The sequence below is a fragment of the Neoalteromonas arenosi genome (assembly GCF_030362855.1).
GTDB lineage: Bacteria > Pseudomonadota > Gammaproteobacteria > Enterobacterales > Alteromonadaceae > Alteromonas_E > Alteromonas_E arenosi.
Genome location: NZ_JAUCBP010000012.1, coordinates 57,672 through 390,236 on the forward strand (window position 1 = coordinate 57,672; position 332,565 = coordinate 390,236).

The window sequence follows — 332,565 nt, forward strand, 5'->3', positions numbered from 1 at the left end:
GTTGCTGTACTTGCTCACGATGGTATTGACGATCGCGATACAGCATTGACACTCCTTAAAGACTACGTAGCGCAAAACCCGAATGACTCCAGAGCGCGCATGTTGCTGGCCGAACGTAAAATTGCCGAAGACAGCTCTGCAGCGATACAAGAATATGCCAAGTTGATCGAGCAAAATGAAAATAACTTTGTCGCGTTAAACAATATTGCGTACTTGTTACTGCAAGAAGGCGATGATGAATCAGCAGAAACTTACGCACTTCGGGCCGTCGAGCTACAACCACGCAACCCTGCAGCTGCCGATACATTGGCTCAAATCTATCGCGCCCAGAACCGCTTAGATGAAGCACTTGAGTTATACGACCTGACTGTTGACGCGCAAATGCAAAATGAAGAGGTATATCTTAACTACATCGAGGTTTTACTGGAGTTAGGTAACACCACTGTCGCTGAGCGCCGTCTTAAAGACCGCACGTTTGAGCTGCCCGCGTCGCAACAACGCGTGGCAGATTTACAGGCAAAATATAATCTTAACCTTGCGCTGTAAGCGCTTGAAAAAGCACGGACGGGACCTATCTTCAGGCTACCCGTTCGTGTAATTCGGTTTTCTTATGAGTTTTTATTATCGTCTGCAAGAGAGGCTTCTTGCACTCAAGAGCAATCGCGCTTTCGAATTTTTTGTGGTTGCTGTGATCATCATTTCGGCCTTAGAAATTGGCGCAAAAACCTATGATTTGCCGGATTTCGCTTATGCGTTAACCCGTTATCTCGATGTTTTTATCACTCTATTTTTCTTATTTGAAATTACCATTCGCTTCATCGCTGAACCGAACAAAAAAGACTTTTTTAAATCGGGGTGGAATATATTTGATACGTTGGTAGTCGTTGTCAGCTTAATTCCCATTCAAGACAGTGAGATGGCTCTCTTGGCTCGCTTAGTAAGGGTATTCCGCGTGTTGCGGATGGTATCGATCATTCCCGAGCTACGCCTGTTGATCAATTCACTCATAAAGGCGTTACCGCAATTGGGTTATGTGGTGTTGCTGTTGTTTATTATCTTCTATATTTACGCAGCTATCGGCAGCTTTTTATTCAAAGACATCAACCCATTTTTATGGGGCAATATTGCCATATCGATGCTAACGCTTTTCCGCGTAATGACGTTTGAGGATTGGACCGACATCCAGTACGAGACGATGGAAGTATACCCGTTGAGCTGGATGTTCTACATGAGTTTTATATTCTTCACGGCGTTCGCATTCTTAAATATGGTCATCGGTATTGTTGTGAATGTGATGGAAGAAGAACACAGAGCAGAGGCACTCGCACATTCAAAAGAACCGACTATCGAGGACTTACAAAAAGAAATTAAAGAATTGAAACAAATGGTTAGTGAATTGGCGCGTTCTAGAGACTAGTAAATGCTGTAGTTGTGGGTATACTTCTGGGAGCTACAGGAGGAATATTCGCATGGAACAGCAAATTTCAAAGGTGCAAGTATCACGAGAATCGTTGCAACAACAGTTGAAAGAGGTAAGCGATTCGTTGCTCAATTTTTCAGTTTCCAAAAGCGAAGCAGAGCAATTAAAAATACAATTGCAATCACTGCTTTCACGCTTAAATGAAACGCGTTAGCAAATCAAATAACACGTGCAAAAAAGCCCGGTACTAGACCGGGCTTTTTTGTATTGCGATAGCGCTTATTCAGCCGCTTCGGGTGACAGAGCGCGGTTGATGCTTTCTACATCACTGCGTGTCAACGTTCCAGCTGCTTGCTTCAAGCTTACAATCGCTTGAATAAAGTCATAACGAGCACCGGCTAAATTGCGGCGCGCGTCAAACAAGTTTCGCGTGCTATTTAACACGTCGACGATTGTCCGTGTACCGACCTTGAAACCGGCTTCTGTAGCTTCTAGGGCACTTTGCGCAGATACTACAGCTTGTTCGAATGCGCGAATGGTTGAAATCGATGCGATTACGTCGTTGTATGAACTACGCACTGAGCGCACGGTTTGACGATACGTCAGTTCAAGGGTTTCTGACGCAGCAACATAACGATACCGCGCTTGGTCGGTGCGAGCACTGACTGAGCCGCCTTGATAAATCGGCACGTCGAGGCGAATCCCAATAGATTGGTTGTTCAGCGCTGGAATATCCAAATCTGAACCACCTGCACCGCCACCAACCACGGTCGTATCAGTGCGGCCATAACTACCGTTTAGCGATAGGGTTGGATAGTGGCCAGAAGTGGCAATGTCGACATCTTCCATAGCGATATCTTTAGCAAAGCGTTGGACCAATAAATCCAAGTTACTTTCTTCAGCAATTTCAAGCCATTCACGGGCTGAATCAGGAGAAGGGCGTGGTGCACTAAATTTTTCGGTATCTAATACGTACAATTTATCGTGATACTTACCGGTAATTTCACGCAGCTCTTCAAGGCGCAATTCCAATTGGTTCTCGGCGCGGATCTCTTGCGCGACCGTATTATCGAAATTGGCTTGTGCTTCATGGACGTCAGTGATTGCGGTTAAACCCACTTCAAAACGCTGTTTAGTTTGCTCTAACTGGCGCTCTATGGCGCGCTTTTCAGCGCGAACAAACTCAACATTATCCTTGGCGCGCAACACCGCAAGGTAGGCAGACACTGTTCGAGTGATCAACCGCTGTAACTCAGCTGAATAGTTGGCTTCACTCTGCTGTGCAACCAATTCAGCACGGTCTAGGCCCAACCAGTTGGCATGGTCGTACAATGACATTGACAAGTTGGCACCCATTGAGAGTGTTTCGGTTTCGTTTTCGAACACTTGAAAACCACTAAAGACTTGGACCTGATCCCCGTTTTCGTCCAATACCGGATTGCCTTGTTCGTCTACCACGTCAGTGAATTCCGGATTGGTATCGTCACGAGTTGCCATGGTATAGCCGATGTTGGCAGATAATTGTGGTAACAAGTTTGCGCGGCTAATGCTGATACCTTCGAAAGCGGCGTCACGATCAGCTTTAGCTCGATTCACCACGGGATCGTTTTCAATCGCCTGCTGGTAGACTTGTAATAAATCATCAGCCATGGCATTGGCGGAGATGCTCAGGCCAACGAGCAAAGAAAGTACAGTTTTTTTCATGTGTGCGCCTTAGTGTAAAAACGTGTTCTGGTATATGCTTACAAGTCTACGAAATTCAATGACTAATCAACATTAAATAGTCGTAACACTTTCGCTTCAAGTGTAACAGAATGTAATTAACTTGCGTGGGTGTTAAGACCAATGGACGATTTAAGAAGTTTATGCCAAAAATCCAACGTTACTCATCTGCCGATGTTCGCCAATTAACCACGCGCCCGTTATACGATGGGTATTTCAAAATGGTCCAGTATCGATTTCAACACCGTTTATTCGACGGTGGATGGAGCGGTGATGTGGTGCGCGAGATATTTGAACGCGGCCATGCTGTTGCGGTTTTACCCTATGATCCTGTCACCGATGAATTCGTACTGATTGAGCAGTTCCGCATTGGCGCGATGGAAACGTCGGACTCACCTTGGTTAATTGAAGTAATCGCCGGTATCATTGACGAGGGCGAGGAGCCGGCTGAAGTGTGTCACCGCGAAGCGATGGAAGAAGCCGGTATAACCTTAAGCAACTTAACTGAAGCGGTAAGTTATTTAGCCAGCCCGGGCGGAACAACTGAGCGATTGCAAATCTATATGGCCCAAGTCGACGCCTCAGAAGCTCATGGAGTGCATGGTCTGGATAACGAATCTGAAGATATATTGGTCCACCGCGTACCGGTTAATGAAGCTGAGGAGTGGCTCAAAAACGGCAAAATAGACAATGCAGCGGCAATAATTGCAGTACAATGGTTCTTATTAAACAAAGCCAACCTTTTGGCACAGTGGCAAGGCGATAATGCAGAATAAGCAGAAATACGTACCTCATTTACCCAGCATACTCGCGGTATGTGAGGCTAACTATATGCGTATGATGCGTTTGTTACCCGATGTTGATACGGAACATTTGGAGTATCAGTTTGCTACCGGTAAAGGGCTAAAATATCGCATTCGAATTATCGATTCAGCACGTTACACCAGTACGCTAGAGGTGAGTCAGAGTAATACGGGGGTACCACTTATTCTGCAACCTACGATGCAAGTGCGACTCTATCACGACGCCCGTGTAGCTGAGGTAATTGCTACGCAACGCGTCGGTCAGCTCAACGCCAGTTACCCGTATCCCAATGCCAAAATGCATCAAAAAAATGAAAAGCAGATGGTTAATCACTTTCTCGCTGAATGGTTGAGCTTTTGTTTGACCCAGCAGCGAGAATCCTCTGCGAGTGCCTGAATCTTTGCGTCTAATCCAGTTTTCTGACTGCCACTTATTCGCCGATGGTGACAAGACTGGCTATGCCGATATCAATCCAAGTGCCAGCCTCAGAGAGGTTGTAGCGCGAATAGCTCAAGATAGCCCAGATTTACTGTTACTGACAGGTGATATCTCTGGTGACTACAGTGTTGAAAGTTATCAGCGTTTACAGTCTATATGGCAACAATCAAAAATTGTCGCACCGTTGTTATCACTGCCTGGGAATCATGACGATATTGGCCTTTGGCAAACGGCATTTGCCGAAATGCAAACACTGAGCAGTCATATCCTCAACGAGTTTTGGGCAATACATCGCTTGCCAAGTACTTTTGACCGAGCTAACGGACGGGTATGCGAAACCGCCTTGCGCCGACTCACTGAGCACTTGTTGGTAGATCAACAAAGACAGCACATTGTTGTTTTGCATCACCCCCCGCAAGACAGTTTTGTTTGGATGGATAAACATCGGTTGTTCAACCCAGAATCATTGCATGCCATGCTCAAACGTGTGAACAATACACCGCTATTACTGCATGGGCATGTGCACACCGCTCGCACTACTAAGATTGCCAATACAACGATATTGGCCTGCCCTAGTACGTGTTGGCAATGGGGGAATACACCGGATTTCAGTGTTAGTGATACGCCGCCGGGCTATCGAATTATAGATTTACAACCACAGGGTAAATGGCACACCGATGTCGTTTATTGTTAACGTTTAAGGAGTAAAGCGGTTTTATGCACGTTGTTTATTTACATGGATTTTTAAGTTCACCCCAATCTGAGAAAGCCCAGTTAACCCAAGCCTACGTTGCTGAACATTACCCGCAAATCAGCCTAATTACCCCGCAGATCCCGAACACAATTGACGCTGTGCCAGCTGTGCTACATAAAATTATTGAACCGATTGTCGCCAGTGGTGAGCCGTTGCGGTTAATTGGTAGTTCAATGGGGGGCTTTTTGAGTAATTGGCTGATTGAACAGTTTGGTGGTCGGGCGGTTCTGATCAACCCCGCAGTTGCGCCATATAATTTGATGCAAGATTATTTGGGCAAGCACACTAACCCGTACAGCGGGGAAGAATTTTATGTGACCGCAGACCACATTGAACAACTAAGAGCAATGGAGCCTGCTGTGATAGCTGAGCCTGCAGCGTATAAAGTGTTATTGCAACAAGGCGATGAAACCCTCGACTATCGCCTAGCCGAGGCACGCTATAGTGGGGGGGATATTACTGTTGAAGCAGGTGGGGATCACAGCTTTGTTGACTTTGCTGATCACCTCGAAGACATTTTTACCTTTCTTTTCGCCACAAACCCAGTTGCACCAATTGCTCAATGAGGGGGGGCTTGGTACTATCAAGATTCAATTAGCGCCAGCCAATTTGCCCAAACCGCAAGGGTAAATGACGAAGCATATTAATAATTTCAGCGCAGAGTAAACACAGCTTATGTCGAATCAATACAACGCAGATGCCATCGAGGTCCTCAACGGTTTAGAGCCGGTCAAACGCCGCCCCGGTATGTATACCGATACCACCCGACCCAATCACTTGAGTCAGGAAGTGATCGATAACAGTGTTGATGAAGCATTAGCCGGTTTCGCGACAAGCATTAAGATTGTGTTGCATCCCGACCACTCATTGGAAGTCACCGATGACGGTCGTGGTATGCCGGTGGATATTCACCCAGAGGAAGGTATTTCTGGGGTTGAATTGATCATGACCAAGCTGCATGCCGGTGGTAAGTTTTCAAACAAAAACTATGCGTTTTCCGGTGGTTTGCACGGTGTGGGTATCTCGGTTGTTAATGCGTTATCAACCCGTGTCGAAGTTACCATTCGCCGCGATAGCAATGTTTATCAAATTGCCTTTGCCGATGGCGATAAAGTCGAAGATCTCAAAATTATCGATACCTGTGGTCGCCGCAATACAGGCACTCGGGTGCATTTTTGGCCTGACCCGCAGTACTTTGACAGTGCTAAGTTCTCGGTCACTAAACTCAAGCACGTGCTGCGCGCTAAAGCAGTGTTGTGTCCGGGTTTAAAGATTCGCTTTGACGATAAGATCAATAACGAAAGCCAAGAATGGTTTTACCAAGATGGTTTGCAAGATTATCTTACCGACTCATTAAATGATGTCATCACATTACCTGAAGAGGCACCTTTTGTTGGCACCTTTGCCGGTAACACAGAACAAGCCGATTGGGCAGTGATGTGGCTGCCAGAAGGCGGTGAAATGGTGACCGAAAGTTACGTTAACTTAATTCCTACCGCACAAGGTGGTACACACGTAAATGGGTTACGCCAGGGTTTACTTGAGTCTATGCGCGAATTTTGTGAGTTCCGTAACTTGTTGCCGCGGGGTATCAAGTTAACACCTGAGGATGTTTGGGACCGCTGTAGTTATATTCTCTCAACCAAAATGCAAGACCCACAATTTGCCGGTCAAACGAAAGAGCGTTTATCTTCACGTCAGGCGGCAGCCTTCGTTTCAGGCGTGGTTAAAGACGCCTTCAGTTTGTGGCTAAACCAGCATACGGATATTGCTGAAGCATTGGCTGAAATGTGTATTAGCAATGCCCAGCGTCGTTTGCGCCAGACCAAGAAAGTGGCGCGTAAAAAAGTGACGCAAGGGCCGGCATTACCCGGCAAGCTGACGGATTGCTCCTCCCAAGATATCACTCGATCTGAGCTGTTTTTAGTCGAGGGTGATTCAGCCGGTGGTTCAGCCAAGCAGGCGCGTGATCGCGAGTTCCAAGCTATCATGCCGCTGCGCGGTAAAATATTAAACAGCTGGGAGGTTGATTCCTCTCAGGTACTGGCGTCACAAGAAATACACGATATTTCGGTCGCCTTGGGTATTGACCCAGATAGTGAAGATTTAAGCGGTCTGCGCTATGGCAAGATTTGTATATTGGCCGATGCTGACTCCGATGGGTTGCACATCGCAACGCTGTTATGTGCGTTGTTTGTGCAGCACTTTAGAACCCTGGTTGAATGCGGTCATGTGTACGTAGCAATGCCACCTCTATTTAGAATTGATATTGGTAAAGACGTTTACTACGCCCTTGATGAGGGGGAGAAACAGGGCATTCTTGATCGCATCGAAGCCGAGAAAAAACGAGGCAAGGTCAATGTTCAGCGCTTTAAAGGCTTGGGCGAGATGAATCCCATGCAGTTGCGTGAGACGACCATGGATCCCAATACGCGCCGTTTAGTGCAATTAACTATTGATGATGCCCAAGGCATGCTCGAATTGATGGATATGTTATTGGCCAAGAAGCGCTCGCCTGACCGCCGTCAGTGGTTGGAGTCGAAGGGTAATTTGGCAGAAGTTATTTAACCGGATCCAATGAAACGACTGCTCCGCTTTTTTATTTGGATAAGTGTCATCCTATTGGTACTGGTCATCGGTGGCTGGTACCTAACTACCGACAGTGAAGCGACGGTCACTGAATCTAACTTGCAAGGCCTTAATGACGCGGAGTCGGTGAACGAGTTGCTGCAGCAGCTGCAAGCGAGTGTCGTTGACCGTCACCAACCACACACTATTAGGCTCAACCGCGTTCAGATTGACTCTTTGGTTGCTTTCATTGAACGAGCAAAACCCGCACTTAAGGGACGGGTTAAACTGTCAAAACATTTGTCTACCTTACAATTGAGCTACCGAGTACAGACAGCGTGGTCAACGCGTTATTTTAATCTATCGGTGGGGTTGCTACCCGGTGACTCGCTAACTTTGGATCGGGTGAAAGTAGGGGAAATTCATTTGCCGGGAACCTGGGTCCTGGGGATGGCCACATGGTTGGTCGATTGGTGGACCGATAGTGATATTGCAACTTACGCTACCCAGCAGGTCAATAACGTGGCCATGAGTCAAGATAATTTGGCCATCAGCTTGGAGCCGTTAGACGGTTTATTGCGAGCCTTAAATACAATTAGTAATGGTTTAAACATTGATCAAGATGAGTGGTTGAGTCAGCGCACCGCACATTACATCCGCTTTTTATATCGTTATGCGACTAACCGTCCGGATATCTACAATGACCCGCAGCCGTCTTTGGCTATCTACTTGCAAGCGGTGATGCGGGAGGCGCAGCGCGCTAGTGAACGCGGTCCGGTTGAAGAGAATGAAGCGGCACTACTAGCGTTGACCATATTTGCAGGCCACCATCGCTTCGCTAATTTGGTGGGCGATGTGCAATCTGATCCCGACAAAGCTGCAAGACCCCCCAATCCTACTGTATTGGCACAGCGCCAAGATTTGAGTTTGCATTTTATTATTTCTGCTGGGCTAAAGCTGCTGTCAGAGCAGGGCATTTCAGCCGCCATTGGTGAATTTAAGGAATTGATGGACCGTGTGCTAGGTGGTAGTGGCTACAGCTTTGTCGATCTCGCTGCCGATATGGCTGGGGTGAAGTTGGCTGTCGCGGCGATTGACCCTGATCGCGCCGCAGACATTCAGCAGCGTCTTGCCGCGGGTATAACTGAAGCTGACTTTTTCCCCAGTATTATCGGGTTACCTGAGGGGCTTGATAAGCAGAGCTTTACCGAACGATTTGGCAATGTTGATAGTGACGCCTACCAACAACAAGTAACTGAGATACAGCGACGTCTTGAGCAATTGCCATTGTATCAATAGGGCAATATAACTCCGTTGCGATCGTTCATTCGAAACGAAGTTACAGTCCAGTAACAGGGAGAATGTGAATGCAACACGATAAACGAACACCTAAACCTTTGATCATTATTTTAGCTTTGCTCCAAGGTGTTGCTTTAACCGTGCTGTATCGCAGCAATGAATATGGCTTTTGGCCTGGCACGGATCCAGTATGGCTGACGTCACTGGTGACCTTTTCAATTAGTTTTCCGCTGTTGACATTTCTTTGTGTTAGCCAAGCTAATTGGCGTAGAACACTCTTGTTTATTGTCCCGTTTTCAGCGTTACTTGCTTTATTGGGGGCTTATGTTGGACTCCAGCAAAAACCCGTAGATTTGTTCAACAACTGGCAAGTCTTGGCAACATTTATAGCAACAGGTTTGATTGCCGCGTTTAAAGCATTAATGTATTGCCAGCAGTACATCAGCCAGAACGCCATTACTTACGCGCGACTGTTTAAACTCTCGTGGCGAAACTTTTTGATATTTGGTCTGAGTTGGTTATTCACATTAATTTTCTGGGGTATTTTACATTTAGGTGCGGGACTATTTAGTGCGCTTGGCATAGAGTTTTTTTCAGACCTCCTCGAGGAGGACTGGTTTGTCATTCCTGCGCTCAACCTCGCCTTTGGCTTTGCCATTATTGTATTTCGCAATATTCAAGCGACTATTGATAACATCGCGAGTTTGCTAAAAACCACAGTCAAATTCTTACTACCTATTCTAACTCTGGTATCGTTGAGTTTCTTAGCTACACTCCTTTACACGGGGCTTCAGCCGCTGTGGGAAACTGGCTCAGGTACTCTGTTGCTAATGTGGTTGTTAGCGTTAACCTTGTTTTTTATCAATACCGTATACCAAGACGAAGCACATCAAAGGCCATACGGGATTGTCTTGCACCGCATAATCTTAATAGGCGTTGCGTGTTTGCCAATTTACAGCCTTATCGCCGCGTACGGATTATGGTTGAGGGTTGAGCAATACGGTTGGAGTGTAGACCGGTGTTGGGCTGTGCTTATTTGGGCGATTCTCAGCTGTTTTACATGGGGCTACTTATTCGGCATCGTTAAACATCGGGATAACTGGTTGGAGATGCTCAGTCGAGTTAATGTGACTATGGGGATTGTAGTCTTATTAGCCATGTTGCTGGTTAACTCACCACTGTTAAACTTCCAACACATTGCTGCACAAAGCCAACTAGCCCGCCTGCAATCGGGTGAGTTATCGTTTGACCAATTTGATTTTTATTATTTTGAACATTCACTGGGTCGACAAGGGTACTTGCGTATTCAACAGCTCAAGCAAGAGTTAGATGCCAATGAGTATGCTAAACGGCAGATATTAGAGGATCTTTACCAACCTTACACAGGCCCTGATCATGAAAATCAATCCCTTGATGATTTTCTCACCTATGTTCGCGTATGGCCGTCGGAGAGTTCGATTCCCAGCGATTTATTAAAGGCTATATATACCGAATACTCTGAGGAGCGGTGGAGAAGTTATCGGGACAGTCATTTTTATTTAGTGGAGCAAGATTTAAACAGCGATCAAGTCGCAGATTACGTACTCATTAATGAATCGTCACATCACATATCTGCAGAATTGTGGCTGCCGGGTGAAAATGGCTGGTATGCAACAAGCATGAATACCGAAAACCCAAAAGAAATTAATACCTTACTAGAAGCCTTCAGTGCTGAGGACATTTCTGTTGTTGAACCTCAATGGCAACATTTGCAAATAGGCGAAGTGCTCTTCCAAGTGCGCAGTGAATAGCGGCGCACTTCGATTCCCGAGCAAAGGGCTATGGTGCTTTAACAGTCACTTTAAATTCACCTAGCGTCTTGAACAGCAATTCGATCTTCTTCACGACCTGCGGCAGCTGCTTTTCAAGCTCTGCTTCATCTGCATTTTTTAAGCCTTCGATATCCGTCGCTAGTTCTTTCACGTAAGGCCCAAATCGGCGCGCCTCTGTTGTAAAGCCACTTTGCGCGTCAAAAATGGTTGAGAATTTGCCTTTACCCTGTTGTTGCAAGCTATCAATTGCAGCGTCTGCATCTATCGCTTTGCGATAAATGAGCTGTAAATTGTCGTGTAACTGTTGATGAAGTGCTTGCATAAAAAAAACCTAAAGTAACTGAATTGGGAGCCGATAACCAAAGAAGTGGGCAATTGTGCCTGCTTTTAACATTAGCTACAAGCAAACAGGAAATTGGTATGGATCTACAAGGTACATCTACCTCTGGAACGTCCGGTGCAGCGCTAGAACTCGCCTCGCTTAAGTTGGCCAAAAGCCAACAAGAGCAGGAAGGTCAAGCAACGCTTCAGCTGCTGGAATCAGCCGCTGACGTACCAAGAGCAGCATCTGCGAACTCTGCTATCGGTGGAAACATCGATACGTATGCGTAACGCCTGCAAAAAAGCTCGGTACGCGAGATGTTGAACAAGAAGCTGGCCGTAAGGCCAGTTTTTTTATTTAGGGCGTGTTGATCTTTACTGTACAATTTTGCAGCAGTTTGTGCTTCATTTATACAATGCAGAGTGACTGTGGTGTAGTTATTCTACATGAAGGAACGATAAAGCAGTAGAAATGAAGCACAAGCGCTGCCCTAAGGGTTCAACCATAGCCTTTCTGCTCTTTGTTGCGAACTTTTGACATAGAACCACTATGCCTGCAAGTCCGCGTCGCGATCAGAAAGGCTATGATTGAACAAAACTTGTACAGTAAAGATCAACACGCCCTAGTTAAAATGCAGGTCTATTGGACTTTTCGCTGTTTTTCCCGCTTCTTCACGGACTAGCTTGGGCACTAAAAAGCCGGGTAACTCAGTTAGCATTCCATGCATCAGCTCTCGGGCCTTTTCGTCACTTATATCAAAATGTGCGGCGCCTTGAACTTTGTCCAACAGATGTAGATAGTAGGGCATGATGCCCGCAGCAAACAGTGCCTCGCTCAGCGCTACTTGCGCTTCAACACTATCATTTACACCTTTGAGTAACACGGCTTGGTTGAGTAACATCACACCGGCACGTTGCAAGCTCGCCAAACGCTCAGCCAATTGCGGCGAAACTTCGTTGGCATGGTTGATATGCAAAACTAATACGCGTTGCAGTTTCAACTCGCTAAACCACTGTACAAACGAATCGTCGATACGCTGCGGCAAAACAACCGGTAGTCGGGTGTGAATACGCAACCGCTTAATATGAGGGATAGCACTGATGTCGCTTGCTAAACGCGCAAGATGTGAGTCTTTGGCCATCAAGGGGTCGCCACCCGACAAAATCACTTCATTGATGTTGGTATCTGCCGCTATTGCAGCAAGGTTGTTCTGCAGTTGTTGAATATTCGGCGAGTTGTCGGCATAGGGGAAATGACGTCGAAAGCAGTAACGGCAATTTACCGCACAGCCACCACGTACAATCATTAGCACGCGGGATTTATATTTATGCAGCATCCCTGGTTGTCGGGTGCTTTGCTCTTCCAATGGGTCTGTCACATAACCTGTGGGGGAGTCGAACTCTGCACGGTTAGGCATTACTTGCAATAACAAGGGATCTCGAGGGTCGCCAACGCGCATTAATTGCGCAAAATGACGCGGTACTCGCATCGGAAATAACCGCCGAGCCTGAGCATCTAAAGCATAGTCAGCGGGATTGATCTGTAAGTATTCGAGCAATTTAACCGGGTCTGTAAATGACAAAGCTAATTCTTTTTGCCAGTTAGACTCTACAGAAACAGGTTTTTTAGGTATTATCTGCGCCAAATCATTTTGCCCATTACAATACGGTTTAAGAATTATGGCGAATTTTAGCACCAACGAATTCAAAGCGGGCCTTAAAATAATGCTCGACGGCGAACCTTGCAACATTCTTGAGAACGAATATGTAAAACCCGGGAAAGGCCAAGCTTTTAACCGCGTTAAAATTCGCAAGTTAATTTCAGGTAAGGTTTTAGAAAAAACGTTTCGTTCAGGCGAGTCAGTTGAAGGCGCCGACGTATTGGATACCGAACTAGCGTATCTATATACTGACGGTGAGTTCTACCATTTCATGAACAACGAAACTTTTGAGCAAATCGCAGCAGACGAGAAAGCGGTTGGCGAAAATGTTAAGTGGTTGGTTGAGAACGATGTCTGCACTATTACGTTGTGGAACGGCACACCCATTTCGGTAACGCCACCAAACTTTGTTGAACTGGAAATCACTGAAACCGATCCAGGCCTTAAAGGCGACACAGCTGGTACTGGAGGCAAGCCTGCAACATTGAGCACCGGCGCAGTTGTACGTGTGCCTTTGTTCGTACAGACTGGTGAAGTGATTAAAGTTGATACGCGTAGCGGCGAATACGCATCGCGCGCGCAAAAATAATCAAGCCTTAGTATTGTAAAACGCCTGCGTTATGCAGGCGTTTTCGTTAGTACACGTCAATCGAGAAGCGAATCGTTATGTCTGACTCGTTACAGTGGCAACCGACTGCACCCATCGACAACTTGCGTGCACGCGCTGAGCTGTTGACGCAAGTGCGCGCATTTTTCAGTGCGCGAAACGTGCTGGAAGTTGAGACGCCGGTGTTGAGTCAACACGCTACCACTGATTGTCATATTCAGAGTATCTCTACTAGTCACGGTTTTCTGCAGACCTCGCCTGAGTTTGCCATGAAGCGTTTGTTAGCCGCTGGCTCTGGTAGTATCTTTCAAATTTGCAAAGCCTTTCGGCAAGAAGAAAGTGGTCGTTGGCACAACCCGGAATTTACCATGTTGGAATGGTATCGGGTTGGCTTTGATCACCATACCTTAATGGCAGAGGTCGATGCGTTGCTGCAAGTGGTATTAGCTTGTCAACCTTGCGAAAAAATCAGCTACCAGCAGCTTTTCATTGAGCGGGTAGATTTTGATCCGCTTGTCGCCGATAAAGCGTTTTTAAGCGATTATGTCCGTCAAAAACACCTCTTAGCAGGCGATGCCGATGATTGGTCCTTTGATGACCTGCTGCAAGTTATATTTAATCTACAAATCGAACCTCACATTGGCCAGCAAGCACCGGTGTTAGTCTATGGCTATCCCGCCAGTCAATCTGCATTAGCGCGCATTAACACTGAAGATCCGCGAGTTGCTGATCGTTTTGAGGCCTATTACAAAGGCGTTGAATTAGCTAACGGGTTTTTCGAGTTAAGCAATGCGGATGAACAGCGCCAGCGCTTCGAATCTGACAATCACTGGCGACGCACGCATGATTTAGCAGACATGCCAATGGATGTGCATCTTATTGACGCATTGGCTGCAGGTTTACCCGATTGCGCAGGTGTAGCGCTTGGCATTGATCGACTGTTAATGCTAAAACTGGGGGCAACACATATTGATCAGGTTTTAAGCTTCCCCTTTTCACGCGCTTAACACCTCAGGGAGCTCTACCATCGCTGATTTAGACCATCCAGATTGGCACACCGCCGAACACTTTATTCTCGGCTATGGTTCACTGTTAAGTGCGGCTAGTCGTGAGCTACATAGCGATAATCCACATCCGGCCCTTGCCGTTGAAGTCAGCGGCTTTGAACGGCATTGGATCACGCGTGCATTTCACGAGCAGCAAACCTATGTTGGCGCCGTTGCAGCAGATGCAGCAACGCTTAATGCGCACTGTGTGCCGATGAATTTTAATCCCAAGTTTCAACAGCGCGAGCGCGACTATCGCTTTGTGCAGGTACCATTCAATCAGATTCGTATTGTCGACACACATGATCAACAGCGGGCAGCAAAATTGGCAGGTAACCACGTTAAGCTGTGGATTTGCGAGTCCTTGGAAGTGCACCCCGCCAGCGCTGAATATCCGGTCTATCAAAGCTATATCGATACCTGCGTTGGTGGGTGTTTGAGTCATCCACAAAGTGCAACTGCGGGTATTGAGCAGGCAGAACAGTTTTTACGCACTACGTTTGGTTGGCAGTATATTGTAAATGATCGCGATAAGCCCCAATACCCGCGATTTGCGCCGTTATCGTCGCTTGGAAAGCAGACCATTGACGCTTTAATGAATCGCCATGGAATTGATGGATCGTAAAATTGAGTTTAGTCATCCGTCAAATTACTTCAGCCGATGCCGAGTTTGTTTTGGCGCTCCTCAATGATCCTGCTTGGCTGCGTTATATCGGCGATCGCAAGGTGCGTTCTATCGAAGATGCTGCGGCCTATATTGATAATGTGTTTACCAAACAATATACAGCGTCCGGATTAGGCACTTTCGTTATAGAAGAGCAGGGTACACAGACTCCCGTCGGCGTGTGTAGCTTATTGCAGCGTGAGCACTTGCCTGGGCCTGATGTCGGATTTGCACTGTTACCCAAGTTTCGAGGTAAAGGCATTATAAATCGCGCTATTTCACAAATGCTCAATAGGCCTGAGGTAAAGCAAATTTCGAACTTATACGCCCAAACGTTACCGCAGAACAGCGACTCTATTCGTTGCATAAAGCGTTTGGGCTTCGAATTTGAGCGACAACTTGAGAGCGCCGATGAAATCTTGAATTTATACCGGCTAAAAAGAGATAACTAGATCACTGTCTCTCAATAAAGGTTTTGAGTGCGTTAAGTTGAATCCCCTGAACCTGACCGACAATTGGTGCTAAAGCTTCAAAGCCATTGGCATCGATGCCGTGCACCCGATAGGTCAAGGTGACTGTGGTAATGCCATCAGCCTCAGCAAATTGCCAATCCAAAGCACCGACCATTCCCATGCCTTGCAGTGGGCCAAGGCCGCCGCTCATGCGCAGTGTCTTGTTATGCTCAACAAACACAATTCGCATATGCTCAGCACTGTTGTTTTCGTGAGTTTCACAGAAGCATCCGCCGGCGACGGGCTCTATGGAAAACTCACCGTACCACCAACTGTGATCTTTGGGCCACCATTGGTCTACATCGTTGGTCAGTGCCTGCCAGACTTGCTCTACCGGTTGTGCAGTCGTGATTTGATTTTCAACGATAAAGCCATGTTTATCGATAAATTTTACACTGTCGGAAGCTGCACTGATAAACGACCAAAAAATGGCCAGTACCGCAAACCCACATTGGATGTGAACACGCATGGGCTTACTCCTCGGGTAAGATAGTAACGCTGTTAATTAGCACAGGTTCAAGCGGTGCTTCTGGAAAGCCAGTGACTTCGTCAACGCCGGTTTCCACTTGTGAGATAGCGTCTAACACGTCGGTACCTTCAACCACATCGCCAAATACTGCATAACCCCAGCGGCGGCCTGGATTAAGGCTTGGATTGTCGGACATATTAAAGAAAAACTGCCGCATGGCACTGTGTGGATCGTTTTGACGCGCCATTGCTATTGTGTATTGGTCGTTGGTTAAACCATTGCCAGATTCATTGAAGATTGGATCAAACGCAGGCTTTTCATCGCCTTCAACCGTATAACCCCCGCCTTGGACAACAAACTCGGCAACCACACGGTGAAAGATAGTTTTATTGAACATGCCTTTATCCGCATAGCGCAAGAAGTTATTCACTGTCATTGGCGCCTTACGACGATTGAGCTCAACGACAAAATCACCCATGCTGGTGGAAAATTTTACTTTGGGATAATAATTGCGTTTCTGGATATGGGAGCCATCCTCAACACGCTTAGTTTTAGCCTGCACCGCAGTAGTGCTAAACATCATACCGAGCAGCAATATTAAGATTGAAAAGAAAGCAGTCTGTTTGTGCATGATGATCCCTTAACGACGTTTTATCGCAGATAAAATAACGAATTTACGCTCACTTGCAAGTACGCTAAACCCACCAAAACGGTGCTTGAGCGTTTGTCCATAGGGCAAGTGGCGATTGGCAACTACTCGCAGTTCACCACCGCTGCCCAAGTGCTTGTAGGCGTCTTTAAACATTTGTCTGGCAATGTGTTCGGTCAGCGTATTTTGCTGGTGGAACGGCGGGTTACACAAAACCAATTGCACCTGACCACATTCACCTTGGGTAAAAGTTTCTAAGCAATTGCTGGCGATAAACTGACAGCGTTTTAAACTGTCAGGCATATTGGCGACTACCGATGCTTGCGCCGATGCTAAGGCCATATGCGATTCGTCGACGAAACTCACTTTGATATTCGGGTAACGCGCCAACATCGCCAGTCCTAGGACGCCATTGCCGCAACCTAAATCTATTAGGTGAATATCCGAATTCGCATCGAGTTCTGGTAAGTGCTGCAACATAACCCGAGCGCCTATATCCAGGCTCTGCCGAGAAAACACGTTGGCATGATTCACTAAGGTGAGTTCAGTGCCGGTTTCGGCTGCGGTGGTAGTAAATTGGGTCGGATATTTGGTCGGAGTATCGCCTGTTTGAGTTTGCGCGAATAGCAGTCGCGATTTCTTGTGTGCCAGAGATGTTGTCACTGTACCGCAATAACGCTCGAAAAGTTTAAATACTGAAGGCGTTAGCGCAGTAACTTTGGCTCCAGCAATAATTGGCGTACCTGCTGGTAACGATTGATTTAACAGCGACAACTGCCACTCTAGCAGTGCCAGTGAGCGTGGTATTTTAAGCAATACAGCATCGCACTGTACGAGAGGGGCTAAGCTATCGATATAATCAATTTGGGTGTCTAATTGATTGCGCACTAGGTTTTCGGCGGTTGCTTTTGCACTGATCCAAGAATCACTGTGACTGTACAAGTGTGTGTTAGGTAGTGCCGCAGAAACCAGCGCGGCGAGAGCTCCAAACTCATCGTTAAGTAGTGCTATGTTAGCGGTGCTGGTAACATTGTTCGAGTCTATGACATGCGCCGTTATTAGCGTGTCAGCAGAGTCCCAAGCCTGGAGACTTTTGTGCTGATTATGCGCTGGATAGCGACGCAGCTCTAGCTCGATATCGTTCAGCACACATTGAGTCGTCAACATTAAATATAGGTCCTATGCAATCATCGTTCTTTGACCAACAGCTCGATTCTCCCAGCGTTTATCGATTACCCATGCATGACGCGGAAGTTATCTATATACCTAACTGGTTGGCTGCCGAGAAGGCGACGCAATATTACCACAAGCTGGCTGAATCGTTAGTCTGGCGTCAGGATACTATTCGCCTATATGGCAAAGAACACCTGATCCCGCGACAACAGTGTTGGTATGGTGATAGCGGCGCGGTATATCAATACTCAGGCTTAGATTTAACGCCGTTGCCGTGGACTGAAGAGCTGCAAGCGTTAAAGCAGGCGTGCGAAAGCGCCAGTGATGCGCAATTCAATTCGGTATTGGCCAATTGGTATCAACACGGTCAACACAGTATGGGCATGCACAGTGACGATGAGCCAGAGTTGGGCGCACAGCCAACTATTGCGTCGTTGAGTTTGGGCGCTGAGCGCAACTTTATTTTCAAACACAAGCGCGATAAAACCCGACATTCTGTGCTGCTTGAACACGGTAGCCTATTGATAATGGCGGGAATGACCCAAGATCATTGGCAACACGGATTGAATAAAACCGTTAAACCTATTGGCGGTCGTATTAACTTAACTTTCAGGCAAATCGTTCATGATCATTCAACAACAAATCACCGCTAAGCTCGAGGCTGAATTTTCACCGCAGTATTTGGAGGTCTTGAATGAGAGCCACAATCACAATGTACCCAGTGGCAGTGAAAGCCATTTTAAAGTAACTTTGGTTAGTGACGTATTCGCAGGCAAACGCTTGATCCAGCGACACCGAGCAGTTAATCAGATACTTGCCGATGAACTGGCGAATGATATACACGCGTTGGCGCTCCATACCTTTACAGCCGAAGAGTGGCAGACTAAGTTTGGCCAAGTGCCTGAATCACCCAAGTGTTTAGGCGGTAGTAAAAAATAATTGTAATAAATCGCTGTGAGGCGAGACTAATGAACGCAGACGTTCAACCTACAAGGAAATTACCTATCTATGCTGGAACTCCAGGGAGTGAGCAAGGCTTATGCAGGGTCGCCAGCCCTGCAAGATGTATCATTTAGCATTGAACCGGGCGAGATTGTTGCACTACTGGGCGCAAATGGCTCAGGTAAAACCACCACCGTCCAATCGATTTGCCGTCTTATAGAATGGGATAGCGGCGACATTCTGTTTAATCAAAACCCGACGCGCAGCAGCACCGATTACTTTCGTCATATTGGCGCTGTGCTGGGTGGTTGTCGCAATACTAATTGGCGATTAACGGCCAGTGCAAATGCGCGCTACTTTGCCCAAGTTCGCGGTTTTAAGGGGTCTGATGTATTGGCGAATATTACGCGTTTACAAACGCAATTAGGCCTTGACGAGCACGCGCAAAAAGAAGTGATGAAGCTCTCAACGGGTAACAAGCAAAAGGCTGCACTGCTCAGCGCATTAGGCTATAGCCCAGAATTAGTGCTGCTCGATGAGCCGACATTGGGCTTGGATTTTACGACAGTCAATGAGCTACAAACCATTATTAAAAGTCAAGCGAGCGAGCAGCACCAAAGCTTTTTGATCACCAGTCACGATTTAAGTTTTATTGAAAATATCTGTACGCGGGTACTCGTGCTCGACCATGGACGATTATTATTCGCCGGTGATATCGCTGAACTGAAGGCGCAAATGTTCAGTCATGAGCTTAAACTTGCACCGCTAACACCTGCACAAATGGAATCAATCCACAGCCTCTGGGAAGGGCGTTTTCAGATCCGCGCAGACGAGCAGTGTCTATCGATTCAATTTGATACCCCAGCGCAGTGCTTACCCACAATGACGTATTTACACGAGCAGCAAATTGCTCCGGAGCACTGCACTATCAATGCGCTGTCGGTAGAACAAGCGTATCAGCACTTGGTTGCGGAGGAGCGTGCATGAAGTTACATCTGATCACCAATGAATTGCGCTTGGCGTGGTTGGAAATGCGCCAATACTGGTTTGAAACAGTCAGTGCCATGATCTTTATCTTGGTCATGTTTATCGCCTTATTTTATGGCATCAAAGGCTTTGTGTTAGAAGACGACGGTGCACAGTCGTTAGATGGTTTGGTATTTGGCTTTTTACTCTGGACTTTTGCATCTGGTGCTTATGGCTCAATCACGAAGAGCGTTGTAGAGGATACGCAGCGCGGTTACATCGAGCATTTGTTTTTATGCCCAGAGGGGGTTGTTCGCCTGCTATTGTGCCGGGCTTTAGCTGATGTCTTATTTAGCTTGGCGATTCTAACCGTTGTGACTTACCTAGTGATGTGGCTAACCAATACCTGGCTCGGCATTAACTTGTTGCAGTTTTACGCCGTGTTATTGCTAGCGGCACCATCATTAGTGGGGTTAGGCCTGATTATTGCGGGTTTTGCGCTGGTATTTAAAAAGGTCGAAACTATCGGTGCTTTTTTAAGCATTGGATTAATGGGCTTAGTTGCACTTGATGGACTACCTCTTAACCCTTTGACCTTCTTACCCTTTGTTCCTGGCGCTTCATTGGCGCGAGATTGGGTGCTCAACGGGCAGCCTTTAGATTATCTTTCGCTATTAATCGTCGCGCTAAATTCAGCTGTTTACTTAGCTATTGGTATGAAAGTATTCGCTGTCGGCGAAAAAGCCGCCAAACAGCGCAATTTAATTGGCCAATACTAGATCGGCCAATTCTATATGGCAGAGCCGCGCGTAAAGCGGCGCATCGCTATCATCATCACTAGCAATACAATCAAACCGTGGCTGCTACCACCGCTGCTGCCATTGTCTGCAGGCGGTGGAGTAGGTGTTGGCGCAGGGGCGGGAGGCGTGTCAGCAACGGTAGGATCGGTGCCGTTGATAAACTCTTGCGCATTACTGACCCCATCGCCATCAGCATCCAACGCACCATCACTGGGATCGAGCGGGTCGAAGCCGAACTCTTCCTCAAAACTATCTGGCATGCCGTCACCATCGTCATCCTCATCAGCATTGTTGCCAATACCGTCGTTATCGGTGTCGAGGGTTTCATTGGGATCAAGCGGGAAAGCGTCATCTGGGTTTAACACGCCGTCGTTATCACTGTCATGATTGGGGTCGTAGCGAAATTCATCGGCAAAGCGACTAGCAAATACCAAACCCACAGGCTTGCTTAAGCCGCCTTCTTCGGCGTCGACCGCCGTACGTAAAAATGCGCCAGAATCGCCGTCATAAGCGAGTATGCGATCATTGTCCATACTACACACATACAAGTTACCGTCGGGGCCGAAGTCCATACAACTTGGTGTGGTTAGTCCACCGCTGCCAGCGGCAACAAATATGCCTAGGGCCACGCCATTACTATCAAAGCGGCGGATGTCGCCGTTGCCGGCATTACTGACAAAAATATCGCCTTGGGCATTAACCGCTAAATGTTCGGGCTTATTCAAGCCGCTACCAATAAGCAGTTGCTGCTGGCCATTAAATTCTTGTGGATTAAAACTAAAGACTTGGTTGGTACTGCGCGAAACGACTAGGGCTTGTGTAGTGCTCAATACTTCAATATCACGCCATACGTCTTGGCTAAAACTGCTTACCACTAAGTTGTTGCCGCCGGAGAGTAAATTAAAGCCTTCAACAAAAGAATTACCGAGGCCATTGTTAACATAGAGCCGTGACTCGTTGTTGGCCGCCAAGTGCACTGGGAAGTTGGTGCTGAGTTGAGTGCGCGAAACCGCAACTTTGCTGTTATCGCGCTGACGGTCAATTTGAATCACATCACTAAAGCCAATCACAAATAACTGATTGTTTGGCGCTTCAATCAGCTCTGAGCGGAACGAAAAGCCACCATCGTTGATAGTGTAAAGCGTCGATTCAAAATCACCGTTCTCGGCGTTGTAGCTCAAGATTTCGTTTGAGCCAGCGCTTACCACTAACAGTTGCGTTTGGGCCAAGGTCGGTGATGGATAGAAATCGGGTACACCGTCATTGTCATCATCAGGGTCAGCTATGTCACCGATGTTATCTTGGTCAGCGTCGAATTGTTCTTGGAAATCATTGTCGAGCTCATCGCGACTGACGCCAAACGTGTCGCCGTCCATATCAATGCTGTCACGAGCATCCAGCGGTAAATCATCTTGGCCATCAGATACGCCATCACCGTCATCATCAGTATCGCTGTTGTTACCAACGCCGTCGTTATCGGTATCTAATGTTTCACTGGGATCATTGGGGAATGCATCGGCATTATTGCCTACTCCATCGTTGTCATCATCGTCTGATTCATTGGCAAAAAATGGGAAATGATCGACACTGTCTGCTGCGCCATCACCATCGCTGTCAGGATCCGTAGGTGGCGGTGCCGAAATCGTACCGGGCACGACTTGCGCGCGCAGCGCCGCATTTTGCTCGGCAAAGAAATTGATGGTGCTGACGTTGTCTGCCGTCTGCGCATCACCACAGGCGTCACCACCACAGATAAAGTTAGGACTGGAGAACAACGGCAATTTATAGTTGCGGTTTTCATCGCCAGTGCCAATTGACGACATGATCGTATTGTATTGTTCAAACGCGATTAATGCCCCAGAGAAGTTCAAAGCGCCAACGCTGGAGCCACCCACCTGCTGGTGACCCGCACCAAAGTTGTGGCCGACTTCGTGAGTGAAGGTATTCACACAGTTAGAGCCACCACTGATGCCAACATTACTCACATTGATCAGTAAATCATTAGCGGTGGTTGGAAAACGTGCAACACCACACACTTCGCGCTCATTTAAATCGTGGGTCCGGATCATAGCGACCAAGTCTGCACCCACGTTATCGCGCAGCTGACGTAAATTGGCGAGTGACGCATCGGGAACTGTCGTGTTGCTATCATCTAATGCCGATGCCATTTCAGTGAGTGCAACTAAGCTCGATGGCAAAGTAAAGTCAACAAACTCGGTATCCACTAGTCGCAATAATATGTTTGCACCGCTGTTAACAAAAGTCTGATTGGCTTTAGCAATCAAGTGATTCATCAAGGTTTCAGTCATCGCACCAGGATAGGCTGCAACAATATTCGGCGTATAAATAAGAAGCGTGTCGATTATGATCGGGTTTTGCCGATTGATTGTGCGCGCACCGGCTTCTAACAAGGCGGCCGGTATATTGAACAGCTGTGCATGCGGGTTAGCAACATCGTGTTGGTAGAGTCCTGGAAGCAGTCTACTGGCAGTGATATCAACCACCCAAAGATCGCTGCCATTTAGCTCAAAATACAAATGACGCTTGTCAGTATAGACTTCACCAATGGCAGTATTTTGTCCTTGCGTGTAAAGCACGGTAAGGTTTTCATTAGCGCGGTTAAAACTGGCATTGTAAAACCGGTGAGAGGCTAATGCGTCTGGTGTGTGTGGTGTTGAAACGGCAACGGTAGTATCTAAAAACGGGAGCATCAGTTGCTGCTCGTCAATAAGCAGGGTGCCGGCGGTTAGATGGTTATGGTCTAGCGCATGGTAAGTGACTTCGGCATTGCCGTTAACGCTTAAATGTGCCGGTGGTTGTTTACCTTGTGCGGTGGCAGCAAGGGCAATTGAAATCAACAATACAAACCGCATAACTGTAGGGAAAATGCGCATCTGTTTAGCCTCCAAAACGTTTACAATCCATTGATAACCCAGCCATAACCGAGCAGTGTAATAGGTATTGATACTATAGTCGTTATAGCCACAATGTTAGCAGCCAAATCAGCATTGCCACCCATTTTCTTCACCATAATAAAGCTTACCGCAGCGGTTGGCGCTATCGACATAAATAGCATGGTCAATAGTTCTGTTTCACCTAAACCCCAGTAAACACCCGCACCAATCATGGCAAGTGGGTATAGTAGGCACTTACATACAATCGCAAATACTAAAGCGTTGAGTTGTCCGCGCATACCGCGAAAACGAATGGCAGCTCCGGTACACAGCAGGGCCAGTGGCAAGGTCAATTGCGCAAAGTACTGCGTACTGGTTTTGACTATTTGCGGCAGCTGCCAGTTGTTGTAAGTAAATGCCAACGCCGCGAGTATGGCTAGCATAATCGGGTTGGAAAGTAAGCTAATAAGCGTTTGCCATAAGTTCATGCGTTTGGGTAAGTAGAGGTTTAGTACCCATACCGATAAGACGTTGTACAGCAATACCAAGGCACCCATAAATACCGATGCTTGGGCAAAGTCATTGGGGCCAAAAGCGTTCGCCGCATAGGCCAAGCCAACTACGCCTAGATTGGCGCGAAAGCTACCTTGTACAATGACACCGCGATCCGCGCGGCAAGGAAACATCAGCTGCACGACCACTGCGCTGGCAACGAAGAACGCCAAGGTCGTGAGTAGACCTATGCTGATAAGTGATATGTTGGCCGCTTGTTCAAAATTCGCTTGGCTAATTGAAATAAACAACAACGCTGGCAAAGCAAAGTTGAATACCAAGCTCGACCCATTGGCGATAAAGTCATCAGATAATTTTCCGCGCGCATGCAGCAGTTTACCAGCGGCGAGTAAGATCACCACAGGTCCAATAACATCTACACTAAACTGCATTAAATTCATGGGCTTAGAGGCCAAGGAAAAACTGTGAGTGGGCCACTATAACGTATTTAGTGAAGAAACCCATCGGAATTAACAAACTGTTAAAAGATTTATCGCAGTATTCCTGATAGGATCGCCGGTTAATTTTTAAGCTAAAACGTTATACAGGTGTCAATCCCTATGTTTGATTTGATTACCAAACAGCAAGGCAACGTGAAAAATGATGTGCTTTCGGGCATTACTGTTGCACTCGCATTGGTTCCAGAAGCTGTAGCATTCGCCTTTGTTGCGGGTGTTGAACCCATGGTGGGTTTATATGCAGCCTTTATGATGGGACTTATTACGTCTGCTATTGGTGGACGTCCAGGTATGATTTCCGGTGCGACCGGTGCAATGGCGGTGGTAATGGTGGCACTTGTTGCACAGCATGGTATTGCCTATCTTTTCGCGGCTGTAATTTTGGCCGGGTTACTGCAGATTTCAGCCGGTATTTTCAAACTTGGTAAGTTTATCCGACTTGTGCCTTATCCGGTGATGCTGGGCTTCGTTAACGGTCTGGCAATCGTGATTTTCCTGGCGCAAATGGGACAGTTTAAGATGCTCGGGGAAGACGGTACGATGGAGTGGATGCAAGGCGAGATGATGTACATCATGCTGGGTCTCGTTGCGTTAACCATGGCGATCATATACATCTTACCTAAGCTAACCACGGCAGTGCCTGCATCGTTAGCCGCGATCATCACCGTTACCCTTTTGGTACACGGACTTGATTTAGAAGCTCGTACGGTAATTGATTTTGTGCGCGATATGTTACCAGTCGAACAGCAAGCCAGTGCCACGTTAGCGGGTGAACTACCGACCTTTGCCATCCCAATGGTGCCGTTCACTTGGGAAACCTTGATGATCATTCTACCTACCGCTGTGATTTTAGCCTTGGTAGGTCTGATTGAATCACTGCTTACTCTCACCCTTATTGATGAAATGACCGATACCCGTGGTCGTGGTAACCGCGAATGTGTGGGGCAAGGTGTTGCCAACACAGTTAATGGATTCTTCGGTGGCATGGGCGGCTGCGCCATGATTGGTCAGTCGATGATCAATATCAACTCAGGTGGTCGTGGGCGTTTATCGGGCATTACAGCGGCAATCGTACTATTAGCATTCATCCTATTCGCTGCGCCTTTGATTGAAATGATCCCGTTAGCGGCACTTGTAGGTGTTATGTTCGTGGTGGTTATCGGTACCTTTGAATGGGCATCGTTCCGCATTATTCGCGGCGTAAACAAAGAAGATGCGTTTGTCTTGTTCTTGGTGACCGCTGTTACTGTTATTGCTGATTTGGCGGTAGCGGTTGTAGTCGGTGTTATCGTTTCAGCCTTGGTATTCGCTTGGAAACATGCCACGCACATTATTGCACGTACCCATACTGATAGAGATGGCTGGAAAGTATATGAACTGGAAGGGCCCTTGTTCTTTGGTTCGGTTACGCACTTTAAAGACTTGTTCGATCCGAAAAACGATCCTGAAGACGTGGTGATTGATTTTAACGAGTCACGTATTTGGGATTCGTCGGGCATTGATGCCTTGGATGGTCTAGCTGATAAATACGAACAAAATGGCAAGAAACTGCATATTCGTCACATCAGCCCAGAGTGTCGTAGTCTATTGGTTAAGGCCAATAAATACGTGGAAATGAATGTTAACGAAGATCCGCGTTACAAAGTTGCTACGGATAAGTTAGGTTAGCGCTAGCGCAACCTTCAGAAACAAAAAACGCGCCGGTTGGCGCGTTTTTTTGTTTCGTCGATATTAGTCTTGTTGGCTTAACCAAACTATTAAATTGACCATATCATCTGGTGTCATATTGCTTGTAAATGTCGCTTGATACTTACCGTTAACGATAAAGTTAGGTACACCGTTTAAGTGTTGACGAAAATCATCGATAGTCTTGTTGTTCTTGCGCACTAGGTTGTTAACACTGAAGCTTTTTACCATCTTGTCGAAATCTTCTGCTTCAACGCCGTTGACGAGGAAAATATTACGTACATCATTCAGACCAGTGATTACGCCGCGTTGACGGTGAATATAATTAAAAATCGCACCATTTAATCGCGTTTCATCTTTAAGGGCACGGCCCACAAGCATTGCACGCGTTACGTCGTCTTGCACTTCTGGGCCGGTAAACTGCATAAAGTTAACGTGTACTTTGGTGAATTTCACATCTGCACCTAAGCGCGATTTCATATCTTGAACAATGGGTTCGAAAGCATTACAGGCTGGACACCAGAATGAGAAAAACTCAATAACTTCAGGCTTGGCTGAGGCTTGATCACTGATCACGCGATAGTGGGTTCCTTCTTCCCAGCGCATTTGACCACACGCAGAAAGAGGCATTAGAGCGGCCAACAGAAAGCCAATAAATAGTTTCTTCATAGTTGTAGAGATCCCTTATAAAAAACGCCCATAGCCTAGCACAGCAAAGCTGCTATCGACTAGTCACTACAGGCCACTTGCGCGATAGATTAAGTATATCGCGCGACTGACAGGTATTTTAGAAGCGATATTGGGTGTTTACACGCCACTGCAGGCCTTCACCAACAAAGCCAACCACGTCTTCGTATTCATGGTCAAATAGATTATGCGCACTGAACTGAACTGTGGCTGAATCGCTGAATTGATAAGTCACCGTAGCGTTTACCAACCAATAGGCCCGTAAATCAACGCGCTCTGCCGGTTGTGGAAACGGCGGAAAGAATTGGTCGATACGAGAGCCGGTATAATCCAACTGCAGATTGGCTTTTATTGGGCTGTTGCTGGGTAAATAGTTAACTCGGACAGAGCCAGTATGACGTGGACGTCTTAACTCCACTGATGCAAATTCTGTATCGCTAAGTTCAGATGCATCTACATAACTGTAATTTGCACTGACTTTGAATGCGCTTAAGGTTTGCTCAAGCATTAGCTCCAGGCCTTCGCGTTCACTCATTGCCATACGGTTAGTCGCGGTAAATAAGCCGCTTAACGGTTCAAATACAAAGCCATTGATTTCATTTTCAAGTTCGCTATCAAAGGCATTTAACTGCACCAATACCCCCGCATGCGGAATAAAACGAATACCCGTCTCGAGGGTCTTTGCGGTTTCTGGTTGGAGCTCAGCGTTGCCGATAAACGATTGTGGGAAAAAGCCAAAGCGCTCAGTAAAGGTTGGATTACGTACCGCTTCACCCTGACTAATAAACCACGACCATTGACGGCTAATTTGATAATTCAGACCCAAGCGATAACTGGTCTGGTCGTCGAAGTCGCTATTGTTGTCCAGTCGCAATGAGCCATTCACGCTCCAATCACTATTTACATTGACAACTGCATCACCAAACACGGCGAGTGTATCAACACTTTGCGTCTGATTAGGGTCGCCAAAGCCGATGGGGCCACCCTGTGCAAAATCGTCTGTGACGTGTTCAATACCCAGATTGACACTTTCTAGTAGATTAGATGCATAGCTGGCGTAATAACCCAATCGCAATTTTTGCGCATTGGTATCACCGGTCGAGACACCGGCAGCGAAGTTTTCACTGTCGTTGTCACTATATTGGGCGATCAGGTTGTGACTGAGTGAGTCAGTTTGCGCCAATTGCCAATGTATATTGGCAGACAGCTGTTTGCCTTCAGTTGTATTGTCGGCATCAACTGGCAGACCGGTCGTAAAGAAGTCCACCGCGTCGAAATCGTTCTGATAATCCACACCGCGCAAATTAATTGCTAACGATTGTTTCTCGTTGATCTGCCAATTGAGGTTGGCACTCAATGTGGTGTTCTTATAACCGTCGTCTTCATCGCCTTGACGCGCAACATTTTGGCCATCGGTGCTGATGTGTTGGGCATCGAGTAGCCAAGTGACGTCTTGTTGTTGGCCACCAAGAGTACCACCCACGCCGAACTCGCTGTTGTTGCCAACATTTATGCGTACATTGCGTTGCGCAGCGTCGCCATTGCGGGTTTTAATGCTGATGACACCCGCTACCGCGCCACTGCCCCAAAGTGCACTTTGGGGCCCCTGGAGTAACTCAACACTGACGATATTGGCAGTAGTTAAGTGCGCGAAATCAACCAATCCACCTTGGCTTTCATCGTTGACAACCACGCCGTCAATCAGCACCAGCACGTGATTGGATTCAGCGCCACGTAAGCGCAATTCAGTCAGACCACCGACGCTACCCGATTGGGCAACACTGATACCGGGCAGGCCGCGTAATAGGTCGATTAAAAACGGCTGTCCGGCATTTTGAATCGCTTGTTCATCAATGATGTAGCTCGCAGCAGCCAGTTTGTTTTGCTTAATTTCACTACGCGAACCCACGATTGAGATGCGTTCTAAGCTTGCGGTAGTGGTTGTTTGTGCCAACGAAGTCGCGGGCACGAGCGCGCTTGTAATAGCTACTGTGGTAGTAGCTAATATGTGTGTGTATTTCATTCTTGTTGTTCCTGTAACACTCCACCCGAGTGTGCAAAGGTAAAGACCAAAATCGTTGATTTTGGGGTATATTACAGGCCGGTATCCGGGCTTATAATTACGCGTAAGTCACGCGTTGAATATTCACCTTCCCATGCAGTTAATGCACAGTGGTATTGCGAATATCCACCCAATTTGTAAACAAATTAGGTTTAATCACCGTTGCGGGGGCAGCATAGGTTTTGCACCTATTTCCCGTTTAACTTTAATCAATTGATTAGAGCACCTGTAAACGCCGGTAAGTATAACTATTTATCTATGTTGTGTTTGATAGTTTTGTTATGGCTTAGAATAATTTTAACGGTGCTTCGTCTAAGGCGGCGAGCTGCTCTTTGAGACTTAAGATTTGTTGTTCCCAGTATTTGTCAGTAGCAAACCATGGGAATGCACGAGGAAACGCAGCATCGCCCCAGCGATTGGCCAGCCATGCCATATAATGCACTATTCGCATGGCGCGCAGTGGTTCAATCAGATCTAATTGCGAGCTGTCAAAACTGTGAAACTCCTCATAAGCTTCAACTAGAGTATCCAGTTGGATCATCTGTTGCTGACGGTCTCCTGACAACATCATCCACAGATCTTGAATCGCTGGACCCATACGGCAATCATCCAAATCTAAAATACTCGGACCATCTCGCCACAAAATATTACTGGGATGACAGTCACCGTGTAGGCGAATATAGGGGGTTGGGTGAAAAGCTTTGTCTGTTGCGCTGATGACGTGTTCCAGCACGGTATAAAAGGGGGTCTCTAGCGAGCTTGGTACCAGATTACTATTCTGCAGAGTTTGCAGTGGTTGATGCAAATATGCCTCGGTAGAGAACGCCGGGCGCGATTTGAAATCGGTGGCACTGCCAAGACGATGAATACGGCCTAGATAGCGGCCAACTTGTTCCAGCTGATCGAGATTATCCACTTCAAATTGGCGACCGCCAACAGACGGAAACAATGCAAATCGATAGCCGGAAAAGTGATGTTGAGTGCTTCCTGCGATACTGCTTGGCGCCACAACCGGGATCTCGCCCCCTTGTAATTCAGCAGCGAAATCGTGCTCTTCTTGGATTTGCGCATCAGTCCAGCGCTGCGGGCGGTAGAACTTAACCACCCAACGTTGCTTGTTGTCATCAATAAACTGATAGACGCGGTTTTCGTAACTGTTTAGCGCGAGTAGCCCAGATTCAGCGTATACCTCAATGCTCTCCAGAGCATTGAGGATCAAATCCGGGGTTAGGTCGGCAAACTGAAACTCACTGCTAACGGTGCTTACTAAAGTTGAAGTCTCATTCACAATTATTTGTATAAAAACCTGGTTGGCTCGTCGACTTCGATTAGGTTACCGTCTAAGTCTTGAGTTTGCACTCGGAAATAGATGTCGGTTACACGACCATCGAGATTGACAGTATCAGTGGCTACAGAAACAGGTAGACTAAATACTTCACCGCCGGCGACTTGTACTACTTGGTCACCAAAGAATTCATAACTATCCAACCCAGTTACACTAATGGTGTAAGTCCGCGCCTCTTGTGATTTATTCAGAATTTTTAGGGTATAGACGTTTTCAACTAGGCCTTGGTTAGTGACGCGATACAGTGAGTTGCGGTCGCGAATAATATCGACTTCCAGTGAAGAACGCGTCATGATTTCAAAGGCGAGCAGGGCTGTCATCACCAATAGCACTATGGCGTAACCGATCAATTTAGGCCGCACAATATCGGTTTTGCCGCCTTTAAGTTCGTGTTCTGAGGTGAAGCTTATTAAGCCTTTGGGGTAATTCATTTTTTCCATCACCCCGTTACAGGCGTCAACACAGGCACCGCAGTTGATACATTCGTATTGTAGGCCGTTGCGAATATCAATCCCGGTGGGGCAAACCTGTACGCATAAGTTACAGTCAATACAATCGCCTAAGCCTTTGTCCGCTAATTCTTCGTGAGGCACTTTGCGCGGTCTCGGACCGCGCTGTTCACCGCGATTAGGGTTGTAAGCTACGGTAAAGGTGTCTTTGTCGAACATAGCAGATTGAAAGCGCGCATAAGGGCACATGTGTGTGCACATTACTTCGCGCATCCAGCCAGCATTACCGTATGTACATACGGTAAAGAAGATGACAAAGAAACCGGCCCAAAAACTGACATTAAAGGTAAAGAAATCGATAAATAGCTGGTCGATCGGCGTGAAATAGCCGACGAAAGTGAGTGCGGTTAGTAACGCGACTACTACCCAGGATGTATGCTTTAAGGTTTTGCGCCAGAACTTATCAAAATCCATAGGCCGCTGGTCGAGCTTCATGCGCTTATTGCGCGCGCCTTCAATTTTCTCTTCAAACCAGATGTAGATAAAAGTCCATGTGGTCTGGGGACACATAAATCCACACCACACGCGACCGGCAAAGGTAGTAACAAAAAATAGTGCGTATGCTGAGACGATTAGCAACCAAGCCAGTAAGGTCAGATCTTGTGGCCACAACGTCATGCTAAAAATGGTAAAGCGTTGCTCACCGATATCGAGCAGTACAGCTTGCGCACCGTTGTATGGGATCCATGGGATAACAGCGAAAATGCCTAAGAATATCAAGCCGAAAAAGCGACGAATAGTTTCGAATGTGCCCTCGACGGCACGCACGTATATGCGGCTTCGCGGCGTATAGTTTTGGTCTTGATTACTCTTTTTCGGTTTGTGAACTTTAACCGGCGTAACGTCTTTAACCGGAATTTGATTATTCATCGTCGGCTCTTTCATAGTTTGACAGCGAGGCAGCCATGCGATTTCGTGTAAGGTACTGCCAATTATAACTAATTTGTCCTTGGCATTCTTAACTTAGATCAACTTTTTGGTTTAATTGGGGGCTCTGAGGTTTCGAAACGCCATGTGGGTCGGGGCTAGCACGTTATCAAAGCGAATACCTCAGTATGATTGTGAGTATTTTTTTTTAAGTCGTAGTCTTCTATTGTGATAAGTGTGGCTGAGTAACTTTTTTTGTGTAGGTATGTTTAGAGCTTTTGTTGTTTTTATTGAAATTGTCTTGCTGGTGGCAACCTTGCGCACTGAGTTTATGCAGTATTGGCTGAGGGATATCCAGTACACGGTATCTGAGTGGATGGTGACGATCGCGGAGATCCCAGATCAACAAGAGATCGCCAAGCTACAAGATAATATTCGACCATTTTTGGGTGGTATGAGTGAATCGCAGTTGGTTTATCTTGAAGAGATTACCGAAAGTCGCAACAGTATTCAGTTGTTTAACAAGCAGTATTGTATTGACCAAGATATGAATCCGTTTATCTACGGCACAACGTTGCGGGTAGTGTGTCGCGAAATAAATCGCTCACCATTATCGTCCAACTCGTAAAGTCACCAATCGGTCTTAGTTGATAAGCGGGTCGTCCTTCGGATGGCCCGCTTTTATTTTGATTAACAGAGAATAAAGTAAACTTTTTGTTGGCCTGTAGGTCTATCCTTTTAAGGTGATTGCGGGTTATCCCATAGGCAGTTGCAATCAACTATACTTAAATTCTCGATGCCATATTTGATGGCGTAGCTAACCAGAGGTTGTCATGAAAAAATCGCTAGCTTTAACACTATTACCCGTTGCCCTAGTCGCTTCGCCAGTTGTTTTCGCAGCGGATGAGCAACAATCAGACAAAGTAGCAGTCGTTTGGGAGTCTCCAGAGGACTATTCCGATGTACGTCCAGCGAATCAATCGCGCAAGCGCTTTTTAGAGCAAACGTTAAATCAGTTAGAGAAGCATTTTGCCAAGTTAGGTGAACGCTTGCCGGCAAACTATCAATGGAATCTTACTGTGACGAATCTAGACTTGGCCGGTGAAGTTTGGCCAAGCTCTTTCGTCGGCCTTGGGCATGGCGCAGATGATGTGCGGGTGATAAAAGATATTGATATTCCGCGTATGTCATTTAGTTATCAGTTAACTGATGCTGGCCAAGTGGTCAAGGAAGCTGATGTGGAACTAAAAGACATGGGCTTTTTACAGCGCTCCCTTCGCGGTTTTGATTCAGAGCCGTTGCGCTATGAAAAGCGTATGCTCAATGAGTGGTTTGCCGACGAATTTTCGGAGCAAATTGCTAAAAACTAACTCGCCTGTGTGTGCGCGTTGCCCTTGTTAAAGCCCTCATTAGGTAGCATTGCATTGTGGTGTGCGTTGCTACCCACACTCACCGTGCATATTACTTGGCCAGTGGCAGCTGCCACTGGCGCACTTCACTGGTGTAACCCCTATTGGTCTCACTGTCACTCTATTAGTGCTACCGGCCGAGAAGTCCCCCAGTTTTATATTTTTAAGTTGTTAATGCTACCCAGCGCAGCGCTGATGCTCGCCTATTGGACTCTAATGCGACGATGGTTAGTGAGTGAGCTGCGCCTGCCAGGACGCAAAATCTCGCTGATTTATTGGCTAGGTATCATCGCTTGTGTGAGCTTGATTATGTACACCTTGACGCTGGGGGCTGTTGGCGACCTATACGCTTTGCCTCGGCGCATGGGGGTGGTTGGTTACTTTGCCTTTACCGCGTTTGCTCATCTTTTATTGCTGAATGTGTTAGCTCCTCAATTTAACGCTGCGACTATTTATAAAGCTGGTTATCGGTTCCTATATGGCGTTTGTAGTTTATTGTTGTTGCTCGGCGTTACTAGTGCTCTTCTAGGCTTCGTCTGGCCACCTTATGACAATTGGGATAATGCCTTTGAGTGGTGGTTTGCGGTATTAATGGTTTGTCAGTTTGCAGCGGTTTCGTTGCTCTATAACAAACATCCTGTTTGACAGTAATACCCAGTTAGCGATAACCCAGTTATAAAAAAGCCGCCCACAAGGACGGCTTGGTTGATAATTGGAAATTGTGACTTAAAGGTAGTCGAACTCTCGGTCATCAACTGCAAGTAAATCATCTGCGCCATTAACGATTGCACTTTTGTGCATATCCTTGCGCGGCAACAAACGCTTAATGTAGAAGTCGCGAGTTTTAACTTTACCGGCCGCCAGCGCAGCATTGTCAGTATCTACTGCGACATCGGCCATGCTATACCACAATACGCCGAGCACCACATACGAGGTATAGAATAAGTAGTCAGTCGCTGCACCCGCTACATCTTCTGGTGAGAAGGTCATGATTTGTTCAGACAACTCTAGCCATTCAGCCAGCAAGTCTTGAGCACTGATACGTGCGCTATCGTCAGTCATTACATCAGTAAGTGCAGTCAACGCTTTATGTGTATCACGCATCATAACACCGCCGCTGCGGGTCAGTTTTCGACCTATGAGGTCACCTGCTTGAATGCCGTTGGTACCTTCATACAATTGTGCAATTTTGACATCACGCATCAATTGCTCCATACCCCATTCGCGCACATAACCGTGGCCACCGAATATTTGCACACCATTACTGGCAACTTCTAAACCCATGTCGGTCATAAAGCTTTTACATATCGGCGTGAGATACTGAAGAACATTGGCTGCGTGCTGATGCTCATCACCAGTAGCAAATTTCTCAATATCCATGTATTTGGCATATAACAGCGACATAGCGCGACAGCCTTCCGCAAAGGCTTTTTGTGTTAATAGCATACGACGCACATCGGGCTGATGAATGATGGCGTCGGCTTTGTCATCGGGCTGTTGTACACCCTGAGGTGCACGCGACTGTAGGCGCTCTCGCGCATAAATTAAAGCCCCTTGGTATGAAGCTTCCGCAACACCTAAGCCTTGCAGGCCAACCTGGAAACGCGCATCATTCATCATGGTAAACATGCACGCCAAGCCTTGATTGGGTTCACCGACCAACCAGCCTTTGGCGCCATCGTAATTCATGACGCACGTCGGGCTTGCTTTAATACCCATTTTCTTCTCAATACTGCCAACGCTTACCGCGTTAGCTTCGCCTGGTTGGCCATTTTCATCTAGTAAGAATTTCGGTACTAAGAACAAGCTGATACCTTTAACCCCTTTAGGCGCATCCGGTAAACGCGCTAACACTAGATGGATAATGTTACTACTCCAGTCTTGGTCACCGCCGGTAATGAAGATCTTATTGCCGGTAATTGAGTAACTGCCGTCTGCTTGCGGCTCAGCTTTAGTACTGAGCAATGCGAGGTCAGTACCTGCATGGGGTTCAGTGAGGTTCATGGTGCCAGTCCATTCACCCGAAATTAGCTGTGGAAGATACTGTTCTTTGAGTTCTTGCGTGGCATGTTTATTCACTGCCAGTACCGCACTTTCTGTCAGCATGGTGGTTAAACGCCAACTCAAGTTGGCCGAGTTAAGCATTTCATGTACCGGTACAGCGGCTGAGTAAGGTAGGTCTTGGCCGCCAAAATCTGGATTACCCAACATCGCATTCCAGCCATTTTCGACGTAGTCTTGATAGGCTTTGGCGAAACCTTCGGGGGTTTTTACGCTGCCGTTTTCGAGCGTACAGCCTTCTTCATCACCCTCGCGATTCAGTGGTGCAACGATATCTTCGGCGAATTTAGCGCCTTGATTTAAAATTTCGAGCACTAGCTCTGAGTCATAATCACTTGCGCCGATAGCCTGATAGTGTTCGTCGATTTTTAGCCAATCTTTAAGCAGAAACTGAAAATCGGCCATGGGTGCCTTATATGCTGGCATAGCTTACCTCACAAAATTCAAACGCTTGTTTTAATCCGGCTATTATACGATGTAACTGGTCAGATTAGTACGTCAAAATCGTCATTCAGCGTGAAAAAAACGCAGCTTAAATCGAAACAACTAGTTCGGGTCGAATCTAATCTTGAACTTTGATGGCTTCTACGTAGGCATCTTTGATTTCGACCAATTGATCCGGGTATCGCCAATCGTCGTGTGTGAGAATGTAGGGATCGACCCACTCAATATGGGTTACCTCTGTACTCGACCATCCAGGCACTGGTAGCTGCGGATATTTATCTGGGGTGAGACCGCCGGTTTGTTGGCAGGCAAATAAATACAGCCCACTTTCCGTAATGCCCAATAATGCAGTGACTTCGGTATTCAGACCGGTTTCTTCAAAGGTTTCTCGATGTGCTGTACAGGCAGCGGATTCGTGAGCCACTCCACCACCACCGGGAACATCTAGGCGCCCGGACAAGCGATGACCGATTACGAGAAGCTTATTGGCGGCGGTGATAATGCAAGCACTGGGTTGATTGTTAGGTAAAGGGGCTTCAATTTGCACACGACAATGCGGGGGTAACGGTGGGGCTTCACTACACGCGACCAACAAAAACACGCAAATAATCGCTGAATGACGCAATCTCACCGACAAAATCAAACTGAAATCTCCTGTAATAAGTACAATAGCCATCCTACTATAAATGTATAAATTTGTGTGATTGAAAGTGTGCAGAACAATAAACGTTCTTTACAGTAGCAATCATCAACTGGAAAAAATATGGCACGCAGTTTTAGTTTTTCGCCGCTTTTTGTCGGCATCCTTTTGTTGGCGGGTTTACTCGCTTACGTCAATTGGCCCGCCCCTGAAGCTGAGCAACAGCAGCGTCGTGGCGGTGCAACTCCGGTCGTGGTTGAAGAAGTTTCGATGCAGCCATTGGCGATCATTATTGAAGCTTTGGGTACGGCGCAAGCGAACGAATCGGTAGAACTGACCGCACAACAAGCTGAAATAGTCACGGCTGTTGGTTTTGATGATGGTGATTCAGTTGCGCGTGGTGATTTACTGGTTGAGTTAAACAACCGCGCCGAAAAAGCACGTGTTAGTGAGTTGGAAATCAACCTGGCTGAAGCGCGTCGCCAACTGCGCCGAATTGAGGGGCTGGCAAGAGAGAATGTCGCGTCTCAGCAATTGCTGGATGAACAGCAGGCACGCGTCGATGCATTAGTTGCGCAGTTAGATGTGGCCAACGCTGACTTAAGTGAGTTGCAGGTAATAGCACCTTTTTCAGGACAGTTGGGGATCCGGCAGGTCAGCGTCGGGTCGTTAGTTCGCCCAGGAGATGTCATTACGACGCTGGATGACATTAGCCGTATCAAAGTTGACTTCAATATATCGGAAGCACACTTGGCTTCAGTTGCCGTGGGACAGAAGGTTTATGCCACGTCTGTCGCCTACCCAGGTGAAACATTTTCCGGTGCAATTTCGAGTATTGATGCACGGCTTGATCCCGTCACACGCTCTATTCAGGTGCGAGCGATCATTGACAATCAAGCAACCAAATTGCGTCCGGGTATGCTGTTACAGATTACAGTACAGCGCCAAGTGTTAGAGACATTAGTTATTCCGGAGAAAGCGCTGATCCCGATCCAAGATAAGCAGTTCGTATTCGTAGTAGAAGATAACAAAGTAATCTCGACCGAAGTGATTGTCGGTGAGCGTCGACCCGGTGTGGCTCAAATTATATCTGGCTTGCAGCCTGGCCAAGTGATTGTGACTGAAGGCACACTGCGCTTGCGAGACGGTGCCACAGTTAATGTGTTAAACAGCGACACGCAGGGGTAGCCCATGTGGATTTCTGATACTTCGGTTAAACGGCCAGTCTTTGCATCGGTAGTCAACCTGTTACTCATTGTGTTCGGCGTTGTAGCAATCTCGTTACTGTCATTGCGCGAATACCCGGATATTGACCCGCCAATAGTGTCAATTTCAACCAACTATCCCGGCGCTTCGGCAAATATTGTCGAAACGCGTATTACGCAAATCTTAGAAGACCGCATCAGTGGTATTGAGGGGATTAAAAACATTACTTCGACCAGTCGCAATGGTCGATCAAATATCAATATTGAGTTCAAACTCAGTCGCGATATTGATGCGGCGAGTAATGACGTGCGCGAACGCGTGAGTCGAGCACTGAATAATCTACCTGACCAAGCCGATCCGCCAGAAGTATCAAAATCGAACTCTGATGAGAACGTAATTATTTGGTACAACCTGCGCAGCACCAATTTAAACACCATGGAGCTGACCGATTACGCGCGCCGTTTTGTGGTCGACAGGCTGTCGATCGCGGAAGGCGTAGCTCGAGTGCAGGTCGGTGGCGGTCGCGATTACGCAATGAAAGTGTGGCTAGACCGCAACGCTATGGCCGCTCGCGGCGTAACGGTTGCAGACGTCGAACGCATCGTGCGTTCAGAAAACGTTGAGTTACCCGCAGGGCAGGTCGAGTCAATGGATCGCGACTTAGAAGTTCGAGTTGCTAGAACATTCTTAACGCCTGAAGACTTTGCCAATTTAACCGTGGCAGTCGGTAATGATGGTTACCTAGTGCGTCTGCGTGAAGTGGCCCATGTCGAATTGACATCCGTGGATGATGAAACCGATTTCCGCGGCGACGGCGTCAATATGATTGGCTTAGGGATTGTCAAGCAGTCCAAGGCCAATACCTTAGAGGTGGCGCGTTCAGCACGTGAAGCGATAAAGCGCATCGAAGACACGTTACCGGAAAACATTTTTATTGTACCTAGCTACGACTCGTCGGTGTTTATTGAAGAGTCGATTAATGAAGTATACAACACCTTGGGTATCGCCATGTTAATGGTTATCGTGGTGATTTATATCTTCTTGGGGAATGTAAGAGCAACACTAATACCCGCAGTAACCGTGCCAGTAGCCCTGATATCGGCATTCTCAGTTATGTATGTCATGGGCTTTTCGATTAACTTGTTAACACTACTGGCACTTGTGTTAGCTATCGGCTTGGTGGTTGACGATGCCATTGTGGTGTTGGAAAACATTTATCGCCGGATTGAAATGGGTGAGCCACCCATTCTTGCCGCCTATCGCGGTGCACGCGAAGTAGGTTTTGCGGTAATTGCCACCACTTTGGTGCTTGTTAGCGTGTTTATGCCACTCGTGTTTTTAGAGGGTAATATCGGGCGCTTATTTACTGAATTTGCTATCGCTATTGCTGCCGCAGTGGTGTTCTCAAGCTTCACGGCGTTAACATTGTCACCGATGATGGCGTCAAAGTTATTAAAAAAACGCGAGCGCAGTAGTGGGTTTGGACGTTTTGTTGATAATGGGTTTAAAAAGCTTGAAGCCGGTTACTTTAATAGCTTAGCGAAAACGCTACACCAGCCAGTGTTTATGGTGGTGTTATTGGTATTTGCTGTTGTCGCGGTTGCGCAACTTTACAATCTGGTGCCGCGCGAGTTCGTTCCACGTGAAGACCGCGGTAATTTCTTTATTCTCATGCAAGCCCAAGAAGGCGCAAGTTATGAGAGCAACTCAGCCAACTTGGCCAAGATCGAAGAGATCTTATTGGAATATCGCGAATCTGGTGAAGCTAATCGGGTGTTAGTCAGAACGCCAGGCTTTGGCGGAGGTGCCGGTATTGCGATTGTCGGTGCTGCTGATTGGGACAACCGGCAACGCGATACGTTTGCATTAATGAATGAAATTAGTGGCCGTTTGAGCCAAATTCCGGATGTCCGCGCATTCGCGATTATGCGCAGTTCCATTGCCGGGCGAGGATTTGGACGTCCTGTTCAATTTGTTCTACAGGGTAATACCTATGAAGAGCTGGTGGAATGGCGCGATACAGTAATGGCCAGAGCGGCTGAAAATGAAAATTTATTGCGCCTGGACTCTGACTATAAAGAAACATCGCCGCAATTATTGGTGAATATCGACCGTGATCGCGCTGCTGACCTTGGCGTATCTATTTCTGATATTGGTCGCACATTGGAAACCATGCTAGGTCAGCGCCGTGTATCCACCTTTCTTGACCGCGGCGAAGAATATGACGTGATCCTAGAAGGGGCCGATGATGATTTTCGCAGTCCGCGCAGTATCGACAATTTATATGTACGGTCGCAGCGCACAGGTGAGCTGATCCCTATGGATAATTTGTTGAACTTCGAAGAGCGCGCCACATCTGCACAACTCAATCGCTATAATCGCATGCGTTCTATTACCATAAGCGCAAATTTAGCCGATGGTTACACAGTCGGTGAAGCATTGACTTACCTAGAAAACATCGTTGCGACTGAATTACCCGATTCGGTATCGATTGATTACAAGGGGGAGTCTCAGTTGTATCAAGAGTCCGGCAATTCTTTCTTGTTCATTTTTGCCTTAGCGTTGGCGATTACTTATTTGGTATTAGCAGCGCAATTCGAAAGCTGGGTCCACCCTTGGGTGATAATGCTAACCGTGCCGCTAGCCTTATTAGGTGCTTTCATAGGTTTGTACTTATCGGAGCTGAGTATCAACATTTACAGTCAGATTGGACTGGTTATGCTGATAGGTCTGGCGGCTAAAAATGGTATTCTCATTGTTGAGTTTGCCAATCAACTGCGCGATGCCGGTGAAGAGTTCGAAATGGCACTGCGAAAAGCAGCCAGTCTGCGTTTGCGGCCAATCGTGATGACGGGCTTTACTACGGTGTTTAGTGCCTTGCCACTGGTCTTGGCTTCAGGCCCTGGCGCGGAAAGTCGTATGGTTATCGGTATGGTAATCTTCTCTGGCGTATTAGTGGCAACGTTTATGACACTCTATGTTGTGCCGACGGCCTATGCATGGTTTGCAAGAAAAACCGGCTCACCTTTGGTAAGAGCGCAAAAAGTAGAACGGCTGCAATCCGAAATCCCCTATGAAAAAGGTCAAAGCGAACATTCCTAAGTCAGACTCAACAGCGCAATCAGTGATTGCGCTGTTTGATCTCGATTACACCTTAATTTCAGCGGATTGCACTGCCCATTGGTTGAAGTATATGTTAACCCGTTCACGGCGGCGCAAACTGTTAGTGTTTGGCTTACTGCCATTGATCAAGTTATTCAGTGTCTTAAATGTCAATCTCGCGCTGCGCAATTCAATTTACTTGTGGGCAGCGACTGTGGGCTTGTCACGTGCGGCACAATTGCGGTTGCGGCGCGAGGCGATTACGCATCTGACAATACGAAAAAAAGTGCATGCCTATCCACAAGCTGTTGAACGCCTAAATTGGCATCTGCAGCAAGGGCATAAGGTAGTAATTGTGACGGGGGCGCTGCGCTGGTTAGCACGCGATTTGTGTCGTCATTTGGCGATCGAATACCACCATTTACTTGGTTCAAGCGATCGCGCCCAGTTTGGCGGTCGCGTTAGCCAGGTGTTTTGTTATCACGACAACAAAGTAAAACTTCTCCAAGCCCATGGATTATTGGCACCTCAGCAATATCGCTACGGCTACTCCGACAGCTCTGCTGATATTCCCTTATTGGCCGAGTGTGACGAGGCATTTATCATCAACCCTAAAGCCTCATGTTTGCCGGCTTTTCAAGCCGCCTTCGGAGAGTCTGCTAGGATTTTAAATTGGCCAAAGCGCGATACCTGTAAATCGAATCACTAAGTAATACAGACACAACCCAAGAAGTTTGCTTAAATAGTAGGACTAATCGCTCGCAGTTTTGGAGTTTATCACTGCATGACAGATTCGCACTTGTTTGACAAGCTAGTCGACTGGGTCACCTTGTATCAGTTTAATTTGATTTGGTCTGGGGTATTGCTACTCGGCTATGTCATATTAACTCGCTTGGCGTTGCCCCATGTGGAGCGCAAGGTCATCCATTCAAAGCTCAAGAGTGAGGCGGCAGCCAAAGCCTCTTACATGACGCGGCTGATTATAGGCATACTTACACTCGCCACGGTTTTGATCGTTTGGGGAATAGATTTTAGCGGCCTTTTACTGATATCGACATCGCTATTAACCTTAACCGGCGTAGCATTGTTCGCGAGCTGGTCATTGTTGAGTAATGTAACCTCGTATTTTGTCTTGCTGTTTCAACCGTCATTTCGTCGCGGTAACTTTATTCGGATTATTGACGGTGACAACTATATCCAAGGCTATATTGCAGACGTTAACCTTTTCAGTGCTAAACTTATTACGGAGTCGAGAGAAGAGATTGTTTATCCCAACAATTTATTATTGACTCGTCCAACCATCGTAAACCCGCGAGATCGCGACAATTCTATTGGTAAAACGGCCAGCGCTGCGCCTGTGGCACCGGTTGCTAATAGTGTAGAGGACTCAAGACCAGCATCATGACTCTCCAGAGCTGTATCTATGGAGTAAGCATGTACAGGACGTGCACTGCAATACTGCTAACCCTATGCATTGTATTGAATTTAAGTCTAAGCGCCACTGCTGTGGCGCAATACAATGCACCAACGCCAATATTGTTAACTGATCGCGAACAGGGAGAGCAACGCACTGGGCACGCTTTTATCTGGCACGATGCTTCTGCTCAAGCTACTGCTCAACAGGCGCTTGACGCTTTTTATCAAGGGCAGTTTAGTAGTTTGCAATCCCAAGGAAGTACAGGTTTAAAGCCAGGTGCTTTCTGGACAACTTTTAGCCTGAGGAATACCACGGCTCAAGATCTTGTCTATCATCTTGAATACGTCGATCATCAGCTTATTCAACTGGATGCCTATCAAGTCACTAATGAGCGTGACTTGGTGCAGCTAGTCAGCTTATCAATGGAGCAATCATTCTCGACGAGACCTGTCGACCACCCTCGTCTGGTTGTGCCAGTGACGATTCCGTCAGGGCAGACAATGCAGTTCCTGTGGCGAATGAACTCTCACGAAGTCGGTTATGTGTTTCCAAGTTTTAGAATTTGGACCCCCGCAGCACTGGACCGCGCGATCACAGTTGAGACTGCTTTGGTTGGCTTTCTATTTGGCGGCTTCGTTTTAATGTCTTTGTTCGCTCTGGTTGCAGGTGTGGCAACTAAGAAAGGCAGCTATTACATGTACGCCATCTACGCAGTGAGTAAAATCGTAGTATGGGCGACGATACTTGGCTTTACCCATCAGTATTGGTTAATGGAGAATTTCGAGTGGCGCTACATGTCACTAAGTGGAGCGATAAGCGTGCTTTGTGGCTTCATTTTTGCGCGCATGTTCCTTCAGACCAAGGTATTCACGCCCAAGCTCGACAAAGTGTTATTACTCACTATTGCTAACGCATTGGTGTTGTTGGTCAGTGCTCTACTGCACCTCAAGCTGGTAGCTATCGTCTCAATTACCTTAGCATTGTTGTTATACCCGTTTATTACAGTAGTCAGCTGGATTCGTTGGCGACAAGGTTCTGCGGAGGCGGGGATCTTCACTCTCGCTTGGACATTACTCGTCGTTGGCTTGTTTATTCAAGCTTGTCGGGACTTAGGGTTTGTTGAGCACAATTTTGTTAACTACTATTGGCCACCTGTAGCTTCGTTTGTAGAAATGATAGCGATTATGGCCGCACTAGGTGTACAAATGGTGCGCCTACGAGACCAAAAACGCGAAGCGGAACTGGCATATAAGAATCACTTAGAACAAACGCAATTGATTCTTGAGCAAACCGTCGAAGATCGCACGCGCGAGCTGAACTTACAAAAACAAATCGCCGAGCGTGAAGCACAAACTGATCACTTAACAGGGATTGCCAATCGACGCTACTTTTTCAACCAATTAGAAGCACAATTGCAAGCCAGCCGCGAGCGTCAGTTCCCCGTAAGTTTCTTGTTGTTTGACCTCGATGATTTCAAGCAAATAAACGATCGTTATGGTCATCAAAGTGGTGATGCCGCTTTGGTGGAATTTGCACGTATAATCAAAGCGAATTTGCGTGAGTCTGATGTGTTTGGTCGAATTGGTGGGGAGGAGTTTGGTCTGATCATTAACCAACCATTAGATGAAGCCCATGAGTTGGCTAATCGGTTGCGCCAGGCGGTGAGCAAAATGATAGTCACAACGAGTAAATCGTCTTTTGCGCTAACCGTCAGTATCGGCTTGGCAGCATTTCAAAAAAATGATTCCGTTGAAGACCTGTATACGCGGGTCGACAAAGCACTCTACAAGGCCAAATCGCAAGGTCGCAATCGCGTTGAGTTAATATAAAAAAGCCCGCGGAAAGCGGGCTTTTTAGTTGTTCAAGTTAACGATTTACGTTATTCGTCTAAGAAGCTGCGAAGCTGCTCAGAGCGACTTGGGTGACGTAACTTGCGCAATGCCTTCGCTTCAATCTGACGAATACGCTCACGAGTAACGTCAAACTGCTTACCGACTTCTTCTAGTGTATGGTCAGTATTCATATCAATACCGAAGCGCATACGCAATACCTTCGCTTCACGCGCAGTAAGACCTGCCAACACTTCCTGCGTAGCGTCTTTTAAGCTACCTCCAGTGGCTGAGTCGAGTGGTTGGATAATGGTATTATCCTCAATGAAATCGCCTAAGTGTGAATCTTCATCATCACCGATAGGGGTTTCCATCGAAATTGGCTCTTTAGCAATTTTCAATACTTTGCGGATCTTATCCTCAGGCATTAACATGCGTTCTGACAATTCTTCTGGCGTTGGCTCACGCCCCATTTCTTGCAACATCTGACGTGAAATCCGATTCAACTTATTGATTGTCTCAATCATGTGGACTGGGATACGAATAGTTCGTGCCTGGTCTGCAATCGAACGGGTGATCGCCTGACGAATCCACCACGTTGCATAGGTTGAAAACTTGTAACCACGACGGTACTCGAACTTATCGACCGCCTTCATCAATCCGATATTACCTTCTTGGATAAGGTCGAGGAATTGTAAGCCACGGTTGGTGTATTTTTTCGCTATTGAAATAACCAAACGCAGGTTGGCTTCAACCATTTCCTTTTTCGCGCGGCGCGCTTTAGCTTCACCAATCGACATGCGTCGATTGATGTCTTTGATATCAGCAATGACTAGGCCGGTTTCAAGCTCAACCTGATTCATCTTGCTGACGCTACGCTCAATCTCTTCGCGTTGCTCTTGCAGTGATGCGACAAAGTCTTTGCCTGTTGCAATGGCTGTGTCTAACCAATCTGTCGTTGTCTCGTTACCCGCGAATGCCTTGATAAAGTCTTTCTTTGGCATTTTTGCGTTCACGACACAGTACTTCATGACTAAGCGCTCTTGGATCCGCACGCGGTCCATCATATCGCGCATGTTCTTAACCATGCGGTCGAACTGTTTGGGGACAAGGCGGAACTCTTTGAAAACATCGCTCAACGCATTGATTTGTTTGCGTGCATCTTTGTGAGCGCGGCCTTTTTTCTCAATCACTTCGCGCGCTTTAGTGTATTGAGCGCGAAGTTCAGCAAATTTTTCGCGAGCAACTTCAGGATCTACGCTGTTGTCATCTTCTTCATCATCTTCGTCGTCATCATCGTCGTCTTCGTCGTCGAGATCTTCTTGTGACAATTCAGAGCCTACGTGAGTCGCTGTGGGAGCGACATCTTCTTCGTTCGGGTCAACGAAACCAATAATAATATCGCTAAGACGAATCTCTTCAGCCTCGTATAAGTCCCACTGATCAAGTAAATAGGTGATGGCTTCTGGATACTCAGCAACAGAGCACTGAACTTGATTGATGCCGTCTTCGATGCGTTTGGCGATTTCGATCTCACCTTCGCGAGTTAACAACTCAACGGTACCCATCTCGCGCATGTACATGCGAACCGGGTCAGTAGTACGACCGATTTCACTCTCTACGGTAGCCAGTGCTTGAGCTGCAGCTTCTGCGACTTCTTCATCCGCAGTATTGTCTTGCATGAGTAATTCATCAGAGTCAGGTGCTGCTTCTGAAACTTGGATTCCCATGTCGTTGATCATGCGAATGATATCTTCGATCTGATCCGAATCAACGATGTCTTGGGGAAGGTGGTCATTAACCTCAGCAAAGGTTAAGTAACCCTGCTCTTTTCCTTTTGCAATCAAAAGCTTGATCTGAGACTGCTTGTTTTGCGGCATAAAATTTACACTTCTCTCGTATGAATAGCGCGATTAAATGTCAGTAAACCTGCACAATTTAAACGCTCTCTATTGTGCGGTTTTCCAGTTTGGAACAGCTTTAAATCAGCTATACAACTGGTTTCAATGTATAGCAGTATAGACTACTTCATTGAGTTTTCGGCGAATTAGCCAGTATAGCAGATTAAACTGCCATTTTACTAGAATAATGTGGTTGCAATTTAGTCAGGTTCAAGGGGCTGTTGCGGGTTTTTTAGCCTGCATCAACAAGTTTAATTCTTGTTTCTCTGCCGTTGATAATCCATGTACGCGCGATTTAGTCATTAAAATTTCCATGCGCTGTTCAAAGTGCCAATTCAACAACTTCTTAAAACTATCCTTAAACACAGACTCAGCAGCGGCGGCATCAATCAAAAATTCTTGTTGCAGGAGTTTTGATAGGTGCGTGGCCTCGGGCTTATTTCGATAGTGCTCTAACACGCTGCCAGTATGGGCATTGGGGTTTTGCAGACAGTACTGATGGATGCTTATCAGCAAACCCAACCCTGGAATCGCGCTTTCGACTAAAACACTGAAATCAATATGAGGCAAACGCGCGGCGAGACTTGGGTCGTCTAGGAGTAATCGCAACATCGTTCGCACGGGTGAAATACTCGCTTTCGGTGCGTTGTAACTGTTCGCCTGTTTCTGTGGGGCTCGTTGATTGGCGCGTTGAATGTCGCGCTCTCGCTGATAACGGTCTTGTTCGCCACAAAGGCGACTGAGTTCCGTATTTAGCATATCACGCTGGTTGTCTCCCAAGATAGAATCGATCAAAGGTTGCGCAGCGGCTTTTAACGCAGCCTTACCTTCAGTTGAGCCAACCGAGTGTTGTTGCAACAAGCGGTCGAACAAAAACTTAGACAGTGGTTGGGCTTTGTCGAGTTCTGCTTCGAATGCTGCCTTACCCACTTTTTGTACCATGGTATCGGGATCTTCACCGTCTGGCAGGAATAAGAAACGCATGGTGACACCGTCTTTCAAAAACGGTAGCGCATTTTCCATTGCTCGCCACGCAGCTTCGCGACCCGCACGGTCGCCATCGTAACAGCAAATGATGTCATTGGTAGCGCGCACTAGCATTTGAATATGCTCGGGTGTTGTGGCCGTGCCCAACGCTGCCACCGCATAATCAATACCGTGCTCAGCGAGGGCCACAACATCCATGTAACCCTCTACCACAATTACCCGTTCAAGGTGGCGATGAGCCTGTCGGGCTTGATAAAAGCCGTATAATTCACTGCCTTTATGGAATATCCGCGTCTCGGGAGAGTTGAGGTATTTGGGACCGTCTTGGGTAAATACGCGACCGCCAAAACCGACGACTCTTCCGCGTTTATCGCGAATAGGGAACATCAAGCGATCGCGAAAAAAGTCAAAACGCTTGCCGTTGTCGTTGGCGGAAATGAGTTTTAAGTCTAAGAGTTGCTGCTGACGCTGTTCTTGGCCATTGCCAAACTGGCGCAAAACACCGTCCCATTCCGGTGGGGCAAAACCGATTTCCCAGTGCTTTACGGTTGTGCCACTTAAGCCGCGTTGTTTTAAATAGTCGATGACCTTGGCTGACTGTGCGTGTTGGCGAAGCTGCGCTTGAAAAAAGCGGGTGGCTTTTTCCATCAGTGCATAATCGCTGTCGAGTTGCTCGCGGCCAACGCCGGGTTTACGGGGGTGAGAACTTTGCTCTCGCGGCACTTCGACACCGTGAAAGCGGGCTAACTCTTCAATCGCTTCAGGAAACTCCAACCGGTCATATTCCATGAGGAAGGAAACAGAGTTTCCGTGCGCTCCGCATCCAAAACAGTGGTAAAATTGCTTATCTTGACTGACCGTAAATGACGGCGATTTTTCATTGTGGAATGGGCAGCACGCTTGGTAATTTTTACCCGCTTTTTTAAGTTTAACGCGCGAATCGATAATATCGACGATGTCGGTCCGAGCGATCATATCCTCGATAAAATCTTTAGGTATCAAGCCTGCCATTACTTTTTTGAATATCCTCAGCAACAAGAGCGTCACTGTAGCAAGGGAAGATTATACTGCCAAGCGACAAACACGTGCTTGGCAGTTATTTTGTACGCTGCTTAATTAGCCTAATTTTGCTTTAATTTGGCCACTTAGTGCGCCCATGTCTGTGCGACCTTGGACTTTGGGCTTTAAGAAACCCATCACTTTACCCATGTCTTGCATAGTTGCAGCGCCGGTGGCAGCCATCGCTTCATCGATGAGCGCCGACAATTCCTCAGCCGTCAACGGCTGTGGTAAGAACGTTTCTAGAATTTCGATCTCTGCGCGCTCGTTATCGGCCAAATCGACGCGATTAGCATCGTCAAATTGCTGTGCGGCATCTTTGCGTTGTTTAACCATTTTTGTTAGCACGACTAACACCTGAGTGTCGTCTAATGTCACTCGCTCATCAATTTCACGCTGCTTTATGGCGGCAAGAGCCATACGGATAGTACCAAGACGCAATTTATCTTTTGCGCGCATCGCATCTTTTTGGGCTTCTTTTAACGTATCAGTAAGTGACATAGGCTATTCCTTTTTCTCAGTTATAGGACTTTGCTTAACAACTGGGTTTATGGCGTACAAACAAAAACGCGCCTTTACGGCGCGTTTCTATCGAAAACATTCTATCTTAGTAGAGTTTTACGCGACGCGCGTTTTCACGAGCAAGTTTTTTCATGTGACGCTTCTTAGCAGCAGCTTTCTTACGCTTGCGCTCCCAAGTTGGCTTTTCAAAAAACTCACGACGACGTACTTCTGAAAGTACACCGGCTTTTTCACAAGAACGTTTGAAACGACGAAGAGCAACGTCAAACGGCTCGTTTTCTCTTACTTTAACGATAGGCATCTAAAAATTCACCTCAAAAATTAAACGGTAAAACCGGGTATTTCACTGAGGAAAACTCTTGACCCGGGTTAAAAATGGTGCGGAATTCTAATCATATCTGGCGCAGAAGTAAAGTCGTAATTGCTAAAAACTCGCAAACCGCTAAACTACGCCGGTATTTTTCACTACAGGGTAATTGCAAACGAATATGCGGGTCTTAGGTATTGAAACCTCATGCGATGAAACGGGCATTGCAATATACGATACAGAAGCGGGTTTATTGGCCCACTGTTTGTATAGTCAGATCAAGCTTCATGCTGACTATGGCGGTGTTGTACCTGAACTCGCGTCACGCGACCACGTACGCAAGATTTTACCCTTAATTGAAGACGCTTTGCAGGCGGCCAAGCTTACCGCCAAGGATATTGACGGCATTGCCGTTACGCGCGGTCCGGGTTTGGTCGGCGCGTTATTAGTTGGCTTGTCAGTCGCTAAAAGCTTATCACTGGCGTGGAATGTGCCGATGATCGGTGTGCACCATATGGAAGGACACTTACTTGCTCCGATGTTAGAAGCGAAGCAGCCTGAGTTTCCGTTTGTCGCACTGCTGGTATCGGGAGGGCATAGCATGTTGGTGAACGTCAAGGCGATTGGCGATTACGAAGTCCTGGGCGAGTCAATCGATGACGCCGCCGGTGAAGCGTTTGATAAAACTGCCAAACTGTTGGGCTTGGACTATCCGGGCGGACCTCTTTTAGCCAAGCTAGCTGAGCAAGGGGAAGCCGGACATTATCAATTCCCGCGGCCCATGACTGACAGACCCGGCATGGACTTTAGTTTCAGCGGCCTTAAAACATTCGCCGCAAATACCATTCGCGCCGCTGACAACAGTCAACAAACACAAGCGAATATTGCCTTTGCTTTTCAGGAAGCGGTAGTCGACACCTTGATTATAAAGTGTAAACGGGCGCTTAAACACACTCAGGGAAAACGCTTGGTTATTGCTGGGGGAGTGAGTGCAAACATCTACTTGCGTGCGCAAATGAAGAGGCTCATGGCGAGTATGGGAGGCGAAGTATATTATCCTGATCTTGCGTTTTGTACTGACAACGGCGCAATGATTGCCTATGCTGGCGCGCAACGATTATTAGCAGGTGAAACAACATCGGCAGATTGTCGCGCAATGCCACGTTGGCCATTGGATACCCTTGCCGCAATCGAGCTTTAATCGTTACTCGCGCGCCTTGCCTTTTTGCCATATTTTACTTTCTTCGCGATGCCATAAGCGGACGATGTTTTCGTGATGGCGGAACACAATGAGTAAAGTGAGCATAGCCACAGGTAACGTATAGATGGGTTTTATTAGGTAGGTAAACAGCGGTGCCAAACTGACCGCTACTATCGCTCCAAGTGACGAATAGCCGCTGGCTAATACCACAACTATCCACGTAACGATTAGTAGCCCTGCCAAATCCAAACCGATAGGTAACATGGCGCCAAACGCTGTTGCGACTGCCTTACCGCCTTGAAAGCTAAAAAATAATGGGAATATATGGCCTAGGCAGGCACCAATTGCGATTACGCCGAGGTAGACAGGCTCAATGCCTAACCAGTAGGCTAAATAGGTGGGAATAGTGCCTTTAAGGATATCAATGATAAGTACCAAAACCGCGGGCATCCGACCACCAATGCGGTACACATTCGTTGCACCCGGGTTACCTGAGCCAGTGTGACGGGGGTCGGGTAACCGAAAAAGTCGACAAACTAGCACTGCACTCGATAACGAGCCGAACAAGTAAGCTGTGAAAAACATTAAAATTATTAGCGCAGCCATGTCATCATCGCGTGGTTCACGGTAAACTGTCGCCACATTAACAAGAAACACTCGAGTTTAGCAAAGGCGAACTTGCTCATTTTCACTGAGTAAGCAGTATTCGAGACTAATGTGAGCCAATGGAACAAATTATTATTCAAGGGTTGCAGTTACCTACCATTATTGGTGTGTACGACTGGGAGCGAACGCAGCCACAAACACTGATAGTTGATCTAGTCATTACCGCTGACGTCTCGGCAGCGTGTCATTCGGACGATGTAAACGATACCTTAGACTACGCGAAACTCAGTGATGAGCTGGTCGAACTAGCTAAACAGAGTCAATGTGAATTACTCGAGGCGTTTGCGAGTGCCATATGTGATACGTTAATGGCGTACAAACGCATTACTCAAGTAGACGTCACGGTTGAGAAACCCAACATATTATCCAATGCTCGACGCGTCGCCGTTCGATTAGTGCGAGTGCGGCAATGAGTCAGCAGCGACATCATATTTTAATCAGTTTAGGCTCCAATATTGAACGCGAGCTGCACACGCGTGCCGGCGTTGCGGCATTGCAGCATTATTTCTCTGACGTTGAATTATCTTCTGTGTATGAGAGTGAGGCTGTAGGTTTCACTGGAACTGCTTTTTACAATTTAGTCGCCAGTGCCCACACCGACATGTCGATAGCGCAGGTCTGTCAAACACTGAAAAGTATTGAACGCGAAAATGGACGCGTGTCAGCAGAAAAAAAATTCGCCCCGCGAACACTTGATCTAGACTTGCTCACCTATGACCAAGAAGTAACGGCCGAGCCCGTTGTGTTACCGCGCGATGAAATCACATACAATGCTTTTGTATTGCAACCCTTGGCCGAGTTGGTTCCAGACCAAGTTCATCCAACGACGAAAAAAACCTATGCCGATTTGTGGCAGTCTTACGATAAAAGCCTGCAAAACCTTTGGCCGATTAAATTTATTTGGAGTTAGATAGCTCAATGACGATTTTTGAAATCATAATTCTTGCAATTATTCAGGGGATCACTGAGTTCTTACCAATTTCCAGCTCAGCACACCTGCTCTTACCCGCAGAATTGTTGGGGTGGCGCACTCAGGGGTTAGCCTTTGATGTTGCGGTACACGTCGGCAGTTTGCTTGCGGTCTTGATCTATCTGCGCCGCGAGGTGACTGATATGACAGTTGACTTTTTCCGCCACGGGTTTACCGCACAACAAACCGATAACAGTCGATTGGCGTGGTGGGTAGTGGTGGGTACCCTACCGATTATTTTAGTCGGCTTCCTCCTCAAGGATTGGATTGAACTGAACGCGCGCACCGCGTTAGTAATGGCAATCACGACCATAAGTTTTGGTTTATTACTGTGGTACGCTGACGCAACGGCTAAACTAACAAAAAAAATGGCTCAAATGCGCGTGGGCCAGGCTGTGATCATTGGTTTAGCGCAGATATTGGCACTAATTCCAGGAACCTCACGTTCAGGCATAACGATGACAGCAAGTCTGATGTTAGGGTTTGATCGCGAAAGCGCAGCGCGCTTTTCGTTTTTATTGTCAATACCTGCCATTTTGGGGGCGGGCTTGTTATCAACCTTAGATTTGCTAAAAGCGGCAGATGCTGTGGATTGGACCGCTTTGTTTTACGGCGCAGCATTTTCTTTTGTCAGCGCTTATTTGTGTATTTATTTATTTTTGAGCTGGATCGCCCGCATCGGAATGTTGCCATTTGTGATCTATCGATTGATCCTCGGCGCCATTCTTTTGTGGTTTGTTTTTGCCTAACTAATAGGCTAACGGAGTGAACTCAATGAGCGAAACTATATTCGACAAGATTATTGATCGCAGTATTCCTGCCGACATTCTCTACGAAGACGAGCTAGCCCTTGCCTTCAGTGATATTAACCCGCAGGCACCGGTACACTTTTTAGTAATTCCAAAACGTCGTATAGCGACTGTAAATGACATTGGTATGGATGATCGAGAAGTCGTTGGCCATTTATATTGGGTAGCGGCTCATATCGCTGAGCAGAGGGGAATAGCTGACGAAGGATTTCGGACAGTTATGAATTGCAATGAATTTGGTGGACAAACGGTTTACCACATTCATTTACACGTGTTAGGTGGCAAGCCTCTCGGCTGGCCGCCTTATACTAGTGCGCCCAAAGCCTTGGAGTGATGTTGCGCTATCGATGGGCGGCGATACTGCGGTTGACACTATCCATCAACGACGCCGCATTATCTACTTGCGCGCGCAGCACAAAATATAGGGGCATTCGAAATAATTCGCTGGCAATTATACTACGGCGGTTAGTTCTTTGTGAAAATAACATCGCAACATTGTCTGGATTGAAGTAACTAATACCGTAATCAGCTTTACCTTCGCGGACATAGCGGATTAATTGCTCAAACTCAGTCTCAATCGCGACGACCTCAATGCTGTTACTCGGCGTATTGATTAAGCTGTGTAAAGGACCTTCGATTTTTTCTGGTGAGATTGGCACAACAACAGTTGCATCGGTCAGATCAGTGAATGAATTAAGCGCCGTTGTATGGTTGAGGTGGTAGGCATAAAACGTTAAGTAAAATAGCGGCTCATCGGAAAAAATATAGCCAGGAAGATCTTTGTCCAATAGCGTATTGGTGATAATTAACGCGTCTAAATCGGTATTTTCAACATAGAACTCAATATCCTCTGGCATAGTTGCGGAAAAGTCTGCGTAAATGCCAGCATCCTGTAACACGCGTTCTAGTTTGCGGCCCCAACTGCCGCGCATATCGCCACCAGCGGTTTGAAAGATACTCGGTGGTCGCTCTATAAAACCTACCGTAATGTTCTGTGCAGTGGCAGACACACCAGGTAGTGTAATAATCAGCACTAAACCGAAAATGAATTTGCCGAGCGAGGCTCTATTGACCACAACGTGTCTCCCTAAAAGCGCTAATTTTAATTGTTCAATATGTGACCTAGGCTAAAATTAGCCCACTTTATTACCAATTCCAAATGACCACTGACAACAATTTGTCTTTTGTTAGGGCATGTCTTTTATTGCATCGAGTTACCGTGTTCCGCTATTCTGCCTCATTTTACAAGGCAACAGCCGGTGAACATTGATTTAGGATTTTTCTTTGGATATACGTACGCTTCTCGGGAAAGCCGTTTACGCACTGCAACACGGTGACACTCATACCGCCTCATCACTGGCAGCTCAGGTACTCGCAAAATTACCAAACGAGCCCAATAGCTTACAAATACTGGGGAATGTTAGCGCGCAACAAGGTTTATACGCCGATGCGCTGAAGCTTTATCGCCAGGGTTTGAGTGCTAATCCGAATCATGTTCATTTATTGAATTTTGCCGGATTGGCGGCCAAGAACATGGATGACTTCGAAGCCGCACAAGAGTATTTTCAACAAGCAATAACTGTCGACCCGAACTATTATCACGCCGCATATAATCTCGCGAATTTATATAAAAGTGAGTATCACTTTGACGAGGCTGAGCGCTTATTGCGAGAGGTTATCATTGCTGCACCGCAGTTTTTGACGGCACAGACCAGTCTAGCTGATTTACTCGAACAGTCGCATCGCTTGGCCGAAGCAGAGAGTATTAGTCGGCGTGTAATAGCAACTGATAGCAATAATTTTTTGGCGCATCTGACGTTGGCTAATATAGCCGTTCGACATAAGCAGTGGGCTAAAGTGAAACACTTATTGCTGCCACTGATTGAAAGCGGTCAGTTATCGACCATTAACTTTTCAGTGGCAGTAGGTTTAGTCGCACAGGCGGACGAAAAGCAGGGGGAATTCTCAACAGCTTTTGCAAGGTTCACACAAGCTAATCAGGCCTTACAGCAAATCTATCAACATGACTATCAAGGCGCTGAAAGCATTTATGCTCCTACCCAAGTGCAGAGTATGCTGCGTTATATCGAGCACATTGAACCTCGAGAAGAAGTTTCAGGTGACGGTCAATCATCATTGCGACAGCCGGTATTTCTGGTTGGTTTCCCGCGTTCAGGTACCACGCTCCTCGACCAAGTTTTATCGTCACATTCGGATATATGTGTGTTGGAGGAAAAAGAAAATCTAGCGTTTCTCTATCAGACATACGATTGGCACAGTGACAAGCTTGATGCGCTATTTAACTTAACCGATGCACAACGCAAAGATCTACAACAACAGTATTGGCAGATTATTGATCGACAACCCGGCGTTGAGAGCGCCACCATAGTTATAGACAAGCTTCCCTTAAACTTGGTGATGTTGGCTCACATCTACTGTGTCTTCCCCCATGCAAAAGTGATTTTTGCGCTACGTGAACCCCGCGATAGCGTAATAAGCTGTTTCCAGCAGCGTTTTCAAATGAATCGCGCCATGTATGAAATGCTAACAATAGAAGGGGCCGCGCGTTATTATGATCTGGTCATGCGCTATGCTGATACAGTGCTGAGCAAGCTGCCATTGCAAGTACACAAAATTAGGTATGAAGACGTTGTTGCAGATTTAGATTCTGAGTCGAAAGCCTTAGCAAGATTTTTAGACATTGAATGGCAAGATGCCATGCTCGATTATCAAACAACTGCGCGTGGAAGGGCGATCAATACACCCAGTGCCAAACAAGTGATTCAACCGTTGTATACCAGCTCGCAAAAGAAATACCAACGCTATGCGGATGTAATTGAAAACACCAATGCATATGCTGCGCTACAACGCTGGAGTGACTATTGGGGGTACGCGCGCTGAAACAAGAAATTATTGATTGAGATCAGGAGTGTTCGCACATGCGGAATTGACTGTCAGGAGGAATCAGTTACGCTATACTCAGGATGAAATAAACTTGTATCAAAGCGTTACCATAAGGCGAAAACATGTCAACACAGAACGCACTGCTGACTATCTTAACGGAAAAGATTAATAACGATACACTCGTATTACCCACGCTACCTGCTATTGCATTGAAAGTGCGCAAGGCTGCCGACGATCCGGATATCAATCTCAATGAAATGGCTGATGTGATTGGTCAAGATCCGTCATTAAGCGCGCGGATGATAAAAATTTCCAACAGCGCTTATATGAGCCGCAGTGTCAAAGTCAGCTCGGTTAACCAAGCTGTAACCCGAATTGGTTTGAGACAGATTAAGAATATTTCAACAGCATTGGCGATGGAGCAACTGTTTGTTTCAAAAAACGCATTGGTTGCTGACTATATGAAGCGCGAATGGGAAAAGACAGTGGATGTTGTAGCTAATGCCATGGCAGTACTACAAATTTATATTAAGCGGACCAAAAAACGCGACCTGTCCCTGGATTCAATGACTTTGGCTGGTTTGGTCGCGAAAATTGGGGTTTTACCAATATTAACCGAAGCTGAGCGTCATTCGGAAGTCTTCGCTAACCCTACTTTTCTGGAGGATGCGATCGATAAGATGGCCGGTAAGGTTGGGGCTAACATCATGACTGCATGGGGGTTCTCGAAAGAGTTTACCGAAGTATCGGAGAGCTGGCGTGATTTAAGTGTACTCCCACCACAGTTGAGCTATTTAGACTTCGTCCGTGTTGGAGCCGCGGTGAGTGGCCAGATGGAGAGCCAGAAAGATGCCGTGATGAATTTGGCTATTCAGCGCGGTGCATTAACTGATATCCATGAACTGGATAGTGACGAATTCAAAGAAATGCGTGATAACGGCAAACTGATATTTGCATAATGCATAAAAAAGGCGACTAAAGTCGCCTTTTTTAGTTGTCCAACTCTACGTTAAACGCTTCTTTTAAGGCACTGATAAGCGCTATTACCTCACCTGACATTAATGCAAAGTCTGCATCCAGCTTAGCCGCAATTTCGTCTTTTGGAATATCGGCATTTTGCTCTTTAACGACATCGGTAAATTTGACCCGTTTTATCGAGCCATCTTCCTGTAATACACAATTAATACGTTCATCCCACTCAATTGCCAGTTTTTGTACTAGTTTACCCGCGTCGATATGGTGTTTGATTTCATCACTCGATAGGTCCTGGTTCTTACAGCGAATAATTGCAGCATCTTCATTGATTGACTTTAGCTCTGCTTCTTCAAGGACTTCGAAGTTTGCGGGTGGCTTGCTGCTTAACCAATGAGTCAACTCGCCTTGCAAACTGCTTCGAATTAGCGGTACTACGGGTAATGAGGAAATAGCTTTACGCACGTGAGCAAGAAAAGCTTCCGCTTGGCCGTCTGCACTGGCATTCACGATAACTAGATCGTGCTGGGTTGAGATAAACCCGTGAATATAGCTGTTTTTGGTAAATGCCTGTGGCAACAAGCGAGTTTGGATTTCCTGACGCAAATCAGTCTGAGCTTTTTTGCCAACAGGGCTTCCTGTTTGTGCTTCTATTTCTGCAACTTTTTCTGCAAGCTCAGCATTGACAACTGCGGCGGGTAATAAGCGTTCCTGCTTTTTAAGACATATCCAATAATTGCCGTTAACTGCGTGGCTTAACGCCACTGCGCCGCGCATCCCTGCACCTGCGAAAGGCGCTTCAAATCCCATCGTGGCAGTTTCCTGTGAACCGCAAGGGCGAAAGGCATATTCAGCGAGCGCCGATTCGAGCGCTTCTGGTTCGAGACTAACAGGTGAGGTTAATGCATAGACTTTAAGATTTTTAAACCACATAGAACAACAATACACAAATTTTTACGGGCGCGCAGGGTAACATGTTTGGCGCTTACGAGGGACGAAAACCGCGAAAAAATTGCTACTACAATTAGCGGCGTGGGAAGCGGATGGTATAACGCAAACCGTGACCAGGCTTAGAATCAGCATGAATCTGGCCATTCAATGTTTGAGTCACCAAATTGTAAACAATATGTGTGCCTAAACCGCTACCACCTTTGGCTCGCTTGGTCGTGAAGAAGGCGTCAAATAGGCTTTCTAGATGTTCGGGTAACAGGCCAACCCCATCGTCGGTATAGATCATCTCGATTATATCTTCGTCCGTTTTGACATCGATATTGATTTTACCATTAACCTTGTGCTCAAAGCCGTGCATCACCGAATTCATAACTAAGTTAGTGACAATTTGAGCTATTGCACCAGGTGCACACAACACCTCCAACGATGGGTCACAATTAACATTAATTTCGTGATGCGCATGTTTAAAACTGGGTTTTAGCGATTGAATTATTTCGTTTAAGTAGCGAGCGAGATTAATCATGCGCTCTGCTTCACTGGTTTGATCCACCGCTACTTGCTTAAAGCTGGCGATCAGTTCAGACGCGCGATTTAAGTTGTTCATCAGCAACTGAGAAGTCTGCGTTGCTTCATTGATAAAGTTACTCATTTGCGACTGTGTAATGGACTTATCTTCAAATGCCTCTTGCAGCGTTTTTATCCGTTCTTGTAAGAAGCTCGCAGCAGTAACGCCAACACCTAGTGGTGTGTTCACATCATGAGCAATACCGGCAACTAAACCGCCCAATGATGCCATTCGCTCAGATTCGATTAGTTGGTTTTGTGCCGCCTGAAGCGTTTCCATTGAGCTCGCTAATTCGTCATTGCGTTTACGTAACTCTTGCTCTACGAACTGACGATTATCGATTTCTTGACGCAAAGACAACTGCTTGCCGAGTAATTCATCTTTTTGCGCCTCAAGATCAAGCATAATTTGACTCATTGCAGCCGTTTTTTTCGCGACCTCTTGTTCCAGCAATAAGTTTTGGTCGTCGAGTTTGCGGTTCGCTTTGGTAAGATCGGCTTGGGCTTGACTCAATTGCTCTTGGGATGCAATCAAGTCGTCGATTACTTGGTTATAAGACAATTGCAATAGCTTCAGTTCGTTATTATCGTCTACCTGAATATCGATTTTGCTGTCATCTAGATTATTCGGATCGAAGTTCTGCATTTGCTCGGTAAGAGAGCCTAAAGGCGCCGATAGCATTTTTCGGAAGGCGGTTAAAAACAGAAAGATTAAAAATGCGGTTTTGACAAATGCATTTCCGATCAAAAAGAAAATCCCGACTTCAATACGACCAAAAATGATTTCGAAGCTCGAATACAACGTCACATCACCAACTTGCGACTGGCGACCAGAAAACTCAAATACTAATGGGAAGCTATATCCGAATAGTCCACCGGGGTGATTGCGAAAACCTTCGAGGCCGACTGCCGCAGCTACTTGTGGAGCGGTAGAACCCAAATCAACAACGTAGGTACCGGCTTCATCGCGAATTTGTACGCCTTCAACAATCGGCAACTCCATCAGTCCTTGTGCAATAGAGATGGCTTGGGGCGTATTAAGTTCCCAAATTGCGCGTGTCAGACTAATGCTAAAGGTGTTTTGTAAAGTTTGCAGCTCGCTCTCGATTTGTTGCTTGGTGCTCGCATATTCCGCAATGATCTGCGTAACCGTCACGATTAACGTCAATACGAAATAGACCGAAAAAACTCGGGTAAGTAGTTTTTTCGAAAGGCTGGGTGAGCCTAGCGCCATGTTGTCCCTTATACTCTGCAACAATCAATACGAGTACCTGAAGAATATGCACAAATGGCTAAATAAACAAGGTTTGTGAGTACGTTTGCCATATTCAATTTCGGCTTGTGCTTGACACAGTGTTTGATTCAATTTAATAAAAGTGTCACATAGCACAACAATAATAGCGGCGTTTTTATGAACAGAGCGAAGAAAATGTCACGCACAGTACTGCTAGTTGAGGATGAAGCGCCAATCAGGGAAATGTTAAAGCTAGTGTTAGAGCAAGCTGGTTTTAATATTGAGGAAGCAGAAGATTTTGATATTGCCCAAGACAAAATTAAAGAACCTTATCCGGATTTAATTTTACTCGATTGGATGCTTCCAGGTGGCAGTGGGGTGCAGCTAGCCAAAAACCTTAAGCAACACGAGTTTACTCGCGACATTCCAGTGATCATGTTAACAGCCCGAGGTGAAGAAGATGACAAGATCCGTGGACTGGATGCAGGCGCTGATGACTACATCACCAAGCCGTTCTCACCGAAGGAATTAGTCGCACGGATCAAAGCGGTAATGCGCCGCGTCACACCAACATCAAAGGAAGAGCCGATTGAGTTTAATGGGCTAGTACTAGAACCAATCTCACATCGAGTCACGGCAAATGATAGCCCGCTGGATATGGGACCTACCGAATTTAAACTGCTCCACTTCTTTATGTCACACCCGGAGCGCGTGTATAGTCGCGAACAATTGTTGGATAACGTTTGGGGCACCAATGTTTACGTTGAAGACCGTACCGTCGATGTGCATATCCGCCGTCTACGCAAAGCGATTGGCGAGTTTGGTCACGATGCGATGATCCAAACCGTGCGCGGCGCTGGTTACCGCTTTTCAGCCAAGCTATAATAGGCAAGCCGTCCATCACATTGTGAGGCCTTTGTGTACTATCCATTTTCGTGGTTAAAAAGTGTCGGGATTGTCATTTTCTATCTATTTGTATTCGCAGTCTTCGGCTGGTATCTCGATGCGCTGATTAACACCTTGGCTATTGGTGCTCTGGGGCTGTTGGGCTGGCATTACTGGCAGCTGTACAAACTGAATAAATGGTTATGGCACAGTAAAAAGATGTCGCCGCCTACTGCCATTGGCATATGGGAGCACATTTATGAAGGGATATATCATCTATCGCGCCGCAACCGCAAAAAGCGCAAAGAATTAGGCGAGCTGGTAAAACGCTTCCGCGAAGGCTCCGAAGCCCTCCCCGATGCGGCTGTAGTGGTTGATGAACAAGCCAAAATTGTTTGGTGTAACCGCTTGGCGCGCATCGATTTAGGCCTGCGCTGGCCAGATGATGCAGGTCGACGCTTAGACAACTTGATCCGCCACCCCAAATTTATCGAGTATTTCCATGCCGGTAACTATCGCTATCCCATCGAAGTACCGTCGCCGGCCAATGTACGCAAAACCTTTGAATACCGGATTATGCGCTATGGCGAAGATCATCTGCTACTGATTGCTCGCGACGTTACTCGGGTGTCGCAACTTGAAGATATGCGCAGAGATTTTGTCGCTAATGTATCCCATGAGTTGCGCACGCCGCTAACCGTTATCAACGGTTATTTAGAACTATTGCCCAACGATCCGCAAAGCGATCCGCTTACATCCAAAGCGCTCAAAGAAATGGCTTCACAAACACTGCGGATGCGCAACTTGATTGAGGACTTGCTGGTTCTGTCGCGGATTGAATCGAGTGCTGAACGGATTTACGAGAACACCGTAGATATCCCAGCAATGCTTAACACGATTAAAGTTGAGGCTGCAACGCTGAATCAAAACCATGGTCATACGATCAACTATCACATCGATACTGATATTGAGGTTTTCGGGGTTGAAACTGAGCTGCGCAGTGCATGTTCAAACTTGGTGTTTAATGCTATCAACTACACGCCTAACAACGGCACTATTGATGTGTATTGGCAGCGTCACAAAGACGGGGTGCGCTTTGCGGTGCGCGATAACGGCGATGGTATTGAGGAAAAGCATTTGAATCGACTTACTGAGCGTTTTTATCGCGTGGACAAAGCGCGTTCGCGTAAAACCGGTGGCTCAGGGTTGGGGTTATCAATAGTCAAACACGTACTCAACCACCATAACTCTAATTTAGATATCACCAGTGTGGTCGGCGAAGGCAGTGAATTTGCATTCGTACTTTCAGCCGAGCTGATAAAACAGCCGGAGGTTGTAACGGAATGATGCGATTGCTAGTTTCGGGAGTTCTTATCCTATGGGCGACGGCTGTGTTTGCTGAACCTGAGCAAGCCTTGCCAACCTATGATCGATATCCTGGCGTTGACGGCAGCATAACTTCGGTAGGGTCAGATACCCTCGCTAACCTATTAGCCTTATGGTCACAACAGTTCAAAACTTATTACCCGCATGTGAAAATTCAAATCCAAGCATCAGGATCATCTACTGCGCCTCCGGCATTAACCGAGGGTACCGCGACTATTGGGCCGATGAGCCGCGGATTGAAAAGTAGTGAAGTCGCTGCCTTTCAGCGCCGTCATGGTTACGAGCCTACAATGTTGTTGGTCGCTGTAGACGCTATTGCCATTTTTGTCGATCGCAAAAACCCAATTAATGCACTGACATTACAACAAGTCGACGCGATTTTCTCAGCGACCCAGTTTTGTGGAGCGCGTCACCCGATCGATAATTGGTCACAACTGGATGTTAATTACCTAGGCGGCGAATACGGTATTCGAATGTATGGGCGAAATTCCGTATCGGGAACTTATGGTTTGTTTAAAGAAATGGCACTGTGTGAAGGGGACTTTCGCTCCACAGTGAATGAGCAACCGGGCTCATCATCTGTGGTCATGTCCATTGCTTCAACCAATGGCGCAATAGGTTATGCAGCCTATGGCCACAAAATTGCCGGTGTTAAGGCGTTGGCTATTGGAACTACGTTAGACACTGCTGTAGCGCTAACCGGCGAAAGTGTTCGCTCCAGGCAATATCCGTTCACACGTTTTTTGTACATTATGATCAACAAAGCACCGGGTGAGTCACTACCAACTTTACAACGCGAATTCTTGCGTTTTATATTGTCAGCCGAGGGGCAACAATTAGTCAGTCGCGATGGCTATTTCCCGGTTTCAGCGGACGTGATTGAACGACAGTTGAAAGTTATCCAATAGGCGTAAAACCCTCTCTTAAATACTTGTAAGTCTCTACTTGTGCTTCACAAAACGTGACAACGAGACGCATAACGAGCGCCTTTTATTAAACTTTTGTGACAATTACGCCCTGTAACAAATGTGTCACTTAGCTCCAGTAATCTTTCGGCGTTTTTTAAAACTAAACTGATTCTCGTATTGGAGTTAAGAATGCAAGCCAAGCACTTTTTTAAAGCCTCAGCAATCGCTACGGCACTTGTTTTAGCCGGTTGTGGTGGTGATATCAACATCAGCGAAGGCGATATCGATAACAGCGTCGTAAATAATACTACTAATAACAATGCACCTGATCCTACGCCTACACCAACGCCAGATGACACTGCGCCAGGCGAAGCTAGCACATTCTTAAGCAATGAAGTTTCAGCAGCATTCGGTCGAGACGTTGCAGTACGCGTACTCACCGGTCGTTTGACCGACGCAGACGCCACAAACGGGAAAGTTACCTTAACTAACGACACGGTATGGGCGCTTGAAGGTCCTGTATTTGTGGGTGGTGACAACGAAGACAGCACAGTACTAGAAATTGAAGAGGGCACGATACTCTTTGGTCGTACGGGTAGTGATTACTTAGTGGTAAGCCGTGGCTCACAAATCGAAGCCATGGGTACCGCTAATGCTCCAGTGATTATGACGTCTTTTGCAGACGTACTTGGTGACGAAGTTGGCGCAGGTCAATGGGGCGGAATGGTTATCTTGGGTAACGCACCATCAAACAAATGTCCAGTAACCGGTGAGTGTTCACTTCAGGTTGAAGGTGTACAAGAAGGTGCGGTATTCGGTGGTACTGACGAAACTGATAACTCAGGTATTCTTAACTATTTAGTGGTTAAATATGCGGGCTTTGAAGTAGCACCAGATAATGAGCTAAATGGTATCACGTTCGGCGGTGTCGGTTCAGGTACAGAAGTTGACTACTTACAAGTCCACGCCAACGCAGATGACGGCGTAGAATTCTTCGGCGGTAACGTAAATGTTAAACACTTAGTGTTGACTGGTATCCAAGACGATAGCATCGATTGGGACAACGGTTTCCAAGGTAAGATGCAGTATGTGTATGTAGAACAAGATCGCGCTTCTGGCGACGCTAACCGCGGTATCGAAGCCGATAATGATGGTTCAGTACCTGATATCGAGCCACAGTCGAATCCAATGATTGCAAACCTTACCATTATTGGTAACAACTTCGACGGTGAAGACGATTCAGAAGGTGTTTACCTGCGCGAAGGCACGGGAGCACAAATCTACAACATGCTTGTAACTGGCCCTGATGGCATGGGTGAGTGTTTCGAAGTTGAAAATTCAACGGAATCACAAGCTAACCTTGGCGACGGCACAATTACTATCAGCAACTCAGTAATCGCTTGTGCAAATGGCGAAAACTTCAAAGCAGACACTGCTAATGGAGCAGTTGATTTAGAAGACTGGTTCTTAAACACGCAATCTAACAACTTTGTTTCAGAGTCTGTTGGCTTGAACAACGATGGTACACCCACTGCAGAAAGCCCGCTTTTAGGTGCAGGTACTGATGCATCTCAAGTTGATGGTTTCTTTGAAGCGACTGATTTCATTGGTGCATTAGACAACGGCAACGACTGGCGTCAAGGCTGGGCATTTGGTTTCGGCGGTGGCGAAGTTGGTGTCGTGGTGACTGAATCAGGTTGCCCGGCGGGTACAACGTCAATTGCCCCTGTAGATGGTTCAACGACTACTTGTCAGGTTTCTGGTCGTATCACATCTGATCTTCGTTTGACTGCGGGTAACTTATACGCACTTTCAGGTGCAGTATTCGTGGGTGGTGACAACACTGACAGCGCAACATTGACCGTTGATGCTGGCGTAACAGTATACGGCGCTTCGGGTAACGATTACTTAGTGATTAGCCGTGGTTCAGAAATCAATGCTAACGGCTCTGCAGCTGCACCCATTACCTTCACTTCACGCGATGACGTACTTGGTAATGGCGGAGAAGCGGGCCAATGGGGTGGTATGGTTATCTTGGGTAACGCACCATCAAACAAATGTCCGGCAACGGGTGACTGTTCACTACAAGTAGAAGGTGTACAGGAAGGTGCAGTATTTGGTGGTAACGCAACAGACGATAGCTCAGGTACATTGCGCTATGTACGTGTTATGCACGGTGGTTTTGAAATCGCACCGGACAACGAACTAAACGGTGTTACCTTCGGTGGTGTGGGTTCTGGTACTACCGTTGAGTATCTACAAGTTCACAAAAACGCAGATGACGGTGTTGAGTTCTTCGGCGGAAACGTTGACGTTAAATACTTAGTATTAACAGACGTTCAAGACGATAGCATCGATTGGGACAATGGTTTCCAAGGTCGCATTCAATACGTTGTAATTAAGCAAGCGACTGATGACTCTGATGCAAACCGTGCTATCGAAGCGGATAACGATGGTTCTAACCCTGCGATTGAGCCACAGTCTAACCCTTCAATTGCTAACGTCACTATTATCGGTAACAACTTTGACGGTGAAGATGATTCAGAAGGTGTTTACCTACGTGAAGGTACTGGTGCACAGCTAGCTAACTTCATCATCACTGGTCCTGCGAGCATGGGTGAGTGTTTTGAAATCGAAGGTTCTGCTGAATCACAAGCTAACCTAGGTGACGGCACAACAACCTTCACTAACTCAGTTATCGCTTGTGAAAACGGCGAAAACTTCAAGTTCGGTGACAGCGATGTTGATTTGGAAGACTGGTTCTTGAACGTTCAAGCGGGTAATTCTGTTGAAGCCAATGGAGCAGTGGTACTTGACGGTATCTTTAGCATCAGCGGTGCAACGCCAAAAGACTTCTCTGGCGATACGTTCTTCGATAACGCTGACTTTGTTGGTGGCGTTAAAGCTGACGCTAACTGGACAGCTGATTGGACTGTAGGTCTTGAGTAAGGTTTGTTATTAACAACTTTAGTGACAGTGCAGCGCATCCATTGATGCGCTGTATCTATAATAACGCTTTTATATGAGGTTAATAATGAGCAAACCAGCAGAACGTTTTCCGTTAAATCGCTTAACTCTAGCGATTGCTACGGGTCTGTTGTTGCAACCCGCCGCGTTTGTTGCCCAAGCGCAAACGGCAGCGCAAGATGAAGATCAGGTCATTGAAGAGGTTGTTTCGACCGGTACTCGTCTAAAAGGTACTGCAACAGCCGTATTGGAAGAGCGTAAGAATCAAGCGTTCGTTGCAGATATCCTTGGTGCAGAGCAAATCTCTCGTACCGGTGATGGCGATGCGGCGTCAGCGCTTCGTCGTGTAACCGGTTTGACCCTGGTTGACGGCAAGTTTATTTACGTGCGTGGTTTAGGTGAGCGTTACTCAAGCACCCAGTTAAATGGGGCTTCAGTTCCATCGCCGGATCCAACGCGTAACGTAATTCCTCTCGATTTATTCCCGTCTGATATCATTGAATCACTATCGGTACAGAAGGCTTTCTCGCCATCTATGCCGGCGTCATTCGGTGGTGGTAACGTCGATATTCGCTTAAAAACCATCCCAACTGATTTTATTTTCAATGTGGGAGGTAGTATTGGTGGTAACAGCGAGAACTTCGATGACGCCATTCAATACAGCGGTGGAAGTAATGATTGGGAAGGTCAAGACGACGGTTTCCGTGCAGCACCTGCCAGTATTGCCAATCGTTGGGAAGCACGTGACTTTTTAGATAATCTTGATCAAGCCACGGCATTGAACCTGTTTCGCGATGTACAGCGCAACTACGATCCTGTGCTAGACAGTGTTGATCCAGATGCCAGTTTTAACCTGTCACTGGGTAATAGTTTTGACTACAACGATGATCTTCGTTACGGCTTCTTGTTAACTGCGGGTTACGACAACAGTACGCAAGTATCTGAACAGTTTTTGGGCGAACAGCAGAGCCGAAACGGTGACGAGATTCGTTTTATTCGCTTCTTCGATGAAGTGCAAGCCACCGAAAAATCTGTCAAGTGGTCTAGCTTGCTGAACGTCGGTATCGACTACAAACGCAACCATCGTATTGATTACACTCTAGTTGCATTGAACGATACGCGTGATGAGATGCGTGAAAAGTTTGGTGAAACTGCCAACGTTTCTGCGGCTGAAAATCAGCGTGTACGCGACATCGAAGTGATTTACGAAGAACGTCAGTTGTATACTAATCAACTGCGCGGTGTACATACCTTCCCCGAGCTTATGTTTATGGGCTTCGATTGGAAGTACTCACTGGGTCGTTCGAATCGTGACGCACCAGGTAACTTTTCATCGCGTTTTATATTGGAAGACGCGAACGAAGACGGCATCTTTGATGTGCAAAATGAAAGTAGTTTAAGTAATGCCCCAACAGCTGCGCGCTACTCCTTCCAGGCATTGCAAGACCGCGTTGAAAACTACGGTTATAACTTCAACTTACCTGTGTATGAGGGCAAGTGGGAGATGGAGTTTAAAGCCGGTGCTGATTTTATTACCAAGTCACGTACTGCTGATAACCGCCGTTTTGACATCAATACGCGAGCATTTGCTGATTCAAGCTTACTGCAAGGCTTTCGATTCTCTGACATTGTTAGTGACGACGTCTTAGCGGTTGCCGAATTTACCAACCAGCCAATCATTCGTGATACTACAATTGCGGGTGATGATTACGTTGCCGGTCAAAAAATTGATGCATACTACTTTGAGGCCGATTTGTTTTATGACAATAAGTGGCGGATCAGTGGTGGTGTGCGCTATGAAGATTTCCGTCAGGCCGTTGTACCTTTTGATCCGCGCACTAACCAAATCGACATTATCGATGGTGCTGATCGAAGTCAGCTAGCCTTTACCGAGGATGCGTTTTATCCAGCCTTGGCATTGACCTACTTTGTTGACCAGAACATGCAAGTCCGTGCTAGCTTCAGTGAAACCGTCGTTCGCCCTGACTTGCGGGAAGTGTCACCAGCAACCTATTTGGATCCACTAACGGATAATCCAATTGCGGGTACACCGGGAGTACGCACGACGTCAGTAAAGAACTACGATATTCGTTGGGAATGGTATCGCGAAGCAGGCAACAACCTATCGGTAGGCTTGTTTTACAAAGACATGACTGACCCGATTGAGTCGGTACAATCACCTGCGCAGGATGGTCCGCCATTGATTCGTATTGCGAATGCTGAAACAGGGGAGCTATTCGGTGTTGAGGTTGAGTTCTTACAAGGCCTTGAAGTGATTGGTGATGGTATTTGGGACAATATGTTCTTAAGCGGTAACGTGACCTTAAGTGATTCTGAAATCAGCTTAGACCCAGTCGCGATTGAAGAGCAAACCGGCGTTTCTGCCGCGATCACGAATACTAAACGTCGGCTAACTGGTCACTCAGAGTATGTGGTTAACATGCAGTTGGGTTATGACTCCGATAATGGTGAGCACTCCGCGTCGTTGGTCTATAACGTGTTCGGTGAGCGCATTATTATTCCAGGTATCGATTTCTTCGATGATAACTTTGAACAGCCTTTCCATTCATTGGACATGGTTTATAAGTACTATCCAGACTTCAATACCACGGTGACATTCAAGCTACAGAACATCTTAGATGAATCGCGAGAGTTAGAATTTGAAGGTTTGACCTTCCAGTCTGAAACTAAAGGTGTCGGCTTTAGCTTGTCGTACAAGTACGAATTCTAATTAATCGAGTCCCATAAAAAAGCCGATGCCTTATGCGTCGGCTTTTTTTTTGCCTGAAATATTCATTTCATCGTGTAAAAGTAGTATCCCGATAACATCCTGCCTATACTGTTTGCTCTTATCTTTAACCCAGAGGAATGCGAATTGCCTGTTAGCACTACCGATACTCTGTACACATCGCAGGTGCGCGAGCTAATTAGCAGTTTTTATAACGAAAAAGGTGATATACCAAGTGTAGTCACAGATGCCATGGAGTTCTTTGCTCAATACCGTGAGCAACTGAGTCACAAAAAATCACTGCTTGAGGCGTTAGATTCAGCTGACACTGAGGATGAAAAAACCTTTGTCAGCCAGGCACTGCAGAACCTTGAGCGCGCTATTGAAACGGCGCGCAGCGTAAGAGTCCATCGGATCGAGCAATTTGCGTTGCAGCTGTTAGCGTTGAGCGAGGGCGATTCTGAATCAGAAACGCATACGGCAAGTGCTAAGCTTCTCGGTACTTTGCTATTGATCACAGCAGGCAATCAAGGCAAATTTGCCCGCCAACATAAAAAACTAAAACCCATCTACAAGGCCGTATTATCACTGCGTTTAGCTGACGCCCTTTTTAAAGAAGGCAACGTCAAACATAGCTATTTACAAGTTCATCAGCAGAGTTCGACGCGCTTCTCCGGCAATGCATATTGGCGCGCCAAGTGGCAGCGAGAAATTGCTATCCCGCTAATTAAAGCCGCATTGTTACAAGACATTGGTCTTTATCACCCCGACGCACAATCTGTGTTGTTGGGGCCAGAGCAAAATAAAGATGAATTTCGCTTACTTGCGGAAGACGAAAGAAAGCAATTGTTAAAACTCAATTTGCAGCACAGCTTGTTTTACGTGAAAAATGGTATTGGTTTACCAACCGACACGTCTTCTTCAGAGGATGAAAGCACCGCGCCAAGCCATGCTGAAAAGCAAGCCTTAAACTTTGCTCTCGAAGTGATTCAAGACGCGACCATCCTTAAGAATCATGTGGGAGATCTCATCAAGATCCCGCAAATATATGCGTCATTTGTGCTTTCTACAAAGTCTGATTATTCGCGTAAAGACCTGCCTAAGGCATATATGGTGATAAAATCGTTGATCGAGAAAGGACAATTAAACAAGCGCATCGCGACAAACTTCTTGCATATGGTTGGTTATTTCCCGCAGGGCTTTGGCATTACCTATATCGCTACTGACATGCAAGGCAATATTAAAGACGGTTATGAGTACGCGATTGTGAATCGCCTTTTTCCGGAAAATCCTGCTGAGCCAAGAGTGCGAACGGTATCGCGCAATCTGAATTTTATTGTCTCTGGCAAAAACACGGTTATCTCTCGCGACCACAATTTGTATTTCTTGTCGAATACTAAAAAAATACAACGCATAGACAAAGCACGCCTGCAAGAGCTGGTCAGCAGTCTCAGCAGCGACGGCGCGCAAAGCAATGTCGAGAACTTAGTGCCGCAGTATTGGGAGCCGCATGATTTTTTTGCTGACAAAAAGCATCAAAATCTCTGGACTACAAACCAGTAGTGAATTCCCTGTCTTAGAAATACAGCGACATGCTTAAGCTAACCTCAGTTGAAAACTGATTATCTATTTTTAGCCGCATGTCATAATCGCGATCACCGGTGAGTTTTGCTTCGCACATGGTTCTCAATCGCCTTTGATTAGAGCTGTCGACGGCTATTGGATAGGTGAACTCGCATACGGCTTTAAATTCGCCGTTCTCATATAGGGCAGAAACTTTTGGCGTAAGGTAGTAACGCTCGCCTGCGGCATTCGGTGTTTGTGCCCGCCCATCGACTTGCGCCAACCATACCCAGTTACCCCATTGAGCAGCCTTGCCCAAGCCAGACTCAACAAAGAATTCATTGCTAGGGACAACGCCATTCACATAGTTGCGGTCATTACCCAAGGTCAGGCGCCATGAATACCCGCGGTCACCGGGTAAACCGGTTGCTCCAAGTGTTAATGTCTCAATGTTTAACAATTCCAGCGACGACAACGCGATTTCGTCGCGTTGCAAGCGTATTTCGGTGGCCAACATAGACAGTGCTGAGTTAGGTAATATTCCGCCACCCGACGAGAGTAAATCGTAGAAAGCCGGTCTTAACATTAAGGTGGCAAATGCATCTTGTTCGTCGCTGTAACCCAAACTTGCTCTAACGGTTGTTGGATGATGGCTAGTATGCGGCAGCGATTTGTCTTCTGTGCCCCAATCTATCAAGCGGGGTGGCAGCTTGATCCGCGAACGTTGTAGCTCAGTTTTTAATCTGCTTGCGTGCACGTTTTGAGGCTCTAGTGTGATGATAAAGTTTAAATATTCCAAGCCGACATCGATGAGCCTGATTTGCTGCTCTTCACTTAGTGTCCCAAAGTCCACAGCCGTATTTTCGCCGCTCAGAATCGCCCGTAACTGTTGCTGCTCGTCGTGTGATAGTTGATTAAATTGATGTCTGAAACGCGCTTGCCGTGAGGGGGTGCGATTGATCTCAGCAATGGCTGTTTCACCTGTGCTGGTGGTGGCGTCTGCAAGTGCCGAAAATACACTGATAGGTAGAACAAAAGGATCACTGTTGGCAACTAAGCGCTCAGCGATTACAACTTCGAGTAGCTTGGCAATGTGATACGCACAATTGCGATGGGTAAAATAATAAGTGTACTCGGTAAAGAGCATTTCCCATGCGTGAGCGGCAACCAACAATGCTTCGCTGTTGCTGAGGTTGAGGCGATAGTCCCACAAGTCGCGCATCTCAACTTCAGCATAGTTCAGGTTATAGCGGTAGTAATGGTTAGAACTGTATTCTGCAACGTAACCCCCAGTTAGTCCCCGCAAAATATAGACAACCGGGTTTTCATTGTCGGGAACACGGGCGCCAAAATTGAGACTGTTTGTAAGTAGATCGCGACCTTCACCATTGTTTAGCTTGAATAGCAAATGGCCGTAGAAAGACGCAGGGTTTCCAAGGTAGCCATCGGCATAGACCACACTAATCGATAAATTTTGTGTATCACCTAGCCATTGAACCAGCGCCGGACAAGTTTGCAGAGGGTCAGGAATATCCTGATAAAGCTGACGCAAATACATGGCGCGCGCAGGATACTTACACAATAATAACTCGTTGCTGTTTGTTGTACGTTGTTGTGTGCGAAACGCTCGCAACGTTGCCGTGAGTTCTACATTAGGGTCTATCTGACCTTGCGGATCGATAAAAAACGATGGGTTTTCAATCTCACTCTTTTGTGCCTCTGGGTCAAAGTGTAACAAGCGCAACCATTGTTCGTCGGGTCCAATGGCCAATGCCGGTTGGGTTACAATGAAAATGCCAAATATCAGGGTTGTGAAAAGTTTGGCCATTGAATGTCCTACAATTCAGATAGAAAGGGCAGCGGAACTGCCCTTTATGGATATGCGCGAGGAAAAGGTAACTTAGCTAGCTGAACAATTTGCAGTTGCAGTTTCAGCGATGTTGAAAAGACGCTCGGCTTTTACAGTTGTTTGGTCAGCTGAACCTAATAGTTGGTCGGCAAACTCTGAACGGATGGTAGCAGAAGTTTCAGCATGAGATGCAGCATCGCAGCTCATAAGGTTTAGCATTGCAGTGATGTGTACGCCTTCACCTCGAACTAGCTCATCTTCCAAGTTATTATAGGTTTCATTGATGAACTGAGCTGTTTGGACACGAGTGCTGTTACAGCTGTCTTCAGAAGCAGAAGCAGATGTTACAGCGGTAGTACCTAAATCCCAGATAACATTAGAGATAGCAGCAGCTACACCGTTGTCAGGGAAAATCATTGCCCCGATACCACAGTCTTGCCAAGGGTTTACTTTTACTTCTTGCGCAGATGCAGCAAAACTAAACGTCAGTGCAACAGCGATACTTGCGATTATTTTTTTCATTTTATTTCCTCAAAATACTTTTAGTCCTCGCACTTCAAGAGTGCCACCGTCAGCATTTTAAGACAAGCATTGATTACTGGGTTTGCTGCCCTTAAATGACAAAAGTGTAATAAAACTGTCACAGTGTTTCTGCATACTGCCCGCAAATTTAAATAGTCGGATATTCCGACTTTTTGTTTATGTAGGAAATGCGCGTATGACGTTCAAACACATGCTTCCTAGCGCACTAATGGTGAGTGCTTTAACTATGCAACCATTATTCGCTCAAGAAGATCAGACATTACAACCTGTTGTCGAAGTTGCTCAAGAGACAAATGAGTCAGCGGCTGATTCACAACAGCGTATCAATCAAATTACCGATCAAATTGACGACAAACTGCAGCAGTTTAAAACGCTTAATAAAGAGATCGAAGGCTTGCAAGTATACAACACTCAATTGCAACGTCAGATTGATAGCCAAGAGCAAGAAATGGCTGACCTCAATGCCGCAATTGATGAAGTGAGTGTTATCGAGCGTCAAATTACCCCACTCATGCTACGCATGATCGAAGGTCTTGAGCAGTTTGTGGCACTCGATGTACCGTTTTTACCAGAAGAGCGCGCAAAACGTATCGCCGACTTGAAAGACATGATGGATCGCGCAGATGTTGCACCATCAGAGAAGTTTCGTCGCTTGATGGAAGCGTATGAAGTTGAGATGAACTACGGCAACGATGTTGAAGCCTACTCAGGTTTACACACTATTGATGGTCAGGAACGCGACGTTCAGTTTTTGCGGATCGGCCGTACTGTGCTGCTTTATCAATCGCGCGATGGCAGCTATCAAGGTCGCTGGAATCAACAGACTCGTCAGTGGGAAGAATTACCGTCAAGCTACAGCAGTCAAATTGCCAAAGGTTTGCGTATCGCCAAACAACAAATGGCTCCAGAAGTCATGATGTTGCCTGTAGCAATTACCGATTAAGAGTGTGAGATCCATGAAAAAGTTAGTTAAAAATATTTCTCTGGCAGTCGTTCTCTCATTCACGGCTACCGCCTCACTTGCACAAGGTGAGCGTGCCCTTGACCTCGACGCTTTACTCGAGCAGTTAGAGCAAGGTAAGTTTGCGCAGAGTCAGCAAAACGAAGCGCGTGAGCGTGATTTTATGCAGCGCCGTGCTGAGCAAGACCGCATTTTACGCGAGACAGTTGCACAACGCGATGCTGAGTTGGGTACGTCTGAACGTCTAGAAACACAATTCGAAGAAAACGAATTTAAAATTGCCGATCTACGCGGTGCATTGGACAACCGTTTAGGCTCATTGAAAGAATTATTTGGTGCGTTGCAGAACTCTGCCGGTGACACCAAAACGAAATTCAATACCTCAATTGTTTCTGCGCAAATCCCAGGTCGTGGTGAGTTCTTAGAAGAGCTAGCACAGCAAATGGGTAACAGTTCGAAACTCGCGTCAATCGAAGAGATTGAGCAGGTTTGGTACGAAATTCAACGCGAAATGACTGAAGGCGGTAAAGTCACTAAATTTAACGTCGATGTCGTTGAAGCTGACGGCACTAAAGTCAATAAAGAAGTGACTCGCGTAGGTACCTTTGCATTGGTTGCCGATGGTAAGTACCTAGACTACAACAGTACTACAGGCACAGTGTCTGAGTTGTTGCGTCAGCCTGCTGACCGTTTCTTGGCGAGTATTGTCGACTTGGAAAATTCTAACGGTGAAGCGGTAGCCTTTGGCTTAGATCCTTCGCGTGGTTCAATCCTGCGTCTATTGGTTCAAGCTCCTAACTTAGAAGAGCGTATTCACCAAGGTGAGCTGGTAGGTTACATCATTATTGCCGTCGGTATCGTTGGTATTGTAGTGGCCATCTGGCGCTTCTTCGCATTGATGATGATTAGCGCAAAAGTTAAGCGTCAGCTCAAATCTGACACATTTAGTGACAACAACCCGCTTGGCCGTGTGATGCAAGTGCGTGACAAGTACCCAAATGCTGATACTGAAGCACTTGAACTGCATCTGACCGAAGCTATTTTGGGTGAAGTACCTAAGTTAAGTCGTTTCTTAGTGTTAGTTAAAATGATTTCAGTAGTAGCGCCATTAGGCGGTCTATTGGGTACGGTAACCGGTATGATTGTGACTTTCCAGCAAATCACCTTATTCGGTGCCGGTGACCCGAAAATCATGGCGGGTGGTATTTCGTCGGCATTGATTACCACGGTATTGGGTCTGGTTGTCGCAATCCCGACGTCACTGTTATACGCCTTGCTTAACACGCAAAGCAAAAATATTGTGAGCATCCTGCAAGAACAAGCGGCTGGTGTTATTGCAGAGAGAGCTGAACGCGCCGAGCGAGCTTAATCATGATCGAGTTATTTGAAGCGTTACGCGACTTTCTCGAAACCGGTGGCTGGGTTTTAACAGCCATCGCGTGGTTAATATTTTTCATGTGGCTACTGATCCTTGAGCGGGTGTTTTATTTCTTCACCGGTCATAAAGCCTTGGTTAAGTCTTTAGTTGAAGCATGGAATGCGCGTGAAGATAAAGCTTCTTGGAATGCCGAGCAGATCCGCCAAGCGATGGTATCGCGAGCGAGTCTGCAATTAAAATTCAGCATCCCAATTATTCAGGCAATGGTAGCTTTGTGTCCGTTACTCGGATTACTAGGGACCGTTACCGGTATGATTCAAGTGTTCGACGTAATGTCTATTTCGGGCGGCGGCAACGCCCGCTCTATGGCGGCCGGTGTGTCACAAGCAACTATCCCAACTATGGCGGGCATGGTTGGCGCACTGTCAGGCGTTTTTGCTTCAACGTGGTTAACGCGTAAGGTAAAAACAGAACGAATGCATATCGAAGATATATTGGAGATGCAGCGTCCGGTGTAACGGGCTGCAAAGGGTATTACAGTTATGAAACAACACTTTCAAAATTTAGTTGAAGAAGAAGAGTCCAATATCGATATGACACCAATGTTGGACGTGGTATTTATCATGTTGATCTTCTTCATTGTGACTGCGTCTTTCGTGAAAGAGTCGGGTATCGATGTCAATCGTCCTGAAGCAAACACTGCAGTGCAAAAAGATCGCGCTAATATACTGATTGCGATAAGCGCCGAAGGTGAGATTTGGATTAACAAACGTCGCGTTGATATTCGCTCGGTGGCCGAGAATATTATTGGGTTACGCGCTGAAAATCCACAGGGAACCGTCGTTATTCAAGCTGATCAAAAAGCAACGACTGACCTTTTGATCAAAGTGATGGACGCCTCGCGTGAAGCGGGTGTTTACGATGTCTCGATAGCAACTCAAGAGCAATAATTATGGCTTTGCCTCGTTTTTTAATTGCACTAGTACTTGCGAGCTTTGTTACCTTTGGGTTGTTTACCCTTATGCAAGTACTTATTGCCAGTGGTGATATGACACTATCAGAGCCACCTGAAGGCAATGTGTTGGACTTTGTGCGTGTGAAGCAAGAGGAAGTGGTCGAGCAAAAAGACCGCAAACCGCGCAAGCCGCCCAAGCCACAGGAAGAGCCGCCACAGATGGAGCAGCCACAGATGGATAATTCATCACCGGATGGCGAAGGGAGCGGTATGGATTTCGCTGCCGACGTTGGTAATGATGTGGCCTTAGATGGCGGCCTAGCGCTTGAGTCAGGCGATGGTGAGTATTTGCCAATTGTTAAAGTGGCAGCGGTTTATCCGCGTCGTGCACTGCAGCGGGGTATTGAAGGCTTTGTAATCGTTGAGTTTACGGTTACTAAGCAAGGGTCAGTTCGCGATCCAATCGTGGTCGAAGCTAATCCACAAGGTATATTCGAGCAAGCGGCTATTGATGCAGCCTTGAAGTTTAAATACAAACCTCGTGTTGTTAACGGCGAACCGACAGAAGTAGCCGGTGTGCAAAACCGCATAACCTTTAAGATTGATGGGTAAGATGATGCGTATTAGTCAATTTATCTCTCGATTGTCAGCTGTGTGCGTTGTGCTCAGTGCCTGCACGCTGTTGCCTATGGCTCCTGTTCACGCGCAAGACGTGGCAGCCAGTGAAAAGAAAACCCGTAAGACGCCAGCGTTGCGTTCAAGAGTGTACGACCAGTTAGCGCGAGCGCAAGCCATTGCTGATGAAGGCGATAACGCCGGTGCGATAGAAGTGCTGCGCGAGGTCGAAGAAAAGTCGAGCTCGATGAATAGCTACGAGCTGGCCATGCTGTATAACTTCTTTGGCTTCATTTACTACAACGCCGAAGATTACGACAATGCCATCGCATCGTTTGAAAAAGTGGTCGAGCAACAGCCCATCCCTGAAACGTTTGAACAAACAACACTGTTCAGCTTGGCGCAGTTGCACTTAATGCGCGGTAATTACGCCAAGAGTATTGAGGCGCTGGAGCGTTGGGAAAGTCTTAATGTAGGCCCTGTGCCACCGCGTAACTTGGTGATCAAGGCGCAGGCTTACTACCAGAACAAGCAATATGCTGAAGCGGAAGAGTACATTACAGCCGCTATCGAAGGCCACGAAGCGGAGGGGATGATCCCCGATGAAGGCTGGCTTATTTTACAGCGGGCCGTGTTTTACGAGCTTAAGCAACCAGAGAAGGTCAAAGATGTATTGATCAAGATGGTTAAGCTATTTGATGAGCCAAAGTATTGGATTCAACTTGCGGGTATGTACGGTGAGTTAGAGCGCGAAGTTGAGCAGTACGCATTAATGGAAGCGGCCTATCAGCAAGGTTATGTGACCTCAGCATCGGATACCTTTAACCTTGCACAATTGTACTATTTCCACGAAGCACCGTACAAGTGTGCGCGATTGATGGAACAAGCGCTGGACTCGGGTGTGCTTGAACGCAATTTACGCAACTTGAAGTTCTTGTCTACTTGTTGGCAACAAGCGAAAGAAAACGATAAAGCAGTGCCGGTTATGCAAGCGGCGGCAGAATTGTCTGACAATGGCGATTTAGATGCCCAACTTGGTCAGATTTTCTTAAATCTTGAGCGCTGGGATGACGCCATTGCAGCAACGCAAACTGCGCTTGAGAAAGGCGAATTGTCTAATCAAGGCACAGCTCACCTGATATTGGGGATGGCATACTACAACAAGCGTCGTTATGTCGATGCGTTAAATGAGCTAGCGAAAGCCGAAGAGCACAACAACAGTCGGGCTATGGCGCAACAATGGCGTCGTTTTGTTGAAGGTGAAAAGCAAACCTATGAGCGCAATCAGGCTGAATTATCAGGTTAGTCGGTAAAATTCGACAATTGATTGAAAAAACGTCGCAATTGCGGCGTTTTTTTGTATATTAGCCCCTCTAACTACAATAAATACCTGGACGTAACCATGTTATCGCGAAAATTTTCCACGCTGTTGGCGGCAACTGCTGTTTCTACAGCATTAATTGGGTGTTCACCCGCTAACCAAACCGACACAACTGCAGGAGAGCCAGTGGCAACAGAATACACGCGCATGCAAGCGCTAACTGCACCGGCTCCAACTGTTGAAGCAAGAGAGGCATCTATTACGCATCACGGCATTACTGTCGAAGATCCGTACCAATGGTTGCGCGATAGCAGCTATCCTGATACCGATGATCCTGATGTCATTGGTTATCTCGAAGAAGAAAATGCTTACTATCAAGCATTCCTTGAACCACATAGGGGCTTGGTTGATAAGTTGTTTGAAGAATTTAAAGGTCGTGTTGATGAAAACGACACTTCAGTACCCTTTGTTCGCAATGGTTACGAATACCGCTGGGAATTTAAACCCGGCAACGATTATCGCACGCGGATTCGCAAAAACCTTGAGACGGGCGAAGAATCAGTATTTCTTGATGAGCAAGCGCTATCACAAGGGCACGACTATTTTGTTCTCGGTGGTTGGGATATATCACCTGATAACAATTTAATAGTCTATATCGTCGATACCAGTGGTGATGAGCGTTACACCGGTGTGGTTAAAGACTTAACCACAGGGGAAATTTTACCCATCGATATTCAAAATGCATCACGCGGTATTAGTTTTACCCCCGATGGTACTGGCATTATCTACTCGAAGTTAAATGATGAGCGCTGGCAAACAGAGTCCATCAACTTACGCACATTGGCACCGGCCGACGGCGAAGAAGTTGATCGCATTATTTTTGCTGAAGACGACACCCAATACTTCTTGGGCTTTGCCATCACGTCTGATAAAAAATGGTTGGTTAAATACTCTAATCGCAGCGGTAACACCGAGATTTCAGTGTTACCAAGCGATAACCTAGCGGCAGAGCCTGTGGTATTGGTGAGTAAGGCTGACAATGCAAGTGCGCGAATCGACGCTGCCAACGACGCTATCTTTATGACGATTAATGACCAACACGTTAATTCGCGGATGGTGAAGATCCCTGCTGCTGAGTTTGGCCCTCATATGGCTGATAAGTCGACGTGGCAAACCATTATTGAAGGCAGCGATGAGCAATACCTTACAGGCTTTAGGACGTTTGCTGATCACATCGCCTTGCAATCGTCGGTTAACGGTTTGGAGAAAATCCGCATTCTTGATTTTGATGCTAATGTGCTAGATGAATTGACCTTCCCTGAGTCAGTTTATCAGGCTTCGATCGGGTTTAATGCCGAGTATTCGCAAGATTACCTGCGGGTAAATTACGAGTCTATGATCACACCTGATACTGTGTTTGATTATCACCTTGCAAGCAAAGAGTTTGAAACGCGCAAAGTGCGTAAAATCCCATCTGGTTATAACTCTGACGATTACCGCACTGAACGTTTAATGGCCCCAGCACGCGATGGTGCGATGATCCCGATCTCTATTGTGTATCACAAATCTTTTGAAAAGAACGGGCAAGCCCCAATGTCTTTGTATGCATATGGCGCTTACGGTGCGGGTATGAGTCCTTCGTTCTCGTCTGAGCGCATTAGTTTGCTCGACCGCGGCTTCTCGTTTGCGATTGCTCACGTACGCGGTGGTGATGAAATGGGCTATCAGTGGTACCTCGACGGCAAGCTGAAAAAGCGTATGAATGCCTTTAACGACTTTGTCGATGTTGCTAACTATTTAATTGACGAGCAGTATGTCAGTGCTGGCAATATATCGATTTCTGGTCGTAGCGCCGGTGGCAAAATGATGGGAGCTATGACGATTCAAGCTCCTGAACTATGGCGTTCAGTTATCCTCGGCGTGCCTTTTGTTGATGTACTCAACACTATGCTTGATGCAAGCCTGCCGCTAACGCCACCTGAGTGGCAAGAGTGGGGTAACCCAATCGAAAGCAAAGAAGACTTTGAATTGCTGTTGTCTTATTCGCCCTATGACAACATAACTGCTCGCGAGTATCCGCCGATGATGGTTACGGGTGGATTAAACGATCCGCGCGTAACGTATTGGGAGCCTGCCAAGTGGACTGCGCGTATGCGTAATACTAAAACAGACAACAACCTGTTGGTTATGCGCATGAATATGGGGGCTGGCCACTTCGCAAATAGCGGTCGTTATGGTCGCTTAGCGGATCGCGCCGAAGAGTATGCATTCCAATTGTTAGCTCACGGCATCACAGAATAAGTCTGGTTGATGACTATAAAGCGCGCACTGAAAGTCAGTTTTATTGCACTGGCATTAGCATTGATTATCGGTGCGTGGTTTTATTCTTCGAACATCATAAGACTGTATACTGCGATCACTTTGTACGATGAAGACAAGATTGCTGACAACTTCATCAGTATGCCTCAAGCGTTTAACGCAACTACTTTACAGCCGAGTTCTAAGCCTTACCGTTTTCCCCAAGCCCACGCGCCATTTGACGATGAATTAGCGTTTGCGGTTGATGACAGCCAAGAAACTATCAGTACGTTTTTGCGTGCGTCGCGAACCACCAGTTTACTAGTTTTACACGACGGCAAAATCGTCTATGAGTACTACGGAGAAACCGGTGCAAAAAATCAGCCGCATATTTCGTTTTCAGTGGCTAAGTCATTTGTTTCTGCGCTTATCGGTATTGCCGTTGAACAAGGCTTGATAGCGGATTTGGAGCAGCCGATTACCGATTACGTACCAGAGCTAATCGGCACCGGCTATGATGCTGTGCCCATTAAAGATATCCTGCAGATGTCTTCAGGTGTGCATTTTAACGAAGACTATGCAGATTTTAATTCCGATATTAATCGCTTTTCGAGAGCGATAGCTTTTGGAACCTCCTTGGACGATTTTAGCGCTTCATTAAAATCGACTCGCGCGCCTGGCGAATATCATAAGTATGTCAGCATCGACACCCAAGTGTTAGGTATGTTGCTGGTTAGAGTAACAAATATGAGTTTAACTGAATATGCGCAAATCCACTTGTGGGAGCCTTTAGGCATGCAAGACACTGCCTATTGGTTGTCTGATGATCAGGGTATGGAGCTTGCGCTGGGTGGCTTAAATATCACGGCTCGCGACTATGCCAAGTTCGGTTGGATGTATGCGAATAAAGGGCGGTTCAATGGTGTGCAAATAGTTCCTGAACAATGGGTTACCGCTTCTGTAACTGCGGACGCGCCGCATTTACAACCAGGTGACAACCCGAACTCAAATTCTCGCTACGGCTACGGCTATCAGTGGTGGTTGCCCGTAGGGCGGGATGATGAGTTTATGGCCCAAGGGATTTATCATCAGTATATATACATCGACCCTGATGCCGCAGTGGTCATTGTGAAAACCTCTGCTAACCATGCATATAACGATTATCAGCAGCGCTGGGCCGCACGTCATCTGGCGATGTTCCGCGCGCTTGTCAGTCATTACTCTGATTGATTATCACCATCTGATGTAGTCATTTTGCTAGCCTTTCCCGCGATACCACACAAGGCTTTAATCCGATTGACGACTCGCGAGCGACTGTTAAATGCGGTTTGCACGTGGATCCGGTCTTCCGCAGGGAAAACGCCATTGCGCAAAAGCTGAGTGTCGTCCTCATTCAACATCGTTTCATCAAGTAGCACTGAAACAGCCATCGTGTTTGGATACAGCATGCGCTTTTCGACCTGCTTCACCATACTGATGGGTATTTTGAAAAATTCAGATTTCATCGGATCGAATATCACGTATAGATAGTCTTCATCAGTAATGATCGTTGGCCAGCCTATTCTTAGTCTGCCGCTGACAAGTAGCGACAGTATCGCCACACCAAATAGTCCCGTGACTATATATTTTACGGTATCGGATACATTGGGGTGACTTAGCACGACAAAGTAAATAACTGCTGCAAACAAACCACCGAATCCTGCAATGGCTAACTGCACTGCGCGGCCAGACGTGCCACAGATGAGCTCCATTGCGCTGATCTCGTCAGGGCTAAATGTGGAAATTGTTAAGTGTTCGGGCGTGTCAGTAGGCATTATATTTTGCATTTATCGAAGTGCTTAATTGATGCGCCGTATTCTATGCCATGCAAAGTTAACATCACAGTGCTTAGGCACTGTGATGCTTAACTTTTGCTCATAGGTGTGGGAATCGCGCTACTTTCTAAGCTCGCGGCGCAGGATTTTACCCACGGTTGATTTGGGTAATTCGTCAATAATGTGAACTTCTTTAGGGACCTTGTAGGCGGTTAGCTGCTCACGACAATGCGCAATAATGGCATCAATTTCTACCGGTTTTGCAACCGTTACATAGGCACATACGCGCTCACCGGTCTTGTCATCATTAGCACCAACGACTGCTGCCTCGACAATATCTGGATGCGCTGTAAGAACATTCTCAACTTCATTGGGATATACGTTAAAACCCGACACAATAATCATGTCTTTTAGGCGGTCGACGATCTTGATCGCACCGTCGGGCATGCGCACGCCAATATCACCGGTTTTAAAATACCCATTATCAGTCATGACTTCGGCAGTTGCATCTTCGCGCTGCCAATAGCCCAACATAACTTGCGGACCTTTGGCGGCAATCTGACCCTCTTGGCCGTCCGGAACGGGTTGATCATTACTGTCTAAAATCTGGATGTCGGTACCAACCAATGGCTTACCGATGGTGCCAATTTGCTCTTCGCCAGGTTGGTTAAATGTCAGTACTGGTGCAGTTTCCGACAGGCCGTATCCTTCGGTAATACTGCAACCTGTCGTCGCCTTCCAAATGTCGACTGCTGCAGAGGTTAATGCGGTGCCTCCTGACAAGGTTAATTTAAGTTCAGAGAAATCCAGGGCTTTAAAATCAGGGTGCTGGCCAAGGCCCACAAATAAGGTATTGATACCGCAAAAGGTCGTGAATTTATATGGCTTAATTGCACCGATAAATGCGTCCGGGTCACGCGGATTAGGGATTAAAATGGTTAAACAACCTTTGGCAAAAAACGTCATCATGCATACAGTAAATGCATAGATGTGATACAGCGGTAAAGGGCACACCACTATCTCTTTTAACTCTCTAAAACGATCGCCTAAACGATCGAGGGTTTGCACACTATTACTCAATACATTGCCGTGTGACAGCGCAGCGCCTTTCGACAGCCCCGTAGTGCCACCGGTGTATTGCAGCATGCACAATGTGTCCATGGTAACCGCTGGGCGACTAAAGTCTGGTAGATTCGCGCCTGAATTTAATGCATCAGTAAAGGCGATGTAATCACCGCTTTCAGGCGCAGTGGCGGGGTTAAGTAGTTCTGTAGCTGAAGTTACAATAACAGTTTCGATTTGCGTGTCAGCTTTGATTTTTTCTAAATTGGGTAATAAGTCAGCTAGAATAATGATGGCTTTAGCACCCGAATCGCTGAATTGATGTTGCATTTCCCGCGGTGTATACAGCGGGTTGGTATTAACGACCACGAGGCCTGCGCGAAGTGCCGCGTAAACCGCAATTGGGTTTTGCAGTAGGTTGGGTAATTGAATCGCAATGCGATCGCCAGGGGCTAACTTAGCTTCATGTTGCAAATAGCGAGCGAGTTGCGCAGAGCGCTGCTCAATGTCGCTGTACGACATGGTTTGACCTAAAGCCGTATACGCAGGAGCATCGGTGTATTGTGCAAATACGTGCTCGATGTAATCTGCCAGAGAGTTAACATTCTTAGGGAGTAAATCTTGATACATAAATTAGCGCCAATAAGTGAAAGATTTAATGATTTCAGCATATACGCAATCTGTTAACAATTCGATTACATTTATATTTATCTATTATTCTCCATGCTTGTAATCGCTTGAGATTAAATTCAGCTCTACAAGTGAAATCGGCTTCCAAGATGGGTTTATGCCTACTAGCGATAAACTCAATGGCGAAAAAAATGTCATTTGAAGGTAGTGGTATGACGAACTATTATCAAAGTGATAATAAGGGAATGTAAAAGATGTTTCGCCGGTTCTATTTTCCGTTTGTGCTATTCCACGTTGTTGCGTTTTTATTCTCGGCAACTCTTGCGGTATACACCTATTCAACCCTGAAAGGGAAAGACGCATTACAGGTCGAACGAGCGCTTGATCGGAAATTAGGTCAATTGCTAGACGAAATATCTAACGAACTGCAAAATCAGGTTGATAAATTGCGTTCCATCTCTTCATATGTAGCGTTGACTGATGAAGTTACACCAAGTGGCTTTGATGACTATGCAAAGGAGTTTTCTCAGGCCGGCGACAGTTGGTTGCTTGTAGAATGGCAACCTATCGTAAAATCAGTGAATAGAACGGAATTTGAAGAGAGCATCAGACAGCGTTACTTGCAAGATTTTAGATTGTGGGAGCCAGATAGTGATGGTAATCCGATTGCGGCTCAGCACCGTCCTGAACATGTTCCGGTACTTTTTGTTTCAACGCAGACAGACGCAAATGATACTAGAGGCTTAGACTTAGCCTGGTCTCAGGAGCGAATGAAATCAAAATACATCGCCAGAGATACGGGTAATGCACAACTCTCTGGTTTTTTTCCAATTGTTCTTGCCCCTGATACAGAAGCGCTACCCATAGGCTTTGCTATTACGTTACCCGTTTACGCAAATGGAGTCGTACCAAAAACGTTGAGTGCAAGAAACGCACAAATTAAAGGGTACATTGCAGGGGTCTTTAGTATTGAAGATACTATGCGTCGCTATTTTAATCTGCTGACGCGGCGCGGCGTTGAAATTTATCTGCAGGACACTGAGCAAAATATAATATGGGTTGATAGCCAAAGTGTCCGTCTGACTTCTTCAGATGTCCCCCGCAGTAGCACTACTGGTGCGATAAGCGCAATTGGCCAAAAATGGACTATAAGCTTGGTGCCAAGTGAAGATTACTTGACAAGAAATACGTCACTGAATCCCCTGGTGTTTGCCAGCGCTATTATTGTGATTTGGATTGTACTGGCACTTTTGGTCACTTGGATTTACAGGATTAACCGTCAGTTGTTTTACGCAAAAGATCGCTTAGAGGATGCGCTACAAAAGGTTAAGAGCTCTGAAAAACATTATGCAAGACTATCTAAACACGATTCGTTGACAGGATTATTAAATCGACGAGCGTTTTTTGACATTCTTGACAAAGAAATTGCGCGTAGCCGACGCTTTAATGACTCTTTGTGTCTCTTAGTCGCCGATTTAGATGATTTTAAAAGAATAAACGACACCTACGGCCATATTACCGGCGATCTTGTGCTGAAGCAGTTTGCAGATACGTGTGTGCACTGTTGTCGAGAACAAGATGTCATTTGCCGCTACGGTGGCGAGGAGTTTGCCGTATTAATGCTCAATACAAGCATCGAAGAAGGTGAAATGATCGCTCGTCGCTTGCTGCAGGAAGTCAACAACCTGCAGACTGAGGTCGTGGGTTCCAAGCATTTGGTCAATGTAACTTTCAGTGGTGGTTTGACTGTATTGAAGGCTGAAGATGATATGGAGTCGTTAATGGCTCGAGGTGATCATGCGCTGTACGAGTCAAAACACTTAGGCCGGAACAGGATTACTGTGGAATGAATGTAAAACGCGATTGAGGTGCACAGTACTAAGCTCTCAAGCGCGCAAATACATAACCACCGATCAGTCCAGCGCAGCACTGTGCGATAAAGCCCATGGTTGAGCGAGCACCAGCTATCAGCGTAACGTTGAGGATAGGCTGCATGGCCAGTAGCATTACTGCCATAGCTAGCGCAGCAAAAATGATGTAACTCCAAACGGGTAAATTGAAGCGCTTGTTAATTAGTGATAACACGCCGAAGCACAGCAGCATTGCAACACATATTGCACCGCCGTAGCCAACGCTTAAGCCGATAATGTCACTCAGTGTCATCGACAGCCATTCGCCTGCAGGAATAGCGATATCAATCTTAACTAATTCGAGCAGTACAAATTGGCTGTGAGCAATGCTGGCGAATACAAAAGTACAAATACTGGCGAGTAACCAAGCGAAAATCCATGACAGTGCGTTTTTCATTTTCCTAATTCGTTCTAATGCTCAATGGCTATAGCCTGCCACACTTTGCATTACAAAAGAAATCTGTTTAGATTGGGGCCAATTACATAGGTATATTGTAGGAACGTGTAGGTAATGCTGAAACGACAGTTTAGCGATAGTAAAGGGTATGCAATAGGTGCAATGCGGCGTACATTGATGTCAGCAAGCATATTACTGCTAGCGACGTTAACAACTACCTTTGGTCTTGCTGCGCAATTTCCAGCAGTAAAAATTGAGCCCGTGGTTACAGATCTAGAATCTCCTTGGGGCCTTACACAATTGCCCGATTCCAGTTGGTTGATTACTGAAAAGAACGGCAAAATCGTACATATAAACGCGCTACAAGAGCGCACAGAGCATGACAATTTACCGGCGGATATCTTCGTTCCGGGGCAGGGCGGTTTACTTGATATCGAGCTGCACCCGCAGTTCGACCGCAATCAATTCGTATACATCAGTTACGCTGCTGGCGATGTTGAAGCCAACCGCCTAACCATAGCCCGCGCTAAGTTCAGTAACAATCGCTTTGATGATTGGCAAGTCATCTTTGCAGTTTCACCAGATAAAGATACCCCTGTGCACTACGCAGGCCGACTGTTGTTTGCTCCCGATGGTGCATTGTTGATCACCAGTGGCGACGGTTTTGACTACCGCGAACATGCACAGCGCAAAGACTCTATGTTAGGTAAAGTACTACGCATTAGCGATTGGGGTGAGGCTTTGAGTGATAATCCGTTTTACACAGGTGATGGAGGCGCGCAGGATTTTATCTACACGCTAGGACACCGCAATCCGCAAGGGTTAGTTGTTGACTCTGTTAGCCAGACTATTTATCTCAACGAACATGGTCCAGCAGGTGGCGATGAAATCAATCGGCTGAGCCCTGGTACCAACTACGGGTGGCCGGTTGTCACCGACGGCAAGGATTACAGTGGTGCCAACATATCACCATTTTCTGATTACCCGAATATGACCTTGCCTTTGGTTAATTGGACACCGTCGATTGCGCCGTCATCAATGGTGTTATATCGCGGTGATTTATTCCCACAGCTAAATGGGGATTTCTTAGTCACCGCATTAAAAACCCAGCGTTTGCATTGGGTCAGAGTTGTCGGCAATGAAATATTAATCGACCATCCAGTGGTTGATTCCCTGCAAGCGCGGTTGCGCGATATTCACGTCGGCAACGACGGTGCAGTCTATATTCTAACCAATGGTGAAAATGCATCACTGCTAAAAATGACCCCACAATAAACAATCACTTAAGTGAATGGCGGCTATAATCAAACAAAACCGCTTCACGGATTTAATTTAGTCAGCCGAAGCGTTATACTTCGGCTGTTTTATTCTCCCATTTTGCATATCGAGCGCAAACCAGTATGCCCTCGATACATCAACCACGAGGAATCTAAAGTGTTAGAACAATATCGTAAGCACGTAGAAGAGCGCGCTGCCGAAGGTATCCCGCCAAAACCACTAAGCGCAGAACAGGTCGCTGAATTAGTTGAACTGATTAAAAACCCGCCTGCAGGTGAAAGTGAGTTTCTACTTGAATTGATTTCAGAGCGCGTTCCTCCTGGCGTAGATGAAGCGGCCTATGTTAAAGCTGGCTTTTTAAGTGCGATCGCAAAAGGCGAAGTGAGCTGTGATTTGATCGACAAAGATGCAGCGGTACAGCTATTAGGTAACATGCACGGTGGTTACAACATCGAAACGTTGGTTGCTTTGCTAGACGATTCCGAGCTAGCAGAGTTAGCAGCTGAAGAACTTAAGCACACCTTGCTAATGTTTGATGCATTCCACGATGTAGAAGAAAAACATCGCGCTGGCAACAAATACGCAACAGAAGTTATGAATTCTTGGGCCGAAGGTGAGTGGTTCACGTCGCGTTCTGACCTACCAGAGAAAATCACTGCCGCAGTATTTAAAGTAACGGGTGAAACTAACACTGATGACTTGTCACCAGCACCTGATGCTTGGTCTCGTCCTGACATTCCATTACACGCTCGCGCAGCATACAAAATGACTCGCGATGGCTTAACGCCAGAGAAGCACGGTGAAGTCGGTCCATTAGCGCAAATCGAAGAAATTAAAGCTAAAGGCCACAAAGTTGCCTTCGTTGGTGACGTTGTTGGTACGGGTTCTTCGCGTAAGTCAGCGACTAACAGTGTACTTTGGTTCTTCGGTGAGGACTTACCGGGTGTACCTAACAAGCGCGGCGGTGGTATTTGTATCGGTGGTAAAGTTGCGCCGATCTTCTTCAACACCATGGAAGATGCCGGTGCGTTAGTATTTGAAGCTGACGTTGAAAAAATGAACATGGGTGATGTGATTGATATCTACCCACTGGAAGGCAAAATTCTTAACGCTGAAACTGGCGAACTATTGGCTGAGTACAGCTACAAGTCAAAAGTATTGCTTGATGAAGTGCGTGCGGGTGGTCGTATTAACTTAATCATTGGCCGCGGCTTGACTGAGCGTGCGCGTGAAGCGTTGGGCCTTGGCGAAACTGACTTGTTCCGTCGTCCAGAGCAGCCACAAGATACCGGTAAAGGTTACAGCCTTGCACAGAAAATGGTGGGTAAAGCCTGTGGCGTTGAAGGTATCCGCCCTGGCACCTATTGTGAACCGAAGATGACTACAGTAGGTAGTCAGGATACTACCGGTCCAATGACCCGTGACGAGCTTAAAGATTTGGCGTGTTTGGGCTTCACTGCTGACTTAACGATGCAGTCGTTCTGTCACACAGCAGCATATCCGAAGCCAGTTGATATTGACACTCAGCACACACTTCCTGATTTCATCATGAACCGTGGCGGTGTATCGCTGCGTCCTGGTGACGGTATTATTCACTCGTGGCTAAACCGCATGTTATTGCCAGATACCGTAGGTACAGGCGGTGACTCGCATACGCGTTTCCCAATGGGTATTTCATTCCCAGCAGGTTCTGGTTTGGTTGCATTCGCAGCAGCTACAGGTGTTATGCCATTGGATATGCCAGAGTCAGTATTGGTGCGCTTCAGCGGTAAAATGCAGCCGGGTATCACGCTACGTGACTTGGTACACGCGATTCCGTTGTATGGCATCAAGCAAGGTCTATTGACGGTTGCTAAGAAAGGTAAGATCAATGCATTCTCTGGTCGTATCTTAGAAATCGAAGGTCTTGAGAACCTAACGGTTGAACAGGCGTTTGAATTATCAGATGCATCTGCTGAGCGTTCAGCTGCTGGATGTACTATCAAGCTTTCTGAAGAGTCAGTTGCTGAGTACTTGCGTTCGAACATCACCATGTTGCGTTGGATGATCAACGAAGGCTACGGCGATCCTCGTACCCTTGAGCGTCGCGCACGTAAGATGGAAGAGTGGCTAGAGAATCCATCATTGATGGAAGCTGATGCGGACGCAGAATATGCAGAAGTTATCGAAATTAACCTTGATGACATCAAAGAGCCAATCTTGTGCTGCCCGAACGATCCAGATGATGCGAAAACACTCTCTGACGTTGCAGGCGACAAAGTGGATGAAGTATTCATTGGTTCTTGTATGACCAACATTGGTCACTTCCGTGCCGCAGGTAAGTTGCTAGAGCAGTACAACGGTACTATCCCAACGCGTCTGTGGATGTCGCCACCGACGAAAATGGACAAAGCCCAGTTGATGGAAGAAGGTTACTACAACATTTATGGCCGCGCTGGCGTCCGTACAGAAATGCCTGGGTGTTCACTGTGTATGGGTAACCAGGCACGTGTACTAGCAGGCGCTACAGTGCTTTCTACCTCAACGCGTAACTTCCCGAACCGCTTAGGTGACGGCGCTAATGTATACTTGTGTTCAGCAGAGCTTGCTGCGGTTGGCTCAATTGTTGGTAAAATCCCGACAACTGAAGAATACATGGAGTATGCGGGTAAGATTGACTCAATGAGTTCAGAGATCTTTACTTACTTGAACTTTGACCGTATGGATGAGTTCAAAAAGGCAGAAGAAGCTGCTAAGGCTAACATTATTCCAACGTTGAACGTTGCCTAATTAATTAGTCATTTAACTAAAAACCGGGCATCCTAAATGTCCGGTTTTTTTTTGGAAAAAAACTATGAGTAATGACTACAAGTTATATCGCTATGGCTGGTTACTGTTACTGCTCTCGCTTAGTATGGGCCTGCTCGTCGCAAAGGCCCAAGAGCCTGTGCCCGTCGCCTTTGGCGAAGCAGAGATCAGTGTTGGTGACATACGACTAGTGGTTGAATATGCGTATAATTTTGATCAGCGCCAACGCGGTCTAATGTATCGCGAGTCGCTGTGTGAGAATTGCGGCATGTTGTTTAAATTTGATCGGCCACGGTACGCTGGTTTTTGGATGAAGAATACTCAGGTTCCGCTCGATATCGCCTATATTGATGCGTTGAATCGGATCGTGGATATCAAACCCATGTATCCATTTGAATTGGAGCCTGTGGCTTCTTCAGCACCGGTATTGTATGCACTAGAAATGAATCAAGGTTGGTTTGCCGCCAACCACATTAGCGTCGGTGATTCGATTGCGATCAAGCGCACCGAATTCGCCCAATAACACAAAGAGGTAAAAACAGTGACACAGCAGGTAAACGTTGCAAAATTCGGTGGCACCAGCGTGGCCAACTTCGCAACTATCGTAAATTGTGCGGCGGTTGTTAAACAAAATCCGGCGACTAGGGTAGTCGTTGTGAGTGCGGCGGCCGGCATTACCAACCTGTTAGTAAAACTGGCGTTTACCCCGTTATCTCAAGCCGACATTGCGGAAGTTGTAGAACAGATTAAAACCATTGAATACAACATCTTAAACCACTTGGATAATGTGCAAAGCATTGAACCTAAGCTGATTGACTTGCTCAATGAAGTGTCTGAACTTGCTTATCACGAAGAAATTTTGCACCGCCTTGACTTAAAAGATCAGCTATTGTCGATGGGTGAGCGGATGTCGTCATTACTCTGTAGCGAAGTATTCAAGCAGCAAGGCATACCGGCACTTAATTTTGACGTCCGTAAAGTGTTGATTACCGATGACACCTACGGTGAGGCCAGCCCTGAGCTAGACGAAATTAACACTAGAGCAAAAGCGATTATGGCGCCCGACTTGGCAACTTCTGTTTTGGTAACACAAGGTTTTGTTGGGGCTGATAGTAATGGTAATACTACGACCTTAGGTCGCGGTGGCTCAGACTTTACTGCGGCTTTATTAGCGGAAGCTTTAAATGCCAAGAGTTGTGAGATTTGGACCGATGTGATTGGTGTGTACACCACCGACCCGCGCATTACCCAAGCCGCACGCCCGCTTCCAGAGTTAAGCTTTGAAGAGGCCGCCGAAATGGCTACCTTTGGTGCCAAGGTACTGCATCCGGCTACCATGGAGCCGGCTCTGCGTGCGGATATCCCGGTATTTGTCGGTTCCAGCAGTGAGCCAGAGAAAGGCGGTACGTGGATAGTACGAGACTGTGAAGTTGAGCCCCCATATCGTGCGATTACGCGTCGCCGTGAGCAGGTAATGGTTACGGTAAAAACACCGAAAATGCTTTATGCTCAAGGTTATCTGGAAAAGGTGTTTGGCATTATTGCCAAGCACAAGTTATCCGTGGACCTGGTGACAACCTCGGAAATAGCGATCTCATTTACGTTGGACAATCCTCCTAATTCGGTTGCAGAACGTTTGAATAAACAGACGATTGCAGAATTGGAAACGATGAGTGAAGTCACAGTAGAAAAGGGCTTCGACTTGGTGACCGTAGTCGGGAATCACATGCAAACAACAAAAGGTGTTTCGAGTCGCATCTTTGCCGCAATTTCAGACTATAATCTACGTATGATTTGTTTTGGCGCTAACCCACATAATATGTCATTTTTGGTTAACGAAACTGACAGTGCGGAAATCGTCACTGTATTACATCAATCATTATTCGAATGAGCGCACAAACCATCAACATCTTGGCAGTAGACGATGACCTGGTCACGTTAGAGTTACTTTCTGTTGTTCTTGAGGAATACACGACGGGTCAAGTTTGGGCATTTCCTAAAAGCACTGCTGCTCTCAAAGCCCTCGAGAATCAAGGTAACTCTATCGATTTGGTTGTCAGCGACTTAATGATGCCGGAAAAAGATGGTCTCGACGTATTAGCAGCTTTTCGAGCGGTACATCCTGACGGACTATTCCTTATGTTAACCGCCAATGCAACGAGAGAGAGTGTCATCAAAGCGCGCCAAAAAGGTGCTAATGCGTTTATCGCTAAGCCATTTGTCACCGATGATCTGATTAAAAAGCTAGACGAGCTGGTCGCGTCTAGAAACTAATTCGCACAAGGAATCCCCATGAATTTTGACTTGCCAAGCCAGCGAGCCAACACAGACGCTTTTAAATGGAAAAAGTACGCGGGCAAAGATATTTTGCCAATGTGGGTAGCTGATACCGAATTCCGCTGCGCTGAGCCAATTCTTCAGGCCATCAATGGCGAAGTGAAGCAAGGCATTTTAGGGTATACCTTACCCGCCCAACACGACGGCGCCAACGAAGCTGTGGTGCGCTGGTTGCGCGATAAACACAATTGGCAAATAGAGCGCGAATGGATTGTATGGACACCTGGCGTAGTACCAGCGTTTAATGTTGCTTGCAAAGCATGGTCAAAACCGGGGGATAAGATCATTGTGCAAACCCCAAATTATCCGCCATTATTGGCAGCGCCCGCATTACATGGTGCAGAGCGGTTAGAAGTACCAACAATAGAAGTCGATGGTCGCTGGACTATCGACATGGACAAGTTGGAACAATACGCCGCAGACCCTAACTGCCACTTATTCATCATGTGTAATCCAATGAACCCAGTTGGTAGCGTACTCAGTGACACTGAACTGGAGCAAATAAAAACCATTTGCCGCAGCAATGATGTGTTGTTGTGCTCAGATGAAATTCACTGCGATTTATTATTAGAGCCGGGGGCTGCGCATATACCCGCAGGCAGTTATGCTGGCCTAGAAGAACACAGCATTACGTTAATGGCCGCTAGTAAGACCTTTAATATTGCGGGTCTCGGAGCAGCCTTTGCTATCATTCCATCCGCCCAAGTCCGTCGACGGTTCTCGCGGGCAGCCCAAGGCATGTTGCCATGGGTAAACATCCTTGGCTTAGTGGCTACAGAGGCCGCGTTTACGCAATGCGACGATTATCATAGTGAGTTACTCAACTACTTGCGCGGCAATCGCGATTATCTTGTCGAGCAAATCAACGCTATTCAGGGGTTAGAAGCATTGTCTCCTCAAGCGACTTTCTTGCTTTGGGTCAATGGTAGCGGTTTAGGGGTAGAGAGTCCTCAGCGATGGTGTGAATCCCGTGGCGTTGGGCCTTCACCGGGTGCAGATTTTGGCGCGCCCGATTTTATTCGCATCAATTATGGTTGCCCACGTGCAGACTTGACTATGGCCATCCTGCGCCTGCAAAACGGCTTGGACTAAAATACACCAAGGACTTTGCGAGCACCTAGTGCCAGAGTGAACAAGACAATAGTTAGCCCCAGCGCATTCATAAGCAGGCTGTTTTGCGCTTGCTCAACGCGTTGACGTTGATTCATAGCAACCAATAAAAAGATTGCGATAAAGGGTAACAACATACCATTGGTGGCCTGGGCAAATAACATGGCGGTAAGCGGCTTAAAGCCGACACTGGCGACAATTGCACCGGTTACGAGTACCGTTAGCCAAATACTGCGAAATAAGGTTGATTGCGGTTGCGGCTTGCGGCCAAGAGCGCCACATACTGCGTAACTAGCCGCCAGCGGTGCGGTGACAGCACTGGTTAAGCCTGCAGCGAATAGACCAATGGCAAAAACATTGGCGGCCATATCGCCAAGTAATGGGGAGAGCTGAGACGCAATATTGCTGGCATCTAAGCTTTTGTCACTACCAAAAAATGTTGCAGTAGCGGTCGTCATAATTGCTAGGGTAATCAATCCGCCAGCTAAAATAGCGATGCTATTACTGCGTCGTTGGCGCTGCATTTCTGCCTCACTATCGCCTTCATAGCGACTGACTAAACTGGCATGTAGAAACAAGTTGTAAGGCACAATTGTTGTGCCAATTAGCGCCAGTACGACAGTAAAGGTTGCACTGTCAAAACGCGGTGCGAGCGCCTGAGTAAAGAGCGCGCCAATATCCGGCTTGGCGACTATCACTGTGACAATGAATATAAGACTCATCACGCCAACTAAGCCAACCAGTACTCGCTCTATCAGACCGGATTGCCCAAACCAAAGAAGTACACCGGCAATCACCGATAGACACATAACCCATAGCGGTATAGACATGTTTGTAAGTTGACTAAGCCCAAGTGCAGCCCCGGTGATATTGCCTCCCTCATAGGCGGCATTGCCAATGCCAATGGCCGCAATGACTAAAGCCACTGCGGCAAGCCGTAAGCCGCGGTTTTGAAACGCTTGCTGAATAGCTTCTGCCAGTCCTTGCTTAGTGCTGACACCCAGGCGCACGGCCATATCTTGCAGAACCCAGGTGGCAACGATTGAAAAGCACAACGCCCAAAGCACATGGTAGCCGAACTGCGCACCGGCAATACTCGCAGTTGTAACCGTCCCCGGGCCAATAAAAGCAGCAGCGACTAGCCATGCTGCGTAGCGGTTTTCTGACTTGCTTGCCGAGGTGGATTGCGTCACGATAGGTCCTTATTGATAGTTAAATTGCTCACTTTACGGTGATTCTACCCTTGCTGTAAACCTCGCGCATTTAAGGAGTACTTGTTGTCGGCATTACATACGCTCTACACAAACCGTCATGCAGCCGCGCTGCTGAGACCTAGACCTTTTGTTGAAGGGGTAATTGGGGCTGCTGCTTGTAGTCCCGAGATCCCATTGCCGCCGCAGTGGATGCCATGGACGTTTCAACCGGAATTGGGTTTACAACAAGAGGATGCAGCAGGACAGCAATTTACATTTGATCAAATTACCGAAGCATTGATCAACGCGCTGCGAGAAACGTTGGCAAATATGCGCGAAAGTAAGGTACTCCTACCTGAAGATTACAACTTCGATTTATCCCTTGGTGCCGGCTCAAAACAAGCCCAATGGTTGACAGGCTTCTTATTTGCTCATCAGCAATTGCAGCCACTTTGGCAGCAGGCTTGGGAGTTAATGCAAAGTAGTTCGCAGCAACAAGCTGAAGAGGCTGCGCAACAGTTAAAACATTGTTTAAAAGTGTTTTCAGTACTTGCAGATCCATCTGCGATCGCCAGTGGAGATACCGCCTTGCAGCAGAGTTTGCCGGCAGTGGCAAAAACACTTCCACGTGCTTTGGGAGAGTATCAAGCGCTCGCCGACACGCTGGCTAGCTACTTACCCAATCAATTTGAATCCTTTACTAAGCGCTTAGACTGAAAGAGCGAGTGTCCACGGTTATTGTTGCATGATGGATAGTAAGTAGTCACTATCACCCGTTGCAATCGCCGAGCGAATGGCGGAGTGCACTTGTTTGGCGTAGGCTTGCTCGGCATCGCGATCGAAATACTGTCGAATGGTACGAGCATTTATGAGGTGATCAACTGCCACGTCAATTCTCTCATCTGATGCAAACGATGTATAATTTACCAAATCCACCGGCAGCCACCCGAGGTCTAACGCAAATTTGCTTGCCACATCTGGCCGCATTAGAAATTCAAAAAGTACAGCAATATTGTCAGAGTTTTCCGTACCTTTGGGAACGATAAAGACATCGAGCGGTGCTACTGTTCCGTTGTTCACACTATCGGGAAATGGAAAAAAACCAATTTTGTGAGTAATTTCTGGGCTAATGAATTTTTCGGCAAATTGTCCGGTCAAAGTCATCCCTGCCAACTCTCGACCAATGATTGGAAAAGCTTGTTGCCAACGCCATTCATTTGCCCCCGAAAAGAAGTAACCGTTATCTACCAAGAAACCAAAAGTTTGAATGACGTTATCACTCATAGTTTGACTAAGTGGTTGTCTAGATACCAGCGCTTGGCGTAATGGCGCACCCCCTATCATCATGGTGATAAAATCGAGCCAACCTTGGGTTTCCCAGCCTTCGATATTGGGTTGGACCAATGGAGCAATACCATTGCTCTTCAATGTACTGCAAATAGTGAGAAAGTCCGCCCATGTCTCTGGCGGTGTTAGTTCCAGAGCCTTGAATAGATCTTTGTTGTAATAGAAGCCCCACAAATATTGAGCAAATGGAACTGCAAACACTTTGTTATCAGTTTGAACCTGTTCGAGTATATTGGCGGGCAAATGAGTTGCCATAAAGTCAGCTTCAAGAATTTCTTCCATTGACGTTAAATATTGCTGCTCAATTAAGTCGGTAAGTCGACGTCCGGCTTGCCAATGAATTACATCGAATTGTCCGTTGTCGAGCCAGAACTTTAAGTCTCGCTTAAAGCTGGCGTCACTGTAGGCTCTTACATCGAGCACGTAACCGGGGTTGGCAATCTCAAATCGTTTTGACCAGAGGTCGAGAGCCTCTATTTGAACGGGGTCGGCAGTCAGAAAAGCAACTCTAATGACTCTATCATCGGCAAGCACGTGGGTATTTAACCCTAATGTTAGAAGCACTGTAGATGCGACTCGTTGTAACCAAACGAATGGGTAGTTTGCTAGCATTCAATCCTACGTAATTCAAAGAGTGCCCGCTTATAGCGTAGTGCAGAAATTAACTTTCAGCCAGCGCGTTAATCAAAGAGTATATCTGATGGATGATCTAGCGTTCGTCATTTTGTGTTTGAGTACTTTTCACTTGCGAACGAATGGAAACCAAATAGCGATTGAGTTCGTTTTTTGCGGCCTCGTATGCCTGATTTAGATCGGACGACTGTGGTTCACGCATTAAATCTTTGAAGGCATCGTCAGTTTTGTCAATTAGGCGCTTTAAATGTGAATTGTTGACGTCCATATCTTGTTCCAGTTTTTCCTGATGTTGGTTGTCGCCTAGGGTTTTAACACTGCCAATGCAACGATGGCTAAAATTAACAACACTGGTGCCTCGTTCAGTACTCGATAAAAAATAGGTTTTCTTGCGGGTTTACCCGATGCGAAATTCTTCAGTACCTTTAATAAATAGAAGTGATATACATAAATCGCAAGTAATAATAACAATTTAATATGAAGCCAATGTGAGGCTTTAAACCATGCCATGCCATAACTAACGATCAACGCAATTCCAAAAACGGCAGTGAGCACAGCAAAAGGTGTAACGAACCACCACAAACGACGTTCCATAACGCAAAATTGCGCTTTTATTTGGGCATTGTCAGTACTGGCGTGATAGACAAACAAACGGGGTAAATAGAATAGCCCGGCCATCCAAGCCAACATAAAGAAAATATGTAATGCTTTTAACCACAGGATTGACATTTGTTACCTCAGTATTGCTCTTTCATTAAGTAAGATTGCAGCATATTCCAGGTGATCACGCCGAGTAACTGATCATGCGTATCTTGATATATATATACGGCACCGCTTCGCGCTGACTGCAAACTTTCAAATACTTCCGACAAGGTTGCTTGATGGGATAGCCCAGCCATTGATGTATAGGTCAATGGGTTAGCGTCGTGCTCTAATGAGACATTGTACTCTACCAGCATATATTGCACATCAATTTCAAAGCTAGAACGTTGCACCACAGGGTGTGTAGGCGCTTTATCTAAGAAGGCTAAAATCGCTTTGTCTGGTGCATCGTAAAACAACTTGTACTCTTGATCCATCACAGCGAGGACACCGGTTTTTTGCAGTACCTCTCGAACCGACGAAGTGGCGTAAGGGAGCTTTTGATAATCTAATTGCTGAATGAAAATTGAACGATTTTTCAGGAACTGAGTAGAGGTAACGTAGGCCGGCACAATTACCAGCATCGCAGGAAGAATGATCTGGGGGCTGTAGGATAACTCCATTACTGCCGATAACGCTGCTAAAGGAGCGTGCAGAACTGCGGTTAACATGCCGGCAACGCCTAATAATGCAAAGCTGCTGGTAAGTCCTTCGGTGTTAGTTAGATAGCTTATAGGTATTAGTAATAGTGCACCGGCGAGCATGCCCAACACCATGACCGGCCCCATTATTCCGCCTGGAACACCTAAGCCAATTGCCGTAATGGTTAGCAAGAATTTGACGATGACGACGACGCCGAGCAATACCACGCCTGGGTCGCGCTCAAACAATTGATCAACGGTTTCAAAGCTGGCGCCCATAGCGTCAGGTACCAGTGCGCCAGCACTAGCGGTAATCACTGCGGCTAAGACTAAACGCCAATGCATTCGCACAGGTCGGAAAAAACGCATAACTAACATTAAATTGCGATTAAATAACGAGGCTAAGCAACCGAGTAAGATCCCAAGTACAACTAAGTAGGCATTGAGCCAAGGGTTGAAATCCGCAAAGGTTAAAAACGCCAGCTCATTGAATTCGCCAAACACGGCCCGGGTTAACAATGAACCACACGCAGCGGCTAACATCACCGGTACGAAAATATGAATTTTGTATTCCCGCAGAACAACTTCCATGACAAAGATGACGGCTGCAAAAGGCGTGTTAAATGATGCTGAAATACCTGCAGCAATACCACAACCCGCAAGGATTCGAATGCTGTTATAGGGCAGTTTTAGCCATTGACCGATAAAGCTGCTACCTGCTGCTCCAAGATGCACAGAAGGTCCTTCACGACCCACTGAAAAGCCGCCGGCCAGCGCGAACATGCCGCCAAGAAACTGATTAATAGTGGTGCGAAAAGGGATGTGGCCAAAGTGGTACTTAACCCGATGAATAACAAAAGGGATCCCCAAGCGATAATGGCGAAAACCGGTCAAATAGGCGACGCATAAGATTCCTACCACAGCAACCAATGGCATAACTAAACGGATCCAAGCATCAGTGCCGGAGTAATCACCATATTCACTTAGCACTTGCAATTGTAGCCATTCATAGCACAATCGGAACAAAATAATAACCGATGCTGCACTAACACCCGCCACGATACCCAATACGCACAACTGAACGCTGGTGCGAGGATGAGCAAGTTCGTGTCGCAGTGCTTGAAGAGTCATCTTGATTCTATGCCGGAGTCGAGGTGTTTAGAATACCACAAGTGCTTGTATTTAATAGTGTTCGGTATCTTTTAGAAAAAAATAAACAATGAATTTACAGCAGTTACGCACACAATTGAGTGAAACGCGATACACCTTGGTTATCGTCTTGGTTATGTTGGTGATGCTTTACATCGGTTTTCAATTGGCGCAACTCAGCTTTGATTACCTCTCTCGTCAATTGGCGATAAGCCAAAACACCGCTGCAAATTTAGCCGCAGAAAACCAGCGCTTGGTGACCACTTCTAATGAGTTAAGTGCGCAACTTGAAATTGCTAAATTGGCCAACGAAGCTTTGGATGAGAGAATTCGCGATGGTTTAGAGCGCGAGCGCGCATTGAAAGAGCAAGTCACTTTTTATCAGAATGTTGTCGCGCCGGAATTGAGTGAGCAAGGATTTAGTGCCGATGGTGTGCAAATAACAGCCGCTGCGAGCGAAGGGTACTACACTTTGTCCATGGTATTGATTCAACAAACCCGCGTAAAGGGGACGATCAATGGTCGTTTGAACTTAGTGATATCCGGCAGTCAAAATGGCCAGCCAGCAAGTATTAATCTCAATCGACAAGATGTCGGTAACGACGGTCAAATGGATTACAGCTTCAGATACTTTCAAACTATGGATATTGTGTTTACCTTACCAGCTGATTTTGTGCCCGAGCGGTTACAAATAAGCACCGATATTCGCCAGTTTCGTCGAGTACGTGGCAGTTACAGCCGCACTCTCGATATCAATATTACCGATAACGGTGAAATAGAGTTGCAATAATTTGTCATCCTGTAAGTTACATTAACATCAGATAATACAAAGAGAGAATTATGTCATTGCGTTTATTGATTGTGTTGTTGAGTATATTGGCTTTATTGGCGTGCTCTGATAGCGAAGTCGGTGATGTGTCGCTGGGTATTTTTACCACAAAAGACATTAAGATTGACGCGTTGCAAGATCCAATAGTGACTGGCGTAACCTGTCATATTTCCAGTATTGAGGCCAACCTAGACCTAGCCGATCCGTCGGATAGCTCAATTGCTTGCCGACAAACGGGACCAATCACAGCGGCTATGATCGCCGCTATTGATAAATCCGATTCGGGTGAAATTGTGTTTACTAAATCTAAAAGCGTATTTTTCAAAAACATGAAGGTGCGACGCATTTTGGATCATGAATCGCAAACGTTAATGTACGTGTCATACTCAACAAAGGAGACCTCTGGCAGCTACAAACACAGTTTATCCACGGTACCACTTTGGGAAACTGATGCATACGTAGGCGCGCCATCCATCTAATTCGGGGCCAAAGCTGCTTAAGAACAGCTTTTGTGCAGCCTGTATTGAGATCCCATTCCGGCAGCACAAGGTTATTGTGGTGAATGCGAGTTAATGTCTACCAACAGAAAGTACTGCTAGTCCTCTTATGTCAATCATTGGTTGACGCCTAATTTAGCACTAACATATACCTCACAATACTTGATAGAATTACTCAAGTATTAGATAATCATGCCTAGTTAACGATGCTGAATTATTACAGCAGTAAAGAGGTAAATCGTGTCTGTAGAAAATGCTATGCCGATTGAGTTTTCCGATGCCGCAGCGCAAAAGGTAAAAACCTTAATCGCTGAGGAAGAAAACCCCAATCTGAAATTACGCGTGTATATCACGGGCGGCGGCTGCTCGGGCTTTCAATATGGCTTCACGTTTGATGAGAAAGTAAACGACGGCGATATGACCATTGAAAAAGACGAAGTAACGCTTGTGGTCGATCCGATGAGTCTGCAATACCTTGTTGGTGGTGTTGTTGATTACACTGAAGGGCTAGAGGGCTCTCGATTTTTAGTTAATAACCCTAACGCTACAACTACCTGTGGTTGTGGTGCGAGTTTCAGTATTTAAATCACACCAATGTGGTTGCGCCCATTGTGGCGCAACTGCTACGCTTTAATCAATAACCACTGCCTGAGGTTTGTTTGTGTTAAAGCTTTACGGTTCAACAACGTCTCCTTTTGTTCGTCGCTTGCGCATTTGGTTAGCCAATACCGAGCACGAATTTATCAATTTACAGATATTTGATGGCCCCGATCGCGAGACTCTGGCGGCGCGCAATCCAGCGATGAAAATCCCCATGTTAGAAGACGGCGACGCAATCATTTTTGATTCGCGTATGATTTATCGCTATTTGACGGAAAAATTCTCGTTTCCTAAACCTAGCTGGGAACAGGAAAATCACTTAACAGTTATCGACGCTGTCAATGATTCGCTGGTACAAATCTTATTGCTGGAGCGCTCTGAAATAGACACCAATGCGGATCACATGTATTTCCGACTCCAGCGTGAGCGCGTTGATACAAGTTTGCAGTATCTCGATTCACTTGTCACAGAAGGGATATTTAATGATTGGCATTACCCGTCAATTTGCTTGTATTGTCTAATTGATTGGGTGGAGTTTCGGACCTTGCACGATTTATCCAATGTGCCGCAATTACTACAATTCCATCGTGATAACTCAGATCGAATCGAAGTAACTGCAACGGATCCGCGCAAAGACTAGCATATGGCTAGTCTTCAAACCCCCACGGTGCGGGTGGCGCCTCAATCGGGTTGGTTAGGTCGAAATCTACTCGAAATTCCCGCGCCGGGCGAATCAATCGATACGTGAAAACTTCCGGATAAAGGAATAATTGCCATGTGTTGTCTATCGATTGCGGAATTGCCTGTTCGATAAACAATTCAACAGTAAAACGGTCGGCTGGGAATGATTGTACCGTTGGCCAGCCGGCTGCGGTGACTACGCCACCGTATTGCGTGAGATCATCCTCACTGCCATCGCGGTGACGGTGGTCGTGTTTTAATGACAAACCGGTAAGGGTCTTTTCGATTACCCAAGTACGTGAGCGGTCGTCGCCAACGTGAAACGGAATCTTGATTGTCGTATCAGTACACTCGCGCACATGCATAACCAGCGCTTGATCTGCAAAAGCCCCGGTGGCGGGCGTATCAATGCTAATAGTACCGGCATATGCTTTACCACAGAGCTTTGAAAGATTGGCAAAAAATTGATCCGCAGGTGTTACATTCGCGTGGCTTTGAAAAGTGTATAAGAAGCTTAAACAAAGCCCGATACGGAGAAGTTGCTTGCGCATATTAATATCCTTGATCAAAATCGATTTCATAATTTAACGGTTGTTGTTGGTTATAGCGTAAATAATTATCTGCAAAAACCTGCGCCACTGCCTGTGGCGATGATATCGCAGCGGTGTGCTGTGTCACCCAAACTCGCGGATGGTGCCAAAAGGGGTGCTGACTTGGTAAAGGCTCTTTTTCGAACACGTCAAGGACAGCGCCTCTAAGCCAGCCTTCATCTAAGGCTTTGAGTAAATCAGCTTCAACTATTGCGTTACCTCGACCGGCATTTATCAACACGCAGTGTTTGGGTAGCAGTTTAAGAAACTCTTGATCAATAAACCCAACCGTTGCTGGGGTGTCTGGCAATATACTCACGACATAGTCTGCTTGCTTAGCGAATTGGTATTTTTCCGCGGGCTTGAACAACGCATCATAATCGGCCGAAGCCAGACCGCGTCGATTCAAGCCAATCACGCGCATATCAAAGGCTTTGGCCAAAGGAACAAGCCCTGAGGCTATGCTACCCGCGCCTAATATCCCTAATGTTCGTCCAGCGAGCGTGCCGAATTTCGGTGGATGCCATTGCATTGGACGGCTTAAATCAGGCTCGCCCTGGCGCGGATGAAAGCGGTCGATTGCACGACTGAAATACAACAGGTAAGCAAACACATATTCGCGCATAGCCACAGTGAAAATGCCTTTTACCGCCGTCAATTTATAGTCTCTTTTTGGCTTTGCAATCAATGGTTTATTTCCTGCCCAAGTGGATTGTAACCAACGCAATTGATGACAACGGGGTAAAACCTGGGCAGCCAGATCAGGTTCACTGAGCAGAATTTCTACGCGTGATGGGTCAATACTTTGCGGATCATCACTGGCTTGCAACACAGTTAATTCTGGTAGAGATATCTGTGCTAAGGCATCGCAGTACTGCTGTACATCACGACTGAGAATAGTCAAATTGGGCATTGCAATTTATTCCTGTGATCAGTGTCCTCTCACTAACAACGCTCATAGTAAAGTTATCTTGACTAAAGAATCCATAAAAATATCACAAAGCGAATATAATTCGTTTAAAAGTTTTTTGAAACGAATTATATTCAGGGGTATTCAATGGCAACCACAATAATAAACCATGTCAAACGCAACATTATCGAATGCAAAAATTCTATCGCCGAAACGCAATTCTACTCAGGCCGAGTCCATCCCCGAGTTAGTTACTGAGCAATTGGAACACTTTGGTATAAAACCTGATTCAGCCTATGGCCAAGCACTAGCAAATGCAGCCGAGCATTTGTATCAGAGTCAGGCCGACGTGATGCAGCTGTGGGATATAACCCAGCAGACACTTAATAACATTGACCAGAAAGAAAAAGTCGCTTACTTCAACGCGAAGAAATTCTTGTCTTTCCAAATCGCCAAAATTCTCGACTCATTGCAAAACCCGTTTCGAGCCACTTATCAAAGTTTGTCAGGTCAAGACACAACCGCGGGCAAATCGCACTATCCGCTATTTGATAATGTCACGGCATTGTTTTCAGCTACGCCTGTAGTAGTGCGCACAGCAACCTATATTTACGCCTGTACCGAATGGGTTGATGACGCGTTCCAAGGCAAAGAATCTACGCACCAGATTTATTCACGCTTGTTAAACCCTACCAATATTTCTTTGGCCAATGCGATTGTTGATATGGAAGCCGGCCCATTTGCAGCGGACTACCTAGCATGGAACTTTAACTCTGGCATGGCTGCGATCGATGCAATGTTGTCAAACGTTTTGACTCACGGTGATGTGCTAGTGGTGTCACGCAATGTCTACGGCGGTGTTTTCCAGCTACTACACGACTACTTTTCCCGTGCAAACCGCATGGACATTCAGTTGGTATGGTTTGATGGCTATAGCGCAGAAGAGTTTGAAGCGTGCTTTAAACAAGCGCAACAGGATCACGCAGAGCGCTTAGCCAACGGTAAGTCATTGCATGTTTACATTGAGTCGCCGTGTAATCCACATGGCTTAGTACTCGACGTACCAGGGATTGCCAAAATTGCGCATCAGCACGATGCATTGGTGATGCTCGACAGTACTTTGGCCACGCCGGTATTGGCGCAGCCCCTGCAACATCCAGACAAACAAGCCCGCCCGGACTATGTAGTTCACAGTTATACTAAAGATATTTGCGGTACTGGCGCGACAACGGCGGGAGTAGTGATCGGCGAAGCGTATCGCATGTTTCAATCAAAAGGTGATTGCGTCAATGGCTGGGACTGGTCACGTACTATGTTTTGGGATGTGTATTACATCAAAGGCGCATTCTTAGACTCAGAAAAAGCCTTTGACGTACTTACCGGCATGAAAACCTTGCCGCAGCGTATGATGAGTAAGGTCATTAATACGCTTGTTTTCACACAGTTCTTACAATCACACGAAGCGTTCAGAGTGAATTCAAGCGCTATTGCGAGTCACAAAAATGCCGCTATTTCACAAGCAACTATGCAGCATGGCTGGCCGTGCAGTTTGTTTACAGTTGATATGGAATCAGCCGGTTTAGATCGTGACACCTTCGTGCGTTTCTTTGATGCGTTAGAGCCGGCTTTTGGGCATCAAGTCAGCATCGGTCAAACCAATACCATTATTTTATGTCCAGCGCTGACGTCGCATTCGGAGCTTGATCGAGCGGAACAGGAGAAAGCGCAGATATTTATGACAACCATGCGGATCGCGATGGGCACCGATAACGTGAAAGCGTTAATAGCGCATTTTGTAAATGCAGCTCGGCTGCATATTGACCCAGTTGTTAATGGCTTTTCTGAGCAATTTATGTCGGCTGAAGAAATCGAGCGTCTCTATATGGACACTGCTATGTCAGTGAGTCAGCAATACTTTAGTGATATGCCAAGCATGCAGGAGCTACTGGGCTAAATCACTGGCGAAAATTTATAATCGGCCGATAAACTCTAAGGGAGGCGATAATAGTCTCCTTTAGGGTTGTTAACTAGGGGCCGATTATGAGTCAACTTTCACTTACCATTCACCTAAATGCTTCCACCGCCGAAGTTTTCGAAGCGTTCGCTTTACCGGAAAAACTCGTGCAATGGTTTGCACCCGGCCAATCCGTTGTCGCGCAAGTGATGTCTAGTTTTGTTGAGGGCGGCAAATATAGCCTGACCATGCAAGAGCCAAGCGGTCAGCAATTTCAGCTCATTGGTCAATACCTCAATATCAGCGAGAATGAGCACTTACGCTATTCATGGGCTTGGGCTGATACCGCCGAGGAATCCCTGATCACCGAAGTGGATGTGGTTTTTGTCGCTGTAGATGAAGAAACCACTGAGTTAACGCTAACCCACAGTGGTTTTGCCAACGAAGCCGAACGCGACCAGCATCAACACGGCTGGATAGACTGCCTAGAGAAGCTGTCGCGTTTGGTATTGACTGAGACCTACGCCTGATAAGTGGGATAGTCGGTATACCCTTTTGCGCCATCCGTATACCAATAAGTCATATCGTCAGCAGGGGCTAGAGGCCAATCGTTTGCCATGCGCTGCGGTAAGTCTGGGTTACTGATATAAGGGCGACCAAAGGCAATCAAGTCGGCTTGGCCAGATGCAAGGGCGGTTTCGGCCGTCTCCTGCGAATATCCACAGTTACCGATGATTAAGCCGTCGAATAACGGTCGGAAGTCACTTAATGTCATAGGCTCGCCGCGCTCGTGGAAGCCAAATGCCAAGCCATCCATCACGTGCAAATAACCAAGTTTATAACTGTTTAAAGTTTTCGCCACAGCCGTGAACAGCGCTTGATAATCATCACAGCCCATATCGTTAAAAACGCCGTTTGGTGAGATCCGGGCACCGACCTTGTCTGGTGACCAGACAGTCAATACAGCTTCGACAACACGCTTTAACAAGCGCATACGATTTTCAATTGAGCCGCCATACTCATCGTCACGTTGATTACTGCGACCGTCTAAAAATTGATTGATAAGATAACCGTTTGCGGCGTGTATCTCGACACCGTCGAAACCCGCTTCCATAGCGTACTGAGCTGCTCGCCGATAATCGTCAACTGTGCGGTCGATATCATCAATTGTCATTGGGCGTGGCACTTCGTAATCTTTCTTACCTTCAGGCGTGTGGATCTGGTCGCCTTCGAGTTTTACTGCAGAGGCTGACAAGGGTAATTCGCCAGCGTGGAAATCGCTATGTGAGGCACGTCCACAATGCCACATTTGGAGAATCATTTTGCTGCCCTTTGCATGTACTGCATCAGTTATAGCTCGCCAGCCGTCACGCATTTCGGTTGTATATATACCAGGTGAATTAACCCAACCATTACCTTGTGCTGACACTGTTGTTGCTTCTGTGATCAGTAATCCTGCGGTTGAGCGTTGGCTATAATATTCCGCCATAAGCGCATTGGGAACACGAGTTGGGCCAGCGCGCCCGCGAGTCAAAGGGGCAAGGACAAAACGATTCTTTAGGTTATCGCCGGCAAATGCCAAACTATCAAAAAGAGTGGTCTGTGACACAAGATTTCTCCGTTGGTCATTAAAGATTAATCACTTATATGTAGGCTATTGAGAATCGATCAACCAAGTGATTGGTTATAACATAAACCAATCACTTGGCTTGACTGCGCTGCAATCTTATTGACTAGTTTCGCTCTCTTGACGGATCAACTGATCCATGAATCGGACGCCCCAGCCAGCTTTGCCACGTGGTGTAACAGAGTTGGCTTCGGTCAAATAATCGACACCGGCAATGTCTAAATGTACCCAAGGCAAGGACTCGTCGACAAACGTTGCAACGACAGCTGCACCAATACTCGCACCAGGATTACCAGCGCCAGAATTCTTAATATCTGCCGTCTCTGATTTGATTTGTTTAAAGTGGTTAGGATGCAGTGGTAATGGCCAAACGTGCTCACCAGAAGCCTCACCAATACTCATCATTCGTTGTGCAAGCGCAAAGTCACGTGTGATCACAGCTGCATACTCATCACTAAGCGCACGCACTGCTGAGCCTGTCAGTGTCGCAATATTGACTAGCAAACGTGGCTTGTATTCTTGTTGGGCATAGTAAACGGCATCAGCTAGCAATAAGCGACCTTCGGCGTCAGTAGATATAATCTCAATGCTAGTGCCCTGCATGGTCAATAATACATCTCCTGGACGGATAGCGTCTTCAGCCGGCATATTTTCAGCCAGTGGCATCAATCCAACCACGTTGACCGGCGCCTCGCGTTTAGCAATGGCTAACATGGTACCCGCCACCGCCGCAGCGCCGGATAGATCGGATTTCATTGTCCACATATTGTTATTGGGCTTGAGACTGATACCGCCAGTGTCGAATGTCACCCCTTTACCTACCAACGCAATCGGCGCGTGACCGTCATTCACGCCGTTGTATTCAATAACCAATAAACGAGGCTCGTGAATTGAGCCGCGTCCGACACCGAGTAGGGCTCCCATATTGAGTTTGCGCATTTGACGCACGTTCAATACTTTAATATCGACGTTGTCGACGCCTTTGAACTGCGCTTTGATACGATCGACAAATTCTATCGGATACACTGCATTACCTGGTTCATTAGCCATATCCCGAGCCAGGTAAATGCCATCGGCGATATGTACAAGATCCTGATTGAAGATTTGTTGTGCCTCAGACGCAACAGAGCTTACGAGAATAAAATGTTGATCAAGAGGCTTGTCTTGTTGATAGCGACTAAAGTGATATCCGCGTAGTGTCATGCCAAGCATCGCGTTGGCTTGCTGTTCAGCGGTTATACCCGGAATATCAAACAAAACTGGGAGGGGCTTTGCAGCCTTGTCTTGGAGCCACGCTGTAATCTCGCCACCGAGATTTTGCCACGCAACGTTTTCGCGCACAGGTGTCTCGGCTAACAACTTGACGTACACCGTATTAAAATTTCCCACGCCGTGAAACGTTAGGTGCATAGCATGTTCGTCATCACTCAGGGCTGCCTTTAATTGGCGTAAAAACTCGCCATTACTAGTTTGATTGAGCTGTTGACCAAGCTCACTTAGGCTAAGTGAGTCAGACATTACGATGGCAGTCTTGCCGTCATTGATTGGCAGGCGTTCAGCTACGTTAAAATTTACCGGTGTAGCAAAAGCAGAAGTAATCACAGAAAAAAGGGCTAAAGCAGTGGTTAAAAGTTTGCGCATGCTTATCTCCATAGCACAGTTATTTGTTTTAACGTCATCCGCTTGGCTGCGCGTGAGACGTTCAGACTGGGCTCATGTTACTGATTCAAACGCACAAAAAAACCTGAATAAAGTGAAACTTTAATCAGGTTTTTATTGGTTTTGGATAGCACTTACTGGGGGGGGAACTCGGCTATCATAGCACTGACTACTCGATTAATTTTTTCTTCACGCTCTTGAGGGGATAAGCTCTTAGATAATGTGTTAGCGGCAGAGCTGCTCCACACGACAGTTTTTGCTTTAGCATCGATTATATCGACAACTAATGTCCCTACTGTGTACTCACGCACACGCGTGGTGGGCACATGTGCACGATGATAAGGCCCATACCACCAGAACGGACGAATCCCCCATGTTGTGTAGTAAGTATCCACATCGATGCGTTTTTCGTAGCTGGTGTGGAATGCGACTAAAAAGTCAGCGCCACTCTCTGCGACGAGTTGATGCCCTTGGCCTTGCAGAGCGCTAGTTATAGCATCTTTAACACGCTTGTTGAGTAAAGTGGTCACAGAGCCATCGCTACTTGCTTCAGGTGCAAATGCAAATGTCTTCAAATGGTCGAAATTGGCGCTAGTATCAAAGTCCGTGTTTACTCTCGGGGCAAGAGTGCATGCGCTGAGAATAAAGCTTAAAAAAGCGATTAACAGGATACGGCTACGCGGCATGTTGATTCCTCTGCGTTATGGTTTTTAATATAGACCGGCATGGCGCCGATCTAGTTCATCAATTTTAATAGTGTGGCAGTTTTTGACTGACCTGTACATCGTATACGAGCGCGGTTTCTACGTGGTTTACTTCTGTTCTTGCCGTGATTGCATCAAAAACAAAATCGCGTAAATGCAGTGCGTTAGGTACGCTTACATGCAACAGGAAGTCATTCTCGCCGCCAGTGTGATAGAGACTAACAACCTCATTTGTGTCGAGTAGATCGGCTTGAAAGCCGGCAATCGTATCGCGGTCGTGATTTGACAAACGCACTGCAACCATTGCCTGAATGTGACCACCTAAAGCTTCATGATCGACTTGTAGCATGCTCGAACGTATTACTTCGCTGGCATATAAGCGCTTGACGCGCTCATGACAGGATGAAGGCGCAAGACCTACGGCTTCTGCTAGCGTCTTGTTATTTAGATTTGGGTTTGCATAGAGGTGCGCTAATAATTGCACATCAGTGGGATCTAAAAGCTGTTTCCTTGCCATAAGCTTGCCTTAAATAGGTAACACTAAGCTGCCTAGTACAGCTGCTGCCCGGGCGCCGGTCACTGCTGGCATATTACCCGGTAATTTATGCCAATATTGATGTGCTAACCATGCAAAAGCAAGTGCTTCGACATGCATGGGATGAATATTTTTTGTCGCAGTGGAGGCAATCGTATAACGGGGCAGTATTTGGCTTAGCGTCTTAATTAGGTATTGATTGAACACTCCGCCACCACAGACTAACACTTTCTGAGCTGACGGAAATGATTCTATCGCCGTCGCGACTGAGCGCGCAGTGACGAGTAACAGGCTTGCCTGGATATCTGCCGGAGCATAGTTCATTAAATCGGGGACACGTGATTCAAGCCAGGTTAAATTGAAGTACTCGCGACCCGTGCTTTTAGGGAAGTGGAGACTAAAGTATGGGTCTTGCAAACAAGCCTCAATGACTTTTTGTTGCGGGCTACCGCTTACCGCCCAAGCACCACTAACATCGTAAGCACCGCCGTGAAAACGTCGATACCAGGCATCCAGTAAGGTATTGGCTGGGCCGGTATCAAAACCCACTACAGTCTCTTGTAAGTTTTTACTGTGTGTGGCGGGTAAATACGTGATGTTGGCAATACCGCCCAAATTCAGCACGATTTGAGCCTCATCAGGGCTGCTGAGCATTGCATGATGAAAGGCCGGAGCTAATGGCGCGCCTTGACCACCAAGCGCCATATCCTTGCGGCGAAAATCAGCAACCACGGGTATTTGAGTGCGAGTAGCAATAATATTCGGATCACCGACCTGTAGTGTAAATCTACTGTTGGGGTAGCCTCGGCGCTCGGTTGGGCGATGACGAATGGTTTGGCCATGGGAACCAATCGCAGTTACTTGCTCGGCGTTAACGTTCGAAGTTGCCAATAAGTGCTCAACAGCTTGACTAAAAACTTCTGCAACACCATTTTCTACTATACCAAGGGATTCTATTTCGTGATCACCTGAGGTGCACAGTGTCTGTAATTGCGCAAGTAAAGGCGCAGGATAAGGGCAGTGAGTATGGGCTATGACGTTGGCAGAGGTTGACGATATTGAGGCGAGCACGGCGTCTACACCGTCCATACTTGTGCCTGACATCAGACCGATAAAAAGTGCATCAGATGCCATCAGTGGCGCTTAGTTCATGGCTAACATTATGCGCTTGTTATTACTTAGCTGTGCTAAGCGAGTCGCGGCGATTTGTTCAAACTCTGCGCGTTGTCGCGGGTCAATCGGGTCGGCTTTGGGTAGTTCAACAGTCCGCGGGTTGCGATGCACACCGTCGACTAAAAATTCATAGTGCAAGTGAGCCCCGGTTACCATGCCCGAGCTACCCAAATAGCCAATGACTTGACCTTGCTTGACGGTTTCACCGACTTTGACAGCACGACTCTTGAAGTGCAGATATTTGGTTGTGTATTTCTCACCGTGTTGTACAAAGACATGGTGACCATTGTATTTATCGTATCCGGATTTAATCACTTTGCCGTCACCCGCTGACATTACAGGGGAGCCAATCGGTGCAACGTAATCTACACCGCGGTGTGGCTTAATTCGCTTGAGTACTGGGTGGAAACGCACAGGGTTAAAGTTAGAACTCACGCGAGTGAAATGGATTGGTGCGCGTAGAAAGCTTTTGCGCATACTGCGACCGTCTGATGTGTAATAGTTGCCATCAGTAAATTTAATCGCGTTGAATTCTTCGTTCTGGTTGACGAATTCAGCTGCGACGATGTCGCCATAACCAATAAATTCGCCAGCGATGTACTGTTCTTCAAATACGATGTTAAACGTATCACCACTGCGGATCTCGGAAGCGAAGTCAATGTCCCATCCGAAGATACCGGCGAGCTCCATTATTTGATTGTCGGTTAGACCGGCTTCAACACCGGCGTTCCAGAAACTGCTTGAGATCTCACCTTGTGCAAAACTCAGGCGAATATCGACTTCTTTTTGTTCGATATGAGAATTTATAGTGCGCGACTTAACAACGCCTGGCTCGGGGTAGGCAGCCTCTATGTACAAAGTATCTGTTGGTGAGTATTGGTACTTAAGACCGCTGAAGAGGCCCTCTTCATTGATTTTGATACTGATCTGCTCGCCAGGCATTAACGAAATCAGCATTTTCGCTAATTCGCCAGCCCGTGATACCTCATGAGTATCTCGAGGAGTCAGTCCTGCGCGCTTAAAAATACGTGCCAGAGTATCACCAGATCTGACCGTGTAATCTACCCATTGAGACTCGTTGTCAAAAACGTCAACGTGTGTAGAGTTTAGCTCGGGTAAATCGACTTGATAGCGAACGCCAGTTTCAAGTTGACTAATTTCAGCATGGCGTGATGCCACTACAGGCTCCGAAGGAAAAAACAGCACCAACGCGCACATTGCAGCTGTCGCGGAAACGGCTACTTTATGTCGCGGTGGAAGGGCGTGAAATAGGGATTTCAGCTGTTGTTTCATTTCAGTACAAATACGTTAGCTACAACTCGTAATCAGAATATAACGAATAATCTCGAAACTCCAGTCTAAAGCCCTGTTTTTAATGGTTACAAAGGTGGTTAAAAAACGACCGGTTGATATTTTTTCATACCCTAGACTTTCAATGGCGCCCCTCAAATCGTAAACTACTTGGCCTTTGTGAAGTTGGATTAATGGGTTGGATAAAGACATGGCGGATTGGCAAGCTGCGTTAGCAGAAATTAAGCGTGGCGCGGATGATATTTTGGTCGAAGCGGAGCTCGTTGAGAAGTTAAAAACGGGCAAGCCATTGCGCATTAAGGCGGGCTTTGATCCAACAGCACCAGACCTCCATCTTGGCCATACAGTGTTGATTAACAAGTTGCGTGCTTTCCAGCAATTAGGTCACGAAGTGATCTTTCTTATTGGCGATTTCACGGGTTTAATCGGCGATCCTACCGGTAAAAATGTCACGCGCAAACCGTTGTCGCGCGAGCAGGTATTGGCTAACGCCGAAACTTATAAACAGCAAGTTTTTAAAATTTTGGATCCGGAAAAAACGCAGGTGCGCTTTAACAGTGAATGGATGGATGAAATGGGCGCAGCAGGGATGATCAAACTGGCGGCTAGTCAAACGGTTGCGCGGATGCTGGAACGCGACGATTTTAAGAAACGCTATGCCAACGGCCAGCCAATTGCGATCCACGAATTTCTCTACCCACTGGTACAAGGGTGGGACTCTGTAGCCCTGCAAAGTGACGTTGAGCTTGGTGGCACAGACCAACGCTTCAACCTGTTAATGGGCCGAGAGCTACAAAAGGAGCAGGGGCAGTCACAGCAAACGGTATTAATGATGCCGTTACTCGAAGGGCTAGACGGTGTACAAAAAATGTCTAAGTCGCTGAATAACTATATTGGCATCACGGATGCCCCTAACGAAATGTTTGGTAAGGTCATGTCGATTTCTGACGATTTGATGTGGCGTTACTATGATCTACTTAGCTTTAAGCCGCTCGAGGAAGTCGCGCGGATCAAACAGACTGTTGCTGATGGCGGTAATCCGCGCGATGCGAAAATCACGTTGGCAAAAGAACTGATTGCCCGCTTTCATACTCAAGCAGATGCGGAGGCTGCTCACCAAGACTTTATTCAACGCTTTAGCAAAAACGCCATACCTGATGAAATGCTTGAACACGAACTCGTGTTACCCGCAGATGGCATGGCCATTGGCAACTTGTTGAAAGAGGCTAATTTGGTGGCCTCAACATCAGAGGCTATGCGTATGATCAAGCAGGGCGCGGTAAAAATTGATGGTGAAAAAGTCACTGATACTCGCATGGTAATAGCAGCTGCAGGCCAAGCGGTATATCAAGTGGGTAAACGAAAGTTTGCTAGGGTCACTTTGCAGTAATTTCACAATCCAGCCGCGCTACAGCGCGGCTATCTGTTTATCGACAATTTTTTCAACGAAAGCGACGGCATCGTCGCGATTATCAAATAAGCGCACATTAAGCGGTATATCAATATCGAGAATATCGCTAACGCGTTGCATTTGCGATTTAACCAAAGGTGACGACACAATCATAGCGTCAATCACACAGCCGCATTGCAGGCAGATTTGGTAGGCTTTAATAATTTCTTTTTCGGCAATTCCCGTATAGCCCTCTGACTGACTCAAGTCAGCAAAATAGCCGAAAGGTCGGCCACCATATTGAAGGGCTAGTTCGTGTATATCTTTGCGAAAGCGAGCAGTAATGTCATCGCCGATGGCACCGATAATGAGTGACTCAATAAACTTATCGTGTACGGTTAGCTGGTAACTGGCATATTTATCTTGCCACCGGCGCGAAAGAGTCATTGCTCTAGCTCATGCCCTGCATTGCGCCATCCCATGATGTCGCCTTCTAAATGACGTACGTCACTGAAGTCAGCTTCGATTAAAACATCAGCGGCCTTGCCGGCCCGATAGCCAGACCGACAGTAAACAACTACTGGTTTGTCTTTGTAAGTCTGGATTGTACTCATTTGCGCGGCCATATCAGTGTGCGGAATGTTAATCGCGCCGGGAACATGCCCTTCGGCATATTCCTCGGCACTTCGCACATCAATGATTAACCACTCAGACGTGTCAGCCTGTAACAGTTCAGCGGGTTTTATATCGACTGCTTCTTCGGCTATAACCGTTAGACTCAAAAGTGCAATGAAAAGCGCCAGAAACGATTTCACAAAAGACTCCTTAGTAGCGGTATTCATCATTTTTGAAGGGTCCTTCAACGGCCACTTGAATATAGTCGGCTTGCTGTTGAGTCAGTTGTGTGATGACACCACCAAAGCCTTCTACCATATAGCGAGCGACTTCTTCGTCTAAGTGTTTAGGCAATACTTCGACGCGTAATAGTTCAGCTTGCTGTTCACTACTAAGCGTAGCATAACTTTGTTTATACAAATGGATTTGTGCCAAGACCTGGTTGGCAAACGATCCATCCATGATGCGCGATGGGTGACCCGTAGCGTTACCGAGATTTACTAAACGCCCTTCAGATAAAAGAATTAAATGATCGGCAGCCGAATCACTGCGATAGATTTTGTGAACTTGTGGTTTGATCTCTTCCCAACGCCAATTCTCTCGCGTGTAGGCGGTATCAATTTCGTTGTCGAAGTGACCAATATTACAAACTACTGCACCGGCTTTTAAGCCACCTAACATGTATTTGTCACACACATTGACGTTACCAGTTGTAGTAACAAGTAAGTCAGTGTTACTCAGTAAATCCCTGTTGAGATTTGTACCATCGCCAGTATTTAAGCCGTCGATGTAAGGAGACACTACTTCGAATCCATCCATACACGCTTGCATCGCACAAATCGGGTCTATTTCACTTACTTTTACTATCATACCCTCTTGACGTAGCGATTGGGCTGAGCCTTTACCTACGTCACCGTAGCCAATCACTAGGGCTTTTTTACCCATCAATAAGTGGTCAGTGGCACGTTTAATTGCATCACTTAAACTGTGGCGACAACCGTATTTGTTGTCATTTTTTGATTTAGTTACCGAATCATTAACGTTGATTGCTGGAACTTTAAGTTCACCGTTTTTAAGCATGTCAAGGAGACGATGAACACCGGTGGTAGTCTCTTCAGTGATACCATGTACGTTTTCCAGTACTTCTGGATACTTATCGTGAAGCATCTGTGTTAGGTCACCACCGTCATCGAGAACCATATTGGCTTCCCATGGCTTACCATCCTTTAAGATAGTTTGCTCTAAGCACCACTCGTATTCTTCTTCGGTCTCACCTTTCCAAGCAAAAACCGGCACGCCACCGGCAACAATCGCTGCAGCTGCATGGTCCTGAGTCGAAAATATATTACAAGACGACCAACGAACATCGGCACCCAAAGCGACCAACGTTTCAATCAGGACACCGGTTTGAATGGTCATATGAATACAACCAAGAATTTTGGCACCTTTAAGGGGTTGTTCCGCTAAATACTTCTCACGAATTTTCATCAACGCCGGCATTTCACTTTCAGCGATGGTGAGTTCTTTGCGGCCCCAATCGGCCAAGGAAATGTCTGCGACTTTGTAGTCGCCAGTTGCCATTACATGGTTTTCTTGATTCATAGTCACTTTGTGCTTTTGTTGTTGAGTTAATATCTTTACGTAGTATATCGACTAAGGTTCAAAAACCCAAAGTACAACTATGAATGTGGAGTAGACGCAAGTCGGATTGTGTGGAGTTGTTCGCACAATGGTTCAATCGCATCTAATATGCGAGGCGTAAAACGGTGGATCTTATCGGCATCGACGAGCAACAAGGGAGCATGTAACACGGTGCGGTGGGGAGACCAAAAAGCACGTTGCTCGGCCAATGGTTCCGCCAGCAGTGATATCACTGCGCGTGGCTGGCGTTTTAGCACTTCTGCCATCCTGACTTCAGGATAGTCAGTAGGTGAATCGGCGAATAACGTTTCCGCACCGCACACAGCAAGGGCTTGATTACCCCAGGCATTCGCACCAATACTCATAAGTGGCTTAGTCCAGCTGTAATAGAATACCGATAAAGAGGGTTGCTTCGCATATGTTGAACGCAGTCGTGCCAGTCGCTGGTCAAATTGGTGGGCAGAATCGAGCGCTTTTTCTCTCTGCTGTAAATGCTCTCCGAGTCGCACAATCTCCTTACTAATATCGTCAAGCTGGCGTGGTAGGGAGATAAACAGTGCAATACCCATTGATTCCAGTCGACTAATATCTTGTGGCTTATTGCCACCAGACCAGACCAATACTAAATCAGGTTCAAGTGCTAATAGTTTCTTAAAATTAACGCCATTGGCGTCGGCAACGACAGGCAATGACTGAGCCGCAGCCGGGAAGTTGCTATAGGCGCTGACCGCTACTAACGAACTTTCCGCATTGAGCAAGTATACCCACTCAGTTAAATGTGGGGCGAGAGTAACTATCCGTTGTGGTGTGCTCTGTGCGATTGCGCAACTGGGTAACAGGCTGCTGATCATCAGAGCAACTGCGAATTTCAACCGAGGCATAATAAACACGCTAGATCACTCCAAAAATAATGGTTGCAATAAGCAGGTAATTGACGGCCAAAATTGCTTTGCAGCCAGTGATATATTGCTGTGTTATGGCTAAATGGCCTATTTTTGTCGGATGTTGACGATTGAATCGCGGCAGCCGTATTTTTTTGCCGGCTACCATAACTGGACCGCCGAGCTCTGCATTTATGCCTGCCGCGCTGATCGCTAAAATACGATTGCGGTTGTGGCCAACTAACTGTGTAAACCAAGTGGGAATGACCTGCACTGGGCGATAAAAAAGGCCGATAAACAAGCTGCTGATTAATACGGGCAGAGCGGCTAGCCAAGCATAAATAGAGCGCACTGGGGCACCGAAATAACGAAAGCGAGTTTCGCGAGTGGGCCAAACTTGTTGGCACTCATAAAGTAACCTAACGCCTAATGCAACGGCAGGTCCTGCGACAAAAAACCAAAATGCGGTAACAGCGACTTGATAATAAAACCGTAAAACAATACTTTCCATTGCGGCTTTGCCAGTGCCTAACGCGGAGAGTTGCTGCGTATCGCGCTGTACAAGATGCTGTAACGTTTCCTTGGTGAGGTGTTTCTGCTCTGCTTCGATGGTGCGCTTTGCCCGTTTGAAGCGCTTGAAGTCCGAGTGGAAACTCAGCGCAATCCAAAGTATTAATGCGGCAAAAAACCAGCTGTTATGTACCAGTGATAATGCGATATGTATGATGACTAGTAGCGGAGCGATAATAACCAGTGGTGCCAAACTGCCTGCAATTTTATTTTGTTGTGCGCTGCTTTTCTCTGCGCGATTTACGCGCTTGGCCATTTGCGTTGCCAAATAACGAAAAAATACAAGAGGGTGGAACTTTGGTGGCCACTCCCAAATACTGTCAATCAATAATACGGCACCGATCAACAGTGCCGATTGCAGCAGTGGGAACGACCAAACAGCTTCGAAACCCATATTAAACCGCAGTTTGCGCCATTTCTTTAACCATCCCCATTACGAGTTGTGCCGAGTGTTGGGCCGCTTTATCTAAATATGATTTAAACGAAACTGAACTGCTTTTACCAGCAATGTCAGACAGTGAGCGAATGACCAAAAACGGCGTGTCAAACATAAAGCAGGTTTGGCCAATTGCAGCACCTTCCATTTCGACAGCGCACATGTCAGGGAACAGGCCGCGTAGGCGTTCAGCTGCTTCGTCGCAACCAATGAATGAGTCACCGGTACAGATTAAGCCTCGTTTGCTGGTAATGTGAACAACGTCAGACGCCGCTTGCTCAGCCGCTTCAATCAAATGGACGTCGCAAGGGTATATATCAGGCATGCCAAACACTTGACCACGAGCGTAGCCGAAATGTGTTACATCCACATCATGGTGTTGAACGCCACTGGCGATAACGAGGTCACCGATTTCAAGAGTTGGATCAAAACCTCCTGCGGAGCCCGTATTAACAACATAGTCTGGTGCATATTGGTCGATTAATATCGTGGTCGCGACTGAAGCCGCGACTTTACCAATGCCGCATTTGGCGACGACAACATCGACGCCGTGTAGCTGACCAGAATAAAATTCCAAGTGTGCATACTCTGCCACTTGGACATTTTCAAGAGAGGATTTTAACAGTGCGACTTCCTGATCCATCGCACCTAAAATGGCAATTTTCATAATCGATTTCTAGCGAACAAATTTGCGCGCAGTTTAATCGAATTGGGGCCAAACTAACACCGCTGAATGCGATTTCTCACATTTACGCAGCGACTCGACTTGAGCGCAGTGGCCGAGTCGGGCGTTTATTGCCGTCAGGTAACCTACCGTTGCCATTAACTAAGGGCTCTTGAGCCAGCGCTTTGCGATACGGTATAAGTTTAAGCTCAATGCTCTCGCGCACTTCGGAAACTGTGTAACCCGATTTCACTTTCACACGCATGTGCGGCACTTTTGCAGCGTCCAAAGCACCATTTACAAACCAATCGCGTTGCAGTTTATAGCCGTCTTTACCTTGCTGATAAACTAGGTCTAATGCAAGTACAGGATCCATAGTGTCTTTTCGGCATAATACAAAGTCGAGCTGTTTGCCCACGGCTTTCGCTAATGCCACTTTGCCATTTTTACTCGCCGTACCGCGCTTAACGCTTATCAAGTCTGACAAGCGCACTCGACAAACAATGCGAAACTCATGTCCCACGGCTTTTTCTAAAAGTTCTAAGAAGTTGCGTTCTACTGGAGTAAAGAGTTGCTCTCGACGTCGAAACGGAAAAGACAGTTGAGTGACTGTAGATTGGGCACTTAGTTTGACAGCGCCGACACCGACAAAGACAAGCAGCATTAATAGTATAATTGCTAATTCCATGATTAACCTCAAAAAGCATAAAAACGCCCGGATAGTCAAAAGATTGACAGCCTGAGTGCGCACCTTGATTACTGAGAGAGGAGTTGCAATGCTAGTGCCACTTTTTCCAGTGACAGCGCAAAAGTGTTATAGAACGAGAATGTCGACCTGACTGCCGTTGTGATCCGGTGATATCGCTACGCGGATTCTCGTCTCTTGCATGGTTAACAAAATACGTTGATTAAAGGTCGAGTGAACGGTTAACTCTGCGTGTTTGGCTTGATAATAGGTAACTAGTTGTTCACTAGATAAGGGGACAAAGTAACTCAGTGATTGATGTTCGCTATGCTGGCTTGGGTTGAATTGTTGGCACATTTTGGCTTGCTGATGCACGCTTACCCCCGCCAAGGACGATGGACACGTGCTTGCGTGGTCATCGGCAAAAGTTGGAACCGCCAGCCAAGTTAATAATAAAGTGCCTATAGCTTTATATCGCATGTTAGTCATTCAATCTTAGAGTTTTGATAAATAAAATATAGCTCGCCAGTTGTGAACCAGCAATCGCGTATTTTATACCTGGGTATGAAGTATAAAAAAACGCGGCGTAAGCCGCGTTTTGTCATGTTCTTAACGTTACACTTTAAACTGCTGAATGGATTGCTGTAACTCTTCGGCAAGCTTGGCCACCTCGCGCGATGATTGCGACGTTTGCTGAGCTCCAATAGTGGTTTCCTCTGCAATGCCAACAATGCTTTCTAAGCGCTCGCTAATTTCTTGCGAAACAACATTTTGCTCGCGTGCCGATTGTTCGATTTGTGAGCTTACATCATGGGCACGATGAACCGCGTCAGTAATTAAATCTAACGCTTGAGTTGCTTTCTCGGTCTGTGCCACACACACGGTTGTTTGCTCTTTGCCTTGATTCATTACTGCAACGGCTTTCTCAGCCCCTGCTTGCAAGACTTCAATCATGGCATTGATTTCTTGGGTACTCTCTTGAGTTCGACTCGCCAAGGTTCTAACCTCGTCAGCAACCACTGCGAATCCACGACCTTGTTCACCGGCACGAGCCGCTTCAATCGCAGCGTTAAGTGCAAGCAGGTTCGTTTGGTCGGCAACGCCGCGAATAACGTCAAGAATACCGCCAATGCTTGCGCTGTCTTGATGCAATTTGTTAATGACTTCTGCTGCCTGCTCAACATCGGTAGCAAGGACTTCAATAGTCCCTTTATTTTCCATCGAAATAGCGCGTACCTTTTGAGCTTCGCTGTCTGCGTGCTTGATTTGCGCAAGAGTGTCTTCGGCACTTTGCGTAACCACTTGAGAAGTACTGTGCATCTCAGTAGTAGCTGTAGCGACTTGAGCAATTTGCGACTTCTGATCCTGAATTGAGTTGGTAGTTTGAGTCGTAACTGCAGAGGTTTGTTCAGAAGCAGCAGCGAGCTGTTCGGCGCGTGAGCGAATACCGGAGATCAAAGTGGTTAAGCTCTTGATCAAGTTATTACAGTTACGCGATAAGTCACCGAATTCATCTTTACTGCTTTCGTTAAGTTTATGGGTTAGATCACCTGACGCAGCAATGTTGAGTAACTCATTTACTTTCGACAGTGGCTTGATGATTGCGGTAACTGTTAAAAAGGCAATTGCTCCAGCGATAGCTAGGGAAATCAAAACGATAATTATAATGCTCGTATTTGCTGTACTGACGGAAGAGTTAACACTCTCTTCGGTCTCTTTCACTTTGTTATCAGCTAGCGCGAGTAGGCTATTGAGTTCTCCAATGGCCTGTTGAATATTGGCATCTGATGCATCCAAGGCTTCACGCGCAGCGATCGCCCGCTCTAGGCGCTCAACATGCAACGCCAATATACCGTCGTTCGCACTAATGGCTGACGTAGCAGCACTGATGAGCTCAGAGATATCTGACATAGTGCCTGAACTATCTTGGCCTGCTTCAGCTTGTTGCATTTCGGATAATTGCGAAGCGACTTGTCCTACGATCAATTCAACTTCATTACCAATGAGGTCTGCACGCTGCAATGTTTGGGTTTTTGAATATTCGATAGCGACTGTCACTAGCGACAACAAGTTGCCTTCGATATCGCTGCCGATCTCTGCTGCGCGCGATAAACCCGCATTGTCTTGCACTTCATCTAAGTCACTGAAGTCTAGGATATAAGACGAGGCGTCGTCTGCACTGTCTTCCAAATCACCGATCTTATCTTGTACCTGATTACGGCGCTCCAACTCGCGCTGGTGATTGTCGTACATCGCTGTTACATTGGCATCGTATTCGGCGAATGTTGACTTTACCGACGCTAATGCACTGCGCAACTCATCATCATTGGCGACCACCTGTTCGAGTGTCGTAAGTTCAGACGTGAAGTTATTTTTACTGTTGGTAAAACTTTGCCTTTTTTCGGCAAGCCCATCCAGAGTTGGTTCGAAGTAGGCTTCGAATGTCAGGCGGCCCATGTTGAGAAATGAAGCCTTTAGCCCATTACTGCCGGCAACTGTCGGTATCGCAACTTGATTGACGCGCTCGGTTTGGGTTTGAATATCGTTTAGATTACTAAGCGACGTAAGGCTAATGAAAAGCAGTAAGACGATTATGGTTGCAAAACCGCCATAGATCCGTCTTGCGACTGTGATTCTCATGTGAGCTCCTGAGCTTTAGTAGAGTTACAACTTGGATGTTGCACGCTTTGTTATTTTGTAACCAAGTGTGACAAAAACTCGCGATAAATACATCCCCTTGAGTTAAAAAAACAATTTCCTGGTTTAACTCGTTAGCGACCCTAGCTTCCGTGGACAGGTGTCGATGCAAAGTGCATGTTCAGTATATCGACCTAAATACTTTACACTTTAAGATTGTTTGTTATAGGCGAAAAACTTCATATCTTCCAGTCTTAACGCTGTTAAACTCCCCCCCCACACATAACCAGTATCGAGTCCGATGTTCAATGGATCATGCAGTAATCCGTTGAGTGCGGCCCAGTGACCAAAAACAATACGTTGCTTTTTCTTGCGTTCTGGGTTGGGTATTGTGAACCAAGGTGCGAAGCCTTTGGGCGCCTGAAGTGGTGACACTTTGATCGAGAGGTCGAGGTTCAAATCGGCATCTACAAAGCGCATCCGAGTCATTGCATTCACGTAAAATCGACGTTTTTCGACACCATTCGCTGCAGAATCAAGATTTTTTGGGGCATCGCCATACATGTTTTGTAAAAAGTCATGGAGCTTATCGCTGCGCAACCGTTTGGTCACAGAATCGCTGTATTTTAAACAGTCTTGGAAAGACCATTTAGGGTATAGTCCTGCGTGAACCAGCAACGTGTTTTTATCTATCATTCTTGCCAGAGGCTTTTGACGCAACCAGTCGAGTAACCGAGGGAGAGATTTTGCGCGTAACAATTTGTCGAGATTATCATTGCGTTTAGCGCCACGGATACCCTGACTAATAGCCAATAAATGCAGATCGTGATTGCCCAAAACCGTTTGGAAGCTATCGCCAAGGTCGTATAAAAAATCCAATGTAGAAAGGGAATCATCGCCGCGTGCAACCAAGTCACCGACCGCCCACAACGTATCGTGCGCGGGATTAAAATTAACTTTCTTAAGGAGCTTTTGCAAAGCCGTATAGCAACCTTGAATGTCGCCAACGATATAATTAGCCAAAATCAGTTCACAATATTTGGGACGCGTAAACTAAAGATATCGATTGCAGCCTTGACTCGTTCACCATCTGCATTTTGCAGTTCATAATAACCTTGCATGCTGCCTACTGGCGTTTCGATAACGGCGCCACTTGTGTACGTAAATGATTCGCCAGGCTGAATGGTTGGCTGTTTGCCTACCACGCCATCACCCTGTACTTCCGATGTCTTGCCGTTGCCATCTGTGATCAACCAATAGCGACTTAACAATTGTGTAGGTTGCTTGCCGTGATTGGCAATATTAACTCGATATGCAAACGCGAATTTACCTTCTTCAACGGATACATGGTCTTCTAAATACCGTGTTTGTACCTGAACTTTGATATCAGAGGAAATGATCATTTTGCTGGACTCTACGCACTCGAGTTTGATGCAACAAAATTAGCTAACTCGGCATACTGGGTCAATGAAAGATTTTCAGCGCGTAAATCAGGTGATACCGACAATGCATTCCATTGTTCGCCGCTGATTAATTCCTTCAGGCTATTGCGAATAGTTTTGCGCCGTTGGTTAAACGCCATGGCACATACCTGGTTGAGCTTTTCAACATTGATCAGTTGCACGGGGGGCTGTTCGTAAGGAATCAGTCGCACTACCGCTGAGTCTACTTTGGGTGCTGGTTTAAATGCGCTGGGGGGCACAGGCAGCACGGGCATGACTTTACAGTAATATTGCGCCATCACCGACAATCGACCGTAGTTTTTGTGATTCGGACCTGCAGCCAATCGATTAACCACTTCTTGCTGCAGCATAAAGTGCATATCTTCTATACACCCAGTAAAACTAAACAGGTGGAACATCAATGGTGTAGAAATGTTGTACGGAAGGTTACCGAACACACGAATTTTCTTTTCATTCTCGACTAAGCTTGCAAAGTCAAAGTTCAACGCGTCTTGTTCAATGATGGTTAACTTAGACTGCATAAACGGGTGATGTCTTAAGCGCTTGGCTAAATCCCGATCTAATTCAATAACGGTGAGTTGGTCGATTTGCTCACACACTGGTTCTGTTAAAGCGCCTAAGCCCGGACCAATTTCCACCATTTTCTGATCGTTACGCGGTGCTATGGCTCCGACTATCTTATCGATGATGTATTCATCGTGTAAGAAGTTCTGTCCAAAACGCTTTCTAGCCGTATGGCCTAAATGGGTCTTACTCATACTTTGCGGTTCGCTAACTCAAGGGCTTTACTCATTGCCAAGTGCATACTGCCTGCATCGATGTTACCTGTACCGGCGAGATCACAGGCGGTACCGTGATCAACTGAAGTGCGTATAAATGGCAAGCCCATGGTAATATTTACTGAAGCGCCAAAGCCCTTATATTTAAGCACAGGTAGACCTTGATCGTGATACATCGCTAATACCACATCGGCATCTTCCAAGTATTTGGGTTGGAAGATAGTGTCAGCGGGCAATGGGCCAATAATCGTTAATCCTTCGGCACGCAGCTCTTCAAGAGCGGGGCTGATCGTTGTAATTTCTTCTTTACCTAAATGTCCGTTTTCACCGGCATGTGGATTGAGACCACAAACATAAATTCTAGGGTTTTCAATCCCAAACTTAAGCCGTAGATCGGTATTGATAATATGAATGACTTTGTGCAGGCGGTCGCGGGTAATTGCTTTTGATACATATTCAAGCGGAATATGTGTAGTTGCCAGAGCCACTCGCAATCCCTCGGTAGCTAACAGCATAACGACATCGATAGTGTTTGACTGTGCGGCAAAATATTCGGTGTGGCCACTAAATGAGATGCCCGCTTGGTTTATCGTGCCTTTGTGGACGGGCCCGGTTACAACAGCATCAAACAATCCATTCATGTTGCCTTCGCAGGCAACTCGTAACGTTTCGACTACGTAATGGCCATTATCGCTATCTAACTGCCCAGTGACCACTGGCTTATCACATTGGATATGCTTGACGTATAGCTCTCCAGGCCCTTGGGTCGCTAAATGCTCAGCATCGAAAGGGATTAGCGTAAGCGGCAGGTTTAATTGTTCGGCGCGTTGCAAGAGCATTTCTTGGTCTGCACAAACAACCAGTTGTGCATCCCATTGTTGCTGAGCTACTTTGATCAACAGGTCCGGTCCTATACCAGCGGGCTCGCCCGGAGTGATAGCAATGCGAATAGTCATTTAAGCGTTTCCGTCACCAACCACCTCGATATAAGCGGCATCACGCATTTCACGCAACCAGCTATCGGTTTCTTCAGCAAACTTACGGTTGAATATTAGTTGATAAGCGCGATCTTCTTTGCGTCGCTCTGTGGCGTCGTCTATGCGCCGTTCAATCAATTGAATCAAATGCCAACCATGTACTGAACGAACCGGTTCACTGTATTCGTCTGGGCCTAAGTCCGCGAGCGCGTCGCGGAATGCAGGGACGTAGATATTGGGGTCGGCGAAGCCCAATTCACCGCCTCGCAGTGCTGAGCCGGGGTCGGCCGAGTGTTCTTTGGCCAACTCGGCGAAGTCAGCTTCACCCGCAATTAACTGCTGTTTAAATTCTTCCAGCATTTCTCTCGCGCGGTCTTCACTGAGAATGATTGATGGCTCGATGAGAATATGACGAGCATTAACTTCTTCTACTTCAACAATCTCGATTCCGCGAGTGTCGAGCACCTTAAGAATGTGAAATCCTGCGCCGCTACGGATTGGCCCAATCAACGCATCTTTACGTTTAGACTGGACAGCCTCGGCAAACAAGGTGGGCATAGAGTTGATGTTCATCCAACCCATATCACCACCTTCTAAAGCTTCAGCACCGGACGAAGAAGCGATGGCAATTTTCGCAAAATCAGAGCCAGATTCTAATAGTTCGATCACGCGTTCAGCTCGTTCTTTGGCTGCTTCAATGTCATCATCAGTCGCTTGAGGAGGAAAACCGATCAGGATATGGCCGAGCTGGTACTCCGCCTGCTCAGCACCCTGTTGATCCATCAAATCAACCAACGTTGAAATTTCTTGTGGCGTGATATAAATGCGACGACGAACATTGGCTCGAGTCACTTCACCTGTGATCAGCTCTTGGCGGATGCTTTCACGATAGTCGTCGTAAGTAAGCCCTTCTAATGCGATTTGTTTGCGCAGTTGTTCTAATGTCATACCTTCATTTTGCGCGATATTGCGTATTGTTTGATCGAGTTGTGGATCACTAATCTGAATCCCCATCCGGTCAGCCATCTGCATCTGTAGATTAGTCAGGATCAGTCGCTCAATTGCCTGAGTGCGCAACGCGCGATCGGATGGCAATGACTGATTGTTGACCACCGCGTTGCGCTTAACCGTAGTAATCAAGTCTTGGATTTCACTTTCGAGAATAACCCCTTGGTCAACAATTACGGCGACACTGTCGAGTTTGACTTCTTGTGCGGCCAGTGGACTAGTCATGATTAACAGGACTAACGATAAGAATGCAGACTTCATCATAGGAATAGCTTTTCTCTATTTAATTAATTTAAAACATAGGGTTGGCGATAGCCGAACATGCCGTCTTCTAGCATGTCTCGATTGTTTTTGGTCGAGCCAATACCCTTAAAAATAAACTGGAGGGCGATACCAGAATCAAATTCATTGATACTCTGCATACCGCCGCCGTCAATACGATTACTTAAATGACGCTGAGCGACAAATCGCACAGCCCAACAACAAGATTCATATTGTAACCCGAAGTAAGATTCTATACTTCGATTTAAGTTCAGATCGCGATAATAACGACCGACCCAATGCCACTTATCAGTAATCGGCCAACTCGCCGATAGGCCAATTTGATCAATTTGTTCACCGGATAGATTTCGGACGTAACGGTGACTTAATTGCACAAGGCTTTCTTCGTCGCGGCGGTATTCGAGTGACAAACTACTGCGGTCTACTTTATCAGAATCACTGCTGACTTGAACGTCAGTATGAACTAGCCAACGTTGATTGACTCGCCAGTCTAGTTCAGCAGCAATTGCAGAGCTGTCCTGATCTTTAGCTGCCGCAGCGACTTTATTGTCGGCAAAATAAAATATTTGACCAACACTGACGACTAACTGTTCGCGGTTGGCGCTGTTCAACACTCGACTGGTAATACCCAGGGTGAATTGATTGTTGTCACTGATCCGATCAAGGCCAGTAAATTCTTGCCCACGGAATAAACCTTCCACATCGTTTAAAAGTAGAGTTGTGTCATACAATCCGATATCTGATTGGTCTTCGAAACTGGTATATAGGTATTGGAATCGCGGTTCCAGTGTAATGGTCGATGTTTGTCCTTGCCACTGCTGCTGACGTTCAAAAATCACGTTTCCGTATAACCGTACTTGCCCTAAGGTACGTGTTACTTCTTCACTCAGTGCAGTGTTTTCAATATTTTCTTGTTTGTAATAGGTGTTCAACACACTGGCTTCAGCGAGTAACTCACCCCACTGACGTTGATAGGGAATAGACAAGGTGGGAGCCAAATGAAAGCGCAATGCTTCGGGTTGACTCTCGAGTGAGTTTTCAAAATAAGCCAACTCAGAATTCACGCGTAAGTCCATGTACTCATTCAAGCTAGACCGATACTCTAGCTTAGTTTCGGGTAACGCTCTGTAAGTGTCGGGATGGTCGCCAATCACAGCAAAATCGCGCAATTGCGCAGTAAAATCTAAATTCTGCGTGTAATAAGAAACACCCAGTGTGCGGTACAGATGGGTATCTGCGCGGTTATAAAAATCTGAGCCTAAATCGACAATATAGTTGTCATCACTCAAGCCATTAAAGTCGATATTAAGTTGCCAGTTTTCAGCAAATTGACCTTGGTGAAAAAAACGGTAGAAATAACGGTCATTGTCTTCACTGTTTATATCTCTATCGCTGGGTAAATATTCTAAGTCGATATTACCAATGGCGTTGTTCATCAGGTAGCGAAATTCTGTCTTTAACTGTAAGCCACGCTGCGTCATATAACGCGGAGAGATTGTCATGTCGTAATTCGGCGCAATATTCCAGTAAAACGGCTGCTCAATATCTACACCGGTTGCGCTCGAACTGGTTAAATTGGGAAATAATAGACCTGTTTGACGCTGGTCAGATACCGGAAAGGCAAAATAAGGCAGATAGAAAACAGGTACTCCGCCGATGTAAAAACGGGTATTTTTCGCTTCACCTAAAATTGAATCTCTTTCGATACTGATCTCACTGGCGCGAATTTGCCAATCTTCACCACCCAGCGGACAAGTGGTGAAGGTTACATCCTGCAATGACAGGCCACTATTGGCATCTACAGCGATTTGGTCTGCCGAGCCATGGCCGACGAATCCTGTCAACTGATAGCGAGTCGAGATTAGGTTGAGTTGTTGAGTCTCTGATTCGAGGTTTACCGAAGCGCTTTCAACCCGTAACTGCTCGTTTTGATATGTGACATCTCCTTCGGCAAAAACACTTTTACCATTATCTTCGATAATCGCTTTGGTCGCGGTAATAATCGCCTTATCGCTGACAATGTCGACGTTACCTTCAAATATCGCAGTCTGATTTTCAATGATTTCTGCCCGATTTGCGCGCACCACCACTTCCCCTTCAGATGACAGAGTCTGTGAATCGAAGCTGATAGGGGGCACTGCACATAGTGCCAGAGGATCTTGGGCATGTGCTAGCGCGCTTGGTAGCAGTAATATACCCAAAACAATGGTGTTACGGTTAAAAATCAATACCCGTCGCTCATGATTAGCTTTGTATTTGGCCTTCAGGCAAGTCCAAATGCAACAAAATACGTTGTTATTATGGTCGGTGATTTTATGCTTTTATCGCCGATTTACCAAGTCAAGCGAAGCAATTAGTCGCTTTTTCTGCGAATTTCTTTAGTTGTCCCAAGCAATCAGTTAGGATTTTATCTCAAATAATCACAATTTTTAAAAAAATGGCGTATTGGGGAAAAGTAATCGGATTTTGTCTGGGCTTTGCTGCCGGCAAGATACCCGGTGCTATCCTGGGCTTGATTGTGGGTCACATGTTTGACCGAGGCTACAGCCAGGATTTCAGTCAAATGGGCGGTTTTGGTCGCTTTTTTACCGACAGCGACAGCTTCAAGCAGCAAGCGATTTTCTTCCACACGCTCTTCGCGTCGCTGGGTCATTTGGCCAAAGCTGACGGAGCGGTAACGAGTGAAGAAATCCAAGTGGCCACACGGCTCATGGACGAAATGGATTTGTCCGGTGAGGACCGCACTGCCGCGCAAAACGCTTTTCGCGAAGGTAAGGCAGCTGATTACCCAATAACCGCGACGGTTAAAGAGTTTGTTGAGTCATGCCATGGCAGACGAGACATCCTGCAAATTTTTCTTGAGATCTTAATCCAAGCCAGCTTTTCTGATGGTCACTTGAGTGAGCAAGAGTACCGCGTGCTAGAAAAAGTCGCGCGCAGCATGGGATTTAAACGCCGAGAGCTGGATTACTTAGTGAGTATGTACGAAGCCGAGATCCGTTTTCGTGGCCAGTCTCATCAGCGTCAACAACAAAATAATCAGCACAGTCAGTACTCTAACCAACAACGCGAAGCCGATGCCTATCGCATATTGGGTGTAACAGCAAAGGCTAGCAATGCTGAGATTAAAAAAGCCTACCGGAAATTAATGGCACAGCATCACCCAGATAAACTAGTATCCAAAGGGCTGCCCGAGCAGGCCATGCAAATTGCCAAGCAAAAAGCACAGGACATTCAGTCAGCGTATGAATTTGTAAAGGCTCAGCGTGGCTTCTAAGCTAACCTTGTCGTCAGCAAATCAAATATTGCTCGAAGATTTTTTGCAGATGCTCTACTTAGAACAAGGGCTGAGCGATAACACTGTAGCGGCCTATCGCACCGATATTCGTAAGTTTTGTGACTACTTGCACACCCATGAGGTAGCCGACTTTTTGCTCAATGATGTTGGCGCAGAACAAATCCAGCGATATGTCCATTATCGTCACGACAATGGTTTAAGCCATCGCAGTACAAGCCGCAGTTTAAGTGCATTACGGGCGTTTTATGCGAGTCAAATAGCGAATGGGGTACGCAAAGATAATCCGTTAAGCCAAATAACTAATCCCAAATTGAGCGTCGAGTTGCCAAGTACTTTGACTGAAAGTCAAGTTGAAGCCCTTCTCGATGAGCCCAAGGTAGATGATCCTCTGGAGATGCGTGATCGCGCAATGTTGGAGACACTTTATGCGACCGGTTTACGGGTAACCGAATTGGTCAGTTTGCAGCTGTCGCAAATTAGCTTGGCACAAGGCGTCGTGCGTGTTACCGGCAAAGGTAACAAGGAACGACTCGTCCCTCTAGGTGAGGCCGCGGTTGAGCAGCTGGAGTACTATATTCGAACTGCCCGACCCATTTTGATTCAGTCTACCAGTGACATCGTGTTTCCTAGTCGACGGGGTTTACAGATGACGCGCCAAACATTTTGGCACCGAATTAAATTGTATGCGAAGCGCGCTGGAATACGCAGTAAGCTGTCGCCACACACGCTCAGGCATGCATTTGCTACTCATTTACTCAACCACGGTGCCGATTTACGCGTAGTGCAAATGTTGCTGGGGCATAGCGATTTGTCGACCACGCAAATTTATACACATGTTGCCAAGGAACGTTTGCAAGCAATCGTTGGCGCGCATCATCCGCGCGGTTAATGACCGCTTGCACATCTGGAAAAGGTATACACTGGTGTACCTGTGCATTTGTGATGGGCGTTTGTATGTTGGATAAACTTTGTTACCATCTTCGTTCGCGGCAGTGTGCAAAAGTGCACAGTAAAATTTTGAATCCAAGATTTGTAAGTTTCCACATGCGCTGCCGGTCTTATGTGGGTATAGCCAATTTATAATTGAGAGAGTGCGAGTGAAATTAAAAGTTTTTTCTGTGACGGTGTTGTTGACGGCATTATTAACCACATCAGCCTGTGCTGATGATCCTCAAGTCGATGAACAACTAGACACAGCCTCAGGCGATCAGAGTGTTGTGAAGAAAGAACCGCAGAGCACCGCATCAGAGCAGAAAACAATGCAGCAGGTCTTGAGTAAAATCCAAGGTCAACTCTCTATTCCAATTACCGCCATTGCAGAATCACCGGTAAATGGATTGTTGCAGTTAACTACCGCAAGAGGATTGTTTTACGCGAGTGAAGATGGTCAGTTCTTGTTGCGCGCCAACGTGTACAACTTAGATCAAGGCATGCGCAACGAAACCGAATTAGCTATGACGGGTTTGCGCCTTGATGGTTTGGCTGAGTTTGAAGGTCAAACAATTGATTTCAAAGCCGAAAATGAAAAGTACGTGATCAGTGTTTTCACCGATATCACCTGCGGTTATTGCCGCAAATTACATCGCGAGATCGAAGAGTTTAACGATCTGGGCATAACTGTACGTTACTTAGCGTTTCCTCGCGCCGGTTTAAATAGCCAAGGTTATGCAGATATGGTGTCTGTGTGGTGTGCTGCGAATCCGCAAAACGCAATGACAGCGGCTAAGCTCAGCGACTCAATCGATGCAGCAGAGTGTGCCAATAGCGTTGCGGACCAATATCGATTTGGCCAACAAATAGGCGTTACAGGTACACCTAATATCATTATGCCAAACGGCACTATTATTCCGGGTTATCAGCCTGCGAAAGTGCTTGAGCAAGCTATCAAAGATAATTCATAATTGCCGTTGAATTTTTTCGGCACTTGGTATCAAGTGCCTCCACTGCAACTAGACATACATGCCTGTAAACATTGTTCGCGCTGAACCATCAGTAGCTTCTGCTACTTTAGACCAACTAAAGAACAGCCATTGGCATCCGGTATTACAGCGGGTATTTGCACAGCGTGGGATCCAGTCTTTGCAAGAGTTGGATTGCAGCGTGCAGCAGTTGGCCAATTACAACCAATTACTGGGCATAGATGCAGCGGTTGTATTGCTTTGTAATGCCATAAGCGAAGATCAAAAAATTGTCATCGTGGGTGATTTTGATGCTGACGGTGCTACTAGCACCGCACTGTGCTTATTAGCCCTAACGGAAATGGGAGCCAAGCACGTTGATCATTTAGTCCCTAATCGGTTTGAGTTTGGTTATGGTTTAACGCCGCAAATTGTCGACATCGCAGCTGAGCAAGGCGCGCAATTAATCGTCACTGTCGACAACGGCATTTCTTGTCACGCGGGTGTTAGTCACGCGAAGTCTCTCGGTATTCGAGTATTAGTCACCGATCATCACTTACCAGCTGAGCAGCTGCCAGAAGCAGATGCCATCGTGAATCCTAATCAACCTGGGTGTTTGTTTCCGTCTAAATCTCTTGCTGGTGTTGGTGTAGCGTTTTATGTGTTGCTAGCACTGCGCGCTAAACTGCATGAGCTTGGCTGGTTTACACATCGCGGCCAATCAGCGCCCAACTTGGCTAACTATCTTGATCTAGTGGCTGTCGGCACGGTGGCAGATGTGGTGCCCTTGGATAGTAATAATCGCATATTAGTGCACCAAGGGATCCAGAGGATCCGCGCGGGTAAATGCAGGCCGGGTATATTAGCGCTATTAAACACTGCCAATCGCCAAAAAGAGCAGCTCACCTCTACTGATTTAGGTTTTGTTCTTGGTCCGCGCTTAAATGCCGCGGGCCGACTAGATGACATGTCGTTGGGCATTGCGTGCTTACTGACTCATGATCATCAACACGCAACCAATTTGGCCATTGAACTCGATCGACTTAATCAAGAGCGCAAGCAGATTGAACAGAGCATGCAACAAGACGCATTGGCGGCATTGGAAGGCATTAGGATTAACGACGAGCAATTACCGCATGGTCTAGTAGTCTATCAACCGACGTTTCACGCTGGTGTGGTAGGTATTGTTGCTGGTCGCTTGAAGGAAAAATTACATCGCCCAACAATCGTTTTTGCCAATGACAGCGAAACGCTGTTGAAGGGGTCTGCGCGTTCAATCAGCGGTGTGCATATTCGCGATGTATTTGAATTGGTAAATAGCCAAAATCCAGGCCTTATTATTAAATTTGGCGGTCATGCGATGGCGGCAGGGTTGAGTATTGAGAGAGACAAACTAGACCAGTTCCAACGCGCATTTGAAACCGCGCTCGAACAATGGCAAGACAGTATCTTACAGAGTCACTGCGTAGTCACTGACGGGGAGCTTGATGATGATTGCTTTAATCTAGAGTTTGCCGCAACGGTAAAACACGCGGCGCCTTGGGGGCAGGGGTTTGCTGAACCGGTCTTCGACGGGCATTTTGCACTAATTAAACAGCGAATTGTCGGTGAAAAGCACTTGAAGATGGTTGTTGCTGATGCCAATGGTGAGTTATTAGATGCGATAGCGTTTAATGTCGATACCGACAAATGGCCAAACATGGCCGCACGTTCGGCGCATTTGGCTTACAAACTCGATGTTAATGAGTTTCGCGGTAAGCGCTCCTTGCAATTATTAGTGGAAGCGATAGAGGTCTAAACATCATGGCTTTGTCCGAACACAAAGTTGTCGCACAGTTACTGGCCAATAATCCGCAGTTAGTGCACTCTACTGATCGCAAAGTGATATCTCATGTCCAGCGCGAGGAAGATGATTGGTTTGTGAATACATTAATGCTAGCGGATTGCGAGGTACCCTTCGTTTATCGACGCAAAAAACCTTATCAGTCGCTACGCGGAGCACGCATTAACGTCACCTATTACCCAGAGACTCGCTGCGTTGCCGGTATCGATTTTGAACAAATGAAAGTAGTGCGCCTCAAGCGGAGCTAGCATGAACAAACAAGTAACCGAAGGCTTTGTGTTGCATCGTATCCCTTACCGAGAATCGAGCCTTTTGGTAGATGTGTTTTGTGCTGTAAATGGCATGATACGCGGGGTTGCTAAAGGTGTACGAGGTACAAAGTCTGATCGCAAGAGCTTATTACAGCCCTTTCAGTGTCTAGAAATTACGCTCTCTGGACGCAACGAGCTGAAAAATATCGGCCGTGTCGAGTCGACCAGTGTAAGATATCAACTGGCTAATCAGCCTTTGTTTTGCGCGATGTATTTGAACGAGTTACTGTGCCGTGCGTTGCCAAATGACCTACCTTGTGAAGGGATTTATGCACTGTATCAAGAGACGTTAGAGGCTCTTGCTGAATTGCCACAAGTGCCACCACGGAGTGATATCGAAGCGCTACTGCGGAACTTTGAGTTAGAGCTGCTACTCGATTTAGGGTTTTTACCCGACTTGGCCTATTGCGCAGACAATACTACGGCGATCGGTGCAGATGGTTATTACGCACTGCAAGCTGAAGCGGGATTTACACCGTTGGATTCCAATCAACCCGATGGCTTTCACGGCAAAGATATTCTAGCTATAGCTGCAAGAGATTGGCACCAAAGCAGCTTACTAACGGCTAAGCGCTTTATGCGTACGGCATTAGTTCCATTAATTGGCACAAAGCCGCTGCGTAGTCGCGAATTGTTTGGAGGGGTAAAGTGACACACGTTGACCTCAACAGTATTGTCGTAAGTCGTGATGATCTAAGCAGCAGCGCTATTGCTGAGTTCCTTCAACAACACATCGATGATATGCGTGCGACCTCTCCTCCTGAGAGCAAGCATGCGCTTGATCTGGATGGGCTACGCGACCCAAGTATTGACTTTTTTAGTGCGGTTTATCTTGGTCAAGTCGTCGGCTGCGTTGCGCTTAAACGCTTATCAGCACAAGAGGCCGAACTAAAATCAATGCGCACCGGAAGCGCAGTACGCGGCTTGGGCGTCGGTAAATTATTACTCGATTTCATTCTCACGTATGCCAAATCGAAAGGCTTTCTTCGTGTGAGTCTAGAAACTGGGGCGATGGAATTTTTTGCGCCCGCTCGTCAACTATATCAAAGCAGAGGTTTTTCATTGTGTGGACCCTTCGCGGATTACGTTGATGACCCTAATAGCGTATTTATGACGCTCTCTCTCGAAGCCTGAAGCGCGATCGTTTCGGCCAAAATTTGCGTAAACAACACAGACTTAATCTACAGATCTTGATAGCATATAGCGCATATCGAGATGCCACACGAATTACAAATAAGGTTTGCTTGTGAACGAAATTTTTCTCGGCGTGAATATTGACCACATTGCCACATTGCGCAATGCCCGTGGAACCCAGTACCCCGATCCCGTGCATGCAGCTAACATTGCTGAATTAGCCGGTGCTGATGGCATTACAGTACATCTGCGTGAAGACCGTCGCCATATAACGGACAGAGATGTTGAAATACTCAATCAAACGGTTCAAACACGCCTGAATTTAGAAATGGCAGTGACCGACGAAATGTTGGCTATCGCAACCCGCTTGAAGCCGGTGTTTTGTTGCTTGGTACCCGAAAAACGCGAAGAGTTGACGACTGAAGGTGGGCTTGATGTTGTGGGGCAATTGGATAGTGTCAAAGCCGCGTGCAAACAATTGGCTGAGGCAGGTATTCAGGTGTCTCTCTTTATCGATGCCGACGAACAACAAATTGAAGCTGCGCATCAATGTGGCGCTCCTTTTATTGAGATCCACACGGGGCAATATGCTGATGCAACTAGCGAATCCGAGCAGTGTGCGGAGTTACAGCGTCTAATACACGGGATTGAGTACGCGGATAAGATTGGCTTGAAGGTCAATGCAGGACATGGTTTGCATTATCACAATGTCAAGCCGATAGCGGCGATTCCACAGCTAATTGAGCTTAATATAGGCCACGCTATTATTGCGCGCGCAGCGTTTGATGGCTTGGAAAAAGCGGTGCGTGACATGCGCGCGCTCATGCAAGAGGCGCGTACGCAAGCATTGTTGAGCACAAAACCATAGGACAGAATGATGATCGTAGGGTTGGGCACTGATATTGTTGAGATTGATCGGATTGAAGCGCAGTGTCAAAAGTCCACGCGTTTAGCAGAGCGCGTGCTCACCGAGCAGGAAATGTCAGTGTTTCAAAAGCACTTGCATCCAGCCCGATTTTTAGCCAAACGCTTCGCGGCCAAGGAGGCAGCGGTTAAAGCGTTAGGTACGGGTATTGGCCACGGTATTAGTTGGCAACATATTGAGATCGTCAACAACGAGCTTGGTCAGCCACAACTTTCTTTCAGTGGCGAGTTTGCTAGACAGTGCGAACAGCGCGGCGTAACTAACAGTGTTGTGTCTATCTCCGACGAGAAACACTACGCCGTAGCTAGCGTGATTTTAGAAAGCTAGTCACGCATGGCAAAAATTTTTCGGCCAGCAGCGGCAAAGCGCAATAAAAACCAACGTCAACGCGTTATCGAGGCGCGTATTGAGCATCTTGACCACCAAGGCCAAGGGGTAGTTTCCAACCATCAGCCAATCGTTTTTGCGACAGGGGGCCTGCCAGGCGAACAGTGCCAAATTGTTATCCATGAACAAAAAAAACACGTATGGCTGGGGCACGTCAAGCAGATTAGGTCATCAAGTGAGGAGCGCATCGATCCTTTTTGTCCTCATTCTGAGGTGTGCGGTGGATGTCAATTAGATTATGTCGACCCTGAAAATATGCGAGAATGGCGACGTCAGGCCATCACCCAATTACTGCGTAAAATTGCAGGCTTAGAGGTTTCAAACTGGGGGCCAGATGTGTTTACAGAGCCCAAAGGGTACCGACGTAAAACGCGGTTGGCCATAGATGCTAGGCAAGCGGACAGCATTCGCCTTGGTTATCGCCAACAGGGTAGCAATCAAGTCGTTGCAATTTCGCAATGTCAGATCCTTACTCCCAAGTTGCAAGCATTAATTGAGCCGCTGCAAAGCTGGCTTAAAACCTGTGGTCAGGCTCGGCATTTAGGCCATATTACGCTGCTAGAAGGCGCTGACGCTATATTGGTTCAGGTTAAAGCAACACGCCAGCTATCTGAAGGTGCGATGACTTCATTGCGCGAGTTTGGTCAGCAATACGATGTCGTTGTGGCACTTGAAGACAAACGGGGCGAGATTGATTATTTAGTGGGTTCTGGCGATATGCTGAATTATCAACCTACAGCTGATATCAAAATTTCTATCGGCGCCAATGATTTCGTTCAGGTTAATGACCGAGTTAATCAACAAATGGTAGCCACTGCGATAGATTGGCTTCTAGACTACAAGGCCAGCAATGTACTCGATTTGTTTTGCGGGACGGGGAATTTTAGTTTGTCTTTGGCGCAGAATGGGTTTGCTGTGACTGGCGTAGAAGGCATTGCGAGTATGGTGGAGCGCGCCCGTTCCAGTGCCGAACAACATGCACTACAACAGTGCAACTTTGCGCAAAAAGACCTGTTGAACCCAGCGATGGTGGCTGAGCTATTGCAACACGAGTACGATGCTGTAATCCTTGATCCCTCTCGCGAGGGGGCAAAAGAAGTATGTCAGCAGATGCAAGCAAAGCGTCAACCCCATATTGTGTACGTATCTTGCAACCCCGCGAGTTTTGCCCGTGATGCAAAGTTGTTATCTGAACGCGGTTATCAGCTGGAAAAATTAAGTTTAGTGGAGATGTTCGCCTACACTAAACACACGGAATTAATGGCGAGCTTTACAGCACAGAAGTAGTCAACAACCTATGGTTAGTACACGCAAAGTTCACGAACCTGAACGTCCGCCTTTTGAGCAGTGGATGCAACAACTCGCCTTGCCGAGTGAGACTCAGCAGGCGTTGCGTGAAATTGCAGAAAAGCCTGAAATCTTGCTCGTTGGCCAAGAAATGGTTGAGATCCTTGTCCAACTCAATATGGACGATGTCACACTGCAAACAGCACTGGTCTTTCCATATTGCCAACAACACGCCTTAAGCAATGATGAAGTTACCGAAAATTTTGGTGCTGAAATTGGTAGTTTGATCGCTGGTGTTCGTAAAATGGAAGCCATTAGAGCACTGCACGGAAGATCAAACCCAGACCAAGCCAACCAAGAACAACACATTGATAGTATTCGGCGTATGTTGCTGGCCATGGTCGAAGACGTGCGTGCTGTTGTGATAAAAATGGCCGAGCGCATCTGTGCACTACAAAAGGTAAAGGAAGCGGATGAAGAGACACGCGTAATGGTCGCTACTGAATGTGCATCGATTTATGCGCCGTTGGCCAATCGCTTGGGGATTGGTCAACTCAAATGGGAGCTAGAAGATCTTGCGTTTCGCTATTTGCATCCAAGTACCTATAAACAGATTGCTAAACAGTTAGATGAGAAACGAGCAGACCGGACACAATACATTGATGATATGGTCGAGCGCCTGCAGCAATTGCTCAACGAGCAAGGGATTAAGGCGACGGTGCACGGGCGGCCCAAGCATATTTATAGCATCTGGAAAAAGATGCAGAAAAAGCGTCTAACGTTTGAACAATTATTCGATATCCGTGCCATGCGGATCATCGCTGAGCGGTTGCAAGACTGCTATGCCGCATTGGGAATTGTGCATGCAAACTTTAAGCATATCCCCAATGAGTTTGACGACTACATTGCAACGCCTAAACCTAATGGTTATCAATCTATTCACACCGTAATCGTCGGACCTGAGGGCAAATCGATTGAAATCCAAGTGCGCACCCAGCAGATGCATCAAGACGCTGAGTTAGGTATTGCTGCGCATTGGAAATATAAAGAAGGCCCACAGGGCAAAGCGTCCGGACACGAGGAGCGGTTAAACTGGTTGCGCAAAATCCTGCAATGGCAAGAGGAAGTTGCTGAAACGGGCGATTTGGTAGAAGAGTTGCGCAGTCAAGTTTTCGATGATCGCGTATATGTATTTACACCGCGTGGTGATGTGCTCGATTTGCCTCTAGGCGCAACTCCACTCGATTTTGCGTACTACATACACACTAATATTGGCCATCGCTGCATTGGCGCGAAGGTAAATAAACGCATCGTGCCCTTCACTTATCAGCTTAAAAGTGGCGACCAAGTTGAGGTGTTAACCGGTAAAGAGTTAAACCCCAGTCGTGACTGGATGCATCCCGGTTTAGGTTATGTGCATTCGTCTAGGGCTAGAGCGACCATTCACAGTTACTTTAAGCGTCAGGATCGCGATAAGAACTTAGAAGCGGGTAAGGAACTGGTTGAGCGCGAACTCAATAAGGCGCATATACCACTTAAAGCGATTAATGACGCATGTGAACGATTTAATCAGTCAAATGTCGATGATTTATATACCGCCATCGGCGCGGGCGATGTACGGATCATGTCAGTCGTACGTCACCTACAGCAACAAATGGCACCCCCTGAGCCTGAAATTGTTGTTCGCAAACCGCGGCCAGCGAAGTCGAGTGATCGCAATGACACCATCGTTGTTGAAGGGGTGGGACATTTAATGAGTCACTTGGCTAATTGCTGTCAACCGGTACCAGGTGAACCCATTGTGGGTTATATCACCCAAGGCCGTGGTGTCAGTGTCCATCGCCGCGACTGTGATCAGCTAAGCCACTTGTTAAGTCAGCACCCGGAACGAGAAGTCGAGGTCAATTGGTCTGGAGACAGCAATGTTGGCTTTGAAGCGCAATTGCTGGTCATGTGTACTGACCGGACGGGAATTTTACGTGATATTACCACAGTACTTGCTAACCAGCGGGTGGCTTTGCTAGGTGTTAATAGCTTGAGTAATAAAGCAGAGCAATCGGCGGATATTGTATTGACCGTTGAAGTGCAAGATGTGAGTAAGTTGCGCAAAGTGATGGTGAGTCTAAAGCAAATTCCCGATGTGTATGATGTCGCTAGGAAAGATGCGTGAAGACAACATTACCTCATATGGAGCGCTTGCTCGAGGTAATGCAGATATTGCGTGACCCGAACAATGGGTGTCCATGGGATATCAAGCAAACCATGGACTCATTGGTCAAACACACTTTGGAAGAGGCATACGAAGTCGCAGATGCAATCCATCGTGGCGATATTACTGAGATTCGTGATGAGCTCGGCGATTTACTGTTTCAAATCGTTTTTTATGCACAAATTGCCAATGAACAAGGTACATTTGACTTCGATGAAGTTGCAAAAGCCATCAGCGCTAAATTGATTCGGCGCCATCCACATGTATTTGAGCACCCTGGTAAATCATTATCGGATGCAGAACTAGCGTTGCAGTGGCAATCGATTAAGGCCGCTGAAAAGGCTGAAGTTCAATCGCAAAAAGGTGCTATTAAGCCGTCCATTACTGACGATTTGGCTCGCGGTACCTCCGCTTTGCAGCGGGCAGAAGCACTTCAGAGAGCCTGCGCTAAGGTTGGTTTTGACTGGCCCGATGTAAAAGGTGTACTAGCCAAAGTGCGTGAAGAGGTAGACGAAGTGGCCGAAGAGCTGCATTCACACGCTATTGATCGAGAAGCGGTTGAAGAGGAAATCGGTGATCTATTGTTTGCCGTTGTTAACCTGACTCGACACTTGGATATATCACCAGAGATTGCGCTTCAAAAAGCCAACATTAAATTTGAACGGCGTTTTCGTCATGTCGAACACTGGGTTGCGGATACAAATCGCGATTGGTCGAGCTTTGATTTAGCCGAACTTGAAGCTTTTTGGCAACGCGCTAAACGCCAAAACTAATTTTACTGGCTGGGCGCTGTCACTTGGGTTAAGGGATTGTTGAGCCGATGAATAGTGCGTTCTTCTGATAACAATTTTACAGCGTCTTTATAGCCTGGGTAAGATTCGAAAAGAACTTGCAGTTCACCGCTAGCCTGTCCGCGCTGTAGTCCATGCAATATGCGCTGTTGCAATTCTGGTTTTGCAGGATTAACAAAAAAGTAGATAAACGCTGGATAATCCAGCATGTGATGGTTCTCTACTGCGAGCCCCTGGTTATAGGGTAAAGCTAATTCAGCACGCGCTTCGACAATACTGCGCGGAAAGTATTCGACGGTATCGCTGAGTAACAGCTTGGCAATACCAAATTGCCATTCGTACCACGGCACCGCCGATACGCGGAACCCGTTGGCTTGCAAAATTGTGGTGTCTGGCCAGTCGAGCCCTTGGATAGCCAAGCGCTGTTTTAATATCTCGAGCGAATCGTTTTTAAACGCATCCTGATTCTCGGCACTGACTAAGAACACTCGCTTACCCAACATACCCTGTAACAGAGCAAATTTAACCGGCAACAGCGCGGCCTCTCGTTCAGGTGTAGTCATTGTCCACATTACATCAGCATCGCCGCTCTGAAGGGTTTTAATTTGTCGTGCTTGGTCCATTGGGACGGGGTAATCGCTTAGTTCGAACCCACCAAATTCATCACGACTTTGTTCTAAGGCAAATTCTAACAAGTGAATAAAGTAGACTTGGGTTGGGGAGGTTTTCGATAATACTGTGTAATAAATGGTGCCTTGGGTGCGTTGAAATTGATAGTCAATATCCGGGTGTTGGGCACTTGCAACCGCACTCATAAACACAAAAAACAGTGCGTTTAGTGAAAAAATCTGTCGGCTTAGCAAAGTTGCCATAGTGTCTTGACTGTTATTGAGTAGATTACAGCATTACTTTTATTTTTAGGCTACTCAAGGGGCGAAAGCCAGTAAAAACTTTCTAAGTCAAAAAAGATCGCGCTAATTTATTGAATTTTCACATTTAGCCCTTCGCTTTTTGTACAAATTCTGTATAATTCGCGCCCTGCCCAGTTACGCCCACTTTGGGAAAGTGGAAGAATCAACAGGTTCGAAGGGGCCTAAGCGTTGATTTTAGGGCGTTCGCTTAGCGAACGGTAACAGTTATTTTTTCGGGTGACGAATAATGAAAACTTTTGTTGCAAAACCAGAAACAGTACAAAGAGACTGGTTCGTGGTTGATGCCACTGATAAAACACTTGGACGCTTAGCGTCTGAAATTGCACACCGTCTACGCGGTAAGCACAAGCCAGAGTACACGCCTCACGTTGACACTGGTGATTACATTGTTGTTGTTAACGCAGAGAAGATCAGCGTTACTGGTAACAAAGCTAAAGGTAAAGTCTACTACGCTCACTCTGGTTACCCAGGTGGCTTGAAAGACATCACTTTTGAAAAATTGCTTGAGAAGAAGCCTGAAATGGTGCTTGAAAAAGCAGTTAAAGGTATGTTGCCAAAAGGTCCTCTTGGCCGTGCAATGTTCCGCAAAATGAAAGTGTATGCTGGTCCAGAGCACAATCATGCGGCTCAGCAACCACAAGTTTTGGATATTTAAGGAGCGAGACACATGGCAGATACTCAATATTACGGCACTGGTCGTCGCAAAAGCTCAACTGCTCGCGTTTTCTTGCGTCCAGGTACAGGCAGCATCACTGTTAACTCTCGTCCACTAGACGAGTTCTTTGGTCGTGAAACAGCACGTATGGTTGTTCGCCAACCACTAGAGCTTGTTGAAATGACTGAGAAATTTGACCTATACATCACTGTTCGCGGTGGTGGTATCAGCGGTCAAGCAGGTGCTATCCGTCACGGTATTACTCGTGCATTGATGGAATATGATGAAGCACTACGTCCAGCACTTCGCAAGGCTGGATTCGTTACTCGTGACGCTCGTCGCGTTGAACGTAAGAAAGTTGGTCTTCACAAAGCACGTAAGAAACCACAGTTTTCAAAACGTTAAGTTTTATGTGTTATCGAAAACCCAGCTTATTGCTGGGTTTTTTTTTGCCTGCGTTTACTATTTTACGCGGATTTCATTGATAGGAATCTATGCTTTCCACACAGAAATGCGCTATGTCCTTATTGCCTTAATTCAATGAATGTTCAATATCCCAACTAAATCCTTGTTTTTTGCTCTATTTCCTTGTTTTTAAGAGGTGAATTTTTTATCATTTCCGGTTGAAAATATTGAACGTTTCGTTTTTTAACGACTCGCTTCCGGCTTCCTCAAAAGAGCGAAGTCAAACGTCCAAATCTGGAGAACCGTGGATGAGTAATGTATCTGTAGATGCCGGTGATTCTTCACCAGCACAAGGTCAACCACAAAACAATAATCGCCGACGCTTTTTGACCATCGCTACCTCAGTCGTTGGGGCTGCAGGTGCAGTGGGTGCGGCAATACCTTTTGTAGCCTCTTGGAACCCAAGTGCCAAAGCCAAAGCAGCTGGCGCTGATGTAGAAGTTGATATTTCTGGCATCGAACCTGGTCAATTAATTCGTGTTATGTGGCGTAGTAAGCCTGTGTGGATCGTGCGTCGAACCCCTGAGCTACTAGCTGCACTAGCTGCGCATGAAGACCAACTTAAGGATCCAAATTCAGAAGTTGAGCAACAACCTGCGTTTGCGCAAAACCAGTGGCGCTCAATCAAAGAGGAGTACTTGGTACTAGTCGGTATTTGTACTCACTTAGGCTGCTCACCACAGCACTTAAAAGATGGTGCGATGGAACAATATGCTGAAGGTGTGGCAGACGGTTTCTTCTGTCCGTGCCACGGTTCAAAATTTGATATGGCAGGTCGCGTGTTTAGTAATGTGCCGGCTCCATCAAACTTAGTAGTACCGCCTTATCAGTTTGTCGACGATAACACGATTATCATCGGCTCAGAAGCAGAGGTCGCATAGCATGTCAGGATTTTTAAACTGGATTGAAGAGCGCATCCCGATGATGCGAGTGGCGAATATGCACGCCATTCAGTATCCTGCGCCACGCAACATGAATTTTTGGTACGTGTTTGGTTTCCTTGCCACTATCGTGCTAGTTAATCAGATCGTTACTGGTATTTGGTTGACAATGAACTTTGAACCGAGTGCTGAGCGAGCCTTTGCTTCGGTAGAATACATCATGCGTGAAGTCGACTATGGTTGGTTGATTCGCTATATGCACTCAACGGGTGCATCGGCGTTCTTTATCGTGGTCTATATGCATATGTTCCGCGGCATGATCTACGGTTCATATCAAAAACCGCGCGAATTGCTATGGGTGTTCGGTATGTTGATTTACCTTGCACTAATGGCTGAAGCATTTATGGGCTATGTATTACCTTGGGGACAAATGTCTTACTGGGGTGCGCAAGTAATCGTGTCATTATTCGGCGCGATACCTGTTATCGGTCCTGACTTGGTAGTCTGGATCCAAGGTGACTACGTCATCTCCGGTGCTACGCTCAACCGATTCTTTGCTCTGCACGTAATCGCATTGCCATTGGTTATCGTTATTCTTGTGTTCTTGCACATTATTGCGCTACACGAAGTGGGTTCAAACAATCCTGACGGTATTCCAATCAAACACAAAAAAGGCTCGTTGTCAGAAGACGAGAAAACTAAGTACGAGATTCATGAATACTACACAGCCAAGTACGACATCGCAGATGACGTAGTACCGTTCTTCCCACACATCGTGTTGAAAGATTTAGTGGCGTTCTCAATTTTCTTATTTGGCTTCTGCTACATCATGTTCTTTGCGCCTGAGATGGGCGGTAAATTCCTAGAACATCCTAACTTTGAAATTGCTAACCCGTTGAAGACACCTGAGCATATCTTCCCGGTTTGGTACTTCACGCCGTTCTACGCGATTCTGAAAGCGGTTCCAGACAAACTATTTGGTGTAATTGCGATGTTTGCCGCGATTGCAGCACTTTTCGCACTGCCTTGGGTTGATCGTGGTCGTGTGCGTTCATGGCGTTATCGCAGTGGCTTGCACAAAGTTAACTTGCTTGTGTTCGCTGCGGTATTTGTATTCTTGGGTTACTTAGGTGGTACGCCACAAGAGAACTGGAAAATTGTGGCTTCACAAATTGCCACAATCATGTATTTCGGTTTCTTCGTCTTGCTATGGATGTACAGTAAAAACGAAACGACTAAGCCAGTTCCAACGAGGATCCCACGATGAGAAAATATCTAGTAGCAGCAATTCTAGCGTTTCCATCGTTAGTGATGGCAGCGGGCTCAAATTACCCGTTGGATAAAGCAGAGTATGACTTAACTGACAAAGCCTCGTTGCAAAACGGTGCCAAGATCTTTATGAACTACTGCTTAGGTTGCCACCAAATGCAGTACCAGCGCTATCAGCGTACCTTTAGTGATTTGGGTATTTCTGATGAATTAGGTCAAGAGTACTTGCAGTTCACTGGTGAGAAAGTGACTGACTACATCACTACGCCTATGCCGGCTGAAGGCGCTGCCACATGGTTCGGTGCTCCACCACCAGATTTGACGCTTGTGGCGCGTGTACGCGGCGCTGATTGGTTGTACACTTATTTACGTACTTTCTACGTCGATGAGGCGAAAACCTTTGGCGTAAATAACAAGGTATTTCCTGATGTAGGTATGCCACACGTGCTTGAAGAGCTTCAGGGTACACCGCGTGAAACCTACGAAGAGGTTATGGTCGACGGTGAAATGGTTGAACGTTATGTTGGTATCAAGACTGATGGCAACGGACGTTTATCGGCAGAAGAGTACGACCAAGCTATCCTTGACCTAGTAAACTTCCTCGAATACACCGGTGAGCCATCGCGTTTGCAATCAGAAGCAATTGGCCGTGGCGTCTTGGTGTTTATCGTGGTTTTCTTTGTATTTGCATTATTGCTTAAGAAAGATTACTGGCGCGACGTACACTAGCTCGTCGAGTTGAGGTATAATTAATCAATTGGGGCGGTCTCGCCCCTTTTTTGACGAATAAATTAGCGCTCTTTGGTGTTAACCAAAGCGTGCACAAACTGCGTAATGCGGAGGAACGTGAATGGCAGTTGCCACTAATAAGCGGTCAATTATGACCCTATTTTCAGATACTTTGGATATTTACAGCCACCAAGTACGTATCGTTTTGGCTGAAAAGGGTGTAGGCGTAGAAATTAGCTATACCGACCCAAACAATCTACCGGAAGATCTGATTGACCTAAATCCGTACGGCACAGTTCCTACCTTAGTTGACCGCGAGCTCGTGTTGTACAAGTCGCATATCATAATGGAATATTTGGATGAGCGTTTCCCACATCCACCATTAATGCCGGTTTACCCTGTATCACGTGGTCAAAGTCGCTTAATGATGCATCGCATCGAGCAGGACTGGTATTCACTTGCCGAGCAAATTCTTAATAACGAAGGCGATGTTGATGCGGCGCGCAATGAATTGCGTGAAGCTATTTTGTCTATCGCACCTTTATTTGCAGAAACGCCATACTTTATGTCTGAAGAATTCAGCTTGGTAGACTGTTATTTGGCTCCGCTATTATGGCGCCTACCTTCTTTGCAAATTGAACTACAAGGTTCTGGCAGCAAAGATATCCTTGCTTACATGGGGCGTATTTTCGGTCGCAGTTCATTCAAAGCTTCTTTGACTGATCAAGAACGCGAAATTCACAACCCACTTTAAGGCCGACAATGGAACAAACACCTATGACATCCAATCAACCGTATTTGCTTAAAGCATTTTTTGATTGGATTGTTGATAATGACTTAACGCCGTATATCGTAGTTAATGCCAACCACACAGGTGTTCAAGTTCCTGTTGATTACGTTAAGGACGGTCAAATTGTCCTTAACGTTTCACCCACTGCTTGTGCGCATTTCCATATGGATTATGACAGCGTCAGTTTTCAGGCTCGATTTGGTGGTCAACCCCACCGTATTTATATGCCATGTGCAGCAGTTGTTGCCATCTATGCACGTGAAAATGGAGCAGGCACTGTATTCACGCATGATATCGATGAAAATCAAGCCAATAGCGGCGTAACAGAAGCCCACCCAGAGCAAGCTAAAAAGCCTGCCAGTAAAGGTCGTCCTTCGTTAAAGGTAGTTAAGTAACCAACAAGGAAGCAACGTGGTAGCAAAAGGAAGTGCGGATTCATCCTCTGCATTGCGCAAACGCCTCGATAGTATTTTTAGTCACAGTTACACGCTAGCGGTAGCAGACCCCTTCGCTGCGATTTTAATTTTATATATATTTCGTTCGTCGCTAGATTTGATTGCCGGTGGGATATGGCTCGCATTAATAGTCGCTCTCTCGATAGCACGCGTGCGTTTATTTAAAGTCTATAAACGCGTAGCTAAACGCACATCAACTCTAATGAAGTTCCATACTTGGTTTATCGCTTTTTGTATTTTACAAGGCGCCTTGTACGGCATGGGGTGGGTTTACCTCTTACAACTTAACGACCCTATAGTCTCAGCTATTGTTGCTCTGGGTATCATAGCGATTTCCGCCTTTTGTGCGGTGGGTTACGCCGCTGATTGGCGGGCTATTATCGCTTTCGTAACCCCCGTTATTTTGCCGGGTTTAATTGGCCTGGTTTGGCTGGGTGCAAATATCAACTACGCACTGGCCCTGATGGTGCTGCTGTATAGTATTGTTATGATCAAAACTACGCGACCGGTTAATCGCAGTATCCATGAAGCCTATAATCTGAATGAGCAGTTACAGCAGCAAATAGCGATTCGTGAAGAAGCAGAAGCCAAGTTACTTGCGTTGTCACGGCAAGACGGTTTAACCCAGTTAGCCAACAGACGCTACTTCGACGAATGTTTGGACATTGAAATGCGTCGTGCAAAACGAGACGCTTCAAGTGTGAGTTTAGTTATTATCGATGTTGATTCATTTAAAACCTATAACGATCATTACGGGCATTTGCAGGGCGATGAGTGCCTAGTAAAAGTGGCACATGTACTCGCCAATCACACGCGTCGGGCAGGGGAACTTGCCGCCCGTTTTGGTGGCGAGGAGTTCGCTTTGATCCTGCCTAATATGTCGGCTGCGGAGGCGCATCGGCGGATTGAAAGCATTAATAATACCCTGCGCGAGTTAGCCATTGAACATCGAGCATCTCTGGTTGCGGATACATCAATAGTCACTATATCCAGTGGTGTAACTGATATGCTGGCGGCGGACGATTCACTGTCGTTTATCCGCCGTGCTGATAAAGCTTTATATGCGGCTAAGTCAGCGGGACGCAACCGAGCAATTCGGGTCTAAATCAAAGTAAGAACAGTGTTGCGGTGCCCAGAAAGGCAAATATACCGACTACATCGGTGATAGTGGTGAGGATGACGCTGCCAGCTAGTGCAGGGTCGATTTTAAGCTTCTTCATGATAATTGGCAGCGTAGCGCCAGAGAGAGCAGCTGCGATCATGTTCGCCATCATCGCAAAGGCAATAATGATCCCCAATTGATAATCTTGTTTCCACAGTGCAATGACTGCCGCAATCAAAACAGCCCAAATAACCCCATTCAAAAACCCAATCGCCAACTCTTTGCTGACTAAAGAACGCGAATTCCCCGGATTTACATGCCCCAACGCCATACCGCGAATTACCAGCGTCAGAGTTTGATTACCTGCAACTCCGCCCATACTTGGCACGATAGTATTTAGGATCGCCAGTACGGCTAGTTGACTCAACGTGGCTTCGAATAAATCACTGACAGCCGCTGCCATTAATGCCGTTAATAAATTAACACCGAGCCAAATAGAACGTCGTCTGGTACTTTGTAATACCGGCGCGAAGGTATCTTCTTCGTCATCGAGACCCGCCATACTCATCATTGAGTGTTCGGCATCTTCGCGAATAATATCAACGACATCGTCAATGGTAATTCGACCTACGAGGCGATGTTTATCATCAACAACAGGGGCTGACAGCCAGTTGTAGCGTTCAAATAAACTGGCAACTTCTCCATCGTGCATGTCGACCGGAATAGCCTCAGGCTCATCGTCCATGATCTCTTCCACCAAAGCCTCAGCAGGTTCTGTTAGCAACCTCGTAACCGGTACTCGACCAATCAGTGTGTCATTGCGATTGACTACATAAAAACTATCCGAATCCTCAGGTATCTTGCCTCGCAGACGCAAGTAACGAAGGACTACATCGATAGTTACATCCGAGCGCAGAGTGATGGTATCGGTATTCATAATGAAACCGGCCGTCTCTTCACCATACGACAATGCCTGTTCGGCTCGCTGACGGTCTTGCGCATCCATTGAGCGCAGCAACGAAGCCAACACTTCTTCTGGGAGTGAGCTTAGCGTTTCAGCTAAGTCATCGGTATCCATTTGACCCAAAACATCAACTGCATTGGTAGTTGTCATCTGAGTAATAATGCCGTTGCGGACGTCCTCTGACAGCTCTTCGATTACATCGGAATGGAAATCACTATCGATCAGCTCCCATAATTCATCACGCGTACGTTTCGGGCTGGATTCTAAGACTAGAGCAACGTCAGATGCCGGCAGAGTGTGTAGCGTTCGACGCACAGAAACAAAGCGACCTGCAGATAAAGACTGCATGATATCTTTCATTTGTGCACGAGTGCGATTGGATTCTAGTGCCTCTGCCATGAGAAACGCTACACGGTTGCGAATATACTCTTATAGAGTACAGCATAATAGCTTGTATTGACTATGGTTTTTCGTGGATTCGAGGTGACAATATCGATAAAGGCATTTATGTCTAAGCGCCTGTACTCTCAGTACACCCATTTGCCTGAACTGACTTCTAGCTGATTTAGATCAAAGGGTATTTATTTAAGTGTTCATAAAATAAATCAATTACCCCGAATCACTGTTTACCCTATTGCGCATTAACTAGTCGAGAGTGTATTTACGAATGACTAATACTGAACATGAAAGCACTGACGTCAACATTATCAATGATATTGTTGCGAAGACAAAAGCAGCCCAACAGCAATACGCGACGTTTAGTCAAAAGCAAGTGGATGAGATTTTCCGCAGTGCAGCCTTAGCCGCCAATAACGCCAGAATTACACTCGCTAAGTTAGCTGTAGAAGAGACGGGGATGGGCATCATTGAAGATAAAGCGATTAAAAATCAATTCGCTTCAGAGTATGTATACAACAAATACAAAGACGAAAAGACGTGTGGAGTCTTAAATGAAGATGCGGCTTTCGGTGTTACTAAAATTGCTGAGCCTATTGGTGTAATTGTCGGTATCGTGCCGACAACCAACCCCACGTCCACGGCAATTTTCAAAGCGCTTCTGGCTCTAAAAACTCGCAATGGGATAATTATTTCACCTCATCCACGGGCGCGAAGATGTACCGAAAAGGCCTGTCAAATTGTTTACGAGGCAGCGGTGGCTGCAGGAGCGCCGCCGCATATATTGACATGTATTGTGCATCCGTCGATCGAACTGAGCCAGCAAATTATCAAACATCCCGACGTTAATATGATTTTAGCTACTGGAGGACCAAGTATGGTAAAAGCCGCCTATTCTAGCGGCAAGCCTGCCATCGGCGTTGGTGCAGGGAATACCCCGGTTGTTGTTGATGAGAGTGCTCATGTCAAGCAAGCCGTAAGCTCTGTCCTTATGAGTAAAACGTTTGATAATGGTGTTATATGCGCATCAGAACAGAGTATTATCGTCGTCAAAGAGATATATGAAAAGGTCAAAAAGGAGTTTGAACTTCGCGGTGCTTACTTTTTGTCCGCAGAACAAAAGCGGTTGGTGGGTGAAAAAATATTACTCGCTGATGGGATGAATCCTGATACGGTCGGACAATCAGCTTCGACTGTAGCTCAATTAAGCGGATTTGAAGTACCCAGTGACGCCAAGGTTCTAATCGCTGAATGTAAAGCGATAGGTTTAGATGAACCCTTTGCCCATGAAAAGCTGTCGCCAACACTGGCTATGTATTGCGCTCGTGATTTTACCCAAGCTCTGGATTTCGCATCAGATTTAGTTAATTTGGGTGGGATGGGACATACCTCTGTTCTGTATACAGACCAGTGTCAAAATAAAGAACGGATTAATGCATTTGGCCGACGCTTAAAAACCGCGCGTATTCTTATAAATATGCCGGCTTCGCAAGGTGCTATCGGTGATCTTTATAATTTCAGGCTAGCGCCTTCACTAACGTTAGGTTGTGGCAGTTGGGGGGGGAACTCTGTTTCTGAAAACGTTGGCCCTAAGCACTTGATTAATATCAAAACCGTCGCAGAGCGTCGTGAAAATATGCTTTGGCATCGCATCCCTGAAAAGATTTATTTTCGGCGCGGTTCAATGGCTGTCGCATTCGAAGAATTGAAAGGTAAAAAGCGCGCCTTAATTGTTACCGATAACTATCTATTTAATCACGGGTATACGGACCGTGTCGGGGAGGTTTTACATCAATTGGGGATGGAGGTCGACGTTTTCTATGACGTACAAGCCGACCCAACGCTACCAACCGTGCTCAATGGTGTCGAAAAATGTCAGTTGTTTAAGCCCGATGTGATTATCGCTTTTGGCGGAGGCTCACCAATGGATGCCGCGAAAATTATGTGGGTCATGTACGAGCATCCGGATGTGCGTTTTGAGGATTTAGCCATGCGCTTTATGGATATCCGTAAACGGATCTACACCTTTCCGAAGCTAGGTGAAAAAGCGACGTTGGTAGCTATCCCCACAACGTCGGGGACAGGCTCGGAGGTTACACCGTTTGCTGTTGTAACCGACCACAAGACAGACATTAAGTATCCGATTGCCGATTACGAACTAACCCCCAATATGGCAATTATTGATGCAGACTTAGTTATGGATTTACCACTTAAGTTAACGGCTTATGGTGGAATAGACGCACTTGTTCATGGCTTAGAAGCTTATGTGAGTCTTTATGCAAATGAATTCACTAATGGTCATGCACTAGAAGCGATCCGCTTACTATTTAAATATTTACCAAGTGCATACAAAAATGGCGCATCAGATCCTAAGGCGCGCGAAAAAGTACATTATGCCGCGAGTATGGCAGGTATTGCCTTTGCGAATGCATTTTTAGGCGTCTGCCATAGTATGGCTCATAAATTAGGTTCAGCGTTTCACTTGGCGCATGGCTTGTCTAACGCATTGCTGATCACGCAAGTGATCCGGTATAACGCAACCGATACTCCAGCGAAGCAGGGGATTTTTCCCCAATATCAATACCCACAAGCAAAGGCCCGTTATGCAAAAATCGCAGACTATTTAGGATTGGGCGGTGAGACTGATGAGGAAAAGGTAGAGTGTTTAATCCGGGCTGTGGAGAATTTGAAGAGAGAACTAGAACTCCCGACATCGATTCAAAATGCTGGTGTAAATGAAGAGGAATTTATGAGCCGTTTGGATGAGTTGGCTGAAGAGGCTTTCGATGATCAATGCACGCCGGCTAATCCGCGATACCCATTGGTCGCCGAAATTAAACAGTTGTTTAAACACGCCTTTTATGCAGACAGCAAGGGCTAGCTAAAATGGTAAACCATTCGCAATGGGTTAATTCTTCCACACTTGGCAGTGCGAATTTAGTTGGCTGTTAGCACCTAATCTAAGACAAGTTGACAGCTCCATTTGATCTGAATCTAGTTTTGCAAAGGTTTTGCACCTCTCTTTATGACTCTCTGTTAGGCTGATGATTAGAAACTAATCGTTCGGGGGAATGATTATGTCACGTACACTTGCAATGATCTTAGCCGGGGGAGAAGGTAAACGGCTTTATCCGCTCACAAAGTCTCGGAGTAAGCCAGCTGTGCCTTTCGCTGGTAACATGCGCATTATAGATTTTGCACTGAATAACTTTGTCAATTCAGATTTTCTCAAAATTTATGTGCTAACTCAGTTCAAATCGCAATCATTAAGCATTCATTTGGGGCAGGCATGGCACTTATCTGGGGTCACAGATAACTTCATTCAAACGGTTCCCGCGCAAATGAGGATGGGCAAACATTGGTATGAGGGAACGGCTGATGCGATTTATCAAAACAGTAAGTTCATAGGTTTACATCATCCTGATCATGTCTGTGTATTTGGCGGTGACCATGTTTATAAAATGAACGTTAGAGAAATGGTTGAGTATCATGAGCGTAAACAGTCTGAGTTAACGGTGTGTGCGATTCGAATGCCATTACAACAAGCTAGTCGTTTTGGCGTTATAGAGATAGACGATGACTATCGCATGATTGGATTTGTGGAGAAACCCTCGCATCCTAAACCCCTTCCTGACGACCCGACTATGGCATTAGTGTCAATGGGTAACTATGTATTTGAAACTGAATTTCTGTATTCGGTATTAGAGGCAGATGCCAAGAATGTTAATTCTGCGCATGATTTTGGCGGCGATGTCATTCCGGCTGTGTTTCCAAAGCATCGAGTCTTCGTTTACGACTTTTCACAAAACACCATAAAAGGCGAGAAGGATTGCAGTTATTGGCGCGATGTAGGGACACTAGAAACATTTTGGCAATCGCATATGGATCTTCTGCACGACAGACCGGGGTTAAATCTGATCAATCCTAAGTGGCCGATGCGCTCATACTATCCCCCCTTACCTGCGGCAAAAGTTTTGAGTGATTCACAAGGCAATAATAGTGTTGTCGTTAATTCAATTTTAGCCTCTGGCTGTCAAGTGACTGCTGCAACCCTAGTTGACTGTGTGCTTGGTTTTGGCGTACAGGTTGGGGCACATGCAGATATTCGCGCATGCATATTTTTGGGCAAGGCTCATGTTGGGGAAAACTGTCGGCTCAATCGCGTGATTGTTGATAAAAACGTCTACATTGAAGACGGTATTGAAATCGGTTTTGACCGAGAAGCCGATCTCAAGCGAGGCTTGACAGTCAGTGAAACGGGCATCGTTGTCATTCCAAAGGGATATAAGGTTTGCTGATGGGGACGTCTATTTCTCGACTCGCCACTCTAAACTTTTTCGGCGCAAGTTCAGCCAGCGACGATTTAGATTAGAGTACAGATTCAATGGTCGAAACTGATGCCAATGAGTTACTGATCGACTAGCGGGGGCCGATTGGGTCTTCAATTGTGTGCAGTTGGCATACTGCACCTCTTTAACTATTGTTTAGACAATAAATAGTTTAAGGGGATTCACATGAATGCAGTTGAACAGCGCAAGGAGGCAACGTTTTTCTTTGCCACAGCAGTTAGCTATGCAGTACTCGTCGTAGCAGGGTTTGTATTATTTATACTGACTGGCCAATCCAGTTTCGCTGCACCGTGGTGGGTGCACCTCCACGCAATCACTTTTATGGCATGGCTAGCACTTTACTGCTGTCAAACCTATTTTATTTTTTCAGATAGACGCAGTAATCATCGAGTGTTGGGGCGAATTGGCGCTGTGCTAGCCCTCTGGTTGTTAGTCAGTGGCGCTGTGTTTTTGCCTTACAATGTAATAGTTGGGCGGACGCCACCTTTTTTTACACCGGCATTTTTCTTGGCGCTGGATTGGTTGAACCTGCTCGTCTTTGGCTTCCTTATCTGTGTCGGATTGATAATGCGCCACAAAACGGAGTGGCATCGCCGTTTAATGTTTGCCGCAACACTTTCAATAGGAACTCCTGGGATAGGGCGGATAGCACTCGTTCTAGAAATAGAGGCCGCGATAATTGTCTCTCTGGTAATGCTGCTATTCTTGGTAGGGGGGATGTTATTTGATTGGCTGAACAAAAAACGTTTTTATCCTGCATACCTTGTCGGGTTAATACCTATCATGGCGATGGGACCTTTGACAGAAGTCGTAGCGAAAACCGCTTTAATGTCAGATATAGTCGCATGGTTACAACAATACTAACCGCGTGGAATGTGATGTTCCGCGTTAACCTGGCTCGATTAACGACTAATCGAGCATATCCAAATCTTTCAGTTTTCGGGTTAACGTATTCCTCCCCCAGCCAAGGCGCTTAGCTGCCTCTTGTTTATGACCATGAGTGTGATGCAGCGCGCGTTGCAATAATGTTTTCTCAAAGACGTATAAGGCGTCATTGAGAATATTTTCGTGCCCACTCTTGAGTTGTTGGTCAGCCCACAGGCCTAACATTGTGTCCCAGGATGTATCTGATGAAGCTACCGATTGAGCGGTGTTTTCATGGATTTCTGGCGGTAAGTCATTGGGTAGAACCTCTTGCCCGGATGCCATAACCGTTAGCCAGCGACAGACATTTTCAAGTTGACGAACATTTCCCGGCCAATTCAGTTCCATCATGACTTTTTCAGTTTCTTTGCTGAGTAGCTTGGGCTCTACGTCCAGCTCTTTGGACGCTTGTGCCAAGAAATGCCGGGCTAGTAGGGGAATATCTTCACGACGTTCCTTAAGTGATGGAATGTGCACGCGTATAACATTCAAGCGATGGAACAAATCCTCGCGGAACTTGCCTTCAGCGACTCGCTTTTCAAGATTTTGATGCGTTGCAGCGATTATTCTGACATCAACGCTAATTGATTCGCGTCCACCCACTCGATAGAACTGTCCATCAGCTAATACACGTAATAATCGCGTTTGAACATCTAAGGGCATATCACCGATTTCGTCTAAAAATAACGTGCCACCATTGGCCTGTTCAAACCGTCCTTGGCGCATGTTTTGCGCGCCAGTAAAAGCGCCTTTTTCATGGCCGAACAATTCAGATTCAACCAAATCTGCAGGTATCGCTGCCATGTTTAACGCAATGAATGGATTAGCTGCGCGTGGAGAGTGCTTGTGCAATGCGTGGGCGACCAGTTCCTTACCTGTGCCCGATTGACCATTGATCAGCACGCTTATTGATGAACGTGACAAGCGTCCAATGGCTCTAAATACCTCTTGCATGGCTGGAGCTTCGCCAATGATCTCTGATGCACCGGTTTCGACTTTAACTTCATTGTCTCGGTTGTTTTCACTGGCGTGTTGTAACGCGCGGCGGACTAACGCTACTGCTTCGTCAATATCAAAGGGCTTTGGCAGGTATTCAAAGGCACCGCTTTGATAGGCATTTACAGCGCTGTCTAAGTCAGAGTGTGCAGTCATGATGATTACAGGTATCAGTGGATGCGTATCGTGTATGCGGTTGAGTAGTACCATGCCATCCATTTGCGGCATTTTTATATCCGAAATAATGACTTGCGGGGGTTGTGAAGTTTCTAGTTGTAACAGCAGATCTTCAGGGTTCGCAAACGGTACACAAGGGATTTGTGCCGCTTGTAATGCCTTTTGTAAAACCCAGCGAATCGAGCTATCGTCATCTACAATCCAAACTGGCTCGTTATTCATTTCCACTATCCTTCTGTACGCGTTTATTTTCCTGCATAGTTTGCTGTCATTCGTTCTTGTTCCGATAAGATCGGAATGTAAATTGAAAATTCTGTTTTACCTGGGCGGCTATCGAATTCGATTTTGCCGTTGTGGTGATCAATCAGGGTTTGTGAAATTGACAACCCTAAGCCGCTGCCTTCACTTTTACTGGTAACCATTGGATAGAACAGGGTGTCTCTTAGCTCTGTGGGAATACCTTTGCCGTTATCAATAATCTTGATTACAGCGCACAATGGGTAGCGATTGCCATGAATTGTCATCTTTCGTTCAATACGCGTGATCAATTCAATCGTGGGATTCTCAATATGATCTTCATATAAAGCTTGTTGTGCATTGCGTACAATATTTAATACAGCTTGCTCAATCATATCGGGATCAATTATCAAGTCGGGAATACTCGGATCGTAATCGCGCACGACATTCACATGTAACAACTCATCTGCACTCACCAATGCGCGCACTCGTTCGATACACTGATGTAAATTGCACTCCCTGAGACGTGGCAGAGTATTGGGGCCAAGCAAGCGGTCAACCAGGTTACGCAACCGGTCCGCCTGTTCAATTATCATTTCGGTAAATTCGCGATGTTCATCAGTTGCAAGCGAGCGCCCCAGCAGCTGTGCTGCACCGCGGATACCGCCCAAAGGATTTTTGATTTCGTGCGCCAAACCGCGGATCAATTCTCGAGCAGCATGTTGCTGCGCGTGTTGTAGGGTTTCTTGTGATATACGTTTTTGTTTATCGATACGACGAACTTCAAACATCAAGTGCTCAATTTCGTCTATGCTAATGCCAGTTACGGTAATATCTGCAAGTACAAATCGTTTGTCGCGAAAACACAGTTGGATTTCATTTTCGGTAAATTCTTCGCCAGTTTGTAATGCCTTGAGCAATCGCTCTTCTTGTATGCTGCGATTTAAGAAGTAATCGCGTAAATCGCTGTTGAGAATTTGGTTGAGACTGCGTTCAAATAAGCGTTGAGCAGAGAAATTGGCATAACAAATATTGAAGTCGGCATTGATGATGACGACGGCAGTATTTAAGTTGTCTAATAAATTGCTCGGTTCTAGTTTCACGGCACTCAAATTCTCTTGCACAAAAATGGTGCATTCTCAGTGTATATTGCTATGTGGCTGTGCACAACTGCACCAACTGAGTGCTGATGTGCGCTACAACCCTGACTAAGGATTGATTAATGCAGATGCCTTATGCATATAAAAGGTCTGCACAGGTGTTGATGCAAGGATCTTGCCCGTATTGTTGATGAAGTGAATTTGATAGTTATGCTCGCCGCGATCGATATCAGCAAGCTCAAAAGTGCCTGTTGTATTGCTTTCAACTGGGTTGCCATCGAGGACTAACTCAAAGCGACCTGGTATTGCCGGAGAAATCGCTGAACTGATACTTACCGTACCTAAATTATTGCGGATAGTAGCCTCTGGGCTTGGCGCTAGAATACTGATGCTTGGCTTGGGTATCTGTTCTACACGCTTTGGAGGCGGCGGTGGTGTAGGCGTTGCCAGTGGTTCGGCAATTGTGACTTTGCTCAAGCTTATTGGCTCACTGCCTGGCACCGGTGTATCAGTAAAAGTAACACTACCGTCTTTCGCCACAACTTTGTAAACAGTTTGGGCGCTTATTGACGCTGTCAGAGCAACAGCTATGGCGGTAATGATTAAACTTTTCATACGTATAGTGTAGGTTGATTTGCGCGAATAAAAAAGCCCGCTTTAGCGGGCTTCGTATATCTTTCGATAAGTATTACACGCTGTAGTACATATCAAACTCAACAGGGTGAGTTGTCATATTAAGCGTTTCAACTTCAGCAGACTTAAGTTCGATATAGGCATCGATCATGTCGTCTGTCATTACGCCACCGGCTTTCAAGAAGTCGCGATCGCTATCAAGTGCAGCTAGTGCTTGCTCTAGTGAGCTAGCAACTGTTGGGATTTCAGCCGCTTCTTCTGCAGGTAAGTCGTACAAGTCCTTATCCATAGCATCACCAGGGTGGATCTTGTTCTGGATCCCGTCAAGGCCAGCCATAAGCATTGCGGTGAACGCAAGGTATGGGTTAGCTGTTGGGTCAGGGAAACGCACTTCGATACGACGCGCTTTATCGCTAGTAACGAATGGGATACGGATTGACGCAGAACGGTTACGCGCTGAGTAAGCAAGCATAACAGGTGCTTCAAAGCCCGGAACCAAGCGCTTGTAAGAGTTAGTTGAAGCGTTAGCGAATGCGTTAATAGCACGCGCGTGCTTGATGATACCGCCGATGTAGTACAAAGCTTCATCAGAAAGACCAGCATACTTGTCACCTGCGAAGATATTTTTACCTTCTTTGCTGATTGATTGGTGACAGTGCATACCAGAGCCGTTATCACCTACAAGTGGCTTAGGCATAAATGTCGCTGATTGACCGTAGGCATTAGCGACGTTATGGATAACGTACTTGTAGATTTGGATTTCGTCAGCTTTAGTTACCAATGTGTTGAATTGGCAAGCAATTTCATTCTGGCCAGCAGTAGCAACTTCGTGGTGATGTGCTTCAACTACTAAGCCCATTTCTTCCATTACAAGACACATTGCAGTACGCGTATCGTGTGCTGAATCTACTGGAGGAACTGGGAAGTAACCGCCTTTAACGCCCGGACGGTGACCTAGGTTGCCGCCTTCGAATTCTACACCAGAATTCCATTTTGCTTCTTCAGAATCGATTTTGTACATCGAGCCTGACATGTCAGTGTGGAACTTCACGTCGTCGAACAAGAAGAATTCTGGTTCAGGACCAAAATAACACTCATCGCCGATACCTGTTGACTTCAAATACTCTTCAGCACGACGTGCAACTGAACGTGGGTCACGCTCGTAACCTTGCATCGTTGATGGCTCAAGAATGTCACAGCGCACGTTCACTTGAGCTTCTTCTGAGAATGGGTCAAGAACAACAGTTGTCGGGTCTGGCATAAGTACCATGTCTGACTCATTGATGCCTTTCCAACCAGCGATTGAAGAGCCATCGAACATCTTTCCTTCTTCAAAGAAATCTTCGTCGACTTGATGAGCAGGGATTGAAACGTGCTGCTCTTTACCTTTTGTGTCTGTGAAGCGTAAATCGACGAATTTAGCTTCGCTCTCTTTGATGAGTTCTAAGGCCTTTGCTACTGACATGGTGTCCTCCAGGTTATAGGCTTTTTAATGCTAATGTGAGATAAAACGAGTACAGGTTGTTTGCGATTATCATGCCATGAATTAACCTCGCTGTATCGCGCATTTTTACGTTTGTTCGGTTATTTTTTTACGAGCAATTGCACCACTTCGATCCATTGATGCACAAAAATAGTGCAAAGTGTATTTTTGGCTCCATTGACAGTGCCTCTGGCTGTTCCTGACCCCTGCGAAAAAGTTAGCTAAACTGATTAAATCGTCATCGCATTGTCAACGATAAGCCTGTACAATCCGCGCACTTTTATTTGGCATTCAAAATGCGTGTTTCAGAGAACGTTGAATGCTGTGGAATTTTTGCTCTGTATTTTTGGCTCGAAAGTAATGAATAAGACTGACATTAGTAAATTACGCAACATCGCGATTATCGCGCACGTTGACCACGGAAAAACAACACTGGTTGACAAACTGTTGCAGCAATCAGGCACGCTAGAAGCGCGTGGTGAAGCGCAAGAACGCGTGATGGACTCGAATGATATCGAGAAAGAACGCGGCATCACAATCTTGGCCAAAAATACCGCTATTAACTGGAACGATTACCGCATCAACATCGTTGACACTCCAGGACACGCCGACTTTGGTGGTGAAGTAGAGCGCGTAATGTCAATGGCTGACAGCGTTTTGCTACTGGTTGACGCTCAAGAAGGCCCAATGCCGCAAACGCGATTCGTAACACAAAAAGCTTTTGCACAGGGGTTGAAGCCCATCGTAGTTATCAACAAGATTGATAAGCCGGGTGCTCGACCTGATTGGGTAATGGACCAAGTATTTGACTTGTTTGACAACTTAGGTGCAACGGACGAACAGCTTGATTTCCAAGTTGTCTATGCGTCTGCATTAAACGGTTGGGCTTCACATGATTCAGATGAGCCGGGTCAAGATATGACGCCGCTATTTGAAACTATTGTTGAGAAAGTTGAAGCACCTGCAGCCGATCCAACGGGTGCATTCCAAATGCAAATCTCACAGCTAGATTACAACAGTTACGTCGGTGTAATCGGTGTTGGCCGCGTGACTCGCGGTACAGTTAAATCAAATCAGCAAGTGACTATCGTCGGTGCTGATGGCAAGAAACGCAATGGCAAAGTCGGCCAAGTACTTGGCTACTTAGGCCTTGAGCGCCATGAAGTTGAATCTGCTTCTGCAGGCGACATTATTGCCATTACCGGCTTAGGTGAATTGAAGATTTCAGACACCATCTGTGATGTCAATGAAGTTGAAGCGTTGCCGCCACTTTCGGTAGATGAGCCGACCGTAACAATGACCTTCCAAGTAAATACATCACCATTTTCGGGTAAAGAAGGTAAATACGTGACTTCGCGCAACATCCTTGAGCGCTTACAAGCAGAGTTAGTTCACAATGTTGCATTGCGCGTTGAAGAGACATCTGACCCGGATAAGTTTCGCGTTTCTGGCCGTGGTGAATTACACCTGGGTATCTTGATTGAAAACATGCGTCGCGAAGGATACGAGCTAGCGGTATCTCGCCCAGAAGTTATCTTGAAAGAAGAAAATGGCGAGTTATTGGAGCCATACGAAACCTTAACTATTGACTGTGAAGAGCAGCACCAAGGCTCGATTATGGAGCAGTTGGGGATCCGTAAGGCTGAAATGAAGGACATGTCACCTGATGGCAAAGGTCGTATTCGTTTGGACTTCGAAATTCCTTCGCGGGGTTTAATTGGTTTCCAAACGGAGTTTATGACCCTGACGTCAGGCTCTGGTTTGTTGTACCACACATTTGATCACTACGGCCCGCACAAAGGCGGTGTTATTGGTCAGCGTAAAAATGGTGTATTGATTGCGAACGCGGCAGGTAAAGCACTAACCAATGCTTTGTTTAATTTGCAAGAGCGCGGGCGATTATTTATCGGTCACGGTGTTGAAGTTTACGAAGGGATGGTTATCGGTATTCACAGCCGCGACAATGACCTTACAGTAAACGCACTGAAAGGTAAGCAGTTAACCAACGTTCGTGCTTCCGGTACTGATGAGGCGCAGACTTTGGTACCACCTGTAATCATGACGCTTGAACAAGCGCTTGAGTTTATCGATGACGACGAGTTAGTGGAAGTTACACCCCAAAGTATTCGCATCCGCAAGAAGCTGTTAACTGAATCCGATCGCAAGCGTGCTTCGCGAGCTAAAGATAAGTAATTAAGCGCAAGATAGAAGAAACCGCGCTGACACGTTCTGCGCGGTTTTTTTTTGCATTTTACACACGAAAGAGAGACAACATGGATATTCAAATCATCGGTTATATCGCGGCGTTTTGTACGAGCTTGTCATTCCTTCCACAGGCGGTAAAGGTGATTAAGACACGCAATACCGACTCACTGTCGTTGTCGATGTATTCGGTATTCTCGTTTGGTGTTTTGTTGTGGCTAATTTACGGTGCATTGTTAGGTGATATGCCGATGATCGTCGCCAACACCATCACTTTGTTGTTTGCCCTGATCATATTGGCAATGAAAGTTCATCATCGTGTGCAGAAATTGCGGTATCAACAGCAGGATTAATACCGCATACAGAGCAGAACTACAATGCCGCAGCTAGCTCCGCACCTTGTCGTATAGCACGCTTTGCATCGAGTTCGGCGGCTACATCTGCACCGCCGATAACATGCACAGTCATACCCAGATCTAACACACTTTGTTCAAGCTCACGCAATGGCTCTTGACCTGCACAAATAATGACGTTGTCGACTTCTAAAAGCTTGGGTTTATCGCCAATGGTAATGTGCAAACCCTCATCATCAATCTTGTCGTAGCTAACGTTATTGATCATCTGGACACGGTGATTGGCCAACGAAGTTCGATGGATCCATCCTGTTGTTTTACCTAGGCCCTTACCGACCTTAGTTGCTTTACGCTGGAGCAAATAGACTTGTCTCGGTGGTTCTGGGTGTTGGGGGTGTGTCAGCGCCCCCGGTGCAAGATAGTTTTTGTCGATGCCCCAATGACTCAGCCACTTATCCAAGTCGGTGGTGAGATTTTCTTGTTCGACTAAGTATTCCGATACGTCAAACCCAATACCGCCAGCACCAATCACTGCGACTTTTTGCCCGACTGGTTTGTGATCACGCAGGACATCTAAATAACTCATGACTTTACTGTGTTCTATGCCGGGGATGTTCGGCGTTCGGGGTTTGATACCGGTAGCCAAAACTACTTCATCAAACCCTTGTGCTTTGAGTAACTTCGCATCAACGCGAGTTTCGAGGTGTAAGTGCACACCAGTAACCTCAATACGGCGTTTAAAGAATCGAATGGTTTCGTAGAATTCTTCTTTTCCTGGGACTTGCTTGGCGTAGTTAAATTGGCCGCCAATTTCACCTGCTTGGTCAAATAGGTGTACTTCGTGACCACGCTCTGCTGCATAGGTTGCAAACGCGAGCCCAGCCGGTCCTGCGCCGACAACAGCCAGACGTTTGGGGGTTGCAACGGATTTAAAAATCAGCTCGGTTTCATAACAGGCTTGCGGGTTGACTAAACAACTTGCGCGCTTTTGCTCGAAAGCATGGTCAAGGCACGCTTGGTTACACGCAATACACGTGTTAATTAGGTCAGACTCATTGCGCTCTGCTTTGACCACAAAGTCAGGATCGGCAAGGAAAGGGCGCGCCATGGAGACCATATCAGCATGACCTTGCGCTAACACTGACTCTGCTACCTCGGGCATGTTGATCCGGTTTGTGGTGATCAGTGGGATATCGACCTCACCTTTCATGCGCTGAGTAATCCATGTGAATGCGGCTCTTGGCACTGAAGTTGCGATCGTTGGTACTCGTGCTTCGTGCCAACCGATACCGGTATTGATTAAGGTTGCACCAGCCTTTTCAATGGCTTTTGCGAGATAAACAACTTCTTCCCATGGTGCGCCACCTTCGACTAAATCAAGCATCGACAGGCGATAAATAATGATGAAATTTGCGCCTACCCGTTCACGGGTCTGACGTACGATCTCAACGGCCAGTCTAGCGCGATTTTCGAGACTTCCGCCCCATTCGTCATCGCGGTGATTGGTTCGCTCACAAAAGAATTGGTTAATTAAGTAACCTTCAGAGCCCATAACTTCAACACCGTCATAACCAGCCATTTGGGCTAGTGCAGCACATTCAACATAGTCTTTGATGGTGGCTTTGACTTTGCGACTGGAGAGTGCGCGGGGTTTAAACGGCGTGATAGGCGATTTTACTGCGGAGGCCGATACGGCGAGTGGATGATATCCATAGCGACCAGAATGTAAAATCTGCATGCAGATTTTACCGCCTTCAGCATGCACTGCATCAGTGATCACGCGATGCTTTTTGGCGTGGCGTTTACTACTCATTCGTCCTGCAAAGGGGGCTACCCAGCCTTCAATATTCGGTGCAATTCCGCCGGTAACAATTAATCCTACGCCACCCTTCGCCCGCGCAGCGTAGAATGCCGCTAACTTTTCAAATCCGCCTTTTTCCTCCTCCAGGCCCAAATGCATGGAGCCCATTAGCGTTCTGTTTCGCAACGTCGTAAAGCCCAAATCAAGGGGAGCTAATAAATGTGGAAAAGCTACTGGTGTTGTCATATCGTTACCTCTGGGTATTCTCTTGCAGGTTATTCACGACCAACAAAATATGCAAGGTTTGACCAGTACTTTTTGACTTATTAGGACAAACTTTGAGCGCTCAGTTACACACCAGCTTGAACGCTGGGCTACAACAATTCTTCGCAAACAAACCTTTTCAAAAAACCGCAGTGCTTCAGTCGCTATGGAGTGGCTATGGTGAAATAGCGCGTTACGGGGATGACTCTGGGCACAGTGTGATCGTTAAGTGGATAGCGCCACAGCAGGGTGATTCTCATCACCCACGCGGTTGGAATACATCTCGCTCTCATGCGCGTAAGCTGTCGTCATATCACAATGAACGTGTGTTTTATCAGTCTTACGCGAAGCACACCAATCAGGCGTGCAAAGTTCCTCAACTGTTTGCAGCAGATCAAATAGGGGATAGCAGTTGGTTGTTACTAGAAGACTTAGACGCCCTGGGATTTCGAGTGCGTATGCCAGCGATTAGTAACGCGTTAATTCGAAAGGGATTAGCTTGGTTAGCAGCGTTTCATGCCCAATTTTTACAGTGTGATTGCGCTGATTTGTGGCCTATAGGGAGTTATTGGCACTTAGATACGCGACCAGACGAATGGGAAGCAATGGCGGACTCTGAACTCAAATACCAAGCTAGAGCCATCGATAAAAAGTTACATTCGTCGGTGCACAAAACCCTGCTGCACGGCGATGCAAAAATCGCAAATTTTTGTTTCAGTGATGATTTATCCGGCCTTGCTGCGGTTGACTTTCAATACGTCGGACAGGGCAGTGGTGTGATTGATGTGATGTATTTTCTTGGCAGCTGTCTGGAGGAAGCAGAACTTGAACAGCACGCTGAAGATTTATTGGCGTACTATTTCTCAACGTTTGCAGATGCCTGTAATGGTGTTTTAAGCGCAACACAAATTCAGGCTGTAATTAACGAATGGCAAGATCTGTACTGCTTCGCCTGGGCAGACTTTGAGCGCTTTTTAAGTGGCTGGTCGCCAGGTCACTACAAACTCACAGGCTATAGTTTATCGCAGACGCAATTAGCATTGTCGCGGTTGCCATAGCATCACTCGGGCGCGCGAAGTTCACCAACCACGACTTGCATGGCAATCCGGTTGCCGTCGCGAACAACCTCTAATTGCATAATGGTACCCGGCGGTGTTTCTGCAATTCTGTCGAGTGTCTTAGTCGCCGTTTCAACTTCTATTCCATCAATCGCTACAAGGATATCGTTGACCAGCAAGCCGGCGACATCGGCAGGACTTCCCGGCTGCACAGCAGTTACTAAAATACCGGGACGATTATTAAACTCACTACCTGCAAACCCAAGTTGGCCGCGTGTGACTTTGCCGCTTGCAATGATTTCGTCCATCACCCGCTTGGCTAATTGATAGGGGACCGCAAAATTGACGCCATCGACACTGCGTACGCGACTGCGATTATCCCGGACTAAAAAACTGGCATTGGTTATCCCAACGAGTACACCATTGCTATCGACGAGTGCTCCACCTGAGTTGCCTTGATTTAACACAGCATCAGTTTGAATGTAGTCGACATAGTTTGCCAAACCATTACGACCAGTACGACTAACGATACCATGGGTAATGGTTTGACCTAAGTCAAACGGGTTGCCGATCGCCATGACCACGTCACCAACGCGGGTGGAAGATTCGGCAAGTTGGGGCATAACGTGTAAGTTGTCGGCTTTTACCTTTAACACTGCAAGGTCAGTAAACACGTCAAACCCTACCATCTCAGCTTCCAGTAAGCGACTATCTTGCAGGCTGACTGCGATGGTATCAGCGTTTTCGACGACGTGATAGCAGGTTAAGATATAACCGTTTTCTGACATTATTACGCCCGAGCCAAGACTTGTTCTCTCTCTTAAACGTTGAGAAAACGGGTTGTTTGAGACCTCAATACCGACACTGTAGATATTTACTACCGCAGGCGCTGAGACGGCCAGCGCGTCGTAATAGCTGATTTTTTCGGCGGAAGAACTATCTCGAGAGAACCACGGATCAGCAAACCCAGAGCCCATACGAAGGTCGGGAATAAATAACAGTATTAGTGCTGCAACAATGAGACCCAGAAACACTGAGCGGAATATAAATCCAAGGAAGGCGTTGAGTGATGCCATAGATCGTAGTCGGTTCTCTGTTTAATGACTTGCGCGGTCTTGTCGCCGCTCGCGAAACCGCAAGTCTATCAAGTTGTTAACGTTAATTATAGCGGCGCTTATAACGGTTAACCTGAAAAAACAAAAAAGGCAGCACAACGCTGCCTTTTAATGTAACAAACGCCGGTATTAGCGAATGACTAAATACAATGTAGAGCCACCGCGCTTTACATTCAATGCGATAACACCATTTGAATTTTCAATAACATTAGTGAATTCAATAATAGTGGTTACACGTTGGCGATTCACACCGATGATTACGTCATCTTGCTGCAAACCGATTTGCGCAGCCGGGCTGCGCGCCTCCAATTCGGCAATTTCGATGCCGCGATTACCCGCATTGTCTTGGCCGTTTGCTAAGGTCGCTCCTTCTAGCGCTGGATGTATATCACTCGCGCTAGCCACTGTACTACCCGCATCACCCAATACGACAGTCTTGGTTAGCTCTTCACCTTGGCGAATAAGCGTCAATTCAATCTCAGTACCTGCACCTAAACTTGCTACTTTGGCGCGTAGCTCTTCAAAGCTGTTAAGGGCACGGCCATTGATAGCGATGATAATATCGCCTGGCATTAGACCGGCTTTTTCTGCTGCAGAGTCCGGTGTGACTTCATTGATAAAGGCGCCTTTATTGACATTTGACTCCATAGCCTCGGCAAGGCCTGCATCAATGTTACTGCCTAAAATACCCAACAAGCCACGGCGCACTTCACCAAATTCAATGATTTGGTCAACCAGACTTTTCATCATATTTGAGGGGATAGCGAAACCGATACCTACGTTACCACCACCTGGACCGAATATAGCGGTATTGATCCCGATAAGCTCGCCTTTCAAGTTGACTAACGCGCCTCCGGAATTTCCGCGGTTAATTGCCGCATCAGTTTGGATAAAGTCCTCGTACCCACCGATATTAAGGCCCGAGCGGCCGAGTGCACTTACTATGCCTGAGGTCACTGTTTGACTTAAACCAAAGGGGTTACCAATAGCAATTGTGAAGTCACCAACACGCAGATCATCTGAATCAGCAAGTGGTAAAGCGGTAAGACCATCGCTTTCAATTTGTAACAGAGCAATATCGCTTTGTGGATCGGCACCGAGTTTCTTCGCTTCAAACTCGCGGCCGTCGGTGAGTTGTACTGTTATGTTGTCAGCGTTATCAACGACGTGATTATTGGTCACAATATAACCTTTCTCAGCATCGATGATTACACCTGAACCAAGGCCTCGAAAAGGTCGCTCTTGAACTTGCTCATCCGGTCCGCCGAAAAAGTAACGGAACATATCGGGTACTTGTTGACGCGCAGTTTGTGTGCCCTCAACAGCGATACTCACGACCGCTGGAGTCGCTTTCTCAAGCATCGGCGCTAAAGACGGAACCTCATCATCATCGCTGCTGAAAAAAGGCAATGCCGAAAGTGCTGGACTGGTGGTGAACACCGCAGCGGTAAGACTAAAAATGACCCAAAAATACCGTAATTGCTTGCTCATTAAGGTACATACTCCTGTAGTTGTTTCTAGCTACACTGACTCTACTTCAGTCAATAAGTTCAGTAGGTTAAGACTTATGATCGTTTGGCTGTTGATTATCGTCGATGAATAACCCCGAAGCGCTGTTTGCGAAGTCACGTGGTTGCTCTTCGCTGGTCGACTTCTTGGGCGTGCGCTGTTTATGCGTATTACGCAGCAATGCGGTTGCTTGTTCACCAAAGAATGTCATTTTCGGCATGGTGTCTAACTCTTCGGAGGGCTTGGTCTGAACTTCGTAATCGCTAATTTGTTCTTCGAGAACATCTATTTGATGTTTTAAACCTTGCAGTGTTTGACGCGCCTGGAACACGTGATGCTCTGCTTGTTGCGTGAGCACTGCTTTGACATTTTTTTCCGCTTCTTTGGCTGCCAAACTCTCTGTTTGCTGCGTGTAAATAAAACGCGCGACAAAAAAGCCAATAATTAAGCCAACAACAACTAGACCTACAGCTACCAATATATCCATGAAATCTCCACATGTGCAGTTGTGCACGATTCAATCGCACTATTGTTAAACTATACCAAAGCATCATCGCATTTGCGCAGATTCGTTAGTATGATTTATTCTTTGTGCCTATTTCGCTCAAATGGGGCATCTTGGTCCCGATTTCAAGAGTTTTGTAAGTTTTAAGGTAGTAATCCCAAAAATGACGCCAATCGAAAAATATCAACACGATCTAAAGCGCGAGGACTTTCACTACGATCCCGCTCAAGAAATGGCCGTCAAAGAGCTAAACCGTCTTTACGAAGAACTAACCCAACCGAAGAAGAAACTGCACTGGCGGATTAAATTGAAAAGTGCTTTTGGGCGCGGAATGACTAAGCCGAGTATTCAAGGCTTATATTTCTGGGGAGGCGTCGGGCGTGGTAAAACGTATCTCGTCGATACCTTTTACGAATGTTTGCCATTTGAACGGAAAATGCGTATCCACTTCCACCGATTTATGCATCGCGTTCATCAGGAGCTAAAGCCGCTGGCAGGGCAAAGTGATCCATTAAAGCTAATTGCTGCAAAATTAGCCGAAGAGGCGCGTGTCATTTGTTTCGACGAATTTTTTGTTTCTGACATTACTGATGCGATGATTCTGGGAACGTTATTTGAATACCTGTTTGGCCACGGCATCGTCTTGGTCGCAACGTCGAATATTATTCCTGATGAACTGTATCGGAATGGTTTGCAGCGTGCGCGATTTTTACCTGCGATTGATTTAATCAATCAAAACACGCGAGTCATCAACGTCGATAGTGGCGTTGATTATCGCTTGCGAACCCTAGAGCAAGCAGAAATCTATCACTATCCGCTGGACGTTAAAGCAAACGAGAATCTGAACCAATACTTCACTCAATTGGCTCCAGATGCTGGTCGTAAGAATTGTACAATCAGTATTGAAGGTCGTGAAATAGAAGTGCTTGGCGATGCCGATGGCGTGTTAATGGTTGAGTTTGACGCTCTGTGTGACGGTCCTCGTAGCCAAACCGATTACATCGAAATAAGTCGAATTTACCATTCAGTATTACTCGCTAACGTCACGCAAATGGGACAAGATAATGACGACATCGCACGGCGCTTTATTGCAATGGTCGATGAGTTCTATGAGCGCCATGTGAAACTGATAATCTCCGCGGCTGTACCAATGGAAGAGCTATACACTGACGGCAGGTTGAGTTTTGAATTTAAACGCTGTTTGAGCAGGCTGCAAGAAATGCAATCCCACGAATATTTAAGTCGTCAGCATTTACCTTAAAACGACTATTAACTGAGCGGCAAGTTAGGTAGAATTTGCCGCATTCAATTTCCCCTAGCAACTTAAAAGTAATAAAGAGAATCCAATGGGAAGAGCATTCGAAGTACGTAAAAACGCCATGGCGAAGACTGCTGGCGCAAAAACCAAAGTTTATTCAAAGTACGGTAAAGAGATCTATGTGTGCGCTAAAAACGGCGGAACGGATCCTGACGCCAACTTGGCATTACGTCGTTTGATGGATAAAGCGAAAAAAGACCAAGTACCTGGCCACGTTATTGAAAAAGCGATCGACAAAGCTGTTGGCGGTGCAGGCGAAGACTTCGTGCCGATGCGCTATGAAGGCTTTGGTCCAGGCAATTGCATGGTGATTGTTGATTGTTTGTCGGACAATGCTAACCGCACAATTACCGATGTGAGAAACTGCTTTACCAAGACTAAGTCAAACCTGGGTGCGCAGAACTCGGTGTCCCATATGTTTGATCATGCCGCTATTTTTCAATTCGCAGGCGATGATGAAGATGCAATCTTAGAAGTTCTAATGGAAGCTGATGTCGACGTCACTGAAGTCGAGCAAGAAGACGGTCGTATTACCGTATTTGCGCCGCATACGGAGTTTTATCAGGTAAAAACAGCGTTGACAGAAGCATTTCCAGATATGACTTTTGATACCGAAGAGATTTCATTCGTACCTCAAAACCACGTCGAGATCAGTGCTGATGATGTACCTAACTTCGAAAAGTTTATGGCGATGCTAGAAGATTGTGATGACGTGCAAGATGTCTATCACAATGCCATCTTACCTTCGGCGTAAATAAAAATGATGCAGGGTTAGAGTAAAGCGCAAAGGCTTTATTCTGACCCAATCACCTACCAATTAGTCAATTAAGTGTACGTTGTCATAACTTTTGACAATGCCCCATATAGATAGCCCAGCCCAAATCACTTCTAGACAGAAAACGGGCCAATTCTCAGTAACCCATAACTGTGGTAATAAAGCTATCGCCGCGTATGTATTGCATGCAAGGTAGAGTCGCTGCGATATTTTTTGTGCAGTGAATAACAAATAACACAGGCAAAATACAACGGTAGATGTCCAGCCTAGCGTGCTAAAGACTTTCGTGAGTGTCCCGTCCAGAAAGGCTAATGCTACCCAAGTTAAGAGCGCGAGAACTGCTAAATAAAAGCTTTTCTTGGTCATCGGAATGCGGGTTAAATTCATTCCCATCAATAGTGATGCGCTAACTATCATCCAGAAAGCGTTGATAGCTAAAGCTTGCCATGAGCTTAAGATATAGGATTGCACAACCAGCAAGGCTGCTGCGCTCAAATTGCCGCTGTAATATAGCTTTGTGCGCCAGTTTTCGACTGTGCTGATATACGCGTGGTTTGCCAAGTACAACAGCGTACCGAGCCAACCAACCAAGGAAATCATCATTGGTTATTCGGCCTGCAAATGGATGTGCATGTTTTTCACTAGCAATTCCTTACCCACGTGTGGTCCATTTAGCACAACAACTCGGCTGGTTAATAACATATTGCGGTTAATCTGCGTCGCATTATTAGGTTCGCGAATCGCCTCACTCCAGTCCAATACCGCTACGCGTGTGCCGATGGGTAAAGTATAAACGTCTTCAGAGTCAGTATCTGTGCCTGTAATGGCGGGGAAACCTTCGGCTGGAACCAATTCAGCGACATCTGTGATGGGCTGCTGATCAGCGACAAATACAATATTGGTCTCACCGTTCACCTGCTCACTGAATTTGGCGCTAATGGCTGCATCTAATTGCGCGATAACCTGCTCCCCATATGCAGATTTTGGAGCGATTACATACAGTGCTTCAATGCTGCGTATCGCATCAATTTTTTTGATTAATTCGCGTTGGGGTTTGAAGTGATTTGCGATGTTGGTATTCATCACATCATCGGCCATCGGAAGCGCATCTATTTCCTGCCGTATTAAAGCGGCAATTGCTTCTCTATCGGATGAAAATACTGATAAGCTCGAATTAACCCCTGTCTCTTTATCATCAATTTTTAGGGTTTCAATTTGCGAGTCGATCAAGGAACCATAGCTATATCCGTCGACAATTCCCACGCGCAGACCAGTTAAGTCTTTTCTTTCAGCCAAATTTTGTGATTGGCGGTTATAAAACACATGGCTAGATATTTTCGCAATTGGCTTAGAGAACAAAAATGTCTCGAGCCGTTCAGGTGTCTTGAAAAATGGATAGGAGATTGCTCGCTTATTGAGCGTTAGCAGAGCTGTAGCATCGGCGTATGGCACATACTTGAAGTTTAATTTTAGATCACTGTATTCAGCCACGGTAAGCAATAGTTTAGCAGCTTTACCAATCGGCTCGCCTTCACCGTTAATATAGGGCGTAAAGTCATCGACATAAACGGTAATGTGTTGTTCGAAATTAGCGGATTCGGTTGCTCCTTGCGCTGTTGCATATGCGTGAAGACTCAAGCTTGTGACTAACAATAGCAGACGGGTAAAACGAGCTTTCATCCCTTTGCTCTCCAGTAGAACCAAAAAATAATAGCGGCGAAAAGGACGCCAGAAAGAAACATTAAATCTGCAGGGAAGTCTGCGATTAATGTTAGAAACGAAGACGGGCCGCCATCATTGTGGTCCAATGTTGGGTTGGCCATTGCTTCGCGACTGAATTGGGTAACAAAAAAGAAAAATTCCAATACCGTAAATAGACTGATACCCATCAAAATATACTCAGTCTTGTAAGCACTGATTTTGGCTTGTCGACTGTTAGACTCTTGGATTTTGTCAGTACACAAATCAAGCATAGATTGACCGTTTTGGACTAGGCGATCATATTCCCAACAAGCAAATATATCTTGGATCAATCGACGTTTAACACGAGTTAAGTGACGCAAACTTTCGTTCACAGAAACGCCGTGTAATTTAGCCATCACACGACTTTTTTCAAGTGCGCGTTTTGCGCGCTGAACTTCGTTTTCAAGTTTGCGTTTATCACCCGAAAAAGCCCATTCAATTGCTTGCCGCAGTTCTTGGTTACACTTCTCCTGAGCAGTATAACAATATTGCGCGAGTACCATAGTTTCAATGCGATAATCTTGAGGTTGCGGTGCGATGACTACATATTTTAGCCAAGTCATCGATTCTTTTAGCAGGCCTTCATTTATTTTTTTTGCGTCTTGTGGTCGGTGCGTATCTTTGAGCCAATCCTCGATAACCTCGGCTCTCCCCGTTTCACTGAGGGCAGATTGATCAAGCATTAATGTTCTGGAAGGCCAATATATCTTTGGTTTTGAGGTGGCTGTATCAAATTGTGTAGATGCATTTCCACACAAATTTTCGGCCTTATTTAAAAACGCGATAAAAGACTCATAGGCTGTTAATAACACCGTCTCAGAATGCGTCAAAATTTGCTCATCGAGCAATGTGGCGTTCGTTGCGCTTACACCTCGCAAACGGATTTCGCCAATCGCCAAGTGCAGCGGAAAAACATGGAAGATTACAGTTGCACTGTCAAATTCTTTACGCCATGTGAATAATCTTAGCGTCGAGGCATCGTTAGTTGTATCAACGTAGTCAGAGCCGGCAAAAACATTAGTGGCTCTTGTATTACTGTTGGCTGTAATTTCAACCGCTGAGTCTACATCCGGTAGTGTTTCAATGAATGTCCTAACCAATTCTGCATCGTGTCGGAAACCGAGTTGCAATCCGAAAGGAATTTCGATTGGGCACAAAGTCGTTGTATCCCAATTCAACGTTTGTGCATCAGTATCTGCCATGAATTAACTCCATTTGTCGTAACTTAACACTATGATTGTATAGTAATTCTTGGCAGTAGAGGAAAACAAGCGATTTACTCTGCCCCCATCCTTACTCTATAATCCCGCCGAGCCAGCCAGACAATCGCTGTTTTACTTCGGTAAAAGGGAGGAAAGTCCGGGCTCCAGAGGGCAGGGTGCCAGATAACGTCTGGGCGGCGCGAGCCGACGACAAGTGCAGCAGAGAGTAGACCGCCTAAGCATAGTAATATGCCGGTAAGGCTGAAAGGGTGCGGTAAGAGCGCACCGCGCGACTGGTAACAGTTCGTGGCACGGTAAACTCCACTCGGAGCAAGACCAAATAGGATCCCTTTTTGTGGCCCGCACTGGGATCGGGTAGGTTGCTTGAGCCAATGAGTAATTATTGGCCTAGATGAATGATTGTCACGTCTATGACGAACAGAACCCGGCTTATGGCTGGCTCACATTTCTATTATTTTTTGAACTTTAACGTTCTGTAAGCCTCTACCTGTATTCGACAGGTAAGTTTTGCTGAGTTGTTAAAAAAATGTTGCTATAAACGCTGCGTTGGGTTTTTTAATTCTTGCGACAGTACTATGCTTAAATTCACAGTAATAAATGAACGACAATGTGGTTAAACCTTTGCCATCCATAATCGATATCGAAGCCAGTGGCTTCGGTGCTCACAGTTATCCTATCGAAATCGGCGTGGTGCGTGACGACGGGGCGAGATTTTGTCGTTTGATTAAACCCATTGCCGACTGGTTGCATTGGGATGAAGAGGCCGAAAAACTACACGGCATTTCGCGTCAAAAGCTCGACCAATACGGTAGCTCTGCTGTAGAAGTGTGTCTTGCCTTAAACGAGTTTGTCGGATTGAGAACACTGCACAGTGATGGTTGGGTAGTTGACTCGCCCTGGATGACTAAACTTTACGCTACAGCTGGTTGCCAAATGCAATTCCGCCTAAGTCCATTGGAATCTTTGTTGTCAGAGCAACACTTATTACGTTGGGACTCGATCAAACAAGATGTCAGTCTTGAATATGGGGGGGCACGGCATAGAGCGAGTGTTGACGCAATGATCGTGCAACAAACCTTCGCCAAAGTGAAGCACAGTGTCGCTCAGCAGCGTGTGATGCAGCCTAAACCACAACAACTAGCGAACTAAATCAGTCCCAATTCGATACTTTTTAAAACCGCTCGAGTGCGATCCCGAACCCCCAGCTTGCCGAGAATGCTCGAAACTTGATTTTTTATTGTACCTTCAGATTTAAACATCGACACCGCGATCTCTCGGTTACTACATCCAGCAGCCATTAAGCGCAAAATTTCTTGCTCTTTATTACTCAATGGCTCGATTAACGACTGTTCTTCAATATCGGCTGGTGGGTTATTCGCAATGCCGGTAAGGAGTCTTTCAGTGATTGCGGGTTGGATAAAGGTCTTGCCTGAAGCAACATCATTAACGGCGGCAACTAATGTCTCTAGCGACACATCTTTGAGAAGATAGCCTTTGGCGCCAGATTTTACTGCGTCTAACACCAGTTGATGCTCGTCAAAGGTAGTCAGCATAAGTACGGGAGGAGAAGTGTCCAATTCACGCATCGCTTGCAGAGTTTTAATGCCATCTAACACTGGCATACGGATATCCATTAACACCGCATCAACTGCATCGCTGGAGTGAGCTGCCAGCCAATCTAACGCTTGCTGGCCGTCAGCGCATTCGTGTTTTACGCATATGCTTCCCGATAACTCTAGTAAGCTGCGAATACCCGCTCTCACTAGTGCTTGATCATCAACGAGTAGCACTTGCAGTGTCATGCTGTAGTTCCAATTATTATCTGAGTATGAAAACCATGTTCATCGCGATTAAATACGACCTTGCCACCGAGAGCTTGTACGCGTTCAGTCATGCCGTTCAACCCATTGCCTAGCGTTAATGCGCTTTTTTGATTCACCCCGTTGTCACTAATTTCCAGGGTCAAATCGTCCTGCTGTTGTTCAAGTGTCACGTTAATCTGCTGTGCATCACTGTGCTTAAGTGTATTGGTGATCGATTCTTGAACACAGCGCAACAATACCTCAGCACATTGGACATTGTCGATATTGATCTCAGTGGGTATTTCGATATAGACGTTTAACTGCGGAGTGTTTTTTTGTAGGGCGGTAAACGCAGCGTGTAGATCAATGTGTGACTTCTCTCGGATCTCACTGACCGCCTCTCTGACATCGCTCAAAAGTAATTTTGCCAGGCCATAGCACTCGTCGATATGACGTTTACTCTCGCCATCGCTGATACGTGATGCCACTTGTAGTTTAATCGTCAATGCGGTGAGATGGTGACCCAGAAGGTCGTGGATATTGCGGGCAATTCGCGTTCTTTCCGACTGTTTGGTGGCTTCCGTTAACAACGACTGTGTGGCAATTAGTTCCCGATTAGCAATGCTCAACTCGGTATGCGCCTGTTTGGCTTTGATCATTGAGTTAATCATAACAAGCGCAAACAGATTAAACGTCCAAAACAATGTTGCTGTGATCAGCATGCCCTCGCGCTGCCAATAGTATTGATAGACCAACCAAAGTGGTAACGAGACCACTAAAGACAAAACAACGGCAAACTTAAATGGCATGACGTAGGGTAGAATTGAGCACATCATGACGGCTAATATTGCAGTGTAGGTATAGGGCACACTGAAATACAGTCCAATGATGATCAACCACTGCAGTGCAAAAAGTACCAATCGCGTCGTTGGTTCATGGCGGTACTCCCGCTCGCGTGTTGCCGCATGCCAGAATACCCAAAACAGCAAATACAAAGCGCCGGCTAGCAGCGTCTGGGCAGTAGAATATGAGTGGCTCTGCCACATCAAGTAAACGGCGCTAGCACTAACCAGTAGCCAAGTTACCAGAGCAGAAAGCACTTCTAATTCTATGCGTTGTAATCGTTCTAAAAACTTCATTCGGTAATTATGCCCACGCAGAAGATTATGGCCAATAGGTCAAAAGTCACTTTTTCTATCGTGACTTTTGGCACTGATAGTTGGCTATATAAGCCGCTAGAATCTGCTTCAATCATAGTGATGAGGACAGCTAGATGGCAAATTTACATTCATTCCTTTTTATTATTCACGTTGTATTTGGCGGTGCCGCCTTAGTTTTGTTTTGGATCCCCGTATTGACCAAAAAAGGCCAGTTAAATCACATTCAGTTTGGTCGCTATTACAGAACAGCGATGTACACAGTGGCTGCCAGTGGAGCGTTGATGGCCATGATGGTACTGATGTGGCCGATGACGGTAAAAGGGGATTTGTTTACCACTGCTCACGACCCTCAAATAGTAATAGAGCGAATTCGGGTATTATGGGGTTTCTTGCTCTATCTGAGTTTGTTGAGCTTTACTTCAACGCGACACGGTATGCAAACCCTCAATGCTAAAGCTGATCGTTCGATATTGCGCCGTTGGCACTTTGTGGTGCCACTGATAGTACTCTTTGTGGGGGGCGTTTTGCTTGCGGTCCTAGGCTATTTAAATAATCGTACATTACATATCGTCTTTGGTATCTTGGGCGTTGCAATCAGTGGCAGTATGCTGCGTTATTGCTTCAAAGCTACCATCAAGCCCGGTGAATGGGTGATTGAACATTTAAGCGCAATGATCGGCTCAGGTATCGGCGCATATACGGCATTTTTAGCCTTTGGTGGCCGCGTTATTTTCAGTGACTTAGGCGCTTGGCAGATGGTGTTTTGGATTGCACCAGGGGTTATTGGTGGTATCGCGGCGAGCGTAATTGCACAGAAATACGCCAAGCAAATGGGCTTGGCGAAGCGCCCTAATATTGAATAAAAGAATGAACCAAAAAAAAGGCTGAGTTTTTTACTCAGCCCTGTGCTTTTTTGATCAAACCGCTTAAGCCAACTTTTCCGCCGCGGCCCTTAGAGTTGCCGCTTTGTCGGTTTGCTCCCACGGAAACTCGTTGCGACCAAAGTGACCGTATGCAGCTGTAGGCTTATAGATAGGTCGCTCAAGGTCAAGCATCTTGATCAAGCCATAGGGGCGCAAATCGAAATATTCACGCACCAGTTGCGTAAGCGCTGAATCTGATACTACCCCGGTTCCAAATGAATCAATACTAATCGACGTGGGTTCGGCAACACCGATAGCATAAGAGACCTGGATCTCACAACGTTTAGCCAGGCCTGCAGCGACGATATTTTTCGCGACATAACGACCGGCATAAGCTGCTGAACGGTCAACTTTTGAGGGATCTTTACCTGAAAACGCACCGCCGCCGTGACGAGCCATACCACCATAAGTATCAACAATGATCTTACGGCCTGTTAATCCACAGTCGCCCATAGGACCACCGATAACAAACCGGCCTGTTGGATTGATATGGAACTGAGTTTGTTTTGAGATCCACTCTTCAGGTAATACCGGCTTGATCACTTTTTCCATCACTGCGTCACGCAAATCAGCAGTACTCACGCTGTCACAGTGTTGGGTAGACAAGACAACGGCGTCGATACCTACCGGTTGATTATTCTCATACACAAATGTGACCTGCGATTTTGCGTCAGGGCGTAACCATTCGAGTTCACCTGACTTACGCAGCTCTGCTTGGCGCTGAACTAGCCGGTGTGAATACGTGATCGGTGCAGGCATGAGTACATCGGTTTCGTCGCTTGCGTAACCAAACATTAAACCTTGATCACCGGCACCTTGGTCTTCTGGGCGGGCGCGATCAACACCTTGATTGATATCCGGTGATTGCTTGCCGATGGCGTTTAATACCGCACACGAATCAGCATCAAAGCCCATATCAGAATGAGTGTAGCCAATGCTCCTGACTGTTTCGCGCGTCAATTCTTCAATATCGACCCACGCTGAAGTAGTAACTTCACCACCGACCAGCACCATACCGGTTTTTACGAAGCTTTCACAAGCCACGCGCGCATGCGGGTCTTGCTCTAAAATCGCGTCCAGAACCGCGTCTGAGATTTGGTCGGCGATTTTATCGGGATGTCCCTCTGAAACCGATTCAGAGGTAAATAAATGTTTAGCCATTCGGGCTCCTATATAAGTGGCTGTCGTGCCATTTACATCATTATCGTCAAGTTTACTGATATATTTAAAAAAACACCAGTCTTTACTTCTAGACGTCTAAATGTCTATTTGTTAACTTAAGTTGACACTTACGTGCGATTCTCTCTCACGCTGTGATAAATCAGCATTGGATAGTAAAATTAGCTACTAAAGCCGTTGAACTCACACACTCTCTGAGTGAGAATAGCCGACCTAAATTTGTCGTATTTAAACCGCTGTGGAAACGCGTACGCGGCACAAAAAGATCAATCAGGAGAAATCATGTCAACAACTCTTTCACGTCGTGAGCTAGCCAATGCTATACGAGCGCTCAGTATGGATGCCGTCCAACAAGCAAAATCTGGACACCCGGGAGCACCAATGGGCATGGCAGATATAGCTCAAGTATTGTGGGGAGATGAATTGTCACATAACCCAGCAAACCCGGACTGGGCGAACCGCGACCGCTTTGTTTTATCTAACGGTCATGGCTCAATGTTGTTGTATTCGCTGCTGCATTTGACAGGTTATGACGTTTCGATTGACGATCTCAAACAATTTCGTCAGCTGCACTCCAAAACACCAGGCCACCCTGAGTATGGTTACGCGCCTGGCGTAGAAACAACCACCGGACCATTGGGGCAGGGGATCACCAATGCAGTCGGTTTTGCGATTGCTGAGAAATCATTGGCGGCCCAGTTTAATCAGCCTGGTTTCAATATTGTTGACCACTACACCTACGCCTTTATGGGCGATGGTTGCTTGATGGAAGGTATCTCGCACGAAGCATGTTCACTGGCGGGAACCCTTGGACTGGGTAAATTAATTGCATTTTGGGATGACAACGGCATCTCTATTGACGGCGAAGTCGAAGGCTGGTTTACCGATGATACACCCGCGCGTTTTAAATCATACGGCTGGCAGGTCATCGAAGCTGTTGACGGGCACGATCCCGAGCAAATTGCAGCGGCAATCAAAGCGGCTAAAGCCAATACCACACAACCGACACTGATTTGTTGTAAAACAGTGATTGGTTTTGGCTCGCCAAACAAGCAGGGCACGGAATCATGTCACGGCGCGCCATTAGGCGACGATGAGATTGCACTTACCCGCGAGGCCCTTGGATGGCACTACGGACCGTTTGAAGTACCTCAAGATATATACGCTGGCTGGAGTGCACTGGAGCGCGGTCAGGTTGCGGAAGCCGAGTGGAATGCGTTATTTGATGCATATGCTAAAGAGCACCCTGCATTGGCCGATGAGTTTGCCCGTCGTCAAGTAGGTCGATTGCCAGCAGATTGGCAAGAGAAGGCAACGGCTTATATCGAACAGTTACAAGCTAACCCGAGTAATGACGCTACGCGTAAATCATCACAAAATACACTAAATGCTTTTGGTCCTTTATTACCTGAACTTATGGGTGGTTCCGCTGATTTGGCCGGCTCGAATTTGACCATTTGGCAGGGGAGTCAGCCGCTAACTGCTGATGATGCCTCTGGGAATTACATCTATTACGGTGTACGTGAGTTTGCTATGTCCGCAATCATGAACGGCATTGCACTACACGGTGGCTTCAAGCCCTACGGTGCGACCTTCTTGATGTTTATGGAATATGCACGTAATGCAGTGCGCATGGCCGCGATCATGAAGCAGCCTGCAATTTTTGTGTACACCCATGATTCGATTGGGCTTGGCGAAGATGGGCCCACTCACCAGCCGGTCGAGCAATTAGTCGCCTTACGTTCTACCCCTAACTTAGACAACTGGCGCCCATGTGACCAAGTTGAATCGGCGGTTGCATGGAAAGCTGCGATTGAACGCAGTGACGGTCCAACGACCTTGATTTTCAGTCGCCAGGGCATGCCGCAACAAGATCGAACTGCCGAACAGGTAGCGAATATTGCTAAAGGCGGTTACATCCTGAAAGATACTACGGGAACGCCAGACGTAATTCTGATCGCGACTGGCTCGGAAGTACAAATTGCGGTAGCGGCCGCTGACCAGCTAACTCAAGCAGGCCAAGCTGTGCGCGTTGTTTCAATGCCGTCTACGGATGTTTTTGAGCAACAAGATCAAGCATACCGTGACGCTGTGTTGCCACCAAACGTAACTAAACGGGTCGCAGTCGAAGCGCTGAGTAAAGACAGTTGGTACAAGTACGTTGGCTTAAATGGTGCCATCGTCGGTATGGATACGTTCGGTGAATCAGCGCCTGCAGGTGATTTGTTCCAACACTTTGGGATCACTGTTGAAGCCGCTGTTACTGCGGCTAAAAGTTTGAATGGATAAACCGACGACTTTGGCACAACGACCAGTGCGCGTCGCTATTAATGGCTTTGGACGCATTGGTCGCAATGTTTTGCGCGCGTTATATGAAGCCCAGCGCGAAAAACAGATTCAAGTGGTCGCAATTAATGAGTTAGCCGACCCTGAAGGTATTGCACATCTCCTCAAATACGATACTGCGCACGGTCGCTTTGCGTTCCCTGTCAGTCGTGATAACGGCGATTTATTAGTCGCAGGCGATCGGATAGCGTTATTCCACCAGGCTGACCCGAGTCAACTGCCATGGGACAAGCTGAATATTGATATTGTCCTAGAGTGTTCCGGTGAATTTACTACGCGCGAAGAATTACAGTTACACACTCAAGCGGGCGCGCGCAAAGTACTATTGTCTCAGCCAGGTGCGCCAGATATGGATGCGACAATCATTTACGGCGTTAATCATCACGAACTTAAAGCCAATGACCAATTGGTTTCCAACGGCAGTTGTACAACCAACTGCATTGTTCCGGTCATTCGCGCGCTGGATCAAGCGTTTGAGGTACTCAGTGGAACAATCACTACGATCCACTCTTCGATGCACGACCAGCAGGTTATTGATGCTTATCATCCCGATTTGCGTCGCACCCGAGCGGCTAGTCAATCAATTATTCCGGTAGACACTCGCTTAGCAGCTGGTATCGAGCGAATTTTGCCTAAATTTGCAGGAAAGTTTGAAGCGATTGCGGTACGTGTGCCAACCATTAATGTAACGGCCATGGACCTTAGCGTAACCGTTAATACTAACGTAGATATTAAAGCGGTTAATCAAGCTGTACAAAACGCGTGTAGCGGAGCATTAGAACGAATATTGAGCTATACCGAGGAACCGCTGGTATCCTGTGATTTTAATCACGATTCACACTCGTGTATCGTCGATGGCACACAAACACGCGTGAGCCACAAACACTTAATTAAAACCTTAGTCTGGTGTGATAACGAATGGGGCTTTGCCAATCGAATGTTAGATACAGCGCTGGCGATGCACCACACCGAATATGTTCAGAATAATCAGGAGATAAGCTTGTGACAAACCTAATGCAGTCAATTAAAACCATGGATGATTTTGACTTAAGTGGAAAGCGAGTACTGATTCGTCAAGATTTAAACGTACCTGTCAAGGACGGTGTGGTCACTTCTGATGCACGAATTAAAGCCTCGCTACCGACTATTCAAAAAGCTCTAGAAGCAGGAGCGGCAGTGATCGTTATGTCGCACTTAGGACGACCAACCGAGGGTGAGCCAGCGGCAGAGTATTCATTGACCCCAGTCGTTAATTACTTGCGCGAGGCATTATCAGTGCCGGTTACTTTAGCGACAGACTATCTCGACGGCGTGGATGCCAAAGCAGGTGAACTAACGGTATTAGAAAACGTGCGTTTTAACGTTGGTGAGAAGAAAAACACCGATGATCTTGCTCAGCGCTACGCAGCATTGTGCGATATTTTTGTGATGGATGCATTCGGGACTGCCCACCGCGCGCAGGGCTCAACCCACGGTGTGGCTAAATTCGCGAAAGACGCCTGCGCCGGTCCGTTACTAGCTAATGAACTTGATGCACTAGGTAAAGCGCTTGAGAATCCTAAGCGGCCATTGGTTGCTATTGTCGGCGGGTCAAAAGTTTCGACAAAGTTGACGGTACTTGACTCATTAGCCGAAAAAGTTGACCAACTGATTGTCGGCGGTGGTATAGCCAACACCTTCATTGCTGCTCAAGGACATCAGGTAGGAAAATCATTAGTTGAAATGGATCTCGTCCCTGAAGCTCAGCGTTTAATCCAACAAGCGCAAGCCCAAGGCGGAAATATTCCGGTACCTGTTGATGTGGTGACCGGCAAGGAATTTTCAGAAACAGCTGCGGCTGAAACCAAAGATGTCAGCGCCATTGAAGCGGATGATATGGTTTTCGATATCGGTCCAGCAAGTGCGAAACAACTTGCTGATATTCTGACTAACGCAGGTACTATCGTGTGGAATGGTCCTGTGGGAGTATTTGAGTTTGACCAATTTGGCGCAGGTACAGAAGCGTTGGCTCGGGCAATTGCCGATAGTGATGCATTCTCAATTGCTGGTGGTGGTGACACGTTAGCGGCAGTCGACAAATATGGCATCGCAGACAAAGTATCTTATATTTCTACCGGTGGCGGCGCGTTTTTAGAGTTTTTGGAAGGAAAAACCTTGCCAGCAGTCGCAGTATTGGCAGAGAAATACTGATAAACTATCAATAATAATAAATACAAATATAACCTTTTTACCCTACACGCCGCTTGCGGCAAAACCGAAGGAGTTGTTTTATGGCATCTGAAGCTCAACAGGCAATGCTATCAAAAATTAAAGATCAGACAGGATTTATTGCGGCACTTGATCAAAGTGGTGGCAGTACACCTAAAGCACTGAAACTTTATGGCGTCAATGAAGACGCATACAGCAATGACGAAGAGATGTTTAGCGCTGTGCATGCCATGCGCACACGAATCATTACCAGCCCAGCTTTCAACGGATACCGCGTGTTAGGCGCGATTCTGTTTGAGAACACCTTAGATCGTGAAATCGAAGGTAAGTCGTCAGCACATTTTTTGTGGCAAGAAAAACAAGTCGTACCTTTCCTAAAAGTTGATAAAGGCTTAGCTGATGAAGAGAATGGTGCGCAAGTCATGAAGCCAATGCCAGGCCTTGACGAGCTGCTTGCCAAAGCCAATGCACAGGACGTATTCGGTACGAAAATGCGCTCAGTTATCAAAATGGCGAACTTAGATGGTATTAAAGCGGTAGTTAAGCAACAGTTTGATATTGGTAAACAAATCATTGCTGCGGGCCTAGTACCTATCATTGAGCCTGAAGTCGATATCAATAGCCCACAAAAAGCTGAAGCTGAAGCTTTATTAAAAATTGAAATTTTAGCGCAGCTTAACGCCTTATCTGCTGACCAAGTAGTCATGTTAAAACTGACATTGCCTGAAACCGCAAACTTCTACACTGAATTGGTTGAACACCCTAATGTGTTGAAAGTGGTCGCATTATCAGGTGGCTACAGTCGTGAAGAAGCCAATCAACGCCTGACAGAGAACAACGGTATGATTGCGAGTTTCTCTCGTGCGTTAACTGAAGGCGTATCGGCACAGCAATCTGATGAAGAGTTCAATGCAACGCTAGATGCCACTATAGAGAGCATTTATCAGGCGTCGCGCACTTAGTTAAAGCGCAAAAAAATAAGCCCCGCCGTCATCAGACGCGCGGGGTTTTTTAGGCGTAATGTAAATCGAAGTCGAGGGTTTTTAGGTGTTGCGTTTCTTGTTCTAAATCGGCACTAAAAATGGGTTTATCATCTAACCAATTAGGAGGGAACTGAACTGACAGTGCATCGCCCTGACAGCCAAAATCAACGTCGGGGAGAAACCCCTCTTGACGCTTAATATTTAATAGCACGGCCAGACGCATTAGCACGATCAATTGTTGAACCTGACGCGCGCTAAATAGACCGAATTCGGGAATATCATCGACGCGAATTTTTTTCCGCTGAAACCGTACGAGCGTTGCCAGCAAGAGCTGTTCTTCCTGGTTAAAGCCAGGCATATCAACATTTTGCATAATGTAGGCGCCGTGGCGTTGCACGCCTCTTGAATTGATTTGCAGTCCAACTTCGTGAATAAGGGCTGCCCATGCGAGCATACTGCGCAACGCTAAATCAGTGATCTGCCATTCTGATGCACAAGCATCAAACAATGCTAAGGCCGTAGCGTGAACCAGATTGGCTTGTTGGGTATCGACATCATAGCGCACAGCAAGACTTTGAATAGTTCGCGTTCGAATATCATTGTGCTCCAAGGATTCACTCATTTGATAAAGCACTCCTTCGCGCAATGCTGCTTGGGAGAACTCCATACTGTCAATGTGTAAGCTTTTAAAGATCGCAATTAAAATGGCCAACCCACCAGCAAAAACCGGTCGGCGATCTTCACTTAAACCTTCAAAGTTGAGTGCGTCAATTGTCTTTGCTGCTAAACAGTCTCGTCTGAGTTGCTTAAGCTGTTTAAGCGTAACCGGAGATTCTTTGTCAGGTGACTCTTGGCACAGGGCAATGATCGATTTAATTGTGCCAGAAGTACCGACGCAGGCTTGCCAGCCCAAGCTGCGATAGCGATTGTCAATCATCTCTAGAGCTTGTTGTGCAGCGGTAATCGCCTTCGAAAAGTTGTATTCGGTGAGTTCTCCGTTAGCAAAGAATCGCCTCGTGTAGCTAACGCAGCCCATTTGCAAACTACGCAATAATTTTGGCTCAAAGCCTTCGCCAATGACAAACTCGGTAGAGCCCCCGCCGATATCCACCACGAGTCGACGACCTTCTGAGTGAGAGGTGTGCGCAACACCACTGTAAATTAGACGCGCTTCTTCAGTACCGGAGATAATTTCAATGGGATAGGGAATGACCTGGCGCGCTTGGTATAAAAACACATGCGCATTGCGCGCTTTGCGCAGCGTATGCGTAGCAACAATCCGCACTGAATGCGTCTCGAAACCCTTGAGACTCTCAGCGATAACCTTCAGCGTATCAACTCCGCGTTGGATCGCCTCTGCCGTGAGTTTACCGTCTACCAATCCGTCGGCTAAACGCACTTTTTGTTTGACGCGATGTACGATTTGCACTGAGCCAGCAACGATACGCGCTACAACCAAATGAAAGCTGTTTGAGCCCAAATCTAGCGCGGCAACACGCTCAGCCTCTCGAACCTCTACCTCATCCAGTACATTCTCATCCGGCGTCATATTGGTCTTCCAATTTTTTTAAGTACTTGTAGATTTCGGTTTGCGAACGCAGTTTTTTCCGATTACCTCGACGCACGTAATTATTTTGCTGTTTAGCGTCGATTACACGCGCTTTTAACGTGTCTTTGAAATGTAACTCAAGCGTATCTTCGATGCGTTTGATCAGTACCGGATCATAGATCGGACAACCCACTTCAATTCGGTTGTCCATATTGCGAGTCATCCAATCAGCTGAAGAAATAAATACCTTTTTATCTCCGCCATTTTCGAACACCATAACCCTCGGGTGTTCGAGAAAACGGTCGACGATGCTGATGATTTCAATATTTTCGCTCAGCCCTTTTACGCCAGGGATCAGTGAACACATACCGCGAACTATTCCGCGAATTTTCACCCCTGCTTGGCTCGCTCGGTATAAATCATCGATCAGTTCTTTATCAACCAAGTTGTTGATTTTAAAAGTTATTCGACCTTTGGCTCCTTGATTAAGGTGCTGTATTTCAGAACGGATCAACGATTGGATTTTGGTCCGTGCATTCAACGGGGAAATCTGTAAATGCTGGAATTTAAAGCGGCGGTACGGATAGTTGATTAGATCAAATACGTTAACGGCTTCTTCCGCGAGCTCTTGATTTCGGGTAAACAAGCTAAAGTCGGTATAGATTTTCGCCGTTTTCTCGTTGAAGTTGCCGGTGCCAAAATGTGCATAGTGAATTAACTCACCTTTCTCTTCACGGGTTACCACACATAGCTTACTGTGAATTTTTAGCGTTGGAATACCCAGTACAACGCGTATTCCTGCGTCGGTCATGGTTTTTGACCATTCTATATTGGCTTCTTCGTCGAAGCGTGCGCGTAATTCGACCACTACGGTAACTTTTTTACCATTATCCACCGCATCGATGAGCGAGTTGATGATTCTAGAATGACGAGCGACCCGGTAAATATTGATGCGAATAGACTTAACACTTGGGTCAAACGCCGCTTGGCGCACGAACTCTGTAAAATGTAAAAAGCGATGATAAGGGTAGTAGAGTAAAATATCGCTGGCAGATATCGCGTCAAATACCGTATTGTGATTCGAAAAAGCGCCGCTGTTGATGGCGGGCATTGGCGCATTTTCTAAATATTCACGGCCTACATTAGGGAACCCGATAAAATCTTTAAAGTTGCGATAGTGACCGGCCGCGAGCACGGTGTCCAAGCGGCTAATTTTCAGGCGCTTGCGCAGGTCTTTAGCCATGTCGGCGGGCATTTCTTTGTCGTGGATAACACGCACAGGCTCGGCGATCATCCGTTGTTTCATACTCTCGGACATTTTTTCCACATAACTCTCATCAATCTCATCGTTGATTGAATACTCGGAGTCACGGGTTAGTTTAAAGGAGTACGCTTCGAGGGAATCGAACTTAACAAAGCCGCGAAATATTTCTTCGAGGCAAAGTTGAATAATGTCATCAACGAGGATGATGTACTTCTTTTTACGGCTTTTTTCCGGCGGTATAACAACAAAGCGCGACATCTCCGCTGTTGGAATTTGAATAGCGGCATACTTGGTGTTTTTGCCTTCGCGGCGTATCGCCACGTAGAGGTAAACAGAGTTACCGTTTAAACGCTCTAACAATTGCATCTTGTTATCAATCAAAATGGGGGCGATATGACGCAAAATTTTGTTTTTAAACACATCGCGTAACCATTGGCATTGATACTCATTTAATTCAGTTTTACGGACAATAAAAATGTTATAGCGCGCCAACGTGCGCTCTACATCTTTGTGAATGTCATTGAATTTGGCCGATAGCTCAACCACTTTGGCTTGTATATCTGCCATTAGCTGAGATTGTCGTTCGGCCTCTTCTTCGTTTTCCTCGTTCAATGCAATCGTAATTTGCCGCTTTACATCCGCGGCTCGAACGCGGTAAAACTCGTCTAGGTTGTTGGAGTAAATACCGAGAAAACGGATCCGCTCGACAATCGGATTGTTGGTATCAGCGGCTTCCTGTAAAACGCGTTCGTTAAATGCTAGCCAGCTCAGCTCTTTCGGATAATAGAGCTCTTCGTCAATCATGCCCTAACCTATTTTTCAAAAGTAATATCAACAACTAAGTCATTCGCAATGGTTTCCAATGCCGTCTGAATCTCCTCGGATTCGACATTGTCTGGTAATGCAACGACAAACTCTGCTTGAAACATCAAATTACCCCAATTCGGAGCACTTACACACTTCGAATTAAATTCTAAAATATTAATATTAAATTGTTGTAACACAGCGGTTATTTCACTGACGATACCTGGCTTGTCGTTACCAAGAATGTTGAAGTGGGCAATATTCAGGGTTTGAGGCGCAGGGGTTTTGACGTTGACCATTTGAATAGCCAAGTCGGGGATTGCATTAATTGATTCAACCAACGCATCGGCATTGTCCTGCGGTACAGTTACTTCTACGAAACCAGCAAATTGGCCAGCCATGTGCGCAAAGCGGCTAGCTTGCCAGTTTCCCCCATGCTGTCGTACCGCTTTTGCAAGTTTGTCGACTAGGCCAGTTTTATCGTTACCAATCAAAGTCATAACAAGAGATTTCATATAGTCTCCATGTTCAATAAATGGATCTCGCGAAGGCAAAACCTTCACCAAGCATAATTAATACTTGATATTACAATAGCACGTCTTACACTGCTGCAAGACTCTAAATGTTAACGATTTTCCGCGTCTTCCATGCAACAGCTATCGAACCATCATCATCGTAAGCGCACGAGACTGGATTACTTCGCCCAGCGGGTAGTTGTTTTCTTTGGGTGGGCGGTTTTAGCAACCCTTGGGATATTGATCTGGCACTTAGTTAGTCAATCCTTACCTATTTTAAAATCCCCAAGTATTGAGTATTTAAGTGCTACTGCCATGCCTGAAGGCGAAGACCTGCTGTATATCGGTGATATCGAACGCGGTGGTTTCGTGATCAGTCGCGCCGAAAACTGTGCATTACATCTGTATGTGTTGTCAATGAATCGCAAGTTGCAACGCACTAAGTCATTCCCCCATGCGTGTTCAACCGATATCTATGTGCAAGGACATACTGATGAAATTTTTATTGCAGAGCGATCCAATCACAATATTTTACGCATTCAAAAAGTGATCAGTGCTGGCGGTCAAGTGTCGCTGCAGCCTGTTGTTTCACAATCTCTGGCAAGCGATGAAACGCCGGTTTCGATGCGGTCAGTCAGCGTTGATAAGCAATGGGTGACAGCCCATTTTGATAACGCTGAACAGCAAAGCGTATTGTGGATTAATCGCCAAGATCCTTCTAGGGCGATACGCCAGTCATTTGCCCACGAGGAATGGGTGGTGCCAATGCCGTCTTCACTTGGCACCGTGCTGGCTACGCAAGAGCGCTTAGTGTTATGGAGTATTTTTACAGATCGCCCAAATGTCGAGGTAATGCAACAACGCGATGATAGATTTCTATCGGCAACTGAAGACCCGCGCTCGATATACTCCAGTGTCGTTGACGGACAATTAGGCAAATGGTCATTGCGCAATATTGAAGGGCAATGGCAGCTTGTACCCATGTATAATTTGGCATTAGATGCCGATGAGTCTCCCGTGAGTGTGCATATTGATGCCAGTGTAAATTTGGGCTTGATATTAACGTCAAAAGCCCGAGTTTTATTATTTAATCGAGTCACGGGGGAGCGGCTGTACCAATATGCATTGGCATCGAGCCCCCAATCAGCAAGTTGGTATGGTGATAACCTCTATATTAGCCAGAGTAGTAAAATCGACTTGTGGTATGTTGCTGATAGAGCCAGTACTACGACGCTGGCAGCATTGTTCCAACCGCAACAATATCCCGGTTATAGCGAAGCCGACTACATCTGGCAAACCACCAATGCAACAGATTATCAGTTGGCCAAGTACAGCTTGGTGCCGCTGTTTATCGGCTCTTTAAAAGCGGCCTTGCTGGCGCTGGTTGTTGCGATTCCACTGTCGATTGGCTCGGCTATCTACATTGCCTACTTTGCGCATCCCAAAGTGCGAAATAAAGTAAAACCGACGATTGAAATGCTCGAAGCCGTGCCTTCAGTTGTGATCGGATTCATTGCTGCAATATGGCTAGCACCGCTTGCGGAGCAGTTTCTCATTGCGCTAGCCATCTTTATTTTGTTTTCTCCCATCGCACTTAGCATACTTGCACTCGGTCATCATCACATCGTAAACATTTTACCAGAGCGGGGGCGTAAGCTCTGGGAGTTACCCGCAATTAGTAGTTTGATGCTACTTATTGGCATGGGGGCGATGGCTTGGGGGATTGATTCTGTTCTGACGTTTAGTTACTTATTCAATTTAGAGGTCGATCAGTGGCTCACACAAACACAACTAAGTAAAACGACATTAGTTGTCGCTCTGGCGCTTGGTGTCGCTATCTCACCGACCATTTTCTCCCTCGCCGAAGATGCTATCGAGGGTGTCCCCAACAGCTTGAAACAAGCATCTTTTGCACTCGGCGCAACACAATTGCAAACACTGCGAAATGTCGTTTTGAAGGTGGCATTACCAGGCATCATTGCAGCCTTGATGCTAGGCTTTGGTCGCGCATTCGGCGAAACGATGATCGTACTGATGGTTACCGGTAATACACCTATTGCGGACTGGGACTTGTTCGAAGGCTTGCGCGCGTTAACCGCTAATTTGGCGATCGAATTACCAGAAGTGGAAGTGGGCAGCGCTCATTACCGTGTGCTGTTTGTAACTGCTACAGGGCTTTTTGTGTTCACATTTATTATCAATACTATCGCCGAAATGCTGCGTATGCGGGCTAGACGCTTGAGTGTGATTTAATGAAAAGTGCAATTGGTAAAATCTACACTGCAGACAAGCGACAAGCGCTCGCCGTTGGACTGGCTGCGTCAATGGCCGCCGTCTTATTACTGTCGCTGATCAGTATCGTTATTTTTATTTTGATTCGCGGCAGCAGTTACTTTTGGCCCGCATCTATTAACACTATTGAGTACAGCGACTTTCATTCCGGTAAAACCGAGCAGGTGTTTGGGCAAATATTGATGAGTCGAGTGCCGGCGTCTACCTTCGCTGAAGACCGAGTCATTGAGCAAGGTTTAGAGCAGCACTGGTTAATGAGCCGGGTGGAAAACGGTGAGTTAATACAAAGCAACGAAATTATCTTACCTACGCAAATCGTATCATCGCGAAATGAACTCGACATAGCTGAGCTTAGGCTAACCGACGGCACACGAGCATTTATTGCGCCTGCAGGGATTCGCACAGAAGACCGTGAATACGTCGATTTAGTGGAATTTTCAGATGTTCACAAGAATGTCAAAATTTTGCAGCGGCAACTCAAAGTGATAAGGGACGAGCATTTAAGCCCTATTCACCGTCAGATTGCCCAGTATGATCGCGATGGGGTCGCCCTAGATGCTCCCGCGCGGGTAAAGCTACTTAATGAGTTTGAGCATTTTCAGCGAGCAATCGGCAACTTAGAGCAAGCACTTAACGGTTACCAGCTAGTGGTTCGCGATGCCATGGGAAAACAAGCATTGGTCCCTATGGGAAATATAGTTAGCGTGAATTTCCCCAACCGCCTCGGTTTTTGGGGCAAGATGGGTTTTGCGGCGCAGCGCATATGGGGGTTTTTGACCGAAGAACCCAAGCTCGCTAATACTGCCGGCGGGGTTTTCCCCGCATTATTCGGTACCGTATTGATGATTTTGCTGATGACCGTCATCGTCACACCATTTGGCGTTCTGGCCGCGATTTATTTGTCTGAATACGCCCCGAACAATAGCCTTACAGCCGCTGTCAGGATCGCTGTAAGCAACATGGCCGGGGTTCCATCCATAGTGTATGGTGTTTTTGGACTTGGATTTTTTGTGTATGGCATCGGCGGTACGATAGATAGTTTATTTTACAGTGACAGGTTGCCATCCCCTACGTTTGGAACGCCGGGTTTATTTTGGGCGTCTTTGACTATGGCGCTGTTAACACTTCCTGTGGTGATTGTCGCCACCGAGGAGGGGTTGAAACGAGTGCCGCAGGGGCTGCGCGATAGCAGCTATGCGTTAGGTGCAACCAAAATAGAAACTATTTGGTATACAGTGCTTCCGGTGGCAAGCCCAGCCATTATGACTGGGGTTATTCTGGCTTGCGCGCGAGCTGCCGGAGAAGTGGCCCCGCTGATGCTGGTAGGGGCTGTTAAGTTCGCCCCCACTTTACCGGTGGATGGTGACTTCCCATTTTTACACGTTGAGCGGCAGTTTATGCATTTAGGTGTATTCATTTATGACGGGACGTTTCACAGCCAAGTCAATTCACAGGGGTCTTCGATGATGTTTGCGGCTTGTTTGTTGTTGTTAGTCTGTGTTTTTGGTTTAAATTTTGTGGCGATAAAATTGCGTTCGCGCTTGCGTAAACGCTATGCGAGGGACTAATCAAACATGCTCAATCTATTTGAACGCGAAAAACTCGATCTGCAGAGCTTATCACCAAGCGACACGGCCATTAACGTCGAAGGGCTGAATTTGTGGTTCGGCAAAAAGCAGGTTTTAAATGATATCTCGATGAAGATCCCCAAGCACAGAATTACCGCACTCATTGGTCAAAGTGGTTGTGGAAAATCGACGTTAATCAGTAGCTTTAATCGCATGAACGACTTGGTGGATGGGTGCCGCTATCTAGGCAAAGTTGAAATTGACGGGCGAGACATCAATCACTCGCGAGAAAACGTAGCGCGTTTACGCGCCAGCGTCGGCATGGTTTTTCAACGTCCGAATCCCTTTCCCATGAGTATTTATGAAAACGTCTGTTACGGACTCAAGCTTCAAGGAATGAGTTTACGCCGCACACTGGATGACTCGGTGGAGCAGGCATTGCGCGATGCGGCATTGTGGGAAGAAGTAAAAGATCGCCTTTTTGAACCCGCCAATATCTTGTCCGGCGGACAGCAGCAACGCTTAGTGTTTGCTCGGGCCTTGGCATTACAACCTGATATATTGTTATTAGATGAACCTACCAGCGCGTTAGATCCGTTAACGACATTGTATATTGAAGAGTTGATGATCAGTCTGAAAAAACGCTGTACGGTCATCATTGTGACTCACAATATGCAACAAGCTGCTCGTGTATCCGATTACACGGCGTTTATTCATCAAGGTGAGCTCATAGAGTATGCTGATAGCGATTCATTGTTTACGATGCCAGTGAAAAAACAAACGGAAGACTATATTACCGGCCGATACGGCTAGGCTACGAGGGTGCTATGCGTCAAGTTAAGTTAAACAATCACATCTCCGGTAAATTCAATATTGAATTGGAAAACTTGCGTAATTCAGTGCTAACGATGGGCGGTGAGGTCGAGCAACAAATGGTCGACACATTGCGAGCCATAAAGGAAAACAACGCAGGCCTTGCCGAGAAAGTTGTGCTTAATGATTTGAAGATCAATGCAATGGAAGTGCAAATTGACGAAGAGTGCATGCGCATAATTGCTAAGCGACATCCAACGGCTACTGATCTGCGTTTGGTGTTAACAATTGCAAAAGCCACTACCGATATCGAGCGAATTGGTGATGAGATAGAACGGATTGCTAAATTGGTGACAAAGCATAATCTTCCTGTCTCAGAAACAATTAAAAGCAGTATGTTATCGATCGGAGAACATGTGGTGGCCATGATGCGAGGCACCTTTAATGCTTTCGCGCGACAAGATGAACAGGCCGCGCTAAACGTGTATGAGCAAGACAACAGGATTGACCGGCAATACAAGTCACTATTGTCATATACCAGTCAGGAAATGCGGCAATATCCAGAATTGATGGAAGACTGGTTAGAAATATTGTGGGCACTGCGTTCACTTGAGAGAGTAGGCGATCGCTGTAAGAATATTTGCGAGTATGTGGTTTATCTAGCCGGTGGGTCTGATGTGCGGCATGCGTCGATTGAAAGCATGCAGCAGAAGATTGACGATCTAGCGCAATAATTTTTTGTACATTTCCACTATGGGTTCTGCTGCGGTTAGGGTATTATGCGCGGCAGTTTGTAATGTGAAAGCTAGTTGGCAGCAATACTAATGGTATTTTTGAACAGTATTCGAACAACTTATCAATTGAACGCGCTTCGAAGCGTTAATAAAGGCCAGTAATCTGTGGATATTATTCAAAGCTACGGCTTAATTCTGATTATTTTGGCAGCCGTGTTCGGTTTCATCATGGCCTGGGGTATTGGTGCCAATGATGTGGCCAATGCTATGGGGACCTCGGTAGGGTCCAAAGCGTTAACCATTAAGCAAGCCATCCTTATAGCGATGGTATTTGAGTTCGCTGGCGCGTACCTAGCGGGTGGTGAAGTTACTTCTACTATACGCAAAGGTATTATTGACGCCGGGTATTTCGTCGATATTCCAGAATACCTTGTCCTTGGGATGATTTCGGCTTTGTTAGCTGCGGGCATATGGCTAGCAGTTGCATCCTTTAAAGGTTGGCCGGTTTCTACAACGCACTCGATTATTGGTGCCATTATTGGTTTTACTGCTGTCGGTGTAAGCACTGAGGCCGTCGAGTGGGGCAAAGTCGGTGGAATTGTCGGTAGTTGGGTAGTGACTCCGGCTATTTCAGGCATTATTGCCTATTTGATTTTTGTCAGTGCTGACAAACTTATTTTCCAAACCAAAACGCCTTTCCAAAACGCCCGTCGCTACGTGCCTGTATACATGGCACTAGCTGGTTTTATCATGTCATTGGTAACCATCAAGAAGGGTTTAAAACACGTAGGCTTAGGTCTTCCTGATGCTCAGGGTTATGCCTTGGCAGTCGGCATTGCAGTCGCAGTTGGATTGCTGGGTGTGTGGATGATCAATCGGGTTAAGTACGACGTGAATGATACGTTGGAGCATCAAAACGCCAACGTCGAAAAAGTGTTTGCGATTTTAATGATCGTTACTGCGTGTTGTATGGCGTTCGCGCACGGCTCCAATGATGTTGCTAACGCAATTGGACCGCTAGCTGCCGTTGTCAGCGTGGTCAGCAATGGCGGTGAAATCACTTCAAATGCTACTTTGGCTCCTTGGATCCTGCCGCTGGGCGGTATCGGTATCGTTGCTGGGTTGGCGTTATTCGGTCATCGAGTAATTCGCACTATCGGTCAGGGTATTACGCATTTAACGCCAAGCCGTGGTTTTGCTGCCGAAATGGCGGCGGCAACAACGGTTGTCATTGCCTCTGGGACAGGTTTGCCTATTTCCACCACGCAAACTCTGGTGGGAGCCGTTTTAGGTGTTGGTCTAGCGCGCGGTGTTGCTGCGCTGAACTTCGGCGTGATCAGAACTATTCTGATTTCGTGGGTAGTCACCCTACCAGCCGGTGCACTACTGGCCATCATTTTCTTCTTTATCCTAAAAGCCTCTTTCGGGGTCATTTAAGCTTAAATTAGCGGGTTATCCCGGCTTTTCTTCGTCATCCCGGCGCGGGCCGGGATTTCTAACCGCCGTATATTTCGGTATCGCAGTACATTAACGCCGGTCCAGCAAAGACCTTGTTTGGTTTCGTCATTCGCTGCTCTTTCGTCATCCCGGCGCCGGCCGGGAACTACCCACACCCAAATTGCAGTTTCACAGTGTTTTGCTAATCTATTAAAAAATAATTTTTTAATAGAAGTGATCGATTAGATGAAATGGCCAAACTTAAAGCACCTTCATTACTTGGTAGTTTTGCATCAAGAACAGCACTTTCACCGAGCGGCTGAACGCTGTCATGTTACCCAGTCTACATTGAGCTCTGCCATCCAAAACTTAGAAGAGCACTTTGGTGCGCAGCTGTTGGAGCGCGAACACAAAGCGTTTGTCTTTTCAGCCTTTGGTCTTGAAATCGTTGAGCGCAGTAAGCGGATTATTAACGAAGCTCGCGAGTTGGTTGATTTTGCCTGTAATGCTGGCGATTGGCGAAGCGGCACACTTAAACTTGGCGTCATTCCAACTATCGCGCCGTTTTTGTTTGAAGGCTTAATTAAATCGGTAAACCGTTTGTACCCTTCACTGTCTTTGCACCTTCAAGAAGACACCACAGAAAACTTGTTGGAGCAATTAAACGAAGGAGACTTAGACCTGCTGGTCTTGGCGTTGCCAATGGAAACCCCTGGATGTAAGCAATTGGTGATTGGTCACGATCCTTTTCACTTGGTTATGCATCGCAGTACTTATGAGTCAACTGAGATGCCGCTTGATGTAACGTCACTGCCGAAAAACAGTATTTTCTTACTCCAGCAAGAGCACTGTATGACTGGTCATGCCGTGAGTGCCTGTAACTTGCGATATTCAGAGCAGGTTAATAGTTTGGCTGCGAGTTCATTACATACCCTGGTGCAGTTAGCCAATGCCAAGCTCGGTTATACCTTTATTCCAGAGCTGGCGTTACAACAAGATATCTTGGAAAAATCTGACCTCATTTCATTACCAGCGGAGGACAATGCATTTCGAGAAATCGGTTTAGTGTGGCGCAACGGGACAACGCGCGTGCAACTTTTTCGTTCTCTAGCTGAATGTTTAGCGCCCCTGATGCCGGTCGATGCATTAAAACGCTAAATTTTTTTTAAAAAATTCCAAACTTTTTTCCACGTGATCGCGACTATAGAACCAACGACAAACTAAATGGAAGTATTGGGTGTTTACCACGACCGATGAACAGCTCATCAAAAAAGCATTAAAAGGCAATAAAAAAGCGTGGTTTAGTTTGATTGGCCGCTATGAGCGAGCGATTTTCAATTACGGCGTGCGAATGACGGGAAATCGAGATGATAGTCTTGATCTAATGCAAGACATCTTTGTTTCGGTATTTCGCAATCTCAGCAGCTATCAAGGTACCGGCGCGTTTAAGAGCTGGCTGTTTCGCATTGCCCATTATCGCTGCATTGAGTTTTATCGCCGCAAAAAACCGCACGTTAGTCTTGATGACACCCCGGAAATAGAATGTGCAGGAAACGCCACACCAGAGCCGCTGTTACAAGGCGCTCAACAGCAGCAGCGACTGCATATGGCGATGCAAACGCTACCGATAAATCAACGCGCGGTGGTGGAATTAAAGTTTTTTGGTCAATTTACATTTGACGAAATCGCTGAGCAATTAGGGGTTTCAGCGAATACTGTTAAATCAAGACTGTATAGCGCATTGGCCAAACTGAAAAGTCATCTGGAGGTAGAGTATGTCTGAACAACAACACGCCGAATTGTTTGCTGCGTGGCTGGAAGGACAGTTAACTGCTGAACAACAACAGCAATTTGAAGCGCTGTGCGTGACTGACGCTGCGTTCAGTGCACGCGTGCAGCAGGCCAATCAACTGCGCGTAAGTGCCGAGGAGTGGCAATCTGAACCTGTACCGAGCTGGGCAAAAGCAGCAACATTTGAACAGTCTTACAGTTTGCCTTGGTGGCAATCACCCAAGCTATCGGTACTATCTTTTGCCTGTTCAGTATGCGCAATCTTTATGGTGCTCGGTGGTTTTCAGGTATCAGTTCAAGATGGCCAATTGTCGTTGGGGTTTAAGCAGGGTTTGACGTCGACCGAGGTTGAGCTTCTGGTTCAGCAACGGATGGATAGCTATCAAGAAAATCAGCAACAATTATTCGCTCAATATGCCGATGCGCTCAATGCTCAACAGCAGCAAAACGGTGCGCAGCTGACCGAATATTTATTGTCATCCAGTCGTCAAGAGCGGCGTGAAGACTTTGCCGAGTTGATCAAGTTTATCAATGAGCAGCGCAATGAAGATCAAGTGTATTACGCCCGGCAGCTCAATGATTTACAACAAGAAATATATGCGAATAACGGGATCCGCAGCAATATACCAAGTATCAGTACTGACGCGAGTCAGTCGCCGAATGAATAACGGGGAATGAATTATGAAAGTATCAATATTAGCCGCAAGTGTATTTGCAATTACTGCTGCGATGCCAAGCTATAGCGCTGTAAACTATACAGAGTTGGGCGAGGAGCTGGAAATCATGAACAGTGTGCTTGAAACCTCATTACGACAAAGCAGTGAATCCGAAGCTATTCGCTTTCGTGGGCTCGATACTAGCTACTTAGCAGGCCAAGGTGTGGTGTTTGAAGTTGCAACGTCACGCGGAACCTGGGGACTCGATTTCGATTTACGTCAATTCATTCCCAGTGCACCCGAAGCACCCCTTCCACCAATTATCGTTGGCGACGGTGAGCACAATTTAGTATTTGAAGTCGAGCAAGAGTGGGAGCATGTTATCGAAGAAACCGTGCGCGGTTTTGAAGAAGCGTTCCGAGAAGTGCACGAACAGATGCGTGATGTTCGCGCTGACGCTCGCGAGATAAGTTGGGAAGTGCGCGAGCTGGAGCGGCGTAAACGCGACTTAAATTTTGAGGCGCGCACCGCTGATGAAGAGCGTAAGCGTGAAATCCAAGCCGACCTTGAAGAAATTGAGATCGAATTAGCTAATTTAAAACTGCGCCAGCAAGAACTGACTGAATATGCCGACACCCTTGAGGCCGAGCAAAAAGCGCAAATCGAAAAGCAGCAACAAGCCCGATTGGAAGCGGACAAAGCTTTCCTAGCAACCTTCGAAGAGCAAATTGGTGATTCGCTTTGTCGCTTTGGTGCCGGTTTACGCGCACTGCCACGCGATGAACATATCAGTTTTGTTTTGAAAAACTTTGAAGTGAACGAGAAGCGCAAACCTCAAGATCGCGTTTATGTGTTTACCCAAGCGAATATTCGCGAATGTGTACAAGAAAAAATCAGTGCCGATAAGTTACTTGAACAAGCAGTGGTTTATAGTTTCTAACCGTTTTTTCTCAACAGTTTGTGGTTTTTTTAACCACAAACTGTTGTAACTGCGGATAAAGCTGCTCAAACGCATGATGCATCTCTTTGTGACGATGGGTAATTAATGTGGCCGCGCCATCGGCAAATCGAATTTTACCTTTGAGTCTCTGCTCAATGTGTTGGTAAGCGCGAATAACGCCCTCAATTTCAGCATAATCTGTTAACCAGCGATACTCGATTAACCCCTGTTTCACACGGTCAAAGCGTGGGCCTACCGACAACTGTGTGGCTGCAAGTTCGGCATAAAAACCGTCCAATACCTCACTTTGTACATTCGTGTTATAGCAGTGCCATTGCCTGCACAATAAATGGTCAAAATAGACATCAATAATAACGCCAGCCATGCGTCGAAGTTCAGGCGGAAACAAGCGTCGCAAGTCAGCGGTAATGGGATGATTGTCGGTGTACGAATCTATTGCCCTATGCAGTTCGATGCCTTGTTGTATTGATACAGGAAACCTGGATAAGTCATAGCCTTTTACAAAATCGCCAAGAAAGTTTCCCAGCTTGCTAGTACCAGAGTGGTGGGCTAGTTGTATGTGGGCAAGATAGTTCAGGTTTGCGGTCCCCAAATCCAGTCGATGAACGTGATCATACTGATTTAAATCAAAAGAACCGATCTTTTTTAAAAAAAAGGTCGTAATTAAGAACGATTCGCATTAACATTCTCGTCAAATTTATACCTGAGATGTAAATGCGGTTGACGGCAACCGTCATTGCGTTAAGAAAATAGTTACGTTAAGGACAGAGATTTGAAATTCAAACTGACTGCGATCAGCGCTGCATTATTGCTCGCAACCCCTGTTTTAGCTGAAGTTGATGCGTCTATTGAGCGCATTAAGGTTGAAGGGCGAGTACTTTCAATTAGTGAGTCTAACTCAGTTAAATCACCGACCCCGATAATTGATGTACCGCAAAGCCTATCGATTATGACTGCGGAAGAAATTACTCAGCGCGGTATTTCAAGTATTAGCCAAATCGTTGACTACACCCCAGGTTTAAACACGTCTCAGGGGGAAGGTCACCGCGACTCAGTGGTATTCCGTGGAGTACGTTCAACTGCTGACTTTTTTATCGATGGTCATCGCGATGATGTTCAGTACTATCGTGCGTTGTACAACATTGAGCAAGTCGAAGTGTTACGCGGTCCAAACGCTTTGTTATTTGGTCGCGGCGGCACGGGGGGGGTGTTAAACCGTGTAACTAAGAAAGCACAGTTAGACCAAGATTTTAGTAATTACCAACTTGGCTTGAATACATTTGGTGGCTTCAATGGCCAAATCGATACTAATTTCGTAACGTCATCTGATTCATCGATGCGTATCAATGCCATGTATGAACAGCTAGAGAATCATCGCGATTACTACGATGGCGAACGCATTGGTTTTAATCCCACAGCACGCATCGAGCTATCCGATGACTCAACCTTAGATTTGTCATACGAGTATATTAATCACGAGCGCTTCATCGACCGCGGTATCCCAACAGGCGCTGATGGCCGTCCTGTAGAGGCGTTTGAGGATATTGTGTTTGGTGATCCGGAAAATAACTATCACACCTTGGATGCGCATGTTTTCCGAGCTGCACTAGAACACCGTTTCAGCGACCAGCTGAAAGGTAACTTTGCTGCCTACTATGGCGACTTTGATAAAGTGTACGCAAACTTTTATGCAGCTGGATTCGATCCCGTTACTAATGCAGTGACACTCGACGGTTATATCGACACCACGGTGCGCGACTCATTTAATCTGTCGGCAAACCTGATAGGTGAGTTTGAGACCAGCGGTATTGGCCATACCATTATATTTGGTGGCGAGCACATCCGCACCAATTCTGACCAAGACCGCTTCAACCCAGTATTTAGCACTAACGGCGATGATCAAGAGCGCTTTGTTACACAGCGGCCCATTGCTATCAATGGACTAGCTGGGACTAACTTTGATGGTCAATCCTTTACAGTGCCATTTAGTGATCTCAATGACGACACACGCGTCGATCTGACGGTGACATCACTTTACGTCCAAGATGAAATTGAGATTTCAGACCAGCTGGATGTGGTCATTGGTGCCCGCTTTGATAGTTTTGATATTGAAGTCTTTAATGCCGACCCCGACGTGTTGGAAACACGTTCACGCAAAGACGAGGAAGTCTCTCCGCGTGCAGGCATTATTTACAAACCACAAGAAAATATCTCATTGTATGCGAGCTACAGTGAATCATTCTTACCGCGCAGCGGTGAGCAATACACCGATATCAATGGCAACGATGACCAGCTTGACCCAAATACGTTCACCAACCGTGAAATTGGAATCAAGTGGGACTTTGCTGATGACTTGAGTTTTACTGCTGCGATTTTCGAGAACGAGCAGAGCTCACCTCAAGTGGCTGATAACAATCCTGAGACGTTGGATGTCATCGACTCTCAAATTGACGGCTTTGAGTTGCAGCTACAAGGTTATTTAACCGACGAATTGAGCATCTCTATTAACTACAGTCATTTAGACGGTGAAATTGTCGATCGTTCCGGTCCGACAGGGCGTTCACCGCGTGAATTGCCAGAGAATATGTTCTCAGTCTGGAGCACTTATCAAGTTAATGATGCATTTGGCATAGGTCTAGGGGCAACCTATCAGGACGAGAGCTTTATTAACAACTCTAACTCAGCCACACTGCCCAGTTACACCCGGGTAGATGCAGCCGCTTACTACGATATCTCGGATGATTTACGTGTGCAGTTGAACATCGAGAACTTAACTGATGAGCTTTACTTCCCGAATGCTCATTCAACACACCAAGCAACAGTTGCGCCGCCACTGAATGCTAAAGTGACTTTGGTGGGTAGTTTCTAAGCCCTGTTATACTCCTTTATAAAAGCCCAAAGTTAATCCTTTGGGCTTTTTTATGCCTGTGATTTCGCCCACAAAACTGCACCATATTCAGCGCCTTGCTGAGGCGGTTGGATGCGGGTGATTAATGACGGGTCAAGATATGAGCGATAAGATTCAGCCAGCCCCCCCGCGAGACATAAATTACCCCCACTCAGTTCAAGTGCTTGTGTGGCAATAACGGAAAGGTATTCGGCACCTTCTGAAATCAATGCCGCCGCGTTTTTTTGACTGGGGGCCAGCTCAAACAACGCGGGTGCCAGTCGGGCGAAATCGGCGGGTTGCGCATTATTAAACTGACTAACGATGTCCTCTGCCGTTTGGCAGCCGGTTACCTCTATGATTGCTTGACTAAAATCCCGCGGCACTGCACCGGGGTATTGCTCAAGGCTGAGCAATGTCACTTGCAACGCTTTTTTGCCCAGCCACGCACCACTGCCTTTGTCACCCAAAACAAAGCCATGCCCACCAATTTGAGTGATAGTCTCACCATATTTGGCCGCAGCACATGAACCAGTGCCAACGATTAATGCGCTGCCGTCATGACCATTATGCCCCCCCCAGATTGCTGCGGTTAGGTCCGTCGTTACGCTGAGTTGTTGATACGGGTGTTGCCACATTTGCAGCGCGTGCTGAGCCGCTCGGACTTTAAATCCAGCTAATCCTGCACAGACGTGAATTTTATATTGTTGGCGCTGATGGGTTGGGATCTTAGCATCTTGTAACGATGCGTGAATAACATGCGCTATTTCGTTGAGCACTGACTCGGTATTGCGAGCTATATTGGCTGCACCAGCTGTGGCGTGACCGAGTTCATTTAAGTGTTCGTCAAACACACGAGCGCGACAGGTCGTTCCACCGCCGTCAACGCCGACAAATAACGGAATTTTTTCTACCACTAATTTTGCTTTCCTTACAACTGTGTAACTTACTACTTTACATGCTACAGCATCGACACAACAAGTATATGTAAGCTAGGTATCAATTTTGTTTAATCGTGTATTTTTTCCACCCAGTTGAGGTAAAGCTAGATTTTTTGTCGCTTTGGCGTAGACTGCGTCGCGCACACCTATTTGGATATGTTGTTTAAAAGGAATATAGAATGAAAAAACACATAGGCTTTACTGCACTTGCCCTTATTTGTTCTGCTAACGCATTTGCACAGGACGAGACCCAATCTACAGATTCTGGTTACTGGTCATTTGGCGCAGCCGCTGCGATCGTTAATATCGATGAAGATACTGCGCGTCAACAGGGTATTGATGATAGTGCATACTCAATCGGATTTACCGCTGATTACTTCAAGTCTTCGTGGGTAACGACGCTGGGTCTTGATATCGTAGTGTACGATGACAACGAAGCGTTTAGCCAAGTCGTTATTGGTGATGGATTATTTAATGACGGTGATGTATCAGTTGAATCATCCGATGCAAATGGAATTTTGCTTTCTGTGGCAACCGGTTACCGCTGGGAATTTGGTGAAAAGAATGATGTTTCTGTCACCTTGCAAGGCGGTTATGGTGTGATGCTGGCATCTGAACGTACCATTGAAAATTGTTCAAACTGTTTCAGTGAGGACATCGATGTAGATGGCGGATTGTTTGCTAAGGCTAGTTTAATGAAGCGCAATGATTCATTTGATATTGGCATCTTTGCACAACAATATTTTGGTGGCGATGGCGTCGCTAATGCGTTTGGTATTGCGGTCAACTTCCCCCTCTAACAACTTTTAGAAAAAAGCCCTGCTTTCGCAGGGCTGCAACCTAAGAGACGTGTTTGCGTATACGTTTGCGCAGTTGATCTAATTCTTCCATATAATGTTCATTATCGACTATCTGTAGCGCTTCAATGATGTCTTTTGCCGCGAGAGCTTGACCATCTTTAAATAACAATTGTGCGTAACGCAGTTGCGCCCAATGGCGTTCATAGGTTGGATGCTTTGGTCCTTCTAAGAATGATTCTAATGCTGCGATCCCAATCTTGATGTTGGTTTCGCTCAGTACGCCTAATCGTCCTATTTGATATAGTATCGCCTGACGTGCATATCGGCGCTCTTGGCGCTTGAGCTGTTCCTCTGGCGATTCACCCAATGGCGTAGCGAGTGCCTTGTCAGTATGGCTTAATGATACATTGAGTGCCTGAAACGCTTCGTGGTATCTGGCTAATTGCATATAGTGCAAGGCGATCCGAAAATAATTGCCACTGAGTGATTCTGGGCTGTGCTGCTCCTCATTACTAAGGATTTTTTCGAAGCTGTCGAGCTGCGCCAGGATGAGGGTTTTGTCTTCTTCATAAAGCGCAATATTTAATTGTGCTAACGCTCCTTCAAGTGGAGCAATTTCGTTTAATATGCGCGCTGATTCACGCGCCTTATCCGTTGAGCCTCCCGCAAAAAATGGAGCGCGAATATAATATTGCACCAGTGCATGGTGACCGGGGATAAAGTCCGGGTTCAAGCTGACAGAGCGTTTAAAGCTATCTAGTGCTTTTTCAGCCAGTGAACTGGCGTTAAAAATACTCGCTTCTGATGCCAGACGCCCATAGATGCGGCCCGCCCAGTAATGCGTTTCTGGGTTGCTGGCTTGCAGCAAAAGCGGTGTAAGCCGTTTTTCAGCCTCTACAACGTTATTGTTATAAAAGGCTTGAATTGCATCAATTACGGCGAGCTGTTCTGAGTTGAATGGATTAGCTTCGAGCCATTGTTGGCGAAGCTGGGTGTGTTCTCGTGGTGCCAATCGCTCTGCGATTTCATAATAGCTAGCCGCCAGAGCCGACATTGAGGATGATGTTGCGAGTGTAACGCTCAGCAAAATGCGGCAAATAAAGAGGGGTAATTTCATCGTAGCAATCCCTTGTTTTTCAACTGTAGATAATTGCTGACGAGTTTAGTTCCCCTAACCGAGACAGACATGTGACAAAAGTCACGACGATTTAAACGATTGCACTGCCAATGGTATTTAGCGATAAACACACAACGATTGCCCACAGCGGATGCAGTTTAAATCTTAACAAACCTACGAGGGCAATGAAGACAATCACTGCATCTTGCCAAGACTTTAGGCTTGCTGCGGCGAGTGGGTCAATCAAAACGGCAGCCAGAATACCGACAACCGCAGCATTTATTCCAATTAATGCGCGCTGAATGCCATGATGATTTCGCAGTGATTGCCAGATGGGTAATAGTGCAAATAGCAATAGCATACCCGGTAAAAAAATCACAATCGTGGCTAGGATAGCGGCAACAAGAGCGTTGTTAGGCATTGCGGTTGCGCCGATATAAGTAGCGACGGTAAATAACGGCCCGGGTACTGCTTGTGCTAAGCCGTAGCCGATCAGAAATTGGTCGTTGCTGAGCATTTCTGTTTGCACGAATTCGGCGTGCAATAAAGGTAACACCACATGACCACCACCAAAAACTAAAGCACCGGCTCGATATAGGCTATCGATTAGCGCGAATAGCTGATGTTGAATTGGTATTACAATGGGTATGCACAATAACAAAGCAAAACAGCAGAGCAATATGAGCGATTGTTTCGCCAACCGAGACTGATGGGTAGGTGGGGGAGGCGGTTCTTGCTTGCACCATATCCAGCCAACGAGTCCGGCTATGCCTATGACCGTTACTTGCATGAAAGTGAGAGGAAAAAATAGGAGTAGTAAAACACTCCACAGAGCAATAAGCCGCGTTTTATTGTCACCGCATAAGCTTTTTTGCATGTTCCATACGGCCTGAGCAACGATAGCAACGGCAACCAATTTGAGGCCATCGACTATCACTACAAGCCATTGTGTCTGCCAAATTACTAACGCGGAAGCAGCCAAACCCAGTATAAGTGCTGAAGGTAGGGTAAAACCGAGCCACGCTGCCAATGCACCTGGATAACTCCGTCGTCGAAAGCCGATAGCAGCCCCGACCTGGCTACTGGCAGGGCCTGGAATGAACTGGCACAGTGCAACAAGCTCCGCATATTCGTCGGCGGTTAGCCATTGGCGACGTTTGACAAACTCATCTTGAAAATACCCCAAGTGCGCGACGGGGCCACCAAAACTGATACAGCCAAGGCGCAAAAAAACAAAAAACACATGCAGCATAATAATCTGATCAACACGCGCTAATGATTCAAGTTGAAGTTTAGTTTACACAGTATATCCCCTTTATCGCCAGCAATAACAACAAGCAGTCACCTGGGTTGCAATCAAAATAATCGCATCATTATGATTGCATCATAATGATTGCTTGTTTATAGTGGGGTAACAAACTGAATAGGAAGTGATTGACATGACAGAGCTTGAGCAAATACCTCATGCCCAGCGCGAGCGTTTGGCGTATATCGATTTTTGTTTACAATACTTTGGACATATCTCGCGCAATGATTTAATCAACCGATTCCAAACGGGATTAGCGGCGAGTACCCGTGACTTTACCCTGTACAAAGAGCTTGCACCTGACAATTTAATCTTGGTTCATCAAGACAAACAGTATCATCGTACAAGTCACTTTGTTCCTGTGTTTGAACACGATCCTGAAGCAGTATTACAGAGCCTTAGCCGCGGGTTTGGCGATGGTATTTCGGCACCCATAAGAGCATCAGCTCAATGTTTTGATGCTGTCACTTTGGTTCATCCTAATGCCAATATCATCGCGGCACTGATGCGCGCGATCCATCAAGGTCATGCAATAGATTGCGATTATGTTTCTGCGAGCTCTGGTGAATCGGCGCGAACGTTAGTACCGCACGCGCTGGTTAACAACGGACATCGCTGGCATGTAAGAGCCTATGACTTGAAGCACGAAACATTTCGCGATTACGTATGTACGCGTTTTACTCGTGTACAAAATGCATCAATGACCGTTGCCGCCCATCAGCGCGCAGGCGCTGACAGTCAATTTAATAAGCTGGTTAAATTGACATTGATACCTCACCCGAGCCTCAAACAACCCCGAGCAGTTGAATTAGATTTTGGTATGCAAGACGGATGCTATGAACTGCATGTAAAAGCCGCTTTTGCCGCTTATATATTGCGTCACTGGCAGGTCGACTGTTCAGTGGGATATCGTTTCACCGGTCAGGGTTGTCAGTTAGCGCTCGCTAACTTAGAAGTGTTGAAAATGATTGAAAATCCGACACTTGCGCCGGGTTGCCAATAAGGTGCGAAATTAATTCAAAAATCCAGTTTTCAAGCGTCGATTGGCTGGGTATAGTTAACGGCGCTTTAACGCACTAGCACGGTAGCTTGCGCAGCGCTAAATATAATAATTACAGGACAATTATGCCCGGTTTACATCGCATTATTCTTATTGATACCCACCTGCCTGGCGTGGTCGAACTCAAACTCAATGGTCACACTAATATCTGTGGTACAAACGCCTCAGGTAAAACTACGCTACAGCGTTTGATCCCCGTGTTTTACGGTGAATATCCAAGCCGTGTAGTACCCGCCACACGGGATAGCTTTGAGCGTTGGTACTTGCCGCGAGAGTCTAGTTTTATCATTTACGAATACATGCGACATGAAGATGAGTTATGCCAAGCTGTACTAACGTCAAACGGCAATGGTGTGACTTATCGGTTCATCGGTAAACCCTTCGATCTTGACGATTATGTATTTAAGAATAAAGCGGGAGACCACGTTCCGACCAGCGCGGCAGAGCTAGCTCGCAGTTTAAAGCGCAACAATGTGATGGTGACCAATCAACTCAACACCAAAGACTTCCGTGCTGTATTACAGAATGATACGAGTACTATGCAAGCCTCGAGCAATGCCCGCGAATTAATGGGCTATGCGCGTATGTTCAGCCTCAGTGATGAGCATCAACACCTGCGGCACATTGAGAAACTCGCTAAAGCGGTGCACTCAAAAGAAGGCAAGATGGAAACCATCAAAGCCATGATTGCAGCCATTCTCGAAGAAGACGGTGTGCAACCACCCAGTTCAAACTTAAGTCGCAAGCATGTAGATGACTGGCTGAAAGAGTGTCAGCTAATCCAAGAGTTTGAGGTTATTCGACCGGAGTTTAGCCGCTTGGAAACGGCCGATGTGCAATTACTTGATAGTGAAGCGAGGTTAGCTGCATTAAAGCATCACTTCTTACACGACCAGTCATTTTTAGCGGCGACCACTGCTCAGCAGCAAGGCGTAGTAGATGAAACCAGTGTGACCCTCAAGCAGCTAGAAAGTGAGTGGCAAGAGCAGCGTGAATCCTTGAATCAAACCTTGTCGGCAGCCAATGCAGACAGCGCAAAGTTCGAACAGGAACTCGACAGTGTTGAAGAGGAGTATCAGCGCTGGCAAGACCAAGATATAGATAAGTTGCAAAGTGATGTGCAGCATCTGAGCCAATGGCAAAGTGATTTAGATGCCACTCAGTCGCGCTATGCGCTGGTGACTGAAAAGCACCAAGACGTGCAAGCCAGTTTTGACAAGCGCATGGCTGACTTCAATGAAAAGCTCAATCAACAACTTGAAAAGCTCAACAGTCAACAACATGAGTTGATCGCTAAACGCGCTGACCAGCAACGCGAGGGCGATCAGCAGCAACAATCGCTCAAAGACGATTTTAACGCGCAAAAAGAACAACTTACTGAGCAACATCAGTCACATTACAGTGACTTAGTTGAACAAAAAGCAAACTTAAACGCGCGGTTACAGAATGTCGGTTTTAGTGAATTTGAGCAGAGTCAATTGGATTTGCTTGATGCGACAATTGATGAAGCCGTCGGCATTGAAGATAACGCTCGGGAACAGTTGCGTAAGGCTCAGCAGTCCGTCCAATCAGCACAGCAACTGCGTCATAAAGTCAGTGAGGCATTGCAGGAACAAAGTCGCGAAGTCATGCGACAGAAAAGCGAGCTTTCCGCAGCAGAGCGTTTGCTGCATCCAGAAGACAATACATTACTGGCATTTTTGCGCGCTAATGTGGACGGATGGGAAGCGTCAATCGGTAAATTAGTGGATCCGCAATTATTGCAGCGGACAGATTTAAAGCCCGAAGTTAGCGCTAAAAAACAACCATCGATGTTTGGTGTGTCACTTGACCTTAGCCATATCGACTTACCCGAGTTTGCCCAAGACGAGCAGGATCTTCGGACGCAGTTAGAAGCGGCTCAAACGCTTCTCGAACAGGCTACTGAGCAACAAAATAAAGTTGAACAAGAACTCACAGCAGCGACTGAGGCAGTACGTGCCGCTGAGCTGGCGGTGACCAAAGCGGAAAGTCAGGTAAAAAGCGCTGAAGCTAATCGCAAGCGCAGTCAGCAGGATCGTCAGGCCCTGCATCGTGAGTATCAAGCGGCATTGGCAGAGCGTAAACAAAATGGCAAGCAGCAACTCAAACAAGTGGAAAGTCAGTTGGCTAAGGCAACAATTAGCTACAAAGCGGCGCTGGCTGATGTCGATGAGCAACGGCGTGAAGCGCTCAATGAACTGGGATTCCATTGGCAACAAATAATAGACGATATTGTTGCTGAAGAGCAGCAGGTTAGCGCTCAGCTGGCTGAAGTTAAAGCCAATGCCAAAGCCGATCGCAAAGCGATGGAAAAATGGCTGGCCGATGAGCTCGATCAACGTGGTGTTGATATTGATGAGATTGGCGCTTTGAAGAAAAAGATCGAACAATTAAAAGCGGATATCGACTACACCGAGACACATCGCCACAAAGTTGCTGACTATCAACGCTGGTACAAAAATGTATTTAACGGTCAGAAGGTTACTTGGCAAAAGCAATTGGCCGCCGCGAAAAAAAGTGCCAGCAATGCTGAGCGTCAACTATCCGAGCGCCGCCAACAGGTCACTACACAGCGTCAACAGCTCAACGAGCAGCAAGTTAATGCTGAACAGTTATTGCGCCAAGCTCGTGAGGCAAGTAGCAGTGTTGAGCAATTACTTAAAACACTCAAACGACTAGCGCTGGCGAGTGATGGACAAACGGCAAATATTGATGGATCGGGTAATGACATAACGGGTATATCACAGCGTATTACTGAGGCGAATGACTTACTGCAAACTCGTGAGCAATTGCTCAGTGATATTCGCAGTTATGTTGAGCGCTTTGACCAGTTGATCGCTGCCCAAGCTGGTACAGGGTTGTCTGATACGTGGGAGCGTTCACGCGAAGAGTGCACATCAGTCGATCAAGACGGCGTGCGCCACATTGAACATCGCCGTCTTGTGCAACACCTGGCACGCTTGTTAAACGAAATTGTGCCGCAAAAGCTGCATGGTTTGCGCGAGCAAGGACGGATTTTTGGCGCTGATCTCACGCAGTACTACCATGTGTTAGACGATATTGATAAGCGCATAGCGACGCAAAGTCGGCGGATCAGTAAAGAAGTTGACGAAGAGCTATTCCTCGATGGCGTGTCTGATTCTGCAGTGAAAATCAGGTCAAGGATCAGTGAGCTTGAATTCTGGCCTGAGCTGGCGGCCTTTAAACAGCAATATCAACAATGGATGGATTCAGGAGCAACCGAGTTGCCCGTAGAAGAGTATGGTCTGTCAATGCGTCGGGTGCTGGACATTCTTGGCCGTGCAGCCTTATCAGGTGGGATAAGCAAGCTGTTAGATATTGAATTGCACTTGCGCGAAGGTGATTCAAATCTCGTCATTCGTACCGACCGTCAATTGAATGAAAGTTCGAGTCATGGAATGGCCTATTTAATTTTGTGTAAATTCTTATTGGCATTTACACGGTTGTTGCGTAACTCGGCGAACGTAATCATTCACTGGCCAATCGACGAATTAGGAACGTTGCATCAATCCAATGTGAAAAAGATTTTCGATGCTTGTCAGAACAATCAAATTTCAGTGGTTGGCGCGTTCCCAAACCCTGAATCTGATGTCCTTAAACTGTTTGAAAATCGTTATTTGATTGACAAAGCCACGCGCCGTCTGCAGGTGGTGCAACCTAAAGCAAGTCCATTGAGCGAGCGTTTAAAAGCGAAATTTGCTGAGGAGGCTAACGCATGATGAATCAACAAGGCCGCGTGCTGACTCAGCTATTGCAAGGGCAATTCATCTGTCAAATCAGTGATGAAGAGGCATGGCGTTATCTTAAGAACAGCGCTAATCGAGATGCGCTCGAGCCTCACCTCAACCTACTCAATAGGACACTGACTAGCACCGCTGATGGCGATGTGTTTTTTGTCGGTTATACTGCGCTTGGTGAAGATGAGCGCAAAATATTGGGGCAACAGTTTCAGGAAGTTTCATCGAGTTTACGTCCATTAGTTGATTGGTTGTTGCTTGTTCAACAGGCTCAAGGCAGCGACGTTCCGGTAACAATGGGAACACCCATTCGTTTGACGGAGCTTCAAACCATTATTGAAGATACACCGGCATTTGCTGAGCAGCTGGAAAAAATCTCTCGCTACCGCTTGTTTGGCTCCACGAGTACCCAAGTCGATGGCCAAATAAAACAGGTCTTTAAGCGCTTAACAGACCTTGGGTATTTACTTAAACCCAACCCAGAAAAACAGATTTTTATTGCCACGGGTAAGATTGATTATCTATACGAAGTATTGCGGTTTATTGATGAAACTGAGTCTTTGTCACTTGCAGAGCAAGCTCAAATGGCCAGTGAGCAAGGTAGCCTACTGTGAATCAAAATCTTTTTCAGTCAGGCGTAAAACTTCTCAATGCACTAAGTCGGCATAGTGAAGTGATAATGCGGGCTTATCTGGTGGGGAGCGTAAGTGCCAGTGACATAAGCCCCAAAGTGCTTGATCAACTGTTGCAGTTGGGCGTTTTATGGCGTCCTGAACAAGACGGTGATTATCGTTTAAAAGGCGCAGTCCGCAACCTGCTCGAAGGCAGTTTGCAAGATGAGCGCAATCGCCAGATCGACACTAATATGGCTAGCGCACTGGCTGCGATAAAGACGCTCGCACAGCATTACAAAGAAGCTCTGCATTATGGTCGGTTTGCCGAGTCGCAAGGCCACCTCAACGATTTGCGTGAGCATGTCTATGCACTTACAGAGTCTTTAGCGAATCATGTGCGGCTGTTATTCAGCCGGATCAATAACGAGTTTGGATACGTGTCGTCGGTCGACGCAAAAATTCGCGAAAATCAGCTGGCACAGTCTCAGGTTACTGACTTACTCAACCAGATAGAGCTCATTCGTTTTGACGAACTGAGTGAGTTGGCTGGCAATAATCGCGATTTGCGGCACCTACTCGTCGTGGCGTTGCAGCAAAGCTTTACGCGCGTGACTAAAGAACAATCAGCCGTACAAGCACGCTTGTTGGAATTACTCGGGCGATTTCGTGAATTTCGCGGTAAAACGCGATTGCTTAAAGGGTTTGTATTGCACAGCGACCAACACCCCGATTTCGTGCCAAAAGACTACACGCGTTTTAGTCAGATACCGATGTTGTTTAATCAAGCTGAGCCTTTGCTTAGGGCTGCTGCAGTAGACCCCAACAATGTTGAGCAAGAAGCAGAACTGCAACACTTAGTGGGGCAAATCCGAACTATCAACCGACAGCGAAAACACGAGCAGCACAGTGCTGCGAAGAGTATTAGTATCGAAGTCCTTGCTGCCGTCGAGATGGATGATTCCCGGTTGCGCGAAGCGGTTGAACAGTATTTTTGCCATGTGATTGACAGCGGCGAAAACATCACTGCCCTGCAGTATCACCAATGGCGAGCATTGGACTTTGACACAGAGGCTTGGCTGTATCAAGTGATTGGCGGCTATCAGTCACTCGATACCGAAGAGCAACGGTTTTTTGCGATTGAAGCAACGGGCGAGCCGCATCCGGTGTACTCAGGAAATTACTTGATCCACGATGTCATTTTGGGCCTGCGATAGGTCAAAAAAGTGAAAAACTATGCAACTAATCCCGAACTAAGTGGTCTAAATTTCTCTTTTGGGATATTCGCAAATCACTATTCCAGTCACCCTCGAGCCGGGTGCGATGTAAGGAGTTCCTATGCAACTGACTGAACAACAAGGCTTTAACGAAGCGCTCATCCAATTGTCAGTGTTACTCTACCAAATAGACGGTAAGGTCAGTCTCAGTGAGCAAGACTATGTTGAACAAGTCATGGAGTCGTTGGACTGGGGCAGTACTATCTGCAAAGAAGCCTTTTTAAATAACGCGATTCATCGAGCCCGCCAAGCGGTTGACAACAATGACTGTCGAGCGTTTATGCAGGAGTTAGGAGAAGATCTGAATCAAGATGCTGGTAAAGCACTTGATGTAGCCATGGAGCTAACTGCAATTGATGGGGAACGCAGTGAAGAAGAAACCGAATTACTGGCGTATCTCACTAACCGAATTTTGGCCAAATCACTGACAGCACAGGTGGTTTAGCTAACTAATTGCAACTCAGCATGTTCGCGGTACAAAGAATTACTCGTCATAAGTTCTTCGTGTGTGCCGGTAGCCGCAATTCGACCATCTTGCATGACGACAATCAGGTCGGCATTAACAACCGTGGCGAGTCGATGGGCAATGATCAGTGTTGTGCGACCGCGCATTAAGTTATCCAAGCCGAGTTTCACTGCTCTTTCACTTACCGCATCCAGTGCACTAGTAGCTTCATCGAGCAGAAGAATCGGGCGGTCGGCCAAAATTGCTCGGGCTATTGCAATCCGCTGTTTTTGCCCGCCAGATAACTTGACCCCTCGTTCACCTAAATTAGTCTTATAGCCCTCGGGTAACTGTGAGATAAACTCATGCGCTTGTGCGGTTTTGGCTGCAGCCACGACATCCGCTTGGCTAGCCTCAGGGCGACCGTAGCGAATGTTCTCAACAACATCATTAGCAAATATCACTGATTCTTGCGGCACTAACGCAAATTGTGTGCGTAGACTTTCAATAGCTAACTGACTGATATCTTGACCATGGACCCGTATAGAGCCTTGTTCCGTGGCATAAAATCGCAGTAGTAACTGAAACACTGTCGATTTACCCGCACCGCTTGGCCCCACTAAAGCAACGCGCTGGCCGGGACTAATCTGCAGAGTGATATCTTGCAATACTGCGCGCTCGGGGGCGCTGGGGTAGGCAAAACTCACGGCCGTCAGCTCGATTGCAGGCACACTCATTGGGACTTTGGCTGGTGAAAGCAGTGTAGGTGCAATAATACCTTGAATATGACTGGTTGCATTGAGCAGTTCTAACAGGCGTTCACTGGCACCGGCAGCTTTTTGTATTTCACCAATCACTTCACTTACCGTTGCAATGCTGCCGCCGGCCAACACCGCATAAAACATAAAGGCGGTTAGTTCGCCCGCAGTCATCCCACCGCTGATAACATCGGTTGCGCCAATCCAGGCGACTAACACAATAGCAATGATACTAATTGCCATGATCAGGCCAATAAGCAGCGATCGATAGTGGATACGCTGCCTTGCTGTCGCCATCACTGCGTCAATTCGCTCTGAAAATGCCTGTATGTCGACTTGCTCATGCGAATAGGCTTGCACAGTCTGAATTTCATGCAGAGTTTCATCAACGTATGCACCTATATCCGCGACTTTGTCTTGGCTAGCGCGAGAATACTTACGCACCTGCTTGCCAAGTAACTTGATCGGTAAAAGCACGAATGGCACCGCTAACATTACATACAGGGTCAGCATTGGACTACTGATCAGCATTAGAACCAAGGCGCCGATGAAGGTAACGCTTGAGCGCAGCGCCATGGAAATACTCATGCCAATGACACTTTGTAGAACCGTGGTATCGGCGGTAAAACGCGAAATAACCTCGCCCGTACGCGTTTGAGTGTAGAATTCCGGGTCAAGTGTTAAGAGGTGATTAAATACGCGCTGACGAATGTCTGCGCTTACCCGCTCACCTAGCCAAGTCATTAAGGCAAAGCGAAAATAGGTAGCAATACTCGCGGTTAATGAAATGAGTAGTACTGCAAACAGTAGTTGATTCAAGCGGTCAGCATCATCAGCAACAAAACCTTGATCCACCGCTAGACGTATTCCTTGCCCCAATACTAACCAAGCAAATGAGCCGATAAACAAGGCAAAAATAGCACCACTGACTTGATATTTATAAGGTTTAAGGAAACTCAGTAACCACTGTAAAACAGATGTAGTAGATGACACGGTACACGGATAATGATTGGTTTAGATCTAGTGTACGCGCGTCACTCGTTTTTGTATCGTTTTAAAGTGTAAAAGCCTGTGTATCAATCAGGTGATCAGTGGCGAACTAAACCCTGCCGGTTTAAGCGCCAATACGCTACAATTGACCTGATTTAATACCGATTCGGCAGTATTACCCATGAAAAAGCCTGGAATGCCGATGCGTGCCACTGTACCCATTACGAGCAAGTCACAGTCCAATTGACTGATCAACTCTGGCATATCCCGTCGAGCATTGCCACGAATAACGTGGGTTTGGATCCGTAGATTTTCGATGACGTCATCGGGATTAGCCCCTTTAATCAACTCGATAAGCTCCTGGATCGCCGCTTGGCGTTCAGCTTCGGTTTGCTCTTGATCACCGCCAAAAGCATGAGCACCCATGTCAACGATGCCGTCATACACCACCATGTCTACCTGTTCATCAATAACATGAACGATATTCAACGTCGCATTTTCTTCAACGGCTACTTGAGCGGCCTTAATAACCACCGCCTGGTTGAGTTGCTTGCGAGTAGCTACTTCATCGTCGGGGTAGTGATAGTTAACATCGACAGCCGCGACTATCTGCTGGTAGCGCTGACTATCGTTGCGATGCAACAACCACACGGGGGCCGGACATTTCCGTAACAAGCGCATATCTTCATGACCAAACAAACGGTCAATGAGGTCAGTTTTGGCTAACTTCACGACTAAATCGGCACCAATATCTTGTGTGACCTTGGCAATTTCAATGAAGCTGTGCCCATAGCGAAACACAGTATCGACGGGCATCTTTTCACGCCATTCCTGTGCCTTGCTATCCAAGCGCTGCTCGGCAGCCGCTTGGATACTCTCGTAGGTGTCGATATACGCAAAGGATTCCATCACCATGTTGGCATTGGGTGGGAGAGGTTCAAGTGCAAGCATAACCGTAAGTTTGGCGTTGTGTTGCTGACAAATGTGTATCGCGTGACCGACCACTTCATCGGGATTTTGCAGTTCAGTAAGGACGCATAAAACATGTTTAAAGCACGACATCGACTGTTCTCCAGTTATTGCATTGAATGTAGACCAAAAAGGTTGCCATCAGGATCTAAGACCATACTGCAGAATCCATAATCACCAATCGACATTTTACTGCGACTCACGGTTCCACCTGCGGCTTCAACTCGGCCTTCTTCGACAGCACAATCCTCGCAGCTGAAATATACGACGGTACTATTTCCACCTGACGGTATACTCGGCGCATGTACCAGAGCACCTGATGCTCCGGCTCCCTCATCATCACTGGGAAAAGCCAACATGGCAATACCTTCAATCGGAAGCGCAGTTAATTGTACACAGAGCACTTGCTCATAAAAGGATTTTGCCCGTTCAATATCTTGTACATAAATCTCAAACCAACCGACCGGATTATTATGCATCAATCTCTCCTTGAAAAAGCGTTAGGACCTCATTGCGTAGAGTCTAATCTAGCATATACTCGCCTCACTTCTACCTCCTCGTGAGTATAGTTGAGCTTGATTTGATTTAGCGCAATGACTTACGGCCTAGCTGCAAGTTGTGGGCTATTGGGTAGAATGGCTTGCGTTTACTTTTCTATAAACGCTTGTTCAATCACATAATGCCCCATGCTGCGAGAGTTGGCTTTACAGAATCCGCGTTTATCAAGAATAGTCATTAGATCTTGCAACATGTCGTTATTCCCGCACAGCATAAAGCGGTCGTTTTCAATATTGATATCGGGTAAGCCAAGTCGACGAGTAAGCTCACCGCTGGTTAATAGGTCCGTGATTCGACCTGTGTGCACGTGTGGTGTCGCGTTGCTATTTGGGTCAACATATTCATAGTGTTCGCGCGTTACGGTAGGGTAGTAACGCAGTTTAGCTCGCACGAGTTCACCAAAATAAGGGTTGTGGGGAAGCTGCGTTTGAACTTCATCTTGATAGGCTAGTTCAGGAACTGTGCGCGTACCGTGGACAAGAATTATCTTTTCGTAGTGCTCGTAAATATGCAGACCGCGAATAATGCTCATAAATGGCGCTAAGCCAGTACCGGTTGCCAACAAGTATAGATGCTTGCCTGGTATCAGGTAGCCAGGGACTAGAGTACCTGTAGGACGGGTAGAAACCAGAATTTGATCGCCGACGTTGATATTTTGTAGGCGCGACGTTAATGCGCCGTCAGGTACTTTAATGCTGAAAAACTCCAGTTCGTCTTCATAATTAGCGCTCGCGATACTATACGCGCGCATCAAGGGCCTGCCGTCAACCTCTAAGCCAATCATAACAAACTGGCCGCATTCAAACGTAAGCGACCGCTCGCGCGTGGTTTTAAAGCTAAAGAGGGTATCATTCCAATGATGAACGTGGGTCACTGTCGCGGGTATGGTGTTGCGCATTAAATCGGGTTTCCAAAATCAAGAGTATATAGACGCAATATTTTTCGTAACTACTTGTTGTTACGAAAAAATAGACTTTGAGTTCACATAGTAGTTGTAGATTAACTGAGCGACAAACTAGAACTTAAATGAAAAATGGTGGCCCGGCCCTGACTTGAATAAAGGTACTAAGGGGTCTTATTCAGGTGTTCGTAATCCAGTTGAAATTCAAAAACTCGATAAAGTTGTGGGCCGCATATTTTTTCCTGTTCATTGTTTCATTCAACTTCAATGGCGGCCGTTAAAGAGCAGAGTGAAATACTGTAGTTAGCCAGCTAAAAAACTCCCCCCAAAATGCCAAGGTTACTATTTATATTTTCGCCAATGAGGAGTAATTTTAACGCTTGAATCTGAGTGACGTATCGGCCACACAGTATGCAGAAACATAGCTACATCCCCTGATTAGCGGCTCAAAATCATCATCCTATTCCACTGCAGCTTTGATTAAGATGATCGAAGTGCAATGTGATTGTGGTGGTATGAGTAATAAAATGCCGGTATTAGGTTGTGTTAACTTGCTTTAATTCCCTTCGCTTGGTTCTCACAAAAGAGGATGAATTGTTCAATCGATTTAGGCTTACAATAGTAGAACCCTTGGATATCATGGCAGCCAAACTGTTTGAGCATTATGACCTGCTCACTAGTTTCAGCTCCCTCAGCAACAACTCTATAACTTAAGCGTTTAGCAAGGTCTATAGTAGACCTTACGATTGCTTCGGAAGAATCTTTTGTGAGCATCGACGTCACGAACGAACGGTCGATCTTCACTTCGTTGAAAGGGAGTTCATTCAATTCTTGGATGGTGCTAAAGCCAGTGCCAAAATCGTCTAGAGATAGTGAAAAGCCTCTGATTCTTAGTTTCGTAAGGATACTTTTCACCTCTGAATTAATTTCTAATGCAGATAGTTCTGTGATTTCTAAACAAATATTGTTCGGGGGGATGGCATATTCAATCAAACAATCTAACAACCAGACTAAAAAGCGGGTATTGATCGAAAACGCATCTAAATTAAAAGAAAACATGGTGCCTTTGGGCAAGGGAGCCGTGCAAAGTTCTTTGAGGCCAACCTGGATAATTTGCTTAGTGAAGATGTCCATCAAGCCCAATTCTTTAATTCGTTGAATGAATTCAAAAGGATTAAACAGCCCTCGCTCAGGATGGTTTAACCTTGCAAGGCATTCAACGCCGGTGATCTTTCCCGAAACTGGATCTATTTGCGGTTGGTAATGAGCAGTGAACCAGTGTCTTTCTAGAGCGTTAGTAATATCTTGATTACTTAGTGATCGCTGAGTTGTGGGGACACTTGGTTTGACATTTCTTGATTGCCCTCCTTCGATTGCGTTTATGGCTTCCAGAAACTGTTCATAGGAAAAGGGTTTTTGTAATTGCCCAAAACATGTCAAGCCGTGCTCGGTTAATAGATCTTTAGAAGCATTAATCACGTTGATGTCCATTCCGGAGCATAAAATGATCGGCGTTTTCACCTTGTTTTGGTCGAGAGCTAGAATTACGTCGATACCATCATGATGGTCTAATTGCAGGTCGAGGAAAATTAAATCTGCAGCGTGGAGGTCCTCTATGCAGATCGTATCAAGCCCCGAAAACGAGTGAAAACTAATATCTGACGCAGCGGCAAATTCGTTAAGAATACCTGTGATATTTGTATCATCCTCAACAGCAACAATACGGAACGATTTTTCTGGCATTAATTCATCGCCTTATAGTAGGACTTCGCTAAAACACAACACGGTGTTATGACTCACTTTTAAAACTCGATATGCACAATCTCTTGTCAATCCCTAAGTATAGCTTCTGGCTCATAGAAACAGTGCTCTTTCAATTGCATATTATTCATCCTCACAATAAGTATACCCCAGCTTAATTTATATGCGACTTTCAGCATCATTTAATTTGTTTCAATCTCTATACACTAGGCTTATAGGTATTTGTCGCCTTTGAATTTGCACAATATATGCGTATCCCAGCCATTGCCACTCAAAAAAGCTCTATGTCGTCATCGAAATTATCCTCGATCTGCTCCTCCTCATCGTCCACCAATTCATCACTATTGAGGCTTTCAGCCGTTTCCTCCAACAGTTCCACAACTTTACCAAAACGCTCATTTGTGTTGTCTGCAGTAAGTTGCTTTTCTATGAGATCAAGAAAAAAGCGCTCCTGGGTCTCCGTCATCTCTAGTTCATGAAAGCTTATACCTATTGTCGCAGCAATTTGCTCTAAGTTATCCTTTCGTTCGCGCTCCATAATTTCAATGGTGTGCTTGACGGTTTTAATGGTTTCATTTAACTGTTCTCTGGAAGACAACATGGTTTGAATGTTCAACAGCGCATCAAAACGGCTACCCAATGCTGGTACTAGTTTCGCGAATAAGTCAATCGCAGCGTCATAAGACATAGTACCTTCAGTTGGCATGTTTTTAACTAATAGAGAAGCATTCGATTCATTAAAAATAGTGCGTTTCCCGAAGTGGAAGATGCGTCCCTTGTCGTACAGCAGTTGGAAAATTTTCTGTTCGTTTTCGCTGCATTGTCGGGTATCCACATCAAAATTATACCTGCCTGAATCGGACCTAAACTCAACCGCGCAGTGGTAACCTTGAGCTAGCAAACCAAAAGTGATCTTTTCCATTAGGCTTTCAATGCTTTTGCACTTATTCAAGCGAGCCAGTAATTCCAATCCACTCCCATAAGCTGACGCCTGTTTCATTGCTGTGTCAGCTAAACTTCTCCTGCGATCATCATCGCTTCTCAGAGCCTTTATCTGAACTATGTCTCTGGAAATACGCATGATTCGCTCATGAAAGGCAACCACATTAAACGGCTTACCAACAAAATCAGTCGCACCTAAAGAAAAGGCCTTATGTATATTCTCGTCGGATAAGTCACCAGACAACACGATAACGCTAGGCCGCCTATCAGGTTTCAGAGTTTGTATGAACTCGCAGACTTCGAGTCCAGACTTAGTCGGCATATGGATATCGACTATAACAATATGGAAATTTTTCTTTTGGATCTCGGCGATGGCTTCTGCGCCATTGGTAGTGGTCGTTACAGCAAAATGCTCTCCTAGCATGAGTTCGAAGACGTTTATTAAGTCTTCATCGTCTTCAGCGATTAATAAACTGTATTTACTCACTCAGCCTTTCTCCAGTGTAAAAGGTTGCTAGCATTTCTTCCAAGGCTCTCAAGAAAACTCGTGTACTAACGATAGCTTATAAAATAATTAATCGACAAATTTTAATTTGAACATACAAAAAAATTTTTATTTTTTTCATGGTTTTTCACAGAAGAGTGCTATACCTAATGCAAAGTTAGTAGGAATTCGATGTTAAACCATTTGATTTAAGGGCATTGTTAGAGAATGGCGAAAATACTTACAGTTGATGATTCAGGCTCAATGCGGGCGATGGTCGCTCACACTTTATCTGAGATGGGGCATGAAGTTGAGGAAGCCGAAAATGGCCAACTGGGCCTAGACGCAGCACTTGCAACTCAGTTTGATTTAGTGATTTCGGACGTCAACATGCCGGTGATGGATGGGATCACCTTTGTTACCAACTTACGCCAACAGGCCAACTATCGCTTTACTCCAATATTGATGCTTACAACCGAATCTGGGCAGGATAAGAAAGGTGCTGGTAAGGAAGCCGGCGCAACAGGGTGGATTGTCAAACCGTTTAATCCACAAAAATTATCCGCTCTTGTTAACAAAGTACTCAAATAAAAGGCACTTACATGTCAGATCCAATGGAAAGGTTCAAACAGGTATTCTTTGACGAGAGTGCTGAGGCGTTGAGTGCAATTGAACAACATTTATTAGACATAGATCTGACTGCTATAGAGCCTGAAGTCATTAATGATATTTTTCGCTCAGCTCATTCACTTAAAGGCGGTAGCGCGACATTTGGTATGAGTCGTCTGGCTGAATTTACGCACTTTATGGAAACCCTATTAGATATGGTTCGGGATGGGCAGCGAGATTTTACTCAAGAAGTAGTTGATTGTTTATTTGAGTGTTTGGATTGTTTGCGGAATCTTGTTAATCACTACCAATTCGAAGAGCAAGTCAATGGTGAGCTCATTGCTATTGTTGAAAAGCAGCTCCAAGAGCTGATTGATGGAAAGCAAGAGGGGAAGCCTGTTGAAGGATCGGGCGACTCGAATTTAAACAATGGTCTAGTACACGGTAAACACTGGGAGATTCACTTTTCCCCTGATGAAGAGCTACTCTTATCGGGCAATGAACCTCTGCGTTACATTGAAGAGTTATTAGAACTCGGAAGTGTAAATGTTGTGTGCGACTCTTCTGATGTTCCTCCGCTTAACCAACTCAATCCGATCCATTTAAAAATGAAATGGCTAATTACTCTCGACTCGGAGGAAGCGATAAGCGAAGAGGACTTAGCAGAAGTCTTTTTATGGATTGAAGACGAGGCGACTCTTGAATATCGATGTTTGGACCAAGAGGCGCCACAATTGGTCAGCTCGGCGCTTGCAGAAACAACTAAGTCAGCTCCTGATGTCAAAGTCGACACGGTTTCCTCTGATGTTGATAATGCAGAAACTAGCAAAGCCAAGGCACCTGCAAAGAGAACAGGCCAGTCTATTCGTGTTGAATTAAGCAAAATTGATAGCTTGATTAACCTCCTGGGAGAGCTGGTAATTACTCAGTCGATGTTGAGTACATTCAACAATATGGTGCAATTCCCTGAACTGAGACGTTTGCAGGAAGGATTAGGGCAATTAGAGCGGCATACTCGCGATTTACAAGATGGGGTCATGCAGATTCGCATGTTACCGATAGACTTTTGTTTCAGTCGATTCCCCAGAATGGTGCGGGATCTTTGTAAACAGTTGGGCAAAAAAATTGATGTTGTTATCGAAGGCGAAAATACAGAGGTCGACAAAACCGTTATTGAGGAATTGACAGATCCTTTGGTGCATTTGGTCCGAAACAGTATTGACCATGGCATCGAAATGCCGGATGAACGAGAAGCTCTCGGAAAGCCCCGCGTAGGCACCTTAAAACTGGTCGCTTATCACCAAGTAGGTAACATTGTTATAGAGATCAGTGATGACGGGAAAGGCCTGGCGGTTGATAAAATCCGTGCCAAAGCGGTGGAACGAGGTCTCATTGACGCGAACGCAAAACTCGCCCCCCAGGCTTGTAAAGAACTCATTTTTGCTGCGGGCTTTTCCACAGCAGACGCCGTAACCGACTTGTCGGGACGTGGAGTAGGAATGGATGTGGTTAAACGTAATATCCAATCCTTGGGCGGCCAAATCGATTTGCACTCAGAGGAAAATGAAGGCACCACATTCAGTATAAAACTGCCACTGACACTGTCTATTTTGGATGGACAACTGATCAAGGTTATGGATGAAACCTATGTGGTACCTATGCTAGCCATCATTGAGTCGATAAAAGTTAAACGCGTCGATATCAATAAGATTGGTGAGCACGACATCTCATTTAAATGGCGATCCCAGTTTATACCCCTTTTGAACTTAGCTGAGACGTTTTCACTCCCCGAAACAAAGCCTGACTCAGAAGATTCTCTGTTGGTAGTTGTCGTAGAGCATGATAACCAACAGTTTGGTCTGGTCGTCAATGAATTAGCAAATCACCAACAGGTGGTGGTCAAGTCTTTAGAAGCAAACTACATCAAAGTCGATGAATTGTCAGGTGCGACTATTCTTGGGGACGGGTCAGTTGCGTTAATTTTAGATGTGGGGGCGCTCATGTCGCGTCTTAAGGTGCATTAGTCATGTCTGAATCGTTGGAGCTGGAAGCACAAGAGCAATCATTTTCGGAATGGTTAAGTTTTTCATTGGGTGAGAGCAGTTACGCTGTTGATATTCTCAGGGTTCGTGAAATTCGGACTTGGGAGAGAATGGCGCGGATCCCAAATTCAAAAGAGTTTTTGCTCGGCCTAATCAACTTGCGCGGTGCGATTGTACCGATTGTTGATTTAAGGAAACGGTTTGGCCTTTCGGCTAGGCCGCTAGATAAAGAAACAGTCGTGTTGATCATGACTGTTATGACCAATCAAGGAGAAAAAACCATGGGTATCATGGTTGATAAGATTTGTGATGTCGTAAACCTGACGGACGATGATATCAAGAGCGCAGATAAATTTGACCTCACGATTTCAGACCGATTTGTTCACGGTATCACAGATGTTCGCGGCGCTATGGCCGTGCTCCTAAATATTGATTCAGTACTAGATACTGTTGACTTCTAACGCGTACAGGAAAACGGGGTAAAAAAGATGAATGGCAATCAAAAGAACTTCTTTCTTATCGTCATCATACTCGCAGTTATTGGAGCTATGGTCTCGGTGTGGCAAGTCGCCATCACACCATGGGTGTTTGCCATTTTGGCCACGCAATTGCTCACCGCCTTTGTCGCCATCGGATATTTGAAAAAATCTGAGCAGGTGAACAGTGAAATTGTTGCTCAAGCCAACGAGGAGGTTGCTGACAACCAACGTCAGTCTAAAGGCTGGAATCATGCGATAAAAGGGCTTTCAACGAATATTATGATGGCGGACAAAGGGCTTAATATTACCTTTGTCAACGATACTCTGCAGGCAATGTTGTTGAAAAATGAAGCGCGTATCCGAACTGAATTACCGCAATTTAGCGCAGGTAACCTTATTGGCGTGAATATTGATACCTTCCATAAGAACCCACAACATCAACGACAAATGCTAGCTCGGTTAACATCTACTTTTGAAACGTCCATTACCGTGGGTGGATTGACTTTTGGACTGACAGTGACGCCAATTTTGGACGACGACAATATGCCATCTGCATACACAGTGGAGTGGCATGATTTGACGTTAAAACTCCAGCAAGAGCAACAACAAAAAGAAACGGCAAGGCTTCAAGTTGCATTGGACAATGTCAATACAAACGTAATGTTGGCAGATAATGAATATAACATTATTTATCTAAATAAAAGCCTGCATATGATGATGAGCACCAATTTAGAGACCTTTAAATTACTTGATAAGAACTTTGATCCTAACGCCTTGATAGGGGTCAATATTGATTCGTTCCACAAGAACCCAGCCCATCAACGCGACCTACTTGGTAAACTCACGAGCACTTATACGACCGAAATTAGCTTGGGAGAAATGTATTTTGAATTAACGGCAACTCCTGTGATTGATAGCAATGGAGAGCGACTAGGTACAGCACTGGAGTGGGCTGATATTACCGATATTAAACGCTTAGACATAATCGCAGCCGCAAACGCCCGGGTTAAATCTGCGCTGGACGGGGTGACCACAAACGTGATGGTTGCAGATGCTAATTTAGATATCGTTTATATGAATCAGTCAGTGAAACTTATGCTCGCAGAGGCTGAATCGGATTTACGCAAAGAGTTGCCACATTTTGACGCAAAGAATTTGATTGGGCAAAACATTGATCAGTTTCACAAGAACCCTCAACACCAGCGCTCTATGTTGGCGAAGCTTGAGTCGACGTATCGCACACAGATTGAAGTTGGACGGCGAATATTTAAACTCATTGCATCTCCCGTATTCACTGACAACAAAGAGAAAATTGGATTTGTTGTTGAGTGGGCTGATGTGACATTGCAAGTCGAGACCGAGAAAGAAGTTGAAAAACTCGTGACTAGCGTGGCGCAAGGTAACTTAGGTGCGCTGGTAAGTACTGACAACAAGGAAGGTTTCTTCTTGAATATTGCAAATGGTTTGAACGAGTTGTCGCAAACCGTCAATGCCTTTGTTCGGGATGTGAATACCGCGCTTCAAAAGGTCTCGGAAGGTGATATGCGCGTGCAAATCACTGATGACTATCACGGCATGTTTGGTGAGGTTAAAAATGCACTGAACGATACCACGCGAAGACTCAACAACGTCATTGGTTCAATTAAAATCAGCGCCGATTCAATTCGTTCGGCAAATCATGAGTTGTCATTGGGCAATGACCAATTGTCAGAGCGCACCGAAAAACAAGCGTCGAACTTGGAAGAAACTGCGGCAAGTTTAGAAGAGTTAACCGGTAATGTGCGGAGTACCGCCGATAATGCCTCAACAGCCAATGAAGCAGCAGAGCAAGCCAGAACAAAAGCCAGTAAGGGGGAGCATATTGTTTCCAGTGCTGTTAAATCCATGGAAGAGATCACTGAAAGTTCAAATAAAATCAGCGCCATCATCGGTGTGATTGATGAAATTGCCTTCCAGACTAATTTACTTGCATTAAACGCGTCGGTTGAAGCTGCGCGTGCCGGCGAGCACGGTAGAGGTTTCGCTGTTGTTGCCAATGAGGTGCGCAACCTAGCACAGCGATCTGCGACCTCAGCTAAGGAAATTAAAGAGCTGATTGATGACAGTTCTGCCCGTGTTAATACCGGCAGCGACCTTGTCAACCAATGCGGCGAATCTTTGAGGGAGATATTAGCCAACATTGACCAACTGTCGTCACTTATCTCGGATATGAATAATGCCACGAATGAGCAAGCTAGTGGAATTGCCCAAGTTAATCAGGCGGTAGCGGAACTCGATGACATTACTCAGCAGAACGCGGCATTGGCCGAAGAAGCGTCTTCAGCGAGTCAATCTTCGGTAGAGCAGGTAGATGAGATGGTAGAGCGCGTTTCGTTCTTCAAAGTTGACGATAATGGCGGTTCCAAAGCTGCATTACCCGCAGCGGAAAGACGGAGTAAGCCGGTCGTTAAGGCCAAGCAGGCGATGAAACCTGCGCCTGTCAAGTCTATGCCACAAACAAATGACGAAGAATGGACAGAGTTTTAACCTATGAATGACACTGCGAACAGTACGCTGGAATTACTCAATTTGGACGTAGCAGGGGAGTTTTTTGCCATCGACATCACCCAAGTTCAAGAGGTTCGGGTACTGGAAGCTGTCCGCAAGATGCCTGATTTACCGAAGGATTGGTTGGGGGTTATCGATTTTCGTCAAATCATGGTGCCAGTGCTAGATTTGCGCGCAGTTCTGGCAGGTGAACACACGGACATAACGTCTAAAACGATCGTAGTGATTATTCAAATTAAGGTTAAGGGTGACATGCGAGTCGTTGGTTTAGTCGTCGATGCTGTGTCCGAAGTTATAAGTGTACCAAAAAGTGCTTTGCGGACATCTCCTCGTGTTTCAGACGCTGACTTCAATACGGTCCAGGGCTTGTTTAGGCATGAATCCCACATAGTCGTTATTTTGGATACTGTCGCTTTGATTGAATCGGGTGATTTTGAGGGATTAAGAGAACAATTAATGGATACGAGCAATGTCGATCTATGACGAGAGTAATTAGTTGCGTCAATCAAAAAGGTGGCGTGGGTAAAACGACGTTGTGCGCTAATTTAACCGGCGTATTGGCTCATATGGGTCATAAGGTGATTGTGATTGACATCGATCCTCAGGGACATTTAAGCCAGCATTTAGGTATAAGAGCTAGTCAAAACCCGTTGGGTATTTACGATGTATTACAGGGTGACGCTTTGCTTTTAGACGTAGGGGTAGAGGTTGCTGAAAACCTTTATGTTGTTCCTCCTGGTGAGTCGCTCGTCAGGCTCGAATCGGTGCAAATGAAAGCAGGGCGAGGGTTATTATTACGCAAAGCTCTTGAGAATATTGAAACAGAAGGGGTTGATTTTGTTGTTATCGATTGTCCACCTTCAAATGGGTTTCTAGTGGTTAACGCGATTGCCGCGAGCCAGGAGCTCCTGATACCGGTTACCCCTGATTATTTGGGACTTAGCGGTATCTCTGCGATGACTAAACAGATTAAACGCTATGAAGAGGTCATGGGGCGTTTTGATAATCTCTGGATTGTTGTCAGTCGATTTCAACGTCGAGCCGTGAGTAAAGAAGCGGAAGCAAAGCTGCGGCACTATTTCGGAAGGAAAGTAGTAGCCCAAGTTATTTATGAACGAGCCGTCACTGCTGAATGTCCTGGACATGGGCAACCCGTTATTCGATATGCTCCGAGAAGTAAAAGTAGTAAGGAATTTATCGCGTTAGCGCAACATATTTTGGGAGGCGAAAGTCGTGAGTGATAAGCCTGATACCGATAGTAAATTGGGGCACGATCCACTTGACTGGTTAAAAGAAGATAACTCAGGTGCTGCATCAGATGTCTCGGATTCGAATGGAACCGACACAGTAACAACTGAAATTGAGTCCACCGAGAGTGTTGATGCTGAAACGTCAAACGAGCACGCAGACCCTGAAGCAAGTGTTGAATTAACTGAAGAGGAAGAGGCGACGCGCGAATCTTTTCTATTTGATGGTGCGTTAACGGTCGCGAAAATGGAGGAGTTAAAGCCTAAAGTAATAGACGCAATTGAAGCAATTCCCGAAGGCGGGCACTGGTCTATTGATTTTTCTAAAGTGACTCAAATTGACTCGAGTGGATATCAACTTATGATTAGCGCGCTTAATTCGAGCGACCTTAAACAGATCTCGGTAACGCTTTTAGGTTTAAATCAAGAGGTCAAGACGCAGTTAGAATTACTTGGTGATCAACGACTGCTTGATGCTGTAGATATCGACTAATGGAACGTGAGTTTGAATTCTCATTTTCTCAATTTAGTGCGTTGAGAAAATTAGCTCATGACTATTCAGGCATCCACATTACCGATGATAAATTCGAAATGTTCTACGCTCGCTTGGCCAAGAGAGTTCGACTCTTAAAGGTTGGTACTTTTGCCTCTTACATCAAAACGATTAAATCAGACAAACAAGAGTTTTCTGAATTTATTAATGCTATCACCACCAACGTAACGGCATTCGAGAGAGAACCGCATCATTTCGAATATCTCAAAGAGTGTATTCAAGATTCATCAAAATCGGCTTTCAATATTTGGTCAGCAGGCTGCAGTACAGGACAGGAGCCGTATAGTATTTTAATCAATGTTTTACCGTTGTGTCGTAAATTAGGAAAGACAGTTAATCTGTTGGCGACTGATCTTGATACTGATGTTCTCACTACGGCTCAAAAAGGCGTTTACAGCTTAGAGCAAATCAAGAGTTATCCACTCCCAATAAAAAAGCAATTTTTCCTAAAAGGCATTGGAGCACAGCAAGGAATGTGTCAAGTCAAACCGGAACTCAGGGATAGCATTGAATTCAGGCAGTTAAACCTCTTCTATCCGTGGCAAATCACAACAAAGTTTGACTTCATATTCTGTCGCAATGTGCTCATTTACTTTGAAAACGCAAAAAAGCTTGAAGTCATACAGCGGTTTTCTAGGAATTTGGCCTCTCAGGGGAGGTTGTTTTTGGGCCACTCCGAATTGATCCCAAAAAATGATGATGACTGGCAAAACATCGGAACTAATATTTATCAACTTGTCGAGACCACTGCATGACAATCAAACCCTGCGAACCGGGCTTCGAACATATTAATCGATACCTAGATGGTCAGCTGAAAGTTTGTACAGCCAAGATTTTGCCCGGGGAGTTTTATGTTACGCGCTTGCCAGAATGCATCACAACGGTTTTAGGTTCGTGTATTTCAGTGTGTGCATTTGATCTCGAACAACAAGTGGGTGGGATGAATCATTTTATGTTGCCTTTAAGTCGTTCATCTCAACTAGACTTAGGCAGTGAGGCATTTCGCTACGGCGATATTGCCATGGAACAAATGATTAATGAACTGTTGAAAATGGGCGCTGATCGCAAAAGATTGCGATTTAAGGCGTTTGGGGGGGGGCATATCATTAAGAAAATGACGGCAATAGGCGAGAGCAATATTCAGTTTTTGAAGAAGTTTATGGCTTTGGAAGGCTTTACTGTTGAAACGTCTGACTTGGGGGGGCCTTATCCTCGAAAAGTACGCTTTGAGCCCCGGAGTGGGCGCGTTTGGGTGAAACGGTTAGCGCATCTGCACAACGACACAATTAATCAGCGCGAAACCGATTACCAGAAAAATATAAACGAGCAAGAGCAATACGGTGAAATTGATTTATTTGAGTAATTGATATGCCTATACGAGTGCTAATTGTAGATGATTCAAAACTGATTCAAGCGGTTCTAACCGAGATTTTTGATGATGACGCTAGGTTTGAGGTTGTAGGTGTTGCCGAAAACCCTCATGAAGCTCGGCAATTGATCAAAGATACTGAGCCCGACGTTCTGACACTGGATGTGGAAATGCCGAAAATGAATGGCATTGCGTTTTTACGCAATCTCATGCGCTTAAGGCCTATGCCAGTGGTCATGATTTCAACCCTAACGGCTCAAGGAGCATCGGTCACTTTAGAGGCGATTGAAATTGGGGCTTTGGACTTTGTTGAAAAACCGTCTGACCTGGCCCATTCAATGGATGAGTACCGAAATGAAATCTGCGACAAAGTAGTTGCCGCTTCTCAAGTTTCTCGACTAAAGTTATTAGACATACAGCAACGCCTTAAAGATGGAGTTGCAGAAGTTGAGGGCTCCAATTATGGAGAAAAGTCTCAACGTGAGGAGGCATCCCATAGACAAATTGCGTCGCATCGTATATGCGCGATAGGCGGTTCAACGGGGGGCTTGGAAGCCCTTTCAAACTTATTGAGGGGGGTAAGTTTTAGCGGCAAGGAGAGTATCCTTGTTTGTTTGCACTTGCCTTCAGGGTTTACGACTTCGTATGCCAAACGTCTCAACGGCCTATTACCGATCACTGTTAAAGAGGCTGAACATGGTGAGAAAGTCTTGCAGGGTGTTGTTTATATTGCGCCAGGTGGCCGGCATATGGAAGTAGCCAAAAAAGGTAATGGTTTTGCAATAAGGATCAATGATAACGAACCGGTAAACAGGCATAAGCCCAGTGTGGATGTGTTGTTCGATTCTGTGGCCATGAACGTGGGAGCCAGTGCGATCGGATTTATTCTGACTGGGATGGGGCGAGATGGGGCATTAGGTCTAAAAAGGATGTTCGAAATAGGTTGCAAAACCTTTGCTCAGGATGAATCTTCGTCGGTGGTATGGGGGATGCCTGGAGCTGCAGTAGAAGAGGAAGCTGTAATGAAGCGCAATGTCTTGCCACTTGAACATTTGAGTGCACGCATTAGTGACTATTATCGGGCTAAATAATCAAGTGGTGGATGAAGTTATGAGTAACAAACTACAAAGAGTGATCTATCTCAGTGATGTCAACAGAGATGTTTTCGATTCAGATGCTTTGACCTCGATACTTAAAACGGCAAGGAAAAACAATGCGTCACAGGGAATAACTGGAATGCTGGTGTGTGATTATTATCACTTTTTGCAAGTATTGGAGGGCGACAGTGATAATGTTCACGCAATTTACAGCGCCATTACGTCGGACTCCAGACATTCTGGCTTGAAATTAATCGAAGATGTCCCGATTGAAAACCGATTGTTTGGCGAGTGGGCGATGGGCTTTTCAAATATCGTTCAATCGTCAGTTGGGTCTTTAGCTGAATTAGACGCTAACGAAGCCATCACGCTGCTGATAGCGCAGTCAAAAAAACAAGTAAGTTAGTAAACTTTTAAGCGCGCGTAAGCAGTGTTTTTTCACAATGTCAAACGGTAACCAGCTCCAGTGTCACGAGATTGAAACAGTAACTAGAACAGCCCCAAAAAGGCTTTACGTTCTTTTCGAGCCACTGACGAAATCAAAAGTGCTTGAGTTTATTACTCGTTTAGCGGAGGGCGAATATGGGCATGCAATTGTTTAGAAAACACCTACACACTCTAGCCAATCTAGCGATGCCAATAGGTGGTAAATTGACTTTGATGCGCATTGGTCGCCTCGAGCGCTCTGATAAACAGCTGGAGCAAATCGAACAAAAAGTAGAGGAACTTACCGCGGCGATTGCTAATGCGAGACAGGAGGTAATATCGATTGAGAATGATGAAAATGCATTATTTGAAATTACGTACATTAGCCGTGCTAGTGAATCGGTTATTAAAAATCCTCAATCTGCCTTAGATGGGATAAGTGAAAAAGCAATAACCTACAACCATTTAAACGGTATCGGTGGTTTTTTGGTGTATATTGATGGTCATTATTTTCAGCGAATCGAAGGGCCGAAAAACAGGATTCGACACCTCATTGCAAACATTTTACTTGACCCGAGGCATACTGAGCTAAACGTCATTTCTAGCGGCTATCTCAGTGATAAAAGCTTCAGGCGCTGGAATTCCACACTATGCCAACTTTTAACCGGTGATGAAGCAAGCGTAAAAACAGTTCGCGATTTGATAAAATTGTCGAGTAATAAAATGAACTCCGTTGAGTCTTTGGCACTATTAAATACCATCCTAGATAAATTTTGGGACGAAGCATCTGAAGGTTGAGTACTTAAGAGTTTAATTTGTATTAACGAAGACCCTTGAGCAAATGGAGTTTATATGAATGCAACTGACCCCTTCGATGGTAAAGAGATAGATAGCCTGTTTAAGACGGTTTTGGAACACAGTTTTGAAGCGATTGTTATTACAGACGCGGTTGTAAATCGCAACAATATTATTTATGCCAATGACAAATTTTGTCAAATGACAGGTTACCAACGCAACGAGTTATACGGTAAAAATCCGAGGATCCTGCAAGGCAAACGCTCTAACATCAAGGTCATAAAACGACTAAAGCAAGCAATTTCAAGCTTTACTCCTTTCGTAGGGGCCACTTTCAACTACCGAAAGGATGGTAGCGTGTATCCAGTTCAATGGAACGTTTACCCGGTATTCAATGCTCAAGGAGAGGCTCAGTATTTTGTATCTATTCAACAAGACTTAAGTGCTCTTCGGAGCAGCCTTGCGAGACTCAAATCTTCCAGCGAGCACTTCAAAAATTTCCTCAACGAATTGATAACCCAAGGAGAGGCTCTAGAAAAGCATATTGAAACGGCAAAACAGGATATCATCGAGAATTCTGAGCTGCTCTTTCAATATGTTCGCAAGCCTGATAATAAAGAAGAATCATTAATAGACGATTTCTTTGATTTCGACGATGTTGCCCAAAATAGCGCAAGCCAAAAGATAGAGCGCGAACGAATATCGGCCGCTGACTTCCGCGCATCGAGCGAGCTCGATCCCGATATCGTCAAAGATATTATCGATCTTTCCTATAACCTGACGCACATCGTCGAGATTGAATCACTTGTGGATATTAATGAAGTGCGAAGAAAGGAGTTTGTAACCGATCTACAAGAACTGGCCAACGCGATTTTTTATGTTGAAGAGTTTTTGGAAATATCTATCTCGATGAGTGAACTTGCGGTCGCTATGATGCATATTGCCGATAAGCCCTATGACATCATTGTCGCGGAGGCGATTAATGGGCTAATCGGTGACTTGGGCAATTGGGTACAACAGGTATTCATTGATTGTTCGTCGAACGACATTCATTGGTTGGATGACAGTATTATAGGCAGTTGTAGTCAACTCATGGTTTTTTGTCGAATTGATGATCACGATAATGAAGAGGATGAATTGTGGTAGACAGTGAGCTCGTGTTTGTTAATTCAGCCGGATTAAATTGCCACTTATACTTAACTGAAAGAACCCATTAGATTATTTAATTTTTATTGGATCCCCAACTATTTGATTTTCATATTGAAAATGGTGGCCCGACCCTGACTTGAACAGGGGACCTGCCGATTATGAGTCGTAATGACAGACTGTTTAAAAAACCTTAAAAATAAAATAAAAATTTCAAAATATCATATTAAACAGTTTGTTAAATGTAATTACTTGTTTCGTTGAATTTCATTGTCTACCAATTAATTTGCTTGAGTGGTACTCTTAATCCTCTTTATCGTACTCTTTTTGTCTGTTGATTACCAAACTTGAGCGAGAGTGAGGACCTGCATGAAAATTGAAAGGAGCCAACAAATAGAGTCAGCCATTAAGAAAATGAAAAGTGGCGAAGTCAAATATAAGCAGCAGGATTTTACGGTTGAATGTCATGATCTTTCTCGTGGTATGGGCTCTCTGCTTGTCCAGGTTAGCCAAACGGGTAATGCTACATTTCGATATATGCAAAAGGTCAAAGGAGTTCGAACGTACACAGTAATTGGAAAATATTCCAAAGAAGGAGAGGGAGGAATTCCTTTGGCAAAAGCCAGGGAAAAAGCGTTGAAGTATGGGAAGCTTGCTAAAAAGGGAATCAATGTAAAAGAGCATGTTGCAAAAAAGGCTCGCCGAAAGAAAGAAAAATTGAAGCGAAAGGCTATGAAGCAAGCTTCTGGAAGTTTTGGTCAATTAATCGATTTTTATGTGCAGTCAATGAAGAACGATGGTAAGAGAACATGGTCACGTGTTCTGAATGCCATTGAAAGGGATGTTTTCCCAAGTATTCCTCGAGAACAAAAAGCGTATTTGGTTACCGATGAGCAAATCATTCATGTTCTGGCTGAAATGATAAACAGAGGGGCAGATACTCAATCTAACCGAGTCAGGTCATATCTTCATGCTGCATTTAATAGAGGCTTAAAGCACGATAAGGACCCCGCTAATCAGCATTCGAAGATAGTGTTTGGACTAAAATATAATCCAGTCTCACATATACCCAAACAGATTTCTGCAGAGACAGTTGGCGAGCGGTATCTTGATAGAGATGAACTTGCCTATTTGTTGAAATTACTTTCTGTCAATTCCGGGTTTAGCCCTGTTACGGCGAACATTCTCAAGTTATGCATATTTACAGGCGGGCAGCGACCATACGAGCTATTGACTTTGAAACCCAGTAAAATTGATTTTGAAAACAATGTCATTGAAGTTCCAGAGGAATACAGTAAAAACAAGAAAAGCCACTTGATTCCTATGACCAAAACGACTCGGGAATTAGTGATGTGGTTTTATGAAAACTGTGAGGCTAAAGGAGCTGAGTTTTTGATATGCAATCGCACGAACCTGGAAGAGCATTATCGAACGGATTCTCTGAGTACTGCCATAAACCGCTTTTGTAAATCTAAAAAGTTTAGGCATTTCGTTCCCAGAGACCTTCGCCGAACATGCAAAACTCACATGGGGTCACTTAACATTTCAAAAGAATTAAGGGATAGAATTCAAAACCACGCTTTTACAGATGTTTCCAGTAAGCACTACGATAGATGGGATTATCTAACGGAAAAGAGAGTTGCGCTAGAAAAGTGGGAGAAGTGGCTACTAGGGTTATTGCAGACCTAGAGGGGGAGAGTTAAAAAAATCTAAAGGAGAATATTCAAACGATTGATTTGAAATGAAAACCTCCCTATTCTGACAGTTGAATTTTTCAAGGAAGAAAATATGAAGCGTGTTACATTTGCATTATTAGCTGTTTTGTCATTTCCATGCTCAGCAGACATTATTCGTCTCGACGTTATCGCTTCAGTCAGCGAAATAACCGAATATTTGGGCAATATTTCAACCGCCGGACGCGGTGATCACAACTTCCACAATGATACCATCGATATTGGTACGACGATGACTGCAACGTACCTATACGATACCAACACAGAGAAAGGAGTAACGCTCGCGGATGACCCAAACTCTGCTATCTACCGAGCTATAGCACAGACTCACTTTTCGGTAGGAAATTGGACATACAGCCATGAAACTGATTGGCCATATAGCTTTGCACCGCGAAGTTATTTAATTGTGCGAAATGATCGACAAGATGAATATTTCCCTGATACTTTCTATGCTAGCTCGAGCTTATTTTATTCACCAGCGTTGGATATTGGCCCTGGTGAAGAATACGCGTCTTTCACTTTTACTGCCTACTCCATAGATAATATAGGGCTTGATAGCACAGCTATCCCGACATCGTTTTCGATTGAAGATTTTGATGTGCGGCAATTAAATATGTTGCATTCTACTCGGCATGACGCTTCTGAAACTAGACGCTTTCTTTCATTAAGAGCAGATGTAATGAGTGTTCAATTCACGAACATAAGCAATATCACATCGGTTCCTGCGCCACCAGTAATCTGGCTTTTACTTTGCGCAATACCACTTTTGTTAAATCAAATGCAGACGCGCCGGAACCACACCTGAAATAGCCTAGTCTGATCTTGGTCCTGCCGGTTCGCAGCATAAGTTAACAACTCAATGAGCTCTTGTTAATGTTTGATCCTTAATGCCAGGATGACATTTAGAGGCGCGAACTTATTCAGAAAAGAATTGATAATACTTTCATACCTGCGATTAGTTGATGGCGAAAAGTGGGTCTGTATGTAGTTAATACCTCGAAAGTAAAGCCCCAGCTCCTGCACAACGGCATCATGAAAATATCCATTATTTTGATATTGAATCAGACTAGTAAGTGCAAATGTCGCAAATCTCATTGCGGCCTGTAACCTACCTTCTTCGAACAACAGGCAGGCAACGCGCATACTGCAAAATGAGCAGCCGGCCAAGGCAAAAACAAGCATTAAAAATAGTTCTCGTTGTGTTGTTGGTTCGACCACGTTTAGGTTATTAAACCGTGTTGCAGTAAACAGAAAGGGACTGTTAATGCATGCCGTTCGAGCGACCTTTACAATACGAACAGAAGGCTCATAAAGTGGGTGGTGATACAATGGAGAATCGGGGGCTAGGTCCAATTTATGTATATTCCGGCCTTTTTTAGCCCACCTAATCATAGAGACAAATGTTGAAATTTTGAGGTTCGATTCTTCTAGGTGCACGTGTTGTTCCGAAGGTAACATACAAAAAATAGCAGACCACCGCTACGCTGTTATCTAAACCGTATAGAGAGCGTTGGATGAAGACCACAGATAACTCTTATTAAGTCTGTTTCGATTCGCTCAAAAACCAAGTAAAAAACGACAAGCCGCATTCAACTATGTAAAAACTATAAATATTTTTCAGCCTCAGTTAGTAAGCAGCTTGCAACCTGTATGTATTGTCTGAACACGCAGTAGACGCCTTAATGTAATAATCTCTTACTTTATTTAGGGTCAATATCAGCGGTGATACAGTAAATAATGTCAGCGTGTCTCCAATATCTGGTTTTGCCAACGTAAAACGGCTTGGGCAAAACTCCCTTTTTGACGTGTCGCCATAGCGTAGTAGAACTGATTGATAAGAGAGACATCACGTCAGTAGCACTTAGAAGCACTGTATTCTCTGTTGTCGTACCTGTCTGATTCATCTGCATCTCCTGAACTTCGCAAATTAAATTAAACAATTTCACTACACTTATTTTAGCAGCTTAAAATTTCGAAAAACCTATTGATATCAGTTTGTTAAGTGAATTTTTTATTTCGGTTAAAAAAGTCTTAATAATAAGACTTTTTATAATTAGTAACTTTCCGATCTCCCATAAAAACTAACCAATTGAGAGTTATTGGTTTCACATGTGCAGAACAAATTAAATCATTCGACATATAAATCGACACTTATGAATTTATGCCGAGCTAGCGGATGACTTAGTCAACCATTTCATCCGATGAAAGTGGTGACAAATCTGAAGTATTTTAGTAGGTTAAGGTATCAACTTGTTCATGCTTTAAAGCATCGATGAGGACGAATGTACAGGGAATTTAAGTAAATAGTATGAATGATTTATTCAAAACTGTTGAGCGTATCATCACGCTAAATCATGCTTGGAAAGTAGCTAGAGATGAATTTGGAGCTGATCATTCGATCACAAATGCATTGAGGTTACAGAAATCTTCATGGCAGGCGACATTACTAAGATCCTTTCCTTCAGATACCTATCTTAAAAGAGATAATGAAAATATCGATGGTGAATCATTACTGAGTGTTCGCTTATCTAAACCACTAAACATCAACGGGCATGTTCGTAATGACGCAGAGCATATTCCAGAACGTATGGCCCGACATCTATTCTTTGATGATGAGCTAACTGACCTAATTCGATAGGAGTTCGACCAACATGGATTTAACAATAATATTAAACAGTACAATCCTAGGGGTTGATTCAATTACATTCTGCATCATCTCTGCGATAGTGTTGATTTTCTTTTTAGCACTTCTGGCGCAAGTAAACTCAGCTCGGGTAGAGGGAAAACGAAGAAAGACCTTTCGACTTATTGCAAAAAACCTTGAAGCCAGCGATACCATAAATGTAGCCCAACAGACAGAGCCAACAAGGTTATGGTATGCAAACTCGCTTCAGATGGACGGAGACAATGAGTTTAGTGCGACCAAGGTAGGTGGGCGTTTTTATACGATCTTACCTTTGGCGACAGTGTTATGCCCTGACCCACTCGTAAATGGAAAAGGAATACCTGCGCTGCTTACCAGTATAGGTGTTGCGGGTACGTTTTTAGGAATTACTCTGGGCTTAGCAGATTTTAATTTCGATGATGTGGGGCAAAACTCCGCATCTCTGGTGCAATCTGCCGTTATATTGCTCGATGGTATGAAGACAGCGTTTTACACTTCGCTTGCTGGCTTGGCGGCATCCGCTGTATTTATGATAGTCGTGCAAGTACATGCGAGATATCAGGTTAGCAAGACGCAATCATTAAATAATAGATTGCGGAATGTGTTGGCCGAGATATCGCCACTTATCTACTTACGCAAAATCGTTGAACAAACAGACAACAAAGGCCAGATAGAGTCTGCCAAGGCGATGACAGAGGTCGCGGGACAGTTTTCAATTCTCATCGAGAGGTTTGATAGGTTTGGCGAATCGCTCAATGGCGAGAAGATGGCTGAAACCATAGCTGAAGCCGTCGATAAAACGATGCGAGATTCTGTCACTCCTGTTTTGAGTGAATTCCGAGATGAGCTGAAGTCGGTTCGAGAATTTAAAGAAGATAATAGTCAGGCTTTGTTGAACCAACTGGTTGAAACCATCAAGCAGGAATTAATTGAGCCGGTAACCTTGGAGCTTAAGGAGACTTCTGCAGCGGTTAAAACAAGTAACGAACTTTCATCCCAATTAAATGAAAACGTCGCTGCAGTGCTTGAACAAGTCGGTCACACTGTCGAAACAATCGATAAGTTCAATTCTGAAACAATGCAGAAATTGCAAACATTTGCAGAATCTTTACGTAAGGTTTTGGAAGAGTTCAAAGAAGACACTGAAGGGACAATGTCACGTATAACTGCAGAAGTGAATGATGTTCTCGATATCAGCGTGAAAGGTATGGTTGCCCAGAGAGAAGCTTTTGATGAAAGTGCAACACGAGCAGCAGTAGCTTTTGAGGGCATGGGCGAGAAGTTAGAGTCGGCATTGGATAAAAGAGCGCAAAGCGAGAAAACGCTTTTCGTTGAGACCGAAAACAGAATTGGTCAGCTACTAGAACAAACCAGTAAAAGCTTTGCTGAACAGAACAGTGTGCTTAAGCAAACTGGCGATGAGGCGAGCCGTTTGATGGAAAGTGCACGCACCGAACTGGAACAAGGTCTAGGTGACATTGATACAAAAGTCACCGGAATGTCCCGCACAGTGCAACAGGAATTAGAAAGTTTTAGAGAGCAATACCAATCCAACCTCACGCAGTTCTTCACTCAACAGAACAACTTATTGGAGGATACACTTGGAAAACAACGTGATAATTTAGTGGAAGCTGTCGAGAAATTTAAACAGGTGTTCACTGAAGAATATCAAACTCGCCATAACCTCCTACAGGAACTGACAACGCAGTACGAGCACTTACAGAGCTCGGCAGCGACTATACAAAAGCTTGCCAAAGCCATAGGTCTGACTGAGACAGCGACAATGTCCGAACTTCAGGATATCGCAAACACTATGGGTCGCCAGGTAGGTGAATTGAAAAAAGAATACATGATGGCAGGCACTGCATTTAAAGAAATTACGGAAGGCCTTCCAAAAGCGATGGAACAGTATTTCCGTGATGCTAACCAGAGTACAGAGTTATTTTTCAAGTCGTTTGATGAAGCGGCTAGCCAGATTCATAACCGGTTAGCCCAGGCTGCAGACTTTCTGATTGACGCTCGTCTTCAAGATATGAGCTATGAAAAGCAGGAAACAGCCTAATGTTCTATCACACTGCGAATAAGACAAATGCCGAGATAGATGACAGTGGAGCATGGTTGTCTATCGGGGACTTGATGTCGGCATTGTTGATGATTTTTGCATTACTACTAATCAGTGCATTAGTCCAAATTTCTGAAGTTGCAGAACAAAGTCAGAATAATCGGATCATGATTATAAAAGGGATAAATGATGCGTTAAAAGCCGCTGACATCAGTGTCGAAGCAGACTCTGAAACTGGTGATATATCTATCTTAGACTCAGTGCTATTTGAGCAGAATGACTACTTGCTAAAAGAATCAGGTAAAGAATTTCTAGATAGGTTTATTCCAATATACAGCAGTGTGGTTTTTCAGAGTTCGGAAACCTCTCACGAAGTAGTCAGAATTGTCCTTGAGGGACACTCAAGCATAGAGGGGGCATTCGATCACAATATGAGATTAAGTGTCTTGCGAGCCAATAGCGTTTCTCAGTACGTTAATCAGATGACTTTTCCCGACAAGGAGCAATTTTTCGGCAAGCTTCTGGTGTCGGGACGTGGCTCTCTAGACGCAGATAAGTTAAGAGTTAACGAATCAGACCGAAAGGTAATGTTTCGGTTTCAGTTCCGCGGGCAGGAATTCAAAAAAATTATAGGTCAACGAGAACTGCTAAATGTCGATGAGTAGTGGAATTGCCTTTAAGCCTCCTAGAGTACCATTGGCTAGTTTAAAAGGGCTTTCAAATAGCAAACAACACCTTCAGGCTGTGCTCTCAGGGCGTCCATTACCTAAGTATCCCCCTTTACGACTAAGTCAAATTCTACAATTGATTGAGAATGGTAATGCTGAAGCTGTAACCCTTGTTGAGTGGTTAGGGTTATTTAATGATGACTTTTCTTTGCTTGATGAATCAGAGGAACAGCGGGCTTGTCTTCTTCTCTGGCAAGCGATCAGTAATCTGCCAAGAGTTGCTAGATTAGCACTATACATCGCTGCCAATTATCTTTTGGGGACACAGTCCAGATTTCCTGAAAGCCTGATATCAACCCTTGATGTTGCGAGTGAATATCTTGAAGGAATAAATCAAACACGAATTCAGTGGTTAATTGCGATTAGGGATGAGGATTTCAAAGAAGTAATTCGACTGGCTTTTTCTGAGAAAAGTACACCGCTTACTTTTAGTGAAAAAATTGGAATGCCTGATTCGTCATGTATCAGAGATGCTGTATTACATAGTCTTCCCGGTTATATTGATGTAAACCTTGACCCTAAACATGAAAAGCTTGTTGAACAATGTATCACTCAAATGACATTGGCAGAGAGAGTCAATTTTTTCGATGTCATACTGGAAAAGAAGAGCGAAACAATAGAAAAACTGCTGTCAGCACTTGAATCGAATTGTCTCCCTGACTCGCAAAATTCTGTCTGGGCGAAACTGACCCCAACTTCAAGAGATATATTGAGTAAAAAATTCCAGCTTGGGGGATATTACAACCTTAAAGGAATCATCGACTGCATTTGCTTGGCAGAGAATGCGGGGCAATTGCAACTGACAGATAGAGATATTCAACAGTTGCGAGGACGTTCAGCGTTCTGGTCCAATTACAGCGAGCATTTTAACCAGTCGCTTCTTCTGTTACCTGAATCTACAGCACACTTGTTAAATATTAAGAATGATGAGCGTGGTGGGGACGTCATCGTCATGCCTCCCAATTCTGGGAACGATGCAGAAGTTTTTATATTTGAACTCGCAGATAAAATTATTGTGGAAGTCTTACGCGGAGTTGCGAGTGAGATTAGATTTTTTGAACTCAACGAACGCAACAGGGCTCGGTTGCTCAATGATAATACACTGACGTTAAATAACATCAGAAAAATGGCATGTGATACTGTGTTTGATCATGTCGCGCTGTGGCAGTACTTTTGTGAAAAGTGTCTGCGCGAAGAGTTCAACATTCTGCCTAACAAGCATGTTCAAATATTTGCTGGATTAGGGAAAAAATTTGGCGAATATTCACGAAAGCAGGGGCTTCCATTACCAAGTGAAGAGAATATTGATTTAAGAGTGAGCCAGCTGGCGGAATGGAATAGTATTTTTTGGTCTCGAGAAGCTCGAATTAAAGGGGGGGGGAAGAGTTCAGAAACGAACAATGGCTGGAACTTCCTGCAGTTAGCAAAGATTGCAAGTGCTCGTGGGTACAAAAAGGAATACAGTGAGCTGATAAAAAGGGCTGCGGACCACGGCAATTCTGAGGCAATGTGTCTTCATGCTGAGACGGTTTTTACAGCGCCTAACAAGACATTCAATCAATGGGCTGCTGCTGAACGGATGGTATCCAATGCTCATGCTCGTGGATATGTTGGAGCTCAAAAGCTAATAGAAAAATACAAATTAAACGTAATACCAGCATCAGAATTTTCAAATAACGATTTTAGAACAGATAACGCCAATTCTGGCGCTGAGAAAAAGTTGTATTTTGAAGGGCTCAATCTTCCGCGAAGTCTGTCTGACCGTATCGAACATAAATCAGAAAGACCACTGGTAAAACTAAAGATTGATGAACTTGAAAGATTGAGTGAGTATCTCAACGACAAAACGCTTAAAAAAGTGATGATCAATGAACTCGAAAAGAGAGCAAGTAAGAGGCGTGTTCTTGATTTGCTATCTCAGCTCAAAAAGTAACTGCTCTGCCACTCCATAGTACACTCATGTAAGCTTTTTCCTTTGGGCGTTTAAGCCAGACGTTTATCTAGTTTCGAATAAGGCGTTTACCTAGAATTTTAATCTAGGAGTAACGTGGGGAGGAGGTAATCGAAGTTGAATTTATAAAAGTCGTATAAACGCATATTCATCGGCTTTTACGATGACTTAAATTCTGTTTCAGTCTGAGAACTATTAAGCAGGGAAGAAAATATGCAAACATTACTATTCTTTATTTTGATTTTTTTATGAATATAAAGCTTTCGTGAATTTTTTCATGGCGAGTGTTTTGTCGATTTTTTGTTTGATTTCATGAATTTTTAAAGGCGTATTCTATCAAAAATATGCATTTTTCAAGCGTTGGAACTGTGCGTTTAATGTTACTTTAGCTTGACCTTTTTTGCTTTTGTGAATATGCACAGTCGACCATTCTTGTTGTTCAATGCAGCCAAAACATGGCATGTTTTTGGTTGCAAAAACGAGCTATCAGATAACAGAAATTTTGTTGTGTGAGGCAAAAAGTGTGCTCCTATTGTTGGATGTTTCTATCGTCAAGATTAAATAAATTTTGGTGGAAATCTAGTCGGAGAGCACCTTGATAAAACGGTCACGGTAGGTGCTTGAGTGTTGTTTTACAGCTATATCTGAGCATAGGTTCGCACTGAATTGTGGTGCAACAGAACTAACCAATACTCAGCGCAAACTAGAGAAAAATTGGGTTCTAATTCACATTTTACTGGGGCTAAGCATTGCCAGTTTCTTAGGCATTTAATAAGACTTAAAAGGGAACTAGTGCCATGCTCCAATGAGGTTGATAATTCAGTATCAGGATACTTATTTAGACACTGGAAATTGACCTTAACTGCATTAGTTCATTTAAATGTGTTGTCTGACAGATATGCATATAAAACCGCTTCACTATTCGAGATTTTGACAACCTGTTTATCGCAACCTGCTACATCTGATAGGAAAGCTGATGATTCTGCACTGTACTAAAAAACTCTACGCTCTGTTGCCAGAGCAAGCTAAGGAGCGTGCACCTGTAGTACCCTCTATTGGCTTGCAAAGCGAGTGGAACAACTGGCATGCAAATGTGATTACCGTACAGCGAAAGCAATGTCTGATAGCCGTGCATGATGCGACACGTTTTGCCTTATTTATTCCCGGTCTACTTAAAAAAGACTGGGCAAATCTGGACTGGCATTTTGAAGATGTCCTCATCAATACATTACTCAAAAGCGATATCGCGCATGAGTTAATTGAGGTCGCTGCGGCAAACTTGAAGCCACTAGCATTCGATACTACCTATAACCGTTCAGTCCAGGGCACAATGAACCAGATTTCACAAGAGATAGACTACGACCTGTATTACAATTGGCCTTCAATCAAAGACATCAGTCCTTATCGATATAGCGCTAACCTTAGCCACCGTCCATGTAACACTAAAGATCACAAAAATTGCTTTTGGCCAGACAAAAGAATGGCCGAATTGCTAACCAAATTGGCTGGTTATGAACATCGAACAGGTGCGTATTTTCAATAAGAAAGACACGAAAGAATCGTTTAATCAATGTTAAATCGGCATAGATAAGGAAGTGAAGTAGAGGCAGCCACCTGCTGATTGCACCAGACCACGCAACGCATTACATAGAGCATTTAACCTCGTCGCAAGAACCGATAATTGTATCGTCGCGCTTTACACAACGACCGCATTGCATAGAATTTTTAAGTCAAAATGGGAATGACTGTGAGGCAATCCTGTAGCATCAGGAATTTTGAAAGTTATCTAGTGCGAGTGACACGCCATTGTAGATGGGATGGAATAAAAAAGAGAGCCAAATGAGCTAATGAAGGAGAAAGTGGTGGCCCCACCCTGACTTGAACAGGGGACCTGCCGATTCTGGTGCCCAATGCTTTCACACTGGCCTGGACTATCTCATCATCTTCGACATTATTCGTTAAGATGCCGGGCGCTAACGATGTATTACACAGCAAGATCGTGCTGAACCATCTAGTCTCTGAACCTTCTTCTCACGCTTGAGAAGCTTGGCTGCTGATTGGCATATGAGGTTATCACTTAGCTTTCCAGCAATTCACCCAGTTTTCCGATGCATATTTCTATACATGGTCACAACTTTTTATGAGTCGGATGCTCTAACCAACTGAGCTATAGGGCCACTTTCTCTGTCACTTTCTTTCGCTCTATTATGAACGTAGAAACCAACGCGCAGCATTATAGGGATAGCTGGCTGGTTTGTCATTATTAAATTATTTATCTTAATTTATATGAGTATAAAGTGAACAGTTGTATGGTTTTGTCAGCGGAAGGTACTTTAGAAAATGGTGTTATTCTTCCTCGCCAGTCTAATAAGACACGACAATTTTTAACACTTTTCGGTGCTGTTGTCTGATTAATTACTGATTCGATTATTATTCAGTACTTAGCCTTAAACCATATACACTATCAGACTATTTCTAATAGTTCGCCGGGTTGACATTCCAAGTAATTACACAGCGTTTCTAGGGTGTCGAAATCAATTCGAGTTGTCGTTTCATGATACAGCCGAGACACTGTACTTCTGTTTATATCAGTGGCTCTAACTACATCAGAGATTTTAAGTTTTTTCGCCCCCATTAGGGCGGAAAGGTTGCATTTAACCATTGTTTAGCACCAAAATGCCTCTCTAAAGATGCACAAAAGGGTTGACAAGAAACATTGTTTTTTCTTATTGTGTCTGTAGAGAGTCAAAAAAAGCTCTCCCGTTACTGATTATGTCTGAGTGATCAAATCGAGACAAGCGCTGTTGTAGTGACAGTGTTACTTAATACCTGCTACGGAAGGCGTTCTGTTTAAATTTTCGCTTTTTGTCGAGGTAATAATGACTTACCGAGCCGCAGATTCTAACCAGCCATTACTTGTTGATATAACGAAGTTTAAACGATTCTGTGGCAGGTATTACGTAACCGGTTTGTTGGCAAAGCCAGGAAAGAACGACAAGTGCTATTGGTCAATAACATTGTCCGACGCTACATGTGATTTCCGTGTTTATTGTCACTCAGCAGACATGATTAGTGTGATTGAGCGACCACACCAGCTGATCCACATCGAAGCATCACTTGACCAATATTACGGTACGGCATATTTCAAATGTAAGCAGTTAGAGCGAGCCAATAGCCACAATAATATCGTCGTTCCACTCTCCACTTTGCCAAGGTCTCTCTGTCCGAAAGTAGCAGCGTTTGATGATTTAATTATGCTAGCCAGTGAGATTCAAACTCCCTATCTCAAATCCTTTCTGGATGAAGTTTTACTTCAGTCGCAAGTGGCAATCCGATATTTGAATGCACCAGCGAGTCTCAACCACCATCACAACTATCCAGGGGGGTTAATCGAGCACTCTGTTGACACCGCTTGGAGACTAATAAACGAGCCTGAAATAAGCAAATCAGATAGAGATATCGCAATAGTAGCTGGACTGTTGCATGACATCGGGAAGACACAAACCATGACGTCCGATTTACGGCGCACTGCTACAGGAAAACTCGTTGATCATGATCAGCTGACTTTAGAAATCTGCGCTACAGCGATGAGTAAACTAGAGAAAAAAGCGTCGGTTTTTGCCAATCAGCTCCGCCACGCTTGGACGTGCTATTCACCTAATGCGCGCTTTGGATTTAAGCCGAAAACGCATATTGCCAGGCTTCTGCAAAAGAGTGACAGAGAGAGTGCGCAAGGTAAAAAAAGGTCAATACCGTTACCTAAAACAAATGATGTTTTTGTTGCAATACGTCTTTCGTAGAGTGAGTTGAACAGACTTCATGAGAGATATTTGCAATTTCGAGGCGCTAGCTGGAGAGAAGACCCTTGAAGCTCTGAAAAACGAATTTCACTATCAAATGGAGCTAACCGAAGGTAAGTATGTTTTCTGGCTGGAGAGCAAGTTTATGGAGTGTAATCTGGACCCCGCGACCAATGCTGAAAGTCAGGCAATATTGCAATTTTTTGCAAATTGCGCATGCCCATTCAGCTCACTGCGCCTGGCTCGTTCCATGTCCAAACGTAACGTAGAGCACGGGCCAATTGTTTCCGACGAAGCAGCCTTGCATTACTTACTGACCGGAATCGAGCAATTAGCAGCCGGCCTGTATGATCCTAAAATTAACAGCGGAATTCTTCTCTATTTAAGGTCCAACGAATTTTTACTTGCATGCCAGTTACTAGCGACATACCAAAATGAATTTAAAGGCGAAACTTTGTGCCCAGAAGTAAAGGTTTTAATCGCAATCTTATCATCCCATTCAAACGATATGATTCAACAATGATCAAGAATTCCATTGTATATTGAACCATATTAATTCATCGCTTTTTATTTCGTTAGGTAGCAAATATTTCAGTTAATCGTTAATTTTTATACTTTAGTAGTATAAGCTGAAATATTGGTAGGCAAAATTAGGATTTAATTATGATTCGCTGCCACCTCGCTCGTTTGATGGGTGAGAGAAAGATGAGAATTGCTGACGTTCTACGTGAAACTGGTCTAAGCAGAAACACAGTAACCCTGATGTACAGGGAAACTGCGCAGAAATTTGATGTGGATGCACTGGATAAATTATGTCGGTTATTTAATTGCAGCGTTTCTGATTTACTGGAGTTCATGGATGAAGAGGAATAATTCCCATCGATTAGTAAGCTGGATAGGTGGTAATGATCTAAAGGCTAGCTCTTCAGATAACGAGGATATGATTGAGTTTGGACCGATCGTATCCACCTTACAAAACCGAAACTTTGATCATCTCGAATTACTGTACAATTACCCATCAAAGCTCGTGGAGCCATACCTAAAATGGTTAGAAAAACACGTTAATATTCCTGTTACGGCCCACTATATTGAACTGTCTTCCCCTGTTAATTTTGGTGAGATATATGTTAGCGCTAATGAGATCCTGTCAGAGATATCTAAGCAGTGTTCTCGGTTGTCGATACTGTTAAGTCCTGGCACACCGGCAATGCAGGCGGTGTGGATTCTCTTGGGAAAGACGCGCTATAAGTGCACATTTTTACAATCATCTATCGAGCAAGGTGTTCAAGAAGTAACAATCCCTTTTGAGTTATCAGCCGAGTATGTGCCCGCAGCCAAGAGCATCGATAGCGAACAACTTAAGCAGTTATCTCAGAGCACGGCACCTGTCGATGCAGCATTCGATAATATTGTGACAAGGAGTCCCAGGATGCTGGCGTTAAAAGCGCAGGCTCAGATATTAGCTGAGCGGGAAGTGCCTGTCTTAATTACTGGCGAGACGGGAACTGGGAAAGAGCTTTTTGCCCGTGCAATACATAACGCCAGTGCCCGCAAAGAAAAGCCATTTGTGCCCGTCAATTGCGGTGCCATTCCGCATGAATTAGTAGACTCAGTGCTGTTCGGTCATAAAAAAGGCGCGTTTACCGGTGCAACGTCAGATAAGCCCGGTGTCTTTGAGCAGGCAAATGGCGGAACGCTATTCCTCGATGAGTTTGGTGAGCTCGAACCCAGCGTACAGGTTCGATTATTGCGGGTGCTTCAGGAAGGCACCTTTGTGCCAGTTGGTGGCACATCGGAGCATCGTGTTGATGTCAGGATCATTACGGCAACACATCGCAATCTGATGGAATTAGTTGCTAATGGAGGCTTCCGGGAAGATCTTTTTTATCGCATTGCAGTGGGCGTGCTGCACCTTCCTCCATTAAGGGAGCGGGAGGGAGACTTGTCGTTACTCATTGATAGTTTACTTGATGCCATGAGGAAAAATGATCCGCAGCTAGAGCATAAAAATATTTCTCCTAACGCAAAAAATCTTATGTTTCAGCACCCTTGGCGAGGCAATATCCGAGAGTTGCAGTCTACATTACTGCGGTCTGCATTGTGGTGTCAGGGTAACATTATCAACGCAGATGATATTCGTCAGTCGCTGTTTAGTGTGCCAGCTAAAAAGAATGATATTCTGAAAAAGGATGTCTCTCAAGGTATTGATATTAATGAAATAATTGGTGACTTTGTGGGCGAGTACATCTGTGAGGCGCTTGCTTTAACCGGACAAAATAAAACCCGGGCGGCGCAGCTTTTGGGTTTGAAAAATTATCAGACACTGAACAACTGGATGGAAAAATACGGTATTTCTTAAGTATTGGATAAAATTGGCACGGCCTTCGCACTAAGGTTGGTATGGAAAGAATATATTTTATGAAATCAGTGAACTTCGAATTCTTGAGACCCGAAAATGAGGTTCTCGCAAACCTTGGTGGATTAGCTGAGTCGGTATTGCATATCGATCCGGGTAGTGCACTTACTCGTCTGCGCAGCTTCGCGGAAGAGCTCACGAAGTCTGTGTATAAAGAAGAAAGACTGCCGCGCATGCCGCAATCTAGCTTCTATGAGCTGATCAAGAATCCTGTTTTTGAGGATTGTGTCAGCAAATCACTGATCCATCAGATTAACTTCATCAGGATACAGGGCAACGACACTGCTCATGGTGCGGAGGGTGATCTCCGAAATGCCCAGATGGCGCTTGGAACGGCCTATCAACTGGCCATGTACGTGGGGATTAAGTATTACGGTAAGCACAAAGAGCAGATCCCTGAATTTGAGGACATACAGGATCCCTCGTCCAAACTGAGTCAACTCAAGAAATCGGTCTCAACCTACGAAAAAGAACTACGAAAGCAGCAGGAAGAGCTCGAGCGGGTTATGGAGCAGCTTGAAAAAGAGCGAATCAAGCACGCAGACACTCATCAAACACCAGACACGCAGGAGAAGCAACAACGTCAGGAAAAAAGTCAGCAACTGGCTGATAGCCTGCAATGGAATGAGGCGAAAACGCGCCAGTTTTTGATAGACGCGATGCTGGTTCAGGCCGGTTGGGATGTAAAAAATACCGAGCAGGTCGGCAAAGAAATAGAAGTGGAGTTTCCCAATAACCCCAGTGGAAAAGGCTATGTGGACTATGTCTTGTGGGGCGACAACGGTCAGCCTCTGGCTGTAGTTGAAGCCAAAAAGTCAGGCAATACCAGCCTTCAGGCAGGCCGGGAACAAGCGCGATTGTACGCAGATGCGCTCGAAGATATGGGATATCAACGTCCTGTAATTTTTTATTCAAATGGTTATGAGACGTTTATCTGGGACGACAAACAATACAACACCTACAGACCTGTGTATGGCTTTTACAGCAAAGACAGCCTCGATTACCTGATTTATCAGCGTAGCTACCGTGAAGCAGAGCTGGAAAAATTCAATCCTGAACTTCGTATCGCGGATCGTCCTTATCAGATTGAAGCAATTAAAACGGTTGCTGCGACTTTCCAAAAACAGCGTCGTAAGGCACTGATCATACAAGCTACCGGGACGGGTAAAACACGCGTGGCTATCGCACTGGCGGAACTTTTATTGCGAACCGGTTGGGCCAAGCGCGCACTCTTTTTGTGTGACAGGAAAGAATTGCGGGTGCAGGCGGATGAGGCCTTTAAACAAAACCTTCCTTCAGAGCCGCGCTGTGTGATAGGCGAAACTAACAGAATCGATCAAAGTGCCCGCATTTATATCGCTACCTATCCTGGTATGATGAACCGCTTTGCGCAGCTGGACGTGGGCTTCTTTGACCTTATTATTGCCGATGAATCTCATCGCAGTATCTACAACAAATATCGCGATTTATTCGACTATTTCGATGCATTGCAGGTAGGACTTACCGCTACACCGGTGAAATTTATTAGCCGTAATACGTTCGACATGTTTGATTGTGAAACCACCGATCCGACTTTTGAATTCGGTCTGGACGCTGCAATCAACAATGAGCCACCTTACCTGGTGCCATTTCGGGTAAAAGACCTCACCACCGACTTCCTGCGTGATGGTATTCACTACAACGACCTCACTGATGAACAAAAGCGACAGCTCGAAGAGGATCTGGGTGAAGAGGAAGCTCGCAATACCACCATCGCAGGTAAAGATATCGGACGTAAAATCTTCAGTGAGGAGACCGACCGTATAATTCTGGAGAATTTGGTCAATAATGGACTGAAGGATGAAACCGGATCTCTGGTAGGAAAAAGTATTATCTTCGCTCAGCGCCAGGATCATGCTGAGCATCTTGAAAAACTGTTTTGTAAGCTGTACCCGCAATACGGTAGCAAGGTGTGCAAGGTCATTCACAACGCCATTCCGCATGTCGACACGCTGATCAAAGAATTTAAAAAAGCCGATAACGATTTTCGTATCGCGATATCAGTAGATATGCTGGATACCGGTATTGATGTACCTGAAGTGGTCAATCTGGTTTTCGCCAAGCCTGTTAAAAGCTGGGTGAAATTCTGGCAGATGATAGGGCGGGGAACACGTCTGCGTCCAAATCTCTTTGGGCCTGGGAAAGATAAAACTGAGTTTCTGATCTTTGATCACTACGGTAACTTCGACTTCTTCGAAGAGCGTTACCAGGAGCCCGAGGATACGGGCGGTAAGTCGCTGCTTCAGACCACATTTGAAACACGCATTGCACTGGCTCAGGCCGCGCTGAAGCACAACCACGCGGCAGGATTTGATACAGCTATCGCATTGTTGCGCGCCGATATACATGATTTGCCAGACAGTAGTATCGCGGTGAAGCGTGAACTTCGTAAAGTGCATCAGTTACAGCAAACCCAGCAGTTACAGCTATTTGATGCCAGTACACAGCATTTGCTGGTCAATACTATTGCGCCGCTGATGTCTTCGCGCGTCCTTGGCGACAAACATGCCATCCAACTGGACAAGCTTATTGCAGATATTGAACGCTGCCTGATTGAACAGGCAAGTTGCTTCGAAGATGGCCGTGACCAGTTACTGGGTGAAATTGATAAACTGGCAATAAACATTCAGGCTGTTCGCCAGAAGGATGCGGTAATTAGCGAAGTGCGCAGCGCTGATTTCTGGCAAAGTCCTACTATCGAACGACTCGAAAAGGCCAGAGTTGAACTGCGTGGTATTATGAAATACCGTCAGTCTGGAGGGGGCGGTGAGTACGCAAAACCCACGACTAAAACTGCAGATGGCGGTATAGAAGTGAGGGAGCGCGAGGTTAAAATCGCGGGCTCCAATGAGGCATTGATCTACCGTCGCAGATTAAAAGGCATACTGGATGAAATGGTGGCCGCCAATCCAGTATTACAACGGATCCGAAACGGAGAAACTATCCCAGAGAGTGAGTTGAAAACGCTCACCTCGAGCATTCTGACCAGTCACCCAGGCGTCAATCTGGATGTGCTAAACGAGTTCTATGGCCGAACGGCGGAGCAATTGCATCTGACCGTACGCGAATTGATTGGCCTTGATCCTCAGGCGATTGAAGCCCATTTTCAGGCGTTTTTACACGCCCATCCGATGCTAACCGCTAAACAGGTGCAATTTATGAATCTGCTGAAAAATTATATCGCTCAGCATGGCTCGATTGTTGTTGAAACCTTATACGACGCACCGTTTACTTCGATTTCTCATGAAGGGATCGACGGAGTGTTTGGCCAGGAAGATTTTGGCGAACTTATTACGGTTCTTAAGCCCTTCATCAAAGAAACGCCATCATCGGGCCCGCAATCAAATCACCCACAGGAGTAACTATGCAATCTTTGGAATGGACTACTGACCTTATTATGGTCACTTCTCTGGGCTGCTTCGCTTTTGCCGCATTAGGTTATCTGCTCGCAATGGTGATGCAGGGAAGAAAAAGTGTAGCGCTTGCCGGTGAACTGCAACAAGTGCAGGGCGCATTAGACATTTCCAAGGATCAGGGGATGAAGCTTGAGGAAGATAACGCCCGACTTACCAGCCAGTTACAGGAGAAAGCGCTGTCAGAAAGCCGTTTGCAAACACAGCTTGCGAGTGCCCAAACCACTGAGCAACGCCTGAATGAGGCACTGGCAGAGCGCAAGGATGAAGTGATTGCCTTGCAGAAGGCGCTCGATGAAGTACGTGAGCATCATCATCGTAGTGAAAGGCAACTGGAAACCGCACAGGCCGACAATCGCTCGCTGACCAGCCAAGTAGAAGACTTGCGCGCTCGCCTTAAAGCAGCGGAGCAAAACGTGCAACAGGAACGCTCGACAGTAGGACAGCTCAAAGACGAACTGGCGCAGGAGGGCAAAAAAGCCAAGGAGTTAGAGGCTTCGAATAATGAGGCACGTGAACAGCTAAAAGAAACCAAGCAGAGTCTGGCTGACCAGCAACAACGGTATAGTGACTTACAGGAACGTTACCAGTCTCTAAGTAATGACCACACGCAGCTCAAAACCACTCTTGAGCGCAAAGAAGAGCACTTTACAGAGCAAATGCAGCAATTAAGCGAGACCAAGCAGTCGCTGACCAAAGAGTTTGAAAACCTGGCTAACAAGATATTTGAAGAGAAAGGCAAAACCTTTAGCCAGACCAGTCAAACCAGTATCGACAGTATGCTTAAACCTTTCCGCGAGCAAATCGAAGGGTTTCAGAAGCGCATTAATGAAGTGCATGAATCGTCCGTTCGCGGCAACAGCAACCTGAATGCGGAAATTAAAAAGGTACTGGAAATTGGCATGCAGATGAGCAGCGAAGCCAATAACCTGACTTCAGCTTTAAAAGGCGACTCGCAACAGCGCGGAGCCTGGGGCGAAGCACAACTGCGTCGCACACTTGAAATGAGTGGTCTGATTGAAGACGACCATTATTCGGTACAGGATGCCTTTAAAGACGCGGAAGGCAAACAGAAGCAAACCGATTACCTGATCAAACTGCCTGATGGCAAACACATCATCATCGACAGTAAGGTAACGCTGAACGCCTACGACAGGGCAGTGAGTGCTGAGTCGCCAGAAGAATACCAAATCGCAATGTCTGAACATGTGAAGGCAGTACGTAAACACATTGACGATCTGGCGTCGAAGGATTACACCAACCTGGTAGGCATGCGCAGCCCCAACTTTGTGCTGATGTTTATGCCCATTGAGCCTGCCTACATCGAAGCGCTCAAAAACAACAAAGATCTGTTCGAGTACGGTTATAAAAAAGGCATCGTGCTGGTATCTCACACCACACTCATCCCTATTCTTCGCACCGTATCAAACCTGTGGATGATAGAGCGTAGCAACGCAGAAGCGCGTGAAATCAGTGAAAAGGCCGGAGATATCTATAACTCGGTGCGCACGGTAGCAGAACGATTACATAAGCTGGGAGGTACCCTCAACACGGCCAGCAATCATTACAATAGCACAGTGACAGCGTTGGCGGGCCAGCAGGGCTTGTATGGTAAGGTCGACCGGTTTAGTCAGCTATCGGCCAAAGTCACCAAAAGCCTTCCGCAGCTGGAGACATCACATGTGGACTTCGAGGCAGAGCGCTTAGGCCTGATTGTCGAGCCCATTCCAGATATTGAAGAGCAACCCGAAGAGAAAGACGAAGGAAATAACAAGGCTGCGTCATTGCAATCACCCAACCGTGATGAATTGAATGACGCGCAGGAAGATGATGTGCTTGCAACATCAATCGAATCAGAAACGACAGAAAGCAATTAAGAGAAGTAACGAATGCTAACAGGTAAAATACGTAACGATATCGACAAACTCTGGGAAAAGTTCTGGACCGGCGGTATCACCAACCCGCTCACCGTGATAGAGCAAATCAGCTACCTGATGTTTGCCCGCATGCTCGATATGCAGGAGGACATGGCTGAGCGTAAAGCCACGTCGCTGCAAAAGTTGGGCAAAGGCAGTGGCGACTTCGATCGCCTGTTCCCTAATACACCGGAAGGGCAACTGCTGCGCTGGAAAAACTTCAAGCAAAAAGGCGGTAAAGAGCTGCATGCCCACTTAAAAAACAATGTGTTCCCGTATTTTGCCAAGCTGGGAAAAAAGTCAGACGAACAGGATGGTCTGGGTGGTGAAGGCTCGGCCATTCAGGCCCTGGGGCATATCGGCGAATACATGCAGGATGCCGACCTGGAAATTAAAAATGAATCGGTGCTGGTTAGCGCGGTGGAAATGGTCGATGACCTGCCGCTGACCCAAAGTGATGTAAAAGGCGATATTTACGAATACCTGCTGAGCAAACTGACTACCGCAGGTATTAACGGTCAGTTCCGTACGCCGCGCCATATTATCGATGCCATGATTGAACTGACTGACCCGCAGCCAACCGAAACCGTGTGCGACCCTGCCTGCGGTACTGCAGGTTTTCTCGCCCGCACTATGGAATATTTAAACCGAGTACACTCCAGTGAAGCTGGTACCTTTGAAGATGAGGACGGTAATAAGCATTATACCGGCGACCAGCTCGAGCCTTACCGCGATCACATTAACAAGCACATGTTCTGGGGCTTCGATTTTGATACCACCATGCTACGCGTAAGTAGCATGAACATGGCGCTACATGGCGTAAACGGTGCCAATATTCTGTATCAGGACAGCCTTAGTAAGTCGATTAAAGAAAACTTCCCGCAGCAGGAAGAAGACTTTTTTGATGTGATCCTGGCCAACCCGCCGTTTAAAGGCAGCCTAGACGAGTCCAACACCAACCCCGACGTGCTGGGTATGGTGAAAACGAAAAAGACTGAGCTGTTGTTTGTTGCGCATATTTTGCGTGCACTTAAGTTGGGTGGTCGCGCCGCTGTGGTCGTGCCCGACGGCGTACTCTTTGGCTCGTCAAAAGCCCACCAGCAACTGCGCCAGGAGCTGATTGAAAACAACCAGCTGGAAGGCATCGTCAGCCTGCCTAGCGGGGTATTTAAACCCTACGCCGGAGTGAGCACGGCCATTTTGTTATTTACCAAAGGCGGTACAACCGACCGCGTGTGGTTTTATGACTTACAGGCTGATGGTTACTCGCTGGACGATAAACGCACACCACTTAAGGGCGAGGGTAGCAATGACCTGCCTGATGCATTGACCAAATGGAAGCAATATCGCCAGCTAATTGAAAGCAATGCTGACGCTGATTCATTTAATCAGGCGTTTGGCGATAAAACCCAGAAAGCCTTTGTGGTGGATGCAGGCGAGATTACGAGCAATAAATTTGATCTTTCCATTAACCGTTACAAGGAAGTGGTGTACGAAGAGGAAGAGTACGAAGACCCTAAAGTGATACTCGGAAAGCTTAAAACGCTGGAAAAAGAGATTATGGCCGATCTGGATGAGTTGGAGGGAATGCTGTGAGTTGGCCGTTAGCTCCACTGAATGAACATGTAGATATATTGTCTGGTTTTGCCTTCAAATCAGATTTATTCAATACCTCAGGTGACGGTCTGCCTTTGGTCCGAATTCGAGATGTAGTGGCAGGTGAATCTGAAACCTATTACTCAGGTGAATATTCTGAAGACTACGTGCTTGAAAATGGCGACATGCTCATAGGAATGGACGGAGACTTTAATCGTGCTCGATGGAAAGGCGGGAGAGCGCTATTGAATCAGCGAGTATGTAAAGTTACAGCTAAAGCAGATACTTTAGATCAATCCTATCTCTATCATTTTCTGCCGAAGGCATTAGCAAAAATACATGCCGAAACCCCCGCCGTTACGGTGAAACACTTGTCAGTGAAAGGGATTCGTAATATTGAAATCCCTCTCCCACCACTCGACGAGCAAAAGCGTATCGCCGCCATCCTCGATAAAGCCGATGCCATACGCCGCAAGCGCCAGCAAGCTATCCAGCTCGCCGACGACTTCCTCCGCGCCGTCTTCTTAGATATGTTCGGCGACCCGGTGACCAATCCGAAAGGGTGGGAGACTAAGACAGTCGAACAGTTAATTTCGGATGAAAAATATGCGCTTAAAAGGGGGCCATTTGGTGGGGCTCTTAAAAAGGAAATATTCGTTGATGAAGGGTATCTGGTTTATGAGCAGTTTCATGCATTAAATGGGGATTTTTCATTCCAGAGGTATTTTATAGATGAGGCTAAATATCTAGAATTGAAGGCGTTCAGTGTAAAACCTAAAGATATTCTTGTCAGTTGCTCGGGAGTTAATCTTGGGCGTTTAGCTGAAGTACCTCTGGGTTCTCCTGAAGGGATTATTAACCAGGCGCTGATGAAGATAACTTTGAATCAAAAAGTCATGTTGAATGCTGTTTTCATAGATATTTTTTCAAACCCTAGCTTTAAGAAGGCTTTTTATGGGGATTTTAGAGGGGCTGCAATTCCCAATTTTCCGCCAATGTCTGCCTTCAAGGAGTTTAAATTTATCGTTCCTCCTATAAAGGTGCAGGAAAAATACACACGGATTAGAGCTAAGTTGCTGAATCATTCTCAGCGTTCAGAAAACATGGACGGTTTTATGTTGTTTGAAGCTCTTAGCCAAAAAGCCTTTTCCGGCGAACTCTAGGGACAGAGTATGATAAACGAAATCCAAATTAATCCACCGGTAGCAACCTATCAGACTCCAAATGTTCTGAACGACCTTCGCCCAATCAACTTTATTTTCGGTGCGAATGGTACGGGGAAAACGACTATCAGTCGTGTCATTGCGGGAGAGGCGGGACACGATCACTGTCAGTTGCTATGGCAAGGCGGTAGTGAGCTTGAACGCATGGTGTATAACCGGGATTTTGTTGATCGCAATTTTAATCAAGATGGTCGTCTTCAAGGCGTTTTTACTTTGGGCGAGGATCAGGTTGAGGCAGAAAAGAAGATTGAAGAACTCAGGCCGAACATAGAAAAGGTATCTCGGGAGATCGCGAGCCTCAATAACCAGTTAGATGGTTCCGGTGAACTAAGAGGTGTACGTCAGGAACTGTCCGATCTTGATTCAGCATTACGAGAGAAGTGTTGGTTGCAAAAGCAACGTCACGATGACTATTTTCAGGTGGCTTTCATCGGAGTTCGAAATAATGCTGACAAATTCAAAGCCAGAGTCTTATCAGAGTATGAGGCCAATACGGCTGAACTCCTCTCATTGGATGAGCTAAAACGTAAAGCTCAGACCATTTTTTCAAATGACATTGAGCGAGTTGCTCCGCTACAGGCGATTGCTGCAGATGAACTCGTGGCGTTTGAGAGTAATGCATTATTACAAAAGGCGATAATTGGTAATCAGGATGTAGAAATTGCCGAACTTATCAAGCGCCTGGGTAACAGCGACTGGGTAAAGCAGGGGCGTAAGTATCACGAACAAGTGCCGGATACCTGCCCCTTCTGTCAGCAGTCAACGGATGAGCAGTTTGAGGAACAGCTCAACGCCTTTTTCAGCGAAGCCTATGACAATGATGTTCAATCATTGAAGGATTTACGGGCAAGATATCAGCAGTCGGGCGAACATTTATTAACGGTGTTAGAAGGTTGCCTTGAATCTCGCAATTCATTTTTAAATAGCGAGCTTTTTGAAGCAGACGTACAGGCTCTGTCGGGGAGGTTGAAAAGTAATCTCACCGTAATTGATAAAAAAATTACCGAGCCGAGCGGTAAGGTTGAACTGGACTCAATCGGACCACTGGTGGCCAAATTGCAAACAATGGTCGCTGAGGCCAATAAGTCAACGCATGATCATAATCAAACGGTAGACAACATTGCCAGCGAAAAACGAACGCTGACTGCACAGGTTTGGCGTTATGTGCTTAATGAGTTGTCAGGTGATTTAGAGCAGTACCACCAAAGTAAAGAACGTCTTCAACAAACGATTGGCGGCATGGAGCAAAGACTTCGAGAGAAGAATGAACTGCTTACTGGTTTGCAGAATCAAGTAAACGAATTAGAAAAGCAAACGACATCTATTCAACCAACCATTACAGCCATTAATGATCTGTTAAAGAAATTCGGATTCACATCCTTTTCAATAGGAGAAGTGGAAGACGGACGTCACTATCGGATAATCCGACCAAACGGTGAGGATGCGAGCCGTTCATTGAGTGAAGGTGAGAAGACCTTCATAACATTCTTGTACTTTTACTACTTGATCAAGGGCGCTCAATCCCCCTCAGGTATTACAACAAACCGGGTCGTTGTGTTTGATGACCCAATTTCCTCCCTAGACAGCGACGTGTTGTTTATTGTCAGTACGCTCATTAAAGAGGTTATGGAATTAGCTAGGAGTGGAGAGTCACAGATAAAACAGGTTTTCGTACTCACACACAACGTTTATTTCCATAAAGAAATCAGTTTCCATCAAAAACGAAGTGGCCGAGATGTTTTGAGCTCTGAATCCTTTTGGATGGTTAAGAAGTCTGAGGATGGGTCAATTGTGCAACGCTGCAATCAAAATCCTGTTAGCTCAGCATACGAACTACTGTGGGCTGACCTAAAACGACAAGATATTTCAAACGTCAGTTTACAAAACACGATGCGTCGCATTATCGAGACTTATTTCACCATGTGGGGAGGAATGGGTAAGGACAAAATCTGCGAAAAATTTGAGGGGCGAGACAAACAGCTATGTCACTCTCTTTTTTCTTGGGTTAACGATGGCTCGCACTCCATCCATGACGATATCTACGTGAGTCATGGTGAGCAGACTAACGAGGCATACTTGCGTGTATTTCACGAGATTTTTGTCAAAGCGGGGCAGAAGGGGCATTTCTCTATGATGATGGGTGAAAATGCTGTGGAAGTTGAACACAGCTAATTCGAAATTTGAGTCAAGAAAGCAACAGGTACAATGTGTATTTGAAGGAATAAGCAGTCAGGAGGGAGTATGTACAATATTGATGGTGTTTTAGGTGAGGGCAAAACGGTCAGCGGATTTATAATTTCGCTGTTGCACCAACGGGAACTGACCGAGCCCAATGGTTCCCCCTTGTTCACCTATCAGCTGAGTGCTGATGCTTATTCCAGACTACGTTCCCTCTTACAGGCAAGCCCTCCTAATTCAGCATCATTGAAAAACGCACATTGGTGCGCGGCATTTTGTTTGTTCGGAGCAGAATGGTACCGGCGCGAATACCAGTCTGCCTGGTCATGGTCAGGTATATTTCATGCGCTGGGTTTTGAGCTAGAACCTGGTCAGCGCGCTGATGCCGTGATTAAGGGCCTGGCTTATTGGAAGCGCCCTGTTAATCGCTATGAAAGCAATCGCAATGACTACCTTGGGTCACTGTTCAGTGAAGGCGGTCTGCCTTTCTCCTTACTGGCTGCAGAGGGGGGGCGCTTTCTGGCGTTATTCAGAAAGTTGCTGGTGGAGTTTGACCGGGCCAGGTCCTTTGGCGTCTCCCCCGTACCGCTGATTGAGCAGCAATTGCAGGGGATGCCTGATGCATTTCATTCAGATAGCACCGTCACTTTGTTGCACGATATGGTGAGTAACCTTTACGCCCTGATTGATACATACAGTTTAGAGGAGCAAAGTGCGCCAGCAGAGCATCTCGATTCAGTGGTGAAAAATTGGCGAGTTAGCTTTCCCATCCCTCTGGATACGGAAACAGGTGATAAATTTTTATCAGGCTTACTTTATTCCGCGGCGGCTCGCCGTAAAGATAAGAAGCGTGAACTGCAGCGTTTAAAGCTTTGCCAATGGCTAAGCAATTCCAGCGAATTGTCGTTTGCAGCAAGTATTCACATCAGTAAGCAATTTACTATTCCACTGACCCGAAAAGACCTATCAGCACCTATTGTCGAAGTGTTGGTGTTTGAAGGAAAAACACAAATCGCCGATTTTGGGATGGCCCGGGCAGAGATAAGCGACAACGGCATTACGCTGCAGATGCGTAAAACGGAAGTATTCGTTCGGCGAGATCACCATGAGGTGCCACTTTCTATCGTCGTCATGCAGTCGGGGAGAGTCAGTTATATTGAAGAAATTCCAGCATCCACATTGTCACTTAATGATATGCCCGTGCTCCTTGCAAAGCAAAATGACAAATATGAGGTGGTAGGTTGTGGCAGTGTAAGTCAGAAAGCCGAAAGCCTGGTGGTACTGTTCCCCGAGGATGCTCACGTCGATAGTACAGACGCCACATTAATCGACGACGTGCAGTTCCAGAGCCATCGTCGGGTTGGGTTTTCGGGTGAGCTTGTTATTTGCTACTCCAGCGCAGAAGACAACGACACTTATCACCTATCCAACAAAGAAGACAGTTACAGCAAAGAAAGCCTGGAGATAAAAGGCGAGCAAGTAGAGTTTCCCAGTCAAGGGGGCTATCCGGTATACAAAGGCGTTCCGCGCACTACCTGTCATTATCCTGAAGCTCGAGTTTTCATCGGTGACAACGAGGTGGGAAGCGCAGCCCACTCGGCCGAACTTTATGGACGACAAGTTTTACGGGTAAAGGCCCAGGGAAAAACGCTTTACCGGCGAAAGATCGCGATTCTGCCGAATGATTTTGAGATTGAATTGCAGCCAGGACAAAACCCGAATACCGGCAAAATGTCAATTACGAGTGAAAAAGCCTTTATTTACAACGTTGACTCTGAACTTGATACCAAGACACTGTCAGAGAACGGTACTAAACATATAGTACTGAGTTCTCGCGGCATTCCACCTGTCCACATTGGATTGCAGGTACAGGCCAACTTACTGGCAGAGCCTATTTCTCTTGTCATTCCATTTCCCTGCCGTGGCGCGCTGGTATTTGATGCAAATGGAAAAGTACTGCCTCGTCATTGTGCCATTAAAGATTTGTTGGGTGTTCGCGCTGTGTTGTTTAAAGCGCCTAATAAGCCGAGAACGGAATTTGATATAGAGCTCAAAGCGCCAACGTCGTCCAAGGATAATCCATCCTATGTGTTTCATTACGATGTTCAAAAAAGCGCAGAGGAAGTGAGCCTGTTTGAGTTGCGAGACAAAATTAAGGAACTGCTGGCCACTGCTCAAAATAATGAACTTGATGAAGTAGTAAGAATGGTCATTAACAGTCAGGGGACTGTACTCAAACAATACACCGTCGGCTGGAATGCTGCATCAGGGAAGGTCGCTTTTGACACTTTGATGTTCAGTAGTGATGAGGTGAGGGATTTCTCTGAGCTAAAGCTTGAGTTAATTAACCTGGCAGACCCAAATGAAAAGCCAGAAGTACTGACTCAGAGGTTATCAAACGGTGTGCCAACAGGTGTGTTTGAGTTGCCGCAACGTCGCGTCACACCGAAGCTTGCTGTTCCCCAAAAAGCATCGGCGGTTTCCTTCAGGGCTATATTTGTTCCGCCTACCGAGTCTGCGGTGTTATCAGGAGAAGTTCGTTCTCTGGAAAAGGCTGCGCAGCATTATCACCCTGTTCACAATACTGATGCTTTTACGTCTGTATTGGATGCTATGGCAACTAACCTTGAGCATTCAGGCTGGCGATACCTCGATAAATTGCTTGAGAGTTACGGGCATCTACCCCTTGCCACTTTTGAAGCCTGGAAGGCGCTAGCAAAGCATAAAGGTTGTTTAGCGCTTCTGCCGTTTGCTACCAAACAAGCAGTTGAAACAGTGTTAGAGCTGTTACAAACACAATGCAATGTTGTCTGGGAGTTAATACCGCTGCGTTATTGGCGTGAAGCCATCGAGCGCTACCGTGTGTATCTGGAGAACTTGGGCTTCCCTGAGCCATTAGTAGCAAAATATTCGCAGGATAAAACAGTTGCGATAACCGGCTTTATGTCATTGCCGGAGTTGTTCTCAGTCGATAGCAAAAACAAGGCTATGTACCCCATTTTAATTAACACCTGGAAAGATGATCTGTTGCGCCATAGTGCCGACGTGAAAGTCCGCTGGCCGCAGCATTACGGAACTGAACTACAACGAGCTGTTTTAACAAACTTCAGAGAATTGGCATCGTTTGACGTGCCACACGAGTTTCAAAGCGCCGTTATGTATTTCCCGATAATGGCTGCGGCAGTCGTTATGGGTAAAGCCGACTGGAAAGAGCATCTCGGTTCTAACCACGTGAACTATTTTCTGCTGCGTCAGCTTTTGGAGTTTGACCGCGACTGGTTTAACCCTGTATTTCAATGTGCGCTAAGTTTCTTTGAGGAGTAATGATAATGAAAGGATTTTTTTCGACATTAAAGAGGCAAGCGAATTCCCGAGCTAAGGAAGCGACTCTCAGCGTTCTGGGTATAAATAAACCAGGACTGCGAAATCATCTTAGCGCCAAAATGGAAGGCGATGAGGCGTTCGTTCACGGACCGGTATTCGAACAAATGTTTGCCTGGGAGCGTGATCTCTCCTCTTCGATGGAGGAACTCTCTGATCAGGGCTTACTATCCAAGGCCGTTATCGATGCGCTGGATGCAAAAAATAATGACCGTTACCGTTTTAACAGAGAATGGTATCCGTTCAAGCATCAGCACAAGGCTTGGAAAGACTTACTAGCACCAAAGGCACAGTCCAGGATCATTACCAGTGGAACGGGTTCAGGTAAAACCGAATGCTTTATGATACCGGTACTGGAAGACCTATATCGTGAGTCTATCGAGGCTAAGGCCCAATTATCCGGGGTGAGAGCATTATTTTTATATCCATTGAATGCCCTGATTAACTCGCAACGAGAGCGGCTCAATGCCTGGACAAAGCACTTCGATGGCGATATTCGTTTTTGTCTGTTTAACGGTAAAACACCGGAGTACCTGGAAAGTAAAGAACGACAACGTCAAAAAGCCAATCCTCAGGAAGTGATGAGTCGTGAGGGACTTCGTGAAGATCCGGCGCAGATTCTCGTCACCAATGGCACTATGCTGGAATACATGCTCATCCGGCAGGCGGATGCACCTATTATTGAACAGTCAAAAGGAAAACTTCGCTGGATAGTGCTGGATGAGGCCCACACGTATGTGGGCTCGCAGGCTGCCGAGCTGGCTCTGCAATTACGGCGTGTAATGCAGGCATTTGAGGTGAAACCAGAGAATATCCGGTTCGTCGCTACTTCCGCAACTATCGCGGGGGAGGAAGCGGAAAACAGCCTGAAACGCTATTTAGCAAACCTCGCGAATATCTCAGAGGATCAGGTTGATGTAATTGGTGGTCGCAGACGAGTGCCACAACTCACGCCGGCGGCATCAGAAAGTCTCACCCTGAATGAGATTGAGGCGATTGAGCCAGAAGGTGAGACTCCTGATTCAAAAAAAGAGAAACGAGAACCGGCAGTATCTCAAAAACGCTTTAATGCGTTGGTCAACAATACAATTGCAATGTCTTTGAGAGCGTTGCTTACTAAACAAAACTCCCCGCCAAAAACAATCGAAGAGTTAAAGCGTGGACTGTCTGAATTCAACTTAACGGAAAATGAGATATATCGTTGGTTGGACGTGTGTACGAATACCCGGCCCTCTTATAACGGTCAGGATGAGGCGTTTCTTAAACTGCGCGCGCACTATTTTCAGCGGACACTGGATGGGATATGGGCATGTATCGATAAGCAGTGTTCTCACAAAGCCAATACTCCTCTGGATGAACAATGGCCTTTTGGGACCGTTTATTCAACTCACCGTGTTAATTGTGAATGCGGTGCACCGGTATTGGAACTTGCATTCTGTGATGAGTGTAACGAGCCCCACCTGCTCGGGGCATATGATACCAACTCCATGCTACAACAGTGGGTAAATCGTCAGGAAGATGAGTTTTCTCTTACAGAGGGAGAGAGGGAATTAGACCCCGATGATGCTATTGATGAATCTGGCTCTGATAACGACAATACGACCAGAACGTCGCAGCCAGTCGTATTTAGCAATAACGTGAGCGAGGCTCATAATTATCACCCAACCTCCTTTGACAAAACAGGGAAGATGGCATTTGGCGACGGAGACATAAACCTTGCGGCTAATGAAGAGCAGCTCCAGGAGTGCGCAGATTGCGGCCATACCGGGCGCGGGCAGAATGGTAGAGCATTCAGGCGATGTTTACTTGGTGCTCCTTTCTATGCAACCAACGCAGTTCCAACCGTATTGGAATATTGCCCGGACTTTGAACGCGACGAGAAAGAAAAAAACAAAGAAGGCCCTAATTCTCTACCAGGGCGTGGTCGTAGGCTCATCACCTTTACCGACAGCCGGCAAGGCACCGCTAAAATTTCAGTTAGTATGCAGCAAGAGGCTGAGCGTTCACATTTCAGAGGGGTATTGGTTCGGGAACTGCGGAAGTCCCTTGAGTCAAAAATGGATTTGGCACCCGAGCTTCTTGAAAAAGTGAAAGCTTATCAGTCGATGCCGCTTGAGAAGATGAAAGAGCTATTACCAGTGATTGCACAGGTTAACACTGGCGACGCTGAAGCATTGAAAACATACATATCAGCGTTAGAAGGTGGCTCTCAAAGTAAAGTGCAGCCCAAGCCAATGCAATGGTTAGAGCTTACTGGAATCGTAAAGAGCGATAACGATATCGCTCACTCAATGACGATTGAGAACCGGTACCTGGATCCAGAAGTGTTTGAGCGTTCTGATGCTACAAAACTCTCTGAAATGCTGCTGACACGTGAAATCGCAAGACGTCCCAAGTTTCGAAACAACATCGAGACACAGGGGCTTATAAAGCTTGTTTATCCTGGGATTGAAGCTATCGATAAAACTCCGGAATTCTGGGCCGAGCACAAACTGTCGCTTAGAGACTGGAAAGACTACCTCAAAGTTTGCATGGATTTTTTCGTCAGAGAAAATACCTATGTAGCAGTCAATGACGAGTGGTCTCGCTGGATAGGCATGCACTTTTATCCCAAGTTTTTGATCGATCCCGACTCTAAGGATGAAGACGAAAACAGAATTAAAAAATGGCCGCTCGTTAAAACGGGTAACAAGCGACAGCAAAGAATTATCACTTTATTGGCAAAGGCTGCTGGCTTTGAAAAATTAGAAGCAAGGGAAGAAAGCATCCTCAACACCTGGTTGAAAGCGGCATGGAAAGCTCTTGTTGATACGCGCACGCTTTCAGAGGTATCGAATAAGCAATTTCAGTTGCGATTAAACACAGTGCAGTTTTCACTTATGTCGGAAGCTTTCATCTGTCCGATAACAAATAAGCTTCTTGATACAACATTTAAAGGTGTAACGCCCTATATCCCCTGGAACAAGGACGCGAAAGATTACGTTTGTGAAAAAGTAACGCTTCCCTCTATCTGGGAGTTCAACACGGGCACGAATGTCTCTACTTTCATTGATGAAGTTAGGGAAAAAGTCGCGAATGACGACAGAGTGGCCGTGTTAAGAGAGCAAAATCTCTGGACTGACATCAATGATCGGGCCGTCGAAGGTGGCTTTTATTACACCAACGCCGAGCATTCTGCACAGCAGTCCTCAGAGAATCTTGAGCGCTATGAGGAAGAGTTTAAAGAGGGCCGCAAAAATGTGCTGAATTGCTCTACAACGATGGAGATGGGGGTTGATATTGGTGGGATATCGGCTGTGGTCATGAACAACGTTCCCCCTCACCCGGCTAATTATCTTCAGCGCGCAGGCCGGGCAGGTCGTTCAAGCGAGGCTCGGGCAATCGGGTATACCATTTGTAAAAATAACCCTCACGATCAGTTTGTATTTAATCAGCCCAAATGGCCATTTATTACGGAGATCCCGGCTCCTACAGTCACCTTTAGCTCTTCAAAGCTGGTGCAACGGCATGTGAATGCGTTTTTACTCGGTAAATTCTTACGAGAAAAAATAGGTCTCACTCAAAAGGAAAGATTGTTCTTAAGCCTGGAATGGTTCTACCTAAAACAAGATGCGCAGCAAGCGATTTATGAACGTTTTATTGATTGGTTGAGCGCTAACAGCGCAAATATGAAGCATGAATTGGATGTGCTTGTACGTGGTACGTCATTGTCATCTTGTTCACAGATCAAGCTGTGCGATGAAGCAAAGCAGAAGGTTGTGACGTTAGCTGAACGCTGGCGAAGCGAATATCAGTATATTCAGGATGAACTAAATGCGACTGATTCTGAGTTCTACAAACACAAGCTTGAAAAAGATTTGCGTTGCTTGTCTCGAGAGTATTTGTTGCGGGACTTAGCAACAAGGGGCTTTTTGCCTGGTTATGGTTTCCCCACCGACGTGGTTAACCTATCTGTGTATTCACTGACCGACTTCTTGCGTGAAAAAGAAAATGAGCGCAAGAAAGATATAAACGAATCCAGAGATGACAACGTGTCATTGAGCCGTGGAATGCCCAGCAGAAACCTTGCCGTTGCCATTCGAGAATTTGCACCTGGAACTGAATTGGTTCTTGATGGCAGGGTGCACAGGTCAGCCGGAATTACGTTGAATTGGCAAAACGTTCATGTGGAAGGCGCAAAGGACGCTCAGAAGTTTGATATTGCCTGGAAGTGTGACAGTTGTGGGCAAACGGGATACGAGACTGAGCTTAACAAGCAAAGCGGCCTCGTTTGTACTAATCCTAAGTGTGGAAAGGCAATAAAGGTTAAGCATCAGCGTAATGTTATCGAGCCTACTGGATTTGTGGTGGATTTCTATCATCCACCGTCCAATAACATCGCGCACACACAATTTGTGCCAGTTGAAAAACCGTGGGTCATGGGAAAAAGTGAGCATATCCCGCTACCAAACCCTGAAGTTGGTCATATGGTGGCAGATAGCGAAGGGCACGTTTTTCATCACTGTTCTGGTGTAAATGGTACTGGGTATGGAATTTGTCTGGGCTGTGGCAGGGCCGAATCGATGACGTTATCAGAAGAGCTGCCTCTATCTCTCTCGTACGATAAGCCGCATAGGCCTCCAATGCCTAACCGCTTTCAACGTAACGCTGATGATAAACCCGAGTGTGACGCTTCAGGAAAAATATTAGAGGGGATTCATCTTGGTTACAACACAACGACAGACGTCTTCGAGCTATTACTGCGTAACCCAGAGTCTAAAGCTTGTTTGCACGACAAAACGACTGCTACAACTATCGCGGTTGCACTACGGAAAGCCCTGGTTGACCAACTCGGTATTTCTGTCAGTGAGGTAGGTTATAGCACTCGACCAGCATTGGTTGACGGTGGAGCTCATGCTGAAGTCGTTCAACTTTTCGATATAGTTAGTGGTGGTGCGGGTTTTGCCACCTCGGCAAAGCACGTCATTAAGTCACTTTTGGAATCAATGTTTGAAGTACTTTCCTGTAACGACGACTGTGAAAAGTATTGTCATTCGTGTTTGTTAGAAAACGACTCTCGTCATGATATTGACCGATTAGACCGAAAGCAGGCACTGACCTGGTTACAGGAAAATATTCAGAATCATCTAAGTCTGCCAAGTCAGGTTAATGAGTTACTTGGACGAAATTGTTCTGTTTCTTATGTGGCTAGCACGCTTCAGGAAAAACTCAGTGAGGTGGCGAGGTCCAAACCAGATACTTTGAGATTTGTTTTCTCTGGGCAAGTGTCTGACTGGGATACGGCTACAGGTCCTTTCAAAGCGAGGTTCCATAGTTTACTGAGCGATGAAATTAACGTTCAGGTTATTGTACCCAATAAAGAGCTCGGTAAAGAGGTAACCCGGTTCCTGTCAGAGTTGAGTAGAATAGGCGTTGAAATAATAACAGCTGATGTTGAACACAACGTTGTATTTCAGGTGACCAAAGACAGCCATTGTCTGACCATTGCAAATATTGACGAGCGAGCCACATTACCGGGTGAACATTGGCTTGTGAGCGAACAAATTTCGGTGGAGTCTGACTGCTACCCTCGAATCGAAGGACAAAAAGTCGAGCTTGAGCCACCACAAAAAATCGGTGCACAGGAAATTCCTGCGCTGAAAGAGTTAAATGGATCATTGGTGGGCTTAGGAAACCGGCTTATTCACTTCTGGAGCGAGAAAGAGTCGCGACTTAAAGATGAATTATCCAGTACGCCTTTGGAAAAAGTTGTTTATACCGATCGCTATTTACAAAGTCCATCAAGCCTGTTGATGTTAAGTGAGCTGCTTTCGACGCTTGCAAAGGATCAGAAACTCAGCATTGAAGTTAACACCTGTTTTGATGTGAACGACAGAGCGAGAGAAGGCTTTGCCATTCACCACGACTGGGTTTACGAGGATGATTACGAAACCATTTTTACCGGTTGGCTATCTCACGCTTGCTCTCAGGATGTTCAGGTAAACATGGCAGAGAAAGCTGAGATCCCTCACAGACGGACACTGGTTTTATATTTTCAGAACGGCAAAGTGATCACGATAGTGCTAGATCAGGGGTTGGGATACTGGAAACTCTACCTCGACAGAGGGCTCCATAATTTTGACTTTCGTCGTAGTGTAAACGAACAGGTTACGCGCCTTGGAGAGGCTTATGGACGCGCTAAAGTATACAACAGTGCAGATTGGCAGACGTGGTTTACTATTAACGTGGCAACAGATAATACCTAAACGGAATACAAAACATGTAGGTTTGGGAATCAGATTTGTGCAATGGTTTTGACATGAAAAAAATTGTTGATATTCGCTATGCTTTGAATGAAATACATGATGTGTGGGTTATTACATCACCAGATAACTCGGCAGTTGGTGAGGCACATGGGATCAAAACGTTATGGGACATCGATGTACCCAATTCTGAATTATCTACTTCAAAGTTAAATGACATTTACGAGAATGAACTTGATAGTTCAGATAGACAAAGAAAAGAACTTGATGAAGTGTTTGAGTATGCAGCTGAAATTGATAGTGAGCTGATAAATAATGTCATGGGCGGCAACGCTGGTCGAGACATCAAAAAAAGTGTTCTTCAAAATGGGGTAGATGCTCTCGCTTATTACGTGCCATTCCATGTTAGAGGCGGTCAGTGGGGGATTTATATTCCGTTATCATCGATTGCATTTATGATATCTCAGGTGTTTCACAAGGTTGATGCACCGCCGATTGATATAATGAGAATGTCAGTTAGGGCTTTACATCAGCATGAACTATTTCATTTCGCAGTAGAGTATGCGCTAGCTCAGTGTGAAGTTATCCATAGACGCCCAATATATAAAAACCTTAACTCATTAAATAACCCTGGAGTTGGGTACCGGCTTGTCGAAGAACAGTTGGCAAATGCTAGTATGATTAGAAGCTTTTGGGGACGAAGAGTCAGAGGAAAAACTCAAGCACTTCGCGGGTTTGTAAGGTCACAACCTGCTGGTTATAAAGATGCTGAAGCCATTACGGCTCGTGTTCGTTTTGAAGAAACTGCATCAGACTATATTAGCCAATGTTTCGAACGACTGACCGATTCCTATGTGATCGGTGGATTAGATGGTTTTAATTTACTGCCACCACAGCCAATTGATTGGCGTTATTGCCCGGTTCACTTAATCAATGATAATAATAGGATTGGAATAGATCCGACCTTAATAGACTTATTCGTATCAGTTTCAAAGGTTAACGAAACCGCAAATTTTAGAAAACAACTCAGTAAACTCGGGGCGCGGGTTCGCAGTGCATGGAATAAAACAAAGACATTGATGGCCCAAGATACCACTTTAAAAGGCCTAGACTTTAAACAGTGGGAGCGCAAACCTGAGGGGCCGGTGTACTCAGTAAGAGTAACAAAGGGATTCAGAGCGCATATCCAATACCACCGTGATGCGAGAGAGTGGACTTGTTTGGGGATAGGAAGTCATGAAAATATGGGGCATGGCTGAAAAAGAGAGTATTTTCAAAAGTCGTAATAAACTCACCGGTACACTTCAACGTACTCTTTAGTTGTGAAGGTAATTGTTAATGTAAATGACCGCTAACTTGGCATCTTATGGTTTGTCTGAGAGTTTTTATTTTGCGAGTGCTTGGACCTACCGATTATGAGTCGGATGCTCTAACCAACTGAGCTATCGGGCCATTGAGAGGATGCTTGAATCAAGCGCTGCGCAGTATAAGCAGTTTTAATCGCCTTGTCATCTGTTCTGTGCACGGCAGGAATTCAGCTGTGCATAAATTAAACAAAAGCCAAGGCTTTGCATTGTTTAGGTGTTAGTAAACTGCTTCCTACGTCTAATAACGATGAATGCTAGGGCCACTATTCCTGGCCAGTATAAACTGCCGCCTGAACCTGAATCACTTCCAGCCGGTGGAGTAGTGGCAGTTGGAGCAGTCACTCTTACCACAACAGAATCAGTGGCCAGTACACCGAAGTCATCAGTCACCTGCAATTCAAAGGTTAGCGTGCCAGCAGTATCCGGTGCCGTAAAAGACGGTGTGAGTGTGTCAGCATTATTGAGTGTCACAGCCGTACCTACGGTTTGTTCCCAGTTGATCACTAGCTCACCACCTTCAGGATCGGATGCAGTACCGCTTAAACTCAGTGTTTGTCGCGTACCCGCAGCGATTTCATCACCGGCATCAACGAGCGGTGCGCTGTTATTTTCATCATCGCGAATGGTCACGGTGAGCGTTGTAACACTGCTTAAGATACTGGTATCACTGCTGGAGAGGTTAATCGTGAAGCTTTCCGTACTTTCAGATTCACCGTCGTCGAGGATGTCGACTTCGATAGTTTTGTCTTCAGTGTCGCCATCCGCCCAATTCAGAGTACCGCTAGTGGCGGTAAAGTCGCTCCCAGCGGCAGCCTCACCGGCGGTGACATCGTAGTTAACAGCGATGGCTGTATCAGAGCCACCATTGCGAGCAACATTAAATGAAACTGTGCCTTGGTTCTCTCTGATACTCTGTGCATCCTGCTCAAAACCGATGACGCCACGCACTGCACCGGCACCATTTATGGTCACAAAAGCCGTATTTCGGGTAAGTAGTTGGCCACCACGTGGATTGCTCAGTCGCACAAAAAACAGCTCGTTAGGTTCTTCAGTACTGTCGAGATCAAGACTCACCGTAATCGTTTTACTCCCCACTTCACCGGTAGCCCAATTAAGCGTGCCACGCGTACCCTCGAAATCACTGTCTCGCGCTGAGCCAGTAATAAAGTGATAATCAACACTAATAGCATCCGTACCTTGACGATTGACCGTGATAGATACTTCACTACCTTCATCACCGGCGTACTGTGCATCAGAGAACTGTACGGCTGTATCTGCACTGCTTATGGTTTCGTCTTTTAAGATGTACAAGCCGCCTTGAATGTCGCTGACTAAAATATTGCCACTTGGAAGATAAGGATAAACACCCCAAGCGCCGTTAAATGAGGCGTTATTTGACGAGCCATACGTGTCGAAATAACCAGCTTGTGATGGGGCAGTAGGGGCACTGATGTCCAATATGGTGAGACCGCGTTCGTAGTTGGACATGTAATAGCGGCTGCCTCTGGTAAAGCCGTTATGGTCTATCGCACGTGTTGGACCAACCCACGACTGAACCAGTTGCGGTGAATTGAGATCACTAATATCAAAGAAGTGAACCGTTGTGTTTAGACCGCGGCGCTGCTCGTCTAGTTCATCGTGTAAAATTACGTATTGCTTGTCTTCACTCCACCAGCCTGAATGCACATATTCTGCGTTAGGATAGCTTTCACTGCCAAGTTCAGTGGCAGAGCGCGATGATGTGTGATCCCATAAGCGCAGCTCATTTTCGTTAAAGTCTAGCATCACATTACACACGCCATCTTGTGTATGCACACAATCGCGATCGGCCCGCGTATCATCAATTAGCACTGACGAAGCATCATGGGTATAGTCGTTGCGAGTCGCGCCGGCTAAATCATAGATTGAGTTCGGCGAAGTCGCATTGCGCAGCTCAAACGTCCGCCATGAACCGCCGTTGTTCTCGCTGCCGGTGATATGTAACCACGCTGAACGATTCGGTAACACCGTGTTAGTCGTGTAATCAACGTTACTGATGTAGACATTGTGCGCGCGTGTGTCCTCGGTTGTGCGCGTTACTAACTCAATACTGTTAGGTAAACCGGATAAATCGATAATGGTTAAGCCTTCAGTAACACTATCGGCACCGGCATATGCGTAGGCTTTCCAGCGCTGCTCATTACTCGAGTAATATTGATAAACTTTAATGTCACGCCAAGTCGTTGATTGACCATTAACCGAGCCTACAACCTCAGGATTTTCAGGATCGGTAACATTTATCACGGCGATACCTCGTCGCAAGCCAATAATCGCGTATTCATCCATCGTATTGAGGTCAACGTGGCCCCAAATATCATTCGCTGAACTACTGTTAGTTGGCATTGCGCCCAGCGGTACCCGACCCAACAAAGATACGCCATCACATTCGAAACCCGCTGAATTGCCCGCCTCACAGGGCGAAGCTGCCTGGGCAGTCTGCATTAATTCAATCGCCTCAAGGCTCAATTGCAAAGCTCCCTGATCGATGCCTTTGCTATCTACGATTACGTCAAAGCCTTTACTGTAGAGGGTATCTGCGTATTGCAGCGGTACTCCTACCAAAACCGAACGAAATAGACTGGGTTGTTGTACTTGATAGTTGTCAACCGTATTAAAACCGCCGAGAACCGGTTGCATATCAGATATTAGGTACAACAGGTCCTGTTCATCCGCAATTTGATATTCACCCTCTGCTACTAAAATAGTATCGCCTTTATTGGCTTGCTGGACGGCATATGCAATGGTTTTACAAGGCCGGAAGCGATTGTTGCAAGTGCCAACATCTTCACCACTTGCAGCAACAAAACGCGCTTTTTCTTTTTCGCTATGCGCCAGACTGACTTGACTGAACAGCACAGCTGTCAGCATGATAAATAGAGGAGCGCACTTACGGCGTTTTAAAAATTGCATAACATACCCTTGTTTACGCAAGACATTCCAACGAATGTAAAGAAGCAGAGCAAACAAAGTATCAGGAAAATGTGGGTGGATGAATAGTGTGCAACTAAAAAAGGCGATGAGAAATACAGCAAAATTATACGTAATCATACTGTGTGTGAGTGTCTTGAGTTTGTTTGGTTGCCAACCCAATAACGCCGAATCCGTTGCGCAGCAAGCTGTTCAAGTGTTTGATCGGCAACTGCATACGCGTGTACCGATGCGTTTACACTATGCCAGTCAGTCACTTGATTGTGCAGATTCTTTCACCCATGGGCAAAATCTATGGCAACTAGAACGTCTTGCGTTTTTTACCTCCGAATGGCAATTGTTTGACCCTGAAACAAATGCCTGGCAAGCAGTCAATTTGTTAACCTCAGACTGGCAAACTCAGCAAGTTGCATTGTTGTGGTTTGAGCAACAATGCACAGCACACAATGAATTACTCCGGCATCATAGCATTGAACTGGATGTCACACCGGCGCTCTGGCAGCGAGCCACCCAACTGCGCTTTACCCTAGCCGTACCTTTCCACAGCAATCATTTAAATCCCCTAACGCAACCTTCGCCATTGAATATTCCGGAAATGTTTTGGTCGTGGCGCATGGGATTTAAGTTTGTTCGTTTTGATATGCGCACCAACAGCAATGAGTTAGGAAGCTTGGGTTGGTCGTATCACCTCGGCAGCATTGGTTGCCAGAGTGCATCGAGCATGAGGCCGCCTGAACAGGCTTGTCAGCAGCCTAATCGCTTGCAGGTATCGCTTAACAAACTCAGCGCCAATAATACGCTTGTGTTTGATATTGCTGCTTTGTTGAAAGACATTGAGCCAACCGCTATGGGAGGCTGTATGTTCCACCGTGACAATGAGTCAAGCTGTGATGTGTTGTGGCACAATTTGCAAACTAGCAACGTGATAAGGTGGCAGGGTGATTAGATACGCAGCAATAGTCTGCGCAGTAGCCGCAATTGCAGCGGCAGTGTGGCAGTTCACCGTGCAGTTACAGTCAAACCATTATGAGTGGGATATTCCTGCGGGTTTCCCTAGCCCCAATGTACCGACAGATAATCCTATGTCGGAGGCGAAGGTCACTTTAGGTAAGGCGTTGTTTTTTGAACCGGCGTTGTCGGGTAATGGCGCGATGAGCTGTTCTACCTGTCATATGCCAGAATTAGCGTTCAGTGAACCGCGCCGTCACTCAACAGGTTCCACCGGTGATGTTGTCAAGCGCAATGCAATGGCACTTGTCAATGTGGCATACAACGGCTCACTGACGTGGGCACACGACGGATTAAACACAATTGAGCAGCAGTTAATGATCCCGCTGTTCGGTGAACATCCGGTGGAGATGGGAATAACGGGTAAAAAAGATATTGTATTGGCGCGCTTCAATACTGATGACTACCGACGTTTATTCGACGCCGCTTTTGAACAACCTCAACCTCAGTGGGATCATATCATTAAAGCTCTTGCGAGCTATGTGCGCAGCTTAACGTCGTTCAACTCGCGTTTTGACGACTATGCATATCGACAGGACGATAACGCGCTAAGCAAGGCTGAGCTGCGCGGTATGGAGTTGTTTTTTTCTGAACGATTAGAGTGTTTTCACTGTCATGGTGGCTTTAATTTTTCTCAATCAAGTCAGCACGCATTTCAACAGCTCGATTTACGTCCGTTTCACAATACGGGGCTTTACAATATTGATGGGCATGGGGCGTACCCTAGCAGTGATCAAGGGTTGATTGAAATCACCATGAATCCATCCGATATGGGGCGCTTTAGAGCACCTACATTGCGCAATATTGCCGTTACTGCGCCGTATATGCACGATGGCTCGTTACCCACTCTCGATAGTGTTATTGCTTTTTATGCAGCGGGTGGACTTGGCGCTGGTGTAGAGAGTCCTTTGAAGAGTCAATTTATCAAGGGCTTTGCACTAACAGAAAGCGAGCATCAGGATCTCAAGGCATTTTTGCACAGCTTAACCGACCAACAATTTTTGCAAGAGCCCCGTCACCAAGCGTTGGTAAACCCGCCAAAAGTCAATGATTAAGCGGTTTTACTAGTGCAACAATAATATTTCTTTGCTATCTTCGAGAGTAGCCTGATCAAAAACGCGTGTGGAGATAATAATAATGACAGAAAAGCCGTTTTTAGTGAGTGGACGCAACACCTTGATCCACAAAATCCGTAAGTTGGATTTACTAGTTTTAAATGGTGATGATTATCCGGCTGTTGTGGTTACACACAGAGGGATTAAAGAGTACGAAGGCAAAATACCTGACAACAAGCGCGAAGCAAAAATGATGGACATGGAGCTTGTTGACGTTACAACAAGCGATGTTTTTGGCGACGAAAAGACGCTCATTTTTGTGCAGACGCTAAACGGTAAAGAGTACAAAATCGACTACTCCAAGGTCGGTACCCCTCTGTTTATCAAAATTCACCAAGACAGCGCATTTTAATATTCTTTATCTAACTGGCATCAATTCTGAGATGCCAGTTAACAGTCCTTTATTCAAATTCACCAAACTCACAGCGGTGTTGCTTCTCTCAGCCTAACGCGATCTGTCAGTGGCCAATGACAGCAAGTAACTCACCTACGTTACAAATTGTGTCGCACTTTCGTTCAATCCCCTGCCTATTCGACCATTTATCGACACTTATCGAGCGTTAATCGCGTTAGCTCAAATAGGTGTATGTTGCCGATTATGACAAGATTTACCCGAGGCTTTTGTCTAACGTTTGGGGTGCACATCTCCCATCGTGCTTAATGAGGAAAATATTATGAAAGCAGCTACCCAACGCGTTTGTTTGATTCTGACCACCGCAGCGGCAATTGCCCTTGCCCCACTCAGTGCCACCGCAGGCAATTTCGATCCTGCACTCGAAAAAGACTTAGTGCGCATTTGCGCTGCGCTAAAGAGTGATAGTCGATTAGCATTACATCGCGCAGTGAAGAGAAGTCGTCTAAGCTATAAACAGATAGATGAGGGTTTAATGTGTAATGGTGAGTCAGCACAAGACTTTGCCCGCACACATAACGCCAATTTAACGGCCAGTACTTTAGCAGCAAAGGCTCGTAGTAATAATGGTGTATTGACCGCGCGCCGGTCTGGAGAATAGCGGGGGCGATAAACTCTGTGCAACTAGTGTACGGAATTTGTCGTTTTATCCCAGTAGTCAGTGAGTTCATCACAGCGGCCTAGCGGCAAACCTGTGATTAACTACACTCAAAGAGTCGGAGTAGTGACCCGGCAAATACATATAGCAGTAAGTGTGTATTAATTCCTGGTAAGTTGGGCTGCAATGTCATATTCAGCCCTTTTTTTCTCCACTTGAGGGACACCCAAAAATCTATGACTTCGCTACTCATTGTCGATGATGAAGCCTTAGCACGGCAAGGCCTTGAAATTCACTTGTCACAGTTGGCAACGGATCTGAATATTGTAAGCTGTGGCGATTGTTATGCGGCCCAAGATGCGCTTGCGCAGCAACATTTTGATGCAATGTTTTTGGATATTGATTTACCCGGTATCAGCGGCTTTGCATTCCTCGACGAAATGCAGCGCAATCAACAGAAAATCCCGCCGGTGATTTTTACTACTGGGCATATCGACTTCGCCCTGAAGGCGTTTGATTACCCGGTTCTGGATTACTTGTTGAAGCCCATCGATACCGCGCACCTCAAACGCGCAATAGCTAAACTCAATCAGCAGCAGCACTTAGCAACTCAGCCTCAGCAAGGCAAATCTCAACCACAACAATCAGTCAATTCGACCTTAAGTTTAAAAAACGGTGCTGCATGGCTGCAACTCCCTGTCAATGATGTGTTATGGATTGAAGCGGCCGGTGATTACATGTGTGTGCACACGCCGACTGAAAATCATATTTTACGCACCACACTTCGGGCGCTGGAGCTACAACTGAAACCCTATCGATTCGTGCGTATCAACCGCTCTAGTTTGGTCAATCTTGAAAACGTCACATTGTGTAAGCCAGCGAAAAACGGCAGTTATCACGTGCAATTGAACAATCAACAAGAGCTGCGTGTTAGCCGCAAATACAAAATGCTGCTGGACGAGGCTAGCGAGCGTTATCTAAGCAGTAAGACGAAAATCTAACAAAATATCCCCAACGACCTTAAATCAGTTACACTGCGACTCTGCGGAATGTGGGGGAATCATGGTTAACGACGCTATCCGTTTATTGGCCGCCGGTGTGGCTATTGTTACATGTCTGCTTGCCGGCGCTTGGCTGAGCACACTCTTACCCGTTAGGCTTCCGGCTGCAATATTGGGGTTATTGTTGTTGCTGTTTTGTCTTTGTGTCTGTGGCAAGGTACCTAATGCATTGCAGCGGACTGCACGACCACTCCTTGTCCATATGCCACTGTTTTTTGTACCTGCAGTGATCGCGGTTTGGCAATTTACTGATGTGATAAAGACCAATGGGTTGACATTATTTGTCGCGATTGTCGTGTCAACGTTAGTGGTGGGTGTGGCTTTAGCCGCATGGGTGAATACCTTGCTTAAGGATAAACATGAGCACTGAACATATTGTGCAAGTGATGCTGTGGTCTGTGGTAACCGGGGGGATATATTGCGCGGGTCTTTGGCTTTATAAGATCAGTCGAAGTCAGCCGTTATTGCACCCGATCGTGACGAGTGCCACGGCTATTTCGGTACTCATTTTTAGTCTGGGAATATCATTGACGAACTACTTGCAAGCCACCCACTGGTTTTCCTGGCTGTTGAATATAGCAACAGTGGCTCTGGCGATCCCTATGTATCAACAAATCCAAGTGATTAGGCATTATGGTTGGCGCGTGTGGCTACCAATAATCGCCGGTGGCATAGCAGCACCGGGCAGTGCTTGGCTTTTCGCGTGGAGCATCGAGGCACCGGAAGATTTGCAAATGACCTTGTTAGCAAAATCAATAACCACTCCACTGGCCATTGATGTAGCGGGCGCCATCGGTGGTATTCCCGCTCTGGCGGCGGTGATTGTAATATTAACGGGCTTGGTCGGTGCCGTTTTTGCGCCCTGGTTATTTCGCTTTTTTAACATTACCAACCCGATCGCAGCGGGCGTTGGTCTAGGCACTGCCGCGCATGCTATTGGCACTGCGCGGGCCGTTCAAATGGGGCAAACCACGACAGCAGTAGCGACATTGGCCTTGTGCATAAATGGGATCGCGACAGCAGTAGTTCTTCCATTGCTTTTTGGTTAGCTCGCGTATCGTTCATCAAGCATTGTTAAATGCTGCCGTTATACTAAGGTGAAACATTGCTCAGCGAGGACTGGCAAAATAGTTCTGATGGACTAATACTTAATCTAGATAACAGGCACAATCTCTCGAGCGGTAAGGAACAAGCACAAGATGTACTCAGTTTTAATTTGCGATGACTCGATGGTTGCCCGCAAGCAAGTTGCTAAATGTCTGCCGCAAGATTGGGAAGTCGCCATTCACTTTGCAAAACATGGCCGTGAGGCGGTCGAAGCGCTTGAGGCAGGTAAAGGCCAGTTATTGCTACTGGATTTGAATATGCCTGTGATGGATGGCTATCAAACGCTTCAAGCGATTCAACAAAAACAGCTCAATACCAAGGTTGTGGTAATATCCGGTGATATTCAACCTGAAGCGCACCAGCGCGTTAAAAATCTTGGTGCTATCGATTTTATCAAGAAGCCCGTCAATTCAGCGGTGCTGCTGCAGGTGCTCACAACCAATAACATTATCAAGCCCGAGGCAGAGGAGCAGGCGACCCAAGACCTCGATCCTGAAATTCGTGACTGTTATCAAGAGATCACTAATATTGCCATGGGTCAGGCCGGTGACCACCTCGCTCGGATCATGAATGTTTTCGTTGAATTACCGATACCCAACGTCAATTTGATCGAAGTTTCCGAGTTGCACATGATGCTTTCAGATATAGAAATGCACGAACAAGTTTCTGCGGTATGCCAAGGTTTCTTGGGGCCGGGGGTAAGTGGTGAAGCGTTGTGTATATTAAGTGACTCCAGCTTTGGCGATGTGGCAAAAATCCTCAATATTTCCGGTGAAGTGGATGATCAGTTGCAACTGGAAGTGTTAATGGATGCCGCAAGCTTATTAATCGGCACGTGTTTAGCGGGCTTGGCTAACCAGATGGATTTATCCTTCAGTCAAGGTCACCCTGTGGTTTTAGGACAGCACCAAAGTGTTGGCGATTTGATTACCGCAAACAAAATGAAGTGGAAGCGAACCTTGGCAATTGAACTCAGCTACGGTCTAGAGGGGTACAATGTTCAATGCGATTTAGTTTTGCTATTTACGGAAGATTCAATGGAGACTATGAACGCCAAACTCGCCCATTTGTTAGAGGATTAACGCGATGACCGATACCAATCTTGAGGACTTACTAGAGTTTCATTGGATGATGGATATGTTGCAAACGGTCGACGTCGGCATTGTGGTACTGAATCGTGCCTATGAAGTCAAAGTTTGGAATGGCTTCATGGAAAGTCACAGCGGTATGCTACCAAGTGAAGTCCGTGATAAGTCATTGTTTGAGTTGTATCCCAACATTCAACGCGAATGGTTTGCGCAAAAGTGTAAACCGGTATTTGAGCTGCGCACACGTGCTTTTATGACGTGGGAGCAGCGTCCTTACTTGTTTAAATTTCCAAACTATCGCCCCATTACCGGTGGGGAAGATTACATGTACCAAAATATCACACTGGCACCATTGGTATCGGCTACAGGCACCGTCGATAATATCAGTATGATGATTTATGACGTTACTGATGTTGCAGCAAGTAAAAAACAGCATGAGTCGTTGCAAGTCAAAGTGACTGAAGATCGCGAGCGTCGCTCACAAAACGCTTAAGTTGTGCGACTTTGGCGTGTGATTTGCTGAGGCATTGATATTCTGTTTTCAGTGCTAGTGTGAAATGCGAAGTATAACTAATCAATGGCGAAAACTTGTTTACCTGTGTATGTGTGCGACGTTGCTCGCATGCGGTGGCGGTGGCAGTGATGAACCACCGCGACAATCACTATTTGTCAATGCCGGTGTCGATCGTCAAGTCAGTGAGTTGTCAACTTTCACGTTAAGCGGTCAAGTTCAAACCAATTCAAGCTCTTTGACCTACGTTTGGTCTTCGTCTCCGGTGATTACCATTGATCATCCTGATCGGTCCGTACCCGATGCTACAGTCACAGCACCTGCAACCACAGAGCTGCTGCCTTATACTTTTACACTTCGGGTAACCGATGAATCGGGCAACTCTGCGAGCGATGAGGTGGTGATAACAGTTGCTCCAGTAAACGAAGCTCCGGTTGCGGATATACAGCTAGACGCTTGGCCAGGCCTAGATCCCGGCGTATTCCCTGCGGGTGAAACGCTGCTGCTGGATGGCAGTGGCAGTGTCGATCCGGACGATACTTCGATCAATGCAATTATTGCCTACGAGTGGCAACAAATTGCCGGACAAAATGTCTTAAGTGGTGTCGTAACCGATGCTGCAACCTTATCAATTACCACACCAATTGCTATTGAGTCGCAAACGCTGGGCTTTCGATTAACGGTGACCGATACAGAATTAGCCTCAGCTTCCACTGATATTAGTTTAAATATTCAAAGTGAAAGCGATACGCTTCCATTGGTGAACGCAGGGTTTGATCACGCGGTATTCAGCGGCGAGTCAATTATTCTCAATGGCTCAGCCTCGACTTCAGTGCCGCGTGGCTTACCACTCACTGTCGAATGGCGCAACGACACTGGCGAGGTTTTAGATATTGACCAGCCCAGTAATGTCAGTACTTTTGCCACCGCGCCCGATGTTGAAACGCCAACGACGTTGATCATAAGCCTGAGTGTTACCGATGCGTTTGGCAATAATGTTGAAGACAGTATCAACGTATCAGTGCAGCAGCAGCCGCTCACTGCATTAAATGATACAGGTGTTATCCAACAAGCCACAGAAGAGCAGATCACTGCGGTTCATCAAAACCAGTTTCCAGGCCAAGATGGACAGCGAGGGCAGGATAAAATTGCCGAAAGTGGCTTGCTAGAGAAAGCCGGGCGAGGATTGCAGGGCTTCGATTTTACCCGCCTCAATCAAAATGGTGATGAAGTTGATGACGTAACACAGCCCTGGCGCTGCGTGCGGGATAATATTACTGGTTACGTGTGGGAAATTAAAACCGCTGCGGCTGGATTACACGCTACTGATAACTTGTATTCGTGGTATCAGGAAGAAGATAACGGTGGTTTCGAAGGGGAGCGCAATGGTGCGGATACCGTGTGTACACTAGCTGAGTGCAATACGTCGGCATACATCGCCGCGGTGAATGCCGAAGGTTTGTGTGGTTTTTTCGATTGGCGCTTACCGTCTCATGATGAGCTATTGTCAATTGTTCATTACGGGGTGATCAATACACCATTGGTCGATGAGAGTTACTTTCCAGAAACGGGGCAATTATCCCAAGCACCGTTGTGGTATTGGACAGTACAACCCAACGCTGATGGCGTCCAAGACGAAGAGGCGCAAGCCGCGTGGGCCATTGACTTTGCTACCGGCGTTGACAATTTTTTGAATAAGCGCAATGCCGCACGGATCCGTCTTGTTCGGGCGGGGAGGCCATAAGATGCTGATGCGAATCAAAACTATAGTATTATTACTGAGCGGCCTGTGTTTCTCCGCTGGCACAATGGCACAAACTTGCTTAGCGAACATTCCGCCCACTACACCCACGAATGAGTTTATTGAATTAACCACTCAACAGATTAAACATCAACGCACGGGTCTGGTGTGGATGCGTTGTGCCATTGGCCAAACTTGGGACGGCAACACGTGTGAGGGGGATGCTGAGCAATTGACATGGCAGCAAGCGTTACAGGTTGCACATGGTTATGAGCTCGAGAGCACCTTGGGCTGGCGTGTTCCGAATATAAAGGAGTTAGCAACACTGACTGAGCGCCAGTGTGTGCGACCGTCGATTAATACCTCATTTTTTCCCGACACGCCCGAAGATGACTTTTGGACGTCAACACCTTCGGTATCTGATCCGCAACGCGCTTGGGTTGTGGCCTTCTTTAATTCGAGTAACTCACTTAAAGACAAAGACCGCTTTGTATTTGTGCGGCTCGTAAGAGATGCATTGCCAAACGAATAGTTCTATAGTGGGTGCGCTGTAGTTACCGAGTAATACTATGATTGCCAAACTTGTGAGTAAACTTCTGTTTGCGGCAGTGTTACTGCTGTTGTTTCAAGTGCCCATTCTCAACCAACAGTACGTGCAGTATTTATCTGGATATATCGACGCTAATCAGAAACAAATTGACGCGCTTGAGATATTAGCCAGCAACAATGGTTACCCGTCGGTAGACACATTGCTTGCGCAGTGGTTGAGCAACAGTGACCCGGTCATTCGAGCAGATGCGCAGAATAAACAAACCATGTTGGTGGAAACGGAAAAACTACGAGGTGATCTTGTTTATTTGCGTGATGCACATTACTTTCAAGCGCTACTCTATTTCATCAACCCCGCGAACGCCGAGCACTTACCTGCGGTATGGCGCAATTTTAAGCCGGGCATTCCACTGACTATTGAGCCGTTATTGTTCAGTGTTCTTCTGGCTTTAGTGTTCAGTGGTTGTGGGTCGCTATGTTGGCGCGTTGTACGCACAAAAAAGCGCGGTGATTGGCGTTCTACTGTCAGTTAGCGAAGATATTCCTGTGCTGGTCTTATCGCTATTGCAAAGCGAAATAACACCGTTCAGACTACACACATTGGAGTAATCTTTGTATTGATATGTTGAAACGTTTAGTCACTCTTTTGGGGTTAGTCGGTTTGCTGGTGATCAGCGGCGACAGCTACGCCGGGGTGAAATGTAAAATTGATTTTAACTATGGTGTTGTGGTTAACAATAGCCAACTGCGTGTCTTGGAAGAGTCGCGCACAGTCTTACAAATCAATCACAAAAGCCAGCTTTTCATCGGTGGCGAATGGATAGATTTAAACACTGAGCAGCAAGCCATATTGAACAATTATGCAGAAGGGATGCACTACGTGGTTCCTAAGATGGTAGTGCTCGCCAGTGAGGGCGTTGAGCTGGCCATCGATACTATCGAGCAAGTGTATCAAGGCATCGTCGGCGTCGATCACGACAGCTACGAAAAACTGCAAAATGCGATGCGGCGCGCCAAAGACAAGATCCGCGACAAATTCCGCTACGCCAGTAATCATTACTTTATTGCGCCAGGCTCTCTAGAGCAGGTGGATGACTTTGTTGACCAGCAAATTGAGGCACAATTAGGCGAGGCCATTAGCACATCACTCGGCGGTATTTTATCGGCCATTAGCGGCTTAAATACCGGTGATGGAGACACCGAAGAGCGCATGCGCGCGCTAGAAGAGCGGCTTGAGCAAATGTCTGTAGAGCTTGAGGATGAAATGGGCTCAAGGGCCGAGAACTTGCGCGATAAGGCCAAGTGGTTTTGTCATAAAATCAAACACTTAAATGAGCTTGAAGAACAGTTACGGGGTTCGATAAAGCAATTCGAAGCATACGATATCATTGTAGAAACCTACTAAATACCACTCGATTACTGCGTAGATTATCGGCGAATTGCGCTGTATAGGCGCAGCAATTGATTCCGTGCAACAGGCTAAATCGTTCGCGGTGTAATTACACAAACAATTCTAATAGCGAATTCAGATAACGCCGGCCCTTGGCAGTGACCTGCCAAGCGTCGGCTGTTTCTGTAAGCAACTCTTGTTCAAACCCTGTCTGTATTGCTCGACTTATAGTCGCGTCATTTTCAATGCCAGTGAATGCAGAGAACTCTTCTTTGGGGCAAGGCTCGACTAAGCGCAAACGGTTCATAAAAAATTCGAACGGACGATCTTCGCTCGCGACCAGATGACGTTGATCGAGGTAATCACGGTTCAATTGCATATAACCGCGAGGGTGCTTGACTTTAACGGTTCGAGTGATGGTGCCCGCAGTCGCATTGGTAATTTTCCCATGCGCACCGCAACCGATACCTAAATAATCGCCAAAGCGCCAATAGTTGAGGTTATGCTGGCACTGATGGTGCGCTTGAGAATAGGCCGATATCTCGTATTGACGATAACCGTTGGCTTCGAGTAACGCATGGCCTTGCGCTTGGATCTCCCATAATAAATCGTCATCGGGAAGTTCCGGAGGGCGAGAATAAAAGGGAGTATTAGGTTCAAGTGTCAGTTGATACCAAGAAAGATGAGGCGGGTTCTGACCAATTGCGGTGCGCAAATCACCGAGGGCATTTTCTAAACTTTGCTCTGGTAACCCATGCATCAAATCTAAGTTAAACGATCGCAGCTTGGCACTGCGGGCATATCCGGCAGCAGCCTGAGCCTGTGCTGCGTCGTGAATACGCCCGAGTCGTTGTAAGTGCTGGTGCTGAAAACTTTGGATACCAATAGATATGCGGTTGACACCCGCTTGCTGATAACCAGTGAAGCGCTCACTCTCCACTGTGCCAGGGTTAGCCTCAAGGGTAATTTCAGCACTGGGGGATAGGGCGACACGCTGGCGGACACCGGCAAGTAGAGTCGCGATTGCCTCAGCGGACAACAAACTAGGAGTGCCGCCGCCAATAAAGATACTTGTGACCATACGGTCGTCAATCAAATGTGCATCAGCGGCTAAATCGTCGAGCAAATGCGCGACATACTCCGCCTCGGGGAGCGACTGTTTCAGGGTATGCGAATTAAAGTCACAATAAGGGCACTTTTGTACACACCATGGAACGTGAATATAGAGGCCTAATGCGGGGTTACGCAAGGCTATCTCGCATTTTCTCAATCAGTGCAGCTAGTGCTTGACCGCGATGACTGATCGCACTTTTTTCTGATTTGCTCAGTTGTGCCGCGGACTGACTTAACGAAGGTAGATAGAACACCGGATCATAACCGAAGCCACCGTCACCGCGGCGCTGATAATCAATCTCTCCCCACCAATAGCCTTCACACACAATAGGGACAGGATCGGCTGCATGACGCATGAAAACTAGGCAGCAATAAAAGTGCGCGCGACGATTAGCACGGCCATCGAGTGCACTTAATAGCTTATCGATATTGGCATCATCGGTAGCATCGTCACCCGCATAACGCGACGAATAAATGCCCGGTTGGCCCTGCAACGCATCTACTACTAAACCCGAATCATCGGCTATGGCGGGCAGGCCAGTCTGTGCGGCGGCGTGCCGCGCTTTGATAATGGCATTTTCTACAAACGTTGTACCCGTTTCGGCAACTTCAGATACTTGATATTCCGATTGCGGCGCGAACACCACATTGTGCTTAGCGAAAAGCTGTTCAAACTCAGCCACTTTGCCAGGATTACCAGTTGCTAACACGATTTGTTTCATGGTGATTAATTACTCGTTTTACTTGTCAGTGACTAGCGTTTAGTTCGCTTGGCTTTTTTCGCTGTAGTTTTCTTGTTCTTGGGCTTTTTCTGCACTTTTGGCGCTTTGTGTTGAGGGCGTAAACCGTCAATAACGCGTGCTTTAATCACGTCTTTGGTGTAGCGCGCAATTTTTCCCATCATTGCAAAATCGTGGGCTTCAACGAGTGATATCGCTGTACCTTTTGCACCCGCACGGCCAGTGCGACCAATCCTGTGCAGATAAACATCAGCGGTTCGCGGTAAGTCATAGTTGATGACATGACTGACGTTTTGCACGTCAATGCCACGCGCGGCAACATCCGTTGCAACTAATATCGGCGCCTCACCCGAGCGGAATTTAGCCATCGCCGCATTGCGTCGATCTTGTGGCATTTCACCCTGTAGATAACATAGATCGTAGCCATCGCGCATGAGCTGGTCTTTTAACTGTTGCAACCGCTCACGCGTTTTGACGAATACAATCGCAGTGGTAATTTGTTCGCTGAGTATGTGTTTGAGCAACGCATATTTGTGTGCGGCATCATCGGCCAAGTGATACCACTGCAATATCTTGGCTTTTTCTTTACGCGACACCTCGGCGTTAATCTCAGCAGGCTCTTCCATAATATCCCGCGCAAACTGACGCAAACCTTTACCCTCAAGTGTTGCTGAAAACAATAAGGTTTGTTTACGCCACCGAGCTTCCGCAGCGATTTGATTAACAATGCCGCTAAATCCCATATCTAACATGCGATCAGCTTCATCTAATATGAGCCACTCGATATCGCGACAATCAGCACTTTCTTTCTCAATATGCTCAAACAACCGGCCTGGCGTAGCCACCAAGATGTCTAAGTTTTGGCTTAGCGTTTCTTTGTCAGTACCGTAATTGATACCGCCGGTGATAACACCGCAAGTCAACGCAGTATTGGCCGTTACAGCCTTGGCTTGTTCGTGGATCTGCAGTGCAAGCTCGCGAGTGGGTGACAAAATTAAAATTCTGGCAGTGCCAGGCTCAGAACGCGGAAAGTCCAATAAATACTGGCAAGCGGGTAATAAAAACGCCAAGGTTTTCCCTGTTCCAGTGGGGGCAGAAGCCATCAAGTCTTGCCCTTCAAGCGCTTTGGGAATGGCTAAACTCTGAATCGTAGTGGGCGCTGTAAAACCCATATTTACCATTGCTGCGCATAGCGCGTCATCGAGATCGAGCTGATCAAACATTGTCTGTGTGTACCTTATAAATCATTTGCACATTGTAGCATTTGCATGCCTAAAGTTGGCTAACTTATTTAGCACGACGCATTCCTTTGACATCTGCAGGGCAAGTCGCTAGTTTAAGCCTCGACGTATAACGAATTTTTCACTCATGTATCTCAATTATTTTGGTTTAAAAGACAACCCCTTTTCAATCGCTCCAAACCCTGCATATCTCTATATGAGTCCGCGCCACAAAGAGGCTCTCGCTCATCTTACCTTCGGATTGCGCGAGTCAGGTGGGTTTGTAATGCTTACCGGGGAAGTCGGCACAGGTAAAACAACCGTTTCACGCAAGCTGCTGCAACAATTACCGGATAACACTCAAGTGGCCATGATCCTCAATCCGACTCTGTCTGCGTTGGAGCTTTTGGCGACTATTTGTGACGAGCTCGGTATTGAAGTTGGTGAGCGTCAGGAGAGTCTCAAGCACTACACAGATGCGATATTGAAAAAGCTTGCAGAAAACCATGAGAAGGGCACAAACACTGTGCTTATTGTTGATGAAGCACAGCATTTACTGCCGGAAGTATTAGAGCAATTGCGACTTCTTACCAACTTGGAAACGAACCGCGAAAAGTTATTAAAAGTTGTATTAATTGGCCAACCAGAATTACAACAACTATTAAAGCGCAATGAATTGCGTCAGCTCGCTCAGCGGATCACCGCGCGCTATCACCTTTTGCCGTTAACCGAAACTGAAGTGGGTTCCTACATGGCGCACCGTCTAGAAGTGGCGGGTGGTGACCGGAGTGTCTTTAATAGCAGTGCTATTGCCGCAGTTTTTCGCATCACTGGAGGAATTCCTCGGGTGATTAATTTGCTGTGTGATAGAGCATTAACCTTGTCGTTTACCATACAAGCGCCGGTGGTGAGAAAGCATGTGTTATTGGCCGCAGCCAAACAGATTTTGGGTGATGACGTAGTGGCGCAACGCCGCAGTCGTCGCTTTGATTATCTGTTAGCGGGCCTATTCGTGGTGGCCATTGCCGCCGGCTATGGCTTGGGAGGTCTTTATGCTTAAGATCATCCCAATCAAAGAACTCCAGCCTGGCATGATGATTACCCAAGTGGTTGAACAAAATGGCCCGGTTAAAATTCGCAAAGTCGGTTTGGTCCGCAGTGCAGACATGATCACTGGGTTAGCGGAAATGGGGGTGCTCAGTATTGAGATAGATACCGAGCAGTCGTTGGAACTAGAGCCTGAAGCTAAACCGCCATCGTCGATGACGCAAAAACTGCTACAGGGCGAATACGACCATGCAAGTCAAGTGGATACTAAACTTTCTGAGCAGTTCAATCGCAGTCTGTTTTTGCCGTCGGTGAACGAGTTGCCCAGTATGTGGCAGATTTATGTAAAGCAAGTGGGCGTTGTTGCCGGCGTTGTAATGCTGGGGTTAACCATTGGTGCCACAGTAGCTATTGCTCCGAGTTGGTTGACCGAAAAAGCGGTCATAGCATCAGAAACGCCGACAGAAATCCAAGTGCCACCGGCTGAAGCCGAACAGCAACAAAGTCCAGTCGTAGAACCGGCCGAAGTTGCTGAACAGGCCACACCTGTGAGTGACAAAGCACTACCTGAACCGGAGGCTCAAACTGAGATAACGCCACCGGATGAAGACTCCGTAGCGGTTGTTGAGCCCGAGCAGTCGAGTGCCGAGGATGAAGGTGAAATTCTCACACAAACGCCAGCGTCAACCGAAGATGAGTTAGCCGCTGTATCGCCTGAGTTACTCGAACGGTTTAACCGAGCGTTAGAAGATTTGGAAAACAGCCCTGTTGATGATGAGCCTGAGACGCGAGTGACGGTCAGAGACGATATCCCACGCGTCGACCAGTTACCTGCGCGCCTGCTCACTCAACTGCCGGCAATGGAATTCTCCGCACATATGTATGCCAGTGCACGCAACAATCGTTGGGTAAGGGTCAATGGCCAGCAATTGTACGAAGGCGAGTGGATTACCGATGAGGTTCAGCTCGTCAATATAGAACCCCAGCGCGTAGTGCTAAGTTTTCGCGATGAGCTATTTACCATGGCAGCCCTAACCGATTGGTAGGGCGCTGCTCGCATTAATCCGGTATTTGATGAATAAATACTTCACGGAAAAACTTCGGTAAATTCATTTTGAACTCAGTGGGTTTCACCGCAGCAACAATTTCATCAGTACTTTTGGCCAAATCAATACGCTTGATTTCAGAATGCATCTGCGTTCGCAGGCTGTAAAAGGTCATTACTACGGGGCTGAGCGGATCGGTTTTGCCTGGTGAACTGACCAAGGCCAGCTTTTCACTTTTTAATTTCACTAACGAACCAATAGGATGCACACCGATGCACTTAATAAACTGCTGAACTAAGGCTTGGTCCAGCGCGCTATCGGCCATTAATTTGCGCAGTACCTGCGTGGGAGTTTGGCTCTTTTGATGGGCGCGATCTGAAATCATAGCGTCGTAGCAATCGACGATTGCTGCCATCCGCGCATACGTTGATAAGTCGTGGCCTTGTTTACCCGCTGGATAACCCGAGCCATCCATACGTTCGTGATGGTTTTGAATAATATCGCGAATGATGTCAGTCACATCATCGCATTGTTCGAGTAGTTCAACACCGGTATCGACATGCCCTTGCATAATTTGCCATTCTTGTGTGTTGAGCTTACCGGGTTTGTCGTACACGTCTTTTGGAATTGTCGCCATACCAATGTCCATGAGCATGGCCCCCAAACTGAGCTCTTCAATTAGCGACTTGTCAAACTCCATATGCCGGGCAAAAACGCCCATTAAAATGGAGCAACTGATACTGTGCTCGAGCAAATATTCATCTGCGTCTTTGATCAGGGTCAGGCATGAAATTGCGTTGGGGTTTTCAAACACTGAATCGATAATATTCTGACTAAGATCTGTGACCGCATCTAAGTTGGCGGCGATTCCAGATTGTAAAGAGTTCACAAAATCGCCTTGGATCATAACGGCTTGTAGATACAAATCATTGGCATCAGAAAGCGCATCAGACGTTAGCTTGGCTAATCGATTGGGCTTGGCCTTAGGTTTTGCCGCTTCTGTTTGTGCTGGAGCACTAGAGGCAGGCTCCGGCGCCTCTTCGGGAAGCTGACTTTTAGATAAGTCGACTTCTAATAACTCAATTCCTTTGTTTTTGAGTTGCTGAATAGTCGCCTGCGATTTAACCAGGCCTTTAGAACGCATTTTTAGCCGCCCGGCTTGCTTCAGTACTTGATTCACATACATGCCAGGTACTAATTCGGAAATAGGCACTTGCTTTAACATCGAGAACCCTTGCTAAACGTGTGAATTGATAGTGTAGCAAAGAATCGCAAAAACCCAATAAAACCATTGGGCTAGCGATTGATTTTAGTCAAACTTTGCAGCGTCATTTACAACCAAGCGTGGCGTTTGGCCTCGTAGGCAGTAATATTGTCATCCAGTGTTAGCGTTTGGCCAATCATGTCTAACCCCAACAGCAGGTTATGTTTGTGCTGTGGGTCGATTTCAAAGCTGTGTGTAACACCGGCACAACTTACCGTCTGGCTTTGCAAATCGATGCGAATCTGCACACTTGGGTCATTACCAACAGCCGCAAATAATTGGTCCATCGCTGTGTTATCCAGTGCAATGGGGAGCAATTGGTTGTTGATCGCATTGCCATAAAAAATATCGGCAAAAGACGTCGCAATAACTACTTTGAACCCATAATCAAGTAACGCCCAAGGCGCGTGCTCGCGACTTGAGCCACAGCCAAAGTTTTCCCGTGTGAGTAATACCGAAGCGTGTTTGTGTTGCGGGAAATTCATTACAAACTCTGGGTTTAATACCTGCTCGTGTTGGTCCAGATAGCGCCAATCGTGAAACAAATGCTTACCATAACCCTCGCGTGATACGCCGGTGAGAAATTGTTTTGGGATGATTTGATCGGTGTCGACGTTGGCTTGATCCAATGGGCACGCCGCACCAGTGTGGTGTTGAAATCCTGCATCACTCATTAGTGATTTCCTCCATCAAATTCTCGAACATCAGCAAATTTGCCGCGCAACGCCGCGGCTGCGGCCATGGCTGGACTGACTAAGTGTGTGCGAGCACCTCGCCCTTGACGCCCTTCAAAGTTGCGATTACTCGTTGAAGCACAGCGATCACCGGGTTTAAGGACGTCATCGTTCATACCCAAACACATAGAGCAGCCGGGCAGTCGCCATTCAAAGCCTGCCTCGATAAAGACTTGATCCAGACACTCAGCTTCCGCCTGTTGTTTGACGGCTACCGAACCGGGGACAACAATTGCAGTTACACCGTCGGCGACTTTGCCTTGTTTGGCAATGGTTGCCGCAGCTCGTAAGTCTTCGATTCGACTGTTAGTGCAGGAGCCGATAAAGACGTGCGATATCACTGTATCTGTAAGCTTTTCACCGGCGGCGAGCCCCATGTAAGCAAGTGCTTTGCGCGCTGATTCGCGTGCGACATCATCGGCGGCACTGTCTGGTGTTGGAATAGGTGCATTAACGCTCACTACTTGCCCAGGATTGGTACCCCAAGTAACTTGTGGTTCGATATCTTGAGCGGCAAGGGTTACGACGGTATCAAATACTGCATCAGCGTCACTGTGCAGGCTTTGCCAGTGTATTCTTGCACGTTCGAAAAGCTCACCCTTAGGCGCAAATTCTTTATCAGCTAGATAGTCAAACGTGGTTTGATCCGGTGCAATCAGACCCGCCTTGGCCCCTGCTTCAATGCTCATATTACAGATGGTCATGCGCTCTTCCATACTCAAGTTGGCGATGGCACTGCCGGCGTATTCAATCACATGACCGGTTGCGCCGGCATGACCAATTTTACCAATAATCGCCAAGATAATGTCTTTGGCAGTGACCCCCAGCGGTAATTCTCCATCCACCTTGATTAGCATCGTTTTGGCGCGATTTTGTTTGAGCGTTTGCGTCGCAAGTACGTGTTCAACTTGTGATGTGCCAATACCAAAGGCCAGTGCGCCAAAGGCACCGTGCGTGGCCGTATGCGAGTCACCACATACAACAGTCATACCGGGCTGAATCAACCCCAATTCAGGCCCCATGACATGTACAATCCCTTGTTTTTGGTGGCCCACAGGGTAAAGCGTAATGTCGTGTTCGGCACAGTTCTGCGCCAATGTCTGTAATTGGCGTTGATTTTCAGGCCCGCAAGCGTCAATTGCCAACGAACGGGTTGATATTGAGTGGTCCATCGTCCCGAAAGTTAAATCCGGGCGTCTGACTTTGCGCCCTTTAACAGCCAAGCCCGCAAAGGCTTGCGGGGAAGTCACTTCGTGAATTAAATGACGATCGATGTACAGCAAGACTTCGTTTTGCTGTTGATGAACAACGTGAGCATCCCAAATTTTTTCAAATAATGTGCGACCCATAGAAACTTACTCCGCCGCTAAAATGCGTTGAACAATAGCATCGCCGACTTGTGCCGTCGTTGCCGCTTTGTGTCGGTTTGCTGTATCGAGTAACTCGCCCGTTAAAACACCATCGGCAAGCGTTTGAACAACGGCTGCGTCAATTGCGTCAGCCGCCGCGGCTTGGCCTAAGCTAAACCGTAGCATCATTGACGCCGAGAGTATTTGCGCGACTGGATTCGCAATACCTTGGCCAGCGATATCGGGTGCAGAACCCCCGGCCGGTTCGTAGAGACCAAAACCCTCGCCATTCATACTGGCTGAGGCTAACAAACCCATGGAGCCAGTTAACATGGCGCATTCGTCGCTGATGATGTCACCAAACAGGTTCGAGCATAACATGACATCGAATTGTGCAGGATCTTTGATCAGCTGCATGGTGGCGTTATCAATGTAGATATGTTCGAGCTCGACATCCGGGTATTCCTGTGCAACCTCTTCGGTAACTTCGCGCCATAATCGCGAACAAACCAGCACATTGGCTTTATCAACTGAAGAAACCTTCTTGCGTCGGTATTGCGCCGCTTTAAATGCGCTGTGGGCAATTCGTCGGATTTCCGCTTGGGTATACCGCATCGTATCGAAAGCAACGGTATCTTCACCTTCGCCCTCTCTGCCTTTGGGTTGCCCGAAGTAAATACCACTAGTCAGTTCTCGCACTACCAACACATCGACACCACTGGCAGCAATATCCGCGCGCAGTGGTGATAAGGCCTCTAAACCGGGATAAATTTTAGCTGGCCGTAGGTTGCTGAATAAATCAAAATGACTGCGCAAGGTTAGCAGTGCGGCGCGCTCGGGGCGCTGTTCAAGAGGTAATGTGTCCCACTTGGGACCGCCTATAGACCCAAATAAGATGGCATCTGACTGCTCACAGCCCAACAAAGTAGTTGCTGGCAGTGCTTCACCGTGATTGTCGATGGCATAGCCGCCAACCGGATAGGCATTGCGTTTAATACTAATCCCAAAGCGCTGTTCTACAGCGTTTAACACTTTTTCCGCTTCGGCCATCACCTCTGGCCCAATCCCGTCGCCCGCTAAAACGGCAATTGTGTATTCGCTCATTTATACGCCCTTAATTTTCACTTGTTGTTTTTGTTCGTCGATTTGATCGGCGAGATAAGTATTATTTAAAACGTGGATCAAAGCTTTCACCCCGGATTCTACAATGTCAGTTGCCAGGCCAATCCCGTGGAATCGGCGCTGATTGTATTCAGCAACCACACTTACTTGTGCCAGTGCGTCTGCGCCTTCGCCCTTCGAGTCAAGTTTAAAGTCGACGATCTCCACTTGGTCGTGCCCCAACACTTTGATGATTGCGTTAAACGCAGCATCCACAGGGCCATTCCCGGTGGCTGACTCCGTCACAGGTTCGCCACCAACATTTAGCGTAACCGTTGCACTGGGAATAATGTTCCGTCCAGCATTGGCGTGCAAATACTCTAGCTCGTACTGTGCGTGCTCTTGTCGCTGCTGGTCAAAAAACAGCAATGCTTCCAAATCGTAGTCAAACACCTGGCCTTTCTTGTCAGCTAACCGCAAGAATGAAGCGTAGAGAGTATCCAAGTCGTAGTCGCTATCTTGATAGCCAAGCTCATGTAAGCGGTGTTTGATGACGTGACGCCCCGAACGTGACGTCATATTTAATGTGTTCTTGTTCAAGCCAACACTTTCAGGGGTCATAATTTCATAGGTGTTTTGCGCTTTGAGAACACCGTCTTGGTGAATGCCTGAAGAGTGGCTAAACGCGTTGGCGCCAACAATGGCTTTGTTAGCTTGAACCGGCATATTGCAGAGTTGACTGACCAATCGTGAGGCACGGGTGATTTCCTGGGTATCAATATTTGTATCAAGGCCCAAAAGCGCGTAGCGTGTTTTCAACGCCATAACAATTTCTTCGAGTGAACAATTCCCGGCACGCTCACCGATACCGTTGATGGTGCATTCGACTTGACGAGCACCGTGTTCAACAGCACTCAGTGAGTTGGCAACAGCAAGACCCAAATCATTGTGACAATGTACAGAGATTGTCGCCTTGTCGATATTCGGTACACGGTTAAATAGGGTTTGAATGATCCCGCCAAACTCGCTGGGAATCGTATAGCCAACCGTATCAGGGATATTCACCGTGGTTGCCCCAGCTGTAATTGCTGACTCAACCATTCGGCACAAATAATCAATGTGAGTGCGTCCGGCGTCTTCACAGGAAAACTCCACATCATTGGTATACTGCTTGGCGTGTTTGATCGCGGCAACCGCCATCTCAACGACATCGTCTTGGGATTTGCGTAGTTTGGCATTGACGTGAATATCTGACGTAGCGATAAAGGTATGAATGCGGAAGCGCTCTGCCACTTGCAATGCCTGACCGCAAGCATCGATGTCAGCCGCTACAGCGCGACTCAAACCACACGGGATCGAGGTTTTAAGCTGCTGTGCAATTTGTTGCACTGAGGCGAAATCACCCGGTGAACTGACCGGAAAGCCGGCTTCAATAATGTCTACACCGAGTCGTTCAAGCGTCAGGGCAATCTGCAGTTTCTCGCGAGCACTTAGGCTAGCGGGTAGTGCTTGTTCACCATCGCGTAAGGTGGTATCAAAAATTTTGACCTGACTCATGACGTGCCATTCCTCCGTTTATGCATAAAAAAACCCGTGCGGTGCACGGGTTTTTCAGTTTGCGTTATAGTTGCAACCTACCCGTGCAGTCTTGCTGCCATCAGAATCAGTAGGAGTACAGTTGTAATTTTTTGCATCACGTTTTTTGATAACGTTCTCTGTTTGCTTGGTTAGCACTTTACAAACATAACGCTACGTAGGCAACCATTGTTTACAATGCTGAATATAACGAATAGTTATAAGTCTAATTTGTGCAACCTGAGTAAGATCTAAATGAATTGCGGTTTACCTGAATAGGTAAAGGTCTTCCAGTCAATTAAGGTACTAAGCAGTAATTCGCGCAGGGTTAAGGTGCGCGGTGCGAGTTTACCTTTGTGGTTCCAGCAATGACCGCTACAGGCGGCTGTCATAGTTTTTTTATTAGGGAACACCAAGCGCAAGTCGGTGACATCAAGTGTCTGTTGATGCGCTGAATCGTCAACATAGCTGCCATCGAATGAAAACCAGCCAAATCGATTGAGATGCAGCGTTTCATTTTCGGTTTGAATGCGGTCAACGCAGTCTAGCTCGAGGTGTTGATGATCGTAATTGGTCACGCTAACACACACCGGTAAGCCAATCGTCGCTTTACCTGAAAACCAGGTGTGATTTTGCTCATTTTCAACACTGTTAGCTGGGCACTTCGCCGCTTGACGGAATCGCCAACTGCCGTTGTGAGCATCCACCTCTAGAGGGGTAGGGTTGGCAACGAGGTATTCAGCAGCTCGCTTTACGTGATGGGAAAGACCACCCAATCGGCGGCGCATCAACGATACTTGCCCAGGACCTTGGGCAGCTAAAGTCATTAACTCGCGCTCATACAACGCATTGCAAACATCTGCAAACAATGGTTGTTCACTGATCTGAGCAAAAATATCGGATTGAGGCTGTTCTGGTTCTGACATTAGCGGCCGCAATAGCGGTGTTACGTACGGATCGTGATAGCCTGCCTGAGTAGCAGGCTATCATCAAGGTTTTAATGCAGATTATTGACCTTTTATTTCGCTGCGACCCTTATATGGCGCTTTTTCAGCCAACATCTCTTCAATGCGAAGCAGTTGATTGTATTTAGCTACGCGATCTGAGCGACACAGTGAACCTGTTTTAATCTGGCCGGCCGCAGTACCTACTGCAAGGTCGGCAATAGTGGCGTCCTCAGTTTCACCGCTGCGGTGTGAAATAACAGCAGTATAACCGGCAAGCTTGGCCATTTTGATCGCATCAAGTGTTTCACTTAAAGAACCAATTTGGTTGAACTTGATAAGAATACTGTTACCCACGCCGTTGTCGATGCCGCGTTTTAAGATCTTGGTATTAGTCACGAATAAGTCATCGCCGACCAACTGTACAGAGTTACCGATTTTCTTCGTCAAGCTGCTCCAACCATCCCAATCACTTTCGTCAAGGCCATCTTCAATTGATACGATTGGATAGCGCTTAGATAAATCGGCAAGGTAATCACCAAAAGCTTCTGAATCAAAGGTTTTGCCTTCGCCCGATAAGTCGTATACACCGTCTTTGTAGAATTCTGATGCTGCACAGTCAAGTGCCAAAGTTACGTCTTTATCCATCGCGTAACCGGCATTTTCGACCGCTTCAACGATTACCGCTAAGGCTTCTTCGTTGGACGCAAGGTTTGGTGCAAAGCCGCCTTCATCGCCAACTGCCGTATTCAATCCTTTGCCGTTGAGTACTTTCTTCAACGAGTGGAAAATTTCAGCACCCATACGCAATGCTTCGGCGAACGATTTCGCGCCAACTGGCTGAACCATGAATTCTTGAATATCAACGTTGTTGTCAGCGTGCTCACCACCATTGATGATGTTCATCATCGGAACCGGCATTGAATATTCACCTGCAGTGCCATTCAGTACTGCGATATGCTCGAACAATGGAATATTTAAGTCATTGGCTTGTGCTTTGGCTACCGCTAGAGAGACAGCCAAAATCGCATTAGCACCTAGTACCTCTTTGTTCTCTGTGCCGTCTAATTCGATCATTGCGTTGTCTATTGCACGTTGATCGGCTGCATCCATACCAATAAGAACGGAAGTGATTTTATCATTGATCGCGCTGACCGCTTTAGTTACGCCTTTACCTAAGTAACGGTTCTTGTCACCGTCACGTAATTCCAATGCTTCGCGAGAGCCTGTTGAGGCACCTGAAGGTGCTGCAGCGCGACCCATCGCACCGCTACTCAAATAGACATCAGCTTCAACCGTTGGATTGCCGCGTGAGTCCAAAATTTCACGCCCGATAATACGACTAATGGTTGCCATGCTGAATTTCTCCTAGTTAGTTTTTTTGTTGAATTCACCCGCAGCTGCGATGAATCCGGTAAATAGTGGGTGTCCGTCACGCGGTGTTGAGGTGAATTCGGGGTGGAACTGACCGGCAACGAACCACGGATGATCCGGAATTTCGATCACTTCTACAAGTCGTTTATCGGTGGACAAACCACTGACAACGAGGCCCGCTTGCTCAATTTTCTCGCGCAGGTTGTTGTTGACTTCGTAGCGGTGGCGGTGGCGCTCGTGAATTTCTTCACTGCCGTACATTTGTTCGACTTTACTGCCTTTGATTAAATGGCAAAGTTGGCTACCGAGGCGCATTGTGCCGCCAAGATCAGAACTGCCGTCGCGGATTTCTTTTTGACCAGCGGCATCAAGCCACTCTGTGATCAAGCCTACGACCGGGTATGGGGTCTCTGGATCGAACTCAGTGCTATTGGCATTTTCCATACCGGCGACGTTGCGCGCGAATTCGATAAGCGCAACTTGCATTCCCAAACAGATACCGAGGTAAGGCACTTTGTTTTCACGCGCGTATTTAGCCGCCATGATTTTGCCTTCAATACCCCGTTCACCAAAACCACCAGGTACTAATATTGCGTCGAGGCCGGCAAGTACTTGTTCACCTTTGCTTTCCACATCTTGCGAATCGATGTATTTGATATTGACCGACAGGCGATTTTTCAACCCTGCGTGGTTAAGCGCCTCATTGACTGATTTGTAGGCATCCGGTAGTTCAACATATTTACCGACCATACCAATAGTGACTTCACCAGTAGGGTTAGATTCTGCGTACAAAACTTGTTCCCATTCGGTTAAGTCAGCTTCCGGGCAATCAAGTCCAAAACGATCCACGACCAAACTATCCATACCTTGGGCCTTAAGCGCCGCAGGGATGCGATAAATACTGTCTACATCTTTTAATGAGATAACGGCTTTGTCGACAACGTTAGTAAACAAAGCAATTTTAGAACGCTCATTGGCTGGCAATGCACTGACTGAACGACAAACCAGAATGTCCGGTTGAATACCAATCGACCGTAACTCTTTCACCGAGTGTTGGGTTGGTTTGGTTTTTACTTCACCTGACGCTGGCATGTAAGGCACCAACGTTAGGTGCATATACATTGCGCGTTCACGACCAATTTCAGTGCCTAATTGACGAATAGCTTCTAGAAACGGTTGTGATTCGATATCACCTACTGTTCCACCAATTTCTACAATGGCTACATCACTGCCTTCAGCACCCATCACTACGCGACGTTTTATTTCGTTAGTAATATGCGGAATAACCTGAATAGTTGCACCGAGGTAATCACCTCGACGCTCGCGCTTAATCACTTCTTCATATACGCGACCGGTAGTGAAGTTGTTGCGCTTGGTCATACGGGTGCGAATAAAACGCTCGTAATGGCCTAAGTCCAAATCAGTTTCCGCGCCGTCGTCGGTAACAAATACTTCACCGTGCTGGATCGGACTCATGGTTCCGGGGTCTACGTTAATGTATGGATCTAGCTTCAACATTGTGACGTTAAGGCCACGAGCTTCCAAAATTGCGGCTAATGAGGCAGCAGCAATGCCTTTTCCAAGCGATGATACTACACCACCCGTGACGAAAATATAATGTGTCATGCGAAACCTAAGGCTTTGAGATTGAACTGGCTATTGCCGGCAGAAGCGTTTTTAAGCGACGTTAAACTTCAACTGCTGGACGGCGCAATAGTATACGTTGAAAGCCACAGATACACAATCGTAAGATGTTGGCTTGGCGGAGAAATTATTTCTTCGCCAGTTGCTTTAGTTTATATAACTCCGCCAGTGCTTGACGCGGGGTCAATTCGTCCGGGTCAAGTGCGCTAATGGCTTCGGCAAGTGGATCTTGTTCAGATAAGAGCGACAACTGGGGTTCGATTTCGGTACTGGTTGACTGACTTGGGGGTTGCGGCGTAGCGTGACTTTCCAAGCTGGCCAATTTGCGTTTTGCCGCAGCGATGACCTCTCGCGGTAAACCCGCAAGTTGCGCAACGTGTAAACCATAACTTTGGCTGGCAGCCCCTTCTGCAACATTGTGCATAAAGCGTATGGTGTCATTGTGTTCCACAGCGGTTACGTGAACGTTAATCACATTGTCGAATAGTTCGTTGAGCTGAGTGAGTTCGAAATAATGCGTGGCGAAAAGCGTTAGGGCCTTAATTTTATCGGCTAACTGAGCAGCGCTGGCCCAGGCGAGAGACAGCCCGTCGAAGGTACTTGTACCGCGACCAATTTCATCCATTAACACCAAACTGCGCGCAGTGGCATTATGCAGAATATTGGCGGTTTCGGTCATCTCTACCATAAAGGTTGAACGCCCAGAGGCTAAATCGTCTGATGCACCAATACGGGTGAAGATCCGGTCAATATCACCGATACAGGCATTCTCCGCAGGCACGTAAGAGCCAATATATGCCATTAACACAATTAATGCAGTTTGCCGCATATAGGTACTTTTACCGCCCATGTTGGGCCCAGTTATCACTAACATACGACGTGACTTATCTAAGCTCAGAGGGTTACTGATAAACGGCTCTTGCAACACTTGTTCGACGACTGGGTGGCGACCATTGTCGTAGTGGATACTCGCATCGTTCGCCCACTGCGGACGATGATAATCCAAGGTGACCGCGCGCTCCGCCAAGCAGTGCAATACATCCAGTTGAGCAATCGCTTGGGCACACTGTATTAACGCTTTGAGGTCCGGTAACAAGCGATCAAACAGCGCCTCATATAAGCGCTTTTCTAATGCTAGCGCCCGACTTTGGCTGGTCAGCACTTTGTCTTCGTGCTCTTTAAGTTCAGGAATAATATAGCGCTCGTTGTTTTTGAGTGTTTGGCGGCGGATGTATTCAGCGGGTACCATAGCGCTTGAGGCTTTACCTATTTCGATGTAAAAACCATGCACTTTGTTGTAGCCCACTTTTAGTGAGCTAATACCCGTGCGATCCTTCTCCCTTGCTTCCAGCTGCGCCAAGTATTGTGTCGCACCATCAGATAGGTCACGCAGTTCATCGAGTTCCGCGCTGTAACCTGGTGCAATTACACCACCGTCGCGAAGTACTACAGGAGGATTGTCGACGATAGCTTCTGACAACCATTGAGCATGCGCATCGAAACCACTACAAGCGCTGTTAATCGCACTGATGCGTTTATCAACGTCAACCCCTTTATCACTGGCCGCGGATATTAAGTCCGGTAGGGTCAGTAAGGCATCGCGCAAGCGCGCAAAATCTCGCGGACGAGCGGAGCGTAGCGCCAAACGCGAAATGATTCGCTCAATATCGCCAATACGACGCAATAGATCGCGCAGTTCAAGCTCGTGCTCAATCAAGTAACCGATAGCGTCTTGGCGCGCAATCAATTCTTTGCGCTCGGTAGTTGGATGGTGTAACCAGCGCTGCAGAAGTCTGCTGCCCATTGCCGTCGCAGTGGTGTCGAGCGCGGCTAGCAAGGTGTGCTCTTGGCCACCGCTTAAGTTCTGGCTAATTTCTAAATTGCGGCGGGTTGCCGCATCGAGTTGGATCCAAGACTCGGGGTTATCCAGTAGTAGCGCTTGTATATGCGGTAGCGCACTGCGTTGCGTATCTTTAACGTATTGTAAGACGCAACCAGCTGCGCCAATAGCGGGGTGCTTGGGTTTAATTCCAAAACCGAGTAAATCTTTGGTACCGAACTGTTGGCAGAGCTGCGTCGATGCGGTTTGCGCATCATATTCCCAAACAGGCCGTCTGCGAGCGCCGCGCATGTCGGCTACAATCGCATGATACTCAAAGTGCTCAGGATATAATATTTCTGCTGGAGAAAGGCGTTCTAAATCGGCCTTGAAGGCGGATTCGTCAGCAGACTGGCACAGGGTAAAGCGACCTGTGCTGAGGTCAAGCGCAGCAATACCAAAAAGGTTGTTAACCCAACAAACGGCAACGAGTAGGTTTTCACGATTTTCCTCTAACAAGGCCTCATCGGTCAGTGTTCCGGGGGTCACGATCCGCTGTACTTTGCGCTCAACCGGCCCTTTACTGGTCGCAGGGTCGCCGACTTGCTCGCATATCGCAACGGATTCCCCCATCTTAACTAAACGCGCCAAATAACCTTCTACGGCATGATACGGGACTCCAGCCATTGGAATGGGATCGCCGCCAGATTTGCCGCGCGCGGTAAGAGAAATATCGAGTAGTTCAGCGGCCTTTTTCGCATCGTCAAAGAATAACTCATAAAAATCACCCATCCGATAAAACAACAGTGTATCGGGATGTTCCGCTTTGATGGTTAAATACTGCTGCATCATTGGCGTGTGGCCTGGAAATGATTGCGCTTGAGTTACGGCTTTGTTCGACGGCATACTAAGGCTTATCTTTTCTGTGTTATTGGTCTAGTTTGTCGATGGAAATCAATCTATCTGCGCCAGTACAATTACGTGCTGATCCTCAAGAAGCTGATTTATTTCAACTGGCGGAACAACTCGGGTCACTATTATTAGCCCGAAGTTGGCGCGTCTCTTGTGCAGAATCATGCACTGGCGGAGGCATAGCTTACGCGATTACGAGCGTGGCTGGAAGCTCTGCGTGGTTTGATAAAAGTTGGGTTACCTACGCAAATGAAGCCAAACAGAACGAAATCAATGTTGATGAGGATGTTTTGCAAAACTTCGGTGCGGTTAGTGCACAAACGGCTGAGCAAATGGTCACTGGAGTAAAAGTAAACAGCGGTGCGCAAGTAGCCGTTAGCGTTACCGGGATCGCGGGGCCGGGGGGCGGCAGTGCAGAGAAGCCAGTGGGCTTGGTCTGGTTTGGTTTTGATGTAAATGGCACACAGCAAGTGGTATCTCAACAGTTTCTTGGCGACCGCGGGCAGGTGCGTCGCCAAGCTATCGCCTTTGCTCTGGCAAATCTGATCGAACAGCTAGTTGCCTAAGTACAATTGAATCATTCATAATCCACAAAAAACAGTTGTAACTGTATAACTATACAGTATACTAGCCAGCAGTTACTTAAAGTCTAATTAAAGAGGATCGCCTTCGTGGACGACAATAAATCTCGCGCACTCAGTGCCGCTCTAGGTCAAATCGAAAAACAATTTGGTAAAGGTGCAATCATGCGCCTTGGTGATAACCAAGCCATGGACATTGAGGCGATTTCAACCGGCTCATTGAGTATCGATATCGCCCTAGGTATCGGTGGTTTACCTTGTGGTCGAGTAGTCGAGATTTACGGTCCGGAGTCTTCGGGTAAAACAACACTAACACTACAAGTGATTGCTGAAGCGCAGAAAATGGGTAAAACCTGTGCGTTCGTCGATGCGGAACACGCTCTCGACCCTGTGTATGCCGAAAAGCTTGGCGTGAGCATCGATGACTTATTGGTGTCGCAGCCGGACACCGGTGAACAAGCGCTTGAAATCTGCGATATGTTAGTCCGCTCTGGGGCTGTAGATGTGGTTATTGTTGACTCCGTAGCAGCACTTACGCCAAAGGCTGAAATTGAAGGTGATATGGGGGATTCACACGTAGGTCTGCAAGCGCGTTTGATGTCTCAAGCGTTGCGTAAACTAACGGCTAACATAAAGCGTTCGAATACCTTGTGTATCTTTATCAACCAAATCCGGATGAAGATTGGTGTGATGTTTGGTAATCCTGAGACTACAACGGGTGGTAATGCACTGAAGTTTTACTCTTCTGTTCGTCTTGATATTCGCCGTATCGGAGCGATCAAAGATGGTGACGAAGTGGTGGGTAATGAAACTCGGGTCAAAGTGGTTAAGAATAAAGTAGCGCCACCGTTTAAACAGGCCGAATTCCAAATTCTGTATGGCCAAGGTATTTCTAAAGAAGCCGAGTTAATCGACTTGGGCGTTAAGCAGAAAATGGTCGAAAAAGCAGGGGCTTGGTATAGCTATAACGGCAATCGTATCGGCCAAGGTAAAGCGAATGTAGTTAAGTTCTTGAAGGATAACCCTGATATTTCAAATGAGCTAGAAGGGCGTATTCGCAGTGAATTGTTGTTGTCTAAAACACTGACAGAAGAAGCGTTACCAACTGAAGAATAATACTTCAGTGATTAATTAAAAAAAACCGCGCTTAAAGCGCGGTTTTTTTATTGCTCGGCAAGGAATAACTAAACCTTGGCATTAACGCCGGGTATCGGGGTATGCCAGTTCTCGGGAGTTTTCCCCTGTAGCACGTATGAAAATGCAATCAATTCCGCAATCACATAATAAAGTTGTTCTGGAATTTCTTGACCGAGATCCAGTGTCCCAAGAAATTCTGACAAGTGTTGATCCTCGTGAATAAGTACACCGTGTTGCTGCGCAACAGAAATAATTTCTTCAGCCAAGTCTCCAAAACCCTTAGCAGTAACCTCGGGTGCCGAGCCCTGTTTTTCACTGTACTTTAGGCCAATGGCGCGTTTGGTTTTCTTTTTAGTCATAGTTTACGCCTGTGTATGTAGCAGTTGATAGGGTTTAGGGCGCAGTGAGCTCGGGATTGCGCCCAATTGACACTGGCTGTGTACAATCTCAAGACCAAATGCTGTCATACGTTGTTTTAGCTTCGGTAAAAACTCCAATACTGTGTCTTTGAGTGCTTCATTGGAAGTATACAGATCAAGACCTAATTCACTGTCTTGAAGCTCGCACTTACATAACACTTCACCTTTTTCGCCAATGTCCAACAACATAGTCAAACGCCAGTGGGATCGGCCAGCATCGGATCTGCTGTGTTGTTCTTTTTCTGGCGCATCGCGATGAATTAATAGCTCGATATCCTTACCTGTTGGTCCAGCAAGACCGGGCAGGGCATAAAACAATGCGTCTTGACCTTGCGTAGCATTCTCGACCTGTGCCATTTTGCTAAACTGATGGCCACTTAACACTTGAGACAGTGAACGCAGTAATGAGTGACGTTGCTCGATACCGGTGATCTCTTGCGCACGTGCTCGTTGAGCTGGCCGCGATGGCGTCTCTTTGCCCGCGGTCTGGTTAACCTGGGTAAGAGCTGTAAGCACTTGGTTAATTTTATCGTTAGTACTGAATGTGCCTGTTGCTGGTAACCGCGTGGCTAAACTGATTTGCAGTAGCGCAATAAGGCCACTAACCATGGAGTTTGCCGATACAGGTGTACTGATTGCCTGAGGCGTTACGGGAACCGCTGGCGCTTGTAAAGACTGTTGCAGAGCGGTGATGTTTGGCTCAGCGGTTACAACCGGTTTTACAACTTGGGTAATCTTATCGGCCAACGCTTTAATTGCCGGTTCAGGCGACTGGCTTAACGCATTTAGCGCTTGACTGAGATTTACCGCCACTTTCGATGCCGGCTCTGCTTGTACAAAATGATGTTTAATCGCTTGTTGTAATTGCTGTTTTACAGCGTCGCTGACTGATGCCTTTTGATTGCGCGGTACGCCTGAGAGCGAGTTATCTGTCGCCGCAGATTTAGTGCGCTGAATGGTTTCAGTTGGTGCAATACTACTATCTTGTAACGCTAAAGGCGAGCGTGTTTGTGGCTCGGGTAATCTAGCTAGCGCTTGCCAAATTGCTTGCTGTTGCGTTCTGGGTTGTTGAATAAAGACCTCTAAAGGGCGTTCCAGTTTAGGGGGGATTCGACTTAATTCTGATAGCACTGTGGACGAGGTATTAGTAACACCTGTTCCAGCGGTTGGTAATTTTGCTAGCGGAAACAGCGCGCTAATCGTCAGCCTTTGTTGTTTGTCAACCGTGAGGCTTGGATTTATTGCACCAGACTTGAGGCTGTTATCGAGTAAATCGGCTGATGCTTTAGGTAATAAAGGCTTTAACGCCGTTGCTATTGGGGGCGTAACGGTAACACTGTTGTTTAGTGGCAATACCTGCTGCAGCGTTTTTACCACCAGCGGATGTTCTGCTGGTAGGGCTAATTTTAGCGGCAGAGCTGCGTTATTCGCTGGCGGTGACTTCACCATTTGCGTACTGGTATCGGGCTGCTGAGGTGCTGAGTTTTGCCGAGTAGGCGCAAGCAGTGTTGCAGTCCATTGTTTGCCAATTTGCTGTAGTTGCACTTGAACCGCTTGTCCAACTTGTAGCTGCTTTGCCGCTTGCGGATTGGTAAGGGTAACCTCGCGTAAATCTGCTGCGGGTGATTGCAGAGTCAGTGTTACTTGCTGTCCGACGATTGCTTTAACGGTGGCTTGTGTGACTTGAATAGGGTCATTTGAATTCGTTATGGTTTTTGCGATCAAGGGCTGCCGAGCCAATACCGCGAGCAAACTTTGCTGTTGCTGAGCAGAGATTATTGTCGAGAACAAATTTTGTGGTGCTGAAAAGGTCCATAATGCTTTGCCGTCAGTTGATCGCACTGCAGAGTCGACTGGCACATCGCCGAGTAATTGTGTTGCAACCGTTGCCAGTGGCCGACCATTCGATGTTGTGATGGTTGTTGTAGGGCCATTAACTGCAACGACAACGGGCGTAACCGAGAGTCTACCGCTGGTACCTGTTGTATCTGCAGCACTGGCTTGTGGCGTTTTACCGGCGAGCTGGAGCAACATGTTATTGAGATTGATGTCTTGCATTCACTGTTATCGGGAACCACTTGGTAAGCTTGATTGTAAACTAAAACCTAAGGGTTGATCTTGCGCAAATCATAGAGCGTCCAACGTACCTATACTCTTGTGCTGTTTTTAATTCCTTTGTAGACGTTTTTCTGTCGTATTATTCAGTAAAAATGACCGATATGTTCCCATCTTTTTCAGCCACTTATGGTACTATCTGCGCCATATTTTTTGTTGCTAATGAAAAAGCCTTACTAAAGCCATCCGTGAATAACTGGATTTCAGGCCGATTGCTGAGTAAATAGTTGGAGTTAATGAGTTTAGAAGCTGTTAATTTAAGCTGCGTTCGTCGCGACAGAGTACTGTTTGAACAACAGAGCTTTACCCTTAATGCGGGCGAACTGACTTATTTACTCGGCGAGAATGGCGCGGGTAAAACGAGCTTGCTGCGCATACTCATTGGTTTTGTTGAACCAGCAGCCGGTCAAGTACTGTATGGAGGGAGTGCTATCACCCATAGCGACGTTAGGCGAAAGTTTAACGCTGAATTAATCTATATCGGGCACAAATCAGCAGTCGATCCACATGCCTCAGCCTTTGAAAACAGTCGATTTTGGTGTGCCCAACACGGCGTGTCTGTCACTCAAGAGTTGATTTATTCCGTACTCGCTACGCTTGGGTTGGTGGGGTTAGAGGATATACCTTGCGGACAATTATCCGCGGGACAAAATCGTCGAGTGGCCCTTGCGCGTTTATGGTTTAAGGCGACCGCCAAGGTCTGGGTGTTGGATGAACCGTTCACTGCACTGGACGTAAAAGGTATTGAATTGCTCGAGCGTCATATTGAAGCGTTCTTAGCGCGTGGGGGGAGTGTGATTTTGACTTCACATCAGCCGCTGAGTCATTTGACCGGCTGGCGTCCGCTAGAGCTGGAGTATCGCCTATGAGATCGGGTGTATATGCGGCGATGTTTAAACGGGAATACACCTTGGCTTTCAGGCAAAAAGCCGAGTTGGTTCAACCGCTCGTGTTTTTTGTTCTCGTGGTAAGTTTGTTTCCCCTCGGCGTTGGGCCATCACCAGAGATACTGCAACGCATTGGACCCGGCGTCATATGGGTTGCAGCAATTTTGTCGTCATTACTTGGCATGGAGCGACTGTTCCGAGATGACTTCCAAAACGGTTGGCTAGAGCAATTGGCGTTGACCGATGCATCGCTTGCCGGATTGATGGCCATAAAAGTGTTTACTCACTGGCTGGTATCATTTGTGCCTTTAGTGATCGTTTCGCCGTTGTTAGCGTTGTTTTTGAATCTAACTGAACCCATGTATTGGGCATTGCTGGCAACCTTAGCGATTGGCACACCGCTCATCAGTTTAGTCGGTGCAATTGCCGTTGGGCTGACGATGGGATTAAATCGCGGTGGCGTACTTTTGGCGTTACTATTGATCCCGTTATTTATTCCGTTGCTTATTTTCGCTACATCGGCGATAGAGTCAGCGGCCATGCAACTCTCCTATATGCCGCAATTGGCGATATTGGGGGCGTTGTTACTACTGGCGTTCGCGTTTACGCCTTTCGCGATTAGCTATGCTGTAAGAGTGAGTTTGAATTAATGTGGAAATGGTTACACCCCTACGCTAAGACTGAACGAGCGTATGTACTCTGCAATACCTTACTACCTTGGTTTGTAGTAACCGCAGTGTTGTCTTTGAGCATAGGTACCCTATGGGGTTTGGTGTTTGCGCCGGCAGACTACCAACAAGGAGATTCGTTTCGAATCATCTATATTCACGTCCCCAGTGCCTTGCTATCTATGTCGACCTATGTGGCGATGGCAGTCGCGGCTGCTGTCGGTATGATTTGGCAATGGCGTACCGCATACATGGCGATGATTGCAATCGCGCCTGTTGGTGCAGTTATGACATTTATTGCATTAGTGACAGGCGCAGCCTGGGGCAAACCGATGTGGGGAACGTGGTGGGTATGGGATGCACGACTCACATCAGAACTCATCCTGCTGTTTTTATATCTTGGGGTTATGGCCCTATACAGCGCGTTTGACGATAAGCGTCAAGGTGGTAAGGCTGCGGGCGTAATGGCGATAGTCGGTGTAGTTAATATTCCAATCATTCACTATTCGGTTGAGTGGTGGAATACCCTGCATCAAGGCGCGACTATTACTAAATTCGACAAACCCTCTATCGCACCGGAGATGTTGTGGCCGTTATTGATTAATCTGCTCGGATTCGCGGCATTTGTAGGCGCGGTGAGCTTAGTGCGGATGCGAAATGAGATTATTCGTCGAGAGATTCATCGTCCTTGGGTCGTTCTTATCGCCAAACAGGCGAGCAAATAGCTAATTGTATTGGAGAGGTTGAATACGGTGCAATTTGACAGTTTTTCAGAATTTTTAAATATGGGCGGCTATGGCTTTTTCGTCTGGCTTTCATTTGGTATTACCGCCGCCGCCATGGTGGCAATAGTTATTGAGAGTCGGTTGGCGCAAAAACGCTTAGTACGTGAAATCCTTGCCGAGCAAGCGCGCAAAGATAGGATCAGAGGCGTAAAGTCGCCCAGCAGCAATAGGGAGCAGCAGTTATGAACCCTCGTCGTCAACAGCGCTTGGCCGTTGTAGTTGGTATCTTGGCTCTTGTTGGGGCTGCAATCGGGTTGATGCTCTATGCGCTGAATGAAAATATTGACCTGTTTTATACACCGTCTGAGATCATTGAGGGTAAGGATGGTCAGATCCCTACTGTCGGTCAACGCCTAAGGATCGGCGGCATGGTGGTACCGGGTACTGTAAAACGCGATCCTGAGAGCCTCGCGGTGAGTTTTGATTTGGTAGATGTAGGTGAGGTTGTTACAGTCAGCTACTCAGGCATTCTGCCGGATTTATTTCGTGAAGGGCAAGGTATTGTCGCTACTGGTGTATTAACTGAGTCCAGAAAAATCGAAGCGCACGAAGTACTAGCAAAGCATGATGAAGAATATATGCCGCCTGAACTCGCAGAGAAACTCAAAGGCATCAAGCACGTAAAACCAAGCGAAGCAGGGTACTGATATGATCCCAGAAATAGGAAATATCGCCCTAACACTGGCGCTGGTATTGTCCATACTGCTAGCCGTCTACCCTTTATGGGGCGCGCAAACTAACAACGTCAAACTGATGTCGACGGCTAAGCCATTGGGTGTCAGCTTGTTTATATTTACTGCGATTGCATATGGCTGCTTGACTTATGCATTTGTTGTTGACGATTTCAGTGTTGCCTACGTTGCACATCACTCAAATAGCCTACTGCCGATTTACTACAAAGTCACCGCGGTTTGGGGCGGCCATGAAGGATCATTTTTACTCTGGGTTCTCATGCTATCCGGTTGGATAATCGCAGTGGCGACCTTTAGTAAAGGTATACCACAACCTATGGTTGCGCGTGTGCTTTCAATTCTGGGCATGGTATCTATCGGTTTCTACCTGTTCATGTTGCTGACCTCAAATCCATTTGAGAGTTTGTTACCGCTATTCCCCGTAGACGGGCGCGACCTGAATCCCTTGCTGCAAGATTTCGGCATGATCATTCATCCCCCCATGCTGTATATGGGCTATGTTGGCTTTTCCGTGGCATTTGCCTTTGCCATCGCTGCGCTGATTTCAGGCCAGTTAGATAGCACTTGGGCGCGTTGGTCGCGGCCTTGGGTTATTTCCGCGTGGGCATTTTTGACCTTGGGTATAGCACTGGGTAGTTGGTGGGCATACTACGAGCTTGGCTGGGGCGGCTGGTGGTTCTGGGACCCAGTAGAAAATGCGTCATTTATGCCGTGGTTAGTCGGTACCGCGCTAATGCATAGCTTGGCTGTTACTGAAAAACGCAAAGTGTTTAAATCCTGGACGGTATTGTTGGCAATCGCTGCATTCTCACTCAGCCTGCTGGGTACGTTTTTGGTGCGTTCTGGCGTTATAGTATCGGTTCACTCATTTGCCAGTGATCCAGCGCGAGGGTTGTTTATATTGGGCATTTTGGTTGTGCTCAGTGGTTTTGGCTTATTGCTCTACGCACTGCGAGCGCGGGAATTGCGCAGTCGCGGGAAGTACGACAGCTTCTCACGTGAAGTCTTATTAATTGGCAATAACGTGATGTTATGCGCAGCCACTATCGTAGTGCTATTAGGCACGTTGTTGCCATTGGTTCACAAAGAGCTCAACCTCGGAACGATTTCGGTGGGCGCGCCTTTCTTTAACCAAATGTTTGTTGTCCTTATTGTGCCATTTGTATTTATGTTGAGCTTAGGGCCGTTATCGCGCTGGAAGCGTCAACCGGTAAAAGATCTGCGCAATCATATGTTGGTGGCCTTGGGTATCAGTTTGAGTGCAGCAATCTTGATCAACGTTAACTACGAACAACCTACCTTTATGGCAGTGCTTGGCTTGTTACTCAGCTTTTGGATTTTGGTTTCTACAGTGCAAGAGGTTCTACAACGGGTTAACGCGCAGCGTCAGCTCAGTCAATGGGCAGCATTAGGGAAACTCACCCGCAGCCACTGGGGTATGGTACTCGGTCATGTAGGGTTCGCCGTTATGTTGATCGGTATTACCTTAGTCAGTAATTACGAGCAAGAACGCGATTTGCGCATGCTACCTGGAGAAACTGTGCAATTGGGTGGCTATGACTTTCTCTTTACTGGGGTTAAACAGGTTGAAGGCCCCAACTACTCAGCTGACGTAGGCGTCTTTGACGTGTTTAAAAACGGCGAGTTTGTGGTGCATTTGGAGCCAGAAAAACGCTTTTATCCGGTGCAACGCACAACCATGACCGAAGCGGGTATTCATGCAACGATTACACGTGATTTGTTCATCGCCTTAGGTGAACCACTGGAAGGTGAGGCATGGGCTGTACGCGTTTATATCAAGCCTTTTGTCGTCTGGATTTGGGCGGGGGCGTTTATTATGGCACTTGGTGGTGCTATCTCTATCGCCGATAAGCGTTACCGTTTGAGCAAAGTCGCCCGTAAGTCAATCAAGGCTGGACACTCGGAGCCAGCTATACCCGCGGAGGCTTCGTAATGAGTAAGAACCTGCGCTTTGCGCTGCCTGTGATCCTATTCGTTGTCATGATCGTGTTTTTGGGTTTCGGTCTGTTTTCTGATCCAAGAGAGCGTGACTCGATGGCGTTAGGTAAGCCGCTGCCACCGTTTGAGTTACCTGACCTCTATGATTCTAACCGCATCTACACGCCACAGGACTTAACGGGTGACGTGACCATTTTGAATGTTTGGGGCGTGTGGTGTGTGACCTGTGCGGTTGAGCTGCCCTATCTGACCGCATTGCGCGAGCAATACGGGGTGAAATTTGTCGGTTTGTATTACGACCAAGATTTGGATCCCGACTTCGGCACTAAAACGTTGGCGCGCGTGCGCAACGAAGTGACCAGCATGTTGAATCGATTGGGAAACCCTTATCAATATCAAATATTTGATGTAGTTAGAGACTACTCTCTTGATCTTGGTGTAACCGGAGCGCCAGAGCACTTCTTGATCGATCGCAAAGGCCATATTCGCTTGCATCATATCGGTGACATCAATGAACGCGTCTGGACACATAAAATCAAGCCGGTGTATGACCAATTAATAGCGGAAAACAACTCGGCGGTGATCAATGAATAAATGGTTGCTTGCAATTTTATTGAGTCTCTCGCTGGGCTGGGCTTATGCTCAGCAGGACGTCAACACTGAGTCGACTGCCAACAGTGGTGCAGAAGAAAACTACCAGTTTGCCGATGAACAGCAGCGTCAGTTGTTTTTGACCCTTACAGCCGAGCTAAGGTGCCCGCTGTGTCAAAACCAGAACATCGCCGATTCCGATGCCATGATTGCACACGATATGCGACGCAAAGTATATCAGTTAATTCAGCAAGGCAATGATGAGCAACAAGTCTTGGATTTTATGAAATCGCGTTATGGTGATTTTGTGCATTACCAACCGCCTGTCACGCCTTACACCATGTGGCTATGGCTATTGCCAGTGTTGTTCGCCGTGTTTGCGCTGGTGATGATCACCCGCAAACAGCGGGTTCAAGAGCCAAGCGATCTAGAAGAGAAACTTGCACGCGCTGATGAATTATTGAAACGAGAGGAATAGATGACCTGGCCCCTATTTTATTTTGTTGTTGCGGGGCTCCTTGGAGCAATCGTTTTAACCATTAGCCTGCCATGGCTTAGGGCGCGTAACCAACGTCAGGCCGATCAGCTGCGCAATGCACAAATTGTTAAACAGCGCCTCGCGGAGCTCGAACGTGAAGTGACCGAAGGCTTGATCAGCGAAGAAGACAAAGATCAAGCTGTTACCGAACTAAAGTTAGCGTTGGTTGAAGAGAGTCAAGCTACAGATACTGAACAAAAAAATCGCTCAACTCCGGCCATTATTGTCGGTCTGGTGATCAGTTTAGGCATTGCTGTGCCGGTGTATTACCGCGCTAATCACATCACTGAGGTTAAGCAGCTGGTCGCCGCTACGGATTCTGTTAGTGAGCTCAGCGATAAGCTAATTGCAGTGATGAATGATAATGCTGAAATTACGCCGCAGGAGTTGCAATCGCTAGCTTTAGCAATTCGCCAGCGATTGCGAGACACGCCGGATGACGAACAAGCATGGTTAAACTTAGGGCGGTTGTACATGAGCATTGGGTTTTCTGAGCAATCGGTACAGTCATTTGAACGCGCGTTCCGTTTGGCACCTGAAAATACTAATGTGCGGTTGAGTTTTGCCCAGGCGCTGATGCTCTCGGGTACCGATGAGAATCTACAACGCTCCCGTGGTCTATTGTTGTTTGAATTAGAACAGCAACCGCAAAACGATAATTTATTGCTGATGGCTACAGTTGTATCCGCACAGCTCGGTAATTTAGTAGAAGCCGAAGAATTGTTTGCTAAGATAAAAGACAAGATGGATCCGACGAGTTCTATGTATCAAACCATTGTGGCGCGCTTGGATGAACTCCGTGGTATTGCAGGTGTCAATGAGTCTGAGGAACCAATCAACCAAGAGGGTAAGACGGGCTTTTCCGTAACCGTAGCAATTAGCGAAGAACTAAAACAGAAGTTGCCAAGCTCTGGGTTCTTGTTTGTATTTGCGCAAGATGCCGGTAGTCAAATGCAAGTACCAGCAGCAGTAGTAAAAATACCATTGCCTGAGTTACCCGTCACTGTAGAACTAACAACCGACAACGCAATGTTGCCAACGTTTACGCTGGCTCAGGTTGAACAAGCACGCTTAGTCGCAAGAGTGTCGGTGGATGGCGATGTTAGTGCTGTAAATGGCGAGTTAGAGGGAGTGTCGGAAATGCAGGTATCCTCCGGTCTATTAAGATCTGCAACTATTACAATTGATCAGGAAATCAAATGAACACACGATTTTTAATGCTACTGGTTGTTATGGCGCTAGGATTAGGCGGCTGTGCAACAAATTCAGCTTCCCAGCAGGTCGAGGCTGAAGCGAATGCCGGCGACCCGCGTGATCCTCTGGAGCCAATTAACCGCGCGGTCTGGGATTTCAATTACGACGTATTGGATGCTTATATCCTCCGCCCCATTACCGTAGGCTATGTCACAGTGATGCCAGAGGTTGCACGTAAAGGTTTACTAAACGCCGCGCAGAATTTGGAAGAGCCGGTTAATTTTGTCAATAACCTACTGCAAGGTAAAGCCGCAGAGTCATTCGACAGTGCATTTCGGTTTGTCATCAACAGCACTGTTGGTTTAGCCGGCACTATCGATGTTGCCGGCGCGATAGGCGTTGAGCGACAGGAAGAAGACTTTGATGAAGTGATGGGGGTATGGGGCATTGGCAATGGGCCGTATTTAATGATCCCTGCTGCTGGGCCAAATGATGTGCGCGGTGTAACCGGAGAGGTGGTTGATAATCTATACTTCCCTGCTACCTACCTCAATAGCAATTGGACGCTGTTGCGCTGGTCTGTAGAACTCTTAGAGACACGTGCGTTGTTTATGGAGCAAGAGCAGCAGCTTGAGGCCTCTGCAGACTCTTATGCGTTTGTGAAGAGTGCTTACTTCCAAAACAAGGCGTTTCAAGTAAACGATGGTGAGGTGGAAGAAGAGCAGCTGGATGAAGATGAGCTAGAAGATTTCGAAGCCTTTGAAGATATGCTTGACGATATCGACTATTAAAAAAGGGCCTGAAGGCCCTTTTTTAATGTCTTTTACTGAGTGATAAACTACTGACCTTAGTCGCGATAGCCATTGGGGTTTTGCGACTGCCATCGCCAAGAGTCGCGACACATATCATCCAAACCTTTATGGGCTTCCCAGCCTAGCTCTTGTTTAGCCAGCGTTGGATCGGCGTAACATGCAGCAACATCACCACTGCGACGCGGTACAATGGCATAGGGTACGGCTTGACCACTTTCACGTTCAAACGCTTTGACCATTTCCAGCACGCTGTAGCCTTGACCGGTACCTAGGTTGAAGGTACATAAGCCAGCGTTGGCAGCGAGTTTATTGAGCGCCTTCAAATGCCCATCAGCAAGATCTTCTACGTGGATATAATCACGCACGCCGGTACCATCTGGCGTATCATAGTCATCACCGAATACGCTGAGCTTGTCGCGTTTACCGGTGGCAACCTGAGTAATAAAGGGCATGAGGTTATTGGGTATACCGGTTGGGTCTTCACCAATTAACCCTGACGGATGCGCACCAACGGGATTGAAATAGCGCAGTAACACAATATTCCAGTCTTTATCTGACGCGTATAAATCTGTGAGTACATGCTCAACCATGAGTTTTGATTGACCATAGGGATTGGTTGGGCGGCCAGTTGGTAAATTTTCATGCAGAGGCAACTCAGTCGGATCACCGTAAACAGTAGCAGATGAGCTAAACACTAAGTTTTTTACACCATTAGCCTGCATACTTTTGCACAGCTGCAGCGTACCAAACACATTGTTTTCGTAGTATTTAAGCGGCTGCTCAACTGACTCACCAACTGCCTTAAGGCCAGCAAAATGAATTACTGCTTCGACTTTATATTGGCTAAAGAGCGTGTTTAATACTTGCTCGTCGCGAATGTCGCCCTGCTGAAACACAACGCTTTTACCCGTGATCTGAGCAACGCGGTTCAAGGATTCCTCACTCGCATTTGACAAGTTGTCTAACACTATCACATGATAATCTTGCTCAAGGAGTTGAAGTACAGTGTGACTTCCGATGTAGCCCGCACCGCCAGTAACTAAGATAGTTTTCATTCGTCTTGCACAACCTCTTTGGGTAAATATTTAGCACTTAAACTGAATTGAAGTGGTTTGATAAACAACGGGTAAAGTAAAAACACCAAAAACGCCCAGAGGAGGGCAATCCAATTTTCTGATGCTTGCAAGATGAACACAAACACCGGAACAATGATGAGAAGTTTCAAAACGTTCAGCAAGGAACGCTCAGGTACTGTCATTTTAAGCGCTGCGTTTTCCAACGCAATCATACGCTCTCTTAACGGCAAATCCCTCAATTGAGGGATTTGTTTAGCGGAAAAATAAAATTTCATCTACTCTGCTTTAGCTAGATCGCTCGGCGGGAGTTTTTCCCAGAAGCGCGTTTTCATTGATAACAATAATATTACTATACCAATGGCAATACTAAATAGACTAATTTGCATATATAAGCCTGGCATTTCGTCTAAGCGACTTGGGTCGAAATTACCTGCCAGTAGGCCCGCGACTACGTTGCCAATCGAGTACGTTAAAACGAATACACCCATCATTTGTCCGGCAAAGCGCTTCGGCGATAATTTGCTCACTGCGCTCAATGCCACCGGACTCAAGCACAATTCACCAACGGTATGTAAAAAGTAAGTCATTACTAACCAATAAGGCGCTACTTTAAGTCCACTGGCTGCAATCTGAGCGGCGAAGAACATAACGATAAAGCCCGTCGCCATAATGATTAAACCAATCGCGCATTTAAAGCCGTAGGACGGATCCATCATACGCTTACCAAGGTTGATCCAAAGTGCAGCAAAAAACGGTGATAAAATGATGATGAAGAACGAGTTAGCAGACTGGAACCACGCGGGTGGGATTTCGAAGTTACCCAGCATTCTGTCTGTATAGTCACGCCCGAACAAGTTGAGTGATGAACCTGCCTGCTCGAAGCCCGCCCAAAAACAAATAGACGCGATACACACTAAGAACAATGCACCAAGCCGCTTCTTTTCGTTACCGTCTAGGTTGCCGAAGAAAAAGATGGCGGTATAGTACGCTAAAAATACCAGAGTAAAGAAGATGGCGACATATTTTGCTAAGGCGACGGCATCAATAATGATGGCGCCAGTGGTCACCGCATAAGTTAATAATGCTAAGCCAACTAAGAAGCCGTAAATAATCATCCAGCTCATGCGCGCATTTTTGGGCGAAAGGTGGACGGTTGGGCCGTCTGCTGCACCGGCTAACTTCGGACGCGTAATTTTGTACTGGATCAGGCCAATGGCCATACCTACGGCTGCAGCGCCAAACGCATAGTGATAACCCATGTTGGTGGCAAGGTAGCCACACACGATATAACCAATCACCGAACCAATGTTGATACCCATATAGTAAAGGGTATAGCCACTGTCTCGACGTTTATCTTCATCGCTGTAAAGCATTCCGACCATTGCGCCAATGTTTGGCTTCAACAAACCCGTACCTAAAACGACTAAAATTAAGCCGATAAAAAATGTTTGGGTGCTGGGTATTGCTAGTACGATATGGCCCATCATTATAATGATACCGCCATACCAAACGGCATTTTGACCACCAATCAAGCGGTCAGCCATCCAGCCGCCAGGTAACCCCATAAAGTAGACGGCGCCGGTGTAGAGGCCGTAGATTGCTGTGGCCGTTGCAACAGTGAAGGCTAACCCTTCCTCCTGCAAACTGGCGGTCATAAACAGGACTAGTAGAGCGCGCATGCCGTAGTAGCTCATACGTTCCCACATTTCTGTAAAAAAGAGTGTTTGCAGGCCGCCGGGGTGGCCAAAGAAACTGGTATCGAGGTTAGTTTTATCTGTCATTGTTTGCTCGGTTTATATTTCTAGTTATACGTAGCGTGCAGCGTTGCTGAATGCTGAAAAGCGGACCGGTTAGCTCAAGATTGAATGCGAACTGGCCGAAAAGTTTAAAAGGTTGTATCAAACACTGCCCATTAACACAAGTCGGCTTACTCAGCAGAACACTGCAATAGCAACAATATGCAGCCTATTTGTGAATGTCTTGTTAAGCGTAAATGTGGATTGAGCGAATGGGTGGTTTAAACACCAAACGGCGTTGGTGATCGCGTTAAAATAGGTTATCATGCGCGTCGTTTTGTAGGTCCGCAATTTGCTGCGGGGAAACAGTTATTGCCATGGATGTTATATGCCGCGTACATTGAGATTTTTATTCGCTATTTTGCTGATCACTAGTTTTAGTGCAGCAAGTCAGGGCTTCACGCCATCTCCCGCTCAGATTGAACAGTTTAAACAATTGCCGCGCGCGCAACAGGTCGCGTTGGCCAGACAGATGGGTATTGATATCAGTGATATTGATGCAGCGCTTAATGTCGGTGGTAAAGGTCAAAGTCAAGAAATGAGAGAGCCTGTCGATGTTGTCGAGCGGGTGGTTGACGAAGCAGCGGTTGCCGAAGAACTCTCTCAGCAAAGTTCCGCTAAACAGCAATCAGCAAAACTTAAGCCCTTCGGCTATAACATTTTTACCGATGCAGCAGAGCGTTTTTCCCCTTCCGCCAATACACCGGTTCCCTCTGACTACGTACTAGGTCCTGGTGACAGTGTTAATGTTCGCTTGTTTGGTAAAGTCAGCGACCAGTTTGAATTGTCCGTCAGCAACGAAGGCTTTGTTGAAGTACCCGAGTTAGGCCCAATGGTAGCAGCGGGCTCTACCTATCAAGAACTCAAGCAGCAACTCACCGACAAGTATTCAGAGCAAATGATAGGCGTATCGCCGCATATCACTATGGGGCAGCTGCGCACTATACAAGTATTTATCGTTGGTGAAGCGTTCCGGCCAGGCGCATATACCGTAAGCTCACTTGCGACTGTTACAACGGCTTTGTTTAACAGTGGTGGCGTGAGTAATATCGGCTCATTGCGCAACATTGAGTTAAAGCGCTCAGGTAAAACCGTTGCGCAATTCGACTTGTACGATTTACTTGTATTTGGGGATACCTCTGCTGATGTGCGTTTGCAACAAGGCGATGTATTGTTTATTCCGCCGGTGAAAACGGTTGTAAGTATCGATGGTGAAGTCAGACGCCCAGCAATTTATGAGATTAAAGGCGATGAGAATTTACAAGACCTGCTGAGTTTAGCTGGAGGATTATTACCCAGTGCTGAGCAGTCAAACATCCAAATCGCTCGCAGTACGAGTCAGGGCCTTAAGGTCAATACCGTTGACACCACCATCCGAAATCAAGCCGGTCGTTTCGAGTTAGCTAACGGTGACTTCGTGAACGTGCCTGCGAGTACTGCCGAGTTTAATAACGCAGTATTGGTGGTAGGCGCGGTTAACAATCCGGGACTGGTTCAACATTCCTCTTCGTTAGCCTTGAGTAATATTGTATCTGAAGCAACACTGCTCAGTTCAACCGATTTAAGCTACGCACTCGTGGTTCGTAAAGCCAAGTTCGATGTGAAAACGAGCGTTGTTCAATTTAAACCAACAGACGTCATCAACGGTCGTTTTGATTTGGATTTGCAACCGTTCGACTCGGTCATTTTGTTCAATCGATTCGGCGGTAATGACGCAAGAGGTAACGAAGCATCAGCGACGTCTGGTGGCCTGCAAGCTGCTCAAGGCGATGAGCGGGTTGAAGATTACCTGCTTGAGCTAGAGCGTTCAGCGTTTACTGAGAAACAGTTGATTTTAAAGGCGACACAAAATTTTTCGCGCCGTGAGCTTCTTGCGCCCGTTGTGGCTCGCCTAAAGCTTGAAGCGAATGAGGAAGCCCAGGTGAATTTGGCTGAAGTGACGGGGCAGGTTCGATTCCCTGGAGTTTACCCTATTTCGCAAGGCTCAACGGTTAAACACTTAATCGAAGCGGCCGGCGGACTGTTAGATTCTGCTTACACGGTAGAAGCTGAGTTATCGCGCACCTTTGTTACCAGCGAAGGTGTGCAAATAAAGCATATCGTTTTTGATCCATTAAGTGGCACCAGCGTGGATTCGAGTGACGTGATTTATGTAAGCGCTAAAGACAAACTCAATATTCTGCGCACCCCTGATTGGTTTGAGAGTAACCGTGTTGAATTGGTTGGTGAGTTTAAATTCCCCGGTGTTTATCAAATCAGTAAGGGCGAAACACTGGCCGATTTAATTGCGCGTGCTGGTGGGGTTACTGAAAAAGCCACACTCAATGCGGCCATTTTCACCCGTGAAGAACTGCGTGAGCGTGAGCGACAAAATATCGACCGCTCAGTTCAACAAATTCGCGAGCAAGTGATTAACTCTAATCTCAATGCAAGCCAATACACGGTTGCGATTGATTACACCATTGCGCAGGACATACTGAATGACCTAACTGCTGTAGAACCCGTTGGTCGCATGGTGATTGACTTACCCGCTGCATTAGCGCAACGCAGCAATGCAAATATCGAACTTAAAGATGGCGATGTGGTTTATTTGCCTAACATCACGCCTGCCATCTCGGTAATTGGTGAAGTTTATGTGCCGACTACCTTGAGCTTTAATAGTGACTATGGGCTTGAAGATTACATTGAGATGACTGGCGGTTACAAAACATATGCAGATGCTTCTAGCGTGTATATCGTGAAAGCCAATGGTTCAGTTGAAGTGCCTTCTAGTGATTTTTGGTTTAACGGTGAAACCAGTGTAGTCCTCGAGCCGGGCGATACCATTGTTGTGCCAAGAGATGTAACCAATTACGACAACTTAGGGTTGTGGCAAGCGGTTACTCAGATTGCTTATCAGGCAGCGATAGCGGTTGCTGCTATTAATAGTTTTTAGTTCAAATAAGCACGATTTTATAAAATATCAGTACGCCTTAAGCACATAATATAATGCCAACATAGTGCCCATCTGAACCCAATATTTAATTGGTTTGTGAAAGAAAAGGCCTTATTAGCGTGCATTTCGTGCGGAAAAAAACAAAGGACAAATTATGAGTGACAATGAACTGGCAAATACTGACGAATACACTTTGCTTGATGCATTGAGTGCATTGTGGGCCAAGAAAATTGCCATAATTGTGATCATGCTTATTGTAAGTGGAATAACAGTCTATGCAGCATTACAACTACCGAATATATATCGTTCAGAGGCAGTCCTTGAACCAGTAAATGTTGGTGGCGAGGGTGGGTTATCAGCAATCGCAAACCAATTTGGAGGCTTGGCGAGTTTGGCAGGGATTAATTTAAACGCTAGCTCAAGCCAAACGAAAAGCGTGTTAGCAATTATGAATTCACGGCGGTTCCTAGAATCTTTTATTGACGAACAAAACTTGTATGTCCACCTCTTTGCGGTTACGACGTGGAATGCAGAGCTAAACAAGCTTGAAATTGATGAGAATGTTTATGATCCAAACACTGATACCTGGCTCAGAGAGGTAAGTTTCCCTCGAAAGCCTAAACCATCAAAATCAGAAGCTTTAGAAATTTTTCGCGATTTATATAGTGTTCAGGAGGATAAAGAAACAGGCTTAGTCACAGTTTCGATCAATTACATTTCTCCTTATGTCGCAAAAGAATGGGTAAATAAGATTCTCAAAAAAATAAACACTGAAACCAAACGTCGAGATATGGAAGTTGCAATTCGCACGTCGGAGTATTTAGAGAGCGAGTTAGAAAACACAAGTATTAATAGCGTACAGCAAATAATCTATCAATTACTCGAAGAACAAAAGCGTACTTTAATGCTGACGAATGTAAAAGAAGATTATGTTTTTAAAGTAATAGATCCAGCATTTGTCCCAGAGAAAAAAGTGGGACCCAGTCGTGCAATATTGTGTTTGTCTGTTTTCGTTGGTGCTTCTTTAGTTATTGCTTTCATCATAATCTTGATTGATTACAGAAAAAAGCTTAGTTGAAAAAGTGAGATGATCGATACTAGCAGTAAGTCTTTGTTATTGAAGTTCCTTCAAGGAGCTTTTTTAAATGTTCTAATTAGATTTAAAGGTTTAATATATCTTCCACTATTAGTAAACTTTCTTAGCAAAGAGGAAGTTGGTAGTATTACTTATTGGCTATCACTTAGTTCCTTACTAGCTGGAGTGCTACTCTTAAGCCTGCCTGATTCTTCCAATAAATATATATTACAGTCACGCGACCCACTCCCAATTATCGGTACAATTCAGACATTTGCCCTCACTATAGGCACTGTATGTATTTTCGCTGTTATTAGCTTTATTTTTTTCAGCAAAGCTGCTTTTGAAACAAGAGTGCTGGTCATTTGTGTGAGCTTATTAACGTTAGCTAAATGTTTAAATAAAACTAGCATATTCGTCTTTCAAGTATATCAACGAAACAAGTATGTATTGTTCTCACAGTTTCTTATTGAGTATGGCTCGCTCGTGATTATTGTTGCCTATTTGTTTTTTTCTACAGAGAGAGAACCTCAAGCGGTTGTTATGCTAACTGTTCTGGCTTACATACTTGTCGGCACCTGGTTGCATAAATTGCTAAGGAATGACTTTCCTTGGAAAATCACATTTGAGCCCTCTACTTTTAAATCTCTTATAAGAACGGCTGTTTATTTAATGCCGTCAGTTTATGCACTTTTAATTATCCAGAATGCTGATTTTATTATTATTGAAAGACTCATTGGGAAGTCGACTTTGGCGGAATATGGCTTTGCATTTTCACTAGCAAGTATTGTCTCAGGGTTGTCAATGGCTGTTACTTTCTTTTGGTACTCTAGTGCAGTTGTAATGGAAATTGATAAGTTAAAATCTTTATTTAGGAAATTACAATCAATAGGTTTGTGCTTGTCAGTAGTAGTTTTTACATTTTTTTACTTAATAACTGAGCCTTTAATTCGTTTAATTAATAATGAATACGCTATTGCTGCGATGTTTATTCTACCTATAACTATGGGTTTATACTTAAATGTATTGAGTCAAATTTCGATTGGAGTTTTGTATCGAGCAGGGAAAGAACACATAACATTTGGTATTCTTACTTTTTCGGCCGCAGTAAACATCGCGCTTAATATTTATACAATTCCTACTTTTGGTGCAATTGCAGCTGCGTATACGACCTTTTTTACGTATTTTTTGATTTATTTTTTCACTTTAATTGCCACGATATTCTATTTTAGGAGTGGCAAAAATCTTTTAGCAGGTTGACATATGGACTTAATAATTGGTGGCGGTATAACCGGCCTGAGTTATGCTAATTTTACAGAGAATGATTATCTAATTTTGGAGCAAGACTCTGAACTAGGTGGATATTGTAAAACTATAAAACAAGATGGCTTTGTTTGGGATTACTCGGGACATTTTTTCCATTTTAAAAATAGAGATATAAAGGACTTTGTATTTGAAAGGATCGAACCACAAACCATTTTAGAAGTTCAGAAAATTACGCATATCTACTATAACGAGCAATTGATTGATTTTCCTTTTCAAAAGAATATCCATCAACTAGAAAAGTCGGAGTTTATTGACTGTCTTTATGACTTATTCAACCGTGACTCTAAGCCTGTTGATGAAAGTTTTGAAGCTATGCTTTTGTCAAAGTTTGGCAAGTCAATATGCGACAAATTCTTACTTCCATACAATGAGAAACTATACGCGTGCCCAATGAATCGTCTAGACAAAGATGCGATGGGCCGCTTTTTTCCGTATGCTGATCCAGAAGAGATAGTTAAAAACTTTAAAGAGAATAATACCGAGTCTTATAATAATGTTTTCGTGTACCCAGAGTTCGGCGCGATGGAGTATGTAAAAGCTATCGCAAAAGACGTTCCTGAAGAAAAAATCAGAATGAATACTCGTGTTGTCGGAATCGATATGGCTTCGAAAACGGTCACGTTAAATACCGGTGAAACACTAGAGTTTGACAATTTGATCAGCACAATGCCACTAAATAGACTTTTACCTCTGGCACTACCGGAACATGATCTTACTCCTTATAGTTCAAACAAGGTGGCTGTATTCAATTTAGGCTTTGATTCAGGGAGTGAGCATAATAGTCATTGGATTTATTTCCCGGATAAATCAATCTCTTTTTACAGAATTGGATTTTATGACAACATATTCGGTTCAGATCGCATGAGCTTATATGTTGAGATAGGAATGCCGACAGATAAACAAGACTTCTCCGAAGAAGAACTTTTGAGCACAGTGCTTGAAGACTTGCGAAAAGCAGGGGTAATTACTAGCCAGAAGCTAGTAAGTCACCACTTTTTGATTATGGACCCTGCGTATGTCCACATTTCTAAAGATAGTGAAGCTGCAAAAGCTGTAGCAATGAAAAGACTTAACGAAAACTCTATCTATAGTATTGGGCGTTACGGTGCATGGACATACTGTTCGATTGAAGACAACATAATAGAAGCGAAGCAGTTGGTCGAATCTTTAAGAGCAAGCTCATGAAAATTCTAATTATAGGTGATAACCCAGCGATTGTTGGCGGAGTCTGCAATTACACTCGTCCGCTGTTTCAGGAACTTGGCAAAGAGAAATCTATCGAGGTAGCTTATCTATATAGTTCTTCAAGAGTTAAGCCAGATTACACGTTTTACGCAAAAACACAGATAGTGCCTGATACAGAGCAACTATTTGAGAATGTCTTCAAGTTAATCAACAGTGCGAACTTGGATCAAAATTATGAAAATTTGGCTCTAGACATTGCGTCCAAGAAAAACGACAGGGCATTTGAAAGTTTCATTCAGATGTTTAAGCCCGATGTTGTCCATATCAATGAAAACATTGGATTCTCTTCCAACATTATTAACATAGCAAAGCGAGAGGGGGCGAAAGTCGTCTACAGTGTCCATGAATATTGGGCGCTTTGCCCCAAAAGAGTCATGGTGGACTTTAACAATAGAGTTTGTGAAGGCCCATCGAACTTAAGTAAATGTACACATTGTATTGAGCAAAGAATGGAGAACTACAGTTCTTTCCATCGGAAAACCGTTTTCCATATGGAGCGGAACTTGCCTGGACTCATAGGAGCGGTAAGAAGGCAAAAAGCTAAATTTACAAAAACAAATGCGGTAAACAAAGCGCAGCGCTTACAATTTGGCGAGTCGAAATTTCCGACTAATGCTGAGAATAAAAAGTTATACGAGCAGCTTAGCAAGCGCTTGTCTTCAAATATCGAGGCTTTAAACAATACTGACGTAATTATCGGAGTTTCGTCAGATGTAAAGGCACATTTGGTTAAATATGGTGTCTATTCTGAAAAAATTATTGTCCAGCATATAGGCAGTGCGATTGCTGGGAACAAAATAAAGCATGATAAGCAGATTGACCCAAGTAACATAAAAATTGGGTATATCGGCGGAGTAAGCTTTTATAAAGGCGTTCATCAATTAATCGAAGCATACTTAGGATTGTCTGCCGAGTATCAATCCAGAAGCTCGTTAGAGATATTTGGTGGGTTTAGTCCGAGTTACAAGCTCGCGTTGGATGAGGCGTTCGATGTTGATAACCATGATTCTATTACCATTCATGGTCGCTACAAGCCTTCTGAGTTAATTGGGATAACCAATTCGATTGATTTATCTGTGCTACCTTCATTATGCGCTGACACTGCACCACAGACTATTTTTGAGAGCTTTAATTCTGGCTTGCCAATTATCGCACCAAGTATTGGGGGGTTTTCAGATTTTGTGAAAGATGGTGTAAATGGGCTTATCTATGAAGGAGAGAGTGTAACGTCGCTTCGTGAAAAGTTAGCGGCAATAATAAGTGAACCCGAGCTGTTACAGAAGTTTTCAATGAACATACCCGAAACAAAAAGTATTCAAGAAAATACGGTTGAGTTGCTAAAACTTTATTCAGAGTTAGTTGAGAAAGATTAACATGTCATCTTTACCGCTAGTCAGCTTAATAATCCCGACCTACATGCAGCATGAATATATTAGAAAAGCCGTAGAATCTGCATGTGAACAAGACTATAAGAATATTGAAATTATCGTGTCGGATGATAGCGAGAGTGGCGAAACTGAAGATGCTTTGGCTGATTTTATAGCTGATGGGGTTATAACTTACTACAGGAATAATCCTCGTTTGGGAAGAGTGAGAAATTATCACGACTCTCTTAGGTTTAAATGCCGCGGAGATTGGGTATTAAACTTAGATGGAGATGATTTCTTAGTAAATCCTAGCTTCATATCTAATTGTATCGAAATCGTTTTGAAGCATCCAGAAGTGGCCTATGTTTTTGGCAAAGAATACAAGTATCTAGAATATGAAGATCGTTGTGAGGAGCGAATTTGTGGTTTGTCCGAAGAACGACTCATTGATGGAACAGAATTATTCCAGAACAAGAGAAAACTAGGTGTTAACTTCTATCATTTGTCCTCTTTGTTCAATCGTGAGAAGGCGATAAATCGTCACTTTTATACTTATGATTGCTTGGGGTGTGATACTTTGTCGATATTGGGGTTGATATTGGGTCACAAGGTCTACTTTTTAAATCAATTTGGTGGTGCTTGGCGCGTCCATTCCGAAAACGATTCATTCCCGTCTGAAGCGGAAAAGCTAGTTGGCAATGTATTAGCAATAAAACAACTCAGAGATCTTGCAAATGAGCACCTTGGGGAAAATATAACTAACGCTTGGATAGCAGATACGCAAGCTAATCGCACCGTGACTTACATTATTCACTACCTACAGCAAAGAAACTATAAATTAGCTTTAGAGCTTTCAAAGAGAATTGCTCAAAGTGATCCAAGGTTGAAGAAAAAAATATTTTTTTCACCTCGTAACTACATCAAGTTTGCGAAGGCTATAATTTTTAAATAAAGATGAGAATATCATTTCAGTTCATCCTACACGCTTTTGCGGTTTTAGTGTTTTCAGCGTTTATGTTTCAGAAGTTTGGTGGATCAATATTTGGATTGGTTCCAAATTTTGCGCTCATGGTTGTTGCCATTTGCTTGTCACTATTCTACTCAAAAAAAATGCCACTTGTTGTTAACTTCGAGTCTTTCTGCGTATTTTCATTTACGGTCATTCTATGCATATCGCTTTTTTGGTCCATTGCACCGCAATATGGCCTTAGTAAAGTAATCTCCATGTTGCTTACGATCTTGTTAGCATACAGTCTCTTTATACCTTTCAAGATGAAACTAAACTTTCTTCTTATATGCCTGTTGGCGTCATTTGCCTTGTACGCTGTTCAACTGTATTTGGACTATGGGTCATTCGCACAGTTGTTTCTGCAAATTGGAACAAGATTTAGGCTTGGCTGGAATGATGCTGGTAACGCATTTAACCCTATTTCAATTGCGCGATACATGGCTTATTCAATTTTATTGATTTTTATTGTTTACCCAGCTTGGCGCCCCTTGATTTCAAATCATATTTGGTTGAACACTTTCAGAACGTTTCTATTAATTCTTTTTGTTTGCTCTTCGGTATATTTGTTTTTTTCTGGCACTAAAACTCCAATTTTAGCGTTAGTCATATGCTTTCTAATTTTGTTTTTTAAAAGCAATTTGAGTAAGGTCTTGAAGTTTTCCGTTTTATCAATAGGAATTTTTGGCGCAACATTTTTATTAGTTGCTGGGGTGAAAGTCGTACCGGGCCTTACGGATTCTCAAGCGGCTTACATTGAATCTAGGTTTTTAGATGTTGAGTCAGCAGTTGGAGATCGGGCCTATCAAGGATCTAGGGCCACCGATAACATTGAGCTTAAGGCTTTCTTGATCGGAAATGGGACGGGCTCATTCGGTTATTCAAATTTAAAAATGGATATAAGAGATTATCCACATAATATCTTTGCAGAAGTACTTTATGAAAACGGTATTTTCGCTGTCATTTTATTGATCGTGATTTATGTAATGATAGTCCTGAATTGTATATTGTCGAAAGATTTACTGAGTAGCTTTTGTTCATTTTCAGCGCTCTTTTTTGGTATAAATGCTTTTTTTTCTGGTGACCTTATTACCAATAATTTGATTTTCTTTTTCGCTTTAGTGACTTCACTAGTCAAACGAGGACAATTAAAAGAATGCACTTAGTTTATATTGGTTTTGGGATTGATAGTGCGTTTGTTTCGCAGTCACTAACTCTCCTTAATCAACTTTCTAAAGATACACAGATACGCAAAATCGACTTGTTAATCGGAAAGTCAGATTTAGGTGACGTTGAATTAAACGAAAAGATTGATGTTTGCTTTTTTGAGCGGTACCCCGTTCTTCCAGTTTTTTGCACCTTAATGCAGCGTTCCATCGAGAATAGCCTAATACCGCTAATAAGTTCCGATACGGTTATTCATTGCAGGACTGATTTATTGGGCGCATGGGTAGCTAAAATAATTGAGCTGTACAAGTTTAATAATAGAGTTGTGATTGATGTTAGAGGACTTTTTAAAGAAGAGTTAAAAGGTTTCAGTAAGCAACACTCTTTTCTGAAATGGTTAAGAGTAAACCTATACGATCGTTCAATGTCTCACATTGCGACCAAGCACTTAAAACATGCTCGAGTCAGCATCACTGCAGTGACAGAATCACTACTCGCTAAAGTCAAAGCAGATTTTTCGAAATCTAATATAGTAGATTTCCATGTAGTGCCATGTGTAGTAAGCGACCAGTTTGAGTTTTCGTCAGAAATTAGGGAGTCAGTGAGAAAAGAGTTGAATATTCCTGCTGGCGAGACGGTGTTGATTATGATCACCGGAAGTGGTCAGCAATGGCAAAACGAAAGCAGCGTAATTCAGTTTTGCGAGAAAAACAATTTCCGTTTAATTATGTTGTCAAAACAGACTTATGACTCGAAAAATGTAATATCCGCTTTTGTTCCTTACAATCATGTGGCCAGGTATTTGTGTGCAGCGGACGCAGGATTTATTTTACGGGATGACCATGTGGTTAATAATGTAGCCTTACCTATAAAGTCGATCGAGTACTGGTGCACAGGGCTACCTATAATTTCTGACGGCAATGTTTGGGAACTAAATCGTTATTCAAAAGAGCTTCTCGATGCAAGTTTTATAAGTTTTAAAGACGGTGGTTGCGAAGTATCTCCGCTGAGTGAAACTGAGCGTTTATCCCTTTCAGAAAAGTCAAGGAGCCTTTTTTCTATTAGAGAGGTTGCAAAAAAGTACGTTGATATATATCGAGGGAATGAATGAAAACAATTTTAGTTGTAACCCCTAAACTTTCAGTACCTGGAGGTGTGAGTACTTTTTGGAATTGTTTGTTTTCTGTGCGGAGCGAAGTTAAAAAAGTCAATGTTATCAACCATCAAGTCGGTAGTACGAATTTGCTTGGGGCAGTGGGGGATTTGATTGGTTTTTTGAGGCTGTTCTTCTCCGCAGATATCGTTTTTTTAAATCCATCTTTGCAGAAAAAAAGTTTTATTAGGGATGGAATTTACTCGTTGGTTTGTCGGCTGCTTGGCAAAAAAACTATTGTTTTCTTCCATGGCTGGAATAAACAGTTTGAAGAGAAACTAGAAAGAAAACTCCTTAAGTTGTTTTTACTTTTCTTTGGACGAGTTGACCAAGTATATGTTTTATCCAACGAGTTTAAGCAACGTATTAACAAATGGTGTCCGCATTTAAAAGTAAATGTAGAACGGACAACTTTTCAGCCAATACTTTCCACAGACCTTTGTAGAAATGCTTTAAACCCAAAAAGTAACACGAAACTCTTATTTTTGTCTCGCTTGGAATATGAAAAAGGAATTGAGGATGCAATATCAGCAACACTCCAACTAAGAGATACTGGCCTTGACATCGATCTTGATGTAGCAGGCGCTGGGCCAGCGCTAAAGTCGTTAAAATCCAAATATGCTAATTACTCCAGTATTAGATTTCATGGAAACGTTCAAGGACAAGCAAAAAATAGTTTATTCGAACATGCTCACATATTTGTACTGCCCACATATTATGGAGAAGGTTTACCTATTGCTATTTTGGAAGCCATGCACTTTTCTTTACCAGTTATTTCGTGTGATGCAGGTGGGATTAAAGACTTTTTGAAAGAGCCTGAATGTGGCTTTATAGTCCCTTCTAAATCCCCAGCTCATATAGCACAAGCAGTCCAGCTATTAATAAGTGATAGCAAGAAGTATAAGTCGATTTGTGAATTTAATCCGGCATATGTGAAACGTGAGGCACATCCACAAGCGCTTTTTAAGAGACTGTTTGAAGATTTTTATGAATAAACGACTCTTCTGGTATTTTAATAGGCTCAAAAAGATGACTCTTATGGAGGTCATTTATAGAGCATTTTCATTTATTTCACTTTCGCTACACGTTGCTAAAAACAAGAAATTCGTTGACTACAACGTCGATAGTAGTGAATTAGATTTAGTAAGACTCAATGTGTTGGTAACTCATGTTGAAAGTATGGAGTTTAAACTCACTGAATCTAATGAACGACTTTTGAAGGCTAACAAGCTTGCTCTTTATGGCGAGGAAATTGATTTGAGTATTCCTGAAGCTTGGAACATATGTCCAAAGACTCGTTTCAAGTGGCCACTAATTCCTTACCAGAAAATTGATTATCGAGCTGAAGGCAGAGATATTAGAGTGGTTTGGGAAGCATCGCGCTTTCAGCATTTTTTGCCTCTGAGTTTGTGTTGCCATGACGTTGCTGAAGTTAAAAGTACAATTGGCTTGCAATTAGACTCTTGGAAGCTAAGTAACACGATGTTTATTGGCCCTCATTATGTTTCTTCTATGGAATGCGGTCACCGAATCATAAGCCTGTTGTACACGCTTGCGATTCTTGATTCCAGATTTGGTTTAGACAAGTTTAACGATTTAGTTGTGGTCGCTCTTCAAATCATTAAATCTCATTCAGACTACATTAAAAGGCATTTGTCTTTATTTTCATCTAGTGGAAATCATACGTTAGTAGAGAGCCTTTCGTTATTCATGAGTGAAAGCTTATTATTGAAGAATACAAACCTGAAGCGCCGAGATAAATATGCAAACCTATTTAGTAAAGAGTTCCTTCGACAAACTCGTGAAGACGGTTCAGGCATAGAAGAGACTTCTTGGTATCTAATGTTTATTCATGATTTAGCTTCAACTTTTTGTGTTTTGAACGATAATGTGCAGGTTCAATTAAGGCTTCAGCAAGTTGCGATTTTCTTGTCGCATCTCTTAAACAGTTCAGACGAACTTATAGGATATGGAGACTCAGACGATGGCTTCGCACTGTCAGCTTATTTCCGTAGCTTAAAACCCCTTAAGTCTATGAATGTGACAAAAGTTTTTCCAGATTCTGGAGTTATCAATTGTCAGTTTCCTAGATTGAAGGTATGGGCATTTGCCACTGAGCTTGGCATGCCTCCTTCATATGGACATGGTCACGCGGATGCTTTGTCTATCGTTTTCGAAGCAGATACGAAAATGATAGCTATAGACAAAGGAACTTACAGTTACAATATTGACGATAAGCGTCGTGATTATTATCGCTCAACGCAAGCCCACAACACAGTTACGATTGATTGTGCTAGCCAAAGTTCAGCAAGTGGCAGATTTATGTGGGAATCTAATGTGCGATCAGATTTACTTTTTGAGGAAACTGCGTCGGACTATGCTTTCTATGTCATGAAACATAATGGATACTTATCTCGATTTGAAAGTATTCATTATCGCGGTTTTTTTGTTAATGCTTCAAATTTGATTGTTTTTGATTTTGTGAAGTCAGAACTCCAGAACTCTGCACAATTACGGTGGTACTTCCCAAGTAAAGACTTTACTTATATTTCGAAGGAGTCAGCGGTGATAGGTGGCGTAACGGCAAAGTTGCACGGTGGTATTGAGGAGAGCAACAATATTTCTCCTTCTCAATATGACACAGAATATTCGACACGGTATTTAGATTTGTCGGAGTGTTCTCTTTTATCAACAAACTTCTTACCGAATCAACTAGTTATAAGTGAATTTAATCTTGGTCAAAGTTATGAATACAAAAATTTTGAAGAAAAATTTATTAAGCTTGTTATGGATGATAAATGAAAACCTTTTACCTAAATGACTTGCCTGTACTAGCTCCCGCAAGTGTGGAGGAACTAGCTCAATACATCCTTCAACTTGAGGCTGAATCGACTTTTTCGGCTGTCGCATTAAATCCAGAAAAGGTCATTATGTATTTAAGAGAAAATGAGATTCGAAACTTATTACTCAGTTTTTCTGCAGCTTACCCTGATGGAATCGGTGTATCGAAATTGTTATCCAACGCTTCTCCCAAGAAAGTTTCTAGAGTTCCCGGTTATGACCTTTGGGAAACTTTAATGCGTTTATCTGCGTGCCATGACAAGAGTGTCTACCTTATCGGTGCCAGACCTGAGGTTTTGGATAAAACGAGAAGCAAACTAATCGAAGATTTTTCCGTGGAGATTTGTGGCTCCGTGGATGGTTTTAACATAGATATGGGAGTCTTAATAGAAGACTTGCTATTAAAAAAGCCTGATTTAATTTGTGTTGCAATGGGCTCACCTAGACAAGAAAAACTTATTCAAACACTCATTGAACAAGGAGTTACTGGTTATTTTATGGGAGTTGGTGGCTCATTTGATGTCTTTTCGGGTACAGTTAAAAGGGCTCCAGCTTTGTGGCAAAAAGCGGGGTTAGAGTGGGCTTATCGCCTTTTAAGCCAACCTTCTCGAATTTTCAGGCAAGTTAACCTAGTGAAGTATTTATACTATGTATTAATCGGTCGAATAAAAGTCAGTTTAAACAATGAAAAAATTGGCCGTAATCAATGAGTGTTTATAATTGCAAATATCAACGACGGAAGAATCATTTATGAAAGGAATAATTCTTGCAGGTGGAAGTGGCACGCGGTTATTTCCTCTAACTCAAGTTGTATCTAAGCAGCTAATGCCTGTCTATGATAAGCCAATGATCTATTACCCATTAGCCACATTAATGCAGGCTGGAATAAATGAGATATTACTAATAACTACTGAATATGAGCAAGAGCGATTTAGAGCTCTGCTCGGTGATGGTAAAAAATTCGGCATTTCAATCGAGTACAAAATTCAACCAAGTCCCGATGGGTTAGCTCAGGCATTTATCTTAGCTGAAGAGTTTTTAGCGGGGCAAAGCGCGGCCCTAGTGCTAGGTGATAATATTTTCTACGGCCATGATTTAATTAAATCTCTAAGACGTGCGGCTTCTATAACCGAGGGTGGGACCGTATTCGGTTATCATGTAGCTAACCCTTGCTCGTATGGCGTTGTAGAATTTGATTCAGCGGGTTTGGCGGTTTCTATAGAAGAAAAACCTGTAAATCCGAAGTCAAATTATGCGGTACCAGGCGTGTATTTTTTTGATAGTAATGTTGTTGAAATTGCAAAATCAATTAAACCATCTGCTAGAGGCGAATTGGAAATAACTGACGTTATCGATTGCTATTTAAGAAGTGGAAACTTGAGAGTCGAAGTAATGGGGCGAGGAACCGCTTGGTTGGATACTGGGACTCATGATGACTTGTTAGCTGCCTCACATTTTATTTCTACGTTAGATAAACGCCAAGGGCTGAAAGTAAACTGTCCTGAGGAAGTAGCATTTAGGAATAAGTGGTTAACATCAGAAGACTTGAAAAGGTTAGCTAAGCCACTGATGAAAAGCGGTTATGGCGAATATTTACTCAAGTTAACTAATGAAAGAGTGTTTTAATGAAATGTATTGATACAAACCTATTGGGTGTAAAAGTTATTGAACCTAAGGTGTTTGGCGATTCTAGAGGTTTTTTTCTTGAGACTTTTCGGGAAGATTGGTTTAAATCCCATTGCGAAAATGTGGATTTTGTTCAGGATAATCACAGCAAATCAAAAAAAGGCATTTTACGGGGTATGCATTATCAGACCAAGCATACTCAAGGTAAGTTAGTTCGAGTAACTCAAGGTGAGGTGTATGATGTTGTAATAGATATGCGACAAGATTCACCTACTTTTAGCCAGTGGTATGGTATTCACCTCTCTGCTCAAAATCATCGTCAATTGTGGGTACCTGCTGGTTTTGCACATGGCTTTTTAGTTTTATCAGATGTAGCTGAGTTTGTGTATAAATGCACCGACTATTACGATCCATGCTCAGAGGTATCGATAAAATACAATGACCCCGTATTAGGCATAAAGTGGCCTTTATCAGACAGTGAGATACATTTGTCAGATAAGGATAAGCAAGGGCAAAATTTTATTGACGCTCCAAGGATGTAAATTTAATGAAAGGACTAATTATTGGGAAATCCGGTCAGCTCGCAACAGAACTACACAACATCTTACCCGAATTTGAGAAATGGGGGACTGTTGAGGTTGGGAATATCGACAGTGGTCTTGTTAAGCGTGTCGTTGATTACAACGCAGATGTGATCATTAATGCTGCTGCATACACTGCAGTCGATGCAGCTGAAGAATCTGAGCAAGAGGCGTATAAAGTAAACTTAGAACTTCCATCATTGCTTGTAGAGGCTTGCTCGCGTAACCACACTAAATTAGTGCATGTTTCAACAGACTATGTATTTTCTGGAGAGGCATCAACTCCGTATTTACCTAGCTCGGCAGTATCTCCGCTAGGTGTTTATGGAAAAAGTAAGGCGTTGGCTGAGACCGCCGTTATGAGAAGCTCTCAAAACTGTGTTATTAGAACGTCTTGGGTTTATTCCACAGTTGGCAATAACTTTTTGAAGACGATGATTAAGCTTATGCAAACTCGCGATTCAATATCTGTAGTTTGTGATCAAATTGGTTCTCCTACATGGGCAGGTGGTTTGGCAAGAGCTTGCTCACATGCTGCATTTAATAGTGTGAAAGGTATTCATCATTGGAGTGATTACGGAGTTGCTAGCTGGTACGACTTTGCTATCGCTATTCAAGAAATAGGTCTTCGTTTAGGTTTGTTCTCAACACATTGTCAGGTAATTCCAATTAGAAGCGAGGACTTTCCAACAAAATCACCGCGACCAAACTTCAGTGTTTTGGACAAAGAATCATTAAAACGCGACTTTGCAGATATTTTACCCAATCATTGGAGAAAGCAATTGGAGATAGTTATGGAGAGTATGGTGTGAAATCTATATTAGTTACTGGTGGTGCCGGCTTTATAGGAGCTAATTTCGTACACTATTGGCTTAAAAATCACCCTCAATCTAGTGTTATAGTTTTGGATGCACTAACTTATGCTGGAAATAAACACAACTTGGAAAGTATTACGAGCCATGCAAATTATCAATTTGTTCATGGCGACATTGGTGATATTGATTTAGTTGAAAGGCTATTGGAAGATTATGCAATTGATTGTATTGTTCATTTTGCTGCAGAGTCACATGTAGACCGCTCAATTTCGGGCCCTGATGAGTTTATTAAGACGAATATACTTGGAACTTATTCATTATTGAAAGCCGCTAAGAATGTTTGGATAGACAAACGTCGATCAGCAGGAGTACAGCCGCTAGATCATCGATTTCATCATGTTTCGACCGACGAGGTTTATGGGACCCTTGCAAGCGATGATCCCCCATTTACTGAAAATACCCCATATGCGCCCAATTCACCATATTCGGCCAGTAAAGCGGCATCTGATCATTTGGTACGTTCATTTTTCCATACGTACGGACTAAAAGTTACGACGTCTAATTGTTCAAATAATTATGGACCATATCATTTCCCAGAAAAGCTAATCCCTCTGGTCATAACCAATATTTTGCAGAACAAACCATTGCCAATTTATGGTGATGGTCTCCAAATAAGAGACTGGTTATATGTTGAAGACCATGCGTACGGAATAGATCTTGTGCTAACTAAAGGTCAGGTTGGTGAAAATTATAATATTGGAGGCAATAACGAAAAAACAAACATTAATATTGTTAATACAATATGTGAAACCATCGACTTTGAATTTCAAAATGACAAAACACTCCACGGTAAGTTTCCATTGGCAGTTAGTGCCATACAAGGTAAGTCTGCAGACTTAATTACATCTGTCGCTGATAGGCCAGGTCATGATCGTAGATATGCTATTGATCCAACTAAAACTAATAGAGAATTGTCTTATAGTCCTAGAGAAACATTCGAATCTGGTATAGTTAAAACTGTTAAATGGTATCTCGAAAATGACGCATGGTGGTCGGCTATTTTGGATGGTAGTTATCAAGATAAGTAAAAGGGAATTTGCACAATTAAACCTATATCGCTGAGAGTATTTGGCTGTCAAATTGAAGCAATGGTGCAACTATCACCTAAAATGAAACAGCTTACTCGTAGAATTTCTTTTAAACTATTTGAAAGGAGTTTTGCGATGACGAAAAGAAAAACTGAAGGCCAGATTTTGGCGATTTTGAAAGAAGCAGAGGCTGGTTTGTCTGTTCAGAAGATCTGCCGTCAATACGGCATAGGCCAGTCGACTTTTTATAAATAGCGAGAAAAGTACGGCGGTATGGAAGTATCAGACGTTAAGCGACTCAAAGAGCTAGAAGAAGAGAATCGTCGGCTGAAGCAAATGTATGCAGAGTTAAGCCTAA

The 332,565-nt window shown here is 45.9% G+C and carries 291 protein-coding genes, 1 other RNA gene, 1 pseudogene and 1 riboswitch (1 of these 294 cut by a window edge); of the genes and pseudogenes, 190 read left to right on the forward strand and 103 right to left on the reverse strand.

Going from position 1 to position 332,565, the window contains the following annotated elements; translation table 11 throughout:
* The 3 genes from prsT to QTP81_RS13930 form a co-directional block, all read left to right on the forward strand.
* Positions 1-546, forward strand: the final stretch of a protein-coding gene (prsT, locus tag QTP81_RS13920; RefSeq protein ID WP_289366346.1) for an XrtA/PEP-CTERM system TPR-repeat protein PrsT. The gene continues 2,238 nt to the left of window position 1, outside the view; only the last 546 of its 2,784 coding nucleotides appear in the window; its start codon lies off the left edge, out of view; it ends in the stop codon at positions 544-546.
* Positions 547-610: 64 nt separating this feature from the next.
* Positions 611-1,417 (forward strand): ion transporter, encoded by an 807-nt coding sequence (locus QTP81_RS13925; protein WP_289366347.1) that lies wholly within the window; start codon positions 611-613, stop codon positions 1,415-1,417.
* A gap of 52 nt (positions 1,418-1,469) precedes the next feature.
* Positions 1,470-1,634 carry a hypothetical protein gene (locus tag QTP81_RS13930; RefSeq protein ID WP_289366348.1) on the forward strand — a complete coding sequence of 55 codons (165 nt, stop codon included), beginning with the start codon at positions 1,470-1,472 and terminating at the stop codon, positions 1,632-1,634.
* Positions 1,635-1,699: 65 nt separating this feature from the next.
* Here the strand turns inward: QTP81_RS13930 and tolC are convergent, their stop codons facing one another.
* Positions 1,700-3,124 (reverse strand): outer membrane channel protein TolC, encoded by a 1,425-nt coding sequence (tolC, locus tag QTP81_RS13935; RefSeq protein WP_289366349.1) that lies wholly within the window; start codon positions 3,122-3,124, stop codon positions 1,700-1,702.
* A gap of 161 nt (positions 3,125-3,285) precedes the next feature.
* Here tolC and nudF point away from each other — a divergent pair, with 161 nt between their 5' ends.
* The 7 genes from nudF (at position 3,286) to QTP81_RS13970 (ending at position 10,795) form a co-directional block, all read left to right on the forward strand.
* Complete coding sequence (nudF, locus tag QTP81_RS13940; RefSeq protein ID WP_289366351.1) at positions 3,286-3,918, forward strand: ADP-ribose diphosphatase; 633 nt, start codon at positions 3,286-3,288, stop codon at positions 3,916-3,918.
* Positions 3,908-4,342: a DUF1249 domain-containing protein gene (locus QTP81_RS13945; protein ID WP_289366352.1), complete on the forward strand. Its 435-nt coding sequence runs from the start codon at positions 3,908-3,910 to the stop codon at positions 4,340-4,342. Before nudF ends, QTP81_RS13945 begins: the two co-directional genes overlap by 11 nt.
* On the forward strand, positions 4,335-5,078 hold the full coding sequence (locus tag QTP81_RS13950) for a metallophosphoesterase family protein (protein WP_289366353.1): 744 nt from the start codon (positions 4,335-4,337) through the stop codon (positions 5,076-5,078). The genes QTP81_RS13945 and QTP81_RS13950 overlap by 8 nt, the downstream gene beginning before the upstream one ends.
* Before the next feature lie 23 nt (positions 5,079-5,101).
* Positions 5,102-5,704: a YqiA/YcfP family alpha/beta fold hydrolase gene (locus QTP81_RS13955; RefSeq protein ID WP_289366354.1), complete on the forward strand. Its 603-nt coding sequence runs from the start codon at positions 5,102-5,104 to the stop codon at positions 5,702-5,704.
* 109 nt (positions 5,705-5,813) lie between these two features.
* Positions 5,814-7,706, forward strand: coding sequence for a DNA topoisomerase IV subunit B (gene parE / locus QTP81_RS13960; protein ID WP_289366355.1), 1,893 nt, complete (start codon positions 5,814-5,816; stop codon positions 7,704-7,706).
* Between the two features lie 9 nt (positions 7,707-7,715).
* Complete coding sequence (locus QTP81_RS13965; protein ID WP_289366356.1) at positions 7,716-9,005, forward strand: YfiM family lipoprotein; 1,290 nt, start codon at positions 7,716-7,718, stop codon at positions 9,003-9,005.
* A 68-nt stretch (positions 9,006-9,073) separates the two neighbouring features.
* A complete protein-coding gene (locus tag QTP81_RS13970; RefSeq protein ID WP_289366357.1) occupies positions 9,074-10,795 on the forward strand; it encodes a DUF4153 domain-containing protein in 1,722 nt (573 codons plus the stop codon).
* A 28-nt stretch (positions 10,796-10,823) separates the two neighbouring features.
* Here QTP81_RS13970 and QTP81_RS13975 read toward each other — a convergent pair whose 3' ends face one another.
* A complete protein-coding gene (locus tag QTP81_RS13975; protein WP_289366358.1) occupies positions 10,824-11,138 on the reverse strand; it encodes a hypothetical protein in 315 nt (104 codons plus the stop codon).
* 98 nt (positions 11,139-11,236) lie between these two features.
* Here QTP81_RS13975 and QTP81_RS13980 point away from each other — a divergent pair, with 98 nt between their 5' ends.
* Positions 11,237-11,428 carry a hypothetical protein gene (locus tag QTP81_RS13980; protein ID WP_289366359.1) on the forward strand — a complete coding sequence of 64 codons (192 nt, stop codon included), beginning with the start codon at positions 11,237-11,239 and terminating at the stop codon, positions 11,426-11,428.
* A 332-nt stretch (positions 11,429-11,760) separates the two neighbouring features.
* On the opposite strand, the gene epmB is transcribed toward QTP81_RS13980, so the two are convergent.
* Positions 11,761-12,783 carry an EF-P beta-lysylation protein EpmB gene (gene epmB, locus QTP81_RS13985; protein ID WP_289366360.1) on the reverse strand — a complete coding sequence of 341 codons (1,023 nt, stop codon included), beginning with the start codon at positions 12,781-12,783 and terminating at the stop codon, positions 11,761-11,763.
* A gap of 34 nt (positions 12,784-12,817) precedes the next feature.
* On the opposite strand from epmB, the gene efp reads away from it, so the two are divergent.
* The 4 genes from efp (at position 12,818) to QTP81_RS14005 (ending at position 15,567) form a co-directional block, all read left to right on the forward strand.
* Entirely contained in the window at positions 12,818-13,387 is a 570-nt protein-coding gene (efp, locus tag QTP81_RS13990; RefSeq protein WP_289366361.1) for an elongation factor P, read from the forward strand.
* A gap of 77 nt (positions 13,388-13,464) precedes the next feature.
* Positions 13,465-14,412, forward strand: a complete 948-nt coding sequence (epmA, locus tag QTP81_RS13995; RefSeq protein ID WP_289366362.1) for an elongation factor P--(R)-beta-lysine ligase — start codon at positions 13,465-13,467, stop codon at positions 14,410-14,412.
* A gap of 253 nt (positions 14,413-14,665) precedes the next feature.
* On the forward strand, positions 14,666-15,076 hold the full coding sequence (locus QTP81_RS14000) for a hypothetical protein (RefSeq protein ID WP_289366363.1): 411 nt from the start codon (positions 14,666-14,668) through the stop codon (positions 15,074-15,076).
* Between the two features lie 2 nt (positions 15,077-15,078).
* Complete coding sequence (locus QTP81_RS14005) at positions 15,079-15,567, forward strand: GNAT family N-acetyltransferase (RefSeq protein ID WP_289366364.1); 489 nt, start codon at positions 15,079-15,081, stop codon at positions 15,565-15,567.
* Position 15,568: 1 nt separating this feature from the next.
* On the opposite strand, the gene QTP81_RS14010 is transcribed toward QTP81_RS14005, so the two are convergent.
* The 3 genes from QTP81_RS14010 to QTP81_RS14020 are packed head-to-tail and all read right to left on the reverse strand — an operon-like array spanning position 15,569 to position 17,912.
* Positions 15,569-16,096: an SRPBCC family protein gene (locus QTP81_RS14010; RefSeq protein WP_289366365.1), complete on the reverse strand. Its 528-nt coding sequence runs from the start codon at positions 16,094-16,096 to the stop codon at positions 15,569-15,571.
* 4 nt (positions 16,097-16,100) lie between these two features.
* Entirely contained in the window at positions 16,101-16,679 is a 579-nt protein-coding gene (locus tag QTP81_RS14015; RefSeq protein ID WP_289366708.1) for a peptidylprolyl isomerase, read from the reverse strand.
* A gap of 57 nt (positions 16,680-16,736) precedes the next feature.
* Positions 16,737-17,912, reverse strand: a complete 1,176-nt coding sequence (locus tag QTP81_RS14020; RefSeq protein ID WP_289366366.1) for a methyltransferase — start codon at positions 17,910-17,912, stop codon at positions 16,737-16,739.
* Positions 17,913-17,926: 14 nt separating this feature from the next.
* Between QTP81_RS14020 and QTP81_RS14025 the strand changes: the two genes are divergently transcribed.
* The 4 genes from QTP81_RS14025 (at position 17,927) to QTP81_RS14040 (ending at position 20,605) form a co-directional block, all read left to right on the forward strand.
* Positions 17,927-18,571 (forward strand): alpha-ketoglutarate-dependent dioxygenase AlkB family protein, encoded by a 645-nt coding sequence (locus QTP81_RS14025; RefSeq protein WP_289366367.1) that lies wholly within the window; start codon positions 17,927-17,929, stop codon positions 18,569-18,571.
* Complete coding sequence (bolA, locus tag QTP81_RS14030) at positions 18,543-18,857, forward strand: transcriptional regulator BolA (protein WP_289366368.1); 315 nt, start codon at positions 18,543-18,545, stop codon at positions 18,855-18,857. Before QTP81_RS14025 ends, bolA begins: the two co-directional genes overlap by 29 nt.
* Positions 18,858-18,926: 69 nt before the next feature.
* Positions 18,927-19,847, forward strand: a complete 921-nt coding sequence (locus tag QTP81_RS14035) for an ABC transporter ATP-binding protein (RefSeq protein ID WP_289366369.1) — start codon at positions 18,927-18,929, stop codon at positions 19,845-19,847.
* A complete protein-coding gene (locus QTP81_RS14040; RefSeq protein WP_289366370.1) occupies positions 19,844-20,605 on the forward strand; it encodes an ABC-2 transporter permease in 762 nt (253 codons plus the stop codon). The genes QTP81_RS14035 and QTP81_RS14040 overlap by 4 nt, the downstream gene beginning before the upstream one ends.
* Positions 20,606-20,616: 11 nt before the next feature.
* Here QTP81_RS14040 and QTP81_RS14045 read toward each other — a convergent pair whose 3' ends face one another.
* Both QTP81_RS14045 and QTP81_RS14050 read right to left on the reverse strand, forming a co-directional pair.
* A complete protein-coding gene (locus QTP81_RS14045) occupies positions 20,617-23,520 on the reverse strand; it encodes a zinc-dependent metalloprotease family protein (RefSeq protein WP_289366372.1) in 2,904 nt (967 codons plus the stop codon).
* Between the two features lie 20 nt (positions 23,521-23,540).
* A complete protein-coding gene (locus QTP81_RS14050) occupies positions 23,541-24,464 on the reverse strand; it encodes an AEC family transporter (RefSeq protein ID WP_289366373.1) in 924 nt (307 codons plus the stop codon).
* A 168-nt stretch (positions 24,465-24,632) separates the two neighbouring features.
* On the opposite strand from QTP81_RS14050, the gene QTP81_RS14055 reads away from it, so the two are divergent.
* Positions 24,633-26,198 (forward strand): SulP family inorganic anion transporter, encoded by a 1,566-nt coding sequence (locus QTP81_RS14055; RefSeq protein ID WP_289366374.1) that lies wholly within the window; start codon positions 24,633-24,635, stop codon positions 26,196-26,198.
* Positions 26,199-26,261: 63 nt separating this feature from the next.
* Here QTP81_RS14055 and QTP81_RS14060 read toward each other — a convergent pair whose 3' ends face one another.
* The 4 genes from QTP81_RS14060 to ccoG form a co-directional block, all read right to left on the reverse strand.
* A complete protein-coding gene (locus QTP81_RS14060) occupies positions 26,262-26,885 on the reverse strand; it encodes a thiol:disulfide interchange protein DsbA/DsbL (protein ID WP_289366375.1) in 624 nt (207 codons plus the stop codon).
* Positions 26,886-27,003: 118 nt separating this feature from the next.
* Positions 27,004-28,926 (reverse strand): TonB-dependent receptor plug domain-containing protein, encoded by a 1,923-nt coding sequence (locus QTP81_RS14065; RefSeq protein ID WP_289366376.1) that lies wholly within the window; start codon positions 28,924-28,926, stop codon positions 27,004-27,006.
* 59 nt (positions 28,927-28,985) lie between these two features.
* Positions 28,986-29,210: riboswitch (cobalamin riboswitch) on the reverse strand.
* Positions 29,211-29,251: 41 nt separating this feature from the next.
* The gene (locus QTP81_RS14070; protein WP_289366378.1) at positions 29,252-30,253 is read right to left on the reverse strand and encodes a serine/threonine protein kinase; all 1,002 of its coding nucleotides are present in this window, start codon (positions 30,251-30,253) and stop codon (positions 29,252-29,254) included.
* Between the two features lie 2 nt (positions 30,254-30,255).
* Positions 30,256-31,689, reverse strand: a complete 1,434-nt coding sequence (gene ccoG / locus QTP81_RS14075; RefSeq protein ID WP_289366379.1) for a cytochrome c oxidase accessory protein CcoG — start codon at positions 31,687-31,689, stop codon at positions 30,256-30,258.
* Between the two features lie 262 nt (positions 31,690-31,951).
* Between ccoG and QTP81_RS14080 the strand changes: the two genes are divergently transcribed.
* The 3 genes from QTP81_RS14080 to QTP81_RS14090 all read left to right on the forward strand — a co-directional run bounded on the left by QTP81_RS14080 (position 31,952) and on the right by QTP81_RS14090 (position 33,740).
* Positions 31,952-32,314, forward strand: a complete 363-nt coding sequence (locus QTP81_RS14080) for a hypothetical protein (protein WP_289366380.1) — start codon at positions 31,952-31,954, stop codon at positions 32,312-32,314.
* Between the two features lie 205 nt (positions 32,315-32,519).
* Positions 32,520-33,056: a DUF3016 domain-containing protein gene (locus QTP81_RS14085; RefSeq protein WP_289366382.1), complete on the forward strand. Its 537-nt coding sequence runs from the start codon at positions 32,520-32,522 to the stop codon at positions 33,054-33,056.
* Between the two features lie 24 nt (positions 33,057-33,080).
* The gene (locus QTP81_RS14090) at positions 33,081-33,740 is read left to right on the forward strand and encodes a hypothetical protein (protein ID WP_289366384.1); all 660 of its coding nucleotides are present in this window, start codon (positions 33,081-33,083) and stop codon (positions 33,738-33,740) included.
* An 81-nt stretch (positions 33,741-33,821) separates the two neighbouring features.
* Here QTP81_RS14090 and QTP81_RS14095 read toward each other — a convergent pair whose 3' ends face one another.
* Complete coding sequence (locus tag QTP81_RS14095; RefSeq protein ID WP_289366385.1) at positions 33,822-35,582, reverse strand: acyl-CoA dehydrogenase family protein; 1,761 nt, start codon at positions 35,580-35,582, stop codon at positions 33,822-33,824.
* Between the two features lie 136 nt (positions 35,583-35,718).
* On the reverse strand, positions 35,719-36,243 hold the full coding sequence (locus tag QTP81_RS14100) for an NUDIX hydrolase (protein WP_289366386.1): 525 nt from the start codon (positions 36,241-36,243) through the stop codon (positions 35,719-35,721).
* Between the two features lie 120 nt (positions 36,244-36,363).
* Between QTP81_RS14100 and QTP81_RS14105 the strand changes: the two genes are divergently transcribed.
* From QTP81_RS14105 to QTP81_RS14125, 5 genes are all read left to right on the forward strand, one after another.
* Positions 36,364-37,428 (forward strand): efflux RND transporter periplasmic adaptor subunit, encoded by a 1,065-nt coding sequence (locus tag QTP81_RS14105; RefSeq protein WP_289366387.1) that lies wholly within the window; start codon positions 36,364-36,366, stop codon positions 37,426-37,428.
* Between the two features lie 3 nt (positions 37,429-37,431).
* Positions 37,432-40,548: an efflux RND transporter permease subunit gene (locus QTP81_RS14110; protein ID WP_289366388.1), complete on the forward strand. Its 3,117-nt coding sequence runs from the start codon at positions 37,432-37,434 to the stop codon at positions 40,546-40,548.
* Complete coding sequence (locus QTP81_RS14115) at positions 40,520-41,257, forward strand: HAD-IB family phosphatase (RefSeq protein ID WP_289366389.1); 738 nt, start codon at positions 40,520-40,522, stop codon at positions 41,255-41,257. Before QTP81_RS14110 ends, QTP81_RS14115 begins: the two co-directional genes overlap by 29 nt.
* A gap of 75 nt (positions 41,258-41,332) precedes the next feature.
* Positions 41,333-41,953 carry a mechanosensitive ion channel domain-containing protein gene (locus QTP81_RS14120; RefSeq protein WP_289366390.1) on the forward strand — a complete coding sequence of 207 codons (621 nt, stop codon included), beginning with the start codon at positions 41,333-41,335 and terminating at the stop codon, positions 41,951-41,953.
* Positions 41,954-41,982: 29 nt separating this feature from the next.
* The gene (locus tag QTP81_RS14125) at positions 41,983-43,794 is read left to right on the forward strand and encodes a sensor domain-containing diguanylate cyclase (protein WP_289366392.1); all 1,812 of its coding nucleotides are present in this window, start codon (positions 41,983-41,985) and stop codon (positions 43,792-43,794) included.
* A 50-nt stretch (positions 43,795-43,844) separates the two neighbouring features.
* Here QTP81_RS14125 and rpoD read toward each other — a convergent pair whose 3' ends face one another.
* From rpoD to rpsU, 4 genes are all read right to left on the reverse strand, one after another.
* Positions 43,845-45,674 (reverse strand): RNA polymerase sigma factor RpoD, encoded by a 1,830-nt coding sequence (rpoD, locus tag QTP81_RS14130; RefSeq protein WP_289366393.1) that lies wholly within the window; start codon positions 45,672-45,674, stop codon positions 43,845-43,847.
* A 231-nt stretch (positions 45,675-45,905) separates the two neighbouring features.
* Entirely contained in the window at positions 45,906-47,693 is a 1,788-nt protein-coding gene (dnaG, locus tag QTP81_RS14135; protein ID WP_289366394.1) for a DNA primase, read from the reverse strand.
* A gap of 105 nt (positions 47,694-47,798) precedes the next feature.
* The gene (locus QTP81_RS14140) at positions 47,799-48,242 is read right to left on the reverse strand and encodes a GatB/YqeY domain-containing protein (RefSeq protein ID WP_289366395.1); all 444 of its coding nucleotides are present in this window, start codon (positions 48,240-48,242) and stop codon (positions 47,799-47,801) included.
* Between the two features lie 106 nt (positions 48,243-48,348).
* Positions 48,349-48,564, reverse strand: coding sequence for a 30S ribosomal protein S21 (gene rpsU, locus QTP81_RS14145; protein WP_070123829.1), 216 nt, complete (start codon positions 48,562-48,564; stop codon positions 48,349-48,351).
* Positions 48,565-48,751: 187 nt separating this feature from the next.
* Here rpsU and tsaD point away from each other — a divergent pair, with 187 nt between their 5' ends.
* Positions 48,752-49,771, forward strand: a complete 1,020-nt coding sequence (gene tsaD, locus QTP81_RS14150) for a tRNA (adenosine(37)-N6)-threonylcarbamoyltransferase complex transferase subunit TsaD (protein ID WP_289366397.1) — start codon at positions 48,752-48,754, stop codon at positions 49,769-49,771.
* A 3-nt stretch (positions 49,772-49,774) separates the two neighbouring features.
* Here the strand turns inward: tsaD and plsY are convergent, their stop codons facing one another.
* Entirely contained in the window at positions 49,775-50,377 is a 603-nt protein-coding gene (plsY, locus tag QTP81_RS14155; RefSeq protein ID WP_289366709.1) for a glycerol-3-phosphate 1-O-acyltransferase PlsY, read from the reverse strand.
* Between the two features lie 119 nt (positions 50,378-50,496).
* Between plsY and folB the strand changes: the two genes are divergently transcribed.
* Genes folB through QTP81_RS14175 form a run of 4 tightly spaced genes read left to right on the forward strand, consistent with a single transcriptional unit; the run spans position 50,497 to position 52,550 of the window.
* On the forward strand, positions 50,497-50,850 hold the full coding sequence (folB, locus tag QTP81_RS14160; RefSeq protein WP_289366398.1) for a dihydroneopterin aldolase: 354 nt from the start codon (positions 50,497-50,499) through the stop codon (positions 50,848-50,850).
* On the forward strand, positions 50,847-51,347 hold the full coding sequence (folK, locus tag QTP81_RS14165; protein ID WP_289366399.1) for a 2-amino-4-hydroxy-6-hydroxymethyldihydropteridine diphosphokinase: 501 nt from the start codon (positions 50,847-50,849) through the stop codon (positions 51,345-51,347). The genes folB and folK overlap by 4 nt, the downstream gene beginning before the upstream one ends.
* 8 nt (positions 51,348-51,355) lie before the next feature.
* Complete coding sequence (locus QTP81_RS14170) at positions 51,356-52,156, forward strand: undecaprenyl-diphosphate phosphatase (RefSeq protein WP_289366401.1); 801 nt, start codon at positions 51,356-51,358, stop codon at positions 52,154-52,156.
* Between the two features lie 25 nt (positions 52,157-52,181).
* On the forward strand, positions 52,182-52,550 hold the full coding sequence (locus tag QTP81_RS14175) for a histidine triad nucleotide-binding protein (RefSeq protein ID WP_289366402.1): 369 nt from the start codon (positions 52,182-52,184) through the stop codon (positions 52,548-52,550).
* Between the two features lie 7 nt (positions 52,551-52,557).
* Here QTP81_RS14175 and QTP81_RS14180 read toward each other — a convergent pair whose 3' ends face one another.
* Entirely contained in the window at positions 52,558-53,292 is a 735-nt protein-coding gene (locus QTP81_RS14180; RefSeq protein WP_289366403.1) for a hypothetical protein, read from the reverse strand.
* 208 nt (positions 53,293-53,500) lie between these two features.
* On the opposite strand from QTP81_RS14180, the gene QTP81_RS14185 reads away from it, so the two are divergent.
* Together QTP81_RS14185 and QTP81_RS14190 are read left to right on the forward strand one after the other, a co-directional pair.
* On the forward strand, positions 53,501-55,117 hold the full coding sequence (locus tag QTP81_RS14185; RefSeq protein WP_289366404.1) for a tetratricopeptide repeat-containing sulfotransferase family protein: 1,617 nt from the start codon (positions 53,501-53,503) through the stop codon (positions 55,115-55,117).
* A 125-nt stretch (positions 55,118-55,242) separates the two neighbouring features.
* Positions 55,243-56,079, forward strand: coding sequence for an HDOD domain-containing protein (locus tag QTP81_RS14190; protein WP_289366405.1), 837 nt, complete (start codon positions 55,243-55,245; stop codon positions 56,077-56,079).
* A 31-nt stretch (positions 56,080-56,110) separates the two neighbouring features.
* On the opposite strand, the gene rdgC is transcribed toward QTP81_RS14190, so the two are convergent.
* The gene (gene rdgC, locus QTP81_RS14195) at positions 56,111-57,025 is read right to left on the reverse strand and encodes a recombination-associated protein RdgC (RefSeq protein WP_289366406.1); all 915 of its coding nucleotides are present in this window, start codon (positions 57,023-57,025) and stop codon (positions 56,111-56,113) included.
* A gap of 91 nt (positions 57,026-57,116) precedes the next feature.
* Positions 57,117-58,841 carry a sensor histidine kinase gene (locus tag QTP81_RS14200; protein WP_289366407.1) on the reverse strand — a complete coding sequence of 575 codons (1,725 nt, stop codon included), beginning with the start codon at positions 58,839-58,841 and terminating at the stop codon, positions 57,117-57,119.
* 195 nt (positions 58,842-59,036) lie between these two features.
* Between QTP81_RS14200 and phoB the strand changes: the two genes are divergently transcribed.
* The 6 genes from phoB to QTP81_RS14230 all read left to right on the forward strand — a co-directional run bounded on the left by phoB (position 59,037) and on the right by QTP81_RS14230 (position 69,278).
* A complete protein-coding gene (phoB, locus tag QTP81_RS14205; protein WP_289366711.1) occupies positions 59,037-59,726 on the forward strand; it encodes a phosphate regulon transcriptional regulator PhoB in 690 nt (229 codons plus the stop codon).
* A gap of 33 nt (positions 59,727-59,759) precedes the next feature.
* A complete protein-coding gene (gene phoR / locus QTP81_RS14210) occupies positions 59,760-61,073 on the forward strand; it encodes a phosphate regulon sensor histidine kinase PhoR (RefSeq protein ID WP_289366409.1) in 1,314 nt (437 codons plus the stop codon).
* A complete protein-coding gene (locus QTP81_RS14215; RefSeq protein WP_289366713.1) occupies positions 61,073-62,020 on the forward strand; it encodes a PstS family phosphate ABC transporter substrate-binding protein in 948 nt (315 codons plus the stop codon). Before phoR ends, QTP81_RS14215 begins: the two co-directional genes overlap by 1 nt.
* A 189-nt stretch (positions 62,021-62,209) precedes the next feature.
* Positions 62,210-64,969, forward strand: a complete 2,760-nt coding sequence (locus QTP81_RS14220) for a beta-helix domain-containing protein (RefSeq protein WP_289366411.1) — start codon at positions 62,210-62,212, stop codon at positions 64,967-64,969.
* An 85-nt stretch (positions 64,970-65,054) separates the two neighbouring features.
* The gene (locus QTP81_RS14225; RefSeq protein WP_289366412.1) at positions 65,055-67,718 is read left to right on the forward strand and encodes a TonB-dependent receptor domain-containing protein; all 2,664 of its coding nucleotides are present in this window, start codon (positions 65,055-65,057) and stop codon (positions 67,716-67,718) included.
* Positions 67,719-67,862: 144 nt separating this feature from the next.
* On the forward strand, positions 67,863-69,278 hold the full coding sequence (locus QTP81_RS14230) for a hypothetical protein (RefSeq protein WP_289366413.1): 1,416 nt from the start codon (positions 67,863-67,865) through the stop codon (positions 69,276-69,278).
* A gap of 13 nt (positions 69,279-69,291) precedes the next feature.
* Here the strand turns inward: QTP81_RS14230 and QTP81_RS14235 are convergent, their stop codons facing one another.
* Together QTP81_RS14235 and QTP81_RS14240 are read right to left on the reverse strand one after the other, a co-directional pair.
* The gene (locus QTP81_RS14235) at positions 69,292-71,106 is read right to left on the reverse strand and encodes an Lnb N-terminal periplasmic domain-containing protein (RefSeq protein WP_289366414.1); all 1,815 of its coding nucleotides are present in this window, start codon (positions 71,104-71,106) and stop codon (positions 69,292-69,294) included.
* A 72-nt stretch (positions 71,107-71,178) separates the two neighbouring features.
* A complete protein-coding gene (locus QTP81_RS14240) occupies positions 71,179-71,649 on the reverse strand; it encodes a DUF3015 family protein (protein WP_289366415.1) in 471 nt (156 codons plus the stop codon).
* A gap of 211 nt (positions 71,650-71,860) precedes the next feature.
* Here QTP81_RS14240 and QTP81_RS14245 point away from each other — a divergent pair, with 211 nt between their 5' ends.
* The 8 genes from QTP81_RS14245 to QTP81_RS14280 all read left to right on the forward strand — a co-directional run bounded on the left by QTP81_RS14245 (position 71,861) and on the right by QTP81_RS14280 (position 80,428).
* Positions 71,861-72,613, forward strand: a complete 753-nt coding sequence (locus QTP81_RS14245; protein WP_289366715.1) for a DUF3450 domain-containing protein — start codon at positions 71,861-71,863, stop codon at positions 72,611-72,613.
* A 13-nt stretch (positions 72,614-72,626) separates the two neighbouring features.
* Complete coding sequence (locus QTP81_RS14250) at positions 72,627-74,000, forward strand: MotA/TolQ/ExbB proton channel family protein (protein ID WP_289366416.1); 1,374 nt, start codon at positions 72,627-72,629, stop codon at positions 73,998-74,000.
* Between the two features lie 2 nt (positions 74,001-74,002).
* Positions 74,003-74,527, forward strand: coding sequence for a MotA/TolQ/ExbB proton channel family protein (locus tag QTP81_RS14255; RefSeq protein WP_289366417.1), 525 nt, complete (start codon positions 74,003-74,005; stop codon positions 74,525-74,527).
* A 24-nt stretch (positions 74,528-74,551) separates the two neighbouring features.
* Positions 74,552-74,959 carry an ExbD/TolR family protein gene (locus tag QTP81_RS14260; protein ID WP_289366418.1) on the forward strand — a complete coding sequence of 136 codons (408 nt, stop codon included), beginning with the start codon at positions 74,552-74,554 and terminating at the stop codon, positions 74,957-74,959.
* A gap of 8 nt (positions 74,960-74,967) precedes the next feature.
* Entirely contained in the window at positions 74,968-75,576 is a 609-nt protein-coding gene (locus tag QTP81_RS14265; protein WP_289366717.1) for an energy transducer TonB, read from the forward strand.
* 4 nt (positions 75,577-75,580) lie between these two features.
* On the forward strand, positions 75,581-76,885 hold the full coding sequence (locus QTP81_RS14270) for a tetratricopeptide repeat protein (protein WP_434532990.1): 1,305 nt from the start codon (positions 75,581-75,583) through the stop codon (positions 76,883-76,885).
* A gap of 96 nt (positions 76,886-76,981) precedes the next feature.
* Positions 76,982-79,201 carry a S9 family peptidase gene (locus QTP81_RS14275; RefSeq protein ID WP_289366420.1) on the forward strand — a complete coding sequence of 740 codons (2,220 nt, stop codon included), beginning with the start codon at positions 76,982-76,984 and terminating at the stop codon, positions 79,199-79,201.
* A gap of 9 nt (positions 79,202-79,210) precedes the next feature.
* Entirely contained in the window at positions 79,211-80,428 is a 1,218-nt protein-coding gene (locus QTP81_RS14280; RefSeq protein ID WP_289366421.1) for a serine hydrolase domain-containing protein, read from the forward strand.
* On the opposite strand, the gene QTP81_RS14285 is transcribed toward QTP81_RS14280, so the two are convergent.
* The gene (locus QTP81_RS14285; RefSeq protein ID WP_289366423.1) at positions 80,416-81,024 is read right to left on the reverse strand and encodes a hypothetical protein; all 609 of its coding nucleotides are present in this window, start codon (positions 81,022-81,024) and stop codon (positions 80,416-80,418) included. The two genes, QTP81_RS14280 and QTP81_RS14285, sit on opposite strands and share 13 nt — an antisense overlap.
* 108 nt (positions 81,025-81,132) lie before the next feature.
* On the reverse strand, positions 81,133-82,704 hold the full coding sequence (locus QTP81_RS14290; protein WP_289366424.1) for an AMP-binding protein: 1,572 nt from the start codon (positions 82,702-82,704) through the stop codon (positions 81,133-81,135).
* A 254-nt stretch (positions 82,705-82,958) separates the two neighbouring features.
* On the opposite strand from QTP81_RS14290, the gene QTP81_RS14295 reads away from it, so the two are divergent.
* Entirely contained in the window at positions 82,959-84,554 is a 1,596-nt protein-coding gene (locus QTP81_RS14295) for a sensor domain-containing diguanylate cyclase (RefSeq protein ID WP_289366425.1), read from the forward strand.
* A 28-nt stretch (positions 84,555-84,582) separates the two neighbouring features.
* Here QTP81_RS14295 and QTP81_RS14300 read toward each other — a convergent pair whose 3' ends face one another.
* Entirely contained in the window at positions 84,583-85,011 is a 429-nt protein-coding gene (locus QTP81_RS14300; RefSeq protein WP_289366427.1) for a hypothetical protein, read from the reverse strand.
* 114 nt (positions 85,012-85,125) lie between these two features.
* Here QTP81_RS14300 and QTP81_RS14305 point away from each other — a divergent pair, with 114 nt between their 5' ends.
* From QTP81_RS14305 to QTP81_RS14330, 6 genes are all read left to right on the forward strand, one after another.
* Positions 85,126-86,286, forward strand: coding sequence for a PQQ-dependent sugar dehydrogenase (locus QTP81_RS14305; RefSeq protein WP_289366429.1), 1,161 nt, complete (start codon positions 85,126-85,128; stop codon positions 86,284-86,286).
* Positions 86,287-86,445: 159 nt separating this feature from the next.
* Positions 86,446-89,058, forward strand: coding sequence for a bifunctional aconitate hydratase 2/2-methylisocitrate dehydratase (gene acnB, locus QTP81_RS14310; protein ID WP_289366431.1), 2,613 nt, complete (start codon positions 86,446-86,448; stop codon positions 89,056-89,058).
* Positions 89,059-89,122: 64 nt separating this feature from the next.
* Positions 89,123-89,599: a DUF192 domain-containing protein gene (locus tag QTP81_RS14315; protein WP_289366432.1), complete on the forward strand. Its 477-nt coding sequence runs from the start codon at positions 89,123-89,125 to the stop codon at positions 89,597-89,599.
* Positions 89,600-89,617: 18 nt separating this feature from the next.
* On the forward strand, positions 89,618-90,967 hold the full coding sequence (gene lysC / locus QTP81_RS14320; protein WP_289366433.1) for a lysine-sensitive aspartokinase 3: 1,350 nt from the start codon (positions 89,618-89,620) through the stop codon (positions 90,965-90,967).
* The gene (locus tag QTP81_RS14325; RefSeq protein WP_289366434.1) at positions 90,964-91,350 is read left to right on the forward strand and encodes a response regulator; all 387 of its coding nucleotides are present in this window, start codon (positions 90,964-90,966) and stop codon (positions 91,348-91,350) included. Before lysC ends, QTP81_RS14325 begins: the two co-directional genes overlap by 4 nt.
* A gap of 18 nt (positions 91,351-91,368) precedes the next feature.
* On the forward strand, positions 91,369-92,505 hold the full coding sequence (locus QTP81_RS14330; RefSeq protein WP_289366436.1) for a MalY/PatB family protein: 1,137 nt from the start codon (positions 91,369-91,371) through the stop codon (positions 92,503-92,505).
* On the opposite strand, the gene QTP81_RS14335 is transcribed toward QTP81_RS14330, so the two are convergent.
* Positions 92,502-93,716, reverse strand: a complete 1,215-nt coding sequence (locus tag QTP81_RS14335; protein ID WP_289366438.1) for an Nramp family divalent metal transporter — start codon at positions 93,714-93,716, stop codon at positions 92,502-92,504. The genes QTP81_RS14330 and QTP81_RS14335 overlap by 4 nt on opposite strands.
* Before the next feature lie 84 nt (positions 93,717-93,800).
* Between QTP81_RS14335 and QTP81_RS14340 the strand changes: the two genes are divergently transcribed.
* On the forward strand, positions 93,801-94,433 hold the full coding sequence (locus QTP81_RS14340) for a UPF0149 family protein (protein ID WP_289366439.1): 633 nt from the start codon (positions 93,801-93,803) through the stop codon (positions 94,431-94,433).
* Positions 94,434-94,451: 18 nt separating this feature from the next.
* Here the strand turns inward: QTP81_RS14340 and QTP81_RS14345 are convergent, their stop codons facing one another.
* The 4 genes from QTP81_RS14345 to QTP81_RS14360 form a co-directional block, all read right to left on the reverse strand.
* On the reverse strand, positions 94,452-95,675 hold the full coding sequence (locus QTP81_RS14345; protein WP_289366440.1) for an ABC transporter substrate-binding protein: 1,224 nt from the start codon (positions 95,673-95,675) through the stop codon (positions 94,452-94,454).
* A gap of 97 nt (positions 95,676-95,772) precedes the next feature.
* Positions 95,773-95,964: a hypothetical protein gene (locus QTP81_RS14350; protein ID WP_289366442.1), complete on the reverse strand. Its 192-nt coding sequence runs from the start codon at positions 95,962-95,964 to the stop codon at positions 95,773-95,775.
* Between the two features lie 35 nt (positions 95,965-95,999).
* Complete coding sequence (locus QTP81_RS14355; protein ID WP_289366444.1) at positions 96,000-96,425, reverse strand: CopD family protein; 426 nt, start codon at positions 96,423-96,425, stop codon at positions 96,000-96,002.
* Between the two features lie 8 nt (positions 96,426-96,433).
* Entirely contained in the window at positions 96,434-98,110 is a 1,677-nt protein-coding gene (locus QTP81_RS14360; protein WP_289366445.1) for a chloride channel protein, read from the reverse strand.
* 88 nt (positions 98,111-98,198) lie between these two features.
* Between QTP81_RS14360 and QTP81_RS14365 the strand changes: the two genes are divergently transcribed.
* The 4 genes from QTP81_RS14365 (at position 98,199) to QTP81_RS14380 (ending at position 100,694) form a co-directional block, all read left to right on the forward strand.
* A complete protein-coding gene (locus QTP81_RS14365) occupies positions 98,199-98,918 on the forward strand; it encodes a DUF6776 family protein (protein WP_289366446.1) in 720 nt (239 codons plus the stop codon).
* Positions 98,919-98,968: 50 nt separating this feature from the next.
* The gene (locus QTP81_RS14370; RefSeq protein WP_289366448.1) at positions 98,969-99,436 is read left to right on the forward strand and encodes a CreA family protein; all 468 of its coding nucleotides are present in this window, start codon (positions 98,969-98,971) and stop codon (positions 99,434-99,436) included.
* 258 nt (positions 99,437-99,694) lie between these two features.
* The gene (gene erpA / locus QTP81_RS14375; protein WP_289366449.1) at positions 99,695-100,039 is read left to right on the forward strand and encodes an iron-sulfur cluster insertion protein ErpA; all 345 of its coding nucleotides are present in this window, start codon (positions 99,695-99,697) and stop codon (positions 100,037-100,039) included.
* Positions 100,040-100,115: 76 nt separating this feature from the next.
* The gene (locus tag QTP81_RS14380; protein WP_289366450.1) at positions 100,116-100,694 is read left to right on the forward strand and encodes a glutathione S-transferase family protein; all 579 of its coding nucleotides are present in this window, start codon (positions 100,116-100,118) and stop codon (positions 100,692-100,694) included.
* Between the two features lie 7 nt (positions 100,695-100,701).
* Here QTP81_RS14380 and QTP81_RS14385 read toward each other — a convergent pair whose 3' ends face one another.
* Positions 100,702-101,286, reverse strand: a complete 585-nt coding sequence (locus tag QTP81_RS14385) for a hypothetical protein (RefSeq protein WP_289366452.1) — start codon at positions 101,284-101,286, stop codon at positions 100,702-100,704.
* Position 101,287: 1 nt separating this feature from the next.
* Entirely contained in the window at positions 101,288-102,238 is a 951-nt protein-coding gene (locus tag QTP81_RS14390; RefSeq protein WP_289366454.1) for a D-2-hydroxyacid dehydrogenase, read from the reverse strand.
* Between the two features lie 166 nt (positions 102,239-102,404).
* On the opposite strand from QTP81_RS14390, the gene QTP81_RS14395 reads away from it, so the two are divergent.
* Positions 102,405-104,189 carry a trans-sulfuration enzyme family protein gene (locus tag QTP81_RS14395; RefSeq protein ID WP_289366455.1) on the forward strand — a complete coding sequence of 595 codons (1,785 nt, stop codon included), beginning with the start codon at positions 102,405-102,407 and terminating at the stop codon, positions 104,187-104,189.
* 86 nt (positions 104,190-104,275) lie between these two features.
* On the forward strand, positions 104,276-104,719 hold the full coding sequence (locus tag QTP81_RS14400) for an SRPBCC family protein (RefSeq protein WP_289366456.1): 444 nt from the start codon (positions 104,276-104,278) through the stop codon (positions 104,717-104,719).
* Here QTP81_RS14400 and QTP81_RS14405 read toward each other — a convergent pair.
* The 6 genes from QTP81_RS14405 to QTP81_RS14430 all read right to left on the reverse strand — a co-directional run bounded on the left by QTP81_RS14405 (position 104,710) and on the right by QTP81_RS14430 (position 111,180).
* Positions 104,710-105,798 carry an alkene reductase gene (locus QTP81_RS14405; protein ID WP_289366457.1) on the reverse strand — a complete coding sequence of 363 codons (1,089 nt, stop codon included), beginning with the start codon at positions 105,796-105,798 and terminating at the stop codon, positions 104,710-104,712. The genes QTP81_RS14400 and QTP81_RS14405 overlap by 10 nt on opposite strands.
* Before the next feature lie 117 nt (positions 105,799-105,915).
* Positions 105,916-107,457: a leucyl aminopeptidase family protein gene (locus QTP81_RS14410; protein ID WP_289366458.1), complete on the reverse strand. Its 1,542-nt coding sequence runs from the start codon at positions 107,455-107,457 to the stop codon at positions 105,916-105,918.
* Positions 107,458-107,609: 152 nt separating this feature from the next.
* Positions 107,610-108,161: a DUF4136 domain-containing protein gene (locus QTP81_RS14415; protein WP_289366459.1), complete on the reverse strand. Its 552-nt coding sequence runs from the start codon at positions 108,159-108,161 to the stop codon at positions 107,610-107,612.
* 64 nt (positions 108,162-108,225) lie between these two features.
* Positions 108,226-108,696 (reverse strand): Lrp/AsnC family transcriptional regulator, encoded by a 471-nt coding sequence (locus QTP81_RS14420; RefSeq protein WP_289366460.1) that lies wholly within the window; start codon positions 108,694-108,696, stop codon positions 108,226-108,228.
* Positions 108,697-108,705: 9 nt separating this feature from the next.
* On the reverse strand, positions 108,706-109,848 hold the full coding sequence (locus QTP81_RS14425) for an anhydro-N-acetylmuramic acid kinase (RefSeq protein ID WP_289366461.1): 1,143 nt from the start codon (positions 109,846-109,848) through the stop codon (positions 108,706-108,708).
* Positions 109,849-109,857: 9 nt separating this feature from the next.
* Positions 109,858-111,180, reverse strand: coding sequence for a peptidoglycan DD-metalloendopeptidase family protein (locus QTP81_RS14430; protein ID WP_289366462.1), 1,323 nt, complete (start codon positions 111,178-111,180; stop codon positions 109,858-109,860).
* 208 nt (positions 111,181-111,388) lie between these two features.
* Between QTP81_RS14430 and tyrS the strand changes: the two genes are divergently transcribed.
* Positions 111,389-112,588 (forward strand): tyrosine--tRNA ligase, encoded by a 1,200-nt coding sequence (gene tyrS / locus QTP81_RS14435; RefSeq protein WP_289366463.1) that lies wholly within the window; start codon positions 111,389-111,391, stop codon positions 112,586-112,588.
* A gap of 18 nt (positions 112,589-112,606) precedes the next feature.
* Here the strand turns inward: tyrS and QTP81_RS14440 are convergent, their stop codons facing one another.
* From QTP81_RS14440 to QTP81_RS14510, 15 genes are all read right to left on the reverse strand, one after another.
* On the reverse strand, positions 112,607-113,035 hold the full coding sequence (locus QTP81_RS14440; RefSeq protein ID WP_289366465.1) for a hypothetical protein: 429 nt from the start codon (positions 113,033-113,035) through the stop codon (positions 112,607-112,609).
* Positions 113,032-113,403, reverse strand: a complete 372-nt coding sequence (locus QTP81_RS14445; protein ID WP_289366467.1) for a rhodanese-like domain-containing protein — start codon at positions 113,401-113,403, stop codon at positions 113,032-113,034. Before QTP81_RS14445 ends, QTP81_RS14440 begins: the two co-directional genes overlap by 4 nt.
* A 10-nt stretch (positions 113,404-113,413) precedes the next feature.
* The gene (ahcY, locus tag QTP81_RS14450; RefSeq protein ID WP_289366468.1) at positions 113,414-114,805 is read right to left on the reverse strand and encodes an adenosylhomocysteinase; all 1,392 of its coding nucleotides are present in this window, start codon (positions 114,803-114,805) and stop codon (positions 113,414-113,416) included.
* Positions 114,806-114,882: 77 nt separating this feature from the next.
* Positions 114,883-115,725 carry a cobalamin-binding protein gene (locus tag QTP81_RS14455; protein ID WP_289366469.1) on the reverse strand — a complete coding sequence of 281 codons (843 nt, stop codon included), beginning with the start codon at positions 115,723-115,725 and terminating at the stop codon, positions 114,883-114,885.
* Between the two features lie 10 nt (positions 115,726-115,735).
* Positions 115,736-116,689 carry a cobalamin biosynthesis protein CobD/CbiB gene (locus QTP81_RS14460; protein WP_289366470.1) on the reverse strand — a complete coding sequence of 318 codons (954 nt, stop codon included), beginning with the start codon at positions 116,687-116,689 and terminating at the stop codon, positions 115,736-115,738.
* Position 116,690: 1 nt separating this feature from the next.
* Complete coding sequence (locus QTP81_RS14465) at positions 116,691-117,398, reverse strand: 5'-methylthioadenosine/adenosylhomocysteine nucleosidase (RefSeq protein ID WP_289366471.1); 708 nt, start codon at positions 117,396-117,398, stop codon at positions 116,691-116,693.
* An 82-nt stretch (positions 117,399-117,480) separates the two neighbouring features.
* The gene (locus tag QTP81_RS14470; protein WP_289366472.1) at positions 117,481-118,083 is read right to left on the reverse strand and encodes a DUF2726 domain-containing protein; all 603 of its coding nucleotides are present in this window, start codon (positions 118,081-118,083) and stop codon (positions 117,481-117,483) included.
* Positions 118,084-118,209: 126 nt separating this feature from the next.
* Entirely contained in the window at positions 118,210-118,560 is a 351-nt protein-coding gene (locus QTP81_RS14475) for a hypothetical protein (protein WP_289366473.1), read from the reverse strand.
* 135 nt (positions 118,561-118,695) lie between these two features.
* Positions 118,696-120,720, reverse strand: coding sequence for a methyl-accepting chemotaxis protein (locus QTP81_RS14480; RefSeq protein WP_289366474.1), 2,025 nt, complete (start codon positions 120,718-120,720; stop codon positions 118,696-118,698).
* Positions 120,721-120,927: 207 nt separating this feature from the next.
* Positions 120,928-121,740: a symmetrical bis(5'-nucleosyl)-tetraphosphatase gene (locus QTP81_RS14485; protein WP_289366475.1), complete on the reverse strand. Its 813-nt coding sequence runs from the start codon at positions 121,738-121,740 to the stop codon at positions 120,928-120,930.
* A 2-nt stretch (positions 121,741-121,742) separates the two neighbouring features.
* Positions 121,743-122,120: a Co2+/Mg2+ efflux protein ApaG gene (gene apaG / locus QTP81_RS14490; RefSeq protein WP_289366476.1), complete on the reverse strand. Its 378-nt coding sequence runs from the start codon at positions 122,118-122,120 to the stop codon at positions 121,743-121,745.
* 11 nt (positions 122,121-122,131) lie between these two features.
* Complete coding sequence (gene rsmA, locus QTP81_RS14495) at positions 122,132-122,938, reverse strand: 16S rRNA (adenine(1518)-N(6)/adenine(1519)-N(6))-dimethyltransferase RsmA (protein WP_289366477.1); 807 nt, start codon at positions 122,936-122,938, stop codon at positions 122,132-122,134.
* Positions 122,935-123,915: a 4-hydroxythreonine-4-phosphate dehydrogenase PdxA gene (gene pdxA / locus QTP81_RS14500; protein WP_289366478.1), complete on the reverse strand. Its 981-nt coding sequence runs from the start codon at positions 123,913-123,915 to the stop codon at positions 122,935-122,937. Before pdxA ends, rsmA begins: the two co-directional genes overlap by 4 nt.
* Positions 123,916-125,205, reverse strand: a complete 1,290-nt coding sequence (surA, locus tag QTP81_RS14505) for a peptidylprolyl isomerase SurA (protein WP_289366718.1) — start codon at positions 125,203-125,205, stop codon at positions 123,916-123,918. It abuts the gene before it with no gap.
* Between the two features lie 26 nt (positions 125,206-125,231).
* Positions 125,232-127,433, reverse strand: a complete 2,202-nt coding sequence (locus QTP81_RS14510; RefSeq protein ID WP_434532993.1) for an LPS-assembly protein LptD — start codon at positions 127,431-127,433, stop codon at positions 125,232-125,234.
* Positions 127,434-127,663: 230 nt separating this feature from the next.
* Here QTP81_RS14510 and djlA point away from each other — a divergent pair, with 230 nt between their 5' ends.
* The 12 genes from djlA (at position 127,664) to mazG (ending at position 139,291) form a co-directional block, all read left to right on the forward strand.
* Entirely contained in the window at positions 127,664-128,503 is an 840-nt protein-coding gene (gene djlA / locus QTP81_RS14515) for a co-chaperone DjlA (RefSeq protein ID WP_289366480.1), read from the forward strand.
* Entirely contained in the window at positions 128,493-129,413 is a 921-nt protein-coding gene (gene xerD / locus QTP81_RS14520; protein WP_289366482.1) for a site-specific tyrosine recombinase XerD, read from the forward strand. Before djlA ends, xerD begins: the two co-directional genes overlap by 11 nt.
* A 208-nt stretch (positions 129,414-129,621) precedes the next feature.
* Positions 129,622-130,425 (forward strand): bifunctional protein-disulfide isomerase/oxidoreductase DsbC, encoded by an 804-nt coding sequence (gene dsbC, locus QTP81_RS14525; protein WP_289366483.1) that lies wholly within the window; start codon positions 129,622-129,624, stop codon positions 130,423-130,425.
* Between the two features lie 58 nt (positions 130,426-130,483).
* Entirely contained in the window at positions 130,484-132,220 is a 1,737-nt protein-coding gene (recJ, locus tag QTP81_RS14530; protein WP_289366484.1) for a single-stranded-DNA-specific exonuclease RecJ, read from the forward strand.
* Positions 132,221-132,225: 5 nt separating this feature from the next.
* Positions 132,226-132,513 carry a hypothetical protein gene (locus QTP81_RS14535; protein WP_289366486.1) on the forward strand — a complete coding sequence of 96 codons (288 nt, stop codon included), beginning with the start codon at positions 132,226-132,228 and terminating at the stop codon, positions 132,511-132,513.
* A gap of 1 nt (position 132,514) precedes the next feature.
* Positions 132,515-133,228 (forward strand): DNA repair protein RecO, encoded by a 714-nt coding sequence (recO, locus tag QTP81_RS14540; protein ID WP_289366487.1) that lies wholly within the window; start codon positions 132,515-132,517, stop codon positions 133,226-133,228.
* Positions 133,225-133,710 carry a GNAT family N-acetyltransferase gene (locus QTP81_RS14545; protein WP_289366489.1) on the forward strand — a complete coding sequence of 162 codons (486 nt, stop codon included), beginning with the start codon at positions 133,225-133,227 and terminating at the stop codon, positions 133,708-133,710. Before recO ends, QTP81_RS14545 begins: the two co-directional genes overlap by 4 nt.
* A 112-nt stretch (positions 133,711-133,822) precedes the next feature.
* Entirely contained in the window at positions 133,823-134,578 is a 756-nt protein-coding gene (pdxJ, locus tag QTP81_RS14550; RefSeq protein WP_289366490.1) for a pyridoxine 5'-phosphate synthase, read from the forward strand.
* Between the two features lie 6 nt (positions 134,579-134,584).
* Positions 134,585-134,962 carry a holo-ACP synthase gene (gene acpS / locus QTP81_RS14555; RefSeq protein ID WP_289366491.1) on the forward strand — a complete coding sequence of 126 codons (378 nt, stop codon included), beginning with the start codon at positions 134,585-134,587 and terminating at the stop codon, positions 134,960-134,962.
* A 6-nt stretch (positions 134,963-134,968) separates the two neighbouring features.
* Positions 134,969-136,309, forward strand: coding sequence for a 23S rRNA (uracil(1939)-C(5))-methyltransferase RlmD (gene rlmD / locus QTP81_RS14560; protein ID WP_289366493.1), 1,341 nt, complete (start codon positions 134,969-134,971; stop codon positions 136,307-136,309).
* A gap of 10 nt (positions 136,310-136,319) precedes the next feature.
* Positions 136,320-138,479, forward strand: a complete 2,160-nt coding sequence (gene relA / locus QTP81_RS14565) for a GTP diphosphokinase (protein ID WP_289366495.1) — start codon at positions 136,320-136,322, stop codon at positions 138,477-138,479.
* Entirely contained in the window at positions 138,476-139,291 is an 816-nt protein-coding gene (gene mazG / locus QTP81_RS14570; RefSeq protein WP_289366496.1) for a nucleoside triphosphate pyrophosphohydrolase, read from the forward strand. The genes relA and mazG overlap by 4 nt, the downstream gene beginning before the upstream one ends.
* A 2-nt stretch (positions 139,292-139,293) precedes the next feature.
* On the opposite strand, the gene QTP81_RS14575 is transcribed toward mazG, so the two are convergent.
* The gene (locus QTP81_RS14575) at positions 139,294-140,181 is read right to left on the reverse strand and encodes a hypothetical protein (RefSeq protein ID WP_289366498.1); all 888 of its coding nucleotides are present in this window, start codon (positions 140,179-140,181) and stop codon (positions 139,294-139,296) included.
* 286 nt (positions 140,182-140,467) lie between these two features.
* On the opposite strand from QTP81_RS14575, the gene rplM reads away from it, so the two are divergent.
* From rplM to QTP81_RS14615, 8 genes are all read left to right on the forward strand, one after another.
* Positions 140,468-140,896 carry a 50S ribosomal protein L13 gene (rplM, locus tag QTP81_RS14580; RefSeq protein WP_289366499.1) on the forward strand — a complete coding sequence of 143 codons (429 nt, stop codon included), beginning with the start codon at positions 140,468-140,470 and terminating at the stop codon, positions 140,894-140,896.
* 12 nt (positions 140,897-140,908) lie between these two features.
* Complete coding sequence (gene rpsI / locus QTP81_RS14585) at positions 140,909-141,301, forward strand: 30S ribosomal protein S9 (protein ID WP_289366500.1); 393 nt, start codon at positions 140,909-140,911, stop codon at positions 141,299-141,301.
* Positions 141,302-141,609: 308 nt separating this feature from the next.
* On the forward strand, positions 141,610-142,242 hold the full coding sequence (gene petA, locus QTP81_RS14590) for a ubiquinol-cytochrome c reductase iron-sulfur subunit (protein ID WP_289366501.1): 633 nt from the start codon (positions 141,610-141,612) through the stop codon (positions 142,240-142,242).
* Position 142,243: 1 nt separating this feature from the next.
* Positions 142,244-143,509, forward strand: a complete 1,266-nt coding sequence (locus QTP81_RS14595; protein WP_289366502.1) for a cytochrome b — start codon at positions 142,244-142,246, stop codon at positions 143,507-143,509.
* Entirely contained in the window at positions 143,506-144,240 is a 735-nt protein-coding gene (locus QTP81_RS14600; protein ID WP_289366503.1) for a cytochrome c1, read from the forward strand. The genes QTP81_RS14595 and QTP81_RS14600 overlap by 4 nt, the downstream gene beginning before the upstream one ends.
* A gap of 121 nt (positions 144,241-144,361) precedes the next feature.
* Positions 144,362-144,994, forward strand: a complete 633-nt coding sequence (gene sspA, locus QTP81_RS14605) for a stringent starvation protein SspA (protein WP_289366505.1) — start codon at positions 144,362-144,364, stop codon at positions 144,992-144,994.
* An 8-nt stretch (positions 144,995-145,002) separates the two neighbouring features.
* Positions 145,003-145,425, forward strand: a complete 423-nt coding sequence (locus tag QTP81_RS14610) for a ClpXP protease specificity-enhancing factor (protein WP_434532991.1) — start codon at positions 145,003-145,005, stop codon at positions 145,423-145,425.
* Positions 145,426-145,441: 16 nt separating this feature from the next.
* Complete coding sequence (locus QTP81_RS14615) at positions 145,442-146,590, forward strand: GGDEF domain-containing protein (protein WP_289366507.1); 1,149 nt, start codon at positions 145,442-145,444, stop codon at positions 146,588-146,590.
* A gap of 1 nt (position 146,591) precedes the next feature.
* Here the strand turns inward: QTP81_RS14615 and mgtE are convergent, their stop codons facing one another.
* Positions 146,592-147,950 carry a magnesium transporter gene (gene mgtE, locus QTP81_RS14620; RefSeq protein ID WP_289366508.1) on the reverse strand — a complete coding sequence of 453 codons (1,359 nt, stop codon included), beginning with the start codon at positions 147,948-147,950 and terminating at the stop codon, positions 146,592-146,594.
* Between the two features lie 268 nt (positions 147,951-148,218).
* Here mgtE and adhE point away from each other — a divergent pair, with 268 nt between their 5' ends.
* The 3 genes from adhE to QTP81_RS14635 all read left to right on the forward strand — a co-directional run bounded on the left by adhE (position 148,219) and on the right by QTP81_RS14635 (position 153,160).
* Complete coding sequence (gene adhE, locus QTP81_RS14625) at positions 148,219-150,828, forward strand: bifunctional acetaldehyde-CoA/alcohol dehydrogenase (protein WP_289366509.1); 2,610 nt, start codon at positions 148,219-148,221, stop codon at positions 150,826-150,828.
* A gap of 196 nt (positions 150,829-151,024) precedes the next feature.
* Entirely contained in the window at positions 151,025-152,245 is a 1,221-nt protein-coding gene (gene glgC, locus QTP81_RS14630; protein ID WP_289366511.1) for a glucose-1-phosphate adenylyltransferase, read from the forward strand.
* Positions 152,246-152,461: 216 nt separating this feature from the next.
* On the forward strand, positions 152,462-153,160 hold the full coding sequence (locus QTP81_RS14635; RefSeq protein ID WP_289366512.1) for a hypothetical protein: 699 nt from the start codon (positions 152,462-152,464) through the stop codon (positions 153,158-153,160).
* Between the two features lie 45 nt (positions 153,161-153,205).
* Here the strand turns inward: QTP81_RS14635 and glnG are convergent, their stop codons facing one another.
* The 4 genes from glnG to glnA all read right to left on the reverse strand — a co-directional run bounded on the left by glnG (position 153,206) and on the right by glnA (position 157,828).
* The gene (gene glnG / locus QTP81_RS14640; RefSeq protein ID WP_289366513.1) at positions 153,206-154,615 is read right to left on the reverse strand and encodes a nitrogen regulation protein NR(I); all 1,410 of its coding nucleotides are present in this window, start codon (positions 154,613-154,615) and stop codon (positions 153,206-153,208) included.
* Positions 154,616-154,638: 23 nt separating this feature from the next.
* Positions 154,639-155,742, reverse strand: a complete 1,104-nt coding sequence (gene glnL / locus QTP81_RS14645; RefSeq protein ID WP_289366720.1) for a nitrogen regulation protein NR(II) — start codon at positions 155,740-155,742, stop codon at positions 154,639-154,641.
* A 96-nt stretch (positions 155,743-155,838) separates the two neighbouring features.
* On the reverse strand, positions 155,839-156,345 hold the full coding sequence (locus QTP81_RS14650; protein ID WP_289366514.1) for a DUF4124 domain-containing protein: 507 nt from the start codon (positions 156,343-156,345) through the stop codon (positions 155,839-155,841).
* Between the two features lie 73 nt (positions 156,346-156,418).
* Positions 156,419-157,828, reverse strand: a complete 1,410-nt coding sequence (glnA, locus tag QTP81_RS14655) for a glutamate--ammonia ligase (RefSeq protein WP_289366516.1) — start codon at positions 157,826-157,828, stop codon at positions 156,419-156,421.
* A 378-nt stretch (positions 157,829-158,206) separates the two neighbouring features.
* Between glnA and typA the strand changes: the two genes are divergently transcribed.
* Positions 158,207-160,039 (forward strand): translational GTPase TypA, encoded by a 1,833-nt coding sequence (typA, locus tag QTP81_RS14660; RefSeq protein ID WP_289366517.1) that lies wholly within the window; start codon positions 158,207-158,209, stop codon positions 160,037-160,039.
* 80 nt (positions 160,040-160,119) lie between these two features.
* On the forward strand, positions 160,120-160,401 hold the full coding sequence (locus QTP81_RS14665; protein WP_289366518.1) for a SemiSWEET transporter: 282 nt from the start codon (positions 160,120-160,122) through the stop codon (positions 160,399-160,401).
* A gap of 19 nt (positions 160,402-160,420) precedes the next feature.
* Here QTP81_RS14665 and QTP81_RS14670 read toward each other — a convergent pair whose 3' ends face one another.
* Positions 160,421-162,448, reverse strand: coding sequence for an NADPH-dependent 2,4-dienoyl-CoA reductase (locus tag QTP81_RS14670; RefSeq protein ID WP_289366519.1), 2,028 nt, complete (start codon positions 162,446-162,448; stop codon positions 160,421-160,423).
* A gap of 92 nt (positions 162,449-162,540) precedes the next feature.
* On the opposite strand from QTP81_RS14670, the gene QTP81_RS14675 reads away from it, so the two are divergent.
* Complete coding sequence (locus QTP81_RS14675) at positions 162,541-163,524, forward strand: phosphotransferase (RefSeq protein WP_289366520.1); 984 nt, start codon at positions 162,541-162,543, stop codon at positions 163,522-163,524.
* Between the two features lie 2 nt (positions 163,525-163,526).
* Here QTP81_RS14675 and QTP81_RS14680 read toward each other — a convergent pair whose 3' ends face one another.
* From QTP81_RS14680 to QTP81_RS14690, 3 genes are all read right to left on the reverse strand, one after another.
* Positions 163,527-164,600: a trypsin-like peptidase domain-containing protein gene (locus QTP81_RS14680; protein WP_289366521.1), complete on the reverse strand. Its 1,074-nt coding sequence runs from the start codon at positions 164,598-164,600 to the stop codon at positions 163,527-163,529.
* Between the two features lie 168 nt (positions 164,601-164,768).
* Positions 164,769-166,130: a DegQ family serine endoprotease gene (locus QTP81_RS14685; protein WP_289366522.1), complete on the reverse strand. Its 1,362-nt coding sequence runs from the start codon at positions 166,128-166,130 to the stop codon at positions 164,769-164,771.
* A gap of 67 nt (positions 166,131-166,197) precedes the next feature.
* Positions 166,198-166,635: a ZapG family protein gene (locus QTP81_RS14690; protein WP_289366523.1), complete on the reverse strand. Its 438-nt coding sequence runs from the start codon at positions 166,633-166,635 to the stop codon at positions 166,198-166,200.
* Positions 166,636-166,816: 181 nt separating this feature from the next.
* On the opposite strand from QTP81_RS14690, the gene zapE reads away from it, so the two are divergent.
* Together zapE and QTP81_RS14700 are read left to right on the forward strand one after the other, a co-directional pair.
* On the forward strand, positions 166,817-167,914 hold the full coding sequence (gene zapE / locus QTP81_RS14695) for a cell division protein ZapE (RefSeq protein WP_289366524.1): 1,098 nt from the start codon (positions 166,817-166,819) through the stop codon (positions 167,912-167,914).
* Between the two features lie 85 nt (positions 167,915-167,999).
* A complete protein-coding gene (locus tag QTP81_RS14700; protein WP_289366525.1) occupies positions 168,000-168,725 on the forward strand; it encodes a YebC/PmpR family DNA-binding transcriptional regulator in 726 nt (241 codons plus the stop codon).
* Positions 168,726-168,788: 63 nt separating this feature from the next.
* Here QTP81_RS14700 and QTP81_RS14705 read toward each other — a convergent pair whose 3' ends face one another.
* The 3 genes from QTP81_RS14705 to QTP81_RS14715 are packed head-to-tail and all read right to left on the reverse strand — an operon-like array spanning position 168,789 to position 171,691.
* On the reverse strand, positions 168,789-169,349 hold the full coding sequence (locus QTP81_RS14705; protein ID WP_289366526.1) for a CBU_0592 family membrane protein: 561 nt from the start codon (positions 169,347-169,349) through the stop codon (positions 168,789-168,791).
* Between the two features lie 3 nt (positions 169,350-169,352).
* Positions 169,353-170,426 carry a transporter substrate-binding domain-containing protein gene (locus QTP81_RS14710; protein WP_289366527.1) on the reverse strand — a complete coding sequence of 358 codons (1,074 nt, stop codon included), beginning with the start codon at positions 170,424-170,426 and terminating at the stop codon, positions 169,353-169,355.
* A complete protein-coding gene (locus QTP81_RS14715) occupies positions 170,423-171,691 on the reverse strand; it encodes a hypothetical protein (RefSeq protein WP_289366528.1) in 1,269 nt (422 codons plus the stop codon). Before QTP81_RS14715 ends, QTP81_RS14710 begins: the two co-directional genes overlap by 4 nt.
* A gap of 108 nt (positions 171,692-171,799) precedes the next feature.
* Between QTP81_RS14715 and rnpB the strand changes: the two genes are divergently transcribed.
* Positions 171,800-172,159: RNase P RNA component class A (rnpB, locus tag QTP81_RS14720), an RNA gene on the forward strand.
* A 150-nt stretch (positions 172,160-172,309) separates the two neighbouring features.
* On the forward strand, positions 172,310-172,861 hold the full coding sequence (locus tag QTP81_RS14725; RefSeq protein WP_289366530.1) for a 3'-5' exonuclease family protein: 552 nt from the start codon (positions 172,310-172,312) through the stop codon (positions 172,859-172,861).
* Here QTP81_RS14725 and QTP81_RS14730 read toward each other — a convergent pair.
* Together QTP81_RS14730 and QTP81_RS14735 are read right to left on the reverse strand one after the other, a co-directional pair.
* Positions 172,858-173,514: a response regulator gene (locus QTP81_RS14730; protein WP_289366532.1), complete on the reverse strand. Its 657-nt coding sequence runs from the start codon at positions 173,512-173,514 to the stop codon at positions 172,858-172,860. The two genes, QTP81_RS14725 and QTP81_RS14730, sit on opposite strands and share 4 nt — an antisense overlap.
* Positions 173,511-174,653, reverse strand: coding sequence for a sensor histidine kinase (locus tag QTP81_RS14735; RefSeq protein WP_289366533.1), 1,143 nt, complete (start codon positions 174,651-174,653; stop codon positions 173,511-173,513). The genes QTP81_RS14730 and QTP81_RS14735 overlap by 4 nt, the downstream gene beginning before the upstream one ends.
* A gap of 134 nt (positions 174,654-174,787) precedes the next feature.
* Here QTP81_RS14735 and QTP81_RS14740 point away from each other — a divergent pair, with 134 nt between their 5' ends.
* Entirely contained in the window at positions 174,788-175,537 is a 750-nt protein-coding gene (locus QTP81_RS14740) for a hypothetical protein (protein ID WP_289366535.1), read from the forward strand.
* A gap of 63 nt (positions 175,538-175,600) precedes the next feature.
* Here the strand turns inward: QTP81_RS14740 and metK are convergent, their stop codons facing one another.
* The gene (gene metK, locus QTP81_RS14745; protein WP_289366537.1) at positions 175,601-176,758 is read right to left on the reverse strand and encodes a methionine adenosyltransferase; all 1,158 of its coding nucleotides are present in this window, start codon (positions 176,756-176,758) and stop codon (positions 175,601-175,603) included.
* Positions 176,759-177,058: 300 nt separating this feature from the next.
* On the opposite strand from metK, the gene tkt reads away from it, so the two are divergent.
* From tkt to QTP81_RS14765, 4 genes are all read left to right on the forward strand, one after another.
* Positions 177,059-179,065: a transketolase gene (tkt, locus tag QTP81_RS14750; protein ID WP_289366538.1), complete on the forward strand. Its 2,007-nt coding sequence runs from the start codon at positions 177,059-177,061 to the stop codon at positions 179,063-179,065.
* Positions 179,058-180,128, forward strand: a complete 1,071-nt coding sequence (gene epd / locus QTP81_RS14755; RefSeq protein WP_289366539.1) for an erythrose-4-phosphate dehydrogenase — start codon at positions 179,058-179,060, stop codon at positions 180,126-180,128. The genes tkt and epd overlap by 8 nt, the downstream gene beginning before the upstream one ends.
* 8 nt (positions 180,129-180,136) lie before the next feature.
* Positions 180,137-181,312, forward strand: a complete 1,176-nt coding sequence (locus QTP81_RS14760) for a phosphoglycerate kinase (RefSeq protein WP_434532994.1) — start codon at positions 180,137-180,139, stop codon at positions 181,310-181,312.
* A gap of 80 nt (positions 181,313-181,392) precedes the next feature.
* A complete protein-coding gene (locus QTP81_RS14765; protein WP_289366540.1) occupies positions 181,393-182,292 on the forward strand; it encodes a fructose bisphosphate aldolase in 900 nt (299 codons plus the stop codon).
* 49 nt (positions 182,293-182,341) lie between these two features.
* Here the strand turns inward: QTP81_RS14765 and ppx are convergent, their stop codons facing one another.
* From ppx to QTP81_RS14780, 3 genes are read right to left on the reverse strand one after another with little or no spacing between them, the layout of a single operon-like run.
* Positions 182,342-183,862 (reverse strand): exopolyphosphatase, encoded by a 1,521-nt coding sequence (ppx, locus tag QTP81_RS14770; protein WP_289366541.1) that lies wholly within the window; start codon positions 183,860-183,862, stop codon positions 182,342-182,344.
* Positions 183,849-185,930, reverse strand: a complete 2,082-nt coding sequence (gene ppk1 / locus QTP81_RS14775; protein WP_289366542.1) for a polyphosphate kinase 1 — start codon at positions 185,928-185,930, stop codon at positions 183,849-183,851. The genes ppx and ppk1 overlap by 14 nt, the downstream gene beginning before the upstream one ends.
* 8 nt (positions 185,931-185,938) lie before the next feature.
* Positions 185,939-186,445, reverse strand: a complete 507-nt coding sequence (locus QTP81_RS14780) for a glycine cleavage system transcriptional repressor (protein WP_289366543.1) — start codon at positions 186,443-186,445, stop codon at positions 185,939-185,941.
* 132 nt (positions 186,446-186,577) lie between these two features.
* On the opposite strand from QTP81_RS14780, the gene QTP81_RS14785 reads away from it, so the two are divergent.
* The 9 genes from QTP81_RS14785 to QTP81_RS14825 all read left to right on the forward strand — a co-directional run bounded on the left by QTP81_RS14785 (position 186,578) and on the right by QTP81_RS14825 (position 196,676).
* A complete protein-coding gene (locus QTP81_RS14785; protein WP_289366544.1) occupies positions 186,578-188,698 on the forward strand; it encodes an ABC transporter permease subunit in 2,121 nt (706 codons plus the stop codon).
* The gene (gene pstA / locus QTP81_RS14790; RefSeq protein WP_289366545.1) at positions 188,698-190,305 is read left to right on the forward strand and encodes a phosphate ABC transporter permease PstA; all 1,608 of its coding nucleotides are present in this window, start codon (positions 188,698-188,700) and stop codon (positions 190,303-190,305) included. Before QTP81_RS14785 ends, pstA begins: the two co-directional genes overlap by 1 nt.
* A 6-nt stretch (positions 190,306-190,311) precedes the next feature.
* Positions 190,312-191,118: a phosphate ABC transporter ATP-binding protein PstB gene (gene pstB / locus QTP81_RS14795; RefSeq protein WP_289366546.1), complete on the forward strand. Its 807-nt coding sequence runs from the start codon at positions 190,312-190,314 to the stop codon at positions 191,116-191,118.
* A 14-nt stretch (positions 191,119-191,132) separates the two neighbouring features.
* Entirely contained in the window at positions 191,133-191,852 is a 720-nt protein-coding gene (phoU, locus tag QTP81_RS14800) for a phosphate signaling complex protein PhoU (protein ID WP_289366547.1), read from the forward strand.
* 165 nt (positions 191,853-192,017) lie between these two features.
* The gene (locus QTP81_RS14805; RefSeq protein ID WP_289366549.1) at positions 192,018-193,289 is read left to right on the forward strand and encodes an inorganic phosphate transporter; all 1,272 of its coding nucleotides are present in this window, start codon (positions 192,018-192,020) and stop codon (positions 193,287-193,289) included.
* A gap of 246 nt (positions 193,290-193,535) precedes the next feature.
* Positions 193,536-194,447 carry a hydrogen peroxide-inducible genes activator gene (locus QTP81_RS14810; protein WP_289366551.1) on the forward strand — a complete coding sequence of 304 codons (912 nt, stop codon included), beginning with the start codon at positions 193,536-193,538 and terminating at the stop codon, positions 194,445-194,447.
* Positions 194,448-194,526: 79 nt separating this feature from the next.
* Positions 194,527-195,072 (forward strand): RNA polymerase sigma factor, encoded by a 546-nt coding sequence (locus QTP81_RS14815; RefSeq protein ID WP_289366552.1) that lies wholly within the window; start codon positions 194,527-194,529, stop codon positions 195,070-195,072.
* Complete coding sequence (locus QTP81_RS14820; RefSeq protein ID WP_289366553.1) at positions 195,065-195,748, forward strand: anti-sigma factor; 684 nt, start codon at positions 195,065-195,067, stop codon at positions 195,746-195,748. Before QTP81_RS14815 ends, QTP81_RS14820 begins: the two co-directional genes overlap by 8 nt.
* 13 nt (positions 195,749-195,761) lie before the next feature.
* Entirely contained in the window at positions 195,762-196,676 is a 915-nt protein-coding gene (locus tag QTP81_RS14825; protein ID WP_289366554.1) for a hypothetical protein, read from the forward strand.
* A 10-nt stretch (positions 196,677-196,686) separates the two neighbouring features.
* Here the strand turns inward: QTP81_RS14825 and QTP81_RS14830 are convergent, their stop codons facing one another.
* Positions 196,687-197,289 carry an acyl carrier protein phosphodiesterase gene (locus QTP81_RS14830; RefSeq protein ID WP_289366555.1) on the reverse strand — a complete coding sequence of 201 codons (603 nt, stop codon included), beginning with the start codon at positions 197,287-197,289 and terminating at the stop codon, positions 196,687-196,689.
* 180 nt (positions 197,290-197,469) lie between these two features.
* Between QTP81_RS14830 and QTP81_RS14835 the strand changes: the two genes are divergently transcribed.
* Positions 197,470-199,566: a TonB-dependent receptor gene (locus tag QTP81_RS14835; RefSeq protein ID WP_289366556.1), complete on the forward strand. Its 2,097-nt coding sequence runs from the start codon at positions 197,470-197,472 to the stop codon at positions 199,564-199,566.
* Between the two features lie 50 nt (positions 199,567-199,616).
* Here QTP81_RS14835 and QTP81_RS14840 read toward each other — a convergent pair whose 3' ends face one another.
* Positions 199,617-200,501 carry a glucosamine kinase nucleotide-binding domain-containing protein gene (locus QTP81_RS14840; protein WP_289366557.1) on the reverse strand — a complete coding sequence of 295 codons (885 nt, stop codon included), beginning with the start codon at positions 200,499-200,501 and terminating at the stop codon, positions 199,617-199,619.
* A gap of 203 nt (positions 200,502-200,704) precedes the next feature.
* On the opposite strand from QTP81_RS14840, the gene QTP81_RS14845 reads away from it, so the two are divergent.
* The gene (locus QTP81_RS14845; RefSeq protein WP_289366559.1) at positions 200,705-201,325 is read left to right on the forward strand and encodes a hypothetical protein; all 621 of its coding nucleotides are present in this window, start codon (positions 200,705-200,707) and stop codon (positions 201,323-201,325) included.
* Positions 201,326-201,365: 40 nt separating this feature from the next.
* On the opposite strand, the gene QTP81_RS14850 is transcribed toward QTP81_RS14845, so the two are convergent.
* Positions 201,366-202,442, reverse strand: a complete 1,077-nt coding sequence (locus tag QTP81_RS14850; protein WP_289366560.1) for a hypothetical protein — start codon at positions 202,440-202,442, stop codon at positions 201,366-201,368.
* Positions 202,443-202,533: 91 nt separating this feature from the next.
* The gene (gene chrA / locus QTP81_RS14855) at positions 202,534-203,694 is read right to left on the reverse strand and encodes a chromate efflux transporter (RefSeq protein ID WP_289366561.1); all 1,161 of its coding nucleotides are present in this window, start codon (positions 203,692-203,694) and stop codon (positions 202,534-202,536) included.
* A gap of 187 nt (positions 203,695-203,881) precedes the next feature.
* Here chrA and QTP81_RS14860 point away from each other — a divergent pair, with 187 nt between their 5' ends.
* The 5 genes from QTP81_RS14860 (at position 203,882) to QTP81_RS14880 (ending at position 210,920) form a co-directional block, all read left to right on the forward strand.
* The gene (locus QTP81_RS14860) at positions 203,882-204,751 is read left to right on the forward strand and encodes a WYL domain-containing protein (RefSeq protein WP_289366562.1); all 870 of its coding nucleotides are present in this window, start codon (positions 203,882-203,884) and stop codon (positions 204,749-204,751) included.
* Positions 204,752-204,873: 122 nt separating this feature from the next.
* Complete coding sequence (locus tag QTP81_RS14865; protein ID WP_289366563.1) at positions 204,874-208,569, forward strand: ATP-binding protein; 3,696 nt, start codon at positions 204,874-204,876, stop codon at positions 208,567-208,569.
* Positions 208,566-209,201, forward strand: coding sequence for a condensin complex protein MksE (locus QTP81_RS14870; RefSeq protein ID WP_289366564.1), 636 nt, complete (start codon positions 208,566-208,568; stop codon positions 209,199-209,201). The genes QTP81_RS14865 and QTP81_RS14870 overlap by 4 nt, the downstream gene beginning before the upstream one ends.
* A complete protein-coding gene (locus QTP81_RS14875) occupies positions 209,198-210,415 on the forward strand; it encodes a phosphoenolpyruvate carboxylase (RefSeq protein WP_289366565.1) in 1,218 nt (405 codons plus the stop codon). The genes QTP81_RS14870 and QTP81_RS14875 overlap by 4 nt, the downstream gene beginning before the upstream one ends.
* A 121-nt stretch (positions 210,416-210,536) precedes the next feature.
* Entirely contained in the window at positions 210,537-210,920 is a 384-nt protein-coding gene (locus QTP81_RS14880) for a TerB family tellurite resistance protein (RefSeq protein WP_289366566.1), read from the forward strand.
* Here the strand turns inward: QTP81_RS14880 and QTP81_RS14885 are convergent.
* The 6 genes from QTP81_RS14885 to QTP81_RS14910 all read right to left on the reverse strand — a co-directional run bounded on the left by QTP81_RS14885 (position 210,917) and on the right by QTP81_RS14910 (position 218,286).
* A complete protein-coding gene (locus QTP81_RS14885) occupies positions 210,917-212,671 on the reverse strand; it encodes an ABC transporter transmembrane domain-containing protein (protein ID WP_289366567.1) in 1,755 nt (584 codons plus the stop codon). The two genes, QTP81_RS14880 and QTP81_RS14885, sit on opposite strands and share 4 nt — an antisense overlap.
* An 87-nt stretch (positions 212,672-212,758) precedes the next feature.
* Positions 212,759-213,730, reverse strand: coding sequence for a universal stress protein (locus QTP81_RS14890; protein WP_289366569.1), 972 nt, complete (start codon positions 213,728-213,730; stop codon positions 212,759-212,761).
* Between the two features lie 14 nt (positions 213,731-213,744).
* The gene (locus tag QTP81_RS14895; protein WP_289366570.1) at positions 213,745-214,116 is read right to left on the reverse strand and encodes a VOC family protein; all 372 of its coding nucleotides are present in this window, start codon (positions 214,114-214,116) and stop codon (positions 213,745-213,747) included.
* A 167-nt stretch (positions 214,117-214,283) separates the two neighbouring features.
* Positions 214,284-215,093: a ferredoxin--NADP reductase gene (locus QTP81_RS14900; RefSeq protein WP_289366571.1), complete on the reverse strand. Its 810-nt coding sequence runs from the start codon at positions 215,091-215,093 to the stop codon at positions 214,284-214,286.
* Positions 215,094-215,642: 549 nt separating this feature from the next.
* A complete protein-coding gene (locus tag QTP81_RS14905; protein ID WP_289366572.1) occupies positions 215,643-216,839 on the reverse strand; it encodes an EAL domain-containing response regulator in 1,197 nt (398 codons plus the stop codon).
* Positions 216,840-217,128: 289 nt separating this feature from the next.
* Complete coding sequence (locus tag QTP81_RS14910; protein WP_289366573.1) at positions 217,129-218,286, reverse strand: response regulator; 1,158 nt, start codon at positions 218,284-218,286, stop codon at positions 217,129-217,131.
* Between the two features lie 225 nt (positions 218,287-218,511).
* On the opposite strand from QTP81_RS14910, the gene QTP81_RS14915 reads away from it, so the two are divergent.
* From QTP81_RS14915 to QTP81_RS15010, 20 genes are all read left to right on the forward strand, one after another.
* The gene (locus tag QTP81_RS14915) at positions 218,512-218,874 is read left to right on the forward strand and encodes a response regulator (RefSeq protein ID WP_289366575.1); all 363 of its coding nucleotides are present in this window, start codon (positions 218,512-218,514) and stop codon (positions 218,872-218,874) included.
* Positions 218,875-218,885: 11 nt separating this feature from the next.
* Positions 218,886-220,916: a chemotaxis protein CheA gene (locus tag QTP81_RS14920; RefSeq protein ID WP_289366576.1), complete on the forward strand. Its 2,031-nt coding sequence runs from the start codon at positions 218,886-218,888 to the stop codon at positions 220,914-220,916.
* A 2-nt stretch (positions 220,917-220,918) separates the two neighbouring features.
* Complete coding sequence (locus QTP81_RS14925) at positions 220,919-221,395, forward strand: chemotaxis protein CheW (protein WP_289366577.1); 477 nt, start codon at positions 220,919-220,921, stop codon at positions 221,393-221,395.
* A 27-nt stretch (positions 221,396-221,422) separates the two neighbouring features.
* Positions 221,423-223,939 carry a methyl-accepting chemotaxis protein gene (locus QTP81_RS14930; RefSeq protein WP_289366578.1) on the forward strand — a complete coding sequence of 839 codons (2,517 nt, stop codon included), beginning with the start codon at positions 221,423-221,425 and terminating at the stop codon, positions 223,937-223,939.
* 3 nt (positions 223,940-223,942) lie between these two features.
* Positions 223,943-224,443, forward strand: coding sequence for a chemotaxis protein CheW (locus QTP81_RS14935; RefSeq protein WP_289366579.1), 501 nt, complete (start codon positions 223,943-223,945; stop codon positions 224,441-224,443).
* A complete protein-coding gene (locus QTP81_RS14940) occupies positions 224,440-225,201 on the forward strand; it encodes a ParA family protein (RefSeq protein ID WP_289366581.1) in 762 nt (253 codons plus the stop codon). Before QTP81_RS14935 ends, QTP81_RS14940 begins: the two co-directional genes overlap by 4 nt.
* Positions 225,194-225,700 (forward strand): STAS domain-containing protein, encoded by a 507-nt coding sequence (locus QTP81_RS14945; protein ID WP_289366583.1) that lies wholly within the window; start codon positions 225,194-225,196, stop codon positions 225,698-225,700. Before QTP81_RS14940 ends, QTP81_RS14945 begins: the two co-directional genes overlap by 8 nt.
* Positions 225,700-226,515 carry a CheR family methyltransferase gene (locus QTP81_RS14950; protein ID WP_289366585.1) on the forward strand — a complete coding sequence of 272 codons (816 nt, stop codon included), beginning with the start codon at positions 225,700-225,702 and terminating at the stop codon, positions 226,513-226,515. Before QTP81_RS14945 ends, QTP81_RS14950 begins: the two co-directional genes overlap by 1 nt.
* The gene (gene cheD, locus QTP81_RS14955; protein WP_289366586.1) at positions 226,512-227,123 is read left to right on the forward strand and encodes a chemoreceptor glutamine deamidase CheD; all 612 of its coding nucleotides are present in this window, start codon (positions 226,512-226,514) and stop codon (positions 227,121-227,123) included. The genes QTP81_RS14950 and cheD overlap by 4 nt, the downstream gene beginning before the upstream one ends.
* Positions 227,124-227,128: 5 nt before the next feature.
* Positions 227,129-228,220: a protein-glutamate methylesterase/protein-glutamine glutaminase gene (locus QTP81_RS14960; protein ID WP_289366587.1), complete on the forward strand. Its 1,092-nt coding sequence runs from the start codon at positions 227,129-227,131 to the stop codon at positions 228,218-228,220.
* A gap of 19 nt (positions 228,221-228,239) precedes the next feature.
* A complete protein-coding gene (locus tag QTP81_RS14965) occupies positions 228,240-228,632 on the forward strand; it encodes a BLUF domain-containing protein (protein WP_289366588.1) in 393 nt (130 codons plus the stop codon).
* Between the two features lie 182 nt (positions 228,633-228,814).
* On the forward strand, positions 228,815-229,450 hold the full coding sequence (locus QTP81_RS14970; protein WP_289366589.1) for a BLUF domain-containing protein: 636 nt from the start codon (positions 228,815-228,817) through the stop codon (positions 229,448-229,450).
* 54 nt (positions 229,451-229,504) lie between these two features.
* The gene (locus tag QTP81_RS14975; RefSeq protein WP_289366590.1) at positions 229,505-230,593 is read left to right on the forward strand and encodes a PAS domain-containing protein; all 1,089 of its coding nucleotides are present in this window, start codon (positions 229,505-229,507) and stop codon (positions 230,591-230,593) included.
* Between the two features lie 369 nt (positions 230,594-230,962).
* Positions 230,963-232,282, forward strand: a complete 1,320-nt coding sequence (locus tag QTP81_RS14980) for a tyrosine-type recombinase/integrase (protein ID WP_289366591.1) — start codon at positions 230,963-230,965, stop codon at positions 232,280-232,282.
* 99 nt (positions 232,283-232,381) lie between these two features.
* Complete coding sequence (locus QTP81_RS14985) at positions 232,382-233,131, forward strand: hypothetical protein (protein WP_289366593.1); 750 nt, start codon at positions 232,382-232,384, stop codon at positions 233,129-233,131.
* A 1,503-nt stretch (positions 233,132-234,634) separates the two neighbouring features.
* Positions 234,635-234,964, forward strand: coding sequence for a hypothetical protein (locus QTP81_RS14990; protein WP_289366595.1), 330 nt, complete (start codon positions 234,635-234,637; stop codon positions 234,962-234,964).
* 13 nt (positions 234,965-234,977) lie between these two features.
* Positions 234,978-237,053, forward strand: a complete 2,076-nt coding sequence (locus QTP81_RS14995; RefSeq protein ID WP_289366597.1) for a hypothetical protein — start codon at positions 234,978-234,980, stop codon at positions 237,051-237,053.
* Positions 237,053-237,718, forward strand: a complete 666-nt coding sequence (locus QTP81_RS15000; RefSeq protein ID WP_289366598.1) for an OmpA family protein — start codon at positions 237,053-237,055, stop codon at positions 237,716-237,718. The genes QTP81_RS14995 and QTP81_RS15000 overlap by 1 nt, the downstream gene beginning before the upstream one ends.
* Positions 237,705-239,714, forward strand: coding sequence for an EH signature domain-containing protein (locus QTP81_RS15005; protein WP_289366599.1), 2,010 nt, complete (start codon positions 237,705-237,707; stop codon positions 239,712-239,714). The genes QTP81_RS15000 and QTP81_RS15005 overlap by 14 nt, the downstream gene beginning before the upstream one ends.
* Before the next feature lie 994 nt (positions 239,715-240,708).
* Entirely contained in the window at positions 240,709-241,275 is a 567-nt protein-coding gene (locus QTP81_RS15010) for a DUF6933 domain-containing protein (RefSeq protein ID WP_289366600.1), read from the forward strand.
* Positions 241,276-242,196: 921 nt separating this feature from the next.
* Here the strand turns inward: QTP81_RS15010 and QTP81_RS15015 are convergent.
* The gene (locus QTP81_RS15015) at positions 242,197-242,394 is read right to left on the reverse strand and encodes a helix-turn-helix domain-containing protein (protein WP_289366601.1); all 198 of its coding nucleotides are present in this window, start codon (positions 242,392-242,394) and stop codon (positions 242,197-242,199) included.
* Between the two features lie 217 nt (positions 242,395-242,611).
* Here QTP81_RS15015 and QTP81_RS15020 point away from each other — a divergent pair, with 217 nt between their 5' ends.
* From QTP81_RS15020 to QTP81_RS15075, 12 genes are all read left to right on the forward strand, one after another.
* On the forward strand, positions 242,612-243,532 hold the full coding sequence (locus QTP81_RS15020) for an HD domain-containing protein (protein ID WP_289366602.1): 921 nt from the start codon (positions 242,612-242,614) through the stop codon (positions 243,530-243,532).
* A gap of 19 nt (positions 243,533-243,551) precedes the next feature.
* A complete protein-coding gene (locus QTP81_RS15025; RefSeq protein WP_289366604.1) occupies positions 243,552-244,055 on the forward strand; it encodes a hypothetical protein in 504 nt (167 codons plus the stop codon).
* Between the two features lie 182 nt (positions 244,056-244,237).
* Positions 244,238-244,405, forward strand: a complete 168-nt coding sequence (locus QTP81_RS15030; RefSeq protein WP_434532992.1) for a helix-turn-helix domain-containing protein — start codon at positions 244,238-244,240, stop codon at positions 244,403-244,405.
* Positions 244,392-245,891 (forward strand): sigma-54 interaction domain-containing protein, encoded by a 1,500-nt coding sequence (locus tag QTP81_RS15035; protein WP_289366606.1) that lies wholly within the window; start codon positions 244,392-244,394, stop codon positions 245,889-245,891. The genes QTP81_RS15030 and QTP81_RS15035 overlap by 14 nt, the downstream gene beginning before the upstream one ends.
* Positions 245,892-245,950: 59 nt before the next feature.
* Positions 245,951-249,349 carry a DEAD/DEAH box helicase family protein gene (locus QTP81_RS15040; RefSeq protein ID WP_289366607.1) on the forward strand — a complete coding sequence of 1,133 codons (3,399 nt, stop codon included), beginning with the start codon at positions 245,951-245,953 and terminating at the stop codon, positions 249,347-249,349.
* A gap of 2 nt (positions 249,350-249,351) precedes the next feature.
* Positions 249,352-251,277, forward strand: coding sequence for a DNA recombination protein RmuC (locus QTP81_RS15045; RefSeq protein WP_289366608.1), 1,926 nt, complete (start codon positions 249,352-249,354; stop codon positions 251,275-251,277).
* 12 nt (positions 251,278-251,289) lie between these two features.
* Positions 251,290-252,912 carry a type I restriction-modification system subunit M gene (locus QTP81_RS15050; RefSeq protein WP_289366609.1) on the forward strand — a complete coding sequence of 541 codons (1,623 nt, stop codon included), beginning with the start codon at positions 251,290-251,292 and terminating at the stop codon, positions 252,910-252,912.
* Positions 252,909-254,075 carry a restriction endonuclease subunit S gene (locus QTP81_RS15055; RefSeq protein WP_289366611.1) on the forward strand — a complete coding sequence of 389 codons (1,167 nt, stop codon included), beginning with the start codon at positions 252,909-252,911 and terminating at the stop codon, positions 254,073-254,075. The genes QTP81_RS15050 and QTP81_RS15055 overlap by 4 nt, the downstream gene beginning before the upstream one ends.
* A 9-nt stretch (positions 254,076-254,084) precedes the next feature.
* Positions 254,085-256,307, forward strand: coding sequence for an AAA family ATPase (locus QTP81_RS15060; protein WP_289366613.1), 2,223 nt, complete (start codon positions 254,085-254,087; stop codon positions 256,305-256,307).
* Positions 256,308-256,376: 69 nt separating this feature from the next.
* Positions 256,377-259,637, forward strand: a complete 3,261-nt coding sequence (locus QTP81_RS15065) for an STY4851/ECs_5259 family protein (RefSeq protein ID WP_289366614.1) — start codon at positions 256,377-256,379, stop codon at positions 259,635-259,637.
* A gap of 5 nt (positions 259,638-259,642) precedes the next feature.
* Entirely contained in the window at positions 259,643-265,939 is a 6,297-nt protein-coding gene (locus QTP81_RS15070) for a DEAD/DEAH box helicase (RefSeq protein WP_289366615.1), read from the forward strand.
* 53 nt (positions 265,940-265,992) lie between these two features.
* Positions 265,993-267,195 (forward strand): hypothetical protein, encoded by a 1,203-nt coding sequence (locus QTP81_RS15075; RefSeq protein ID WP_289366616.1) that lies wholly within the window; start codon positions 265,993-265,995, stop codon positions 267,193-267,195.
* 318 nt (positions 267,196-267,513) lie between these two features.
* Here the strand turns inward: QTP81_RS15075 and QTP81_RS15080 are convergent, their stop codons facing one another.
* Positions 267,514-270,252, reverse strand: a complete 2,739-nt coding sequence (locus tag QTP81_RS15080; RefSeq protein ID WP_289366618.1) for a choice-of-anchor B family protein — start codon at positions 270,250-270,252, stop codon at positions 267,514-267,516.
* A gap of 79 nt (positions 270,253-270,331) precedes the next feature.
* Here QTP81_RS15080 and QTP81_RS15085 point away from each other — a divergent pair, with 79 nt between their 5' ends.
* From QTP81_RS15085 to QTP81_RS15145, 13 genes are all read left to right on the forward strand, one after another.
* Positions 270,332-271,216, forward strand: coding sequence for an MbnP family copper-binding protein (locus QTP81_RS15085; protein WP_289366619.1), 885 nt, complete (start codon positions 270,332-270,334; stop codon positions 271,214-271,216).
* 43 nt (positions 271,217-271,259) lie between these two features.
* Positions 271,260-272,333: a methanobactin export MATE transporter MbnM gene (locus QTP81_RS15090; RefSeq protein ID WP_289366722.1), complete on the forward strand. Its 1,074-nt coding sequence runs from the start codon at positions 271,260-271,262 to the stop codon at positions 272,331-272,333.
* 82 nt (positions 272,334-272,415) lie between these two features.
* On the forward strand, positions 272,416-272,745 hold the full coding sequence (locus QTP81_RS15095; RefSeq protein ID WP_289366621.1) for a hypothetical protein: 330 nt from the start codon (positions 272,416-272,418) through the stop codon (positions 272,743-272,745).
* 322 nt (positions 272,746-273,067) lie between these two features.
* Positions 273,068-273,406, forward strand: a complete 339-nt coding sequence (locus QTP81_RS15100) for a DUF3718 domain-containing protein (RefSeq protein ID WP_289366623.1) — start codon at positions 273,068-273,070, stop codon at positions 273,404-273,406.
* A gap of 233 nt (positions 273,407-273,639) precedes the next feature.
* Positions 273,640-274,404, forward strand: a complete 765-nt coding sequence (locus QTP81_RS15105; protein ID WP_289366625.1) for a LytR/AlgR family response regulator transcription factor — start codon at positions 273,640-273,642, stop codon at positions 274,402-274,404.
* Between the two features lie 61 nt (positions 274,405-274,465).
* Complete coding sequence (locus QTP81_RS15110) at positions 274,466-274,834, forward strand: CidA/LrgA family protein (RefSeq protein ID WP_289366627.1); 369 nt, start codon at positions 274,466-274,468, stop codon at positions 274,832-274,834.
* Positions 274,824-275,513: an LrgB family protein gene (locus tag QTP81_RS15115; RefSeq protein WP_289366628.1), complete on the forward strand. Its 690-nt coding sequence runs from the start codon at positions 274,824-274,826 to the stop codon at positions 275,511-275,513. The genes QTP81_RS15110 and QTP81_RS15115 overlap by 11 nt, the downstream gene beginning before the upstream one ends.
* Before the next feature lie 150 nt (positions 275,514-275,663).
* A complete protein-coding gene (locus tag QTP81_RS15120; RefSeq protein WP_289366629.1) occupies positions 275,664-276,653 on the forward strand; it encodes a response regulator in 990 nt (329 codons plus the stop codon).
* 4 nt (positions 276,654-276,657) lie between these two features.
* Positions 276,658-277,152 (forward strand): PAS domain-containing protein, encoded by a 495-nt coding sequence (locus QTP81_RS15125; RefSeq protein WP_289366631.1) that lies wholly within the window; start codon positions 276,658-276,660, stop codon positions 277,150-277,152.
* A 64-nt stretch (positions 277,153-277,216) separates the two neighbouring features.
* Positions 277,217-278,914 (forward strand): Lcl C-terminal domain-containing protein, encoded by a 1,698-nt coding sequence (locus QTP81_RS15130; protein WP_289366633.1) that lies wholly within the window; start codon positions 277,217-277,219, stop codon positions 278,912-278,914.
* A 7-nt stretch (positions 278,915-278,921) separates the two neighbouring features.
* Complete coding sequence (locus QTP81_RS15135) at positions 278,922-279,443, forward strand: Lcl C-terminal domain-containing protein (protein WP_289366634.1); 522 nt, start codon at positions 278,922-278,924, stop codon at positions 279,441-279,443.
* 37 nt (positions 279,444-279,480) lie between these two features.
* A complete protein-coding gene (locus QTP81_RS15140; RefSeq protein ID WP_289366635.1) occupies positions 279,481-279,993 on the forward strand; it encodes a DUF2937 family protein in 513 nt (170 codons plus the stop codon).
* 89 nt (positions 279,994-280,082) lie between these two features.
* Entirely contained in the window at positions 280,083-280,865 is a 783-nt protein-coding gene (locus QTP81_RS15145) for a DUF2884 family protein (protein ID WP_289366638.1), read from the forward strand.
* 94 nt (positions 280,866-280,959) lie between these two features.
* On the opposite strand, the gene hemW is transcribed toward QTP81_RS15145, so the two are convergent.
* From hemW to srmB, 3 genes are read right to left on the reverse strand one after another with little or no spacing between them, the layout of a single operon-like run.
* Positions 280,960-282,099 carry a radical SAM family heme chaperone HemW gene (gene hemW, locus QTP81_RS15150; RefSeq protein WP_289366639.1) on the reverse strand — a complete coding sequence of 380 codons (1,140 nt, stop codon included), beginning with the start codon at positions 282,097-282,099 and terminating at the stop codon, positions 280,960-280,962.
* Positions 282,092-282,685: an RdgB/HAM1 family non-canonical purine NTP pyrophosphatase gene (gene rdgB, locus QTP81_RS15155; RefSeq protein WP_289366641.1), complete on the reverse strand. Its 594-nt coding sequence runs from the start codon at positions 282,683-282,685 to the stop codon at positions 282,092-282,094. Before rdgB ends, hemW begins: the two co-directional genes overlap by 8 nt.
* Positions 282,686-282,717: 32 nt before the next feature.
* Positions 282,718-283,926, reverse strand: a complete 1,209-nt coding sequence (srmB, locus tag QTP81_RS15160; RefSeq protein WP_289366642.1) for an ATP-dependent RNA helicase SrmB — start codon at positions 283,924-283,926, stop codon at positions 282,718-282,720.
* A gap of 145 nt (positions 283,927-284,071) precedes the next feature.
* Between srmB and QTP81_RS15165 the strand changes: the two genes are divergently transcribed.
* Entirely contained in the window at positions 284,072-284,983 is a 912-nt protein-coding gene (locus QTP81_RS15165; RefSeq protein WP_289366643.1) for an ExeA family protein, read from the forward strand.
* Positions 284,976-286,016 carry a general secretion pathway protein GspB gene (locus QTP81_RS15170; protein WP_289366644.1) on the forward strand — a complete coding sequence of 347 codons (1,041 nt, stop codon included), beginning with the start codon at positions 284,976-284,978 and terminating at the stop codon, positions 286,014-286,016. The genes QTP81_RS15165 and QTP81_RS15170 overlap by 8 nt, the downstream gene beginning before the upstream one ends.
* Positions 286,017-286,029: 13 nt before the next feature.
* Here the strand turns inward: QTP81_RS15170 and QTP81_RS15175 are convergent, their stop codons facing one another.
* The 9 genes from QTP81_RS15175 to mutS all read right to left on the reverse strand — a co-directional run bounded on the left by QTP81_RS15175 (position 286,030) and on the right by mutS (position 298,726).
* Positions 286,030-287,241, reverse strand: a complete 1,212-nt coding sequence (locus QTP81_RS15175) for an HD-GYP domain-containing protein (RefSeq protein ID WP_289366645.1) — start codon at positions 287,239-287,241, stop codon at positions 286,030-286,032.
* 107 nt (positions 287,242-287,348) lie between these two features.
* Complete coding sequence (gene leuD / locus QTP81_RS15180) at positions 287,349-287,954, reverse strand: 3-isopropylmalate dehydratase small subunit (RefSeq protein WP_289366646.1); 606 nt, start codon at positions 287,952-287,954, stop codon at positions 287,349-287,351.
* Positions 287,954-289,363 (reverse strand): 3-isopropylmalate dehydratase large subunit, encoded by a 1,410-nt coding sequence (gene leuC, locus QTP81_RS15185; protein WP_289366647.1) that lies wholly within the window; start codon positions 289,361-289,363, stop codon positions 287,954-287,956. Before leuC ends, leuD begins: the two co-directional genes overlap by 1 nt.
* Positions 289,364-289,369: 6 nt before the next feature.
* Entirely contained in the window at positions 289,370-290,467 is a 1,098-nt protein-coding gene (gene leuB, locus QTP81_RS15190; RefSeq protein ID WP_289366648.1) for a 3-isopropylmalate dehydrogenase, read from the reverse strand.
* Positions 290,468-292,021 (reverse strand): 2-isopropylmalate synthase, encoded by a 1,554-nt coding sequence (leuA, locus tag QTP81_RS15195; RefSeq protein ID WP_289366649.1) that lies wholly within the window; start codon positions 292,019-292,021, stop codon positions 290,468-290,470.
* Between the two features lie 269 nt (positions 292,022-292,290).
* On the reverse strand, positions 292,291-292,965 hold the full coding sequence (locus tag QTP81_RS15200; RefSeq protein WP_289366650.1) for a hypothetical protein: 675 nt from the start codon (positions 292,963-292,965) through the stop codon (positions 292,291-292,293).
* Between the two features lie 81 nt (positions 292,966-293,046).
* Positions 293,047-294,339, reverse strand: a complete 1,293-nt coding sequence (gene eno, locus QTP81_RS15205; RefSeq protein WP_289366651.1) for a phosphopyruvate hydratase — start codon at positions 294,337-294,339, stop codon at positions 293,047-293,049.
* A gap of 12 nt (positions 294,340-294,351) precedes the next feature.
* Positions 294,352-295,983 (reverse strand): CTP synthase, encoded by a 1,632-nt coding sequence (gene pyrG / locus QTP81_RS15210; protein WP_289366652.1) that lies wholly within the window; start codon positions 295,981-295,983, stop codon positions 294,352-294,354.
* Between the two features lie 145 nt (positions 295,984-296,128).
* On the reverse strand, positions 296,129-298,726 hold the full coding sequence (gene mutS, locus QTP81_RS15215; protein ID WP_289366653.1) for a DNA mismatch repair protein MutS: 2,598 nt from the start codon (positions 298,724-298,726) through the stop codon (positions 296,129-296,131).
* 41 nt (positions 298,727-298,767) lie between these two features.
* Between mutS and QTP81_RS15220 the strand changes: the two genes are divergently transcribed.
* Positions 298,768-299,298, forward strand: coding sequence for a CinA family protein (locus tag QTP81_RS15220; protein ID WP_289366654.1), 531 nt, complete (start codon positions 298,768-298,770; stop codon positions 299,296-299,298).
* A 105-nt stretch (positions 299,299-299,403) separates the two neighbouring features.
* On the forward strand, positions 299,404-300,429 hold the full coding sequence (gene recA / locus QTP81_RS15225) for a recombinase RecA (protein WP_289366656.1): 1,026 nt from the start codon (positions 299,404-299,406) through the stop codon (positions 300,427-300,429).
* Positions 300,430-300,497: 68 nt separating this feature from the next.
* Here the strand turns inward: recA and QTP81_RS15230 are convergent, their stop codons facing one another.
* Positions 300,498-300,809: an EscU/YscU/HrcU family type III secretion system export apparatus switch protein gene (locus tag QTP81_RS15230; protein ID WP_289366657.1), complete on the reverse strand. Its 312-nt coding sequence runs from the start codon at positions 300,807-300,809 to the stop codon at positions 300,498-300,500.
* Positions 300,810-300,812: 3 nt separating this feature from the next.
* Positions 300,813-302,927 (reverse strand): hypothetical protein, encoded by a 2,115-nt coding sequence (locus QTP81_RS15235; protein WP_289366658.1) that lies wholly within the window; start codon positions 302,925-302,927, stop codon positions 300,813-300,815.
* A 293-nt stretch (positions 302,928-303,220) separates the two neighbouring features.
* Here QTP81_RS15235 and ccmA point away from each other — a divergent pair, with 293 nt between their 5' ends.
* Genes ccmA through QTP81_RS15285 form a run of 10 tightly spaced genes read left to right on the forward strand, consistent with a single transcriptional unit; the run spans position 303,221 to position 311,089 of the window.
* Positions 303,221-303,853 (forward strand): cytochrome c biogenesis heme-transporting ATPase CcmA, encoded by a 633-nt coding sequence (gene ccmA / locus QTP81_RS15240; RefSeq protein ID WP_289366659.1) that lies wholly within the window; start codon positions 303,221-303,223, stop codon positions 303,851-303,853.
* A complete protein-coding gene (gene ccmB, locus QTP81_RS15245) occupies positions 303,850-304,521 on the forward strand; it encodes a heme exporter protein CcmB (RefSeq protein ID WP_289366660.1) in 672 nt (223 codons plus the stop codon). The genes ccmA and ccmB overlap by 4 nt, the downstream gene beginning before the upstream one ends.
* Complete coding sequence (locus QTP81_RS15250) at positions 304,521-305,264, forward strand: heme ABC transporter permease (RefSeq protein WP_289366661.1); 744 nt, start codon at positions 304,521-304,523, stop codon at positions 305,262-305,264. The genes ccmB and QTP81_RS15250 overlap by 1 nt, the downstream gene beginning before the upstream one ends.
* A gap of 27 nt (positions 305,265-305,291) precedes the next feature.
* Positions 305,292-305,510: a heme exporter protein CcmD gene (gene ccmD, locus QTP81_RS15255; protein ID WP_289366662.1), complete on the forward strand. Its 219-nt coding sequence runs from the start codon at positions 305,292-305,294 to the stop codon at positions 305,508-305,510.
* Positions 305,507-305,971 carry a cytochrome c maturation protein CcmE gene (ccmE, locus tag QTP81_RS15260; RefSeq protein ID WP_289366663.1) on the forward strand — a complete coding sequence of 155 codons (465 nt, stop codon included), beginning with the start codon at positions 305,507-305,509 and terminating at the stop codon, positions 305,969-305,971. The genes ccmD and ccmE overlap by 4 nt, the downstream gene beginning before the upstream one ends.
* Position 305,972: 1 nt before the next feature.
* Complete coding sequence (locus QTP81_RS15265; RefSeq protein WP_289366666.1) at positions 305,973-307,970, forward strand: heme lyase CcmF/NrfE family subunit; 1,998 nt, start codon at positions 305,973-305,975, stop codon at positions 307,968-307,970.
* The gene (locus QTP81_RS15270; protein WP_289366667.1) at positions 307,970-308,569 is read left to right on the forward strand and encodes a redoxin family protein; all 600 of its coding nucleotides are present in this window, start codon (positions 307,970-307,972) and stop codon (positions 308,567-308,569) included. The genes QTP81_RS15265 and QTP81_RS15270 overlap by 1 nt, the downstream gene beginning before the upstream one ends.
* Positions 308,562-309,044, forward strand: coding sequence for a cytochrome c-type biogenesis protein (locus QTP81_RS15275; RefSeq protein WP_289366668.1), 483 nt, complete (start codon positions 308,562-308,564; stop codon positions 309,042-309,044). The genes QTP81_RS15270 and QTP81_RS15275 overlap by 8 nt, the downstream gene beginning before the upstream one ends.
* Positions 309,045-310,307, forward strand: a complete 1,263-nt coding sequence (ccmI, locus tag QTP81_RS15280; protein WP_289366669.1) for a c-type cytochrome biogenesis protein CcmI — start codon at positions 309,045-309,047, stop codon at positions 310,305-310,307. It abuts the gene before it with no gap.
* A complete protein-coding gene (locus tag QTP81_RS15285; protein WP_289366671.1) occupies positions 310,304-311,089 on the forward strand; it encodes an MlaA family lipoprotein in 786 nt (261 codons plus the stop codon). The genes ccmI and QTP81_RS15285 overlap by 4 nt, the downstream gene beginning before the upstream one ends.
* Before the next feature lie 56 nt (positions 311,090-311,145).
* On the opposite strand, the gene galE is transcribed toward QTP81_RS15285, so the two are convergent.
* From galE to QTP81_RS15300, 3 genes are read right to left on the reverse strand one after another with little or no spacing between them, the layout of a single operon-like run.
* Positions 311,146-312,165, reverse strand: a complete 1,020-nt coding sequence (gene galE / locus QTP81_RS15290) for a UDP-glucose 4-epimerase GalE (RefSeq protein WP_289366672.1) — start codon at positions 312,163-312,165, stop codon at positions 311,146-311,148.
* Complete coding sequence (locus QTP81_RS15295) at positions 312,162-312,461, reverse strand: DUF6170 family protein (protein ID WP_289366674.1); 300 nt, start codon at positions 312,459-312,461, stop codon at positions 312,162-312,164. Before QTP81_RS15295 ends, galE begins: the two co-directional genes overlap by 4 nt.
* Positions 312,462-313,967: a peptide MFS transporter gene (locus QTP81_RS15300; RefSeq protein ID WP_289366676.1), complete on the reverse strand. Its 1,506-nt coding sequence runs from the start codon at positions 313,965-313,967 to the stop codon at positions 312,462-312,464.
* A gap of 343 nt (positions 313,968-314,310) precedes the next feature.
* Here QTP81_RS15300 and QTP81_RS15305 point away from each other — a divergent pair, with 343 nt between their 5' ends.
* From QTP81_RS15305 to QTP81_RS15380, 16 genes and pseudogenes are all read left to right on the forward strand, one after another.
* On the forward strand, positions 314,311-316,917 hold the full coding sequence (locus QTP81_RS15305) for an SLBB domain-containing protein (protein ID WP_289366678.1): 2,607 nt from the start codon (positions 314,311-314,313) through the stop codon (positions 316,915-316,917).
* A 154-nt stretch (positions 316,918-317,071) separates the two neighbouring features.
* Positions 317,072-317,995, forward strand: coding sequence for a Wzz/FepE/Etk N-terminal domain-containing protein (locus QTP81_RS15310; RefSeq protein ID WP_289366680.1), 924 nt, complete (start codon positions 317,072-317,074; stop codon positions 317,993-317,995).
* A gap of 9 nt (positions 317,996-318,004) precedes the next feature.
* Positions 318,005-319,252, forward strand: a complete 1,248-nt coding sequence (locus QTP81_RS15315; RefSeq protein ID WP_289366681.1) for an oligosaccharide flippase family protein — start codon at positions 318,005-318,007, stop codon at positions 319,250-319,252.
* Positions 319,253-319,255: 3 nt separating this feature from the next.
* Entirely contained in the window at positions 319,256-320,503 is a 1,248-nt protein-coding gene (locus QTP81_RS15320) for a protoporphyrinogen/coproporphyrinogen oxidase (protein ID WP_289366682.1), read from the forward strand.
* Positions 320,500-321,936, forward strand: a complete 1,437-nt coding sequence (locus tag QTP81_RS15325) for a glycosyltransferase (RefSeq protein WP_289366684.1) — start codon at positions 320,500-320,502, stop codon at positions 321,934-321,936. The genes QTP81_RS15320 and QTP81_RS15325 overlap by 4 nt, the downstream gene beginning before the upstream one ends.
* 1 nt (position 321,937) lies before the next feature.
* On the forward strand, positions 321,938-322,882 hold the full coding sequence (locus QTP81_RS15330) for a glycosyltransferase family 2 protein (RefSeq protein WP_289366686.1): 945 nt from the start codon (positions 321,938-321,940) through the stop codon (positions 322,880-322,882).
* 365 nt (positions 322,883-323,247) lie between these two features.
* Entirely contained in the window at positions 323,248-324,102 is an 855-nt protein-coding gene (locus QTP81_RS15335) for an O-antigen ligase family protein (protein ID WP_289366687.1), read from the forward strand.
* Positions 324,093-325,214 (forward strand): glycosyltransferase family protein, encoded by a 1,122-nt coding sequence (locus QTP81_RS15340; protein ID WP_289366690.1) that lies wholly within the window; start codon positions 324,093-324,095, stop codon positions 325,212-325,214. The genes QTP81_RS15335 and QTP81_RS15340 overlap by 10 nt, the downstream gene beginning before the upstream one ends.
* On the forward strand, positions 325,211-326,251 hold the full coding sequence (locus QTP81_RS15345) for a glycosyltransferase family 4 protein (RefSeq protein WP_289366691.1): 1,041 nt from the start codon (positions 325,211-325,213) through the stop codon (positions 326,249-326,251). Before QTP81_RS15340 ends, QTP81_RS15345 begins: the two co-directional genes overlap by 4 nt.
* Positions 326,244-328,058, forward strand: a complete 1,815-nt coding sequence (locus QTP81_RS15350; protein ID WP_289366693.1) for a heparinase II/III family protein — start codon at positions 326,244-326,246, stop codon at positions 328,056-328,058. The genes QTP81_RS15345 and QTP81_RS15350 overlap by 8 nt, the downstream gene beginning before the upstream one ends.
* Positions 328,055-328,807 (forward strand): WecB/TagA/CpsF family glycosyltransferase, encoded by a 753-nt coding sequence (locus QTP81_RS15355; protein WP_289366695.1) that lies wholly within the window; start codon positions 328,055-328,057, stop codon positions 328,805-328,807. The genes QTP81_RS15350 and QTP81_RS15355 overlap by 4 nt, the downstream gene beginning before the upstream one ends.
* Before the next feature lie 40 nt (positions 328,808-328,847).
* Positions 328,848-329,723 carry a glucose-1-phosphate thymidylyltransferase RfbA gene (gene rfbA / locus QTP81_RS15360; RefSeq protein WP_289366697.1) on the forward strand — a complete coding sequence of 292 codons (876 nt, stop codon included), beginning with the start codon at positions 328,848-328,850 and terminating at the stop codon, positions 329,721-329,723.
* The gene (gene rfbC, locus QTP81_RS15365; RefSeq protein WP_289366698.1) at positions 329,723-330,265 is read left to right on the forward strand and encodes a dTDP-4-dehydrorhamnose 3,5-epimerase; all 543 of its coding nucleotides are present in this window, start codon (positions 329,723-329,725) and stop codon (positions 330,263-330,265) included. Before rfbA ends, rfbC begins: the two co-directional genes overlap by 1 nt.
* 5 nt (positions 330,266-330,270) lie before the next feature.
* Positions 330,271-331,116: a dTDP-4-dehydrorhamnose reductase gene (gene rfbD / locus QTP81_RS15370; RefSeq protein WP_289366701.1), complete on the forward strand. Its 846-nt coding sequence runs from the start codon at positions 330,271-330,273 to the stop codon at positions 331,114-331,116.
* Positions 331,113-332,207, forward strand: a complete 1,095-nt coding sequence (rfbB, locus tag QTP81_RS15375) for a dTDP-glucose 4,6-dehydratase (RefSeq protein ID WP_289366703.1) — start codon at positions 331,113-331,115, stop codon at positions 332,205-332,207. The genes rfbD and rfbB overlap by 4 nt, the downstream gene beginning before the upstream one ends.
* A gap of 135 nt (positions 332,208-332,342) precedes the next feature.
* A pseudogene (locus QTP81_RS15380) lies at positions 332,343-332,565 on the forward strand (transposase); the annotation flags it as partial.

Excerpts from the sequence above, each read along its gene's own strand:
- QTP81_RS13925 (WP_289366347.1), top strand. The coding sequence starts at position 611 with ATGAGTTTTTATTATCGTCTGCAAGAGAGGCTTCTTGCACTCAAGAGC.
- QTP81_RS13930 (WP_289366348.1), top strand. The coding sequence starts at position 1,470 with ATGGAACAGCAAATTTCAAAGGTGCAAGTATCACGAGAATCGTTGCAA.
- tolC (WP_289366349.1), bottom strand. The coding sequence starts at position 3,124 with ATGAAAAAAACTGTACTTTCTTTGCTCGTTGGCCTGAGCATCTCCGCC.
- nudF (WP_289366351.1), top strand. The coding sequence starts at position 3,286 with ATGCCAAAAATCCAACGTTACTCATCTGCCGATGTTCGCCAATTAACC.
- QTP81_RS13945 (WP_289366352.1), top strand. The coding sequence starts at position 3,908 with ATGCAGAATAAGCAGAAATACGTACCTCATTTACCCAGCATACTCGCG.
- QTP81_RS13955 (WP_289366354.1), top strand. The coding sequence starts at position 5,102 with ATGCACGTTGTTTATTTACATGGATTTTTAAGTTCACCCCAATCTGAG.
- parE (WP_289366355.1), top strand. The coding sequence starts at position 5,814 with ATGTCGAATCAATACAACGCAGATGCCATCGAGGTCCTCAACGGTTTA.
- QTP81_RS13965 (WP_289366356.1), top strand. The coding sequence starts at position 7,716 with ATGAAACGACTGCTCCGCTTTTTTATTTGGATAAGTGTCATCCTATTG.
- QTP81_RS13970 (WP_289366357.1), top strand. The coding sequence starts at position 9,074 with ATGCAACACGATAAACGAACACCTAAACCTTTGATCATTATTTTAGCT.
- QTP81_RS13975 (WP_289366358.1), bottom strand. The coding sequence starts at position 11,138 with ATGCAAGCACTTCATCAACAGTTACACGACAATTTACAGCTCATTTAT.
- QTP81_RS13980 (WP_289366359.1), top strand. The coding sequence starts at position 11,237 with ATGGATCTACAAGGTACATCTACCTCTGGAACGTCCGGTGCAGCGCTA.
- efp (WP_289366361.1), top strand. The coding sequence starts at position 12,818 with ATGGCGAATTTTAGCACCAACGAATTCAAAGCGGGCCTTAAAATAATG.
- epmA (WP_289366362.1), top strand. The coding sequence starts at position 13,465 with ATGTCTGACTCGTTACAGTGGCAACCGACTGCACCCATCGACAACTTG.
- QTP81_RS14000 (WP_289366363.1), top strand. The coding sequence starts at position 14,666 with ATGAATTTTAATCCCAAGTTTCAACAGCGCGAGCGCGACTATCGCTTT.
- QTP81_RS14010 (WP_289366365.1), bottom strand. The coding sequence starts at position 16,096 with ATGCGTGTTCACATCCAATGTGGGTTTGCGGTACTGGCCATTTTTTGG.
- QTP81_RS14015 (WP_289366708.1), bottom strand. The coding sequence starts at position 16,679 with ATGATGTTTAGCACTACTGCGGTGCAGGCTAAAACTAAGCGTGTTGAG.
- QTP81_RS14020 (WP_289366366.1), bottom strand. The coding sequence starts at position 17,912 with ATGTTGACGACTCAATGTGTGCTGAACGATATCGAGCTAGAGCTGCGT.
- QTP81_RS14025 (WP_289366367.1), top strand. The coding sequence starts at position 17,927 with ATGCAATCATCGTTCTTTGACCAACAGCTCGATTCTCCCAGCGTTTAT.
- bolA (WP_289366368.1), top strand. The coding sequence starts at position 18,543 with ATGATCATTCAACAACAAATCACCGCTAAGCTCGAGGCTGAATTTTCA.
- QTP81_RS14035 (WP_289366369.1), top strand. The coding sequence starts at position 18,927 with ATGCTGGAACTCCAGGGAGTGAGCAAGGCTTATGCAGGGTCGCCAGCC.
- QTP81_RS14040 (WP_289366370.1), top strand. The coding sequence starts at position 19,844 with ATGAAGTTACATCTGATCACCAATGAATTGCGCTTGGCGTGGTTGGAA.
- QTP81_RS14045 (WP_289366372.1), bottom strand. The coding sequence starts at position 23,520 with ATGCGCATTTTCCCTACAGTTATGCGGTTTGTATTGTTGATTTCAATT.
- QTP81_RS14050 (WP_289366373.1), bottom strand. The coding sequence starts at position 24,464 with ATGCAGTTTAGTGTAGATGTTATTGGACCTGTGGTGATCTTACTCGCC.
- QTP81_RS14055 (WP_289366374.1), top strand. The coding sequence starts at position 24,633 with ATGTTTGATTTGATTACCAAACAGCAAGGCAACGTGAAAAATGATGTG.
- QTP81_RS14060 (WP_289366375.1), bottom strand. The coding sequence starts at position 26,885 with ATGAAGAAACTATTTATTGGCTTTCTGTTGGCCGCTCTAATGCCTCTT.
- QTP81_RS14065 (WP_289366376.1), bottom strand. The coding sequence starts at position 28,926 with ATGAAATACACACACATATTAGCTACTACCACAGTAGCTATTACAAGC.
- ccoG (WP_289366379.1), bottom strand. The coding sequence starts at position 31,689 with ATGAATAATCAAATTCCGGTTAAAGACGTTACGCCGGTTAAAGTTCAC.
- QTP81_RS14080 (WP_289366380.1), top strand. The coding sequence starts at position 31,952 with ATGTTTAGAGCTTTTGTTGTTTTTATTGAAATTGTCTTGCTGGTGGCA.
- QTP81_RS14085 (WP_289366382.1), top strand. The coding sequence starts at position 32,520 with ATGAAAAAATCGCTAGCTTTAACACTATTACCCGTTGCCCTAGTCGCT.
- QTP81_RS14095 (WP_289366385.1), bottom strand. The coding sequence starts at position 35,582 with ATGCCAGCATATAAGGCACCCATGGCCGATTTTCAGTTTCTGCTTAAA.
- QTP81_RS14105 (WP_289366387.1), top strand. The coding sequence starts at position 36,364 with ATGGCACGCAGTTTTAGTTTTTCGCCGCTTTTTGTCGGCATCCTTTTG.
- QTP81_RS14110 (WP_289366388.1), top strand. The coding sequence starts at position 37,432 with ATGTGGATTTCTGATACTTCGGTTAAACGGCCAGTCTTTGCATCGGTA.
- QTP81_RS14115 (WP_289366389.1), top strand. The coding sequence starts at position 40,520 with ATGAAAAAGGTCAAAGCGAACATTCCTAAGTCAGACTCAACAGCGCAA.
- QTP81_RS14120 (WP_289366390.1), top strand. The coding sequence starts at position 41,333 with ATGACAGATTCGCACTTGTTTGACAAGCTAGTCGACTGGGTCACCTTG.
- QTP81_RS14125 (WP_289366392.1), top strand. The coding sequence starts at position 41,983 with ATGTACAGGACGTGCACTGCAATACTGCTAACCCTATGCATTGTATTG.
- rpoD (WP_289366393.1), bottom strand. The coding sequence starts at position 45,674 with ATGCCGCAAAACAAGCAGTCTCAGATCAAGCTTTTGATTGCAAAAGGA.
- dnaG (WP_289366394.1), bottom strand. The coding sequence starts at position 47,693 with ATGGCAGGCTTGATACCTAAAGATTTTATCGAGGATATGATCGCTCGG.
- QTP81_RS14140 (WP_289366395.1), bottom strand. The coding sequence starts at position 48,242 with ATGTCACTTACTGATACGTTAAAAGAAGCCCAAAAAGATGCGATGCGC.
- rpsU (WP_070123829.1), bottom strand. The coding sequence starts at position 48,564 with ATGCCTATCGTTAAAGTAAGAGAAAACGAGCCGTTTGACGTTGCTCTT.
- tsaD (WP_289366397.1), top strand. The coding sequence starts at position 48,752 with ATGCGGGTCTTAGGTATTGAAACCTCATGCGATGAAACGGGCATTGCA.
- plsY (WP_289366709.1), bottom strand. The coding sequence starts at position 50,377 with ATGGCTGCGCTAATAATTTTAATGTTTTTCACAGCTTACTTGTTCGGC.
- folB (WP_289366398.1), top strand. The coding sequence starts at position 50,497 with ATGGAACAAATTATTATTCAAGGGTTGCAGTTACCTACCATTATTGGT.
- folK (WP_289366399.1), top strand. The coding sequence starts at position 50,847 with ATGAGTCAGCAGCGACATCATATTTTAATCAGTTTAGGCTCCAATATT.
- QTP81_RS14170 (WP_289366401.1), top strand. The coding sequence starts at position 51,356 with ATGACGATTTTTGAAATCATAATTCTTGCAATTATTCAGGGGATCACT.
- QTP81_RS14175 (WP_289366402.1), top strand. The coding sequence starts at position 52,182 with ATGAGCGAAACTATATTCGACAAGATTATTGATCGCAGTATTCCTGCC.
- QTP81_RS14190 (WP_289366405.1), top strand. The coding sequence starts at position 55,243 with ATGTCAACACAGAACGCACTGCTGACTATCTTAACGGAAAAGATTAAT.
- rdgC (WP_289366406.1), bottom strand. The coding sequence starts at position 57,025 with ATGTGGTTTAAAAATCTTAAAGTCTATGCATTAACCTCACCTGTTAGT.
- QTP81_RS14200 (WP_289366407.1), bottom strand. The coding sequence starts at position 58,841 with ATGGCGCTAGGCTCACCCAGCCTTTCGAAAAAACTACTTACCCGAGTT.
- phoB (WP_289366711.1), top strand. The coding sequence starts at position 59,037 with ATGTCACGCACAGTACTGCTAGTTGAGGATGAAGCGCCAATCAGGGAA.
- QTP81_RS14215 (WP_289366713.1), top strand. The coding sequence starts at position 61,073 with ATGCGATTGCTAGTTTCGGGAGTTCTTATCCTATGGGCGACGGCTGTG.
- QTP81_RS14220 (WP_289366411.1), top strand. The coding sequence starts at position 62,210 with ATGCAAGCCAAGCACTTTTTTAAAGCCTCAGCAATCGCTACGGCACTT.
- QTP81_RS14225 (WP_289366412.1), top strand. The coding sequence starts at position 65,055 with ATGAGCAAACCAGCAGAACGTTTTCCGTTAAATCGCTTAACTCTAGCG.
- QTP81_RS14235 (WP_289366414.1), bottom strand. The coding sequence starts at position 71,106 with ATGGCCAAACTTTTCACAACCCTGATATTTGGCATTTTCATTGTAACC.
- QTP81_RS14240 (WP_289366415.1), bottom strand. The coding sequence starts at position 71,649 with ATGAAAAAAATAATCGCAAGTATCGCTGTTGCACTGACGTTTAGTTTT.
- QTP81_RS14245 (WP_289366715.1), top strand. The coding sequence starts at position 71,861 with ATGCTTCCTAGCGCACTAATGGTGAGTGCTTTAACTATGCAACCATTA.
- QTP81_RS14250 (WP_289366416.1), top strand. The coding sequence starts at position 72,627 with ATGAAAAAGTTAGTTAAAAATATTTCTCTGGCAGTCGTTCTCTCATTC.
- QTP81_RS14255 (WP_289366417.1), top strand. The coding sequence starts at position 74,003 with ATGATCGAGTTATTTGAAGCGTTACGCGACTTTCTCGAAACCGGTGGC.
- QTP81_RS14260 (WP_289366418.1), top strand. The coding sequence starts at position 74,552 with ATGAAACAACACTTTCAAAATTTAGTTGAAGAAGAAGAGTCCAATATC.
- QTP81_RS14270 (WP_434532990.1), top strand. The coding sequence starts at position 75,581 with ATGCGTATTAGTCAATTTATCTCTCGATTGTCAGCTGTGTGCGTTGTG.
- QTP81_RS14275 (WP_289366420.1), top strand. The coding sequence starts at position 76,982 with ATGTTATCGCGAAAATTTTCCACGCTGTTGGCGGCAACTGCTGTTTCT.
- QTP81_RS14280 (WP_289366421.1), top strand. The coding sequence starts at position 79,211 with ATGACTATAAAGCGCGCACTGAAAGTCAGTTTTATTGCACTGGCATTA.
- QTP81_RS14285 (WP_289366423.1), bottom strand. The coding sequence starts at position 81,024 with ATGCAAAATATAATGCCTACTGACACGCCCGAACACTTAACAATTTCC.
- QTP81_RS14290 (WP_289366424.1), bottom strand. The coding sequence starts at position 82,704 with ATGTATCAAGATTTACTCCCTAAGAATGTTAACTCTCTGGCAGATTAC.
- QTP81_RS14295 (WP_289366425.1), top strand. The coding sequence starts at position 82,959 with ATGTTTCGCCGGTTCTATTTTCCGTTTGTGCTATTCCACGTTGTTGCG.
- QTP81_RS14300 (WP_289366427.1), bottom strand. The coding sequence starts at position 85,011 with ATGAAAAACGCACTGTCATGGATTTTCGCTTGGTTACTCGCCAGTATT.
- QTP81_RS14305 (WP_289366429.1), top strand. The coding sequence starts at position 85,126 with ATGCTGAAACGACAGTTTAGCGATAGTAAAGGGTATGCAATAGGTGCA.
- QTP81_RS14315 (WP_289366432.1), top strand. The coding sequence starts at position 89,123 with ATGAGTAATGACTACAAGTTATATCGCTATGGCTGGTTACTGTTACTG.
- QTP81_RS14325 (WP_289366434.1), top strand. The coding sequence starts at position 90,964 with ATGAGCGCACAAACCATCAACATCTTGGCAGTAGACGATGACCTGGTC.
- QTP81_RS14330 (WP_289366436.1), top strand. The coding sequence starts at position 91,369 with ATGAATTTTGACTTGCCAAGCCAGCGAGCCAACACAGACGCTTTTAAA.
- QTP81_RS14345 (WP_289366440.1), bottom strand. The coding sequence starts at position 95,675 with ATGCTAGCAAACTACCCATTCGTTTGGTTACAACGAGTCGCATCTACA.
- QTP81_RS14350 (WP_289366442.1), bottom strand. The coding sequence starts at position 95,964 with ATGGACGTCAACAATTCACATTTAAAGCGCCTAATTGACAAAACTGAC.
- QTP81_RS14355 (WP_289366444.1), bottom strand. The coding sequence starts at position 96,425 with ATGTCAATCCTGTGGTTAAAAGCATTACATATTTTCTTTATGTTGGCT.
- QTP81_RS14360 (WP_289366445.1), bottom strand. The coding sequence starts at position 98,110 with ATGACTCTTCAAGCACTGCGACACGAACTTGCTCATCCTCGCACCAGC.
- QTP81_RS14365 (WP_289366446.1), top strand. The coding sequence starts at position 98,199 with ATGAATTTACAGCAGTTACGCACACAATTGAGTGAAACGCGATACACC.
- QTP81_RS14370 (WP_289366448.1), top strand. The coding sequence starts at position 98,969 with ATGTCATTGCGTTTATTGATTGTGTTGTTGAGTATATTGGCTTTATTG.
- QTP81_RS14385 (WP_289366452.1), bottom strand. The coding sequence starts at position 101,286 with ATGCGCAAGCAACTTCTCCGTATCGGGCTTTGTTTAAGCTTCTTATAC.
- QTP81_RS14390 (WP_289366454.1), bottom strand. The coding sequence starts at position 102,238 with ATGCCCAATTTGACTATTCTCAGTCGTGATGTACAGCAGTACTGCGAT.
- QTP81_RS14395 (WP_289366455.1), top strand. The coding sequence starts at position 102,405 with ATGTCAAACGCAACATTATCGAATGCAAAAATTCTATCGCCGAAACGC.
- QTP81_RS14400 (WP_289366456.1), top strand. The coding sequence starts at position 104,276 with ATGAGTCAACTTTCACTTACCATTCACCTAAATGCTTCCACCGCCGAA.
- QTP81_RS14410 (WP_289366458.1), bottom strand. The coding sequence starts at position 107,457 with ATGCGCAAACTTTTAACCACTGCTTTAGCCCTTTTTTCTGTGATTACT.
- QTP81_RS14415 (WP_289366459.1), bottom strand. The coding sequence starts at position 108,161 with ATGCCGCGTAGCCGTATCCTGTTAATCGCTTTTTTAAGCTTTATTCTC.
- QTP81_RS14420 (WP_289366460.1), bottom strand. The coding sequence starts at position 108,696 with ATGGCAAGGAAACAGCTTTTAGATCCCACTGATGTGCAATTATTAGCG.
- QTP81_RS14425 (WP_289366461.1), bottom strand. The coding sequence starts at position 109,848 with ATGGCATCTGATGCACTTTTTATCGGTCTGATGTCAGGCACAAGTATG.
- QTP81_RS14430 (WP_289366462.1), bottom strand. The coding sequence starts at position 111,180 with ATGAAACAACAGCTGAAATCCCTATTTCACGCCCTTCCACCGCGACAT.
- tyrS (WP_289366463.1), top strand. The coding sequence starts at position 111,389 with ATGGCGGATTGGCAAGCTGCGTTAGCAGAAATTAAGCGTGGCGCGGAT.
- QTP81_RS14440 (WP_289366465.1), bottom strand. The coding sequence starts at position 113,035 with ATGACTCTTTCGCGCCGGTGGCAAGATAAATATGCCAGTTACCAGCTA.
- ahcY (WP_289366468.1), bottom strand. The coding sequence starts at position 114,805 with ATGAATCAAGAAAACCATGTAATGGCAACTGGCGACTACAAAGTCGCA.
- QTP81_RS14455 (WP_289366469.1), bottom strand. The coding sequence starts at position 115,725 with ATGCCTCGGTTGAAATTCGCAGTTGCTCTGATGATCAGCAGCCTGTTA.
- QTP81_RS14460 (WP_289366470.1), bottom strand. The coding sequence starts at position 116,689 with ATGGGTTTCGAAGCTGTTTGGTCGTTCCCACTGCTGCAATCGGCACTG.
- QTP81_RS14465 (WP_289366471.1), bottom strand. The coding sequence starts at position 117,398 with ATGAAAATTGCCATTTTAGGTGCGATGGATCAGGAAGTCGCACTGTTA.
- QTP81_RS14470 (WP_289366472.1), bottom strand. The coding sequence starts at position 118,083 with ATGGAATTAGCAATTATACTATTAATGCTGCTTGTCTTTGTCGGTGTC.
- QTP81_RS14475 (WP_289366473.1), bottom strand. The coding sequence starts at position 118,560 with ATGCGATATAAAGCTATAGGCACTTTATTATTAACTTGGCTGGCGGTT.
- QTP81_RS14480 (WP_289366474.1), bottom strand. The coding sequence starts at position 120,720 with ATGAGAATCACAGTCGCAAGACGGATCTATGGCGGTTTTGCAACCATA.
- apaG (WP_289366476.1), bottom strand. The coding sequence starts at position 122,120 with ATGATCATTTCCTCTGATATCAAAGTTCAGGTACAAACACGGTATTTA.
- rsmA (WP_289366477.1), bottom strand. The coding sequence starts at position 122,938 with ATGAGTAAGACCCATTTAGGCCATACGGCTAGAAAGCGTTTTGGACAG.
- pdxA (WP_289366478.1), bottom strand. The coding sequence starts at position 123,915 with ATGACTATTCGCATTGCTATCACTCCGGGCGAGCCCGCTGGTATAGGA.
- surA (WP_289366718.1), bottom strand. The coding sequence starts at position 125,205 with ATGAAGTCTGCATTCTTATCGTTAGTCCTGTTAATCATGACTAGTCCA.
- djlA (WP_289366480.1), top strand. The coding sequence starts at position 127,664 with ATGGCGTATTGGGGAAAAGTAATCGGATTTTGTCTGGGCTTTGCTGCC.
- recJ (WP_289366484.1), top strand. The coding sequence starts at position 130,484 with ATGCCTGTAAACATTGTTCGCGCTGAACCATCAGTAGCTTCTGCTACT.
- QTP81_RS14535 (WP_289366486.1), top strand. The coding sequence starts at position 132,226 with ATGGCTTTGTCCGAACACAAAGTTGTCGCACAGTTACTGGCCAATAAT.
- recO (WP_289366487.1), top strand. The coding sequence starts at position 132,515 with ATGAACAAACAAGTAACCGAAGGCTTTGTGTTGCATCGTATCCCTTAC.
- acpS (WP_289366491.1), top strand. The coding sequence starts at position 134,585 with ATGATGATCGTAGGGTTGGGCACTGATATTGTTGAGATTGATCGGATT.
- rlmD (WP_289366493.1), top strand. The coding sequence starts at position 134,969 with ATGGCAAAAATTTTTCGGCCAGCAGCGGCAAAGCGCAATAAAAACCAA.
- relA (WP_289366495.1), top strand. The coding sequence starts at position 136,320 with ATGGTTAGTACACGCAAAGTTCACGAACCTGAACGTCCGCCTTTTGAG.
- QTP81_RS14575 (WP_289366498.1), bottom strand. The coding sequence starts at position 140,181 with ATGGCAACTTTGCTAAGCCGACAGATTTTTTCACTAAACGCACTGTTT.
- rplM (WP_289366499.1), top strand. The coding sequence starts at position 140,468 with ATGAAAACTTTTGTTGCAAAACCAGAAACAGTACAAAGAGACTGGTTC.
- rpsI (WP_289366500.1), top strand. The coding sequence starts at position 140,909 with ATGGCAGATACTCAATATTACGGCACTGGTCGTCGCAAAAGCTCAACT.
- petA (WP_289366501.1), top strand. The coding sequence starts at position 141,610 with ATGAGTAATGTATCTGTAGATGCCGGTGATTCTTCACCAGCACAAGGT.
- QTP81_RS14595 (WP_289366502.1), top strand. The coding sequence starts at position 142,244 with ATGTCAGGATTTTTAAACTGGATTGAAGAGCGCATCCCGATGATGCGA.
- QTP81_RS14600 (WP_289366503.1), top strand. The coding sequence starts at position 143,506 with ATGAGAAAATATCTAGTAGCAGCAATTCTAGCGTTTCCATCGTTAGTG.
- sspA (WP_289366505.1), top strand. The coding sequence starts at position 144,362 with ATGGCAGTTGCCACTAATAAGCGGTCAATTATGACCCTATTTTCAGAT.
- QTP81_RS14610 (WP_434532991.1), top strand. The coding sequence starts at position 145,003 with ATGGAACAAACACCTATGACATCCAATCAACCGTATTTGCTTAAAGCA.
- mgtE (WP_289366508.1), bottom strand. The coding sequence starts at position 147,950 with ATGGCAGAGGCACTAGAATCCAATCGCACTCGTGCACAAATGAAAGAT.
- adhE (WP_289366509.1), top strand. The coding sequence starts at position 148,219 with ATGACTAATACTGAACATGAAAGCACTGACGTCAACATTATCAATGAT.
- glgC (WP_289366511.1), top strand. The coding sequence starts at position 151,025 with ATGTCACGTACACTTGCAATGATCTTAGCCGGGGGAGAAGGTAAACGG.
- QTP81_RS14635 (WP_289366512.1), top strand. The coding sequence starts at position 152,462 with ATGAATGCAGTTGAACAGCGCAAGGAGGCAACGTTTTTCTTTGCCACA.
- glnG (WP_289366513.1), bottom strand. The coding sequence starts at position 154,615 with ATGAATAACGAGCCAGTTTGGATTGTAGATGACGATAGCTCGATTCGC.
- QTP81_RS14650 (WP_289366514.1), bottom strand. The coding sequence starts at position 156,345 with ATGAAAAGTTTAATCATTACCGCCATAGCTGTTGCTCTGACAGCGTCA.
- glnA (WP_289366516.1), bottom strand. The coding sequence starts at position 157,828 with ATGTCAGTAGCAAAGGCCTTAGAACTCATCAAAGAGAGCGAAGCTAAA.
- typA (WP_289366517.1), top strand. The coding sequence starts at position 158,207 with ATGAATAAGACTGACATTAGTAAATTACGCAACATCGCGATTATCGCG.
- QTP81_RS14665 (WP_289366518.1), top strand. The coding sequence starts at position 160,120 with ATGGATATTCAAATCATCGGTTATATCGCGGCGTTTTGTACGAGCTTG.
- QTP81_RS14670 (WP_289366519.1), bottom strand. The coding sequence starts at position 162,448 with ATGACAACACCAGTAGCTTTTCCACATTTATTAGCTCCCCTTGATTTG.
- QTP81_RS14680 (WP_289366521.1), bottom strand. The coding sequence starts at position 164,600 with ATGGCATCACTCAACGCCTTCCTTGGATTTATATTCCGCTCAGTGTTT.
- QTP81_RS14685 (WP_289366522.1), bottom strand. The coding sequence starts at position 166,130 with ATGAGCAAGCAATTACGGTATTTTTGGGTCATTTTTAGTCTTACCGCT.
- QTP81_RS14690 (WP_289366523.1), bottom strand. The coding sequence starts at position 166,635 with ATGGATATATTGGTAGCTGTAGGTCTAGTTGTTGTTGGCTTAATTATT.
- zapE (WP_289366524.1), top strand. The coding sequence starts at position 166,817 with ATGACGCCAATCGAAAAATATCAACACGATCTAAAGCGCGAGGACTTT.
- QTP81_RS14700 (WP_289366525.1), top strand. The coding sequence starts at position 168,000 with ATGGGAAGAGCATTCGAAGTACGTAAAAACGCCATGGCGAAGACTGCT.
- QTP81_RS14705 (WP_289366526.1), bottom strand. The coding sequence starts at position 169,349 with ATGATGATTTCCTTGGTTGGTTGGCTCGGTACGCTGTTGTACTTGGCA.
- QTP81_RS14710 (WP_289366527.1), bottom strand. The coding sequence starts at position 170,426 with ATGAAAGCTCGTTTTACCCGTCTGCTATTGTTAGTCACAAGCTTGAGT.
- QTP81_RS14715 (WP_289366528.1), bottom strand. The coding sequence starts at position 171,691 with ATGGCAGATACTGATGCACAAACGTTGAATTGGGATACAACGACTTTG.
- QTP81_RS14725 (WP_289366530.1), top strand. The coding sequence starts at position 172,310 with ATGAACGACAATGTGGTTAAACCTTTGCCATCCATAATCGATATCGAA.
- QTP81_RS14730 (WP_289366532.1), bottom strand. The coding sequence starts at position 173,514 with ATGACACTGCAAGTGCTACTCGTTGATGATCAAGCACTAGTGAGAGCG.
- QTP81_RS14735 (WP_289366533.1), bottom strand. The coding sequence starts at position 174,653 with ATGAAGTTTTTAGAACGATTACAACGCATAGAATTAGAAGTGCTTTCT.
- QTP81_RS14740 (WP_289366535.1), top strand. The coding sequence starts at position 174,788 with ATGGCAAATTTACATTCATTCCTTTTTATTATTCACGTTGTATTTGGC.
- metK (WP_289366537.1), bottom strand. The coding sequence starts at position 176,758 with ATGGCTAAACATTTATTTACCTCTGAATCGGTTTCAGAGGGACATCCC.
- tkt (WP_289366538.1), top strand. The coding sequence starts at position 177,059 with ATGTCAACAACTCTTTCACGTCGTGAGCTAGCCAATGCTATACGAGCG.
- epd (WP_289366539.1), top strand. The coding sequence starts at position 179,058 with ATGGATAAACCGACGACTTTGGCACAACGACCAGTGCGCGTCGCTATT.
- QTP81_RS14760 (WP_434532994.1), top strand. The coding sequence starts at position 180,137 with ATGCAGTCAATTAAAACCATGGATGATTTTGACTTAAGTGGAAAGCGA.
- QTP81_RS14765 (WP_289366540.1), top strand. The coding sequence starts at position 181,393 with ATGGCATCTGAAGCTCAACAGGCAATGCTATCAAAAATTAAAGATCAG.
- ppx (WP_289366541.1), bottom strand. The coding sequence starts at position 183,862 with ATGACGCCGGATGAGAATGTACTGGATGAGGTAGAGGTTCGAGAGGCT.
- ppk1 (WP_289366542.1), bottom strand. The coding sequence starts at position 185,930 with ATGATTGACGAAGAGCTCTATTATCCGAAAGAGCTGAGCTGGCTAGCA.
- QTP81_RS14780 (WP_289366543.1), bottom strand. The coding sequence starts at position 186,445 with ATGAAATCTCTTGTTATGACTTTGATTGGTAACGATAAAACTGGCCTA.
- QTP81_RS14785 (WP_289366544.1), top strand. The coding sequence starts at position 186,578 with ATGCAACAGCTATCGAACCATCATCATCGTAAGCGCACGAGACTGGAT.
- pstA (WP_289366545.1), top strand. The coding sequence starts at position 188,698 with ATGAAAAGTGCAATTGGTAAAATCTACACTGCAGACAAGCGACAAGCG.
- pstB (WP_289366546.1), top strand. The coding sequence starts at position 190,312 with ATGCTCAATCTATTTGAACGCGAAAAACTCGATCTGCAGAGCTTATCA.
- phoU (WP_289366547.1), top strand. The coding sequence starts at position 191,133 with ATGCGTCAAGTTAAGTTAAACAATCACATCTCCGGTAAATTCAATATT.
- QTP81_RS14810 (WP_289366551.1), top strand. The coding sequence starts at position 193,536 with ATGAAATGGCCAAACTTAAAGCACCTTCATTACTTGGTAGTTTTGCAT.
- QTP81_RS14820 (WP_289366553.1), top strand. The coding sequence starts at position 195,065 with ATGTCTGAACAACAACACGCCGAATTGTTTGCTGCGTGGCTGGAAGGA.
- QTP81_RS14825 (WP_289366554.1), top strand. The coding sequence starts at position 195,762 with ATGAAAGTATCAATATTAGCCGCAAGTGTATTTGCAATTACTGCTGCG.
- QTP81_RS14845 (WP_289366559.1), top strand. The coding sequence starts at position 200,705 with ATGAAAAAACACATAGGCTTTACTGCACTTGCCCTTATTTGTTCTGCT.
- QTP81_RS14850 (WP_289366560.1), bottom strand. The coding sequence starts at position 202,442 with ATGAAATTACCCCTCTTTATTTGCCGCATTTTGCTGAGCGTTACACTC.
- chrA (WP_289366561.1), bottom strand. The coding sequence starts at position 203,694 with ATGCTGCATGTGTTTTTTGTTTTTTTGCGCCTTGGCTGTATCAGTTTT.
- QTP81_RS14860 (WP_289366562.1), top strand. The coding sequence starts at position 203,882 with ATGACAGAGCTTGAGCAAATACCTCATGCCCAGCGCGAGCGTTTGGCG.
- QTP81_RS14865 (WP_289366563.1), top strand. The coding sequence starts at position 204,874 with ATGCCCGGTTTACATCGCATTATTCTTATTGATACCCACCTGCCTGGC.
- QTP81_RS14870 (WP_289366564.1), top strand. The coding sequence starts at position 208,566 with ATGATGAATCAACAAGGCCGCGTGCTGACTCAGCTATTGCAAGGGCAA.
- QTP81_RS14880 (WP_289366566.1), top strand. The coding sequence starts at position 210,537 with ATGCAACTGACTGAACAACAAGGCTTTAACGAAGCGCTCATCCAATTG.
- QTP81_RS14890 (WP_289366569.1), bottom strand. The coding sequence starts at position 213,730 with ATGTCGTGCTTTAAACATGTTTTATGCGTCCTTACTGAACTGCAAAAT.
- QTP81_RS14895 (WP_289366570.1), bottom strand. The coding sequence starts at position 214,116 with ATGCATAATAATCCGGTCGGTTGGTTTGAGATTTATGTACAAGATATT.
- QTP81_RS14900 (WP_289366571.1), bottom strand. The coding sequence starts at position 215,093 with ATGCGCAACACCATACCCGCGACAGTGACCCACGTTCATCATTGGAAT.
- QTP81_RS14905 (WP_289366572.1), bottom strand. The coding sequence starts at position 216,839 with ATGCCAGAAAAATCGTTCCGTATTGTTGCTGTTGAGGATGATACAAAT.
- QTP81_RS14915 (WP_289366575.1), top strand. The coding sequence starts at position 218,512 with ATGGCGAAAATACTTACAGTTGATGATTCAGGCTCAATGCGGGCGATG.
- QTP81_RS14920 (WP_289366576.1), top strand. The coding sequence starts at position 218,886 with ATGTCAGATCCAATGGAAAGGTTCAAACAGGTATTCTTTGACGAGAGT.
- QTP81_RS14925 (WP_289366577.1), top strand. The coding sequence starts at position 220,919 with ATGTCTGAATCGTTGGAGCTGGAAGCACAAGAGCAATCATTTTCGGAA.
- QTP81_RS14930 (WP_289366578.1), top strand. The coding sequence starts at position 221,423 with ATGAATGGCAATCAAAAGAACTTCTTTCTTATCGTCATCATACTCGCA.
- QTP81_RS14935 (WP_289366579.1), top strand. The coding sequence starts at position 223,943 with ATGAATGACACTGCGAACAGTACGCTGGAATTACTCAATTTGGACGTA.
- QTP81_RS14940 (WP_289366581.1), top strand. The coding sequence starts at position 224,440 with ATGACGAGAGTAATTAGTTGCGTCAATCAAAAAGGTGGCGTGGGTAAA.
- QTP81_RS14950 (WP_289366585.1), top strand. The coding sequence starts at position 225,700 with ATGGAACGTGAGTTTGAATTCTCATTTTCTCAATTTAGTGCGTTGAGA.
- cheD (WP_289366586.1), top strand. The coding sequence starts at position 226,512 with ATGACAATCAAACCCTGCGAACCGGGCTTCGAACATATTAATCGATAC.
- QTP81_RS14960 (WP_289366587.1), top strand. The coding sequence starts at position 227,129 with ATGCCTATACGAGTGCTAATTGTAGATGATTCAAAACTGATTCAAGCG.
- QTP81_RS14965 (WP_289366588.1), top strand. The coding sequence starts at position 228,240 with ATGAGTAACAAACTACAAAGAGTGATCTATCTCAGTGATGTCAACAGA.
- QTP81_RS14970 (WP_289366589.1), top strand. The coding sequence starts at position 228,815 with ATGCAATTGTTTAGAAAACACCTACACACTCTAGCCAATCTAGCGATG.
- QTP81_RS14975 (WP_289366590.1), top strand. The coding sequence starts at position 229,505 with ATGAATGCAACTGACCCCTTCGATGGTAAAGAGATAGATAGCCTGTTT.
- QTP81_RS14980 (WP_289366591.1), top strand. The coding sequence starts at position 230,963 with ATGAAAATTGAAAGGAGCCAACAAATAGAGTCAGCCATTAAGAAAATG.
- QTP81_RS14985 (WP_289366593.1), top strand. The coding sequence starts at position 232,382 with ATGAAGCGTGTTACATTTGCATTATTAGCTGTTTTGTCATTTCCATGC.
- QTP81_RS14990 (WP_289366595.1), top strand. The coding sequence starts at position 234,635 with ATGAATGATTTATTCAAAACTGTTGAGCGTATCATCACGCTAAATCAT.
- QTP81_RS14995 (WP_289366597.1), top strand. The coding sequence starts at position 234,978 with ATGGATTTAACAATAATATTAAACAGTACAATCCTAGGGGTTGATTCA.
- QTP81_RS15000 (WP_289366598.1), top strand. The coding sequence starts at position 237,053 with ATGTTCTATCACACTGCGAATAAGACAAATGCCGAGATAGATGACAGT.
- QTP81_RS15005 (WP_289366599.1), top strand. The coding sequence starts at position 237,705 with ATGTCGATGAGTAGTGGAATTGCCTTTAAGCCTCCTAGAGTACCATTG.
- QTP81_RS15010 (WP_289366600.1), top strand. The coding sequence starts at position 240,709 with ATGATTCTGCACTGTACTAAAAAACTCTACGCTCTGTTGCCAGAGCAA.
- QTP81_RS15015 (WP_289366601.1), bottom strand. The coding sequence starts at position 242,394 with ATGGTTAAATGCAACCTTTCCGCCCTAATGGGGGCGAAAAAACTTAAA.
- QTP81_RS15020 (WP_289366602.1), top strand. The coding sequence starts at position 242,612 with ATGACTTACCGAGCCGCAGATTCTAACCAGCCATTACTTGTTGATATA.
- QTP81_RS15025 (WP_289366604.1), top strand. The coding sequence starts at position 243,552 with ATGAGAGATATTTGCAATTTCGAGGCGCTAGCTGGAGAGAAGACCCTT.
- QTP81_RS15030 (WP_434532992.1), top strand. The coding sequence starts at position 244,238 with ATGAGAATTGCTGACGTTCTACGTGAAACTGGTCTAAGCAGAAACACA.
- QTP81_RS15035 (WP_289366606.1), top strand. The coding sequence starts at position 244,392 with ATGAAGAGGAATAATTCCCATCGATTAGTAAGCTGGATAGGTGGTAAT.
- QTP81_RS15040 (WP_289366607.1), top strand. The coding sequence starts at position 245,951 with ATGAAATCAGTGAACTTCGAATTCTTGAGACCCGAAAATGAGGTTCTC.
- QTP81_RS15045 (WP_289366608.1), top strand. The coding sequence starts at position 249,352 with ATGCAATCTTTGGAATGGACTACTGACCTTATTATGGTCACTTCTCTG.
- QTP81_RS15050 (WP_289366609.1), top strand. The coding sequence starts at position 251,290 with ATGCTAACAGGTAAAATACGTAACGATATCGACAAACTCTGGGAAAAG.
- QTP81_RS15060 (WP_289366613.1), top strand. The coding sequence starts at position 254,085 with ATGATAAACGAAATCCAAATTAATCCACCGGTAGCAACCTATCAGACT.
- QTP81_RS15065 (WP_289366614.1), top strand. The coding sequence starts at position 256,377 with ATGTACAATATTGATGGTGTTTTAGGTGAGGGCAAAACGGTCAGCGGA.
- QTP81_RS15070 (WP_289366615.1), top strand. The coding sequence starts at position 259,643 with ATGAAAGGATTTTTTTCGACATTAAAGAGGCAAGCGAATTCCCGAGCT.
- QTP81_RS15075 (WP_289366616.1), top strand. The coding sequence starts at position 265,993 with ATGAAAAAAATTGTTGATATTCGCTATGCTTTGAATGAAATACATGAT.
- QTP81_RS15080 (WP_289366618.1), bottom strand. The coding sequence starts at position 270,252 with ATGCAATTTTTAAAACGCCGTAAGTGCGCTCCTCTATTTATCATGCTG.
- QTP81_RS15085 (WP_289366619.1), top strand. The coding sequence starts at position 270,332 with ATGAATAGTGTGCAACTAAAAAAGGCGATGAGAAATACAGCAAAATTA.
- QTP81_RS15095 (WP_289366621.1), top strand. The coding sequence starts at position 272,416 with ATGACAGAAAAGCCGTTTTTAGTGAGTGGACGCAACACCTTGATCCAC.
- QTP81_RS15100 (WP_289366623.1), top strand. The coding sequence starts at position 273,068 with ATGAAAGCAGCTACCCAACGCGTTTGTTTGATTCTGACCACCGCAGCG.
- QTP81_RS15105 (WP_289366625.1), top strand. The coding sequence starts at position 273,640 with ATGACTTCGCTACTCATTGTCGATGATGAAGCCTTAGCACGGCAAGGC.
- QTP81_RS15110 (WP_289366627.1), top strand. The coding sequence starts at position 274,466 with ATGGTTAACGACGCTATCCGTTTATTGGCCGCCGGTGTGGCTATTGTT.
- QTP81_RS15115 (WP_289366628.1), top strand. The coding sequence starts at position 274,824 with ATGAGCACTGAACATATTGTGCAAGTGATGCTGTGGTCTGTGGTAACC.
- QTP81_RS15120 (WP_289366629.1), top strand. The coding sequence starts at position 275,664 with ATGTACTCAGTTTTAATTTGCGATGACTCGATGGTTGCCCGCAAGCAA.
- QTP81_RS15125 (WP_289366631.1), top strand. The coding sequence starts at position 276,658 with ATGACCGATACCAATCTTGAGGACTTACTAGAGTTTCATTGGATGATG.
- QTP81_RS15130 (WP_289366633.1), top strand. The coding sequence starts at position 277,217 with ATGCGAAGTATAACTAATCAATGGCGAAAACTTGTTTACCTGTGTATG.
- QTP81_RS15135 (WP_289366634.1), top strand. The coding sequence starts at position 278,922 with ATGCGAATCAAAACTATAGTATTATTACTGAGCGGCCTGTGTTTCTCC.
- QTP81_RS15140 (WP_289366635.1), top strand. The coding sequence starts at position 279,481 with ATGATTGCCAAACTTGTGAGTAAACTTCTGTTTGCGGCAGTGTTACTG.
- QTP81_RS15145 (WP_289366638.1), top strand. The coding sequence starts at position 280,083 with ATGTTGAAACGTTTAGTCACTCTTTTGGGGTTAGTCGGTTTGCTGGTG.
- rdgB (WP_289366641.1), bottom strand. The coding sequence starts at position 282,685 with ATGAAACAAATCGTGTTAGCAACTGGTAATCCTGGCAAAGTGGCTGAG.
- srmB (WP_289366642.1), bottom strand. The coding sequence starts at position 283,926 with ATGTTTGATCAGCTCGATCTCGATGACGCGCTATGCGCAGCAATGGTA.
- QTP81_RS15165 (WP_289366643.1), top strand. The coding sequence starts at position 284,072 with ATGTATCTCAATTATTTTGGTTTAAAAGACAACCCCTTTTCAATCGCT.
- QTP81_RS15170 (WP_289366644.1), top strand. The coding sequence starts at position 284,976 with ATGCTTAAGATCATCCCAATCAAAGAACTCCAGCCTGGCATGATGATT.
- QTP81_RS15175 (WP_289366645.1), bottom strand. The coding sequence starts at position 287,241 with ATGTTAAAGCAAGTGCCTATTTCCGAATTAGTACCTGGCATGTATGTG.
- leuD (WP_289366646.1), bottom strand. The coding sequence starts at position 287,954 with ATGAGTGATGCAGGATTTCAACACCACACTGGTGCGGCGTGCCCATTG.
- leuC (WP_289366647.1), bottom strand. The coding sequence starts at position 289,363 with ATGGGTCGCACATTATTTGAAAAAATTTGGGATGCTCACGTTGTTCAT.
- leuB (WP_289366648.1), bottom strand. The coding sequence starts at position 290,467 with ATGAGCGAATACACAATTGCCGTTTTAGCGGGCGACGGGATTGGGCCA.
- leuA (WP_289366649.1), bottom strand. The coding sequence starts at position 292,021 with ATGAGTCAGGTCAAAATTTTTGATACCACCTTACGCGATGGTGAACAA.
- QTP81_RS15200 (WP_289366650.1), bottom strand. The coding sequence starts at position 292,965 with ATGTCAGAACCAGAACAGCCTCAATCCGATATTTTTGCTCAGATCAGT.
- eno (WP_289366651.1), bottom strand. The coding sequence starts at position 294,339 with ATGGCAACCATTAGTCGTATTATCGGGCGTGAAATTTTGGACTCACGC.
- pyrG (WP_289366652.1), bottom strand. The coding sequence starts at position 295,983 with ATGACACATTATATTTTCGTCACGGGTGGTGTAGTATCATCGCTTGGA.
- mutS (WP_289366653.1), bottom strand. The coding sequence starts at position 298,726 with ATGCCGTCGAACAAAGCCGTAACTCAAGCGCAATCATTTCCAGGCCAC.
- QTP81_RS15220 (WP_289366654.1), top strand. The coding sequence starts at position 298,768 with ATGGAAATCAATCTATCTGCGCCAGTACAATTACGTGCTGATCCTCAA.
- QTP81_RS15230 (WP_289366657.1), bottom strand. The coding sequence starts at position 300,809 with ATGACTAAAAAGAAAACCAAACGCGCCATTGGCCTAAAGTACAGTGAA.
- QTP81_RS15235 (WP_289366658.1), bottom strand. The coding sequence starts at position 302,927 with ATGCAAGACATCAATCTCAATAACATGTTGCTCCAGCTCGCCGGTAAA.
- ccmA (WP_289366659.1), top strand. The coding sequence starts at position 303,221 with ATGAGTTTAGAAGCTGTTAATTTAAGCTGCGTTCGTCGCGACAGAGTA.
- ccmB (WP_289366660.1), top strand. The coding sequence starts at position 303,850 with ATGAGATCGGGTGTATATGCGGCGATGTTTAAACGGGAATACACCTTG.
- QTP81_RS15250 (WP_289366661.1), top strand. The coding sequence starts at position 304,521 with ATGTGGAAATGGTTACACCCCTACGCTAAGACTGAACGAGCGTATGTA.
- ccmE (WP_289366663.1), top strand. The coding sequence starts at position 305,507 with ATGAACCCTCGTCGTCAACAGCGCTTGGCCGTTGTAGTTGGTATCTTG.
- QTP81_RS15265 (WP_289366666.1), top strand. The coding sequence starts at position 305,973 with ATGATCCCAGAAATAGGAAATATCGCCCTAACACTGGCGCTGGTATTG.
- QTP81_RS15270 (WP_289366667.1), top strand. The coding sequence starts at position 307,970 with ATGAGTAAGAACCTGCGCTTTGCGCTGCCTGTGATCCTATTCGTTGTC.
- QTP81_RS15275 (WP_289366668.1), top strand. The coding sequence starts at position 308,562 with ATGAATAAATGGTTGCTTGCAATTTTATTGAGTCTCTCGCTGGGCTGG.
- ccmI (WP_289366669.1), top strand. The coding sequence starts at position 309,045 with ATGACCTGGCCCCTATTTTATTTTGTTGTTGCGGGGCTCCTTGGAGCA.
- QTP81_RS15285 (WP_289366671.1), top strand. The coding sequence starts at position 310,304 with ATGAACACACGATTTTTAATGCTACTGGTTGTTATGGCGCTAGGATTA.
- galE (WP_289366672.1), bottom strand. The coding sequence starts at position 312,165 with ATGAAAACTATCTTAGTTACTGGCGGTGCGGGCTACATCGGAAGTCAC.
- QTP81_RS15295 (WP_289366674.1), bottom strand. The coding sequence starts at position 312,461 with ATGAAATTTTATTTTTCCGCTAAACAAATCCCTCAATTGAGGGATTTG.
- QTP81_RS15300 (WP_289366676.1), bottom strand. The coding sequence starts at position 313,967 with ATGACAGATAAAACTAACCTCGATACCAGTTTCTTTGGCCACCCCGGC.
- QTP81_RS15305 (WP_289366678.1), top strand. The coding sequence starts at position 314,311 with ATGCCGCGTACATTGAGATTTTTATTCGCTATTTTGCTGATCACTAGT.
- QTP81_RS15310 (WP_289366680.1), top strand. The coding sequence starts at position 317,072 with ATGAGTGACAATGAACTGGCAAATACTGACGAATACACTTTGCTTGAT.
- QTP81_RS15315 (WP_289366681.1), top strand. The coding sequence starts at position 318,005 with ATGATCGATACTAGCAGTAAGTCTTTGTTATTGAAGTTCCTTCAAGGA.
- QTP81_RS15320 (WP_289366682.1), top strand. The coding sequence starts at position 319,256 with ATGGACTTAATAATTGGTGGCGGTATAACCGGCCTGAGTTATGCTAAT.
- QTP81_RS15325 (WP_289366684.1), top strand. The coding sequence starts at position 320,500 with ATGAAAATTCTAATTATAGGTGATAACCCAGCGATTGTTGGCGGAGTC.
- QTP81_RS15330 (WP_289366686.1), top strand. The coding sequence starts at position 321,938 with ATGTCATCTTTACCGCTAGTCAGCTTAATAATCCCGACCTACATGCAG.
- QTP81_RS15340 (WP_289366690.1), top strand. The coding sequence starts at position 324,093 with ATGCACTTAGTTTATATTGGTTTTGGGATTGATAGTGCGTTTGTTTCG.
- QTP81_RS15345 (WP_289366691.1), top strand. The coding sequence starts at position 325,211 with ATGAAAACAATTTTAGTTGTAACCCCTAAACTTTCAGTACCTGGAGGT.
- QTP81_RS15350 (WP_289366693.1), top strand. The coding sequence starts at position 326,244 with ATGAATAAACGACTCTTCTGGTATTTTAATAGGCTCAAAAAGATGACT.
- QTP81_RS15355 (WP_289366695.1), top strand. The coding sequence starts at position 328,055 with ATGAAAACCTTTTACCTAAATGACTTGCCTGTACTAGCTCCCGCAAGT.
- rfbA (WP_289366697.1), top strand. The coding sequence starts at position 328,848 with ATGAAAGGAATAATTCTTGCAGGTGGAAGTGGCACGCGGTTATTTCCT.
- rfbC (WP_289366698.1), top strand. The coding sequence starts at position 329,723 with ATGAAATGTATTGATACAAACCTATTGGGTGTAAAAGTTATTGAACCT.
- rfbD (WP_289366701.1), top strand. The coding sequence starts at position 330,271 with ATGAAAGGACTAATTATTGGGAAATCCGGTCAGCTCGCAACAGAACTA.